The sequence below is a fragment of the Rhodococcus sp. 2G genome, from assembly GCF_001886355.1.
Taxonomy (GTDB): domain Bacteria; phylum Actinomycetota; class Actinomycetes; order Mycobacteriales; family Mycobacteriaceae; genus Rhodococcus; species Rhodococcus pyridinivorans.
Genome location: NZ_CP018063.1, coordinates 744,958 through 1,206,330, shown reverse-complemented (window position 1 = coordinate 1,206,330; position 461,373 = coordinate 744,958). Strand labels below are relative to the sequence as shown.

Annotated in this window: 408 protein-coding genes, 8 tRNA genes, 3 rRNA genes, 17 pseudogenes and 1 riboswitch (2 of these 437 cut by a window edge); of the genes and pseudogenes, 201 read left to right on the top strand and 235 right to left on the bottom strand. The window is 67.6% G+C overall.

Annotation, left to right across the window (positions count from 1 at the left end; translation table 11 throughout):
* The 7 genes from BO226_RS05660 to BO226_RS05630 all read right to left on the bottom strand — a co-directional run.
* Window positions 1-214, bottom strand: the beginning of a protein-coding gene (locus BO226_RS05660) for an ammonium transporter (RefSeq protein ID WP_006551219.1). The gene continues 1,094 nt to the left of window position 1, outside the view; the window shows 214 of its 1,308 coding nt (coding positions 1-214); its start codon is at window positions 212-214; its stop codon lies off the left edge, out of view.
* A 221-nt stretch (window positions 215-435) separates the two neighbouring features.
* On the bottom strand, window positions 436-2,043 hold the full coding sequence (gene ftsY / locus BO226_RS05655) for a signal recognition particle-docking protein FtsY (protein WP_071934780.1): 1,608 nt from the start codon (window positions 2,041-2,043) through the stop codon (window positions 436-438).
* Window positions 2,044-2,055: 12 nt separating this feature from the next.
* Window positions 2,056-5,682, bottom strand: coding sequence for a chromosome segregation protein SMC (smc, locus tag BO226_RS05650; protein WP_071934779.1), 3,627 nt, complete (start codon window positions 5,680-5,682; stop codon window positions 2,056-2,058).
* Window positions 5,683-5,718: 36 nt separating this feature from the next.
* Window positions 5,719-6,663: an SMP-30/gluconolactonase/LRE family protein gene (locus tag BO226_RS05645; RefSeq protein ID WP_024100620.1), complete on the bottom strand. Its 945-nt coding sequence runs from the start codon at window positions 6,661-6,663 to the stop codon at window positions 5,719-5,721.
* An 87-nt stretch (window positions 6,664-6,750) separates the two neighbouring features.
* Window positions 6,751-7,038, bottom strand: coding sequence for an acylphosphatase (locus BO226_RS05640; protein ID WP_024100619.1), 288 nt, complete (start codon window positions 7,036-7,038; stop codon window positions 6,751-6,753).
* Window positions 7,039-7,041: 3 nt separating this feature from the next.
* On the bottom strand, window positions 7,042-7,479 hold the full coding sequence (locus BO226_RS05635; protein WP_006551214.1) for an OsmC family protein: 438 nt from the start codon (window positions 7,477-7,479) through the stop codon (window positions 7,042-7,044).
* Entirely contained in the window at window positions 7,472-8,443 is a 972-nt protein-coding gene (locus BO226_RS05630) for a LysR substrate-binding domain-containing protein (RefSeq protein WP_064256374.1), read from the bottom strand. Before BO226_RS05630 ends, BO226_RS05635 begins: the two co-directional genes overlap by 8 nt.
* 94 nt (window positions 8,444-8,537) lie before the next feature.
* Between BO226_RS05630 and pcaH the strand changes: the two genes are divergently transcribed.
* Window positions 8,538-9,269, top strand: coding sequence for a protocatechuate 3,4-dioxygenase subunit beta (pcaH, locus tag BO226_RS05625; RefSeq protein WP_006551212.1), 732 nt, complete (start codon window positions 8,538-8,540; stop codon window positions 9,267-9,269).
* Window positions 9,266-9,949, top strand: coding sequence for a protocatechuate 3,4-dioxygenase subunit alpha (gene pcaG, locus BO226_RS05620; protein ID WP_006551211.1), 684 nt, complete (start codon window positions 9,266-9,268; stop codon window positions 9,947-9,949). Before pcaH ends, pcaG begins: the two co-directional genes overlap by 4 nt.
* A gap of 37 nt (window positions 9,950-9,986) precedes the next feature.
* Here the strand turns inward: pcaG and mutM are convergent, their stop codons facing one another.
* The 11 genes from mutM to BO226_RS05565 all read right to left on the bottom strand — a co-directional run bounded on the left by mutM (window position 9,987) and on the right by BO226_RS05565 (window position 23,795).
* A complete protein-coding gene (mutM, locus tag BO226_RS05615) occupies window positions 9,987-10,850 on the bottom strand; it encodes a bifunctional DNA-formamidopyrimidine glycosylase/DNA-(apurinic or apyrimidinic site) lyase (protein WP_006551210.1) in 864 nt (287 codons plus the stop codon).
* Window positions 10,851-10,856: 6 nt separating this feature from the next.
* Entirely contained in the window at window positions 10,857-11,660 is an 804-nt protein-coding gene (rnc, locus tag BO226_RS05610) for a ribonuclease III (RefSeq protein ID WP_071934778.1), read from the bottom strand.
* A gap of 11 nt (window positions 11,661-11,671) precedes the next feature.
* Window positions 11,672-11,854, bottom strand: a complete 183-nt coding sequence (gene rpmF, locus BO226_RS05605) for a 50S ribosomal protein L32 (protein WP_006551208.1) — start codon at window positions 11,852-11,854, stop codon at window positions 11,672-11,674.
* A gap of 2 nt (window positions 11,855-11,856) precedes the next feature.
* Window positions 11,857-12,471, bottom strand: coding sequence for a YceD family protein (locus BO226_RS05600; RefSeq protein WP_006551207.1), 615 nt, complete (start codon window positions 12,469-12,471; stop codon window positions 11,857-11,859).
* 101 nt (window positions 12,472-12,572) lie between these two features.
* Window positions 12,573-13,331 carry a DivIVA domain-containing protein gene (locus BO226_RS05595; protein ID WP_006551206.1) on the bottom strand — a complete coding sequence of 253 codons (759 nt, stop codon included), beginning with the start codon at window positions 13,329-13,331 and terminating at the stop codon, window positions 12,573-12,575.
* Between the two features lie 138 nt (window positions 13,332-13,469).
* Window positions 13,470-13,961: a pantetheine-phosphate adenylyltransferase gene (gene coaD / locus BO226_RS05590; RefSeq protein WP_006551205.1), complete on the bottom strand. Its 492-nt coding sequence runs from the start codon at window positions 13,959-13,961 to the stop codon at window positions 13,470-13,472.
* The gene (gene rsmD / locus BO226_RS05585) at window positions 13,958-14,524 is read right to left on the bottom strand and encodes a 16S rRNA (guanine(966)-N(2))-methyltransferase RsmD (RefSeq protein WP_006551204.1); all 567 of its coding nucleotides are present in this window, start codon (window positions 14,522-14,524) and stop codon (window positions 13,958-13,960) included. Before rsmD ends, coaD begins: the two co-directional genes overlap by 4 nt.
* Window positions 14,521-17,922, bottom strand: coding sequence for a pyruvate carboxylase (locus BO226_RS05580; protein WP_071934777.1), 3,402 nt, complete (start codon window positions 17,920-17,922; stop codon window positions 14,521-14,523). Before BO226_RS05580 ends, rsmD begins: the two co-directional genes overlap by 4 nt.
* A 207-nt stretch (window positions 17,923-18,129) precedes the next feature.
* Window positions 18,130-19,371: an IS110 family transposase gene (locus BO226_RS05575; protein WP_071934776.1), complete on the bottom strand. Its 1,242-nt coding sequence runs from the start codon at window positions 19,369-19,371 to the stop codon at window positions 18,130-18,132.
* A gap of 398 nt (window positions 19,372-19,769) precedes the next feature.
* The gene (recG, locus tag BO226_RS05570) at window positions 19,770-22,061 is read right to left on the bottom strand and encodes an ATP-dependent DNA helicase RecG (RefSeq protein WP_071934775.1); all 2,292 of its coding nucleotides are present in this window, start codon (window positions 22,059-22,061) and stop codon (window positions 19,770-19,772) included.
* A 45-nt stretch (window positions 22,062-22,106) separates the two neighbouring features.
* Complete coding sequence (locus BO226_RS05565; protein WP_033096480.1) at window positions 22,107-23,795, bottom strand: DAK2 domain-containing protein; 1,689 nt, start codon at window positions 23,793-23,795, stop codon at window positions 22,107-22,109.
* A gap of 233 nt (window positions 23,796-24,028) precedes the next feature.
* Here BO226_RS05565 and rpmB point away from each other — a divergent pair, with 233 nt between their 5' ends.
* Both rpmB and BO226_RS05555 read left to right on the top strand, forming a co-directional pair.
* Entirely contained in the window at window positions 24,029-24,220 is a 192-nt protein-coding gene (rpmB, locus tag BO226_RS05560; RefSeq protein WP_006551201.1) for a 50S ribosomal protein L28, read from the top strand.
* 88 nt (window positions 24,221-24,308) lie between these two features.
* Window positions 24,309-25,124, top strand: coding sequence for an enoyl-CoA hydratase/isomerase family protein (locus tag BO226_RS05555; RefSeq protein ID WP_006551200.1), 816 nt, complete (start codon window positions 24,309-24,311; stop codon window positions 25,122-25,124).
* Between the two features lie 22 nt (window positions 25,125-25,146).
* Here the strand turns inward: BO226_RS05555 and BO226_RS05550 are convergent, their stop codons facing one another.
* From BO226_RS05550 to BO226_RS05540, 3 genes are read right to left on the bottom strand one after another with little or no spacing between them, the layout of a single operon-like run.
* On the bottom strand, window positions 25,147-25,875 hold the full coding sequence (locus BO226_RS05550; protein ID WP_064256377.1) for a uracil-DNA glycosylase: 729 nt from the start codon (window positions 25,873-25,875) through the stop codon (window positions 25,147-25,149).
* A gap of 3 nt (window positions 25,876-25,878) precedes the next feature.
* Window positions 25,879-26,406 (bottom strand): gamma carbonic anhydrase family protein, encoded by a 528-nt coding sequence (locus BO226_RS05545; RefSeq protein ID WP_024100610.1) that lies wholly within the window; start codon window positions 26,404-26,406, stop codon window positions 25,879-25,881.
* 45 nt (window positions 26,407-26,451) lie between these two features.
* Entirely contained in the window at window positions 26,452-27,423 is a 972-nt protein-coding gene (locus tag BO226_RS05540) for a thiamine-phosphate kinase (RefSeq protein ID WP_071934774.1), read from the bottom strand.
* A 96-nt stretch (window positions 27,424-27,519) separates the two neighbouring features.
* On the opposite strand from BO226_RS05540, the gene BO226_RS05535 reads away from it, so the two are divergent.
* Entirely contained in the window at window positions 27,520-28,134 is a 615-nt protein-coding gene (locus BO226_RS05535; protein WP_019289078.1) for a DUF3515 domain-containing protein, read from the top strand.
* 75 nt (window positions 28,135-28,209) lie between these two features.
* Here the strand turns inward: BO226_RS05535 and BO226_RS05530 are convergent, their stop codons facing one another.
* Window positions 28,210-29,751, bottom strand: a complete 1,542-nt coding sequence (locus tag BO226_RS05530; protein WP_071936363.1) for an acetyl-CoA hydrolase/transferase family protein — start codon at window positions 29,749-29,751, stop codon at window positions 28,210-28,212.
* 349 nt (window positions 29,752-30,100) lie between these two features.
* On the opposite strand from BO226_RS05530, the gene BO226_RS05525 reads away from it, so the two are divergent.
* The 5 genes from BO226_RS05525 to BO226_RS05505 all read left to right on the top strand — a co-directional run bounded on the left by BO226_RS05525 (window position 30,101) and on the right by BO226_RS05505 (window position 35,830).
* On the top strand, window positions 30,101-32,314 hold the full coding sequence (locus tag BO226_RS05525) for a RecQ family ATP-dependent DNA helicase (RefSeq protein WP_071934773.1): 2,214 nt from the start codon (window positions 30,101-30,103) through the stop codon (window positions 32,312-32,314).
* A 216-nt stretch (window positions 32,315-32,530) separates the two neighbouring features.
* Complete coding sequence (gene ectA / locus BO226_RS05520) at window positions 32,531-33,037, top strand: diaminobutyrate acetyltransferase (protein ID WP_006551193.1); 507 nt, start codon at window positions 32,531-32,533, stop codon at window positions 33,035-33,037.
* Between the two features lie 61 nt (window positions 33,038-33,098).
* Complete coding sequence (gene ectB / locus BO226_RS05515) at window positions 33,099-34,388, top strand: diaminobutyrate--2-oxoglutarate transaminase (RefSeq protein WP_006551192.1); 1,290 nt, start codon at window positions 33,099-33,101, stop codon at window positions 34,386-34,388.
* A gap of 58 nt (window positions 34,389-34,446) precedes the next feature.
* Entirely contained in the window at window positions 34,447-34,845 is a 399-nt protein-coding gene (locus BO226_RS05510; RefSeq protein WP_006551191.1) for an ectoine synthase, read from the top strand.
* A gap of 49 nt (window positions 34,846-34,894) precedes the next feature.
* Window positions 34,895-35,830, top strand: coding sequence for a D-isomer specific 2-hydroxyacid dehydrogenase family protein (locus BO226_RS05505; RefSeq protein WP_071934772.1), 936 nt, complete (start codon window positions 34,895-34,897; stop codon window positions 35,828-35,830).
* 38 nt (window positions 35,831-35,868) lie between these two features.
* Here the strand turns inward: BO226_RS05505 and ligD are convergent, their stop codons facing one another.
* A complete protein-coding gene (ligD, locus tag BO226_RS05500; protein WP_064256379.1) occupies window positions 35,869-36,807 on the bottom strand; it encodes a non-homologous end-joining DNA ligase in 939 nt (312 codons plus the stop codon).
* A 135-nt stretch (window positions 36,808-36,942) separates the two neighbouring features.
* On the opposite strand from ligD, the gene BO226_RS05495 reads away from it, so the two are divergent.
* On the top strand, window positions 36,943-38,481 hold the full coding sequence (locus tag BO226_RS05495) for an ATP-dependent DNA ligase (RefSeq protein WP_071936362.1): 1,539 nt from the start codon (window positions 36,943-36,945) through the stop codon (window positions 38,479-38,481).
* A 5-nt stretch (window positions 38,482-38,486) separates the two neighbouring features.
* Complete coding sequence (locus BO226_RS05490; RefSeq protein WP_071934771.1) at window positions 38,487-39,332, top strand: NAD-dependent protein deacetylase; 846 nt, start codon at window positions 38,487-38,489, stop codon at window positions 39,330-39,332.
* A 5-nt stretch (window positions 39,333-39,337) separates the two neighbouring features.
* Here BO226_RS05490 and proB read toward each other — a convergent pair whose 3' ends face one another.
* The 9 genes from proB to BO226_RS05445 all read right to left on the bottom strand — a co-directional run bounded on the left by proB (window position 39,338) and on the right by BO226_RS05445 (window position 51,680).
* Window positions 39,338-40,441, bottom strand: coding sequence for a glutamate 5-kinase (proB, locus tag BO226_RS05485; protein ID WP_006551186.1), 1,104 nt, complete (start codon window positions 40,439-40,441; stop codon window positions 39,338-39,340).
* Window positions 40,442-40,492: 51 nt separating this feature from the next.
* Complete coding sequence (obgE, locus tag BO226_RS05480; RefSeq protein WP_019289071.1) at window positions 40,493-41,950, bottom strand: GTPase ObgE; 1,458 nt, start codon at window positions 41,948-41,950, stop codon at window positions 40,493-40,495.
* 140 nt (window positions 41,951-42,090) lie between these two features.
* Complete coding sequence (gene rpmA, locus BO226_RS05475; protein WP_006551184.1) at window positions 42,091-42,354, bottom strand: 50S ribosomal protein L27; 264 nt, start codon at window positions 42,352-42,354, stop codon at window positions 42,091-42,093.
* 36 nt (window positions 42,355-42,390) lie between these two features.
* On the bottom strand, window positions 42,391-42,702 hold the full coding sequence (gene rplU, locus BO226_RS05470) for a 50S ribosomal protein L21 (RefSeq protein WP_006551183.1): 312 nt from the start codon (window positions 42,700-42,702) through the stop codon (window positions 42,391-42,393).
* 234 nt (window positions 42,703-42,936) lie between these two features.
* Window positions 42,937-46,320 carry a translation initiation factor IF-2 N-terminal domain-containing protein gene (locus BO226_RS05465; RefSeq protein WP_071934770.1) on the bottom strand — a complete coding sequence of 1,128 codons (3,384 nt, stop codon included), beginning with the start codon at window positions 46,318-46,320 and terminating at the stop codon, window positions 42,937-42,939.
* Between the two features lie 445 nt (window positions 46,321-46,765).
* Entirely contained in the window at window positions 46,766-47,185 is a 420-nt protein-coding gene (ndk, locus tag BO226_RS05460) for a nucleoside-diphosphate kinase (protein WP_006551181.1), read from the bottom strand.
* A gap of 9 nt (window positions 47,186-47,194) precedes the next feature.
* On the bottom strand, window positions 47,195-47,605 hold the full coding sequence (locus tag BO226_RS05455; protein ID WP_006551180.1) for a DUF4233 domain-containing protein: 411 nt from the start codon (window positions 47,603-47,605) through the stop codon (window positions 47,195-47,197).
* Window positions 47,602-49,023: a bifunctional tetrahydrofolate synthase/dihydrofolate synthase gene (gene folC, locus BO226_RS05450; protein ID WP_006551179.1), complete on the bottom strand. Its 1,422-nt coding sequence runs from the start codon at window positions 49,021-49,023 to the stop codon at window positions 47,602-47,604. Before folC ends, BO226_RS05455 begins: the two co-directional genes overlap by 4 nt.
* Complete coding sequence (locus tag BO226_RS05445; protein ID WP_024100598.1) at window positions 49,020-51,680, bottom strand: valine--tRNA ligase; 2,661 nt, start codon at window positions 51,678-51,680, stop codon at window positions 49,020-49,022. Before BO226_RS05445 ends, folC begins: the two co-directional genes overlap by 4 nt.
* A 182-nt stretch (window positions 51,681-51,862) precedes the next feature.
* Between BO226_RS05445 and BO226_RS05440 the strand changes: the two genes are divergently transcribed.
* Entirely contained in the window at window positions 51,863-52,228 is a 366-nt protein-coding gene (locus tag BO226_RS05440) for a hypothetical protein (RefSeq protein ID WP_024100597.1), read from the top strand.
* Window positions 52,229-52,260: 32 nt separating this feature from the next.
* Here the strand turns inward: BO226_RS05440 and BO226_RS05435 are convergent, their stop codons facing one another.
* A complete protein-coding gene (locus BO226_RS05435) occupies window positions 52,261-54,255 on the bottom strand; it encodes a S9 family peptidase (RefSeq protein WP_024100596.1) in 1,995 nt (664 codons plus the stop codon).
* Between the two features lie 125 nt (window positions 54,256-54,380).
* On the opposite strand from BO226_RS05435, the gene thiD reads away from it, so the two are divergent.
* Window positions 54,381-55,172, top strand: a complete 792-nt coding sequence (gene thiD, locus BO226_RS05430) for a bifunctional hydroxymethylpyrimidine kinase/phosphomethylpyrimidine kinase (protein ID WP_006551175.1) — start codon at window positions 54,381-54,383, stop codon at window positions 55,170-55,172.
* 22 nt (window positions 55,173-55,194) lie between these two features.
* Here thiD and BO226_RS05425 read toward each other — a convergent pair whose 3' ends face one another.
* The 8 genes from BO226_RS05425 to BO226_RS05390 are packed head-to-tail and all read right to left on the bottom strand — an operon-like array spanning window position 55,195 to window position 61,474.
* Window positions 55,195-55,800, bottom strand: a complete 606-nt coding sequence (locus BO226_RS05425; protein WP_071934769.1) for a GNAT family N-acetyltransferase — start codon at window positions 55,798-55,800, stop codon at window positions 55,195-55,197.
* A gap of 9 nt (window positions 55,801-55,809) precedes the next feature.
* Window positions 55,810-57,021, bottom strand: a complete 1,212-nt coding sequence (locus BO226_RS05420; RefSeq protein WP_071934768.1) for a winged helix DNA-binding domain-containing protein — start codon at window positions 57,019-57,021, stop codon at window positions 55,810-55,812.
* 59 nt (window positions 57,022-57,080) lie between these two features.
* Window positions 57,081-58,061, bottom strand: coding sequence for a heme-dependent oxidative N-demethylase family protein (locus tag BO226_RS05415; RefSeq protein ID WP_019289064.1), 981 nt, complete (start codon window positions 58,059-58,061; stop codon window positions 57,081-57,083).
* A gap of 24 nt (window positions 58,062-58,085) precedes the next feature.
* Entirely contained in the window at window positions 58,086-58,562 is a 477-nt protein-coding gene (locus BO226_RS05410; RefSeq protein WP_006551171.1) for a dimethylamine monooxygenase subunit DmmA family protein, read from the bottom strand.
* Window positions 58,559-59,584 carry a heme-dependent oxidative N-demethylase family protein gene (locus BO226_RS05405; protein WP_083543586.1) on the bottom strand — a complete coding sequence of 342 codons (1,026 nt, stop codon included), beginning with the start codon at window positions 59,582-59,584 and terminating at the stop codon, window positions 58,559-58,561. The genes BO226_RS05410 and BO226_RS05405 overlap by 4 nt, the downstream gene beginning before the upstream one ends.
* Complete coding sequence (locus tag BO226_RS05400; RefSeq protein WP_006551169.1) at window positions 59,581-60,576, bottom strand: PDR/VanB family oxidoreductase; 996 nt, start codon at window positions 60,574-60,576, stop codon at window positions 59,581-59,583. Before BO226_RS05400 ends, BO226_RS05405 begins: the two co-directional genes overlap by 4 nt.
* Window positions 60,576-61,076 (bottom strand): dimethylamine monooxygenase subunit DmmA family protein, encoded by a 501-nt coding sequence (locus BO226_RS05395; protein WP_071934767.1) that lies wholly within the window; start codon window positions 61,074-61,076, stop codon window positions 60,576-60,578. The genes BO226_RS05400 and BO226_RS05395 overlap by 1 nt, the downstream gene beginning before the upstream one ends.
* A gap of 20 nt (window positions 61,077-61,096) precedes the next feature.
* The gene (locus BO226_RS05390; protein WP_060651112.1) at window positions 61,097-61,474 is read right to left on the bottom strand and encodes a cupin domain-containing protein; all 378 of its coding nucleotides are present in this window, start codon (window positions 61,472-61,474) and stop codon (window positions 61,097-61,099) included.
* A 377-nt stretch (window positions 61,475-61,851) separates the two neighbouring features.
* Here BO226_RS05390 and BO226_RS27935 point away from each other — a divergent pair, with 377 nt between their 5' ends.
* The 10 genes and pseudogenes from BO226_RS27935 to BO226_RS05340 all read left to right on the top strand — a co-directional run bounded on the left by BO226_RS27935 (window position 61,852) and on the right by BO226_RS05340 (window position 70,949).
* A complete protein-coding gene (locus BO226_RS27935; RefSeq protein ID WP_071934766.1) occupies window positions 61,852-62,241 on the top strand; it encodes an amidase family protein in 390 nt (129 codons plus the stop codon).
* A gap of 9 nt (window positions 62,242-62,250) precedes the next feature.
* A pseudogene (locus BO226_RS05380) lies at window positions 62,251-62,454 on the top strand (acyl-CoA dehydrogenase family protein); the annotation flags it as partial.
* A gap of 201 nt (window positions 62,455-62,655) precedes the next feature.
* The gene (gene glnT / locus BO226_RS05375) at window positions 62,656-64,032 is read left to right on the top strand and encodes a type III glutamate--ammonia ligase (protein WP_064256414.1); all 1,377 of its coding nucleotides are present in this window, start codon (window positions 62,656-62,658) and stop codon (window positions 64,030-64,032) included.
* Window positions 64,033-64,073: 41 nt separating this feature from the next.
* Complete coding sequence (locus BO226_RS05370) at window positions 64,074-64,961, top strand: glutamine amidotransferase (RefSeq protein ID WP_006551160.1); 888 nt, start codon at window positions 64,074-64,076, stop codon at window positions 64,959-64,961.
* A gap of 53 nt (window positions 64,962-65,014) precedes the next feature.
* Complete coding sequence (locus BO226_RS05365; protein WP_050993466.1) at window positions 65,015-65,713, top strand: protein glxC; 699 nt, start codon at window positions 65,015-65,017, stop codon at window positions 65,711-65,713.
* 46 nt (window positions 65,714-65,759) lie between these two features.
* Window positions 65,760-67,088 (top strand): FMN-binding glutamate synthase family protein, encoded by a 1,329-nt coding sequence (locus tag BO226_RS05360; protein WP_006551158.1) that lies wholly within the window; start codon window positions 65,760-65,762, stop codon window positions 67,086-67,088.
* Between the two features lie 46 nt (window positions 67,089-67,134).
* A complete protein-coding gene (locus BO226_RS05355; protein ID WP_071934765.1) occupies window positions 67,135-68,364 on the top strand; it encodes an allantoate amidohydrolase in 1,230 nt (409 codons plus the stop codon).
* On the top strand, window positions 68,365-68,925 hold the full coding sequence (locus BO226_RS05350; protein ID WP_071934764.1) for a HutD family protein: 561 nt from the start codon (window positions 68,365-68,367) through the stop codon (window positions 68,923-68,925).
* A gap of 57 nt (window positions 68,926-68,982) precedes the next feature.
* Complete coding sequence (locus BO226_RS05345; RefSeq protein ID WP_006551155.1) at window positions 68,983-70,173, top strand: NAD(P)/FAD-dependent oxidoreductase; 1,191 nt, start codon at window positions 68,983-68,985, stop codon at window positions 70,171-70,173.
* A gap of 128 nt (window positions 70,174-70,301) precedes the next feature.
* Window positions 70,302-70,949, top strand: a complete 648-nt coding sequence (locus BO226_RS05340; protein ID WP_024100581.1) for a helix-turn-helix domain-containing protein — start codon at window positions 70,302-70,304, stop codon at window positions 70,947-70,949.
* Window positions 70,950-71,033: 84 nt separating this feature from the next.
* Here BO226_RS05340 and BO226_RS05335 read toward each other — a convergent pair whose 3' ends face one another.
* Window positions 71,034-72,371: an ammonium transporter gene (locus tag BO226_RS05335; protein WP_019289054.1), complete on the bottom strand. Its 1,338-nt coding sequence runs from the start codon at window positions 72,369-72,371 to the stop codon at window positions 71,034-71,036.
* Window positions 72,372-72,671: 300 nt separating this feature from the next.
* Here BO226_RS05335 and fdhD point away from each other — a divergent pair, with 300 nt between their 5' ends.
* Window positions 72,672-73,502 (top strand): formate dehydrogenase accessory sulfurtransferase FdhD, encoded by an 831-nt coding sequence (fdhD, locus tag BO226_RS05330; protein WP_071934763.1) that lies wholly within the window; start codon window positions 72,672-72,674, stop codon window positions 73,500-73,502.
* Window positions 73,503-73,511: 9 nt separating this feature from the next.
* Here the strand turns inward: fdhD and BO226_RS05325 are convergent, their stop codons facing one another.
* From BO226_RS05325 to BO226_RS05295, 7 genes and pseudogenes are all read right to left on the bottom strand, one after another.
* Entirely contained in the window at window positions 73,512-74,693 is a 1,182-nt protein-coding gene (locus BO226_RS05325) for an alpha/beta hydrolase family protein (protein ID WP_071934762.1), read from the bottom strand.
* A gap of 36 nt (window positions 74,694-74,729) precedes the next feature.
* Window positions 74,730-75,147 (bottom strand): annotated as a pseudogene (locus tag BO226_RS05320) (SDR family oxidoreductase).
* 41 nt (window positions 75,148-75,188) lie between these two features.
* The gene (locus tag BO226_RS05315; protein ID WP_071934761.1) at window positions 75,189-75,845 is read right to left on the bottom strand and encodes a PaaI family thioesterase; all 657 of its coding nucleotides are present in this window, start codon (window positions 75,843-75,845) and stop codon (window positions 75,189-75,191) included.
* Window positions 75,842-76,711, bottom strand: coding sequence for a MaoC/PaaZ C-terminal domain-containing protein (locus BO226_RS05310; protein WP_071934760.1), 870 nt, complete (start codon window positions 76,709-76,711; stop codon window positions 75,842-75,844). Before BO226_RS05310 ends, BO226_RS05315 begins: the two co-directional genes overlap by 4 nt.
* A 5-nt stretch (window positions 76,712-76,716) precedes the next feature.
* Window positions 76,717-78,906, bottom strand: a complete 2,190-nt coding sequence (locus tag BO226_RS05305; protein ID WP_016691873.1) for an acyl-CoA dehydrogenase — start codon at window positions 78,904-78,906, stop codon at window positions 76,717-76,719.
* Between the two features lie 31 nt (window positions 78,907-78,937).
* A complete protein-coding gene (locus BO226_RS05300; RefSeq protein ID WP_071934759.1) occupies window positions 78,938-80,101 on the bottom strand; it encodes a steroid 3-ketoacyl-CoA thiolase in 1,164 nt (387 codons plus the stop codon).
* 118 nt (window positions 80,102-80,219) lie between these two features.
* Window positions 80,220-80,837, bottom strand: coding sequence for a TetR family transcriptional regulator (locus tag BO226_RS05295; protein WP_071934758.1), 618 nt, complete (start codon window positions 80,835-80,837; stop codon window positions 80,220-80,222).
* A 203-nt stretch (window positions 80,838-81,040) separates the two neighbouring features.
* Between BO226_RS05295 and BO226_RS05290 the strand changes: the two genes are divergently transcribed.
* Together BO226_RS05290 and BO226_RS05285 are read left to right on the top strand one after the other, a co-directional pair.
* Window positions 81,041-81,961: a 3-oxoacyl-ACP reductase gene (locus BO226_RS05290; RefSeq protein ID WP_071934757.1), complete on the top strand. Its 921-nt coding sequence runs from the start codon at window positions 81,041-81,043 to the stop codon at window positions 81,959-81,961.
* A gap of 34 nt (window positions 81,962-81,995) precedes the next feature.
* Window positions 81,996-82,739 (top strand): SDR family NAD(P)-dependent oxidoreductase, encoded by a 744-nt coding sequence (locus BO226_RS05285; RefSeq protein ID WP_019289045.1) that lies wholly within the window; start codon window positions 81,996-81,998, stop codon window positions 82,737-82,739.
* A gap of 93 nt (window positions 82,740-82,832) precedes the next feature.
* Here the strand turns inward: BO226_RS05285 and clpX are convergent, their stop codons facing one another.
* From clpX to BO226_RS05260, 5 genes are all read right to left on the bottom strand, one after another.
* Complete coding sequence (gene clpX / locus BO226_RS05280; RefSeq protein WP_006551142.1) at window positions 82,833-84,110, bottom strand: ATP-dependent Clp protease ATP-binding subunit ClpX; 1,278 nt, start codon at window positions 84,108-84,110, stop codon at window positions 82,833-82,835.
* Between the two features lie 230 nt (window positions 84,111-84,340).
* The gene (locus BO226_RS05275) at window positions 84,341-85,003 is read right to left on the bottom strand and encodes an ATP-dependent Clp protease proteolytic subunit (protein ID WP_016691867.1); all 663 of its coding nucleotides are present in this window, start codon (window positions 85,001-85,003) and stop codon (window positions 84,341-84,343) included.
* 46 nt (window positions 85,004-85,049) lie between these two features.
* Window positions 85,050-85,637, bottom strand: a complete 588-nt coding sequence (locus tag BO226_RS05270; protein WP_006551141.1) for an ATP-dependent Clp protease proteolytic subunit — start codon at window positions 85,635-85,637, stop codon at window positions 85,050-85,052.
* Between the two features lie 181 nt (window positions 85,638-85,818).
* Window positions 85,819-87,204, bottom strand: a complete 1,386-nt coding sequence (tig, locus tag BO226_RS05265; protein WP_346772272.1) for a trigger factor — start codon at window positions 87,202-87,204, stop codon at window positions 85,819-85,821.
* Between the two features lie 73 nt (window positions 87,205-87,277).
* A tRNA-Pro gene (locus BO226_RS05260) sits at window positions 87,278-87,354 on the bottom strand.
* 139 nt (window positions 87,355-87,493) lie between these two features.
* On the opposite strand from BO226_RS05260, the gene BO226_RS05255 reads away from it, so the two are divergent.
* The 4 genes and pseudogenes from BO226_RS05255 (at window position 87,494) to BO226_RS05240 (ending at window position 91,107) form a co-directional block, all read left to right on the top strand.
* A tRNA-Gly gene (locus BO226_RS05255) sits at window positions 87,494-87,567 on the top strand.
* 396 nt (window positions 87,568-87,963) lie between these two features.
* A complete protein-coding gene (locus BO226_RS05250) occupies window positions 87,964-89,121 on the top strand; it encodes a carboxylate-amine ligase (protein ID WP_071934756.1) in 1,158 nt (385 codons plus the stop codon).
* Window positions 89,122-89,194: 73 nt separating this feature from the next.
* A pseudogene (locus BO226_RS05245) lies at window positions 89,195-89,680 on the top strand (alcohol dehydrogenase catalytic domain-containing protein); the annotation flags it as partial.
* 233 nt (window positions 89,681-89,913) lie between these two features.
* Window positions 89,914-91,107: an IS110 family transposase gene (locus BO226_RS05240; protein WP_064257581.1), complete on the top strand. Its 1,194-nt coding sequence runs from the start codon at window positions 89,914-89,916 to the stop codon at window positions 91,105-91,107.
* Window positions 91,108-91,139: 32 nt separating this feature from the next.
* On the opposite strand, the gene BO226_RS05235 is transcribed toward BO226_RS05240, so the two are convergent.
* Entirely contained in the window at window positions 91,140-91,619 is a 480-nt protein-coding gene (locus BO226_RS05235; protein ID WP_064257580.1) for a GNAT family N-acetyltransferase, read from the bottom strand.
* Between the two features lie 81 nt (window positions 91,620-91,700).
* Between BO226_RS05235 and BO226_RS05230 the strand changes: the two are divergent.
* From BO226_RS05230 to BO226_RS27610, 4 genes and pseudogenes are all read left to right on the top strand, one after another.
* Window positions 91,701-92,195, top strand: a pseudogene (locus BO226_RS05230) (glutathione-dependent formaldehyde dehydrogenase); the annotation flags it as partial.
* Between the two features lie 12 nt (window positions 92,196-92,207).
* Window positions 92,208-92,783 (top strand): hypothetical protein, encoded by a 576-nt coding sequence (locus BO226_RS05225; RefSeq protein WP_024100567.1) that lies wholly within the window; start codon window positions 92,208-92,210, stop codon window positions 92,781-92,783.
* A gap of 119 nt (window positions 92,784-92,902) precedes the next feature.
* Complete coding sequence (locus BO226_RS05220) at window positions 92,903-94,009, top strand: wax ester/triacylglycerol synthase domain-containing protein (protein ID WP_006551136.1); 1,107 nt, start codon at window positions 92,903-92,905, stop codon at window positions 94,007-94,009.
* Window positions 94,010-94,065: 56 nt separating this feature from the next.
* Window positions 94,066-94,878 (top strand): hypothetical protein, encoded by an 813-nt coding sequence (locus BO226_RS27610; RefSeq protein WP_071934755.1) that lies wholly within the window; start codon window positions 94,066-94,068, stop codon window positions 94,876-94,878.
* Window positions 94,879-94,912: 34 nt separating this feature from the next.
* Here the strand turns inward: BO226_RS27610 and BO226_RS05210 are convergent, their stop codons facing one another.
* The 4 genes from BO226_RS05210 to BO226_RS05195 all read right to left on the bottom strand — a co-directional run bounded on the left by BO226_RS05210 (window position 94,913) and on the right by BO226_RS05195 (window position 97,748).
* Window positions 94,913-95,710 (bottom strand): Fpg/Nei family DNA glycosylase, encoded by a 798-nt coding sequence (locus tag BO226_RS05210; protein ID WP_024100566.1) that lies wholly within the window; start codon window positions 95,708-95,710, stop codon window positions 94,913-94,915.
* A 3-nt stretch (window positions 95,711-95,713) separates the two neighbouring features.
* The gene (locus BO226_RS05205) at window positions 95,714-96,193 is read right to left on the bottom strand and encodes a ribose-5-phosphate isomerase (protein WP_006551133.1); all 480 of its coding nucleotides are present in this window, start codon (window positions 96,191-96,193) and stop codon (window positions 95,714-95,716) included.
* A 297-nt stretch (window positions 96,194-96,490) separates the two neighbouring features.
* Window positions 96,491-97,078 carry a GNAT family N-acetyltransferase gene (locus tag BO226_RS05200; protein WP_071934754.1) on the bottom strand — a complete coding sequence of 196 codons (588 nt, stop codon included), beginning with the start codon at window positions 97,076-97,078 and terminating at the stop codon, window positions 96,491-96,493.
* A gap of 37 nt (window positions 97,079-97,115) precedes the next feature.
* Window positions 97,116-97,748 (bottom strand): mycothiol-dependent nitroreductase Rv2466c family protein, encoded by a 633-nt coding sequence (locus tag BO226_RS05195; protein ID WP_006551131.1) that lies wholly within the window; start codon window positions 97,746-97,748, stop codon window positions 97,116-97,118.
* 159 nt (window positions 97,749-97,907) lie between these two features.
* Between BO226_RS05195 and BO226_RS05190 the strand changes: the two genes are divergently transcribed.
* Together BO226_RS05190 and pepN are read left to right on the top strand one after the other, a co-directional pair.
* Complete coding sequence (locus BO226_RS05190) at window positions 97,908-99,149, top strand: NAD(P)/FAD-dependent oxidoreductase (protein ID WP_071934753.1); 1,242 nt, start codon at window positions 97,908-97,910, stop codon at window positions 99,147-99,149.
* 63 nt (window positions 99,150-99,212) lie between these two features.
* Window positions 99,213-101,795, top strand: a complete 2,583-nt coding sequence (gene pepN, locus BO226_RS05185; RefSeq protein ID WP_071934752.1) for an aminopeptidase N — start codon at window positions 99,213-99,215, stop codon at window positions 101,793-101,795.
* A gap of 123 nt (window positions 101,796-101,918) precedes the next feature.
* Here pepN and BO226_RS05180 read toward each other — a convergent pair whose 3' ends face one another.
* From BO226_RS05180 to BO226_RS05170, 3 genes are read right to left on the bottom strand one after another with little or no spacing between them, the layout of a single operon-like run.
* The gene (locus BO226_RS05180) at window positions 101,919-102,392 is read right to left on the bottom strand and encodes a DUF5130 domain-containing protein (protein WP_006551128.1); all 474 of its coding nucleotides are present in this window, start codon (window positions 102,390-102,392) and stop codon (window positions 101,919-101,921) included.
* Entirely contained in the window at window positions 102,379-102,651 is a 273-nt protein-coding gene (gene ctaJ, locus BO226_RS05175) for an aa3-type cytochrome oxidase subunit CtaJ (protein ID WP_006551127.1), read from the bottom strand. Before ctaJ ends, BO226_RS05180 begins: the two co-directional genes overlap by 14 nt.
* 59 nt (window positions 102,652-102,710) lie before the next feature.
* Entirely contained in the window at window positions 102,711-103,340 is a 630-nt protein-coding gene (locus BO226_RS05170) for an HNH endonuclease (RefSeq protein WP_024100561.1), read from the bottom strand.
* Window positions 103,341-103,526: 186 nt separating this feature from the next.
* On the opposite strand from BO226_RS05170, the gene BO226_RS05165 reads away from it, so the two are divergent.
* Window positions 103,527-103,919 carry a globin gene (locus tag BO226_RS05165; protein WP_006551125.1) on the top strand — a complete coding sequence of 131 codons (393 nt, stop codon included), beginning with the start codon at window positions 103,527-103,529 and terminating at the stop codon, window positions 103,917-103,919.
* A 16-nt stretch (window positions 103,920-103,935) separates the two neighbouring features.
* Here the strand turns inward: BO226_RS05165 and BO226_RS05160 are convergent, their stop codons facing one another.
* Window positions 103,936-104,355, bottom strand: a complete 420-nt coding sequence (locus BO226_RS05160; RefSeq protein ID WP_006551124.1) for a cupin domain-containing protein — start codon at window positions 104,353-104,355, stop codon at window positions 103,936-103,938.
* 84 nt (window positions 104,356-104,439) lie between these two features.
* Between BO226_RS05160 and BO226_RS05155 the strand changes: the two genes are divergently transcribed.
* The gene (locus BO226_RS05155) at window positions 104,440-106,077 is read left to right on the top strand and encodes a glycoside hydrolase family 13 protein (RefSeq protein WP_037216516.1); all 1,638 of its coding nucleotides are present in this window, start codon (window positions 104,440-104,442) and stop codon (window positions 106,075-106,077) included.
* A gap of 7 nt (window positions 106,078-106,084) precedes the next feature.
* On the opposite strand, the gene BO226_RS05150 is transcribed toward BO226_RS05155, so the two are convergent.
* From BO226_RS05150 to BO226_RS05090, 13 genes are all read right to left on the bottom strand, one after another.
* Window positions 106,085-106,780, bottom strand: coding sequence for a hypothetical protein (locus tag BO226_RS05150; protein WP_083543584.1), 696 nt, complete (start codon window positions 106,778-106,780; stop codon window positions 106,085-106,087).
* A 28-nt stretch (window positions 106,781-106,808) separates the two neighbouring features.
* Window positions 106,809-107,243, bottom strand: a complete 435-nt coding sequence (locus BO226_RS05145) for an acyl-CoA thioesterase (protein WP_016691845.1) — start codon at window positions 107,241-107,243, stop codon at window positions 106,809-106,811.
* Between the two features lie 3 nt (window positions 107,244-107,246).
* A complete protein-coding gene (locus BO226_RS05140) occupies window positions 107,247-112,055 on the bottom strand; it encodes an NAD-glutamate dehydrogenase (RefSeq protein ID WP_071934751.1) in 4,809 nt (1,602 codons plus the stop codon).
* 140 nt (window positions 112,056-112,195) lie between these two features.
* Window positions 112,196-112,618 carry an acyl-CoA thioesterase gene (locus BO226_RS05135; RefSeq protein ID WP_019289031.1) on the bottom strand — a complete coding sequence of 141 codons (423 nt, stop codon included), beginning with the start codon at window positions 112,616-112,618 and terminating at the stop codon, window positions 112,196-112,198.
* Window positions 112,611-114,284 (bottom strand): energy-dependent translational throttle protein EttA, encoded by a 1,674-nt coding sequence (ettA, locus tag BO226_RS05130; protein WP_006551119.1) that lies wholly within the window; start codon window positions 114,282-114,284, stop codon window positions 112,611-112,613. The genes BO226_RS05135 and ettA overlap by 8 nt, the downstream gene beginning before the upstream one ends.
* 72 nt (window positions 114,285-114,356) lie before the next feature.
* Window positions 114,357-115,487, bottom strand: coding sequence for a lipase family protein (locus tag BO226_RS05125; protein ID WP_374214107.1), 1,131 nt, complete (start codon window positions 115,485-115,487; stop codon window positions 114,357-114,359).
* Window positions 115,488-115,577: 90 nt separating this feature from the next.
* The gene (locus BO226_RS05120; protein ID WP_071934749.1) at window positions 115,578-117,611 is read right to left on the bottom strand and encodes a cytochrome c oxidase assembly protein; all 2,034 of its coding nucleotides are present in this window, start codon (window positions 117,609-117,611) and stop codon (window positions 115,578-115,580) included.
* Window positions 117,612-117,613: 2 nt separating this feature from the next.
* A complete protein-coding gene (locus tag BO226_RS05115; protein ID WP_019289028.1) occupies window positions 117,614-118,864 on the bottom strand; it encodes a vWA domain-containing protein in 1,251 nt (416 codons plus the stop codon).
* Window positions 118,864-119,712: an AAA family ATPase gene (locus tag BO226_RS05110; protein ID WP_138845521.1), complete on the bottom strand. Its 849-nt coding sequence runs from the start codon at window positions 119,710-119,712 to the stop codon at window positions 118,864-118,866. The genes BO226_RS05115 and BO226_RS05110 overlap by 1 nt, the downstream gene beginning before the upstream one ends.
* 44 nt (window positions 119,713-119,756) lie before the next feature.
* Window positions 119,757-120,668 carry an XdhC family protein gene (locus BO226_RS05105; RefSeq protein ID WP_033096691.1) on the bottom strand — a complete coding sequence of 304 codons (912 nt, stop codon included), beginning with the start codon at window positions 120,666-120,668 and terminating at the stop codon, window positions 119,757-119,759.
* A gap of 46 nt (window positions 120,669-120,714) precedes the next feature.
* Window positions 120,715-123,108, bottom strand: coding sequence for an aerobic carbon-monoxide dehydrogenase large subunit (locus tag BO226_RS05100; protein WP_064060703.1), 2,394 nt, complete (start codon window positions 123,106-123,108; stop codon window positions 120,715-120,717).
* The gene (locus BO226_RS05095; RefSeq protein ID WP_019289024.1) at window positions 123,108-123,593 is read right to left on the bottom strand and encodes a (2Fe-2S)-binding protein; all 486 of its coding nucleotides are present in this window, start codon (window positions 123,591-123,593) and stop codon (window positions 123,108-123,110) included. The genes BO226_RS05100 and BO226_RS05095 overlap by 1 nt, the downstream gene beginning before the upstream one ends.
* 4 nt (window positions 123,594-123,597) lie before the next feature.
* A complete protein-coding gene (locus BO226_RS05090; protein WP_024100552.1) occupies window positions 123,598-124,482 on the bottom strand; it encodes an FAD binding domain-containing protein in 885 nt (294 codons plus the stop codon).
* Window positions 124,483-124,731: 249 nt separating this feature from the next.
* Here BO226_RS05090 and BO226_RS05085 point away from each other — a divergent pair, with 249 nt between their 5' ends.
* The 3 genes from BO226_RS05085 to gdhA all read left to right on the top strand — a co-directional run bounded on the left by BO226_RS05085 (window position 124,732) and on the right by gdhA (window position 127,069).
* A complete protein-coding gene (locus BO226_RS05085; protein WP_064853003.1) occupies window positions 124,732-125,388 on the top strand; it encodes a DedA family protein in 657 nt (218 codons plus the stop codon).
* Between the two features lie 62 nt (window positions 125,389-125,450).
* Window positions 125,451-125,524: transfer RNA gene (locus BO226_RS05080), tRNA-Arg, on the top strand.
* 201 nt (window positions 125,525-125,725) lie between these two features.
* Window positions 125,726-127,069 (top strand): NADP-specific glutamate dehydrogenase, encoded by a 1,344-nt coding sequence (gdhA, locus tag BO226_RS05075; protein ID WP_064853010.1) that lies wholly within the window; start codon window positions 125,726-125,728, stop codon window positions 127,067-127,069.
* A 103-nt stretch (window positions 127,070-127,172) separates the two neighbouring features.
* On the opposite strand, the gene selB is transcribed toward gdhA, so the two are convergent.
* The 3 genes from selB to BO226_RS05060 form a co-directional block, all read right to left on the bottom strand.
* Entirely contained in the window at window positions 127,173-128,915 is a 1,743-nt protein-coding gene (selB, locus tag BO226_RS05070; RefSeq protein ID WP_064853004.1) for a selenocysteine-specific translation elongation factor, read from the bottom strand.
* On the bottom strand, window positions 128,915-130,219 hold the full coding sequence (gene selA / locus BO226_RS05065; RefSeq protein ID WP_071934748.1) for an L-seryl-tRNA(Sec) selenium transferase: 1,305 nt from the start codon (window positions 130,217-130,219) through the stop codon (window positions 128,915-128,917). Before selA ends, selB begins: the two co-directional genes overlap by 1 nt.
* A 32-nt stretch (window positions 130,220-130,251) precedes the next feature.
* Window positions 130,252-130,346, bottom strand: a tRNA-Sec gene (locus tag BO226_RS05060).
* Between the two features lie 58 nt (window positions 130,347-130,404).
* Here BO226_RS05060 and selD point away from each other — a divergent pair.
* The 5 genes from selD (at window position 130,405) to BO226_RS05030 (ending at window position 138,173) form a co-directional block, all read left to right on the top strand.
* On the top strand, window positions 130,405-131,427 hold the full coding sequence (selD, locus tag BO226_RS05055) for a selenide, water dikinase SelD (protein WP_071934747.1): 1,023 nt from the start codon (window positions 130,405-130,407) through the stop codon (window positions 131,425-131,427).
* A gap of 109 nt (window positions 131,428-131,536) precedes the next feature.
* The gene (gene fdh, locus BO226_RS05045; protein WP_232238060.1) at window positions 131,537-134,908 is read left to right on the top strand and encodes a formate dehydrogenase; all 3,372 of its coding nucleotides are present in this window, start codon (window positions 131,537-131,539) and stop codon (window positions 134,906-134,908) included.
* Complete coding sequence (locus BO226_RS05040; RefSeq protein ID WP_024100544.1) at window positions 134,905-135,816, top strand: 4Fe-4S dicluster domain-containing protein; 912 nt, start codon at window positions 134,905-134,907, stop codon at window positions 135,814-135,816. The genes fdh and BO226_RS05040 overlap by 4 nt, the downstream gene beginning before the upstream one ends.
* Entirely contained in the window at window positions 135,816-136,835 is a 1,020-nt protein-coding gene (gene nrfD / locus BO226_RS05035) for an NrfD/PsrC family molybdoenzyme membrane anchor subunit (RefSeq protein ID WP_064256404.1), read from the top strand. The genes BO226_RS05040 and nrfD overlap by 1 nt, the downstream gene beginning before the upstream one ends.
* 33 nt (window positions 136,836-136,868) lie before the next feature.
* Window positions 136,869-138,173: an L-lactate MFS transporter gene (locus tag BO226_RS05030; protein ID WP_006554384.1), complete on the top strand. Its 1,305-nt coding sequence runs from the start codon at window positions 136,869-136,871 to the stop codon at window positions 138,171-138,173.
* A 22-nt stretch (window positions 138,174-138,195) separates the two neighbouring features.
* Here BO226_RS05030 and BO226_RS05025 read toward each other — a convergent pair whose 3' ends face one another.
* Genes BO226_RS05025 through BO226_RS05010 form a run of 4 tightly spaced genes read right to left on the bottom strand, consistent with a single transcriptional unit; the run spans window position 138,196 to window position 141,310 of the window.
* Window positions 138,196-138,624, bottom strand: coding sequence for a hypothetical protein (locus BO226_RS05025; protein ID WP_198040610.1), 429 nt, complete (start codon window positions 138,622-138,624; stop codon window positions 138,196-138,198).
* 48 nt (window positions 138,625-138,672) lie between these two features.
* Window positions 138,673-138,915 carry a hypothetical protein gene (locus tag BO226_RS05020; RefSeq protein WP_006554382.1) on the bottom strand — a complete coding sequence of 81 codons (243 nt, stop codon included), beginning with the start codon at window positions 138,913-138,915 and terminating at the stop codon, window positions 138,673-138,675.
* Window positions 138,893-140,149 (bottom strand): fatty acid desaturase family protein, encoded by a 1,257-nt coding sequence (locus BO226_RS05015; RefSeq protein ID WP_064256418.1) that lies wholly within the window; start codon window positions 140,147-140,149, stop codon window positions 138,893-138,895. The genes BO226_RS05020 and BO226_RS05015 overlap by 23 nt, the downstream gene beginning before the upstream one ends.
* Window positions 140,150-140,191: 42 nt before the next feature.
* Window positions 140,192-141,310 carry a ferredoxin reductase gene (locus BO226_RS05010; protein WP_071934744.1) on the bottom strand — a complete coding sequence of 373 codons (1,119 nt, stop codon included), beginning with the start codon at window positions 141,308-141,310 and terminating at the stop codon, window positions 140,192-140,194.
* Window positions 141,311-141,464: 154 nt separating this feature from the next.
* Here BO226_RS05010 and BO226_RS05005 point away from each other — a divergent pair, with 154 nt between their 5' ends.
* The 4 genes from BO226_RS05005 to BO226_RS04985 all read left to right on the top strand — a co-directional run bounded on the left by BO226_RS05005 (window position 141,465) and on the right by BO226_RS04985 (window position 145,133).
* Window positions 141,465-142,118 carry a TetR family transcriptional regulator gene (locus BO226_RS05005; protein WP_006554379.1) on the top strand — a complete coding sequence of 218 codons (654 nt, stop codon included), beginning with the start codon at window positions 141,465-141,467 and terminating at the stop codon, window positions 142,116-142,118.
* 78 nt (window positions 142,119-142,196) lie between these two features.
* Entirely contained in the window at window positions 142,197-143,030 is an 834-nt protein-coding gene (locus BO226_RS05000; RefSeq protein WP_024100537.1) for an alpha/beta fold hydrolase, read from the top strand.
* 278 nt (window positions 143,031-143,308) lie between these two features.
* Window positions 143,309-144,130 (top strand): acyl-CoA thioesterase, encoded by an 822-nt coding sequence (locus BO226_RS04990; protein WP_071934743.1) that lies wholly within the window; start codon window positions 143,309-143,311, stop codon window positions 144,128-144,130.
* Window positions 144,131-144,242: 112 nt separating this feature from the next.
* Entirely contained in the window at window positions 144,243-145,133 is an 891-nt protein-coding gene (locus tag BO226_RS04985; protein ID WP_071934742.1) for an SGNH/GDSL hydrolase family protein, read from the top strand.
* Between the two features lie 6 nt (window positions 145,134-145,139).
* Here BO226_RS04985 and BO226_RS04980 read toward each other — a convergent pair whose 3' ends face one another.
* Window positions 145,140-146,471: an MFS transporter gene (locus tag BO226_RS04980; protein WP_071934741.1), complete on the bottom strand. Its 1,332-nt coding sequence runs from the start codon at window positions 146,469-146,471 to the stop codon at window positions 145,140-145,142.
* A 130-nt stretch (window positions 146,472-146,601) separates the two neighbouring features.
* Here BO226_RS04980 and cmrA point away from each other — a divergent pair, with 130 nt between their 5' ends.
* A complete protein-coding gene (cmrA, locus tag BO226_RS04975; RefSeq protein WP_006554373.1) occupies window positions 146,602-147,408 on the top strand; it encodes a mycolate reductase in 807 nt (268 codons plus the stop codon).
* A gap of 27 nt (window positions 147,409-147,435) precedes the next feature.
* Here the strand turns inward: cmrA and BO226_RS04970 are convergent, their stop codons facing one another.
* A complete protein-coding gene (locus BO226_RS04970; RefSeq protein ID WP_071934740.1) occupies window positions 147,436-148,977 on the bottom strand; it encodes a helicase HerA-like domain-containing protein in 1,542 nt (513 codons plus the stop codon).
* Window positions 148,978-149,250: 273 nt separating this feature from the next.
* On the opposite strand from BO226_RS04970, the gene BO226_RS04965 reads away from it, so the two are divergent.
* The 3 genes from BO226_RS04965 (at window position 149,251) to BO226_RS04955 (ending at window position 151,539) form a co-directional block, all read left to right on the top strand.
* Window positions 149,251-150,708 carry a flavin-containing monooxygenase gene (locus BO226_RS04965; RefSeq protein WP_071934739.1) on the top strand — a complete coding sequence of 486 codons (1,458 nt, stop codon included), beginning with the start codon at window positions 149,251-149,253 and terminating at the stop codon, window positions 150,706-150,708.
* Between the two features lie 72 nt (window positions 150,709-150,780).
* The gene (orn, locus tag BO226_RS04960; RefSeq protein ID WP_024100533.1) at window positions 150,781-151,380 is read left to right on the top strand and encodes an oligoribonuclease; all 600 of its coding nucleotides are present in this window, start codon (window positions 150,781-150,783) and stop codon (window positions 151,378-151,380) included.
* 86 nt (window positions 151,381-151,466) lie between these two features.
* A tRNA-His gene (locus tag BO226_RS04955) sits at window positions 151,467-151,539 on the top strand.
* An 86-nt stretch (window positions 151,540-151,625) separates the two neighbouring features.
* Here BO226_RS04955 and BO226_RS04950 read toward each other — a convergent pair.
* Complete coding sequence (locus tag BO226_RS04950) at window positions 151,626-152,816, bottom strand: tyrosine-type recombinase/integrase (protein ID WP_083543583.1); 1,191 nt, start codon at window positions 152,814-152,816, stop codon at window positions 151,626-151,628.
* A complete protein-coding gene (locus tag BO226_RS27605) occupies window positions 152,803-153,210 on the bottom strand; it encodes a helix-turn-helix domain-containing protein (protein ID WP_198040609.1) in 408 nt (135 codons plus the stop codon). Before BO226_RS27605 ends, BO226_RS04950 begins: the two co-directional genes overlap by 14 nt.
* Window positions 153,211-153,313: 103 nt before the next feature.
* Here BO226_RS27605 and BO226_RS04940 point away from each other — a divergent pair, with 103 nt between their 5' ends.
* From BO226_RS04940 to BO226_RS04885, 12 genes are all read left to right on the top strand, one after another.
* A complete protein-coding gene (locus tag BO226_RS04940) occupies window positions 153,314-153,535 on the top strand; it encodes a helix-turn-helix domain-containing protein (protein ID WP_198040608.1) in 222 nt (73 codons plus the stop codon).
* 60 nt (window positions 153,536-153,595) lie between these two features.
* Window positions 153,596-153,802, top strand: coding sequence for a hypothetical protein (locus tag BO226_RS04935; RefSeq protein ID WP_071934736.1), 207 nt, complete (start codon window positions 153,596-153,598; stop codon window positions 153,800-153,802).
* Entirely contained in the window at window positions 153,799-154,038 is a 240-nt protein-coding gene (locus BO226_RS04930) for a hypothetical protein (protein WP_071934735.1), read from the top strand. The genes BO226_RS04935 and BO226_RS04930 overlap by 4 nt, the downstream gene beginning before the upstream one ends.
* Window positions 154,031-154,348, top strand: a complete 318-nt coding sequence (locus BO226_RS04925; protein WP_083543581.1) for a hypothetical protein — start codon at window positions 154,031-154,033, stop codon at window positions 154,346-154,348. Before BO226_RS04930 ends, BO226_RS04925 begins: the two co-directional genes overlap by 8 nt.
* Window positions 154,349-154,366: 18 nt before the next feature.
* A complete protein-coding gene (locus tag BO226_RS04920) occupies window positions 154,367-155,416 on the top strand; it encodes an AAA family ATPase (protein WP_071934734.1) in 1,050 nt (349 codons plus the stop codon).
* A gap of 78 nt (window positions 155,417-155,494) precedes the next feature.
* Window positions 155,495-155,857, top strand: coding sequence for a hypothetical protein (locus BO226_RS04915; RefSeq protein ID WP_071934733.1), 363 nt, complete (start codon window positions 155,495-155,497; stop codon window positions 155,855-155,857).
* A complete protein-coding gene (locus BO226_RS04910; protein WP_071934732.1) occupies window positions 155,854-156,297 on the top strand; it encodes a hypothetical protein in 444 nt (147 codons plus the stop codon). The genes BO226_RS04915 and BO226_RS04910 overlap by 4 nt, the downstream gene beginning before the upstream one ends.
* Window positions 156,298-156,305: 8 nt before the next feature.
* Window positions 156,306-156,770, top strand: a complete 465-nt coding sequence (locus BO226_RS04905) for a hypothetical protein (RefSeq protein WP_071934731.1) — start codon at window positions 156,306-156,308, stop codon at window positions 156,768-156,770.
* Between the two features lie 120 nt (window positions 156,771-156,890).
* Window positions 156,891-158,330 carry an IS1380 family transposase gene (locus tag BO226_RS04900; RefSeq protein ID WP_071934730.1) on the top strand — a complete coding sequence of 480 codons (1,440 nt, stop codon included), beginning with the start codon at window positions 156,891-156,893 and terminating at the stop codon, window positions 158,328-158,330.
* A gap of 477 nt (window positions 158,331-158,807) precedes the next feature.
* Window positions 158,808-159,704, top strand: a complete 897-nt coding sequence (locus BO226_RS04895) for a phage major capsid protein (protein WP_071934729.1) — start codon at window positions 158,808-158,810, stop codon at window positions 159,702-159,704.
* Between the two features lie 56 nt (window positions 159,705-159,760).
* A complete protein-coding gene (locus tag BO226_RS04890; RefSeq protein WP_232238058.1) occupies window positions 159,761-160,195 on the top strand; it encodes a P27 family phage terminase small subunit in 435 nt (144 codons plus the stop codon).
* Window positions 160,179-161,663: a terminase large subunit domain-containing protein gene (locus tag BO226_RS04885; RefSeq protein WP_071934728.1), complete on the top strand. Its 1,485-nt coding sequence runs from the start codon at window positions 160,179-160,181 to the stop codon at window positions 161,661-161,663. The genes BO226_RS04890 and BO226_RS04885 overlap by 17 nt, the downstream gene beginning before the upstream one ends.
* Window positions 161,664-162,193: 530 nt before the next feature.
* Here BO226_RS04885 and BO226_RS04880 read toward each other — a convergent pair.
* Together BO226_RS04880 and BO226_RS04875 are read right to left on the bottom strand one after the other, a co-directional pair.
* On the bottom strand, window positions 162,194-163,339 hold the full coding sequence (locus BO226_RS04880; protein WP_071936356.1) for a lipase family protein: 1,146 nt from the start codon (window positions 163,337-163,339) through the stop codon (window positions 162,194-162,196).
* Between the two features lie 17 nt (window positions 163,340-163,356).
* Window positions 163,357-164,577 carry a L,D-transpeptidase gene (locus tag BO226_RS04875; protein ID WP_197539115.1) on the bottom strand — a complete coding sequence of 407 codons (1,221 nt, stop codon included), beginning with the start codon at window positions 164,575-164,577 and terminating at the stop codon, window positions 163,357-163,359.
* 257 nt (window positions 164,578-164,834) lie between these two features.
* Here BO226_RS04875 and BO226_RS04870 point away from each other — a divergent pair.
* Window positions 164,835-164,907 (top strand) — tRNA-Lys (locus tag BO226_RS04870).
* 102 nt (window positions 164,908-165,009) lie between these two features.
* Here BO226_RS04870 and BO226_RS04865 read toward each other — a convergent pair.
* Genes BO226_RS04865 through BO226_RS27600 form a run of 3 tightly spaced genes read right to left on the bottom strand, consistent with a single transcriptional unit; the run spans window position 165,010 to window position 167,187 of the window.
* The gene (locus BO226_RS04865) at window positions 165,010-165,282 is read right to left on the bottom strand and encodes a hypothetical protein (RefSeq protein WP_071934727.1); all 273 of its coding nucleotides are present in this window, start codon (window positions 165,280-165,282) and stop codon (window positions 165,010-165,012) included.
* On the bottom strand, window positions 165,279-166,505 hold the full coding sequence (locus tag BO226_RS04860) for a tyrosine-type recombinase/integrase (RefSeq protein WP_071934726.1): 1,227 nt from the start codon (window positions 166,503-166,505) through the stop codon (window positions 165,279-165,281). Before BO226_RS04860 ends, BO226_RS04865 begins: the two co-directional genes overlap by 4 nt.
* Window positions 166,498-167,187: a hypothetical protein gene (locus tag BO226_RS27600; protein WP_198040607.1), complete on the bottom strand. Its 690-nt coding sequence runs from the start codon at window positions 167,185-167,187 to the stop codon at window positions 166,498-166,500. The genes BO226_RS04860 and BO226_RS27600 overlap by 8 nt, the downstream gene beginning before the upstream one ends.
* A gap of 103 nt (window positions 167,188-167,290) precedes the next feature.
* On the opposite strand from BO226_RS27600, the gene BO226_RS04850 reads away from it, so the two are divergent.
* The 15 genes from BO226_RS04850 (at window position 167,291) to BO226_RS04790 (ending at window position 179,217) form a co-directional block, all read left to right on the top strand.
* Window positions 167,291-167,467: a helix-turn-helix transcriptional regulator gene (locus BO226_RS04850; RefSeq protein WP_071934724.1), complete on the top strand. Its 177-nt coding sequence runs from the start codon at window positions 167,291-167,293 to the stop codon at window positions 167,465-167,467.
* Window positions 167,464-167,940: a hypothetical protein gene (locus tag BO226_RS04845; protein ID WP_071934723.1), complete on the top strand. Its 477-nt coding sequence runs from the start codon at window positions 167,464-167,466 to the stop codon at window positions 167,938-167,940. The genes BO226_RS04850 and BO226_RS04845 overlap by 4 nt, the downstream gene beginning before the upstream one ends.
* Window positions 167,940-168,206 carry a hypothetical protein gene (locus tag BO226_RS04840; RefSeq protein ID WP_071934722.1) on the top strand — a complete coding sequence of 89 codons (267 nt, stop codon included), beginning with the start codon at window positions 167,940-167,942 and terminating at the stop codon, window positions 168,204-168,206. The genes BO226_RS04845 and BO226_RS04840 overlap by 1 nt, the downstream gene beginning before the upstream one ends.
* Window positions 168,207-168,309: 103 nt before the next feature.
* Window positions 168,310-169,329, top strand: a complete 1,020-nt coding sequence (locus BO226_RS26915; RefSeq protein WP_156895118.1) for a helix-turn-helix domain-containing protein — start codon at window positions 168,310-168,312, stop codon at window positions 169,327-169,329.
* Window positions 169,330-169,340: 11 nt separating this feature from the next.
* Entirely contained in the window at window positions 169,341-169,814 is a 474-nt protein-coding gene (locus BO226_RS04835) for a hypothetical protein (RefSeq protein ID WP_071934721.1), read from the top strand.
* 86 nt (window positions 169,815-169,900) lie between these two features.
* Window positions 169,901-170,125 carry a helix-turn-helix domain-containing protein gene (locus tag BO226_RS04830; RefSeq protein ID WP_232238057.1) on the top strand — a complete coding sequence of 75 codons (225 nt, stop codon included), beginning with the start codon at window positions 169,901-169,903 and terminating at the stop codon, window positions 170,123-170,125.
* Between the two features lie 101 nt (window positions 170,126-170,226).
* Window positions 170,227-170,562 carry a hypothetical protein gene (locus tag BO226_RS26910; protein WP_156895116.1) on the top strand — a complete coding sequence of 112 codons (336 nt, stop codon included), beginning with the start codon at window positions 170,227-170,229 and terminating at the stop codon, window positions 170,560-170,562.
* Complete coding sequence (locus BO226_RS04825) at window positions 170,555-174,940, top strand: hypothetical protein (protein ID WP_156895114.1); 4,386 nt, start codon at window positions 170,555-170,557, stop codon at window positions 174,938-174,940. Before BO226_RS26910 ends, BO226_RS04825 begins: the two co-directional genes overlap by 8 nt.
* Before the next feature lie 9 nt (window positions 174,941-174,949).
* Window positions 174,950-175,210 carry a hypothetical protein gene (locus BO226_RS04820; RefSeq protein ID WP_071934719.1) on the top strand — a complete coding sequence of 87 codons (261 nt, stop codon included), beginning with the start codon at window positions 174,950-174,952 and terminating at the stop codon, window positions 175,208-175,210.
* Between the two features lie 90 nt (window positions 175,211-175,300).
* On the top strand, window positions 175,301-175,939 hold the full coding sequence (locus BO226_RS04815; protein WP_156895112.1) for a hypothetical protein: 639 nt from the start codon (window positions 175,301-175,303) through the stop codon (window positions 175,937-175,939).
* Between the two features lie 2 nt (window positions 175,940-175,941).
* Complete coding sequence (locus BO226_RS04810; protein WP_071934717.1) at window positions 175,942-176,169, top strand: hypothetical protein; 228 nt, start codon at window positions 175,942-175,944, stop codon at window positions 176,167-176,169.
* A complete protein-coding gene (locus tag BO226_RS26905) occupies window positions 176,166-176,942 on the top strand; it encodes a phage minor capsid protein (RefSeq protein WP_071934716.1) in 777 nt (258 codons plus the stop codon). Before BO226_RS04810 ends, BO226_RS26905 begins: the two co-directional genes overlap by 4 nt.
* Before the next feature lie 15 nt (window positions 176,943-176,957).
* The gene (locus tag BO226_RS04800; protein WP_071934715.1) at window positions 176,958-177,416 is read left to right on the top strand and encodes a hypothetical protein; all 459 of its coding nucleotides are present in this window, start codon (window positions 176,958-176,960) and stop codon (window positions 177,414-177,416) included.
* Window positions 177,397-178,845 (top strand): terminase large subunit domain-containing protein, encoded by a 1,449-nt coding sequence (locus BO226_RS04795; RefSeq protein WP_071934714.1) that lies wholly within the window; start codon window positions 177,397-177,399, stop codon window positions 178,843-178,845. Before BO226_RS04800 ends, BO226_RS04795 begins: the two co-directional genes overlap by 20 nt.
* A gap of 96 nt (window positions 178,846-178,941) precedes the next feature.
* Entirely contained in the window at window positions 178,942-179,217 is a 276-nt protein-coding gene (locus BO226_RS04790) for a hypothetical protein (protein ID WP_156895110.1), read from the top strand.
* A gap of 394 nt (window positions 179,218-179,611) precedes the next feature.
* Here BO226_RS04790 and BO226_RS04785 read toward each other — a convergent pair whose 3' ends face one another.
* Entirely contained in the window at window positions 179,612-179,836 is a 225-nt protein-coding gene (locus BO226_RS04785; protein ID WP_006554762.1) for a DUF3618 domain-containing protein, read from the bottom strand.
* 90 nt (window positions 179,837-179,926) lie between these two features.
* Between BO226_RS04785 and bcp the strand changes: the two are divergent.
* A pseudogene (bcp, locus tag BO226_RS04780) lies at window positions 179,927-180,423 on the top strand (thioredoxin-dependent thiol peroxidase).
* A gap of 24 nt (window positions 180,424-180,447) precedes the next feature.
* Here bcp and BO226_RS04775 read toward each other — a convergent pair.
* Window positions 180,448-181,818, bottom strand: a complete 1,371-nt coding sequence (locus tag BO226_RS04775) for a dipeptidase (protein WP_024100529.1) — start codon at window positions 181,816-181,818, stop codon at window positions 180,448-180,450.
* Entirely contained in the window at window positions 181,815-182,576 is a 762-nt protein-coding gene (locus BO226_RS04770) for a TetR/AcrR family transcriptional regulator (protein ID WP_019289000.1), read from the bottom strand. Before BO226_RS04770 ends, BO226_RS04775 begins: the two co-directional genes overlap by 4 nt.
* 88 nt (window positions 182,577-182,664) lie before the next feature.
* On the opposite strand from BO226_RS04770, the gene BO226_RS04765 reads away from it, so the two are divergent.
* The 3 genes from BO226_RS04765 to BO226_RS04755 all read left to right on the top strand — a co-directional run bounded on the left by BO226_RS04765 (window position 182,665) and on the right by BO226_RS04755 (window position 185,274).
* Window positions 182,665-183,612 (top strand): ATP-binding cassette domain-containing protein, encoded by a 948-nt coding sequence (locus BO226_RS04765; RefSeq protein ID WP_019288999.1) that lies wholly within the window; start codon window positions 182,665-182,667, stop codon window positions 183,610-183,612.
* Window positions 183,609-184,394: an ABC transporter permease gene (locus BO226_RS04760; protein WP_071934712.1), complete on the top strand. Its 786-nt coding sequence runs from the start codon at window positions 183,609-183,611 to the stop codon at window positions 184,392-184,394. Before BO226_RS04765 ends, BO226_RS04760 begins: the two co-directional genes overlap by 4 nt.
* Before the next feature lie 79 nt (window positions 184,395-184,473).
* Complete coding sequence (locus BO226_RS04755) at window positions 184,474-185,274, top strand: TetR family transcriptional regulator (protein WP_006554758.1); 801 nt, start codon at window positions 184,474-184,476, stop codon at window positions 185,272-185,274.
* Window positions 185,275-185,284: 10 nt separating this feature from the next.
* Here BO226_RS04755 and acpS read toward each other — a convergent pair whose 3' ends face one another.
* Together acpS and BO226_RS04745 are read right to left on the bottom strand one after the other, a co-directional pair.
* Window positions 185,285-185,692, bottom strand: coding sequence for a holo-ACP synthase AcpS (acpS, locus tag BO226_RS04750; RefSeq protein ID WP_019288997.1), 408 nt, complete (start codon window positions 185,690-185,692; stop codon window positions 185,285-185,287).
* A 14-nt stretch (window positions 185,693-185,706) separates the two neighbouring features.
* On the bottom strand, window positions 185,707-195,018 hold the full coding sequence (locus BO226_RS04745) for a type I polyketide synthase (RefSeq protein WP_071934711.1): 9,312 nt from the start codon (window positions 195,016-195,018) through the stop codon (window positions 185,707-185,709).
* A 522-nt stretch (window positions 195,019-195,540) separates the two neighbouring features.
* Here BO226_RS04745 and BO226_RS04740 point away from each other — a divergent pair.
* From BO226_RS04740 to BO226_RS04720, 5 genes are all read left to right on the top strand, one after another.
* The gene (locus BO226_RS04740; RefSeq protein WP_332260663.1) at window positions 195,541-195,960 is read left to right on the top strand and encodes an HNH endonuclease signature motif containing protein; all 420 of its coding nucleotides are present in this window, start codon (window positions 195,541-195,543) and stop codon (window positions 195,958-195,960) included.
* Entirely contained in the window at window positions 195,960-196,451 is a 492-nt protein-coding gene (locus tag BO226_RS04735; protein ID WP_064257052.1) for an HNH endonuclease signature motif containing protein, read from the top strand. The genes BO226_RS04740 and BO226_RS04735 overlap by 1 nt, the downstream gene beginning before the upstream one ends.
* A 28-nt stretch (window positions 196,452-196,479) precedes the next feature.
* Window positions 196,480-196,564: transfer RNA gene (locus BO226_RS04730), tRNA-Leu, on the top strand.
* Between the two features lie 69 nt (window positions 196,565-196,633).
* Window positions 196,634-197,050 (top strand): hypothetical protein, encoded by a 417-nt coding sequence (locus tag BO226_RS04725; protein ID WP_024100522.1) that lies wholly within the window; start codon window positions 196,634-196,636, stop codon window positions 197,048-197,050.
* A complete protein-coding gene (locus BO226_RS04720; protein WP_071934710.1) occupies window positions 197,047-197,424 on the top strand; it encodes a DUF3817 domain-containing protein in 378 nt (125 codons plus the stop codon). The genes BO226_RS04725 and BO226_RS04720 overlap by 4 nt, the downstream gene beginning before the upstream one ends.
* 76 nt (window positions 197,425-197,500) lie before the next feature.
* On the opposite strand, the gene BO226_RS04715 is transcribed toward BO226_RS04720, so the two are convergent.
* The 3 genes from BO226_RS04715 to BO226_RS04705 all read right to left on the bottom strand — a co-directional run bounded on the left by BO226_RS04715 (window position 197,501) and on the right by BO226_RS04705 (window position 200,758).
* Entirely contained in the window at window positions 197,501-197,941 is a 441-nt protein-coding gene (locus BO226_RS04715; protein ID WP_006554751.1) for a response regulator, read from the bottom strand.
* The gene (locus BO226_RS04710; protein ID WP_071934709.1) at window positions 197,938-199,503 is read right to left on the bottom strand and encodes a sensor histidine kinase; all 1,566 of its coding nucleotides are present in this window, start codon (window positions 199,501-199,503) and stop codon (window positions 197,938-197,940) included. The genes BO226_RS04715 and BO226_RS04710 overlap by 4 nt, the downstream gene beginning before the upstream one ends.
* Window positions 199,504-199,573: 70 nt before the next feature.
* Window positions 199,574-200,758, bottom strand: a complete 1,185-nt coding sequence (locus BO226_RS04705; RefSeq protein ID WP_228045111.1) for a PP2C family protein-serine/threonine phosphatase — start codon at window positions 200,756-200,758, stop codon at window positions 199,574-199,576.
* Between the two features lie 176 nt (window positions 200,759-200,934).
* On the opposite strand from BO226_RS04705, the gene BO226_RS04700 reads away from it, so the two are divergent.
* Together BO226_RS04700 and BO226_RS04695 are read left to right on the top strand one after the other, a co-directional pair.
* A complete protein-coding gene (locus BO226_RS04700; protein WP_019288992.1) occupies window positions 200,935-201,291 on the top strand; it encodes an STAS domain-containing protein in 357 nt (118 codons plus the stop codon).
* A gap of 28 nt (window positions 201,292-201,319) precedes the next feature.
* A complete protein-coding gene (locus BO226_RS04695; protein ID WP_232238056.1) occupies window positions 201,320-201,844 on the top strand; it encodes an ATP-binding protein in 525 nt (174 codons plus the stop codon).
* 82 nt (window positions 201,845-201,926) lie between these two features.
* Here BO226_RS04695 and BO226_RS28370 read toward each other — a convergent pair whose 3' ends face one another.
* Window positions 201,927-202,052 (bottom strand): hypothetical protein, encoded by a 126-nt coding sequence (locus tag BO226_RS28370; protein ID WP_019288990.1) that lies wholly within the window; start codon window positions 202,050-202,052, stop codon window positions 201,927-201,929.
* Here BO226_RS28370 and BO226_RS04690 point away from each other — a divergent pair.
* Entirely contained in the window at window positions 202,051-202,242 is a 192-nt protein-coding gene (locus BO226_RS04690) for a hypothetical protein (protein WP_024100517.1), read from the top strand. The two genes, BO226_RS28370 and BO226_RS04690, sit on opposite strands and share 2 nt — an antisense overlap.
* Before the next feature lie 118 nt (window positions 202,243-202,360).
* Window positions 202,361-202,651: pseudogene (locus BO226_RS28550) on the top strand (DUF3349 domain-containing protein); the annotation flags it as partial.
* 192 nt (window positions 202,652-202,843) lie between these two features.
* On the opposite strand, the gene rdgB reads toward BO226_RS28550, so the two are convergent.
* The 7 genes from rdgB to clpS all read right to left on the bottom strand — a co-directional run bounded on the left by rdgB (window position 202,844) and on the right by clpS (window position 207,894).
* On the bottom strand, window positions 202,844-203,455 hold the full coding sequence (gene rdgB, locus BO226_RS04680; protein WP_071936354.1) for an RdgB/HAM1 family non-canonical purine NTP pyrophosphatase: 612 nt from the start codon (window positions 203,453-203,455) through the stop codon (window positions 202,844-202,846).
* A gap of 7 nt (window positions 203,456-203,462) precedes the next feature.
* Window positions 203,463-204,251, bottom strand: a complete 789-nt coding sequence (rph, locus tag BO226_RS04675; protein WP_006554744.1) for a ribonuclease PH — start codon at window positions 204,249-204,251, stop codon at window positions 203,463-203,465.
* A 34-nt stretch (window positions 204,252-204,285) separates the two neighbouring features.
* The gene (locus tag BO226_RS04670) at window positions 204,286-205,047 is read right to left on the bottom strand and encodes a cyclic nucleotide-degrading phosphodiesterase (protein WP_071934706.1); all 762 of its coding nucleotides are present in this window, start codon (window positions 205,045-205,047) and stop codon (window positions 204,286-204,288) included.
* 143 nt (window positions 205,048-205,190) lie between these two features.
* Entirely contained in the window at window positions 205,191-205,817 is a 627-nt protein-coding gene (locus BO226_RS04665) for a rhomboid family intramembrane serine protease (protein WP_006554742.1), read from the bottom strand.
* A 26-nt stretch (window positions 205,818-205,843) separates the two neighbouring features.
* Window positions 205,844-206,974 (bottom strand): P1 family peptidase, encoded by a 1,131-nt coding sequence (locus BO226_RS04660; protein ID WP_071934705.1) that lies wholly within the window; start codon window positions 206,972-206,974, stop codon window positions 205,844-205,846.
* Complete coding sequence (gene aosR / locus BO226_RS04655; RefSeq protein WP_024100511.1) at window positions 206,935-207,513, bottom strand: oxidative stress transcriptional regulator AosR; 579 nt, start codon at window positions 207,511-207,513, stop codon at window positions 206,935-206,937. Before aosR ends, BO226_RS04660 begins: the two co-directional genes overlap by 40 nt.
* 24 nt (window positions 207,514-207,537) lie before the next feature.
* Window positions 207,538-207,894 (bottom strand): ATP-dependent Clp protease adapter ClpS, encoded by a 357-nt coding sequence (gene clpS, locus BO226_RS04650; protein ID WP_024100510.1) that lies wholly within the window; start codon window positions 207,892-207,894, stop codon window positions 207,538-207,540.
* Between the two features lie 69 nt (window positions 207,895-207,963).
* Here clpS and BO226_RS04645 point away from each other — a divergent pair, with 69 nt between their 5' ends.
* Genes BO226_RS04645 through BO226_RS04635 form a run of 3 tightly spaced genes read left to right on the top strand, consistent with a single transcriptional unit; the run spans window position 207,964 to window position 211,971 of the window.
* Window positions 207,964-209,295 (top strand): nicotinate phosphoribosyltransferase, encoded by a 1,332-nt coding sequence (locus BO226_RS04645; protein WP_071934704.1) that lies wholly within the window; start codon window positions 207,964-207,966, stop codon window positions 209,293-209,295.
* Between the two features lie 5 nt (window positions 209,296-209,300).
* Window positions 209,301-209,918 carry a nicotinamidase gene (locus BO226_RS04640; protein WP_006554737.1) on the top strand — a complete coding sequence of 206 codons (618 nt, stop codon included), beginning with the start codon at window positions 209,301-209,303 and terminating at the stop codon, window positions 209,916-209,918.
* 25 nt (window positions 209,919-209,943) lie between these two features.
* The gene (locus BO226_RS04635) at window positions 209,944-211,971 is read left to right on the top strand and encodes an ATP-dependent DNA helicase (RefSeq protein WP_024100508.1); all 2,028 of its coding nucleotides are present in this window, start codon (window positions 209,944-209,946) and stop codon (window positions 211,969-211,971) included.
* Between the two features lie 22 nt (window positions 211,972-211,993).
* Here the strand turns inward: BO226_RS04635 and glgP are convergent, their stop codons facing one another.
* Complete coding sequence (gene glgP / locus BO226_RS04630; protein ID WP_071934703.1) at window positions 211,994-214,570, bottom strand: alpha-glucan family phosphorylase; 2,577 nt, start codon at window positions 214,568-214,570, stop codon at window positions 211,994-211,996.
* A gap of 486 nt (window positions 214,571-215,056) precedes the next feature.
* Here glgP and BO226_RS04625 point away from each other — a divergent pair, with 486 nt between their 5' ends.
* Genes BO226_RS04625 through BO226_RS04615 form a run of 3 tightly spaced genes read left to right on the top strand, consistent with a single transcriptional unit; the run spans window position 215,057 to window position 220,759 of the window.
* On the top strand, window positions 215,057-217,075 hold the full coding sequence (locus BO226_RS04625) for a maltotransferase domain-containing protein (protein ID WP_024100506.1): 2,019 nt from the start codon (window positions 215,057-215,059) through the stop codon (window positions 217,073-217,075).
* Entirely contained in the window at window positions 217,072-219,282 is a 2,211-nt protein-coding gene (gene glgB, locus BO226_RS04620) for a 1,4-alpha-glucan branching protein GlgB (RefSeq protein WP_006554733.1), read from the top strand. Before BO226_RS04625 ends, glgB begins: the two co-directional genes overlap by 4 nt.
* A gap of 28 nt (window positions 219,283-219,310) precedes the next feature.
* The gene (locus tag BO226_RS04615) at window positions 219,311-220,759 is read left to right on the top strand and encodes a neutral zinc metallopeptidase (RefSeq protein ID WP_071934702.1); all 1,449 of its coding nucleotides are present in this window, start codon (window positions 219,311-219,313) and stop codon (window positions 220,757-220,759) included.
* A gap of 58 nt (window positions 220,760-220,817) precedes the next feature.
* Here BO226_RS04615 and BO226_RS04610 read toward each other — a convergent pair whose 3' ends face one another.
* From BO226_RS04610 to BO226_RS04600, 3 genes are all read right to left on the bottom strand, one after another.
* Window positions 220,818-221,708, bottom strand: a complete 891-nt coding sequence (locus BO226_RS04610; protein WP_019288978.1) for a tetratricopeptide repeat protein — start codon at window positions 221,706-221,708, stop codon at window positions 220,818-220,820.
* A gap of 115 nt (window positions 221,709-221,823) precedes the next feature.
* Window positions 221,824-222,183 (bottom strand): DUF3817 domain-containing protein, encoded by a 360-nt coding sequence (locus BO226_RS04605; RefSeq protein WP_006554730.1) that lies wholly within the window; start codon window positions 222,181-222,183, stop codon window positions 221,824-221,826.
* Between the two features lie 105 nt (window positions 222,184-222,288).
* Window positions 222,289-223,479 (bottom strand): acetyl-CoA C-acetyltransferase, encoded by a 1,191-nt coding sequence (locus BO226_RS04600; protein WP_024100503.1) that lies wholly within the window; start codon window positions 223,477-223,479, stop codon window positions 222,289-222,291.
* Between the two features lie 104 nt (window positions 223,480-223,583).
* On the opposite strand from BO226_RS04600, the gene mce reads away from it, so the two are divergent.
* From mce to BO226_RS28545, 4 genes are all read left to right on the top strand, one after another.
* Window positions 223,584-224,069: a methylmalonyl-CoA epimerase gene (gene mce, locus BO226_RS04595; RefSeq protein WP_006554728.1), complete on the top strand. Its 486-nt coding sequence runs from the start codon at window positions 223,584-223,586 to the stop codon at window positions 224,067-224,069.
* Between the two features lie 83 nt (window positions 224,070-224,152).
* The gene (locus BO226_RS04590; RefSeq protein WP_071934701.1) at window positions 224,153-225,397 is read left to right on the top strand and encodes a hypothetical protein; all 1,245 of its coding nucleotides are present in this window, start codon (window positions 224,153-224,155) and stop codon (window positions 225,395-225,397) included.
* 71 nt (window positions 225,398-225,468) lie between these two features.
* A complete protein-coding gene (locus tag BO226_RS27930) occupies window positions 225,469-225,729 on the top strand; it encodes a MerR family DNA-binding transcriptional regulator (protein ID WP_332260669.1) in 261 nt (86 codons plus the stop codon).
* Window positions 225,645-226,124: a DNA polymerase III subunit beta family protein gene (locus tag BO226_RS28545; protein WP_332260662.1), complete on the top strand. Its 480-nt coding sequence runs from the start codon at window positions 225,645-225,647 to the stop codon at window positions 226,122-226,124. Before BO226_RS27930 ends, BO226_RS28545 begins: the two co-directional genes overlap by 85 nt.
* Window positions 226,125-226,362: 238 nt before the next feature.
* Here BO226_RS28545 and BO226_RS04575 read toward each other — a convergent pair whose 3' ends face one another.
* Window positions 226,363-226,686 carry a hypothetical protein gene (locus tag BO226_RS04575; RefSeq protein ID WP_006554724.1) on the bottom strand — a complete coding sequence of 108 codons (324 nt, stop codon included), beginning with the start codon at window positions 226,684-226,686 and terminating at the stop codon, window positions 226,363-226,365.
* A 2-nt stretch (window positions 226,687-226,688) separates the two neighbouring features.
* Window positions 226,689-227,363 (bottom strand): endonuclease NucS, encoded by a 675-nt coding sequence (gene nucS / locus BO226_RS04570; RefSeq protein WP_006554723.1) that lies wholly within the window; start codon window positions 227,361-227,363, stop codon window positions 226,689-226,691.
* Window positions 227,364-227,405: 42 nt separating this feature from the next.
* On the opposite strand from nucS, the gene BO226_RS04565 reads away from it, so the two are divergent.
* Window positions 227,406-228,953 (top strand): adenylate/guanylate cyclase domain-containing protein, encoded by a 1,548-nt coding sequence (locus BO226_RS04565; protein WP_071934700.1) that lies wholly within the window; start codon window positions 227,406-227,408, stop codon window positions 228,951-228,953.
* 9 nt (window positions 228,954-228,962) lie between these two features.
* Here the strand turns inward: BO226_RS04565 and ehuA are convergent, their stop codons facing one another.
* From ehuA to murA, 8 genes are all read right to left on the bottom strand, one after another.
* Window positions 228,963-229,727, bottom strand: coding sequence for an ectoine/hydroxyectoine ABC transporter ATP-binding protein EhuA (ehuA, locus tag BO226_RS04560; protein WP_172414895.1), 765 nt, complete (start codon window positions 229,725-229,727; stop codon window positions 228,963-228,965).
* Window positions 229,728-229,788: 61 nt separating this feature from the next.
* Complete coding sequence (ehuD, locus tag BO226_RS04555) at window positions 229,789-230,433, bottom strand: ectoine/hydroxyectoine ABC transporter permease subunit EhuD (protein ID WP_071934698.1); 645 nt, start codon at window positions 230,431-230,433, stop codon at window positions 229,789-229,791.
* Window positions 230,430-231,164, bottom strand: coding sequence for an ectoine/hydroxyectoine ABC transporter permease subunit EhuC (ehuC, locus tag BO226_RS04550; protein ID WP_039586825.1), 735 nt, complete (start codon window positions 231,162-231,164; stop codon window positions 230,430-230,432). The genes ehuD and ehuC overlap by 4 nt, the downstream gene beginning before the upstream one ends.
* 16 nt (window positions 231,165-231,180) lie before the next feature.
* On the bottom strand, window positions 231,181-232,074 hold the full coding sequence (gene ehuB, locus BO226_RS04545; protein ID WP_039586823.1) for an ectoine/hydroxyectoine ABC transporter substrate-binding protein EhuB: 894 nt from the start codon (window positions 232,072-232,074) through the stop codon (window positions 231,181-231,183).
* 305 nt (window positions 232,075-232,379) lie between these two features.
* Window positions 232,380-232,496, bottom strand: a 5S ribosomal RNA gene (rrf, locus tag BO226_RS04540).
* Between the two features lie 110 nt (window positions 232,497-232,606).
* Window positions 232,607-235,743: ribosomal RNA gene (locus tag BO226_RS04535) — 23S ribosomal RNA — on the bottom strand.
* A gap of 301 nt (window positions 235,744-236,044) precedes the next feature.
* A 16S ribosomal RNA gene (locus BO226_RS04530) occupies window positions 236,045-237,566 on the bottom strand.
* The 16S, 23S and 5S rRNA genes sit together here, the layout of an rRNA operon.
* Window positions 237,567-238,125: 559 nt before the next feature.
* Entirely contained in the window at window positions 238,126-239,406 is a 1,281-nt protein-coding gene (gene murA, locus BO226_RS04525; protein ID WP_071934697.1) for a UDP-N-acetylglucosamine 1-carboxyvinyltransferase, read from the bottom strand.
* A gap of 58 nt (window positions 239,407-239,464) precedes the next feature.
* On the opposite strand from murA, the gene BO226_RS04520 reads away from it, so the two are divergent.
* Complete coding sequence (locus BO226_RS04520; protein WP_019288973.1) at window positions 239,465-240,037, top strand: cob(I)yrinic acid a,c-diamide adenosyltransferase; 573 nt, start codon at window positions 239,465-239,467, stop codon at window positions 240,035-240,037.
* 10 nt (window positions 240,038-240,047) lie between these two features.
* On the opposite strand, the gene BO226_RS04515 is transcribed toward BO226_RS04520, so the two are convergent.
* The 13 genes from BO226_RS04515 to prmC form a co-directional block, all read right to left on the bottom strand.
* Window positions 240,048-240,446: a DUF2550 domain-containing protein gene (locus BO226_RS04515; RefSeq protein WP_371683106.1), complete on the bottom strand. Its 399-nt coding sequence runs from the start codon at window positions 240,444-240,446 to the stop codon at window positions 240,048-240,050.
* 75 nt (window positions 240,447-240,521) lie between these two features.
* Complete coding sequence (locus BO226_RS04510; protein ID WP_006552597.1) at window positions 240,522-240,890, bottom strand: F0F1 ATP synthase subunit epsilon; 369 nt, start codon at window positions 240,888-240,890, stop codon at window positions 240,522-240,524.
* Between the two features lie 6 nt (window positions 240,891-240,896).
* Entirely contained in the window at window positions 240,897-242,345 is a 1,449-nt protein-coding gene (gene atpD / locus BO226_RS04505; protein WP_016692470.1) for a F0F1 ATP synthase subunit beta, read from the bottom strand.
* A 6-nt stretch (window positions 242,346-242,351) separates the two neighbouring features.
* Window positions 242,352-243,335, bottom strand: a complete 984-nt coding sequence (locus BO226_RS04500; protein ID WP_006552595.1) for a F0F1 ATP synthase subunit gamma — start codon at window positions 243,333-243,335, stop codon at window positions 242,352-242,354.
* Window positions 243,336-243,383: 48 nt separating this feature from the next.
* Window positions 243,384-245,027 (bottom strand): F0F1 ATP synthase subunit alpha, encoded by a 1,644-nt coding sequence (atpA, locus tag BO226_RS04495; protein WP_006552594.1) that lies wholly within the window; start codon window positions 245,025-245,027, stop codon window positions 243,384-243,386.
* Window positions 245,028-245,087: 60 nt separating this feature from the next.
* Entirely contained in the window at window positions 245,088-245,903 is an 816-nt protein-coding gene (locus BO226_RS04490; protein WP_024103705.1) for a F0F1 ATP synthase subunit delta, read from the bottom strand.
* Between the two features lie 5 nt (window positions 245,904-245,908).
* Window positions 245,909-246,472, bottom strand: coding sequence for a F0F1 ATP synthase subunit B (locus BO226_RS04485; RefSeq protein WP_006552592.1), 564 nt, complete (start codon window positions 246,470-246,472; stop codon window positions 245,909-245,911).
* Between the two features lie 13 nt (window positions 246,473-246,485).
* Entirely contained in the window at window positions 246,486-246,734 is a 249-nt protein-coding gene (locus BO226_RS04480; RefSeq protein WP_006552591.1) for an ATP synthase F0 subunit C, read from the bottom strand.
* Between the two features lie 90 nt (window positions 246,735-246,824).
* The gene (atpB, locus tag BO226_RS04475) at window positions 246,825-247,523 is read right to left on the bottom strand and encodes a F0F1 ATP synthase subunit A (RefSeq protein WP_006552590.1); all 699 of its coding nucleotides are present in this window, start codon (window positions 247,521-247,523) and stop codon (window positions 246,825-246,827) included.
* A 409-nt stretch (window positions 247,524-247,932) separates the two neighbouring features.
* A complete protein-coding gene (locus BO226_RS04470) occupies window positions 247,933-248,412 on the bottom strand; it encodes a hypothetical protein (RefSeq protein WP_006552589.1) in 480 nt (159 codons plus the stop codon).
* An 11-nt stretch (window positions 248,413-248,423) separates the two neighbouring features.
* Window positions 248,424-249,629, bottom strand: a complete 1,206-nt coding sequence (locus BO226_RS04465; RefSeq protein WP_006552588.1) for an MraY family glycosyltransferase — start codon at window positions 249,627-249,629, stop codon at window positions 248,424-248,426.
* Between the two features lie 19 nt (window positions 249,630-249,648).
* Window positions 249,649-250,311, bottom strand: a complete 663-nt coding sequence (locus BO226_RS04460) for an L-threonylcarbamoyladenylate synthase (RefSeq protein ID WP_071934696.1) — start codon at window positions 250,309-250,311, stop codon at window positions 249,649-249,651.
* A 51-nt stretch (window positions 250,312-250,362) separates the two neighbouring features.
* A complete protein-coding gene (gene prmC / locus BO226_RS04455) occupies window positions 250,363-251,286 on the bottom strand; it encodes a peptide chain release factor N(5)-glutamine methyltransferase (protein WP_006552586.1) in 924 nt (307 codons plus the stop codon).
* Between the two features lie 114 nt (window positions 251,287-251,400).
* Here prmC and BO226_RS04450 point away from each other — a divergent pair, with 114 nt between their 5' ends.
* Entirely contained in the window at window positions 251,401-251,847 is a 447-nt protein-coding gene (locus BO226_RS04450) for a hypothetical protein (protein WP_033097978.1), read from the top strand.
* 33 nt (window positions 251,848-251,880) lie between these two features.
* Here the strand turns inward: BO226_RS04450 and prfA are convergent, their stop codons facing one another.
* The 8 genes from prfA to argS all read right to left on the bottom strand — a co-directional run bounded on the left by prfA (window position 251,881) and on the right by argS (window position 262,310).
* The gene (prfA, locus tag BO226_RS04445; protein ID WP_071934695.1) at window positions 251,881-252,960 is read right to left on the bottom strand and encodes a peptide chain release factor 1; all 1,080 of its coding nucleotides are present in this window, start codon (window positions 252,958-252,960) and stop codon (window positions 251,881-251,883) included.
* An 87-nt stretch (window positions 252,961-253,047) separates the two neighbouring features.
* Window positions 253,048-253,281 (bottom strand): 50S ribosomal protein L31, encoded by a 234-nt coding sequence (rpmE, locus tag BO226_RS04440; protein WP_006552583.1) that lies wholly within the window; start codon window positions 253,279-253,281, stop codon window positions 253,048-253,050.
* Window positions 253,282-253,403: 122 nt separating this feature from the next.
* Window positions 253,404-255,467 (bottom strand): transcription termination factor Rho, encoded by a 2,064-nt coding sequence (gene rho / locus BO226_RS04435; protein ID WP_071936353.1) that lies wholly within the window; start codon window positions 255,465-255,467, stop codon window positions 253,404-253,406.
* A 392-nt stretch (window positions 255,468-255,859) separates the two neighbouring features.
* Window positions 255,860-256,789, bottom strand: coding sequence for a homoserine kinase (gene thrB / locus BO226_RS04430; RefSeq protein ID WP_016693796.1), 930 nt, complete (start codon window positions 256,787-256,789; stop codon window positions 255,860-255,862).
* A 37-nt stretch (window positions 256,790-256,826) separates the two neighbouring features.
* Entirely contained in the window at window positions 256,827-257,918 is a 1,092-nt protein-coding gene (gene thrC / locus BO226_RS04425) for a threonine synthase (RefSeq protein ID WP_071934694.1), read from the bottom strand.
* A complete protein-coding gene (locus tag BO226_RS04420) occupies window positions 257,915-259,201 on the bottom strand; it encodes a homoserine dehydrogenase (protein ID WP_006552579.1) in 1,287 nt (428 codons plus the stop codon). The genes thrC and BO226_RS04420 overlap by 4 nt, the downstream gene beginning before the upstream one ends.
* A 38-nt stretch (window positions 259,202-259,239) precedes the next feature.
* A complete protein-coding gene (gene lysA / locus BO226_RS04415) occupies window positions 259,240-260,661 on the bottom strand; it encodes a diaminopimelate decarboxylase (RefSeq protein WP_024103697.1) in 1,422 nt (473 codons plus the stop codon).
* A complete protein-coding gene (gene argS / locus BO226_RS04410; protein ID WP_006552577.1) occupies window positions 260,658-262,310 on the bottom strand; it encodes an arginine--tRNA ligase in 1,653 nt (550 codons plus the stop codon). Before argS ends, lysA begins: the two co-directional genes overlap by 4 nt.
* 155 nt (window positions 262,311-262,465) lie before the next feature.
* Here argS and BO226_RS04405 point away from each other — a divergent pair, with 155 nt between their 5' ends.
* The 3 genes from BO226_RS04405 (at window position 262,466) to BO226_RS04395 (ending at window position 264,199) form a co-directional block, all read left to right on the top strand.
* Complete coding sequence (locus tag BO226_RS04405) at window positions 262,466-263,287, top strand: DUF3105 domain-containing protein (protein ID WP_071934693.1); 822 nt, start codon at window positions 262,466-262,468, stop codon at window positions 263,285-263,287.
* Window positions 263,288-263,289: 2 nt separating this feature from the next.
* Window positions 263,290-264,003 carry a DUF305 domain-containing protein gene (locus tag BO226_RS04400; RefSeq protein WP_006552575.1) on the top strand — a complete coding sequence of 238 codons (714 nt, stop codon included), beginning with the start codon at window positions 263,290-263,292 and terminating at the stop codon, window positions 264,001-264,003.
* Between the two features lie 120 nt (window positions 264,004-264,123).
* Window positions 264,124-264,199 (top strand) — tRNA-Arg (locus BO226_RS04395).
* 68 nt (window positions 264,200-264,267) lie between these two features.
* Here the strand turns inward: BO226_RS04395 and BO226_RS04390 are convergent.
* From BO226_RS04390 to BO226_RS04365, 6 genes are all read right to left on the bottom strand, one after another.
* Window positions 264,268-264,630 (bottom strand): nuclear transport factor 2 family protein, encoded by a 363-nt coding sequence (locus tag BO226_RS04390; protein ID WP_006552574.1) that lies wholly within the window; start codon window positions 264,628-264,630, stop codon window positions 264,268-264,270.
* A complete protein-coding gene (locus tag BO226_RS04385) occupies window positions 264,627-265,625 on the bottom strand; it encodes an MBL fold metallo-hydrolase (RefSeq protein ID WP_071934692.1) in 999 nt (332 codons plus the stop codon). Before BO226_RS04385 ends, BO226_RS04390 begins: the two co-directional genes overlap by 4 nt.
* Before the next feature lie 52 nt (window positions 265,626-265,677).
* Window positions 265,678-266,805 (bottom strand): 3'(2'),5'-bisphosphate nucleotidase CysQ, encoded by a 1,128-nt coding sequence (locus BO226_RS04380; RefSeq protein ID WP_006552572.1) that lies wholly within the window; start codon window positions 266,803-266,805, stop codon window positions 265,678-265,680.
* Window positions 266,802-268,637 (bottom strand): adenylyl-sulfate kinase, encoded by a 1,836-nt coding sequence (cysC, locus tag BO226_RS04375; RefSeq protein ID WP_071934691.1) that lies wholly within the window; start codon window positions 268,635-268,637, stop codon window positions 266,802-266,804. The genes BO226_RS04380 and cysC overlap by 4 nt, the downstream gene beginning before the upstream one ends.
* On the bottom strand, window positions 268,637-269,569 hold the full coding sequence (cysD, locus tag BO226_RS04370) for a sulfate adenylyltransferase subunit CysD (protein WP_039587744.1): 933 nt from the start codon (window positions 269,567-269,569) through the stop codon (window positions 268,637-268,639). Before cysD ends, cysC begins: the two co-directional genes overlap by 1 nt.
* Window positions 269,570-269,684: 115 nt before the next feature.
* Entirely contained in the window at window positions 269,685-270,626 is a 942-nt protein-coding gene (locus BO226_RS04365) for an IclR family transcriptional regulator (RefSeq protein ID WP_071934690.1), read from the bottom strand.
* An 82-nt stretch (window positions 270,627-270,708) separates the two neighbouring features.
* Here BO226_RS04365 and BO226_RS04360 point away from each other — a divergent pair, with 82 nt between their 5' ends.
* From BO226_RS04360 to BO226_RS04345, 4 genes are all read left to right on the top strand, one after another.
* A complete protein-coding gene (locus tag BO226_RS04360) occupies window positions 270,709-271,875 on the top strand; it encodes a hypothetical protein (protein WP_064061224.1) in 1,167 nt (388 codons plus the stop codon).
* A complete protein-coding gene (locus BO226_RS04355; RefSeq protein WP_071934689.1) occupies window positions 271,872-272,663 on the top strand; it encodes an SDR family oxidoreductase in 792 nt (263 codons plus the stop codon). Before BO226_RS04360 ends, BO226_RS04355 begins: the two co-directional genes overlap by 4 nt.
* 12 nt (window positions 272,664-272,675) lie before the next feature.
* The gene (locus BO226_RS04350) at window positions 272,676-273,824 is read left to right on the top strand and encodes a sulfotransferase family protein (protein WP_019288956.1); all 1,149 of its coding nucleotides are present in this window, start codon (window positions 272,676-272,678) and stop codon (window positions 273,822-273,824) included.
* Window positions 273,825-273,896: 72 nt separating this feature from the next.
* Window positions 273,897-274,424 carry a MarR family winged helix-turn-helix transcriptional regulator gene (locus tag BO226_RS04345; RefSeq protein ID WP_071934688.1) on the top strand — a complete coding sequence of 176 codons (528 nt, stop codon included), beginning with the start codon at window positions 273,897-273,899 and terminating at the stop codon, window positions 274,422-274,424.
* A 76-nt stretch (window positions 274,425-274,500) separates the two neighbouring features.
* On the opposite strand, the gene BO226_RS04340 is transcribed toward BO226_RS04345, so the two are convergent.
* The 8 genes from BO226_RS04340 to BO226_RS04305 all read right to left on the bottom strand — a co-directional run bounded on the left by BO226_RS04340 (window position 274,501) and on the right by BO226_RS04305 (window position 284,353).
* On the bottom strand, window positions 274,501-275,277 hold the full coding sequence (locus tag BO226_RS04340) for an enoyl-CoA hydratase (protein ID WP_006552563.1): 777 nt from the start codon (window positions 275,275-275,277) through the stop codon (window positions 274,501-274,503).
* The gene (gene mmsB, locus BO226_RS04335) at window positions 275,274-276,182 is read right to left on the bottom strand and encodes a 3-hydroxyisobutyrate dehydrogenase (RefSeq protein WP_071934687.1); all 909 of its coding nucleotides are present in this window, start codon (window positions 276,180-276,182) and stop codon (window positions 275,274-275,276) included. Before mmsB ends, BO226_RS04340 begins: the two co-directional genes overlap by 4 nt.
* Window positions 276,179-277,243, bottom strand: a complete 1,065-nt coding sequence (locus BO226_RS04330; protein ID WP_071934686.1) for an enoyl-CoA hydratase/isomerase family protein — start codon at window positions 277,241-277,243, stop codon at window positions 276,179-276,181. Before BO226_RS04330 ends, mmsB begins: the two co-directional genes overlap by 4 nt.
* Window positions 277,240-278,394, bottom strand: coding sequence for an acyl-CoA dehydrogenase family protein (locus tag BO226_RS04325; protein ID WP_019288954.1), 1,155 nt, complete (start codon window positions 278,392-278,394; stop codon window positions 277,240-277,242). Before BO226_RS04325 ends, BO226_RS04330 begins: the two co-directional genes overlap by 4 nt.
* An 11-nt stretch (window positions 278,395-278,405) precedes the next feature.
* Window positions 278,406-279,938, bottom strand: coding sequence for a CoA-acylating methylmalonate-semialdehyde dehydrogenase (locus tag BO226_RS04320; protein WP_071934685.1), 1,533 nt, complete (start codon window positions 279,936-279,938; stop codon window positions 278,406-278,408).
* A 176-nt stretch (window positions 279,939-280,114) separates the two neighbouring features.
* Window positions 280,115-280,666: a DUF1360 domain-containing protein gene (locus tag BO226_RS04315; RefSeq protein WP_006552558.1), complete on the bottom strand. Its 552-nt coding sequence runs from the start codon at window positions 280,664-280,666 to the stop codon at window positions 280,115-280,117.
* 108 nt (window positions 280,667-280,774) lie between these two features.
* Window positions 280,775-281,545, bottom strand: a complete 771-nt coding sequence (locus BO226_RS04310) for an SWIM zinc finger family protein (protein ID WP_071934684.1) — start codon at window positions 281,543-281,545, stop codon at window positions 280,775-280,777.
* Window positions 281,546-284,353 (bottom strand): DEAD/DEAH box helicase, encoded by a 2,808-nt coding sequence (locus tag BO226_RS04305; protein ID WP_071934683.1) that lies wholly within the window; start codon window positions 284,351-284,353, stop codon window positions 281,546-281,548.
* A gap of 49 nt (window positions 284,354-284,402) precedes the next feature.
* On the opposite strand from BO226_RS04305, the gene BO226_RS04300 reads away from it, so the two are divergent.
* Both BO226_RS04300 and BO226_RS04295 read left to right on the top strand, forming a co-directional pair.
* Window positions 284,403-285,326: an NADP-dependent oxidoreductase gene (locus tag BO226_RS04300; protein WP_071934682.1), complete on the top strand. Its 924-nt coding sequence runs from the start codon at window positions 284,403-284,405 to the stop codon at window positions 285,324-285,326.
* Window positions 285,327-285,396: 70 nt separating this feature from the next.
* Entirely contained in the window at window positions 285,397-286,068 is a 672-nt protein-coding gene (locus BO226_RS04295; protein ID WP_006552554.1) for an HNH endonuclease family protein, read from the top strand.
* Here BO226_RS04295 and BO226_RS27915 read toward each other — a convergent pair.
* Window positions 286,066-286,281: pseudogene (locus tag BO226_RS27915) on the bottom strand (enoyl-CoA hydratase/isomerase family protein); the annotation flags it as partial. The gene BO226_RS04295 and the pseudogene BO226_RS27915 overlap by 3 nt on opposite strands.
* A 104-nt stretch (window positions 286,282-286,385) precedes the next feature.
* On the opposite strand from BO226_RS27915, the gene BO226_RS04290 reads away from it, so the two are divergent.
* Together BO226_RS04290 and BO226_RS04280 are read left to right on the top strand one after the other, a co-directional pair.
* Complete coding sequence (locus BO226_RS04290; RefSeq protein WP_064061216.1) at window positions 286,386-287,204, top strand: shikimate 5-dehydrogenase; 819 nt, start codon at window positions 286,386-286,388, stop codon at window positions 287,202-287,204.
* Between the two features lie 435 nt (window positions 287,205-287,639).
* Window positions 287,640-288,833, top strand: coding sequence for an IS110 family transposase (locus BO226_RS04280; protein WP_064257581.1), 1,194 nt, complete (start codon window positions 287,640-287,642; stop codon window positions 288,831-288,833).
* 32 nt (window positions 288,834-288,865) lie between these two features.
* Here BO226_RS04280 and BO226_RS04275 read toward each other — a convergent pair whose 3' ends face one another.
* The 3 genes from BO226_RS04275 to BO226_RS04265 are packed head-to-tail and all read right to left on the bottom strand — an operon-like array spanning window position 288,866 to window position 290,520.
* Window positions 288,866-289,345 (bottom strand): GNAT family N-acetyltransferase, encoded by a 480-nt coding sequence (locus tag BO226_RS04275; RefSeq protein WP_064257580.1) that lies wholly within the window; start codon window positions 289,343-289,345, stop codon window positions 288,866-288,868.
* 36 nt (window positions 289,346-289,381) lie between these two features.
* A complete protein-coding gene (locus BO226_RS04270) occupies window positions 289,382-289,684 on the bottom strand; it encodes a hypothetical protein (protein ID WP_156895108.1) in 303 nt (100 codons plus the stop codon).
* Entirely contained in the window at window positions 289,681-290,520 is an 840-nt protein-coding gene (locus BO226_RS04265; RefSeq protein ID WP_006552551.1) for a sulfurtransferase, read from the bottom strand. The genes BO226_RS04270 and BO226_RS04265 overlap by 4 nt, the downstream gene beginning before the upstream one ends.
* A 184-nt stretch (window positions 290,521-290,704) precedes the next feature.
* Between BO226_RS04265 and BO226_RS04260 the strand changes: the two genes are divergently transcribed.
* On the top strand, window positions 290,705-291,178 hold the full coding sequence (locus BO226_RS04260; RefSeq protein WP_071934680.1) for an acyl-CoA thioesterase: 474 nt from the start codon (window positions 290,705-290,707) through the stop codon (window positions 291,176-291,178).
* A 4-nt stretch (window positions 291,179-291,182) separates the two neighbouring features.
* On the opposite strand, the gene BO226_RS04255 is transcribed toward BO226_RS04260, so the two are convergent.
* Window positions 291,183-291,671 carry an Lrp/AsnC family transcriptional regulator gene (locus BO226_RS04255; RefSeq protein ID WP_006552549.1) on the bottom strand — a complete coding sequence of 163 codons (489 nt, stop codon included), beginning with the start codon at window positions 291,669-291,671 and terminating at the stop codon, window positions 291,183-291,185.
* Between the two features lie 166 nt (window positions 291,672-291,837).
* On the opposite strand from BO226_RS04255, the gene pdhA reads away from it, so the two are divergent.
* Genes pdhA through BO226_RS04235 form a run of 4 tightly spaced genes read left to right on the top strand, consistent with a single transcriptional unit; the run spans window position 291,838 to window position 296,445 of the window.
* Window positions 291,838-292,935 (top strand): pyruvate dehydrogenase (acetyl-transferring) E1 component subunit alpha, encoded by a 1,098-nt coding sequence (gene pdhA, locus BO226_RS04250; RefSeq protein WP_006552548.1) that lies wholly within the window; start codon window positions 291,838-291,840, stop codon window positions 292,933-292,935.
* Window positions 292,932-293,915, top strand: coding sequence for an alpha-ketoacid dehydrogenase subunit beta (locus tag BO226_RS04245; RefSeq protein WP_006552547.1), 984 nt, complete (start codon window positions 292,932-292,934; stop codon window positions 293,913-293,915). The genes pdhA and BO226_RS04245 overlap by 4 nt, the downstream gene beginning before the upstream one ends.
* Window positions 293,916-293,924: 9 nt before the next feature.
* Window positions 293,925-295,244 carry a dihydrolipoamide acetyltransferase family protein gene (locus BO226_RS04240; RefSeq protein ID WP_071934679.1) on the top strand — a complete coding sequence of 440 codons (1,320 nt, stop codon included), beginning with the start codon at window positions 293,925-293,927 and terminating at the stop codon, window positions 295,242-295,244.
* Between the two features lie 31 nt (window positions 295,245-295,275).
* Entirely contained in the window at window positions 295,276-296,445 is a 1,170-nt protein-coding gene (locus BO226_RS04235; RefSeq protein ID WP_081263462.1) for an MFS transporter, read from the top strand.
* A 43-nt stretch (window positions 296,446-296,488) separates the two neighbouring features.
* On the opposite strand, the gene BO226_RS04230 is transcribed toward BO226_RS04235, so the two are convergent.
* From BO226_RS04230 to BO226_RS04220, 3 genes are read right to left on the bottom strand one after another with little or no spacing between them, the layout of a single operon-like run.
* Entirely contained in the window at window positions 296,489-297,913 is a 1,425-nt protein-coding gene (locus BO226_RS04230) for an NAD(P)(+) transhydrogenase (Re/Si-specific) subunit beta (RefSeq protein ID WP_064061213.1), read from the bottom strand.
* Window positions 297,913-298,242 carry an NAD(P) transhydrogenase subunit alpha gene (locus BO226_RS04225; protein WP_006552916.1) on the bottom strand — a complete coding sequence of 110 codons (330 nt, stop codon included), beginning with the start codon at window positions 298,240-298,242 and terminating at the stop codon, window positions 297,913-297,915. The genes BO226_RS04230 and BO226_RS04225 overlap by 1 nt, the downstream gene beginning before the upstream one ends.
* Window positions 298,243-299,370 (bottom strand): Re/Si-specific NAD(P)(+) transhydrogenase subunit alpha, encoded by a 1,128-nt coding sequence (locus BO226_RS04220; protein WP_006552915.1) that lies wholly within the window; start codon window positions 299,368-299,370, stop codon window positions 298,243-298,245.
* A gap of 437 nt (window positions 299,371-299,807) precedes the next feature.
* Between BO226_RS04220 and BO226_RS04215 the strand changes: the two genes are divergently transcribed.
* Genes BO226_RS04215 through BO226_RS04190 form a run of 6 tightly spaced genes read left to right on the top strand, consistent with a single transcriptional unit; the run spans window position 299,808 to window position 303,041 of the window.
* The gene (locus BO226_RS04215) at window positions 299,808-300,011 is read left to right on the top strand and encodes a hypothetical protein (RefSeq protein WP_071934678.1); all 204 of its coding nucleotides are present in this window, start codon (window positions 299,808-299,810) and stop codon (window positions 300,009-300,011) included.
* Between the two features lie 22 nt (window positions 300,012-300,033).
* Window positions 300,034-300,798 carry an SIR2 family NAD-dependent protein deacylase gene (locus BO226_RS04210; protein ID WP_033097996.1) on the top strand — a complete coding sequence of 255 codons (765 nt, stop codon included), beginning with the start codon at window positions 300,034-300,036 and terminating at the stop codon, window positions 300,796-300,798.
* A gap of 9 nt (window positions 300,799-300,807) precedes the next feature.
* Window positions 300,808-301,248: an HIT family protein gene (locus BO226_RS04205; protein WP_052040114.1), complete on the top strand. Its 441-nt coding sequence runs from the start codon at window positions 300,808-300,810 to the stop codon at window positions 301,246-301,248.
* Window positions 301,245-302,099: a maleylpyruvate isomerase family mycothiol-dependent enzyme gene (locus BO226_RS04200; protein WP_071934677.1), complete on the top strand. Its 855-nt coding sequence runs from the start codon at window positions 301,245-301,247 to the stop codon at window positions 302,097-302,099. Before BO226_RS04205 ends, BO226_RS04200 begins: the two co-directional genes overlap by 4 nt.
* Window positions 302,100-302,103: 4 nt before the next feature.
* Complete coding sequence (locus tag BO226_RS04195; protein WP_071934676.1) at window positions 302,104-302,754, top strand: Type 1 glutamine amidotransferase-like domain-containing protein; 651 nt, start codon at window positions 302,104-302,106, stop codon at window positions 302,752-302,754.
* Window positions 302,751-303,041, top strand: coding sequence for a GNAT family N-acetyltransferase (locus BO226_RS04190; RefSeq protein WP_006552909.1), 291 nt, complete (start codon window positions 302,751-302,753; stop codon window positions 303,039-303,041). The genes BO226_RS04195 and BO226_RS04190 overlap by 4 nt, the downstream gene beginning before the upstream one ends.
* A 4-nt stretch (window positions 303,042-303,045) precedes the next feature.
* On the opposite strand, the gene BO226_RS04185 is transcribed toward BO226_RS04190, so the two are convergent.
* The 5 genes from BO226_RS04185 to BO226_RS04165 form a co-directional block, all read right to left on the bottom strand.
* On the bottom strand, window positions 303,046-304,698 hold the full coding sequence (locus tag BO226_RS04185) for an ABC transporter permease (protein ID WP_071934675.1): 1,653 nt from the start codon (window positions 304,696-304,698) through the stop codon (window positions 303,046-303,048).
* The gene (locus BO226_RS04180) at window positions 304,695-305,639 is read right to left on the bottom strand and encodes an ABC transporter ATP-binding protein (protein WP_071934674.1); all 945 of its coding nucleotides are present in this window, start codon (window positions 305,637-305,639) and stop codon (window positions 304,695-304,697) included. The genes BO226_RS04185 and BO226_RS04180 overlap by 4 nt, the downstream gene beginning before the upstream one ends.
* Window positions 305,640-305,649: 10 nt before the next feature.
* On the bottom strand, window positions 305,650-306,306 hold the full coding sequence (locus tag BO226_RS04175; protein WP_006552906.1) for a TetR/AcrR family transcriptional regulator: 657 nt from the start codon (window positions 306,304-306,306) through the stop codon (window positions 305,650-305,652).
* Window positions 306,307-306,408: 102 nt separating this feature from the next.
* Complete coding sequence (locus tag BO226_RS04170) at window positions 306,409-307,947, bottom strand: carboxylesterase/lipase family protein (RefSeq protein ID WP_071934673.1); 1,539 nt, start codon at window positions 307,945-307,947, stop codon at window positions 306,409-306,411.
* Between the two features lie 93 nt (window positions 307,948-308,040).
* The gene (locus BO226_RS04165; protein ID WP_228044996.1) at window positions 308,041-308,355 is read right to left on the bottom strand and encodes a non-ribosomal peptide synthetase; all 315 of its coding nucleotides are present in this window, start codon (window positions 308,353-308,355) and stop codon (window positions 308,041-308,043) included.
* A 341-nt stretch (window positions 308,356-308,696) separates the two neighbouring features.
* Here BO226_RS04165 and BO226_RS04160 point away from each other — a divergent pair, with 341 nt between their 5' ends.
* Window positions 308,697-309,731 carry an alpha/beta hydrolase gene (locus BO226_RS04160; protein WP_071936352.1) on the top strand — a complete coding sequence of 345 codons (1,035 nt, stop codon included), beginning with the start codon at window positions 308,697-308,699 and terminating at the stop codon, window positions 309,729-309,731.
* Between the two features lie 25 nt (window positions 309,732-309,756).
* On the opposite strand, the pseudogene BO226_RS28540 reads toward BO226_RS04160, so the two are convergent.
* The 3 genes and pseudogenes from BO226_RS28540 to BO226_RS04145 form a co-directional block, all read right to left on the bottom strand.
* A pseudogene (locus BO226_RS28540) lies at window positions 309,757-310,095 on the bottom strand (4Fe-4S dicluster domain-containing protein).
* Entirely contained in the window at window positions 310,092-311,666 is a 1,575-nt protein-coding gene (locus tag BO226_RS04150; RefSeq protein ID WP_006552902.1) for an FAD-dependent oxidoreductase, read from the bottom strand. The pseudogene BO226_RS28540 and the gene BO226_RS04150 overlap by 4 nt, the downstream one beginning before the upstream one ends.
* Window positions 311,663-311,821 carry a hypothetical protein gene (locus BO226_RS04145; protein WP_019288929.1) on the bottom strand — a complete coding sequence of 53 codons (159 nt, stop codon included), beginning with the start codon at window positions 311,819-311,821 and terminating at the stop codon, window positions 311,663-311,665. Before BO226_RS04145 ends, BO226_RS04150 begins: the two co-directional genes overlap by 4 nt.
* A gap of 231 nt (window positions 311,822-312,052) precedes the next feature.
* On the opposite strand from BO226_RS04145, the gene BO226_RS04140 reads away from it, so the two are divergent.
* Window positions 312,053-313,486 carry a T3SS (YopN, CesT) and YbjN peptide-binding chaperone 1 gene (locus BO226_RS04140; protein ID WP_006552899.1) on the top strand — a complete coding sequence of 478 codons (1,434 nt, stop codon included), beginning with the start codon at window positions 312,053-312,055 and terminating at the stop codon, window positions 313,484-313,486.
* On the opposite strand, the gene BO226_RS04135 is transcribed toward BO226_RS04140, so the two are convergent.
* Window positions 313,477-314,007, bottom strand: a complete 531-nt coding sequence (locus tag BO226_RS04135; RefSeq protein ID WP_006552898.1) for an O-acetyl-ADP-ribose deacetylase — start codon at window positions 314,005-314,007, stop codon at window positions 313,477-313,479. The two genes, BO226_RS04140 and BO226_RS04135, sit on opposite strands and share 10 nt — an antisense overlap.
* Before the next feature lie 61 nt (window positions 314,008-314,068).
* Here BO226_RS04135 and malQ point away from each other — a divergent pair, with 61 nt between their 5' ends.
* Complete coding sequence (malQ, locus tag BO226_RS04130) at window positions 314,069-316,192, top strand: 4-alpha-glucanotransferase (protein WP_071934672.1); 2,124 nt, start codon at window positions 314,069-314,071, stop codon at window positions 316,190-316,192.
* Window positions 316,193-316,384: 192 nt separating this feature from the next.
* Complete coding sequence (locus BO226_RS04125) at window positions 316,385-317,785, top strand: IS1380 family transposase (RefSeq protein WP_071934671.1); 1,401 nt, start codon at window positions 316,385-316,387, stop codon at window positions 317,783-317,785.
* Window positions 317,786-317,927: 142 nt separating this feature from the next.
* On the opposite strand, the gene BO226_RS04120 is transcribed toward BO226_RS04125, so the two are convergent.
* Together BO226_RS04120 and BO226_RS04115 are read right to left on the bottom strand one after the other, a co-directional pair.
* Window positions 317,928-319,718, bottom strand: coding sequence for an AMP-dependent synthetase/ligase (locus tag BO226_RS04120; protein ID WP_071934670.1), 1,791 nt, complete (start codon window positions 319,716-319,718; stop codon window positions 317,928-317,930).
* Window positions 319,711-320,199, bottom strand: coding sequence for a MarR family winged helix-turn-helix transcriptional regulator (locus tag BO226_RS04115; protein WP_016694262.1), 489 nt, complete (start codon window positions 320,197-320,199; stop codon window positions 319,711-319,713). The genes BO226_RS04120 and BO226_RS04115 overlap by 8 nt, the downstream gene beginning before the upstream one ends.
* A gap of 175 nt (window positions 320,200-320,374) precedes the next feature.
* Between BO226_RS04115 and BO226_RS04110 the strand changes: the two genes are divergently transcribed.
* Genes BO226_RS04110 through BO226_RS04100 form a run of 3 tightly spaced genes read left to right on the top strand, consistent with a single transcriptional unit; the run spans window position 320,375 to window position 327,269 of the window.
* On the top strand, window positions 320,375-321,904 hold the full coding sequence (locus tag BO226_RS04110) for a DUF2397 domain-containing protein (protein WP_071934669.1): 1,530 nt from the start codon (window positions 320,375-320,377) through the stop codon (window positions 321,902-321,904).
* On the top strand, window positions 321,901-323,046 hold the full coding sequence (locus BO226_RS04105) for a TIGR02678 family protein (RefSeq protein ID WP_071934668.1): 1,146 nt from the start codon (window positions 321,901-321,903) through the stop codon (window positions 323,044-323,046). The genes BO226_RS04110 and BO226_RS04105 overlap by 4 nt, the downstream gene beginning before the upstream one ends.
* Complete coding sequence (locus BO226_RS04100) at window positions 323,043-327,269, top strand: TIGR02680 family protein (protein ID WP_071934667.1); 4,227 nt, start codon at window positions 323,043-323,045, stop codon at window positions 327,267-327,269. The genes BO226_RS04105 and BO226_RS04100 overlap by 4 nt, the downstream gene beginning before the upstream one ends.
* Window positions 327,270-327,329: 60 nt before the next feature.
* Here BO226_RS04100 and BO226_RS04095 read toward each other — a convergent pair whose 3' ends face one another.
* Both BO226_RS04095 and BO226_RS04090 read right to left on the bottom strand, forming a co-directional pair.
* Window positions 327,330-328,514 (bottom strand): thiolase family protein, encoded by a 1,185-nt coding sequence (locus BO226_RS04095; RefSeq protein ID WP_006552890.1) that lies wholly within the window; start codon window positions 328,512-328,514, stop codon window positions 327,330-327,332.
* Window positions 328,515-328,706: 192 nt separating this feature from the next.
* Entirely contained in the window at window positions 328,707-329,690 is a 984-nt protein-coding gene (locus BO226_RS04090; RefSeq protein ID WP_083543578.1) for a hypothetical protein, read from the bottom strand.
* Window positions 329,691-330,008: 318 nt separating this feature from the next.
* On the opposite strand from BO226_RS04090, the gene BO226_RS04085 reads away from it, so the two are divergent.
* Window positions 330,009-330,305, top strand: coding sequence for a chorismate mutase (locus BO226_RS04085; RefSeq protein WP_019288919.1), 297 nt, complete (start codon window positions 330,009-330,011; stop codon window positions 330,303-330,305).
* 149 nt (window positions 330,306-330,454) lie between these two features.
* On the top strand, window positions 330,455-331,252 hold the full coding sequence (locus BO226_RS04080; protein ID WP_071934666.1) for an SDR family NAD(P)-dependent oxidoreductase: 798 nt from the start codon (window positions 330,455-330,457) through the stop codon (window positions 331,250-331,252).
* Window positions 331,253-331,336: 84 nt separating this feature from the next.
* On the opposite strand, the gene BO226_RS04075 is transcribed toward BO226_RS04080, so the two are convergent.
* Complete coding sequence (locus BO226_RS04075; RefSeq protein ID WP_006552885.1) at window positions 331,337-332,761, bottom strand: aldehyde dehydrogenase family protein; 1,425 nt, start codon at window positions 332,759-332,761, stop codon at window positions 331,337-331,339.
* A 326-nt stretch (window positions 332,762-333,087) separates the two neighbouring features.
* Here BO226_RS04075 and BO226_RS04070 point away from each other — a divergent pair, with 326 nt between their 5' ends.
* The 6 genes from BO226_RS04070 (at window position 333,088) to BO226_RS04045 (ending at window position 344,149) form a co-directional block, all read left to right on the top strand.
* Window positions 333,088-338,583, top strand: coding sequence for a glutamate synthase-related protein (locus tag BO226_RS04070; RefSeq protein WP_071934665.1), 5,496 nt, complete (start codon window positions 333,088-333,090; stop codon window positions 338,581-338,583).
* A complete protein-coding gene (locus BO226_RS04065; protein WP_071934664.1) occupies window positions 338,580-340,334 on the top strand; it encodes a sulfite reductase subunit alpha in 1,755 nt (584 codons plus the stop codon). The genes BO226_RS04070 and BO226_RS04065 overlap by 4 nt, the downstream gene beginning before the upstream one ends.
* A gap of 151 nt (window positions 340,335-340,485) precedes the next feature.
* Window positions 340,486-342,528 carry an elongation factor G-like protein EF-G2 gene (locus BO226_RS04060; protein WP_071934663.1) on the top strand — a complete coding sequence of 681 codons (2,043 nt, stop codon included), beginning with the start codon at window positions 340,486-340,488 and terminating at the stop codon, window positions 342,526-342,528.
* Window positions 342,529-342,566: 38 nt separating this feature from the next.
* On the top strand, window positions 342,567-343,340 hold the full coding sequence (locus tag BO226_RS04055) for a PIG-L deacetylase family protein (RefSeq protein WP_071936350.1): 774 nt from the start codon (window positions 342,567-342,569) through the stop codon (window positions 343,338-343,340).
* A gap of 23 nt (window positions 343,341-343,363) precedes the next feature.
* On the top strand, window positions 343,364-343,825 hold the full coding sequence (locus BO226_RS04050; protein WP_039587779.1) for an SRPBCC family protein: 462 nt from the start codon (window positions 343,364-343,366) through the stop codon (window positions 343,823-343,825).
* Between the two features lie 129 nt (window positions 343,826-343,954).
* The gene (locus BO226_RS04045) at window positions 343,955-344,149 is read left to right on the top strand and encodes a hypothetical protein (protein WP_006552878.1); all 195 of its coding nucleotides are present in this window, start codon (window positions 343,955-343,957) and stop codon (window positions 344,147-344,149) included.
* A 7-nt stretch (window positions 344,150-344,156) separates the two neighbouring features.
* On the opposite strand, the gene BO226_RS04040 is transcribed toward BO226_RS04045, so the two are convergent.
* Window positions 344,157-345,287, bottom strand: coding sequence for an iron-containing alcohol dehydrogenase (locus tag BO226_RS04040; RefSeq protein ID WP_071936349.1), 1,131 nt, complete (start codon window positions 345,285-345,287; stop codon window positions 344,157-344,159).
* A 116-nt stretch (window positions 345,288-345,403) separates the two neighbouring features.
* Window positions 345,404-346,384 carry an ADP-ribosylglycohydrolase family protein gene (locus tag BO226_RS04035; RefSeq protein WP_006552877.1) on the bottom strand — a complete coding sequence of 327 codons (981 nt, stop codon included), beginning with the start codon at window positions 346,382-346,384 and terminating at the stop codon, window positions 345,404-345,406.
* 61 nt (window positions 346,385-346,445) lie between these two features.
* Between BO226_RS04035 and BO226_RS04030 the strand changes: the two genes are divergently transcribed.
* Window positions 346,446-347,111 (top strand): NUDIX hydrolase, encoded by a 666-nt coding sequence (locus BO226_RS04030; protein ID WP_024103645.1) that lies wholly within the window; start codon window positions 346,446-346,448, stop codon window positions 347,109-347,111.
* A 30-nt stretch (window positions 347,112-347,141) separates the two neighbouring features.
* On the opposite strand, the gene BO226_RS04025 is transcribed toward BO226_RS04030, so the two are convergent.
* Window positions 347,142-348,050, bottom strand: coding sequence for a pseudouridine-5'-phosphate glycosidase (locus BO226_RS04025; protein WP_033098016.1), 909 nt, complete (start codon window positions 348,048-348,050; stop codon window positions 347,142-347,144).
* 20 nt (window positions 348,051-348,070) lie between these two features.
* Window positions 348,071-348,631 (bottom strand): TIGR03086 family metal-binding protein, encoded by a 561-nt coding sequence (locus tag BO226_RS04020; RefSeq protein ID WP_033098055.1) that lies wholly within the window; start codon window positions 348,629-348,631, stop codon window positions 348,071-348,073.
* A 36-nt stretch (window positions 348,632-348,667) separates the two neighbouring features.
* Between BO226_RS04020 and BO226_RS04015 the strand changes: the two genes are divergently transcribed.
* On the top strand, window positions 348,668-349,567 hold the full coding sequence (locus tag BO226_RS04015) for a helix-turn-helix domain-containing protein (protein ID WP_071934662.1): 900 nt from the start codon (window positions 348,668-348,670) through the stop codon (window positions 349,565-349,567).
* A 155-nt stretch (window positions 349,568-349,722) separates the two neighbouring features.
* Window positions 349,723-349,998, top strand: coding sequence for a hypothetical protein (locus BO226_RS04010; protein ID WP_006552872.1), 276 nt, complete (start codon window positions 349,723-349,725; stop codon window positions 349,996-349,998).
* Between the two features lie 102 nt (window positions 349,999-350,100).
* Here the strand turns inward: BO226_RS04010 and BO226_RS04005 are convergent, their stop codons facing one another.
* Window positions 350,101-350,880: a maleylpyruvate isomerase family mycothiol-dependent enzyme gene (locus tag BO226_RS04005; protein ID WP_071934661.1), complete on the bottom strand. Its 780-nt coding sequence runs from the start codon at window positions 350,878-350,880 to the stop codon at window positions 350,101-350,103.
* 57 nt (window positions 350,881-350,937) lie between these two features.
* On the opposite strand from BO226_RS04005, the gene BO226_RS04000 reads away from it, so the two are divergent.
* Entirely contained in the window at window positions 350,938-351,375 is a 438-nt protein-coding gene (locus BO226_RS04000; protein ID WP_371746955.1) for a PPOX class F420-dependent oxidoreductase, read from the top strand.
* Window positions 351,376-351,453: 78 nt separating this feature from the next.
* Here BO226_RS04000 and BO226_RS03995 read toward each other — a convergent pair whose 3' ends face one another.
* A complete protein-coding gene (locus BO226_RS03995) occupies window positions 351,454-352,416 on the bottom strand; it encodes an Acg family FMN-binding oxidoreductase (RefSeq protein WP_071936348.1) in 963 nt (320 codons plus the stop codon).
* Between the two features lie 104 nt (window positions 352,417-352,520).
* Between BO226_RS03995 and BO226_RS03990 the strand changes: the two genes are divergently transcribed.
* Both BO226_RS03990 and BO226_RS03985 read left to right on the top strand, forming a co-directional pair.
* Complete coding sequence (locus BO226_RS03990) at window positions 352,521-352,718, top strand: DUF4177 domain-containing protein (protein WP_006552868.1); 198 nt, start codon at window positions 352,521-352,523, stop codon at window positions 352,716-352,718.
* 90 nt (window positions 352,719-352,808) lie between these two features.
* Complete coding sequence (locus BO226_RS03985; protein ID WP_019288905.1) at window positions 352,809-354,413, top strand: MFS transporter; 1,605 nt, start codon at window positions 352,809-352,811, stop codon at window positions 354,411-354,413.
* A gap of 64 nt (window positions 354,414-354,477) precedes the next feature.
* Here BO226_RS03985 and BO226_RS03980 read toward each other — a convergent pair whose 3' ends face one another.
* Together BO226_RS03980 and BO226_RS03975 are read right to left on the bottom strand one after the other, a co-directional pair.
* The gene (locus BO226_RS03980; RefSeq protein ID WP_006552866.1) at window positions 354,478-354,960 is read right to left on the bottom strand and encodes a flavin reductase family protein; all 483 of its coding nucleotides are present in this window, start codon (window positions 354,958-354,960) and stop codon (window positions 354,478-354,480) included.
* On the bottom strand, window positions 354,957-355,223 hold the full coding sequence (locus tag BO226_RS03975) for a hypothetical protein (protein WP_019288904.1): 267 nt from the start codon (window positions 355,221-355,223) through the stop codon (window positions 354,957-354,959). The genes BO226_RS03980 and BO226_RS03975 overlap by 4 nt, the downstream gene beginning before the upstream one ends.
* A 136-nt stretch (window positions 355,224-355,359) precedes the next feature.
* Between BO226_RS03975 and BO226_RS03970 the strand changes: the two genes are divergently transcribed.
* Window positions 355,360-356,019, top strand: coding sequence for a DedA family protein (locus tag BO226_RS03970; RefSeq protein ID WP_033098021.1), 660 nt, complete (start codon window positions 355,360-355,362; stop codon window positions 356,017-356,019).
* Between the two features lie 4 nt (window positions 356,020-356,023).
* Here BO226_RS03970 and BO226_RS03965 read toward each other — a convergent pair whose 3' ends face one another.
* The 13 genes and pseudogenes from BO226_RS03965 to BO226_RS03905 all read right to left on the bottom strand — a co-directional run bounded on the left by BO226_RS03965 (window position 356,024) and on the right by BO226_RS03905 (window position 370,806).
* A complete protein-coding gene (locus tag BO226_RS03965; RefSeq protein WP_019288902.1) occupies window positions 356,024-356,809 on the bottom strand; it encodes an energy-coupling factor transporter transmembrane component T family protein in 786 nt (261 codons plus the stop codon).
* Window positions 356,806-358,803, bottom strand: a complete 1,998-nt coding sequence (locus BO226_RS03960; RefSeq protein ID WP_198040605.1) for an ABC transporter ATP-binding protein — start codon at window positions 358,801-358,803, stop codon at window positions 356,806-356,808. Before BO226_RS03960 ends, BO226_RS03965 begins: the two co-directional genes overlap by 4 nt.
* Before the next feature lie 49 nt (window positions 358,804-358,852).
* Window positions 358,853-359,083 (bottom strand): annotated as a pseudogene (locus tag BO226_RS03955) (Y-family DNA polymerase); the annotation flags it as partial.
* A 159-nt stretch (window positions 359,084-359,242) separates the two neighbouring features.
* Complete coding sequence (locus BO226_RS03950) at window positions 359,243-360,043, bottom strand: ABC transporter ATP-binding protein (RefSeq protein WP_033098034.1); 801 nt, start codon at window positions 360,041-360,043, stop codon at window positions 359,243-359,245.
* Window positions 360,040-361,092 carry a FecCD family ABC transporter permease gene (locus BO226_RS03945; RefSeq protein ID WP_064256644.1) on the bottom strand — a complete coding sequence of 351 codons (1,053 nt, stop codon included), beginning with the start codon at window positions 361,090-361,092 and terminating at the stop codon, window positions 360,040-360,042. Before BO226_RS03945 ends, BO226_RS03950 begins: the two co-directional genes overlap by 4 nt.
* Window positions 361,089-362,108, bottom strand: coding sequence for a FecCD family ABC transporter permease (locus BO226_RS03940; RefSeq protein ID WP_071936347.1), 1,020 nt, complete (start codon window positions 362,106-362,108; stop codon window positions 361,089-361,091). The genes BO226_RS03945 and BO226_RS03940 overlap by 4 nt, the downstream gene beginning before the upstream one ends.
* A gap of 20 nt (window positions 362,109-362,128) precedes the next feature.
* Entirely contained in the window at window positions 362,129-363,166 is a 1,038-nt protein-coding gene (locus tag BO226_RS03935) for an iron-siderophore ABC transporter substrate-binding protein (protein ID WP_071934659.1), read from the bottom strand.
* Window positions 363,167-363,307: 141 nt separating this feature from the next.
* The gene (locus BO226_RS03930) at window positions 363,308-364,093 is read right to left on the bottom strand and encodes an AraC family transcriptional regulator (RefSeq protein WP_071934658.1); all 786 of its coding nucleotides are present in this window, start codon (window positions 364,091-364,093) and stop codon (window positions 363,308-363,310) included.
* A 60-nt stretch (window positions 364,094-364,153) separates the two neighbouring features.
* Window positions 364,154-366,703 (bottom strand): phosphoenolpyruvate synthase, encoded by a 2,550-nt coding sequence (locus BO226_RS03925; protein WP_071934657.1) that lies wholly within the window; start codon window positions 366,701-366,703, stop codon window positions 364,154-364,156.
* A gap of 115 nt (window positions 366,704-366,818) precedes the next feature.
* Window positions 366,819-367,874: an AAA family ATPase gene (locus tag BO226_RS03920; RefSeq protein WP_071934656.1), complete on the bottom strand. Its 1,056-nt coding sequence runs from the start codon at window positions 367,872-367,874 to the stop codon at window positions 366,819-366,821.
* Complete coding sequence (gene pnuC / locus BO226_RS03915) at window positions 367,874-368,503, bottom strand: nicotinamide riboside transporter PnuC (protein ID WP_071934655.1); 630 nt, start codon at window positions 368,501-368,503, stop codon at window positions 367,874-367,876. Before pnuC ends, BO226_RS03920 begins: the two co-directional genes overlap by 1 nt.
* A gap of 121 nt (window positions 368,504-368,624) precedes the next feature.
* Entirely contained in the window at window positions 368,625-369,503 is an 879-nt protein-coding gene (locus BO226_RS03910; protein WP_071934654.1) for a sulfurtransferase, read from the bottom strand.
* Window positions 369,504-369,585: 82 nt separating this feature from the next.
* Window positions 369,586-370,806, bottom strand: a complete 1,221-nt coding sequence (locus tag BO226_RS03905) for an MFS transporter (protein WP_071934653.1) — start codon at window positions 370,804-370,806, stop codon at window positions 369,586-369,588.
* 11 nt (window positions 370,807-370,817) lie between these two features.
* Between BO226_RS03905 and BO226_RS03900 the strand changes: the two genes are divergently transcribed.
* Complete coding sequence (locus BO226_RS03900) at window positions 370,818-371,483, top strand: FadR/GntR family transcriptional regulator (RefSeq protein WP_071934652.1); 666 nt, start codon at window positions 370,818-370,820, stop codon at window positions 371,481-371,483.
* A 9-nt stretch (window positions 371,484-371,492) separates the two neighbouring features.
* Here the strand turns inward: BO226_RS03900 and BO226_RS03895 are convergent, their stop codons facing one another.
* Complete coding sequence (locus tag BO226_RS03895; RefSeq protein ID WP_033098043.1) at window positions 371,493-371,852, bottom strand: hypothetical protein; 360 nt, start codon at window positions 371,850-371,852, stop codon at window positions 371,493-371,495.
* 82 nt (window positions 371,853-371,934) lie between these two features.
* Here BO226_RS03895 and BO226_RS03890 point away from each other — a divergent pair, with 82 nt between their 5' ends.
* The 3 genes from BO226_RS03890 to BO226_RS03880 all read left to right on the top strand — a co-directional run bounded on the left by BO226_RS03890 (window position 371,935) and on the right by BO226_RS03880 (window position 374,141).
* Window positions 371,935-372,486, top strand: a complete 552-nt coding sequence (locus BO226_RS03890; RefSeq protein ID WP_019288188.1) for a helix-turn-helix domain-containing protein — start codon at window positions 371,935-371,937, stop codon at window positions 372,484-372,486.
* A gap of 140 nt (window positions 372,487-372,626) precedes the next feature.
* The gene (locus BO226_RS03885) at window positions 372,627-372,980 is read left to right on the top strand and encodes a hypothetical protein (RefSeq protein WP_006552824.1); all 354 of its coding nucleotides are present in this window, start codon (window positions 372,627-372,629) and stop codon (window positions 372,978-372,980) included.
* 171 nt (window positions 372,981-373,151) lie between these two features.
* Window positions 373,152-374,141, top strand: a complete 990-nt coding sequence (locus BO226_RS03880; protein WP_071934651.1) for a rod shape-determining protein — start codon at window positions 373,152-373,154, stop codon at window positions 374,139-374,141.
* Between the two features lie 4 nt (window positions 374,142-374,145).
* Here BO226_RS03880 and BO226_RS03875 read toward each other — a convergent pair whose 3' ends face one another.
* From BO226_RS03875 to BO226_RS03865, 3 genes are all read right to left on the bottom strand, one after another.
* Window positions 374,146-376,974: an FtsW/RodA/SpoVE family cell cycle protein gene (locus BO226_RS03875; protein ID WP_071934650.1), complete on the bottom strand. Its 2,829-nt coding sequence runs from the start codon at window positions 376,972-376,974 to the stop codon at window positions 374,146-374,148.
* Complete coding sequence (locus BO226_RS03870; RefSeq protein ID WP_071934649.1) at window positions 376,961-378,061, bottom strand: hypothetical protein; 1,101 nt, start codon at window positions 378,059-378,061, stop codon at window positions 376,961-376,963. Before BO226_RS03870 ends, BO226_RS03875 begins: the two co-directional genes overlap by 14 nt.
* Before the next feature lie 336 nt (window positions 378,062-378,397).
* Window positions 378,398-379,135: a hypothetical protein gene (locus BO226_RS03865; protein ID WP_071936346.1), complete on the bottom strand. Its 738-nt coding sequence runs from the start codon at window positions 379,133-379,135 to the stop codon at window positions 378,398-378,400.
* Window positions 379,136-379,244: 109 nt separating this feature from the next.
* Here BO226_RS03865 and BO226_RS03860 point away from each other — a divergent pair, with 109 nt between their 5' ends.
* Window positions 379,245-380,789, top strand: a complete 1,545-nt coding sequence (locus BO226_RS03860; RefSeq protein WP_071934648.1) for an HD domain-containing phosphohydrolase — start codon at window positions 379,245-379,247, stop codon at window positions 380,787-380,789.
* A 207-nt stretch (window positions 380,790-380,996) separates the two neighbouring features.
* Here the strand turns inward: BO226_RS03860 and BO226_RS03855 are convergent, their stop codons facing one another.
* Complete coding sequence (locus BO226_RS03855) at window positions 380,997-381,362, bottom strand: VOC family protein (RefSeq protein ID WP_071936345.1); 366 nt, start codon at window positions 381,360-381,362, stop codon at window positions 380,997-380,999.
* 317 nt (window positions 381,363-381,679) lie between these two features.
* On the opposite strand from BO226_RS03855, the gene BO226_RS27900 reads away from it, so the two are divergent.
* The 7 genes from BO226_RS27900 (at window position 381,680) to BO226_RS03830 (ending at window position 387,432) form a co-directional block, all read left to right on the top strand.
* Entirely contained in the window at window positions 381,680-382,321 is a 642-nt protein-coding gene (locus BO226_RS27900; protein ID WP_232238053.1) for a hypothetical protein, read from the top strand.
* A 66-nt stretch (window positions 382,322-382,387) separates the two neighbouring features.
* The gene (locus BO226_RS27895; RefSeq protein ID WP_232238052.1) at window positions 382,388-383,056 is read left to right on the top strand and encodes a DNA/RNA non-specific endonuclease; all 669 of its coding nucleotides are present in this window, start codon (window positions 382,388-382,390) and stop codon (window positions 383,054-383,056) included.
* A gap of 383 nt (window positions 383,057-383,439) precedes the next feature.
* A complete protein-coding gene (locus tag BO226_RS03845) occupies window positions 383,440-383,988 on the top strand; it encodes a hypothetical protein (RefSeq protein WP_156895106.1) in 549 nt (182 codons plus the stop codon).
* Window positions 383,989-384,339: 351 nt separating this feature from the next.
* The gene (locus BO226_RS03840; protein ID WP_071934646.1) at window positions 384,340-384,900 is read left to right on the top strand and encodes a hypothetical protein; all 561 of its coding nucleotides are present in this window, start codon (window positions 384,340-384,342) and stop codon (window positions 384,898-384,900) included.
* Window positions 384,901-385,265: 365 nt separating this feature from the next.
* Entirely contained in the window at window positions 385,266-385,880 is a 615-nt protein-coding gene (locus tag BO226_RS26565) for a hypothetical protein (protein WP_232238051.1), read from the top strand.
* Entirely contained in the window at window positions 385,844-387,058 is a 1,215-nt protein-coding gene (locus BO226_RS03835) for a hypothetical protein (RefSeq protein ID WP_071934645.1), read from the top strand. Before BO226_RS26565 ends, BO226_RS03835 begins: the two co-directional genes overlap by 37 nt.
* Entirely contained in the window at window positions 387,055-387,432 is a 378-nt protein-coding gene (locus BO226_RS03830; RefSeq protein WP_071934644.1) for a hypothetical protein, read from the top strand. Before BO226_RS03835 ends, BO226_RS03830 begins: the two co-directional genes overlap by 4 nt.
* A 157-nt stretch (window positions 387,433-387,589) precedes the next feature.
* Here the strand turns inward: BO226_RS03830 and BO226_RS03825 are convergent, their stop codons facing one another.
* The gene (locus tag BO226_RS03825) at window positions 387,590-387,769 is read right to left on the bottom strand and encodes a hypothetical protein (protein ID WP_071934643.1); all 180 of its coding nucleotides are present in this window, start codon (window positions 387,767-387,769) and stop codon (window positions 387,590-387,592) included.
* 259 nt (window positions 387,770-388,028) lie between these two features.
* On the opposite strand from BO226_RS03825, the pseudogene BO226_RS03820 reads away from it, so the two are divergent.
* A pseudogene (locus BO226_RS03820) lies at window positions 388,029-389,427 on the top strand (IS1380 family transposase).
* 576 nt (window positions 389,428-390,003) lie between these two features.
* On the opposite strand, the gene BO226_RS28535 reads toward BO226_RS03820, so the two are convergent.
* Entirely contained in the window at window positions 390,004-390,528 is a 525-nt protein-coding gene (locus tag BO226_RS28535; protein ID WP_332260661.1) for a hypothetical protein, read from the bottom strand.
* 12 nt (window positions 390,529-390,540) lie between these two features.
* On the opposite strand from BO226_RS28535, the gene BO226_RS28530 reads away from it, so the two are divergent.
* A complete protein-coding gene (locus tag BO226_RS28530) occupies window positions 390,541-391,095 on the top strand; it encodes an HNH endonuclease domain-containing protein (protein ID WP_332260660.1) in 555 nt (184 codons plus the stop codon).
* 317 nt (window positions 391,096-391,412) lie between these two features.
* Window positions 391,413-392,480 carry a DNA/RNA helicase domain-containing protein gene (locus BO226_RS03810; RefSeq protein ID WP_332260659.1) on the top strand — a complete coding sequence of 356 codons (1,068 nt, stop codon included), beginning with the start codon at window positions 391,413-391,415 and terminating at the stop codon, window positions 392,478-392,480.
* 14 nt (window positions 392,481-392,494) lie between these two features.
* Here BO226_RS03810 and BO226_RS03805 read toward each other — a convergent pair.
* The 4 genes and pseudogenes from BO226_RS03805 to BO226_RS03790 all read right to left on the bottom strand — a co-directional run.
* Window positions 392,495-392,734, bottom strand: a pseudogene (locus BO226_RS03805) (transposase); the annotation flags it as partial.
* Window positions 392,735-392,781: 47 nt separating this feature from the next.
* Entirely contained in the window at window positions 392,782-394,737 is a 1,956-nt protein-coding gene (locus tag BO226_RS03800; RefSeq protein ID WP_064257806.1) for a tyrosine-type recombinase/integrase, read from the bottom strand.
* Window positions 394,734-395,789 (bottom strand): tyrosine-type recombinase/integrase, encoded by a 1,056-nt coding sequence (locus BO226_RS03795; RefSeq protein ID WP_064257805.1) that lies wholly within the window; start codon window positions 395,787-395,789, stop codon window positions 394,734-394,736. The genes BO226_RS03800 and BO226_RS03795 overlap by 4 nt, the downstream gene beginning before the upstream one ends.
* A gap of 113 nt (window positions 395,790-395,902) precedes the next feature.
* Window positions 395,903-396,922: pseudogene (locus BO226_RS03790) on the bottom strand (IS256 family transposase); the annotation flags it as partial.
* 134 nt (window positions 396,923-397,056) lie between these two features.
* On the opposite strand from BO226_RS03790, the pseudogene BO226_RS27890 reads away from it, so the two are divergent.
* A pseudogene (locus BO226_RS27890) lies at window positions 397,057-398,247 on the top strand (ISL3 family transposase); the annotation flags it as partial.
* A gap of 76 nt (window positions 398,248-398,323) precedes the next feature.
* On the opposite strand, the pseudogene BO226_RS28635 reads toward BO226_RS27890, so the two are convergent.
* The 4 genes and pseudogenes from BO226_RS28635 to BO226_RS03765 form a co-directional block, all read right to left on the bottom strand.
* Window positions 398,324-399,349, bottom strand: a pseudogene (locus BO226_RS28635) (DEAD/DEAH box helicase); the annotation flags it as partial.
* Window positions 399,350-399,387: 38 nt separating this feature from the next.
* Entirely contained in the window at window positions 399,388-399,837 is a 450-nt protein-coding gene (locus BO226_RS26900; RefSeq protein WP_156895102.1) for a hypothetical protein, read from the bottom strand.
* Window positions 399,838-399,965: 128 nt separating this feature from the next.
* Window positions 399,966-401,113 (bottom strand): IS3 family transposase gene (locus tag BO226_RS03775; RefSeq protein ID WP_156666315.1). Its coding sequence is split into 2 segments (ribosomal slippage): window positions 399,966-400,840 and window positions 400,840-401,113, totalling 1,149 coding nucleotides; the frame shifts between segments, so codons are not numbered across the junction.
* A gap of 42 nt (window positions 401,114-401,155) precedes the next feature.
* On the bottom strand, window positions 401,156-402,748 hold the full coding sequence (locus BO226_RS03765) for a DNA sulfur modification protein DndB (protein WP_071934640.1): 1,593 nt from the start codon (window positions 402,746-402,748) through the stop codon (window positions 401,156-401,158).
* Between the two features lie 824 nt (window positions 402,749-403,572).
* Here BO226_RS03765 and BO226_RS03760 point away from each other — a divergent pair.
* The 5 genes from BO226_RS03760 to BO226_RS03740 all read left to right on the top strand — a co-directional run bounded on the left by BO226_RS03760 (window position 403,573) and on the right by BO226_RS03740 (window position 410,034).
* Window positions 403,573-404,574, top strand: a complete 1,002-nt coding sequence (locus tag BO226_RS03760) for a hypothetical protein (RefSeq protein WP_071934639.1) — start codon at window positions 403,573-403,575, stop codon at window positions 404,572-404,574.
* Complete coding sequence (locus BO226_RS03755) at window positions 404,555-404,995, top strand: hypothetical protein (protein WP_024103553.1); 441 nt, start codon at window positions 404,555-404,557, stop codon at window positions 404,993-404,995. The genes BO226_RS03760 and BO226_RS03755 overlap by 20 nt, the downstream gene beginning before the upstream one ends.
* 305 nt (window positions 404,996-405,300) lie before the next feature.
* Entirely contained in the window at window positions 405,301-407,019 is a 1,719-nt protein-coding gene (locus BO226_RS03750) for an alpha/beta hydrolase (protein ID WP_071934638.1), read from the top strand.
* Window positions 407,020-407,128: 109 nt separating this feature from the next.
* Window positions 407,129-408,865: an alpha/beta hydrolase gene (locus tag BO226_RS03745; protein ID WP_071934637.1), complete on the top strand. Its 1,737-nt coding sequence runs from the start codon at window positions 407,129-407,131 to the stop codon at window positions 408,863-408,865.
* 179 nt (window positions 408,866-409,044) lie between these two features.
* Window positions 409,045-410,034 (top strand): linear amide C-N hydrolase, encoded by a 990-nt coding sequence (locus tag BO226_RS03740; RefSeq protein ID WP_071934636.1) that lies wholly within the window; start codon window positions 409,045-409,047, stop codon window positions 410,032-410,034.
* Window positions 410,035-410,124: 90 nt separating this feature from the next.
* On the opposite strand, the gene BO226_RS03735 is transcribed toward BO226_RS03740, so the two are convergent.
* Window positions 410,125-414,513, bottom strand: coding sequence for an AAA domain-containing protein (locus BO226_RS03735; RefSeq protein WP_071934635.1), 4,389 nt, complete (start codon window positions 414,511-414,513; stop codon window positions 410,125-410,127).
* Window positions 414,514-414,681: 168 nt separating this feature from the next.
* Window positions 414,682-415,886, bottom strand: a pseudogene (locus BO226_RS03730) (Glu/Leu/Phe/Val dehydrogenase dimerization domain-containing protein).
* 175 nt (window positions 415,887-416,061) lie between these two features.
* On the opposite strand from BO226_RS03730, the gene BO226_RS03725 reads away from it, so the two are divergent.
* Window positions 416,062-416,973, top strand: coding sequence for a LysR family transcriptional regulator (locus BO226_RS03725; RefSeq protein WP_024103548.1), 912 nt, complete (start codon window positions 416,062-416,064; stop codon window positions 416,971-416,973).
* Between the two features lie 24 nt (window positions 416,974-416,997).
* Here the strand turns inward: BO226_RS03725 and BO226_RS03720 are convergent, their stop codons facing one another.
* The gene (locus tag BO226_RS03720) at window positions 416,998-419,796 is read right to left on the bottom strand and encodes an aconitate hydratase (RefSeq protein WP_071934634.1); all 2,799 of its coding nucleotides are present in this window, start codon (window positions 419,794-419,796) and stop codon (window positions 416,998-417,000) included.
* A gap of 305 nt (window positions 419,797-420,101) precedes the next feature.
* On the opposite strand from BO226_RS03720, the gene BO226_RS03715 reads away from it, so the two are divergent.
* The 8 genes and pseudogenes from BO226_RS03715 to BO226_RS03680 all read left to right on the top strand — a co-directional run.
* Window positions 420,102-420,941 (top strand): formate/nitrite transporter family protein, encoded by an 840-nt coding sequence (locus BO226_RS03715; protein WP_033098790.1) that lies wholly within the window; start codon window positions 420,102-420,104, stop codon window positions 420,939-420,941.
* Window positions 420,942-421,077: 136 nt separating this feature from the next.
* The gene (locus tag BO226_RS03710) at window positions 421,078-421,665 is read left to right on the top strand and encodes a DUF3558 domain-containing protein (RefSeq protein ID WP_071934633.1); all 588 of its coding nucleotides are present in this window, start codon (window positions 421,078-421,080) and stop codon (window positions 421,663-421,665) included.
* Window positions 421,666-421,676: 11 nt separating this feature from the next.
* The gene (locus BO226_RS03705) at window positions 421,677-422,036 is read left to right on the top strand and encodes a hypothetical protein (protein ID WP_071936343.1); all 360 of its coding nucleotides are present in this window, start codon (window positions 421,677-421,679) and stop codon (window positions 422,034-422,036) included.
* An 82-nt stretch (window positions 422,037-422,118) separates the two neighbouring features.
* Window positions 422,119-422,706 carry a DUF3558 domain-containing protein gene (locus tag BO226_RS03700; protein WP_071934632.1) on the top strand — a complete coding sequence of 196 codons (588 nt, stop codon included), beginning with the start codon at window positions 422,119-422,121 and terminating at the stop codon, window positions 422,704-422,706.
* A gap of 25 nt (window positions 422,707-422,731) precedes the next feature.
* Window positions 422,732-423,091 carry a hypothetical protein gene (locus tag BO226_RS03695; protein WP_071934631.1) on the top strand — a complete coding sequence of 120 codons (360 nt, stop codon included), beginning with the start codon at window positions 422,732-422,734 and terminating at the stop codon, window positions 423,089-423,091.
* Between the two features lie 82 nt (window positions 423,092-423,173).
* Window positions 423,174-423,761, top strand: a complete 588-nt coding sequence (locus BO226_RS03690; RefSeq protein WP_071934630.1) for a DUF3558 domain-containing protein — start codon at window positions 423,174-423,176, stop codon at window positions 423,759-423,761.
* 25 nt (window positions 423,762-423,786) lie between these two features.
* Complete coding sequence (locus tag BO226_RS03685; RefSeq protein WP_071934629.1) at window positions 423,787-424,146, top strand: hypothetical protein; 360 nt, start codon at window positions 423,787-423,789, stop codon at window positions 424,144-424,146.
* A gap of 329 nt (window positions 424,147-424,475) precedes the next feature.
* Window positions 424,476-424,883: pseudogene (locus BO226_RS03680) on the top strand (DUF3558 domain-containing protein); the annotation flags it as partial.
* Window positions 424,884-424,953: 70 nt separating this feature from the next.
* Here the strand turns inward: BO226_RS03680 and BO226_RS03675 are convergent.
* A pseudogene (locus tag BO226_RS03675) lies at window positions 424,954-426,326 on the bottom strand (ISL3 family transposase).
* 286 nt (window positions 426,327-426,612) lie between these two features.
* Here BO226_RS03675 and BO226_RS03670 point away from each other — a divergent pair.
* Window positions 426,613-426,909, top strand: a complete 297-nt coding sequence (locus tag BO226_RS03670; protein WP_442977405.1) for a hypothetical protein — start codon at window positions 426,613-426,615, stop codon at window positions 426,907-426,909.
* Window positions 426,910-427,435: 526 nt separating this feature from the next.
* Here BO226_RS03670 and BO226_RS03665 read toward each other — a convergent pair.
* From BO226_RS03665 to BO226_RS03640, 6 genes are read right to left on the bottom strand one after another with little or no spacing between them, the layout of a single operon-like run.
* Window positions 427,436-428,311, bottom strand: coding sequence for a VOC family protein (locus BO226_RS03665; protein ID WP_232238048.1), 876 nt, complete (start codon window positions 428,309-428,311; stop codon window positions 427,436-427,438).
* Window positions 428,308-429,486: a flavin reductase family protein gene (locus tag BO226_RS03660; protein WP_071934627.1), complete on the bottom strand. Its 1,179-nt coding sequence runs from the start codon at window positions 429,484-429,486 to the stop codon at window positions 428,308-428,310. Before BO226_RS03660 ends, BO226_RS03665 begins: the two co-directional genes overlap by 4 nt.
* Before the next feature lie 10 nt (window positions 429,487-429,496).
* Window positions 429,497-430,297 (bottom strand): ABC transporter ATP-binding protein, encoded by an 801-nt coding sequence (locus BO226_RS03655; protein WP_016694258.1) that lies wholly within the window; start codon window positions 430,295-430,297, stop codon window positions 429,497-429,499.
* Window positions 430,297-431,073: an ABC transporter permease gene (locus BO226_RS03650; RefSeq protein WP_071934626.1), complete on the bottom strand. Its 777-nt coding sequence runs from the start codon at window positions 431,071-431,073 to the stop codon at window positions 430,297-430,299. Before BO226_RS03650 ends, BO226_RS03655 begins: the two co-directional genes overlap by 1 nt.
* Complete coding sequence (locus tag BO226_RS03645; protein ID WP_229567655.1) at window positions 431,070-431,948, bottom strand: ABC transporter permease; 879 nt, start codon at window positions 431,946-431,948, stop codon at window positions 431,070-431,072. Before BO226_RS03645 ends, BO226_RS03650 begins: the two co-directional genes overlap by 4 nt.
* 1 nt (window position 431,949) lies before the next feature.
* On the bottom strand, window positions 431,950-432,930 hold the full coding sequence (locus BO226_RS03640; RefSeq protein WP_071934625.1) for an ABC transporter substrate-binding protein: 981 nt from the start codon (window positions 432,928-432,930) through the stop codon (window positions 431,950-431,952).
* A 258-nt stretch (window positions 432,931-433,188) separates the two neighbouring features.
* Between BO226_RS03640 and BO226_RS03635 the strand changes: the two genes are divergently transcribed.
* Window positions 433,189-433,992, top strand: a complete 804-nt coding sequence (locus BO226_RS03635) for an IclR family transcriptional regulator (protein ID WP_156895100.1) — start codon at window positions 433,189-433,191, stop codon at window positions 433,990-433,992.
* Window positions 433,993-434,037: 45 nt separating this feature from the next.
* Here the strand turns inward: BO226_RS03635 and BO226_RS03630 are convergent, their stop codons facing one another.
* The 5 genes from BO226_RS03630 to BO226_RS03615 form a co-directional block, all read right to left on the bottom strand.
* On the bottom strand, window positions 434,038-435,210 hold the full coding sequence (locus BO226_RS03630; RefSeq protein ID WP_071934624.1) for a hydroxylase: 1,173 nt from the start codon (window positions 435,208-435,210) through the stop codon (window positions 434,038-434,040).
* 16 nt (window positions 435,211-435,226) lie between these two features.
* Complete coding sequence (locus BO226_RS27885) at window positions 435,227-435,574, bottom strand: alpha/beta fold hydrolase (RefSeq protein ID WP_232238047.1); 348 nt, start codon at window positions 435,572-435,574, stop codon at window positions 435,227-435,229.
* Window positions 435,571-436,077 carry an alpha/beta fold hydrolase gene (locus BO226_RS27880; protein ID WP_232238046.1) on the bottom strand — a complete coding sequence of 169 codons (507 nt, stop codon included), beginning with the start codon at window positions 436,075-436,077 and terminating at the stop codon, window positions 435,571-435,573. The genes BO226_RS27885 and BO226_RS27880 overlap by 4 nt, the downstream gene beginning before the upstream one ends.
* Window positions 436,078-436,229: 152 nt before the next feature.
* Window positions 436,230-436,949 carry an IclR family transcriptional regulator gene (locus BO226_RS03620; protein WP_071934623.1) on the bottom strand — a complete coding sequence of 240 codons (720 nt, stop codon included), beginning with the start codon at window positions 436,947-436,949 and terminating at the stop codon, window positions 436,230-436,232.
* A gap of 1 nt (window position 436,950) precedes the next feature.
* Window positions 436,951-437,712, bottom strand: coding sequence for an IclR family transcriptional regulator (locus BO226_RS03615; RefSeq protein ID WP_071934622.1), 762 nt, complete (start codon window positions 437,710-437,712; stop codon window positions 436,951-436,953).
* 237 nt (window positions 437,713-437,949) lie between these two features.
* Between BO226_RS03615 and BO226_RS03610 the strand changes: the two genes are divergently transcribed.
* From BO226_RS03610 to BO226_RS03575, 8 genes are all read left to right on the top strand, one after another.
* Complete coding sequence (locus tag BO226_RS03610) at window positions 437,950-438,540, top strand: DUF3558 domain-containing protein (protein ID WP_071934621.1); 591 nt, start codon at window positions 437,950-437,952, stop codon at window positions 438,538-438,540.
* A gap of 8 nt (window positions 438,541-438,548) precedes the next feature.
* A complete protein-coding gene (locus BO226_RS03605; protein ID WP_037215801.1) occupies window positions 438,549-438,908 on the top strand; it encodes a hypothetical protein in 360 nt (119 codons plus the stop codon).
* 86 nt (window positions 438,909-438,994) lie between these two features.
* Window positions 438,995-439,582 carry a DUF3558 domain-containing protein gene (locus tag BO226_RS03600; protein WP_071934620.1) on the top strand — a complete coding sequence of 196 codons (588 nt, stop codon included), beginning with the start codon at window positions 438,995-438,997 and terminating at the stop codon, window positions 439,580-439,582.
* 24 nt (window positions 439,583-439,606) lie between these two features.
* Window positions 439,607-439,969, top strand: coding sequence for a hypothetical protein (locus BO226_RS03595; protein ID WP_071934619.1), 363 nt, complete (start codon window positions 439,607-439,609; stop codon window positions 439,967-439,969).
* Between the two features lie 85 nt (window positions 439,970-440,054).
* Window positions 440,055-440,642, top strand: coding sequence for a DUF3558 domain-containing protein (locus BO226_RS03590; RefSeq protein WP_071934618.1), 588 nt, complete (start codon window positions 440,055-440,057; stop codon window positions 440,640-440,642).
* Between the two features lie 17 nt (window positions 440,643-440,659).
* Window positions 440,660-441,019 carry a hypothetical protein gene (locus tag BO226_RS03585; RefSeq protein ID WP_071934617.1) on the top strand — a complete coding sequence of 120 codons (360 nt, stop codon included), beginning with the start codon at window positions 440,660-440,662 and terminating at the stop codon, window positions 441,017-441,019.
* A 330-nt stretch (window positions 441,020-441,349) separates the two neighbouring features.
* A complete protein-coding gene (locus BO226_RS03580; protein ID WP_071934616.1) occupies window positions 441,350-441,937 on the top strand; it encodes a DUF3558 domain-containing protein in 588 nt (195 codons plus the stop codon).
* Window positions 441,938-441,963: 26 nt separating this feature from the next.
* Window positions 441,964-442,323, top strand: coding sequence for a hypothetical protein (locus BO226_RS03575; RefSeq protein ID WP_071934615.1), 360 nt, complete (start codon window positions 441,964-441,966; stop codon window positions 442,321-442,323).
* A 68-nt stretch (window positions 442,324-442,391) separates the two neighbouring features.
* Here BO226_RS03575 and BO226_RS03570 read toward each other — a convergent pair whose 3' ends face one another.
* Window positions 442,392-444,158: a TerD family protein gene (locus tag BO226_RS03570; protein WP_071936339.1), complete on the bottom strand. Its 1,767-nt coding sequence runs from the start codon at window positions 444,156-444,158 to the stop codon at window positions 442,392-442,394.
* A gap of 202 nt (window positions 444,159-444,360) precedes the next feature.
* Between BO226_RS03570 and BO226_RS03565 the strand changes: the two genes are divergently transcribed.
* Genes BO226_RS03565 through BO226_RS03545 form a run of 5 tightly spaced genes read left to right on the top strand, consistent with a single transcriptional unit; the run spans window position 444,361 to window position 453,179 of the window.
* A complete protein-coding gene (locus BO226_RS03565) occupies window positions 444,361-445,839 on the top strand; it encodes a DUF3375 domain-containing protein (protein ID WP_071934614.1) in 1,479 nt (492 codons plus the stop codon).
* Entirely contained in the window at window positions 445,836-446,435 is a 600-nt protein-coding gene (locus tag BO226_RS03560; protein WP_033097366.1) for a DUF4194 domain-containing protein, read from the top strand. Before BO226_RS03565 ends, BO226_RS03560 begins: the two co-directional genes overlap by 4 nt.
* Window positions 446,432-449,740 (top strand): ATP-binding protein, encoded by a 3,309-nt coding sequence (locus tag BO226_RS03555; protein ID WP_006554777.1) that lies wholly within the window; start codon window positions 446,432-446,434, stop codon window positions 449,738-449,740. Before BO226_RS03560 ends, BO226_RS03555 begins: the two co-directional genes overlap by 4 nt.
* Complete coding sequence (locus tag BO226_RS03550) at window positions 449,737-450,945, top strand: DUF3322 domain-containing protein (RefSeq protein WP_083543573.1); 1,209 nt, start codon at window positions 449,737-449,739, stop codon at window positions 450,943-450,945. The genes BO226_RS03555 and BO226_RS03550 overlap by 4 nt, the downstream gene beginning before the upstream one ends.
* Window positions 450,942-453,179 carry a glycoside hydrolase family 3 C-terminal domain-containing protein gene (locus BO226_RS03545; RefSeq protein ID WP_071934613.1) on the top strand — a complete coding sequence of 746 codons (2,238 nt, stop codon included), beginning with the start codon at window positions 450,942-450,944 and terminating at the stop codon, window positions 453,177-453,179. The genes BO226_RS03550 and BO226_RS03545 overlap by 4 nt, the downstream gene beginning before the upstream one ends.
* Window positions 453,180-453,191: 12 nt before the next feature.
* On the opposite strand, the gene BO226_RS03540 is transcribed toward BO226_RS03545, so the two are convergent.
* Window positions 453,192-454,238 (bottom strand): zinc-dependent alcohol dehydrogenase family protein, encoded by a 1,047-nt coding sequence (locus BO226_RS03540; protein WP_064063243.1) that lies wholly within the window; start codon window positions 454,236-454,238, stop codon window positions 453,192-453,194.
* A 180-nt stretch (window positions 454,239-454,418) separates the two neighbouring features.
* On the opposite strand from BO226_RS03540, the gene BO226_RS03535 reads away from it, so the two are divergent.
* A complete protein-coding gene (locus BO226_RS03535; protein WP_071934612.1) occupies window positions 454,419-455,699 on the top strand; it encodes a serine hydrolase domain-containing protein in 1,281 nt (426 codons plus the stop codon).
* A 133-nt stretch (window positions 455,700-455,832) separates the two neighbouring features.
* Window positions 455,833-456,777: a type IV toxin-antitoxin system AbiEi family antitoxin domain-containing protein gene (locus BO226_RS03530; RefSeq protein ID WP_071934611.1), complete on the top strand. Its 945-nt coding sequence runs from the start codon at window positions 455,833-455,835 to the stop codon at window positions 456,775-456,777.
* A 15-nt stretch (window positions 456,778-456,792) separates the two neighbouring features.
* Here the strand turns inward: BO226_RS03530 and BO226_RS03525 are convergent, their stop codons facing one another.
* Together BO226_RS03525 and BO226_RS03520 are read right to left on the bottom strand one after the other, a co-directional pair.
* Window positions 456,793-458,097, bottom strand: a complete 1,305-nt coding sequence (locus BO226_RS03525; RefSeq protein ID WP_071934610.1) for an LLM class flavin-dependent oxidoreductase — start codon at window positions 458,095-458,097, stop codon at window positions 456,793-456,795.
* Window positions 458,097-458,861 (bottom strand): 3-oxoacyl-ACP reductase, encoded by a 765-nt coding sequence (locus BO226_RS03520; RefSeq protein ID WP_071934609.1) that lies wholly within the window; start codon window positions 458,859-458,861, stop codon window positions 458,097-458,099. The genes BO226_RS03525 and BO226_RS03520 overlap by 1 nt, the downstream gene beginning before the upstream one ends.
* 54 nt (window positions 458,862-458,915) lie before the next feature.
* A riboswitch (TPP riboswitch) is annotated at window positions 458,916-459,007 on the bottom strand.
* Between the two features lie 286 nt (window positions 459,008-459,293).
* Here BO226_RS03520 and BO226_RS03510 point away from each other — a divergent pair.
* A complete protein-coding gene (locus tag BO226_RS03510) occupies window positions 459,294-460,766 on the top strand; it encodes a stealth family protein (RefSeq protein ID WP_071934607.1) in 1,473 nt (490 codons plus the stop codon).
* Here BO226_RS03510 and BO226_RS03505 read toward each other — a convergent pair.
* Window positions 460,763-461,373, bottom strand: partial view of a phosphodiesterase gene (locus tag BO226_RS03505; protein ID WP_071934606.1) — the 3' portion only. The gene runs 310 nt beyond the window's last position; 611 of the gene's 921 nt are visible here — the last part of the coding sequence; the start codon falls outside the window, past its right edge; its stop codon occupies window positions 460,763-460,765. The two genes, BO226_RS03510 and BO226_RS03505, sit on opposite strands and share 4 nt — an antisense overlap.

Sequence of the window (461,373 nt, the reverse complement as noted above, 5' to 3'; positions counted from 1 at the left end):
CGCTCTCGTTGCCGTAGGACATCGACCAGCCCCACAGGACGTAGATGACCCCGATCACGGCCATCGCGCCGAAGGACATCATCATCATGTTGAGCACGGACTTGGAACGGGACATCCCGCCGTAGAAGAACGCCAGGCCCGGGGTCATCAGAAGCACGAGCGACGCTGCTATCAGCATCCACGCTGCGTCGCCGGTGTTCACCACTTCCTCCACTTGCAACCTCCCTGTAGGCCGCGCCGAGCGGCGCGTTGTCGAGGGAAAGCTTGCTGCCCGGATGTTTCCGTGGAGGCGCCGCGCTGTTTCGTGGGCGTGAACGCAGGAACCGACCTTGTTTCATCCTTGTTTCACACTTTTCGGACACCGCATCCCCACCTACGGAACCGGCCGCTGCCCGCATGAGCGGACAGCGGCCGGAACAACGGACGCGGTGCGGATCAGCCCAACAGGGCGTCCACGAAGGCTTCCGGTTCGAAGGGGGCGAGATCGTCGGCGCCCTCACCGAGACCCACCAGCTTCACCGGGACGCCGAGTTCGTGCTGCACCTGGAAGACGATGCCGCCCTTGGCGGTTCCGTCGAGCTTGGTGAGCACCACACCGGTGATGTCGACGACCTCGGCGAACACGCGGGCCTGCATCAGACCGTTCTGGCCGATCGTCGCGTCGAGGACGAGCAGAACCTCGTCGACGGCGGCCTTCTTCTCCACGACGCGCTTGACCTTGCCGAGCTCGTCCATCAGGCCGGTCTTGGTGTGCAGGCGGCCGGCGGTGTCGACGAGGACCGCGTCGACACCGTTGTCGATGCCCCTCGCGACGGCATCGAACGCCACCGCGGCCGGATCGGCGGCCTCCTTGCCGCGGACGACCTCGGCGCCGACGCGTTCGGCCCAGGTCTGCAGCTGGTCGGCGGCCGCGGCACGGAATGTGTCGGCGGCACCGAGCAGCACCCGGCGTCCGTCCGCGACGAGCACGCGGGCGAGCTTGCCGGTCGTCGTGGTCTTTCCGGTGCCGTTGACACCGACGACGAGCAGCACCGCGGGATGGTCCTCGTGCGGGAGGGCCCGGATGGAGCGGTCGAGCTCGGGGCGGAGCTCATCGACAAGCACGCTGCGCAGCACGGCGCGGGCGTCGGCCTCGCTGCGCACGTTGTTCACGACCATCTCCTCACGCAGACGGTCGACGATCTTGGTGGTCGTCGCGGCACCGAGGTCGGCCACGAGCAGCGTGTCCTCGATCTCCTCCCAGGAGTCCTCGTCGAGATCGCCACCACCGAGCAGGCCGAGCAGGCTCTTGCCGACCGCCGACTGCGAGCGGGCCAGACGGCCGCGCAGGCGGACAAGGCGACCTGCGGTGGGTTCGATCTCCTCGATCGGGGCTGCCGGAGGAACAGCGGCCGGTCCGGCCGGTTCGACGATTTCCGGTTCGACGACCTCGGGTTCGGTGACCTCGGGTTCGGCAACGGTCTCTGTCGCCGGGGCGGGCTCGACCTCGGGCTCGACGGGCTCCGGAGCGGGACGCTCCGGCTCCGGGGCGACCTCGGGCTCGACCGGCTCCGGTTCGGCAGGCTTCGGCTCCGCAGGCTCCGGCTCGGGCTTGGGCTCGACCTTCGGCTCAGGCTTCGGTTCGACCTTCGGCTCGGGCTTCGGTTCCGCCTTCGGCTCGGGCTTCGGTTCCGCCTTCGGCGCGGGCGCAGGTTCCGCCTTCCGCTCGGCGGGTGCGGGTGCGCTCGGCGGAGCTTCGGTGATCTCCTCCGGCAACGGCACCGTGCGGGGCGCCGGCTCCGGCTTCACCGCAGGCTTCGGTGCCGGTTTCGGCGCAGGTCGGGGGGCCGGCGCCGGTGGCGCGGCCGTGCCCTGCGAGAAACTGAATCCGCTCTGCGCCTTGTAACCGCCCGAGCGGTCCTTTGTCTCGGCGGAATCGAGCTGCGGGGTCTCGGGCGCCTTCAGCGACACCTGCCGCCGCCGGTAGAGGGTCAGACCGACGACGAGCGCGACGAGAACGACCGCCAGCGCGGCGGCGATGACTATCCAGGCTCCGGTACTCACGCACCCATACTGTCAGGCCTGGAGCTCTTCCTCCGGTTCGGGGACCGGTGTCGCGATCTCGCGTCCGCGCAGTCGCTGCGAGATGACCCGGGTGATGCCGTCGCCCCGCATGCTCACGCCGTACAGCGCGTCGGCGACCTCCATCGTCGGCTTCTGGTGGGTGATGACGATGAGTTGGGACTTCTCGCGCAGCTGCTCGAACAGCCCGATCAACCGTCGCAGGTTGGTGTCGTCGAGCGCGGCCTCGACCTCGTCCATCACGTAAAAGGGCGACGGACGGGCCCGGAAGATCGCGACCAGCATCGCCACCGCGGTCAGGGACTTCTCGCCGCCCGACAGCAGCGACAGGCGCTTGACCTTCTTGCCCGGCGGGCGGGCCTCGACCTCGATGCCGGTGGTGAGCATGTCGCTCGGGTCGGTGAGCACGAGCCGCCCCTCACCGCCGGGGAACAACTTCGCGAAGACCTGTTCGAACTCGCGCTCGACGTCGGCGTACGCCTCGGTGAACACCTGCAGGATTCGCGCGTCGACCTCCTCGACGACAGCGAGCAGGTCCTTGCGGGCGCTCTTGACGTCCTCGAGCTGGGTAGACAGGAAGTTGTACCGCTCCTCGAGCGCCGCGAACTCCTCCAGTGCGAGCGGGTTGACGCGTCCGAGCGTCGCGAGATCCTTCTCGGCGCGCTTGGCCCGCCGCTCCTGGGTGACCCGGTCGTAGGGCATCGGTTGGGGAGCGACGACCTGTTCGCCGCGTTCGCGGGCCTGCTCGTACTCGGCCATCTCCAGCGGCGTCGGCGGCAGCGGCACGTCGGGGCCGTACTCGGCCACGAGGTCGTCGAGGGCGATGCCGTGCTGCTCGAGGATGGTCTGTTCGAGTTGCTCGATCCGGAGCGAGGCCTGCGCCCGGGCCACTTCGTCGCGATGCACCGCGTCGGTGAGCTGGTCGCGCTGCACGGACAGTTCGCGGACGAGTTCGCGGGCCCGTTCGAGTTGCTCGGCGCATTCGGCGCGGCGCCGGTTCAGGTCGTCGCGCTGTGCGAGTGCCGTCGCTACGGCCACCTCGAGTTGTTCGGCGAGTCGCTGCCCTGATTCGGCCACCGCCGCGGCGACGGCCGCCGCCTGACGACGCGCGACGCGGGCACGTTCGGCACGAGCGCGGGCCTCGCGCTCGGCCTGCGCGGCGCGGCGGAGCGAATCCGCTTTGCCCCGAAGCGCTTCGGCACGTTCCTCGGCCGTGCGTGCCGCGAGTCGCGCCTCGATCTCGACGGCCCGGACCTCGGCGAGGGCGGTCGCGGCCATCTCCCGCTCGGCGGCGGTGTGATCGGTGCCCGCACCGTCGCTACTTCCGGCCGAGTCGTCCTCGGCCAGGCGCAGTCGCTCCTCGAGCTCGACCAGCTTCTCCCGTGCCGCGTCGCGTTCCTTCTCTGCCTCCGTGCGTTGGGCTGCGAGGCGTCCGGATTCGGCGTGAGCGGTGCGTGCCGCCTGGCCGAGCCGACCGAGTTGTTCGTAGACGGCCGACATCGCCGCGTCGGACTCGTTGAGCGCGGCGAGAGTCTGTTCGACGTGTTCGGCGCGTTCAGCCTGTTCCGCGAGTGCGCCCGCGAGGGCTGCGGCCAGTTCCTCGGAGCGACGTTCGGCCTGTTCGAGGCCGGCATGGGAGGTGTCGATCGCCGCCTGGATCTCGAGGGTGCTCGGGGCGCGGTGCGAGCCGCCGACCACCCAGCCCGCGCCGGCGAGGTCTCCTCCGCGTGTCACGGCGCGCAGATCGGGCCGGGCAGCGCAGACCCCGAGCGCAGTGGGCAGGTCGTCGACCACGACGGTGCGGGCCAGCAGGCCGTCGACGCCTCCGCGCAGGTCGGCAGGGCACTCGACGACCTCGCGGAGCCATCGGGCACCGGACGGCAGGTCGCCGGTGTCGGTGGGACCGGCAGTGCCGGGCAGGACGAATGCCACCCGGCCCTGGTCGGCTTCGGCGAGCGCTGCGACCGCCGAGATCGCGGCGTCGGCCGACTCCACCTCGAGGGCGTCGGCCGCGGCGCCGAAGGCAGCTGCGACGGCGGCCTCGTATCCCGGGGACACCCGGAGCCGGTCGGCGAGGCGCCCCACGAGTCCGTCGCCGGAACGCGTGTCGATCAGCCAGGCCGCGCCGTCGGTGCGTTCGAGTCCCATCGACAGGGCTTCGATACGGGCGCCGAGCGAGGCGACCACCTTGCCCGCGGCGCGTTCTGCCTCCTGGAGTTCGGTGACCCGCTCGTCGGCGAGCCGCTGTGCTTCCAGCGCTCGTTCGTGCTGCGCGTCGGCGTCGATCTCACCGGCGTCGAGATCGTCGATGCGTGCCTGAGCGGTCTCGAACTCGGCCTGTGCGGCGACGCCGCGGAGCCGGGCATCCTCGATGGCGACGGTCAGGCGTGCGATCTCCGCGTCGATCGATTCGGCGCGGGTGCGCATCGTCTCGACCTGGCCTGCGAGACGCGCGAGGCCCTCGCGCCGGTCGGCGACGGCACGCACCGCGGCCAGATGTGCGCGTTCGGCGGCCGCTGCGGCCTCCTCCTGCGCGGCGAGCTGCTCGCGGGCCGCCTCGAGGGCTCCGTGCGCGATCTCGACGGCCTCGACCAGTTCCGCTTCCTCGGCGGCGATCCGGTCGGCACGGGCTTCCATCTCGTCGGGATCCTGACCGGAACGGTCCTCGGGTTCGGCGTGCAGGTGCCGGGCGCGTTCCTGCGCGACCCGCACGGTCGCCGAGACGCGCTCGGCGAGGGCGGACAGGCGGAACCAGGTCTGCGACGCCGCTTCGGCACCGGGAGTGAGCTGCGCGAGGGCCTGTTCGTGGCGGGCGAGTTCGGCGTTAGCGTCGTCGAAGGCCGCGAGCACGGTGTCGAGCCGCTCCCGGACCATCTTTTCCTGCTCGTCGTGCCCGGCGAGTTCGGCGCGGCGCGTGACGAGGTCGTCGGCGGCCAGACGTAACCGCGCGTCGCGCAGGTCGGCCTGGATGGTCTGGGCGCGACGCGCGACCTCGGCCTGCCGGCCGAGCGGTTTGAGCTGGCGGCGCAGCTCGGCGGTGAGGTCGGTGAGGCGCGCGAGGTTGGCCTGCATCGAGTCGAGCTTGCGCAGCGCCTTTTCCTTGCGCTTGCGGTGCTTGAGGACGCCGGCGGCCTCCTCGATGAAGGCGCGTCGGTCCTCCGGGCGGGATTCGAGGATCGCGGCGAGGCGGCCCTGACCGACGATGACGTGCATCTCGCGGCCGATACCGGAGTCGGACAACAGTTCCTGTACGTCCATGAGACGGCAGGAACTGCCGTTGATCTCGTACTCGCCCGCGCCGTCGCGGAACATGCGGCGAGTGACGGACACCTCGGAGTACTCGATGGGCAGCGCACCGTCGGAGTTGTCGATGGTGAGCGTGACCTCGGCGCGTCCGAGCGGCGGGCGGCCGGCGGTTCCGGCGAAGATGACGTCCTGCATCTTGCCGCCGCGCAGGGCCTTGGCGCCCTGCTCCCCCATCACCCAGGTGAGTGCGTCGACGACGTTCGACTTGCCGGACCCGTTGGGGCCCACCACACAGGTGATACCCGGTTCGAAACGGAGAGTCGTCGACGAGGCGAAGGACTTGAAGCCCTTCAACGTCAGACTCTTGAGGTACATGGGTGAGAACTCTACCGGCGGGTTGTGACTGCTTTCCTAGGCCGGGTGCACCGCGCGGACCGTCCCGTCGAAACCGGTCGTGTACAGGACGTTCGGGTCCCAGCCCGGTCCCGAACCGAAGGCGAGCGAGGACATCAGCGGGATGCCCTCGGCGATGCGGCAGCTGTGCCCGGTCGCCGGATCGACCCGCAGGACCGCGCCGGCGAGGTTGAGCGCGATGTACAGCGCGCCGTCGGGACCGATCGTGAGGTCGTCGGGCATAGAGAGCAGCCCCGGCCCGGGCAGGTCGATGCTGCGCACGGGTCCTTCGAGGTCGCGTGCGTCGAGGATGTGGAGCCGGTTGACGTTCTCGAAGGTCGTCACGGTGTAGACGGTGTCGCCGTCGACGGCGATGCCGTTGACGGATCCGAGATCGGTACGGACGACGCGGGCCTCGCCACCGCCGGCGGGCACGAGGGTGAGTCCGACCTCGCCGAGATCGCGTGAGGTGAGCATCGATCCGTCCGACAGCCGGCCGAGGCCGTTGGGCATGACCAGCCCGGTGCCGTGGGTGCCGCGTTCACCCGTATCGAGGTCGAGCGTGTCGATCGTGCCGTCGGCGATCCCGGCCAGCCCCGAGACGGTCGTGTTGCCCACGTTCAGGTACACGGTGGGAACGTCGACGACGATGCCGCCCGGACCGGTCACCTCGGACAGCACGGTGGTCACGCTGCCGTCGGGAGTGATCCGGCGCAGCGCTCCGGGGCCGACGAAGGAGGTGTCCGAGACGAGCAGACTGCCCCGCTCGTCGAACGCAAGGTTCTCGAGGACACCGAGCCCCGACGCGACCGTCGTGACGGACCGCGGTGCGCAGGCAGCCGGACCGGCCGCCGCCGGTGCTGTGGCAGCGGGACCGGCCGCCGCCGGTGCTGCGGCCAGGGGTGCCACTGCCACAGCGGCGGCTGCTGCCGCCACCATCGTCGAACGTGCACGCCTGCCCATATGTCTCCCCCTCGCCGACCGCGACCCCCGGCCGCGTGCACCCGATCGCGACAGGATACCAAGCCGAACGGACAAACAGGACGGACGTCAACGTTCGACGAAACCGTCGAGGTCGCCGCGCGCGGGATCCCACGAGTCGACGACGAGCCGCACCTCACCGGGGGTGTCGTCGGACCGCAGCCACGCGAGGAGCTGTTCGAGTGCCGGCCGGGGGCCCTCGGCCACGACCATGACGCGACCGTCGGGATGATTCGTCGCGTGCCCGACGAGACCGAGTTCGAGTGCGCGGGCACGCGTGAACCAGCGGAAACCGACCCCCTGGACGCGGCCGTGCACCCACGCCGTGAGCCGTTCGACGTCTGCGGGGGCGCTCATCGATCAGTCCTCAGGGGTGATCGTCAGCGAGACCTCGGTGCCCGCCTCGAGCGTGCGACCCACCGTGCACACCTTGTCGACGGAGCGTTCGACGAGGGCGATGAGGCGGTCCCGTGCGTCTGCGTCGAGCTCCGACAGGTCGAGGACCATCTCCTCCTCGAGGTGCGGGTAGACCTCGTTCTCGCGGTCGGCGGCACCGGAGACGCGGATCGTCGCGTCGTAGTCGTCGCCGAGCCGGCGGGACAGCGGGAAGTCCGAAGCCATGCCGGAGCACGCGGCGAGCGCGATCTTGAGCAGCTCGCCCGGGGTGAAGACGCCCTCGACGCTCTCCGAGCCGATGAGCACCTCGGCGCCGCGGGAGCTGCGTCCGGTGTAACGGCGCGTGCCGGTGCGCTCGACCCACAGCTCGGTGGTGGGAAGGTCGGAAGTCTGGTCAGCCATGGAGGAAATCCTGCCATGTCCCGTCGACCGGGATGTCGCGCAGGATGGTCACGAAGTCCTCGACCTCGGCGGACGACGCGTCGGCACTGCGTCGCAGCACTCCGACCGGTTCGACGGTGCCCGCGGTGGGTACGTCCAGGCGCCGGACCACGCCGTCGGCGAGGTCGTCCCGGGCCGCGCGTTCGGTGGTGATCCACACGGCGTCGCTGCGCCGCACCACCCCGCGTGCCACGGCGAGGTCGAGTGTCTCGATCAGCCCGACCGGCAGTCGCAGGCCGTGACGTTCGAACAATGCCTCGGTCGCGTGGCGCGGTACGGTTCCGCTGGTCGCGACCACCAGGGGGTGTTCGAGCGTGTCGGCGACGGAGACGGAACGCCCGGCGAGGGGGTGGCCGGGCCGGACGACGAGGATCAGCGTCTCGGCGTACAGGAGCTCGAACGACAGCCCCACCATCCGGGACGGTTCGGCCATGCGCCCGAGGACGACGTCGAGGGCACCGGCGGCGAGCGCCGACAGCAGGACGGCATTGGGGTCGGTGCGGATCCGGATGTCCAGATCGGCGCGCACGCGGCGCAGCTCCGCCAGAGCTTCGGGGAGTACGTACCCGGCCACGGTGGGTAGGGCCCCGATCCGCAGCGGCTCGCGGGCAGGTTCGGCCGCTCCCGCCAGTGCGGCCACAGCTGCGTCCAGTGAGGTGGTGACGTCCTGCGCGTATCGCAGGAAGCGGTGACCCGCCGCGGTGAGGCGCGCACCGTGTCGGCCGCGGTCGAGGAGTTTCGCTCCGGCGAGCACCTCGAGCTCGTTGAGTGTCTTCGTGACGGCCGGCTGACTCAGCTGCAACAGCTCGGCGGCCCGACCGACCTGCCCCTCGCGCGCGACGGTGACGAAACATCTCAGGTGCCGGAGGCGGATGCGTCGCACCTGCTCCGGGACGGACGAGGACGGACCGAACGCGGATTGCATTACTGAAAGTTATGAATCAACTGCCTTTTTGTCAATTTACATGAGTTTTTATTCACCTTATGGTTGTGTCCACAGCTCAGAGATCGGAGATCGCATGTCCACCGGCGAATACGTCGAGCGCGACCACACACTGCACCCACCCGCGCTCACCCCCGGCTACCGCACGTCGGTGCTGCGCGCACCGCGCAACGCGCTCATCACGCCGAAGCCGACCCTGTCGGAGATCACCGGACCCGTCTTCCGCAGCGACGAGCTCGGCGCCCTCGACAACGACCTGATCCTGAACTTCTCGAAGGACGGCCTGCCGATCGGTGAGCGCATCATCGTCCACGGCTTCGTCAAGGACGAGTTCGGCAATCCGGTCGAGGGCGCACTCGTCGAGGTGTGGCAGGCCAACGCCGGTGGCCGGTACCGCCACAAGAAGGACACCTATCTCGCTCCCATCGATCCGAACTTCGGCGGTTGCGGGCGGATGCTCACGGACGCGAACGGCTACTACCAGTTCCGGACGATCAAACCCGGCGCATATCCGTGGGGCAACAGCCGCAACGCCTGGCGCCCGGCGCACATCCACGTGTCGATCCTCGGCCGTGGGTGGGCGCAGCGCCTGATCACCCAGCTGTACTTCGAGGGCGACCCGCTCATCGAGAAGTGCCCGATCGCGCGGACGATCCCGACCGTGGATCAGCTCCGCAGCCTGATCGCCCAGGAGGACCCCGCCTCCAACGCGCCGTTCGACGCCCGCGCCTACCGCTGGGACATCACCCTGCGCGGTCGCCGCGCCACCTTCTTCGAGAACACCGACCTCCCGGGAGCCCCGCGATGAGCCTGCCCACCGATCCCTACCGGCCCGTGCCCCCGCTGCTCCCCCGCGCAATGGTCACGCGTTTCCCGGAAACGCCCTCGCAGACCGGCGGCCCGTACGTCCACATCGGGCTCGCGCCGCAGCAGGCCGGCTTCGACATCTTCGACAACAACTTCGGCAACGTCCTCGTCACCGACGAGACCGAGGGCGAGCGAATCGTGTTGGAGGGCCGCGTCATCGACGGCACCGGCACCCCGGTGCGCGACGCCCTGCTCGAGAGCTGGCAGGCGAACGCGCACGGCCGGTACGCACATCCGGACGACGCACAGGACAAGGATCTCGATCCGAACTTCCGCGGCTGGGGACGCACCGGCGGCGACTTCGAGACGGGCGTGTTCACGATCGAGACGATCAAGCCCGGGGCCGTCACCAACCCCGACGGCTCCGTCTCGGCACCCCACATCCTGCTGGTGATCTTCGCGCGCGGCATCAACCTCGGGCTGCACACGCGGGTCTACTTCGAGGACGAGGCCGGGCTCAACGCCGAGGATCCCGTCCTGAAGGGCATCGAATGGGAGGTGCGGCGCAACACCCTGATCGCGTCGCGTTCCGAGCGCGACGGACGCACCGTCTACACGATCGACATCCGGCTGCAGGACACTCCGGACGGTGGCGCCGAGACGGTCTTCTTCGACATCTGAACCACCACCTTTCCGAACGGCCCGGTATGCGCGTGCGCTACCGGGTCGTTCGCGGTCGTGGCTGACACTTCGGGCAGCTGTACGACGAGCGGTTCATGAACTTCTCGCGGCGGATCGGCGCGCCGCAGCGTCGGCACGGCTCGTTCTCGCGTCCGTAGACGTTCAGGGAACGCTCGAAGTAGCCGGACTCCCCGTTGACGTTGACGTACAGGGCGTCGAACGACGTACCACCCTGCCCGAGGGCCTCCGCCATCACCTCGGTGGCCGCATCGAGAGCCGACCGGAGCTTCGGACGCGACAGCGCGTCGGTGGGCCGGTTGCCGTGAATCCTTGCGCGCCACAGCGCTTCGTCGGCGTAGATGTTGCCGATGCCGGAGACGACGGTCTGGTCGAGCAGCGCACGCTTGATCTCGGTGTGCTTGGTGCGCAGCACGGCCACGACCGCATCCGGGTCGAACCGGGGATCCATCGGGTCGCGGGCGATGTGCGCGACCGGCAGCGGCAGACGATCACCGTCCACCTCCACGAGCGGGGCCAGGGCCCAGCCTCCGAAGGTGCGCTGGTCGACGAAACGCAGATCGGCACCGTTGTCGAGGACGGCGCGGATACGCAGATGCTTCTCGTCCGGCACGGTCGGAGGCTGCACGAGCATCTGCCCGCTCATCCCCAGATGCACCACGAGAGCTAGATCGGCCGGTTCGAGCACGAGCCACATGTACTTGCCGCGGCGCTCGACCGAAGCGACCTTCTGACCGGTCACCTGCAGTGCGAGATCGCGCGGGCCGGGCTCGTGCCGTCGGACGGCACGCGGATGCAGCACCTGCACCGAGTCCACCGTCGCGCCGACGACGTGCGCGTCGAGTCCGCGACGGACCACCTCGACCTCGGGAAGTTCGGGCACCTGCGGTCAGTTGTCCTCGGTGGGCGTGTCGGCGGATCCGGACTGCTGGTCGGGAGCCCCGGCATCACCGGTCTCGGCAGCAGTGCCCTCGGTCAGCGCGTTCCATGCGGCCGACGCGGCCTTCTGCTCGGCTTCCTTCTTGGTGCGTCCGACACCGGTGCCGTAGGGATTGCCACCGATGAGGGCGGTGGCGGTGAATTCCTTGTCGTGATCCGGACCGGTGGCGGTGATCTCGTAGGCGGGAACACCGAGACCGCGCTCGGCGGTGAGTTCCTGCAGACTCGTCTTCCAGTCCAGACCGGCACCTAGGCGCGGGCCGCGTTCGAGCAGTGCGGCGAACAGGCGCAGAACCACTTCGCGCGCGACGTCGATTCCGTGCGCGAGATGGACGGCGCCGAGGAGCGATTCCATTCCGTCGGCCAGGATGCTGGCCTTGTCGCGTCCGCCCGTCAGTTCCTCGCCCTTGCCGAGCAGGAGATGCACTCCGAGCCCGCCTTCTCCGAGGCCGCGCGCCACCTCGGCGAGCGCGTGCATGTTGACAACGCTCGCGCGGATCTTGGCGAGTTCGCCCTCGGACTTGTCCGGGTGGGTGAGGTAGAGCTTTTCGGTCACCGCGAGCCCGAGGACGGCATCGCCGAGGAACTCGAGACGTTCGTTGGTGGGCAATCCGCCGTTCTCGTAGGCGTACGAGCGGTGGGTGAGCGCCAAGGACAGGAGTTCTGCGTCCAGAGGCACGCCGAGGGCGGCGAGGAGAGACTCGTGGCTCTCTTCGCCGCCCTCGGTAGCTGTTTCGGAGGACTTGCTCGTCACGTGAATACCGATTAGACGGGCGCGGTCACCTGACGGCCGTTGTAGGTACCGCACGACGGGCACGCCACGTGGGGCAGCTTCTTCTCTCCGCAACCCCGGTTCGGGCAGGTGACGAGCGTCGGCGCAGTGGTGTTCCACTGGCTGCGCCGCGACCGGGTGTTGGAACGCGACATTCTGCGCTTGGGGACGGCCACGTCTACTTCTCCTCGTTGTTCGAGCTGTCGATTTGACTGCTGGGTTCTTCGGAGCCCGCGCCGAACTTGGCTGCCAACCCAGCCCAGCGAGGATCCATTGTCTCATGACGGTGCCCGGATTCTGCAATCGCCAGGCGAATGCCGCATTCGGGGCACAATCCCGCACAGTCGTCACTACACAACGGCTGCAGCGGAAGTTCCAGACCAACCGCGTTCACGAGGACCGGTTCGAGATCGATCAGATCGTTCTCGACGCGGTACACCTCGTCGTCCTCGGTGGTCTGCTCAGTGACGCTGTTCGGGTAGGCGAACAGCTCGGTGAGGTACACGTCCACCGGCTCGGTGAACGACTCGAGGCATCGAGAGCACTCGCCGAGGGCGTCGACACGAACACTACCGGTGACCAGGACGCCCTCGGACACCGACTCCAGGCGGAGATCGAGATCGATCTCGGAGCCTTCCTCGATCGCGATCAGATCGAGCCCGATGCGCGAGGGTGACGGCACCTTCCGCTCGACCGTACGCATCGAACCGGGCCGGCGGCCCAGGGAGAGCGTGTCGAACACCAGCCCCGAGTCCCGGCCGGAACGGGACGTGCTGGAATCACGGGTGGACACGGGGAACTCACCTTCTTCGGACGACGCAGGACACGACTCGGTCGTGATAGGGCAACCGCTCCATGATACGCGATGGGCGGCAGGAGCGAAAATCCCGCGGGTCAGCGGCGACGGCTCGCCCGGTGGTCGGCCTCCGCGAAGTCGGGAGCACCCGACAGCCGCAGCTGCTGCCGGCCGCGACCGACGGACCGCAGCGTGGTGCCGAGCAGTTCCTCGAACTCTCCCAGCTTGCCGTCGATGTACTCGTCGCACTCCGTCCGGAGACGGTCGGACTCGGCGTGGGCCGAATCGATGACACGCGCCGACTCGGCGTGTGCGGCCTGCACGACCTCGGTCTGCGACACCAGACGTGCCTTCTCGGCCTCGCCCTCGGCCACGGAACGCTCGTAGGACGCCTGCCCGGACTCGACCAGACGGTCGGCCTCGACGCGGGCACGCCCGGTCACGCTCTCGTACTGTTTGTTGCCCTCGGCGACGAGATCGTCGGCCTCGGCCTGCGCATCGCGCACCAGTTCCTCGGCGTGGGCGCGGGCCTCCTTGACCATCCGGTCCGCTTGGGCCTTCGCGTCCGCAAGCATGCGGTCGGCGTCGGCGCGCGCGTCCTCGAGGAGGGTGCGTGCCTCCTCGTCGGCGTCCCCGACCGTCTTGTCGGCCTGAGCCCGCGCGTCGTTGATCAGCTTGTCACGGTGATCGAGGACGTCCTGCGCGTCGTCGAGTTCGGGCGGCAGCGCATCGCGCACGTCGTCGAGCAATTCGAGGACATCGCCGCGCGGTACCACGCAGCTCGCCGTCATCGGAACGCTACGTGCCTCTTCGACGATTGCGACCAGCTCGTCGAGTGCCTCGAATACCCGGTACACGCCCAACCCCAATCACTCGCTCGACACGACCGGTGCGGCCGCGCCGCCGTCCAGTCTGCCGCAGCGCAGGGCACGCTCGTGTGCCCTGCGCTCGGTGTGTCGGGATACGGCCGTCACAGGCCGTGCGGAGGGTCCGGTCTATTTCGCGGCGGCCCGTTCGGCCAGGCGCGTGAGCAGACGATCGTGCACGGAGCCCGGCAGCATCTCGGAGACGTCGCCACCGTAGGTCGCGACCTCCTTGACGAGCGAGCTCGAAAGGTAGCTGTAGACCGGGTTGGTGGCGACGAACAGCGTGTCGACGCCGGTGAGCTTGTGGTTCATCTGCGCCATCTGCAGCTCGTAGTCGAAATCGTTGGCGCCGCGCAGGCCCTTGACGATCGCGGTGATCCCCCGCTCGCGGGCGTAGTCGACGAGCAGGCCCTGCCAGGCGTCGACCGTGACGTTCGGCAGGTGCGACGTGGCCTCGGTGAGCATCTCGAGGCGTTCGTCGATCGTGAACATCCCCTGCTTGTTGGGATTGATCGTGACGGTCACGACGACCTCGTCGAACTGGGCCGAGACCCTGCCGATGACGTCGAGGTGTCCGTTGGTGACCGGGTCGAAGGATCCTGGGCAGACCGCGCGGCTCATGACCCAGCACCGTAGCAGGTGGCGATTTCCACTCTCGTCTCGCCGTAGCGCTTCGACCTGCCGACCTCGAATCCCTGCGGCCACACCGTTTCCGGTGATCGCGACGACCGTTCGACCACGACGATCGAGCCGTCCTCGACCCAACCTCCGGACACCAGCGTCCCGAGCACGCCGGTGACGGCCTCCTCGGTCACGGCGTAGGGCGGGTCGGCCAGGACGAGGTCGTAGACGCGGTCGGGGGTGCCCGCAAGCACGGCGGATACCGGTGCGGTGCGCAGCACCGCACCGGACAGTCCGACCGTCGCGATGTTCTCGCGGATCACGCCCGCCGCCTTCGCGTCGGACTCGACGAGCATCGCGTGCTCGGCGCCGCGGGACAGCGCCTCGAGGCCGAGCGCCCCCGACCCCGCGTAGAGGTCGAGGACGGCGGCCCCGTCGATGTCCATGCGTGCGTCGAGCGAACTGAACAGGGCTTCGCGCACCCGTTCGGAGGTGGGCCGGGTTCCGCGGGGCGGCACCTTCAGGCGCCGCCCCCCTGCCCGGCCGGCGACGATCCGTGTCACTCGGCGCTGTCTCCCGTGGACACCTCGACGAGCAGGTCGCCACCTTCGACCTGTTGCACCGGCCCGATCGCGACGCGCGTGATGCGGCCGCCGCGCGGCGCGGTGATCGCGGCCTCCATCTTCATGGCCTCGATCGTGGCGACGGTGTCGCCCGCCGAGACGCTGTCGCCCTCGGACACGACGAGGGTGACCATGCCGGCGAACGGCGCCGCGACGTGACCGGGATGGTTGCGGTCGGCCTTCTCCGCGGCAGGGGTCTCCGCGGCCACCGAGCGGTCGCGCACCGACACCGGGCGCAGCTGCCCGTTGAGGATGCACATGACCGTGCGGTAACCCTTCTCGTCGGCATCGGAGATCGCCTCGAGGCCGATGAGCAGTTCGACACCCTTGTCCAGGCGCACCCGGTGCTCGTCGCCGTGCCGCAGACCGTAGAAGAACTGGTTGGCCGACAGCTCGGTGGTGTCGCCGTAGGTCTCGCGATGCTGCTCGAACTCCTTCGCGGGGCCCGGGAAGAGCAGGCGGTTGAGCATGCGGCGACGCTCGTCGGACGAACCGCCGAGGGCCTTCTCCTCCTCCGGCGCGAGCGGGGTGATCGGCTTGGGCTCGACGCGGCCCGACAGCGCCTTGCTGCGGAAGGGCTCGGGCCAGCCGCCGGCCGGGGTCCCGAGATCGCCGCGCAGGAAGCCGATCACCGAATCGGGGATGTCGTACTTGCCTGGCTCGGCGGCGAAGTCGTCGACCGAGACGCCCGCGCCCACGAGGTGCAGCGCGAGGTCGCCGACGACCTTGCTCGACGGCGTGACCTTGATCAGGCGGCCCAGGAGGCGGTCGGCGCCGGCGTAGGCGGCCTCGACTTCTTCGAATCGGTCGCCGAGGCCCAGCGCGATGGCCTGCTGGCGCAGGTTCGACAGCTGACCGCCGGGGATCTCGTGGGTGTAGACGCGGCCGGTCGGTGCGGGCAGCCCCGACTCGAACGGTGCGTACACCTTGCGCAGCGCCTCCCAGTACGGCTCGAGATCGCACACGGCCTGCAGGTCGAGACCGGTGTCGAACTCGCTGTTCGCCGCGGCGGCGACGATCGCCGACAGGGCGGGCTGGCTCGTCGTACCGGCCAGCGCCGCGGACGCACCGTCGACGGCGTCGGCACCGGCGTGCCAGGCCGCGAGGTAGGTGGCGAGCTGACCGCCCGGGGTGTCGTGTGTGTGCACGTGCACCGGCAGATCGAAGTTGCTCCGCAGCGCCGACACGAGCGTCGCGGCGGCCGGGGCGCGCAGCAGACCCGCCATGTCCTTGATGGCCAGAACGTGCGCACCGGCCTCGACGATCTCCTCGGCCAGACGCAGGTAGTAGTCGAGCGTGTAGATCGACTCGTTCGGGTTCGACAGGTCGCCGGTGTAGGACATCGCGACCTCGGCGAGGGTGGTGCCGGTCTCGCGCACCGCGTCGATTGCCGGACGCATCTGGTCGACGTTGTTCAGCGCGTCGAAGATGCGGAAGATGTCGATGCCGGTGTCGGTGGCCTCCTGCACGAAGGCGCGGGTGACGGCCTCCGGGTAGGGGGTGTAGCCGACGGTGTTGCGTCCGCGCAGCAGCATCTGCAGGTTGATGTTCGGGATCGCCTCGCGCAGCGCCGCGAGCCGCTCCCACGGATCCTCGTGCAGGAAGCGCAGTGCGACGTCGTAGGTCGCGCCGCCCCATGCCTCGATCGACAGCAGTTGCGGCGTCATCCGGGCCACGTGCCCGGCCACCGTCAGCAGGTCCTTGCTGCGCACGCGGGTCGCGAGCAGCGACTGGTGGGCGTCGCGGAAGGTGGTGTCGGTGACGCCGATCGCCTTCTGGTCACGCAGCGCACGGGCGAAGCCCTCGGGTCCGAGCTCGAGCAGACGCTGACGCGAACCGGCCGGCGGCTCGGCGTTCAGGTCGATCGCGGGCAGCTTGTCGTGCGGGTAGACCGTGGTGGTGCGCTCGCCGTGCGGCTTGTTCACCGTCACGTCGGCGAGGTACCGCAGGATCTTGGTGCCGCGGTCGGCGGACGAGCGCAGAGTCAGCAGGTGCGGGCGCTCCTCGATGAACGAGGTGTTGACGTTGCCGCCGCGGAAGTCCTCGTCGTCGAGCACCGCCTGCAGGAACGGGATGTTCGTGGCGACACCGCGGATACGGAACTCCGCGACCGCGCGGCGCGCGCGGGCGACGGCGGTCTCGAAGTTGCGGCCGCGGCAGGTGAGCTTGACGAGCATCGAGTCGAAGTGGGCGGAGATCTCCGCGCCGACCGAGGTGCCGCCGTCGAGACGGATACCGGCACCGCCCGGAGTGCGGTAGCCGGTGATGCGGCCGGTGTCCGGACGGAACCCGTTGGCCGGGTCCTCGGTGGTGATGCGGCACTGCAGCGCCGCGCCGCGGATGGTGATGCCCTCCTGCGACAGGCCCAGTTCCTCGAGCGACTCGCCTGCGGCGATGCGCAGCTGGGACTGCACGAGGTCGACGTCGGTGATCTCCTCGGTGACCGTGTGCTCGACCTGGATACGCGGGTTCATCTCGATGAACACGTGGTTGCCGCGTTCGTCGACGAGGAACTCGACGGTGCCGGCGCACTGGTAGCCGATCTCCTTGGCGAAGGCGACGGCGTCGGCGCAGATGCGGTCGCGAAGCTCGGGATCGAGATTCGGGGCGGGGGCGAGCTCGATGACCTTCTGGTGGCGGCGCTGCACCGAGCAGTCGCGCTCGTACAGGTGGATGACGTTGCCGTGCTTGTCGGCGAGGATCTGCACCTCGATGTGCCGCGGGTTGACCACGGCCTGCTCCAGGAAGACGGTGGGATCACCGAAGGCCGCGTCGGCCTCGCGGGAGGCGGCTTCGATGGCCTCGCGCAGTTGGGAGGGCTCGGCGACCCGGCGCATGCCGCGTCCGCCACCGCCGGCGACAGCCTTGACGAAGACCGGGAAGTTCATCGTTTCCGAGGCGGCGACCAGCTCGTCGACGTCCGACGACGGCTCCGACGACGCCAGCACCGGGAGGCCGGCGGCCTTCGCCGAGGCGATCGCGCGGGCCTTGTTGCCCGTCAGCTCGAGGATCTCCGCCGACGGACCGACGAAGGTGATGCCCGCTTCGGCGCACGCCGCGGCGAGGTCCGGATTCTCGGAGAGGAACCCGTAGCCGGGGTAGATCGCGTCGGCACCGGCCGACACGGCCGCTTCGACGATCTTCTCGACCGACAGATATGCGCGGACCGGGTGCCCCTCCTCACCGATCTGATAGGCCTCGTCGGCCTTCAACCGGTGCAGGGAGTTCCGGTCTTCGTAAGGGAACACCGCGACCGTCCCGGCGCCCAGTTCGTAGGCGGCACGGAATGCGCGGATCGCGATCTCGCCACGGTTGGCGACAAGCACTTTCGAGAACATTGGTCGACGGTACCGCGACGTAACATGCCGCCTTCGACGCGCGTTCCACATCGTGGGACAAGGCGCCCGGATGGCACGACTGGAACGATGCAGTCGGCCCCGTCGTAACACGGCGTCAACATGCCGGGCACGGCCACCGAAACCTCACCGCGGGTTCTGCGGCACGGTGTACGGAACGTAACTCAGACATCCCATGGCGTATCTGTGTCAAGCCGCGGCTTGTGTGGGAACTTGGGGCCAGGCGGTGCTCTCGTCGTAGATCGTGCCGGTCTTCAGACATCCATGGAGAATCCCGACGAGCCGGTTACCGAGCTGACGCAGCGCAGCATGATGGCCGACCTCCCGGGCTCGCAGCGCGTCGTAATAAGCCCGAGCACCCGGCGAGGTGTTCATCGAGCAGAACGCCCACTGATGACACGCATCGGCCAGGTGCTTGTTGCGGGCGTAGCGCGCCGACACCGTCTTCCTCTTGCCCGACGCTCGGGTGATCGGCGAGGTCCCGGCGTAGTTCTTGCGGGCCTTGGCATTACGGTATCGGTGCGGATCGTCGCCGAATTCTGCCAGCACCCGGGCGCCCAGCACGTCTCCCAGTCCGGGACAGCTGCGGACGATCTCAGCGGCCGGGTGCCGACGAAAACTGCGCTTGACCTCCTGCTCGAGCTCCTCGATCTGCTCGGCCAGATGCTCGAGCATGCGCGCTTGCCCGGCGACGACGACCGCGTAGGCATGTTCGATCGCAGCCGGCTGCCGCAGCGCCGGTGCCCGCAGCGCATCGCGGATGCGGGTGGCCGTGGCGGTGCGGTCCCCGCGCCGATGCGCCCGGGCCAGTTCCGCGGTGATCTGCCCGGTGGTCAGTCGTGCTGCGCGATCCGGATCGGGAGCTTTGCGCAGCAATGCCAGGGTGTCCGGGGCGGCGAGGTTGTCGAACGCGGTCAATGCGGCCGGGAAGTACTCGCGAAGCGCCGACCGCATCCGCTGCAGGTGCCGGGTCCGGTCCCAGATCAGGCCTTGGTGGGCCCGGGCAAGCAGTTTCAGGGCTTCGACCTGCGGGGAGTCCCCGGCGATCTGGCGGTGATGACCCCGGTCCAGCCGGACGATCTCGGCGAGAACGTGAGCGTCGCCGGCGTCGGATTTGGCTCCTGAGGTGCCGTGCCGTTCCCGATATCGTGCCGCCGACATCGGGTTGATCGCATAGACCTGATAGCCACAGGCCAGCAGCGCCGACACCCACACCCCACGATCGGTTTCGATCCCGACCACGACCGCACCCTCGGGGAGGTCACTGCTGCCGGTGCTGTCAGAATCGAAATGTTCGGCCACCACCTCGTGCAATCGGGCCAGCCCCTCGACGCCCTCCGGCAGCCGTATCCGCGCCAACCGGCGGCCGACGTCGTCTTCGACCTCGATGTCGTGATGGCCTTCCGCCCAGTCATCGCCGATGAACAACATGGCGTGAACCTCCGAACAGGCTGCTATCCACTATTTTTCGGTCCGGTAGCGGAGGAAAGCAGTCGGCGACCTAATGGCTCGAGTACTCACCGACACGCCACAGCATCGGGGCACGTCATCCCATCAGCGATCACCGCTTCCCTCACGACCGGCGGGTACACGGTCTGAGTTCAGGCATCAGCCCAACTGCTCGGGGACGGGCCACGCCTGGTCTTGAGAGTGTTATCCCACCGGTCGCCACCTACACCGAACCTTGCCACAGTCGTGGGGGTCGGTAGCTCCCATTAGGCATCAGCCCAACTGCTCGGGGACGGGCCACGCCTGGTCTTGAGAGTGTTATCCCGCCGGTCGCTACCTACACCGAACCTTGCCACAGTCGTGGGGGTCGGTAGCTCCCATTAGGACTTGTCGAGATAGGCCACGCGCTCGGCGTCGAGCGCGGCCCGCACCATGCTTGCGAGCCCCGGGTGGTGTTCGAGGCCGGGATCCTTCTCCGTCACCGTCCGGGAGAAGTCGCGAGCCGCCTCGATGACGTCGGCGTCGTCGACGAGCGAGAGTAACCGCAGCGTCGACACGGTGCCGGACTGGGCGACGCCGAGGACGTCGCCCTCCCGGCGCAACTGCAGGTCGAGCTGGGCGAGTTCGAAACCGTCGGTGGTGCCGGCGACGGCCTCGAGCCGCATCATCGTCGGGGTCGCGGGCTTCGCGTCGGTCACGAGCAGGCACAGGCCCTGATGGCCGCCACGACCGATGCGACCCCGCAGCTGGTGCAACTGGCTGACACCGAACCGGTCGGCATCGACGATCACCATCACGGTCGCGTTCGGCACGTCGACACCGACCTCGACGACGGTCGTGCACACGAGCACGTCGAGCTCCGCGGCGTTGAAGGCCTGCATCACCGCGTCCTTCTCGTCGCCGGGGAGGCGACCGTGCAGCAGCCCCACCCTCAGATCCCGCAGCGGACCGGAAGTGAGGAACTCGAACTGCTCGAGCACAGAGACGGTTTCGGGCGGGGCCTGCTTGCCCTTCCCCGATCCCGACGGCTCGGGCCCGTCCGGATCGAAGAGCGCGTCGTCGTCGGAATCGCCGTCGCCGATGCGGGAACACACCACGTAGGCCTGCCGCCCCTCGGCGACCTCCTCGCGGATGCGTTCCCACGCGCGGTCGACCCACTTCGGATGCACCTTCGCCGGCACCACGCGGCTGACGATCGGCGACCGTCCTCTGGGGAGTTCGCGCAGGGTCGAGACCTCGAGGTCGCCGAGCACCGTCATCGCGATGGTGCGCGGGATGGGTGTTGCGGTCATCACCAGCACGTGCGGGGACGCGCCGTCGCGACCCCGCGAGCGCAGAGCGTCGCGCTGTTCGACACCGAAGCGGTGCTGCTCGTCGATCACCACCAGGCCGAGGTCGAAGAACTGCACCGTGTCCTCGATCAGCGCGTGCGTGCCGATGACGATGCCGGCATCGCCCGTCACCGCCTCGTTGAGCGCGGCCCGCTTGCGTGCGACCCCCATCGAGCCGGTCAGCAGGGTCACGCGGGTCGCGAGTTCGTGAGCGCCGAGTTCGCCCGCCGCGGCGAGATCGCCCAGCATCTTCGTGAGCGAGCGCGCGTGCTGCGCCGCGAGCACCTCGGTGGGTGCGAGCAACGCACACTGCCGACCGGAGTCGATCACCTGCAGCATCGCCCGTAGCGCCACGATGGTCTTGCCGGAACCGACCTCGCCCTGGAGCAGCCGGTTCATGGGGTGTTCGCGTGCGAGATCGGCCGCGATCTCGTCGGCCACCGAGAGCTGCCCGGCCGTCAGCTCGAAGGGCAGCCGCCGGTCGAACTCGTCGGCGATCCCGCCCTCGCGGCGCGGGCAGGACGGCGCCGACCGCACCTCGACGTCGTGCCGGCGTCCGGCGAGCACGAGCTGCACCGCGGCGGCCTCGTCGAACCGCAGACGGTCGCGTGCCCGGTCGATCTCCTGCTTCGCGTCGGGCAGGTGGATCGAGCGGAGCGCCTCGTCGAGGCCCACGAAGCCGTGCTCGTCGCGCACCCACTCGGGCAGCGGATCGTCGACGTGGTCGAGCTGGTCGAGCACCTGCCGCACGCAGCGCATGACGGTCCAAGACTCGACCTCGCGGGTCGCGCGGTACATCGGGATCAGCGCGCGGTCGAAGACCGACATGTCGACTCCCGATCCGTCCTGCGCGGTGCGGGCGAGACCCGCCAGGGCGCCGGCGCCCCGCACCCGCGCGGGGGTCGCCGAGACCAGGTCCTCGGCGTCGCGCGGTTCGGGCAGCACGAGATAGCTCGGATGGGTCAGGCTCCACTTGTCGCGGAAGTACTTCACGGTGCCGGAGAACATCGCGCGCACGCCGGGCTTGATGTTGTGCTTGACCCGGTGCGGGTTGAAGAAGGTGACGTCGATGCTGTGGCGATCGGAGCGCAACCGCACCGCGAGGCGTTTGCCGGCGCGGGATTTCATCGGCACCTCCTGCGCCGACTCGACCCGCGCGATGATCGTGATGTGCTGGCCCTCCGCGGGCCGGCTCTCGCCGAGTTCGGCGCCCTGGGTGGCGTAGCGGTGCGGATAGTGCCTCAGTAGATCCTCGACGGTGGTCATCCCGAACGCGTCGTGCAAGGCGTCCGCCGTCTTGCGGCCGAGGACATGATCGAGCCGGTCCGCGAGTGTCGCCACTGCCGTCCCTTCCGCTACTCCTGCGGTGGCCTCGCGGCGCACCGGCTACTCGACGCCGAGCTGCAGCAGGTCGCCGCGCTGACCGCCCTGGTAGACCACCACGTCGATCTCCGGGTGACGGCGATCGAGGTGGGCGGCCAGTTGCTCGACGAGTCCGTCGGGGGCGTCGGCGCCGACCAGCATCGTCACGAGCTCGCCGCCCGCGGCGAGAATCCTGTCGAGCAGCGACGCTCCCGCTGTCACCAGATCATGCTCGATCACTACGACATCATGGCCGGCCAGTCCGAGACTGTCGCCGGGCTCGCACGTTCCGACCCAGGTCAGCGCGCGTTCGTTCGCGTACCGCAGCGATCCCCAGCGCACGCACGACGCCGCCTCCGACATCGCGAAGGCGTCGTCGACCGTCGCGCGCATCGGATCGTGCACGGCCAACGAGGCCAGCCCCTGGACGACGGAGGAGGACGGCAGGAACATCACGTCACGGTCGTCCCGCCGCGCCCGGGCGCCCACGGCGACGACGTCCTGCGCGGAGAGCGCACCGTTGGGCAGCACCAGGACGTCCCGGCTCGGCAGTGCCCGGATCGCCTCGAGCAGTTCGTCCGGGGCTGAGATCTCCTCGGCCCGCAGCACCCGGGCACCCTCCGCCTCGAACAGTTCGGCCGCGCCCTCGCCGCCCACCACTGCGAGGACCGCCCGGGACTGTTCCTCAGCCGACTCGGCACGGACCCGGGCGGGAGCCGTGCCCAGCGCGACGGGACCGTCGCCGCACCCGCGACGCGCGGACTCGAGCGCGAAGCACGTGATGTCGATGCGGCTCAGCGAACCCGCCGCGAGACCGGCCTCCACGGCAGCTCCGGGCTCGCAGCAGTGCACGTGAACGGACCAGCACCCCGATCCCCCGGAAACGATCGCGACCGAGTCGCCGAGCGCGTCGAGGGAGGACCTCAAGGCATCCATGCGCGCGTCGTCGGAATTCCCGACGAGATACATCACTTCGTACTCCTGCTGGTCGCTGTCGTGACGTTCGTCGACGATCTCGGGTTCGACGACAGGCCGCGAGGTGCCGGCGAGCACCATCCGGCGATCGGGCCGTATTCCGGTGGTGACCTCCACCAGGCAGTCGAGCAGCACGAGCAGGCCGAGGCCGCCGGCGTCGACGACCCCTGCCTCGGCGAGGACGTCGAGCTGGGTGGTGGTGCGCTGCAGCGCGTCGGCGGCGGCGTCGGCACTCGCGACGGCGACATCGCACACGGTCGCATCCGTCTCCGAGGCGACGCGGGTCGCGCCCTCGGCCGCAGCTTCGAGGACGCTGACGATGGTGCCCTTCGCGGGTGCGCTGAGCGCTCCGGTCACGAGCGTCGCGGCGTTGGAGAAGGCGGCGGCGAGGTCCCGGGCGCCGACCGTCGTCAGTCCCGCGATCGCGTCGGCGAGACCGCGCAGTGCCTGTGCCAGGATGATCCCGGAATTGCCCCGCGCCCCGGCGAAGGCACCACGCGCGAGCCCTTCGGCGACGTCGGATGCGGTGAGCGCGCCGTCCACGGGCCCGCCGATCCGGGCCGCCGCGGCCTGCAGGGTGATCAGCAGATTGTTTCCGGTGTCCCCGTCGGGTACCGGGAAGACGTTGAGCGAGTTGATCTCCGCTCGGCGCTGTTCGAGCGCTTCCACACCGAACTCGACCCACCGGCGCAGCGCCCGCCCGTCCACCGTGTCCTCGGCTCCGAGCAACGATTCCACCCCCTTCGCCTCGTCCTGCGAGCATCGTCCACCTCTGCGATCGGTACCGTTGCGCACGGTGCCGAGCCCTGGCGAACAGGTTAGCCGCGAGTCGTCGCACCGTCCGGTTTGGCCAACCGCCCTCGAGTTCGCTAAGCTTGCCGGGTTGCCTCGCACGGGCGGCTCGTTCCCCGTGTTCGCAAGGCGAAACAACAGACAGAAGATCTATCCACTAGACACAAGGAGTTCGCGACATGGCTGCCGTCTGCGACGTATGCGCCAAGGGCCCCGGCTTCGGGAAGTCGGTCTCGCACTCGCACCGGCGTACCAACCGTCGCTGGAACCCGAACATCCAGAGCGTGCGCGCTCAGGTTGCACCGGGCAACACCCGCAAGATGAACGTGTGCACCTCCTGCCTCAAGGCCGGCAAGGTCGTCCGCGGCTGATTCCCGGTCGAGTCGTCGCGAAGGCCCCCTGCGCTGATTGCGCAGGGGGCCTTCGCCGTTCGATCCTGCGGCCCGATATCGTGCGGGAATGACCGAGAACCAAGTTTCCTTCCCCGACAGCGACTCTCTCCGTTCATTGGTGAGCGTGGAGGACCGCGTCCTGCGGATCGCCGTGGCGACCTCCGAGCACGGCACCTCCCTGTCCCCCGCAGGGATGGAGCAGGGCATCGCAGCCCTGCGTGCGGCAGGCCCGGAGATCGGCGCCGTGCTGCTCGTCGGTGAGGGTGCGAACTTCTGCGCGGGCGGCAACGTCCACGGATTCGCCGCGGCCGAGGACCGTGGCGCCCACCTGCTCGAGATCGCGAACCTCTTCCATGACTTCGTGCGCGCACTGGAGAAGGCGGCCGTGCCGGTCGTCGCCGCCGTGCACGGCTGGGCCGCCGGCGCCGGCATGAGCCTGGCGCTGCTCGCCGACATCGCGCTCGCCGGCCCCGGCACGAAGATGCGCGCCGCGTACCCGTCGATCGGCTTCTCCCCCGACGGCGGCATGTCGTGGACCCTGCCGCGGATCGTCGGCCCGTCGCGGGCACGGGAGATCATCATGACCGACGCCGTGATCGGCGCCGACGAAGCCGTGCGCCTGGGTCTGCTCAGCCGGCTCGTCGCCGACGGCGAGATCCAAAGCGAAGGGTTGCGACTCGCACGAACCCTCGCGCACGGCCCCACGCAGTCCTACGCCGCCATCCGCTCGCTCGTGGCGGGCTCGGCCGGACGATCGCTGTCCGACCACCTCGATGCCGAAGCCGCCTCGATCTCCGCGGCCGCGACGACGCCCACGGGTATCGAGGGTGTCGACGCCTTCGTCGCCAAGCGGCGTCCGGACTGGGATTCGGCCCGCGCCTGACATCCGGGCGGCGGATCGGTGGTCAGGGCAGTCGCCAGTCCACCGGTTCGCCGCCCTGCTCGACGAGCAGGGCGTTCGCGCGGCTGAACGGACGCGACCCGAAGAATCCGCGTGAGGCCGACAGCGGGGACGGGTGCGCCGACTTCACGGTGGGCACACCACCGAGCATGGGTTCGAGGGTCGCCGCGTCGCGGCCCCACAGGATCGCGACGAGCGGGGTACCGCGCGCGACCAGCGCGCGGATCGCCTGCTCGGTGACGGCCTCCCAGCCCTTGCCGCGATGCGAGGCCGGCTGGCCCGGCGCGACGGTGAGGACCCGGTTGAGCAACAGGACACCGTGCTCGGTCCACGGCGACAGGTCGCCCGTGGAGGGCTGCGGCAGACCGAGATCGTCGGTGTACTCGCGGTAGATGTTGGCGAGACTGCGCGGGATCGGCCGGACGGTCGGAGCCACCGAGAAGCTCAGTCCCACAGCGTGACCCGGAGTGGGATAGGGATCCTGCCCGACGATCAGGACGCGGACGGACTCGAACGGCTGTGTGAAGGCACGCAGCACGTTCGGACCGGACGGCAGGTAACTGCGGCCCGCGGCGAGTTCGGCGCGGAGGAACTGCCCCATCGCGGTGATGTCACCTGCGACGGGTTCGAGTGCTCGCGCCCAGCCCGGGTCGACGAGTTCGGACAGGGGCCGACCGGCACGGGGCTCGTCCGCTCCCCCGTCCGCGGACTGTGTGTCGACGGTGTCGGCCACCTGTCACTCCTGGTCGATGCGGCGGAGAGCGGTCCGGTAGTAGGCGGCGTTCGCCGCATACATCTCGGCGTTGGGGTCGAATTCGTTCTCGGGGATCTCGTAGCCCTCGCGGACCTTCGCGGGGATGCCCATCGCCATGCGGCGGGGCGGAAGTTCGAAGCGCGGTGGGATCAGGGCGCCGGCGGCGACCTGCGCCCCGGCGCCGATGACCGATCCGTTGAGGACGAGCGAACCCGAGCCGATCAGCGCGCCGTCACCGATCGTGGAGCCCTCGATGTGCGCGTTGTGCCCGACGACGCACCGCGCGCCGATGACGGTGGCATCGATCGCGGTGCAGTGGATGATCGTGCCGTCCTGGATGTTGGTCTTCTCCCCCACGGTGATCGTGCCGTAGTCCCCGCGCAGCACCGCCGAGGGCCACACGGAGGCACCGGCACCGAGGGTGACGTTGCCGATCACGACCGCGTCGGGGTGAACCCACGCGTCGGGATGGATATCGGGGACACGCTCGCCGAGTGCGTAGACAGCCATGACTGCAGAACCTATCTCGAGCGAACCCCACCCGAAGTGGTCGCCCTAGTGACCAGCGCCCGCCGCAAAGCTCTCCCAGCCTCCGGATCCGTCGCGGCGCTGCCCGTCGACGGTGACGCCGAAGCCTTCCAGGACCACGCCGATCGGCCGCCATCCGTCCGGCAGTGCGACCTCGCGGGGGAAGCACGCTGCGAAAGCATGGTCCTCGCCGCCGGTGAGGATCCATTCCCACGGGTCGGCCGCCAGCACCCGACCGGTCTCGCGGAGTTGCGTGTCGGGAGCGAGCGCACCGGAGTCGAGGTCGATCGCGACCTCCGAAGCCGTGCAGATGTGCTCGAGATCGGCGACGAGACCGTCGGAGATGTCGGTGCATGCGTGGGCGCCTGCTGCGGCCGCTGCAGGACCTGCGGCGTAGGGCGGAGTGGGCACACGATGCGCCGCGACGAGTTCGGGGAAGTCCCGGTTGCCGGCCAGCAGCAGGGCCAGACCCGCCGCGGAACGACCGGTGCGACCGGCGAGGGCGACGACGTCGCCGGGGCGGGCGGTGGAGCGGAGCAGCGGTGGCCGTCCGTCGAGTTCGCCGAGCGCGGTGACCGAGACGATCACCTGACCCGCTTGCACGAGATCGCCTCCCACGACTCCGGCGCCGATCTCCTCCGCAGCCTCCCCGATGCCCGCCGAGATGCCGTCGAGCACGGCGACGGGAGTCTCGGGCGGACAACCGAGGCCGACGACGAAGGCCGTGGGGCGGGCGCCGACCGCGGCGACATCGGCTCCGTTCTGGGCGACCGCCTTGCGTCCGACCTCTTCCGGGCTCGACCAGTCGAACCGGAAGTGACGTCCTTCGACCAGCATGTCGGTCGAGATCGCGATGCGCCCGTCGGATGCTGTCACGACGGCTGCGTCGTGGCCCGGCCCGACGAGTGTGCTGTCGGGTTGCCGCCGTGCTCTCACCGCGCGCTCGATCACGGGGAATTCGCCGATGTCGGCGACGGTGGGTCCGCTCGGGTTCGTCACGGTGACGGTCGCCTCTTTCTCGGTCGGCGGTGGGAGAGAGCCGGCACGTGCCCTGCTACGTTCGATCACGCTACCGCCCCCTGTCCCCGAGCCCGGATGCTGGACACGATGAACGACACCTCTGCTTCCGATCGCGAACCTTCCGACGACGCCCCCGTCGAGGCACCCGGATCGGACGGGATGCGACGCAGTCCCGCTCTGATCGCCACGGCGATCGCACTGCCCGTCGCCCTGCTGGTCGGAGTGGTGGTGGCGGCCGTGATCGTGTCGCAGTCACCGGTGAATACACCCGTGGGTCTCGGTCCCGTGCCCGCTCCGGAGGCGGAATCCGAATCCTGCTCGCAGTTGCTCGACGCGCTGCCGGAGGAGCTCGGCGACTACACGCGCGCCGAACTGGCCGATCCGGCACCGGTGGGTGCTGCGGCCTGGCAGTCGGACGACGGCGAGGAGGTCGTCCTGCGTTGCGGTCTCGACCGGCCCGACCAGTTCGACCGAGCGGCGGCGCTGCAGGTGATCGACGACGTGCAGTGGTTCGAGGTGTCGGGGGCCGAGCAGGGCATCCCGGCGAGTACGTGGTTCGCCGTCGACCGTCCGGTCTACGTGGCCTTGACCGTGCCCGACGGATCCGGGCCGACCCCGCTGCAGGACATCACGGCGACGATCTCCGCGACGCTCCCGCAGCAGGAGATCGATCCGGCGCCGATCCGCTGAGCCGGACGGACGAGAAAGGTCGGCCCCGGCACCGTGGTGTGGTGCCGGGACCGACCGTGTTCGTCGCCGCGTCGATCAGGACGCGTGCATGGTCCCCGTGCGCTGGTAACGCTCGTGGAAGGAGAACGCCTCACCGAGCAGGTGCGGGGTGTGACCTGCTCCGGGGGTGGCTTCTGCGCGCTCGATGTAGTCGAGCAGTTCGGCGCGGTAGTCGGGATGCGCGCAGCGCTCCACGACGACCCGCGACCGACGGCGGGGGGACAGTGCGCGCAGATCGGCGAGACCCTGTTCGGTCACGATGACCTGCACGTCGTGCTCGGTGTGGTCGACGTGCGGCACCATCGGGACGATCGACGAGATCGCGCCGTCGCGGGCCGTCGGCGGGCTCAGGAACATCGACAGGTAGCCGTTGCGCGCGAAGTCGCCGGAGCCACCGATGCCGTTCATGATGCGGGTGCCCATCACGTGGGTGGAGTTGACGTTGCCGTACACGTCGGCTTCGAGCATGCCGTTCATGGCGATGATGCCGAGTCGGCGGACGATCTCGGGGTGGTTGCTGATCTCCTGCGGCCGCAACATGATGTGGTCGCGGTAGAAGTCGATGTTCTCGACGAAGTCGTTCAGCCCCGCTTCGGACAGTGCGAGGGAAGTCGCCGAGGCGAACCGGACGGTGCCGTGTTTGACGAGGTCGAGCATGCCGTCCTGGATGACCTCCGAGTAGCAGGTCAGCCCCCGGTACGGTCCGCTGTCGAGACCGGCGAGAACGGCGTTGGCGACGTTGCCGACACCCGACTGCAGCGGAAGCAGCGTGTCGGCGGGCAGCCGTCCCGCGGCGACCTCGTGCGCGAAGAAGTCGAGGACGTGGTCGGCGATGGCCCGGCTGGTGGCGTCGGGCGCCGTGAGCGCGGTGGCGCTGTCGGGACGGTCGGTCTCGACGACCGCGACGACGCGTTCCGGATCGATCCGGAAGTAGGGCTGGCCGATGCGGTCCTCGACGTCGGTGAGGTCGATCGGACGACGGTTCGGGGGAAGCGCGGTGCCGTAGTAGACGTCGTGCACGCCGTCCATGGCGGCGGGGATCCACGAGTTGACCTCGAGGATCACCTTCTCGGCGACGTCGAGCCAGGTCTTGTTGTTACCGATGGACGTGGCGGGGATCAGCTCGCCCGTCTCCGTGATGCCGGAGATCTCGACGACGGCGACGTCGATGTGTCCGTAGTAGCCCTCCCAGACCTGCTGGGCGACGTGCGACAGGTGTATGTCGACGTAGTCCATCCGGCCTTCGTTGATCCGCCCTCGGGCGGTGGGCTCTGCCTGGTACGGCATACGCAGCGCGATTCCGTCGACGTCGGCGAGCATGCGCTCGGTGTCGGAGGCCACCGACGCTCCGGTGAGCAGGTTGATCCGGAAGTCGCCGCCGGTCGCCCGCGTGCGCCGGATGTGTTCGGCGAGGGCCGGGGTCACTGCCTTCGGGGTGCCTGCGCTGGCGAAGCCGCTGATGGCGACCGTGTCGCCGGGGCGAATCCACTGGACGGCGTCCTGAGCCGACACGATCTTCTTGCGGTAGGTCTCATGACGTACCCGAGTCTCGGCCGGGGTCACGACGACCGACTCCACAGACGGCGCTGCGGGGGATGAAAGGGCTGCGTACATGACGACGACCATAGCGACGCGGATGATCCGCTCATCACACTCGGTCCGGATCAGCGATCGCCGTCACCAATTCGGACACAGAGTGCCACGAGTCGCACTCCAAGATCGATGCAATCGGAAGTTGTTGTTTCGCAAGCTTTTACATCATGATCTCTGCCACGCCGACTGACACTGGGTGCCACCCTCTTTCGTGAGAGCCACTCCGTCGCCATCTCTACGGTATCCCCGTTCGCCGCCGCGTCAGTACCGTTCGCCGCCCCCGGAGAACCGTTCACCGTCGCCGTGACGGAACGTCGTCGGGCACGATTGCAGCATGACGAACTCCACCGACCTGTTGCGCGACGATGCCGAGCACCTCCTCCGCGAGCTGGCAGGCCCCGATGCCCGGCTGCGCGACGACCAATGGGTCGCGATCGAGGCGCTCGTGGTACACCGTCGCCGCGCCCTCGTCGTCCAGCGCACAGGCTGGGGAAAGTCGGCCGTCTACTTCATCTCCGCCAAACTGCTGCGCCGGCAGGGCCGCGGTCCCACGGTGATCGTCTCGCCGCTGCTCGCCCTGATGCGCAACCAGGTCGCGGCCGCCGAGCGGGCGGGCGTCCACGCCGCGACCATCAACTCCGGCAACGTGACGGAATGGGCGGCGATCCACGAGCGGATCGCGGCGGGTGAGGTCGACGTCCTCCTCGTCAGCCCCGAACGCCTCAACAACCCCGACTTCCGCGACCAGGTCTTGCCCTCCCTCGCCCGCGACGCCGGATTGGTGGTCGTCGACGAGGCGCACTGCGTGTCGGACTGGGGTCACGACTTCCGGCCCGACTACCGCCGCATCCGCACCCTCGTCGCCGAACTCGGCGACGACATCCCGGTCCTGGCGACGACCGCGACCGCCAACGACCGGGTGGTCGCCGACATCGCCGCCCAGCTCGGTGTCGGCGGAGGCAGCGACCTCGGTGGAAGCAGCAATTCCGGCTCCGACGGCACGCTCGTGCTGCGCGGCGGCCTCGACCGTCCGTCGCTGCACCTGTCGGTGGTGCGGATCGACGAACCGGCACGACGCGCAGCATGGCTCGCGCAACATCTGAAGGATCTGCCGGGCTCGGGCATCGTGTACGCGCTGACGGTCTCCGCCGCCCGCGACCTCGCGGCGCTGCTCACCGACCACGGCTTTGCAGTGGCGGCATACACCGGTCAGACCGAACCGACCGAACGTGAACAGCTCGAGGCCGATCTCCTCGACAACAAGGTCAAGGCGCTCGTCGCGACCTCGGCACTCGGCATGGGCTTCGACAAGCCCGACCTCGGCTTCGTGGTGCACCTCGGCGCTCCCTCGTCCCCGATCTCCTACTACCAGCAGGTCGGGCGTGCGGGTCGCTCCACCGAACGCGCCGAGGTGGTTCTGCTCCCCGGCCCGGAGGACCGCCGGATCTGGCAGTGGTTCGCCTCGGTCGCCTTCCCGGACGAGGCACTCGTACGCCGTGTGATCGCAGCGCTCGATACCGAACGGCCGGTATCGACACCCGCGCTCGAACCGCGGGTCGACCTCACGCGCTCCCGCCTGGAGATGGTCCTCAAGGTCCTCGACGTCGACGGAGCGGTGAAGAGGGTCAAGGGTGGCTGGATCGCCACCGGGCAGCCCTGGATGTACGACGAGGAGCGCTACGGGCGGCTCGAGGAGGCGCGCGCCGCGGAACAGGAGGCGATGCTCGAATACGAACGCACCACCGAATGCCGCATGGTCTTCCTCCGCCGTCAGCTCGACGACCCCGATCTCGACACCCGGAGCCCCGGCTGCGATCACACCGCCGGAGGCCCCGGCTGCGATCACACCGCCGGAGGCCCCGGCTGCGATCACACCGCCGGAGGCCCCGGCTGCGGCCGGTGCGACAACTGCATCGGCTCCCGGTGGGAGACGTCCGTCGGCGACGACGAGGTCGCCCGCACCCGCGCTCGGCTCGAACGCCCCGGTGTGGATCTGCCGCCGCGCCGGCAGTGGCCCACGGGAATGTCGACCCTCGGGATCCCGCTGTCGGGCCGGATCACGGACGGTCCGCACCCCGGGCGAGTGCTGGGCAGGCTGTCGGATCTGGGATGGGGACCGCGACTGCGCGAACTGCTCGACGGACCGGACCGCGAAGTGCCGAAGGCGGTGGTCGACGCGTCGATCGCGGTGCTCGCCGCGTGGGACTGGGAGGAGCGGCCCACCGCCGTCATGGCCATGGACTCCCCCACACATCCCCTGCTCGTCGAGTCACTCGCGTTCCGATTGGCACAAATCGGACGATTACGAGATCTAGGTGTATTGCGACGCCGAAGCGGGAATACGGAGCCGACGGCAGCGAACTCGGCATATCGGGTCGCCGCACTGATCGATGCGTGGGAGCGACCCGACAACCTCGGGTCGAGTGGTCCGATCCTTCTCGTCGATGCGGTGACCGACACCGGCTGGACGTTCACGATGGCGGCGAGAACTCTCGTCGCGGCGGGAGCCGACGCGGTGTTGCCGTACGCACTCGCGAGCCCGAAGTAATCGCCACGAGGAGGACCGACGTAACATGTTTGTGACCGGCATCACAACATGCGCTCGACCTGCACGGACCACAGGGTTCCGATCCCGATTCCGGACACGGGCGTGATCTCGACACCGGAAGTTGTTAGGTTGAAAGGACATATGAGGCCCGTCAAGGAAAGAAGTACCCCGACCCCCGACTCGGCTGAATCGAATACCGCGACCACCTCTTCGGAGGTGGCCGCAACCGAGTCCGGTAGTGAGCCGGCTGCAATCGAATTCCGGCGTCCGCGTATCGCCGACGGTAGACGACTCTGGCAGATCGCGCGTGATTCGCAGGTTCTCGACGTCAATTCCGGTTACGCATATGTGTTGTGGTGTCGCGATTTCGCCGACACATCGGTCGTCGCAACGGACGACACCGATCGCCCCGTGGGATTCGTGACCGGCTACCGCCGTCCCGACTCCCCGAACACCCTGTTCGTCTGGCAGGTGGCAGTCGACGCAGACCAGCGTGGACGTGGAGTGGCCGGCCGCATGCTCGACGCTCTGCTCGACCGACTCGAGCCGCTCGGCGTGACCCGTCTGGAAACGACGGTGAGTCCCGACAACGAAGCGTCGATCGCAATGTTCACCGCTCTCGCGCGTCGCCGCGGAACGCATATCACTCGCACCGAGTTGTTCGCGCCCGACGATTTCCCCGATTCACATCTGGCGGAGGATCTCTACACCATCGGCGAATGATCGCAGCGCGTGTGCGCACGACATCTTCATAATTCTCGAATAATCACAGGAGGACCACGACATGACCATCCTGGAAAACAAGCCCGAGACCACCAGTAAGCCCGATACTGCGATTTTCTCGCACCTCGAATCCGAGGTCCGGAGTTACAGCCGCGGCTGGCCCGCCGTTTTCGACAAGGCATCGGGATCCTGGCTGCGCAGCGAGGACGGCAAGGACTACCTCGACTTCTTCGCCGGCGCCGGAGCCCTGAACTACGGCCACAACAATCCGGTTCTCAAGTCGGCCCTGGTCGACTACATCATGAGCGACGGCGTCACCCACGGCCTCGACATGTACACCGTCGCCAAGCGCAAGCTGCTCGAGACCTTCGAGTCGCACGTGCTCGCGCCGCGCGGCCTGGACTACAAGGTCCAGTTCCCCGGCCCGACCGGCACGAACGCCGTCGAGGCGGCGCTCAAGCTCGCCCGCAAGGTGACCGGTCGCGAGTCGATCATCAACTTCACCAACGCTTTCCACGGCATGACCCTGGGTGCGCTGTCGGTGACCGGTAACTCGATGAAGCGCGCCGGCGCGGGTATCCCCCTCGTCCACGCCACGCCGATGCCGTTCGACAACTACTTCAACGGCGTCACCGAGGACTTCCAGTGGTTCTCGCGCGTCCTCGACGACGCGGGCAGCGGCCTGAACCGTCCGGCCGCGGTCATCGTCGAGACCGTGCAGGGTGAAGGCGGCGTGAATGTTGCTCGCCCCGAGTGGCTTCGCGCTCTGGCCGACCTGTGCAAGGAACGCGACATCCTGCTGATCGTCGACGACGTGCAGATGGGCTGCGGCCGCACCGGCCCGTTCTTCTCGTTCGAGATCGCCGGCATCACGCCCGACATCGTGACCCTGTCGAAGTCGATCGGCGGATACGGAATGCCGCTGGCGCTCACCCTGTTCAAGCGTGAGCTCGACGTGTGGGGCCCGGGCGAGCACAACGGCACCTTCCGCGGCAACAACCCGGCTTTCGTGACGGCGGCTGCCGCCCTCGAGCACTACTGGGCCGACGACAAGCTCGAGCGCGACACCCTGCGCAAGGGCGAGCGCATCCGTCAGACCTTCATGAACCTGTCGGACATGTTCGACGGCGTCTCGACCCGCGGCCGCGGCCTGGTCCAGGGCCTGGTCTTCGACAAGCCGGAGGACGCCGACAAGGTTTGCGCCCTGGCCTTCGAAGAGGGTCTGCTCGCCGAGACCTCCGGTCCGTCGGACGAGGTCGTCAAGCTGCTGCCGCCGCTGACCATCACCGACGACGAACTCGAGTTCGGGCTGAACATCCTGGCGGAAGCGACCGCCAAGGTCCGTTCCTGAGCGGTCCCCCGCTCCGCCCGTTCCGAACCCACTTGCAGAAGAAGGACTTTCGACACCCATGATCGTTCGTACGACAGAAGAGATCACCGGCACCGAGCGCGACGTCGTCTCGGAGGACGGCCAGTGGCGCAGCAAGCGCATCGTCCTCGCCGGCGACAAGGTGGGCTTCTCGTTCCACGAGACCACCATCGAACCCGGCACCGTCAACGAGTTCCACTACGCCAACCACGTCGAGGCCGTGTGGCTCGTCGAGGGCACCGGCAAGCTCCAGGACCTCGACAACGACGTGGAGTACGACCTCGCTCCGGGCACGATGTACCTGCTCAACGGACACGAGCGTCACCGCGTGCTCCCCGAAACGCGCATGCGCATGCTGTGCGTCTTCAATCCCCCGGTCACCGGCCGTGAGGTGCACGACGAGAACGGTGTGTACCCGTTGATCGTCGAACCCGCCTGAGCGCGGTAACCACGTGACCGATGCGGGGCGGACGCTTAGAGTCGAGACCATGACTCCCGAGCGTGCGCCCCGCATCGCTGTCGGCCCCGAGCGCGACCCCCGTTTCGAACGGGCGGTCACGGGCGGGGGCGGCGTGCCCTGCGGACTCGAGGAGACCCCCGACGCGCTCGTCTGGACGGCCGGGCCGCAGGACTTCCCCGAGGTCCTCCCCGCCTCCGTCCGCTGGGTGCAGCTACCGTCCGCCGGTGTCGAGTACTGGCTGTCGCAGGGCGTCGTCAAGGCCCATCCTCGCGTCACCTGGACGTCGGCGGCCGCGGCCTACTCCACGACCGTCGCCGAGCACGCGCTCCTGCTCCTGCTCGCCGGGGTCCGGGCCCTGCCGGCCCATCTGGCGGCCACCTCGTGGACACCCGAGAGTCTCGCGCCGGTCGTCGGCACCCTCCGCGGCGCGACGGTCGGGATCATCGGCGCCGGGGGTGTCGGCCGGGCGCTGATCCCGATGCTGGCCGCGCTGGGGGCGCGCGCGCTCGCCGTCACCCGCAGCGGTCGTCCCGTGCCGGGAGCCATCGAGACGTTCCCCGTCGAACGTATCGACGAGATATGGCCTCTGGCAGATCATTTCGTCATCTCCGCGACGGCCACTCTCGACGTCGAGCAGCTCGTCGGCGCAACCGAGCTCGCAGCGATGAAGTCCACGGCGTGGGTCGTCAACATCGCCCGGGGCGATCTCGTCGACACCGACGCCCTCGTCGCCGCTCTCCGATCCGGCGCGATCGGTGGTGCAGGGCTCGACGTCACCGATCCCGAACCGCTCCCCGAGGATCATCCGTTGTGGACGCTCCCCAACGCCGTGATCACTCCCCACGACGCCAATCCACCCCCGCTGCGCATCCCGGCCTATCTCGAGCACGTGATCGAGAACGTCACACGCTTCGCATCCGGCCTCGTGCCGATCGGGGTCGTCGATCCCAGCGCCGGCTACTAGGCCACGTCTACCGGGCCACCGTTACCGGGCCATAGGGCTCACTCCGACGGCTTCTCGTCGCGTTCCGCCCATTCCAGGAGCGGATCGAGGGAGAAGACCGCGTCGTCGATACCCGAGTGCAGGTCGCCGAGTTCCTCGAACCGCTTCGGCACGGTCCGGATCGTGAAGTCCCGCGGTTCGAGGTCGTCGATCTCCTCCCACCGCACCGGAGTGGAGACCGTCGCCTCCGACACACCGCGGACCGAATAGGCACTGGCGATCGTGTGGTCGCGCGAGTTCTGGTTGTAGTCGACGAAGACCGCCGACGGGTCGCGTTCCTTGCGCCACCATGCCGTCGTCACGTCGCCGGGCGCGCGTCGTTCCACCTCCCGCGCGAAAGCCCATGCGGCCCTTCGGACGTCGTCGAACTCCCATTCCGGCGCGATCCGGACGTAGACGTGCAGGCCGTCGCCGCCCGAGGTCTTCGGCCAGCCCACGGCACCGAGTTCGTCGAGCACCTCGTGCGCCACCTTCGCGACACGCCGGACCCGGTCGAAATCGCAGTCGGGCATCGGATCGAGGTCGATCCTCCACTCGTCGGGTCGCTCCACGTCGCTGCGCCGCGAGTTCCACGGATGGAACTCCACGGTGGACATCTGCACGGCCCACACGACGTCGGCGAGATGGGTCACGCACAGTTCGTCGGCATCGCGGTCGTAGCGCGGGAAGTGCACCCGCACGGTCTCGACCCAGTCCGGAGCCCCGCGCGGCAAACGCTTCTGGTGTACCTTCCGCCCTTCGAGCCCGTCGGGGAACCGGTGCAGCATGCAGGGCCGTTCGCGGAGTGCCCGGACGATCCCCTCCCCCACGCTCAGGTAGTAGTTCGCGAGGTCGAGCTTGGTCGCCCCGATCTCGGGGAAGTACACGCGCTCGGGGTGCGAGATGCGCACCGTGCGACCGTCCACGTCGAGTTCGACTGCATCGGCGTCCTTGCTCATCCGCGTCTCCCGTCCCTCCCTGCGTGGAGGCGTCCTGTGCACCATCCTGGCCTCTCGATTCCCACCCCCGTGCGGAAATACACCCCGGCGCACGATTTCCTCCGCGTGGCACGTCCGGGCGCTAACGTCGAAGCGATGCTGCTGCACTCGGTTGTCGACACCTCCGTCGCCGTCGCCGCCACACGGTCACGACGCACCAAGATCGATCTGCTGCGGGAATTACTCGGGCGCGCCGAACCTCACGAGGTCGAAGCGGTGGTCTCATGGTTGTCCGGAGAGATGACCCAGGGTCGCCTGGGTGTCGGTTTCCGCACCCTCGCCGGCCTCTCCGCACCGGTCGCCGACGATCCCGTGCTCGACGTCGACGAGGTGTCCGGCTTGCTCGACCGCCTCGCCGGCATCTCCGGTTCCGGATCCACCTCCGCGCGGCAGCAACTGCTCCTGGATCTGTTCGGACGGGCCACCGAGGCCGAGCAGCGTTTCCTCGTCGCGCTCCTCGGCGGTGAGCTGCGGCAGGGCGCGCTCGAAGGGGTGATGACCGATGCGGTCGCAGCGGCAGCCGGTCTCCCCGTCGAACCGGTCCGTCGGGCGGTGATGTTGTCGGGCCGACTCGCGCAGGCCGCAGCGGCGGCCTTCGAGGGTGGTGTCGACGCGCTGGCGGAGTTCGGCCTGGAGCTCGGCCGACCGGTCCGGCCGATGCTCGCCTCACCCGCCGAGTCGCTCGAGGCGGCACTCATCGAGTTCGACGGGGCGGTGAGCGTGGAGTACAAACTCGACGGTGCACGCATCCAGGTGCACCGCCACGAGGACGCGGTGTGGATCTTCACCCGCACGCTGCGCGACATCACCGCATCGGTCCCCGAACTGGTCGAACTCGTCCGGGCGCTGCCGTGCCGCAGTGTCGTACTCGACGGCGAGACACTCGCGCTCACCGATGCCGGCCGTCCCCGACCGTTCCAGGAGACCATGAGCCGGTTCGGTGCCCGCTCCGAACGCGAACTGCTTCTCCACCCGTACTTCTTCGACTGCCTGCACCTCGACGGCGCCGACCTGCTCGACGAGCCGCTGTCGGTGCGTCGCGACCATCTCGCCCGCGTCGCGGGTGAGCACCGCATCCCCACGCTCGTCGCTCCGGACGCCGACAGCGCCGAGGCGCACCTCGGTGACTCGCTCGGCAACGGTCACGAGGGCGTCATGGTGAAGTCGCTCACATCGACCTACACCGCCGGCCGCCGGGGCCGAGCCTGGCAGAAGGTCAAACCCGAGCACACCCTGGATCTCGTGGTGCTCGCCGCCGAATGGGGTTACGGGCGCCGCACCGGCTTCCTGTCCAACCTGCACCTCGGTGCCCGCGACCCCGACGGTGGTCCGCCGATCATGGTCGGGAAGACGTTCAAGGGACTCACCGACGCGCTGCTGCAGTGGCAGACAGAGGAATTCCCACGCCACGAGACACACCGCGACGAGCACACCGTCCACCTGCGACCCGCGATCGTCGTCGAGATCGAACTCGACGGAGTGCAGACGAGCAGCCGCTATCCGGGCGGGGTGGCGCTGCGCTTCGCACGGGTGCTGCGGTACCGGCCCGACAAGTCGGCCGCCGACGCCGACACCATCGATGCGGTCCGCGCGCTGCTGCCCGCGGCACCGGTTCCCGGAAGCGGCCTACCGTAGAAGGAGTGATCGACGTTCCACTCCGTTCCGACGACCTGCCCACTCTCCTGCACGGCCGTCGGATCGCTGTTCTCACCGGCGCCGGGCTGTCGACGGACTCCGGTATCCCCGACTATCGCGGACCGGACTCGCCGCCCCGCAACCCGATGACCTACCAGCAGTTCGTCGGCGACGCGGAGTTCCGGCAACGCTACTGGGCCCGCAACCACGTCGGCTGGAAGCACATGGACGCCGCCCGCCCGAATCTCGGGCACCGGGCGCTCGCGGCCCTCGAACGCGCCGGTTCGGTCGTCGGCGTGATCACCCAGAACGTCGACCTGCTGCACACGAAGGCCGGCAGCCGGCAGGTCGTCGACCTGCACGGCACCTACGCGCAGGTCCGATGCCTGTCGTGCGAACACCTCATCTCGCGGTTCACGCTGCACGAACGGCTGTGCGCGGCCAATCCGGGATTCGACGACCGGATGCGCGCGACGACCGGTCTCGAGGTCGCCCCCGATGCGGACGCGGTGGTCACCGACACCGAGGACTTCGTCGTCGTCGACTGCGAGCGCTGCGACGGGATGCTCAAACCCGACATCGTGTACTTCGGGGAGACGGTGCCGCGCCCGCGCGTCGATCTCGCCTTCTCGGTGGTGGACGGTGCCGACGCCCTGCTGGTCGCCGGGAGTTCACTGACGGTGCAGTCGGGGTTGCGGTTCGTACGTCGCGCCGTGCAGCGGAACATCCCGGTGGTGGTGATCAATCGTGGCCCCACCCGCGGGGATGCGCTGGCGACCCTCAAGCTCGAGGCGGGTACCTCGGAGACCCTCGCCTTCCTGGCCGACGCGGTGACCGCACCGACTTCGTGAGGTTCTCAGACCACCCGGACGAGGTCGTCGGCGTGCACGACGGGTCGCTGGAGATCCGGCGGTAGCTGACCGGTCGAGAAGCCGATCATGAAATCGAGTTCGGACGCGTCGTAGGCCACCACCCCGCGCGCGACCGTGCGGCCGTCGGGCGCGACGATGCCGACGACGTCGCCGGCGTGGAAACCGCCACTGGTGCCGGTGATTCCGGCGGCGAGCAACGAGCGTCGCCGCTCCATCACGGCCCGCACGGCACCCTCGTCGAGATACAGCGAACCGTGGACGTCGGCGGCGTGCCTCACCCAGAAACGCCGCGCCGACAGACGCTGTGGGCGGGCCGCGAAGGCCGTGCCGACGTCGGCGGCGCCCAGCGCACGATCGGCCTGGGAGGCCGCGGCGAGCAGCACCGGCACGCCGGAGTCCGCCGCGAGGCGGGCCGCGGACAGTTTCGACGCCATGCCACCGGTGCCCAGCGCGCCGCCCGACCCGGCGACCACACCGTCGAGATCCTCGGGGGTGCGGACCTCGGGGATGAGGTTCGCGGAGCCCTTGCGGGGATCCCCGTCGTACAAGCCGTCGACGTCGGACAGCAGGATCAGCGCGTCGGCGCCGATGAGATGCGCGACGAGTGCAGCGAGCCGGTCGTTGTCGCCGAAGCGCAGTTCGACGGTCGCGACGGTGTCGTTCTCGTTGACCACCGGCACCGCCCCGAGTGAACGCAGCCGGTCGAGGGTGCGTTGCGCGTTGCGGTGCTGAGTGCGCCGGCCGATGTCGTCGGCGGTGAGGAGCACCTGGCCCACCGTGCGGTCGTAGCGGGCGAAGGAGGTGCCCCAGGCGTGGGCGAGGGTGAGCTGCCCGACGCTGGCCGCGGCCTGCTTCGTCGCGAGATCACGCGGCCGACTCGTGAGACCGAGCGGTGCGAGCCCGGCACCGACCGCACCCGAGGAGACCACGATGACACTCGAACCCGTGCGGATGCGGGCCTCGATGGCATCGACGAGACGATCGAGCCGGCCACGGTCGAGTCCACCCACCAGGCTCGTGATCGCCGACGAGCCGATCTTGACCACTACGCTGCGGGCGTGGGAGACGACCTCCCGGGTGTCGCTCATGTTCTCCTCGGTACGCTTCGGGCTTCCTGAACGGTGGGGACGCGCGGACGGTTACTCGAACTCGTCGTCGGTGGCCAGGCCGCGGCGCACCTTCTTCGCGTGACGACGCTCGGCAGCGCCGACGCGGTCGACCTGGTCGAGACGGGCATCGGTGCCGCGACCGGTGGGCACGACGTCCACGCCGGCCTGCGTCTGCGGTTCCCACTCGAAGCCGACCTCGCCGATGGTGACCCAGCATCCGGGTTCCGCGCCGAGCTTGACGAGCTTGTCCTCGACGCCGAGACGGGCGAGTCGGTCGGCGAGGTAACCCACGGCCTCGTCGTTGTCGAAGGCCGTCTGGCGCACCCACCGCTCGGGACGGGTGCCCCGCACGATGAATCCGCCGGGCACCTCGGGATCGCGGACCACGGTGAAGGCCTCCTCGTCGCGGGCGACGGGACGGATCACCGGGCGGGTGGGCGCGGCCGGCGGATGCGCCGCCCGGTACTCGTCGACCATCCTCGCGAGGGCGAACGTCAGCGGACGCAGGCCGTCGCGGCTCACGGCCGAGATCGTGAAGACCGGCCAGCCACGGGCCTCGAGTTCGGGGGTGACGAACTCGGCGAGTTCTTTCGCGTCGGGCACGTCGGCCTTGTTGAGGATGACGATGCGGGGGCGCTCGGCGAGGTCGCCGAGTCCGCTGTCGCCCGACAGCGCAGGCTGGTAGGCGGCGAGTTCGGCCTCGAGCGCGTCGATGTCGGAGATCGGGTCGCGGCCGGGTTCGAGGGTCGCGCAGTCGACAACGTGCGCGAGCACGGCGCAGCGCTCGAGATGACGGAGGAAGTCGAGGCCGAGGCCGCGACCCTCACTGGCGCCGGGGATCAGGCCGGGCACGTCGGCGACGGTGAAGGTCGTGTCGCCCGACTGCACCACACCGAGATTCGGCACGAGGGTGGTGAACGGGTAGTCGGCGATCTTCGGCTTGGCGGCCGACAGCACCGACACGAGCGACGACTTGCCGGCCGAGGGGAAGCCCACGAGGCCGACGTCGGCGACGGACTTCAGTTCGAGGACGAGGTCGAGTTCCTCGCCTTCCTCACCGAGGAGCGCGAAGCCGGGGGCCTTGCGTGCCTTCGACGCGAGTGCGGCATTGCCGAGACCACCGCGACCGCCGTGCGCGGCGACGAAACGCGTGCCGGTGCCCACGAGGTCGGCGAGGATGCGGCCGTCACGGTCGAGTACGACGGTGCCGTCGGGAACCTTCAGGACGAGGTCGCCGCCGTTGGCACCGTTGCGGTGGCCGCCGGCGCCCTGGGCACCGTTGGTCGCCTTGGCGTGCTGGTGGAAGTGGAAGTCGAGCAGGGTGTGGACGTTCCGGTCGACTTCGAGGACGACATCGCCGCCGTTTCCTCCGTTACCGCCGTCGGGGCCGCCGAGCGGCTTGAACTTCTCGCGGTGGACGGAGGCGCAGCCGTTGCCGCCCTTGCCGGCGCTGACGTGCAGCACCACCCGGTCGATGAAGCGGGACATGGGTGGACCTTCTCTCGTCCTAAAAAACAAACCTGGTGATCAACGCAACAAGGGCGGGTCAGGGTGTGCGACCCTGGCCCGCCCCTATTGGGAGTATGTCGCGGGAGCTGGTCCCGCGGTGTCCGTTACCGGACGGCAGATCAGGCGTCTGCCGCAGCCGGAACGATGTTGACGGTCTTGCGACCGCGCTTGGTACCGAACTCGACGGCACCGGCCGCGAGGGCGAACAGCGTGTCGTCGCCGCCGCGTCCCACGTTCACGCCGGGGTGGAAGTGGGTGCCGCGCTGGCGCACGATGATCTCGCCGGCGTTGACGGCCTGGCCACCGAAGCGCTTGACGCCGAGTCGCTGTGCGTTCGAATCGCGACCGTTACGGGAGCTGGATGCGCCCTTCTTGTGTGCCATGACGAACCCTCCTGGGGTTGAAGCTCGAAGCTCGGTTTACTTGATGCCGGTGACCTTGACGACCGTCAGCTTCTGACGGTGGCCCTGGCGCTTGTGGTACCCGGTCTTGTTCTTGAACTTGTGGATGCGGATCTTCGGCCCCTTGGTGTGCTCGACGATCTCGCCGGTGACCGAGACCTTGGCCAGCTTGTCGGCGTCGGTGGTCAGTTCGGATCCGTCGACGACGAGGACCGGGGCAAGCGAGACAGCAGCGCCGGGCTCACCCTCGATCTTCTCGACCTTGACGAGGTCGCCTTCAGCGACCTTGTACTGCTTACCGCCGGTCTTGACGATCGCGTACGTTGCCATCGGACGGCTACCCCTTGCTTCTTCGAACGTGCTCGCGCCACAGTGCTGCGGACGCGACTGGTCTGGTGTGGTTGCTGACTCGGGTCCCGCCGGCATCCTGAATCCGGACGCGGCTGGGCACTATCGCCGAGTAGCGACTGAACAAGATTACGGGAAGGTGACTCCCAGGGTCAAACCGGGTGGCACGGTAGTGCCCGCTTCCGGGCCGGTCGTGACCGGCCCGGAAGCGGAGGGTCACGCTTCGGCGTCCACCGGAGGTCCGGCGGGGCGCCCTGCGGCACGCCGCGAACGCGGCCGCCGCACGATCTCCACCGGCGTCTCGACCGGTGTGCTCGGCCGGGAGTCCGACTCGGCCCCCGTGGACGACCCGGTCGTCGCGGGGACGACGAACACCTTGGCTGTAGGCCCGCCGTCCCCGGCGGGCGCTGCGGCCGCCCGGGCGACCCTGCGTGCCCGACGGCGACGCGGAGCCGGTCCTGCGGCCTCGACGGAAGCCGCTCCGTCGGTGCCCTCCCCTGCGCCGGAGACGGCCGTCTCGGACACGGCAGCCTCGGGAACAGCGGTCTCCGCGACCGCGGCTTCGGCTGCTGCGACCTCTGCCTCGATCTCGGCGGGCTCGTCGGAGGCGGTCGTCACCGTGGTGGCGTCCTCCCCTGCGACGGGCTCCTTCGTCGGTGCGGCGACCTTCTCGGGCTCGACGGCCCGCAGCGGCTCGGTGACCTTGACCGGGTCGACGTCGCCCGCAGGTGCGGACGCCGCCTCGGATGCGGTCTCGGTCGCTGCCGGCTCTGCGGCCGGAGCGTCCGCGGCCGGTGTCGAGTTGTGCGCGGCCATCGCGAGCGCGACGGGGTGCGCGGCACGCTTGACGACCTCTTCGGGCGACGGCGTCGTGTGCGTCTCGGCGGCGGGCTCCTGCGAACTCTTGTCGCGTCCACGCTTACGCCGCGAACCACCGCCGGACGAACGACCGGAGTCGTCCGAGGACTTCGACTCGATCGGCTCCGAGTGCACGATGAGGCCGCGGCCGCTGCAGTGCTCACAGGTGGTGGAGAACGCCTCGACGAGACCGGTCCCGAGCCGCTTGCGCGTCATCTGGACCAGGCCGAGCGAGGTGACCTCCGAGACCTGGTGGCGGGTGCGGTCCCGGCCGAGGGCCTCGGTCAGGCGACGCAGTACGAGGTCGCGGTTCGACTCGAGGACCATGTCGATGAAGTCGACGACGATCATGCCGCCGATGTCGCGCAGGCGCATCTGGCGGACGATCTCCTCGGCCGCCTCGAGGTTGTTACGGGTGACCGTCTCCTCGAGGTTGCCGCCGGAACCGGTGAACTTGCCGGTGTTGACATCGATGACGGTCATCGCCTCGGTGCGGTCGATGACGAGCGTGCCGCCGGACGGCAGCCACACCTTGCGGTCGAGAGCCTTCGCGAGCTGCTCGTCGATGCGGTGCGCACCGAAGACGTCCACCGAGTTCTCCGAACGGTAGCGCTCGACGCGCGGCAGCAGGTCGGGTGCGACCGTCCGGATGTAGCTCTCGACGGTGTTCCACGCCGAGTCGCCCTCGATGACGAGCTTGGAGAAGTCCTCGTTGAACAGGTCTCGCACGACCTTCACGAGCAGATCCGGCTCCTCGTAGAGCGTCTTCGGCTGGCCCGAGGCGTCGGCCTGCAGCTTCTCGGACTGCTCGCGGATCGACTCCCACTGCGTCTGCAGGCGGGTGACGTCGCGCGAGAGTTCCTCCTCGCTCACGCCCTCGGCGGCGGTACGGATGATCACGCCCGCCTCGGAGGGGACGATCTCGCGGAGGATGTCCTTCAGACGCTTGCGCTCGGTGTCGGGGAGCTTGCGGCTGATGCCCGTGGACGAACCTCCCGGCACGTAGACCAGGAAGCGTCCGGCGAGGCTGATCTGGGTGGTCAGACGCGCGCCCTTGTGACCGACCGGGTCCTTGCTGACCTGCACGACCACCTGGTCGCCGGGCTTGAGGGCCTGCTCGATCTTGCGGGAGTTGCCTCCGAGGCCGGCGGCCTCCCAGTTCACCTCACCCGCGTAGAGCACGCCGTTGCGGCCACGGCCGATGTCGATGAACGCCGCCTCCATGGACGGGAGGACGTTCTGCACGCGACCGAGGTAGATGTTGCCGACCATCGACGCCGAACCGGAGGTCGTGACGAAGTGCTCGACGAGGATGCCGTCCTCGAGCACCGCGACCTGCGTCATGCCCGCGTGGGAACCGCCCGTGCGTTCGCGCACGACCATGACCCGGTCGACAGCCTCGCGGCGGGCGAGGAACTCGGATTCGGTGAGGATCGGGGGCCGGCGGCGACCGGCCTCGCGACCGTCGCGACGACGCTGACGCTTCGCCTCGAGGCGCGTCGAACCGCTGATGCCCTGGACCTCGTCCTTGGCGCGGCTCTTCGGACGCGGCTCCCGCTCGTGGACGACCGTGGGAACCGAGTCGTCGTCGGTGCTCGCGGTGTCGGTGTCGGAACCGCGACGGCGACGGCGACGGCGACGACGACGGGACGTCCCCCCGCCCTGCTCGTCGTCGGTGTCGTGCTCGTCGCTGCTCTGCTCGTCGCCCGAGGCGGACTCGTCGGAGGTGCTCTCCTCGGTGCCGGCGGTCTCCTCGGCGGGAGTCTCCGCTGCGGTGGACTCCCCTGCGGTGGACTCCGATTCGGCGGACTTCTCCGTCTCCGCGGCGGCGGACTCCGAGTCCTCGCCGGTCGCGGTCGTCTCGTCCTGCTGGTCGGTGTCGGTGCCGTCCCCGCGTCCACGTCCACGACCGCGACGTCCGCGTCGGCGGCGACGCGGCTGGTCGTCCTGGTCTTCGTCCGCCTGGTGCGACGGCGCTTCCTCGGTGGACTCGGCGGCCGGCTCGGCGGTCTGCTGCTCGTCCTCGGCCGGTGCCTGCTCGGTGTCCTTTCCGCGGCGTGCGCGCCGGCGACGCGGGCGGGTCTCCTCCTCTCCCTCGGCAGGCGAGGGTACCTCGGGCTGGAGGAACAGCGGTGCAGCGACGATCGGCTCGGCCGTGGTGGACGGCTCGGGCATCTCGAACAGCGGCGTGCTCTGCTCCACCGACGTGAACAACCCGGTGGGTCCTCCGACGGAGGGGATCTCGACGGCCTGCGGTGCGGTCTCGTCCGCGGTCTTCTCGGCGGGTCGCAGCTCGTCGCTCTCGACCGGCGCGGCCTCGGCGGTCTCCGCAGCCTCGGCCGTAGGCTCGGGAGTCGTCTCCGCGGCAGGCTCGGGGGCGGTCTCGGCCTCGGGAGCCGTCTCCGCCACAGCTTCGGGAGCTGTCTCGGCTGCAGCTTCGGGAGCCGTCTCGGCTGCAGCTTCGGGAGCCGTCTCGGCTTCCTGCACGGCGGGCTCGGCCGTGCCCGTGTCGTCGCTCAACGCAGCGTGCAGGTCCTCCGCGACGTCGCGTGGGAGGGTCGAGTGCGCACTGCGCAGCTCGGTGCCGCGCTCGGCGGCTTTCGCGATCACCTGCTTACTGGTCAGCCCCAGCAGCTTGGCGAGGGCATGGACGCGGATCTTGGCAGGCAGACCGAGGAGGTTCCGTCCCCCTGCGTCCGACGCTTCGATCGAGTTGTTCTCCGGCGGCTCTTGATCGGCCACGTAGGTCTCCTAAGGCCCCCGGGCGCGTCCACCACCGACAACAGCGATGTGAGCGGCCACGCGGGGGCGCAGCTTGTGTACTCGCGCCGGGTGGGCGCGAGTCCTTCCGGTCTCGCATCGCGCGGTCGTCCGGTGCCCGTTTTCACTGCACGGCCGAGCAATGCCTGGCTTGATCGCGGGTCGAGCGCCGGAACATCCAGCGTGCCGCCGAGCGAGGTGTCTCCTTCGTCCTCGGCCACAGCGATGTCGGGCATCGATCCGTGATGTCGTTCGGTCGCTCCGCACGCGGTGTGTGCGGAGCAACCTCTGCCAGTATCCCACACGGAGATGCACGGATACGCCAACGGCGCCCCGGAGGGCGCCGTCGGCGGTGTCGGGAGGCGCGAAGCGCGACGCCCCGAGAGGTTTCGTGAGCGACACGCCAGGCGCCGCTCGTGCGGGGCTGTTACTTCGCAGCCAGGGCGGGGAACCAGAGAGCGATCTCGCGCTCGGCGGACTCCACCGAGTCGGAGCCGTGGACCAGGTTCTCGCCCGGGTCCAGGCCGAGGTCGCCGCGGATCGAGCCGGGCACAGCCTTCTCGACCGGATCGGTGCCACCGGCGAGTTGACGGAACGCCGCGATCGCGCGCGGGCCTTCGAGGACCGCGGCCACGAGGGGGCCGCCGGTGATGAACTCGATCAGCGAGGGATAGAAGGGTTTGCCCTCGTGCTCGGCGTAGTGCGCTCCGGCGACCTCCTCCGTCGCAGTGCGCAGCTCGAGAGCCACGATGTCCAGCCCCTTGCGCTCGATGCGCGAGAGGATCTCTCCGACGTGACGGCGTGCGACGCCGTCGGGCTTGATCAGTACCAGGGTCCGCTCAGTCACGCGACAAGCCTAGAGGTCGTCCCGCTGGCCCGGCAGCAGACCCCTGGATTCGCGATCCCTGATGTCCTTGCGCAGGTAGAAGATGTACGCCCACACCGCGGCGAAGAGCACACCCACCGCACCGAACGCGAGGTCGACGAAGAAGCCGAGCACGGCGAGCACCTGCAGCGTGATGTTGAACGGGATCGCCCACGACTTCTTCTGCACCCCGGCTCCGAGGAACATGAGAACGGCGAGGCCCACGACGTAGGTCGTCGACCACGCGCTCAGTCCCCCGCCGACGGTCGCGATCACCGGCAGCACCAGCAGCACCACGATCGCCTCGAGCACGAGCGTTCCCGCCATCACGCCGCGGAAGCCCTTCCAGGGGTCCGTCGTCGGCGGCCGGAACTTCTGTTCCTCCGGCTTGTCGTTGCTCACGCGGGATCCTTTCCGAACAGACTGCGGGCCGCACCTGCGGTCACCACCGAACCGGTGACCACGACCCCGGCGCCCGACACCGCTTCGCCGGGCTCGCCGACCTCCTCCGCGATCGCGATCGCGGTTTCGATCGCATCCGGGAGCGTCGCCGCGGTGACGACCCGTTCGTCGCCGAATCGGGCGACGGCGATGTTCGCGAGATCGTCGACGTCCATCGCTCGCGGCGACCCGTTGTGGGTGACGACGATCTCGTCGAAGACCGGTTCGAGCGCCTCGATCAGACCTGCGACGTCCTTGTCGGCCATCACGCTCACGACGCCCACGAGCTTGCGGAAGTCGAATTCCTGGGCGAGCGCGGCCGCGAGGGCCTTCGCGCCGTGCGGATTGTGCGCGGCGTCGAGGAAGACGGTGGGCGCATTGCGCACCCGCTCGAGCCGGCCCGGCGTGGTCACCGACGCGAACGCGTCGCGCACCGCCTCGACATCGAGCTGCTTGCCGGGGCCCGCCCCGAAGAACGCCTCGACCGCGGCCAGCGCGACCGACGCGTTGTGCGCCTGGTGCTCGCCGTGGAGCGGCAGGAAGATGTCGGTGTAGAGACCCCCGAGACCCTGCAGGTCGATCTGCTGTCCGCCGACGGCGACCGCACGCCGCACCACCGCGAACTCGGATCCCTGACGGGCCACGGCCGCGTCGGCCTCGACGGCCTGCCGCAGCAGCACGTCCATCGCCTCCGGTTCCTGCTGCGCGATGATCGCCACGGTGTCGCGGGGCACGAGACCGTCGTCGGGTGCCTTCTTGATGATCCCGGCCTTCTCCCCCGCGATCTCCGTGAGGGTGTCGCCGAGATAGCCGGTGTGGTCGATGCCGACGGGCGTGATCACCGCGACCTGCCCGGTGACGACGTTCGTGGCGTCCCACCGTCCGCCGAGACCGACCTCGACGACCGCCACGTCGACGGGTGCATCGGCGAACGCCGCGAACGCCATGGCCGTGGTGACCTCGAATTTGCTCATCTTCGGGCCACCGGCCGCCTCGGACTGCTCGTCGATCATCCGGACGTACGGTTCGATGTCGCGGTAGGTGTCGACGTAGGTCCGCGGCGAGACCGGCGCGCCGTCGATGCTGATCCGCTCGGTGGCGAGCTGCAGGTGCGGGCTCGTCGTCCGGCCGACCCGGTGGTGCATGCGGGTGAGCAGCGCGTCGATCATCCGGGTTGTCGACGTCTTGCCGTTCGTGCCGGCCACGTGGATCGACGGGTAGCTGTTCTGCGGCGAGCCGAGGATGTCCATGAGCGCGGCGATCCGCGCCAGGGACGGCTCGATCTTCGTTTCCGGCCAGCGCTTGTCGAGCTCGGCTTCGACGAGCGTCAGTTCGGCCAGGTCCACCGGGGACGGCGCCCCCGGGGTGTCGGTGCTCACGCCGCGCCCAGCTCCTTCAGTCGTGCGGTGATCCGTGCGATCTCCTCTTCCGCGATCTGCTTGCGACCGCGGATCTTCTCGACCACCTGATCGGGCGCCTTCGCGAGGAAGGCCTCGTTCGACAGCTTCGCGGAGGTGCCCGTCAGTTCCTTCTCCGCGGCGGCGAGATCCTTGCGCAGGCGCGCGATCTCGGCGCCGACGTCGATGCTGCCGGAGGTGTCGAGCTCGACGGTGACCGTCGCGCGGCTCAGCCGGACCTCGATCGACGCGGTGGCCGAGAACGAGTCCTCCGGCGCGGTCAGGCGCGCGAGCGACTGCACGGCCGGCACCTGCGCGACGAGATCGGCGTCCTCGACACCGACGAGCCGGGCCGCGACCTTCTGCGACGGCTTGAGACCCTGGTCGCTGCGAAACCGGCGGATCTCGGTGACGAGCCTCTGCAGGTCGGCGACCCGCTGCGCCGCGGTCTCGTCGGTGGCGATGCCGGACGTCTCGGGCCAGGACGCGACGACGACGGACTCGCCACCGGTGAGCACCTTCCACAGGGTCTCGGTGACGAACGGGATGACCGGGTGCAGCAGGCGCAGCAGCTGGTCGAGGACGGTGCCGAGCACAACCTTGGTGCCGTCGGCGTGGGCGCTGCCCTCGGCGAGCTGGACCTTGGCGAGCTCGAGATACCAGTCGCAGACCTCGTCCCACGCGAAGTGGTAGAGCGCCTCGCACGCCTTCGAGAACTCGTAATGATCGAAGGCCGCGTCGACCTCGGTCCGCACCTGCTCGAGGCGGTCGAGGATCCACCGGTCGGCGTCGGTGAGCTGCTGGCGGGCCGGGAGCTCGCCGATCACCGCGCCGTTCATCAATGCGAACTTGGTCGCGTTGAACAGCTTGTTCGCGAAGTTGCGCGACGACTGGGCGTGGTCCTCACCGACGGCGAGATCGCCACCCGGGTTCGCGCCGCGCGCCAGCGTGAAGCGCAGGGCGTCGGCGCCGAAACGCTCGACCCAGTCGAGCGGGTCGATGCCGTTGCCGCGCGACTTCGACATCTTCTTGCCGAACTGGTCGCGGACGAGGCCGTGCAGGAACAGATCCCGGAACGGCACCTGCGCCTGGTGCACCGCGTCGTCACCCGACACGTAGGTGCCGAACATCATCATGCGGGCGACCCAGAAGAACAGGATGTCGTAGCCGGTGACGAGAACGCTGGTGGGATAGAACTTGTCGAGCTCGGGGGTCTTCTCCGGCCAGCCCATCGTGGAGAACGGCCACAGGCCGGACGAGAACCACGTGTCGAGCACGTCCGGGTCCTGCTCCCAGCCCTCGGGGGCGATCTCGTCGGGGCCGAAGCACTCGACCTCGCCGTTCGGGCCGTACCAGATCGGGATGCGGTGACCCCACCACAGCTGACGCGAGATGCACCAGTCGTGCATGTTGTCGACCCAGTCGAACCAGCGCGGTTCCTGGCTCGCCGGGTGGATGACGGTGTGACCGTTGCGCACCGCGTCGCCGGCAGCCTTGGCGAGCTTGTCTACCTTGACCCACCACTGCATCGACAGCCGCGGCTCGATGGTCTCGCCGGACCGCTCGGAGTGGCCGACGCTGTGCAGGTAGGGGCGCTTCTCGGCGACGACGCGGCCCTGCGCGGCGAGTTCCTCGCGGATCGCGATGCGCGCCTCGAAACGGTCCATGCCGTCGAAGCGGGTGCCGGAGTCGGCGATACGACCGGCCTTGTCCATGATCGTGGGCATCGGCAGGTCGTGCCGCAGGCCCATCTCGAAGTCGTTGGGGTCGTGCGCAGGCGTGATCTTCACTGCGCCCGTACCGAATTCGGGGTCGACGTATTCGTCGGCGATGATCGGGATCTGCCGGCCGGTGATCGGGTGCTCGAGCGTCGTGCCGATGATGTCCTTGTAGCGCTCGTCTTCGGGGTGCACCGCGACGGCGGTGTCGCCGAGCATCGTCTCCACACGAGTGGTAGCGACGACGACGTGCGGCTCGTCGTCGTTCAGGGAGCCGTAGCGCAGGGAGACGAGTTCGCCCTCGACCTCCTCGAACTTCACCTCGATGTCGGAGATCGCGGTCTGCAGCACGGGCGACCAGTTGACCAGGCGCTCGGCGCGGTAGATCAGCCCCTCGTCGTAGAGGCGCTTGAACATCGTCTGCACCGCGCGGGACAGCCCCTCGTCCATGGTGAAGCGGTCGCGCGACCAGTCCACACCGTCGCCGATGCGACGCATCTGGCCCTGGATCATGCCGCCGGACTCGGCTTTCCACTGCCAGACCTTCTCGATGAAGGCCTCGCGACCGAGGTCCTCCTTCTTCTTGCCGTCGGCGGCGAGCTGCTTCTCGACGACGGTCTGGGTGGCGATGCCGGCGTGGTCCATGCCGGGCAGCCACAGCACCTCGTAGCCCTGCATGCGCTTACGGCGGGAGAGCACGTCCATGAGGGTGTGGTCGAGGGCGTGACCCATGTGCAGGCTGCCGGTGACGTTCGGCGGCGGCAGGACGATCGAGTACCCGGGCTTGTCGCTCGTGGGGTCGGCCTCGAAGTAGCCGGCGTCGACCCACTGCTGGTAGAGCTCCGCTTCGACGGCGCTGGGGTCCCAGCTCTTGGGAAGGGCGTCGGCGGGGTTCTGCGAGTTCTCTGGCGCACTGGTCACCCGTCAATCGTAAGCGTCGCGGCGAACCTCCTGGACACGGGCCACGACAGAGATGGACAAGGGTCGCGACAGAGCCGGACAGGGGTCGCGACAGAAGAGTGTGGCCCGCTCCCCGACCGGGTATCGCAGTGCCGGGCGGCCGAATGCGCGGACGCCGAACGGACAGGACGGAGGACACCGTCATGATGCGGGCATTGATTTTCGCTGCAGGTGCGGCCGCGGGATTCGTCGCGGGGACCCGGGCGGGACGCGAGACCTACGACAAGATGCGGGGGCGTTCGAACGAGCTGTGGCACAACCCGGCAGTGCAGGAAAAGGTCATTCCTGCGGTACAGGACAAGGTGACGGAAGCGGCCGGCGTCGTGAAGGAGAAGGCACCGCACCTCCAGGAGACGGTCGGTGGTCTCGCCGAGAAGGTCACCCATCGCGGCGGATCGGGTCAGCACTCGGCCGGTTCCGGTTCCGCGACGAGCGAGTCGACACCGGCCACCGACGAGCCCACGCGTCCGCCGGTCTCGCCGGGCGACCAGCCGCGCCCGCCCGAATAGCGAGGCAGTAGACCCCGAGCGGACGTCCTCGGTCAGCTCAGCTCGTCCGGCAGGTCGAGCGGGCGACCGAGCACGTGCTCGGACAGGAACGCCTCGACGGTCCGGTACCAGATCTTCGAGTGCTGAGGCTTCAGCACCCAGTGGTTCTCGGACGGGAAGTACAGGAAGCGGTGGACGGTGGTGCCGTCGTCCTCGGCGGGTCGACCCGATTCGTTGAGCAGCTCGTACCACAGGCGCAGGGCTTCGCCAATCGGGACGCGATAGTCCTTGTCGCCGTGGATCACGAGCATGGGCGTGACGATGTCGGCGACGAACAGGTGCGGTGAGTTCTCGACCGCCATCTCCGGGGTCATCTCCCGCTGCCAGTACCAGGCAACGTCGGTGGTCGGGGTGAACTGGTCCAGCGCCCACAGACCCGCGTGGGTGACGACCGCGCGGAACCGGTCGGTGTGCCCGGCGATCCAATTGGCGAGATATCCACCGAACGATCCGCCCATCACCGCGGTCCGCTCCTCGTCGATATCCTCACGCGCGACCGCGGCATCCGTGACGGCCATCAGATCGGTGTACGGTTCGCTCCCCCACCGACCCCAGCCACGCCGCACGAAGTCGTCGCCGTAGCCGGTGGACAGTGCGGGATCGGGCAGCAGCACCGCATAGCCGCGGGCGACGAGGAGCCACGGGTTCCAGCGCCACGACCAGGTGTTCCAGCTGCTCAGCGGACCGCCGTGCACCCACAGAAGCATCGGCGCGGGGTCGTCGGCGGACGCCGTGTGCGGAAGCGCGAACCACGCCCGCAGCGGCGTGCCGTCGGCGGCCTCGGTGGTCAGTTCCTCGAGACGTCCCGGCAGTTCCGGGAGCGCAGCGGGAGCACGTAGCGGCGTGACGGTGCCGGCGTCCGGTCCGGTGAGGTCGATGCGCACGGGGTGCGGCGGCGCTTCGTAGGAGGCGCGCAGCGCGTACGCCCTGCTGCCGTCGGGTGCGAGACAGACGTCCGTGTAGGCGGCGTCGTCCGCGGTCAGGCGGTCGGGCTGAGCGGACCCGAGTCTCTGCACGAAGACCGGCGCACGGCCGTGATCGTCGGCGGTGAGCACGAGACCGGAACCGTCGGGCAGCCAGGTGACGGAAGTGGGACGTCTGTCCCATTCAGGGGCCTCGATGGTCGTGGTTCCGCTCGCGATGTCCAGGACGCGGACGGTGATCTGCGGCGGGTTCTCCGCGTCGCCCATCGATTCGTGCAGGTAGGCGAGCTTCGTCCCGTCGCGCGAGATCGACGGGTGCGTCGCGTCGCCGGTCTCGTCGTCGACGAGCGGGGTGCGCAGGCCGGTGCCGAGATCGACCCGCACGAGCGTGACCCGGCGCGAGGCGAGCGGACCGGGGACCACCCAGGTCGCGGCGGCGAACGAACCGTCGGCAGCGATGTCGACGGAGCCATCACGCAGCGACCCTCGGATCCCGGGCGTGAGGTCGGTGAACCCGTGGCCGCACGTGTCCGGGACGAGCAGGTGCGGCTGGTCGGGTCCGAGATCGTGGTCCCAGTAGCGCACCGGATAGCCCGTGTGCAGCACCGCGGTGACGACCTTGTCCTTACGGGCGTCCCGGATCCGTTCGTCGTCGGACTCGCTGTGGCCGAGGACGGACGCGACGAGGACGATCCGGTCGGCCCCGGATGCCGCGTGCACCGATGCGAATCCACCCTTGCGGGATCCGACCTGCTCGGCCTCGCCGCCCGCTGCGGGCAGTCGCCACAGCGACACCGGCGGATCGTCCTTGCCCCGGGCGGCGGTGAACAGCAGATCGCCGGACGCGGTGAAGGTCGGGTTCGATTCACCCGTGGTGCCGTGGGTGAGGCGTCGCGCCGGGGCGTTGCCTTCGGGATCTACCTCCCACAAAGCCTCGGTGTACGAGGTGGCCTTGTCGTCGAGCGTCGACTGCGTGATCACCAGGCGATTCCCGTCCGGGGACATCGTGAGGGAGGTGACGCGAGGAAGCGCCAGGTAGTCGTCGAGCTCGTGGAAGGCCGTCATGCCTGGACGATATCGGGAGCGGCGGTGGGCGGTCCGCAAGGTGGCACCGAGTTCGTCTGTAACCTGGTCGTTCGGCGGGTACATCCCGTGGCAACGCCGTCACCCAGTCCGAACGGAGCACTCACATGGTCGACCTCGCATACGTCATCGCCGGCTCGGAAGCGACCGGTGGCGCCGGTCTGCAGGTCGACCTCAAGACGTTCCAGCAGCTCGGTGTGTACGGGGTGGGCACCACGACGTGCATCGTCTCGTTCGACCCGAAGAACAACTGGGGCCACCGCTTCTTCCCCGTCCCGGCCGACGTGATCGCCGAGCAGATCGAGGCCGCCACCGCCGCCCACAATCTCGACGTGGTGAAGATCGGCATGCTGGGCACGCCCGCGACGATCGACGTCGTCGCCGAGGGACTCGAGAAGCAGGACTGGCGGCACGTCGTGCTCGACCCGGTCCTGATCTGCAAGGGCCAGGAGGCCGGCGCGGCCCTCGACACCGACAACGCCCTGCGCGCGCAGGTGCTCCCCCACGCCACGGTCGTCACCCCGAACCTGTTCGAGGCACGGACGCTGTCCGGGATGGACGAGATCACCTCGGTCGACCAGCTCATCGAGGCGGCGCGTCGCATCCACGACCTCGGCCCGAAGTACGTCGTCGCGAAGGGCGGCGTCGAACTCGACGGCGAGGACGCCGTGGACGTGCTGTTCGACGGCTCCGAGGTCACCCTCCTGACGGCACCGAAGGTCGGCAACGAGCGTGTCTCCGGCGCCGGCTGCACCCTCGCCGCCGCGATCACCGCCGAACTCGCGAAGGGCGCGTCGGTCGCCGACGCCGCGGCCCGCGCGAAGGATTTCGTCACGACCGGGATCAAGGGCCGCGTGTCCGCCAACACCCCGTTCGACACCGTCTGGCAGGGCGCCTGATCCGAAGGCGGGAAGCATCCCGTCAGCGCGGCTGCCGCCACATCCCCCACAGGGTCGGCCCACCACCGGGGACGACGATGGCGCGGGTGACCTCGAACCCGAACCGCTCGTAGTAGGGAACGTTCGATTCCTTGCTCGACTCGAGGTAGGCGGGGGCGTGTTCGGCGTCGGCGCGGTCGAGGCCGGCCTTCATCAGGGCTTTGCCGAGGCCGGTCCCCCGCGCATCAGGTGAGGTGCCGATCGTCGACAGGTACCAGTGCGGTTCGTCCGGATGCGCCGCGTCGAGGGTGACGTTGACCTGCCCTCCCCGCTTCATGTAGCGGCCGAGCGCGGCGTAGAAGCCGGGCAGGAGGCGGAGCGAGGTCCACGCATCGGTGCGCCATCGTCCGGGCGGCGCCCACATCGCCGCGCCTCCGACGGTCCCACCGGACTCGGCGATGTCGGTGGCTCCCAACGGCACCATGTGGTGGCGGGCGTCGGCGGCGAAGAAACGGGTCATGCGGCGGATACGGTGCTCCTCGTCCGGGAACATCCACGCGAAGACCGGATCGTCGAAGAACGCCGCGGCGATCACCCGAGCGAAGACCGGAATGTCGCGGCGCGTGGCGGTTCTCGGTTCGACGGCCATGTCGGCAGCCTACGACGAAGACGTGCCCGACGACCTGCCTTCCGTCGCCAGTTCCTTCGCGAGGGGCGTGGAGAACCGCGGCATCACCCGCACCCCACCCAGCCAGTCGTCGAGGCGGGCGGCTTCCTCGCGTAGCACCGCGGTGCCTTCGGCGCCGATGTCCTCGAGCAGATGCAGGCTCACCGCTCCCGTGTCGGTCTGCCACCACGTGCCGACGATCCGTCCGTCCCACCAGGCGGTGGGACCGGCGTTGCCGTTGGAGTCGAACAGCGCCTCCTTGTACGGCCCGAGATACCACTCGCGTTCGGTCCACCCCATGACCGTGGGGTCCAGACCGGGCAGCAGTGCACCCCACGGTTCGACGGGAGCGGGCTCGTCCACGTCGTCGGCCAGGAGGTAGCCGGGACGGCCGTCGAGATCGACCTCCACCACGTCGAGTTCGGCGAGGGCCGCGCGGACGGCAGTGAGGGTGGAGCCGAGCCACCATTTCAGATCCCCCTCGGTGCCGGGACCGAATGCGCGCAGCCACATCCGCACGAGTTCGCGCACACCCGTCGCCTCGTCGACGGGGTCGACGGCCGAGCCCAGCCACGACTCGGTGGTCGTCCAGGTGGGGCGCGAAACCCGCCACGACCCCTTGTTCGACGCCCGGACCACTTTCCCCTCGGCGGAGAGCACCGTGAGCACGCGAGGCGCGAAGGTGACCGGCCCACCCCAGGATTTGCCGGCACCGAACTCCAGCGCGCCGTCGAGGAGCGGGATCTCGGCCTTGAGCTCGCTCGATGTCGCCTCCCGCCCGTCGGCCAGGGCGGCGAGGATGTGGCGGCTCACCTCGTCGAGCCAGCTCTCGCCGTCGTCGTGCAATCCGGCCTTCACGACGTCCTTGACGACCGTGCGCCGTTGTGCGGCGGCAACCCGGGCGCTCGCCCCGGCCTGCACCACCGGGAGGGTGTCGAGCGGGACGACGAAGACGGTGCGCCGCATGGCCATGTGTTTGACCATGGTGCGGTCGTCGTAGAGCGCCCTGTCGAGGTCGGCCACGGTGAACCCGTCCACACGTGCCCACGCCGACAGGTAGACGGTCGCCGGGTCGGTGCCGTGCAGGCACACCAGGGACGTCGCCGCGTCGACGGCGTCGGGGGCGCGGTGGGCGGGATGCAACCGGTGCCGGACGGCCAGTCGTGCCCGGCGTTCGTCCACGTCGATCCTGGGTGCGGCCATGGCCGTCATCGTAGGACCGGCCACCGACCTCGGGCGCGCGGTGAAGGGGCCCCGCGGCCTCAGGCTGCTCGTTCGCGCAGCCAGGCCATCGCCTCCATCCGGTACTCGTCGATGCCCTTGTACTGCGCGATCTCGCGCGGCAGCTCCTCGACGATGTCGGCGAGCTGGTACGCCCACTGCGGGTAGGCGGCGATCTCGGCGAGGGGTGCCATGTAGGTGCGGATGTTGAACACGATCGCACCGGTCGTCGGCAGCCGGATGAGGTGCTCGAGTTCGATGCGCAGCTGGATCCTCCCCCAGTCCTTCTCGGCCATCAGGCGGGGGATGTCGTCCATCCACTCGGGCATCGTCTCGAGGCTCGTGTCGCGGCGCCGCGAGCCGACGGCCGAGAAGGTCCAGTTCACCCGTCGGTAGGGCTGGTCGGCGGTGAGCCGGCGCAGGAACTGCTCGGCCCGGTCGGTGACCCCGTCGCGCGTGAGACCGGGTACGGGACGGTGGATCTCGTGCATGCTCATGCCGATGTCGAATTTCACCGACCAGTCGGCGGAGGAGGTCACCACGGCGGCGTCGAAGTAGAGGTGGCCGTCGCGTTCGGTGACGAGCAGGACGTCGTCGGGGATCTGGCAGGCGACGAACACCAGCGGGTGTTCGGGCAGCGTCTCCGGATCACCCGGGACGAAGGTGCAGTCGATTCCGAGAGGTTGGTTGCGCCAACGGTATCCGGATCCGAGGCGGTCGAGGGTCATGAGGTCGGGATACGACGCGGCCATCTCGCGGAAGTAGAACATCAGCAGGTCCCACGAGGCCGGGGTCATGTGCGGGAGGTAGCGGACCCGGTGCGGGTCCCGCTCGAGGATCCCCTGTCGCAGGGCCATCATCTCGACGTAGTCGGGTCCGAGGTCGACGATGTGTTCGCCCCAGCCGCCGGCGAACGTGTCGACGCGGCGGCGGGCGGGTTCGACGTTGACCCCGTAGCGGAATCTGTTCTCACCTTCGAGAAAAGGCCACGGGAGATAGGACAGGTCGCTGGTAACGGTCACATTCGGTCCTTCCGGTCGGTTCTGTCAGGCGACGGCTCCGAGATAGGTGCCGTGGTGACTCGACAGGTGCGGGCGGATCTCGAGGGAGATCCCGCACCCGGCGCACGAGATCCTGTCGCCGGGTCGCGCGTCGGCCCGCTGTGTCGTCTCGCAGTGGGGGCAGAAAACCGTCAGCGTCACCGTCGACGTGACGTAGGTGATGAGTTCGCAGGGCAGGGCGCCGGCCTGCCGGGCGGCGGCGGTGTAGGCCATGGCCTCGGCGGCCGGACCGGCGACGAGGATGCGTGATCCCGCCCGCAGCGCGGCGACCGCTTCGGCGGCGCGACCGGGTGTCGGGTCGTAGAGGGCGGCGGCGTCGCGTCCAAGTTCGGAGGCGTCGGCCATCCAGTGCCGCACCGCCTTTCGCGCGAGTTCGCAGTCGCTCGCGGCGAGGACGAGGAAGGCGCGACCGGCACGGTCGAGTGCGGGTGGGTCGCCGTGGACGAATCCGGAGGCCTTCACGACCGCACACCCCCGTAGGTGCGGAGCCAGCGCACCCCCGGTTCGCGGGTGCGGGTGATGCCCTTGTAGTCGGCCATATCCTCGGGCAGCTCCTCGAGGACACGGCACAACCGCTCGGCCCATTCCGGTACGCGGGCGATGTCCTCGAAGGGCAGCAGGTAGGTGCGGATGAGGAACATGATCGCGCCGGAGACACCGAGGCGCACGAGGTGCTGGACCTCGACGCGCAGGTTCAGCCGGCGCCCCACGTCCTCGAGCGGCCCCTCGGCGAGCAGCCGCCGGTCGCGTCCCCACACGGGATAGGTCTCGGTGGACTGGTCGAGGAGGCGGTCGACGCTGAGCGACCAGTTGGTGCGGCGGTACTGCCGGCCGGGCTGCAGGCCCATGAGGAACTGCTGGGCGCGCGGGATGACCCCTTCGGTGTGCACGCGCGGGACGGGCCCGTGGATCTGCAGGAAGCTCATGCCGACGTCGAAGCGCAGCGACCAGTCGGCGGCGAAGGTCACCAGTCCGGCGTCGCCCCAGAGGGCACCCTCACGCTGGTCGAGCAGCACGACGTCCTCCTGGAGGTGCCTGCCGACGAACAGCAGGGGTGGTTCGGGCAGGGTGGACGGATCACCGAACACGAAGGACTGTTCGACGCCGAGTGCCCGGTTGGTGAATCGCCGGGCCGCACCGTCCCCGTCGAGCGAGAACGTCTCGGGGTGGGCGGCGGTGAGCATCCGCATGAGGGTGAGCATCGCGTCCCACTGGGCGATCTCCATGTGCGGCAGAGCCTGGAACCGGGTGGGGTCCTCGGCGAGGATGCGGGTGCGTTCGGCGAGATCCTCCCGGTACCGGCCGTCGACGTCGACGGGGTGGGTCCCCCATCCCCCGACGGGTGTCTCCACGACACTGCCGGCGGGTTCGACGTTGGTGCTGTAGCGGTAGGTGTCGCGGGGGAAGGGGAACGGGAAGCGGGCGATGCGGTCGGGGATCGCCGCGCTGTCGCCGAGGGCCTCGAGGTCGATCGTGGTACTCACAGATCCAGCTCCAATCGGGGTCCGTTCGCGCGGGAGACGCACGGCATGAGGCAGTCTCCGGCCTCCTTCTCGGCGGCGCCGAGATACAGGTCGCGGTGTTCGATGTCGCCGCTCACCACGGGCAGCCGGCACTCCCCGCACACGCCCTGACGGCAGAGGCTGGGGACCGCGATGCCGCGGGATCCGAGCGCTTCGAGGAGGCTGACACCCGAGGCGACGTCCACGTCGACGCCGCTGCGGGTGAGGTGTGCGGTGAACGGTTCGCCGGGGTCGAGGTCGCCGACCCCGAAGTGCTCGTAGTGCACGCGGGCGCCGGGCCAGCCGGCGCGACCGGCACGGTCGGTGAGTTCGTCGATGAGCGCAGCCGGGCCGCACGCGTAGAGGTGGGTGCCGATCGGCTGGTCCAGCAGCGCGGGTCCCATGTGCTCCCAGAAGCCGTCGCGGCCGGTGTGGAGGTGGAGGCGGTCGCCGCACAGCTGCTCCAGGTCGTCGAGGTGGGCGGCGTCGCCCTCCCGGTGGACGTAGTGCACCTCGAACGAGCGGCCCCACTGCACGGCGGCGCGGACGTGGGACAGGATCGGGGTGACGCCGATTCCGCCGGCGACGAGCAGGTGGTGCCGCGCGGTGAGGACCGGGGCGAAGGCGCTGCGCGGGGTGCTCACCTGCACCCTGTCCCCCGCTCGCAGGGAGTGGATCCAGCGGGAGCCACCGCGGCCGTCCTCCTCGAGCCGTACGGAGATGCCGTAGTGGTCGGGCTCGAAACCGGGTCCGGTGAGGGAGTAGGAGTTCCGGCGGGATTGCCCCTCCGGCCCGGTTCCGCAGGTCACGACGATGTGACTGCCCGGGGTGAAGGAGGGCAGGAGTGCGCCGTCGGACGCGACCAGCCGCATGTGCCGCACGGTCGGGGTCAGTGCGGTGACCTCGTCGACCGCCAGCACCAGGCCGGCGTCGGACGGCACGTTCGTTGCGGGGCTGTCGGACATCAGGGTCATCAGCGTTCCTCCGCGTCGATCATGTAACCGAGGTAGGCCGCGTGGTGACGCGAGACATGGTGGTAGACCACGAGTTCCGCGCGGCAGTTCGGGCAGGTGGTGCACCGGCCGACCTCGACGTCGGCGAGATGGGTGGTGTGACAGTGTGCGCAGTAGACCGCGCGGTCGGCGGTGTCGATCGGGACGGGCATGATCTCCTCGTCGACGAGCCCGCCGGCCACCGCCACGGCCCTTGCGGCGAGGACGGCGGCCTCGGATCCGACGAGGACGAGTCGGCAGCCGATCCGGGAGGCGTCGAGCTGCCGTCGGAGGACGCGGGCAGCCGTGTCGCCCCACTCGGCGGGCAGACGCATCCAGTCCACCCGCCGACCGTCGAAGGACAGCAAGAGATTCCGCGCCTGCTCGGCGGCCTCGTCGCCGAAGGACAGGATCGTGAAGGTCCGTCCCCCGCCGGCGATGCTCCGTTCCTCGTCCCACCTCGGCACACTGGTGGTGTCCATACAGACGTTCACGGCATGTCCTAGGGCGCGAAGGAGCGGAGGCCGACGTAGAAGGCGAGCGCGCCTTCGGGGGTGGTGAAGCGGATGCGGGATCCCTCGGGGAAGAAGATCGCGTCGTACGCACGGGCGATCTCGACCTGGCCGGTGTCGAGGTTCTCGAGGCGGAACTCGCCGTCGAGGACGACCTTCATCTCGTCGTATTCGTAGGTGTAGTCGAGGGGCGCCTCGGTGGGTTCGAGACGGAAGTAGCCGGAGGCCATGGGGCAGCCTTCGGGATTCGGGTGGACGTCGTCGATGTAGCCCTTCGTTCCCGGGAACTCGTCGACCGACATCTGCGGGAGGTTCTTCCAGAAACCGGAGGTCACTCGGAATGCGGGCACGGTGGTGGTCTCGGACATGGCAACTCCTCAAAGGGAAGGAATGCGCGAACGCGCGGTGTGCAACGAGAACGTCGATCGCTGACGTGAAACAGACGATAATGGGAAGAAACGCAGCGATGGTTGCAGTTCTGTTAACGCGCGTAACCGATTCCTCTCGAGGGCAAGGGAATCCGGACCCTCGAGGAGGTTCCCCGGAGCCGGACGGAACATCCGTCAGCGGCCGGGATCGAAGAGGGCGCGATGCCAGATACGCGTGACGATCTCTGCGGCCCGTTCGAGCGGTATGGGCGTCTCCTGCAGGGCGTCCTGCGCGTACCAGACGTAGGCCGACCCAGCGCGGGCGGATCGCCCGGTCCGACTCCGGTGCCGTCGCCCGGCTGCGCGCCGCGGACTCGGTGATGCCCGGCAAGACCCACATACCCGAGTTCTGCCAGTGCGCGACCAGCGACAACCTGCTCGGCCGGGAGACCGGGAACCCGTGGGATCCGTCCCGTACGCCGGGCGGTTCGAGCGGTGGCGCCGCGGCTTCCGTCGGCGCCGGTCTCGCGACGATCGCGCTCGGCTCGGAGGGCGGCGGGTCCATCCGCATCCCGTCGGCCTTCAGCGGACTCGTCGGGTTCAAGCCGACCACCGGATCGTGCGCGGACGAACGGGGTTTCCGCGCGATGACTGATTTCGTCACTGCCGGCCCGCCGGCCTGGACGGTGGACGACGCCCGCATCGTGACGGAGATCCTCGCCGCCCAGATGCTCGGCGTCGCCGAACGTGCCTTCGACGACCCCTAGGGTCTGGCGCGGGCGTCGTCGATGGCCCAACTCGAGGCGACGGAGGTCGCCAAGAACACGGCCCTCGAGTGCATGCAGATGATGGGCGGCTACGGCTACTCCACCGAGTTCGACATGGTGCAGCACGTGCGCGCGGCCCTCGGCGCGACGATCTACGGCGGAACCAACGAGATCCAGCGGGACATCATCGGGAACTCGTTCGGTCTCCGATAGAACCCTCGCTCACACGAACATCGCAGCGGCGGGACGGTCCTTCGACCGTCCCGCCGCTGTTTGTCGTTCGCATACAGGCGGTTTCCACGCCAAGCGTCACCGCGATCTCACGGTTGCGTAACACGCCCGTCATGGATACCGTGTTTCCTTCTATTCGACAGCGATTCCTACAGTGAAACTTCGTCGAACCGAGGAGCCCCCATGACGCTGGAAGCCACCGACACATCCGTGCTGCGCCTCCCGTCCACGAACGGCCGGTCCCCCGAGACCTCCGGCACCGCCGGTCTGGCCGAGCTCGCACACGCGACCGGCACCCGCTTCATCCTCGCCGTCTTCACCACCCTGTCCGGAAAGCCCTGCGCCAAGCTGGTTCCCGTCGAATCCGTCGACGAGCTCGCCACCGACGGTGTCGGTTTCGCCGGCTACGCCGCGGGCTCGATGGGCCAGGTCCCCAAGGACCCCGACCTGGTCGCCATCCCCGACGTCTCGTCCTTCACCCCCATCCCCTTCGTCCGCGAGGGCCTGGCGCTGGTCCACTGCGACCCCTACGTCGAGGGCAAGCCCTGGCCGTACGCCCCGCGGGTGATCCTCAAGACCGCGCTCGCGCAGGCCGCCGCCAAGGGCCTGAGCGTCAAGGTGGGCACCGAGATCGAGTACTTCCTCGTCCAGCGCGACGAGAACGGAACCCTGCGCACCGCCGACGCCCTCGACACCTCCCGCCAGCCCTGTTACGACGCCCGCGACGTCACCCGCATGTACGAGCACCTGACGTCGATCTCCTCGGCGATGAACACCCTCGGATGGGGCAACTACGCCAACGACCACGAGGACGGCAACGGGCAGTTCGAGCAGAACTTCCAGTACGCCGACGCCCTGACCACCGCCGACCGCGTCATCACCCTGCGTTACCTCATCTCCGTGCTCGCCGAGCAGCGCGGCATGACCGCGACCTTCATGCCCAAGCCGTTCGCCGATCGCACCGGCTCCGGGATGCACATGCACCTGTCGCTGTGGCAGGGCGACACCCCCGTCTTCCCCGACGCGAACGATTCCCGCGGACTCGGACTGTCCAAGACCGCCTACTCGTTCGTCGCCGGCATCCTCGAGCACGCCTGCGCCCTGCAGGGTGTCATCGCACCGACGGTCAACTCCTACAAGCGCACCGGCGCCACCAGCACCGCCTCCGGCGCCACCTGGTCGCCGCGTTACGCGACCTACGGCGGCAACGACCGCACCCACTACCTGCGCGTCCCCGACGCCAACCGCGCCGAACTGCGCGGCGGGGACGGCTCGGCCAACCCCTATCTCGCCACCGCCGCGACCGTCGCCGCCGGCCTCGACGGCATCGAACGCGATCTCGATCCCGGCGAGCCGGGCACCGGCGGCACCGCCACGCTGCCGATGACGCTGCTGCACGCCATGGACGCCCTCGAGGCCGATCCGGTGGTCTCCGGCGCACTCGACGCAGCCGGTGCGGGCGTTGCCGACTACTTCGCCTCCCTCAAGCGCGAGGAGTTCTTCCACTGGCACAACACCGTGACCCCGTGGGAGATCGACAGCTATCTGACCGCTTTCTGACCACCGACTTCTTCCAAACCCATCGAACAGGAGAGACGACCATGTGCGGAATCGTCGGACTTCATCTGCGAGACGCCTCGCTCGAGCCCCGGTTGGGCAGCCTGCTGACCGGGATGCTCGGGCAGATGGTGGACCGCGGACCGGATTCGGCGGGCGTCGCCGTCTACGGCAACCCGGTCTTCTCCCCCGCCGGGGAGTCGTCGGTCTCGGTGCTCGACGCACCCTCGGACCTCGCCACCGCCGTCGGCGATGCACTGGGTGTGACCGTCGGGGCGCTCGATCTCGCCCCCACCACCGTGCTGCACGCCCCCGTCCCCGCGACCCTGCTCGCCGACACCGTCCGCACGCTGGCCCCCACCGCGACCGTCATCGGTTTCGGCGACGACGTGACCGTCCTCAAGGGCACCGGCGATCCCCGCGATCTCGCCGAGACCTTCGGCCTGCCCGCCGCCTCCGGCCGGCAGGGTGTCGGCCACACCCGCATGGCCACCGAATCCGCCGTCACCGCAGCAGGATCGCACCCCTTCGCCGTCGGCCCCGACCAGTGCCTCGTGCACAACGGCTCGTTCTCCAACCACCTGTCGATCAAGCGCGAACTCGAGGACGAGGGCGTGGTGTTCGACAGCGAGAACGACACCGAGGTCGGCGCACGCTTCGTCGCCAAACACCTCGCCGAGGGCGCCGATCTCGAGAAGGCACTGCGTCTGCTCGGTGAACGCTTCGACGGCTTCTACACCCTGCTGGTGTCCACCTCCGATTCCTTCGCCGTGGTCCGCGATCCGATCGCCTGCAAGCCCGCGATCGTCGCCGAGTGCGACGCCTACGTCGCGATGGCCTCGGAATTCCGCGCCCTGGCAGGACTTCCCGGCATCGCCGACGCCCGCATCTTCGAACCCGAACCGGACCGGGTCTACGTGTGGCGACGCTGACCGGCCGCGCGAATCCCGACTCCGCCGTCCCGATCTCATCCCCGGAGGCAATCATGACCACCGACACCCTGCTCCCGACCGCCACCTACGACCTGGCGACGACCACTACCCGCGAACTCAATGCGGCACTGCACGCGATGGAGGCCCCGGCCTCGATCGAGGTGGTGAACCCGCAAGGCGCCCACGCACTCGCCTGCGGCCTGAACCGGCCGATCGACGTCCGCATCGACGGCCACGTCGGCTACTACGCAGCCGGGATGAACCAGCACGCCCACGTGACCATCGATGGCAACGCCGGCGTCGGGGTCGCGGAGAACATGATGTCGGGCAGTGTGCGCGTCACCGGCGACGCCTCGCAGTCCGCCGGTGCGACCGCCCACGGCGGGCTGCTGGTCATCGAAGGCAACGCCGCCGCACGCTGCGGCATCTCGATGAAGGGCGTCGACATCGTCGTCGGCGGTGACATCGGTCACATGAGCGCCTTCATGGGACAGGCCGGCCGACTCGTCGTCCTCGGCGATGCCGGTGAGGCCCTGGGCGATTCACTGTACGAGGTGCGGATCTACGTGCGGGGCAGCGTCGCCTCGCTCGGTGCGGACTGCGTCAAGAAGGAGATGCTCCCCGAGCACATCGCCGAGCTGCAGGAACTGCTCGACACGGCCGGTTTCGACGCCGACCCGGCCGAGTTCACCCGCTACGGCTCGGCCCGGCAGCTCTACCACTTCCACGTCGACAACGCTTCGGCCTACTGAGAGCCCCCGACGTTCTTCCGCCCGCTCGACCCCCGAGGAGACTTCCATGACCTTCCAGCCCGGACTGCGTGAGTCGGCCACCTTCGACCGCAACGTCATCCACGAGATCCAGCGCGCCGCCGCGACCGGCATCTACGACATCCGCGGCTGGGGTGCCAAGCGCAAGGTTCCCCACTTCGACGACCTGCTCTTCCTCGGCGCGTCCATGTCGCGTTACCCACTCGAGGGCTACCGCGAGAAGTGTGAGACCGACGTCGTCCTCGGCGACCGCAACGCGAAGTACCCGCTGCACCTCGACATCCCGGTCACGATCGCCGGAATGAGCTTCGGTGCGCTGTCCGGTCGCGCGAAGGAGGCCCTCGGGCGTGGCGCCAGCGAGGTCGGCACGTCCACCACCACCGGCGACGGCGGCATGACCCCGGAAGAACGTGGCCAGTCCAAGCACCTCGTCTACCAGTACCTTCCGTCGCGATACGGCATGAACCCCGACGACCTCCGCAAGGCCGACGCCATCGAGGTCGTGCTCGGCCAGGGCGCCAAGCCCGGTGGCGGCGGCATGCTCCTCGGGCAGAAGATCACCGAGCGGGTCGCGGGGATGCGTACCCTGCCGGTGGGCATCGACCAGCGCAGCGCGTGCCGGCACCCCGACTGGACCGGCCCCGACGACCTCGCCATCAAAATCCTCGAACTGCGCGAGATCACCGGCTGGGAGAAGCCGATCTACGTCAAGGTCGGCGCGACCCGCACCTACTACGACGTCAAGCTCGCCGTGAAGTCCGGCGCCGACGTCGTGGTGGTCGACGGGATGCAGGGTGGCACCGCTGCCACCCAGGACGTCTTCATCGAGCACGTCGGCATCCCGACCCTGGCCGCGCTCCCCCAGGCGGTGCAGGCCTTGCAGGAGATGGGTGTGCACCGCACCCCGGGCGGCGTGCAGCTGATCGTCTCGGGCGGTATCCGCTCGGGCGCCGACGTCGCCAAGGCGATGGCCCTCGGCGCGGACGCCGTCGCCATCGGCACGGCCGCGCTGATCGCCCTCGGCGACAACGATCCGAAGTACCAGGCCGAATACGAGAAGCTGGGCTCCGCAGCCGGTTTCTACGACGACTTCCAGGACGGCAAGGACCCCGCCGGCATCACCACGCAGGATCCCGACCTGCAGGCCCGCTTCGATCCGGTAGAGGGTGGCCGCCGCCTCGCGAACTACCTGCGGGTGCTCACCATGGAGGCCCAGACCATCGCCCGGGCGTGCGGCAAGTCGCACCTGCGCAATCTCGAACCGCAGGACCTCGTCGCGGTCACGATGGAGGCCGCCGCGATGGCTCGGGTGCCCCTGGCCGGCACCGACTGGATCCCCGGCCGCAGCGCCTTCTGACCGTGGCGACAGGCCTGCCACCGCACTTCCCGAGAGGACACAAGATATGACCGCCTTCGACACGCTCTGGGCATCGATCCTGGATGTCGGTAAGCATCCGATGACCGGGGGCTACCGCCGATTCGCTTGGAGCGACGCCGATCTCACTCTCCGCGAGTGGTTCCGCGGCTGCGCCGCCGAGCGCGGCATGGACGTCGAAGAGGACCGGAACGGGAACCTGTGGGCGTGGTGGCTCCCCGTCGGCTGGGAAGGCGATCCCACCGACGCCTTCGTCACCGGTTCGCACCTGGACTCGGTGCCCGACGGCGGCGCGTTCGACGGACCACTCGGCGTGGTCTCGGCGTTCGCCGCGGTCGATCTGGTCCGGGAGCGCGGCATCGTCCCGACCGTGCCGATCGCGATCACCGCGTTCTCCGACGAGGAGGGTGCCCGCTTCGGTGTGGCTTGCGTGGGCAGTCAGCTCACCACCGGGGCGCTCGCTCCGCAGCGTGCGCTCGGCCTGCGTGATCGTGACGGAATAACGTTGGCCGATGCCATGACCCGCGCCGGTCGCGTGCCCCAACACATCGGCACCGACCCCACCCTCGTCGACCGGGTCGGGGTGTACGTCGAACTTCACGTCGAACAGGGCCGGGCCCTCGACCTCGTCGATGCACCGGTCGCGGTCGCGTCGTCGATCTGGCCGCACGGCCGATGGCAGTTCACCTTCACCGGTGAGGCCAACCACGCCGGAGCCACGCGCCTGGTGGACCGCCGCGACCCGATGCTCGCCTACGCCTCGTCGGTGCACAGCGCCCGCTCGTGTGCCGCGGCGGCCGGTGCGGTCGCCACCTTCGGCAAACTCGAGGTGCTGCCCAACGGGGCCAACGCGATCCCCTCCGAGATCAAGGCCTGGCTCGACGCTCGCGCCGCGGACGAGGAGACCCTGACGACGCTGGTCGCCGAGATCGAGGCCGAGGCCCGCAAGCACTGCCTGCCGGACGAGATCGGACTCGATGTCTTCGCCGAATCGATCACCCCGATCGTCGAGTTCCCGGCCGGACCGCGCGAACGGTTGCGCCGCGCGCTGTCGCATCTCGGGGACATCCCGGTACTGCCCACCCAGGCGGGACACGACGCGGGCATCCTCTCGGAGAAGGTTCCCACCGCAATGTTGTTCGTGCGCAACCCCACCGGTGTCTCGCATTCACCGCACGAGTTCGCCGAGGCCGACGATTGCAACATCGGAGCGCAGGCGCTGGCCGACATCATGGCGGACTGGACGACGGGCAGTTAGGTGGCCGCGCAGGTGATCCGGTCCGGCGAGCGGCGGCGGGTGCCCTGGCGCAACGGCGCCGGGATCACGGAGGAGGTCGCGACCGGACCCGACGGCTCCTCCGGCCGTCCGCTGTGGCGGATCAGCGTGGCCGAGCTGGGCTCCGAGCCCAGCGAGTTCTCGGCCTTTCCCGGCACGGAACGGATCTTCACCGTCATCGGTGAGCACGGCGCCGACCTCGACTCGGGCCACGGACCCCGTTCGCTGGATCCGTGGCGTCCACACTCGTTCGCCGGTGAGGACGCGCCCCACTGCGTCCCCCGAGGCGCCACCCGTGCATTCAATGTCATGACCGAGCGCGGGGGCGCCACTGCGGCCGTCGGGTACTTCGCGCTCGACACGGTGTGCGACACCGCCGCAGATGGTGTCACGGCCCTCTACGTGCGATCGGGCTCGGTGCAGGCCGGTACCGAACGAGCTGCGCCCGGGGACTGCGTCCTGATCCGCGGCGAGGCCGTCACCCTACGAGGCTCGTCGGCCACCGGACTACTGGTCCGCATCGAACCCACTTCCTCCCTCTGACATCGACTCCCCCACCGACCTCCTGATTCGGAGGCCGACCGAACAAAGGATCCTCAGGTGACGGACACGACCAAGTTTCTGATCGTCGGCGGCGGCCTCGAAGGCCTGGCCATCGCCTACTCCCTCGCCGACCGCGGCGAAACCGACGTCCTCGTCCTCGAGCGCGATACCCTCTGCTCGGGCATGACCGGTAAATCGAGCGGCGTCGTGCGGTGCCACTACGGCACCCCTTCGCTGGCCGCGATGTCCTGGTACGGCGTCGATATTTTCACCAGGGCGACCGAAATCTTCGGCGACGACATGGCGTTCCGCCGGTGCGGTTACGTCGTCGGTGTCGCGGAGAACAACGTCAAGCCGCTCGAGGCGAACATCGAGATGATGCAGGGCCTGGGCATCGCCACCGAACTCATCTCCCACGACAAGATGGCCGAACTGTGGCCGGGCCTGAACCTCGACGATTTCGCCCTGTTCGCCTACGAACCGCTCGGCGGTCGCGGCGAGGCCTACATGGCGGGAATGGCGTTCGGTGCAACGGCACGTCGGATGGGCGTGAAGATCCGACAGAGCACCCCGGTGGTGTCGTTGCTGCAGAACGCCGCGGGCCGGGTCTACGGCGTCACTCTCGCCGACGGGTCCGAGGTGCACGCCGAGCAGGTCGTCGTCGCGGCGGGACCGTGGACGCCGGCACTCGTCGCCGGTGTCGGCGTCGACATCGACGTCCGGGCGCAGCGCGCGCAGTTGGTTCTCGTCGACCAGGGTGTCCCGACCCCGGAGGTGCCCGTGCTGTCCGATCTGGCGGGTCTGCAGTACATCTGCCGTGAGCCGAACGGTGAACTCCTGGTGGGCAATTCCGATCATCAAACGCCGCAGTACATCGATCCCGACAAGTACGTGAACCGCGCCGACGACTCGACGATCGAGAAGAACATCATGAAGCTCGGCAACCGCCTTCCCGACATGCCGGACCCGCGGATCACCAGTTCGTACGTCGGTGCCTACGACGTCACCGAGGACTACAACCCCGTCATCGGTCCGGCACCTGTCGAGGGTCTGTTCCTGGCGACGGGATTCTCCGGGCACGGATTCAAGATCTCCCCCGCGGTGGGCAAGCTGGTCGCCGACCTGCTGATCGACGGGAAGACCGACCTTCCGAACGTGAACCCGGACGACTTCCGTTTCTCCCGCTTCGAGGAGGGTGATCTGCTCCTGAGTCTCAACCCCTACGAAGGCGCCGGCGAGATGCGCTGATCCCCACCTACTCAGCACTCGTGCCCTCCACGGACCCGGCCGGATCCCTGTCGTCCGGATCTGTGGAGGGCACCGCCATGTCTGCATTGCGGCGTTCACCACCGGTGGACACACGCTACGCTGACGAGATGGCCAGCCCAGATCGTCCCGTCCTGTACGACGATTCCGGACGCGAAGTTCCGCGCGGCACCCCGACGGGTGTGGATCTCGAGCGCGCGATCGCCCACCAGGTGCGGTCGTTGCGGCTGGCCAGCGGCCTGTCCGTCGGCGACATGGCCGCGAAGGTGGGGATCTCCAAGGCGATGCTCTCGAAGATCGAGAACGCCCAGACCTCGTGCAGTCTGTCGACGCTCGCCCGGCTCGCCGTCGGCCTCGACGTCCCCGTCACCTCGCTCTTCCGGGGCGCGGACGCGCACCGCGACGCGGTGTTCACCAAGAACGGGCACGGCGCCGAGATCGTCGGTCGCGGTACGCGGGTGGGCCATCACTACGAACTGCTCGGCGCGCTGCGGGGACAGCACAAGAGACTCGAACCGGTGCTGGTGACCCTCACCGATGCGAGCGACGTCTTCCCGCTCTTCCAGCATCCCGGCACGGAATTGCTGTACATGCTCGAGGGCGAGATGCTCTACGGCCACGGCGATTCCGAGTACCACCTGCAACCGGGCGACGCCCTGCTCCTCGACGGCGAAGGGTTGCACGGACCGAACGAGCTGCTGAAGCTGCCCATCCGATTCCTCGCCGTCACGGCGTATCCCGACAATCACCAGCCGTGAACGACCGGCAACCGTGAACACGACGGAGCCCTCACCGCCCGGTGCGGTGAGGGCTCCTGCCGTTCGATCGGTGAAGCTCGCCGGTCAGGACTTGGGCACGATCACGTCGCGATCCTCGGCGAACGCCTCGGGACGCAGCGTCGACGGACCGGTGGGTGAGAACGAGTCCATCACGTAGGCCGTCTCCCCATGGACCGGGACGTCGATGCCCCGCATCTCCGTCTCGGTGTCGACCCGGATGCCCATGATCTTGTCGAGCGCCTTCGCGATCAGGAAGGTCACCGCGAACGAGTAGGCGAACACCGCGGCCATCGCGACGATCTGGCGTCCGAGGAAGTCGATCCCGCCGCCGAAGAACAGACCGTCGACACCGGCCGGCGCGGCGGCCGTCGCGACGAAGGCGATGAGGGTGGTGCCTACGACGCCGCCCATGAGGTGGATGGCAACGACGTCGAGTGAGTCGTCGTAGCCCATGCGGAACTTCCAGCCCACGGCGAAGCAGCCGACGGCACCGGAGACCACGCCGATCAGCAGGGCACCGAGCGGGGACACGAGGCTCGCTGCGGGCGTGATGCCCACGAGTGCGGCGATCACGCCCGAGATGGCACCGAGCGTCGTCGCGTGCTTCTCCTTGATGCGTTCGACGATCAGCCAGCCGAGCAGGCCGGCCATCGCGGCGACGAGCGTGTTGAGGACGACGACACCGGCCGTGTGGTTGGCGCCGCCCGCCGAACCGCCGTTGAAGCCGAACCAGCCGAACAGCAGGATTCCGCCACCGAGCACGACGAGGGGCAGGTTGTGGGGACGTGCCACGTGCGGGAATCCACGGCGGCGACCGAGTGCGATGGCGAGTGCCAGCGCCGCGACACCCGAGTTCATGTGCACGGCGGTGCCGCCGGCGAAGTCGTGGGCGGCGAGCGTGTTGGCGATCCATCCGCCCTTCGTGCCCGCTTCCTCGTCGTCGAAGGCGAAGACCCAGTGCGCGACCGGGAAGTAGACGAGGACGACCCAGATGCCCGAGAACACCAGCCACGCCGAGAACTTCATCCGGTCCGCGACACCACCGGCGATGATCGCCACCGTGATGCCTGCGAAGAGGAGGTGGAAGGCCGCGGTCAGTGCGGCGGGCATCCCTCCGTCCGGGTCCTCCTCGAGCAGCGAGCCCAGACCGATGTCGGTGAAGGGATCGCCGATGAGGCCGAGGCCCCCGACGCTGTCACCGAGCACGGCGGCCGGACCGAACAGCACCCACAGGACGGCCGTGACGGCGAATCCACCGAACACCATCATGATCATGTTGAGCGCGCTCTTGACTCCGAGCATGCCGCTGTAGAACAGCGCCAGGCCCGGAACCATCAGTACGACTGCTGTGAACGCCGCCAAAACCCAGGCGGTATCGGCGGCCGCGAGTGCCTGTTCCATATAAGTCCACCCTGTTCGATCTCGGGGTTCACGACCCCTACGTCAGTCGGTGACCCACATTCATCACCGTCCCCTGAGAGTGGACCCACTCTGTAATGTCCCTGCGAGGCGCGGGTGAACTTCGTGTAACGCCACCGCAGTTCACCGGACGGGGATGCCGTTGCGTCCGGGCAGGCAGTATGGAGGACGAGACGCCGCATCCCGCGGTGTGCACAACCTGTGCCACCCGGGTATCCCTGCCCTGCCCGGGTTCCGCGGGAACGACGGCTCGAACCGCTGCACGCATCTGGGAGGTAGACGATGGGACGGGTCACGACACGTCGACCGGTACTGCGCATCACTGCGGACAGGGCGACGCGACGTCCCGACACCCTCGCCGTCGAGGAACCGCTCGAGATCAGGGTCGGCGGTGAGTCGCTCACCATCACGATGCGCACCCCCGGTCACGACGTCGATCTCGTCCACGGATTCCTGCTGGCCGAAGGGATGATCGGCAGTCGCGAGGACATCGCCGCCGTTCGCTACTGCGACGGGGTGGACGAGAGCGGCGCCAACACCTACAACGTTCTCGACGTCGCCCTCGCACCCGGCGTCACCGTCCCCGAAGGGACGGGGCGACGCGCATTCACGACGACCTCCGCGTGCGGGGTGTGCGGGAAGAACTCGCTCGACGAGGTGCGCACGCGCACGCGATATCCACTGAAGGATGCCGGCACCACCTGTATCGGAACGCACACCCTCACCGAACTGCCCGACACGCTGCGTCGGCACCAGCAGGTCTTCGAGTCGACCGGCGGTCTGCACGCGGCCGCACTGTTCACCCCCGACGGGGCGCTGCTGGCCCTGCGCGAGGACGTCGGCCGGCACAACGCCGTCGACAAGGTGATCGGCTGGGCCCTGACCGACAACCGGGTGCCGCTCTCGCACAGCGTGCTCATGGTGAGCGGACGCGCCTCGTTCGAACTCGTGCAGAAGGCGGTCATGGCCGGGATCCCCGTGCTCGCGGCGGTCTCGGCGCCGTCGTCGCTGGCCGTCGATCTCGCCGCGGAGTCCGACCTCACCCTCGTGGGCTTCCTCCGCGGCGACACGATGAACGTCTACACCGTCCCCGAACGCATCAAGACCGACTGATCGGCGGCATCAACCGCACGTGCCGTCCTGCGCCTCGCCCGCGCGTACTCCGTCGACGAACGCCCGCACGTCGTCGACGGACTCCTCGAGTACCGCTCGGTGATCGGCTCCGTCGTATACCCGATAGCTCAGGTCGGCTCCGTTGCCGCACAGCGCCGCGGTCACCTGATCGGTGACCGGACGCAGTACCAGCGCGTCGTCGCTTCCCTGCACGACGAGCGTCGGCACCCTCAGGGTGAGCGGTTCGACCTCCTGACCGGCGTAGTACTCACGGAGCGGTTCGAGGTCCGCATCCGGAGCGAACACCTGATCCACCGGTACCGTGCTCGCCACCTCGCGGATGTCGTCCATGCACCCGGTGCGCGCGGCGTCGAGCAAGGGGCGCGAGGCGTCGGTGAGCATCGCGTCGGCGTCGATGCTCGGGTCCGCCGCCTGCGCTCCGAGCAGCAGCACCGGCAGGAACCCGAGCGCCGGACCGATCGCGGGTCCGGCGGTCGCGTAGTACTCGGCCGTCTCACTCGTGCGACTGCCCGGGGCGAAGGCGACCGCGCCCTGCAGTTCGAGTTCAGGGGCGCGTTCCGTGCCACGAGCCGCCGCATACAGCGCGGCGTGCCCGCCCTGACTGTGTCCCATCGCGATCCATCGGGTACCGATAGCCGGATCGAGTTGACGAGCGGCACGCACGATGTCGACGACACTGTCGGCTGCGCTGTCTCCGTTCATGTAGGGATGTCCGCCCGGTGTGCCGAGGCCTTCGTAGTCGGTCTGGACCACGGCGTAGCCGTCTGCGACCCACCGGTCGAGCATGGCAGTCGTCCTGCTGATGTAGGAGTGGGCGGGACCACCGGGGGTGTCGGCGGACGGCGCACAGGCGTCACCGACCCCGGTGGTGCCGTGCGCCCAGCTGATCACGGGCCAGCCTCCGGCGGGCGCTTCTCCCTCGGGGATCGCGACCGTGCCCGAAACGAGGGTGGGGCGCCGATCGGCACCATCGGACAGGTAGGTGATCAGATGCGTTCGCGACGCGCTGGGAAGCGCCGCCGTACCGGTGAGGGTGCGTTCGGTGACGAGGGAGCCGGGTCCCCCGGCAGTCTCCTCGGCGTCGTCGCCGGAGCCGGAGCAGGACGTGATGCCGAGCATCGACGCTGCGGCGAGTACTGCCATCACACGCCGGGAAGTACGAGAGAGCATGAATCCTCCGTTGGGATGTCAGTCCACGTTCGGCGCTCACTGCACGCCGTTGACGTGGCTACCGCCGTCGACGAACAGCGTGTTGCCTGTGGGATAGCAGGAGTCGTCGCTCGCGAGAAAGGCTGCGACCGTGCCGATGTCGTCGAGAGGGTCGCCGATGCGGCCCATCGGGTTCGCCGCGGCCTGCGTGGCGGCCATCTGCGGGTCGGCCGCCGCCACCCGTCGGTATGCCGCGCTCTGCACGCCGGGGCAGATCACGTTGCAGCACAACTGTTTCGGCGCCCATTCCCGAGCCGCAGTACGGTCGTGCTGCGCAGTGCCGAATTCGCGCACCGCGGCATCCACCATGGCGTGCACCTGTTCGCGGTCGGTGACGTCGGTCGGGACGAAATCCGCGGCCGATCCCCATCCCGGCGCCGGTGACGATCGCCACCCGCCCGTCCAACTTCCCCATGCCGTTCCTTTCCGATACGACGGCGTGTGCGGCGCAGGCCGTCAGCGAGGACGGGGAACCGTCCTGTCGATGAACAGCGCCTCCACGGACACGCACACCGTGCCGTCCGCGGTCCTGATCTCGCCGACCGTGTTGATCTTGCGGCCGTCCTGCTCGACCAGACGACCGGTGATCGTCAGCGGCTCGAACAGTGGGGTCGGCCGGTGGTACCGCACGTTGAGCTGTGCGGTGGCGCCGCTGCGCCCGGCCCAGGCGTTCGCCACACCCAGCGTGTGATCGAGCAGGAGGGCGGAGACTCCGCCGTGCACGTGCCCGGGCGGGCCCTGGTACGGGAAGGTCAGTTCGACGACGCCTTCCACCGATCCGTCTTCGCGACCGGCCAACACCAGCGGCGGAGCGAGCGCGTTCTCCGGACCGGTGACCGGATCGTGCCGGGTGACGCCCTCCCCGTGCCACATGTCGATCAGTCGCTCCCGCACTTCGGGAGCGTGTTCCTCGAGGTGCGCGGCGATATTGTCGAGCTCTTCGGCGACCCGCTCGAGATTCGCGTTGCCACGGTCGGTGCGCAGCAACGCGTCCACCACGCGCCGCGCGGCGGCGGTGGCGCGGTCGACGGCGGTGTCCTGCGGTGCCGAGGTCAGAACCGTACCGTCGGGCGCGTGTCCGACGACGGGGTGGGTGTCCGGGTCGACTCTCATCGAATCTCCATCGTGGCGTGGGTGAGCACCGGTTGCCCGTCGCGCTCGGGACATGTGGCGAGCAGGGTGAGGGTGTCGCCGTCTCGCCAGACCTCCGTCTCGATCGTCTCCCCGGGGTACAGCGTGCCGGCGAAGCGGACCGACAACGACCGGACCCGGGTCGGGTCTCCACCGAGCACACCGTCGACGACGGCCTTGCACACGACACCGTACGAGGCGAGTCCGTGCAGGATCGGCCGATCGAAACCGGCTGTCTTCGCGAGTTCGGGATCCGCGTGCAGCGGGTTCATGTCGGCACTGAGCCGGTACACCAGTGCCTGTTGCGTGCTCGTAGGTGACACCAGGGTCTTGTCGGCGTCCCGTTCCGGCACTGCGTTCGACACATGGGGCCCGGCGTCTCCGCCGAAGCCGCCCTCACCGCGCGCCCAGATCTGCATCGCACTGGTCCACAACGGGTTTCCGTCGGCATCCACTGCGGACTGTTCGAGCACGATCACGGCGGCCTTGCCCTTGTCCCACACATCGGAGATGCGAGACGAGACGGTCGCCGAACCCGAGATCGGGATCGGGGCGTGCACGGTGACGGACTGGCCACCGTGCAGGATCCTGCGCAGGTCGATGTCGATTCCCGGCAGGCTCAGTCCGGCCTGTGTCACCGCACCGGCAGAGACACCCTGACCGGCGACCATCGCGAAGGTCGGCAGGACCCGCAGGTCCTTCTCGTACACCCACCGCAGTTCGGCGGGATCGAGCGAGTCGACACCCGCACCCAGACCGAGGTGGTAGAGGATCACATCGCGTTCGGTCCACGAGGCATCGCGGACGGTGGGCGTAGCGGAGAGCGCGACATCGGTATCGATGGGCATGGGCGTCACTTTCCGGGTTCGGGATCGCGGGGCAGGCCGAGAAGCCTCTCACCGATGATGTTCAGCTGGACGTTGGTCGTCCCACCGGCAATGGACATGCACTGCACGTTGAGGAACATGTGGGTCGCCGAGGTTCGGTCCTGGTCGTCGAGCAACGACGCAGTACCGGCCCAGTCCATCGCGGTCTCCCAGACCTGCTGGAGGTGCTCGACGCCGAGGAGCTTGGCGACGGAGGACTCGGCACCCGGCTGTGCACCGGCCAGGGACCGCAGAGCGGTACGCAGACCCATGAGGCCACCGGACGCGGCATCGCCGAGAACCTTGCCGAGGACGGTGAGTTGTTCGTCGTCCGGCCCACCGGGCATACCGTTCGCGAGCGCCATGAGGGTCTCGCAGCCGGCACCGAAAGTCGAATCGTGCGAGAGGGAGACGCGTTCGTTCGCGAGGGTGGTACGGGCGAGCTTCCATCCGTCCCCGGGCTCGCCGACGAGGCACTCGTCGGGCACGAACACGCCGTCGAGGAACACCTCGTTGAACAGGGCTTCGCCGGTGATCTCCCGCAGCGGCCGGATGTCGAGCCCCTCGGTGTTCCTGATGTCGATCAGGAAGTAGGACAGGCCTTTGTGCTTGGGCGCTTCCGCGTCGGTGCGGGCGAGGCAGATGCCCCAGTCCGCGACCCGCGCCATCGACGTCCACACCTTCTGGCCATCGAGCCTCCATCCGCCGTCCACCTTGACGGCCTTGGTGGACAGGCCCGCAAGGTCGGACCCGGCGCCGGGCTCGGAGAAGAGCTGGCACCACACGAGATCCCCGCGCAACGACTGCGGGACGAATCGCTCGATCTGCTCGGTACTGCCGTGCGCGATCAGGGTCGGCACCACCCAGTTGCCGATGATCATGTCGTGCGGTTCGAGTTCGGCGGCGCGCAGTTCCTCGGCGACGACGAGTTGCGTGACGGCGTCGGCGGCCTTCCCCCACGGTTCGGGCAGGTGGGGAGCGGTGTAGCCCTTCTCCGCCAGATACGCCTTCCGCGCTGCGTTCTCCAGCGACTTCGCCGGCTCGAGTTCGGCACGGACGTCGGCGCGGATCCGTTCCGCCTCGGGCGGAAGATCGACGCTCAGCACGCGGCGGGCACCGTCGAGCGTGAGGTGGGCGACCCGGCGCCGCCACGACGCCGTGGAGCCGAGCAGGATCCGGAGGGACTGCGCGCGGCGCATGTACAGGTGCGCGTCGTGCTCCCAGGTGTAGCCGATACCGCCGAGCACCTGGATGCAGTTCTTGGTGACCTGGAAGGCGGCCTCCGGGGCGATGGACGCGGCGACCGCCACGGCCAGCGACGCCTCGTCGTCCGGCACGTCCTCGCGCCGCGCTCGCGCTGCGTCCCAGGCCACGACCCGAGCCTGTTCGGTGAGGCAGAGCATCCGGGCGACGGTGTGCTTGACACCCTGGAACTGTCCGATGACACGGCCGAACTGCTTGCGGACCCGCGCATAGTCCGCGGCGGTGGTGGTCGCCCAGTCCGCGAGACCGGCGGCCTCGGCGGCGAACAAGGTCGCGGCGATATCGACGATCCGATGCGGGTCCGATCTCAGCACGTCCCCGTCGGACAACGTCAGGGCGCTCACGGTGATCTCGGCGTTGCGGCGGATCACGTCGTAGCTGGGCAGGTTCGTGACCTCGACCCGGTCGCGGGTCACGACGACGAATACCCGCTCACCACCGTCGTCGGCCGCGAGCAGGAACACATCCGCGACCTGGCCGCCGAGGGCGACACCGGAGGTTCCCGAGAGGGTGACGGAATCGCCGTCGCGCTCCACGCGCAGGTCCCCCGGCTGCAGGGCGACCGCACCGAACAGCGAACCGTCCGCGAGCCCGTCGAGTTCGCTGCGACGGCCGGCCTCGTCGAGGACCGCGGACACGATCACGGTCGGAAGGAACGGGCCCGGCACCATGGCCCGTCCGAGTTCTTCTGCGACGATCGCCGTTTCGAGTAGTCCGAAACCGGCGCCTCCGACCTCTTCGGGCAGGTGCAATCCCAGCATGCCGAGTTCGGCGAACGAGCTCCAGTACGTCGGGCGGGCTTCCGTCTTCGCTTCGACGGCCGTGCGGATCACGTCGGGTGTGGCGTGTCGTGCCGCCCAGCCGCGCACGGAGTCGCGGAGTTCGCGGTCCTCGTCGCTCAATCCCAGAGTCATTACGGGTCCTTTGGGTAGAAGATGTCCGGCGTCAGATGCGCTCGATGATGGTGGCGGTGGCCAGCGCGCCACCCGCACACATCGTGACCAGTGCAGTCGAACGGCCCGAGCGTTCGAGTTCGTGCAGGGCACTGGTGATCAGTCGCGAGCCGGTGGAACCGACGGGGTGGCCGAGCGCGATGGCGCCGCCGTTGACGTTGACCTTGCTCATGTCGGCCCCGTGGACCTGAGCCCAGGACAACACGACCGAAGCGAAGGCTTCGTTGATCTCGACGATGTCGATGTCGGACAAGGACATTCCGGTGCGTTCGAGTACCGCGCGAGTCGCGTCGATGGGGCCGTCGAGGTGGTAGTACGGGTCCGAACCGACGAGCGTCGACGCGAGGATACGGGCACGTGGCCGCAGACCCGCCTCGCGCGCCTTGTCCTCACTCATCAGCAGTACGGCGGCCGCGCCGTCGCTGACCTGGGAGGAGTTTCCGGCGGTGTGGATTCCGTTCTCGATGACCGGCCGGAGACCGGCGAGTCCTTCCGCGGTGGTTTCGCGAAGACCTCCGTCACGCGTCACGGTCGCGATCTCACCGGTGGGCTCGCCCTCCTTGGTCACGACCGGCGCCTGCACCGGGACGATCTCGCGGTCGAAGCGCCCCTCGGCCCACGCGGCTGCGGCGCGACGCTGCGACTCGAATCCGAGAGCATCGACATCGTCACGTTTGATGCCGCGCTTGTGGGCGATACGTTCGGCAGAGGTGAACTGGTCGCCCATGTCGATCGACCAGTCGTCCGGATAGGGGTTGCCGGTGCCCGGGGCGTTTGCCTGGCCGAGGAACACGCGGCTCATGACCTCGACGCCGCATCCGATTCCGGCGTCGATCTGCCCGGACGCGATCAGTCCGGCCACCATGTGGACCGCCTGCTGCGACGAACTGCATGCGCAGTCGATGGTGGTCGCGGCGGTCGTGTACGGGAGACCTGCGTGGAGCCAGGCCTGCCGAGTCACGTTGTTGGACTGCTCCCCCGCTTGGGTCACGGCGCCCCCGACGAGCTGACCGACCTGGTCGGCAGGCAGTCCGGTGCGGTCGAGAACGGCCTTCTGGGCGACACCGAGCAACACCGCGGGGTGGACCCCGGCCAGCTGTCCGCGACGACGACCGATCGGTGTCCGCGCGGCCTCCACGATGACGACCTTGCTCATGCCCACTCCCAGCTCTCGAAGATATTGAAATTTATTCTAGTTACGGTGACCGCAGTTTCCCGCACGGTCCCACCGAGCGGGACGGGCCTTGCGGAATGCGGTCTTCGAGAATTGCCCGTCAGCGCGTACCGGCGGGCAGATCGACCAGCAGAAGGTCGCACGCGACGCGCAGATCGGACTCGACCTCGGGGATCGATACTCGCCCGTTGAGCGCGGACTGGACGAGACCGAACCACAGTGCCACGACCAACCGCACGACGGTTGCGTCCCGCACCGTGGGTTCCGCGATACCCGCGGCGGCCAGGAGCAGTCCGTCGAAGTGCTGGTCGATCTTCGCCACGTCGGGAATGGTGGCGGCGTTCGACGACGCGGCGGATCGGATCATCGCGTTCGCCATCAACGGAGTGCGCACAAGCGCCCGGGTGGCCTGCAGCAACGCGTCGTATACGACGTCGACAGGCGACGAGGACGACTGCGAGCGCCTGGAGAGGTGGGTTCCCATCCGATCGATCCGATCCACCATGACCGCGACGAACAGATGGGTCTTGGACGGAAAGTAGCGGTAGAGGGTCCCGATGGCGACGCCGGCGAGTTCGGCGACCTCCTGCATCCGAACGCGTTCGAGTTCCTTCACCGCCCCCAACTGTGCAGCAGCGTCGATGATCCGGCCGTATCGCGCATGCTGTTCCGCCGAACTCGGTTCTGCGGCGTCCCGGGCCTCCGCAAGTCTGGGCATGCTCGATTCCTCCCCTTCACGACCGGTGGCGCATCGGCCACTGCCGGCGATGAACGTTTCAGGTGGGCACGTCTCGTATCCCGCCTGATCCCGGCCAGTGGGACCTGTCCCGTGGGTGAACCGACCACCACCCGAAACTAGAATGAATACTGATTCCGGCGCGGTGCACTGACGAACCGCCGCAATCGAACAGGAGACGTTCCATGGGTGAATCCGTAAGTCTGGCCGGGCGCGCGGCGGTCGTGACCGGCGCCGGGGCCGGCCTGGGCCGCGCCGAAGCCCTCGCCCTCGCCGAGGCCGGTGCCGCCGTCGTCGTCAACGACATGGGCGACGCGGCGCACGAGGTGGCAGAGGAAATCGTCGCGTCGGGAGGCCAGGCCATCGCCGTCACCGGCGACGTGTCCGACTGGGCTCTCGGCGGTCGCCTCGTCGAGGACTCGGTCAAGACATTCGGGTCCTTCGACATCCTCGTCAACAACGCGGGCATCATCCGCGACAAGATGATCTTCAACCTCACCGAGTCCGACTGGGACGACGTGATCCGAGTGCACCTCAAGGGCCATGCCGCCACCTCACATGCGGCGGCGGTGCACTGGCGTCAGGCGAGCAAGGCTGCGGGTGGACCGGTCTACGGCCGCGTCGTCAACACCTCGTCGGAGGCCTTCCTCTTCGGTTCCGCCGGACAGCCGAACTATTCCGCTGCGAAGGCAGGCATCACGGCTCTGACACTGTCCACGGCGCAGGGGCTGGCGCGATACGGCGTCACCGCGAATGCGATCTGCCCCCGCGCACGCACCGCGATGACCGCCGAGGCCTTCGGCGAGGCCGGCGCCACGACCGGACTCGATCCCCTGGCGCCGGAGCGCGTGGCCACCCTCGTGCGTTACCTCGCCTCACCGGCGTCCTCGGAGATCACCGGACAGGTGTTCGTGGTGTACGGCAAGATGGTCGCGCTCATGGCCGCACCCACCGTCGAGAACCGCTTCGACGCCGCCGGTTCGGCATTCACGGTCGAGGAACTCGACGAGCAGCTCTCGTCGTACTTCACCGGCCGCGGCCCGTACGAGACCTACGCCGCCTACAGCATCGCGGAACTCGAGAAGGCCGCGCTGGCCGTCGACTGATCGCTTGACACCGGACCCACGAAGGGAGCACGCCATGAGGCTTGCAGACAAGGTTGCGATCGTCACCGGTGGCGCCGGAGGGATCGGGCGCGGCATCGTCAGAGCATTCGTGGACGAGGGTGCCCGCGTCCTGTTCGTCGACATCGACCGGCCCGCGGGTGAAGCCCTCGAAGCCGAGGTCGGCGAAGCCGGGAAATTCCTGTACGCGGACATCTCCGACGAGTCGAGCGCCGAGACGATCGTCGCGGACGCCGTCGAGCATTTCGGAAAGCTCGACGTGCTCGTCAACAACGCGCACGCGTCCCGGCAGGCGCCACTGCTCGAGACCACACAGGAGATGCTCGACCTGTCGTTCGGCACGGGCTTCTATCCGACCTTCCGATTGATGAAGGCAGCGCACGCCCAGCTCGCCGCGAACAAGGGGTCGGTGATCAACTTCGCGTCGGGAGCCGGGATCGACGGGAGCGCCACGCAGAGTTCGTACGCCGCTGCGAAGGAAGCGATCCGGGCGATCAGCCGGGTCGCGGCGAACGAATGGGCCGCGGAGGACATCAATGTCAACGTCATCTCGCCTCTGGCACTGACCGAGGGCGTCGAGGCGTACATCGCGGCCAACCCCGGCGTCGAGGAGGCGCTACTGGCGAAGACCCCGATGCACCGCTTCGGTGACCCGCAGGCCGATATCGGCCGTGTCGCGGTCTTTCTGGCCAGTGAGGATGCGTCCTACATGACGGGCCAGACACTCATGGTCGACGGCGGTACCATCACACTGCGCTGATCCACCGACGGACCGGATTCGACCGCCAACGACGACGAGCGCCTCGGCACTTTCGTGCCGAGGCGCTCGTGCAGTTCCGAAGGGTCTTCGGAATCAGGCGGTCTTGTCGCGCCGTTCCCGATCGGTCTTGCGCGGCACGATCGTCGGAAGGACGTTGTCGTTGACGGTCTCGGCGGTGACCACGACCTTGGCGACGTCGTCGCGGCTGGGGATGTCGTACATCACGGGCAGGAGCACCTCCTCCATGATGGCGCGGAGCCCGCGGGCGCCGGTGCCACGGAGGATCGCCTGGTCGGCGATCGCTTCGAGTCCGTCCTGGGAGAACTCGAGTTCGACGCCGTCCATCTCGAACAGGCGCACGTACTGCTTGACCAGAGCGTTCTTCGGCTCCGACAGGATCTGGACGAGTGATTCCTTGTCGAGATTGGTCACCGACGCGAGGATCGGCAGACGACCGATGAACTCCGGGATCAGGCCGAACTTGATGAGGTCCTCGGGCATGACGTCGGCGAAGTGGTCGGTGGTGTCGATTTCGGCCTTCGACCGAACCTCGGCGCCGAAGCCGATGCCGCGCTTGCCGACGCGGTCGGAGACGATCTTCTCGAGACCCGCGAATGCACCCGCCACGATGAACAGCACGTTCGTGGTGTCGATCTGGATGAACTCCTGGTGCGGATGCTTGCGACCACCCTGCGGCGGGACGGATGCCTGGGTGCCTTCGAGGATCTTCAGCAGCGCCTGCTGCACGCCCTCGCCCGACACGTCGCGAGTGATCGACGGGTTCTCGCTCTTGCGGGCGATCTTGTCGACCTCGTCGATGTAGATGATGCCGGTCTCGGCGCGCTTGACGTCGTAGTCGGCGGCCTGGATGAGCTTGAGGAGGATGTTCTCGACGTCCTCACCGACGTAGCCGGCCTCCGTCAGTGCGGTGGCGTCGGCGATGGCGAAGGGCACGTTGAGCATCTTCGCGAGCGTCTGCGCGAGGTAGGTCTTGCCACAACCGGTGGGGCCGAGAAGCAGGATGTTGGACTTCGCGAGTTCGACCGTCTCACCGCGGGAGTCGCGACCCTTGTCGCCGGCCTGGATGCGCTTGTAGTGGTTGTAGACCGCCACGGCCAGCGTGCGCTTGGCGTCGTCCTGGCCGATCACGTAGTTGTCGAGGAAGTCGCGGATCTCGGCCGGCTTGGGCAGCTCGTCGAGCTTGACCTCGCTGGTCTCGGCCAGCTCCTCCTCGATGATCTCGTTGCAGAGATCGATGCACTCGTCGCAGATGTAGACACCGGGGCCCGCAATGAGCTTCTTGACCTGCTTCTGGCTCTTTCCGCAGAAGGAGCACTTGAGCAGATCTCCGCCGTCACCGATACGTGCCATCAGTCAGGTCCCTACTTCCTCGTGTGCGTGCAACCGGTCCCGCAACCACCACACGGGGCGGTCCCGGGGAGCGGGCCCTTTGATCGACCGTACCCGGATGTCGGCGCGCAGGTCGACCGGTTCTGCGCGTTTCCGGTCATATTTGTACACCACAACATGTGTCGGCGATCACAGTCCCGGCGTCGGTGGTTCCGGAAGGCACCGTGCCTTCCGGAACCGCCTGCGACGTTCTACTTCTGGGCCGAGAGCTTGCGGTACTCGAGGACCCGGTCGATCAGACCGTATTCGACGGCCTGCTCCGCCGTGAGGATCTTGTCCCGATCGGTGTCTTTGCGGATCTGCTCGGGATCCTTACCGGTGTGCTTCGAGAGCGTGTTCTCCATGAGGGTACGCATGCGCTCGATCTCGGCGGCCTGGATCTCGAGGTCGGAGACCTGTCCCTGGATGCCACCCGTCGCGGGCTGGTGGATGAGCACGCGAGCGTTGGGCAGCGCCAGACGCTTGCCGGGGGTGCCGGCGGCGAGCAGGACGGCCGCGGCGGATGCCGCCTGCCCGAGGCACACCGTGGTGATGTCGGCGCGGACGTACTGCATGGTGTCGTAGATCGCCATGAGCGAGGTGAACGAACCACCCGGCGAGTTGATGTACATGGTGATGTCGCGGTCGGGATCGAGCGACTCGAGCACCAGCAGCTGGGCCATCACGTCGTTGGCGGACGCGTCGTCGACCTGGACGCCGAGGAAGATGATGCGCTCTTCGAACAGCTTGTTGTACGGGTTGGATTCCTTGACGCCGTAGCTCGAGTGCTCGATGAACGACGGGAGGATGTAGCGGCTCGCGGGCGAGGCAGGAGCGGCGCCGCCGAGCTGGCGCGGATCGAACATGTTGGTCATCGCTTCTCCAAGAATTCGGTGGTGTGAGGGCAGATCGGGCCGGGACCTAGTTGGCGGTGCCGCCGGCCTGCTGCGCCCGGGAGACGACGTGGTCGACGAAGCCGTATTCGAGCGCCTGCTGCGCCGTGAACCAGCGGTCGCGGTCGGAGTCCTTGGTGATCTGCTCCACCGACTGGCCCGTGTGCTCCGCGATGAGCTCGGCCATCTCGCGCTTGGTGTGTGCGAACTGCTCCGCCATGATCGCGATGTCGCTCGCCGTACCACCGATGCCTGCGGACGGCTGGTGCATCATGATCCGCGCGTGCGGGAGTGCGTAACGCTTGCCCTTGGTACCGGCGGAGAGCAGGAACTGACCCATCGAGGCGGCGAGACCCATCGCGAAGGTCGCGACATCGCACTCGACGAACTTCATCGTGTCGTAGATCGCCATACCGGCGGTGACCGAACCGCCCGGTGAGTTGATGTACAGGGAGATGTCGCGGGTGGGGTCCTCGGCCGACAGCAGAAGGATCTGCGCGCACAGTTTGTTCGCGATGTCGTCGTCGACCTGGGTGCCCAGGAAGATGATGCGCTCGCGGAGCAGGCGTTCGTACACCGAGTCGCTGAGGTTCAGCCCAGCCGTGGCCGAGGTCATCGCGGGACCGATGGATGTCGCCGGATTCTGAGGAGTCACGGGTACCTGCCTTCTCGTCGATCGTGGGTTGCTGACACTGACACTAACGAAACGGGGCGGCACCGGATGCCCGGTGCCGCCCCTCTTCGCTGAAAGCGGAAATTCGTGCCCCTGGGGTTTCGAATCTCCGCGGGTCGCCCGACTACTCGGAGGCCGAGTCCTCGGTGGTCTCCGCCTCGGCGTTCTCGCCCTCGGCGTCATCGTCCTTCTTGGTGCCGAACAGCTCGGCGGTGTCGACGGTCGCACCCGTGGTGTCGGTCACGTTGGCGCGATCGACGACGGTGCCGAGCGCCTTGCCGCGGCGGACGTCGGCGAAGACGGCACCGAGCTGGTTGGCCTGGCTGATCTGCTGGATGAACTGCTCCGGCGGGATGCCGTAGCGCTGCGCCTGGAAGAAGATGCGCTCGGTCAGCTCCTGCTGCTCGACCGTGGTGTTCTCCGCCTCGGCGATCGCGTCGAGGAGCAGCTGGGTCTTCACCGAACGCTCGGCGGACTCGCGTGCTTCCTTGTCGAACTCCTCGCGGCTCGAACCCTGGGCCTCGAGCAGCTCGTTCAGCTTGGTCTCGTCGTGATCGAGCTCGTGGATGGCGTCGTGCAGCGCGCTGTCGACCTCGGCCTGGACGGCAGCCTCGGGAACCGGGATGTCGACGGTCTCGAGGAGAACCTCGAGGACCTTGTCGCGGATCTGGCCGGCCTGCTCGACCTGCTTGACGCGCTGGACGCGCTCGCGGAGGTCGGCCTCGAGCTCGCCGATGGTGTCGAACTCGCTCGCGAGCTGCGCGAACTCGTCGTCGGCCTCGGGCAGCTCGCGCTGCTTGACGGTGTTGACCTTGACGGTGACGACGGCTTCCTTACCGGCGTACTCGCCGGCGACCAGCGTGGAGGTGAACTCCTTCGACTCGCCGGCGGACAGGCCGATGATCGCCTCGTCGAGTCCGTCGATGAGCTGGCCGGAGCCGACCTCGTGCGACAGGCCCTCGGTGGCGGCCTCGGGAACCTCGTTGCCGTCGACCGTCGCGGACAGGTCGATGGAGACGAAGTCGCCGTCCTGCACCGGACGCTCGACACCCGTCAGGGTGCCGAAGCGCTGACGCAGCGACAGAAGCTGCTCGGCGATGTCCTCGTCGGTGATCTCGACGGGATCGACGGTGACGGCGATCTCGGAGAAATCGGGGAGGGTGATCTCGGGACGCACGTCGACCTCGGCGGTGAACGCCAGCTCGACGTTGTCCTCGAGCTTGGTGACGTCGATCTCGGGCTGGCTGATGACCTTGACGTCGTTCGCGGTCACGGCTTCGCTGTAGCGGCTCTGGATGGCCTCGTTGATGACCTGGTCCAGGACGGCTCCGCGGCCGACGCGGGCCTCGAGGATCTTGCGAGGTGCCTTACCGGGGCGGAAGCCCGGGATGCGGACCTGGCCGGCGAGGGCCTTGAAAGCGCGGTCGAAATCAGGCTGGAGCTCCTCGAAGGGCACCTCAACATTGATACGGACTCGCGTCGGGCTCAGCTGCTCGACGGTGCTCTTCACGGACATGCTCCTTCTGTCGTGCTCTCTTGTCGGTCGTTCGTGTCACTACTGAGCGCGCTGACGCTGTTCGATCTGGTCGGGATGACAGGATTCGAACCTGCGACCCTCCGCTCCCAAAGCGGATGCGCTACCAAGCTGCGCCACATCCCGGTCGTGAAGGCACCGCATCCGACCGCGGGACCCATCGCAGAATCCTACGGCCCCCCGATTATGAAATCCAAAGCGAGGTCCGGTACAGTCTCATCTCGCAAGCCGCAGCACCGGTCGACACCGGCGCTGCAGGCGCAACGGGGATGTAGCTCAATGGTAGAGCCCCAGTCTTCCAAACTGGCTACGCGGGTTCGATTCCCGTCATCCCCTCCACGGAGGAAGCCCGCCGGGTGCACACAGCACCGGCGGGCTTCGTCGTTCCGGACCGTCCCGTCCGGCCCAGCCCGTCCGCATTCCGACGACCGCACGAACCACCGCGTCGTGATTCCTCGTCGCGTCCCTCCAGCGGACGCGACCGCGAACGGGTGGGGCGTCGTCGGATGACACCGTAGGGGGTGTGGAGGGACCGGCCCCGCCCCACCTCCGGTCGGTCCCTCTCCACCATCGAATGCCGTTCTCCGGTGTGAAATCCGAGTATCGTCGTCTCACCCCCGTAGGTCAGCGGTCGGTCGAGAAGGCGCCGGCGTCAACGACGGCGCCGGCTGTACCGACGGCGCCTCGCTATGCAGGGAGGCAACGATGCCTCGGCGCCACAGACCGACTCCGGACATGCCCCCGACCCCCGCTCCGACCGTCGGCGTCGAGGAGGAGTTCTTCCTCGTCGACCCGACCTCCGAACGGCTGACCGCGAGCAACGACCTCGTCGTGGCCGCAGCCGCCCGGCTCGGACTCGACATGGACTACGAGCTCAAACGCATCCAGGTCGAGGTGAACACACCGGTCTGCCGCAGCTCGGCCGAGTTGCGCGCGCGTGTCGTCGAGGGCCGGACCGTCGCAGCCGCGGCCGCGCGGGAGGCGCACGCGGGTCTGCTCGCGTCGGGTGTGTCGCCCACGCTCCAGAAGCTCGCGTCCGTGACGGATGTGCCGCGCTACCGGACGATGGCCGAGCGGTACGGACGTCTCGCCGAGGAGCAGGAGGTCTGCGGCTGCCACGTCCACGTCGGTGTCGCGGACCGCGAAACCGCCGTCCTGGTGTGCAATCACGTCCGGGTGTGGTTGCCCACCCTGCTGGCCGCGACGGCCAACTCGCCCATCCATCGGGGCCGCGACACCGGGTACGCCAGTTGGCGGGCGATCATGGCCTCCCGGTGGCCGTGCGCGGGTCCTCCCCCGCGGTTCACGTCGGCGGAGCACTACGACGCGATCGTCGCCATGATGATCGAGAGCGGCAACATCCTCGATCCGGGCATGATCTATTGGGACGTGCGTCCCTCGGCGCATCTGCCCACCGTCGAGATCCGGGTGAGCGACGTGCCGGCGACGGTCGACGAGACTGTTCTCCTGGCGATGCTCGTCCGCGCGCTCGTCGCCACCGCCGAACGAGAGGTCCGGGCGGGCATCACTGCTCCTCCGGTCGCCGACGAGGTCGTCCACGCCGCGTACCTGTGCGCTGCTCGTGAGGGGCCGACCGGACGTGCCGTCGACGTGTTCACCGGGCGGCCCACCACCGCGCAGCAGTCCTTCCGCGCCTTCCTCCGGTACATCGGCCCCCGACTCGAGGAGGCCGGCGACCGCCGGTGCGCGGTGGCGATGTGGGAGGCGATCCTCGCCCGCGGCACCGGGGCGATGCTGCAGCGACGCGCGTTCGCCCGCCGTCACGCCGTCGCCGACGTCGTCGACGCGCTCCACCGGGCGTTCGTCGCCGGACCGCAGACCCCTCCACTGTCCGGCGGAGCCCATCCCGCCCCGGACGTCCCCGCGCTCTGATCCCGCGACCTGCCGTTTGGAGCGCCTTCCCTCGGGTATTCGCGACCACACGAGCCAGGACGAGGGAGCACGTATGCGCGCGATGGTCTATCGCGGCCCCTATCGGGTCCGCGTCGAAGAGAAGGACATTCCCCGGATCGAGCACCCCAACGACGCCATCGTGCGCGTCGAGTTGGCGGCGATCTGCGGTTCCGACCTGCACCTCTACCACGGGATGATGCCCGACACCCGCGTCGGTACGACCTTCGGTCACGAGTTCGTCGGGGTGGTCCACGAGGTCGGGCCGTCGGTGCAGAGCCTGAAACCCGGCGACCGGGTCATGGTCCCGTTCAACGTCTTCTGCGGGTCGTGCTTCTTCTGCGCGCGCGGCCTGTACTCCAACTGCCACAACGTCAACCCCAACGCCACCGCGGTCGGCGGCATCTACGGCTACTCGCACACCTGCGGCGGCTACGACGGCGGCCAGGCCGAGTTCGTGCGGGTGCCGTTCGCCGACGTCGGCCCAACGATCGTGCCCGACTGGATGGACGGCGAGGACGCCCTGATGCTCACCGACGCCCCGTTACCTTCTTCGTAGTCCCGCACCGCGGGACCACGGTCGCCAAGTTCGGTATGACTTCTTGCCCCTGTCTCTCGAATGATCCGGGGGGTGGTGTCGCCGAACCTGGTGACGTCGATGGACCGCTGATAGGGACACGGCCACCGGATTTGCGGTAGGTCTCTTCGTAACGTGGGTGCCGGGTATCGACGTCGGATCGGTGACCGTCCGGAGCGGAACGAAAGGCACGCTTCATGGACCCGACCTACGCCGTGTTCTGCGGCATCGACGTGGGCAAAGGCGAACACCACGCCGTCGGACTCGACCCTTCGGGCACTCGACTGTTCGACAAAGCCCTGCCCAACGACGAAACCAAACTGCGGACTGTGTTCGACCGTCTCGCCGAACACGGCCCGGTACTGGTGATCGTCGACCAACCGAACACGATCGGCGCTCTGCCGGTCACCGTGGCCCGAGCCTGCGGCCACGCCGTGGCGTACCTGCCGGGATTGACGATGCGCCGCGTCGCCGACCTCTACCCGGGTCAGGCCAAAACCGACGCCCGAGATGCGTTCATCATCGCCGACACCGCCCGCACGATGCCGCACACGCTGCGCCGGGTCGATGTCGGTGACGAGGCCCTGGCCGAACTCGGGGTACTCGTCGGATTCGACGACGATCTCGCCGGTGAGGCCACCCGCATCAGCAACCGCATCCGCGGATTGCTCACCGGAATCCACCCCGCTCTCGAACGCGTCCTGGGCCCCAGGATCGCGCATCCGGCCGTGCTCGAAATCCTGTCGCGCTGCGGTGGACCGGTCGGTATCCGCAAGGCCGGCAAGCGCCGGCTCACCACACTCGCAACCAAGCACGCTCCGCGAATGGGCACCCGTCTCGCCGAGGAGATCCTCGCCGCCCTGGATGCGCAATCTGTGACGGTGCCGGGCAGTGCCGCCGCCGAGATCGTTCTGCCGAAACTTGCAGATTCTCTGAAAGAAGTTCTGCAGCAGCGCAAGAGCATTGCCGAGGATGTCGAGAGGATGCTCGACGACCACCCTCTTTCCCAGGTCCTGATGTCGATGCCCGGCGTCGGCATCAGGACTGCAGCCCGCGTCCTCCTCGAGGTCGGTGACGGTTCCGCGTTCGCGTCTGCGGCACACCTGGCGGCCTATGCCGGTATCGCCCCGGTGACTCATCGTTCCGGGTCGTCGATCCGTGGGGAGCACCCCGCCCGATCGGGCAACCGCAAGCTCAAACGGGCGTTGTTCCTGTCCGCATTCGCCGCGTTACACGATCCGACCAGCCGCGCCTACTACGACCGCAAACGCGCCGAGGGCAAGAAGCACAACGCCGCCCTGATCTGCCTTGCGCGGCGGCGCTGCGACGTCCTCTACGCCATGCTCAAGAACAAGACCTTCTACCGGTCCCCAATCGCAGAAGCAGCATGAGCACAGACCACGAGTTGGGGCTTGACCCGTTGTTAGCGCACTTGCTTCGCCAGATGGATCAGCGCATAGCCGCCCGGAGTCGGAGTGCGGTGCGTTTCCTGATACCCGAATCGGGAGTAGAGCCGCAGGTTGCCGAGGCTGCGCTCACCTGTGAACAACTGCAGATCAGTGATCTGCTCAGGTAGTCGCTCTTCCACCAGTTCGAGCAGTCGACTGCCCCGGCCCTGGCCTTGCATGTCCGGGGCCACGACCAGCCTTCCCAACTCGGCGGTATGAGGCTCCGTCGGAGAGAGATACACGCGCACGGCGGCGACGAGACGTTGGGAGTCATCGCGCAACCCGAACGCGAGCACGTCGGGCTGCGTCAGCTCACTCACCAACTCGTCGAGGGATTGCATCAACGGGGGAAGGTTCACGTCGTCGTGGGCCTGCGCCTCAGTCACATATGCAGCACGCTGCAACGTCAGCAGCTCACCCGCGTCCCCACCTGACAGTGTCACAACGGATTCCATGCATGTCGATTATTCCAGCCCCTACCGGACCGCACTTCAGTGGCATCCCCGGTCGGTTGACATCAACATAGGGACACCCCCCGGACCTTCGCTCACGCCGAGACCTACAACTTCGCGGAGTACGACGACATCATCGTCCACCTGAAGAAGATCACCGGTCATCTCGGAGCGGACGTCGCCATCGATGCGGTCGGGGCGGAGGCCGACGGCAACTTCCTGCAGCACGTCACGGCCGCGAAACTGAAGATGCAAGGTGGCTCGCCGGTCGCGCTGAACTGGGCCATCGACGGTGTCCGCAAGGGCGGCACCGTCTCGGTGGTGGGCGCCTACGGCCCGATCTTCAGTGCCGTGAAGTTCGGCGACGCGCTCAACAAGGGGCTGACCTTGCGGATGAACCAGTGCCCCGTCAAACGTCAGTGGCCCCGTCTGTTCGAGCACGTCCGCAACGGCTATCTGAAGCCGAACGACATCGTCACGCACCGTGTCCCGCTCGAACACATCCCCGAGGCCTACCACATGTTCTCGTCGAAGCTCGACAGGTGCATCAAGCCGATCATCGTCGCCGACGGGAGTTGAGGAGGATCCGCCATGGCCTACACCGCAGACAAGCCCGAACCCCCGGAGACCCCCGACCAACTGCGCGCCCGCATCCCCGGATGGGGAGTCGACCTGGATCCTCGCGATCGGCCCTCGGTGCCGAAGGAACGCTTCGCACCTGAGACGACCGGCGCGCACTGGGACTTCCCCGAACGCCAGCCCGGGTACGAGACCCGCGAACGCTCGATCGAGCATGCCTTCGTCACCCCGGTCTTCGGCACCACGGCGCCGCTGAAGGGACTGTCCGGCGTCGTGCGCAGGCACGCCTACCGCCGCTACAGCGAAGGCCGCGCCGCGCACTGGTTGCTCCTGATCGGCGCCGACCGCATCGACGTCGCCGAGAGCCGGGTCCGGGCTCTGATGCAGGGCCGTCCCGACAATCCCGTGACCGAGAGCGGGATCCGGTCGGAGATCACCGCGCACGGCGGGGCGTCGAGGCGGCGGAGTTCGCGTGCCGACGTCAACCACCAGTGGCTCGATCCGTTCGTCTCCGGCGCACCGTGGATCGCCGCAGCGGGTCTGGGCGCAGCGGTGGTGGTACGCCGGAAAGGGCGCTCACGGAGGTGAGAACCGGCACGTGGGGAGATCCCGAATCCAGCAACGACGTGTCACCTTTTCGACTCGATAGTGCAAAGCGAGAGTCAAGCAGGGGTGTGCGTCGTTCACGATATGAGACCGTCCCTCTTGTGAAGGACACCTCCGACGACCTCCCTCGGGCCCTCTCTCCCGGCTCCTCCGTCGTCGCCGCGGTCCTTCTCGATGCCACCCCCGACTGGGATCGGGTCGCCGCCGTGCTCGCGCCCGGCAACCACGAGTCGCCCAGTTTCCGGCACCGGGTGGTGGAACTGCCGTTCGGGCTCGATCCGCCGCGCCGCGCCGGGCATCCCGACTCGGATCCGCCGTGGCATCTCGAGCGGGTCGCCCTGCCCGCCCCGGCGACTTTCGAGGAGGTACTCGCCTACGCCCGCACGGCCCCCGACCCCTCGGGTCTCCGGCACCCGCGCTGGGAACTGACCTTGCTCGACGGCCTCGGCGGTGGCCAGTCGGCGCTGGTGATCCGGCTCCGGCATCTCGGCTCGGCACCCTCACCCGGTCAGTCCGAGTCCATGTTGTCGTGGGCGAGATCGGTGTCCGAACAGGGCGTCGAGTCGTTCCGCACCGCGGCGCACATGTTCACCTCGCTGGGCACCGGATTGATCAACGCCCTGCTCGGACGCACCGGCGACCACGAGGAGCCCGCACCCCGCGCGCCGCGACTGCACGTACTCGACGCGGATCTCGCCGCCCTGCGTCACGCCTGCGAACGCGCCGGCTGCCGCGTGTCGAGCGGGTTCTCCACTGCGATGCTCCTCGCGTGCAGCGAGTACCGGCGGCGGCACGGCCGCTCGATCGACGATCTGCGTGTCGTCGTCCCCGGGCCGGACGGCGGGGCGGTGCCTATGGCACCCGAGGACGAGGCGGACATCCACGCGATGGACACGGTCGATCTCATGCGACGCATCGACATCTCGTTCCCGTCCTCCGCCGGAGCACACTCCGACATCGCCGTCGGTCCGCGGGACGTGGTGGTGTCCACGCTCCCCGGTTCCCACGCGCCGCTCTACGTCGGCGGCGCGAAGATCGAGCGGTACTACGGCTTCGGTGCGGCCGACGGCGCGATGATGACCGCGTCGGCGATGTCCTATCGCGACACCTGCTGCATGGGCCTGGCGGTAGACCCCACGGTCGTCCCCAACCGCGATTCGTTCGATTCGTGCCTGCAGGAAGGGATGCGCGCGGTCCTCGGGGAGTGACTCCCCGCGTCGGTACGCTGGAGGACAGGACCCTCCCCCACCGGAAGGATCGGCCCGTGGAACTTCTGCTCATCCTCGCCGCCGTCGGTGCCGTGGTGTACTTCGTCTCCCGCTCCCAGAAGAGCACCACCCGTCACCGCACCGTCACCCTCGACGACGCCAAGGCCGACGCACGGCAGGCGATCGAGCGTCTCGGCGGCCAGATCTACAACCTGACCGGCACCGACGACGCCTCGCGTCAGGCGCTGGCGGACGCCTCCGAGCGCTTCACCGCCGCCGGCTCCCAGATCGAGCAGGCGAACTCGCCGATGCAGGCGCGTCTCGCGAAACAGACCGCGCTCGAAGGTCTGTACTACATCCGAGCTGCGCGCCTGGCGATGGGCATGGACCCGGGGCCGGAGATCCCAACGCTCGACGGACAGAAGTCCGCCGGCGAGGTCACCGAGAAGCGCACCGTCGACTTCGAGGGCCGCACCATCGCCGCGTCGCCGTCACCGTCCTCCGCGACGCCGAACTACTACCCCGGCGGCCGCGTCGCGGGCCGGCCTGTCCCTGCGGGCTGGTATTCGGAGCCGTGGTGGAAGCCCGCCCTGGTCGCGGGCGCGTGGGGCGTCGGCTCGATGCTGCTCTTCTCGACGATGTTCGCCGGGATGGCCGGTGTCCCCTACGACGCGCAGGCATTCGAATCCGGTGTCGGTGATCCGTCGGCGGAGACAGGTGCCGGCGACGACTTCGGCGGTGGTGACGAGTACGGCGGTGGTGACGAGTACGGCGGGGGCGACGAGTACGGAGGCGGTGACGACTTCGGTGGCGGCGACTTCGGTGGCGGAGACGGCGGCGGATTCGATTTCGGGGGCTTCGATTTCTGAGTCGGATCTGCTGAGTCGGGTCAGCTGAGTCGGGTCAGCTCGGCTGACAGACCGGGCACCAGAACAGGTTCCGCGCCTGCATGACCGAGTGCAGAACGGGAGTCCCGCAGATCCGGCAGGGTTCGCCGGCACGGCGGTAGACGTACGTCCGGGGCCTGTTCTTGGCGTAGGCCGGTGCGCCGTGGTCGTGTTCGGGTCGCACGACGTGCATGCGCCCGTGCTCCACACCGACGTTCATCAGTTCGACGAGGTCGGCCCAGATCGCGTCGAACTCTCTGCGGGACAGCTTGTTTCCCGGACGTTCCGGGTGGATGCCGTGACGGAAGAGCACTTCTGCGCGGTAGACGTTGCCGACGCCGGCGATGACGGCCTGGTTCATGAGCAACGCGCCGATCGCGGTGCGTGATCTGCCGATACGGCGCCATGCCCGCTCGGGATCGGCGTCGGGTCGCAGCGGGTCTGGACCGAGCCGGGCCTCGATCGCCTCGACCTCGCCGGGGGTGAGCACCTCGCACGCCGCCGGACCACGCAGGTCGCTGCCGTGGCGCGCGCCGATCATCCGCATCCGCACCTGTCCGACCGGTTCGCCGAGCGGCAACTCGCGGTCGGTGAACTCACCGTAGATACCGAGGTGCACGTGGACGGCGAGACCGCCCTCGTAGTGGTGGAAGAGATGCTTGCCCCACGCGTCCGCGTGGGTCAGGACGCGCCCGTCCACGGCGGCGGCACCGTCGGCGAACCGCCCCTGCGGACTGGACACCCGCACCGGCGCACCCGAGTACCACTCGTGGTGCAGCCGGGCAAGCCGGTGCAGGATGTGTCCTTCGGGCACGGATCAGGCAGGTGCGCCGGGAACTGCCGGAGCCTCGCCGGTCTTCTCGTACTCGGCGAGGATGTCGATACGGCGCTGGTGACGCTCCTCGTTCGACCACTCGGTCGACAGGAAGGCGTCGACGATCGCGAGGGTCTCCTCGAGGCTGTGCATGCGGCCACCGATGCCGATGAGCTGCGCGTTGTTGTGCTCGCGCGCAAGCTTGGCGGTGTCGACGCTCCAGGCGAGGGCGCAGCGCGCACCTCGCACCTTGTTGGCGGCGATCTGCTCGCCGTTACCGCTGCCACCGAGCACGATACCGAGGCTGCCCTCGTCGGCGACGGTGCGCCGAGCAGCCTCGATGCAGAAGGCCGGGTAGTCGTCGAGGGCGTCGTACTCGAACGCACCGCAGTCGATCGGCTCATGGCCGTTCTTCTTCAGGTGCTCGATGATCTCATTCTTCCGTTCGAAGCCCGCGTGGTCGGCTCCCAGGTAAACGCGCATGGGCCGAGTCTAACGAGACTCGTCCGCTCGCCCGCACGCGCCGTTCGCCGTGCGAGGGGCGGGTCGGAGCACACCCCGCCGGGGGCGGGTCAGAGCACACCCCGCCGGGGGCGGGTCAGAGGGCACCGTAGCGCGGCGGGTGGGTGCCGCTGGCAGTCCGGAGGCCGCGAGCCGTGATGCATCACGGTAGTCCGCGCCCGACCCGAAGCCGAGAATCGAATTCGGAGTGAGCACAAGTCTGTACGGCGGAGCGTTGCGACCTTCGGTCCCGAGCGTGGCGAACCCCGCCCCGGCAGGTCAGCGGCGCATCGCCCAGACCTTCGGGCCGCCGTCCGGCAGCTCCACGACACCGGTAACGACGAATCCGAGACGTTCGTAGAGCGCGACGTTCGCCTCCGAGGAGGTCTCCAGACAGGCCGCGACCCCCTGCCGCTCGGCCGCGCGAAGTCCTGGTTCGAGGACGGCCCGTCCCAGGCCGCGCCCCTGCGAGGCGGGATCGACGCCCACCGTGGCCAGGAACCACCCTGGCTCGCTCGGTTGCAGTTCCGCGGTGGCCTGCTCGGCCAGTTCGGCGGCGCGGGCACGATCACCCCGCAGCTCCGTCACCCGATCGGAGACGGACGTGAACGCCTCCTCGAGTCCGGTGGAGCCGGGCGTCGTCCAGACGGCCACGGCGTCGACGTCGTCGGAGACCCATACCTCGGCGCAGCGCATGCCGATCTCGGCGAGGAAGAGCCCTTGGAGGTCGCGGACCCGGGTCTCGTGGTCCCGGCCGTCGACGGTGTAGCGGGTGAACGGATAGTCGCGGAACGCTCGTCCGAGCGTTGCCGTCGCCTTCTCGACATCGTGTACCGTCGCCGGCCGGACCACATGATCGTTCGACACGCCGTTGCACTCTACCGAGCGCCACGGCGGTGCCCGGTCAGGAGAAGTCGGGCTCCTCGTCGCGGCTGCGCTTGAGCTCGAAGAAGTGCGGGTAGGACGCGAGGGCAACCACACCGTCCCATACCTTGCCGGCCTCTTCCCCGCGCGGGATCTTCGACAGGACGGGCCCGAAGAAGGCGATGCCGTTGACATGGATCGTCGGGGTACCGACGTCCTGGCCCACCTTGTCCATGCCGGCGTGATGGCTCGTGCGCAGAGCCTCGTCGTAGGCGTCGCTGTCGGCGGCCTCGGCCAGCGAGGCGTCGAGGTCGAGTTCGGCGAGCGACGCGGCGATCACGTCCGCGAAGTCCTTGTTGCCCTCGTTGTGGATGCGGGTGCCCATCGCCGTGTACAGCGGGGAGAGGATGTCGTCGCCGTACTTCTGCGCCGCAGCGATCGCGACGCGCACCGGGCCCCAGGCTTTCGTCATCAGCTCGGCGTACTCCTCCGGCAGGTCGCGCCCCTCGTTCAGCACGGCCAGGCTCATGACGTGGAAACGCGCCTCGATGTCGCGCACCTTCGTGACCTCGAGGATCCAGCGCGAGGTGATCCAGCACCACGGGCACAACGGATCGAACCAGAAGTCGGCGATGTCCTTGCCGGTCGAGGACGCGGCGGTCAGGTCGCTCAAGAGATCTCCTCACAAGAGTTCGTACGGGCCGGACAACTACAAGCATGTTCAACACGGCCCCGTCGACGATTCTTCCTGAACCGGGCCGTAGTGCGGGCGGTAGCCGTAACGTCGGAGCCGGGAAGCAGGTCCGGCACGCATCACAGCGGAGGCACCACGATGTCGGGTGAGGAAACGTTTCTGATCGTCGGCGCGGGTCTGGCCGGCGCCAAGCTGGCAGAGGAACTGCGCGCCCGCGACTTTCCCGGGCGCATCCTGCTCATCGGCGCGGAGGAGCACCTGCCCTACGAGCGACCGCCGTTGTCGAAGGACTACTTCGCCGGACGCAAGCAACTCGCCGACTTCACGGTGCACGCCGGCGACTGGTACCGCGACCACCGCGTCGAACTGCTGCTCGGCACGAAGGTCACCGCGATCGATCCGGCCGCCCACAGGGTGACGCTGCCCGACGGGTCGACGCTCCACTACGACAAGCTCGCGCTCGCCACGGGCTCGACGCCCCGCACGGTCCCGATTCCCGGAGCCGACGCCGAACGCGTGTACGTCATGCGCACCGTCGAGGACTCCGATGCGCTGCTCACCGCGATCCAGGGCGAGACCGACCACGCGGGATGGCTGGCCGTCATCGGCGCGGGATGGATCGGCATGGAGATCGCCGCGAACGCCCGCGACCGGGGCGCGGGCGTGGTGGTCGCGGAGACCGCGAAGCAACCCCTGTCCGGTGCCCTCGGCGAGGAGATGGGTGCGGTGTTCGCCGACCTGCACCGCGCGCACGGTGTCGATCTGCGGACGAACACCTCGGTGCGCGAGATCGTCGCCTACGACGGTCGCGCGAGCGGCATCCGGTTCGGCGACGACAGTGTGGTGCCCGCCGACGCCGTGCTCGTCGCGGTCGGGGCGCGCCCGAACATCGAGCTGGCCCGCGACGCCGGACTCGCGGTGGACGACGGCGTGCTCGTCGACGCGTCGCTGCGGACGAGCGACCCGGACATCGTCGCCGTCGGCGACATCGCGTCGGCGGAGCATCCGCTGCTCGGCACCCGTGTGCGCGTCGAACACTGGGCGAACGCTCTGAACCAGCCGGCCGTCGCGGCCGCGACGATGCTCGGACGTGAGGCGACCTACGACCGGCTCCCTTATTTCTTCACCGACCAGTACGACCTTGGCATGGAGTATGTCGGGCTCGCGCCCCGCGACGCGCGGGTGGTCACCCGCGGCGACGTGCCGGGACGGCAGTTCCTCGCGTTCTGGCTCGACGACGAGCAGCGGGTCCGGGCGGGGATGAACGTCAACATCTGGGATGCCGGGGACGACCTCCGCGCACTCATCGCCTCCGGGCGGCCCGTCGACGTCGGCCGGCTGACGGACACCACGGTGCCGTTGTCCGACGTCGCTCCGTGAGGGTTCGCCGATCATGATGGGATGGACGCCGACCGACATTCCGTCGTGAGAAGGAGTTCTCCCGTGGCACCACCGACTCTGACCCGCGAGCAGGCCGCCGAACGGGCCGCGATCCTGTCCGTCGACAACTACAGCATCGAACTGGATCTCACCGACGGTGCCGGCGCGCCGGGCACCACGACCTTCCGATCGGTGACCACCGTGCGATTCGACGCGACCGAGGGAGCCTCGACGTTCATCGACCTCATCGCGAAGACCGTGCATTCGGCGACCCTCAACGGCGACCCCGTCGACGTGTCCGGATACTCCGAGGAGACCGGCATCGCCCTTACCGGGCTCGCCGCTCACAACGAACTCGTCGTCGACGCCGACTGCCTGTACACGAACACCGGCGAGGGCCTGCACCGGTTCGTCGACCCCACCGACGACGCGGTGTACCTGTACTCGCAGTTCGAAACGGCCGACGCCAAGCGGATGTTCGCGTGCTTCGACCAGCCCGATCTCAAGGCCACCTTCGACCTGCAGGTCACCGCGCCGCAGGACTGGGCCGTGATCTCCAACGCCGACACCGTACAGACGGCGGCCGCGCAGCCGGGTCTGCACATCTTCCGCACCACCCCGCGGATGAGCACCTATCTCGTCGCGCTCATCGCCGGTCCGTATGCCGTGTGGTCCGACGAGTACACCGACGAGCACGGCACCATCCCGCTGCGCATCTTCTGCCGAGCGTCGCTCGCGGAGTACATGGACGCCGACCGGCTGTTCACCGAGACCAAACAGGGCTTCGGCTTCTACCACGCCAACTTCGGGATCCCCTACGCCTTCGGCAAGTACGACCAGCTGTTCGTGCCCGAGTTCAACGCCGGGGCGATGGAGAACGCCGGAGCGGTGACCTTCCTGGAGGACTACGTCTTCCGGTCCAAGGTCACCCGCTACTCCTACGAGCGCCGCGCCGAGACCGTCCTGCACGAGATGGCGCACATGTGGTTCGGCGACCTCGTCACCATGCGCTGGTGGGACGACCTGTGGCTCAACGAGTCGTTCGCGACGTTCGCGTCGGTGCTGTGCCAGGCCTCGGCCACCGAGTACACCAACGCGTGGACGACCTTCGCGAACGTCGAGAAGTCGTGGGCCTACCGGCAGGACCAGCTGCCGTCGACGCACCCGATCGCCGCCGACATCCCCGACCTCGCCGCGGTCGAGGTCAACTTCGACGGCATCACCTACGCCAAGGGCGCGTCGGTGCTCAAGCAGCTCGTCGCCTATGTGGGGCAGGAGCCCTTCCTCGCCGGTCTGCGCGAGTACTTCCGCGACCACGCCTACGGCAACGCCACCTTCGACGACCTGCTCGCCGCGCTGGAGAAGGCCTCCGGCCGCGACCTGTCGGACTGGGGTGCCCAGTGGCTCAAGACCACCGGCCTGAACATCCTGCGACCGGACTTCGAGGTCGACGACCAGGGACGCTTCACGCGTTTCGCGGTGGTGCAGGAAGGTGCCCAGCCCGGCGCCGGTGAGTTCCGCGTGCACCGCCTCGCGATCGGTGTGTACGACGACGACGGCTCCGGCAAGCTCGTCCGCACGCACCGCGTGGAGATCGACGTCGACGCCGCCGAGCGCACCGAGGTCCCCGATCTGGTGGGCGTGCCGCGCGGCGCGTTCGTCCTCGTCAACGACGACGACCTGACGTACTGCTCGGTGCGGCTCGACGAGGAGTCGCTCGCGACCGTCATCGACCGGGTCGGCGACATCGCCGAGTCGCTGCCGCGCACCCTGGTGTGGTCGGCGGCGTGGGAGATGACCCGTCAGGCCGAGATGAAGGCGCGCGATTTCGTCGCCCTCGTGCAGCGCGGTATCGCCGCCGAGACCGAGGTCGGTGTCGTCCAGCGTCTGCTCATGCAGGCGCACACCGCGCTGGAGAGCTACGCCGACCCGTCCTGGGCCGCGGAGCAGGGCCGGGCGGACTTCGCCAACCGTCTGCTCGCGCTCGCCCGCGAGTCCGTCGCCGGCTCCGACCATCAGCTCGCGTTCGTCAACGCGCTGACCACCGCGTACCTGTCGCCCTGGCACACCGAGGTGCTCGAGGAGCTGCTGGGCGCCGATCCGGCGACGGTCGGCCTGCCCGGGCTGACGGTCGACACCGATCTGCGCTGGCGGATCGTCCAGGCGCTCGCCGCGGCGGGTGAGGTCGACGCCGAGGGCGTGGAGTCGCCGTTCATCGACGCGGAGGCCGAACGCGACCCGACGGCCGCGGGTGCCCGCCAGGCGGCGGCCGCCCGCGCGGCCCGTCCGCAGGAGGCCGTCAAGGAGCAGGTGTGGCAGACCGTCGTGCACGACGACAGCGTCCCGAACATCACGGCGCGCGCCGTGATCGGCGGTTTCGCCCCGGCCGGTCAGGGCGAATTGCTCGAGCCGTACGTCGCGCGGTACTTCGCGGAGGTGCCGGGAGTGTGGGAGCGTCGTTCGAGCGAGGTCGCGCAGACCGTCGTGATCGGGCTCTACCCGTCGTGGTCGATCAGTGAGCAGTCGGTGGCTGCGGCAGACGAGTTCCTCGCCGGCGACCATCCGCCGGCGCTGCGCCGGCTCGTCGTCGAGGGTCGTGCCGGGGTCGTGCGCTCGTTGAAGGCACGCGCGTTCGACGCGTCCTGACGCGCCGACCTCACCGAACGACCGTGGGCGGTGCCCACATGAGACGCCCACATGAGACGACTGTGGCCCGCCGCCTCTCCTTCGCGGAGTGGCAGCGGGCCACAGATGGTCGTGGGCTCCGGACTAGGGAGCGACCATGGCGTTCGCGATGACGCGGACGGCACTGGTGATGCCGTCGAGCAGATTCCCCTGGCCGAAGGACGACACGGCCGCGGTCACGCCGAGCTGCAGCACCCGGTCGGTGGCGCGGTCGGCGGCGGTGCGACCCGAGCGGATCTCGATGCTCCGCTGGTTCGGGAAGACGGCGACGAGGACCGAGTTGTCGGCGTCCGGCGTCGTCGGCAGCAGGGCGTCGGTCGCCGCGGCCGGATTCTCGTCGTCACCGATGTAGACGGTGAACCGCACATTGGTGATCCGCGTCGCGTGCGTGAGCGTGTCGTCGAGGGTGATGAGGTCGCGGTCCTTGAAGGGCGCACCCGTGAAGGCCTGACCGAGACCGCGCACGGCGGAGATGCGTCCGCTCGCGGTGAGTGCCGCACCGTGCGGCAGGTTCTCCGGCGCGACGACCGGACGCTGGATCACGTCACCACTTGCCACTTGCGGTACCTCCGATCAGCTCCGCCGAGGTCAGAGCGGCATGACCGTGACCATGATGCGGGTATTTCCAGGGATGGGTCGATTCGTCGGTCGCGGTCCACAGGAGCGGTCCGTGCTCCCATTTCCGGTCGAGCGTGTACGGGTCGTCCGACGGCGTGGAGCCCGGGTACTTGCTCAGGACGAAGGACAGCCCACCGAAGACCAAGACGATCAGCAGCGGGATGCCGACGAAGATCAGGGTTGTCTCGAGAATGCTCACAGCCAAACGTTAGCCCAGCCGGGCCCGAAAGGCCTCATACGCCCCGGAGAACGGCCCGATCAGGCCGCGCCCTCCCCCAGATAGGGCAGCCAGGTGGGGTGCAACTCGGGCAGGGTGGCGAGCAAGCGCCAGTGCCGGCCCTTGGGCGGATTCGGCACCACACGCAGGGTCCATCCGAGTTCGGTGAGCAGCTTGTCGGCCTTGCGATGGTTGCACGGCGCGCAGCATGCGACGCAGTTCTCCCAGGTGTGCTCGCCGCCTCGGCTGCGCGGCACGACGTGGTCGATCGTCTCGGCCTTGCCCCCGCAGTAGGCGCACCGGTTCAGGTCGCGGTGCATGAGCGCGGCCCGGGTGAGCGGCACCCGCGCGTGATACGGAACGCGTACATAGTTGCGCAGACGGATCACCGATGGCAGCTGCACGGACCATTCTGCCGACCGCACCAGCGGGGCGAGCGGATCGTCGTGCACGGTATCGGCCTTGCCCCCGGCCATCAGGACCACGGCCCTGCGAGCGGGCAGGGCCGTGAGTGGCTCGTAGGTGGCGTTGAGCAGCAACACTCGACGTTTCAACCAGTCGGGTACCGTCGCGGTGCTGTCGTGCACCACGCGCAGTGTGGTAGCCCCCGGCACCCCTGCAGGGGCGTCCGCGGGCGGGAGTTGTCGATGCGAGCTGCTGCTGTGCTTCATACGACCTCCGAAAAGACTGGGAACAGTGGACCACGGATGCTCCCGAATCGCACCCCAAATCAGCGGACCGGTCCAGGTCGAGCCGGTGAACATCCGGTGACGGTCCCGCCCGGCACGGCTCGTCGGGCGGTGTGCGGTCGGGAGCGGGCACAATGGACGGTCGAGAGGGACGGTGAACGAATACAGATGAGTGACGAGCAGACCTTCTACGAGGCGGTCGGTGGCGCCGAGACGTTCCGCCGGCTCACTGCACGGTTCTACGAGGAGATCGCACGGGACGAGATCGTCCGGCCCCTGTATCCCGAGGAGGATCTCGGTCCGGCCGAACGACGCATGCGGATGTTCCTCGAGCAGTACTGGGGCGGCCCGCGCACCTACTCCGAGGAGCGGGGCCACCCGCGGCTGCGCATGCGTCATCATCCCTTCCGGATCGGGCCGCTCGAGCGCGACGCCTGGTTGCGCTGCATGCACACCGCGATCGCGTCGATCGACGAGAAGACGCTCGACGACGAGCACCGCCGGCAGCTCGTCGACTACATGAACATGGCGGCCGACTCGATGATGAATTCCCCCATCTGACCGAGGTCGGCGCAGCTCAGCGGCCCAGAATCCGGCGCAGGCGGTCCTCCACCTTCTGGGTGAACCGCGCCGCCGGCGACAGGTGACGACGCAGGACGGCGTGCTTGCGCACGTATTCGGGGACCTCCCACAGAGCGGTGGTCCCGGCTCGGAAGAGCGCCGCGTCCCCGGCACGCAAGGTGCGCGGCTCGGAGTCTGCGGACGAGACGATGACCGAGCCCTCCACGATGTGAACAATCTCGTCGACGCCGAAATGCCAGTCGAAGCGACCGGCCGTGCAGTCCCACACGTGTGTGGTGGTGGTGCGGTCGGCGCTGGTCGCCCACTGACCGCTGCGCGCCACGGGCGCGCCCTCGCGGATCCACGCAGGGTCGATCGGGTCGTCGCGCAGCTCCACGTCGTCCAACCGGACCGCGACGATCGATGTCGTATTCATGCCGTTCGTCCTATCACGCGGGCAGGCCCGGACGGAACGGCCGCGGCCACGTTCGCCCTGCCTTTCGCCCTGTCGTCTGACACGATGAGTCCCGTGGCCCACCCCGCAGCACCGACCTCCGGACGAGGCGACCCGACGGCGCCGTGGTGGCGCAACGCGGTCTTCTACCAGGTCTATCCCCGCTCGTTCGTCGATGCGAACGGTGACGGCATCGGCGACCTCGCGGGGGTGCGCAGCCGCCTCGGCTATCTCGAACTGCTCGGTGTCGACGCGATCTGGCTCAACCCGGTGATGCGTTCACCGATGGCCGATCACGGCTACGACGTCTCCGATCCTCGCGACATCGACCCGCTGTTCGGGGACATCGCCGATCTCGAAGCGCTGGTCGCCGACGCCCACGCGCGCGGCATCCGGGTGGTGATGGACCTCGTGCCGAACCACGTCAGCGTCGAGCACCGCTGGTTCCGGGCCGCGCTCGAAGCCGGGCCGGGCAGCCGTGAACGCCGGCGCTTCCACTTCCGCGACGGGCGCGAACCGGACGGCAGCGCACCACCGAACAACTGGCCGAGCGTCTTCGGCGGGCCGGCCTGGACCCGCATCACCGAACCCGACGGCACGCCCGGTCAGTGGTATCTGCACGTCTTCGCTCCCGGGCAGCCCGATCTGAACTGGGACGACGAGGAGGTCGTCGAGGACCTCGACAAGACCCTGCGGTTCTGGCTGGACCGGGGCGTGGACGGTTTCCGGATCGACGTGGCCCACGGGATGGCCAAGCCCGCAGATCTTCCCGACCACGAGGGGTGGGAGACCAACGAACTGCTCGGGCACTCCCCCGCCGACCCTCGGTTCAACAATCCCGAGGTGCACGACATCCACCGCCGCATCCGGCGGGTCTTCGACGAGTATCCGGACTCGGTGGCGATCGGTGAGATCTGGGTCGACGACCACGAACGGTTCGCCGAGTACCTGCGCCCGGACGAACTGCATCTCGCCTTCGACTTCCACCTGACGCTGTCGGACTGGGACGCCGACGCCGTCCGCGACGCGATCGAGAAGGGCCTGGCGGCGGTGACGTCGGTGCATGCCTCACCGACGTGGACGCTGTCGAACCACGACGTCGACCGCGAGGTCACTCGGTACGGAGGCGGTGAGGTCGGGCTCGCGCGGGCACGCGCGATGATCCTCGTCGCCCTCGCGCTCCCGGGAGCAGTGTTCGTCTACAACGGCGCCGAACTGGGGTTGCCGAACGTCGACCTGCCCGACGAGGTGCTGCAGGATCCGGTCTGGGAGCGATCCGGCCACACCGAACGCGGACGCGACGGATGCCGCGTGCCGCTGCCGTGGGAGGGCGAAACACCGCCCTTCGGGTTCACCTCCGCCGGGTCCGCGTGGCTGCCCCAGCCGCCGGAGTGGTCGGCGCTCACCGTCGAGAAGCAACTCGAGGATGCGGGCTCGACGCTCTCGCTGTACCGCCAGGCGATCGAGATCCGTACGGAGCGAAGGCGATCCATCAGCACGGAGCGAAGGCGATCCGAGGGCGGTGGGATCGGCTGGTACGGAAGCCCGGCGGGGTGCCTGGCCTTCCGCCGTTCCGACGGCCTGACCTGTGTTCTCAACGCCGGCGACGTCGCGGTCGATCTGCCTCCCGGCGAGGTGCTGCTCGCGAGTGCGCCGCTCACCGGACACGCACTGCCACCGGACACCGCCGCCTGGTTGGCGTGAGGCTCCCTCAGAGGACGCTCAGACCGAGCCCCCCGCCGCGGCGCAGATAGACCGACCCGAAGCGGGCGTCGAGGCGCATCCAGGTGGCGGACGCCCGGACCCGGACCACCTCGGCGGTATCGATACCCGTCGAGTCGACGCTGTCACGACCGGCACCCGGCACGAAGCCCATCGCACCGAGCGCGAACACCATGCGCATCGGCACACCCACGGTCGTCCCGGCACCGCTCACCTCGAGAACCTCTTGGGCGAGCAACGACGCCGGCGGTCCCTGCGCGCCGTGCTCGCGGGTGAGCGCGACGCCGCGTTGCGCGAGTGCGACGAGGATCCGTGCCGGCACGTCGTCGACGTGGACGTAGCCGTCGTCGGGTGGAAGTGCGCCGCGCCAGGCGGAATCCATCGCCCAGCCCGGGTCGACCTCGGTGCGCGGTTCGGACCCGGCGAGGAGCGCGGCCCGCAGCGACTCGGCGGCCACGCAGGTGTCGGCCGGAGCCACGGTTCCGCGGACGACGCGTCCGGCGAGCACCTCGAAACCGGTGTGTGTCCACACACCGAGCAATCCGTCGCCGCGGCGGCGCAACCGCACCACGGCAGCCTCGTCGAGACGCGCGGCCCGGGCCAGGAATGCGGCGAGGTCGACGCTGTCGTCGGGGTCGGCGAGCGTCAGGAGGCGCTCTGCGCGTCGGATCCGGTCGTCGGTCACGTCGGCCTCGTCAATTGCGGTGCCACCGTCAGTTTCGTTGCCACTGACGCAGGAACTCGCGTTCGTCGTCGCTGAGCCGGCGCAGGCGCTGGGTCTCGATGTCGAACGCCGCGATCTGGGTGGACGCGACCACCGCCGGCGCCGAGTCGACCGGGGCACCGCCCGGCCGCACCTCGTAACCGATCGTGAAGTCGACCGCGCGTACCTTCTCCGTCCACATCAACACGTCGAGCGGACCGTCGTCGTGACGCAACTGCCCTCGGTAGCGGACGTGGAGATCGGCGATGACGGCGCCTTCACGCAAGTCCCGGGTGGGGCGGCCGTCGGCGAACAACCACGGGATCCGCGCTTCTTCGAGGAGGGTGACCATCCGCGCGTGGTTGATGTGCTGGAAGACGTCCATGTCGGACCACCGCACCATCACCTCGGTGTGGAAACCGAACTGTTCGCCCGCACCGCTCACTCGTTACCTCCGATCGGATGCGCGCGTGCGCACCATGCCCCTGATCTGTCGTGCCGCCACCGAGAGGGTGGCGAGGTCCAGACTTCCAGACGCGAATATCTCGTCGAGCGCCGCCCTCGCACGGACGAGTTTGGAGCCGTTGGACGACTCCCAGTCCTCGATCATCTCCTCGGTCGACTCCCCGGGTTCGGCGCCGGCGAGCACGTCGAGGACGAGCGACCGCAACGAGCCGTACAGGTCTTCGCGCAGCGCGAGGCGTGCCAGCGAATGCCAGCGGTCGCCCCGCTCGAGACCGGAGACCGCCGTGAGCAGGCGGTCGACGCCGAGACGCGCGTCGAGGGCGTAGTAGAGATCGGCGACCTCCGCCTCGTCGCGCTGCTCTATGTCGGCGATGTCGATGACGTCGAGCAGCGGGAACTGGTCGAGGAGCCGGAAGACGACGCCCGTGAGCTCCTCCGGTGCTCCTCGTTCGAGGAGCGGGCGGGTACGACGAAGGAAGTCCTCGGCGTGGTGCCCGCGCATCCAGTCCGCGACCCGCGGTGCGAGACGCGCGAAGGCATCGCGGTAACGGCTGATCTCGGCACCGACCGCGAGGGGCTGCGGTCGCGTGGCGAGGAGCCGGCGCGACGCCCGGTCGAGCACGCGGCGGGATTCGAGCAGCAGGTCGTCCTCGATGTCGACAGGCAGCCCGGCGGCCCGGATCTCGTCCCACAGGGCTGGTAGCCCGAAGATGGTGGTGACGGCGGTGTAGGCGCGGATGGCGTCGGTCGCCGTCGCTCCGGCCTCCTCGGCGAGCCGGTAGACGTAGGTGGGGCCGCCGTTGTCGACCGTGGTGTTGGCCAGCATGGTCGCAACGATCTGCCGACGCAGCGGATGCGCCCGGATTCCGGCCCGGAACCGCTCGCGCAGAGCGGGCGGGAAGTAGGCGGGCAGGATCGACGCGAAGGTCTCGTTGTCGGGCAGGTCCGTGGCCAGCAGGTCGTCGACGAGGGCGAGCTTGACGTGGGCGAGGAGCTGCGCCAGCTCCGGCGACGTCAATCCCTCCCCCGCCGCTTCACGACGATCGAACTCGGCCTCGTCGGGCAGGGCCTCGAGGCCGCGGTCGAGTCCACGATCGAGTTCCAGGGCTGCGAGCATCCGACGGTGCACCCCCAGCAGGGACGGCGCGACGACCCGCTCGAGTCCGAGCACGGCGTTCTGCGAGATGTTGTCGGCGAGAACGAGTTCGGCGACATCGTCGGTCATCGACGCGAGCAGCGGATTGCGGTCCTCCGCCGCGAGTTCGCCGGCGGTCACCATAGCGTCGAGGAGAATCTTGATATTGACCTCGTGGTCGGAGCTGTCGACGCCGGCCGAGTTGTCGATCGCGTCGGTGTTGATCTTTCCGCCGGCGCGCGCGAACTCGATGCGGCCGCGTTGCGTGACACCGAGATTGCCGCCCTCGCCTACGACCCGGGCACGCAGTTCCCGCCCGTCGACGCGCACGCCGTCGTTGCTCTTGTCCCCCACGTCCGCATGGGTTTCCGTCGACGCCTTCACGTAGGTGCCGACACCGCCGTTCCACAACAGGTCGACGGGTGCGCGCAGGATCGCGCGGATCAGTTCGGGCGGTGGGAGTGCGGTGACGTCGTCGGGCAGGTCGAGCACCGCACGCACCTCGGGACCGACGGGCACCGACTTGGCCGTCCGGTCCCACACCCCGCCCCCGGCCGAGACGAGTTCGGTCGAGTAGTCCTTCCACGACGACCGCGGCAGTTCGAACAACCGGCGCCGCTCCTCGAACGACCGCTCCGGATCGGGATCGGGATCGAGGAAGATGTGCCGATGGTCGAAGGCCGCGACGAGCCGGATGTGCCGGCTGAGCAGCATGCCGTTGCCGAAGACGTCACCGCTCATGTCACCGATGCCGACGACGGTGAAATCGTCCGTCTGCGGGTCGGATCCGAGTTCGCGGAAGTGACGCCGGACGCTCTCCCATGCACCGCGCGCGGTGATGCCCATCTCCTTGTGGTCGTAACCGGCGGAGCCACCTGACGCGAACGCGTCGCCGAGCCAGTAGCCGTATTCCGCCGCAACGGAATTCGCGAGGTCGGAGAACGACGCGGTGCCCTTGTCCGCGGCCACCACGAGATACGGGTCGTCGTTGTCGTGACGCACGACCCGCTGCGGCGGGACCGTGTCGTTGCGGGCGGCGTCGAGGTTGTCGGTGATGTCGAGCAGACCGGCGATGAAGCACCGGTAGCACCGCTCGCCACGCTCGCGGACGGCGCGCCGGTCCGCCTCGGCGTCACCGGTCGGACGCGGGGCGTGCTTGACGACGAAGCCGCCCTTCGCACCCACGGGCACGATCACCGCGTTCTTCACGGCCTGCGCCTTGGCCAGGCCGAGCACCTCCGTGCGGAAGTCCTCCCGGCGGTCGGACCAGCGCAGACCACCGCGGGCGACGGGACCGAACCGCATGTGGACGCCCTCGACGCCCGGGGCGTAGACGAACACCTCGAAAGCCGGTCGCGGCTGGGGTAGTTCGGCGATCCGTCGCGGATCGAACTTGAGCGACAACGCCCGGCCGTCCGGGCGCTCGTGCCCGATACCGCCGGCCACGTAGAAGTTGGTGCGCAGGGTCGCACGGATCAACGAGAACAGTCCCCGGAGGATGCGGTCGGTGGCCAGGGCGGTCACCTCTGCGATCGTCGTCGTGAGTTCCTCGGCGATCTGCTGTTCGCGTTCGGCGGAGGCGTTCTCCGGATCGAATCGGGACTCGAACAGCCCGACGAGCAGCGCCGCGGTGTGGGGGGCGCCGAGCAGCACACCTTCGATGTTGTACTGGCTGTACGGAAATTCGGTCTGGCGCAAGTACTTCGCGTAGGCGCGGAGAAGCACGACCTGCTTCCAGGTGAGCCCGGCGCGCAGCACGAGCTGGTTGAACCGGTCGGTCTCGACCGCCCCCCGCCAGGCCACGGTGAAGGTGTCGGTGAGACGATCCGCCAGGGTCGGATCGACCTCCACGATGCCGTGCTCGATGTCCTCGGGCAGACAGAGTCCGAAATCGTATATCCCGCACTCGATTCCGTCCGATCGCGGCAGCCGGTAGGGCCGCTCGTCGACGACCTCGACGCCGAGGCTCTGCAACACCGGGAGGATCCGGCCGAGGGTGACCGTCTCGTCGGCGATGTACAGGGTGAAACGCAACGACAACGGATCGTCGGAACCCGGACGGTACAGGTGCGTGTCGAGATCGCCGGAGTCGAGCGCTTCCAGACGCCGCAGGTCGTCCAGGGCACGTTCGGAGCCGAAGTCCTCCTTGTACGCCTCGGGCACGACCTCGGCGTACCGCTGCACCAGCAACGGATCGAGATCGCCGGTCGCGGCCGCCTCCTCACCGAGCCGATCGGCCCAGTTGCGGGTCACTTCCGCGAGCATCGCCTGGATCCGCAGGCGGTTCTCCTCGGAGGTGTCCACCTCGCGACGTGCGCGCCCGGAGAAACGGATCGTCACGTGCAGCAACGCGAGGTCACGTTCGGAGACCCGCGCGGTGTAGTCGAGTACGCCGCCACCGAACTCGCGCAACAGGATGTCCTGGATCGCCACGCGCACCTTCGTCGTGTAGCGGTCGCGCGGCAGGTAGACGAGGCACGAGATGTACCGCCCGTAGGTGTCGACGCGGACGAACAACCGCACCTGCCTGCGGATGTCGACCACCGCCGTGACGGTCTCGTAGAGGGTGTCGGTGTCCATGGAGAACAGTTCCGCGCGGGGCACCGTCTGCATGATCTCGAGCATCGCCTGGCCGCTGTAGGACGACAGCTCGACCCGCGCCCGCGCGACGACCTCCCGCACCCGGCGCGAGACCACGGGGATGTCGAGGATGTTCTCGTGCAGAGCGGTCACGGTGAGGACACCGAGGAAACGATCCTCCCCGACGAGCGCGCCGTCGGCGTCGAGCCGGGCGACGCCGACGAAGTACGGATAGACGGAACGGTGCACGGTGGCGGGAAGCGCGCCCTGAGTGAGCACGAGCAGCGGGCGGCGGCACGTGCCGACCTCACCGGGCAGGTCGAGCGGGTCCGCGACCGAGGCATCGGTGCGCAGCACTCCCCTGCCGCTGCCGGGCACGGGCGTCGCGCGCACGTTGTCGTCGCCGCCGTCGGGAACGAAGTCGTAGCGCCGGTAGCCGAGAAGGGTGAAGTTCCCGCCGCTCAACCAGCGCAGCAGTTCGGCGGTCTCGGTGAGCTCGTCGGCCGTGTAGTGCGCCGGCGGATCGGCGGCCAGGCCGTCGAGCGCGTCCGCGAGGTCGCGCTGCAGGGCGTGCATCTTCCCGGAGTCCGACGCCACCTGCCGCACATCGGACAGTACGCGCCGCAAGCCGTGATCGATCTCCTCGAGCGATTCGTCGTCGACGGGCCCGCGCAACTCGATGTGCATCCACGATTCGGCGACTCCACCCGAGGCCCGTCCGCCTTCGTCGGCCAGGCGCTCGAGGTCGCCCTCGGCGGTGCGGCGCGCAGACAGGACGGGGTGGATGACCGTCGCCACCGAGACACCCAGCCGGGACAGCAGTGCCAGCACCGATTCGACGAGCAGCGGCATGTCGTCGGTGACGATCTGTACGGCGACACCCATGCCCTCGGTGCGGCGCACACCGACGACAGCGGTGCCCGGTGCGCGGCGACGACCGAGACGGACGTGCTCGAGCGCGGCCGCGCCGTGGTCCGTGGTGAACTCTCCGGAGCCCTGATAGATCCGCTCGAGGACCGCCTCGGGAGAGGTATCGCTCTCCGTTGCATTTGTCTGCACCACAGCCGGATCGGCCATCGACACCCTTCCTGCTCTGTCGGGCGGATACACCGCGCGCCGCGGACGGACTCGTGATCGAGCCTATCCGCGGCGCGCAGTCGGGGGGTCGGAACCGGCGGGTCGGGTAACAGCCGGGCCGGTCGACAGGATGTACCCGCTCAGCCGGTGGGCGTGACGGCGCGGTGCCGGTCGAGCACCGCCCGTACCTCGTCTGTCAACGGCTGCGACGTGTCGGTCTCGGGATCGAAGCCGACGAGCACGGTGTCGGCGACCGCGCACACCACGCCGTCCCGGTCGAGGATCGTCTGACGCACCGTGAACGAGCTCGTGCCGAGACGAAGCACCGTCGTCTCGACCTCGATCGGCGCCGAGGAATCCTTGATCGGACGCAGGAACTCGACGTCCATCTTCCGGAGCACGACGGCATCGCGGGCCGGCAGCTCGCTCCGGAAGAACTTGATGCGCCCTTCCTGCAGGTATTCCACGACCTTGGCGTTGTTGACGTGCCCGAGCCGATCGGAGTCGCCCCAGCGCACCTCGACCGGGCACCGGTAGGGCCGGTGGCCGTTGCGCTCAGTCACGCGTGAGCTTCCGGTGCGTGACGCGGTGCGGACGTGCCGCATCGGCTCCGAGACGCTCGATCTTGTTCGCCTCGTAGGCCTCGAAGTTGCCCTCGAACCAGAACCACTTGCCCTCTTCGACGTTGCCCTCCCACGCCAGGATGTGGGTACAGGTGCGGTCGAGGAACCAGCGGTCGTGGGAGATCACGACGGCGCAACCCGGGAACTGCTGCAGCGCGTTCTCGAGCGACGACAGGGTCTCGACGTCGAGGTCGTTGGTCGGCTCGTCGAGGAGGATCAGGTTGCCGCCCTCCTTGAGCGTGAGCGCCAGGTTCAGGCGGTTGCGCTCACCACCGGAGAGCACACCGGCCGGCTTCTGCTGGTCGGGACCCTTGAACCCGAACGCGCTCACGTACGCGCGCGACGGCATCTCGTTCTGCCCGACCTCGATGAAGTCGAGACCGTCGGAGACCACCTCGAAGACCGTCTTCTTCGGGTCGATGTTCGCGCGGTTCTGGTCGACGTAACTCAGCTTGACCGTGTCGCCCACCTTGACGGTGCCGCTGTCGGGCTCCTCGAGACCGACGATGGTCTTGAACAGCGTGGTCTTGCCGACGCCGTTGGGACCGATGACACCGACGATGCCGTTGCGCGGCAGCGTGAACGACAGGTCCTTGATCAGGACACGGCCGTCGAAGCCCTTGTCGAGGTGCTCGACCTCGACAACGACGTTGCCCAGACGCGGCGGCGTCGGGATCTGGATCTCCTCGAAGTCGAGCTTGCGGTACTTCTCGGCCTCGGCTGCCATCTCCTCGTAGCGGGCCAGACGCGCCTTGTTCTTCGTCTGCCGTGCCTTGGCACCGGAGCGGACCCACTCGAGTTCCTCGCGGAGCCGCTTCTGCAGCTTCTGGTCCTTCTTGCCCTGGACCTCGAGACGCTCGGCCTTCTTCTCCAGATAGGTGGAGTAGTTGCCCTCGTAGGGATGCAGCTTGCCGCGGTCGACCTCGCAGATCCACTGCGCGACGTGATCGAGGAAGTACCGGTCGTGGGTGACGGCCAGCACGGCGCCCGGGTAGGACGCGAGGAACTGCTCGAGCCACAGCACCGACTCGGCGTCGAGGTGGTTGGTGGGCTCGTCGAGGAGCAGCAGGTCGGGCTTGCTCAGCAGCAGCTTGCACAGCGCGACACGGCGGCGCTCACCACCGGAGAGGTGGGTGACGGGCTCGTCCGGCGGAGGGCAGCGCAGTGCGTCCATGGCCTGCTCGAGCTGCGAGTCGAGATCCCACGCGTTGGCGTGGTCGAGCTCCTCCTGGAGCTTGCCCATCTCCTCCATCAGCTCGTCGGAGTAGTCGGTGGCCATGAGCTCGGCGATCTCGTTGAACCGGTCGAGCTTGACCTTGATCTCGCCGAGGCCCTCCTCGACGTTCTCCCGGACCGTCTTCTCCTCGTTGAGGGGCGGCTCCTGCTGGAGGATGCCGACGGTGGCCTCCGGATCGAGGAAGGCCTCGCCGTTGCTGGGCTGATCGAGCCCGGCCATGATCTTGAGAATCGACGACTTGCCCGCGCCGTTGGGTCCGACGACGCCGATCTTCGCGCCGTGGTAGAAGCTCATGGTGACGTCATCGAGGATGACCTTGTCACCGTGCGCCTTGCGCACCTTCTTCATCGTGTAAATGAACTCCGCCATGACCACCAGCGTATCGGTCGACGGTCGATAACCCACATCGTGCGACCACGGGATGCCCGGGCCGCGCCCGCGTCAGCGCCGCAGCAGCTCCGCGACGAAGCCTGTCGTGTCGGGCAGCGACGCGAACATCGTCTCCGAGTGCCCTGTCGGATACGTCCGGAACTGCGCGTTCGCGCCCCCGGCCCACAGGTCCCCGATCAGTTCGAACGCGAGCGGCGCGGGCACCGTCGTATCGCGCAGACCCTGCGCGAGGAACAGTGGCCGGTCGTAACCACGGGTCGGCACCGCGACATAGTCGGTGAAGGCGGCGCGGAACCGGTCGTCGCTCAGCGGACGGGCGAGGACCTCGCCGATGCCGATCTCGCCGTAGCGGTCCATCAGCTCGTCGTAACAGAGTCGCTCGGCGGCGTCGACCACCTCGCGACCGAGGGGAGTGAGGTATCCGTCGACGTCCAGGGAAGGATCGGCGTCGCGCAGACCCGCGAAGATGTAGGCGGCGAACGCCGTGAGCCCGTCGAGGCCGAGATCGGGGAAGCCCGGGAATCCGAGCGGGAACAGGTACTCGAGGTTGGACGGGGCGCCGGTCGTGAGTGTCCCGCGAAAGTCCAGTTCGGGCGCGCGGGAGGTCGCAGCGTGCGCGGTGTGTAGACCGGTGTGCCCACCCTGCGACTGGCCGATCACGACCCAGCGGTCGGACAGCGACGGTTCGACAGCGCGTCCCGCCCGCACGATGTCGATGACGCTGTTCGCGGCGCTCTGCCCGTCCAGATAGCGGTGCAGCCCGCCCGACCCGAGGCCCGGATAGTCGGCTGCCACGACGGCATAGCCCTGCCCGAGCCAGTGGTCGAGATAGGCAGTGTCGCGCGGTGTGCGCGGCAACCGCGAGGGCGCGCACGAATCGTCGAGACCGACGGTCCCGTGGGCCCATGCGACGACGGGCCACCCGCCCTCGGGCGGCGTGCCGGGAGGGACGAACAGTGCCCCGGTCGCCGTGGTCGGGGTGCCGTCGCGCCACTGCGTGGTGTAGGCGAGGACGCGAGCCGAGGACGCCCCGGGCAGGGACGATTCCGGGTCGAGCGTGGCGACCTCGACAACCTTTCCCGGCGCCGGGTTCGCGCCCACCGCGGGAGGTGACACGACGGTCGTCAGCAGTGCCAGAGCACCGGCGAGCAGCAGGGCGGGGACGTGCGTGGTACGGGTCACGCCGAGGACGATACGGACCGTCCGGCCGCGGCGTCCGTATTCGTCCGATTCGCCGCGGCGCGACAGGATGTGCACGTCGGATCGGCGCGGCTAGCGGCCTTCGCGGTCGCGGCGCGCCAGCTCGGCGAACATCGCGTTGTGTGCCGCGAGATCGGCGTCGTCGTCGCGTTCGGCGGCCCGGTCGACACGTCGCGCCGTGCGCCGGTCGCTGCGCGACCACTGGACGAGCAGGGCGAGCATCACGAGCACGAGCGGGATCTCGCCGGCCGACCATGCGATGCTGCCGCCGACCTTCTGATCGGAGAACAGGTCGTAGTTCCACGGTAGTGCCAGGCCGCGGTAGTAGCTCTCGGCCATCACCGTGCCCATGCTCATGAGGGTCACGCCGAAGAAGGCGTGGAACGGGAGCGAGCCGAAGACCATCGCCAGCTTCGTCACGGGCTGCAGGTCGCGTGGCGACGGGTCGACGCCGATCACCACCCAGTAGAACAGGTAGCCGCTGAGCAGGAAGTGCAGGTTCATCAGGACGTGGGCGGTGTGACTGTCGATGAACGCGGTGAAGATCCCTCCGAGATACAACGCGTAGAAACCGCCGACGAACATCACCGATGCGACGATCGGATGCGTGAAGAAGCGCGACAGCGGGCTGTGCAGGAACTCGAGGATCCATTCGCGCGGTCCGGGAGGGGCGTTGCGGCCGGCCGGCTTGAACGCACGCAGGGCGAGGGTCATCGCCCCGCCGAGCGCAAGGAGCACCGGGGCGAGCATCGACAGAGCCATGTGCGCGCCCATGTGCACGCTGAACATCGCCGGCGAGTACATCCCGACGCCCGAACTGGTGGCGACGAACAGCACGAAGCAACCCGAGAACCAGGCGATCGACCGGCCGACCGGCCACGAGTCGCCGCGCTTGCGCAGCGTCCACAGACCGATGGCGTAGGCGGCGGCGAACACGAGAGCAGCCGTGCCGAAGATCAGGTCGAAGCGCCACTGGCCGAAGAACAGGCTCACGAACGACGGCGGTACGTCGAGCTGGTAGCCGAGCTCGACCTCCTGGATCGTCGGTACCGAGGCCGGCGGCGGCGGGGGCGTGCGGCCGAGTCCCACGGCCAGGCCGATGGTCGCGGCGAGGACGAACGCTTCGACGAGGGTGAACCGCACGAGCGCGGACCGGCTCGTGGGGTCGGCTTCGAGGGCCGGAAGCGCCCGGCGTCGCTGAGCCCAGCCGAAGATGCCGAGCAGGATCAGCGCGACGGTCTTCGCGAGCAGCAACCCGCCGTAGGTGGTGGTCGTCAGGTCGTCGAACGACATGCGGACCGCGGCGTTGATCACGCCGCTGACAGCCATCACGACGAACGCGAGTCCGGCGACGAAGGAGAACCGCCGGGCGGCGACATCGGTGTGCTCCCCTCCCCGCATCGAATGGGCGAGCAGCGCGAACAACCCGCCGGCCCAGACGGACGCCGCGCCGAGGTGCAGCACGAGGCTGTTGGTCGCCATATCGTGCGAACCACCCGACGAGGAGTGCCCGGTCAGGGCGATCGGTATGAGGGCGACGAACGACAGCAGCAACAGATACGGCGTCCACGACCAGCGCACTGCGAGTCGGGTCAGCAGCGCGGTGATCAGCGCGAGCACGGTCGTCCAGGCCCAGGCCAGCGCGACCTCCACCTGACCGAGCGCCGAGAACAGGTTCTCCGGACGGATGGCCTCACTCAGCGGACTGCCGGAAGTGTCGGACAAGGTCAGCGGCACCATCAGCGCCGCTGTCACGGCCCACACCGTCGCCGCGACGCCCGCCGTCCGCACGGCGCGATAACCGCCGACGTCGAGTACCCCGCTCCGCTGCGGGGGCACGAGGAAGGCGGCGAAGAACAGCGAGCCGATCGTGATGACCGTCGCGATCTCGGAGATCGCGCGGACCGCCGGGAGACCGTAGGTGGTGAGCGGACCGGGATCGGGGATGCCGAGCAACACCAGAGCCTGCGCAGCGGACAGTCCGACCGCGAACGCCGCGACGAGGGCGGCGAGGAGGCCGAAGAGAATCAGCAGTGCCGGCGGGTTTCCCCTCATGGGGGCGGGCGCCGGAGGCTGCGCGGGAGACGCGAGCTCGGATGTTGCCATGCCTACCAGGGTAGGACGTTCACGCCATGACCTACGACACGCCGTCGGAGTCCCCCGTCCCCCGTATCCGTGGACGTAACAACGTCGACGGCGTGCTGCAGGGCCACGAGTGTGTCGGCCGCCACCATCGCGTCGCAGTGTGGAAGCGCGGCGGACATCGACCCGGTCGAGGGCGTGAAACCGGACTGCCCGGCCCGGGGGTTGAGCCACACCAGCCGGTGCGCGCGACGCCGGATCCTGGCCAGGACGTGGGCGAGTTCGGTGGGATCGTCGCTGTCCCAACCGTCGGACGCGACGACGACGATCGCTCCGCGCATCAGGTGTCCGTGATGGGAGGCGACCACCTCGGCGAGCGAACCGGCGATGCGGGTGCCTCCGAACCGCGTCCGTACCCGCTCGTTGGCGACGCCGATCGCCTGATCGACCGACCGGTGCCGGAGGACCGGCGTCAGACGCGCAGCTGTGGTGGAGAACACGAAGACCTCAGCCGTTCCGGTGTGGGCGAGCGCACGCACGAGATGCAGATACACCCCGATGTAGGGACGCATGGAACGGCTGACATCGCAGAACACGACGACCTGCCGCCGGCGTCGACCCGGTCGCGTGCGGATCAGCCGGAGCGGCTCGAACCCCGTGCCGCGGGAGGCTGCGATGCTCGCGCGGATGTCGACGCGTCCGGTGTGGCGTTGCACCCGGCGGCGGGTGCGGCGGATCGCCCAGCGCGCTCCGGCCGCCTCGATCCATGTCTCGAGGAGTGCGAGTTGCGCCGGATCGAGGTCGTCGAACCGCTGATCGGCGATCTCGGCCAGTGCGCTCGCCACCTCGCGCCCCGGGCGGCCGGGTGCCCGCTCCCCCTCTGCGGATTCGACGATCGTCCTGGTGACCCATGGAACGTCGTGCCCGGAAGTGGGAACCCCGATGGGCCGGCTGGGTCCGTCCGGTGTCGACGCCCCCGGCGCGCCTTCGTCCTCGGGTCCCGTGCGACGGGCGTGCGGGTCGAGCGGAACTGGTGCCTCGCCGAACACCCGGTCGAAGACCGTATCGAAGGTGGACAGGCTCTCGTACCGGTCGACGAGGGTGAGCCGCGCGGTCCAGTACAACCGAGTCCGCGTGGTTGGCGGACACGCACGCAAGCCGCGCGTGAAGGTCGCCGCTCCGTCCGCCGGGACCACGATCCCGGCGGACCTGAGCCGGTCGACCAACGCGACTGTGAAGGCGGCGTGATCGACCCCGGGGAGCAGCCCGGCGCTCATTACACTTCGGTGGAGACGAAGCGGGTCAGCGCCTCCCCCAGCGCGTCGCCGTCGTCGGGAGTCTTCGCCAGTGCCGCGAGCGACATCGCCGCTTCGGGCCGGACGAGGTCGGTGACACCGAGCGCGGCGAGGGCCGATACCCAGTCGATGGTCTCCGCGATTCCGGGTGCCTTGTCGAGATCGAGTCCGCGGGCCACCGCGACGAAATCTGTGGCACGTTCGACGAGCGCGAGGTTCGCCGATGGCACCGTGCGACGCAGGATCGCCACCGCCCGGGCGCGGTCGGGGTAGTCGATCCAGTGGTACAGGCAACGTCGCCGCAGTGCGTCGTGCAGGTCGCGGCTCCGATTCGAGGTCAGCACGACAACGGGCGGGCGGGTCGCGGTGAGGGTGCCGAGTTCGGGAATGGTGACGGCGAACTCCCCCAGGAACTCGAGCAGCAACGCCTCGAATTCGTCGTCGGCACGGTCGATCTCGTCGACGAGCAGAACGGCGGGTGTGTCGCCGCGGTGGCGGACGCAGCGCAGGATGGGGCGTTCGAGGAGGTATTCCTCGGAGTACAGGTCGGCTTCGGCGGGAACGTCGCCGCGCGCCTCGGCGAGCCGGATCGCGAGCAACTGGCGTTGGTAGTTCCAGTCGTAGAGGGCCTCGGCGACCGACAGTCCCTCGTAGCACTGCAACCGGATCAGCGGGCTGCCGAGAATCTGCGCGAGCACCTTGGCGGCAGTGGTCTTGCCGACCCCAGGTTCGCCCTCGAGCAACAGCGGTCGCCCCAATGCGACGGCGAGGTGGATCGCGGCGGCGGTGCCCTGATCGAGTAGGTGATCGTGGCTGTCGAATCTGGCCATCACGTCGTCGACGCCGGTGAAGATGCCCGGAGAGGACGGGTCGGTCACGCGACGTCGTCCTTCTCGAAGCGGCTGCGGCAACCCGGGCAGCAGAACCACATCGTCCGGCCCGCAACGACGAGGTGCGGGGTGGACTCGGTGATCGTGACGGTCATCCCGCACACCGGGTCGACGGCCGTCTGCGGCTTCGACTCCGTCTCCCTCGGCACCTCGACGCGTCGACAACTCTCCTCGGAGGGGCGGATGAGGCTGCCGCTGCGCGCGACTCGCACGATGTCGGCCACGATCGACAGTCCGATCTCCGCGGGGGTGCGGGCACCGATATCGAGCCCGACCGGGGTGTGCACGTGGGCACGCTCGTCGTCGGTCGGATCCACCTCGTCGAGCACCGCGGCGCCACGGGTGTGACTGGCGACCAGACCGATATAGCGGCTTCCGGCGTCGAGCGCCGCGCGGATCACACTCCCCTCGTCGCCTCCGTGACTCGCGACGATCACCACCGACGCCTCGGCAGGCACTCGCGTCCCGCGGATCCGTTCCACCGAGTAGTCGACGCGCCGCGCGAAGTCGCTCACGGCGTCGGCCACGGGCGAGTCCCCGAAGACGGCCACCACGAGCGCAGGCATCCGCGGCTCGAGAAAGATCTCGGTGGCCCCACCGGACATGCACGGGTTGACCGCGATCGTCGCCCCCGGGGTGTCGGGGAACTCGGCGGCTCCGGCCGGCAGCACCCGTAGGAGCATGCTCTCCCCTCGCTCGAGCACCGTGCGGGACATTTCGCGCACCGAGTTCTCGGTGCACTGTCCGCCGACGAACCCCTCGATCGTGCCGTCGGCGTGGACGAGCGCCCGGTCGCCCGAGTGCGCGGACGTCGGCGGCTGTGCCCGTACGACGGTCGCTTCCACGAACGGGCGGCGTTCGCTGCGCAACTGTGCTGCCCGCATCGCAAGGTCCATGTCCTCGTACTCCGCTCGTTCCACTCGAATCCTTCTGTCGCGTCGCTCAGATCGGCGGGGTCGCGCGACCCTGCATGGCTTCCCACACCCGCGACGGTGTCAACGGCATGTCGGCGTGCCGGACGCCGAGGGGTTTCAACGCATCGACCACGGCGTTGACGATCGCGGGTGGGGAACCGACCGTGGCGGATTCGCCGATGCCCTTCGCGCCGATCGGGTGATGCGGTGACGGAGTGACGGTGAACGCCGTCTCGAGCGTGGGTACCTCGAGGGCGGTGGGGATCAGGTAGTCCATGAACGACCCGCCCAGGCAGGTGCCGTTCTCGTCGAACGCGATCATCTCCATCAGGGCCATGCCGATCCCGTCGACGATGCCACCGTGCACCTGCCCTTCGATGATCATCGGGTTGATGCGGGTGCCGCAGTCGTCCACGGCCAGGAACCGGCGGATCTTCACCTCCGCGGTGCCGGGATCGACGTCGACGACACAGAAGTAGGCGCCATAGGGATAGGTGAGGTTCTCGGGGTTGTAACAGATCTGCGCCTCGAGACCGCCTTCGAGACCTTCGGGCAGATCGCCGGCGCCGTGGGCCCGCATCGCGATGTCCTGGATCGTGACCGCCGCCGACGGGTCGCCCTTGACTCGGAAGGTGCCCTTCTCCCATTCGAGATCGGCGACGGAGACCTCGAGCATGCCCGATGCGATTATCTTCGCCTTGTCGCGCACCTTGCGGGCTACCAGCGCGGCGGCCGCGCCGGACACCGGTGTCGAGCGGCTTCCGTAGGTGCCGAGCCCGAAGGGGGTGTTGTCGGTGTCTCCGTGGACGACGTCGATGTCGTCGGGCGGGATGCCGATCTCCTCCGCGACGATCTGCGCGAAAGTCGTCTCGTGTCCTTGCCCCTGGGACTGCACCGACAATCTCACCACGGCCTTGCCGGTGGGATGGACACGCAGTTCGCAGCCGTCGGCCATGCCGAGACCGAGGATGTCCATGTCCTTGCGCGGACCGGCGCCGACGGCCTCGGTGAAGAACGACATGCCGATACCCATCAGCTCACCCCGTGCGCGGCGTTCGGCCTGCTCGCGGCGCAGCTCGTCGTAGCCGACGATGTCCATGGCCTTGCGCATGGTGGTCTCGTAGTCGCCCGAGTCGTACTTCCAGCCGGTCTTGCTCGTGTAGGGGAACTGATCAGGGCGCAGGAGGTTTTTCAGGCGCAGTTCCGCAGGGTCCATGTCGAGGTCGTAGGCGAGGCAGTCGACGAGCCGTTCGACGAAGTACACGGCCTCGGTGATGCGGAACGAGCAGGCGTAGGCGACGCCGCCGGGTGCCTTGTTGGTGTAGACCGCGGTCATGTGGGAGTAGGCGGCCTCGATGTCGTAACTGCCGGTGAACACACCGAAGAAGCCGGCCGGATATTTCACCGGGGCCGCGGTGGCGTTGAAGGCGCCGTGGTCGGCGAGGACACGGGACCTGATCGCGAGGATGCGACCTTCCTTCGTCGCCGCGATCTCCCCGACCATGATGTAGTCGCGTGCGAAGCCGGTGCTCATGAGGTTCTCGCTGCGGTCCTCCATCCACTTCACCGGATGACCGGTGACCAGCGACGCGACGATCGCTCCGACGTAGCCGGGGTAGATGGGGACCTTATTGCCGAATCCCCCGCCGATGTCGGGTGAGATGACGCGGATCTTGTGCTCGGGCAGACCCGCCACCAGCGCGTACAGCGTGCGATGGGCGTGCGGGGCCTGTGTGGTGGACCAGAGCGTCAGCTTCCCGGAGATCCGGTCGTAATCGGCGACCGCACCGCAGGTCTCCATCGGCGCGGGATGCACGCGTGGATAGACGATCTCCTGCCGGGTGACGACGTCGGCCTTCGCGAAGACCGCGTCGGTGGCCGCGGCATCGCCGGTTTCCCAGTCGAAGCAGTGGTTGTCGGTCTTGCCGTCGAGATCGGTCCGGATCACCGGTGCCTCGGGCGACAGGGCCGTGCGCACGTCGACGACCGGGTCGAGCATCTCGTAGTCGACGTCGATCAGTTCGAGGGCGTCGCGCGCCGAGTAGTGGTCGTCGGCGACGACGAAGGCGACCTCCTGACCGTGGAAGCGCACCTTGTCGGTGGCCAGCACGGCCTGTACGTCGTTCGACAGCGTCGGCATCCAGGCGAGCCCCTTCTCTGCCAGATCGGCGCCCGTGATCACCGCCCGCACCTTCGGGTGCGCGAGGGCGGCGGACGTATCGATGCCGTTGATGCGCGCATGCGCAACCGGCGATCGGAGCACAGCGAGATGCAGCATGCCGGGCAGCCGGACGTCGTCGACGTAGTTGCCGCGGCCCCGCACGAACCGCGGGTCCTCCTTGCGCAGCATCCGGCCGTGTCCGCACGGCTTGCCATCGTTGTCCTGTTCCTCCGGGCGTGTGTCCGGTTCGACCGCGGTCATCACGACACCTCCGTGGGTTGCGCCTTCGAGGAGTGTTCGGCGGCCCACCGGACCGACCGGACGATGGTGGTGTAGCCGGTGCAGCGGCAGATCTGCCCGGAGATCGCCTCGCGGATCGTCGCCTCGTCGGGGTCGGGATCGCGGTCGAGCAGGGACCGCGCGGTGATCATCATTCCCGGGGTGCAGAAGCCGCACTGCAGTCCGTGGCAGCGCACGAAGCCTTCCTGCACGGGGTCGAGGACACCGTCGCGTTCGAGTCCCTCGACGGTGAGCACCTCGTGGCCGGCGGCCATGACCGCCAGCGTGGTGCACGACTTCACCGGCTCGCCGTCCACGGCGACGACACACGTACCGCAGTTGCTCGTGTCGCAACCCCAGTGGGTTCCGGTCAGACCGAGGTGGTCGCGCAGGAAGTGCACGAGCAGCGTCCGGGGTTCGACGTCGGCGGTGACACTCTCGCCGTTGACCGTCATCGAGATCTGCATCGGTTCACACCCTTTCGGTGACGCCGAGACGTTCGGCGGATTGGCGCAGGGCCCGCACCGTCAACTCCGATGCGAGGTGACGCTTGTAGGCGGCGGTGCCGCGCTGATCGGTCTCGGGATCGCATGCCGACGCGGCCGCCGCTCCCGCCTCGCGGAAGAGTTCCTCCGAGGCCGGCGAGCCGCGCAACAGCTCGGACACCCTCGACAGCGCCGCCTCGTCGGCGCGCACCGCCGTCAGCCCGACACGCGCGTCGGTGATGCGTCCGTCGTCCGACATCCACAGCGCGGCGCCCGCGGCGGCCACCGCCCAGTCGCCGGTGCGACGCTCGACCTTCTCGTACGCACTGGCCCCGGTGCCCTTCCTCGGCAGCCGCACCTCGACGAGCAGTTCGTTCGGGGCGACCGCCGTCTCGTAGGGGCCGAGATGGAAGTCGTGGAAATCGAGCTCGCGCACCCCGCCCGGTCCGCGTACGACACAGGTCGCGCCGAGCACTGCACACACGGTGGACAGATCCTCGGCAGGATCTGCCTGACACAACGACCCACCGAGCGTTCCACGATTGCGGACGACAGGATCGGCGATCACGCGCTCGGCATCGCGGAAGATCGGGAAGATCTCGGCGAGTTCGTCGGATTCGAGAAGCCGGCGGTGCCGGACCAGGGCACCGAGGCGCACGGACCCGGGTTCGAACACGATGTGATCGAGTTCGTCCGCGAGATCGTTGATGTCGATCAAGTACTCCGGATTCGCGAGCCGAAGTTTCATCATCGGCAGCAGACTGTGCCCGCCGGCGACGACCCGGGCCCCCTCTCCGTGCCGGTCGAGCAACTCGACGGCGTGATCCACTCCGGTGGCACGCTCGTACTCGAATGGGCCAGGAACCTGCATGAAGAACTCCCGCCATCAGGTGGCGCGGACCGGTTTCCCCCACCAGCCGCCCACGATTCCCCCTTGGTGCGCTCATAGTAGACCCGACTCGAGATCGATGCGACGAAACGGGCGAATCGGAATCGAATCGTTCCCTTGCGGTCGACGGTGTGTGCCGTAACGCCGCCGTCGTCCGGAGTCCTCGGCGGCGCGAGCGGATAGCGTGGAAGGAGCCGACCGGCGGACCCCACGGGAGCACCACACAGATCCATGGACGTGATCAACGAATTCATCATCGGCCAGGCCGCAGCCCTGTGGGTCTACCCGTTGCTCTTCGCCGTGTGCATCCTCGACGGCTTCTTCCCACCGGTGCCCAGCGAGACCGTCCTGGTGACCCTGTCGTCCCTCTCCGGCTCGACCGGGCGTCCTTACCTGTGGATCGTCATCGTGCTCGCGGCGCTCGGCGCGATCATCGGTGACAACATCGCGTACGCGATCGGACGGAAGGTCGGTACCGAACGGTTCCGGTGGATGCGCCGCCCGAAGGCACGAGCCGCATTCGCGTGGGCGCGGCGCGGACTCGACAAGCGCGGCGCCGCAGTGATCCTCACGGCGCGATACATCCCGATCGGCCGGATCGCTGTGAACATGACGGCCGGAGCGACCCGCTACCCGCGGCAGAAGTTCGTGCCGCTCACGATCCTCGGTGGCACGACCTGGGCGCTGTACTCGGCGTTCGTGGGGCGCCTCGTCGGCGGTTGGTTCGAATCGCAGCCGCTGTTCGGCGCCGCGGTCGCCATCTGCGTCGCGGTGGTCCTGGGTGTCGGAATCGACCATCTCATCCAACGGTTCAAGACCGGTCGAGTGGACGTTCCGCGGGGCGAATCGAGCCCCGGCGACGAACGGGGCAGCACGCTCGAGCGCTGACCCCGGCGGGTACGAGGGTGTGTGCGGCGACCTCGGGGAGCACCCGCTAAGATTCTGGCCGCGCCTCCGTAGCTCAGCTGGATAGAGCAAGAGCCTTCTAATCTCTAGGTCGCAGGTTCGAGTCCTGCCGGGGGCACCTCGACCGCCGGCGGACCACCCGTCGCGGGGCCGCACATCATACCGGTGAACTGGGCATTTCGCCCGGTAGACAGGCCGTTCGGATCGTGTGTTTCTCATCCCACCTTGCCGCAGGGTTAACACATGCTAAGGGCCACGTCCTATAGTTCTCGTCGTAAATCCCGTGTTACAGAATCCTCACAGAGTCAGGTAGGTGGGCGTGTCGACATCGGACCGCATCGAAGAGATCTACGAGCAGGTCAAGGCCCGCAACGCAGGTGAACCCGAATTCCACCAGGCTGCGGCCGAAGTGTTCGAGTCTCTGCATGTCGTGCTCGAGCGGCACCCCGGATACTTCGAATCCGGTCTGATCGAGCGCCTGTGCGAGCCGGAGCGGCAGATCATCTTCCGCGTGCCGTGGATCGATGATCAGGGTAACGTCCACGTCAACCGTGGCTTCCGCGTGCAGTACAGCAGCGTTCTCGGCCCCTATAAGGGCGGGCTGCGCTTCCACCCGAGCGTCAACCTCGGCATCGTCAAGTTCCTCGGCTTCGAGCAGATCTTCAAGAACGCCCTCACCGGCCTGCCCATCGGCGGCGGCAAGGGCGGCTCGGACTTCGACCCCAAGGGTCGCTCCGAGCAGGAGATCATGCGCTTCTGCCAGTCGTTCATGACCGAGCTGCACCGCCACATCGGTGAGTACACCGACGTCCCGGCCGGTGACATCGGCGTCGGCGGCCGCGAGATCGGGTACCTGTTCGGCCAGTACAAGCGCCTCACCAACTCCTACGAGTCCGGCGTCCTTACCGGCAAGGGCCTGACCTGGGGTGGTTCGCAGGTGCGCAAGGAGGCCACCGGTTACGGCGCGGCCTACTTCGTCAACGAGATGGCCAAGACCGCCGGCACCTCGCTCGACGGCCGCACCGCCGTCGTCTCGGGTTCGGGCAACGTCGCGATCTACGCCATCGAGAAGATCCACCAGCTCGGCGGCACCGCGATCGCGTGCTCCGACTCCTCCGGCTACATCGTCGACCGCAAGGGCCTCGACGTCGCTCTCCTCAAGGAGATCAAGGAGGTCCGCCGCGGACGCATCTCCGAGTACGTCGACGAGCGCGGCGACGCCGAGTTCTTCCCCGGCGGCAACATCTGGAACGTGCCGTGCGACGTCGCACTGCCGTGCGCCACGCAGAACGAACTCGACGAGGACTCGGCGAAGACCCTCGTCAACAACGGCGTGAAGATCGTCGCCGAGGGCGCCAACATGCCCACCACCCCGGGCGGCATCAGTGTCTTCCGTGACGCCGGAGTCGCCTTCGCGCCCGGCAAGGCCGCCAACGCCGGTGGTGTGGCGACCTCGGCGCTGGAGATGCAGCAGAACGCCTCGCGCGACTCGTGGCACTTCGACTACACCGACGAGCGTCTCGCCGGGATCATGGCCGACATCCACGGCCGCTGCGTCGAGACCGCCGCCGAGTACGGCAAGCCGGGCGACTACATCCACGGCGCCAACATCGCCGGCTTCGTGAAGGTCGCCGACGCCATGTTCGCACTGGGCGTCATCTGACGACCGATTCTTCATGCGAAGTGCGGGTACCGACGAGTTCGGTACCTGCACTTCGCGTTTCGGGTGAAGGGTCGTCCCGCCGGAGAGTGCGGGGACGGCGACTCTAGCGGACGATCTCGCGGCGGTCGTCAGGGAGCCGGCGTGTGCGACCCGCCTTGTCGAGCCGGTCGAGCAACGGCAGGACCACCCGCCGTGTCGTTCCCAGGCGTTCGCGCGCGGCACTGGTCGTGAAGGGCTGGTCCAATTCGCCCAGCAGCTCCACGGCCGTGTCGGCGGCGTCGGGGAGCAGGACGATGCCCGGGCCCGCCCGCCACAACCGCCCGCTGCGTTCGGCCGCGCCGAGTGCCCGGTCGTCGAGGTCGAGCTCGCGTAGGCGATCGGCGGTCGGGGCCGCGAACGGGGCGGCCGACAGGTCGCGGCGCACCTGCTCGACGGCTTTGCGGATCTTCGGCGGTAGACCGTCGGCGCCGGGAGCGATCACCCGCCCCCCGACCACTTCGAGCGGAGGTCGCACCAGCGCCCGGACGAGGTCCGGTGTGGGAAGACGCAGCTGCGATGCCAGCACCGTCAACGGCGCCGCCGGATCCAGTGGATGGGTGCGGGCATGGGCCTGCACGAGTGTGGGCAGCCGGTCGGCGACGGTCTTCGCGAGACCGGGTGCGACGAGCCACGGCCCGACCGTCAGGTGCTCTCCCCGTGCGAGTGGGATGCCCAACTGTCGCAACCGTTGCCGGTGCAGGAGTCCGCGGCGGGCGAGTTCGTCGGCCAGGTGCGGCGTCCCGTCGGCCCCTGCCAGTTGCAGCGCGCGGCGTGCCGCCGCGCCGCGACGCCGGAATCGGGGTGGATCGGGGTCGAGAACGTCGGCTCGCCAGATCATCCGGCGGCCCGGGTCGCGCAGCAACGCGCGGTCGCCGATCCGCAGGGGCAGCGGGCGGTCGAGGGTGAGCCGGACGAGATCGTCTGCCAGCGGACGGCACCGGACACCGACGTCCGCGGCTCCGATGTGCAGCACCGGAGCGACGGGCGGCCGGTCGTCGCCGCTGATCCGAACGTCGACGACGGTGGTGTGGTGCCACGCGCCGGGCGTGACGAGCACACTGCCCCGTCCCAGATCGTCGACCCGGCCGGTGAGATTGAGGGCGACCCTGGCCACGCCGCTCACCGCGCTCCGGTCGCGACCGAGTGCCTGCACGCTGCGGACCCGCAGCGGCGTGTCCCCCAGCACGAGGGTGTCCCCCACGCGCACCGTGCCCGCGGGAAGGGTTCCGGTGACGACGGTTCCGGATCCACGCACGGTGAACCGGCGGTCCACCCAGAGCCGGACGTCGGCCTGCGGATCAGGGTCCGGAAGCGAGGCGACCATCGTCGTCAGTGCGCTCCGGAGGTCGTCGAGGCCCATCCCGGTGCGCCCGCTCACGGCGACGACGGGCGCCCCCGCCAGACTCGTGCGGGCGACCTCCGCCGCGGCCCGCGCGGCCGCGGGTCCCGGATCGGCGAGATCGGCCCGGGTAACGGCGACGACCGCGTGGCGCACGCGGAGCGCGTCGAGTGCTGCGAGGTGTTCGGCCGCCTGCGGCATCCACGGATCGTCGGCGGCCACCACGAACAGCGCGGCCGGGACCGATCCCACTCCGGAGAGCATCGTCGTCAGGAATCGCTCGTGCCCGGGGACGTCGACGAAGGCGACCTCCCCCACCTCTGGCCAGGACGTCCAGCAGTAGCCGAGCTCGATGGTCAGTCCTCGTCGCCGTTCCTCGGCGAGCCGATCCGGGTTCGCACCGGTGAGCGCCTCGACCAGCGTCGACTTGCCGTGATCGACGTGACCGGCGGTCGCGACGACCTGCATCAGGATCCTTCGCGAGCGGCCACGCGCGTCACGGCGTCGATCAGCTCGCCGTCCTCGGCGGGGTCGACCGCGAGCAGGTCGAGCAGCAACCGGCCGCGTTCGACGCGGCCGACGACGGGGTGCCCACCGAGCCGCAACGGGAGTGCGAGATGTTCGGGCAGGGCGATCGCGACGCTCGGCAGGACGACGTCCGGGGCGCCACCGCCCCCGACGACGCCGTCGGAGTCGACCACCTCGGGTTGGCACTCCGAGGGCAGCGCCACGCAGATCGCCTGTGCGCGGGCGCGGAGATCTTCCGGGCGGGAGGCCAGCGCCGACGCCACGGGTGGCATCGGTCCCGTCAGGGTCGCTTCGAGAGCGGCCAGGGTGAGCTTGTCGACGCGCAGCGCCCGCGCGAACGGGTCGCGCCGCAGGCGTTCCACGAGTTCGGCCCGTCCGAGCAGCAGGCCGGCCTGCGGACCGCCGAGGAGCTTGTCGCCCGAGGCGGTCACCAGGTCGGCGCCGGCACGCAGCGCGGTGGTGGCGTCGGGTTCGTTCGACAGCCGCGGATGCGGCGCGAGCAGACCCGATCCGATGTCGACCACGACGGGCGGTCCGAGTCCGGAGAGTTCCCGGACCGACACCGACGACGTGAAGCCGCTGACGGTGAAGTTCGAGGGATGCACCTTGAGGACGAAGGCGGTGTCGTCGTCGACGGCCGCAGCGTAGTCGCTCAAGCGCACGCGGTTGGTGGTGCCGACCTCACGCAGCGTCGCGCCCACGGATTCCAGCAGTTCCGGGATCCGGAAGCCGTCACCGATCTCGACCAGTTCGCCCCGTGCGATCACGATCGAGCGACCACCGCGTGTGAGCACCCGGGTGACCAGGGCGAGAGCCGCGGCACCGTTGTTGACGACGTGGATGCCGCCGGCGTCGGGTACCTGTTCGGCGAGTGCTTCGAGGGCGCCGCGTCCTCGCCGTCCGCGCCGACCGGTGGCCAGGTCGAGTTCGACGTCGGTGGCGCCCGCCGCGGTGGACACCGCCTCGACCGCCGCTCGGGACAGCGGGGCGCGACCGAGATTGGTGTGCACCACCACACCGGTCGCGTTGACGACGCGACGCAGGGTGGTCGCCTGCTGCGGCAGCGACGCGACCGCGACGTCGGCGACGGCATCGGGCCCGATCTCGCCGTCGCGGCACCGTTGCTGGGCCGCGACGACGGTCTGCTTGACCAGTCGGGCGCCGAGCCGGTCGACGGCCTCGCGCAGGCGCGGATCGGCCAGGACCTGGTCGGTGCGGGGAACGTCCCGCCTCGGATCCGGCACGCGCTCCTCATCCCACGGTCGACGAAAACTTTTGGCGGAGGCGGACGGGAATCGAACCCGCCCAGCCCAGATACTGGGCCACAACGGTTTTGAAGACCGCGACCGTCACCAGACGAGAACCACCTCCGCGCTCACCCTAACCGAAGTCGGGCCCTCGGTTACGACTCGCCCGTATGTTTGGGTTCATGACCGCACACGTCGACTTTCCCGAGGGCGCCATCCGACTCACCCAGTACGCCGCCGGCGGCGGGTGCGCATGCAAGGTTCCGCCGCGTGAACTCGAGCGGGTGCTCGGCGGTCTGCAGGGTGGACGGGCCTCCGGCGAACTGTTGGTGGGTGTGGAGAACGGCGACGACGGAGCCGCGGTCCGGATCGATCCGGCGCCCGACGGGAGCGGCCGGGCCGTCATCGTGACGGCCGACTTCTTCACCCCGGTAGTCGACGACGCCTACGACTGGGGACGGATCGCCGCCACCAACGCCATGTCCGACGTCTACGCGATGGGTGGCACGCCGATCATCGCGGTCAACCTCCTGGGCTGGCCGCGCGAGCTCATCCCGTTCGAACTCGCCGCCGAAGTCATGCGCGGCGGCGCCGACGCGTGCGCCGAGGCGGGTGCCCATCTCGCCGGCGGGCACAGCATCGACGACCGGGAGCCGAAGTACGGACTGGCGGTCACCGGTCTGGGCGATCCGGATCGCCTGCTGCGCAACGACGCTGCCACGCCCGGCCTGCCGCTGACTCTCACCAAGCCGCTCGGTCTCGGCATCCTGAACAACCGTCACAAGGCCACCGGCGAGCGTTTCGAGGAAGCGGTCGCGGTGATGACGACACTCAACCGCGAGGCGGCACAACTTGCGCACGAGGCCGGTGTCCGCGCCGCCACCGACGTCACCGGTTTCGGTCTGCTCGGCCATCTGATGAAGATGATGCGGGCCAGCGGCACGACCGCCGTGATCGACTCCGCGGCCGTGCCGTACGTCGCGGGAGCGCGCGAGTCGCTCGCGGAGGGATTCGTGCCCGGCGGGAGCCGTCGCAATCTCGATTGGGTCCGCGAGCAGGTCGACTCCGAGGTGGACGACGACGAACTACTCCTGCTCGCCGACGCTCAGACGTCCGGCGGTCTCCTGGTCGTCGGGGAGCTCCCCGGCCATCCGGTCATCGGGGAGGTGGTCCCCGCGGGCGAACACGCGATCCGGGTGCGCTGACCCCGACGACCGACGGACATGCCGACACACCTGCACGGAATCCGGATTGACCGGCACGAAGCGCGGGCAGACGGTAGCTTCGGAACGAGAGCGCAGGAAAGGAGCACCGATGGCGGAGAAAGACACGTCCCTCCCCTGGCCCGTCCTGCGCCAGTTCCTCGGTAAGGACCTGCTCGGACGCGGCAAGGCCGCACGGTCCCGTCGTACCGAGGAGATCGAACCGCGCACCTCCACCGCCGATCGTGTCGCCCGCAGCGTGTGCCCCTACTGCGCTGTCGGATGCGGACAGAAGATCTTCGTCAAGGACGAAAAGGTCGTCCAGATCGAAGGCGATTCCGACAGCCCCGTGAACCGCGGGCGCCTGTGCCCCAAGGGCTCGGCGAGCAAGAACCTCGTCACCAGCGAGCTACGCGAGACCCGGGTCCGCTACCGCCGGCCCTACGGCACCGAATGGGAAGACCTCGATCTCGACACGGCCATGGAGATGGTCGTCGACCGCGTGCTGAAGACCCGCCGCGAGACCTGGCAGGAATTCGACGACAAGGGCCACCGTGTCCGGCGCACGATGGGCATCGCCAGCCTCGGCGGTGCCACGCTGGACAACGAGGAGAACTACCTCATCAAGAAGCTGTTCACAGCGATGGGGGCGGTCCAGATCGAGAACCAGGCCCGCATATGACACTCCGCCACCGTCCCCGGTCTGGGGACCAGCTTCGGGCGCGGCGGCGCCACCGGCTACACAGCCGACCTGGCCAACGCTGACTGCATCATCATCCAGGGTTCCAACATGGCCGAAGCCCACCCGGTTGGCTTCCAGTGGGTCGTGGAGGCCCAGAAACGCGGTGCCCGCGTCATCCACATCGACCCGCGCTTTACCCGTACCAGCGCGGTGGCGGACAAGCACGTCCCGATCCGGGTCGGCAGCGACATCGCCTTCCTCGGCGGCATCGTCAACTACATCCTGAGCAACGGGCTGGACTTCCGCGAGTACGTCGTCAACTACACGAACGCCGCGGTGCTCGTCAGCGACAAGTTCGAGGACACCGACGATCTCGACGGGCTCTTCTCGGGCTTCGACCCCGAGAAGCGGACCTACGATCCGACGAGCTGGCAGTACGACGTGGAGGACGAATCCGGCGACCTGCACAAGTCGCAGGACAACGGCTCCGACGAGCACGCCGAGCATCGGGACACGGCCGCGGGCCTGCAGAACGAGTCGCACGGCATGCAGACGGCGAGCCACCCGAGGCGCGACGAGACCCTACAGCACCCGCGGTGCGTCTACCAGGTGCTCAAGCGGCACTTCGCCCGCTACACCCCCGAGGTGGTCGAGCAGGTGTGCGGCGTCTCGCAGGAGGACTTCCTCGACGTCTGCCGCGCGTGGACCGAGAACTCCGGTCGGGAGCGGACGACGGCGCTCGTCTACAGCGTGGGCTGGACCCAGCACAGTGTCGGTGTGCAGTACATCCGCACCGGCGCGATCCTGCAGCTGCTGCTCGGCAACATGGGCCGCCCCGGCGGAGGCATCATGGCGCTGCGCGGTCATGCCAGCATCCAGGGCTCGACCGACATCCCGACGCTGTTCAACCTGTTGCCCGGCTACCTGCCGATGCCCGACGCGAACAAGCACCACTCGTTCACGGACTGGGTCGACAGCGTGCGCAACCCGGGCAGCAAGGGTTTCTGGTCGAAGGCCGACGCCTACGCGGTGAACCTGCTCAAGGCATACTGGGGCGACGCGGCGACCGCCGACAACGACTACTGCTTCGACTACATGCCGAAGATCACCGGCGACCACGGCACCTACCGTTCGGTGCTCGACATGATCGATGGAAAGGTCAAGGGCTACTTCCTCCTCGGGCAGAACCCGGCCGTCGGCTCAGCCCACGGGCGCGCGCAGCGGCTCGGGATGGCGAACCTCGACTGGCTCGTGGTGCGCGACCTGTTCGAGATCGAGAGCGCCAACTTCTGGAAGGACTCCCCGGAGATCGAGACCGGTGAGATCGTGACCGAGGAGTGCGCCACCGAGGTGTTCCTCTTCCCGGCGGCCTCCTACGCCGAGAAGGAAGGCACCTTCACGCAGACCCAGCGGATGCTGCAGTGGCGGGAGAAGGCCGTAGAGCCGCCCGAGGACTGCCGCTCGGAACTGTGGTTCTTCTACCACCTCGGCCGCATGATGCGGGAGCGTCTGGCCGAGTCGACCGACGAGCGCGACCGTCCGCTGCTCGACCTGGCATGGGACTACCCCGTGCACGGCGAGTACGACGAGCCGAGTGCCGACGCAGTGCTCATGGAGATCAACGGCTACGACGTCGCGACCCGTCTGCCACTGTCGTCGTTCACCGAGATGAAGAACGACGGCTCCACCCTCGGTGGCTGCTGGATCTACACCGGGGTCTACGCCGACGGCGTCAACCAGGCCAACCGGCGTAAGTCCCGGCACGAGCAGTCGTTCGTGGCTCCCGAGTGGGGCTGGGCGTGGCCGATGAACCGCCGCATCCTGTACAACCGGGCATCCGCCGACCCCGAGGGCAGGCCGTGGAGCGAACGCAAGGCCTACGTGTGGTGGGACGAGGACGCACAGCAGTGGACGGGTGCGGACGTGCCGGACTTCGAGAAGACGAAGCCGCCGAGCTACCGCTCCCCCGACGGCGCCGACGGTGTCGAGGCGCTCGAAGGGATCGATCCGTTCATCATGCAGGGCGACGGCAAGGGTGCCCTCTACGCCCCCCAGGGGCTCGTCGACGGTCCGATGCCGACGCACTACGAACCGGTGGAGTCGCCGTTCCGCAATCCGCTCTACGCGCAGCAGGCCAACCCGACGCGCATGGAGTACCGGCGTGACGACAATCCGATGAACCCCTCACCGCCGGAAGAACACAGCGACGTGTTCCCCTTCGTGTTCACGACGAGTCGTCTCACCGAGCACCACACCGCCGGCGGCATGAGCCGCTATCTCGAACATCTCGCCGAACTGCAACCGGAGATGTTCGTGGAGGTCTCCCCCGCCCTGGCGGCCGAACGCGGACTCGAGCACATGGGCTGGTGCCACGTCGTCACCGCCCGCTCTGCGATCGAGGGCCGGGTCCTGGTGACCGAGCGGTTGCGTCCGCTGAAGGTGGAGGGACGGACCGTCCACCAGGTGTGGATGCCCTATCACTGGGGCAGCGGCGGCATGGTGACCGGCGACTCGACCAACGATCTGTTCGGAATCACGTTGGACCCCAACGTGCTCATCCAGGAGACCAAGGTCGGTACGTGCGACGTCCGGGCAGGACGCCGACCGTCCGGAGCGGCACTGCGGGAGTACGTCGAGGGATATGCGCGGCGGGCCGGGGTAACCGATCACGTGTACCCACCCATCGTGACGGTCCTGGACGGCGATACGGCCTCGGACGACCCACGTGCCCCGGAGGCCTCGGACGACCCACGTGCCCCGGAGGCCTCGGACGACCCACGTGCCCCGGAGGAGGACGAGTGACGGGTCCCAACAGCTTCTTCGGACCGATCGACCCGGCACCCGATGCCGGGTACGAGGATCCGCCGGCTCGCAAGGGCTTCTTCACCGACACCAGTGTGTGCATCGGGTGCAAGGCCTGCGAGGTGGCCTGCAAGGAGTGGAACGACGTCCCCGAGAACGCCTTCGCGATGCTCGGCACCTCGTACGACAACAGTCATTCGCTCAACGCCAATCAGTGGCGGCACGTCGCCTTCATCGAGCGCCCTGCGGAGTCGAAACCGCCGGTCTCGCTGGGGATGCCGACCGTCGGCGCGACCCCGACGGAGCTTCCGGAGGAGGAGAAGCCGGACTTCCGGTGGTTGATGTCCTCGGACGTGTGCAAGCACTGCACCCACGCGGCGTGCCTCGACGTGTGCCCGACCGGGTCGCTGTTCCGCAGCGAGTTCGGCACGGTGGTCGTGCAGGACGACATCTGCAACGGCTGCGGATACTGCGTCGCTGCGTGCCCGTACGGCGTCATCGACCGTCGCAAGGGTCCAGAGGGCGACCCGAAGGTCGGTATCGCCCAGAAGTGCACGCTCTGTTACGACCGGCTCACCGACGGCCAGACCCCGTCCTGCGCGCAGGCGTGCCCCACGGAGTCGATCCAGTACGGCGACGTCGAGGAACTGCGCGCTCGCGCCGAGGAACGACTGGCCGCCCTGCACGAGCGCGGCGTGAGCGAGGCACGACTCTACGGCAACGATCCCGAGGACGGGGTCGGCGGGACCGGCGCCTTCTTCCTGCTCCTCGACGAACCGGAGGTCTACGGCCTGCCGCCGGATCCGGTGGTGACGACCAAGGATCTGCCGGAGATGTGGACCCGCGCCGCAGTGGCAGCGGTCGCGATGCTGGCGGGCGCCGCCGCGTCGTTCCTGAGGAGGCGCTGATGACCCAGGTGCAGCACGGCGGCAGCCCGGGCAACCCCCGCCGGTCCGGAGGTGGTCGCGGCGGCGACCGGGTGATGGTGCCGGAGGCCGACTTCGAGTCCTATTACGGACGCCAGATCGTGAAGCCGGCCCCGTGGGAACACGACATCGCGATCTATCTGTTCACCGGCGGCGTGGCCGCGGGCAGCTCGCTGCTCGCCGCGGGTGCCGATCTCACGGGGCGGCCCGCCCTGCGTCGCGTCGCCCGATTCGGTTCGCTCACATCGCTGCTCGTCAGTGTCGGTGCGCTGGTTCACGATCTCGGCAAACCGAGCCGCTTCCTCAACATGCTGCGAGTCGCCAAACCGACCTCCCCGATGTCGGTCGGTACGTGGATCCTGTCGCTGCACGGTCCGTTCGCGGGCGTCGCGGCGGTCGCGGAGATCGCCGCGATGCTCCCCGCCCGGTGGAAGCGCGGGCCGGTGCGCCTGCTGCTCGCCCTCGGCCGGCCCGCCGGGATCGTGGGTGCACTGACGGCACCGCCGGTCGCCGCCTATACCGGAGTCCTGTTGTCCGACACCGCAACCCCAGCCTGGCACTCCGCCTTCAAGGAAATCCCCTTCGTGTTCTGTGGGTCGGCAGCGGCCGCATCGGGTGGTCTCGGACTGCTGGGTGCGCCGGTCGCCGAGGCCGGGCCGGCACGCGCCTTCGCCGTCGGCGGTGCGCTCGTCGAACTCGCGACCGAGCAGCAGATGGAGAAGTCGATGGGCCTGTCGGCCGAGACGCTCCACCAGGGCCGCCCCGGGCGACTGATGAGGGCCAGCAAGGCATTGACGGTGGCCGGTGCGCTCGGCGCACTCGCCGGCCGCCGCAATCGCGTGGTATCGGCAGTGTCCGGTGCCGCTCTCATGGCCGGTTCGCTGTGCACGCGACTCGGCGTCTACGAGGCCGGCATCGCGTCGGCGAAGGATCCCAAGTACACCGTCGTTCCCCAGCGTGAACGAGTCGATCGCGGGGAACCCGTTCGTTACCGCAGCTGAGATCCGGCTCGCGGGCAGGACGAAGGAGAACGCATGGACTCCGGCAAGCCTACGCGCGAACCACACGGCGACGCCGCGACGGCTCAGCCTCCGGGCAGCTTCCGCTGGCTCCTCGTGGCCGGGGGTCTGTTGCTGCAGTTCTCGATCGGCGCGGTCTACGCGTGGTCGGTCTTCGGCGGAGCCCTCGAGAGCGCCGACTCCTGGCAACTGAGCACGGTCCGGGCCTCACTGCCGTTCACCGTGACCATCGGCATGATCTTCATCGGCACCTATCTCGGTGGCCGACTGCAGGATCTGAAAGGTCCCCGAGTCGTCGCGTTGATCGGCGGCATCATCTATGCGCTCGGCATCCTCCTCGCCTCCTTCACCGACGGAGCCGAGGACTACTGGCTGCTCATCCTCGGGTACGGCATCATCAGCGGTTTCGGGCTGGGCTTCGCGTACATCGTCCCGATCGCCATGCTGCAGAAGTGGTTCCCCGACAAGACCGGTCTCATCACCGGACTCGCTGTGGGCGGTTTCGGGTTCGGCGCCGTGCTCACCTCGCCGGTCGCGCAGTGGCTCATCGACCGGAATCCGGACGACCCCACGAGCGCCTTCCTGCCTTTGGGTATCGCCTACCTCGTGATGTCGCTGGCCGGTGCGGCACTCTTCCGCAACCCGCCCGAGGGGTACACCGTGCCGGGCTTCGACCCCGTCGGCCGCGACGGCAGCGGAGCGGACCGCGGCAAGGAGTACACCCAGAACGAGGCCCTCCGCACGCCCCAGTGGTACCTCCTGACCGCCATCCTCACCCTGTGCGTGACCGCCGGCATCTCCCTGATCTCGCAGGCGAAGCCGAGTGCGTCCGACATCGCCGGTTTCAGCACCTCCGGCGCGGCGGCACTCGTGGGCGTGCTCGCGATCTTCAACGGCGCCGGCCGGATCGTGTGGGCGGCGATCTCCGACCATATCGGCCGGATGAAGACCTTCACCGCACTGCTCGTGCTGCAGGGCGTGTGCCTGATCGTGCTGCCGCATGCCACCGGCGTGGTTCTGTTCTCGGTCCTGGCCGCGATCATCTATCTCTGCTACGGCGGCGCATTCGGCACCATGCCCGCCACCGCCGGCGACTTCTTCGGGGTCCGCAACGCCGGCGCCATCTACGGCCTGATGCTCATCGGGTGGAGCATCGGCGGCATCATCGGCCCGATCATCGCGTCTACGCTCCTCGGCGACGACAAGGCCTATACCCTCGCCTACACCACCATCGGCATCATCGCGCTCGTATCGGTCGTGCTCACGATGATCACGAAGGTACCCGCGGCACGCCGGGAGTCGGCCTCGGCCCGGTCCTGATCCGGAGCGCCGCCCTGCTCGCTCACACTCGGGGCGCTTCGTGGGTGTGCAACCACGAGACGACCTGCGTGCGGGAGTGCACGCCGAGTGTGTCGAGGATCCGTTCCAGGGCACCGTTCGCCGCGTCGACTGCAGAGCCGAGGCGCCCGAGATGGAAATGGGCGAGCCCCGAGACCCACAGCGCAGAGGCCTTGTTCCACCGCTCGCCGTGCTGGCCCGCCATCTCGACGACACGAGCACACGCCTTCAGGGCGTCGTCGCGTCGTCCGTCGTAGGTCTGCGCCATCGCCAGCTGGAACAGGCAGGTCAGGTGGGCGGCGTGGTGGCCGTGCGCACGATGCACCCGGGCCGCACGGAGGTAGAGGCCGATCGCCTCGGCCGTCGCCCCGCAGAACAGTGCGTGCAGAGCGCTCCAGTGCGCGACGAGGTGGCCGGGTTCGTCACCCCGCACCACCTCGAGCGTGCCCGCGGTAGGAACTCGATCCGCCCTTCCGATCCGCTACTCCGCGGGAGGGGCCGAGCGACGATCCGACGTCGCCGGCCCTTCTCCGCGTTCCTCGTCGTCGCGCGCGGCGCGGGCGGCCTCGCGCATCTCGATCGCGTCGGTGATCAACTCACCGATCTCGCGGGTGACGTCGCGGACCGCTCCGGTGATGATCCCCGCGATCGCGCCGACGTGGGTGGCCGCCGACTCGGTGACCTCCTGGATCGTGTCCTTGTTACGCTCGAATCTTCCCACCATGTTCGACCCCCTCGATCGTGTCGTCCGCGAGGGTACCCGCATCGTCGAGCGGGCGATCGGTGGAGCGGTGACGTTCGATGATCACCCGCGACTCGGGTTCGGGCGCGAACCAGCCGGGAGGGAGAGCAAGCGTGAAGATCTTCTTCCACACCGATGTCACCTGGGCGGTGAAGCCACCGGTGTTGTACGGAAGTCCGTGCTTCTCGCACAGTTCCCTGACCTTCGGCGCGAGCTCCGGATAGCGGTGCGCCGGCAGGTCGGGGAACAGGTGGTGCTCGATCTGGTGCGACAGGTTGCCCGACATGACGTGGAACAACGGCGACCCGGTGATGTTCGCGCTGCCCAGCATCTGCCGGACGTACCACTCACCACGGGTCTCCTCGGCGGTCTCCTCCTCCGTGAAGGACTGCACGCCGGACGGGAAGTGGCCGCAGAAGATGATCGAGTACGCCCACACGTTGCGCACCAGATTGGCGGTCGCGTTGCCGAGCAGCGTCGGGAAGAACATCGGTCCGCTCAGCAGCGGGAAGGCGATGTAGTCCTTGATCACCTGACGGCGCGCCTTGCGCCACCAGCCTTTCGCGATCGGGATCACGTCGCGCCACGAGCGTTTCCCGGCGACGATCCGGTCGACCTCCGCGTCGTGCATCATCACGCCCCACTCGAACAGCAGCATGAGGGCGGTCGCGTAGACCGGGTTACCGAGATAGTAGGGATGCCACTTCTGGGCCGGGTCCATGCGCAGGATCCCGTATCCTATGTCGCGGTCCTGGCCGAGGATGTTGGTGTAGGTGTGGTGCACGTAGTTGTGCGAGTGCCGCCACTGGTCCGACGGGCACACCGTGTCCCATTCGAAGACACGGGAATTCAGCGACGGCTCGCGCATCCAGTCGTATTGACCGTGCATGACGTTGTGCCCGATCTCCATGTTGTCGAGGATCTTCGACACGCTCAGCGCCGCGACACCGGCGACCCATGCGGGCGGGAGGAATCCGACGAAGAGCAGACCGCGACCGGCGATCTCGAATCCGCGCTGCGCCCTGATGATCCGGTAGAGATACTCACGGTCCTCGTCACCGAGGGATGCGAGCGTCTGCTCCCGCAGTGCGTCGAGTTCGCGGCCGATCTCCTCGACACTGTCGTGGTCGAGGACGAGCGGTTCGTTCTCGACCGAAGAGCTGCGGCCGGACAGGAAGGGCAGGAAGGGAACGGTGGGTAGGGACAATCCGAACATGATGTCCTCCAATGATTTCGGTGGTGTCGCCGGACGGCCGGTTCAGAGTTCGACGGCGACGTCGCCGACCGGGGCGTTGACACAGATCTGGATTCGGCGGCCCGGTTCCGAATCGACGTCGCCGGTACGCACGTCGCGCGTGCACCCCGACAGCCGGACGGCGGTGCAGCTGTGGCAGATGCCCATGCGGCATCCGTGTTCGGGCGTGAGACCGGCCGCTTCGGCCTGTTCGAGCAGCGTCGACCCGGTGTTCTGGGCAACCACGCCGGATTCGGCGAAGGAGATCTCGCCGCCGGCATCGTCCGTCGACACGACCGGTGGTGCGAGGACGAATTCCTCGGTGTTCACCATCGTCTCGGCGCCCTGTTCGGCGTAGACCTCGCGGATGCCCGCGACCATCTCCGCCGGACCACACACGAAGGTGGGCGTGTCGGCGTACCAGGGTGCGACGGCCGCGAGGTGGCTGCGGTCGAACCGACCCTGCAGCAGCCCGTCGTCGGAGCGGGTGTGCGCGTGGACGATCTCGATGTTGGGTCGATCGGCAAGAGCGTCGAGTTCGGCGCGGCGCGGAACATGCCCGGGGGTACGGGTGTAGTAGAGCAGCACCGCGCACCCGTCGTACCCCTCGGCGACGAGACCGGACAGCATCGACAGCACGGGAGTCAGCCCGGAGCCCGCGGCGACGAACAGCAGACGTCGGGGGCGTGGGCTCGGCAGCACGAACTCGCCTGCGGGAGAACCGAGTTCGATGACGTCTCCGACCTGCGCTCGGTCGTGGAGGTGGCGTGAGACGGTACCCTCGGGATGCCTGCCGATGGTGAACCGCAGGTCGGGCCGGCGCTTCGACTCCGCTTCGACGAGCGTCGGCGAGTAGCAGCGCGTATGCCGCACACCGTCGACACGCACCGACACGGTCACGCACTGCCCGGGTAGGGGTCGGCACGGCTGCGCGGGGCGCACCGTGATCGTGAGCGAGTCGGTGGCGCTTCGGTCCACATCTGTAATCCGGGCATTGTTCGCCGACGTGACGAGAAGCGGGTCGGCGAGTTCCAGGTAGCGGTCCGGGTGATGCGGGTAGGACAGCACTCCAAGTGCCTCTACCAGCAATTTTCGCAACGAACCCGAGCGCCGGACGGGCGTCGGACGGGCGCGCACGATCATGTCTGTCCGCCTTTCGGTAGACCTCTGCGTGCTCAGTGAACGAATGTGCACTGAAATCAGTGTGGCAGCCGGACACACCCGCCTGTCAACCCCGATGTGACTGCTGACACAGATGTACGGACACCGCTGGGAACGTCATGCCTAGACTCAGGGGGTGTCCACCGCTTCCGCACCTCCGCCGACCACACGCGCCGAACGCAAGGAACGCACACGTCAGGCGCTTCTCGACGCCGCCCTCGACCTGTCCGCCGACCGGGGACTCGGCGGGCTGAGTCTGAGGGAGGTGGCCCGTCACGCGGGCATCGTGCCCACCGCGTTCTACCGGCACTTCTCGTCCATGGACGAGCTCGGCGTCACCCTTGCGGCGGACACGATGCGGGTACTTCGGCGCCTGCTGCGCGACGCGCGTCGCACGCCCGGTCCGGCAGGTGCGCGGCAATCGCTCGACGTGCTGGTCCAACAGGTACGGGCACACAAGGCGGCTTTCCGGTTCCTTGCACGCGAACGCCACGGCGGCGTTCCCGAGGTCGCCGCCGCGATCTCCGTCGAACTGCGCCTGCTGACCAGCGAGCTCGCCGCCGACCTGGGCCGCTCCCCGGGCCTCGAGGACTGGGAGTTCGACGATCTCGAGATGGCCGCCGATCTGCTGGTCACCGCGATGCTCGATTTCGTCCTCGACCTGCTCGCCGTCGAACGTCCCGGCAGTGCGCAGGAATCGGAGGTGGTCACGCGCGCGGAGAAACAGATGCGTCTGATCCTGCTGGGCGCGGCGGCGTGGCGGCCGCGACGGACGTCGAACGACCGGTGACGGGTCGGCGCGACGCCGGTTCGTCGAGGTGGCCAGGAAATCCTGTCGCAGACACTCCTCTTCCGTAACGTGGTTCCCATGGCATCGACCGAACCCGCCACCTACGACGACCTGACCTTCGACGTGCGCGTGGCGGGTCCGAGGGACGGCCCACCCGTCGTGCTCCTGCACGGCTTCCCCGAGACATCACGCAGCTGGACGCCGGTGGCGCGCCTGCTCGTCGAGCGCGGTTTCCGCGTGATCGCCCCCGACCAGCGCGGGTACTCCCCCGGTGCCCGGCCGAACGGCGTCGAGCACTACGCGGTGCCGGCGCTCGCCGGTGATGTCCTCGGCCTGCTCGACGAGTTCGGGCTCGATCGCGTCCACCTCGTCGGACACGACTGGGGCGCCGCTGTGGCGTGGTACTTCGCCGCCCACAATCCCGACCGCGTCTCGGCGTTGACCGCGGTCTCGGTCCCCCACCTCGCCGCCTACGGCTGGGCGTTGCGGGAGGACGCCGACCAGCGCGAACGCTCCTCCTACATCGGTCTCTTCCGCGAGGAAGGCAAGGCGGAGACCCTGCTCCTCGCCGACGACGCGCGGCGCCTGCGGGCGATGTTCACCTCCGCAGTCGACCACGACTCGGTCGACCACTACGTCTCCGCCCTGTCCGCGCCGGGCGCTCTCACCGCCGCCCTGAACTGGTATCGCGCCATGACGCGGGATCTCGATTCGACTCCCCCGGTCCGCGTCCCGACGACCTACATCTGGAGCACCGCCGACATCGCGATCGGCCGCGCCGGCGCCGAACGCTGCGGCGAATTCGTCGACGCCGAGTACGACTTCGTGGTCCTGCCCGACGTCTCGCACTGGATTCCGGAGGAAGCGCCGGCCGAGATCGCGAACGCAATCTCGCGGCGACGGAACGGCTGAGAGTCCACCGACCGTGGCTTCCGGCCGCCGGGAAAGTGGTGGTAGATCGAGCCGCGCGGCGCCCCGCTGTTCTCGAGCACGTCCCGGAACGACGTGGCCGCGACACCTCGTTCGCTCATCAGCGCGATCGCGCCGGCGATCATCGCCGCGCGCGGTCCGTCCCGCCGTTCTGCAGCGATCACCCGTTCCTCCGGCAGTGGTGGTTGTCCCCCATACTCTGTGTATGTTGTCGTACGGATCCGATCCTGCGCGACACCATCTTCCGAGGAGACCCTGCCATGACCGACGTCTCGGTGACCACTCACGTCTTCGACGCTGCCGTCGACCTGTTCGAGGTCCGGGACGATCGCACCGAAGGGCACACGCACCCCGCCTACGCGAACATGGTCGGCCCGTTCGGCGGTATCACCGCCGCGACTCTCCTCCGCGCGGTCGAACGACACCCGGACGTCCTCGGCATGCCGCTGTCCCTGACGGTCAACTACGCCGGCCCCATCGCCGACGGACCGTTCGACATCGCGGTGCGCCCGGTGCGCACGAACCGGACCACCCAGCACTGGTCGATCGAACTGTCGCAGGGCGGCGAGGTCGCCACCACCGCAACGGCCGTCTTCGGTCTCCGTCGCCCCACCTGGTCGTCGACCGAACTGCAGGCGCCGGCCGCCCCGGCACCCGACTCGCTCGAGCCGACACCGCTGCCCGACTTCATCGCGTGGGCACGCAACTACGAGATGCGGTACACCGCAGGAGTCGTTCCCGAGGAGGGCAGCGCGGAGGTCGCCGACTCCACGTCGACGCTGTGGGTCCGCGACGTCCCGTCGCGCCCGCTCGACTTCGCCTCGCTCACCGCGATGTGCGACATCTTCTACCCCCGGGCATTCCTGCGTCTGGGTCGGGTGCTGCCGGCCGGCACGGTCTCGATGACCGTCTACTTCCACGCGGACCCGGAGACCGTTGCCGCGCAATCCGACAGCCCCGTGCTCGCGACCGCACGTGCGAATCGGTTCGAACAGGGCTTCTTCGACCAGAGCGCACAACTGTGGGGTCGCGACGGCGTTCTGCTCGCGACCTCGCACCAGATCGTCTACTTCAAGGCATGAGCGGGACGGTCGGTATTCGATCGACCTGACCGGTCGGCGTTCGGCGCCCGTTCCGGTCACCGGCACACCTGTAGCCTCGGAAACATCCACCCACCGGATTGCGAGGTCCACTGTGACGATGCCGAGACTTCTCCGACGATCGGGGGTCATCGCCTGCGCCGCAATCGCGTTCACGACCGTGGGCACGGTCGCCTGCGCCGACACGCAGGACATGCCCCCGGCTGCGGACTACGCGTCGTACGTCGCCCTGGGAGACTCGTTCACCTCCGGGCCCGGCATCCCGCCGCAGACCGACGGCGATCCGTGCGGGCGGTCGGCGAGCAACTACCCCACCCTCATCGCGACCGATCTCGGTATCGAGGACTTCGTCGACGCGTCGTGCGGCGCCGCCACCTCACTCGACTTCGCGATGCCGCAGACCACCTTCCGCGGCGCGACGGTGCCACCGCAGTACGACGCGCTGCGCCCCGACACCGAACTCGTCACTGTGGGTATCGGCGGCAACGACATCGGTCTCGTCCAGCTGGCGCTGGGATGCGTCAATCTCTCGGCGCCACCCGACGGCGCGTCGTGCGCGATCACGAACACCCCGGACGGCACCGACCGTGTCGACGCCGCCATCGACGCCTTCGCGCCCGTCTACACCACGGTGATCGACGAGATCCGCCGGCGTTCCCCGGAGGCACGCATCGTGCTCGTCGGCTATCCCACCGGAATCCGCGACGGCGGGTGCTTCCCCGAGCAGCGGATCTGGCCCGACGACGCGACCTACCTGCAGGAGAAGATCGACCGGTTGAACACCGTCATGCGCGAGCAGGCCGAGGCCGCGGACGTGGACTACGTCGATCTGCGCGATTCGAGCCGCGACCACGACGTGTGCGCCGATCCGGAGACCCGGTGGATGGCCGGCCTGCAGCCGGCCGCCGGATCGATCCCGCTGCATCCGAACGCGGCCGGGCACCGCAACGCCGCCGACCAGGTGCTCGCCACGATCACCGACTGAGCCGGTTCACGCCTGCTCCGGCGTCTCGGGAGCCCGCACGGCGAGCAACGACACCAGGCCCGCGCCGAGCACGATCAGCAACCCCACGATCCCCGCTCGGTCGGTGCCGAACCACCACACGAAGAACCCGAACAGCGTCGGTGCCAGAAACGACACCGCACGTCCCGTCGTCGCGTAGAGACCGAACATCTGCCCCTCCCGTCCCGGCGGGGTCAGGCGCGCCAGGAAGGTCCGCGCCGACGACTGGGCCGGACCGACGAACAGACACAGCACCAGACCGAAGATCCAGAACATCGTCGGACCCGACACCACGAGCAGGACGATGCTGGTCGCGATCATCGCGACCAGCGAGCCCACGATGACCGCCTTGGGCCCGACCCGGTCGTCGACGCGTCCGGCCACCAGTGCGCCCACCGCGGAGACGACGTTCGCGGCGACACCGAAGATCAGCACATCGCCCGCTCCGATCCCGTAGACCGTGACGGCGAGGACCGCCCCGAAGGTGAAGACGCCGGCGAGACCGTCCCGGAACAACGCCGACGCCCCGAGGTACCAGATGGTGCGACGATCCGCCCGCCACAACTCCGTCAGGTCGCGCCACAGCACGCGGTAGGACTCGACGAAACCGGCGCGGCGGGCGACGTCGCCACGCGCGACCGGCTTCTCCGGGACGGCGAGCAGCACGGGCACAGCGAACACCGCGAACCACACGGCCGCGAACAGCGCGACGAGCCGGATGTTGGTGCCGCCCTCGGTGGGCACACCGAGGAAACCGCGGGTGTCGCCGTCGCCCGCGATGAACCCGGTGTAGCACAACAGCAGGAGCACGATGCCACCGAAATAGCCCATCGCCCAACCGAAGCCCGACACCCGTCCGATGTCGTCCGGCGTCGACACCTGGCGCAGCATCGAGTTGTACGGGACCTGCGCGAGCTCGGCCATCACGGATGCCACGCCGAGCAGGACCAGCCCGAGCCACAGATAGTGGTAGTCGTCGCGCACGAAGTACATCGCCGCCATCGCCGCGACGGTGACCCCGGTGAGGATGCCCAGCGACCATTTCCGTCGCCCGACTGCGTCGAACCACTGGCCCGACACCGGCGCGGTCACGGCGATGACGAACCCGGCGATGCCGAGCGACCATCCGAGCCAGGTGCTCGCCGAGATCCCACCCGGCAGGTCGTCGCCGACCGCGTCGGTGAGATAGACGGAGAATACGAACGTCAGGATCACGGCGTTGAACGCCGCGGAACCCCAGTCCCACAGACCCCACGAGACGACCTGACGACGTGTCGTGGCCTCCCCGGCCCCGCTCGCCGTGTCCGTGAACGCATTCATGCCCCGGAGCCTAGGCTTCCGGAGCTGCGGTGGCATGGAACGACTCCGTCGCGCGGCACCGAACGACTCGGCCCCATGGCCGGGGCGGGCCCGGTCGCCGCTCCCGAGCCTGCCGCTACGCTGACCCACTGTGACTCTGCCGAATCCCCATCCCGATGCCCGTGCCGTCGTCACCGGAGCGTCCTCCGGCATCGGCGAGGCCCTCGCAACCGAACTCGCCACCCGCGGCCATTCGCTGATCCTGGTCGCCCGTCGCGGAGAGGTGATGGAGGTCCTCGCCGAGACCCTGCGCGCGAAGCACGGCGTGACCGTCGAGGTGCGCGCCTGCGATCTGTCGGACCGCGACGCACGGACACCACTCGCCGACGAACTCGGACGTAGGCGCATCAGCATCCTGTGCAACAACGCCGGTATCGCCACCTTCGGCGCGGTCGCCGAGCTCGACGCGGCCTACGAGCGGGCACAGGTCGAGCTCAACGCCGTCGCCGTCCACGACCTCACCCTCGCGGTGCTGCCGCAGATGGTCGAGCGGAACTCCGGCGCGATCCTCATGGTGGGTTCGGCCGCAGGCAACATGCCGATCCCGAACAACGCCACCTACGCCGCGACGAAGGCGTTCGTCAACACCTTCTCCGAGTCCCTGCGCGGTGAGCTCAAGGGCACCGGCGTGCATGTCACGCTGCTCGCCCCCGGCCCGGTGCGCACCGAGGAACCCGACCCGGCCGAGGCGTCGATCGTCGACAAGCTGGTCCCGGACTTCCTGTGGATCTCGAGCGAACACACCGCGAAGGTGTCGCTCGACGCGCTCGCCGCGAACCGGATGCGCATCGTGCCCGGTGTGATCAGCAAGGCCATGTCGGCTGCCGGTCAGTTCTCGCCGCGGTCCATCTCGGCCCCGATCGCCGGCGCGTTCTACAAGAAGCTCGGCGGCAGCTGACGGGCCACCGCCCAACGAATCGTTCCTTCACCGCCTTCGGCGGCGTCCTGTGCCGAATAGACTCCGGCCGATCTCCCGGCCGGCTGCGGACGCCGCCGAGCGGATGAAGCTGCGCACGGCTGCGCTGCCGAGCACCTGCTCCACGACCGACGCCCCGGCATCGTCCGGCGCCTGCGACGGCATGTCCGGGATCGGTTCGATGTCGGTGGCCCCGACCACCGATGCGGTGAGCTTCTCGTAGGCCGATTCCCGGTCGATGGTGCGGCCGTACTTCCCGTAGAGCGGGTTCGCTTGCGCCGACGCACGCATCGCGCTCTCCCCCACTGTGCCCATCAGCGAGCGCGGCGGTCGCAGACGCGTCAAGGCGACGGGCGTGGGCGTGCCCAGTTCGGACAGGACCGTCACGATCGCCTCCCCGGTCGCCAGACCGGTCAGAGCGTCGGCGAGATCGTAGGCGTCGGTCTTCGGGAAGGTACGCACCACCTTCGCGAGCGCGGCCTCGTCCTCGGGGGTGAAGGCGCGCAACGCGTGCTGGATCCGCGCTCCCAGTTGTGAGAGCACGCTCCGGGAGATATCGGTGGGCGACTGCGTACAGAAGACCACACCGACGCCCTTGGACCGGATGAGCTTCACGGTCTGTTCGATCTGCTGCAGGAACGCCTTCGACGCATCGGTGAAGAGCAGATGCGCCTCGTCGAAGAAGAACACGAGCCGCGGTGTGTCGACGTCGCCGACCTCCGGTAGCGACTGGAACAGGTCGGCGAGCAACCACATCAGGAATGTCGAGAACAGCGCGGGTCGAGTGGCCTCGTCGCCGAACTCGAACAGGTTGATCGTGCCCTGACCGTCGATCACCCGCAGCAGGTCCTCGACCTCCAGTTCGGGTTCGCCGAAGAATCCGTCCCCACCCGCGTTCTCGAGGTTGACGACCGCGCGGAGGATGACGCCGGCGGTCGCGGGCGACACGGCACCGAGATCGTCGAGTGCACCGCGCCCTTCGTCGCTCGTCAGGTGGCGGATCACCTGCCGCAGGTCGGCGAGATCGAGCAGCGGCAGGCCGTTGCGGTCGGCCCAGTGGAAGATCAACCCGAGAGTGGACTCCTGAATGGCGTTGAGCCCCAGCACCTTCGAGAGCAGGATCGGCCCGAACGAGGTGACGGTGGCGCGGACGGGGATACCGACCCCGTCGGTACCGAGCGAGTAGAAGGCCACAGGGTGCCCCGTGGGCGTCCAGTCCTCGTCGCCGGTGTCGCCCGCGCGGTTGAGCACCGCATCGTCGGGCTCGCCGGCGGCCGACAGGCCCGACAGATCGGACTTCACGTCGGCCATCACCACCGGCACCCCCGCCGCCGACAGTTGTTCGGCCATGACCTGCAGCGTCTTGGTCTTGCCCGTGCCGGTCGCACCGGCGACCAGCGCGTGACGATTCAGAGTGGCGAGCGGGATGCGCACCGGCGCGTCGGGATCGGCGACGCCGTCGAGCACGACGGTGCCCAGTTCCAGCGCCTCGCCGATCACCTCGTACCCGGCCGCGATGGTCGCGGCGGTGATCTCCGGCTTGTCGGTCATGCTCGCCCCCTCCGGCCTCGACCTCGCCCACTGCGACGGTACCGGGCCGTCGAACCCACGGAAGAACCATTCCTATCGGATGCCGGAATTGTCGCATTACAGTGATTCCGATCACAACCGCAGCGGCACGGTTTCCCAGCTAGTACACCGCGTTGACCTGCACTTTCTCTACGAGAATCCGTTCCGTCGACGACGTGAGGATCGTTCGCAAAAACAACGACGTGTGCTAGCAACGAACTACGCGACATATTCCACGAACACAGGAGAAACACATTGACGCCCAAGATCGCCATTCTCGGAGCAGGTCCCAGTGGACTCGCACAGCTGCGCGCTTTCGAAGCAGCCCGAAAGGCCGGTCTGGAGCAGATCCCCGACATCGTCTGCTACGAGAAGCAGCCCGACTGGGGAGGAATGTGGAACTACACCTGGCGCACGGGACTCGACGAGCACGGTGAGCCCGTCCACGGGAGCATGTACCGCTACCTGTGGTCCAACGGCCCGAAGGAATGCCTCGAGTTCGCCGACTACTCCTTCGAGGAGCACTTCGGACGCCCCATCCCGTCGTACCCGCCGCGCGCCGTCCTGCTCGACTACATCATGGGTCGCGTCGAGAAGAGCGACGTGCGCAAGTACATCCGGTTCAACACTGCGGTGCGGTGGGTCGAGTGGTCCGACGAGACGCAGAAATTCACCGTGACGGTGATGAACCACGACCGGGGCGCGCTGGAGTCCGACGAGTTCGACCACGTCGTCGTCGCCACCGGACACTTCTCCACCCCGCAGGTCCCCCACTTCGACGGTCTCGACCGGTTCCCGGGACGTGTGCTGCACGCCCACGACTTCCGCGACGCCCGCGAGTTCACCGGCAAGCGACTGCTGCTCGTCGGCAGCAGCTACTCGGCCGAGGACATCGGAACGCAATGCATCAAGTACGGCGCCGAACAGGTCACCTTCAGCTACCGCAGCGCACCGATGGGTCACCACTGGCCCGAGCAGTTCTCCGAGGTGCCGTTGCTCACCCATGTCGACGGCAAGGTCGCCCACTTCCGTGACGGCAGCACCCGCGTGGTCGACGCCATCGTGCTGTGCACGGGGTACAAACACCACTACCCGTTCCTGCCCGACGAACTCGCACTGCGCACCGACAACCGGCTCTACCCGCGCGACATCTACAAGGGCATCTTCTTCCAGCGCAACCCGAAGCTGATGTACCTCGGCGCACAGGACCAGTACTTCACGTTCAACATGTTCGACGCCCAAGCCTGGTACGCACGCGACTTCATGCTCGGCCGCGTCGACCTGCCCGACTTCGACACCCGCGAGCAGGACATCGACCACTGGCGGGCACGCGAGGAGAAGCTGTCGTCGCCGGTGGAGGAAATCGACTTCCAGGCCGCGTACATCCGCGATCTCGTCGACCGCACCGACTACCCCGAGTTCCACGTCGAACGCCAGGGGGAGGTGTTCAAGCAGTGGAAACAGGACAAGAAGCGCGACATCATGGGCTACCGCAACAACAGCTACCCCTCGACGCTCACCGGCACCGTCGCTCCGCCGCTGCCGGCACCGTGGATGGAGATCCTCGACGACTCCCCCGAGTCCTTCCTTCGGCACGACTTCACCACCCCGGAAGTGAGCACAGTGGGCCGGACCCTCGACCGGCAGTACACCCCGGCGGCACGTCGTTCCACCCGTCCGGCGGCGCCGCGCACGGCCTCCGTGAAGGCGTGAGGGTGCCCGTTTCCTACCGGACCGTCGACGCCGCGCCTCATGGGTGCGGCGTCGGTGGATAGTCTGTCTGTCGTGCAGGACAAACTGGTATGGATCGACTGTGAGATGACGGGGCTGCGTCTCGGCAGCGACAAACTGATCGAGATCGCGGCTCTGGTCACCGACAGTGATCTCAACGTGCTCGGCGAGGGCGTGGACATCGTGATCCACGCCGATGACGACGCCCTCGCCGACATGCCGGAAGTCGTGCAGCAGATGCACGAGCGGTCCGGCCTCACCGAAGAGGTGCGCCGCTCGACGGTCAGCCTCGCCGAAGCGGAGAAGCAGGTCCTCGCGTACATCCGGGAGCACGTCACCGAGGCGGGCACGGCGCCGCTGGCCGGCAACTCCATCGCGACCGACCGCGCGTTCATCACCCGCGACATGCCCGAGCTCGACAACTACCTGCACTACCGCATGGTGGACGTCAGCTCGATCAAGGAGCTGTGCCGGCGCTGGTATCCGCGCATCTACTTCGGTCAGCCGGAGAAGGGCCTGTCGCACCGGGCACTAGCGGACATCAAGGAGTCGATCCGCGAACTGCGCTACTACCGGCGCACGGCCTTCGTGGCGCCTCCCGGCCCCACTCCGGCCGATCTTGCAGCCGTCGTGAAGGACCTGGGACCGGCCTGACCAGCCGATTCGTCTTTTTCGTCTTCGTCAGGCTAGTATCTGTACCGCAGGCGCAAGCCACCGAAAGGTTGCCGGCGAATGCAATGGTGAGTGTAGTTCAGTTGGTAGAGCACCAGGTTGTGATCCTGGCTGTCGCGGGTTCGAGTCCCGTCACTCACCCCGAAGAGAAACGCCCCCGACCAGTGGAAACACAGGTCGGGGGCTTCCTCGTATCCGGGCCATGCAACAGCCCATGCAATAGCGACCTATCCGAGCAGGCTCGCGAACCTCTCCGCAGCACTGCGCTGAGCCCCCGGCATCACGTGGGCGTAGACGTCCATCGTCACCGACACCGAGGCGTGCCCCAGCCTCTCCGAGACCACCTTCACCGGGACGCCGGCAGCCAGCAGCAGCGAGGCGTGGGTATGCCGCAGCCCGTGCAGCCGCAGCGAGGGCAGCGCATCGGCCCCCAATTTCGCCTGTGCCTTGCCAACGCGGTGCCCCCAGCTGTTGGACACCGAGCGGACGTTGCGAGGCTCTCCGGAGTCGTTGCCGAACACCAGGGCCTCTCCCCGTGCCAGACCGAGGGACAGACTCCCCCGCGTAGCCCGATGTGACCGCAGCACCTCGACCGTTCCGTCGTCGATATCCACGACCCGATTGCGCCCGGTCTTGGTCCCCTTCACGCTCCCCTTGCCCGTCTGCGATGAGTCCAGGGCGCGACGGATGTTCACCGACCCCTCCGTGAGGTCGACATCGACCCACCGCAGCGCCAGGGCCTCTCCCCTGCGCATCCCCGTGGACGCGAGCAGGTGCCACAGCGGGTGCAGCTCGTCGGCGTAGACGTCCCGATCCCATGCCAGGAATGCACCGAGCTGTTCGGCAGTCCATGCCTCGAAGTCGCCGGCCTCTGCCTCCACGTGCTTGCGGGTGGGCGGTTCGGCTCGCTTGTCCCGTGCCCGGTTGGTGAGCACGTGCCGATCCGACACCGCGGCGTCGAGGATCTGAGCGAGGGTCACGGCCACCTTCCGAACGGTGGACGCCGACAGTCCTCCGGTCTCGAGGTCCCGGTAGAACTTGGCGATCCGCGCGGCCGTGATCGACCGGATGGGCAGGTCCCCGAGGTGGGGAATGATGTGCAGGTTCAGGTGGCGGGTGTACTGCTCTCGGGTGGCGTTGGCGATCCTCCGGCCGTCGAGCCACGTTCGGGCGTAGGGGCCGAGAGTGGCTTTCGCGGAGTCCGACCGTAGTCCCGCCGCCGCCTCGTTCTTTGCCTTGGTCAGCGCGTCGTCCGCTTCCGCCGCGGTCTTGTAGCCGCCCTTGCCTGCCTGCCTCAGTCCGTCGTCCGGGTGCTCGGGATCGATCGGCACCCACAGCTGATACCGCCAGCGTGTGCCGGCCTTCGTGGCGTAGCTCGTGATCGAGCCTTTCCCGGCTCGTCGGCTACGCCTTGCCATTGCCGCGCCTTCGTCCGAGAACCTTCTGGTTCTCCTGCTCCACGAACACCTTCAGATCCTCCGGTGGTTCGAGGGATGTCATGTATGCGATGTCGACGCCGAGGATGCGTGCGATCACTTCCGCCTCGTCGACGGTCACCTTCCGCTTGCCGTTCTCGATACGAGCCACGCTCGAGTCGTAGAACTTCATGCCGGCCGCGGTGAGCGCATCGGAAATGTCCTGCTGGGACATGCCGAGCATCTTGCGACGGAGGCGAAGCCACTGGCCCAGTCGCGTGCTCGTCGGCGCGTAGTACCACTCGCGAAGTCCGGTCTCGGGGTCGTAGGTGCCGCCGCCCGGATCGTCCGCGGAGTAGGTGCCGGGCAGCGAAGAGTCGATGTTTGATTCCTGCACATATCGCAGAGTACCTGCTTGCAGAGGTGCAAACCAGCGTGTAAGTTCCAACATGAGCGCAAATCCTGCACTCATGTTCGATCCGACACGGAGGTTCGATTCGATGGGAGCCACTAGTCCGGCCCCGGTTCTCGGCATCGAGGACATCGCGGCGATGGACACTCTCGGACTCACCCGGACGGATGCGGCGCGAGCACTGGGCGTCGACGTCCGCACGATTTCGCGAGGCATCGAGGACGGCACGATCCCGAGCGTTCGAATCGGGCGGCGTCTGCTGATTCCGCGAATCCCGTTCCTGGCGCTGTTCGGCGCCGCAAATGACTGAGGGCCCGGCGCACCACCGCCAGGCCCTCGAGAAGAAACCCACCCTCTAAGGAGATCTCTGATGTACGAGGTTATCAGCCTGATCCTCACACTCGCCATGCTGTGCGTGGCGTCCATCGTCGTCGGCTACGGCATCGGCCTGATCGCGGTCGCCGTCGACGAGCTGCTCGACACCCGGCGCGAGGCGCGCGAGCTCGACCCGGACGAACCGATCCCGTTCACCCTCACCGACGAGTCCGGCACCGACCGACAGGCGGTGCAGCGATGAGCACGCTCGAGAACTTCGCCGAGCACGAGTTCGAGTTCGATACCGGCGTCGGCTACGTGAAGGTCTGGTCGGGCACGCGAGTGTCGTCGAGCGGACACCGGGAGCACGTGGTCGGCGTCGGGGAGACGGACTTCGCCCTGATCGACGCCCCCATGCTCGCCACGGCCCTGCTCACGGTCTACCAGCAGCAGATCGACGCCGAGGGGCTCACTGTGAAGGCGGTGCGCGATGAGTGAGTACGTTCGCCGCAGCCAGTGTGCCGACGCCGGCAACGTGGCAGGTCGCAGGCGATTCCATCGCAGCCCGGTGTCTCGTCGGCTCGCTCGACGCCCCGACATCCTCGGTTGCTCGTGCACCGATCCGTGGTCGCACCGCTGCATCGAGCACCCGAATGAGCACGACATCGACGCCGCGACGGCCGCCGCGGAATGGCTCGACGAGCAGGGCATGAACGCGATCGTCCCCGTCGACGTCGCTCGCCATATCTGGCGTAAGGGCGGGGGGTACCGAGACCTCGCCGTCCGAATCGCACCCCCGCAGAACTAGGAATCGAGGAACTACAGCATGACCACCGACTTCGGCGGGGACGACGAGAACCGCACCTGGCGCGACGAGAACGGAATCATCCACGACAACAACGGTTCTCAGATTGTCGATGGCGCTTGGTTGGATGCCCAGACCTTCCCTGCGTTGCAGTGGGCAATCGAGGGCGTAGTCCCCGAAGGTTTCGGACTCATCGTCGCCCCGCCGAAGGCCGGCAAGTCGTGGATGGTTGCAGGCTTCGGACTCGGCTGCGCAGGTGGCGGATACGCCCTCGGGAAGATCCCCGTCAAGCAACGCCCGGTCCTGTACCTGGCGCTCGAGGACGGACACCGCCGCCTGCAATCCCGGTTCCGCAAGCTCATGGAGGGCCGCCCGATCCCGGCCGGTATCCAGGTCATCATCAAGGCCGAACCCGGCACCGCAATGGGGCAGGTGGCGGCATGGATGGACCGCAACCGCGACGAGGCACCCCTCGTCATGATCGACACGCTCGGACGCATGAAGCCCCCGAAGGCGGCAGGCGAGGAGTCGTACATCTCGGACTACAAATTCGGATCTGCGCTCAAGAGCCTTGCCGACGATGTGCCCGGCTCGACTGTGCTCGTGGTGCACCACACCCGCAAGGCCGAATCCACCGACTTCATCGACGCGGTGTCCGGGACACAGGGCATCGCCGGGGCCGCTGACTTCATCCTCGTGCTGGCCCGTCGCCGGCACTCGGATGAGGCAGTCCTCAGCGTGACGGGTCGCGACGTGATGGAGGCCGAATACGCCCTCGTGATGAATGACGGCCGCTGGACTCTCGACGGCATGGATCTGGTCGACGCAGCCGCGGCGGCCGAGAAGCGCCGCGAGAAGCCCGAGAACATCGGTGACCGCAGCGCCGAGGTGCTGGCCTACGTGGAGGCTCATCCGGCCGGCGTGACCCCCAGCGAGGTCGACAAGGCACTGGGGATGACGGCGTCCAAGGTGTACCTATCCAGGCTGTTCGACGCCGGTCGTATCGAGAAGCCCAAACGAGGCACCTACACCCCTGTTACTTCTGTTCCTTCTGTTACCGATCTCGGATAACCGCAGATCAGCCCTACCAGCAGGAATAGACCGGAAGTAACAGAGGCAACGGAAGTAACACCCACTACAGGAGGAACCATGACCGATCAGACCACCCGTAAGCGCGTCATCGAGCACTGGGAAACCGCCTCGGTGACGGCACTACCGCCCGGATGGGCGAACGCCTACGAGATGACCGGCGAGGACGAGGGCACCACGATGTACGTGCCGTGCCCCGCGCTGCTGCTCCAGGAGCTGCGATCGGTCTCGCGCTGCACCGACCATCTCGACTACAGCGGCAACGTCGGGCACGTGGAAGTGACCGAGGAGGCTCTCGAGCCGCCCTATCAGACCCGCGTCGAACCGGCCGACTTCAGCGACATGGGAGTCAATGCCGCCACCGACACGAGCAACTACCTGTGCACCGTGTACCAGCCCTACATGTTCGCGAGGGCCGAATGAAAACGCGTCGGGCGTGGCGGTTCTTCGTCGCGGAAGGGCCGTCCCTGGTCTCACCGATCGCGGCCGACCGGAGTCCGTGGGCCAAGCGGATGACGAGTCCCCGGTGCGCGCTCGGCTGCGATCCGGTCCCCGGTCCGTGCGGTCACTGCGGATACACCGTGCTCCGCGACCGAGAGTCGTTCATCGAGGTGATCGACCAGCTCGAGCGCAACGGCAATCTCATCGGCCGCACCATCGTCGGGGCGCGAGTGGCCGTGCGGGGCCCGCTCCGCTTCCGGCCGCCCCTGTATTGGATCAACCTCAATGCTCCCGAGTACCGGGCCGGTGATCTCGAGCTCGAGCACCTGTACCTGCACGACCGTGACTGGCACGCCGCCGACGATCTCGCCGACCGCTACGGCGTTCCGGTCTCCACTCCCATCGCCCTCGACACCATCTAGGAGGAACCATGTCCGACAGCCAGAACATCACCGATCTGCCCGACTGGGCTCAAAAGCACATCCGCGACCTGCGCGCCGAGGCCGCCGAGAACCGCCAGGCCCTCAAGGATGCGACGACCGAGCGCGACCAGCTCCGCACGTCGCTGCACGAGAAGGCCGCGGCCGCCGCCCTCGAGGGGGTGCGCTCGCTCATGGCCGATCCCGAGGACCTCACGCGGTTCGTCGACGCCGCCGAGCTGGTCGGTGACGACGGGGCACCGGACCCGGCGAAGTACGAGGCGAAGGCCAAGGAACTGATCGAGTCCAAGCCCCACCTCGCAGCCCAGCGCGGCCGGAACTTCGGGTCTCCGGTCGGTGGCGCAGGACGGTCCGGCAACGCAGTCGGCGGCGAACGACCGAGGATCGCTGACACCGATGCGCAGATCGCCGCGGGGCAGCAGGACTTCGTGTCGTACGTGCGTGGTAGCTCTTAGCCTGGATGCACCGATCAGGCTGATGTGATGGGCGAGTCGTAACGGCGAAATGCCCTGTCGTAGTGAAAGAATTGAACTTCTCACAGAAACAATTCGGCCACAACGAAGGGCATCTCGTAGATGCAACTCTCTCACACCCGGCCCGTCGCTGCGGCGAGGTTCGACGATCCGAATCTCGTGTCGACCGCTGGGCTGGTTCCGATCATGGGTCTGGCGCAGAACTGCGGCCTGCAGGCTCTCGCCGACGAACACCTCAGCGTTCCCACCGACAAGGGTGCTCACTCCGGCGACAAGATCGGAGCACTCGTCGCGGGAATGGTCGCCGGCGCGGACAGCATCGCCGACATGGCATTACTACGGCACGGGGCGATGGGAACACTCTTCGACCGCCCGTACGCACCGTCGACGCTGGGGTCGTTCCTGCGCACCTTCACCTTCGGGCACGTTCGGCAACTCGACGCCGTTGCCTCCCGGTTCCTGCGCGGACTGGCCACCAGAACTCCGCTGGTGGCCGGGATCGACACCGAACGCGTGCTGGTCGACATCGACGATTCGATCATCGAAGTGCACGGGCACGGCAAACAGGGTTCCGGATACGGCTATTCCGGGGTCCGCGGACTGAACGCGCTGATCACCACGGTCACCACCGACACCGCGGCCCCGGTGATCGTCGGACAGCGTCTGCGCAAAGGGTCCTGCGGATCAGCGCGTGGAGCAGCCCGGATGATCGCCGACACCCTGACCACCGTCGCGCACCTGCACACAGCTACCGCCGGCCCAGGGGCGCGAACCACGGCACAGGCCACGCCCAGACCGCTGGTGCGGGCCGACTCGGCGTTCTACGGATATCCCACCATCGGGGCGGCGCTGCGCGGCGGCGCCGACGTCTCGGTCACCGTGCGCCTGACCTCACCCATCAAGACCGCGATCGCCTCGATCGACGAGGATGCGTGGACTCCGATCGAGTACACCAACGCGATCTACGACCACGACACCGAACGCTGGATCTCGGCTGCCGAGGTCGCGGAGATACCGTTCACCGCGTTCGCCTCGAAGAAGAAGACCCACCGGGTTCCGGGGCGGTTGATCGTACGGCGTATCCCCGACCTGCGGCCGAAGAAGGACCAGGGCCAGGGCGAATTGTTCGACGTCTGGCGGTTTCATGCCTTCTTCACCACCGTCGACGCCACCGATCTCGATGCCGTCGCCGCCGACAAGCTCCACCGCCATCACGCGATCATCGAGCAGGTCCACGCGGACCTGAAGAGCTCCGCGCTCGCTCATTTGCCGTCGTCTCGGTTCACTGCCAATGCTGCGTGGCTGGTCTGCGCGGTGATGGCGTTCAACCTCACCCGCGCCGCGGCTACCGTCACAGGCGATCCGAAGCTGGTCAAGGCCACCACCGGAACTGTCCGGCGGACCATTGTGTCGGTCCCTGCTCGGATCGCGTCGTCGGCGCGCCGGTTGACGTTGCATCTACCCCAACAGTGGCCGTGGGAATCGGGGTGGAACGCCCTGTTCGACACGGTGTTCGGACGAAACCGACCGATTCTCGGCTAACAGACACTCCCTGCCCGCCAACGACTCGAAAGACCAGTGGAACAACCCGACATCGAAGGTCGGAAGATCGTCCATGTCCACACCCTGTCCCAAGTCGTGCAATGGAAGCCACGACGACAGCATCAGACGCTCGGTGCATTGAGGCTTAGTCACTGCGTCAACGTCACCCCTCCGGCACGCGCATGGCCGGCAGGGGAGCGAAGGCGGGAAGGGTTTGGTCCCTGGGCGTCGTTGTAGACATCGAATGCCCGCCTGCGCAGAGAACACCCCCGGTGTCCATGCCGGGGGTGTTCGCCGTTTGCGGTAAAGTGTCACGTGACGGAAGGGCCAGGCGCCCGGCAGTCGCACACTCTCGAGGTCCGGCACCTCACGAGACCCGCTCGAGCGAGACGCTCGCAGGTCGAATCCCCTTGGCGTACAACGCCGTTCACTCGCCGGACTCATCGCGTGTCCGGCCGTCTCTCAGGAGCAATCCTCATGGCACTTTCCACCGCGGGCAACGGCCCGATCCTGTCCCCCGAGCAGGTCGCCGGCATCCTCACGGTGCCGCTGCAAAAGGCGTCGATCTTCCTCTCGCTCGGTGTCCGCATCATCGAATCGCACGGCCCGGTCCGTGTCCCGCTGCTCACCGGCTCGGACGAGCCCTCGTGGCACGGGGAGAACGAGAAGATCGATGAGGTCGAGGTCGACTTCGGCGAGGTGCTTCTTCTCTCGCCGAACATCAAGAGCATCAAGTCCCTGAACCGCTACAGCAACGAGCTGGCCCGGCAGTCCGTGGCCGATGCGATCACCGCGGTGCAGCAGCGCATGGTGGCCGACGTCGCCGGCAAGATCGATACGACGTTCTTCACCGGAGACGGGGCCGTGGTCTCCGGGCAGCGCACCGAGCCGCTCGGACTGCTCAACTACACCGGCGTGCAGGAGATGACCGCCGTCGGCGCGCCCACCATCGACGACCTGCACGACGCCGAGGGTCTGGCGCTCGGTGCCGAGGTGGACCCGGCCGCGCTGGTGTGGGTGATGAACTCCCGCGACTTCGTGAACCTGCGCAAGCTCAAGGACAACGGCGGCCGGTACCTCATTCAGCCGGACGTGACCGAGTCCGGCCGCTACCAGCTGCTCGGACACCGGGTGTTCGTCACCAACCGCCTGCCGGCCGATCTGGGCACCGGCACGAACGAGTCGAACATCGTGCTCATGGACCCGTCGAAGATCGCCGTCGCGCGCGATCTGGCCCCGTCGCTCACGGTCCTGCCCGAGCTGTTCGGTGACTACGACCAGGGCGCGATCCGGGTGGTGTGCCGCTACGACGCCGCACCGCTCAACCCCGAGGCCGTGGTGATCCTGCGCGGCGTGACCGCACCGGGGGCGTGATCGTGGCGGGCCGCCCGAAGACGCGCGCCCGCAAAGCTGCGGAGGGGGCCGGCATCGTGTCGGTCCCCTCCGTGGACTCGTGGCAGCGTCCCCCGTTCGAGAAGGAGAACACCCTCTCCCTGCAACACGGTGCGCACTCCCCGCGCACGGTCGAGCCGATCGCACAGCAGTGGGTCGACATCGCCCGCGAGCAAGCCCCGTATCTGCGCGATCCCTCCTACGAACCGGCACTACTGGCATGGGCCCGGTTCGAGGCCAAGTGCGACCTGCTGCACGCATGGATCGACGAACACGGCATGTTCACCGACGACGGCAACCCAGTCCCCGCAGCGAAGATCCTCGACCGCTACGAGGGCCGCGCCGCCTCACTGCGTGCCACCCTCGGCATGGACCCCGTATCGCGCGCCAAGCTCCAAAAGGATGCTGCTGCAACGAAACTCGACCTTGCCGCCCTCATGGCCCAGGAGACCCACGATGACCGCAACGATTGACCGATCCCTCATCCGGGCCGCCCGCGACGACATCGATGTGTTCGCCCGCGAGATCGCCCGCGCACCCTTGTGGCCCCACCAGCTCGAGCTGGCCCGCTCGTCCGCGAAGATCCGGGCGGTGTGCTCGGGACGGCAGGCCGGCAAGTCCCGCACCCTCGCCGTGCTGGCGCTGCACGAGGCATTCTCCCGGCCCGGATCCCGCACCCTCGTCCTCTCGGCAGGTGAAGAGGCCGCCAAGCTCGTGCTGGCCTCGATTGCCGAGCTGCTCTCCTCCCCGCTGCTCGCCGGGGCCGCCGTCGAAGAGAACAAGTCCCGCATTCTGCTTTCGACCGGCTCGGAGATCGTCTCCGTCCCGGCGTCGACCCGGCAGGTCCGTGGCCGCTCCATCGACCTGCTGATCCTCGACGAGGCGAACTTCATGGACGAGGCACTGTGGACCGCCGCGAAGTTCACAGTCATCGCCCGGCCCGGCAGCCGCATCGTCATGGCCTCGTCTCCGTGGACCACCGACCACTTCTTCCACCGGCAGTGGCAGACCGGACGCCTCGACCCGAGCGACCGCGCCGAGTCCTTCCACTGGCCCTCGACCGCCTCCCCGCTCGTCGACGCCGAGCTGCTCGAGGACTTCCGCAAGACCATGACCGCCCGGGAGTACGCCCGCGAGGTGGATGCCGAGTGGATCGACGACGCCGGTTCCTACTTCACCGCGGCCGAGCTCGACGACAACACCGCCGACTACGCCCTCCTCCCGCCCGACAAGGCGCACGGGCAGACCGCGGTGGCCGGCGTCGACTGGGGATTCAACGACTCCAACGCCCTCGTGCTGCTCGGTGTCCTCGACGACAGGGAGCTGAACCGGGGCCGGTTCCAGAACGATCTGGTGTACTTCCTGCCCTGGCTCGAGCATCACAGCAAGATGCCCTACTCCACCTTCATCGACCGCATTGCCACCGTGGCCCGGGGGTACGACCTCGTGCGGGTGATCTCCGAGACCAACGGCGTCGGGCAGATGCCCACCCAGGTGCTGCGCAACACCATCGACAAGCAGGAATGGACCTCGAGCCGCCGACGCACCCAGGTCACTGCGGTCACCACGGACAACCGCCGCAAGACCAGCGGATACGGGGCGCTCAAGGTGCTACTGCAACAGGGCCGCATCGTGCTCCCTCGTCATCCCGAGCTGCTCAAGCAGCTGCACTCGCTCACCTACGAGATGACACCCACCGGTGCCGTGCGCATCGAGGTCCCCGAGCACGCCGGACACGACGACCTCGCAGACGCGCTCATGCAGGTCATGGCCGCCACCGAGTCCGGCATCCAGTCCTGGCGGCCGGACGACCCAAGGCCCCGTCGGTGCGAGGTGCTCACCACCACGGCCGGCACACACATCCCCTCCGAGCCTCGGTGTTGGGATCTGCCCTATGCCCTCATGCGGGTGCGGGGGATGGACAAGGGAGACGGCTGGTGATCATCTTGCCGGCGCCGACAACATGATCCCCACCTGCCAGGTTGCCGGCGTCGACAAGCTGGACGATCTGCGGTTCCCGGTTCCGGACCCCCTATGCGGGAACCGGGAACCGCCGGAACTTTCGGGGATCGGCAAAGGTTTGAGCGGTCCTCGGGCAACCTCGCAAACGCCAGGTTCGGGGATCGACGAATGTGGAGAAGAACAGGGGAAGGAAGAGCCGCAGCCCGTCCGTCCCCTCGACCTCGCGAGGCTGTCAGATCCCCGCACACACGCGAGCCATGCAACACGTCATGCAATACCGCTGTTGCATGGTTGTGTATCTAGATGCGTGTTGATGTGAAATTGAGAGACCATCGATGCAGGTAAAGGGTGGTTTCCTGCATCGGGATGACTCGCACTGTTTCCCCAGGAACGGGAGTTCGAGTCCCGTCACTCACCCCGAAGAGAACCCCCGATCGGATTTCCGATCGGGGGTTTTCTCGTTCCCGGAAGAATCCTCACGCACAGCGGTTCCTCACGCGCAGGCCGGTCTATTCGAACGAGCGCGTCACGAAAGCGTCGACGTCGGCCCGGGAGCGCTCCACCGTCGTGTAGTGCCCGGCCATATAGACGCGGTAGTCGACGTCCGCCCCTGCGACCTTCATATCGGCGGCGAGCGCCGCGGACAGCGGCAACGGGACCATCACGTCGTGGATGCCGTGCGCGAGGAAGACCGGCCGGTCGTAGCCGTCCACCGGGGCGGCGAGATAATCGGCCAGCAGCGACGGCATCGGACCCTCGGCCAGCGGGCGCGCGAGCAGATCCCCGACCGGGATGTCGCGCACCGACTCCTCGAGATCGTCGTAGCAGAGCTCTTCGGCGCGATCGACGACCTCACGGCCGATCGGGGTCAGGTAGCTCTCGACGTCGGCCTCGGGGTAGGCGTCGCGCAGCCCAGCGAAGATGTACCCGCTGAAGCTGACGAGGCCCCACAGTCCAGGATCGGGGAAGCCCGGGACGCCGATCGTGAAGGCCCGTTCGAGGTTCGCCGGAGCACCCGTCGCGACCGTTCCGCGGAAGTCGAGTTCGGGAGCGCGGGAGGTCGCGATCGCAGCGGTGTGCAGCGCCGCGTGTCCTCCCTGCGACTGCCCCATCACGATCCAGCGCTCCGACAGCGGCGCCCCACCGTCGCGGGCGGCCCGGACGATGTCGACGATGCTGTTCGCGGCGCTGGGGCCGTCGAGATAACGGTGGAGACCCTCGGAGCCCAGACCCGGGAAGTCGGCCGAGACGACCGCGTACCCGGAATCGAGCCAGTGGTGCAGATAGGTCCGCTCGAGATCGGAACGCGGCGTGCGGGTCGTGAGCGCGCAGTCGTCGCCCACACCGGTCGTGCCGTGTGCCCACGCGATGACGGGCCAGCCACCCTCGGGGGCATCCCGCCCGGGCAGGAACAACGCGCCCGTGGCGACGGTCGGCTCCCCCGACCGCCACTCGGTGGCGTACTCGAGCTTGATGGCCGTCGCGGCACCGGGCACCGACAGTTCGTCGGGCAGCGGCTGTTGCGAGACCACCGAACCCGGTGCCGGAGCGGTCGACGACGCGACCGGCGAGGCCGCCGCCCCTGCCGGTGTCAGCGCCGCGAGCAGCACGGCACCGCAGAAGGCAGCGCTCCACCATCTCCCCCGAACGGCCATCGATCCCCCTTCACCCGTCACGCCGCAGCGTTGCCGGCTTTCCATGTCGACCACGGGATGTTCCAGTCACCGAGTCCGTCCGTTCCGGGGAGAGTGCCGCCCACGGTGTTGCGGACCACGACGATGTCGCCGCGCTTGGTGTTGTCGAAGATCCACTTGGCGTTGGCGGGGCTGAGGTTCAGGCAGCCGTGACTGACGTTGCGCACACCCTGGTCGCCGAGCGACCACGGGGCGGAGTGGAAGAAGATGCCGCTGTAGGACATCCGCGTCGCCCACTCGACCGGCGTGCGGTAACCCTGCGCCGAGTCGGAGGGGACGCCGTAGGTGGACGAGTCCATGATCATGGACTCGAACCGGTCGCCGATGATGTAGACGCCGTTGGGCGTGGGCGTGGAGTCCTTGCCGAAGGAGGTCGGCATCGTGATGACGTCGACGCCGTTGCGCGTGACAGTGACCTGCTTGGTCGCGTCGTCCGCCGTGATGACCACCGCATCGCCGATGGTGAAGGACGAGTGGACATCGGACTGACCGAAGAGGCCGTCGCCGAGATCCTTGCCGTAGACGTTCACATCGACGGTGATGGCGGTGCCGGGCACCCAGTAGTTCTCCGGCCGCCACCGCACCTCGCGGTTGTTGACCCAGTAGAAGGCGCCCTCGACGGGCGGGTTCGTGGTGACGGTGATGGCCGCCTCGGCCGCGAGCCGATCCGGGATGTTCTCGTCGAACTGCACGGCGATCGGCTGGCCGATACCCACGATCGAACCCTCACCGGGCAACACGTAGGGCTGGGTGAGATTGGCCGGCGACGAGGTGGTGAAGGCCGCCGTCGACGTGGTCGCGCCGCCGAGTCCGTACGCGACGGTCTCGAGCGTGTAGGAGCGGTTGTAGCCGAGCGGTGCGGTGTTCACCCAGGTGAGTCCGTCGTCGGCGAGTTCGCCCTGCACCGGCTCCCCTGCAGGGTTGAGCAGGGTCACCGAGTCGAGCTTGCCGTTGACCACCGAGACCGTCACCGGGTCGATCGGCGAGAAGCCGACCGATCCGTCGGCGACACTCGACGACACCGTCGGCTTGATCAGCGCCGCCACGGGATTGGAATCGATGGGCACTTCTTCGGCGCCCGTTCCCGAACCGCCGGCGCATCCCGTGACGAACGCAACAACGCCGACGACGACCACTCCGAGGATTCCCCGTACCCGACGACCCCGGGGGTTCCCCGCACTCGACTCCGTCACTTCCATACTCCGATCCCGCCTCCCCCAAGGCACCGAAAACGCACGTCACAACACCGAACACGATGATGCCAGCTTCTCTTGCGGCCGACCCGACGCGACTCCCCCGTACGTCGGTAACGTTCGAATGACAATCGCTCCGACCGTCCGATCCGTTACCTCCACAACCTTACAGAAACATTCTGACCAGCCGATTTGGCGCGTCGCGCGACGGTGTGTAATGTTCTTCTCGTTGCTGGGACGGCATCCCGGGAACACATCGTCAAGCGCCATTAGCTCAATTGGCAGAGCAGCTGACTCTTAATCAGCGGGTTCGGGGTTCGAGTCCCTGATGGCGCACAACAGAAAGCCCCTCACCAGCAGAGATGCCGGGAGGGGCTTTCTTGTCGTTTGGATCTAGGGTCGACGTGACACGGATATGACACGGATTGCCCCGTGGAGCTACCTCAAATCGTGGGGATACTCGTTGTCCTTCGCACGTGCGACATGCCACAGCATCCGGGCCAGGTTCCGAGCCGACGAGGGCTTCATGGTGAAGACGGCCCGTGGTGCGTCCCCCATTGTGAGGGCGACGTCACGCTGATCTCCGGTCTCCGAACTCATCGCACCCAGACGCAAACCGTCCACCGTCTCGGGATGGTCCTGCGCCTCCATGACCTGCTCGTCGAACACCGCGTCCATCGGCACGTCGTCCATGTCGTACTTCTTGCTCACTGCCGGCCTCCTAGCCTGTTGAGCACCGCTGTCAGATCGGGTGCTTCCTCTGCCTTCGCGATGTAATGCTTCTCCGTTACCGCCGTGCCACTATGCCCAAGCTGAGCTGCAGCTTCCTTGCTGCCGTACTCCCGATCCACCAGGGTCGCGACAGTCCGACGGAACGAGTGCGGGGTCACCCACGCCCACTCCTGGCCCCGGGCATCCCGCCACTGCCGACGCAGGTTGTGGGGGTCCCGAAGCGTCCCCCGATCAGAGGGGAAGATCACATCGTGTTCGTTGGGGGTGGCGTTCATCTTCAGGCGCATGAGCGTGTCGACCGCGAACTTCGGCAACAGGACGATGCGAGGCTTCTTGCTCTTCGGGAACTCCTGGCGCTTCAGGCCCTGCCCATCCACCCGGACCACGGTGCCGGCGATGGTGGCGCGGGGCGGGCTCGCTGCAAGGTCAACATCCGCCCAGCGGAGGGCGAGAACTTCACCGATGCGGGCACCCGTGGCGAGGAGGACATCCACGACGTCGAGAAGTTGCTGGTTGCGTTGCTGGCCTCCCTTCTGCCTAGGCTTCTTGTCCTCGGGCATCTGGGCACCGGTCATCCACAGTCGGACTCGGGAACGGAGCGCTTGGAGTTCGTCGAGGGTGAGGGCACGAGGGTCGGCTTTGCCGCGCCGGATGCTGGCGGTTTCCCTCACCGGGTTGGTGGCGATGGCGTCGTGGCGGGCGGCCATGCCGAGCATCCCGGAAAGGATGGCTTTGATCCTGCGGGCTTTGCTGGGGTGGTTGGTGGCGATGCCTTTGAGGAATCGGTCGATACGGCTGGTGGTGGCTTCGCGGACTCGTAGGTTCCCGATGCCGTCGATGATTGTGATGGTGTCGGTGCCGGTGGTGGCGGGGCCGATCTCATCGCGGTATGCCTGGATGGTTTGGATGCTGACTCGGTTTTCGATGGTGAGTTCGTCGATCCAGAGTTTGGCGAGTTCGTGGAGTCGGGTGTCGGGTGTGATGTCGCCGGCGTTTTGGGTGGTGCGGTCGGTGATGCTGTTCTTCAGCCGTTGGATGGCGTTGGCTTTGCTGGTGCCGATGGCTTGGATGGTGCGGGTGGTGCCGTCGTGGTCGCGGTAGCGGGCGGATGCGCGCCAGCGTGCTTGTCCGTTGGCGCTGTCTGCGAGTTGTTTGGTGGCGATGTTGCCGTAGTGCCCGATGGGCAGCGGTTGTCTAGGCATCTTCGGGGTCCTTGTCGAAGTGTGCGGCGACACGTGCCGGTAGCGCTGGAGGCGTGAGTCCGAGTTCGCGGATTTGACGGCGGATGGTTCGGATGGATTGTTCGGTCGAGTCAATGGATCTACCCGTTGCTGCGGCGAATTCCTGGGCATCGGCGTTGTCGCGATCTTGAAGCCACCGTTCTCGCTCTGCCTGCTGCCGGCTGTGTTCGGTGAGAAGCCGCTGGTGTTCCTTCGCGAGCCGAATCGGCCGGGTGTTCTGCTGCCATTCGGCTAGCCATTCACCACGCTGGAAGACATCGCGTGCATCCTCGCTGTCCTCGCTGCCCTTGCGCCATGCGAACTTCTGAAGTAGCGCCTTGTCGCCTGCGAGCCATTCCAGGGCGAGTCGTGACTCGATCTGAACTCCCGGGAAGAGTTCGACTTTCTCGCCGGGTATGCCGGGGAACAGCAGCATTGCAGGGGCTGTGTTGAGCGCTCGGGCGAGTATGAGGAGTTCGGCTACCTGAAGGTGGGTTCCTCTGTGCCCGCTGTCGAGCTTGGCGATGACCTGCGCGGAGATCGGGTAGCCGAGTTCAGCCGTTCTGTCGGCTAGCCATTTGGCGGATCGCTTGCCTCGCAACTCTCTGGCTGCGGCTCCTACACGCTGCACCAACTCTTGCGCCCAGTCGTCGTTCGTCGTCATACGAAGAATCCTAGAAGAAAATTGACGGATGCGAAAGCTGTGCTATCTTCGTAGACGGAAGAGGCAAGTCTAAATCTTTCGAAACCAGAAGAAGAGGTGTTGGATGAGCAAGCTACTGAGCTTGAAGGACATGGCCGAAGCACTCGGAATGCCGGTGTCTTCGCTGTACCAGAAGCGCCACAAGGGGGACTTTCCCGTGAGTTACAAGATCGGCGGCGCGGTGCGCGTGAAGGAAGAGGACTTCCTCACCTGGCTTGAGTCCAAGAAGGAGATGGCGTGAGCAAGATGCAGAAGCCGAGCGGTGGCTGCTACTCGTGTGGCGGCCCGGTTCGCACGTGGAAGCCGGAGCATGAATGGACGTGCGCGAAGTGCGTACGCAACATCAAACGCAAGCCGAGGGAGAGCAACGTGGAAAGCCGATGGTTCACTGCGAAGAACGGGGAGATCCTGCCCGTGGTCGACAAGACGTTCACGAGGGAGCTCCTGAACAGCTTTCTCATCAATATGGCGGGCGTGCCTCTACAGGAGGGCGACTGGGAGCGCTCCGTGGAGGCAGCCGCAGAACTGGCGATCGACGGTGTTGGTCTCGATGGATACGCGAAGTCGTTCGGCGTATCGGCTGACGAATTGGTCTTCATCCTTGGGGCGATCATCCACGACCGTTCGCGCAACATCAGCACGTGGACGAGAGCTTTCGGTGAAGTCCTCTGCCTGGTGGGCGCGGCCGATAACGCACGTAGGGCGGTGGCCTGATGTCCAGGTTCGAAATTGGCAATGTCCGGGAAATCGGTGGCGGCTGGGAGCTTTCGTGGCGACCCGTCGAGACGTTTGATGGCGAGGTGGTCGGCGTGCCGATCATCCGACCATGTGGCGGCGATTGGATGGAACTGCCGCCGGAAGCCCTCGACGGCCTCGTTCGGTGGTCCGGGGATGTGCGGCACACCATGCGCGTTGGCGTCGACATCATGAACCGCTACAGCGACCACCGGAGTGGTCAGACGCTAGGCGAATGTGCCTAGCTGACAAAAACACTGGGGACGCGACCATTCGTGGTGGCCGCGTCCCCAGTGTTTACAACTTCACATTTCCAGGAGAACCCTTGCGAAGAACTCCCAGTGGGGCATGGCATTGCCCCTTCATTCGACATTCTATGTCATCGCCTGCGGCGCTTGTCAACTCGGCCAGGTGGTCAGCATGAGCTACCAAGCCGTGAAATGGGCATTGACGCAGGTGCCGCCGGGACTGGTGAGCGTACCTGCACGGGCGGTCCTTGCCGTGTTCGCCGAACGTGCTGACGACCACGGGAAGGCAGCGTATCCGTCGCTTGGGACGGTCGCGTGGAATCTGGGGTGCAGCGAGCGAAACGTGGCGGACCACGTGAAAGCGCTTGTTACTTCAGGCTTGTTAGTGAAGTCGCCAGATCAGTCGCCGGCAGACAAAATTCCGGAGGAGTACCGTCCGGTGGTGTACGACCTGCCACTTCACCGCGTTCGTACGGATGAGAAGCCAGCGCGCCAGAAGCGGGGGCGCAAGCCCAAGCCCGAATTAGACCCGAAGGATTCTTCCGCAGCCGAATTAGACATGAAGGATTCTGCAATTAGCCCTGAAGAATCCCTCCAATTAGACCCGAAGGATTCTTCGTTTAGGCCTGAAGCCGACTTCATACAAACCGTCCCTGAACCACCCGCTGAACCGCCCAGTGAACCACCCACTACATCCGCGCGATCGCACGATGTGGTGGAGGTATGCGACCGCTTCGATGAGTTCTGGTCCACGTATCCCTTGAAGAAGTCCAAGGGCGATGCACGCAAAGCGTGGAGGAAAGCCGTGGAAAAGGTCGGTGCGCAAACTGTCATCGACGGGGCGTTGCGTTTCGCGCAGGACCCGAACCTGCCACGTGGTGAGAATAAGGGGTTCATTCCCTACCCGGCGACGTGGTTGAACGGTGAACGTTGGGAGGACGATCCGCTGCCTCCTCGTCCCTCCTCTACGGCTTCCTCTGGTCGTAAATCGATGACTGAGGATCTGCACCAACTTCAAGCCGGAGCTAATCGCGTCATAGCAGCCGAAATGCGCGGGGCCACCCATACCCCCCAGCTGGCGCTGACAGGCGCTTACGACGCGAATGAGAGGCCATTCTGATGCCTTCCCCGATGAGTATTGAGATCGCCCGCAATGTGCTGATGAAAGCCCGGATGATCGACCCACGACTTCAGGTCGGATCTACGGAGGATGAGGTGGCGGCACGTATCGCAGCGTGGGCGGATGTGTTCGACGGTCAGCCCGTGTGGCCGAGAGAAGCGCTCGAAGCTGTGTCTGACCACTACCGGAAGCGGAACGCTTTCCCGATCATGCCGGGCGACGTAGTGGCTTACTGCGCAGAGCAGCCGCCAGCATCTTCGCCCGAACATCTGTTGTGGATTTTCGAGAAGCACGTACAACATCCGTGGTCCACGACAATCCAAGAATTGGTTGGGCGGGAAATCCCAGAGCTGAACCCCGAGACCTACGAAACCTGGGACAAACAATTCCTGATCCAGAAGCGTCGGGAGTGGCTCACTGCGAACGGGTCCGCGCTGGCTGCTGAAGCCATTGAGAAAGCGGAACGGAAAGCCCTGGAGAGTTGATCTGCCAGGAACCGTAACCCCGCAGGTTGTGGTTGTGCGAATTGTGGCGAAACGAAATGTGTGATATCGTAAGAGGTAGCCGACGTGTGCGCAAAAATCCCTTCGACTTTTCCCAGGTGAAACTCATGTCGGAATACACTCCGCGCAAGTTCGAAACCATCGCACAGGTCGCCCAACGACTCGCGATCACCCCCAACACTGTCCGTCGATACATCGCAGACGGCAAGCTTCGTACCTACGGCATGTCGAGTCGTGCAATCCGACTTGATGCAGCAGAGGTCGACGAAGCGTTTACAAGAACTTCCGCCTGACACGTCGGCCCAACGTAGGCGGAACACCACACGAAACCCCGGCAGAAGGCTCCAGGCTCGCCGGGGTTTCGTGTGCCACAACTTAATAGAGGGAGGTCGTCGTGCGCTACGACCCATCAGGTGCCGACCTGGAACGGATGCTGTCCGAATCACCACAGGTCAGAGACTATTTGCTGGAACTTGCTGAACTCGGTGCAGACGACTGGGCTGTCCGTTCGCGGTGGCGTACAGGCTGGAATGCCACCCACGTTTCCGCGTCCGTCGATCGAGGTCCCGATGGTGACTTCGAATCAACGATCTACGCCTCCGGTCACTACGCCCGCTGGAGAGAGCACGGCACCAGATTTAATGCGCCCGAGCGGGTCATGTCTGAGTACCTCCTGAAGATCGACCCCGACGCCACGATCAACCACCCCGGGGGTGGACGCCGTGGCTGAACCCTTCTCCGCAGGTAGCGCATACGCCACGATCAAACCCCAGCTCGCAAAGAATTGGCGGCAGGATCTCAAGGCGCAGGTCGAGGATCCGAAGAACGACCCGAAGGCAACCGTCAAGGTTCAGCCGAAGGTCGGACTGTCACAGCAGTTCCAGCAGGAACTTCGCGCACGAATGGCGAAGATCTCGGCGAACGTCATGGTCAACCCGAAACTGGGGCCTACCACGGCGTTCAAGACCGAGCTTCGGACCGCAATGTCGAAGATCTCGACAACGGTGAAGGTTGACGCGAAACTCGGCTCTACTGCAGAACTCAAGCGAGATCTTCGCACGGCCACCGCGAACCTGCCTGCCCTCAAGGTCGGGGTAGATCTCGACTTCACGCGGGCACGCCAGCAGTTGGCCGCCTTCCGCGCCGCCACCCCCGACCTGCACCTCAACGTCGACCTCGACACCACGGCAGCATCCGCGCACATGGCCGCCCTCATCGCCCAAGCAATGGCGCTACGAGGCGCATTGAATGGCATCGACATTCCCGGTGGTGGCGGACTCAATGGTGTTGCCCGTGGGGCAAGTTCCATCGTCGGCCCTGCCTCCGCAGCAGCGACCGCCCTTGCTGCACTTGCCGCAGTCAACCTCGTGCCCCTGGTGGGCCAGCTTGCCCAGGCCGCCGGCGTCGTATCGCTCATTCCTGCCGGTGCTGCCGCTGCCGCTGCATCGCTGGCAACAGTGGTCATCGGTGGCAACGGTGTCATGGACGCCTTCAAGGCTGCAGGTGAAGCCGCCGTTTCCAGTGGTCAGGCAGCTACGTCTTCGGCGAAACAGCAACGGGCAGCAGCTCGCCAGGTCGAGGACGCTGAACGCGCTGTGGCGGACGCCCGTGAGAACGCGACGTGGACCGCGAAGGATGGCGCCCGCCAGATCGCTTCGGCTGAACGTCAGGTGCAGGATGCGCAGAAGCGATCGCTTGACGCACAGGAGGATCTGACACGTGCCCGTAAGGATGCGCAGCAGCAGATCGAGGATCTGAACTTCGCTCTTAAGGGCAGCGCAATCGACGAAGAGGACGCCCTCATCGCCGTCGAGCGTGCCCGTGAACGACTCCGCGACCTCGGCAAGGATGGTCAGCCCGTATCCGCACTTGATGTGCGTGAAGCACAGAATGGTGTGCAGTCCGCTCTTCGTCGTGTCGACGAGGTCCGCAGGCGGAACAGCGAACTTCAGGCGGAAACGGACGCTGCGAACCGTGCCGGCGTCGAGGGTGCACAGCAGGTTGTGGACGCCCGTGAAGCCGCCCAGGAGGCCGCCCAGGGCGAGATCGACGCGGTAGTGAACCTGAGCGAGACGCGGGCCTCGGTGGCGCGAAACGACGCCCAGGCACAGCGACAGGTCGAGGACGCACTCCGGCGTGTTGCTGACGCCCAGGAAGCCCAAGCGGAAGCGATGACCGCCAGCGCAGGTGGTGTCGACAAGTTCGCAGAAGCGATGGCGAACCTCTCCCCCAACGCCCAAGACTTTGTCACCAAGGTTCGCGCGATGGGCGACGAGTGGCGCAACCTGCGTATCGAAATCCAGGACAACCTGTTTGCAGGTCTCGGCTCGTCCATTCAGGATCTCGGAAACAACTACTTCCCGATCCTGCGTGAAGGGCTCGGCGGTATCGCGACCGAGATCAATGGCGGATTGAAGCGCGCCATCGAGGATTTGAACAGCGAGTCGACCAAGCTGGATTGGTCGAACGTCCTGAACAACACCAAGGATGCGATCGGGCCGTTCATGGACGGCATCTCCTCGCTTGCTGGCGCTCTCACGAACATCGCCTCCATCGGTTCCGACTTCCTCGTCGGTGGCGCCGAATCGTTCTCGGAAACCATGCAGGGTTTCGAGGATTGGACGAACTCCAGCGAAGGCCGCGATCGTATTCGCGACTTCATGGAAAAGTCCATTGATTCCCTGAAGCAGCTTAAAGACCTGTTCATCGAGGTCGGGCGGGTTATCGGCGGCTTGTTCTCCACGTCGGAGGAAAACGGCAAGTCGATGATCCAGTCGATGACCGACAACCTGCGCGAGTTCGCTGACTGGATGGGCACCCCCGAAGGCCAGGCGCGTATGTCTCAGTTCTGGGACGATGCCCAGCAGACCGCCGAGGACATGCTGCGACTCGTTGGTGAAGCCATCAAGCTTGCGGACAAGGTTTCGAAGATCGTCGACTCCAAGTTCGGTTTGACGACCGGTAATCAGGGACTTGTCGACGAGAACGGAAACGCCGTCAACAAGGACGGGGAACGCGTCATTGGTCGCGCTGGAATCTTCCCCGGCATCAAGGCGGATTCGTGGCTCGGTCGTCTCCTCGGTGGCGGCGATGATGGTGGGGAAAGTGCTCCTGACGCCCCGGAGGGGGGTGTTCCGTCCGTAGGCGGCACTCCACTCGACGGCGCCAATCTGCAATCTGCGCTCAAGGATCAGATCGCTGCCGGCAACACCGAAGGCGGTTCGTTCCTCGGTGATCTCGGGGACCCCGAGAAGTGGGGCGAGAAGTGGGACAGCTTTTCCAACACCGTCGCTTCGGGCTGGAACGAGAAGGTCTCTCCGTCCCTCCAGGGCGTCAAAGATAAGGCCGCCGAGATCGGCAAGGGATTCATCGATGATGTGCAGACGAAGGCTGGCAACGCCTGGGCCGGTTTGAAGGATGGTGTGTCTTCGGGGTGGACGTCGATTCAGGGCACATGGCAGACGCTTCGCACTGAAGGACTGGGCGGCCTCGCCAACGACTTCACATCGAAGATCACCAACGGGTCCGTGACCTCGTGGAAGGACCTTCCCGGCGCCATCTCCTCTGGTGTCGGCGACATCGTCGACCGGCAATTCCCGTGGCTCAGCAACGCGCTCGGCACATTGCAAGGCACCTTCCAGAACATCACGGGGTATATCGCCGGATTCTTCGACGGCATGGGGCAGTCCATCGCCGGCGTGTGGGAAGGCGTCGTCCGCAACGTCAAGAACGCGGTCCAGCGCATCGGCGAACTCCTCCAGAAGGTGCCTACCAAGATCGGGCCGATCACTGTCCCTGGTGGTCAGGGAGCCCGCGAACTCGGCGACAAGCTCGTCGGGTGGGCGCAGGCCAACGCTGCAGGCGGGTTCATCACAGGCCCCGGCACCGGCACCTCCGACAGCATCTTGTCGTGGCTGTCCAATGGCGAGTACGTCGTTAAGGCGTCACAGGTCGCGAAGCCTGGCGTGCGGACCATCCTCGAAGCCTTGAACGACGGCTGGGTCCCCGACCTGTCGTATATGCGGTCGATGCTTCCCGCCTTCGCAACCGGTGGTTATGTCGGTGAGGCCGGCGACCGCGCCCTCTCGTTCGCTCGCTCGAAGGCAGGACTTCCGTACGTCTATGGCGGCGCTGGCGGTGACTCGTGGGACTGTTCGGGGTACATGTCCGGCATCCACAACGCCCTCACCGGGCAGTCTGTTCGTTACGTCACGGGCTCCGATTTCGCAGCTCTCGGTTACGAACCGGGATTCGACCCCAACGGGTTCTCCATCGGCACCGATGGTGGAGTCGGTACGGGTGGACACATGGCAGGAACGCTGTTTGGCATCAACGTCGAGAGTGATGGTTCCAACGGCGTGCAGTTCGGTGGAGGCGCAGACGGCGCCCTCGATTTCCCGATGGTGTGGCATCTCCCCCGCCACCTGTGGAATCCGCCGTCGATGGATGATCCCTATTCGGAATCGATCCAGGGCTTGGACTACGGAAACGATGGCGCGTCGGGGCTCGACTACTCCGGGGGTGGCACCACGCCGGCGGCTCCCCAGTTCAGCACCACTCCCCCGCCGACAACCTCGTACAACGGCCCGTCAGGCACGAGTACGACGACCTCCAACCTTCCCGATGCCGGGAAGCTTTCCCCGGCACACGACCCGCAGCAGGTGTTCCGAGCCTCTGCGGATACGTTCCGTGGGAAGCTCCCCGGCATCGCTCAGCAGATGATCAGCGGCTGGCTGCCCGATGGGCTCCTGTCCCCTGGTGGTCTCGTCGGTGGGCTCATGTCCGCAGGCCAGGAACTGTTCAACTGGTACCGCAACCAAGCCGCTGGTGGCACCAACGTGGCAGGTGGCGGCGTTGGCGGGTTCGATCCCGGATCGGTCATCAGCGGGTTCCTCGGGGGAACTGGACCCCAGCCGATCCCCGCCCCGTACAAGGCAGCCCCGCTATCCGCTGTCGATCAGTTCGTGAGAAACGCCCCCGCACCCGCAGCAGCAGGCGTCAGCGCCGGTGGTGACACCTACCAGTTCCATGTCACCAACATCGACGAAGCATTCCGTAAGTACCAGCAGATGCAGTCCCGCAAGGCCGCTGGATTCATGAGCCGCTAGGAGAACCGTATGACCACAGAGTTCGAACTCACCGCCACCGACCTGCAGCGCGCCTCCGCGGCGTTCATCCACTACAGGGAACGCCGCATGGATCAGGTCATCGAGATCCTGGAGGCCGCCGGCGACGCAAAGCGGCCCCTCCAGTTCGTGCTCGCACTGATGTACACGATGAACGAAGTTGCAGCACCCGCATACGACGGCGAAGCGCTCACCCAGACACTTCAGGACTTTGTCCTGTACCTCGCCGCCCAGGAGAAGACCAATGACTGACCCCGATATTGTGTACGACACCGACCCCGAACTTCCCGAGCACGCCGACTACCGGCACCAGCTCGCCACCCTCACCCACTAGGAGAACAGTTGTCCCGTAAAGCTATTCGAGCAGTATTCGAAGAGTACGAGAAGAAGCGCGCATCCGCCGATCAGGCACTCCGAGACAAGCTCATCACCCCCGAAGGTCACCGCCGCGAACTCGAAGGATGGGCGCGCCAGCACAAATGGCACGAGCGCATGGCTGAGATCGAATCCAACTACGAACGGCGACTCGACCAGGCGCAGCAGAAGGCCGCTCAGATCCGGCAGAACTTCACCAAAGCCCCTGCCGGCAACGCGACGGAACAGCTCTTGTTCGAGGTGCGTGCACAACGCCAGTGGGCTCGTGCGCAGCGGCTTCTCGACCAGGCAGACGACGTCAAGGCCATCGGCATCGCGTCCACGATGATCCGCGAAGCAGAAGGCCACGACGCTGTCGCCCTTGCACAGGAACTCGGCGCATATCTCGAAGCCCGCAACCTGCCCCGTGACGGAATCGCCAAGGAGTTCGACGCGAAGATCCCGGGACTGGCCGAGGTCAACGCAGAGATCGAAACCGCGAACGAAGAGTATCTGCAGGTTCACTCTGCAGCCTCAGCTGTACGCGGCGTCATGGAAGGAAAGCAGGGTCGGCACTTCGTCGACATCATGGCCCCGGCTGAAACCAACGAAACCGCAGGAGAATAGCTATGACCTACATTTATCGTCCCGCCCCGGACAACGCATACGCAGAGAACGACTACCAGGCAGCCCTCCGCAACTACGGCAACGCCGTCGGTCGCCTCAAGGAGAAACAGCGATTCCCATTCCGGGACGGTGACCTCGCTACCCTGCAGGCGGACGTCGAGCACTTCAGGGCAATTCTCCTGGACGTTCGCCAGCACGTGACCGTCGCGGGTGGTCACCCCGTCCTGTGAAAAACCTGCTGAAAAAGCTGTGGGCCTGGGTGAACGGTGTAGTCGCCACCGTTCCCCAGCCCTACAGCACCCTCGTCGACGAGATCCGCGACCGGCTCCGCGACACCATCAATACCGGTGCTAACGACCGTGGTTTGACCGAGCAGGAGTACCGCGATGGTCTCGCTCGTGCCGTCCGTGAATACCAGCTGTGGCTTCAGCGTGCTGTCGCGCAGACGAACCGTCGTACCCAGCTCAACACCCGACGTGCGTTCGCCACCCTCCGCGCCGAACTCCACGTCTCGTTCCCCCGCAAGATAGAGACCGACTTCGTCAACAACGTCGTTCAGGTCAACAAGAGACTGAACGACCCACAGCGGGCACAGCGGCTCATCAACCAGCTCGTGCACGGCACCTGGGACCTGTCGACCCCACAGGCCCGCCAAACCGCAGTACGCGTCATCCTCGAACGCGCCGAACGTGAAGGCTTCAACCTCCACGTCCTGGACTCCGCAGGGCGCCGAATCCCCATCGATGTGTGGGTTCGTCGTGCCGTCGATGGTCGCGCCGCCCAGGTTGCGCTCGAAGGCTACCGGCAGCGCGCCAAGACTGAAGGCGTCGACCTCGTCAAGGTTTCGTCACATGACGGATCATGCCCGAAATGCTCACCGTGGCAAGGCAAAACACTGTCTCTCAACGGCACCACCGCTGGCTATCCCACGCTCACACAAGCCCAAGCCGGCGGCCTGTTCCACATCTCCTGCCGCCACGGCCTCACCCCCATAACTCCATAACGCACAGGAGGCGGCATGTCCGACAACCTCCCCGAATGGTCACGCCCGCCCTTCGAACCCGGCAACGATCTCGCGGTCACCCACGGCGCCTACAGTCCCGCACGAGTCGACCCCATCGCCGAAACCAACGTCGCACGGGTCCTCGCAGACCCCGACCTCAACTATCTGGCCGCACCACGATTCCGGCACTCGCTATGGGCATGGGCACGAGCCGAAGCGCAGATCGAACTTCTCGTCGAGTACATCGCCGACTGCGCCTCCAACCTCAGCAACAAGCGCACCAAAGCCGCCTACGACCTCCTCGAACGCGCTGAAACGCGGTCCGACAAACTCCGAACGAAACTCGGACTCGACCCCACCGGTTATGCGCGCCTCATGAAAGACCTCGCAATCGCCCGCAGTGAACTACCCGACCCCGTTCGGCTCATCACTGAGATGGCGGAAAAGGAGCGCAATGACCGCCGTCCTCAATGACCCCGTCTCGTTCGCCCACAACATCCTCGGACGCGAACTGTACGACTACCAGCAGAAAGTTGCGCGTAGCCAAGCACGCACCCGTGTTCTCTGCTGCGGACGCCAGTCCGGCAAATCTGAAGTTCTCGCACTGATCGCTGTGCACGCCGCAACTACCCGGTCCGACCAGGTCATCAGTATCGTGTCCGGAGGCGAGGACGCCGCCGTCAAACTCCTCGCCCGTATCCGAGAGATCGCAGCCGACGCCGGCTACACAGCATCATTCACAGACGACTACAAGAACGTCCTAGCCTTCACCAACGGCAGCCGCATCGAAGCACTCCCACTGTCTGAACGCCAGATCCGAGGTAACACAGTCAACCTCCTCATCATCGACGAGGCGGGCATGGTCTCCGACGCGCTGTGGGACGCCGCATCCGCAACCACCATCGCTGCACAGCCAACAGGACGCACCATCGTCGCCGGCACCCCCTGGGGTGGACGAGACCATTGGTTCCGCAACCTGTGGCAACGAGGCATGGAACAGCCCGACGACGCCGTCGAGTCTTTCCACTGGACCTCATACGACGCACCCCGAGTGGACCGCCAACAGCTCGACGATCGCAAAAAGACCATTCGCAGTGACCAGTTCCGTCGCGAATACATGGCCGAATGGCTCGACGAGTCCGGATCGTTCCTCACCACCGAAGAAATCAACGCCTCCACGCTGCCCTACACGTACACCACCGACGTCACCCCGTGGCCCTACGCCAGCCAACCGCGGGGCGGTCACGTCTACGCCGGCATCGACTGGGGGATGTCTGACTACAACGTCCTAGCGTGCCTCGCCACCCTCGATGACAACGGCGGCCTCAACGACCATCGAGGCAACGATCCGATCTACTTCATCGCCCACCTGGAAGGCCACCAGCGACTGCCGTACCAGGACTTCGTCGATCGCATTTGGAAGGTCGGAACCCACTACCGGTTTCGCCACGTCATGTCCGAAACCAACGGTGTTGGCGAAGCAGCAACGCAGATCCTTGCCTCAACCCGCCAAAAAGTCCTGGACACACTCGAAGGCGCACCCAAGATTCATCGCGTTCACACCAGCTCGGAAAGCAAGACCGACAACTACGGCAAGCTGAAACTTCTCCTTCAACGCCGGCAACTCGTCCTACCTCAACACGCCGAACTCCTGAAGCAGTTGAACAACCTGCAGTATGTCGAGCAGCAGCACGGCAAGCTGAAGATCGAAGTGCCGGCCAACGTCGGGCACGACGACTACACAGACGCTCTCTCGCTCGCAGTCGGGGCCATCACCCGCAAAAGCCGCAAAGTGTGGCGCGACGGCCACAGCAACGCCATCGCCCGCTACTGGCACGACATGCAGATCCACACACTCGACGACGGCACACGCATCCCCCACGAACCCATGACCCTCGACTAACCGACGTACTCACCCAACGAGTACCCCTGCGATCGCAGGAAAAGGTACGCACTATTGCGTACCCCAGCCCCCAAGCAGCGCGCCTACGATCTCTTCATGACACGCAGGAGCATGGACGACCCCGAACTCCAGGCCGCTATCAAGGCCTACGCAAAGCGAGTGGTCGACGAAGCCGCAGACGTTCCCGTACCCGAGGAAGCCATCAAAACCATGAGGGAGGCTGCCCGCAAGGCCGAGGAACACCGCAAGATCCGCGAAGCAGCGCACCGAACCGCCGAAAGCCTCGGTTTCGTCTGGACCGACGAAAAGCGCGACCAAGTCGAAGCAATCATCCGAGCCGGCAAAAGACAACCACCTGCGTCATCAAGGTAGTCGCGTCACGGGCTGTCGGCGGTCTGTCTGTGTTTGTATCACGGTTTGTTGAAACCCCGCGCGTGAACGGTGCTCATCACCGCGCACGCACGTCTTGACCCGTGACACGCTTATGACACGGAAACCCCCTCAAACAGCGGCAGGTATTGGAAAGTCCTGAGAGCGTCTTAGATGCTGTAGGTACAGGTCAAAGTAGGTTTCTCGCCACTGCCTGAAAGCATCGGAAAAGCGTGTCCGCTAACAGCGGGTTCGGGGTTCGAGTCCCTGATGGCGCACAACACGAAGGCCGGACACCGGAAACGGTGTCCGGCCTTCGTCGTTCGCGGCGGTTCGGCCCCGGAACGAGGAACACCCACGCCGGGTCGGCGTGGGTGTTCCTGTGTGCAGCCGGGGATCAGCGCAGGATTCTGCGCAGTACCAGCAATCCGACGACCGTGCCGGCCGCGATCGCCGCGTACTTCTTCACCTGCGGCTGGTTCACCTTCGCGAGGATGGTCTGCTTCGTGCTTGCCACCAGATTCTTCGGGTTGGCGCGGACGCTCAGTTCGTCGAGTGTGCTCGCGAGCTGATTGCGGGCCTTCTCGATCTCCCGCTCGATGTCCTCGGTGTCCCTAGCCACGTGTCCTCCAGAAGGTCGCTGCAGTGTGCTGCGACCAACGGTAATGGACGCGCGCCGGGAATGGCTGCACGGTCCACTACTGTCGCCTCCATGACCGAGAACAGCAGACTCGCCCCCGGTGATCCCGCACCCGATTTCACCCTTCCCGATGCCGACGGCAACGAGGTGTCGCTGTCGGATTATCGCGGACGCAAGGTCATCGTGTACTTCTACCCCGCCGCGAGGTGTACTTCTACCCCGCCGCGAGCACCCCGGGATGCACGAAGCAGGCGTGCGACTTCCGCGACAGTCTCGCCGAGCTGAACGAGGCGGGCCTCGAGGTGATCGGCATCTCGCCCGACAAGCCTGCCAAGCTCGCGAAGTTCCGCGACGCCGAACAGCTGACCTTCCCGCTGCTGTCGGATCCCGAGAAGATCACCCTCCAGGCATGGGGTGCCTTCGGCGAGAAGAAGATGTACGGCAAGACCGTCACCGGCGTCATCCGCTCGACCTTCCTCGTCGACGAGGACGGGAAGATCGAGGTCGCGCAGTACAACGTCCGCGCGACCGGGCACGTGGCGAAGCTGCGCCGCGACCTGTCCGTCTGACGCCCGGGTGCCCGGCCGGCAGCGTTACCGCGGCGCCAGCGAGGTCAGCAGCAGCGCCTCGGCTACGGCGAGATTCTCGATCTCGGTGGGGTCGACGCTCTCGTTCGGCGCGTGGATGACGCAGCGCGGTTCCTCGACGCCGATCAGGGCGATCTCGGCCCGCGGCACGGCGCGGTGCAGCGCGGTGCACAGCGGGATCGATCCGCCCTGCCCGGCGGTCCCGACTTCCCGGCCGTAGGCGGCCTCGAGCGCCGCGCGCAGTGCGGCGTAACCCGGACCGTCCGTCGCCGCCCGGAAGGGTTCGCCGAGGACGTCGCGGTCGATGCGCAGATGCGCTCCCCACGGCACGTGGGCCTCGAGATGGGCAACGAGCGCGTCCTGGGCGGTGCGGGCGTCGATGCCGGGCGGCACACGCAGGTTCAGGCGTGCGGACGCGCGTGGCACGACCGCGGCGGCCGATCCGACCATCGGCGGAGCGTCGATCCCGAGGACGGTCAGTGCCGGTCGCGCCCACACCGCGTCGGCGACGGTTCCGGAGGTGGGGAGCGAGACACCGTCGAGCACGCCCGCGTCGGCGCGGAAACGGTCTTCGGGATAGGGCACACCGTCCCAGGTCGCGGTGCAGTCCAGTCCGTCGACGACGGTGTTGCCGTGCTCGTCGCGCAGGGTGCCGAGCAGATGGATCAGCGCGGCCAGCGCGTCGGGGGCCGCTCCCCCGTACATCCCGGAGTGGATCTCGCCCTTCAGCGTCTCGATGTGGACGTCGACGTTCGCGATGCCCCGCAGCGTCGTGGTGAGGGTGGGCCGGCCCACCTCGGCGTTGCCGCTGTCGCCGATGACGATGAGATCGGCGTCGAACATCTCGGGTCGTTCGGCGACGAGGTGGTCGAGGCCGGCGCCGCCCATCTCCTCCGAGCCCTCGACGACGATGCGGACACCGACGGGCAGTGGGCCGTCCGCACACAGCGCCCGCAGTGCGAGCAGGTGCATGACGACGTTGCCCTTGCAGTCGGCGGCGCCGCGGCCGTACCAGCGGCCGTCCCGTTCGGTGAGCGTGAAGGGCTCGCTGCGCCAGAGTGATTCGTCGCCGGGCGGCTGAACGTCGTAGTGGCTGTAGAGCAGAACCGTCGGGGCGCCGTCGGGGGCGGGCGTGTGTCCGAGTACGGCGAGCGAGCCGTCGGCGGTTTCGATCGTCTCGACGCTCTCGATTCCCGCCTCGGTGAAGGCATCCCGCACCCAGTTCGCTGCACCGACGCATTCCTCCACCGGGAACTGGCGCGGATCCGCGACGGAACGGAACGCGACGAGCCGCGCGAGATCGTCGCGCGCAGCCGGCATCGCCTCCCGGATCCGCTCGCGGATGCGCTGCGTCGCGTCGGTGTCTGTCGCTGTCATGATCCGTCCTCCGCACGTCGGATGAGTACGTCGATTCCGTCCAGCAATCGTTCGAGACCGAAACGGAAGTCCTGCTCGTGCCATACTGCCTCGTCGTCGGCGTCGCTCCCGTCGGGGTCGAACGCGCCGCCCTCGACCGCCGCCAGCACCGAGGGGTACTTCTCGGGATCGAGGATGCGCCGCAACATCGCCGGGGTGTCGGACGGGTCGTCCGCGACATCGGTTCCGAGTTCCCACGAGAAGCGTGCGCGACCGATGGCGTAGAGCGAGATCATCATCACCACCTGCACCTTCGCAGGTTCGTCGAGTGGGGTGGCGGACAGCGCGCCGAGTCCCGCGTCGAGCCAGAGCAGGTTGTTGGGATAGTACGGCGCCGTGCGGATCGGGTACTGCGTCAGCCACTTGTGCGCGCGCAGACTCCGGTACTCGGCCATCGCCCATGCCTCGAGCCGTTCCCGCCAGTCGCCTCCGACCGGTAGCTCGGGGGGCGACCCGATGGCGCGGTCCCACGCGAGTTCGACGAGCTGGTCCTTGTTGCTCACGTAGCGGTACAGCGACATGGTGGTGAAACCCAGTTGCTTGGCCACCCGGCTCATCGAGAGCGCTTCGAGCCCTTCGGCGCCCGCCACCTCGATCGCCGCATCGAGGACTTGTTCGAGCGTGAGTCCCCGTCGCGGGCCCCGGGTGCCGGTATCGCTCAATCCCCATGCCAGCTGCACACTCTGCGGCAGCGGATCGTCGGGCTCGGGACTGCTCATGCTCCTCCAGATTTCGGGTCTTGCCGCCATCCTAAAACTGCGTACGCTATACACATCGGTATATTGCATACACAGTTAGTGAGATGTCATGACTCGTTCCGTTCCCGCCATCGACGTCCGGGGCCTACGCAAGTCGTTCGGCCCGACCACCGTTCTCGACGGCGTCGACCTCCGGGTCGACACCGGATCCGTCTTCGCACTGCTCGGCGCGAACGGCGCCGGCAAGTCCACCACCGTCCGCATCCTGACCACCCTGTTGCGCCCCGACGCGGGCACCGTCACCGTGGCCGGCCTGCCCCTCCCCGGCCGCGCCCACGCCGTGCGCGAGAACATCGCACTCACCGGCCAGTACGCCGCGATCGACGACGTCCTCACCGGCACGGAGAACCTCCGTCTCGCAGCGCGCCTCGCGCACCTACCGTCGGCCGCGATTCCCGGTCGCGTCCGTGACCTGATCGAACGTTTCGACTTCGCGCACGTCGCCGACCGGCGCGCCGGCACGTACTCCGGCGGCACGATGCGACGCCTCGACATCGCCATGAGTCTCGTCGCGTCCCCGCAGGTGTTGTTCCTCGACGAACCCACGACCGGGCTCGACCCGCGCAGCCGCCTCGTGATGTGGGAGGCGATCCGCGAACTCGCCGACGACGGCGTCACCATCTTCCTGACCACCCAATACCTCGAGGAAGCCGACCGACTCGCCGACCGCATCGCCGTCCTCGACGGCGGGCGGATCGTCGCCGAGGGCACACCCGACGAACTCAAGTCGCTTGTGCGCGGCGGCTATCTCGAACTGCGCTTCTCCACCGACGCCGACCTCACCCATGCCGCGTCGGTGCTCGACGGCGAGATCGACCGGGCAGCACTGACACTGCAGGTCCACACCAAGGGCGATCTGCCCCACGTCGCCGCCCTGCTCGACCGCCTCGCCGCCGAGGCGGTCCCCGTCGAGAAGTTCGGGCTGCACTCCCCCACCCTCGACGACGTCTTCCTCACCCTCACCGGCTCCACCGACGAAACAAAGGTCGTCCGATGACACTCCTCGCGCACCCCACCCCGCTCCGCTTCGCCGCGCGCGACCACGCCGCCGTGACCGGCAGGAACCTGCGGCGGATGCTCCGCAGCCCCGACGCGCTGCTGATGGGTCTCGCACTGCCGGTCCTGCTGCTCGTGTTGTTCGTCTACGTCTTCGGTGGCGCGATCGACACCGGCACCGACTATCTCAACTACGTCGTGCCCGGCATCGTGCTGTTGTCGGCGTCCTTCGGGGCGGCACAGACGGCCGTCGCGGTCGCCTCCGACATGCACCGCGGCATCGTCGACCGGTTCAGGTCCATGCCCATCGCCCGCTCCGCCGTGCTCACCGCGCACGTCGTCGCGAGTCTGGTCCGCAATCTCGCCAGCACCGTCATGGTGTTCGTGGTGGCCGCACTCATGGGATTCCGGCCCGACGCCCACCTCGTCGAATGGGTGGCCGCCACCGGTGTCATCGCGTTGTTCGTCCTGGCGATCTCCGCCGTCTCGGCCGCGCTCGGGATGCTCGCGGGCAATGACGAGGCCGCGAGCGGGTTCACCTTCCTCCTGCTCTTCCTCCCCTACGTGAGCAGCGCGTTCGTCCCGCCCGAGACGATGCCCGGATGGCTGCGCGGTTTCGCCGAACACCAGCCGGTCACCCCGGTGATCGAGACCGTCCGGGGACTGCTCACCGGCACCGGGATCGGGTCGTCCGCGATCGTCGCGATCGGGTGGTGCGCGGCGTTCACCGCAATCGGCCTGGTCGCCGCCACAGCACTGTTCCGACAGCGGACCGCACGCTGACCTGTGGCTGCCCGGTTTGTGACACTCTGACTCACAACAAGTATTCGGGAAAGCACGGACGTCCGGCTAGCCTGGGCGCGTGGAGTCAGCAACGAACGGCCGCCGCGCCCCGCGCCGGATCGATCCGGCGCTCGAGGTTCAGGCCGAGCCCCAGGAGCTCGTGCCGCGTCGGCGGCCCACCCAGGAACGGAGCCGCCGCAAGTTCGACGCCCTGTTGGCCGCCTCGCGTGAACTGCTCACCGAGGTCGGCTTCGAGTCGTTCACCTGTGAGGAGGTCGCGTCCCGCGCCGACGTCCCCATCGGCACGCTCTACCAGTTCTTCGCCAACAAGTACGTGATCGTGTGCGAGCTCAACCGGCAGGACCTCGTCGGCGTCCAGAGCGAACTCGCCCAGTTCAACGGCAAGATCCCGTCCGTCGACTGGTTGCGCTTCCTCAACAGCTTCGTCGACCACCTCGCCGGACTGTGGACCACCGATCCGTCCCGCCGCGAGGTGTGGCTCGCGATGCAGTCCACCCCGTCCACCCGGGCCACCGGCGCCATCCACGAACGCGAGTTCGCCGAGCAGGTCGCGCGGATGCTGGCACCGCTCACCCCGGACACCCCGCGACCGCGCCGGAAGCTCATGGCCGAGGTGCTCGTCCACATCGTGTACTCGATGCTCAACTTCTCGGTGCAGGACGACCAGACCCACGCCGACGCCGTCGTCGAACTCAAGCGCATCATGGTCGCCTACCTGCAGATCGCCGAACAGGACTCACGCGCTCAGGCCAAGCGACGCCAACGCCGCGAGGAACGCGAGGAATCCGCACGCGGACAGGCCGGCCGGCAGGACACCGAAACGGATCAGGCCGAGGAAGCCAGCGCTCCCTCGGCCTGAGTCCCCACATCTACGTACGCCGGCCGTCGACCTCGTCGAGGACGACGAACGCGCCGGCCATGTCACCGTCGTGGGTCAACGACACATGGATCCGGACGCCGGTCAGCTTCTCGGCGACCTGCCGGTGCAGCCGGATGCTCGGGCGACCCCACGCGTCCGAGACCACTTCGATCTGCTGATGGATCGTCTCCGGTAGCACCGGTGGGCTGCCGAACAGCGACGCCGACCACGCCTTGATCACCGCCTCCTTCGCCGCCCACCGGGCGGCGAAGTGCCGGGCGGGATCGGAGCTGCGGGTGTTCGCGTCGCGACGCTCACCCGGTGTGAAGTTCGCCAGCATCGTCGTTCCCGTCCGACTCAGCTGTTCCGCGAACTCCGGAACCGACACGAGGTCGAACCCGACACCCGCAACTCCCATCCCGAGACCCGTGCCTACTTGCAGCCGGGCAGACCGGAGCGGTACACGTCGTCCTCACCGAGGCGAGCCTCCGGCGAGAGCAGCATGTCCGCCTCGAGCTGACGCGTGGCCGAAGCCGGCACGTGATCGTCACCGAGACGACGATCCGCGGGCCGCTGGTAGAGCGACGCTCCACCGGTCATCGCGTCCACCAGGCGACGCTTGCCGGCGACGGTGCGCTCGGCCGCCTTCGTCAGGTAGACCTCCCGGCGCTCCGCCGGGATCGCCTCGACGAACGCCTGCGGATGGACCACCGCGATCAGACCCGACACGTGCCCGAAGCCGAGGCTCGTGAGCAGACCCGCCTTGAGCGGGAGCTGCTCGCCGAACCGGATCGGCGTGCGCGGCCACACCAGGTGCTCGAACTCCGCCATCTTCTCGTCGACACAGTCGAGGCTGCGGTTCGGCGGAACCACACCCTGCGCGAGGACCTGGCACAGGCCGATCAGCTGGAAGGCGGCGGCGCCACCCTTGGCGTGACCGGTCAGCGACTTCTGCGAGACCACGAACATCGGGTTGCCCTCGCTGCGGCCCAGCGCACCGGCCAGACGCTCGTGCAGCTCGGCCTCGTTCGGGTCGTTCGCGGCGGTCGAGGTGTCGTGCTTGGAAATCACCGCGATGTCGTCGGCCGTGAGACCGAGCTTGCGCAGTTCCTTCGCCAGACCCGACTCGCGTCCACCGCGACCCGCACCGAGCGCACCGATGCCGGGCGCCGGGATCGAGGTGTGCACACCGTCGGCGAACGATCCGGCCCAGGCGACCACACCGAGCACCGGCAGGCCCATCTCGAGCGCGACATCGCCGCGGGCGAGCAGGATCGTGCCGCCACCGGCCGACTCGACGAATCCACCGCGACGACGGTCGTTGGCGCGGGAGAAGCGACGATCGCTGATGCCCTTGGCCTGCATGTCCTCCGACTTGGCGGTCGCGGACATGTCACCGAAGCCGACGATGCCCTCGATACCGAGATCGTCGAAACCACCGGCGACGACCAGGTCGGCCTTGCCGAGCTTGATCTTGTCCACGCCCTCCTCGACGGAGACCGCAGCCGTGGCGCACGCCGCGACCGGGTGCACCATCGCGCCGTAGCCACCGACGTACGACTGGACGACGTGCGCGGCGATGACGTTCGGCAGGGCCTCCTGCAGGATGTCGTTCGCCCGCGACTCGCCGAGCAACGTGTCGATGTACAGCGACCGCATCGAGGACATGCCACCCATGCCGGTGCCCTGCGTGTTGGCGACCATCGACGGGTGCACCCAGCGCAGCAGCTCGGACGGGGTGAAGCCACCGGTGAGGAAGGCATCGACCGTGGTGACGATGTTCCACAGACCCACCCGGTCCACCGAGTCCGCCATGTCGGCGGGGATGCCCCACTTGGTGACGTCGAAGCCGGTCGGGATCTGGCCACCGACCGTGCGGGTCAGCTTCGCCTTGCGCGGCACGCGGATCTCGGTGCCTGCCTTGCGGGTGACCGTCCAGTCGCCCGACTCGGCGTCGACCGACGCGACCGTGTTCTCCGGATCGGAGTCGACGAACGCGCGGGCCTCGGCCTCGGAACCGACGACGAAGGACAGGTCCTTGTCGAGGAAGACCGAGGTCAGCAGCGGAGCCGTGTTGTCGATCATCGCACCGTCGTCGCCGTAGCGGCGGATGCCGCAACGCTCGACCACCGCGTCGTGGTAGCGGTCGGCAATCTCCGCCTCGGGCACCAGCTCACCGGTCTCGGTGTCGTAGAAGCCCGGCTTGGGATCGTTCTCCCAGCCGATCAGGCCCGTGACCCACGCCAGCTCGAGCACACCGGCGGCCGACAGTTCCTCGTCGACCTCCATCTCGAAGCGGGTGCGAGCGGAGCCGTAGGGGCCGAGCTCGCCGGCACCGACGATGACGACCGTGTCGGCGAGGTCGGCGGTGACCGTGCCCCACTCGGGGGTCGGCAGCTCCTCGGCGCGCGGAGGCTCGGGCAGCGCCGCGATGGTCGCGGTGCCGTCCTCGTCGGCCTCGACGGCGTCGGCCGCCTCCTGCGCCTGCTTCGCGAGCGCCGGCAGGTCGACGTCCACCTCGGACAGTCCACCGGTCAGGTCCGCGACGAGCGGAGCCTCGGCAGCGAGACGCGTGGCCTCCGGTCCGACCAGCTTCAGCAGCTCGTCGGCCATCTCGTCCGTCGACCAGGTGCGGACACCGGCAGCCTCGACAGCCTCGACCAGCGGGTCGTTGCCGCCCATCAGGCCCGTGCCGCGCACCCAGCCGATGAGGGCGTGGGCGAGGGTGACGCGCTCGGCCCAGGTGCGCTCGGCGCTCCAGCGGTTGATGACCGCGTCGAGTGCGGCCTTGGCCTCACCGTAGGCACCGTCGCCACCGAACTTGCCGCGGTTCGGCGAACCGGGCAGCACGACGTGCAGGTGGGTGTCGACGTCGCGGTCGTACCCGATCTTCGACAGTCCGGCGATCAGTCGCTCGACCGACCACAGCAGCACCCGCATCTCCATCTCGGCCCGCGCACCGGCGTCGGCGAGCGAGCCCGCCACGCGCGGCGCGGCGAACGGGAAGAGCAGCGTCGGGGTGAGCGCGTCCTTGATGAGCTTCTTCGCACCACCGGCGACCTCGACGGTCTCGGTGCCGATCCACTCGATCAGGGCGTCGACGTCGCTGTAGGACGCCATGTTCGCGGGAACCACCCACAGCGCGGCGCCGGCACGAGCGTTGCGTGCGTACAGCTCCTTGTAGAAGCCCAGGCGGCTGTCGTTCAGCGAGGACGTGGTGACGACGACCGTCGCACCGCCGGCGAGCAGCTTCGCGGCGACGGCTGCGCCGATACCGCCCTTGCTGGCGCCGGTGACCACGGCGACCTCGTCCGCGTACTCGGCACCCTCGGTGATGACGGCGGTCTCGGCGATCGCGGCGTAGGTCTGCGCGAGCTCCGTACGGCCGGCCTCGGTGGCCTTGCGGCCCCAGAACTCGGCGTGCGCAGCCACGGTCCGACCCGCACCGATGAAGCGTTCGACGTCGAAGCTGTTCGAATCCCCCGTCGCTCCGCTCGCCCCTTCCCCGAGCCAGACGCGGGCCAGGTCCTCACGGGCGGTGGCCCAGCGGTCGTCGATCAGGACGGCCTTGCGCTCGTCGAAGGCCGGAGCGACCAGACGCGGCCAGTCGGAGCCGAGCTCCGCGGAGACCAGGTCGACGAGTTCGTCGTCGGCCTTGTCGGCCAGGCCCGAGACCTGCTCGGTGTGGCCGAGCTGCTCGAGCACGAGACGTGCGGCACTGGCGAGAACCCCGTCGCGGCCGGTGATCTGCTCGGCGAACTCGCCGAGGGCAGCGGCGTCGACCGTCGCTCCCCCGCCGCCACCGGCGGACGGCATCGACACGGCGATTCCGCGACGCGAGGCCACCGACTGCACGGCGGCGTCGATCAGCTTGTCGACCGAAGCGGCATCCGCGAGGGCACCATCGGTCAGGCCCCCCAGGTCGCCGCCGCGGACGGACGAACCGTCGCGGCTGCCGAGAGCAGCTTCGGCGGTGACGTGCGACGCCCAGCCCTCGCCCAGACCCCACACCTTGGCGACGCGGTCGGCGACGTAGGCGGGACGCTTGCCCGACGGACCGAACACCTTGCGCAGGTGATCGTTGATCGAGTCCGACAGCACCGGGCCGAAGGGGCGGTAGGTGCGGGCGAGACGGTCGACCGTGCCGGCGAGGGCACCCATGTCGGCGTCGGCGGCACCGTCGATCGCGCCGAGCGAGAGCTCGGAACCGAGGTCGACGAGCAGCTGGTTGCGACGCGAGGACACGCCGTCGCACAGCGCCTCGATCGTGTCGGCGGGGCCGATCTGATCCGGGCGCAGCTTCGTCCACAGGGCGATGAGCACCTTGGTGGCGTCGGCGGCCTTGAACGCGATGTCGTCCGGGGTCGGGCCACCGGCCGGCGCAGCGGGAGCCGCGGCGGGTGTCGGGGCCGCAGCAGCGGCGGGAGCGGACTCGGCAGCCGGTGCGACCGGCTCGTCGTCCTCGACCGGAGCGGGATCGGTGTCGGTCGAGTACACGATCGACGCCTCGCGCTCGATGTTGAGCACCTCGACGGGCTGACCGAAACGACCGGGCAGCTTCAGCGTCTGCGACGCGAGGTTCGCGACGGTGGGCGCGCCACCGAGGCCTACCTCGACGAACCGCTCGACACCGAGACCACCGTCGGTCTCGTCGGCGAACAGCAGATCCTGGGTCTCGATCCAGCGCACCGGCGACGCGAACTGCCAGGCCAGCAACTCGGCGAGCACCACGCGGGTGAGCTCGACCGGCTTGGCCGACCAGCTGTCGAAGTCCGCGAGGACGTCGGCGAGCGGCTGCGACGGCACCAGGTCGGCGATCTCCTGGATGAACTCGCGACCCAGGTTGAACGGCTTGGGCACGAGGTTCGGGATGTACCGGCCGATGAGGATGTTCGGGTCGATCTCCTGCGGCAGCAGGGCGAGCAGACGTTCACGGAAGTCGTCGACACCGCCGCGCAGCACGGTCGAGTGGAACGGCACATCGATGCCCGGGACGAGGATGAACGCGCGCTTGCCACCGAACTCGGCGACCTTGCGCTCGATCACGGATTCGAGGGCTTCGAGGCCGGCGACCGTGCCGGCGATCGCGTACTGCGATCCGCGCAGGTTGAGGTTGACGATCTCGAGGAATTCCCCGGTCTCCTCGGCGACACCGGCGACGAAGGCCTGCAGGTCGGCATCGTCCACACCGAACTGCGACGGCCGGATCGCGGCCATGCGGTAGTTCGAGCGGCCCTGCTCGTCGCGCGGCACGAGAGCGTGCATCGCGGAGCCACGCTGGAAGACGACCTCGAGGACGGCCTCGAGCGGCAGCACACCGGCGACGGCGGCGAGCGCGTTGTACTCGCCCACCGAGTGACCGGCCAGGAAGGCGTCGTCGACGAACGCGCCGGCCTCCTTCAGCTCGGCGATCTGCGCGACACCGAGGGTCGCCATCGCGACCTGCGTGAACTGGGTCAGGTGCAGCACGCCGTCGGGATGCTTGTGGGTGACACCGCGGGCCTTGAGGACCGTCGGGTTGTCGCGGACCACGGCCAGGATCGAGAAGCCGAGGGCCTCGCGGGTGTGCTTGTCGGCGCGCTCCCAGATCTCGCGGGCGGCCTTCGAGCGGGCACGGGCGTCGAGGCCCATGCCGGGACGCTGGATGCCCTGGCCCGGGAACGCGTAGACGGTCTTCGGCGCGGCGATACGGCCGGTCGCGACCATCACCAGATCACCGTCGACGCGGCAGCCGACCTCGACGACCTCGGCACCACCGTCGGTGGCGATGCGGTCGACGCGCACGTCGATCTTCGCGCCCGGACGGACCATGCCCAGGAAGCGGGTGGTCCATGCCGTCAGGCGACGGACCGGCAGCTTCGCGTCCTGCTCGATCGCGGTGACGACCTGCTGGGCCGCGGCCGACAGCCACATGCCGTGGACGATCGGGCTTCCGAGACCGGCGAGCAGCGCGGCGTTGTCGGAGGTGTGGATCGGGTTGTGATCGCCGGAGACCTTCGCGAAGGCGCTCATGTCGGTCGGCGCGACGATCACGGCATCGCGGCGGCGACGACGCGGCGTGTCGGTGACGGCCTCGGTGAGAGCACCACCGGCGCGAACCGGATCGGCGAGATCGGCGGTGCCGGTGCGGCCTCGGATCGCGAACCGCTCGGCCAGGGTGGCGACCACCCGGTCGCCCGAGCCGTCACCGCTGTCGGCGGTGATGACCACGTCGACCTCGGCGACGCGACCCAGGTCGGTGTCGGAGACACCGGTGACCTCGGCCTTGACGCCCAGGAAGGCGGGATCGGTGGGCAGACCGTTCTTGACGTCGATCGCGTGGTCCAGGTGGACCAGGTCGAGCATGCCCTCGATGACCGACAGGTCGGTCTCGGTGCGGGCGGCGCCCAGCGCGGCGAAGACGGCCGGCCAGCAGGCACCCACGAGCACGTCGGGCACACCGTTGCCGCTCGGCGTCAGGGTGGCGGGCAGACCCGAACCGGTGACACCGGCGTGGTCGGCGATCTTCTCCGGCAGCCAGCCGAGAGTGATACGGGCAGCGCCCTTCCTGACCTCGGGCAGTTCCTGACCGGCGGCGACACCGAGCAGAGCGGACATCGACGCATCGGCGTCGGCCTCGGTGACGACAGGCGCGCCACCGGAGACGACCGAGGCGGGCACGGTCAGGCGGATCTCGACGGCCTTGTCGCGCACCAGCGGAACCCGCAGGCCGACGTGCTCGTCGTCGAGGATCGTCAGGGTCGCACCCGTCGGGGCGTGCGAGGCAGCGGTCTCCGACTCGACGGTCCACTCGTCCAGATCACCGAGACGGTGGATCGGGTTGCGGGTCTGGCGACCCGCCCACGAGACGTCCGGCGAGGACAGCACGGCGTCGAGCAGACCCGGCGCGATGTCGCGGTGACGACGCGCGGCGAGCTCCACCGGCTCCGCGCCCTCGGCGACGAGCTCGTCGGCCGTGGCCTTCTCGAAACGGTCGAGGAGTTCACCGACCGGCTCGTCGACACGGGTGATGCCGGCAACGGCGACGGTGCCGGGGATCACGCACACCTGGTCGGCGGAGTAACGCGGATCGTGGGCCTGCCACAGCGAATCCGAACGCCACCAGCGACGCACGTCCTGGTCGACGACCGGAACGAAGTTGACGGGCTTGCCGGGGGTGCGGCACAGCGACACGAAGAACGGCACGTCTGCGGGATGCAGCACGACGTCACCCGCGTCGGGATACTGCGCGAGCAGCGACTTGATCGCGGCGTACGGGCGCTCGAGCACCGCGTCGTCGTCGAACAACGTCGGGATCGGGCCCCGGCAGACGGGATGCAGGCGGGCCTCGGCGCGCTGCAGCATGTCGCGGAAACGCTCACGCCACGACACGTCCAGCCACGGGCTGGTGTGCGCCTCGGCGAGGACGTCCGCCAGATCGGTGCCGCAGTCGAACTCGGCACCGTTGTCCGCGCCGACCGCCAGCTCGAGGTAGCGCTCGAGCCACTGCAGGTAGGTCATGGTGTCGAGGTCGCCGAAGTACGGCTTCGCCGTTCCGTTCAGCGCATCGACGATCTCGGCTCGGCGCGCGGCCACGGCGTCGGCATCACCGGCGACCTCGTCGAGGAGGCGACCCGTGCGCGATGCGGCGTTGTCGATCTCGTGGATGTCGGCGCCGAGCTGGCTGCGACCGGAGGCCATACCGCCGGTCGCGGTGCCGGCGGCGACCCAGTCGGGGGTGCCGGGGGTGTCGACGAGCAGCTGCTTGACCTCGGGAGCCGTGGTGGCCTCGAGAGTCGCCATCGCGGCGGTGCCGACGAGGATGCCGTCGAGCGGCATGGCCGGGAAGCCGTAGACGGTCGACCAGCGACCGGTCAGGTACTCGGCAGCCTTCTCCGGCGTGCCGATCCCACCGCCGACGCACAGCACCAGGTTCGGGCGCGTGCGCAGCTCGGCGTAGGTGTCGAGGAGCAGATCGTCGAGGTCCTCCCACGAATGGTGACCACCGGCGCGGCCGCCCTCGATGTGGGCGATGACCGGATAGTCCGGGACCTCGTTGGCGATACGGATCACCGAACGGATCTGCGCCACCGTGCCCGGCTTGAAGGCGACGTGCTCGATGCCGGCCTCACGCAGGTCGGAGATGATCTGCACGGCCTCGTCGAGCTCCGGGATACCGGCGGTGACGACGACACCGTCGAAGGGCGCACCGGCCGCGCGGGCCTTGGGTACGAGGCGCTTGCCGCCCACGTGCAGCTTCCACAGGTAGGGGTCCAGGAACATCGAGTTGAACTGGACGGCGCGGCCCGGCTCGAGCAGCTCGGTGAGCTCGGCGACGTGGTCGGCGAAGATCTGCTCGGTGACCTGACCGCCGCCGGCGAGCTCGGCCCAGTGACCGGCGTTCGCGGCCGCGGCGACGATCTTCGGATCGACGGTCGTGGGGGTCATGCCCGCGAGCAGGATCGGCGAGCGGCCCGTCAGGCGGGTGAAGGCCGTCTCGACGGCGATGCGGCCGTCGGGCAGCGCGACCGGCTTCGGAGCGAACTCCGACCAGGCACGCGGAACCTCGGGCTCGGCGCCCGGGGTGAGGAGGTTGCGCTGACCGCCGCGGGTCGCGGCGGCGATGATGCCGACGCCCTGACCGCGCAGGCCCGAGCTGGTCATGCGGGTGAGGAGCTCGCCCGGACCGAGGTCGAGGATCCACGAGGCACCGGACGCGACGGCGGAGTCGACCTGCTCGACCCAGTCGATCGGGGCGACGAGGATGGCCTGCGCGAGGCTGCGCGCGAGCTCGGAGTCGAGCTCGCAGCGGGCGGCCCAGTCGGCGACCTGCTCCACGGCATCCGCGAAGGCGGGGTGATGGAAGCCGACCTCGGCCGCGACGGGCTCGAAGGTCGGGGAGAACACGGCGCCACCGCGCTTCTTGGCCTCGCGCTCACGGGTCTCCGCGGCGGAGATCTGCTCGCAGCGTTGCTGCACGCGCTCGAGAGCGGCGGGCGGGCCCGACAGCACGACGCGACGACGGGCGTTGCGGATCGCGACGACGGCGCTGCGCTCGGGGTCCTGGCCCTCGAAGACCTCGGCGACGATCGCGCGCAGGCGCTCGGGGTCGACGTTGGCGACGGCGAGCATCGGGTACTTGCCGGCGCCGGAGATCAGGCCGCGGCGGCGACCGACGAGGGTCGCGGCGGCACCGATGAGCTGGGCGATCGCGAGGATTTCGGCGTCCTTGCGGCCGGCGGCGGCGACGGACTCGACGGCGAGGACGCCCTGCGAGTGGCCGATAACCGCGCTCGGTGCGACGGAGTCGACGTCGAGGCCCTGGTTCGCGAGCGCGCGCAGCGCGGCGACCTGGGTGAGGAAGACGCCGGGCAGCGACACGGCGGCAGAGGTGAGAGCTGCTTCGGAGGGGCCGGCGGGCGCGTCGTCCTCGTCGGCGAGTTCGGCCTCGAGGATCCACGCGACGGGGTCGAAGCCCGTCGGGCGGACCACGACGAGGTCGCTCGCGACCGGGGCGAGGTGCGCGGTGGCGCGGTTGACCAGGTCGGTGAGGACCGGTTCGAGTCCGTTGTCGCGGCTGAGCTCCTCGAGCGAGGTGAGCCAGGGAGCGCCCTGGCCGCCGAAGGCGAGCGCGTAGGGCTCACCCGCGAGGAGCTTGTCGACCAGGGCACGGGCCGGAGCGGCTGCCGTGGACCGATCGGTGGTGCGTCGTGATGCCTTCGAGTTCCGTCCGTTGTCGCCTGGTGTGGTCTCGTCGATCGTCACGCGTGTGGTTCCTCTCCTGAACACCCCGGCGTCGAGGCTTCGTGTGTCAGCGCTGCGCGCCGGTGTGCTGCTGGACTAGTGGTCCGCTGTTCGGGCACGCCCAGGTTCGCACAGAATCATGAGGGGTTCCTCATGTTTTGTTTCGCACAGTTTGCCCGACACCCCTCCAGCCAGTGATTTCGCTCACAAGTCGGGGCAAAAGTAACCGGTCGGTAACCCGAGTCATTCCTGGCTACGTCGATGTGTGGACGTCCATGAACCCGAGGAATCCCTCACGTTTTTCGTTATCAAATCGTTACCTATTGACGGGCGTCGCGGATCGTGCATCGCAAGATCGAAAACGTGTCGGCGCCCGCGGTTAGCCTTCGGCCGGATCGAACAGACATTCGAGAGGGGGGCGAGATGGGGAAGCGGATCGAGTACACGAGGGAACTGCTGGAGGAAGCAGTGACCGCGTCGATCAGTACTGCAGGTGTTCTCCGCTACTTGGGGCTTCGAGCAGGCGGAGGTAGTTACGTCGTCGTGAAACGACGGATCGAGGCCTACGGAATCGACACATCACATTTCCGGGGCATGGCCCACCAGAAGGGACGACCGGCCCGGAACCGGCTGCACTGGTCGGACGTGCTCACGGTCGCACCGGCCGGCTCGAACCGGAAGGAGACCAGAGCGCTCAGGCGCGCACTCCTCGAACACGGTCGTGCACACGAGTGCGAGATGTGCGGCATCGGACCGGAGTGGCTCGAATCTCCGCTCGCGCTCCACATCGATCACGTCGACGGCAATCCGAACGACTCCCGCCCGCACAACCTTCGCTTCCTGTGCCCGAATTGCCACAGTCAGACGCCGACCTGGGCGGGCAGGAACGCACGTCGCGTTCTCGGCGAGCCCCCCGAGCGGACTCCCGGCCGGATCGGAGCGGAACCCGAAGAGGCGGCATGATGACGCGACCGGTCAAGTACACCGAAGAGATGCTGCAGGAAGCGGTTCGGAACTGCGTCAACTTCGCCGAGGTCATGCGGTACTTCGGCCTCAAACCCAATGGCGGGCACCACACGCATCTGAGCCGCCGGATCCGCGCCCTCGGCATCGACACGTCCCACTTCACCGGACGGCCCAGGACGACCGAGCGCAGACCGTACGTCCGTCACGAGTGGCAGGACCTCCTCATCGAGAAACCGCGCGGATCCAGACGCACGAAACCGGATCAGCTCCGACGGGCGCTCGTCGAGTACGGACGCCCCTACCGGTGCAGCCGATGCGGCACCGAGCCCGAGTGGAACGGGAGACCGCTCACCTTGCACGTCGACCACATCGACGGAAACCCTAACGACTCCCGCCCGGAGAACCTCCGCTTCCTGTGCCCCAACTGCCACAGTCAGACGCCCACCTGGGCCGGACGAAACGTACAACTCCGTATGGCGCCGGAGTGACGGCCATGCCGTATCCTGCTGAGGTCTGGCGCGAGTGGCGGAATTGGCAGACGCCCGGGTTTTAGGTACCCGTGTCTTAGGACGTGGGGGTTCGAGTCCCCCCTCGCGCACCACGTGACCTCACCCACGGTGCACCGACCGGTCTTGGCAGGTCGGTGCACCGTTCGGGTACCGTCGAGGGCGTGTCCGAGCATCGCCCTCCCCGCCGGTTGGCCCTGATCATCCTGGTCCTGGTGGCCGCGGCCGGATGCCTCGGTCTCGGCTACTGGCAGTGGGTCCGGTTCGAAGCGGTCGGCGGCACCTACCAGAATCTCGGCTACGCCCTCCAGTGGCCGGCCTTCGCCTTCTTCTGCGTCTACGCCTACCGGCGCTTCGTCCGACTCGAGGCCGAGGAGCAGGAGGCCGAGAGCACCGGCGGACGACGCCCGTCCGAGCCGGACGAGCCCACCGAGATTCCCGAGGATCTTCTTCCCACCCGTCCGCGCACGCTCGCCGAGGCACGCGAGCAGGAGGCCGCGGATCCCGACGCACAACAGATCAACGAGTACAACGAGTACCTCGCGCAGCTCGCGCGCAGGTCCGATAGGAGCGCTCAGTGAGCACGACCCCCGAGCAGGCGTCCGGCCAGGCCACCACGCCGCGCATCGTCAGTGAGGCCGACCGCAAGAAGATCCGGTCCGCTCTGCTGCGTTACCGCGTGCTCGCCTACGCGACCGGTATCTGGCTGCTGATCCTCACCGGTGAGATGGTCGCCAAGTACATCATCGGTGTCGAGAACGTGCCGGCCTGGATCGCGATCGTGCACGGCTGGGTGTACGCGGTGTACCTGGTCCTCACCTTCGACCTGTCGATCAAGGTGCGCTGGCCGATCGCCCGGACGGTGTGGACGCTCCTGGCGGGCACCATCCCGTTCCTGTCCTTCTTCGTCGAGCACAAGCGCACCCAGCAGGTGAAGGCCGACTTCGGCGTCTGAGCCGGTAACCTCCACGAACACGAATCGGGCGGATCCTTTCGAAGGATCCGCCCGATTTCGTTGCGAACGAGCGCGCTCAGCGTCGCGGCAGGCGCACCACCTGCACGAAGAACTCGTCGATCTGGCGCACCGCGTGGATGAACTGATCGAGGTCGACCGGCTTCGTCACGTACGCGTTGGCGTGCAGCTTGTAGCTGCGGAGGATGTCCTCCTCCGCTGCCGAGGTCGTGAGGACGACGACGGGGATGTCGGTGAGGTCGGTGTCGGACTTGACCTGCTCGAGGACCTGCCGTCCGTCGTACTTGGGCAGGTTCAGGTCGAGGAGGATCAGGTCGGGCCGAGGGGCGCTCTCGTACTCTCCGCGCCGGTAGAGGAAGTCGAGTGCCTCCTCGCCGTCGCGGACCACGTGAAGGGTGTTTCCGATCTTGTTGTCCTCGAACGCTTCGCGCGTCATCAATTCGTCGCCGGGGTCGTCCTCGACGAGGAGGACGTCGATCGGCCGCCCGGAAACGCTCATGCAGATGCCCCTTTCAGAGCGACTTCGGTTGCAGACATGTCGTCGCCTGCCTTGGGAATCGTAAAGCAGAATCGACTGCCTTCCCGATACTGCGGGTCGAGCCAGATCTCTCCACCGTGGTATTCGACGATCTTGCGGCAGATGGCCAGGCCGATGCCGGTGCCGGTGTAGACGTCCCGGCCGTGCAGCCTCTGGAAGATCACGAAGACCTTGTCGGCGAACTCTTCGGCGATACCGATTCCGTTGTCCTGCACGGAAAATCGCCAGAACTCGTCGTCCCCGTCGACGATCTCCTCGCAGTCGACCCGGATCTCCACGGGCCTGTCCCCGTGGCGGAATTTGATCGCGTTGCCGATCAGGTTCTGCCACAGCATGATCATCAGTGTGGGATCGCCCACGATCGTCGGCAGGGACTCGGGCCGGGTGATCTCCGCCCCGGATTCCTCGACCGCCTGCGAGATGTTCGTCAGAGCCGCGTCGAGGGTCACGTCCAGTTCGGTGCGGACGTGCGCGTCGCTGACGCGTCCGACGCGGGAGAAGGTCAGCAGGTCGTTGATGAGCACCTGCATACGCTTCGCGCCGTCGACCGCGAAGGCGATGTACTGGGTGCCGCGTTCGTCGAGCTTGTCGCCGTAACGCTTCTCGAGCAGCTGACAGAAGGACGCGACCTTGCGCAGCGGCTCCTGCAGGTCGTGGGAGGCGACGTAGGCGAACTGTTCGAGTTCGGAGTTCGAGCGCCGCAGTTCCGTCGTCTGGTTCTCGAGTTGCTCCTCACGCTCGTGCGAGACCTGCAGTTCGCGCACGATCCGCTCGCGCATATCCTCGACGTCGCGACCCAGCGCATAGATGTCGGCGGGGCCCTGCGGCTCGATCTCGCGCTCGAAGTTCTGGCCCGCGACGACGCTGCGCGATGCCTCTCGCAGACGCTGGATCGGACGGACCATGATCATCTGGAGCAGGACTGCCAGGCCCACGCCGGCGAGCAGGAAAACCACGACCATGCCGGCAAGGATGCGGTCGCGCGTGGTGCGGGTGTCCTCGAGAGTCGCGATGCCGTCCTCTCGGGCCTGCGTGAGATCGGCGTTCTGGACCTCGAACGCCGCCCGGAGCCGGTCGAACGCGACGCGGCCCGCATCGACGACGGCGGGATCCACGAACTGCGGTTCCCCCGGTACGACGGTGGAGATGAGCGGTTCGGCGTACACGCGTCGCCACTGCGCCGCGTGCGTTTCGATCGCGTCGAGGTCCGCCATCAGCTTCTCCTCGTCGCCGACGAGAGCGCGCAACTCGGCGGCGGCAGCCTCCTCCTCCCGCCGTCCCTCCTCGTAGGGCATGAGGAAATCGGGATCGGCGGCGAGAATGTAGCCCCGTGCGCCCGTCTCCTGGTTGATCAGCGCCGATTGCAACCGGTACGCCTCGACGCGGGCGGGCTGGATCCGGTCGCGCACGTAGTTGGAGTATTCGGTCGTCTCACGGAGGAAGTGGCTGCCGACCACGGTGCCGACGACCACCAACACACCCATCACGCCGAGTACGAGCAGGAACCATGCCTGGACCGTCATCCTGCGAGAGGGAGGGCGACGCACGTCCCCCGTCTCCGCCGTTGCGTCGCTGTTCGTCATGCGGTGATGATCACTTCCTGTTCCATTGCACGTGGACGACTGCCACGTCGTCGGACAGCCCTCCCCTACTGTCCGCGAGTTTCTCGGCACCGTCGATCAGCGAGTCGGTGAACTCGGCAGCCGGCAGATGGGCGCGTTCGCGCGCGAGCTCGAGGAGTCCTTCCTCACCGAGTCGTTCCGGGCCGTCGCCTCGATGACCCTCGAACAATCCGTCGGTGAACAACACGATCGCGCCGTCCTCGGGCAGATCCAACTCGTGGACGGGCCAGGTGGCCACTCCCGGCAGCAGGCCGAGAGCGGGACCACCGGGCGCTTCGATCCAGTCGATGGTTCCGCCGTGGCGGAGCAGCAGCCCGGGATGACCGGCCCGCATGACCTCGACGGTGCCGTGGTCGGCACACATCGTGAGGTTCGTCATCGACGCGAAGAAGCGACTCTCCGTGCGCTCGGCGACGAGCAGTTCCTCGAGTTGGTGCAAGCGGCGGGGACCGTCTACCCCGCTGAGCACGAGCGTGCGCCACGCGATGCGCAGGCCCACGCCGAGGGCGGCCTCGTCGGGGCCGTGACCGGAGACGTCGCCGATGAGGACGTGGACGGTGCCGTCGCCGGTCTGCACGACGTCGTAGAAGTCGCCGCCGAGAAGAGCAGACGACCGGCCGGGTCGGTAACGGGCGACGACGTCGAAGTCCTGCCCGTCGCGCAGGAGTGGGGACGGGAGCAGGCCGCGTTCGAGTCGGGCGTTCTCCTGCGCGTGAAGCTGGCTCGCCTGGAGTTCCGCCGCAGCGATCTCGGTCTGCTTTCGCTGGATGGCGTAGCGGACGGCGCGGCCGAACAGATCGGGTTCGACGCGTCCCTTGACGAGATAGTCCTGGGCGCCGACGGACAGCGCGGCGAGGCCGGTCTGTTCCTCCGCGAGGCCGGTGAGGACGACGATGGGGACGGAATCGGTGATTTCCTGGATGCGGGCGACGGCTTCGAGGCCGCTCGCATCGGGTAGGTGGAGGTCGAGAAGTACGCAGTCGGGAGCCGACGTGGCGAGTTCGTCGCGGGCCTGCGCAAGTGTCTGCACCCACACGACGGTCATCTCGGGGGCACTGTCGACGACGAGTTCCTCCACGATGAGCGCGTCGCCCGGATCGTCCTCGATGAGGAGCAACGACGGTGGTTCGACCGACTCGCTCTGCGCTCGGTGCATGTCCACTCGGCGCCCCTCCCTCCCTGCTCGAAAGGGAACATTACAGACTCGACGACAGCATGGTCACAGGGTGGTCACGGCGGGTCGCGGCCTCGGCCGACGGACCGATATGTGCATCTATCGGCACGATCTTGCATGATGGCAAGGTGAACGATCCCATGACCGCGCATCCGCATATGACTGTTTCCACGACCCGTATCGGCTCCGTGGCCGTACTGTCCGTCAACGGCGAAGTCGACATGACGAGTGCCCCGCTCCTCGAGCAGGAAGCCCTCGCACTCCTCGACACCGACATCTCCGGACTTATCGTCGACCTCAGCGGGGTTGATTTCCTCGCTTCGATGGGTATCGCTCTGTTGGTCGAGTTGTCCAAGCGAGCCGGCGACAACACCGGTTTCGCCGTCGTGGCACATGGCAGCGCCACGGCACGCCCGCTCGAACTCCTCGGCCTCGGAGAGGTCCTGGCGATCCATCCGAAGCTCGACGACGCGCTCGTCGGCCTCGGTAACTCGCCGGAAGGCGTCTCCGAGTAGACCGCCGTACCCGACGAACCGAGGAGCCATGTCGTCTGCGCCCGAGGAGTCAGCTTTGCTTTTTCCCGACGAGATCCGTTCGTCGGGTGTGCGAGCCGACCCGACCGAGATTGCAGGCCTGCGGGTCGTCACGAGGCGGTGGCTGGCGAAGCTCCCCCTCAGCGAGGACCAACGACAGGACATACTGCTCGCGAGCTACGAAGCGCTCGCGAATGCCGTCGAGCACGCCTATGCGCCGGACGACGCGCACGGCACGCTCGACTACGAGGCGACGTATCTGCCCGACGAGGGTGAGGTGGTCGTGCGGGTCGTCGACCACGGCTCCTGGCACGACGCCGTCGACAGCGACGCCCGACGTTCACGCGGTCACGGGCTGACGCTGATCCGCAATCTGGCCAGCGACGTCCAGGTCTCGGCCGGCCCGAAGGGCACGGTCGTCGAGATGCGCTGGGTCCTCGAGGAGACGGACAGGGCAGAGAACGACAGGGTAGGGGACGACAGGGCAGGGGACGACAGGGCAGGGGACGAACTCTCGTCCCACGACGCGAGCTGATCTGCGCGGTAGGCGCGCGTCGCGAGTTCCCGATCGAAGCGGCCGCGGGAGGAGCACGATGCTCCTCCCGCGGCCGCTTTCGTCATACCTGCAGGGCACCCACGTCCGGCTTCGCGGGACCGAACTTCGGTGCCAGTTCGCGGCGTGCCGCACGGTCGCCGAGGTGTTCGAGCAACCGGCGCCCGGGAGCCGATCTCGTCAGGACCATGTGGCTGCGTTTCCATCTCCGCGGACGCGGTAGCCGCCCTGTGGAGGCGATCGCGTGGATCTTCGTGCGCACGGTCGAGAACGTGGCCGTCTCCTGTGTTCTCGACCGTCCCCCGGTGGATCGGGACGTCGTGGCCGACGAGCTCACCGCCATGGTCACGGCGTATCTGCGGGACATGTCGCTCCCCTGACGGGGCGAACCAGGTGTTCCTCGCTATCGTGGCGGGAACCCTGTGACCCTGACAGGGGTTTCCGCCGGACCCTTCGGTTCGAAGGGTCCGATGCGGGACGGTGAGTGAGGAGGCGGCGATGGCGCGTTGGAATCCACGGGTGGTACTGGACTGGTTGCGTGCGGGATATCCCGAGGGGATCCCGGCCAAGGATCACTTCGCGTTGCTTGCCGTGCTCGAGCGTCGGCTCACCGACGAGGAACTTCTCGAGGCGATCGAGACGGCGGCGGCGACCGCGTCCGAGCACCCGGAGCGGCAGGTCGACCACGACACCCTGCGGAAGATCGTGGCAGGGGTGATCCACGAGGAACCGGACCCGCAGGACGTCGAGCGCGTCCGTGAGCAGCTGGTCGCTGCGGGCTGGCCCGTTGTGGGCGGTGAACTCTCCCGCGGCGACGAGGCGGCCGAACCCGTCGAACCGGATACGCAACCGACGACCGGGACGACTGCGGCGCCGGCATCCGACGCTGTTGCTGCATCGGATACCGGCGCCGCGGAACCCGTGTGCGAGGAGCGTGGGACGCAGGCCGGCGCGCGTTAGCGATTCGCGGCGAGCCGCGAATCAGGCGCTTGCGGCGAGCGCAGCGAGGACGGGCACGAGCTGGGCGAGTGCCCGTCCTCGATGCGACTGTGCGTCCTTCTCCTCCGCGGACAGTTCCGCGGCGGTGCGTTCCTCGCCTTCGGGGCGGAAGACCGGGTCGTAGCCGAAACCGTTCTCGCCGCGCGGCTCGCGCACGATGCTGCCGCGCCATTCGCCGCGCACGACGGTCGTGACGAATCCGTCGTCCGACGGCACCACGAGCGCGCACGCCGACACGAAGGCCGCGCCGCGACGCTCGTCCGGCACATCCTGCATCTGGCCGAGCAGCAGTGCGGTGTTCGCCTCGTCGTCGCCGTGGCGTCCGCTCCAGCGCGCCGAGAGCACGCCGGGCATGCCGCGCAGGGCGTCGACCTCGAGACCGGAGTCGTCGGCGACGCAGGGCATCCCTGTGGCGGCTGCGCCGTCGCGGGCCTTGGCTCCGGCGTTCGCTTCGAAGGTCTCCCCCGTCTCGGGTGCCTCCGGGTAGGGCGGGACGGTGTCGAGACCTACGAGTTCGATGCCGTCGATCCCGGCGCGGTCGAGCACGCGCTGCAGTTCGCGCAGCTTCTTCGCGTTGCGACTTGCGACCAGCACCCGCACGTCAGACTCCGAACTTCTTCTTGACGACCTCCGCCTCGACCGGCTCGGGCAGGGTGCCCAGGTACGGCTCGGCGAGCACCTCGCGCTGGATCCGGCACAGTTCCTCGATGCCGGCGAGCGAGGAGTCGAGCATCGCGTCGAGCGTGGAACGCGGGAAGGTCGCGCCTTCGCCGGTGCCCTGGACCTCGACGAGGGTGCCTGTCTCGGTGGCGACGACGTTCATGTCGACCTCGGCGCGCACGTCCTCCTCGTAGGGCAGGTCGAGACGGACACGTCCGTCGACCACGCCGACGCTGACGGCGGCGATCTGGCACGAGATGGGCTGCGGGTCGGCGAGGCTGCCCGCGGCACGCAGGTAGGTCACCGCGTCGCACAGTGCGACATAAGCGCCGGTGATCGCCGCGGTGCGGGTGCCTCCGTCGGCCTGCAGCACGTCGCAGTCGATCGCGATGGTGTTCTCGCCAAGGGCGGCGAGGTCGATGCATGCGCGCAGCGACCGGCCGACGAGCCGGCTGATCTCCTGGGTGCGGCCGCCGAGCTTGCCCTTGACCGATTCGCGTCCGCTGCGAGTGTGGGTGGCGGCGGGAAGCATCGCGTACTCGGCGGTGAGCCAGCCGAGACCGGAGCCCCTACGCCACCGCGGCACGCCTTCCTCGACGCTGGCGGTGCACATCACGCGGGTCTGTCCGAATTCGACGAGCACGGAGCCCGCCGGGTGGTTGGTGAAACCCCGGGTGATGCGAATGCTCCGGAGTTCGTCGTCCGCTCTGCCGTCTTCTCGTGTCGTCACTCGTCCGAGCCTAGGCGATCCGGGGGCGGGCCTTTCAGATGCGGTACACGTCTCCGGCGGTGACCGCGTGGACCGGTCCGGAGTACTCGGCCTTGGCCTCGGCGATGACGTCCTCGCGGGAGGTCCACGGCGGAATGTGGGTCAGGAGGAGTTCGCCGACACCGGCGAGGGCCGCGACGCGACCGGCCTCGGTGCCCGAGAGGTGCACGCCCTCGGGGCGTTCCCCCGGCGCGTGGGTCCACGACGCCTCGGCGAGCAGCACGTGGGCGCCGCGGGCGAGTTCGACGACCGAATCGCACATGCCGGTGTCGCCGGTGTAGACGAGGGTGCGGCCGGAGTCGCTGGTGATGCGGAAGCCGTAGGCCTCCGGCGGGTGGTGGACGCGGCCGGGGCAGATGGTCAGGCTCCCGAACCGGATCTGCTCGCCGTCGCCGAGCATCCGGACGTCCAGGGTGTCGCTGACGTCGTCGACCTCGCCGGGGATCTCCGCGGACGCCACACCGATGCGGTGGGCGGTGCCGGCGGGACCGTAGGTGAGGACGCGGCCCTGCGGCGGGGACGGCGAGTAGCGGCGCCAGACCAGCAGACCGGGCAGGTCGAGGCAGTGATCGGCGTGCAGATGGGACAGGAGGATCGACACTTCGCCGGGGTCGGCGTGGCGCTGAAGCGCGCCGAGGACGCCGGGACCGAAGTCGATGACCAGGGGCGGGGTGTCCGGTGCCGTCAGCAGGTAGCCGGAGGCTGCGGAATCCGGCCCGGCCACACTGCCCGAGCACCCCAGAACGGTCATGCGCATATCAGCCATGCTGCCATGCCGAAGGTCCCTCGATGAAGCCAACGCGCGTATTGCGGCGCAGACTCACAGTGGCCGGGAAGGTGTGACGCGCGGATCGTTCGGCCACTTCGCGCGGTCGATCGGCGGGTTGTCGGCGCGGGTGGTCAGCGCGGCACGACCGAGGGGGTGGTGCGACGGGCGCGACGCGCGTCCGCGGACAGCGCCCACGCCGCGAGAACGCCGCCGACCGCACCGAAGAAGTGCCCTTCCCAGGAGATCCACGGTTCGCTCGGCAGCACCCCCCACAGCATGCCGCCGTAGAGGAACAGCACCACGACTCCCAGCAGGATCTGCCCGGCCTTGCGGGTGAACACTCCGCGCACGATCAAATAGGTGAGCCACCCGAAGATCAGGCTCGACGCTCCGATGTGGGTCTCGCCCGAGCCCGCGATCAGCCACGTCCCCACTCCTGCGACGACCCAGATGATCGCGGTCGCGGCCAGGCCGCGCCCGATGCCGGAGAGCAGCACCAGGAAGCCGAGGACGAGCGCGGGCACGGTGTTGGCGGTGAGGTGGGCCCAGTCGGCGTGCAGGATCGGCGCGAACAGCACGCCCCACAGCCCGTCGGCGGTGCGGGGTTCGACACCGGCCGCGTCGAGATCGGCGGGGAGCACCGCATCGACGGTCTCGATGCCGTAGAGCATCGCGACGAACCCGCCGATCCACAGTCCGGCACGTTGCCAGATCGGCCGGATGCGAGTGTCGGCGCCGGTGCCGCTGGGAATGGTCATGGCACCATTCTGCCGTCACGTACCGGTCAGTGGCCGAAGACCGAGGGCAGCACGTCGCGATAGGCGGGGATGTCGGCCACGGAGGTCGCGGACAGGATCGCATCGACGATCGCGCGTTCGACCACCACCGCGGCGGCCTCGCACACCGCGGCGAGGATCGGCAGTTCGGCGGCGAAGGCCAGGATCGACGGGGCGTCGCCCAGTGCGTCGGAGACGTCGGCGGTGCCGGTCGAGAGGGCGAAGATCGTGTCGCCGTCGAGCGGTGAGTGCGCGGGACGGATCGCGCGGCCGAGACCGTCGTGCCCGGTGACCGCGACGCGACGGCACGCCGCCTTCGACAGCGGTGCGTCGGTGGCGACCACACCGATCGTGGTGTTCAGGACGGTGCCCTTGTCGCCGAGCGCGCGGGCCGCGGCCAGATCCGCCGCGGAGGGCGACGACAGTCCGAGTTCTTCGGCTCGCGCGGCGTCGACGCCCCAGGGCAGTCCGGTCACGGGGTCGAACACCGAGCCGACGGGGTTGGCGACCATCAGTGCCGCCACGGTCACCCCGGTCGCGGGACCGTCCGTGATCCGCACGCTCGCCGAGCCGATGCCGCCCTTGAGCGCCCCGGCGCGGGCACCGGTGCCGGCACCGACGCTGCCGCGCTCGAGGTGCGTGGAGCTGGCGGTGGCCGCGGCGGTGCATCCGGAATCGGCGGTCGGGCGCGCGGACCACTGACCCACCGGCAGGTCGAAGATGACGGCGCCGGGGACGATCGGGACGACCGCGCCGGGCGCGCCCATCGGGATGCCCTTGCCGTTCTTCTCGAGATAGCGCATCACGCCGTCGGCGGCGGCCAGCCCGTATGCGCTGCCACCGGTGAGGAGGACCGCGTCGACACGCTGCACGGAATGACTCGGATCGAGCAGGTCGGTCTCCCGGGTGCCCGGTCCCCCGCCGCGCACGTCCACCGATGCGACGGCGGACGGGTCGGCGAGCACGACGGTGCATCCCGTGGCGGCGCCCGTACCGGGAATCTCGGGGGTGCCGACGGTGACCTCGGGATCGAGGCGCTGCCAATGGCCGACACTCAGACCCGCCACGTCGAGCAGCGAATCGGTCGGCCCCGGCACGGTCACGGCTGAAGCGCCTGGACGAGGGAGTCCTGCATCCATGTCAGCCAGTGGTAGACGTCGAGATGCGGGGCACGCGGATCGTCGTCGTCGAGGACGTCGGGGGTGTCGGCGTCGATGCCGAGGGTGGTGCCGAGCGCGAGCCGCACGTCGTTGAGCCCGTACAGCCAGGCTTCGGCTTGTTCGGGATTGAGCACCACCTTGCCGCCGCCTTCGGGCACGGTGCGCAGGATGACCGCGCCGGCGGCGAGCTTCGCATCGATGATGCTCGGTTCGTGCAGGCTCCGCATCGCACCGTTGAGGTCGGCGGCGTCGTCGCCGACATCGGCGACGGCATCGGCGTCGGGGCGGTGGAAGTCGGGAAGGAGTCGTCGCAGCGCCGGGATCTCGGGCGGGGTGGCGTTACCGGTGCGCAGGCCGGTCAGCGCCGCGAGGTCGTCCTGCGGGGCCTGTCCGGCGCGTTCCTCGAGCATGCCCAGCACGGAGGACACGAGCGACCGCAGCACCGACGCTTCGTGGGCGTCCATCTCCGACCGGAGCTTGGGGCCGCTGAGCGAGTTCTTCCTGGTCCACTGCCGCACGTCGGTCGGGCCCTCCTGTGGGGATCATTCGTCGCGTTGCATCGTCGCCCACAGTCCGGCGGCGTGCAGACGCTGCACGTCGTGTTCCATCTTGTCACGCGAACCACTCGACACGACGGCCTTGCCCTCGTTGTGGACCTTGAGCATGAGCTCGGTGGCCTTGGCCTTGCTGTACCCGAACAGCTTCTGGAAGATGAACGTCACGTAGTGCATGAGGTTGACGGGGTCGTCCCAGACCACGGTCACCCATGGCCTGTCGACCGCTTCGATCTCCTCGACGATTTCGGCCTCGGCCGGAACGGCCTGTCCCGCCATGGCCGGAACGGCCTGGCCGGCCATGAATCGGACGTCGAGCGGAGTGGTCGTACTACACGGCGCCATGTTCCCAGGGTACGACTTCGGAGCACGGCGAAAAACCCGCCTCGGAGGCCGTGGCTCTACAGTGATCGGGTGCCCGAAGCCATTCACCGTGCCGGTCGTCCCGGCACCGCACTGTTCACGGACAAGTACGAGTTGACCATGCTCGAGGCTGCCCTGGCGGACGGCACGGGCGACCGCCCGTGCGTCTTCGAGGTCTTCGCCCGGCGTCTTCCCCCGGGCCGGCGGTACGGCGTCGTCGCAGGCACCGCGCGGTTGATCGAGGCACTCGGATCGTTCCGGTTCGACGAGGCCGAACTCGAACTCGCCGCCGGTTTTCTCGCTCCGCGCACCGTCGAGTGGCTGCGCGACTTCCGGTTCTCCGGCGACATCGACGGCTACCGCGAGGGCGACTTCTACTTCCCGGGTTCACCGATCCTGTCGGTGAGCGGCACCTTCGCCGAGTGTGTGCTACTCGAGACGCTGACGCTGTCGATCTTCAACCACGACAGCGCGATCGCCTCCGCGGCGGCGCGCATGGTGAGTGTGGCCGACGGCCGCGCGCTCATCGAGATGGGGTCGCGGCGTACCCACGAGGAAGCGGCGGTCGCCGCGGCGCGCGCGGCCTATCTCGCGGGCTTCGACTCGACGTCCAATCTGCAGGCCGCGCAGCGATACGGCATCCCCGCAGCGGGTACCGCCGCGCACGCGTTCACCCTGCTGCACACCACGACGGCTGGTCGCGACGAGGCGTCCGCCTTCCGCAGCCAGGTCGAGAGTCTCGGTGTGGGCACGACCCTGCTGGTGGACACCTACGACATCACCGAGGGCGTGAACACGGCGATCGCGGTGGCCGGCCCCGAACTCGGTGGCGTGCGGATCGATTCGGGCGATCTCGGTGTGCTCGCCCGCCAGGTGCGCGAACAACTCGACGGACTCGGCGCGACCCGCACGAAGATCGTGATGTCCGGTGATCTCGACGAATACGGGATCGCGGGTCTGCGCGCCGAACCGGTCGACGGCTACGGCGTCGGCACCTCGCTGGTGACCGGCTCGGGGGCTCCGACGGCGGGCATGGTCTTCAAGCTCGTGGAGGTCGATGGCCTCGCGGTCGAGAAGCGCAGTGCGTCGAAGGAGTCCCGAGGGGGCGCGAAGCGGGCCGTCCGGTACGCGCGGAGGACGGGCACGCTCGTCGAGGAGGTCGTGTACCCGGCCCGCGCCGAGCAGGTCCCGCCGGGCGAGGGTTCACAGGTCCACGAACTGATGATCCCGCTGGTCCGCGGCGGCGAGGCGGTCGGCGATCTGCCTACCCTGGAGGAGAGCCGTGAGTACCTCCGGCAGGGCATGGTGCGTCTGCCGTGGGAGGGTCTGACGATCTCGGCCGGGGATCCCGCCATCCCCACCCGCTTCGTCCGTGAGGGGTGAGTGCCATGCGCGCATTGCTGGTGGTCGACGTCCAGAACGACTTCTGCGAGGGCGGGTCGCTCGCCGTGGAGGGCGGCTCGCGGGTGGCGTCCGACATCACCCGGTTCCTGCAGGCGCACGGTGACGACTACGCGTACATCGCCGCAACCCGCGACCACCACGTCGATCCCGGAGACCACTTCTCTCCCGAACCCGATTTCGTCGACTCGTGGCCGCCGCACTGCCGGGCAGGGACGCCGGGCGCGGACTTCCACCCGGAACTGACTACGGACCGGTTCGAGGCCGTCTTCTCGAAGGGTGCCGACGACGCCGCCTATTCGGGCTTCGAAGGAATCGACGACGAGGGCACGACGTTGGCGTCGTGGTTGCGCGACCGCGGCGTGACGGACGTCGACATCGTCGGGATCGCCACCGACCACTGTGTGCGGGCCACCGCGCTCGACGCGATCGCGGAGGGTTTCGGCGCCCGGGTGCTGCTGCCGTACACCGCCGGGGTGTCGGAGACGACGATCCGCCCAGCCCTCGAGCGGATGCGCGAGGCCGGTGTCGAGCTGGTCACCGACCTTCCCGGCGTCACCGATATCACCGAAGTCACCGGTAGCTGGGCCGCAGACCGAAGGTGACGGTGGGGACCGATAGCCTGTGCCGGTGCCGGATCTCCCCGAAGTCCCAGAATTGCTGCGAACCGCGGTGCACGCGCTGGGCGGTAAGGAGCGGCGCAACCAGCTGACGATGGCCTCGGCCGTCGCGCACAGCATCGATACCGGCGAACACCTCGCCGTGCAGGCCGGCACGGGTACCGGCAAGTCGCTGGCCTATCTCGTGCCGAGCATCCGCTACGCGGTGAAGACGGGTCGCACCGTGGTGGTCTCCACCGCGACCATCGCGCTGCAGCGGCAGCTCGTCGAGCGCGACCTGCCGCGACTCGCCGACGCCCTCGCCGGTTCGCTCGGCCGTCGCCCGCGTTTCGCGATCCTCAAGGGTCGCGGAAACTACCTGTGCCTGAACAAGATCCATACCGGTCTCGCCGAGGAGACGCCCGACGCCGAACTGTTCGACGCGTTCGCCCTCTCGCGCATCGGCCGCGAAGTGCGGCGGGTGACGGAGTGGTCGTCCACCACCGAGACCGGCGACCGCGACGACCTGTCCCCCGGTGTCTCCGATCAGGCGTGGCGTCAGCTGTCCGTCACCGCCCGCGAGTGCCTCGGCAAGTCGCGGTGCCCGGTGGGAGAAGACTGCTTCGCCGAGATCGCGCGCGCCGAGGCCGCGCAGGTCGATGTGGTCGTCACCAACCACGCGCTGCTCGCGATCGATGCGATCACCGGCATCTCGATCCTGCCCGAGCACGATGTCGTGGTCGTCGACGAGGCCCATGAACTCGTCGATCGGATCACGAACGTCGCCACGGCCGAGTTGTCGCCGGGCACGGTGTCGGCGGCTGCGCGGCGCTGCGTCAAGCTCGTCGAGGACCAGGAGATCGACCGGCTCGACGGTGCCGCCGAGAACTGGGAGTCGTTCCTCGAAGAACTGCCGGCTGGGCGCTGGGACGAACTGCCCGAGGGCGCGGCGGCCGCGCTGGCCTCGATCCGCGATGCCGCCTGGGCCGTACACACGGCGATCGGACCGGCCAAGCCCGGCACCGATCCCGAGGTCGCCGCGGCCCGCAGTCAGGCGCTCGCGGAGATCGACGAGGTGCACGACTGCGCGGTCCGGGTGCTGACGACCTTCGAGCAGCGAGACCCTTCGCAGCGACCCGACGTCGTGTGGCTTGCCGCCGACGAGTTCCGCGGCAACGTGCGCCGCACCGTGCGGGTCGCGCCGCTGTCGGTCGGTGGGTTGTTGCGCAGCCGGTTGTTCGGTGAGTCCACCGTCGTCCTCACGTCCGCGACCCTCACGGTCGGCGGGTCGTTCGACGGCCTCGCGGTCAACTGGGGTCTGCCGCCGCAGTCGCCGGCCCGCAGCGACACCACCTCCGCGTCGGGTGCCGAACCTCCTTCCGACAAGGGCGATCTCGCGTGGAATGGGATCGACGTGGGGTCGCCCTTCGATCACGCGAAGGCGGGCATCCTCTACATCGCCAAGCATTTGACGCCACCCGGCCGCGACGGTCTGCCGCCCTCGCATCTCGACGAGATCGCCGAACTGGTCACCGCCGCCGAGGGGCGCACGCTCGGGTTGTTCTCCTCGATGCGCGCCGCGAAGGCCGCCACCGAGGCGCTGCGCGAGCGTCTCGACACGCCGATCCTGTGCCAGGGCGACGACGCGACCGGCGCGCTGGTCGAGAAGTTCGCAGCCGACGACGCGACGAGCCTGTTCGGCACCCTGTCGCTGTGGCAGGGCGTCGACGTTCCGGGCCCGTCGCTGTCGCTGGTGATCATCGACCGGATTCCGTTCCCCCGCCCCGACGATCCGCTGCTGGTCGCCCGGCAGCGCGCCGTGGAGGCTCGCGGCGGCAACGGGTTCATGGCGGTCGCCGCCAATCACGCCGCTCTGCTGTTGGCGCAGGGTGTCGGGCGACTGTTGCGCAGCACCGACGACCGGGGCGTGGTGGCGGTGCTCGACTCGCGCCTGGCGACCGCACGGTACGGCGGTTATCTGCGCGCGTCGCTGCCGCCGTTCTGGGAGACGGCCGATCCGGCGGTGGTCCGCCGGGCACTCACGCGTCTGCGCGGCTGAGCACCCGGCGGGTCCTGATCTCCTACGGGAGCGCGACCATGCCGAGTTCGGCGGGTGAGGCGAGCAGCCCGTGCCTGGGCAGCACCCGCACCGTGTAGCCGACGGCGCCGGCGAGCGGCAGCGGCACGGTCGCGGTGAACTCCTCTCCCAGCGGGTCGGTACCGATGTGCTGCATCGGCACGGTGACGGGGTCGCCGATCGTGTCGTCGGAGCCCACGCGCCCGACCACGGCCTGCACCTCGACGTCTTCCGGGGTGAGGTCGCCGAGCTGGACGTGCGCGGTCAGCCCCAGCGGCAGGCCGATCTGCGGCACGTCCGGGATCGGCGTCGAATCGACCTGCGCGACACGCACTCCCGGCCACGCCGCCTCGATGCGGTGCCGGTAGTCGGCCAGCGCCCGCGCACCCGCGTAGTCGTAGGCGGTCACCTTCGAGGCTGCCGCGGCCGCGGGGATGTAGTAGTCGACGGCGTAATCGCGCACCATGCGCGAGGCGAGCACCTTCGGGCCGAGATCCTCGAGCGTGTGGCGCACCATCTCGATCCAGCGGGCCGGCACACCGTCGGAGTCGCGGTCGTAGAAGCGCGGCAGCACCGAGCGTTCGAGCAACTCGTACAGCGCGGCGGCCTCGAGATCGTCGCGGCGGGTGTCGTCGACCCCGTCGGCGGTGGGGATGGCCCAGCCGTTCTCGCCGTCGAACATCTCGTCCCACCATCCGTCGCGGATGGACAGGTTGAGACCGCCGTTGAGAGCCGACTTCATGCCCGACGTACCGCACGCCTCGAGCGGGCGCAGCGGGTTGTTCAGCCACACATCGCAACCCCAGTACAGATAGCGCGCCATCGACATGTCGTAGTTGGGCAGGAAGACGATTCGGTGCCGCACGTCGTACTCGTCGGCGAACCGCACGACCTGCTGGATGAGCGCCTTGCCGGCGTCGTCGGCGGGGTGGCTCTTGCCGGCGACGACGAGCTGCACGGGCCGTTCGTCGTCGAGCAGCAGGGCGCGCAGCCGTTCGGGGTCGCGCAGCATCAGGGTGAGGCGCTTGTAGGTGGGCACGCGCCGCGCGAACCCGACGGTGAGGACGTTCGGATCGAAGACCGACTCGATCCAGCCCAGTTCGGCCTCGGTGGCGCCGCGTTCGAGCCACGACTCGCGCAGCCGGCGACGCACCTCGGCGACGAGCTGGGCGCGCAGCGCGTTCCGGGTGGACCACAGTTCCTTGCGGTCGATGGTCTGGAGCAGTTCCCAGCCGCGGGCCTCCTCGACGCGGTCGGGTCCGGCGAGGCGGTTGGCGAGCGCGATCCATTCGCGCGCGGCCCAGGTGGGGGCGTGCACACCGTTGGTGACCGAGCCGATGGGCACTTCGGCGGCGTCGAATCCGGGCCACAGTCCTTCGAACATGCCGCGGCTGACCTCGCCGTGCAGCTTCGACACACCGTTGCAGCGCTGGCCGAGGCGCAGACCGAGATGTGCCATGTTGAACACGTTCGGGTTGCTCTCGCGTCCGAGCGCGAGGATGCGGTCGACGGTGAGGCCGGGCAACAGTGCCGACTCGTTCTCGCCGTTGGTGCCCGAGAAGTAGTGGCGCACGAGATCGATCGGGAAGCGGTCGATACCCGCGGGCACGGGGGTGTGGGTGGTGAAGACCGTGCCGGCCCGCACGGCGGCGAGCGCTTCGTCGAAGTCGAGTCCGGCGCCGGTGACGAGTTCGCGGATGCGTTCGGCGCCGAGGAAGCCCGCGTGTCCCTCGTTCATGTGGAAGACATCGGGGTCGGGCAGGCCGTGGATGCGCGTGTAGGCGCGCACCGCGCGGACACCGCCGACGCCGGCGAGGATCTCCTGCTTGATGCGGTGGTCCTGGTCGCCGCCGTAGAGGCGGTCGGTGACCCCGCACAGCTCCTCGTCATTGGACGGGATGTCGGAGTCGAGCAGCAGCAGCGGGACGCGCCCGACCTGGGCGATCCAGATTCGCGCGTCGAGTGTGCGCCCGCCCGGCACGGCGACCTGCACAAGCGCGGCGGTGCCGTCGGCCTCGGTGAGCAGTCGCAGCGGCAGGCCCTGCGGGTCGTAGGAGGGGTAGTGCTCCATCTGCCATCCGTCGGCGCTGAGCGACTGCCGGAAGTAGCCGGACCGGTAGAGCAGGCCGACGCCGATGAGCGGCAGGCCGAGATCGGAGGCGGCCTTGAGGTGGTCGCCGGCAAGGATTCCGAGGCCGCCGGAGTAGTTCGGCAGCACCTCGGTGACACCGAACTCCATGGAGAAGTAGGCGACGCCGGCGGGCAGTGTCGTGCCGCGCTCCTGCTGTTCCTGGAACCAGCGGGGGCGGGTGAGGTAGTGCTCGAGGTCGGCGGCAGCGGCGTCGAGCCGGGCGAGGAAGTCGCCGTCCTCGGCGAGCGCATCGAGTCGGGCCGGCGGCACCTCGCCGAGCAGTCGGACAGGGTCATTGCTGCACCGGCGCCACAGGTCCGGGTCGACCGATTCGAACAGGTCCTGGGTCTGCGGATGCCACGACCATCTGAGGTTGGCCGTCAGGGCTCCCAGCGCAGCCAGCCGCTCGGGAAGATGGGCTCGTACGGTGAACCGGCGCAGTGCTTTCACGGGGTGCACACTACCGACCGACCGAGCTTCGTGACGGCCGGGCGGCGGATCTCATGTGCCCGGATCCATGCCGGTCGCGGACAGGATCGCCCGGCACCCGGAGAGGGCCACACCGCGGGGCCTTCTCTCCTGCGGCCGACCTCCCGTCGACCGGTGGACTCAGAGTCCGCCGAGGAGCAGGTGCAGCAGGTCTCCGACGACTCCGATCAGCCCGGCAACCAGACCCATGTGTTCTTCCGTTCGTCGTGCCTCCGAGGAGGCTGTTGTCGTCTTGCAGAACAAACAGTAGGGAGCGGGGTGTTGCCGTCCGGTCAATTGAAGTGAACGGTGAGTTACAGATAATTTCGCCGCTGCAGAGGGGATCCTTCGCGGGTCCCGCCGCATGCACAGCCGCGCGGCGCGACCTCCATTACGGTGGTTCGAGACACGGTCGTTGCCCCCATCGGCCCTGCTCGTCCACCCGGACCCGCACGGAACGGAGCTAGCGTGACAGGTCGGCTCGCCATCGACGACGTACAACCCTCCATCGACGGAGGGCGTTATCCGACGAAGGCGGTCGTCGGGGAGGTGGTGCCGGTCTCCGCCGTGGTGTGGCGCGAGGGCCACGACGCGATCGCCGCGACACTCGCCGTTCGAGGACCGGCCGACGATCCCGAATCCGCCGGCAGGCTGGTGCGGATCCCGATGGTTCCGGGCACCGAACCCGACACCTTCCACGCCACCTTCTCCCCCACGAGCGTCGGTGCGTGGACCTACCGGGTCGAGGCGTGGAGCGACCCGGTGGCGACCTGGCGGCACGCGGTCACCGCGAAGACCGACGCCGGGCAGGACGCCGCCGAACTCGCGAACGACCTCGAGGTCGGCGCACGGATCTTCGAGAAGGCCGCGAAGGGCGCACCGCGCGGCAACCGTCCCGCTCTCCTCGCGGTCGCTGCGTCCCTGCGCTCCGACCGTCCGCTGGCCGAGCGCATCGCCCCGGCCTTCGCCCCCGACGTCACCGAGATCCTCCGCGCCCATCCGCTCCGCGAGCTGATCACGCGTGGAAAGGCGTTCACGGCGTTCGCCGATCGTCGCCGCGCGCTGTTCGGCTCCTGGTACGAGTTCTTTCCCCGGTCCACCGGAGGCTGGTACGAGGACGGAACCCCGCGGCACGGCACCTTCGCCACGGCCGCCGCAGATCTGCCGCGCATCGCGGCGATGGGCTTCGACGTCGTCTACCTCCCCCCGATCCATCCGATCGGCAAGGTCAACCGCAAGGGACCGAACAACACCCTCGTCGCCGGCCCGGACGACGTCGGGTCGCCCTGGGCGATCGGTTCCGACGAGGGCGGCCACGACGCCATCCACCCCGAACTCGGCACCGAGCAGGACTTCCGCGATTTCGTCGCCCGCGCGAAGGAACTCGAGCTCGAGGTCGCCCTCGATCTCGCCCTGCAGTGCGCCCCCGACCACCCGTGGGCGCGTGAGCATCCGGAATGGTTCACCGTGCTGCCCGACGGCACGATCGCGTATGCGGAGAACCCGCCCAAGAAGTACCAGGACATCTATCCGATCAACTTCGACGACGACCCCGAGGGCATCTACGCCGAGGTCCTGCGCGTGGTCCGGCACTGGATCCGGTTGGGCGTCGACATCTTCCGCGTCGACAATCCGCACACCAAGCCCCCGAACTTCTGGGAGCAGCTCATCGCCGAGATCAAGCGCACCGATCCCGACGTGCTGTTCCTGTCGGAGGCGTTCACCCGGCCCGCCCGCATGTATGGGCTCGCGCGACGCGGATTCACGCAGTCCTACACGTATTTCACGTGGCGGGTCGCGAAATGGGAGCTCACCGAGTTCGGTACCGAGATCGCCGCGAAGGCCGACGAGGCCAGGCCGAACCTGTTCGTCAACACCCCCGACATCCTGCACGAGACCCTGCAGCACGGCGGACCGGGCATGTTCGCGCTGCGCGCGGCGCTCGCCGCCACCCTGGCTCCCTCGTGGGGCGTTTACTCGGGGTACGAACTGTTCGAGCACCTCGCGGTGCGGCCGGGCAGCGAGGAGTACCTCGACTCGGAGAAGTACCAGTTGCGGCCGCGCCGATACGACGAGGCACGCCGGCGCGGCGAGTCGCTCGAACCGTGGCTGACCACCCTCAACCGCATCCGGCGCGCGCATCCGGCGTTGCAGCAACTGCGCAACATCGCCTTCCACCACGTCGACAACGACGCGCTCATCGCCTACTCGAAGTTCGATCCGTCCACCGGGGACTGCGTCCTCACGGTGATCAACCTCAACCCCTATGGGGCCGAACAGGGCACGGTCTGGCTCGACATGCCGGCGATCGGGCACGACTGGCACGACCACTTCCCTGTTTACGACGAGGTGAGTGGGGAACAGTACTCGTGGGGACAGGCCAACTACGTGCGCCTCGAGCCGTGGCGGGCGGTGGCGCACATCCTGGTCCTGCCCCCGATCGGCATCCCCACCCGCACAACGCTCGCCTACAGGAGGCAGTCGTGACCGTGCCGCCCCAGACGCCGGGCGCCGATGTTCCGCGCCGGCGCCACAGCCCGCGACCGGAGGACCTCGACCTGCTCGCCGCCGGTGAGCACCACGATCCGCACGCGGTGCTCGGGGCCCATTCGCATCCGGAGGGGACGGTCATCCGGGCACTGCGCCCCGGGGCCGAGAAGGTCGCCGCCCGGATCGGTGGTCGCGACCATCCGCTCGAACCCGTGGGCGAGGACGTCTTCAGCGCCCTGATCCCGGTCTTCGATCTCGCCGACTACCGGCTCGTGGTGACCTACCCGTTCGATCACGTCGAGGTCGTCGCGGACGGTTACCGCTTCATGCCGACGCTGGGCGAGCTCGACCGTCACCTGCTGAGCGAGGGCCGGCACGAACGGCTGTGGGAGGTGCTCGGCGCCCATCCGCGGACCTATGAGACCCCGGACGGCCCGGTGACGGGCACGTCCTTCGCCGTGTGGGCACCGGGCGCACGCGGGGTCACCGTCGTCGGCGACTTCGACGGCTGGGGTGGACGCACCGCCCCGATGCGGGTGCTCGGCTCGAGCGGTGTCTGGGAGGTCTTCGTTCCCGGTGTCGAACCGGGCGCGCTGTACAAGTACCGGGTGCACGGCCGCGACGGATCCGTCCGCGACAAGGCCGACCCGATGGCGTTCGCCACCGAGGTGCCCCCCGCGACCGCGTCGAGGGTCACGGAGAGTCGCTACACCTGGAACGACGACGACTGGGTCGCGACCCGCGAGAAAGCGCAGCCCTGGCAGGAACCGATGGCGGTCTACGAGGTGCACCTCGGTTCGTGGCGCCCGGGCCTGAACTACGTCGAACTCGCCGATCAGCTCGCCGAGTACATCCTCGAGACCGGTTTCACGCACGTCGAGCTGCTGCCGGTCGCCGAGCATCCCTTCGGCGGGTCGTGGGGTTACCAGGTCACCTCCTACTACGCTCCCACCTCCCGGTTCGGCACTCCCGACGAATTCCGCGCGTTCGTCGACCGTCTCCACGCCGCCGGGATCGGCGTGATCATGGACTGGGTGCCCGCCCACTTCCCGAAGGACGAGTGGGCGCTCGCGCGCTTCGACGGCAGCCCCCAGTACGAACATCCCGATCCGCGCCGCGGCGAACAGCTGGACTGGGGCACCTACGTCTTCGACTACGGCCGGCCCGAGGTGCGGAACTTCCTCGTTGCCAACGCCCTGTACTGGATCGAGGAGTTCCACATCGACGGTCTGCGCGTCGACGCCGTGGCCTCGATGTTGTACCTCGACTACTCGCGCCCCGAGGGCGGCTGGACGCCGAATATCTACGGCGGGCGCGAGAACCTCGAGGCCGTTGAGTTCCTGCAGGAACTCAACGCCACCGTCCACAAGCACTATCCGGGGATCGTGACGGTCGCGGAGGAGTCGACCTCCTGGCCGGGCGTGACCCGCTCGACGAACGTCGGTGGGCTCGGCTTCAGCATGAAGTGGAACATGGGCTGGATGCACGACACCCTCGGCTATCTCGGCCGCGATCCCGTGCACCGCACCTACCACCACCACGAGATCACGTTCTCGCTCGTGTACGCGTGGAGCGAGAACTTCGTACTCCCCATCAGCCACGACGAGGTCGTCCACGGCAAGGGCACGCTGTGGACGCGACTGCCGGGCGACGACGCCACGCGTGCAGCCGGCCTGCGGTCGATGCTCGCCTACATGTGGGCGCATCCCGGCAAGCAGTTGCTGTTCATGGGCCAGGAGTTCGGGCAGGTCGCCGAGTGGTCCGAGGAACGCGGCCTCGACTGGTGGCAGCTCGACGAACCGCTCCACGCCGGTATCCACCGCCTGGTGTGCGATCTCAACGGCATCTACCGCTCGCACCCGGCGCTCTACACGCTCGACACCACGCCCGGCGGATACTCGTGGATCGACGCCAACGATGCGCACAACAACGTCCTGTCGTTCCTCCGCTACGGCAGCGACGGCTCGGTGGTCGCGTGCCTGCACAACTTTTCGGGCACGACCTACGGCGACTATCGTGTCGGATTGCCCGAACCGGGCACGTGGGAGGAAGTGCTCAACACGGACGCGACCGCCTACCAGGGCAACGGAGCGGGCAACTTCGGGGCCGTGGAGGCCGACGAACATTCGTGGCACGGGCGTCCCGCCTCGGCTCGGGTGACCTTGCCTGCGCACGGTGCCATCTGGTTGTCGTTGCGGAGGTGACGCTGCCCGACGACAGGAGCACAACGACATGCGACGGACGCACCGGTTCGCGCGACTGGTGGTGCCCGCACTGACCGTCGTCCTGCTGGCGGGTTGCGCCCAGCGGATCGAAGGAACGGCGGTGTCGATCTACGACAACCCCTTCACCGTGGCGGGGCTGCCCGTCACCTCCGGGGCGTCGGGTCCGCGCAGCGGGGTGCCCGATGCGGACATCGAGATCGAGAACACCGACGGCGGTCCCGTCGACGTCCTGGCCGGCAACGCGATCGCCGACATCGAGGAGTACTGGCGTCAGGAGTTCGCGTCGGTCGCCCGGGGCACCTTCCGCCCGGTCGAGACGATCGTGTCGTGGGATCCGTCCGAGCGACGGGGCCCGCGTTTCTGCGGCAAACCCACCTACGACTTCATCAACGCGGCCTACTGCAGCGGTGGTGACGAGATCGGATGGGACCGCACCTACCTGATGCCGCAGCTCATCGACAGCTTCGGACCGATGGCCGCGGTGACGGTCCTCGCTCATGAATACGGGCACGCCGTCCAGCACACGGCGGGGCTGGTCGCCGAGGACGACCCCGGCATCGTGTTCGAGCAGCAGGCCGACTGTTTCGCCGGTGCGTTCATGCGGCACGTCGCGGAGGGCCGGTCGACGCACTTCCAGCTCGACACCTCCGACGGGCTGAACAACGTGCTCGCGTCGATGGTGCTCTTCCGCGACGCCGATCCGAACGACCCCGACTCGATCCACGGCTCGGCCTTCGAACGCGTGACGGCCGTGCAGATCGGATTCACCGACGGGGCCGGCTCATGTGCACGCATCGACGCCGCCGAGATCGAGTCGCGCCGCGCCGACCTGCCGCAGTACTACAACTCCGCAGACGACGGCGAACTGCCGGTCACCGACGAGTCGGTCGAGGCGATCTTCGAGTCGTTCCACCAGGTCTTCGACCTGGACTCCCTGCCGCAACTCGATCTGTCGGGCGCCGACCTCGGGTGCTCGGACGCCCGGGCCACCTCACCGGTGTCGTACTGCCCCGCGACGAACACCGTGGGCGTCGACATGGAGGCACTGAGCGAGCGCGGTACGGCCGCCCCGCCGGGAAGCGGCTTCGATCCCGGTGTCCGCGGCGACTACAACGCCTACGTGCTCGTCGCCTCCCGCTACGCTCTCGCGGTGCAGAAGGAGTCCGGCCAGTCGCTCACCGAGCCGCGCACGGCGCTGCGGGCGGCGTGCCTGTCGGGGGTCATCAGTGCCGCGCTGAGCCCGGACAGCACCCTCGCCTCGAACGTCGACCCGAGCCAGGTGCTGGTGTGGCTGTCCCCCGGCGACCTCGACGAGGCGGTCTCGGGCCTGCTCACCGACGGTCTGGCCGCGAGCGACGTCAACGGCAACACGGTGCCGAGCGGGTTCGCGCGGGTGGATGCCTTCCGCACCGGCGTCCTCGGCGGCGAGGCGGGCTGCACCGGCCGTTACCGCTGAGACGACACCGGCCGCCCACCACGAGTGGTGAGCGGCCGGTCCGGCGGATCGGTACGGATCAGTAGAGGGCCATCGCGAGCTTGCGGCGCGACGACACCACGACCGGATCCGCGGCATCGAACAGTTCGAACAGTTCGAGGAGCCGGGTGCGTGCCGCAGTGCGTTCGTCCCCGGCGCTGCGACGCACGAACTCGATGAGACGACCGAAGGCCGCCTCCGGCTGCTGCGCGAACAGTTCGGCGTCGGCCGCGGTGAACTGGGCTTCGAGGTCGTTCGGAGCGGCATCGGCGCGCTCGATCGCATCCTCGGGAATCTTGCTCGCGCGGGCCAGGAAACGCACCTGGCGCAGCGCGGCCTGCGCCTCGGTGTTGTTCGGCTCGGAGTTCAGGACGAGCTGGTAGGCCGCCTCGGCGCCCTCGAAGTCGCCGTTCTCGAGTGCCTGCTCGGCAGCCTCGAAACGCGGGTCGGCGGGCTGTTCCTCCGGCTCGGCGCCGGGCGGGCCCGACAGCTTGCCTGCGACGGCGTTCCGGATGGCGTCGAGCCACTGACGCAGCGCGGGCTCGGGCTGCACGCCCTGGAAGTCGGCGAGCGGCTGGCCGGCCGCGATCGCGACGACCGTGGGCACCGACTGGACGCCGAAGGCCTGGGCGATCCGCGGGTTCGCGTCGACGTCGACCTTCGCAAGGACCCACGCACCGTTTGCCTCGTTCGCGAGCTTCTCGAGAACGGGTGAGAGCTGCTTGCACGGTTCGCACCAGGTCGCCCACAGGTCGACGATCACGGGCACCTGCATCGACCGCTGCAGCACCTCGGTCTCGAACGTCGCTTCGGTGACGTCCACGATCGGGGCGATGGCACCGGGTGCGGCGCCGTCGCCACCGGACGGAGGCGGAGGCGGCGGCGCGGAGGCCCTCTCCTTGAGCGGTGAGAGATCCACCGCGCCGGACATCGCCGCGGCGACGGCGGCAGAACGTGCTGGACGGGAACCGGGTCGAGTCACGTCCACCATTTTGTCACGAGTGGTCCGAATCGTGCTGCGCGGACCGGGGGACGTCGCCGTGAGGTCAGACGGTCGCGGTGGCGTCCTCGCGGGTGGCGGGAGCGGACAGCTCTCCGAGGCGACCGGTGCGCACGGCCCAGCGCTCGAAGACGATCGTGCCGAACGGGGGCACGCTCGAGACGAGGGCGAGGAAGGTCGTCTTGAGATCCCACTTCAACGACCACGCCGTGAGGAGCGCGATGAGCACGAACGGGATGAAGCCGGCCACGCCGTGCACCATGCCCGGGATCGCGATGGCCTCTTCGTAGCCGAGCACCCACTTGAAGAACATGGCGATCAGGAGGGCGAGCCAGGTCACCGCTTCCCAGATCGCGATCAGCCGGAATCGTTTCGCGGGCGTGGACACGTCGAGGATGTTGGTCATGCGGCCATTGTGCCGAAAGGCCTACGACAAGCCGTAGTTCAGTGAGAGACATCACGGCCCCGGCATGCTTGCGCCGGGGCCGTGATCATGCTTTAGAGAAAGGGGTCAGTTCTCGGGCACCCGCACGATGAGCGCGTCGCCCTGGCCGCCACCACCGCACAGGGCGGCAGCGCCGACACCGCCGCCGCGGCGCTTCAGCTCGAGCGCCAGGTGCAGCACGATGCGCGCGCCCGACATGCCGAGCGGGTGGCCGAGCGCGATCGCACCGCCGTTGACGTTCACCTTCGCGGGATCGATGCCCAGCTCACGGGCTGAGACGATGCCGACGGCGGCGAACGCCTCGTTGATCTCGATCAGGTCGAGGTCCTTCGGGTCGACGCCCTCACGCTCGCAGGCCTTGGCGATCGCCCGTGCAGGCTGCGACTGCAGGGTCGAGTCCGGTCCGGCGACGACGCCGTGGCGGCCGATCTCGGCGATCCAGCTCAGCCCGAGCTCGGTGGCCTTGGCCTTGCTCATCACGACGACCGCGGCGGCACCGTCGGAGATCTGCGAGGCCGAACCTGCGGTGACGGTGCCGTCCTTCGAGAAGGCCGGACGCAGCGAGCCGAGCGACTCGGTGGTGGTCTCCGGGCGGATGCCCTCGTCGGCGGCGAAGACGATCGGGTCGCCCTTGCGCTGCTTGATCGACACCGGCACGACCTCGTCCTCGAACAGGCCGTCCTTCCAGGCGCGGGCGGCCCTCTGATGCGAGGCGGCGGCGAAGGCGTCCTGCTCCTCGCGGGAGACGAAGCGGTCGCCGGAGTTGGCCGACTCGGTGAGGTTGCCCATCGCCTGGTCGGTGAAGATGTCGTGCAGGCCGTCGTAGGCCATGTGGTCGCGCAGGGTCACGTCGCCGTACTTGAAGCCGGCGCGGGACTTCTCGAGCATGTGCGGGGCCTGGCTCATCGACTCCTGGCCGCCGGCGACGACGACGTCGAACTCGCCCGCGCGGATCAGCTGGTCGGCCATCGCGATCGCGTTGATGCCCGACAGACACACCTTGTTGATGGTCAGCGCCGGGACGTCCATCGGGATGCCGGCGGCGACGGCCGCCTGACGGGCCGGGATCTGGCCGGCGCCGGCGGTGAGCACCTGGCCCATGATGACGTATTCGACCTGCTCAGGAGCCACACCGGCGCGCTCGAGCGCACCGGAGATCGCCACGCCACCGAGATCCGATCCGGAGAAATCCTTGAGCGAGCCTTGAAGACGCCCCATGGGCGTACGGGCTCCGGCGACGATGACAGAACTGCTCACGGGACATTCCTCCGAAAGATCGGCATGTGATCGGAAAACTCCACTCGGATATTCACCTGAATCCCGATAGGAGTGCACTCAACGGTACCGCTACCGTCTAGAGCATGACCGAGACCTCTCCCACATCCGCTCCGGCGGCGTCCGTTCTCGCTTCCGGACTCGTCACCGCCATCGATCACGTCGGCATCGCAGTGCCCGACCTCGATGCCGCTCTCACCTGGTACGCCGAGAACCTCGGTCTCGTGTCCACCCACGAGGAAGTCAACGAGGAGCAGGGCGTGCGCGAGGCGATGCTGGCCGTTCCGGGGACCCTCGAAGGGTCCACCATGATCCAGCTGCTCGCCCCGCTGAACGAGAAATCCACGATCGCGAAGTTCATCGACCGCAATGGCCCGGGTCTGCAGCAGCTTGCCTACCGCGTCTCCGACATCGATGCCGTCTCCACTGCGCTTCGTGAGCGCGGCGTCCGCTTGCTGTACGACGCACCCCGTCGCGGCACCGCCGATTCGCGCATCAACTTTTTGCATCCGAAGGACGCGGGCGGCGTCCTCGTCGAGCTCGTCGAGCCGGCTGCACATCCCGCTCACTGACGGCCGTTCCGGTGCGCTCCCGAAGACGGATGGGGCGGGAGCGCATCCGGGTCGTACCCGCAGGGACCGGGTAGATTGTCTCCATGGTCTTCGATCGTGATCGCGCACCCAGCCACCTGCCGTTCTCCATCGTGCGGAAGGGATTCGACCGCGACGAGGTGACCAACTACTTCGCCCGGTTCGAGGCCGAGCTGCGCGTGACTGCCACCGACCGCGACGCCGCCGCCGCGCAGGCCCGCGATCTGGCCCGTCAGCTCGAGAACGCCCGCAACGAGATCGACGAACTCCGCAAGGACGTCGACCGTCTGTCGGTGCCGCCCACCACCGCCGAGGGCATGAGCGACCGCATCTCCCGGATGCTGCGTCTCGCCTCCGACGAGGCCTCCGAGCTGCGGGCCCGCGCCGAGGCCGACGCCGCCGAGATGATCTCGCTGGCGGAGCAGGAGGGCATCCGCCTCCGGGGCGACTACGAGAAGAAGCTCGCCGAACTCGAGGACACCCGCGTCGCCTTCGCGGCCGAGCACGAGCGGACGATGACTGCGGCCCGCGCCGAGGCCGAGCGGATCGTGGCTGCTGCCCGCGCGGAGGCCGAGCGACTCGACGCCGAGGCCGAGGCCAAGCGCGAGCAGGTGCAGCAGGACTTCGAGATCACGATGTCCGAGCGTCGCACGAAGCTGCTCGGAGCCCTCGACGAACTCGAACGGACGAGTAAGGCCGAAGCCGAGCGCCGCATCGAGGAAGCCACGCAGGAAGCCGAACGACGGCTCGCCCGCGCCACCGAACAGTCCGAGCGGAAGGTCGCCAACGCGCGCGACCTCACCGAGGAGCTCCGCGTGCTGCGCGGACGCATCCTCGGCCAGCTCGACGCCGTTCGCGAGCAGCTCGACGACGTCCCCACGCTGCTCGCGGGCATCAACCGCGAGGGCGAACTGCTCGACCGGGAGATCTCCCTCGACGAGCCCCGCACGACCGTCCTCGGTACGGCGCGCGACAACAAGCAGGGGGGCGACAAGCAGAGTTCGGACGACGAGAGTCCGAAGGAGCCGGCATCCCCCGAGGCCGACGCGAAGGCGGACAAGACCGCGCCGCTGCCGCAGACCGACAAGACCACGCCCATGCCGCAGGCCGACCGGACGGCGCGGATCCCGAAGAGCGATGCCTCCGGCTCGGCCTCCGACCCGAACTCGGCCGCGCAGCCGAACAGCGGCGCACAGGGATCCCAGTCCACTCCACGCACGCCGAACCCCTCGGCACCGAATCGCTCCCCCTCGGTCGGTTCCGGTGCGCAGGGTCGCTCTCCCGCCGTGGCCAGCAAGGTCCGCAACTGACGGTCGCCGGCCGTCGGGCTTGACCTTCGAGTCGGTCGAAGCTCCATGATGGGCCGGTGACCGACCCGGAGATGATGTCGATCGGCGTGTTCGCCGAGCTCGTCGGACTGACCGCGAGCGCATTGCGGTTCTACGACGATGCCGGCCTGCTGCGTCCCGAGCAGGTCGATCCGTCGACGGGATACCGTTCTACAGCCGCTCCCAGGTCCCGCGTGCGTGCCGGCTGCGGCAGTTACGGGAGATCGGGATGCCGCTGCCCGCCATCGGTGAGTTCTTCGCCGCCGACACGGACGAGGCCGCGCGACTGCTCGACGACCACGTCACCGGGATGACTACGGAGGCCGAGCGGCTCCGACGGGCCGCCGAGACCCTCGCGGCGTCCCTGCGTGCCGAATCGCGCCGCGTGATCTGCACGCTGCCGGGACCCGTCCTTGCCGGCGCCGTCGATCAGGTCTCCGCCTCCACCGGTCACGACCCCGACATCCCGGTACTGAACGGCGTGCACATGGAAACCGGATCCGGCTGCGTGAGGCTGACCGCCACAGACCGGTACCGGCTCGCCACCCGGACGCTCGTGCCCACCGATCCGACCTGTACGACGATCCCGCCGAGTCCCTGGTCTGGGATGTCCGCTCCCTCGACGCTGCCGATGCCCTCACCGACGAGCGCGCACAGCGACACCACGACACCCTCCGGGTCGCGGGCTTCTATCCGAGCCTGCACCTGAACCTGGCCGACGACTTCCGTCGTCTCGGGTCGTTCCGGGCAGCCACGGAACACCTCGACCGCGCGCAGGACCACCTGTCCGCACTCCCCGACGATCCCTACCGCGACATCGTCCGCACGGCCGTCCACGAGGTGCGTCGGGCGATCGCCGACCGCGACACCGCACCGCGAGCGTCCGCGCCGGGCACCGTCCGCTAACGGGTGCCCTCGGACCGGCGTGCAGCGACCGGTGAGGGTGGCTAGGACCAGCGTCGGGTCGGTCGGCGGGTCCCGCGTCCCGCCCAGCATCCGCTGTGCCAGTGCCGCCGGTCCTCCGCACCGCCGAGCGCATCGGTCGGCCACGCGACGACATGGGGTGTTCCCGGCGCGATCTCGTGATCGCATCCCGGGCACCGGTACGGCTTGGTGGCACGCGAACCCGGCACCGTGCGCACGGTGAAACGCTCACCTTCGGCCCCCGCGGGACCGTTCTCGGTGCGCACCGTCGCCCCGAAATAGGTCGGGGATTCGTCGGTCGCCCCACCGCGCTTGCGGCCGGTGCGGGATCGGTTGCGGCGCGGCACGATCAGAACAATCTGAACTCGGTGCTCTCGGTACCCCGCAACGCCTCGTAGTCGAGCACGAGGCAGCGGATGCCGCGGTCCGTGGCCAGCGTCCGTGCCTGCGGCTTGATCTGCTGAGCCGCGAACACGCCGCTGACGGGAGCAAGCAGCGGATCCCGGTTGAGCAGTTCGAGATACCGGGTGAGCTGCTCCACGCCGTCGATCTCGCCGCGACGCTTCACCTCCACGGCGACGGTCGCTCCGTCGGCATCGCGGCACAACAAGTCCACGGGTCCGATCGCCGTGGGGTACTCGCGCCGGATCAGGGTGAAGCCCGTCCCGAGGGTCTCGACGTGCTCGGCGAGAAGTTCCTGCAGGTGCGCCTCGACACCGTCCTTGATCAGACCGGGGTCGACACCGAGTTCGTGGCTCGAATCGTGGTCGATCTCTTCGAGAGTGATGCGCAGCTGCTCGCCTGCCTTGTTGGTGACCACCCACAGGGCCTCGGCGTCCTCGACGGACTCCTCCTCGAGCCAGCAGGGTGGGCTCATCCAGTTCAGGGGCTTGTAGGCACGGTCGTCGGCGTGGACACTCACCGAACCGTCGGATTTGACGAGGAGGAGACGTCGGGCCGTCGGCAGATGAGCCGTCAGGCGTCCGATGTAGTCCACACGGCAACGGGCAATCACAAGACGCACACAGCCACCCTAGAGGATCCACTCGACTAGTCTCGAACGACCATGCCCGCACGCAGTCACCGCACGGCCCCGCTCGGATCGGCCATCCTGGGAGAGCCTGCCGAACCGATCCGACGGCAACGCATCAGGATCCAGACCCTGTTGACGTTCTCCCTGATCGGTACGCATCTCGTCGGTGCCCTGATCGTGGCCGCTCTCATCAACGTCGTGATCCCAGGCCCGTCCGTACTGACCGCCGACTTCCTCGTCATCACCGCGATCCTCGCTCCTGTCTACGTGGTCTCGGCCGTCGTGGTCGGATCGGTGCTCGGCACCCGGGCGACGCTCCGCAGGCTGCGGTGGGCGCTGGAGAACCGCCCGCCCACCCCGCAGGAACAGCGGATCGCGTTGCGGATGCCCTGGCGTACCACCCTCCAGCAGGGAGCGCTGTGGTTCATCGGGTTGATCCTGTTCACCGTCGGGTTCGGGGTCATCGACCCGCAGACGATCCCGAAGGTCGCGCTGACCATCACTCTAGCCGGCGTCACGGTATGCGGATTCGCGTACATGTTCACCGATTTCGCGCTGCGCCCCATCGCGGCGCGTGCGCTCGAGGTCGGGACGCCTCGTCGCCCGCGACTGGCCGGCACCACCGGACGGGTGATGCTCGCATGGGCCCTGGGCAGCGCCGTGCCCGTCGTCGGTCTGCTGTTCATCGCGGTGTTCAGCTTCATCCGTCCCGTCACGCCCACGCGACTGGCGATCACCATCCTCGCCATCGGCGGACTCGGTCTGCTCACCGGCTCGCTGCTGATGTTCCTCACCATCCGGTCGACGATCGCGCCGATCGAATCGGTGCGCGCCGGGATGCAACGCATCGCGTCGGGCGACTTCGACACCGCGGTCGTCGTCTACGACGGAACCGAATTGGGACAGTTGCAGACGGGATTCAACCGGATGGCCGAAGGCCTGCGCGAACGCGAGAAACTGCGCGACGTATTCGGCCGCCATGTCGGACGGGAGGTCGCGGCCGCGGCGCTGGCCAATCCCGGTGTCCTCGGCGGTGAGGAACGGGACGTCGCAGTGTTGTTCGTCGACATCGTCGGGTCCACCGCGTTGGCCGCAAGTCGCCCACCGACAGAGGTGGTAGCGCTGCTCAACCGCTTCTTCGCGGTCGTCGTCGAAGAGGTGCACGCGGCCGAAGGATTCGTCAACAAGTTCGAGGGCGATGCAGCGCTCGCGATCTTCGGGGCGCCGGTCGCCCTCGACAACGCCGCCGGCTCCGCGCTCGGCGCCGCGAGAAGGATGGCGCGACGCCTCGCCGACGAAGTGCCGGAGTGTCGCGCGGGTATCGGGGTCACGGCAGGTCGCGCGGTCGCCGGGAACATCGGCGCGCAGGAACGCTTCGAGTACACCGTGATCGGCGATCCGGTCAACGAAGCGGCGAGACTGTCCGATCTCGCGAAGACCGTTCCGGGTTACGTCGCGGCGTCGGCCCGCACCGTGCAGCTCGCTCCCGAGGACGAACGCGCACGGTGGGAGCTGGGTGAGGAAATCACCCTGCGCGGCCGCTCCGAGCCGACGCGCCTGGCGATTCCGCGCGCGGACTGACGGCCGGCCTCACTCCCCCGCCAGCACCGCGTCGAGGAACTTGCGAGTGCGTTCCTCACGGGGACTGGTGAAGATGCGCTCGGGCGGCCCCTCCTCCACGATGCGTCCCTGATCGAACATCAGCACTCGATCGGAGACGTCGCGGGCGAAGTGCATCTCGTGCGTCACGATGAGCATCGTGATGTCGGTCGTCTCGGCGATCGTCCGCAGCACGTCCAGCACATCGGCGACGAGTTCGGGGTCGAGGGCCGAGGTCACCTCGTCGAGCAGCAGGATCTCCGGATCCATCGCGAGGGCACGGGCGATCGCGACCCGCTGCTGCTGACCACCCGACAGCTGCGTGGGATGGGCGGTCTCCTTGTCGGACAGACCGACCATCGCGAGCAGCTCCCGCGCACGGTCGCGTGCCTCGGCCTTGCTGCGACCGAGGACGTGGACCGGAGCCTCGGTGAGGTTCTCCATCACGTTCATGTTGGGGAACAGGTTGAACTGCTGGAAGACCATCCCGATGCTGCGACGCATCGTCCTCAGGTAGCGCTCGGAGGCCGGGACGAGACGCGTCCCCTTGCGTTCGTGGCTCAGTGGTTCGCCCTTGACCCACACCACACCGTCGTCGATCTTCTCGAGGGTCATGAGCAGGCGCAGGATGGTCGTCTTGCCCGAACCGCTCGGACCGATCAACGTGACCCGTTCCCCCGGGGCGACGGTGAAGTCCAAGTGGTCGAGGACCACGTGATTACCGAATTGCTTGACCACGGAGTCGAAACGGATCATGGATCCGTCGGAGGTGGCGGCGGGCAGCGAGTCGCCGTCGGCACCGGCTTCCTTGTGCATCTCAATAGGCAAGGCGACGCTCCAATCGGCGGACGAGCAACGACGTCGGGTAGCTGGCGATGAGGAAGATCAGGCCGGCCAGTGTGAGCGGCTCGAGGTACTGGAAGTTGCGCGCACCGAACTGCTGGGCCGCGGTCACCATCTCCACGACGGAGATCGTGAAGAGGAACGGGGTGTCCTTGAACAGCGACACCGCGTAGTTGCCCAGCGCAGGCACGACACGGCGCACGGCCTGCGGCAGGATCACCGCACGCCACGTACGCATCGGCGACAACGACAGGGCGCGGCACGCCTCCCATTGTCCCTTCGGCACCGCGTCGATGCCCGCCCGGTACACCTCGGCCATGTAGGTCGAGTAATGGATCCCCAGTACGGCGATGCCGATCTGCAGCGCACTGAACTGCGGGAGGAGGTAGTAGACGAAGAGCAGCTGCACCACGAGCGGGGTGAGCCGGATGAACTCGACGACGGCGGACAGCGCCGTCGCGAGCACCTTCGGCAACGAGCGACGGGCGACGGCCACGACCAGCCCGAGCACCGCAGCGACCACGAATCCGAGGACCGTGGCCAGCAGGGTGATCCGGAATCCTTCGAGCAGTACCGGAAGGGCCTCGGCCGCGCGTTCCCAACTCCAGTCGACGGTCATGAGCGTGCCCCCAACGGCTGATCGAAGACCGGGGCGAGCCCGAAGATCTCACGCAGAGTGGGACCGGTCCCGAGTCGGCTCTTCGCCCGCACCTCGAGCGCATTCATCAGCAGCGTCAGCAGATAGCCGAGCACGAAGTACAGCACCAACCCCACGCCGAACGCGAAGATGGTGTCGCCGCTTCCTCTACGGAGCTGCTCGATCTGGAACGTGAGGTCCTGCAGGAGGATATAGCTCGCCAGTGCCGTTCCCTTGAGCAACTGGATGAGCAGATTCGTCAGCGGCGGGATCATCTCGGCCCAGGCCTGCGGGAAGATCACTCGTCGCATGCGCTGCCAGTAACCGAAATTCAGCGCCGTCGCCGCCTCCAGTTGCGGCTTGGGCACCGACGCGATCGCACCGCGCACCACCTCCGCTCCGTAGGCGCCGTAGTTGAGCGACAGGGCGAGGATCCCGCACACGATCGATTCGAGCCGGAACCCGAACAACGGAAGGACATAGAAGAACCAGAACAGCTGGACGAGAAGCGAAGTGCCGCGGAAGAACTCGATGAACACCCGCGCACTGCCGCGCAGGGCGAGGTTCTTCGCGCCTGCCGCCAGTCCGAGGGCCACGGCGAGCAGGAACGCGAAGACCGCACTCCCCACGGTCAGTTCGACGGTGACGAGCAGACCGTCGAACAGTTGCGGGAAGGAGTTCCACAGCAGTTCGATCTTGGAACCGAAATCCATTACGACGCAGCCGAGATCAGGAAACGCCCTCGCAGAGCATCTCGGTCGTCAGCCCCGGATCGGGCATCTCCGCCTCCGTGAACCCGAACTCGCCGACGATCGACAGGTACTTCTGCGGGTCGGACGTGATCTTCGCGAGTTCCTCGTTGTAGGCGTCGCGCAGTTCGGTGTCCTCCTTGCGGAAGACCGTTCCGCCGGCGCCCACCTGAGGCACCCCGTCGATCTCCGCGACGAACGACTCGGTGACGTCGACGGGCGCACCCTCGTTGTTCTGCTTCATCCAGTTCAGGGAGATACCCGTCAGCGCGAAGACGTCGGCGCGTCCGTTGACGACGGCATCCATCCCGTCCTGGGGAGACGCCACCTGCATCGCGTCGATGCCGAGCGCAGAGGCGTAGTCGGCTTCGATCGCGCCGGTCATGACCGCCATCCGGACGCCGCTCTCGGCGATCGACTGCATGTCGGCGAGCTGTTCCGGATTGCCCTGCGGGACCATGAGCGCAGTGGTGTAGTTGAACTCCGGCTCGCTGAACAGTGCCTGTTCGCAACGCTGCGGCAGGATCGACATGCCGGCACTGACGACATCGAACCGTCCGGCCTGCAGGCCGGGAATGAGCGCACCGAAGTCGGTGGCCACACCTTCGACGTTGTCGATGCCGAGGTTCTTGAAGATCTCGCGGTGCAGAGCGACGGTGGCGCCGGTGAGTTCGCCGTCCTGCATGAAGCTGTAGGGCGCCTCGCCGGCGAAACCGACGGTGACGGTGCCTTCCTGCTGGAGTCGTTCGAGGGTCGAACCCTCGCTGTCGGTGTCGACGCTCGTACATCCTGTGACGGCCGCGCCGATGAGTCCCAGTCCCGCGATCACCGCCGTGAACTTGCCGGCGGTACCCGTAGTCGATCGATTCGTCATCGTCTCGCCCCTCCTCGTCGTCGACGAGAACGCCCCCGACAGGCGCTCACACGCCGAACCCACACGAACCGTGCGATCGTGCATGAGCGGACGTTACCGGCATAAGTAGGCATAGCCTGGAACAGAGCGTGTTTGTTACGAGGTCGTGATCCGCTGGGCGCCGGCGATCGGAGCGGGCGTACCGTACCCGAAAAGCGTTCGGAGCGTAAGGACTTTCCCGTGAGGTGGGATCCCCCGACAGGTCCGGGGAGAACCCGGAGAACACGAAAGGGGACCCACAGTGTGGGTCCCCTTTCGGAACGGGTGTTCGGCGGTGTCCTACTCTCCCACACCCTGTCGAGTGCAGTACCATCGGCGCAGACAGGCTTAGCTTCCGGGTTCGGAATGGGACCGGGCGTTTCCCTGTCGCTATGACCGCCGTAACTCTATGAAACAATATTCCACGCATCAGGAGTATCGAAAACCCGTGTCGGGCTTCGATATCTGATGTGTGTGTTGTTTCAGATACCGCACAGTGGACGCGTAACATCTTCGTGGTAAGTCCTCGGCCTATTAGTACCGGTCACCTCCACCCATTGCTGGGCTTCCAGTTCCGGCCTATCAACCCGGTGGTCTGCCGGGGGCCTTACCCCCTCGAGGGGGTGAGAAACCTCATCTTGGAACAGGCTTCCCGCTTAGATGCTTTCAGCGGTTATCCCTTCCGAACGTAGCCAACCAGCCATGCCCCTGGCGGGACAACTGGCACACCAGAGGTTCGTCCGTCCCGGTCCTCTCGTACTAGGGACAGCCTTCCTCAAGTTTCTAACGCGCGCGGCGGATAGAGACCGAACTGTCTCACGACGTTCTAAACCCAGCTCGCGTGCCGCTTTAATGGGCGAACAGCCCAACCCTTGGGACCTACTCCAGCCCCAGGATGCGACGAGCCGACATCGAGGTGCCAAACCATCCCGTCGATATGGACTCTTGGGGAAGATCAGCCTGTTATCCCCGGGGTACCTTTTATCCGTTGAGCGACACCGCTTCCACATGCCGGTGCCGGATCACTAGTCCCGACTTTCGTCCCTGCTCGACCTGTCAGTCTCACAGTCAAGCTCCCTTGTGCACTTGCACTCGACACCTGATTGCCAACCAGGCTGAGGGAACCTTTGGGCGCCTCCGTTACATTTTGGGAGGCAACCGCCCCAGTTAAACTACCCACCAGGCACTGTCCCTGAACCAGATCATGGTCCGAGGTTAGAGGTCCAATACGATCAGAGTGGTATTTCAACAACGACTCCACCCATACTGGCGTATGAGCTTCACAGTCTCCCACCTATCCTACACAAACCGAACCGAACACCAATACCAAGCTATAGTGAAGGTCCCGGGGTCTTTTCGTCCTGCCGCGCGTAACGAGCATCTTTACTCGTAATGCAATTTCGCCGAGTCTGTGGTCGAGACAGCAGAGAAGTCGTTACGCCATTCGTGCAGGTCGGAACTTACCCGACAAGGAATTTCGCTACCTTAGGATGGTTATAGTTACCACCGCCGTTTACTGGGGCTTAAATTCTCAGCTTCGCGGAGTAAACCCCGCTAACCGGTCCTCTTAACCTTCCAGCACCGGGCAGGCGTCAGTCCGTATACATCGTCTTACGACTTCGCACGGACCTGTGTTTTTAGTAAACAGTCGCTTCTCTCTGGTCTCTGCGACCACCCCCAGCTCGGACCGCAAGGGCCGTCACCGGGCGTGGTCCCCCTTCTCCCGAAGTTACGGGGGCATTTTGCCGAGTTCCTTAACCACAGTTCTCTCGATCGCCTCGGTATTCTCTACCTGACCACCTGTGTCGGTTTGGGGTACGGGCCGTGTACCAACTCACTAGAGGCTTTTCTCGGCAGCATAGGATCACTGAATTCCCCTCAACGGGTACGCATCACCTCTCAGGCTGTGTGAATGGCGGATTTGCCTACCATTCGCCCTACCGGCTTACACCAGGTACTCCATCACCTGGCCCAGCTACCTTCCTGCGTCACCCCATCGCTTGACTACTACAATCAGGGTCCCGTGCAGCCATCCCCACAGTTCCCGAAGGAACAGCGGAAACTTTTGGACGGTTAGCACAACTGATTCGCCATTGGGCGCGGATACACGGGTACGGGAATATCAACCCGTTGTCCATCGACTACGCCTGTCGGCCTCGCCTTAGGTCCCGACTCACCCTGGGCGGATTAACCTGGCCCAGGAACCCTTGGTCATCCGGCGGACGAGTTTCTCACTCGTCTTTCGCTACTCATGCCTGCATTCTCACTCGCGCAGCCTCCACACCTGGATCACTCCGGCGCTTCCACGGCTGCACGACGCTCCCCTACCCACCCACACCACTGCCGGAAAAGCCGTAACCCTTCCGGGGTGTTGTGTGAGTGCCGCGGCTTCGGCGGTGTACTTGAGCCCCGCTACATTGTCGGCGCAGAACCACTTGACCAGTGAGCTATTACGCACTCTTTCAAGGGTGGCTGCTTCTAAGCCAACCTCCTGGTTGTCTCAGCGATCCCACATCCTTTTCCACTTAGTACACGCTTAGGGGCCTTAGCCGGCGATCTGGGCTGTTTCCCTCTCGACTACGAAGCTTATCCCCCGCAGTCTCACTGCCGCGCTCTCACTCACCGGCATTCGGAGTTTGGCTGATTTCGGTAAGCTTGTGGGCCCCCTAGACCATCCAGTAGCTCTACCTCCGGTGAGAAACACGCGACGCTGCACCTAAATGCATTTCGGGGAGAACCAGCTATCACGGAGTTTGATTGGCCTTTCACCCCTACCCACAACTCATCCCCTCAGTTTTCAACCTAAGTGGGTTCGGGCCTCCACGACGTCTTACCATCGCTTCACCCTGGCCATGGGTAGATCACTCCGCTTCGGGTCTAGAACATGCCACTACATGCGCCCTATTCGGACTCGCTTTCGCTACGACTACCCCACACGGGTTAACCTCGCGACATGCCACTAACTCGCAGGCTCATTCTTCAAAAGGCACGCCATCACCCACCACGAACTGAATCGTGCATCGGCTCTGACGGATTGTAAGCGCACGGTTTCAGGTACTATTTCACTCCCCTCCCGGGGTACTTTTCACCTTTCCCTCACGGTACTAGTCCGCTATCGGTCACCAGGGAGTATTCAGGCTTATCGGGTGGTCCCGACAGATTCACACCGGATTTCACGGGCCCGGTGCTACTCGGGTACTTTTCACGAGAGCCGGCAAGTTTTCGTCTACGGGATTCTCACCCTCTACGACAGGCCGTTCCAGACCACTTCGACTAACCAACCGGTTTCTTACTCTCGCCCGTCATGACAGTGACGGGAAGAAAAGCCCCACAACCCCACGGATGCAACGCCTGCCAGCTATCACACACCCATGGTTTAGCCTCATCCGCTTTCGCTCGCCACTACTCACGGAATCACATGTTGTTTTCTCTTCCTGTGGGTACTGAGATGTTTCACTTCCCCACGTTCCCTCCACACACCCTATATATTCAGATGCGGGTAACACGACATCACTCGTGCTGGGTTTCCCCATTCGGAAATCCTCGGATCACAGCTCGGTTGACAGCTCCCCGAGGCATATCGCAGCCTCCCACGTCCTTCATCGGCTCCTGGTGCCAAGGCATCCACCGTACGCTCATAAACACTTACAACAAAGATGCTCGCGTCCACTGTGCAGTTCTCAAACAACACACAACAACCCCTACCAACGCCGGCCACACGGCCAACCGTCTTCGTAAGTCATCGTCGCTGATCAAACACTCGCGTGTTCTCTCAGGACCCAACAGTGCACCGATATAACTTTCCTCCTGCCGGCACTCGGGCCCGCAGTAGTGAAGAAAATGCTTGTCAGCGTTCCACCCATGAGCACCACCGGATTACCTGTGAATCCGTAATGGCTCTGCCGATCAGAGCACAACCTGTGTTGTGTCTGTATCGGAAGTTGCTCCTTAGAAAGGAGGTGATCCAGCCGCACCTTCCGGTACGGCTACCTTGTTACGACTTCGTCCCAATCGCCGATCCCACCTTCGACGTCTCCCTCCCACAAGGGGTTAGGCCACCGGCTTCGGGTGTTACCGACTTTCATGACGTGACGGGCGGTGTGTACAAGGCCCGGGAACGTATTCACCGCAGCGTTGCTGATCTGCGATTACTAGCGACTCCGACTTCACGGGGTCGAGTTGCAGACCCCGATCCGAACTGAGACCGGCTTTAAGGGATTCGCTCCACCTCACGGTATCGCAGCCCTCTGTACCGACCATTGTAGCATGTGTGAAGCCCTGGACATAAGGGGCATGATGACTTGACGTCGTCCCCACCTTCCTCCGAGTTGACCCCGGCAGTCTCCTGCGAGTCCCCACCATCACGTGCTGGCAACACAGGACAAGGGTTGCGCTCGTTGCGGGACTTAACCCAACATCTCACGACACGAGCTGACGACAGCCATGCACCACCTGTCTACCGGCCACAAGGGAAACCACATCTCTGCAGTCGTCCGGTACATGTCAAACCCAGGTAAGGTTCTTCGCGTTGCATCGAATTAATCCACATGCTCCGCCGCTTGTGCGGGCCCCCGTCAATTCCTTTGAGTTTTAGCCTTGCGGCCGTACTCCCCAGGCGGGGCGCTTAATGCGTTGGCTACGGCACGGATCCCGTGGAAGGAAACCCACACCTAGCGCCCACCGTTTACGGCGTGGACTACCAGGGTATCTAATCCTGTTCGCTACCCACGCTTTCGCTCCTCAGCGTCAGTTACTGCCCAGAGACCCGCCTTCGCCACCGGTGTTCCTCCTGATATCTGCGCATTTCACCGCTACACCAGGAATTCCAGTCTCCCCTGCAGTACTCGAGTCTGCCCGTATCGCCTGCAAGCCCGCAGTTGAGCTGCGGGATTTCACAGACGACGCGACAAACCGCCTACGAGCTCTTTACGCCCAGTAATTCCGGACAACGCTCGCACCCTACGTATTACCGCGGCTGCTGGCACGTAGTTGGCCGGTGCTTCTTCTGCAGGTACCGTCACTTGCGCTTCGTCCCTGCTGAAAGAGGTTTACAACCCGAAGGCCGTCATCCCTCACGCGGCGTCGCTGCATCAGGCTTGCGCCCATTGTGCAATATTCCCCACTGCTGCCTCCCGTAGGAGTCTGGGCCGTGTCTCAGTCCCAGTGTGGCCGGTCGCCCTCTCAGGCCGGCTACCCGTCGTCGCCTTGGTAGGCCATTACCCCACCAACAAGCTGATAGGCCGCGGGCTCATCCTGCACCGAAAAACTTTCCACCCCAGGACATGCATCCCGAGGTCATATCCGGTATTAGACCCAGTTTCCCAGGCTTATCCCAGAGTGCAGGGCAGATCACCCACGTGTTACTCACCCGTTCGCCACTAATCCACCCAGCAAGCTGGGCTTCATCGTTCGACTTGCATGTGTTAAGCACGCCGCCAGCGTTCGTCCTGAGCCAGGATCAAACTCTCCGTTGAAGACTCAAGATTCCCCACCGAAGCGAGGCAATCAGTCAAAGACATCGAGTCAAATCACTAGCATAAAAACTCAAACTAGCTAAACACTGGATCACCGCAGACGGAAGAATGCGATGTCCAGCAACAACCACCCACAAAAAGTGAAGTGGTCGCACCAAATATTATTTGGCACTGACATTCATCGGCACACTGTTGAGTTCTCAAAGAACACGCACACACCATCGATCCCGAACCTTCCGGTTCGTTCACTCCGGGGTGACTGTTCATCAGGAGGTCTCTTCGACCTCCGGGGCCACCGACCTTACCAGAAGAATCGGGGACTCGTAACCAAGTTCAGGCGCCTTCGTCCAACCTCGTTGTCCCGTTCCTCTCGGCCCGGGTCGGTGTCCGTGTCGCTCTGACCTGGAATAAGTTACGCGAGGATCAACTCCCTGCCAAATCGCCTGGTCAGAGGTGGTAGTCCTCGAGAAAAGCCCAGGTGAATGTCTCCGAGAGGCGCCGACCGGACCGAAATCGCTTCCGGTGACGCCGGACACAGGGCCCGAACAGGGTTTCCTCCCTAGTGAGACAGGAGTCGGCCTTCCTCGACACCCACCCGCTCGATGGTTCCGCCGAGCTCCTGGAGGATCTCGACGAACCGCGGATAACCACGGTCGATGTGGTAGACGTCGTGCACTTCCGTGACCCCGTCCGCACACAGGCCGGCGAGCACCAGACCTGCGCCCGCACGAATGTCCGATGCCCACACGGGAGCACTCGACAACTGCTCCACTCCCCGCACGACCGCGTGGTGGCCGTCGGTGCGGGCGTCCGCTCCGAGACGCACCATCTCCTCGACGAACCGGAACCGTGCTTCGAAGACGTTCTCGGTGATCATCGACGTCCCGTCGGCGATGGCCGCGAGACCGATGGCCATGGGCTGCAGGTCGGTGGGGAATCCCGGATACGGCAGCGTCGCGAAGTTGACGGCACGGGGCCGCTCCTTCTGCACGACGTGGAATCCGTCTGCCAACGGCATGACTTCGGCGCCGGCACTGCGCAACTTGTCCAGCACCAACGCGAGATGCTTCGGATTGACGCCACGGACGGCGATATCGCCCCGCGTCATCACAGCTGCGATCCCCCACGTCGCCGCAACGATCCGGTCGCCGATGCACCGGTGCTCGGTGGGACGGAGGGACGAGACTCCCGAGACCCGCAGCGTCGTACTGCCCGCACCGGTGATCCGTGCCCCCATGCGGACGAGCATGTTGCACAGGTCGACGATCTCGGGTTCGCGGGCCGCGTTGTCGATGGTCGTGTCCCCCTTGGCGAGGACCGCGGCCATGAGGATGTTCTCTGTCGCTCCCACCGAAGGGAACGCCAGACGGATGGTGGCACCCTGCAGATCGTCCGCTTCCGCGACGACGCATCCGTGCTCGATCGACGAATGGGCGCCGAGCAGTCGCAGACCCGCCTGGTGCATGTCGAGCGGACGGGAGCCGATGGCGTCGCCGCCGGGCAGCGCCACGATCGCCTTGCGGCAGCGTGCAACCAGCGGGCCGAGTACGCAGACCGACGCCCGGAACTGCCGCACTGCCGCGAAGTCGGCGCGGTACTCGGGTTCGGCAGGCGTCGTGATGCGTACGGCGTCGCCTTCGAGTTCGACCTCGCAGCCGAGTCCACGCAGGACGTCGGCCATCAGGGGCACGTCGAGGATGTCGGGGCAGTTGGTGATCGTGGTGGTGCCCTCGGCGAGCAGCGCCGCAGCCATCAACTTGAGGACGCTGTTCTTGGCACCCCCGACGACGACGTCGCCGGAAAGGCGGTTCCCACCTGTGACAAGAAAGCGTTCACTCACAACGACACAGCGTAACGGGCGTGTCCGCGGGAAGAGCAGAGCCGGTACCGTGACGCGCATGGCAGTCCACCTGACACGGATCTATACGCGCACCGGAGACGACGGAACAACGGGGCTCAGCGACTTCTCGCGCGTCTCGAAGAACGATCCTCGTCTGGTCGCCTACGCCGATTGCGACGAGACCAACGCGGCGATCGGTGTGGCCCTCGCACTGGGAGCGCTCCCGGAACGGCTCGTCCCGGTACTCCGACAGATTCAGAACGATCTCTTCGATGCCGGCGCGGATCTGTCGACGCCCGTGGTCGAGAACCCGAAGTACCCGCCGCTGCGGATCACCCAGCAGTACATCGACCGGCTCGAGGGCTGGTGCGACGAATTCAACGAGGAGCTGGAACCGCTCAACTCGTTCATTCTTCCGGGCGGCACGCCGGGGGCGGCTCTGTTGCACACCGCCAGGACGGTGGCACGACGTGCGGAACGGTCGGCGTGGGCGGCGGTGGACGCGGCTCCCGACGACACGAACGTCCTGCCCGCGAAGTACCTGAACCGGCTCTCGGATCTGCTGTTCATCCTGGGCCGGATCGCGAACCCGGACGGCGACGTGCTGTGGAAGCCGGGAGCGGGCGCGTGAGGAAGTCCCTCTAGAGGGGGCGGCGGCGCTGCGACCGGCCGTCGGGCCTGGATTCGACCCAGGACATGAAGGCCATCAAAGCGCCGCTGTCGAGCGCGATCTCGTACGAGTCGTCGCGGTCGATCACATCGAGGATCACGATGTCCTCGGTCATGATGTCGAATTCACTGCCTTCCGGCTTCCGTCGCGAACGCACATCGATGCCCTGACGGGTCAGTCGTACGTCGGGTCCGGGCCGAAGGCTCGAAAGCTTGTAGAACGCGAGTGTCTCGTCGCCGTACCGAACGATTCCGTGCCTCCAGCCGGAACCCTCGTTCTGAGGCATCACTCGCAGAATGGCGGCGGTACCCCCGCCGCGCAGGGCAAAGAGGCGGTACAACAAAGCCGCGACGGAGACCGCGAGCAGCACCACAAGGATACTGAGAATCAGAAATCCAGGTGACACTGCTCGTCGGCTCCGTCGCGGCTTCTCGTTGTTCGACGATCAGGCTCGTTCGACAGCCCGCAGGCGGCCGCGGGCCGCTGCGATCTCCGACTCGTCACGATCTGCATCGTTCAGAGTCGACTTGGCTGCCTCGACGTCGATGTCCTCCACGCGGTCGGCGGCTTCGGCGAGCACCGTCACCGTCGTCGCGGTCACCGAGAGGAATCCGCCATGGACGGCCATGACGATCCGCTCACCGTCCGCGGTCCTGACGGACACGACGCCACCCTCGACGAGCTGGCCGAGCACGGGCTCGTGACCGGGCATGATGCCGATCTCGCCCTCGGTGGTCTGGGCGGTGACGAGAGTCGCCGATCCGGACCACACACGCTCCTCGACGGCAACGATGTCCACGCTCATCTCAGCCACGGTGGCCTACTTTCCGGCGATCTTCTTGGCTGCAGCCTCGACGTCGTCGAGTCCACCGCAGCTGTTGAACGCCTGCTCGGGCAGGTGGTCGAACTCGCCCTTGCACACGCGGTCGAAGGCCTCGATGGTGTCGGCGAGCGGCACGACCGAACCCGGCTGACCCGTGAACTTCTCGGCGACGATGAAGTTCTGGCCGAGGAACTTCTGGAGACGACGGGCACGGGCGACCGTGACCTTGTCTTCTTCGGAGAGCTCGTCCATACCGAGGATGGCGATGATGTCCTGCAGTTCCTTGTACTTCTGCAGGATGCGCTTGACCTCGTTGGCCACCCGGAAGTGGTCGGCACCGACGATGCCCGGCTCGAGGATTCGCGAGGTCGACGTCAGCGGGTCCACAGCGGGGTAGATACCCATCTGCGAGATCGGACGCGAGAGCTCGGTGGTCGCATCGAGGTGAGCGAACGTCGTGGCCGGCGCGGGGTCGGTGTAGTCGTCGGCGGGCACGTAGATCGCCTGCAGCGAGGTGATCGAGCGGCCACGCGTCGAGGTGATGCGCTCCTGGAGCTCACCCATCTCGTCCGCGAGCGTGGGCTGGTAACCCACGGCCGACGGCATACGGCCGAGGAGGGTCGAAACCTCCGAGCCGGCCTGCGTGAAGCGGAAGATGTTGTCGATGAACAGGAGCACGTCCTGTCCCTGGACGTCGCGGAAGTACTCCGCCATCGTCAGGGCCGACAGGGCGACGCGCATACGCGTGCCCGGCGGCTCGTCCATCTGGCCGAAGACGAGGGCGGTGTCCTGGAGGACGCCCATCTCTTCCATCTCGAGGTGGAGGTCGGTGCCCTCACGGGTGCGCTCACCGACGCCGGCGAACACCGACGTACCGGAGAACTCACGCGCGATACGGGTGATCATCTCCTGGATCAGAACGGTCTTGCCGACACCGGCACCACCGAACAGACCGATCTTGCCGCCCTTCACGTACGGGGTCAGCAGGTCGATGACCTTGATGCCGGTCTCGAGGATCTCGGTCTTGCCCTCGAGTTGGTCGAAGGCCGGGGGCTTGCGGTGGATGCCCCACTGCTCGCCGTCGCGTCCGGTGCCCGGCGCGTCGAGGCAGTCGCCCAGCGCGTTGAACACGTGGCCCTTGACGACGTCGCCGACGGGAACCGAGATCGGCTTGCCGGTGTCGCTGACGGGGGCGCCACGCACCAGGCCGTCGGTGGGCTGCATCGAGATCGTGCGGACCAGGTTGTCACCCAGGTGCTGCGCGACTTCGAGGGTCAGGGTCTTCGCCACGGACGGCAGAGTGACCTCTGCGTGCAGGGCGTTGAACAGCTCGGGCACGGCGCCACGCGGGAATTCCACGTCGACGACGGCGCCGATGACGCGGACGACGCGCCCGGCAAGGGCCGACGCCGCACCGGCGTTGTTGTCGGTTACTGCTGCGGTCATTGTGGTTCAGTCACTTCCTGCACTCGAGGCGAGCGCACCGGCACCGCCGACGATCTCGCTGATTTCCTGGGTGATCTGGGCCTGCCGGGCCTGGTTCGCCTGACGGCTGAGGGTGTTCACCAATTCCGTGGCATTGTCCGTCGCGGCCTTCATGGCGGTACGACGGGCTGCCGACTCGGAGGCCGCCGCGTCCAGCAGCGACGCGTAGATGCGCGTGCTGATGTACTTCGGCAGGAGAGCCTCGAGCAGAACTCCGGCTTCCGGCTCGAAGTTGTACACGGCCTGCGGTCCCTCGTTGTCCGTGGCGCGGCGTCCGTCGGTGAGCATGTCCTCGCCGAGGTCGATCTCGTCCTCGGTGATGCTCACTTCGAGCGGAGCCATTCTGCGAACCTGGGGGGTCTGGGTCAGCATCGACACGAAGCGGGTGTAGACGATGTGCAGTTCGTCGACGCCCTCGATGGTGCCCTCGCCGTTCGGTGCGGGCACCTCGGTGCCCGAACCCGCCATGAACAGCTCGACCAGGTGACGGCTCGCCTTCGCGGCGTCCGTGTAACGGGGGTCCTGCGAGAAGCCCGTCCAGGCAGCGGCCACTTCACGCTCACGGAACGTGTAGTAGCCGAGGCCCTTACCGCCCATCACGTACAGCACAGGCTCCTTGCCCTCGCTGAGGAGCAGCTGACGCAGCTCCTCGGCTTCCTTGAGGACGTTGGAGTTGTAACCGCCGGCCATACCGCGGTCGCTGGTCACTACCAGCACTGCGGCACGCTTGGGGTTCTCGCGCTCGTTGAGCAGGGGGTGATCCAACGAGGCCGACGCACTCGCCAGCTCGGAGAGCACCTTGGTGATCTCCTCGGCGTACGGCTTGGACGCTGCCACTCGGGCCTGGGCCTTCGTGATACGCGACGTCGCGATCAGTTCCTGCGCCTTGGTGATCTTCTTGGTCGAGTTGACCGACTTGATCCGCGAGCGCAGTTCGCGCAAGTTCGCCATTCGTCGATCACACTCCCTTCACTGGACGCTGGGTCATGGACTCCCCGCTCACTTGCGAACGGTGGTGCGCTTGACGGAGACCTGCTCCTGCTGGATCTCGTCGGCACCGAGGGCCTCGGCCTCTGCCTCGTTCACGACACGGCTGCCGTCGGAGGCGATGAAGCCCTCCTTGAACTTGGCGGTCGCGGCGCGGAGGGCCTCGATCGACTCGTCGGACAGGGCCTTGCCACCGGCGATCTGCTCGTAGACGCCTGCGGCGTTGCGGTGCAGATCCTCGAGGAGCTCGGTCTCGAAGCGACGCACGTCCTCGACCGGAACCGAGTCGAAGACACCTTCGCCGGCGAGGTAGATCGACACGATCTGGTCCTCGACTGCGATGGGCGCGTACTGGTCCTGCTTGAGGAGCTCGACGAGACGCTGACCGCGCTCGAGCTGAGCCTTCGACGCGGCGTCGAGGTCGGAGGCGAAGGCGGCGAAGCCTTCGAGCTCACGGAACTGCGCGAGCTCGAGACGCAGCGAACCGGAGACCTTCTTCATGCCCTTGGTCTGGGCGGCGCCACCGACTCGGGAAACCGAGATACCGACGTTGATGGCGGGGCGGACACCCTTGTTGAACAGGTCGGACTCGAGGAAGACCTGGCCGTCGGTGATGGAGATGACGTTGGTCGGGATGTAGGCCGACACGTCGTTCGCCTTGGTCTCGATGATCGGCAGGGCCGTCAGCGAGCCGCCACCGAGCTCGTCGGAGAGCTTGGCGGAGCGCTCCAGCAGACGCGAGTGCAGGTAGAAGACGTCGCCGGGGTATGCCTCGCGGCCCGGCGGACGACGCAGCAGCAGCGAGATGGCGCGGTAGGCCTCGGCCTGCTTGGTCAGGTCGTCGAACACGATGAGGACGTGCTTGCCCTGGTACATCCAGTGCTGGCCGAGGGCCGAACCGGTGTAGGGGGCGAGCCACTTGAAGCCGGCGGAGTCGGAGGCCGGAGCCGCGACGATGGTGGTGTACTCCATCGCGCCGTTCTCCTCGAGTGCCTGCTTGACACCCGCGATGGTCGAGCCCTTCTGGCCGATCGCGACGTAGATGCAGCGGACCTGCTGTTTCGGGTCGCCGGTCTCCCAGTTCGCCTTCTGATTCAGGATCGCGTCGATGCAGACGGCGGTCTTGCCCGTCTTGCGGTCGCCGATCACGAGCTGACGCTGGCCACGGCCGATCGGGGTCATCGCGTCGATGGCCTTGATGCCGGTCTGCAGCGGCTCCTCGACCGGCTGGCGCTCCAGCACGGTCGCGGCCTGCAGCTCGAGGGCGCGGGTCTCATCGGCTTCGATGTCGCCGAGGCCGTCGATCGGCTGACCGAGCGGGTTCACGACGCGACCGAGGAAGTTGTCGCTCACCGGCACCGACAGAACGTCGCCGGTCCGCTTGACTTCCTGGCCTTCCTCGATGGTCTGGAAGTCGCCCAGGATAACGGCACCGATCTCGGTGGCCTCGAGGTTGAGGGCCACGCCGAGGACGCCACCGGGGAACTCCAGCAGCTCGTTGGCCATCGCCGACGGCAGACCGCTGATGTGCGCGATGCCGTCACTGGTGTCGACGACCACGCCGACCTCCTCGCGGGAGGCCTCCGGGGAGTAGCTCGCGGTGTAATTGTCAATCGCGCTACGGATCTCGTCGGAGGAGATCGTCAGCTCCGCCATGTTCTTCCTGCTCTCGGTATCTGGTCTTCGAAAAGATCTATGTGTGTGTTCGGTAGTGGACTACGTGAGGCTCTTGCGCACTGCAGCGAGTCGACCCGCGGCACTACCGTCGATGACCTCGTCGCCCACCCGGACGACCAATCCACTGAGAAGCTCGGGATCGACCTCGACGTGAACCGTCACAGGCTTCCCGTAGATGCGGGTCAGGGTCGCGGTGAGCCGCTCCTCCTGCTTCGCATCGAGCGGTGCCGCGCTGCGGACGTGCGCGACGGCACGGTCCCGCTGGGCCGCGGCGAGCGCCGACAACTCGTCGAACGTCTCGGCCGGCGACTTGCTCAGCCGACCGACCGCGTGGACCGCCAGCGCCTCGGTGACTGCGGTGACCTTGCCGTACAGCAGGCGCGTCAGCAGATCACGCTTGGCCGAAGCCGGGGTGCTGCGATCCGAGAGCGTCTGCTCGAGCTCCGGGTCGCCTGCCACGATGCGACCGAGGCGGAACAGTTCGTCCTCGACGGTGTCGAGCTGGTCCTGGTCCGCTGCGGCCTTCAGCAGTGCCTCACGGCCGAGCTGGACGAGCGAGTCGGTCAGGTCGGACTGTGCCGACCAGTCCTGCCCCGCTGCGGCCTTGACGGTCGCGAGGGTCTGGGCCGAAACCTTGCCGCCGAAGACCTGCTCGGCCAGCCGCTCGCGAACGGCAGCCGGGGCCGAGGCGTCGGCCAGCGCGGTCCGGAGGGCGCGCTGGCTGTCGAGCGCCTCGACCACCGAGAAGAGTTCGGAACCGGCCTGAGCCGCAGCGGCAGTCGCGGCACCCGAGCCCAGGGCGGACTGCAACGCGGAACGCGTATGAGCGAGTGCCTCACGGCTTGCTGCGTACATGGTGCTCACTTTCCGGATGCAGAGTCAGCGCTGAGGGAGTCGAGTTCGTCGAGGAACCGATCGATCGAGCCGGCACGCTTCACGTCGTCCGCGAGCGCTTCGCCGAGGATCTTCTCGGCGAGATCCACGGAGCTGCGTCCGAGATCGCTACGCAGCTCGGCCACGATCTGCTGGCGCTGGGCCTGCAGCTGGTTGTGACCGGCGGCGACGATACGGTCGCTCTCCTCTTGGGCCTGCGCCTTCATGTCGGCGATGATCTGCTGGCCCTGTGCACGGGCCTCTTCACGGATCTGCGCCGCCTCGGTGCGAGCCTCGGCGAGCTGGCTACGGTACTGCTCGAGCGCGGCCGCAGCCTCCGCCTGAGCTTCCTCTGCCTTCTTGATGCCGCCTTCGATCAGCTCCGAACGCTCGTCGAGCACCTTCTGGAACATCGGAAGCACGAACTTCCAGAAGACGAATCCGACGAGGATCAGGGCGACCAGCGACCAGACGATGTCGTATGTCGCGGGGAGAAGGGGATTGGGAGTCTCCCCTTCCTCTGCCGCGAGGATCAGGATGCTGTCAGCCATTGTGATCGTCGGATCAGAAGATGAAGCCGGCGACGATGCCGATCAGCGCGAGGGCCTCGGTGAAGGCGATACCGAGGAACATCGTGGTGCGCAGCTGGCCTGCCATCTCGGGCTGACGAGCCATGCCCTCGATCGCCTTGCCGACGACGATGCCGATGCCGATGCCGGGGCCGATGGCGGCGAGGCCGTAGCCGATGGCGCCTGCACCCGAGATCGTGGTCTCCTGGGCGAGGACGTCTGCTGCCTGAAGCGCAACGCTCATTGGTGTTCCATTCCCTTTCTTGTGGCTCGGCCCCGGGAGTCGGCAACCGAGTCAGTCTTTGTGTAGATGTGGGTCGTGCCGTTCGTCGAGCTAGTGCTCTTCGGCGTGCAGGGCCAAGTCGATGTACACCGCGGTGAGCAGCGCGAAGATGTAGGCCTGCAGGACGATCACCAGGAGCTCGAAGAAGGTGAACGCGATTCCGCCGATGAGAGAACCGATGCCGAACACCTTCATGAAGCCGTCGGAATCGAAGAAGAAGAACTGCGTGGCACTGAAGAACAGCACGAGCATGATGTGACCGGCCAGCATGTTGGCCATGAGACGAATGGTCAGCGTGAACGGCCGCAGAATGAACGTCGAGACGAACTCGATCGGGATCACCAGCACGTGGAGAGCGGGCGGCAGGTTCGGGATGACGATGCTGCTCTTGACGTAGCGGAAGAATCCGTACTTCTTGATGCCCACATAGTTGAAGACGATGTAGGCGAGTGCCGCGAGCACGATCGGCATACCGATTCGTGCGTTGGACGAGATGTTGAGGAACGGGATGACCGATGTCAGGTTCAGACCGACCACCAGGAAGAAGATGGTGACGATCACCGGGAGGAACCGGCGTCCCTGTTCCTTACCGAGGATGTCCTCGGCGATGTGGATCCGGACGAAGTCGAGCATGATCTCGGCGACGTTCTGCACGCCCCGCGGCACGATCTTCGGACTCCGCAACGCGAAGAAGAAGAACAGCGCGACGATCAGGGCGACGGCGACGCGGATGAGCATCAACCGGTCCATCTCGAAGGGGGTTCCTTCGAACAGGACTGCCGGTGGGAAAAAATCAGCTAGTGACGGCGCGTGGAATTCTCCGGCTGCCAAGGTGGTGACGCTCAGCGCTCTCTCCCGTAGTCGGCCGCAGGCATGCCGTCTGCGGTTCGATCGGACATTGACGATCCAGAAGTCGACCAGGTCGGCTCGCGTATTCGCCAGTGGTCCGAACCGCGTGAACGGTCCCGCTTCCTGCCGGTGTCGGCGACTCTCGTCGACTCGGCGGCCATTTGAACACGACCGCCTACGAAGTCACAACTGCGCACCCTCTTCGAACCCGATGCGGGCAGCGTCACTCTCGTAGAACTCACCCTACCAACTGCTCTACGACAGTGCGTAGGTGGGTTCCTACGTGGGGGGTTATGGACAAGCGGTGCTACTACCGATCGTCGTTGTCGGATCCGGACGACGCCTGGGGATCGACGTACAGGGCACGTTGCGAGAGCACCCCGTAGGTCTCGGCTCCCAGAACGATGACCAGGGCGAACACGATGGTGAGGACGAGCGCGTTGCGGTTGTAGAAGTCGAGCGAGTCGAGCGAGCCCATCACGACGATGGCGAGGATCAGCTTCAGCAGCCAGGTGCCGAGAAGTACGGCTCCGGCGGTCATCGCCGGCATCTTCGACGTCAGGAGAACGCCGAGTGCGGTGAAGAGGATGAACCCTCCGCCGACGGCCGCTCCGATGAGTGCACCCCACAGACCGGGCATCCCGGCGACGAGCACCGAGATCACCGACGCCACGACGGCGAGCGCGAGAAGACCGAGGGCGCCGTACCGCACGGCCGCGCGCATCGGCGCGATCGGGTCGGGCAGCGAGGGCAGGCCGTGGTCGGGTTCGGGATGATCCGGGTTCGTCACGATATCCGAGCCTAACCGACCTCTCGGGAGTGCTCCGGCGGCGTCTCCCCCGACTCGTCGTGCCGCCGCAGCGACGGCACAGCGGTCACGACGAGGGCGAACACGAGACCGCCCGCGAGGATCAACACCACGGCCCGCCGGTCGAGCAGCGAGGAACCGACAGCCCCGAAGGCCAGGATTCCGACCCACAGGTAGAGCAGCAGCACCACGCGACGGTGCGAGTGCCCGATCTGCAGCAGGCGGTGGTGGAGGTGCATCTTGTCGGGGCTGAAGGGGCTGACGCCGGCCCGGGTGCGCCGCACGATCGCGAGGAGCAGGTCGAGGATCGGGATGAACATCACGGCACCGACCAGGATCAGCGGCGAGAGCAGACCGAGCAGGTCGCGCGAACCGTAGGCGCTGAGCGGGATGAGGCCCGAGGCGCTTGTGGAGATTGCGGCGAGCATGAGACCGATGAGCATGGACCCGGAGTCGCCCATGAAGATCTTGGCGGGCTGGAAGTTGTGCGGCAGGAAGCCGAGGCAGGCGCCGGCGAGGGCCGCGGCCATGAGGGCCGGCGGGTAGGCGGAGACGTCGCCGCCCTGATCGAGCAGCAGACCCACGGAGAACGCGCAGATCGCGAGTGCGGCGATGAGCCCCAGTCCGGCCGCGAGTCCGTCGAGCCCGTCGACGAAGTTCATCGCGTTGATCGTCACCGCGGCGACGGCGACGGTGATGAGACCGCCCTGGAGCTGGTCGAGTACGAGTGTCGAGGCACTGAACGGGTCGTAGATGACGATCCAGCTCACGCCCATGATCACGAGCACGCCGGCCGCGGTGACCTGGCCGACGAACTTGGTGAGCGCGTCGAGTCCCCACCGGTCGTCGACGATGCCGACGACGACGATGATCGAGGCCGCGGCGAGCGCCGCCCCCATATCCGGGGTGAATTCGAAACCCCTTGTCAGAGCAGGCAATTGCTGAGCGAAGACGATTCCCGCGACGAGGCCGATGTACATGCCGACCCCACCCATCCGCGGGGTCGGGGTCACGTGCACGTCGCGGTCGCGAGGAACGGCGACCGCTCCGAACTTCAGCGCGAGGATCCGCACCACACCGGTCGCGAGGAAGGTCACCACCGCGGCGGTGAGCAGGACGAGGAGAAGCTCCCGGATGGGAACGCCGGCGCCGCGCCCGGCCTGGGCGAGCAGTACGGCGGTGGTGTCGGCTGCAGTCACGTGCTCCGTTCCTCCGCCGCTACTCCCCGCCGGACCGAAGGCGCTCGGGATCGTCACCGAGCACCTCCGCGAGTGCTTCGGCCGTCACCGCACCCTCGCGCAGGATGCGTGGGCGGTCGCCCGTGAGGTCGACGATCGTCGATGCGACCCCGTGGTCTGCCGGGCCACCGTCGAGATAGACACTCGCCGATGCTCCGAGTTGCTCGCGCGCCTCGGTGACGTTCGTGGCGGGGGGCCGACCGGAGACGTTGGCGCTGGAGACCGCGAGCGGACCGACCTCGCGCAGCAGTTCCAGGATGACGGGGTGCAGCGGCATGCGGAGCATGACGGTGCCGCGGGTGTCGCCGAGATCCCAGGCCAGGGACGGTGCCTGGTGCACCACGAGGCTGAGTCCGCCCGGCCAGAACGCGCGGATCAACTCCCGCGCCTCGGGACGCACCGAGGCGACGAGACCGTCGATGGTCGTCCAGGAGCCGACGAGGACCGGCACCGGCATGTCGCGGCCGCGCCCCTTCGCGCGCAGGAGCGCCGTTACGGCGTCGGAGTCGAAGGCGTCGGCAGCGATGCCGTACACCGTGTCGGTGGGTACGACGACGAGTCGTCCGGCCTTGAGTGCGCCGCGCGCCGCGTTGAGTCCGGCGGCGCGCGAAGCTTCGTTGTTGCAGTCGTACACGGTGCTCACGCGCTCATCCTTCCACTTCGGCCCCAATCGGCACCGGACGGGTCCTGCCCGTCAGCCGTCCGCCGCAGACCGTACCGACTTCATGCGGTCGGCCTCCACCGCCGTAGGAACACGGTGCGCGGTCACGAAGCGGGCCTTCCCGGCGAGGTCGGGGTGCCGCACGACGTCGCCGAACACCCGACGCTGCTCGAACAGTTCGGCGACCAGCAGGCTGTGCGTGTCGTCGTGCTCGACCGCTGCCGCTCCCCCGATCCGCAGCCACCGCGCAATGTTGGAAACCATGGGCCGGATGACGGACAGTCCGTCCGCTCCCCCGAAGAGCGCCGAGTGCGGATCGTGTTCGACCACCTCGGGTTCGAGGTCGGCTCCTTCCGGGATGTAGGGCGGGTTGGCGACCACCAGGTCGACACTGCCTTCGAGGTTGGTGAGCAGCATGCGGTCGGTGACATCGCCCTGGTACAGCCGGATCGGGGTGTCCCCTTCCTCCGCGCGGGTCTCGGCGTTCCGACGCGCCCAGGCGAGGGCCTTCGCTTCGAGTTCGACGGCGTGGACCTCGGCGTCGGGACGCGCATGCGCGATCGCCAGCGCCAGCGCGCCGGATCCGGTGCACAGGTCGAGGACGACCGGGTTGCGGCTGCCGTGGCGTTCGAGGAAGGCCAGCGCCCACCCGAGCAGCAGTTCCGTCTCGGGTCGCGGGACGAACACCCCCGGCCCCACTGCCAGGTCGATCTCCCCCATCGGCGAGGTGCCGGTGATGTACTGCAGAGGAATCCGCTTCGCCCGTTGTTCGACCATCGAGCGGTAGGCGTCGATGGTCGTCGCCTCGACGAGCGGGACCAGACCGAGTCGCCCGCGCTCGATGCCGAGCAGGTGCGCTGCGAGAAGTTCGGCGTCGACCCGGGGACTCGGGACTCCGGCTTCCTCGAGGACCGATGCCGCTTCGATGATGGCCAGGCGCAGAGGTTGACGACTCACGCGTCCAGGGTGCCACGTGGTCACGAAGCCGATACGAATAGGTCAAGAACGTCCCAACAACTGCCACATGCCCATAGCGTCCGAAGGGTTCGGGGACCAACGAAAGGAGTGCTTATGACGAAGACATCACGTGCCCTGCGCGCAGCTGCTGTGGTCGCGATGGGTGGAGCGGCCGCCTTCGCCGGGGCCGGAACCGCCACTGCCGCGCCGATCGATATTCAGCCGACTCCATTGCTGTGCCCGGCCGGAATCGCGGAAACACAGTCGTTGACATATACCGAGAACAAGGCAGTCGAAGGGGACGAACTCTTCTACGCGATCAACCAGAAAAGTGTCGGCGGTGCCACGGTCTCGTGGATCAACGTCAACACCGGGGCGACCGGAAATGCGACGCTGGAATCGAACCCGGCAGTGTTCGGCGTGCCCACCGCTCTGACCGAACCCGAAGCTGGAACTGTGCTGTCTGCGATCTGGGGCATGCACGAGAACGAAGCGGGAGAGCAGTGCTTCCTGCTCCCGGGTATCGACATCGCCCAGGTGCCCGGCGAAACCGACGACTGAGCTGATTCCCCGGACGTAGCCCGGTTCGTGGCGTTACTCCGCCGCGAGCCGGGCCTCTCTGTCTGCGGCGCCCAGGGCGTCGAGCAGTGCGTCGAGTTCGCCGTCGAGCACCGCGTCGAGGTTGTGGGACTTGAAGCCGATGCGGTGATCGGTGATCCGGTTCTCCGGGAAGTTGTAGGTGCGGATGCGCTCCGACCGGTCGACGGTCCGGACCTGGCTGGCGCGACCCGCTGACGCCTCGGCCTCGGCAGCTTCTTCGGCCGCTGCCTGCAGGCGCGCCGCGAGGACCTGCATCGCGCGGGCCTTGTTCTGCAGCTGCGAGCGTTCGTTCTGGCAGGTCACCACGATGCCGGTGGGAAGGTGCGTGATGCGCACGGCAGAGTCGGTGGTGTTGACACCCTGACCACCCTTGCCGGACGACCGGTAGACGTCGATGCGCAGGTCGCTCTCGTCGATCTGCACCTGCTCGACCTCGTCGGGCTCGGGGTAGACGAAGACGCCGGCCGCGGAGGTGTGCACGCGTCCCTGCGACTCGGTGACGGGCACACGCTGGACGCGGTGCACGCCGCCCTCGAACTTCAGGCGGGACCACACGCCGTCGCGCACGTCGGTCCGCGACTTGATCGACAGCGTGACATCCTTGTAGCCGCCGAGATCGGAGTAGGTGGCACCGAGGACCTCGACGCGCCAACCGGCACGTTCGGCGTAGCGCGTGTACATCCGGGTGAGATCGCCGGCGAACAGGGCGGATTCCTCGCCGCCCTCACCGGACTTGACCTCGAGGACCACGTCGTCGCTGTCGTGCGGGTCGCGCGGGGCGAGCAGGTCGGTGAGCGAGCGGTCGAGCTCGGTGACCTGCGCCTCGAGGTCGTCGACCTCGGATGCGAAAGTCGCGTCGTCGGCGGCGAGTTCGCGCGCCGCCTCGAGGTCCTCGCGGGCCTGCTTCAGAGCGTTGTAGGTCGACATCACGGGGGCGAGTTCGGCGAACCGCTTGCCCACCCGACGCGCTGCCGCAGGATCGTCGTGCAGCGACGGGTCGGACAGCTGCTGCTCCAGACCCGCGTGTTCGGCCAGGATGTCGTCGATGGCCGACGGCTTGGTCTGCCCCGCCATGAGTGTGCTCCGCTCTGATTTCGGTCTTGCAATGAAAAAGCCGACGCCCGGCCTGCACGAGGGCAGTACCGGGCGTCGGCGTGACAGCTAGCTGTCGGAAGCGGCCTTCTTCGGCGCACGCTTGCCGTAGCGAGCCTCGAAGCGCGCGACGCGTCCACCGGTGTCGAGGATCTTCTGCTTGCCGGTGTAGAACGGGTGGCAGTTGGAGCAGACTTCGACGTTGATACGTCCCGACTCCTTGGTGCTGCGCGTCTCGAACGTGTTACCGCAACCGCAGACGACGGTCGTCGTCACGTAGTTGGGGTGGATTCCTGCCTTCATGGTGTCCCTTTCATGGCCGCCGGGTCGCCTTCGCGGGTCGAAGACGTGAACCGGAGCCGGACTGAGCCTGTCGATTATGCCAAACGTAGGGCCCCGGGAAGAAATTCCCCGGGGCGCCGACGTCAGTCGTCGAGTGCCCCCGGTGCGGTCTTCGCCACATTCATGAGGAACTCGATGTTCGTCTTGGACTTCTTGAGCCGGTCGATGAGCAGATCGATCGCCTGGTGCGAATCGAGGCCCGAAAGCACGCGGCGGAGCTTGTGCACCACGGCGAACTCGTCGGGGCTCATGAGCAGTTCGTCCTTGCGCGTACCGGAGGGGTTGACGTCGACCGCCGGGAACACGCGCCGCTCGGCGATCTTCCGGTCGAGCTTGAGCTCGGCGTTACCCGTGCCCTTGAACTCCTCGAAGATCACGGTGTCGCCGGTGGAACCGGTCTCGACCATCGCGGTGGCGATGATCGTGAGCGATCCGCCGTTCTCGATGTTGCGGGCAGCACCGAGGAAACGCTTCGGCGGGTACAGCGCGGTCGAGTCGACACCACCGGAGAGGATGCGTCCGGATGCCGGCGACGAGTTGTTGTACGCGCGGCCGAGACGGGTGATGGAGTCGAGAAGCACCACGACGTCCTGGCCCATCTCCACGAGACGCTTCGCACGCTCGATGGCGAGCTCGGCGACCGAGGTGTGATCCGACGGCGGCCGGTCGAAGGTCGAGGCGATGACCTCGCCCTTCACCGAACGCTGCATGTCGGTGACCTCTTCGGGACGCTCGTCGACGAGCACGACCATCAGGTAGCACTCGGGGTTGTTGACGGCGATCGCGTTGGCGATGTCCTGGAGGACGGTGGTCTTACCGGCCTTCGGCGGCGACACGATGAGTGCGCGCTGACCCTTACCGATCGGCATGACCAGGTCGATCACGCGCGTGGTGAGGATGTTCGGCTGGGTCTCGAGGCGCAGTCGCTGGTTGGGGTACAGCGGCGTGAGCTTGTTGAACTCGGGGCGGCGCTTGGCCGAGTCGACCTCGCGGCCGTTGACGGTGTCGAGACGAACCAGCGGGTTGAACTTCTGACGCTGGTTGCCCTGCTCACCCTCGCGGGGAACCCGCACGGCGCCGGTGATGGCGTCGCCGCGGCGCAGGCCGTTCTTGCGCACCATGTTCATCGACACATACACGTCGTTCGGGCCGGCGAGGTAGCCGGAGGTGCGGACGAACGCGTAGTTGTCGAGGACGTCGAGGATGCCGGCGACCGGCTGCAGGACGTCGTCCTCGCGGATCTCGGGCTCGCGCGAGTCCGAACCGCTCTCGCCACGGTCGCGTCCACGACGACGCTCACGGAAGCGACGACCCCGGCGACCGCGGCCACCTTCCTCGTCGTCTCCCCCACGGTTGTCCTGGCCCTGGCGCGGACCCTGGTTACCGCCGTCGCGATCGCTGGCGTCCTGGTTGCGATCACCCTGGTTGCGGTCGCCCTGGTTGCGATCACCCTGGTTGCGGTCGCGGCGCGAGGAGCCGTCGCCGGAGTTACGGTCCTGGCCACGCTCGCGCTGCGAGTCGCGATCCTGGCTCTTCTCGCGCTGCGAGTCGCGATCCTGACGGCCGTCCTCGGACGCGTCGGCGCCCTCGGCCTGCTGGTTCTGGTCGGCGTTGTCGCCACCGCGGCGTCCGCGACGGCCACGGCCGCGACGGTTACCGTCGGATTCGTTGTCGCCGCTGGGGGTCTGGCCGCCCTGCGGCTTCTCCTGCGAGCCCTCGTCGCCGGACTTCACGTCGGCCTTCTGTTCGGCCGGCTCGGCGTCGGCCTTCTGCTCGGGTGCGGCGGTCTCGTCGGCGGCGGCACGGCCACGGCGACCGCGGGTGCCACGCGAGGGCGCTCCCTCGGGCTTGTCGGCCGTCTCGGTCTTCGCTGCTGCTTCGGTCTTCTCGGGGGCAGCGGTCTTCTCGGCTGCAGGCTGCTCGGCAGGTGCGGCGCCGCCGCCTCCCTGCTTCTCCTTGATCGCAGCGATGAGATCACCCTTGCGCATCCCGGAGGTGCCCTTGATTCCGAGCTCGGCGGCAAGAGTCCGCAACTCGGCAAGCACCATGCCCGAAAGGCCTGCTCCGCGGCGACCGCGCGTGGTCGTCCGGCTACCGGCCTCGGGAATGTCGAGAGCAGGTGTAGTGATCAGGTCCGTATCTGTCACGGAGATCCTTCCTTCCCTCGCTCGCTCCATGCGCAGCAGAGGGTTCGTCCCGCAGATCAGTTCGTCCACTGAGCTGGGATTTGCCGTACGAGTTCAGGGAAAACGAACGGTCGGCACGTCCGCCACCACACCGAAATCCGGTAGGTGCGGTCTGTCCCCCTCCCGGATCCGGGAGCAGGTGAGGATCGATCCAGGCTCGACGCCCCGATGGAGCTGGAGTGATTGCCCTGGAGAATCCGGCGACTGATACGCACGACGTGCGGACACCCCACAGAATAGCGACGATCTGTACGTAGAGCAAGAATCGCCGTGCCGGATGGGACGTGTGTGTTGCACCACCCGTCGACCCCCATCCGGCACCATCCGTCGGTTCCCCAGCACCGCGCGTCGACTCAGTCGACCTGGACGCCCTCGGCGATCTCGAGGTCGAGCACCGTCAGTTCGTCGGCCTCGGCGGCGGCCCGCAGCTCGTCGGGCAACGCGGAGGTCGTGAGCGCGAGCACCGTCGGCCCGGCACCCGAGACGACGGCGGGGATGCCCGCCTCGCGCAGTGCGGCCACCCATTTGGTGGTGAGCGGCAGTGCGGGTGCCCGCTGGGCCTGGTGGAGCAGATCCTGCGTCGCCGGCATCAGCAGCTCGGGTCGCTCGGTGAGCGCGACCACCGCGAGAGCCGCCCGACTGACGTTGAACGCCGCGTCCCGGTGCGGGACGAGTTCGGGCAGCAGGCCCCGGGTGTGGGCCGTGGACGAACGGACCGACGGGACGAAGGCGTATGCCTTGATGTCCGGGTGCACACGCAGGTTCACCGCGCGGTAGGTCCGTTGCTCGGAGTCGACTTCGGCCTCGGTCCACGACACCACTGCCCCACCGAGGACGCTCGCGGAGGCGTTGTCGGGATGGCCCTCGAACTCGGAGGCGAGCTGCACGAGCTGCTCGTCGTCGAGGACGCGCTCGGGAGCGATCTTGCGGACGAGCCCGTTGGCCGCCGCCAGCCCTCCCACCGCCGCCGAGGCGGAGGATCCCAGGCCACGCGAGTGCGGGATGACGTTGTGGCACACGACGTCCAGTCCGTCCGCCCACACACCGGCGGCCTCGAGCCCGCGCTCGACGGCACGGACCACGAGGTGCGAGGGTCCCCACGGAACCTCCTGGGCGCCTTCCCCCTCCACCTTCACGTCGAGCCCGGAAGCCGTTGTGGTGACGGTGATCTCGTCGTACAGACCGAGGGCGAGACCCAGGCAGTCGAAGCCGGGGCCGAGATTCGCGCTCGAGGCGGGAACCCGTGCCGTCACCGAAAGCCCCACGGGCAACGTCTGCGTCATGTCCTGATTCCCAACGGAGGAAGGCGTGGCGGTCAACTCAGGCCAACTCGAGCGCGGAGGCGACCGCGACCGGGTCGACCGGGATGGGCTCGACCACGGGCACGTCGCGCAGGGCCGTATCGGGGTCCTTGAGACCGTTGCCGGTCACGGTGCACACGACCTTCAGGCCGCGCTCGAGCCAGCCTTCCTTGCTCGCGGCGAGCAGACCTGCGATGGAGGCGGCCGAGGCCGGCTCGACGAAGATCGACTCGGACTTCGCGAGCAGCCGGTACGCCTCGAGGATCTCCTCGTCGGTCGCCGCACGGAATGCGCCGTTCGAATCCTCCTTGGCGGCCACCGCGCCGTTCCACGATGCGGGAGCGCCGATGCGGATGGCGGTCGCGATGGTCTCGGGATCCTTCACCGGATGGCCGAGAACGAGCGGCGCGGCACCAGCGGCCTGGACGCCGAGCATGCGCGGGCGGCGCGTGCTGAGGCCGTCGGCGGCGTACTCGCTGTAGCCCTTCCAGTAGGCGGTGATGTTGCCGGCATTGCCGACGGGCAGCACATGCACGTCGGGGGCGTCGCCGAGCGCGTCGACGATCTCGAAGGCGGCAGTCTTCTGGCCCTCGATACGCACCGGGTTCACGGAGTTGACCAGACCGATGGTGGAGAACTCCGCGGTGGTCTTGCGTGCCAGTTCCAGACAGTCGTCGAAGTTACCCTCGACCTGCACTATCTTCGCGCCGTGCATGACGGCCTGGGCGAGCTTGCCCATCGCGATCTTGCCCTGCGGGACGAGAACCGCGCAGCCGATGCCGGCGCGCGCGGCGTAGGCGGCGGCCGAGGCCGAGGTGTTGCCGGTGGACGCGCACAGCACCGCCTGCTTGCCGGTCGCGAGGGCCTCGGTGACCGCCATGGTCATACCGCGGTCCTTGAACGAGCCGGTGGGGTTGAGACCCTCGACCTTGACATGCACCTCGCAGCCGGTGATCTCCGACAGGCGCGGAGCCGGGAGCAGCGGCGTGCCACCCTCGCGCAGCGTGACCGTCTTCCAGTCGTCACCGATCGGCAGGCGCGAACGGTACGCCTCGATCAGGCCCGGCCACGGCGTGTGTACGGGGGTGGTGTTCTTCTCGGCCGCGCTCATTCGGCGGATCCCTCCAGTCTCAGGACGCTGGTCACAGCGATCACGGATTCGAGTTTGTCGAGCGCTGCGACGGTATCCGCCAGCGCACGGTCGGTGGCTTGATGGGTGAGTACCACCAGACGGGCAGCGTCGCCCGCGCCTTCCTGGCGGACCGCTGCGATGCTCACGCCCCGCGTGGCGAACTCGGCGGCGACCGCGGAGAGCACGCCGGCGCGGTCGGCGACCTTCAGATTGACGTAGTAGCGGGTGAGGATGTCACTCATGGGCGCGATTTCCAGCTGCGCGTACTTCGATTCACGCGGACCACGACCGCCCTGCACCCGATTGCGGGCGGCCATCACGAGATCGCCCATCACGGCGGAGGCGGTGGGGGCGCCACCGGCACCCTGGCCGTAGAACATGAGCCGACCCGAGGACTCCGCTTCGACGACGACGGCGTTGAACGCACCGTTGACCGAGGCCAGCGGGTGCTCGCGGGGCACGAGGGCCGGGTAGACCCGGGCGGACACGCGGTCCTTGCCGTCGACGGACGGGACGCGCTCGCACAGCGCGAGCAGCTTGATCGTGCAGTTGAGCGCGCGCGCCGAGGTGAGGTCGGCGGCGGTGATCGAGGAGATGCCCTCGCGGTAGACGTCGGCGGCCGTCACGCGGGTGTGGAAGGCGATCGACGCGAGGATCGCCGCCTTCGAGGCGGCGTCGAAGCCTTCGACGTCGGCGGTGGGATCGGCCTCGGCGTATCCGAGGCGGCCCGCCTCGGCGAGCGTCTCGCCGTAGTCGGCGCCCGTCTCGTCCATGGCCGAGAGGATGTAGTTCGTGGTGCCGTTGACGATGCCGACGACCCGGTTGACCTTGTCGCCCGCGAGCGACTGGGTAAGCGGGCGGATCACCGGGATCGCGCCGGCCACGGACGCCTCGAAGTACAGGTCGACGTTGCGGGCCTCGGCCACCTCGGCCAGTTCGCCGGTGTAGGCGGCGAGCAGTGCCTTGTTGGCGGTGACGACGGACTTGCCGGCGTCGAGCGCCGTGCGCACGAGCTTGCGGGGCAGTTCGATGCCACCGATGAGCTCGACGACGATGTCGACGTCGTCGCGGCGGATCAGCGCCTCGGCGTTCGTCGTGACCAGTTCCGCGGGAAGACCCCGGTCGCGGGCGGCGTCGCGCACGGCGACGCCCCTCAGCTCGAGGGGGGCACCGATGCGCGCCTCGAGATCCGCGGCGTCCTCGCGGATGATCCGCGCGACCTCGGCACCGACGGTGCCATGTCCGAGAACCGCCACACCCACCGGACGCCGGCCCGAAGCATCGGTCGCCGTTACACTGGTCACTCCGAAACCTCCAAGTTGAGCAGATCTTCGAGGGTCTCGCGGCGCAGCAGAACGCGCGAGACGCCGTCCTTGACCGCCACGACGGCGGGGCGAGGAAGCAGGTTGTACCTGCTCGACATCGAGTAGCAGTATGCACCCGTCGCCGCGACCGCCAGTAAATCACCGGCTGCGACGTCTGCGGGCATCCAAGCGTCGCGGATGACGATGTCGCCGCTCTCGCAGTGCTTGCCGACGACGCGCGAGACCACCGGCTCGGCGTCGCTCACGCGGGAGACGAGGCGCGACTCGTACTCCGCCTGGTACAGCGATGTGCGGATGTTGTCGCTCATGCCGCCGTCGACGCTGATGTAGCGGCGGACGTGCCCGGAACCGACCTCGACGTCCTTGAGGGTTCCCACCTCGTAGAGCGTCACTGTGCCCGGTCCGGCGATGGCGCGGCCCGGTTCGACCGCGAGGGTCGGGGCCGGCAGCCCGGCGAGCGCGGACTCGGTGCGGACGATGTCGCCCAACTTCGCCGCGAGGTCGGCGACCGGCGGCGGGTCGTCGCTCGGCACGTACGAGATGCCCAGACCACCGCCGAGATCGACGATGTTCATCTGCGAGGTCTTGTCGACACCGAACTCGGCGACGATGTCGCGCAGCAGGCCGATGACGCGGTGGGCGGCCAGTTCGAAGCCGTCGACATCGAAGATCTGCGAGCCGATGTGGCTGTGCAGGCCGACGAGGCGGAGATTGTCGGCCGCGAAGACGCGGCGCACGGCCTGCATGGCGTTGCCACCGGCGAGCGAGAGCCCGAACTTCTGGTCCTCGTGCGCGGTGGAGATGAACTCGTGGGTGTGGGCCTCGACGCCCACGGTCACGCGGATGAGCACGTCCTGGACGACACCGGCCTCACCGGCGACCGCGTCGAGCCGGTCGATTTCGGCGAGCGAGTCGAGCACGATGTGCCCGACCCCGGCGGTCACGGCGGCCTGCAGTTCGCGGACGGACTTGTTGTTGCCGTGCATCGCGATCTTCCCGGCGGGGAATCCGGCGTGCAGGGCCACGGCGAGCTCACCGCCGGACGCGACGTCGAGCGAGAGCCCTTCCTGATGAACCCACCGTGCGATCTCGCTGCACAGGAACGCCTTCGACGCGTAGTGCACCTTCGCCGACGGGCCGAAGGCCTCGGCGATCTCCCGGCAGCGGGAGCGGAAGTCGTCTTCGTCGACGACGAACAGCGGGGTGCCGTACTTCTCGGCGAGCTCGGTCACCGGGATACCGGCGATGCGCATGACGCCGTCCTCGCCGCGCGCGGCATTGCGGGGCCACACGTGCGGGGCCAGCGCGTTGAGCGCCGCGGTGTCGGCCGGGCGCTCGGGCAGGTTGGGGGCGTGCGGGATCTGGGCGTGACGCGGTCCCGCGGGGTGCGCGTTCACATCCGCTCCGGGGCGGTGACGCCGAGCAGGCCGAGGCCGTTGGCGAGGACCTGGCGTGCGGCCGCGCACAACGCGAGTCGCGCGGTGTGCAGCGGTCCGGCCTCCTCGTCGCCCTGCGGCAGGATCCGGCAGGCGTCGTAGAAGCGGTGGTAGGTGCCCGCGAGTTCCTCGAGATAGCGGGCGACGCGGTGCGGTTCGCGCAGTTCGGCCGCCTTTGCCAGCACCCGGGGGTACTCGCCGAGGGTGCGGATGAGGTCGCCCTCGCGCTCGTGGGTGAGTAGCGAGAAGTCGGCGCCCTCGGCGGTCAGGCCGAGATCGGCGGCGTTGCGCGCGATCGACGACAGTCGTGCGTGGGCGTACTGGACGTAGTAGACCGGGTTCTCGTTCGTGGTGCTCGCCCACAGCTCGAGGTCGATGTCGATGCTCTGGTCCACCGAGGAACGCACGAGCGAGTAGCGGGCGGCGTCGACGCCGATCGCCTCGACGAGGTCGTCGAGGGTGATCACGGTGCCGGCCCGCTTGCTCATCCTCACGGCCTCGCCGCCACGGACGAGGTTGACCATCTGGCCGATCATCACCTCGACGGTGTCGGGGTCGTCGCCGAACGCCGCCGCGGCGGCCTTCAGACGCGCGATGTAGCCGTGGTGGTCGGCACCGAGCATGTAGATGCACAGGTCGAAGCCGCGCGAGCGCTTGTCCTGGAAGTAGGCGATGTCGCCGGCGATGTAGGCGGCGTTGCCGTCGGACTTGATGACGACACGGTCCTTGTCGTCGCCGTAATCGGTGCTCTTGAGCCACCACGCGCCGTCGTCGAAGTACAGATTGCCCGACGCCTTCAGGGTCTCGACGGCCTTCTCGACGGCTCCGCTCTCGAAGAGGGAGTTCTCGTGGAAGTACACGTCGAAGTCGACGCCGAACTCGTGGAGGGTGCGCTTGATGTGCGCGAACATCAGGTCCACGCCGATCGAGCGGAACGTCTCGTGCCGCTCGTCCTCGGGGAGCTCGAGGGCGTCGGGGCGCTGCTCGAGCACGGAGGAGGCGATGTCGACGATGTACGCGCCGGCGTAGCCGTCCTCGGGGGCGGGCTGTCCGAGTGCGGAGGCGATGAGCGACCGGGTGAAGCGGTCGATCTGCGCGCCGTGGTCGTTGAAGTAGTACTCGCGGGTGACCTCGCCACCCTGGGCGGTGAGGATGCGTCCGAGCGCGTCGCCGACCGCGGCCCAGCGGGTGCCACCGAGGTGGATCGGGCCGGTGGGGTTGGCGGAGACGAACTCGAGGTTGATCCTCGTGTTCGCGAGGTCGCTGCCGGTGCCGTAGGCGGCGCCCTCGGCGAGCACCTTCGCCACGATCGCTCCCTGGGCGTCGGCGGCGAGCCGGATGTTGAGGAAGCCGGGGCCCGCGACCTCGGCGGAGTCGATGCCGTCGGCGGCGGTCAAGGCTTCGGCGAGCCAGGTGGCGAGTTCGCGGGGATTGACGCCGACCTTCTTCGCAACCTGCATCGCGACGTTGGTCGCGTAGTCGCCGTGCTCCGGATTGCGCGGGCGCTCGACGGTGAGGGTCTCGGGAAGAACGGACGCGTCGAGACCACGGTCGGTGAGGACACCGGCGGCGGTTCCGCGGAGCAGCTGAGCAAGGTCGGAGGGAGTCACAGGTGTCCATCCTATTGGCTGGTCGATCGCGGCGCCGACGCTCCCCCTACCGGCAGCTCCGGGCACCGCGCGAGAGCACGCCCGTAGAGTTGTGGGTGTTTGTGCGCCCGATGGGCGCGCGTCCGCCTGTCCACCCGTCGAAAGAGCACACAGCGATGCCCAGCGGTTCGGTTAGTGGCGGCTCCGGTAACAAGAAGACCGGAGCCAAGTCGTCGAAGGCCATTCAGGCCGCCAAGGAGAAGAGCGGCGGCGCTCGCGGGGTCCCCGCGCAGCGTCAGATCCCGTGGTTGACGATCGGCGGCGTGGCCCTGGTCGTCGTGCTGGTCGCCGTGATCGCTGTGAGCCTGATCCCGAAGTACCAGAACCAGCAGGAGATGTCGGCGTGGACGCCGTCGGAGTCCAACCAGGACCCGTCGGACGACATCGAGGGCGTGCTGAAGATGGAGTACCCGGCCGGTGTGCACGTCGCGCCGGGCCAGCGCGTCGCGTACGACCAGTCGCCGCCGTTCGGTGGCCCCCACGACTCCGTCTGGGCGACCTGCACCGGAACGGTCTACGAGCAGCCGGTCCGGACCGAGAACATGGTCCACTCCCTCGAGCACGGCGCCGTGTGGGTGGCATACAACCCCGATCTGCTCGACGACGCCGCGGTCGACACGCTCCGCGCGAAGGTCGACGGCCGCACCTACATGATGATGTCACCGTATCCGGGACTCGAGGCTCCCGTCTCACTGCAGTCGTGGGGTCACCGGCTCGAGGTCGACAGCGTCGACGACGAGCGCATCGACCAGTTCATCAGCGCGCTGCGCCTGAACCAGTACACCTACCCCGAGGTGGGTGCGAGCTGCTCGACGATCCCCGGTTCGTTCGATCCGGCGAACCCGCCGGCCTTCGACGCCTCCGAGCCCGGCCCCGACGCGGTGCCTATGAACGCGGAGACCGCGGGCGACATGCAGCAGGCACCGGCCGGGAGCTGACGATGAGCGAGACCTCCTCGGACATCTCCACCCCCGAGCGTGGTGGGCACAACCGGCTGCTGCTGGTGCTGCTCACCGTCGCTGCGGTCACCGTCGGTTTCCTCGCGGGGTTCCTGTCCCGGATCCCCTTCGAGGACTCCGCGCAGGCGGCGCCGGAGGCCGGCTCGGTGGACGTCGGATTCGCGCAGGACATGATCGTGCACCACGACCAGGGCGTCGAGATGGCCGCCGTGGTGGTCTCCAACTCGGAGGACGATCGGATCCGCAACATCGCGTACGACATCCTCACCACCCAGCAGAACCAGATCGGTCAGATGCAGGGCTGGTTGTCACTGTGGGGACAGCCGGCGCTGCCGACGGGCGAGTACATGGAGTGGATGACCGAGACGGAGACGGGTCACGGACACGGTGATCACGGTGCGACCGCCGAGTCCGAGGATTCGGACGGCTCGCACCTGATGCCGGGGATGGCGACCTCCGAGGATCTCGCGAATCTCCGGGCCGCTCGCGGTCCCGAACTGGACGTGCTCTTCCTTCAGCTGATGCTGCGCCACCACGAGGGTGGTCTGCCGATGATGGAGTACGGCGAGCAGTACGCGAGCACCTCGGCAGTGCGCAATCTGGCGGGCACGATGGTCGCGACGCAGCAGGGTGAGTCGGACCTGATGAGGTCGCTACTCGCCGAGCGCGGCGCCGAACCGCTGCCCCTCAACTGAGTCTTCGCGCGGGCGAACCGCAACTTCGGGCCGAAAACCGGCTCTGACCTGGCGATGTGGAGTTGAGCGTTCGATGCGCTAGGCTAACTCCCGCACCTCCGGTCATCCGGTGGTCCGGATGCCCTCGTAGCTCAGGGGATAGAGCGCTTGCCTCCGGAGCAAGAAGTCGCAGGTTCGAATCCTGCCGAGGGCACCACGAAGGCTCCGCTTCTCATGAAGCGGGGCCTTCAAGTGTTCCAGGGCCTTCGGTGTCCCAGAGGCCGGTCAGTTTCCGGTGGTGAAGGGTGTGGGATCGAAGTAGTCGCGGCAGGCCGCGATCTTACCGTCGACGATCTCGAAGACGCCTGTGACGGGCAGCTCGATCGTCCGGCCGTTCATCGTGAACACATCGGTGCGTTCGTTGAGCACGACGTTGCCGGAGACCGCCTGGTGGTGGATGCGGTAGTCGATGGCCCCGAAGGACGTCACGAAGCCCACGATGTACTTCTCGATCGCCGCGCGGCCGCGGATCGGTTCCATCGGGATGTTGTGGAAGACCGCATCCTCGGCGAAGAAGGCCGCGAGCTCGGCAGGATCGGGATCGGCCCAGCGACGGCAGAACTCGGTGACCAGCTCGTCGGGGCTCATCGGGTCTGCACGCGCGCGAAGCGGGCGGGTTCCGTACCGGGCACGCGACGGACCCGTCCCCGCTCGATGAGCTGCCGGACGTGCGCCGAGCCCTCTGCGAGCGCCATCCTCTTGCCGTGCAAGGGAGTCCCGTCCCACGGCCGGTACCAGCGCATGCGGGCGGTGGCCTCCCACAGCGTGAGTTCCTCGTCGCCGAACGCGTCGTAGAGATCGTCGAGGCGCTGGTCGTGATGGGCGATCAATTCGCCGACGCGGTGCGGCAGGTCGTCGATCTGCTGCCGGTGCGCGGGCAGTGCGCGTCGCACGGGCAGGCCGGCGACCGCGCGCAGCGAGTCGAGGTACTCCCCCAGCGCGTCGCGTTGCGGCAGAGGGAAATCGAACTCGCCGACGTGCGGGGTCGTGGTCGCGAGGACGTGGTCGCCGCTGAACAGCACGCCGTGTTCCTCGAGGAGGAAACACGCGTGGCCGGCGGTGTGGCCGGGGGTCAGCACGGTGCGCAGGGACCGCCCGGTCAGCGGGATCGTCTCGTCGGCACCGAGTTTGCGGTCGGGCAGCGCGTCGGGACGGCCGACCGCCGGTACGAGGGTGGCGAGCGACTCCTCGATCGCGTCCTCGGGTGCCCCTGCGCGGCGCAGCAGTTCGGCTTCCTGGGGACGGCGGTCGTCGTCGGAGAGCATGACCTCGAGGTGGGCGAAGTCGGCCTCGTTCATCGCGACCCAGCACCCGGAGGCCTCCCGGATGCGTCCGGTGAGCCCGACGTGGTCGGGGTGGAAGTGGGTGACCACCACGCCCTCGACGTCGGTGACCGACAGGCCCGCCGTGGCCAGGCCGTCCTGCAGCGCCGCCCACGACCGGTCGTCGTTCCAGCCGACGTCGACGAGGACGACGCCGCGCGGGGATTCCATCACGTAGACCTGGGTGTCGCCGACGGGCAGGTCCGCCACCGGGACGGGAACGACGTGGATGCCGTCCCCGATATCACGCGCTTCGGCCATGGTGATGCCTCTCGATCATGGTGACTTTCGTTCGAAAGCTACAATAATGAATTCAACTATTACCCTGCGCGGGCTCGATGATCGCCACGATCGATCGGATCTCCCCCGCCGGGATGTCGAAGTGCTCGGTCACCGCGACCGACGTCTCGGCGCCCGGACCTGCTGCGATGTCCAGGACGAACCGCGCGACGACACTGTGGTGCCATTCGCGGAACTGCAGGTCGCGGACGCGGCGGATGGGCCGGTATTCCGGGCCGTTCTCGAGGCGGTCGCGGATCTCGATGCCGCTGTCGCCGGTGCGTTCCCCGTTCTCGACCCGCCAGGCGTCCTCGGCGAGCCGGACGTGGGACGCGTCGTGGCTGACCAGGGATCGGATGTATGCGCGTGCCATCGCGGCGCGGGGGCTGTCGGTCGGCCCGGTGGCGTGCGCGGCCAGCGCGGACATCACCTCCGGTGCCCAGTCTGCGCGGCAGATCACGAGGTCGGGCAGATACGGGTGCGGCCGGTTGTATTCGAGTTCGCTGCCGTCGATCCGCGCGCAGTGCAGACCCGCAGCGCGCGCGACCGCGACCGGCGCCGCCGAATCCCACTCCCACTGACCTCCGGCGTGGATGTAGGCGTCGGCCTCCCCGCGGACCACCGCCATGGCCTTGGCACCGGCCGACCCCATCCGGATCAGATCGGCACCGAGATCGCGGGCCAGATCGAAGACGAAGGCGGGCGGCCTGCTCCCGCTGATGACGATGCGGGGGCGACGGCGGGCCGGCCGCGGCGCCGGGACCGGATCTGCGGTGCTGTGGACGACGCCGATCGCCGGTTGCGCGACCGCGGCGGCGGTGAGCCCTCGTCCTGCCTCCCAGAGCGCGATGTGAACCGCCCAGTCGACATGGTCGGGCATCCCGTACTCCTTCGACCCGTCGAGCGGGTCGATGATCCAGACGCGGTCGGCGCCGACCCGGGCCGGATCGTCCGCGGATTCCTCCGAGAGCACCGCGTCGCCGGGCCGCGCGGTCGCCAGCCGTTCGAGGATGTAGGTGTTGGCGGCGTGGTCGCCGCGCCGGCCCAGCTCGCGCCCGGTAAGGGCATCCGATTCGATGGCGCGGACCGTGAGCAGCAGTTCACCTGCGCCGGAAGCCGTCTCGGCCGCGAGCCGAGCGTCGTCGCTGTTGTCGTGCGTCATGGCCTCAACAATTCCACGACGAGGCCCGCCTGCACGGCAGGCGTGCCGTCGTGGGGGCGCACGACCAGCTCGGGATCGGACGGTGGTTCGTAGGGATCATCGACGCCGGTAAAACCGGTGATCTCACCGGCACGTGCCCGCGCGTACATGCCCTTCGGGTCGCGGGCCTCGCAGTCGGCGAGCGGCGTATCGACGAAGACCTCGACGAACCGGATCCCGGACTCCTCGTGCTGCCGGCGGATGCGGTCGCGGTCCTGACGGTAGGGACTGATGAGCGCGCAGATCGCGACGAGTCCGGCGTCGGCCATCAGCTGTGCGACCGCACCGACGCGGCGGACGTTCTCCGCGCGGTCCTCCGGACCGAAGCCGAGGTCGGCGTTGAGGCCGTGCCGGAGGTTGTCGCCGTCGAGGCGGTAGGCGGGGATGCCCTCGGCGAGCAGTCGTCGTTCGAGTTCGACGGCGAGGGTGGACTTGCCGGAGGCGGACAGCCCGGTGAGCCATACCGTCGCCCCGGCCGTCCCCCGTTCGGGCCGTGAGACCGCCGCCGAGTGCCAGACCACCGCCGTGTCGGCGAGTGTCGGGCCGGTGATCGTTCCGGCCGCGACGGTGTTGCCGGTACGTTCGTCGACGAGCACGAAGCTTCCGGTGGTGCGGTTGCGCCGGTAGGGGTCGAACAGCAGCGGCTGTTGCGTCCACAATTGCACGCGGCCGATCTCGTTGAGACCGAGCGTCGTCGCGGCCTCGTCGCGGTGCAGGCTGTTGACGTCGAGGCGGTAGTCCAGCCGCGCGACCCGCGCGGTGGTCGAGCGCGTGGTGTGCAGCAGGGCGTAGCGGGCGTCCGGATCGAGGGCGGAGCGTTCGTCGAACCAGCACACCATGGCGTCGATCTCGTGGCCGACGAGCGGACGATTGTTGGGGCGGCACAGCATGTCGCCGCGTCCGACGTCGAGGTCGTCCTCGAGTTCGACGCACACCGCCGCACCGGCGAAGGCGTGCTCGAGTTCCGTCCCGCCCGGCCCCCACAACGTTCGCACCCGCGTTCCGAAACCGGAAGGGAGAACGACCACCTCATCGCCGGGCGCGAATCCGCCGGCGGCGACCGTCCCGGCGTAGCCGCGGAAGTCGCGGTGCTCACCCTCGCCCGGCCGGATGACGTACTGCACGGGCAGTCGGGCATCGATGAGGTTGGTGTCCGACGCGATGTGGACCTGTTCGAGATGGTGCAGCAGCGAAGCCCCCTCGTACCACGGCATGTTCGCGGTGCGGGAGACGACGTTGTCGCCGTGCAGGGCGGAGACGGGAACGAAGGCGAGGTCGGGCATGTCGAGCTTCGCCGCGAGATTCCGGAACTCGTCGCAGATCTCGTCGAACCGGCTCTGCGACCAGTCCACCAGGTCCATCTTGTTGATGCACAGCACCACGTGCCGCACCCCGAGCAGCGACGCGAGAAAGGCGTGCCGGCGGGTCTGCTCGACGATGCCGTTGCGGGCGTCGACGAGGACGAGTGCCAGGTCTGCGGTGGACGCCCCGGTGACCATGTTGCGCGTGTACTGCTCGTGACCGGGAGTGTCGGCGATGACGAATGTTCTGTGCGCCGTGGCGAAATAGCGATAGGCGACGTCGATCGTGATGCCCTGTTCGCGTTCGGCGCGCAGGCCGTCGGTGAGCAGCGCGAGATCGGCGCGGTCGGCGCCGCGGTCGAGGCTCGTGCGGGTCACCGCCTCGAGTTGGTCCTCGAAGACGGCCTTCGAGTCGAACAGCAATCGGCCGATGAGCGTGGACTTGCCGTCGTCGACGCTGCCGGCGGTGGCGATGCGCAGCAGGGGGGACATCAGAAATAGCCTTCCCTCTTGCGGTCTTCCATTCCGGCGTCGGAGATCCGGTCGTCCGCCCGCGTGGCGCCGCGTTCGGTGACCCTGCTGGCGGAGACCTCGGTGACCACCTCGTCCGCGGTGGTGGCGGCGGATTCGACGCAGCCGGTGCACGTCGCGTCACCGACGGTGCGGAACCGGACGAGGCTCTCGCGCGGAGTCTCCCCGGGGAGGAGGGTAAGAAAACGGTTGTGCGCGAGCAGCATTCCGTCGCGCTCGATCACCGGTCGCCGGTGGGCGTAGTACAGGGACGGCAGGTCGACGCCCTCGTCGCGGATGTAGCGCCAGATGTCGAGTTCGGTCCAGTTGGACAGCGGGAAGACCCGCATGTGTTCGCCGCGGCGGTGCCGGCCGTTGTACAGCTGCCACAGTTCGGGTCGCTGCGCCTTCGGGTCCCACTGCCCGAACTCGTCGCGCAGGCTGAAGACGCGTTCCTTCGCGCGGGCCTTCTCCTCGTCGCGACGAGCACCCCCGAAGACGGCGTCGAATCCCCCTTCCCGCAACGCGCGCAGGAGGGTTCCGGTCTGCAGCCGGTTGCGGGTCGCGTGCGGTCCGTCGTCCTCGACGGCACGCCCGGCATCGATGTCGTCCTGCACCGAGGCGACGATCGACCGGATCCCCAGGCGCTCGACGGTGCGGTCGCGGAAGTCGATCACCTCGTCGAAGTTGTGCCCGGTGTCGATGTGCAGGACGGGGAACGGCAGCGGCGCCGGCCAGAACGCCTTGGCCGCGAGGTGGAGCATCACCGCGGAGTCCTTACCACCCGAGAACAGCAGGACGGGACGGGAGAAGGTCGCGGCGACCTCGCGGAAGATGTGCACGGACTCGGCTTCGAGCGCACCGAGCAGCGAAAGTTCGTAGGTCGGTGGTCGTTGCGGTGGCACCGTGGTCACTCGCGCCCCTCTCACCCGGCTCGGTACACATGTGTACCGATGCGGTCGAAGATTACTCCGCAACAGTAGAACGAGTTTCAATTCCAGGTCAACGGGTGGTCTCCGCAGCCCTCCGTCAGCGCGGTGGCCGGTGTCCGCCGAGATCCGCGGTGATCGCATCCGCGACCGCCACGAGTGCCGCGCCGTACCGTTCGATCCCGGCGGCGTCCACCTCCCGCTCGAGGTGCAGCGTGAGCACGAGCGACTGGTGGCCGTCGGGATCGTAGGCCGGGGCGGCCACGAGGTTGACCGCCCGCTTCTCCCCCGCGGCGAAGGCGTCGGGCAGCAGCACGCGCTCGCCGGGGCCGGCCACGAGTTCCGCCAGCATCTCCCTCATCTCGGGCGCGAGGTCGTGCGAGACCACTCCCGCCATGAGCGCGTACAGGCGACGGCCGCCGGGAGTGAGGGACTCCGTCAGATAACCTGTCCGGCGACATTCGGTGACGATCCGCCACAGCTCGTCGCGGTCGACGGTCACGGGCAGGGTCGGCTCTCGCCGTAGCCACTGTTCGATGCGCTCGTCGGTGTCCCACAGCACGTACATCAGCCCCACCGGGGGCGCGAAGGGGTACACCTCCCCCACGCGTGCCGCCGCGGCCGTGCCGTGGCCACCGATGACGTCGAGCACCGCGATCCGGTCGCCGACGACCGCCGACGCAGAGCACATCACGGCGAACTCCTCGGAGAGGGCGGCGAGATGCCGGTGGGCGACCGGCCCGGACGCGAAGCCGCGCTGGGCTGCGCGTCCCGCGACGATCAGTGCCGGCCCGAGACCGTAGGTCTTGTCGACGGGGTCGCGGATCAGATAACCCGCGTCGGCGAGCACGGTGAGGATGCCCAAGCAGGTGGGCTTGCTCAGATCGAGTTCGCGCGCCAGTTCCGACAGTCCGAACCGGACGCCGGGTCGCGCGACGAGGTGGTCGAGGACCTGCACGACGCGTTCCGTGGGCGGCGACCGGCGGGCGGCTCCCGCCCCGGCGGTCGGCTTCCCGAGTGTCTCGGTCTCGCGACGAGCCATTGACCCTCCCTGGAACACGTTCTACTCTCGGCGCAACGGAAGACTACCGCAGCGGTACATATTTGGACCACAGGAGATCGTAGTGCTCACCGATCCGCTCACCGCGGCGATAGCCGAGGCCGAGAAGCTCGTCGCCACAGCCCCGCACATCCGCACCGAACAGGACCTCGTCGAGGGATACGGATATCTGGCGGGCGGGATCTCGGCGTGCGTCCACGCCACCTTCGCGTACAGCCGATCCCATCCGGTCTTCGTCACCGGCACCGGCCCCTACGCGAAGATGGGCCTCGACAATCCCGACACCCTGTACTGGGGCGCATCGATACGCGACGACGCCGAGTACGTCGTCGCCGGGCGCCGCGGCACGACCTGCGATCTCAGTTTCCAGGTGCTGGCCGGCAACTACACCGACGCCGAGGTGCCCGGCAACGTCACGGCCTTCGACGACCGCGCGTTGACCATCGCCGACGACGGCACCTTCCAGGTGCGGTTCGGACCCGGCCCACGAGACCCGGAACGTAACTACTTCCCGCTCGCGCCCGGCTCGTCGCAGCTCGTGGTCCGCGAGGTCTACAGCGACTGGACGCAGCGCCGCGGCATGCTGAGCATCCACCGGCTCGACAGTCTCGGCACCCCGGCACCCGAACCCACCCACCAGGACGCGGTCACCCGTTACGAACGCGCCGGTCGCGCACTGGTCTCGCGGGTGAAGACCTGGCTGCAGTTCCCCGAGTGGTTCTACCTGAAGCTGCCGGTGAACACGGTCACCGAGCCGCGCCGCACCCCAGGTGGTCTCGACACGCAGTACTCATCCGTCGGGCACTACGAACTCGGCGACGACGAGGCGATGGTCCTGACCCTCCCGGCGAGCGACGCGCCCTATCTGGGCTTCCAGATCGGCAGCCTCTGGTACATCTCCCTGGACTACATCCACCACCAGACCTCCCTGAACAACAGTCAGGCGCAGGTCGATCCCGACGGGATGGTCCGGATCGTGGTCTCGGCCCGCGATCCGGGGCTGACCAATTGGGTCGAGACCCTCGGCCGCAGCCGCGGGATCCTGCAGTTCCGCTGGCAGCGCCTCGATCGCGAACTCACCGCAGCCGACGGCCCGACCGCCGAGGTGGTGCCGTTCGACCGGCTCTCCGAGGTCCTGCCCTTCCACGATTCGAACCGCATCACTCCCGAGGCCTGGGCGCAGCGCATCGCGGACCGTCAGCGGGGCGTCGCCGATCGGATGCTCGCATGAGCGCGGCAGCGGGACTGCTCCGCGACCGCGTCGTCGTGATCTCCGGTGTCGGCCCGGGACTGGGGCGCACCCTCGCGCTGCGGTGCGCCGAACACGGCGCCGACGTGGTGCTCGCCGCCCGGACCCGGGAGCGGCTCGAGAAGGTTGCAGCGGAAGTCGAGAGCACGGGCCGCCGGGCCCTGGTCGCGCCCACCGACATCACCGACGACGAGTCCGCCGCCGCCCTTGTCGAGTCTGCGGTCTCGGAGTTCGGTGGTGTCGACGTGCTCGTCAACAACGCGTTCTCCGTTCCGTCGATGAAACTGTTGGCGCGCACCGACTTCCAGCAGATCCGGGACAGCGTGGAGCTCACCGTCCTCGGCGCGCTGCGGCTCACGCAGTTGTTCACCCCCGCCCTCGCCGAGTCGGCCGGCGCGGTGGTCAACATCAATTCGATGGTGCTGCGGCACTCCCAGGAACGTTACGGCAGTTACAAACTCGCGAAGTCGGCGTTGCTGGCGATGTCGCAGTCCCTGGCGACGGAACTCGGACCGCAGGGAATCCGGGTGAACTCCGTTGCACCGGGGTACATCTGGGGGCCGCTCCTGCAGGGGTACTTCGAACACCAGGCGGGAAAGTACGGCACCACCGTCGAACAGATCTACGAGCACACCGCCGCCGCCTCCGATCTGAAGCGTCTCCCGACCACCGAGGAAATCGCGGATGCGGTGATCTTCCTGGCCTCGTCGATGGCGTCGGCGATCACCGGCCAGTGCCTCGACGTCAACTGCGGCGAATACCACCACTGAACGGGAAAGCACATGAGCGAACGCACCACCGTCGGCAGCGTCGAGGATCTGCACGCTTCCGCGACCCGCCTGACGGGCCTGACCGATCTCGGCGACGACGACTACCGTGACGGGCTCGAGGTCCTGCTCGAGTCGTATGCGCGGGACGAGAAGCTCACCCCGCTCGGCAGCAAGATGTCACGGGTCTTCCTGCGCGGCGCCCTCGTGGCGCGGTTGCTGTCGGAATCTGCCTGGGCTGCCCATCCCGAGCACGCGGACGTCCCGGTCACCCGGCCGATCTTCGTCACCGGCCTGCCCCGTACCGGCACGACGGCACTGCACCGCCTACTCGCCGCGGATCCCGCCCATCAGGGGCTCGAGATGTGGCTGACCGAGATGCCGCAACCGCGACCTCCTCGCGAGACCTGGGCGGAGAATCCCGTCTTCGCCGGGATCGAGGCCGGATTCGCACAGCACCACGTCGAGCATCCCGAATTCATGGGTGTGCACTACATGTCGGCCGCCGAGGTCGAGGAATGCTGGCAGTTGCTGCGCCAGTCGTTCCGCTCGATCTCCTACGAGTGCCTGGCCCACCTGCCCACCTATTCGCAGTGGCTCGCGGAGCAGGACTGGACCGCGGCCTATGCCCGGCACCGGAGGAATCTGCAGCTCATCGGACTGCCGGACGCCGACAAGCGGTGGGTGCTCAAGAATCCCAGTCATCTGTTCGCACTGGACGAACTGCTCACGGTGTATCCGGACGCGCTCGTCGTCGTCACCCATCGAGATCCGCGCACCGTGATCCCGTCGGTGTGCAGCCTCGCGGCGCAGGCCACAGAGGGATGGTCCGACGCGTTCGTCGGTGAGACGATCGGGCGCAGCCAGCTCGACCTCTGGGCACGGGGTTTCGATCATTTCACCGAGGTGCGCCGCCGGCACGATCCCGCCCGTTTCGTCGACGTGGACTACCGGGATTTCGTCGCCGATCCACTCGGCACCGTCGGCGGCCTGTACGACCGGTTCGGTCTGCCGTTCACCGCGGAGGCCGAACGCGCGATGGCCGACCTGCACGAAGAAAGCCGCAGCGGGGCAAGGAAACCCGCGCACCGGTACACGCTCGAGGAGTTCGGGCTGAGTGTGGGCGAGGTCGACGAACGTTTCCGCGACTACGCGTACCGCTGAACCCGGCAGGAAAGGCACCGGAAACCGGTGTGCCCTGGCTACCTGCGCGTTCGTCCGTGGGATGATGGAGGCATGCCCGCACCACTCCCCCTCGACCCCATCGCCGAAGCCCACCGCCAGTGGACCGCCCACGGCTGGGGCGAAGTCGCGGACGGCATGGCCGCGGTCACCTCGGTGATGCGGGCACAGCAGATCATGATGGCGCGGGTCGAGGAGGTGCTCAAGCCCTTCGGCCTGACCTTCGCCCGCTACGAACTGCTCACGCTGCTGCATTTCACCAGGTCGGGAGCATTGCCGATGGCGAAGGCCAGCGCGCGCCTGCAGGTGCACCCCACCAGCGTCACCAATGCCGTCGACCGGCTCGAGAAGGCCGGACTGGTCCGGCGTACCCCGCATCCGAGCGATCGACGGGCCACACTCATCGAACTCACCGACGAGGGACGGGCATTGGCGATCCAGGCGACGGAGAAGCTCAACACGGAGGTCTTCGCCCGGCCCGGCATTCCGGAGGAGCAAATCGACACACTGCTGCGCATCATCGCGACGATGCGGCACGACGCCGGCGACTTCGACACCGGCGGTGCGCCTTCCAAGTGGTGAGGCGCGAGAGATTGCCGAGAAACGAGGAGGGCCGCCCCGTTCGGGGCGGCCCTTCGTCGTGTACGGGTGGTGCGGATCAGGCGTGCTTGAACTCCGGCGCGCGCTTCTCGACGAAGGCCGCCATGCCTTCCTTCTGGTCGGCGGTGGCGAACGTCGAATGGAACACGCGGCGCTCGAACTTCACGCCCTCGGCCAGCGTCGTCTCGAAGGACCGGTTGACGGCCTCCTTCGCCATGATCGCAACCGGCAGCGACATCGACGCGATGGTCGTCGCCGTCTCGAGCGCCACGTCGAACAGTTCGGCGGCGGGAACGATGCGCGAGACGAGTCCGGCGCGCTCGGCCTCCTCGGCGTCCATGTTGCGGCCGGTCAGGCACATGTCCATGGCCTTGGCCTTACCCACGGCGCGGGTGAGACGCTGCGATCCGCCGATGCCCGGGATGACGCCGAGCTTGATCTCGGGCTGACCGAACTTGGCGGTGTCGGACGCGATGATGAAGTCGCACAGCATCGCCAGCTCGCAACCGCCACCGAGCGCGTAGCCCGACACCGCAGCGACGATCGGCTTGCGGACGGACGAGAGCCGATCCCACTGCGAGAACAGGTCTTCCGCGTAGACCTCGGCGAAGGTCTTCGGAGCCATCTCCTTGATGTCGGCGCCGGCGGCGAACGCCTTCTCCGAGCCGGTGAGCAGGATCGCACCGATCTCGTCGTCCGCGTCGAGTTCCTCGACGGCGGCGACGACTTCACGCATCAACTGGCTGTTGAGGGCGTTGAGCGCCTTCGGCCGGTTGAGGGTGACGATGCCGACGCGGCCTTTGCGGTCGAGCAGGATGGTCTCGAAATCGGTCACTGGCTGTCCTTCACGGTCGAGCGGTCTCGGATGTCGGTGATGATGGCGGAGAAGTCGAGTCCTCCACCACCCTCGGTGTTGAAACGATGGTAGAGCTCGGCTGCACGCAGTCCGAGTTCGGCCTCGACACCGTTGGCGCGCACCGCGTTCGCGGCCAGTCCGAGATCCTTGTCCATGAGCGCGGCCGCGAAGCCCGGCGTGTAGTCGTTGTTCGCGGGGGTGGTCGGGACGGGGCCCGGCACCGGGCAGTTGCTCGTCAGCGCCCAGCACTGACCGGACGCGTTGGACGCGACGTCGAACAGTGCCTGGTTGTCGAGGCCCAGCTTCTCACCGAGGACGAACGCCTCGCTGATGGCGATCATCGAGATGCCCAGGATCATGTTGTTGCAGATCTTCGCGGCCTGGCCGTTGCCCGACCCGCCGCAGTGGACGATCTTACGTCCCATGGCCTCGAGCAGCGGCTTCGCGGTGGCGAAGTCGTCCTCGCCGCCGCCGACCATGAACGCGAGGGTGCCTGCGGCGGCACCGGCGACACCGCCGGAGACCGGGGCGTCGACGGCACGGTGACCGGCCTTGCGTGCCTTCTCCGCCGCCGCGCGGGCATCGGCGACGTCGATGGTCGAGCTGTCGACGAACAACGTGTTCGCCTCGGCCGCAGGCAGGATCTCGTCGTACAGGTCGAGGACGAGCTTGCCCTTGGGCAGCATGGTGATCACGACCTGGGCGCCGCGCACCGCGTCGGTCGCGGTCTCGGCGACGGTGATGCCGTTCTTCGTGGCCTCTTCCTGCGCAGCGGGAACCGGGTCGTAACCGTTGACTGTGTACCCGGCGCGGACGAGGTTCGCGGCCATCGGCCCACCCATGTGTCCGAGGCCGAGGAAGGCGACGGTGGGAAGTTCACTCATCGGTCGTTCTCCTTGGAAGCGGCGAGCCCGAGTTCGAGATCGCCGAGCGGCTGGAAGTAGGCGTCGACGTCGGCCTCGGTGACATCGGCGAGGGTCGCCGGCGACCACTGCGGGTTGCGGTCCTTGTCGACGACCTGTGCGCGGATGCCCTCGACGAGGTCGTGCGACTTCAGCGAGGCGGTCGAGACCCGGAACTCCTCGTTCAGCACCTCTTCGAGGCTGCCGAGCTGCCGGGCGTGACGCAGCGAGCGGAGGGTCACCTTCAGCGCGACAGGCGATTTCGCGAGCACCTGGCCGGCGGTCTCCCGTGCCTCCGGAACATCGGAAGCCCGAAGGCGTTCGACGATCTCCTCGACGGTGTCGGCGGAGTACGCCGGTTCGATCCATTCGCGCTGCCCGAGCAGCGCCGATTCCGGTGCCGGCTGCGAGTATTCGGCGAGCGCGTCCTCGAGCGGGCCGGATTCGAGTGCGGCGACGAACTTGTCGAGCGAATCGGACGGCAGGTAGTGGTCGGCGAAGCCCAGGGTGACGGCGTCGCCGGCCTTCATCCGTCCGGTGGTCAGCGCGATGTGCGTGCCGATCTCGCCGGGGGTGCGCGAGAGCAGGTAGGTGCCGCCGACGTCGGGAACGAATCCGATTCCGGTCTCGGGCATCGCGATGCTCGAGCGTTCGGTGACGATCCGGACGTTGCCGTGCGCCGAGATCCCGACGCCGCCGCCCATGACGATGCCGTCCATGATCGCGATGTACGGCTTCGGGTAACGACCGATGGCGGCGTTGAGGATGTACTCGTCGCGCCAGAAGTCCTGCGATCCCGTGCCGCCGTCCTTGGCGTCGTGGTAGATCGAGACGATGTCGCCGCCGGCGCACAGGCCGCGCTCACCGGCACCGCGCACCAGCACGGCACGCACCGAATCGTCGTTCTCCCACGCGCTCAGGGCCTTCGACATCTCGAGGACCATGGCGTGGTTGAGGGCGTTGATGGCCTTGGGCCGGTTGAGCGTGATACGGCCGATGCCGTCCTTCACGTCGATGAGGATCTCGGGTTCCTGCCCGGTCATGCCGCTCCGTTCTGCGCTGCGGCCACCACGCTCCGCGCGACGACCACCCGCATGATCTCGTTGGTTCCTTCCAGGATCTGATGCACGCGCAGGTCGCGGACGATCTTCTCGATCCCGTACTCGGCAAGGTAACCGTATCCGCCGTGCAACTGCAGCGCCTCGTTCGCGACCTCGAAACCGGTGTCGGTGGCGAAGCGCTTGGCCATCGCGCACAGCTCCACGACGTCGTCGGCGCCACGGTCGAGCGCGTCGGCGGCACGCCACAGCATCGTGCGTGCGGCCTCGAGTTCGATCCGCATGTCGGCGAGGCGGAACTGCAGCGCCTGCGAGTCGAGCAGCCGCTCGCCGAATGCCTTGCGCTCGGCGAGGTAGGCGACCGCCCGGTCGAGGGCGGTCTGGCCGCCGCCCACCGAGCACGCGGCGATGTTGATGCGGCCGCCGTTGAGGCCGTGCATGGCGATCCGGAAGCCGCCGCCCTCGGTGCCGAGGAGGTTCTCGGCGGGCACGCGGGCGCCGTCGAGGATGACCTGGCGGGTGGGCTGCGCGTTCCAGCCCATCTTCTTCTCGTTGGCGCCGAAGGACAGCCCGGTGGTGTCCTTCGGGACGATGAACGCCGAAATACCGCGGGCGCCGGTATCGCCGGTGCGGGCCATGACCACGTAGACGTCGGACGTGCCGGCCCCGGAGATGAACTGCTTGACTCCGGTGAGCACGTACTCGTCGCCGTCACGAACGGCCTTGGTGCTCAGGGCCGCCGCATCGGATCCGGCGCCCGGCTCGGTGAGGCAGTAGCTCGCGAGGTTCTCCATCGTGCAGAGCTTCGGGATCCACTGCTTGCGCTGGTCGTCGTTGCCGAACTTGTCGATCATCCACGTGACCATGTTGTGGATGGAGATGTAGGCGGCGATGGACGGGCAACCCTTCGCGAGCTCCTCGAAGATGCGGACGGAGTCGAGGCGTCGCAGCCCCGATCCGCCCACGTCCTCGCGGACGTAGATCCCGCCCATGCCCAGTTCGGCGGCCTTGCGCAGCACGTCCACGGGGAAGTGCTTGCTCTGGTCCCATTCGACCGCGTTCGGGGCCAGATATTCGGTGGCGAAGTCCCGGGCGGTGTCGCGGATCGCCCGGTCGTCGTCGGTGAGAACGAACATCGATGGACCGCCTAGTTCATCGTCGGGATGACGAAGTGGTCGGTGTCGGCCACGTGCGCACCCTCGATGTCGCCTTCCTTGACACCGGACGGCCAGCGCTGCGTGACCGTCTTGGTCTTGGTGTAGAAGCGGAAGGCGTCGGGGCCGTGCTGGTTGAGGTCGCCGAAGCCGGAGGCCTTCCAGCCGCCGAAGGTGTAGTACGCGATCGGGACGGGGATGGGGACGTTGATGCCGACCATGCCGACCTCGACGCGGGCGGCGAAGTCGCGGGCGGTGTCGCCGTCGCGGGTGAAGATCGCGACGCCGTTGCCGTACTCGTGCTCGGTGGGCAGGCGCAGGGCGTCCTCGTAGTCGCGCGCACGCACCACGGTGAGCACGGGGCCGAAGATCTCCTCCTTGTAGATGGACATCTCGGGGGTGACCTTGTCGAACAGGGTGGCGCCCGAGAAGAAGCCGTTCTCGTGGCCCTCGAGGACGAAGTCGCGGCCGTCGACGACCAGCTCGGCGCCTTCTTCGACGCCCTGGGCGATGTAGCCGTGCACGCGGTCGCGGGCGGCGGCGGTCACGAGCGGACCGAAGTCGGCCTTCTCGTCGAAGCTGGTGCCGATACGCAGTTCGGCGATGCGCTCGGTGAGCTTGGCGACGAGACGATCCGCGGTCTCCTCGCCCACGGGGACGGCGACGGACAGCGCCATGCAGCGCTCACCGGCCGAGCCGTAGGCGGCGCCGACGAGTGCGTCCGCGACCTGGTCGAGGTCGGCGTCGGGCATGACGATCGCGTGGTTCTTCGCACCACCGAAGCACTGTGCGCGCTTGCCGTTCTTCGCGGCCGTCTCGTAGATGTACTGCGCGATGGGGGTCGAGCCGACGAAGCCGATCGCCTTGATGCGCGGGTCGTCGAGCAGGTAGTCGACGGCGCTCTTGTCGCCGTTGACGACGTTGAACACACCGGCGGGCAGGCCGGCCTCGAGGAACAGCTCGGCCAGACGGAGCGGCACCGAGGGGTCGCGCTCGGAAGGCTTGAGCACGAACGCGTTTCCGGCGGCGAGCGCCGGGCCGGCCTTCCACAGCGGGATCATGGCCGGGAAGTTGAACGGGGTGATCCCGGCGACGACGCCGAGGGGCTGACGCATCGAGTACACGTCGATTCCGCCGCCTGCGGAGTCGGTGTACTCACCCTTGAGGAGGTGCGGGGCGCCGATCGCGACCTCGATCACCTCGAGGCCGCGCTGGATGTCGCCCTTCGCGTCGGGGACGGTCTTGCCGTGCTCGCTCGACAGCAGGTGGGCGAGCTCGTCCATGTTCTCCTGCACGAGGTACACGAACTTCATGAGGACGCGCACGCGCTTCTGCGGATTCCAGGACGCCCACACCTTCTGCGCCTCGGCGGCGTTGGCGATGACGGCGTCGACCTCGGAGTCGGCCGCGAGCGGCACGCGGGCCTGGACCTCTCCGGTGTTGGGGGCGAAGACGTCGGCGAAGCGGCCGGAGGTGCCGGCGACGTGCTGCCCGCCGACGAAGTGGGTCAATTCTCGAACGCTCATGTCCGATCCCGTCCTTTACTGGTGTGCGATGACGTGGGGTGTGCGATTTCGGCACGAACGGGCCCAGGCCCGAAGTCTTCGCTCATCCTATAGTTGGAAGTCCACGTATGTCTACCGTCACACCGGACCGGATCGGCCGGCACCCTCACGCACGGTCGATGCGCGAGGGGCCGATATCAGCCCTCGGCGATCTGCTGCGCCTTCGCGTACGCCAGGTGCAGGAAGTCGGCTCCGGTCAGCGCCGCGAACGAACCCGCCACCAGACGCGTGAGATTCGGAGCGTAGACGCGGCCGAAGACCATCGCCGTCACCGTCCACAGGTCGAGGCAGAAGGGGCAGGCCAGCAGTTCCCCGACGGCGTGACGGACCCGCGACGACTTGCGGGGCTGCTCCATCACCTCGGCCGGACCACCGGGGCCGTCGAACTTCGTGAACGGTGCGCGGACGGGACTGGTCACCGCCGCCTTGCTCACGATCCGGGAGACCTTGTGGCTCGCGAGCGCGGTCACCACGAGATCGCCGGCATCGGGCTTCGGCATCGGCCGCCCGCGCTTTGCCGCGACGGCGCCGAGCGTGCCGACAGTGGTGAGGTACACGGACATGAGCACCGCATATCCACCGAGGGGTCGATCCTCCCCGTTCCGATAGGTGTCGGCCTCCTGCTGGACCGCATCGACCGCACGTTCGGCGTTCTCCCGCGCTGTCGACGATGCTTCCGGAGTCCGCATGAATCCTCCACTCGTGGCATGTGCTGTCGGTGGCGCGACCGGAGCCGTCACCTTCACGGGCGGCATACCCCGGGGACGGACGACACAACCACCGGCGACCGATCGAGGTCAACGCATGCGGCGGTAAAGATCCTCGAGGTCGATGATCCCCCGGATCACCACGGCTTCGTCGGTTCCGCCGGCCCGCAACGCGCGGCGCAGCAGCATCGGATCGAGGTCCTCGAGCGCGGGACGGAACCGCTCCGTGGGCAGCTCGGACAACTCGGTGTCGTCGCCGTAGAAGTCCCGCGCCGCGGCCACCTCTTCGTCGGCGCCCGCATCGTCGACGCCGCCGATCAGCGTCGCGAGGTCCACCCCGCGCAGGGTCAGGACCGCGAACGGTTGGTCGTCGACGTGTTCTGCGAGCAGGTAGGCGACGGCCGCGGCGTGCTTGCAGGGCCACCCGTCGTCGGGGCAGGTGCAGTCGAAGTCGAGTTCACCCGCGCGTCGCGGGAGGAGGGCCGATCCGAGTTCCTCGGGAAGGATGCCCGCCGCAAGTCGCGCCAGCATGCCCGGCGACGAGCGGACGAGCGAGACGAGGTCTCCCACCGCCTCCTCGTCGAGCGTGCGCACCCGCACCGCCGAGGTGAACGGGGTGAGTTGACTGCCCTGCACGTCGCCGACGGCCGCTCCGGGTTCGAGCCGCATGGAGATCACCTGGCCGGCGCGTGCATACTCACGGCCCCGCGTCAGTCGCCCCTTCTCGGCGACCTCCTCCATCGCCGAGATCAGTTCCTTCGACCACCAGCTGCGGCCGATCGAGCCCCGCTTGGTGCGCGCCTCGATGCCGCCGTCGATCCGGCGGGCCGTGCCGTAGCGGCGTACGTTGCCCCGTGCCATCTAGTCCCCCACCGCGTCGTCGCCGAGGGTGAGCAGGGAGTGCAGCTGATCGGTGGACAGCTCGGTGATCCAGTTCTCCCCTGCCCCGACCACAATCTCGGCCAGTTCCTGCTTGCCGGTGAGCATCTCGTCGATACGCTCCTCCACCGTTCCCACACAGACGAGCTTGCGGACCTGGACGTCGCGACGCTGCCCGATCCGGAACGCACGGTCGGTGGCCTGGTTCTCCACCGCCGGATTCCACCACCGGTCGAGATGCACGACGTGGTTGGCGGCGGTGAGGTTCAGTCCGGTGCCGCCCGCCTTGAGCGAGAGCACCATGATCGGCGGTCCGCCCTCGCTCTGGAAGCCGTCGACCATCGCGTCGCGCCGGCCCTTGGACACTCCCCCGTGCAGGAAGGGAACCGTCGTGGCGAACCGCTCCTCGAGATAGGGCACGACGAGCTCACCGAACTCGCGGAACTGCGTGAACAGCAACACCTTCTCGCCGTCGGCCAGCACCGACTCGACAATGTCCTCGACCAGGCCGAGTTTGCCCGAGCGGTGCCGTCCGCGACGCAGGACGGGCGAGCCGTCGCCCAGATAGTGCGCGGGGTGGTTGCACACCTGCTTGAGCCGGGTCAGCGCCGCGAGCACCGCGCCCTTGCGGGCCATGCCCTCCTTGTCCCGGATCCGGCGCATCATGTCGTCCACGACGGCCCGATACAGGGCGGCCTGCTCGGCCGTGAGGTTGGCGCGCACGGTCTGCTCGAACTTCTCGGGCAGATCGGAGATCACGTCGGGGTCGGTCTTGACGCGGCGCATCACGAACGGTGCGGACAACGCCCGCAACCGCGCCGCAGCGACGGCGTCGTGGTCGCGCTCGATCGGCACCGCGAAGCGGGCCCGGAAGGACGCCGCGGTGCCGAGCAGGGACGGATTCGCGAAGTCCAGGATCGCGCGCAGTTCCTCGAGCCGGTTCTCCACCGGTGTGCCGGTGAGCGCGATCCGGTGCGCCGCGGGCACGGCGCGCGTGGCGCGGGACTGCGCGGTCGCGGTGTTCTTCACGTGCTGGGCCTCGTCGAGGACCACGCGTTGCCAGGTCAGCGTCGCGAGCTGCGCGACGTCGCGGGCGGCGATGGCGTACGTCGTCACCACGAGATCGTGGTCGGCGGCAGCGGCGGCGAGCGCCGGTCCGCTCAGCCGCTGGGCGCCGTGGTGGACGTGCACCCGCAGGTCGGGCACGAACCGTTCGGCCTCACGCTGCCAGTTGCCCACCACCGACATCGGGCAGACCAGCAGGGTCGGGGCGTTCCGCAGGCCCGACTCTCGTTCATGGGCGAGCAGCGCGAGCACCTGGATGGTCTTGCCCAGGCCCATGTCGTCGGCGAGCACGGCGCCGAGACCGAGCCGGCTCATGAACGCGAGCCAGTCGAGGCCGCGCTGCTGGTAGGGACGCAGTTCGGCGTTCAATCCCGCCGGCACGGGGACAGGCTCGGGGTGCGCCTGCCCGTCGAGCAGCATCTCGACCCAGCCGGAGGCGGAGATCTCGGTGACCTCCGCGGGCGGAGTATCGTCGCCGGTGAACTGGGCGAACAACGACCCGAGGGTCGCATCCTCGGCGGAATGCGCGGTGACGTACCGGGCCGCTCGGGCCAGCGCCTCGGCATCTGCCCGCACCCATTTGCCGCGCAGTTTGACCAGGTCGCTGTTGGCCGCGACGAGCTCTTCCATCTCCGACGGGGTGAGCAGCATGTCGCCGACGGCGAGCTGCCATTCGTACGAGACGATCGCGTTCATCCCGACGACGCTGTCGTCGGCGCTCACGGGGGCGACGGGTGACTCGACCTGCAGACGCAGGGACGGATCGACCCGGGTCCAAGCGCGCGGTAGCAGCACCGCGATGCCTGCGGCGTCGAGCTCCCGGGCGCCGTGCTCGACGAGATCGACGACGACCGGGGTGGGCAGCAGAAGGTCGAGACTGTCGGGATCGCGGGGCACGTCCTGCAGGCGGGGATAGGCCTGGAGCGCGATCCCGAGCTTGCGCACGCCGATCTGGAGCAGGTGCGGGTCGGTGTCCTCGACGGGCAGCGGCGTCGGGGACTGTCCCTCCGGACGCAGGCACACCTCGAGCCGCCAGATGGAGTCGGCTCCGACCCCGTCGTCGACGTCGTCCGGTTCGACGAGGCGCAGCACGAGGTCGGGTTCGTATCCGGCGAGGCTGGCACGCCATTCCTCGAGCGCATCGGCCATGCGCTGGGTGCCACGGGGATGGGGACTGCCCTCGGCCAGTGCAGCGACGAGGGGGTGCAGCGAGGTCGACGAGCCGTGGAGGGTGCGCACGATGGGGTCGGTCAGTTCGCGGCACAGATCGTCGAGGAGATCGACGGGCCGTCCGAGCTGTCGTTGCGCGGGAGACATCGCGGCCGCGAGTTCGGCGGACCAGGCCCGCGTCTTCTCGCCGCCGAGCAGGCGCCACCGCGCCCACCACTGCTTCTCGACACGCACGAGCTCCGGTGCGACGCGGCCGGCCTGCGCCCACCTCTCGATGCCACGGGCGACGTGCGCGAGATATCGCAGATCGCCGCCGACACCCCCGGGACGCCGCGGCATGTCCAGCAGAAGCTCGGCTGCGTCCGCCGGTGCGACCGCGACGGCGGGCAGCGTGCTCGGCTCCGTCTCCGTAGGGAAGGTGAGGGTGACGCGATGGCGGAACGGGCGGTCGATCCACCGGCGCAGCGCAGACGGCAGCGCGTCGGGATCGGGCTCTGCGGCGGGGTCCCACCACAGCATCAGGCCGGATCCCGGTGACCACAGCCCGTGCAACATGCCCACTATCGTGCCAGCCGCACCCGACCCCGATGGCAGGCTGGGTCCCATGGCACGCGCATACGGCTTCGTGGAGTACGGCGGTCCGGAGACACAGCAGCTGTTCGACACCCCCGTCCCACCGCCCGGTCCGGGGCAGCTCCTCGTGGCAGTCCGGGCCGCGGGCGTGAACCCCGCCGACTGGAAGGTGCGGTCCGGACGGCGCACAGGCAGCGTCACGGTGCACTTCCCGGCGGTCCTCGGCCGGGAGGTCGCCGGTGTGGTGGAGGCCGCCGGTCCGGACACCGGCTTCCGGCCGGGCGACGCCGTCTTCGGGGCCACCGCGGAGGGCTACGGCGGCTACGCCGAGTACACCCTCGTCGACGCGCGGGCTGCCGCGCTCGTGCCCGAGTCGGTGCCGTTCGAGGTGGCGGCGACCCTCCCGGTCGCGGCCGGAACGGCCTTCGACATCGTCGAGCACCTCGAGATCGTCGATGCGGACACCGTCCTCGTCCTGGGTGCCGGTGGTGGCGTCGGGTCGGCGACGACGCAGCTCGCGCACGCCGCAGGTGCCGCTGTGCTCGGCGTGACGAGCGCGGGGAAACGGGATCTCGTCGAATCGTGCGGCGGTCTGTGGATCGAGTCCGGCGACGGGTTCGACGCGCGGGTCGCGGCCACCGCGGAACGGTGCGGGGCGGTGACCGCGGTCGTCGACCTCGTCGGCGGCGACGTGCTCGAGCGGGCGGTCGCGCTGACGCGGGCACCGGAACGGGTCGTGAGTGTCGCCGATCCGGCACGCGCGGAGGAGCTGGGCGGTTCGGGAATCACGCGGCGACGGACCCGGGAGGTGTTCGAGCAGGTCGTGGCGCTCGTCGAGCGTGGTGTTCTGACGCCGCGCGTCGAGCGGACCTTTCCGCTCACCGAGGCCGGGGCTGCGCTGGAACTCGTCGAGTCCGGGCACGCCGGCGGGAAGATCGTCGTCACCGTGCCCTGAAGATCCTGTCGGCAGGGCATGTCAGGATCGCCGCGTGCGTGGGGGGAACGCGACGTGGTGGGTGGCGGCAGTGGTGGTCGCGGTGGCGGTGTCCTGGTTGTGGGACCGCACCGCGCCGGGGTCCGGGACGGTGCCGGGCAGCCCCACCCGAGCCGAGGTGCATCTCCTGCTCGAGCAGGTGACGGTGGTCGATCAGCGCCGGAAGGTTCCCGGCTATCAGCGGGGCTGCGGCGCGGGCGAGCGATGCGTGTTCGGTCCGGCCTGGTCCGACGACCATCCCGGGGCCGGTGGGCACGACGGTTGCGACACCCGCAACAACGTCCTCGCGCGCGACCTCACCTCCCCCACCTTCCGGGCCGGCACCGACGACTGTGTCGTGACGAGTGGGGTCCTGAACGATCCGTACACCGGTGCGCGCGTGGAGTTCCGGCGTGCCGAGGCGAACGCCGTGCACATCGATCACATCTATCCGCTCGCCGCGGCCTGGGATCTCGGTGCCGCCGCATGGCCCGCCGAACGTCGACTCCGGTTCGCGAACGACATCACCTACAACCTCGTCGCTGTCGACGGGCAGGCCAACCTCGACAAGCGCGACGGCACGCCGGCCCAGTGGCTGCCACCGGCTCCCGGTTACCGCTGCTGGTTCGCCGGCCGGTACCTGACCGTGGCGGTGCGCTACGCGTTGCCGATCACGGTCGACGACCACCGTGCCTTGGTGGGCGCGGCGGAGTCGTGCCCGTGACATCATCGCGACCAGCAGTCTCCCCGCCTGGCAGATGCCGTTGACGGCGGAGACGACGAGGGCGGCGAGGTCGGGATCGGAATCGACCAGTCGCACCGCACGTTCGGGTCCGCAGTACATCGCCGGGGTGAACGCGTTGCGCGCTGCGGGCCGGTCGATGATGCACCAGACGATCGCGCCTTCCCGTTCGAATCTCAGTCCTCCTGCACCCAGATCGTCTCCCTTGCATCGGACAGTATCTTGTTCTTTGTTGTGAGAACAACGTGCTCTCCTGAGAAAATCGCTGTTTCCGAACATGTAGGGTCTACGGTGAGCAAATGCTCGAGCGCATCTCCAAGGACACCCGGCTGTGCATCTCGATGTCCGGCCGTCCCAGCAACATCGGCACCCGGTTCCACAACCATCTCTACGAGGAACTCGGCCTCGACTTCGTCTACAAGGCGTTCGCGCCCGCGAACATCGAGGACGCCGTGGCGGGGATACGCGGCCTGGGCATCCGCGGCGCCGGGGTGTCGATGCCGTTCAAGGAAGCCGTGCTGCCCCTCGTCGACGTGCTGCACGATTCGGCGCGGGCCATCGAGTCCGTGAACACGATCGTCAACGACGACGGCGTCCTGCACGCTTACAACACCGACTACCAGGCGGTGAGCGATCTGCTCGTCGAGCACGGCGTCGATTCCGCCCTGCCCGTCACGGTGGTGGGCAGCGGCGGCATGGCGAAGGCGGTGACAGCGGCGCTGCGCCACAACGGATTCACCGACGGAACGATCGTCGCGCGCAACGGGGACACCGGACGACCGCTCGCACGCAAGTACGGCTACGAATGGCGCGCCGACACGAGCGACGTCGCACCCGGGCTGATCGTCAACGCCACTCCGATCGGGATGGCGGGCGGCGCCGAAGCGGACGACCTGCCACTGCCCCACGACTTCGTGGCCGCAGCGTCGAGGGTCTTCGACGTCGTGGCCGTCCCGCCGGACACCCCACTCGTCCGATTCGCCCGCGAGCACGACATCCCTGTGATCACGGGCGACGAGGTCATCGCGCTGCAGGCGGCACTGCAGTTCGAGCTCTACACGGGAGTGACCCCGACGCGCGAGCAGGTGCGCCGCGCGTCGGAGTACTCCCGTTCCTGAACGGTCGGGACGGAGGAGGACTCGGCCGTCAGACGATATGGCCCTGTTCGAGACCGTCGAGCACCACGGCGGCGGCATCGACCGCGACGGTCATCTCGACGCGGGTGATGTCGTGCGTGGCGGGGGTTCTGCAGATCGAAGTTGTTGACCCACGCGGCCGTTCGCGCCGACTGGAACACGAACGTGGTGGTCACGGTGTCGCCCGTTACCTTCTTCGTAGTCCCGCACCGCGGGACCACGGTCGCCAAGTTCGGTATGACTTCTTGCCCCTGTCTCTCGAATGATCCGGGGGGTGGTGTCGCCGAACCTGGTGACGTCGATGGACCGCTGATAGGGACACGGCCACCGGATTTGCGGTAGGTCTCTTCGTAACGTGGGTGCCGGGTATCGACGTCGGATCGGTGACCGTCCGGAGCGGAACGAAAGGCACGCTTCATGGACCCGACCTACGCCGTGTTCTGCGGCATCGACGTGGGCAAAGGCGAACACCACGCCGTCGGACTCGACCCTTCGGGCACTCGACTGTTCGACAAAGCCCTGCCCAACGACGAAACCAAACTGCGGACTGTGTTCGACCGTCTCGCCGAACACGGCCCGGTACTGGTGATCGTCGACCAACCGAACACGATCGGCGCTCTGCCGGTCACCGTGGCCCGAGCCTGCGGCCACGCCGTGGCGTACCTGCCGGGATTGACGATGCGCCGCGTCGCCGACCTCTACCCGGGTCAGGCCAAAACCGACGCCCGAGATGCGTTCATCATCGCCGACACCGCCCGCACGATGCCGCACACGCTGCGCCGGGTCGATGTCGGTGACGAGGCCCTGGCCGAACTCGGGGTACTCGTCGGATTCGACGACGATCTCGCCGGTGAGGCCACCCGCATCAGCAACCGCATCCGCGGATTGCTCACCGGAATCCACCCCGCTCTCGAACGCGTCCTGGGCCCCAGGATCGCGCATCCGGCCGTGCTCGAAATCCTGTCGCGCTGCGGTGGACCGGTCGGTATCCGCAAGGCCGGCAAGCGCCGGCTCACCACACTCGCAACCAAGCACGCTCCGCGAATGGGCACCCGTCTCGCCGAGGAGATCCTCGCCGCCCTGGATGCGCAATCTGTGACGGTGCCGGGCAGTGCCGCCGCCGAGATCGTTCTGCCGAAACTTGCAGATTCTCTGAAAGAAGTTCTGCAGCAGCGCAAGAGCATTGCCGAGGATGTCGAGAGGATGCTCGACGACCACCCTCTTTCCCAGGTCCTGATGTCGATGCCCGGCGTCGGCATCAGGACTGCAGCCCGCGTCCTCCTCGAGGTCGGTGACGGTTCCGCGTTCGCGTCTGCGGCACACCTGGCGGCCTATGCCGGTATCGCCCCGGTGACTCATCGTTCCGGGTCGTCGATCCGTGGGGAGCACCCCGCCCGATCGGGCAACCGCAAGCTCAAACGGGCGTTGTTCCTGTCCGCATTCGCCGCGTTACACGATCCGACCAGCCGCGCCTACTACGACCGCAAACGCGCCGAGGGCAAGAAGCACAACGCCGCCCTGATCTGCCTTGCGCGGCGGCGCTGCGACGTCCTCTACGCCATGCTCAAGAACAAGACCTTCTACCGGTCCCCAATCGCAGAAGCAGCATGAGCACAGACCACGAGTTGGGGCTTGACCCGTTGTTAGCGCACTTGCTTCGCCAGATGGATCAGCGCATAGCCGCCCGGAGTCGGAGTGCGGTGCGTTTCCTGATACCCGAATCGGGAGTAGAGCCGCAGGTTGCCGAGGCTGCGCTCACCTGTGAACAACTGCAGATCAGTGATCTGCTCAGGTAGTCGCTCTTCCACCAGTTCGAGCAGTCGACTGCCCCGGCCCTGGCCTTGCATGTCCGGGGCCACGACCAGCCTTCCCAACTCGGCGGTATGAGGCTCCGTCGGAGAGAGATACACGCGCACGGCGGCGACGAGACGTTGGGAGTCATCGCGCAACCCGAACGCGAGCACGTCGGGCTGCGTCAGCTCACTCACCAACTCGTCGAGGGATTGCATCAACGGGGGAAGGTTCACGTCGTCGTGGGCCTGCGCCTCAGTCACATATGCAGCACGCTGCAACGTCAGCAGCTCACCCGCGTCCCCACCTGACAGTGTCACAACGGATTCCATGCATGTCGATTATTCCAGCCCCTACCGGACCGCACTTCAGTGGCATCCCCGGTCGGTTGACATCAACATAGGGACACCCCCCAGGTCGCCGACGAACCAGCCGGTGAAGAACGGGCCGAGGTCGACGCCGTAGGTCGCCTCGCACTCGCCGGCGATCACCGGTGCGGCCTCGACGAGGTGGGCGACGATCGCTCCGAGCAGGGTCGCCAGGACTGCAGCACCTACCGTGGCAGCTGTCCCATTCACGACCGGTGGTCCCGCCTCCGGAGTGCAGTTCTCGTCGGCGATGTTGCGAATCGTCGACGAGAACTGCCCATCGGCCGGCGGGTCGCCGCTCAACTGCCGGTGGCGACCTCCCGCTTCGGATCCGCCGACCACTGCGACCACGAACCCGGATACAGCGCGGCGTCGATGCCCGCGATCTCGAGCGCGGCGATCTCGTGTGCGGCGTTGATTCCCGATCCGCAGTACACGGCGACGTCGGTGCGCTTCACGCCCAGCGTCGAGAAGCGGTGCGCGATCTGATCCGCGGGCAGGAACGACCCGTCCTGACGGAGGTTCTCGGTGGTCGGCGCGCTGACTGCGCCGGGGATGTGGCCCGCCCGGCGATCCACCGGCTCCTCGTCGCCGCGGTACCGCGCGTGGGCGCGCGCATCGAGCAGAACTCCGTGGGTGGCGTAGGTCGCGGCCTCGTCGGGACCGATGGTGGGCATGTGGCCGGGGCTCAACGTCACGTTGCCGGGCTTCTTCTCGCCGCCCGGTCCTGCGGCGAGAGGGTGCCCGCCGGCGATCCACGCCTGCAGTCCGCCGTCGAGCAATCGCACCTCGGAGTGCCCCGCCCAGCGCAACAGCCACCACGCGCGGGCCGCGGCGAGATCGCCGCTGTCGTCGTATGCGACGACGAGAGCACCGTCGTCGATCCCCCACCGGCGTGCGATGGCCTGGAAACGGTCGATGTCGGGCAGCGGATGACGACCGAGCTCGGGTGCGGGCGGATCGGCGAGATCCTCGTCCAGGTCGACGTAGACCGCTCCGCTGATGTGCCCCTCGTGGAATCGGTCCCGTCCGTGTCTGTCGCCGAGTGCCCAGCGGACGTCGAGTATCACCGGCGACCGGCCCTGCTCGATCATCTCGGCGAGTTCGACGGTGGAGAGAAGAACGGGGGTATCGGACATGACCCGATCCTGACACGAACGGCACACGCCGTTCCGGCTTTGGGGCGACACGCCGTGCGTGCCGGGACGACCCCGGCGGGCGGACACGCCCTGTGCACGTCCGATTCGGGGGTTTTGCGTCTCGGTTCGGGATTGGCGTGGGGGTTGGTCTGATTTGACGTGCGGAGAGCACTATCGTCGAGACGTGAGCAACCGCCAACCGACGAGCCCAGCCGCCCCGCCTGAGCCGGAGCAGTTCCCGGTGTTGTGGCCCATGCAGACGCGTTGGGCCGACAACGACCATTACGGCCACGTCAACAACGTCACGTACTACTCGTACTTCGACTCGGCGGTCAACGGGTGGCTCATCTCCACCACCGGTGTCGACATCCGCGAACTCGACGCGATCGGGGTCGTGGCCGAGACCTCCTGCCGCTATCTCGCCGAGCTGTCCTTCCCCGACCGCCTGCAGGTCGGACTGGCGGTCGAACGTCTGGGCACACAGTCGATCACCTATTCGCTCGCAATCTTCCGGGAGGCCGACGACACCCTGATCCCGGCGGCGACCGGCCGGTTCGTCCACGTCTACGTCGATCCGCAGACGCGCCGCCCCGTCCCGATCCCCGATCAGATCCGCAAGGCCGCCGCCCAGCTGTCCACCCCGAACGCGGGCCGCTAGTGCTCTAGGTCGCCTCGTCTCCGCTGCGCCCGGCGGCCCGGGCCAGCAGCGGCGCCGTGCGCTGCGGGACGAGGTCCTGCATGACCAGCGACATGTCCGTGCGTTCGACGCCGCGGATCTTCAGGATCCGGCCCGCGAGCCGATAGAGGTCGTCGGCGTCACGGGCGACCACCTTCACCGACAGGTCGATCTGCCCGGTCAGCCCGTAGACCTCGGTGACCTCGGGGATCTGTGCGAGTTCGTCGACGACCTCGTCGAGACGGTGCTGATCGACGCGGGTGGCCACGTAGGCGGCGAGCGGATAACCCAGGCTGACGGGGTCCACCCGCCGGTCGAACGAGGCGAGCACGCCCTCGGCCTCCCATCGGGCAAGGCGCGCCTGGACGGTGTTGCGGGACAACCCGAGACGCTGCGCCAGCTCGACTCCCGTGGCCCGCGGTGTGCGCGTGAGTTCGAGCAGCAGACGCGCATCGGTGGCATCCAGACTGGTCATTCTTCGCAGTCTGCCAGCTCGGAGCACCCCGAAACCGTGCTTTCTGCACGGTTGCAGGCTGATCGATTGCGCACGCGCGATTTGCCCGGATGATGTGATGTACGGCACACATCATCCGGTCGGGCCTCACGAGGGCACGCCGGATCCGCACCGACGAGGTGATCCGATGGTTGTACCGACCGCCTATCCGGTCCAGTTGATCCAACCCGACGGGCGACGCGTCCTCGACACCGAGTACGGCCCACTCGTCGCCGACGTCGGCCCCGACGAACTGCGCGGGCTCTACCGCGACATGGTCGTCGCGCGACGCGTCGACGCTGAGGCGACGGCTCTCCAACGGCAGGGTGAGCTCGGCCTCTGGGCGCCGCTCCAGGGCCAGGAGGCCGCGCAGGTCGGCTCCGCCCGGGCACTCGCGCCCGACGACTACGTCTTCACCAGCTACCGCGAGCACGCCGTCGCATTGTGCCGCGGCGTCGACCCCGCCGACATGACCCGCCTGTGGCGTGGGTGCGGCCTGTCCGGATGGGATCCGCAGACGGTCGCCACCACCAACCCGGCCATCGTCGTCGGAGCCCAGGGCCTGCACGCCACCGGTTACGCGATGGGCGCGAAGCTCGACGGAGCCGAGATCGCCACCGTCGTGTACTTCGGCGACGGCGCCACGAGCCAGGGCGACCTCTCGGAGGCCATGGTCTTCTCGGTCAGCTGGGGTGTCGGCGTGGTGTTCATCTGCCAGAACAACCACTGGGCGATCAGCGTGCCCACCCACGTGCAGAGTCCGGTCCCCCTCGCCCGGCGCGCCGCCGGATTCGGGATGCCGGCCGTGCAGGTCGACGGCAACGACGTCCTCGCAGTCCTGGCGGTGACCCGGCGTGCCGTCCGGCATGCCCGCGAGGGTGCCGGTCCGTTCTTCATCGAGGCACTCACCTACCGCATGGGCCCGCACACGACCTCCGACGACCCCACCCGCTACCGCACACCCGCCGATCTCGAGGAGTGGCAGGCACGCGACCCCATCGATCGGTTGCGACGACTGCTCGAACGCGAAGGGCACGCCGACGACGACTTCTTCGACGAGGTCCGGACCACTGCCGACGATGCCGCGATGCGGCTCCGGCGCGGCACGCTCGGGATGCCCGACCCCGAACCCGCCGCCCTGTTCGACCACGTCTACGCCACCGAGCATCCGCTCGTCGAACAGGAACGCGCGGACTACGCCGAATATCTGGCGAGTTTCGGCCCCACGGAGGAGGCGCGACGATGACCACCACGACGATGACCCTCGGCGGTGCCCTCAACGCCGGACTCCGCCGCGCACTCGAACGCGACCCCAAGGTCGTCATCATGGGTGAAGACGTCGGCACCCTCGGCGGCGTCTTCCGCATCACCGACACCCTGCAGAAGGATTTCGGTGAAGGTCGTGTGATCGACACTCCCCTCGCCGAATCCGGGATCGTGGGAACGGCGTTCGGGATGGCGCTGCGCGGCTACCGACCCGTGTGCGAGATCCAGTTCGACGGCTTCGTCTATCCGGCCTTCGACCAGATCGTCTCGCAGGTCGCGAAGATCCACTACCGCACGGCCGGTGCCGTGGTGGCCCCGCTCACCGTCCGGATCCCCTACGGCGGCGGCATCGGTGCGGTCGAACATCATTCGGAATCACCGGAGGTGTACTTCACCCACACCGCGGGTCTGCGGGTCGTGAGCCCGAGTACCCCGTCTGATGCGTACTCGATGATCCAGCAGGCCGTCGCGCTCGACGACCCGGTGATCTTCCTCGAACCGAAGCACCGCTACTGGGAACGCGGTGAGATCGACACGGAGACCGCACCCGACCTGCCGCTCACGTCCGCGCGGGTCGTCCGGTCCGGTTCGGACGCGACGATCGTGACCTTCGGTGCGCTGGTCGCTACCGCGCTACGCGCAGCCGACATCGCCGAAGCGGAAGGACATTCGCTCGAGGTCGTCGATCTGAGGTCGCTGTCCCCCATCGACTTCGACACGATCGAGGCGTCGGTGCGGCGAACCGGCCGGCTCGTCGTCGTGCAGGAGGCGCCGGTCTTCTGCGGCATCGGCGCGGAGATCGCCGCCCGCACGACCGAGCGGTGCTTCTACCAACTCGAGGCACCGGTCCTGCGGGTCGGCGGATTCGACATCCCCTACCCCCCGGCCAAACTCGAATCCCACCACCGCCCCGACCCGGATCGCATCCTCGACGCGGTCGACCGCGCACTCGCGGCGTGAGGCGCACCGATGACGAATCCCGCCCGCGCAGTACAGGAATTCCGTCTCCCCGATCTCGGTGAGGGACTCACCGATGCGGACTGGGTGCACTGGGCCGTCGCGGTCGGCGATCGTGTCGAACTCAACCAGGTCGTCGGGGAGGTCGAAACCGCCAAGGCCACGGTGGAACTGCCGTCGCCCTATGTCGGCACGGTCGAGGAACTGCTGGTCGAGCCGGGACAGACGGTGCCGGTCGGGGCACCCCTGCTGCGGATCGCCACCGAGGACGGACCCGCCGAGCCGGCCGGTGACAGCGGCGGCCCGTCCCGACCGTCGGTGCTCGTCGGATACGGACCCGGCGACGCCCCGCAGAGCAGACGTGCGACCCGCCGTGCCTCGGCGGACGCCGGTCGTGCCCGCGACGGTGATCCCCCTCCCGCACGACCCGACGCGAAGCCCGGCGCACGCAAACTCGCGGCTCTCCTCGAGGTCGATCTGGACACGGTGACGGGCACCGGCCGCGGCGGTGTGATCACGCGCGACGACGTGCGGCGCACCGCCGGACACGGCGACGAACCTACCGCAGGCCACGACGAAGAACCCACCGCCGAACGACCACACTCACCCGCCCCTGAGGCGTCCCCCGAACGGACCACACGGATACCCGTCGGAGGGGTGCGCAAGCGGACCGCCGAGGCAGTCTCCCGCAGCGCCTTCACCGCCCCGCACGCGAGCGTCTTCCTCACGTGCGACGCGACCGCCACCGTCGACCTGGTGTCGACCCTGCGCGCGTCGCCGGCCTTCGAAGGCGTCCGTCCGACGGCGCTGAGCATCGTCTCCCGCGCGCTGTTGCACGCGATCGCCGACGAGCCGTCGCTCAATGCGCATTGGGACGACGACACGGGCGAGATCGTGCTCCACCACGACGCGCATCTCGGGATCGCCACTGCGACCTCGGACGGCCTGAAGGTTCCCGTGGTCCGGGAGGCCCAGCGCCTGTCGTTGCCGCGCCTGGCCCGGTCGATCGCCGAGGTCGCCGACCGCGCGCGGACGGGCCGCTCCACGCCGCCCGAGCTGACGGGTTCGACGGTCTCGGTGACGAACGTCGGGGTGTTCGGGGTGGACGGGGGAACACCGATCCTCAATCCCGGCGAGTCGGCGATCCTCGCCGTCGGCGCGATCTCCGACCGCCCGTGGGTCGTGGACGGTGCTCTCGCGATCCGGAAGGTGGTCACGCTGTCGCTGTCGTTCGACCATCGGCTCGTCGACGGGGAGCAGGCGGGACGGGCACTCGCGACGATCGGTGCGTTCCTCGGCGATCCCGTGCCCATGCTGCTCGCCGATACGTAGGGGCCGCGAACGCTCGGTAGCGTGCCTCCACGTGGTGGATTCGCAACGGACGACGGACCGGCTCACGCACGCCCGGGCGGCGGTGTTCGCGATCTTCGGGCTCAACGGCTTCCTGCTCGCCCTGTGGGTCGTCCACATCCCGGCGATCCGGGAACGGGTGGGCATCGATCACGCGGCACTCGGATCGTTGCTGTTGCTGCTCGCCCTCGGGGCGCTCGGCGGGATGCACGTGACGGGTCGGCTCGCCGACCTGATCGGTAGCCACCGCACGACGATCGTCTTCGCTCTGATGTTGTCCCTGACGGTGGTCGGGCCGGGCCTGGCCGCGGCGCCGTGGCAGCTCGGACTCGCTCTCGCAGTGTTCGGTTTCGCGAACGGCGCGCTGGACGTGTCGATGAACTCCCAGGCGGTCGTGGTCGAACAGCGGTACCGGCGACCGATCATGTCGGCCTTCCACGGGTTGTTCTCCGCGGGCGGGATCGCCGGATCGCTGGTGGGCGCGGCCGCCCTGGCCGCCGGGGTTCGCCCCGCGCTCACGCTCGCGGTCGCCGGGGTCGTCGCGGCCGCGGTGGTGGGCCGGGCGGGGCCGCGCCTCGTCCGGACGGAGCCGCCGATCCGATCGTCGTCACCGGGGCCCCGGGCCGGTTACTCGCGCCGCGTGGTGCTGCTCGGAGGTGTGGCGTTCGCGCTGATGCTGTGCGAGGGGGTCGCGAACGACTGGAGCGCGCTGCAGGTGCAGGAACGGCTCGGCAGCCCGGAGTCGGTGGCCGCGCTCGCGTTCGGTGCGTTCTCGGCGACCATGACGATCGGGCGCTTCGTCGCCGACCGGGTCACCGCCCGGTTCGGCAGCGCCGCCGTCATCCGGTACGGAACGCTGGTCGCCGCGGTCGGGATCGGCGCCGTGGCACTGTCGCCGTGGCTGGTCCTCACACTCGCCGGATGGGCATTGTTCGGCCTGGGGTTGTCCGGTGCCCTCCCGCAGCTGTTCAGCGCCGCGGGCAATCTCGATTCGGGATCCCCCGGCGCGAACATGTCCCGCGTCGTCGGTCTGGGTTATCTGGGTTTCCTGGCCGGCCCTGCGTGCATCGGGTGGATCGCCGAGGCGACCTCCCTCACGACGGCGATGGTCGTACCGCTCGCATGCGTGCTCCTCGCCGCACTGCTGGCTCCCGTACTGACGCCGACGGCGCCCACGCGGTGATCCGCGTGGGCGCCGTGACGGAGCAGCGACAGGTCCGGAAGGCCTACAGGGCCTTCAGTTCCTCGGTGACCTCCGAGACCATCTTCTTCGCGTCACCGAACAGCATCGACGTGTTGTCGGCGGTGAACAGCGGGTTGTCGATACCGGCGTAACCGGAGCTCATCGAGCGCTTGAGCACGATGACCGACTTCGACTGGTCGACGTTGAGGATCGGCATGCCGTAGATCGGGCTCGTCGAGTCCAGGCGGGCAGCCGGGTTGGTGACGTCGTTCGCGCCGATGACGATGGTGACATCGGTGCGGCCGAACTCGCCGTTGATGTCGTCCATCTCCTTCATCGCGTCGTATTCGACGTCGGCCTCGGCGAGCAGGACGTTCATGTGGCCGGGCATACGACCGGCGACCGGGTGGATCGCGTACTTGACCTCGACACCGCGGTCCTCGAGCAGCGCTGCCATCTCCTTGACGGCGTGCTGCGCCTGGGCGACGGCCAGACCGTAGCCGGGAACGACGATGACCTGGTTGGCGTACGCCATCTGGATGGCGGCGTCCGAGGCCGAGGTGGCCTTGACCGTGCCACCCGACGCCGAGGCCACACCGGCGGCCGCCTCGCCGCCACCGAAGGCGCCGAAGACGATCGCGGGGATCGACCGGTTCATGGCCTTGGCCATGAGGTTGGTCAGGATGGTGCCCGAGGCGCCGACGATCATGCCCGCGACGATCATGGCCTGGTTGTTCAGCGCGAGACCGGCGGCTGCTGCCGACAGACCGGTCAGGGCGTTGAGCAGCGAGATGACGACGGGCATGTCGGCGCCACCGATCGGCAGCACCACGAACAGACCCATCAGGCCGGCGGCGACGAGCAGCGCCAGGATCCACCACGAGGCCAGCGGGTCACCGTCGGCGCTGATGCCGATGTAGACGGCGATGGCGATCGACGCGAGGACGAGGACGATGTTGGCCAGCTGGAACAGCTTCGCCGACGCGACGAGCTTGCGCTCGAGAGTCTTGTTCAGCAGTTCCTGCAGCTTCGCGAAGGCGACGAGCGAACCCCAGAACGAGATCGAGCCGATGATCGCGGCGAACAGTGAACCGACGATCATGACCACGGTCGGGTCGTCGTCCAACGTCGTGAAGCTGGTGGACTCGAGATATTCGGCCCACGCGATGAGTGCGACGGTGCCACCACCGACGCCGTTGAACAGCGCGACCAGCTGCGGCATGGCCGTCATCTTGGTCTTCAGTGCCGGCGGGACGCCGAGGATGATGCCGACGGCCAGACCGCCGATGATCAGACCCCAGTTCTCCGTGTCACGGATGTCGATGAGCACCGCGACGACCGCGATGAACATACCGACGGCGGCGATGTAGTTGCCGCGGACTGCGGTCTTCGGGCCCGTCAGACCCGACAGACCGTAGATGAACATCGCGAAGGCGATGATGTACAGGACCGAGACGAGGTAGCCCATCAGGCGTCAGCCCCCTTCTTCTGTGCAGCCGGGGAGTCCTTGCGCTGCTTGAACATCCCGAGCATGCGGTCGGTGACGACGAAGCCACCGACGACGTTCAGGGTGCCGAAGACCAGAGCGACGAACAGGATGATCTTGATGCCCCAGTGGGCATCACCGGGGAGATGACCGAGCACGACGAGAGCGCCGAGCACGACGATGCCGTGGATCGCGTTGGTGCCCGACATCAGCGGCGTGTGCAGCGTGTTCGGCACCTTGGAGATGACGGCGAAACCGACGAATCCGGCCAGGACCAGAATCGCGATGTTCGCGAGTAGTTCGTTGTACATCTAGGAGTTCTCCTTCGAACGCGTCACGCAGGCGGCCTCGAGGATCTCGTCGGAGAAGTCCGGGGCCAGGGCACCCGACTCGTCGAGGAGCAGCTCGATCAGCGCGTACACGTTCTTCGAGTAGAGCTCGGAGGCATGCTCCGGCATCGTCGCGGGCAGGTTGAGCGGCGAGCAGATGGTGACGTCGTGCTTGACGACGGTCTGCCCCGGCTCAGTGAGTTCGCAGTTGCCGCCGGTCTCGCCGGCGAGGTCGACGATGACCGAACCCGGCTTCATCCCCTCGACCGCGGCGGCGGTCACCAGGCGCGGCGCCGGGCGGCCGGGCACGAGCGCTGTGGTGATGACGACGTCGAAGCCCTTGATGGCGTCTTCGAGCGCCTGCTGCTGCTGGGCCCGCTCGGCCTCGGTGAGCTCGCGTGCGTAGCCGCCCTCACCCGCGGCGTCGATGCCGAGGTCGAGCCACTGGGCACCGACCGACCGGACCTGGTCGGCGACCTCGGGACGCACGTCGTAACCGGTGGTGCGGCCACCGAGACGCTTCGCCGTGGCCAGCGCCTGCAGACCCGCGACGCCCACCCCGAGCACCAGCACGGTCGCCGGCTTCACGGTGCCGGCGGCGGTGGTGAGCATCGGGAAGAAGCGGGTGGATTCGCTCGCCGCGACCAGCACGGCCTTGTAGCCGGCGACGTTCGCCTGCGACGACAGGGCATCCATGACCTGCGCGCGGGAGATACGCGGAATGGCCTCGACGGCGTACGCCTCGACTCCGGCCTGCGTGAGGGCGCCGATCTGGTTGTCTGCGTTGCGCGGGGCGAGGAAGCCGATCAGGCGCTGGCCGGACTTCAGGTGGGCGATCTCGGCGTCGCTCGGCGGAGCGACCTTGACGACGATGTCGGCGGACCAGGCGTCGCCGACGGTCGCGCCGGCTTCCTTGTAGGCCGCATCCGGAATCAGCGCGCCCTGGCCGGCACCGGACTCGACGACGACGTCGAGACCCTTGCCGATCAAGGAGGGCACGATCTTCGGCACGAGCGCGACCCGCCGTTCCCCGTCGTTCGTCTCACGAACCACGCCGACGGTCGGACGGCGGTGCGCTCCGCTCCCCGTGTTCGATCCTTCGGTACTCAATTCTTGACTCCTGCGTCGATGAAAGTGCGCGTCGTGCCGCGATCGGCGGCGAAAGATGCGTTATCGAAGGCCATGTGACGGCCTGTCATGCACTGAAAGGCTTAAGCAGACCTACCGTGCCCTCCCGTGACCTCGCAACCTGGTCAGATCATCTGAATCGAGTCCGAACAGCAAGACGGCGCAAGTTTGTGAGGCAGCTCACCTCACAAATGCCATTTTCCTCCGGTGAGCAAGACCGTGCAGGACGATCGGAATCGGTCCCGAAAACGGCCCGGGAGCGGCCCCCGATGCGAAAGAAGGCGGAGTGCAAACAGATTCGTTCCGTGTGTACCGAACGGCGGTGTGTACCGATTCAGAACACTTCGGAATCGATTCAGATACTCGGTCACCGGACCCGGCCTTTGCGCTCGTCCGGCAGCCCGCGTAGGGGGGTGCCCGTGACACACGAACCTCGGAAGGACCCCGCGAACGACACGCCCGCCGACTTCACGGTCGACGACGACCCCGGCACGGCCGACCTCGGCGGCGACCCGGTCTGCGGGCTCCATCTCCTCTGCCCCGACTGCGGGGCGATGCTCACCTCCGAGGAGGAACCGTGCCCGCGATGCGGCAGGGAGCACCCGATCCCGGATCCCTCCTGACCCGAACACCTAACCTGGCCCCATGAACGTGCCGGAACCCGTCCTCGACCTCGCCCGCTCGGCCCGCCGCGTCGCCGTCCTCACCGGTGCCGGGATGTCCGCCGAGAGCGGTGTCCCCACCTTTCGCGACGCGCAGACCGGGTTGTGGGAGAACTTCGACGCCACTGCCCTCGCCACACCGGCGGCGTGGGCGGACGATCCCGCGACGGTCTGGGCCTGGTATCAGTGGCGGGTCGCGCTCGTCCGGCGTGTACAGCCCAATGCCGGACACCGGGCCCTCACCGACTGGGCACGGGCGGCGCACGTGCAGATCGTGACGCAGAACGTCGACGACCTCCACGAGCGGGCCGGAAGCCACGAGGTCACCCATCTGCACGGGAGCCTGTTCGCCCCGCGGTGCAGCCGGTGCGAGCGTGCCGTCGACCTCCCCGATCCGCCGGAGGATCCCGTCGCCCGTCTCGATCCGCCGTCGTGCCCCGCATGCGGAGGCGACGGCCGGCCGGGCGTCGTGTGGTTCGGCGAGGTGCTGCCGCAGGACCCGTGGGAGACCGCGACCGAGTCCCTGCGCGAGGCCGACCTGCTGCTGGTCGTCGGCACCTCGGGCGTCGTCTACCCGGCGGCCGGCCTGCCGTCGCTCGCGCGCAGTCACGGCGTGCCGGTGGTACAGATCGATCCGCGCGAGACCGATCTGAGCGATCAGGTCGACCACGCCTGGCGCACCACGGCCGCCGTGGGTCTTCCCGCCCTCGTGGACGCGCTGAGGATCGGGACCGACACACCGCGTTAAGGTGACCCGGTGAGTTCCTGTGTGTTCTGCGCCATAGCCGACGGCAGCGGTACGGCGACACGGGTGTACGAGGACGACGAGGTCGTGGCCTTCCTCGACATCCGGCCGATCGCGCGCGGGCACACCCTCGTGATCCCGCGCGTGCACGCCGCACGCCTCGAGGACCTCGATCCGGCGTCGGGCGCGGCCGTCTTCCGCGCCGGACAGCGGATCGCCCGGGCGATGACCCGTTCCGAACTCGCCATCGACGGAACCAATCTCGTCCTGAACGACGGACGGGCAGCCTTCCAGACCGTCTTCCACACTCATCTGCACGTCCTGCCCCGCTGGAACGGCGATCGTGTCCGGATGGGTATCGGTCTGGTCCGCCGTCGACCCCACGACCCCGAGACCACCGCGGCACTCATCCGCGCCGGTCTCGAACGTCTCACCGCCGAGGAGCACCAGTGACATCGCAGCCCGACACCACCCCCGATACCTCCGCTGCCGAGTTCCCGATCGACACGATCCGGCCGCTGCTGCTCGAGCAGTTCGCCGTGCTCGACGATCTGCTCTCGGGACCGACCGAGGACGAGTGGACCACCGCCACCTGCCTACCGGGATGGACGGTCAAGGACATCACTGCGCATCTCATCGGCACCGAGTCGATGCTCGCGGGCATCGAAGCGCCGCGCATCGAACGCGACGTGCGCTCGTTCGACCACGTGCGCAACGACATCGCGGCCTTCAACGAGTTGTGGGTGGAGTCGTTGCGTCCCGTCCCCGGCGCGGACGTGCTCGAGCGGTACCGCGAGATCGTCGCCCTGCGCACGGAGCAACTCGGCGCGATGACCCAGGAGGACTTCGGGAAACAGTCGAACACTCCCGTCGGGCCGGCGCCCTACGGGCGCTTCATGCGGATCCGCGTGTTCGACTGCTGGCTCCACGAACTCGACATCTGCGACGCGCTCGGCAGGACGGGCAGCGAGGGCGGCCCGCGTGCCGAACTCGGATCCGCGGAGGTCTTCGGTGCGGTTCCGTTCATCGTCGGCAAGCGCGGCAAGGCCCCCGAGGGAGCGCGCATCACGCTCGAACTCACCGGTCCCCTCGCGCGCACCATCCACATCGAGGTGCACGGACGGGCCACCGAGGTCCCGGCCCTCTCCGAACCGGCCACCACGACGATCGCGATGGACTCCGGGTTGTTCGTTCGGCTCGCCGGAGGACGCGTGCGCGCCGAGGACCGGATCGACGAGATCACCCTCGGCGGCGACACCGAGGTCGGACGCCGCATCGTCGACAACCTCGCGTTCACGATCTGACGTCGTGCGGCTGTTCCTGTCCTCCTACCGGTTCGGCGCCGACCCGGACGCCTTCGTCCGGTTGACGACGCCGGGCCGGATCGCGGTGATCGCGAACGCCGCCGACGCGTGGCCCGCCTCCGCCCGCACGGCGGCGGTCACGAGCGAGATGGGCCCGCTGCGGTCGCTCGGCTTCGAACCGGAGGAGGTGGATCTGCGCGATCACCTCGACGATCCCGACTCGCTGCGGCAGCGACTGTCGGGCTTCACGTCCGTGTGGGTGCGCGGCGGCAACACCTTCGTCCTGCGAGCGCAATTGGCCCGCAGCGGAGGCGATACCGTGCTCACGGATCTGGTGCGCAGCAACCGTCTCGTGTACGGGGGCTACAGCGCCGGGGCCTGTGTCGCCACACCGTCGCTGCGCGGCATCGAGTTCTCCGACGACCCCGACGAGGTCGCCGCGACCTGCGGTATCCCGGTGGTGTGGGACGGACTCGGCTGGGTCGAGCACGCGATCGTGCCGCACGCCGGCGACTCGCTGCTGGCCGACGACGGGATACAGCGGACCCTGCTGTACCTGCGCGAGCACGGCGTCGAGCACGCGGCGTTGACCGACGACGACGCGATCGTCGTCGACACTCCTCCAGAGCACGCCCCGAGTACGGTGACATCATGACGCAGAACATCGACGGCACCGAACCCCGGATCGAGCACGACGCCGACAAGGCCCGCTTCGCGCTCTATCTCGGCGACGACCTCGCGGCCTACGCCGACTACACGCAGCACGGCGACCTGCGGGACTTCGACCACACCGTCACCGACCCGCAGTTCCGCGGTAAGGGTCTCGCCGGGATCGTGGTGAAGCACGCCCTCGACGAGACCAAGAAGCAGGGACTGAAGATCGGTACGTCCTGCTCGTACGTCGAGAAGTTCGTCTCCGAACATCCCGAATACCGCAACTGATCCGTCACACCTGCACGTCGCGGCGGCGGAAACCCACGATCGCCGCTGCGACGAGCAGCACCGCCGCGACCGCCTGGATGATCAGCGGCATCGCCGTCGCATTCTCTGCGGGCACCAGCGGGATGTGCGAGAACGGCGACAGTGCGACGAGTTCGTCGGGTAGGTCGAGCATCTCGCCGAGCCACGCGACGAACACCGTCCACACCACCAGCACCCACACCAGCCCGGTCGCGCGCGGCACGCAGCCCAGCAGCGCGAACGCCACGGCGACGACGAGGATCGCCGCCGGCGCGTAGGCCAGGGACGCCGCGATCATCCGCAGCACCCACGCCCAGTCGCCCACCGCGAATGCGACCCCCAGTCCGGTCGCGGCGCCGGAGACGAGCAGCGCCACGACCGTCTGGACGACGATCACACCGAGTGCCGCGGACAGCCATGCGCTGCGCCCGGTTCCGGTGATGATCACGAGACCGGACCGTCCGCCGTCCTCCTCGCTGCGCATTCGCACCACCGCGGACACACCGAAGGCGGTGGCGCCGAGGGCGAGGAACATCAGCATCATCCCGGCGAAGGAGGCGGTGAGGGCGTCGGGATCCACGCCGACCATGTCCAGCACCTGAGGCATCTCGTCGATGAGATCCTCCACGGAACTGGCGAGGGCGCCCATCGCGACACCGAACAGCACCAGTCCCGTCAGCCATCCCACGAACGCTCCGCGCAGCAGGCGCCGGATCAACCCCACCGGACCGAGCAACGCGGAATCGGCCTCGGCGGGGCCTGGTTTCGGCGCCCGTAGACCGGCTCCGAGGTCGCGGCGCCGCGACAGCGCAACGGCGACGGTGAGCAGCACGACCGTCGTGGCGACGGACAACAGCAGCGGCCACCACCGCTCGTCGACGTAGAGCCGGGTCTGCTGGGCCCAGGCGATCGGCGAGAGCCACGACAGCCACGACCCGGTGGCCTCGATGATGTCGCCGGCTCCGCGGACGAAGAAGGCCGCGGCGAGCACTGCGAGCGCGGTGCCCGTGGCCGAGCGGGAGTGCTCGCCGAACTGGGCGGTCACCGCGGCGACTGCGCCGAAGAGCACCCCGGTGACGGCGGAGGCCACACCGAAGGCGATCGAGCCGACGACATCGAGCCCGCCGGCGATGAGCGCGACGGTGATGCCGGGACCCACCACGAGATTCGCGACCGAGACCAACAGCAGGGCGGCCGCCGGCGGGGCGTAGGCCCCGACGGGCAGAGCCCGCAGGAGTTCGAGCCGGCCGGATTCCTCCTGCGCTCGGCTATGCCTGACGACGAGCAGGATGCTCATGATCGCCGTCGCGACGAAGACGGTCAGACTCAGCTCGTTCGCAGTCATCGCCCCGAGCGTGTAGTTGTCGATCCCGTAGGCCGGTCCCGTCATGAGCACGGCTGCCGGATTCTCCAGCAGGGCCGCGCGGGCCTGCCGGGAGGCCTCGTCGGGATAGACCGCGGCCAGGCTGAGGACGGTCGACCATACCGTGAGGGCGAGCGCGAGGGTCCAGACGGTGATGCGCACGCGGTCCAACCGCAGGTAGAACCGCAGCAGCGTGCCGAGCCCGGTGAACGGCGCCGCGGACGTCGCGGAGGTACCGCTCGGGGTCGGGACTGCTGTCGGTGTCGTCGTGGTCATCGTGAGGACACCTCCTCCACGGCACCGGCGCCGTTCCCGTCACCGGTGTCGAAGGTGTCGCCGTAGTGCCGCATGAACAGCTCTTCGAGTGACGGGGGTGTGATGGTGAGGTTCTCGACGCCGAGTCCGGCGAGTTCCTGCAGGACCGGTGCGAGGGCGGTGTTGTCGACGTCGAATGCGAGCCTGCCGTCGTCAGCGTAGAGGTCGTGGACCCCGGAGAGTCCGGCCAGTCGTTCGGCGGGGGCGGTGGTGGTGGCCCGCACGGACGAGCGCGTCAGGTGCCGCAGTTGCGCGAGGGTGCCGGTCTCGACGTCGCGGCCGGCCCGGATGATCGTCACCGTGTCGCAGAGCTTTTCGACCTCGGCGAGGATGTGGCTGGACAGCAGCACGGTCGCGCCGCGGTCGCGGAGCCCTCGCACCTCGTCGGTGAACACCGCCTCCATGAGCGGGTCGAGACCCGAAGTGGGTTCGTCGAGCAGGTAGAGCTCGGCGTCCGATGCGAGGGCGGCGACGAGTGCGACCTTCTGCCGGTTGCCCTTCGAGTAGGTGCGGGCCTTCTTCGTCGGGTCGAGTTCGAACCGTTCGAGGAGTTCGGCGCGACGACGCGTGCGCGCCTCTCCCCCGCGGATGCGGGTGAGGACGTCGATGATCTCGCCCCCGGTGAGGGTGGGCCACAGATTCGTGTCGCCGGGCACGTACGCGAGTCGGCGGTGGATCGCGACGGCGTCGGTCCACGGGTCGAATCCGAGGACACGGGCGGTGCCGGAATCGGCACGCAGCATTCCGAGCAGCACGCGGATCGCCGTGGACTTGCCGGCGCCGTTCGGTCCGAGGAATCCCGCGACGGTGCCGCGTTCGACGGTCATCGAGAACCCGTCGAGAGCTCTGGTGGTTCCGAATGTCTTGACGATGTCGCGGATTTCGATAAGAGGGGTGTCCATCTTTCCTCCGTCAGGAGTCGGGGGGTGCCTCACGCGCTGCCAGACAGGCGTCGAGAAGGGTCGAGTCCGTCAGCAACGGCTCGGTGTAGAGCTCGAGCATCGGCAGCGCGAGGCGTTCGGTGTAGGCGCGCAGCCTGGCAGGAAAGGTTTCGAGGTCGAGGTATTCGTCGGGACCGGGAAGGTCCATGAGCACGGCGCCGACGCTGAACGAGATGAGGGCACGTGCTCGTTCGGAGGGGAACCGGCTGGGCCGCACGGTTCCGGCGGCCACAGCCTCCTCGAGATAGGCCTCGGTGTCGGCGACGAGCCGGTCGAGGAAGTCGGCGGCGGGGGCGCCGCCGGTCCGGAGGGTGCGGAAGAGGTAGGCGACCGTGGTCGCGTAGTTCTCGATGTGTTCCATCTGGTCGTTCAGCGCGGCCGGTCCGACCTTCGGGTCGAGGACGGCACTCTTCGCCTGCCGGATCCCGTCGAGCACGTACCGGTCGCAGTGTTCCTTCAATCCGGCGCGGGATCCGAAATGGTGCACGATCAGCGAGGCGCTGACGCCGCACTCGGCGGCGATGGTCCGCAGCGGCACGCCGACCCCGTACGCGGCGATGCACCGGATGGCAGCGTCGCGGATCCGTGCACGGGTGGTGAGGTCGTCACCGGCGGCGGTTGAATGCACGTTTCAAGGATTGCACACGTGTTCAACCCGATCAACGCACCGTATGTGTCATCTCACGGCATGTGCCATCGGAGCACGTGCCGCACCGGTGCGCGGGCGCGCTCAGGTGAAGGCCATGACCTCGGTACCCCAGACCCGGCGCATCTCGCCGTCCGGATCCGACTCGACCCTGTCCGTGGAGTCGATGAGCAGGGTCGAGCGTTCCTCCGCCTCGTACTGCGGCCAGTGCTTCGAACCGTCCAGTGCCGCCGGCACACCGTGGTGCGCGAACGCGAACCAGCGCCGCTGCACACGACCGGAGACCTCACCGGCGGCCTTGCGGCCGCCGAGCCAGAAGGACGGATGCCGGCCGAGAGTGCCGAAATTTCCGAAGACATATGGCAATTCGGTCGCGTGCCCGGCTCCGATCCGGGCGGCCTTGAGCATCGGGGTGGCGTGGTCGAAGCGGTACACCCAGGTCGGCGAATGCGCGCTGTGCGCTTCGGCGACCCACAGCACCGGCATGCGGAAACCGGCGTCCCGCGAGAGCGCCATCGCCCCGATGGGTTTGGGCAGGTCGGGATACGCCGCGACGATCTCGGCGAGTCGCTCGGCAGGCAGATCCGTCCGGTCGTCGGCCAACGCCGCCAACATGGCCTGCACCGCCGTGTCGTCGACGGGCATCAGCGGGGACTTCATGAAGCGGAAGATGGACGGCTCGTCCTTGTTCGAGCCGATGATCAGCGGGATCCGGTGCGACAGCCCCTTCTGGAAGGCCGCGACCGGATATTTCGGCACCAGGCCGCGGTCGACGACCGGTGTCATGGCGAGCGTCCCCGGCACCTTCGTCGGAGTCTCGGCGACGAGCACCTCCGACGCCTCGACCAGCGTGTCGGTCGACATCGTGAGTAGTTCGGCGGCCCGGGACGGCGACAGGTCGAGGATCTCGAGGAAGCGCTGTGCAACGGTCGCGGCACGGTCGCTGCCGTACACCGAGGTGGCGGGCGGCGACTGGGCGATCGCACGATGGAAGAGGCCCTTGGCCCTCGGGACCGTCATGAGCGTGGTGATCGACCCCGCACCCGACGATTCGCCGAAGAGCGTCACGCAGTCCGGATCGCCACCGAAGTCGGCGATGCAGTCGCGCACCCATTCGAGGGCGGCGATCTGGTCCCGGAGGCCGACGTTGGATTCGAAGGTGGTCCCGGGCGTGGAGAAGGACGACAGGTCGAGGAAGCCGAGCGCGCCGAGCCGGTAGTTGATCGTGACGATCACGACATCGCCGCTCTCGCACAGGTTTCGGCCGTCGTAGATCTTCTGACCGGAGTAACCGAGCACGTAGGCGCCACCGTGGATCCAGACCATGACGGGGCGTCGGCGTCCGTCGGGCGACGGCGCCCAGATGTTGAGCGAGAGACAGTCCTCGCTCAACGTCATCTCGGGGTCGATCCCGATCGGGCTCTGTCGGCTCTGCGGAGCTATCGGTCCGAACCGTGCGCCGTCGAGGACGCCGTCCCACGGTTCCGGCGGTAGCGGCGCTCGAAACCGCCGGGAACCGGTCGGGGCCGCGTACGGGATGCCCTTCCAGACGTAGACCTCGCCGTCGCGATACCCCCGGACCTCGCCGTACTTGCAGGCGACGGTGAGCGTGTCGTCGTCCATGTGACCTCCCACCCGAACCGGTACCGCCGTGCAGCACCGATCACTTCGTTCGTCGACCTACCGATTCAATGATGGTGGATACCGGACGGTTCGTCAGCCGGCCGCGGAAAGAGGCGCGGGGGCCACGCAGTCGACGAGGTCGATCACGAGTGCGTCGAGCACGTTGCGCAGGTCGCCGCGCGCCGAGTCGGCCAGCGCCGGGAAGACGGTGGCGAGCGCGATGGGCACGAGCGAGGCCTGTCCCAGCAGGATCCCCATGGCCGCATCGAGCTTGACGACCTCATCGTGCAAGCGGGCGTAGGTGGTGGTGTCCATGCCGTGCGCCACGGCGATCCGGTCGGGCTCGCATGCCGCGGCGTCCGCCACCATCCGGGGCAGGTCCGCCGCGGTGATCTCGTCGGCACTCATGCTTGCAACGTCGAATTTACGCAACATCTCGCCTTCGTTCGTCCCCCAGGAGCGACGCCGGGCCGCGCGCCGCAGTCGAAACATACAGTCAGTGTGGCCCGAAAAGTACGGGATGTGTAGAAGGTCCGGAAAACTTTTTGCACTGCCGGTACCTGACAGAAGGTACATCGCCGAGAACCCGCCTCCGCCCGGAATCGTCACTCTGAGACCAGGACCACAACGATTGCTCAGCAAACCCTCGCGACCTGGATGAACGGGCGTATCCTCGTAAATCCGAAGTTCGTGCAGCCACCCCGACCGGGTCCGACCACAACTCCGGGCAGACCGAGGAGGTGCCGGTCATGAGCGTCGCCCGCACCGAGTTGCTCCCTCTGCCCGCGCACCACGCGACCACGCGCGAGTTCGCGGGGGTGAGCACTCGGTCCCGTGCCTTGTCCTTCTCGGTGCGCCGTACCGTGCGGCCGTTCATCGAGGCATGGTCGTACGCCCCGACCCTCCCCTGGCCGGCGTCGGCGATAGACCACCTCGCGTTCCCTCTCGTGCCCGTGCCCGGCACACACCGCCGGCGAGTCGACCTACCGATGTGCCCGGCGGAACTGCTCTGGGCGCCGGGTGCCGCACCCCCGGCCGCGCAAGTCGGTATGGACGGCACCGCCGTCGGGGGCGGTATGGACGGCACCGCCGTCCTGTACCTGCACGGCGGCGCGTTCCTGTGCTGCGGCCTCACCACGCACCGCCATCTGGTCTCCCGCATCTCCGCCACCACCGGCGCGCCGGTCCTGGCCGTCGGTTACCGCATGCTGCCCCGCCATCCGATCCGGCGCGCGGTCGAGGACGGCCTCGACGGATTGCGCTGGCTCGTGGCGCACGGCCACCCGGCCGAGCGTGTCGTGATCGCCGGGGATTCCGCCGGCGGCTTCCTCACCTTCGCCGTCGCCCACGAAGCCGTACGACTCGGCATCGGCCGCCCGGCCGGCACCGTCGCACTGTCGCCGCTCACCGATCTCGACCCGCGGGGCAAACTCGACCATCCCAACTCGCACCGGTGTGCCGTCTTCCCGCGACGCGCCGTCGCTGTGCTGTCCACCCTCGTCGAACGCGCCGAACGCCTCGGCGGCGAAGGCGCCGAACCGGTCCCCTCCCCCGTCGATCTCGATCTGTCGGAGATGCCTCCCGCACTCATCCAGACCGGATCCGAGGAGATGACCTACGTCGACGCCGAGCTGATGGCCCGGCGACTGCAACTCGCCGGGGTCTCCGCCGAACTCCAGGTGTGGGAGAAACAGGTGCACGCCTTCCAGGCCGCGGCGGGGGTCGTCCCGGAGAGCGGCCGCGCGATCGCCGAGATCGGCCGCTTCGTGCGTGAACTGCGGTGAACCCGCTCCCCGGGTGCCGCTGCCCTCAGGCCCGGCCCGTGAACAGGTCGTTGCGGTCCTCACGGGCACCGGCTCGTCGTCCCCGACCCCATCCGACGACGGCGCGGTAGCGCCCGAGCGCACCGGACTCCGTGAGCGCATCGACGTCCCGGTGTGGCGAATCCTCGCTCACCGCAGCCGAATAGGGTGCGACCTAGAGAGCGTCGGCGGGGCAGTTGACCTCGCACATGAAGCAGGTCTGGCAGTCCTCCTGGTGCGCGACAACGGGAAGCCCGTCGGGTGCACGCTCGAAGACGTCGGTCGGGCACACCGCGATGCAGATGTCGCACGAGATGCACCGCTCCGCGACGATCACCTCGATCATCGGTTCGCTCCTCGTCGCACGAGGTGTCCTTCGGCACGGACGTCCACGCGGTCCAGACCGCTCGTCACGAGGCGGTACTGCAGGTCGGGGTCGGTGTCCGGGTGGTCGGTGCGCACGTGCATGCCCCTCGTCTCCGTACGCGCGAGGGCGGTGCGGCTCACCCACCGGGCGACGGCGAGGAGCGCGGCACCGGACCGGGCTCGTACCAGCTCCCGCCCTCGTCCGCCGAGCACGACGGGCGCCGCGGTCCACGCGTCGTCGAGTGCGGCGATGCTGTCCTCGAGACTGCGGGCCGTCCGCCGGAAACTACGTCGGAGCGGGAGCGTGTGCTCCTGCACCAGGCCGATGATCGCGCGGGTCGCGGCGCGGTCCGGGTCACCCTCGAGGCCGACCCCGCCGATCGGTCTCGCCACGTCCGGGACACCGCGGTTCCGGGCGAACTCTGCGGCGGCCGCCCCGGACCACGAACCCGACGACATCGCCCAGGCCCCGTTGTGACTGCCTCCACCGCTGCGGCCCCCGGTGATCAGCTCGCGCGTGGCGACGTCGCCGGCGGCGAACAGACCAGGGACCGTCGTGCTGCAGTCCGTCCCGGTGATCCGTAGGCCACCGGTACCGCGCACCGTTCCCTCGAGGACCGCCCGCACCGGGTACATCTCGGTGAACGGGTCGATCCCGGCCTTGTCCAGAGGCAGGAAGTAGTTGGGCTGGGAACGACGCATCGCTTCGCGGTGGTCGGGATGTGCCCGGTCGAGACGGGCGTGGACGGGGATACCGTCGAGCAGGTACCGCATGGCGGTCGCGCGGTCGTCGCCGAGCCGCACACGGGCGTCGTCGTAGAACGTCGCGAACTGCATGAACAGTCCCTTCGTGTGCCCACTCCAGGAAGGCGCGAGCGCGTAGGCCGAGGAGAACTCCATCCCGGAGAACTCGGCACCGGCCTCGGCGGCCATGAGGTGACCGTCGCCGGTGTCGACGTCGGTCCCGAAGCTGCCGGAGAGGAAGGCACAGCCTCCCGTGGCGAGGACGACCGCACCGGCACGCGCCGTCCACGGCTCATACCCCTGCCGGCGGTGGACACCGGTCGCGCCGGCCACCGCACCGTCGGTGTCGACGAGCAGCTGCAGGGCGGGCGACTGATCCAGGATGCGCACGCCGGCGCGGTGGACGAGGCGGCGCATCCGCCGCATGTACTCGGGTCCCTGCAAGCTGCTGCCCCGGCGACGTCCGGTCTCCGGGTCCACGCCGAAGGGATAACGGCCGTGGACGGCGAGGTCGTCGACGCGTCGATAGGTCTCGTCGAGCACCCGGTGCATCCAGGCGGGATCGGAGAGCAGTCCCCCTTCGATGTGGCGGCGGTCGACGGCCGCGGCGCGCTCGGGTCCGGGCGGCAGGTACCAGAGGTTGTTGCCGCCGGACGCGGTCGGGCCGCTCGTCCCGCAGTAGCCCTTGTCGGCGAGGACCACGCGACTCCCGGCCCGGGCGGCCGCGAGCGCCGCCCAGGTACCGGCCGGTCCCCCGCCGAGCACGAGGACGTCGGTGTCGATCTCCGTCCCGTCGCTGACGGTCATATCGACACGCGGATCGCGTAGTCCGCCACGGCATCTGCGGTGCATTCGGCCACCCCGGCCGATATGGCGACGATCTCCACGAACGGATCTGCCGACTGTACTGCGGGGATGCGGGCCGGCAGCGTCCGGACGAGACGGATGATGGCGTCGATCATGCGTCGATGGTCGACCATCTCCGGACGGATCGACACGGTTTCGCTCGCCGGGATCGGAACACTCCGGCGGGCCGTCGGCGGCCGAGAACCGTGCGCTCGCGCGGGCCGCCGGCGACCGCGCACCGTGCGCTCCGGCGAGCTGTCGCTCGTGCGACCGAGCGGAGGAATGCCTGTCGGTACCGGCGACTAGTCTTTCTCTCGGCTCGACCGCACAGAGAAGGGGGTCCGATCATGGCCGACGCGCAGACCCGGTTCGACCAGGACGTCGATGCGGCCTGGCGCGAGTTCCGCACGCGCCTGGCCGACCATGTCGCGGCCATGAGCGACGGCGACGGCCTGGTCCTCGAACCCTTCACCGACGAGGCCGGCGGCCCGGCGGGGCCGTGCGTGCAGTTCTACGCGTGGGGAGACCGGCTCGTCCGCTGCGAGGTCCCGTCCAACGCCCACCTCGCCCCCGACCGGCACCTCACGCCGGTCGACGAGCAGATGCTCCTCGAACTCGGGCTGAAGGCGCCCTCCCGCGGACCGGACGATCCGGAGGACGACGGATCCCCGGCGTTCTGGATCGATCGTCCGGGCAGCTGGGCCGATCAGCTCGCCGTCATCGCCGTGCGTGCCCTGCGCTCGGTGTGGGGCGTTCCCCATCCCCTCTTCCTGCGGGCCGAGACATTCGGGACGGAGCGCTCGGTCGCCGAGCTCACCTCGTTCCTCGTGCCCGAGACGCCGCAGGCCGGTCGCACGCAGGCCCCGGAGGTGCCGCTCGCGGTCGTCCCCAGCGGCGACGACCACGTGCGCGAACTGATCGAATCCACCCTGCACGAGCGGATCGACGATCTGCCCGCCTGGGACGAGGACGGCGATCTCGTCCTGCGGATCGCCGGGGTCCTGGTGTTCGTCGGTGTCGGCCCCGGAGGCGGCACCGTCGACCTGTTCGCACCGATCGTCCATTCCATCACCGGACGCACGCGGGCCGCCGAGATCTGCGTCGACCTCAACCGCCGGTGGCCGCACCTGAAGTTCGTGCTGGTCGACGACCGCCTCGCGATCGTCGACCACGTTCCGGCCGCGCCGTTCGCTCCGGCGCACCTGCTCGGATCGCTCGAGACCATCACTCGGTTCCTCGACACCGTCGACAGTTCGTTCGCCACCCATATCGGTGGCTCGCTGCTGCGCGATCAGGGATTCGACGGGGCGACGGGTGGTGCGGCCGATCCGCCCTGGGGCGACGTCTCGCAGTTACCCGACGCCGAGGACGATCTGCCGGTGGCCCTGCTCGCGGTGCGCGACTTCCATCTCGACGGCGCGACCGATGTCGCCGCGAGCACCGTCGCGGCGATCGGCGATCGCAATCCCGAACAGTTGCGGCGGTTCCTCACCATCAGCACCGAACTGCAGGTGTGGTGGGACGGCGAGTCGCAGACCCGCGAGGCGGCGCTCAACACCGACGGTGCTCGCGAGGCACGGGCGCGGGCACTCGAATGGGAGGCGACGAGCCGCTCGCTCGCGGAGGCCCTGCAGTTCCTCGAACAGGGCGAGGGCACCGATTCGGCCGGCTCACGCGCGTCGAAGCCGAGCGCCGGCCGTGAGTCGGCGCCCGAGCAGCCCGCACTGTTCGACAACCCCGACGAACCGACCCTCTTCGACGGCTTCGGCGATTACTCCTGAGCCGATCCCGCCCGGGACACGGCGCGACGGAGCGCGTCGACAGCGGCGTTGTCGAAGCCGACGAGTACGACGGTCTCCACGCCCGTCTGTGTCTCCCGGATGGTGGTGACGGCCTGCAGGGCGGCGTCGTCGAGCGGCCAGCCGTAGACGCCGGCCGAGACGAGCGGGAACGACACCGTACGGGCACCGAGATCGTGCGCGACGAGCAGACTGTTGTGGTACGCCGAACGCAGGATCCCGGATCGGTCCTCGTGCGCCGACCACACCGGGCCCACGGTGTGGATCACCCATCGCGCCGGGAGACGCCCCGCGGTTGTCGCCACTGCACGGCCCGGTTCGAGTCCGTCGGGTAGCGAGGTCGCGCGGAGTTCGCGGCAGGCCGCGAGGATCTCCGGGCCTCCGGCCCGGTGGATCGCACCGTCCACTCCCCCGCCACCGAGCAGGGAGGAGTTCGCGGCGTTGACGATCGCATCCACCGCGATGGTGGTGATGTCGCCGTGCGCGATGTCGAGAGCGGTCACCCTGTCGACCCTATGTTCCGCACGCTGCCCCCGAGTCGTTTTGCTGGCATGATTCAGGACCGTGACGTCCTCGGCGAAGCTGCGCGAACTGGCCGGAAAGCACGGCATCACCACCACCTACACGGGATGGGGGGGACGCGACCACGATGTCTCCGACGAGACATTGCGGCGCGTACTCGCCGCGCTCGACGTCCCGGCCGGGACGGACGACGAGGTCGTGGCATCGCTCGCCGACTTCGACGACCGCCCGTGGCGCTGTATGCTCCCGCCCGCGCTCGTGGTCGTCGAGGGCGACGACCGGACGTTCCCGGTACATGTGCCGCACGGCGACCCGGTGTCGGTGTGGGTCGTCGCCGAGGACGGGGCGGAGGTCGATGTCGAGCAACTCGACGTGTGGGTGGACCCGCGTACGGTCGACGGCCGGCTCGTGGGCCGCGCGACCTTCGCCGTTCCGCGGCTGTCCCTCGGCTGGCATGTCGTGCACGCCCGCAGCAACGACATCGAGGCCACCGCGGTCCTGGTCGTGACCCCGCGCCGGTTGTCGACCGCCGACCGACTGCTCGAGAAGAAGCGCTGGGGCCTTGCGGCCCAGATCTATTCGGTGCGCAGCCGCAGGTCGTGGGGCATCGGTGATTTCGCCGACCTGGCCGATCTGGCGGCGATCACGGCCGGTTACGGCGGCGACTTCGTCCTGATCAACCCCGTGCACGCGGCCGAGCCCGTGCCCCCGCACGAACCGTCGCCCTATCTGCCGTCGTCGCGGCGTTTCGTCGACCCGCTGTACCTGCGGATCGAGGATATCCCGGAGGTGGCCTACCTCCCCGCGAAACACCGCAAGGAACTCGACGAGCACGCGCAGCGCGCGGCGAAGGCGAACCGGAAGGCGCGGCGTCTCGACCGGGACGCGACCTTCCGCGCGAAACTCGACGTCCTCGAGCGCGTGTACCGGGTGCCGCTCGGCCCGGCCCGCCGCGCACGGTACGAGGCGTTCTGCGCCGAGGGCGGGCAGGCGCTCGACGACTTCGCGCTGTGGTGCGCGCTGTACGAGAAGTTCGGCGACCGCGCCGACCGGTGGGCGTCACGCGCTCCGAGCCCCGACGACCCGAAGGTCACCCGGTTGCGCGAGCGACTGGCCTCGCGGATCGACTTCCACCGCCGGCTGCAGTGGTTGTGCGACGAGCAGCTCGCGAACGCTCAGACTGCTTCGCTTGCAGCAGGTTCCGATATCGGAATCCTGCACGACCTCGCAGTGGGTGTCGGTCCGCACGGCGCCGACGCCTGGACGCTGGGCGACGCGCTGGCGTCGGGCGTCACGGTGGGCGCCCCCGCCGACGACTTCAACCGCAACGGCCAGAACTGGAATCAGCCGCCGTGGCGGCCGGATCGTCTCGCGGAGCTGGGATACATCCCCTTCCGCGATGTGGTGCGCTCGGCGTTGCGGCACGCGGGTGGTGTCCGGGCCGATCACATCCTGGGACTGTTCCGCACCTGGTGGGTACCGGAGGGGATGTCGCCCGCCGACGGCGCGTACGTCCGCAGCGACCACGAGGCACTCGTCGGCATCCTGGCGCTCGAGGCGCATCGCGCCGGCGCCGTGGTCGTTGGTGAGGACCTCGGGGTCTTCGAGGAGTGGGTGCAGGAGTATCTCGCCGAGCGGGGGATCGCCGGGACGTCGATCCTGTGGTTCGAACGCGACGAGGACTCTCCACGCGGGCCGGAAACCTACCGCACCCTGTGCCTGACCTCGGTGACCACACACGACCTCGCGCCCACCGCGGGATACCTTGCGGGCGACCACATCCGGCTGCGGTCGGAGCTCGGCCTGCTCGAAGGCGACCTCGACGCCGAACTCACCGATGCGGAGGCCGAACGCGACTCGGTTCTGGCGCTCGCGGTCGAACGGGGTCTGCTCGACGAAGGCGAGACCGACGTCGATCGCCAGGTCGAGGCGCTGCACCGGCTGATCGCGGCGAGTCCGTCTGCGCTGCTGGGCGTTTCGCTGGCAGATGTGACCGGCGAGCGTCGCAGCCAGAACCAGCCGGGCACCGTCGACGAGTATCCGAACTGGCGGGTTCCGCTCGCCGATGCCCGCGGCAAGGTCGTGCTCGTCGAGGATCTCGTCGACCACGACGGATTCGCGCGACTGGCCCGGGCGGTCTCCGGAGACACCTCACCGGTGGAGTGACACCACACGAACACTGCGGCCGCCGATCCGGATGCCGGATCGGCGGCCGCTGCTCGGGTACGCGCCCCTAGCCTGGAGATTTCCTCTCATGCGGGCTGAGCCCGGCGTGTAAAGCACGGAAGTGCCTGTCCGGTAGTGGATTCTTGGCTTGTCGAAGGTCAAGTATCCGTCATCGAGAGAGGCACTCCGCAGGTGAAGCCTAACCCGTACCCAGCTCTGGTTCTCGATCCTCGCCGCGAGTCGCTGATTTCCTCGTCCGGGGCACTGCTGCTGCGCGAGACGGTCAGGGTCTGTGGCGTCGATCGGGCACTGTCGACGGCGTTGACACCGTGGCGGGCGCCGCGATCACGTCATGACCCGGGCAAGGTGCTGATCGACCTGGCCATGGCGATCGCGCTCGGTGGTGACTGCGCCGCCGACCTCGCGGTGGTGCGCGCCCAACCCGAACTGTTCGGACCGGTCGCCTCCGATCCGACGGTGTCCCGGCTGGTCACCGGCCTTGCCGCAGAAATCGAGATGGTGCTGCCCGCGATCCGGGCTGCTCGTGCATCGGCTCGAGCGGCGGCGTGGGATCGCCGCCGACCACTGGCCGGCACCGCGGGCAACCGTGACGGTGGTCAGGTGATCGTCGATCTGGACTCGACACTGGTGACCGCGCACTCGGACAAGGAACTCGCCGAGCCGACCTACAAGCGCACGTTCGGGTTCTCGCCGATGTGCGTGTTCGTCGACCATGGCGAACACGGCACCGGCGAACCGCTGGTCCTGGATCTGCGGCCGGGCAAGGCTTCCCCATTCGACAAGGAGGACCACATCACCGCCCTCGACCACGCCCTCGATCAGCTGCCTGCATCGGAGCGTGGGCAGGTGTTGGTACGTACCGATTCCGGCGGGTGCTCCAAAGCGTTCCTGCATCACATCACCGACCTCGGGCTCGAGTATTCGATCGGGTTCCCCGCGCACGAGACGGTGAAGACGGCGATCGAGGCAATCCCTGTTCAGGCGTGGCGGGCGGCGGTCGACGGCGAGGGTGAACCTCGTGACGGCGCCCAGGTCGCGGAGCTGACCGCGTGGATGCCGGAACCGACCCGGGTCACCAGGCCCGGGCCGAAGGACTGGCCCGCCGGGATGCGGGTGATCGTCCGACGTGAGCGTCCGCATCCCGGCGCGCAGTTGCGGTTGACCGATGCCGACGGGTGGCGGATCACCTGTTTCGCGACCAACACCCGCGGTCCCGGCTGGACCCTGCCGGTCCTCGAGGTCCGGCACAGGCAACGGGCCCGAGCCGAGGACCGTATCCGCGGGTTGAAGGACACCGGCATGCGGAACCTGCCGTTTCACGGGTTCGCCCAGAATCAGATCTGGCTCGAAATCGTCTCCCTCGCAGCCGAATTACTGGCCTGGACTCAGACTCTTGCTTGGGGTGAGCGTGCACCGGTCCGCCGGTGGGAACCCAAACGGCTGCGCCTGCGGATCCTCACTGTCGCCGGCCGCATCATCAACACCGGCAGGAGACGATTGCTGCGACTGCCGAAGGGTTGGCCCTACAACCACCTCATTGACGCCGCCTGGACCACATTGCGCACCGCCTGAGCATTCACCTCGAACCGACGAGCAATCATGGAGAACCGGCGAACGCAGCGCCGGCGATCCCTCATGCCTTCATCCGACAACGCAGCCACCTACGACTTATCCGCAGGTCAGCCTAGCCAGACGAAAGTTTGAGGCTAGGGCATCACTTCGCGTACAGGGCGTCGATCTCGTGGGCGAAATGCTCGGTGACGACGTTGCGCTTGATCTTCAGCGTCGGCGTGAGCTCGCCGGACTCCTCGGTGAGATCGCGGTCGAGAATGGCGAACTTCTTGATCGCCTCGCTGTGCGAGACGAGGGTGTTGGCGTCGTCCACGATGGTCTGCATCGCGTCCCGCAGCGTGGCGTCGTGGCGCAGGTCCGCGATCGTCGCACCGGTGGGCTTGCCGTTCTCGTTCTTCCAGTTCTCGAAGACGTCCGGATCGACGGTCACCAGAGCGGTGACGAAGCTGCGTCCGTCGCCGACGACGACGGCCTGGGAGACGAGGGTGTGCGACCGCATGCGGTCCTCGAGCGGCCCGGGTGAGACGTTCTTGCCGCCGGCGGTGATGATGAGGTCCTTCTTGCGCCCGGTGATGGACAGGTAGCCGTCCTCGTCGAGCGAGCCGAGGTCGCCGGTGCGGAACCAGCCGTCGTGGAAGGCACCGGCAGTGGCCTCGTCGTTGCGCCAGTAGCCGTCGAAGACGACCATGCCGCGCAGCTCGATCTCGCCGTCATCCGCGATGCGCGCCGAGTTCCCGCCCATGGGACGCCCGACGGTGCCGATCTTCTGCGCGCCGGGCGTGTTCACGCTGTGTGCGGCCGTGGTCTCGGTGAGGCCGTAGCCCTCGTAGATCGGCACGCCGACGCCGCGGAAGAAGTGACCGAGACGGGCACTCAGGGCACCGCCGCCGGAGATCGCGTACCAGCACTCGTTGCCCATGGCCTCGCGCAGCTTGGAGTAGACCAGCTTGTCGGCGAGGGCGCGCTTGGCCTTCAACGTGAAGGTGGGGCCGCCGTGGTCGAGCGATTCGCTGTAGGCGATGGCGGTGCGCTCGGCGAAATCGAAGATCGCCGCTTTGACCGGTCCGCCGGCCGCCGCCTTGCCCGCTGCCGCGTCACGCACCTTCTCGAAGACGCGCGGCACACCGAGGATGATGTTCGGCGAGTACCGGGCAAACTGCGCGGAGACGGTCGAGAAGTCCGCCCAGTGAGCCTGCGCCGTGCCTGCTTCGAAGAGCGCGAGCGACACCGCGCGCGCCAGCACGTGCGCGAGGGGCAGGAAGGTCAGGCCGCGGTTGCCGGGCTTGGCGACGATACCGATGTCCGAGGTGAGGATGGACCGGACCTCGGCGAGGAAGTTGCGGTGGGTGAGCATGCAGCCCTTGGGTCGCCCGGTGGTTCCCGAGGTGTAGACGAGGGAAGCCAGGCCGCCGGAACGGATTCCGGCCAGACGCGTGGTGATCTCGGCGTCGTCGACCTCGGCACCATCGGCCGCGAGCGTGTTCACCGCGCCGTCCTCGATCTGCAGGATGCGACGGAGGGTGTCGGGCATGTCGACGAAGAGCTTCTCGTGCCGCGCGGTTTCGACGACGGCGAGGACGGCCCCGGAGTCCTGGAGGATCCAGCGAATCTGCTCGGTGGACGAGGAGTCGTAGATCGGTACCGACACCGCGCCGGCCGTCCAGATCGCGTAGTCGAACAGCGACCACTCGTAGCGGGTGGCCGAGAGCAGCGCGACACGATCGCCGGGCTGCACACCGTTGGCGATCAGGCCCTTTGCGACGGCCTTCACTTGGTCGGCGAACTGCTGCGCAGTGACCGCGACCCAGTCGTCACCCTGCGGCCGGGAGTACATCACGCGGTGCGGAGTCTTCTCCGCATGGGTGAACACCGTGTGGACGACCGATTCGTCGTCACCAATGGTGAACGGGGCCGGGGTCGAGTACTCACGCACTGCAATCTCCATCGTTCTGGTCGGGAGTCCGGTCGTCGGAATCGATTCCTGCGCGGAAGCGGCGCAGGAGATCCACGAAGCGTTCGAGTTCGTTCTCGTCCCAGCCCTCGAGGCCGGCGCGGACGTCGTCGAGACGACGCACGACCGCACCTTCGAGAACTGTCGCTCCGTGGTCGGTGAGCCGGAGCGGATGTCCGGCACGTGCCGGACCCGTCCCCGCCTCGACCCAGCCCGCATCGACGGCGTGACGCAGCTGGCGCGACACGGTCGAGCGGTGGACACCGAAGACCTCGGATATGTCGGTGGCGCGGCAGCCCGGATTTCGGGAGATGAAGCCGAGAAGCGAATGCTGGACCAGCGAGAGTCCGCTGTCCTGCGTTCGTGCTCCGGACGTCAGGAAGCGCACGAGAAGCACGAACTCCTCGTATACGCGGGCAACGCCGTCCGCAGACGGCCGCCGGGCCTGCCGATTGTGTTGCACAGGGCAACTATAAACGCGAGTGAGGCACGGCACGAATCCGCGCGGTGTCCTGCCGATTTCCGGCCTGCCTCTCCACAGCCCGTGCGCGCACCCGGTGAACTCGTCCGCCCCGCTCGGCGTTCACCGGGCTAGCCTGTCTGTCCGTACGGCGTCAGCACTCGGGAGAAGAGGTCGGATGGGCGAACACATCGGTCGCGACCTGTTCCGTCATCTCGTCGCCGACGAAGCGGACGAGTACCTCGCGGTGATGGACTGCTTCACCGACCTCCTGCTCGCCGATCTGTCCGCCGACGATATCGCGGTCTCGTGTGCGCGGCGCGGGGTGGCGCTCGACATCGCGGTCGTCGATGCCCGGTGCCGCAGCCTGGTCCGGTGGGGCAATCTCGCACTCACCAGCGGCGGAACCGACGGTGGCGGCTCCCACCGGCGGAGCGCTCCCGAGACCGCCTCGACCGAGGTCCGTGCCCGATACCGGCCGACACCGGCCGGGCTGCGGGTGCACCGCGAGACCGGCAGGCTTCTCTCCACCTCCGACGACGTGCGCGGCGTGGCACGCGTGTCGCTCCGTTGTGTCGCGGACGGGCTCGCCCGCATCGAGGAGCTGCTGGTGGACGACGGGAACGTGCCCGATCGGGACGAGCTGGCCGCCCACGTCACCGCCCTGTTCGCGCACCACCGGATGTTCACCGACAGCGTCGCCGATTTCTATTCGCACCTCGCCGAGATCCTGAGCCGTCTCGAGCACTCCGGCCGTCCCGAACACTCATCCGATCGCGAACGCGCCGGGGCGGTCGACGATTACGCGGAGACCAAGAACCTGCTCCTCGACTACGTCGACGTCATCGGTTCGGACGTCGAGCGCCTCGCCCCTCTCGTCGCCGGCAGGCTCGACCGGATCAGGCCGCGTCTGGACTCCCTGCTCGCCGCGTTGCGCGAGTCCGGCCTGCCGAACACCGTGCCCGGGTCCCCCGGTCGCCGTCGCACCGACTGGGACGAACTGGCGCAGTGGTACGCCGAGGACGCCGGCCCGCGCCGCATGCGCGAGGCAGCGGCGGAGGCGCTGAACCGGCTGCTCGTGCGCACTCGGCGGATCACGGCGAGCACACCGGGCTTCTCGCACCGCGCAGATCTCCTGCGCCTGGCCCGGTGGTTCACCGAGTCCTCCGACGAGCAGGGCCACCGGTTGTTCGCCGCGACCTTCGGTGCCTTCCCGAGCCGGCACCTGCTGCTCGGCCCCGACGAGACCGACCCGCGAGTGGGTGCAGGCACGTCGTGGTGGCGGGCCGATCCCGTCGTCGTGCCCGTGTCGTTGCGCGAACGCGGCGACCACACGTCCCTCGGGGCCGTCGGCCGACTCCCCGATTCGATGCCCGGCCGGGTCCGGGCCGACGAACTCGCCCGGCGAGAGTCGCGCCGCCGCTCCGACGCCGTCGCCGAACTGAGTGCGGCGGGCGACCTGCACGGAGCGGACCTGTCGGCGGAGGCGCGCGACGTCCTGCTCGACGTCCTCGCCGCCGCGCTCGCGGGCCACCTCACCACCGACGGTCCGGTGCAGGTGGACGATCCCGACCTCGGGTTGTCGCTGACGGCGGAGCCCGGCGCCGACACCGTGGTGCACTCCCCCGACGGCGATCTCACCGTGCACGGTTTCCGGCTGCGCACGTCGGTCACGGCATCGCTCGATCACAGTGCGGCGGCGCCATGAGCACCTCGCACGCGAGCACGGTGTCCGGGGACGTCTCCGGTCGGCGGGACGCGGCGCGGGCGCTGCTGCAACAGCCGATCGTCACCGCCGCGAGCGAACGGGAGACCTTCGACCTCGTTCGGCGCCACACCCCGGCCCTGAAGTCGATGTTCGCCGACCGCCTCGGATACCGGCTCGTCGTCGAACCGACCTTCGCCCGTCTGATCAAGGCACCGCTCGGGCCCACCTCACCGCACCGGGCGCTCCGCCACGCCGACGGCACCGAGTTCGGCGCGATCACCTACGCGTGTCTCGCGCTGGTGTGCGCGGCACTGCTCGAACCCGGGACCGGCGAGAGGGTGTCCGTCGACGACCTGCTCGAGCAGGTGCGCGCCGATGCGCGCGAGAACGGGATCGTGTTCGGCGACCCGGTGTCCGAGGAGCGGAACCTCGCTGCGGCCCTGCGCGTCCTCGAGGAATGGGGCGTGATCGCCGAGTCCGGTCACGGGGACGAGGTGAGCGGCGACGAGGTGAGGGGCGACGGGCCGCATCTCGACGTCCACCGCGACCTGCTCTCCCAGCTGCCCGACACTCCCCTCCATGGGATGCCCGGTCCCGCAGCGGCACTCACACGTCACGAGCACGAACCCGCCGCTCTCCGCCTGTACCGCAGGCTCGTCGAGGACCCGTTCGTCGCGCGCGACGAACTGGACGACGAGTCGGCGACGATCCTCGCCCGCGACCGGCACGAGCTCGCCCGGATGCTGGAGAACGACTTCGGCCTCGTGCTCGAGGTGCGTGCCGAGGGCGCGCTCGCGTACGACCCGGCCGGCGTGCTCACCGACGAGGCGTTCCCGGGGTCGGGCACCCTGAAGCACGCCAGCCTGCTGCTCCTGGCCGAACTCACCGAACGGTTCGGCGACTCCGCGGCGACCACATTGCACGTCGACGCGCACACCCTCGACTCGGTTCTCGCCGATCTCGCCGCCGCGCGTTCCCGCACCTGGAAGAGCATCTACGTCCGCGATTTCGCGCTCCTGCGCCGGGACGTCGTCGCCCTGCTCTTCCGGCTCGGGCTGGCGCGACCGCACGAGAACGGACTCGAACTGACCGCACCCGCCGCCCGCTACCGCCCCGTCCCCGCCGAAAGCAAGTGTCGATGACCCACTCGTCCGACCCGTCCGCCCTCGACGAGAACCCTCCACCCCGTTTCCCGGATCGCTGGCGTCTCCACCGCGCCGGCATCGTGAACGTGTGGCACTACCTGGACGTCGAGTTCGTCCTGTCCGGTGGGCGGATGATCCTGCGCGGCACCAACGGATCTGGGAAGTCCCGCGCCCTCGAGATGTTGCTGCCCTTCCTGCTCGACGCCGACCGCAGGCGCATGGACGCGACGGGCGCCGCGAAGGTCGATCTCGACGAACTCATGCGTACCGGGGCCTCGGACACCACCGACCGTGTCGGTTATCTCTGGCTCGAACTGGCGCGCACCAGCGGACATCTCACCGTCGGGGCGCAGGTCCGGCACCGCGCCGACGCCCGTCGCAGCGACGTGCACTTCTTCACGACACCTTTGCGTGTCGGCACCGAGTTGCACCTCATCGATGACGCCCGCATCCCGCTCTCGCGGGAGCGACTCGCCGAACTCGTCGGTGCCGACAACCTCACCCGTGATCCGGAGCGGCATCGCGAGACAGTGCGGAAGTCGGTGTTCGGCCTGCACGCGCAGACGGGACGCGAACGCTACGACGGCCTGCTGCAACTGCTGCACACCCTGCGCTCACCCGATGTCGGCCACCGCATCGACGAGGGACGCCTCCCTCAGATCCTGTCGGATGCGCTGCCACCGCTGACGGAGAACATGCTCGCCGAAGCGGGAGGTCGCCTCGACCTGCTCGGTGACACCCGCCAGGAACAGGTCCGTCTCGAAGCGGCGCACGCACACGTGCTGCGGTTCCACGAGGTGTACCGGCAGTACGCTGCGGATCTGCTGCGCGCCGGCGCCGAGACCGCGCGCGACCTCGCGCAGCGGGTCGTCGAGACGCGACGCGCACTCACCGTCGCGGAAGCCGAGGCGGCCGACCTCGACGCGCAGGCCGCCGCCGCGGACACCCGCCTGAAGGAGCGCCGCGACCAGGTCGCCGAACTCGACCGCGCGATCCGCGGACTCGAGACCCACGAGATGTTCCGGTCCGCGGACGATCTCGCGCAGCGCCAGCTCGCCGTCGATGCGCTCCGCCGCGCCGCCGAGCACGCAACCGCCGCCGCCGATCGCAGCCGCATGCAGGAACGGCGCCACACCGACCACGCGGCCCGCCTCCTCGACGAACTGACCTTCTCGGTCACGCGTGCCGCGAGACGGCTTGCGACGGTAGGTCGCGACCTGCTGACGGTGGGTCTTCCGCACGACACCGCGCCGACCACGCTGCACTTCTCCGCCGACCGTCCACCCGCTGTGCTCGAGCCCGTGCGCACCGGCATCGACGACACCACCGAGCAGGTGGTGCGGCCGGTGGTCGCGACGGTCTCCCTCGACGCCGGGCACGTCGACGAGGTCCGGGACGCGATCCTGCGTGCCGCCGAGGCGACCCGTCGCCGGCGCGACCAGGCGGGTCGGCGACTGCTCGAGGCACGTCGACTCGACGCCGCCGCGCATGCGGTCCGGGAAGCCGAGGCGGCGGCCGACCGCGCGGCCCGCGACGCCGAGCAGCGTGCCGTCGAGGCCGCCGAGACGGATGCCGGTGTCGGTGCGGCCGCCGCCGGTCTGCAGCACCGGTGGCGCGAGTGGATCACCGCCGACCGCACGACGGCTCTGCTGCCGGAACTCGATCGGGATCGGGTCATCCTGATGCGCCGACTGTCCACGCGACTCGACGCACTGATCGACTCGTCCCCCACCGACACCGGCGACACGGACTCCGAGGACATCGACCTCGATTCGGCACTCGCAGAGCTGGATTCGCTGCCCACGACCGCCGCTCGGTCCGCCCTGAGCGACCTCGCCGGCGCCCCGGCCGAGCGCGAGCGCCGCGAACGTGAGGCGCGGACCGCGCGCGAGGACCTCGTCCGCGAACAGGCGGCACTCGACGCGATCGGCGAGGGACCGGAACAGGCGCCCTGGCACGTGCGCACCGACGGTGTCCCACTGTGGCGGGCGGTCGAGTTCGTCGACACCCTCGGGGACGACGATCGCGCCGGAATCGAGGCGGCGTTGCTCTCCGCGGGTTTCCTCACCGCCACGGTCGACGGCGAGGGCCGCTTGCGTGCGCTCGGCGGCCAGGTCCTCGTCTCGCCGCGCGGTGAACCACCGGCGCAGCCCCTGTCGACGGTCCTGCGTCCCGACCCCGAGGCCGACGTACCGCGCCCGGCGATCGAGGCGGTCCTCAACACGATCGGATTCGAGGACGCCACCGCGGTGGCCTCGGTCTCACGGGACGGCCGCTGGCACAACGGAGTTCTGCGCGGGCGCCACACCGCCGAGGCCCCGCGCAGCATCGGCAGTCCTGCCCGGGAGGCCGCAACCGCGGCACGTCGGGTGCGTCTCGACGAGATCCGCGCCGAACTCATCCGGATCGACCTGGCGGTGGAACAGCTGCGCGTCGACTATCCCGACGCGGCGCACCGGCGGGCGAAGATCGACGCGCACCTGTCGACCGCGCCGACCTCACACGCTCTGCGCGCCGCGCTCGAACGACGTCGGCACGCGTACGCGCACGTGCGGTCCGCGGCGAACACCGCGGTGGAACTGCGCGAGCGGGCGACGACGCTGCGTGCTCGCTGGACCGCCGAGCTCGACGCACACCGCACAGCGTGCGAGTACTTCGGCGTGCCCGGCGATGTTCCGGAACTCGAGGCGCTGGTCGCCGGATGCGCCTCCGCAGAGACACTGTGCACCGAGCTGGCACGCGATCTCGGTGACGTCCTTGCTGCCCACGTCCGGTTCACGGATGCCGCCGAACGGTGCGTGCAGGCCACCGCCGAGCGGATCGACTCGGAGGAGATCGCCGAATCGTGCCGCTACGAATGGCACGCGAAGGCCGCGGTGGTCGCTGCCCAGACCGCCGCTGTCGACGTCGACGCCGCCGACCTGGCGCAGGAACTGCGTGACTCGGAGGCCGAACGGGCACGCGCCGACGAACAGTTCCGGCGCACGGTCGCCCATCGCGACCATCTCGGCCGTGCCGTCGCCGAGGTGCTGCAGCGATGTGCTGCCGCACGCGAACGGCTCGACCGCGACCGTCGCGAACTCGCCGCGGCCGCCGAACTGCTCGCCGCTCACCTGCAGCTGCCCGAACTACGCGGCGCACTCGAGGAGGATCCGGAGTCGGACTCCGCCTCTGCCCGGACGGTTCTGCCTCCCGTCCACCTCGAGGATCCGGATCACGTGCTCTCCGTGGCCCGCACCCTGCTGGCCACGTTGCCGCCACGCACGGGAGTCGACGAGAACGCGATGCTCGTCGCGCTGCAACAGTTCGACCGCGACCTCACGGCCCGGTTCGACATCGAGCACACGGTGACGCACGGCGCCCATCGCGTCCGGATCGCCGGGGCGGGTGACGACACCACGCCCGCGGGTCTCTCAGCCACCCTGACCCGGCAGGTCGAGGACGGCCGGCGGGCACTGTCGCAACGCGAACACGACGTGTTCACGGGATTCGTGCTCGGCGGTGTGGCCGACGAACTGCGCCGGCGGATCGAGCGGGCACGACAGGTGATCGCCGCGATGAACGACAGTCTCGCCGACAGCCGCACGACGCACGGGATCGGCGTGAGGATCGAGTGGCGCCCCGGTGGCGAGGACGCCGACGCGGCGCGGCTGACGCAGCTGCTCACCGCCACCGAGCGGTCACCCGAGGATGCGTCCGAACTGGTCGGGATGCTGCGGCGCCGGGTGGAATCCGCCCACACCGCCGATCCGTCCGCCGGCTACGCGCAGCACCTGTCGCGGGCACTGGACTACCGGCGCTGGCACGAGGTCGAGGTGACCATCCTCGGCCCCGAACCGGACCGGGAGAGGCGGATCTCCGCGCGCGCCAAGATATCCCAGGGTGAGACCCGATTCGTGTCGTACGTGGCGCTGTTCGCGGCGGCGGACGGCTATCTCTCGGGCCTACCCGACACCGGCACCGCACTGCGGCTCGTGCTGCTCGACGACGCGTTCGCCAAGATCGACGACCCGACGATCGGTGAACTCATGGGTCTGCTCGTACGGCAGGATATCGACTTCGTCATGACCGGGCACGCACTGTGGGGTTGTGTGCCGGAGGTGCCCGAGCTCGACGTCTACGAGGTCCGGCGACTCGCCGACGGCGCGGCCGTGACGACCCGCGTGCACTGGGACGGGCGCGTCCGGCAACTCCGACCGCTCACCGAGCTGCAGACATGACAGTGGTGGGAGCGATACGTATCGCTCCCACCACTGTCGGTCCTTCGAAACCTGCCCGGATCAGGACACGCGGCGCAGCAGCGCGGCGAGTGCCTGTCCGCCACCGATGCACATGGTGACGACGCCGAGTTCGAGATCGCGACGGATCAGGTCCTTGGCGACGCGCAGCGTCAGGATCGCGCCGGTCGCGCCGACCGGGTGGCCCAGGGCGATGGCACCGCCGTAGGGGTTGGTCTTCTCCGGGTCGAGCTTGGCGTCGCGCGCCACCGCCACGGCCTGCGAGGCGAAGGCCTCGTTGAGCTCGACGGTGTCGATGTCGGCCGGGGTCAGGCCGTTCTGCTCGAACAGCTTCACCAGGGCGAGGGTCGGGGCGTAGCCCATCAGCTCGGGCTCCATCGCCGAGGTGACGACCGACTCGAGCACGACAGAGGCACCGAGACCGCGTTCACGGGCGACCGACTCGCGGGCCAGGACGAGCGCGGCAGCGCCGTCGTTGATCCCGGAGGCATTACCGGCGGTGACGGTGCCGTCCTTGATGAACGCCGAGCGCAGCTTGCCGAGCACCTCGAGGGTGGTGTCGGGCTTGGGGTGCTCGTCCTCGGTGACGGTGACGGGCTTGCGGCCACCGATCTCGACCGGGGTGATCTCCTCGGCGAAGGCGGCCTTCGCGGCGTCGGTGGCGGCGCGGCGCTGCGATTCGAGGGCGAACTCGTCCTGCTGCTCGCGGCTGACGCCGTACTCGCGGGCGACGTTCTCGGCCGTGACGCCCATGTGCAGTCCGCTGAACGGATCGGTGAGCATGCCGACGGTGCCGTCGACGAGCTCGCGGTTGCCGAGCTTGTAACCGTTGCGGGCACCGAAGTCGTAGAACGGCATGCGCGACATGCTCTCGTCGCCACCGGCGACGGTGATCTCCGCGGCACCCCAACGGATCTCCTGGGCTGCGGACCACACGGCCTGCAGACCCGAGCCGCACAGGCGGTTGACGGTGAGGGCCGGGGTGGAGACGGGAAGTCCGGCGGCGAGGGTGACGCGACGGGCGTTGTAGGCGTCGGCACCGACCTGGCCGATGCAACCCATGACAACCTCGTCGATGTCCTCACCTGCGACACCCGCGCGCTGCAGCGCCTCGCGGACCGCGGTGGCGCCGAGTTCGTGCGCGGGTACGTCCTTGAGTGCGCCGCCGAAGCTGCCGACGGGGGTGCGTGCGCCGTCGACGATGACGATGCGTTCCGGAGCGGTCATTTCTCGTCCAATCTGGTCGAACACCTGGGGTCCACGCGCCGGCACCGCCGAGCGCACAGATCTTCGGGAAGGCGTCCTCCCGAAGCGTCTGACTCGATGCTACGGCACCGAGTGCCGCACTTGCGAAGGTCCGAACACGAGTTGCAGGAACGGGAACGGGAACGCCACTCTGCAATACGGACTACGTTATTTTCACTCGTCGTCGACGGTGAACGGAGGACCCTCCGCGAGCCGTTCCGCAGCCGCCGGTGTGCCCAGTTCACGGCGGTGGCAAGGGTGCTCCACGTAGAACTCGAGGAAACGGTACAAGTGCACCGGATCGACGGCCAGATGCCGTGAGTCCACCTCGATCCGGGGCTCGGACGGCAGGCGCGCGAAGGGGAACACCCGACTCGTGCGCCGACGCGCCCACGCCGCCGACCCGTGCCCCTCGATCCAGATTTCCGGGAACCCCCGGTCGACCGCACGAAGACCCCGCACCGACACCCACGGCAGATAGGACTCCACGAACCAGCCGCGCAGCCTGATCCCGTCCGGCCCGAGAACCAGCGAACCGGCCCGGATGCGCCCGAGTGCCACCTCCACGAGGAAGGCCAGACACACCCCGGCGACGAGCGCCAGCACCAGCGCCACGAGAGGTAGACCCTCGTTCCCGACCACGATCTCCACGGCTGCGCCGAGCGAGAGGAACGTCCCGCACAGCACCATCGCGAGCAGCAGACCGAAGACGGGGCGACGGCCCGCGATCTCGGTACTGCCGCGATCGGCCGTCTCGACGTACCGGAACCGCGGTGTGCGGCTCGGAGGCCACGACGACGGTCGCCGGGCCCCAGATCCGGCAGGCCACCAGAAGGTGGCGCCGAAGGCCGCCGTCAGTAGCATCAGCACCGCCAGGATCGAATAGAAGCGGTCGGCGCCCACCGAATCGGTGCCCCACGCGCTCGCTCCGCGGGCCGCGGCGAAAATCGCCACGAGCACCGCCGCACCGGCCGCTGCGTACACGTGCAGATTGCGCGTGCCGTGCTGCCATTCGCTCGGCGGTTCGATGTGGGATGTCGGTTCGGTACCGGAAGTCGGTTCGGTACCGGAAGTCGGTTCGGTACCGGAAGTCGGTTCGGTACCGGAAGTCGCAGCCTCCGTGCCGCGCCCACCCCACGGGACAACAGGTCGTCGCATCGGTCTCCCCTCCAGGTGTACCGAGGAGCCCCGACGTCCTCGGCCCTGCCGGTCGGCCGGAACGCTACCTCGAGCGGCGGACCCGATGCGGACCCTTCGGGCGCGGCGTCACCGACGGACACACGAGTTGGCACCGGTCGGTGTGACAATTAACATACCCCCGGCCATCAGGGTGTTGAACCAGGTCACGGCCGTTTACGAAGGAACAGGACGCGCATGGGAGAATCTCGCGAGAATTTTTCCCTACGTGTCGGTAACACCTATAGGTGTGAGCACGACACAATCTGTGACGATTCAGACGAGACCGGAGGAGTCTGCATGACTGTCCAGCTTGATTCGCCTGGCCTTGCGTCCGTCGGCGAAGCTTCGTCGGCCGAGGCAGAGCTCGGGGAGCTGTTCGAGCAGATCAAGGAGCTCGACGCTCAGCTGCTCGCGGTGATCAAGCGGCGTTCGGAGCTCGTTCAGCGCGCCGGAGCATCCGCGAAGGGCACCGACGCGAGCCGCGAAGCACAGGCCGAGGAAATGGCCGTCATGGGACGCTTCGCCGAACTCGGCACCGACGGCAGCACGCTCGCGATGACGCTGCTGCGCCTCGGCCGCACCCGCAAGGCCTGAGACCTACCACCGACGGCCCCCGCACCACATGGTGCGGGGGCCGTCGCCGTAGCCGTCCACCGCTTCGCATCACGCCGGTCGCAAATGTGGCCGCCCGCTCCCCTGTCGGCATACCGTCGGGACATCCCCGAAGAACGGACAAGGGCAGCATGGATCTCGGACTCACTGCGAAGAGGGCCATCGTCACCGGCGGTAGCCGCGGCATCGGCTACGCCATCGCGCGGGCACTGGCCACCGAAGGTGCCGACGTGGTGATCGCGGCCCGTACCGCGGCCGATCTCGACATCGCGGCGAAGACCCTCTCGGAGGAGACCGGGCGACGAATCGTTCCCGTGCCCACCGACACCAGCGACCAGGCCTCGGTCGACGCACTCGTCGCGCGGGCCGTCGCCGAACTCGGTGGCGTCGACATCCTCGTCAACTCCGCCGCCACACCCTGGAGCGCCGACAAGCCGACGAGTTTCGCCGCGACCACCGACGACATCGTGCGCAACGAAGTCGAGATCAAGATCCTCGGCTGTCTGCGCACCGCACGCGCCGTCGCCCCCTACCTGATCGAGCAGGGCTGGGGCCGGATCATCAACATCAGCGGGCTCGGCGCGCGCAGCGCGAACTCCATCGCCCAGACGGTCCGGAACGTCAGCGTTGCAGCCGTGACGAAGAACCTCGCCGACGAACTCGGCCCGCACGGCATCAACGTCACCGTGGTCCACCCCGGCCGCACCCGCACAGAACGGCTGGCGGCGCGACTGGCCGAGGAGTCCGCCGAGACGGGCACGCCGATAGCCGAACTGGAACAGCAGATCGCGAAGAACTCCGTGAACCGCCTCATCGACGCGAGCGAGGTCGCCGACGTCGTCGCGTTCCTCGCGAGCCCGCGCAGCATCGGCATCACCGGCGATGCGATCGCCGTGGGCGGCGGCGTACCCGGCGCGGTCTACTACTGACCGGTCCGACGAAACGATACGGCACCGCCGTCAGCGCAAGATTCGACGGCACCGCCGTCAGCGCAAGATTCGACGGCACCGCCGTCAGCGCAGGATCGTTTTGATCTCCAGGAACTCCTCGAGCCCGAAGACACCGGCCTCGCGTCCGATACCCGACTGCTTGTAACCACCGAAAGGTGCGTCGGTGTTGAAGGCGCCGCCGTTGATGTAGACCTGACCGGTGCGCATACGGCGGGCCACGGCCTCCGCTCGCGCTGGGTCGGCCGACCAGACCCCACCGGACAGGCCGTACTCGCTGTCGTTGGCAATGCGCACCGCATCGTCCTCGTCCTGGTATCCGATGATCGACAGCACCGGCCCGAAGATCTCCTCGCGGGCGATCGTCATCTCCGGCGCGACGTTCGTGAACACGGTCGGGCCGACGAAGTAGCCGGTGGTGAACTCGGTTTCGCGTCCGTCGAGCACCAGTTCGGCCCCCTCCTCGACGCCCTTGTCGATGTACGCCTTCACGCGGGCCTGCTGCGTGCCGCTGACGAGCGGGCCCAGCTTCGACGACGGATCGTCGGGCAGCCCGACGGTGTAGGCCCGCGCGACCTGCTCGGCGACGGCGGTGGCCTCCTGCAGACGGTCGGCGGGGACGAGCATGCGGGTCAGGGCGGTGCAGGTCTGGCCGGAGTTGAGGAAGCACTTGCCGACACCCTCGGTGACGGCGGCGGTGAGGTCGGCATCGTCGAGGATGATGTTGGCCGACTTGCCGCCGAGTTCGAGCGCGACCTTCTTCACCGTCTCCGCAGCGACGACCGAGACGCGCTTGCCGGCACGCGTCGAGCCCGTGAACGACACCATGTCGACGTCGGGGTGTGCGGCGATGGCCTCGCCGACGACCGGTCCGTAACCGCTGACGAGGTTGAACACGCCCGGCGGCAGGCCGGCCTCGTCGACGATGTCGACGAGCGCGTAGGTCACCAGCGGCGCGACCTCGGTGGGCTTGAGCACCACGGTGCACCCGGCGGCGAGCGCGGCGAACACCTTGAGCACCACCTGGTGCAGCGGGTAGTTCCACGGGGTGATCGCCCCGACGACCCCGATGGGTTCGCGTACGACCAGGGCGTTGCCGATCTCCTGGTCGTCGAAGTCGTACGTTCCGGCCAGCGACGCATAGGCGGCAATATTCTTCAGCGGCATCCCGACCTGGATGGCACGCGCGAAGTGAGCGGGCATCCCCATGTCCTGGGAGACGACGCTCGTGAGTTCGTCGGCACGCTCGTTCGCCAGCGAGGAGACCTTCTCCAGGTAGGCGGCGCGCGACGCACCACTGAGCGCGGACCAGGCCGGGAAGGCCGCCTTCGCTGCGGCGACCGCCCGATCGACATCGGAGGCGGCACCCTCGGCGACCGCGGCGACGACCTCTTCGGTCGTCGGGTTCACGACCTCGATGCGGCCGGCGCCGTCGGAGTCCACCCACTGCCCGTCGATGTAGATCTTCGTGCGGTCGAGAATGTCGGTCATATCGCTCTCCCTGCTCGTAGTCCGGCCTGTCGACGCCGTTGGGCGCGAGCGTAGCGAAGACCCTCCCGCAATAAAGCGTTTACTCCCGGCGGGTTGTGATGTATCCCGCCGTCACCGGAGTTAACACGTGCGCTACACTTGCCATTGCTGCTCGCGCGCTCCACCGTCGCAACGCACGGCGCATTCGGACAAAGACGTCTGCATTCACACATATCGTCTCCGGCACATGTCTATGCACCTCAGGAGCTGCGCCTTCCCACGCGTTCCCCCTCTTCGCATCGTCACTGCCGGTCGACGTCGAATTCGATGCACCGAGGAGGACGTCCGTGACGCACGCCAGTGACACCGGCCTGTACGACAGCACGCTGGACAAGAGCAGTTGTGGTGTCGGTTTCATCACCCGCAAGGACGGCGTGCAGACCCACGACGTGCTCACCCGCGGTCACGAGGCCCTGTGCGTCGTGCCGCACCGCGGTGGCATGTCCGCCGAGGGTGTCGGCGACGGAGCCGGCATCAACGTGGACCTGTCGGTCGCCTTCTTCTCCGAGATCACCGGAAAACCATTGCAGGAAGGGCACTTCGGTGTCGGAAACTTCTTCCTCCCCACCGATCCCGCGGCGCATGCCGATGCCGAGGAACTCGTCTCGTCAGCACTCGCCGGAGCCGGGGTCACCGTGCTCACGATGCGCGACGTCCCCGTCGACGACAGCGTGTTGCGTTCTGCCGCAACGAAATACCAGCTGCCGATCCGTCAGTGGATCTTCACGCGGCCCGATGCGTGCGACTCCGTCGACGAGTTCGACCGACTGCTGCACGGCGTGCTCCTCGAGGTCGAGGCCCGCGCCTACACCGAGCCGGAACTGGGCGGGCTGTACCCGCTCTCGCTCAGTGCGCGCACGCAGGTTCTCAAGAACCGCTTGAACTCTCACGAGGTCATCCCGTACTTCCGCGATCTCACCGATCCGCGGCACGCGGTGCACACCCTGTTCTTCCACACCCGGTTCTCGACGAACACCGATCCGCATCCGACGATGGCGCAGCCGTTCCGCCTCATAGCGCACAACGGTGAGCTGAACACCGATCGCAAGAACCGGCTGTTCGAGGGCGCCCTCGCCCGCGCGATGGGCCGTGACATCATTCGCCCGCCGGGACAGTCCGACAGCTGCCGCTTCGACCAGACCCTGGCCTCGCGTATCGCCCACAACGAACTCGACCTCGTCACCGCCGTCGTGCAGATGATGCCGCCTGCCTGGGAGAACGACACCGAGCTGTCGCCACAGGTCCGCGCGATGCTCGAGTTCTTCTCCCTGTACGAGGAGAAGAACGACGGCCCCGCGGCGCTGGTCTTCGGCAACGGCACCGTCGTCGGCGCGCGCCTCGACCGCCTCGGCCTGCGTCCGCTGCGCACCGTGGAGACCGAAGAGTACCTCGCCGTCACCTCCGAGGCCGGCCAGTTCGACTTCGCGCCCGAGACCGTGCTGCGTCGCGGCCGCATCGAGGCCGGTGGCATGCTGTACTTCGATCACCGCACGCGCCGCTCCTACGGAGCGGATGAGGCGCTCGAACTTCTTGCTGCCCGGCAGAATTACGCGTCGCTCGTCGACGAGGCCCGCCGCAATCTCGATGCCCTGCCCGAGGTTCCCGCCGAGAAGGCCGGTTCCCCGCTGCGCTACAACGGCGATCTCGAGCGTTACCAGCGCTACGTGTCCTACAGCATCAACCAGGAATCCTTCCGGTTCATGCTCGACCCGATGCTCGCGTCGGGTCAGGAGCGCATCTCCGCGATGGGTTACGGCAACGCCATCAACGCCCTGTCGGATCAGGAAGGCGGTGTGGCCAAGTACTTCTCGCAGCGCTTCGCCCAGGTCACCAACCCGTCGCTGGACTCGATCCGCGAAGCGGACGGCATGACCCTGCGCGTCGCGCTCGGTGCTCGCCCCGGTAGCGGTGCTCCCGTCTCGTCCGCGACCCAGATCGTGGTGCCCACCCCGATCCTCACGCACCTCGACATGCTGCGTATCCGCGAGCAGTCCGACACCCCGGTGCGGCGTTTCGAGATGCTGTACTCCCCCGTCTTCGACGACGCCAAGGCGAACGCGGCCGCGCTCGCCGCCGCGATCGACGGTACGGCCGAGGCCATTGCCGATTTCGCCCGCGAATCCGGTGGCATCGCCGTGCTCACCGACCGCCACGTCTCCACCGACCGCGCCGGACTGCCGATGGTGCTCACCGTCGCCGCGGTCAACCAGCGCCTGATCGACGAGGGATTGCGTCTGCGCGTGTCCGTCATCGTCGAATCCGGACAGCTGTTCTCGTCGCATCACATCGCCGCGACCCTCGGTTTCGGTGCCGCTGCGGTGTATCCGCTCACGGTGCAGATGCGCGCCGAGGAGAAGTTCGGCGACGATGCCGACGCCGCGTTCCTGAAGTTCCGCAAGGCTGCGGAGAAGTCGCTCATGAAGACGATGGGACGCGTCGGCCTGTGCACCGTCGAGTCGTACATCGGCGGTGAGTTCTTCGAGCCGAGCTATCTCGACACGAGTGACGAGGTGCTCGCGCGCTGGTTCCCGAACGTGAAGTCCCCGGTCGGCGGTGTCGGTTTCACCACCCTCGCGCAGGCCGTCGCCGACTGGCACCGTCGCGCTCTCACCGTGGAGACGGAGAAGGACGTCCCGCTGCTGGGTCTGTTCAAGGAGCGCGCCGAGGGCGCCGGTCACTCGTTCGGCACGACCGCCGTGCGCGGCTTCGTGGACATGACCGAGGAGCCCTTCGCGCTGCCCGTGGAGAAGGAGGCCGAGCCGGATCTGACCGACGCGCTGCGTCTGCTGCCGCTGCACCGGCTCTCCGACGCGCACGGTCTCGACGACGCGTCGTACCGCTACGGCGGCTTCCGCGCCCTGACACCCGCCGAGATCGATGCCTTCGAGATCACCCCGGGTTACCGCGCGTTCGCCCGCACGATGGCCGACGAGCGCACACAGCGTCCCGCGGCGCTGCGCGACGTGCTCGCCCTGCCCGCCGACGTCACCTACGCCGTCACCGCCGAGGACTTCACCAAGGAGATGGGCCGCTTCGCGCGGTTCGGCAACAACTCGATGCTCGTGCGCGGGATCTCCGCGGCGCGGGTCGGTGAGAGCGAATTCGTCCTGCGTCTGACCGGTCCGCTCGCAGACGACCACCGTCGTCCCGATGCGCTCGCGGCCTCGCTCGTCGCGCGCTTCGGTGACGGCATCGTCTCGCACCGTTGCTACGGCGACACCCTGACCGTGCACGCGATCGGTGACGCCGCGCGCTATCTCGAGCAGGTCCGCCAGGCCCCGCTGAGCGTGCGGCTCGACCGGGTGCAGCCGGCGCACGAGATCACCCCGGCGCTCGCGTCGGGTGCGATGAGCCATGGCGCGCTCAACTCCAACGCCCACGAGGCCGTCGCCCACGGCACCAACATGGTCGGCGGCATGTCGAACTGCGGTGAGGGCGGCGAGCACATCTCCCGCTACGGCACCATCCGCGGGTCGCGCATCAAGCAGTTCGCGTCCGGCCGCTTCGGTGTGTGGGCCGGTTATCTCGCCGATCCGATGCTCGAGGAGATCGAGATCAAGATCGCGCAGGGCGCGAAGCCCGGTGAGGGCGGCCAGTTGCCCGCCAAGAAGGTCACGGTGGAGATCGCCGCGGCGCGCGGTGCGACCCCGGGCGTCGAGCTGGTCTCGCCGCCGCCGCACCACGACACCTACTCCATCGAGGACCTCGCCCAGCTCATCCACGACGCCAAGGCGGCGCGGGTGCGGGTGATCGTCAAGCTCGTCTCCTCGGAGGGCATCGGCACGATCGCCGTGGGTGTCGCGAAGGCCGGCGCCGACGTCATCAACGTCGCCGGCAACACCGGCGGCACGGGTGCCGCCTCGGTGACCTCGCTGAAGTACGCGGGCCGGTCCGCGGAGATCGGTGTGGCCGAGGTCCACCAGGCCCTCACGGCCAACGGTCTGCGCGACAAGGTCGTGCTGCGCTGCTCGGGTGCGCACCAGACGGCGTCGGACGTCATCGTCTCCGCGCTGCTCGGCGCCGACAGCTTCGAGTTCGGCACCACCGCGCTGATGATGCTCGGCTGCGTCATGGCGAAGAACTGCAACGTCAAGTGCCCGGCAGGTCTGACCACGAATCCCGAAGTGTTCAACGGCGATCCGCGGGCGATGGCCCAGTACCTGCTCAACGTCGCGCACGAGACCCGAGAGCTGCTCGCCCGCCTGGGTCTGCGGTCGCTGCGCGACGCGCGTGGCCGCGCCGACCTGCTGCACCTGCTCGACCACCCGTCGAGCGTGGGCCGGCTGGACCTGCGGGCGATGCTCGCGGTGCTGCCCGAGGTGCACATCGACAATCCGGTCTACATGGAGAAGGACTACTCGCTCGACGAGGCGTGGGTGGCCCGGCTGCGCGAGGCCCTCGTCGATGCGAAGGAGCTCACCGTCTCGCTCGGCGACGGCGTGCAGCTGACGAACAACAACAAGAGCGTCGGCGCGCAGCTGGCGATCGACATCGAGCGCATGCTCAACCACGAGGATCTCGGCGCCCTGCCGGCCGTGCTCGACGACGAGCGCGGACGCCGGTGGCTACGCGACGGCACCGTCACCATCACCACCTCCGGTTCGGCGGGCCTGTCCTTCGGGGCGTTCTGCAACGACGGCATGCACATCGAGCACACCGGTACCGCCAACGACGGCGTCGGCAAGGGCCAGTGCGGCGGGCAGATCGTGCTGCACTCCCCCGGCGGCGGCAGCGACCGACGCGGCGGCAACGTGCTCATCGGCAACTTCGCGCTCTTCGGTGCGACCGGTGGTCGCCTGTTCGTCGAGGGTGAGGCCGGCGACCGCTTCGCGGTGCGCAACTCCGGCGCCACCGCCGTCGTCGAGGGTGTCGGCGAGTTCGCCTGCGAGTACATGACCAACGGCGCGGTGCTCAACATCGGCGAGTTCGGCAAGGGCTTCGGCAACGGCATGTCGGGCGGGTTCGTCTACCAGTACGACCCCGAGGGCCTGCTCCCCCGCAAGGCCAGCGCCGACTCGATCGTCCTCGGGTCGATCACCGGCGACGACCCGCAGGCCGCGATCCACAACGCCGCCGTGCTGCAGCTGCTGCACCTGCACGTCGAGGCGACCGGCTCGGTGAAGGCCCGCTTCCTGATCGACAACTGGCAGGTCGAGCAGCACCGCTTCGCGTACGGCATGCCGCGCGCGCTGCTGCAGTACCAGGACCTCGACGAGATCCTCGCCGCAGCGTCGCGCAAGGACCTCGCCGCCGAGGTCGCCACGGCGCTGGTCGCGCACCAGGTGCGCAAGTTCAAGGAGAACTACCGCTCGGGTGTTCCCGTCGCCGATGGTGTCACCCCGGACGCGACCGACACCGAGGCCATGTACGCGCTGCTCAACAACTACACGGTGCTCGCCGCCGCGCAGGAGATGGCGCTGCAGAAGGTCCCCGGCGCCACCGACGTGTCGGATCCGGCGGTACAGAAGACCGCACGCAATCTGCTGCTCACCGAGGACTTCTTCCTCGTCGCGAAGCTCGAGCGCTACGCCCTCGCGGCGATCGCCGATCACACCGACGAGCAGCTCGCGGCGCTGGTCGCCGACAAGCGCCTGAACGACTACAAGCAGGCCCTGGCCCTGCGCAACGTCCGCTCGGTCGATGCGCCGGGTACCTACGGCTGGATCCTCTTGCAGAGCCGCAAGAATCTCGACGCCGCAGGTCGCCTGCCCGGTTACGAGGAACTGTTCGCACGCAACGCCGTCCCGAACGTCCTCACCTCCAGGATGGGAGTCTCCGCGTGACCACCACCGGCCCGTTCATTCCCCTCGACGCTCCGTTCACCGCCGATCAGCGGTCGTGGCTCTCCGGCTTCGTCGCCGGGATGCAGACCCGCCTGTTCTCCGGTGGTCCCGCCGCCGATGCCGGGACCGTCGGCTCGGCGCCTGCTCTGCACGTGCTCTACGGCTCGCAGACCGGCAATGCCGAAGCCGTCGCCGAGGACGCCGCGGCTGCAGCGCGCACCCAGGGCTTCGCGCCCGTCGTGTGCGCTCTCGACGACATGGACCTCGACCGGTTCGCCGGTCTGGGCCAGGTCCTGATCGTCACATCCACCTACGGCGAGGGCGAGATGCCCGACAACGCCGAGCTGTTCTGGGATGCGCTGTCGGCCGAGAGCGCGCCGCGCCTCGACGGCATGAACTTCGCGGTGCTCGCTCTCGGTGACACCGGTTACGACGGGTTCTGCCAGGCCGGCAAGCTCATCGACATGCGTCTCGAGCAGCTCGGTGCGCAGCGCATCGTGCCTCGGGTGGACTGCGACGTCGAGTTCGAGGAGCTCGCCGCGACGTGGATCGCGGAGACGCTGCCGCTCGTCGCGGCCGTCGAGGGCATCGTGGGCGATGACGCTCCCGCCCCCGCGGCGCCGGCCCGGGCGAAGTCGCAGTGGACCCGCAAGAATCCCTATCCGGCGGTGCTGACGTCGAACGTGCTCCTGTCCGGGGAGGACTCGGCGAAGGAGATTCGGCACTACGAGTTCGCGCTCGCCGATTCCGGTCTCGAATACGAAGCGGGCGACGCGCTGAACGTGGTGCCCGTCAACGACACCGAACTCGTGCACGCGATCCTCGGTCGGCTCGGTCTCGACGGCGCGACCGTCCCCGAGGGTCACGACGACACGCTCGAGCACCTCCTCACCTACAACTACGAGATCACCGCTCCGTCCGTCGATCTCCTCGAGGAGATCGAGAAACACACGGGTAACGAGGAACTCACCTATGTGCTGCGGCACGGCGACAAGGCCGCGCTCGACGAATGGTTGTGGGGCCGCGACATTCTCGACGTGCTCCTGCTCGATCCCGCGCCCGAGCTGTCGGCCGAGCAGTTCCTGGCGCTGTTGCGTCCGCTGCAGCACCGGGCGTACTCGATCTCGTCGAGCCCGAACGCGTGCGACGGTTCGGTGCACCTGACGGTCGCGGCGGTGCGCTACGGCACCGACGGCCGCGAGCGTCGCGGGGTGTGCTCGACCTTCCTCGCCGATCGTGTCGGTGAAGGCAAGGTCGGCATCTTCGTGTCGAAGAACAAGGCCTTCCGCGTGCCCGCCGACGACACCGCACCGATGATCATGGTCGGTCCGGGCACCGGCATCGCACCCTTCCGCGGCTTCCTACAGGAACGTCGCGCACGGGGTGCGACGGGGAAGAACTGGCTGTTCTTCGGCGACCAGAAGCGCGGCTGCGACTACATCTACGAACAGGAGTTGGCCGAGTTCGCCGACTCGGGTGTGCTCACGCGCCTGGACCTGGCGTTCTCCCGGGATCAGGCCGAGAAGATCTACGTGCAGACCCGCATGAAGGAGCACGGCGCGGAACTGTTCGCGTGGCTCGAGGAGGGTGGACACTTCTACATCTGCGGCGACGCGTCGCGGATGGCGAAGGACGTCGACCGTGCGCTGCACGAGATCGTCGCCGAGCACGGCGGCATGAAAGACGAGCAGGCCGCCGAGTACGTCACCACCCTCAAGCGCGAGAAGCGGTACGTGCGCGACGTGTACTGAGCAGGCCGGGGGTACGCACCGCCGCCGCGAGGCTCGCAACACCATCGGTCACCGGTGGCGTTGCGAGCCCCGAGCGCGTGTTGCGAACCTCCCCGGAGGCACCATCGGAATGCCTTAGACTGTGCTGCAGGTCACACGAGGGAGTAGCTCGATGCCCGATCGCTCCGCAGCACGCAGCCGGCAGGCACCGACCGCCGACAGTCCCGACCGGATCCGCAACGTTGCCCTGGTGGGGTGCAGCGGCTCCGGGAAAACCACCCTCACCGAATCCCTCGCCGTCGCAGCGGGCGCCGTCGGGTGCGCCGGGCGCGTGGCAGAGGGCACCACGGTGTCCGACTACGAGGGGATCGAGCAGCGCCACCGCAGGTCGGTGCAGCTGTCCGTCGTCCCCCTCGAATGGAACGACATCAAGATCAACCTGATCGACACGCCGGGACACCCCGACTTCGACGCCGAGGTCCGCGCAGCCCTGCACGCGGCCGACGCGGCGATCTTCGTCGTCTCCGCCACCGATCCCATCAGCGCAGCGACCCGCGCGCTCTGGCGCGAATGCGACGACGAGGCGATCCCCCGCGCGATCGTGGTGAACAAACTCGATGTCGCCCGGCACAGCTTCGACGACATGCTCACCGACTGTCACGTCGCCTTCGGATTGGGACCGGACACCCTGAGGGCCATGTTCTATCCCGTCTACGACGGCGACCGCCCGATCGGGTCGATGGGTCTGCTGACGGGCCGCAGCTACGGCGAACCCGGTCCGTGCCCGGTGTCCACCGAAGCGCGCGAGAGCCTCGTGGAGGCCATCTCCGGCCAGGACGACACGCTCATGGAGCGGTTCATCGCCGGCGAGCAACTCGACACGGCCTCCCTGCAGGAAGGACTCACCCGCGAGATCCTGGCGTGCACCCTGCACCCGGCCGTTCCCGCCGACGAGACGGGAATCGGTGCCGTCGAACTGCTCGAATTGATCACCACCGGATTCCCCGCACCGACGCAGCGCGGTCGTGGTGCACCGCCGTGCGATCCGGACGGTCCGCTCGCCGCGCAGGTCGTGCGCGTGGCCGGCGACTCCTATGTCGGGCGGATCAGCCTGGTGCGCGTGTACTCCGGCACGCTGCGACCCGACACGATCGTCGCGCTGGCCGACGGCGACCGCGACAGCCGCGAACGCATTCCCGCCCTGACGAGCCCGTTCGGCAAGCAACAGCGCCCGGTCGGTGAAGCCGTGGCGGGAGACATCGCCTCCGTCGGGAAGCTCGCGACGGCACAACCCGGTGACGTCCTGTACGACCCCGACCATCCGGTCCCGCTCGACCGGTGGCCCACCCCGACTCCCCTGCTGCCCGTCGCGATCGAGGCACACACCCGCACCGACGACGACAAGCTGTCCCAGGCCCTGTCGCGCCTCGCCTCCGAGGATCCCGCGCTGCGCGTCGAGCAGAATCCCGAGACCCATCAGCTCGTGCTGTGGTGCACGGGTGAAGCGCACGCCGAACTGGTCCTCGAACGGTTGCGCACCCGGCACGGTGTCCAGGTCGACACGGTCGAGCATCGGGTGCCGCTCGAGGAGACCTTCGCCGGCCCCGCGAAAGGCCACGGCAGGCTCGTCAAACAATCCGGCGGGCACGGTCAGTACGCGGTCGTCGACGTCGAGGTCGAACCACTGCCGGTGGGCAGCGGGGTGGTGTTCGCCGAGAAGGTGGTGGGCGGTGCGGTTCCGCGCCAGTTCATCCCGTCCGTGGAGAAGGGCGTGTACGCGCAGGCCGAGAAGGGCGTGACGACGGGATATCCGCTCGTCGACGTGCAAGTCACCCTCGTCGACGGCAAGGCCCACTCGGTGGATTCGTCCGACGCGGCCTTCCAGGCCGCCGCCGGGCTGGCCCTGCGGGATGCGGCCTCACACAGCACCGTTCGCGTACTCGAACCGGTCGCCGCCGTGCGGGTGATCGTGCCGGAGGAGCATCTCGGCGCGGTCCTCAGCGATCTGTCGGCCCGGCGCGGACGGGTGCTCGGCACCGAATCCCCCGAGCCGGGTGTCGCCCTGTTGCGCGCGGAGGTTCCCGAGCTCGAACTCGGCCGCTATCCGGTGGAACTGCGGGCCATCACGCAGGGCACCGCCGATTTCGCCCGCCAGTATCTGCGGCACGAACCGATGCCCGAGAATCTCGCGGCCCGCTACGGCGAGTCGGACTGACCGCTGCACCGCACGAGCAGCGTGTCAGCATGAACGCCATGAGCGTTCTGCTGTGCTTTCACGCACACCCCGACGACGAGGTGTTCCTCACCGGTGGCGTGATGCGCCGAGCCGCCGACGCCGGGCATCGCGTCGTCCTCGTCGTCGCCACCGACGGTGCCCGCGGCGAATATCCCGACGGGCTGCTCGCGCCCGGCGAATCCCTCGCCGCCCGCCGCACGAAGGAACTCGAGGAATCGGCCCGGGCGCTGGGTGCGGCGAGGGTGGTGCCCTTCGGCTACGGCGATTCGGGGATGGCCGGCACCGCCGGCAACCACGACCCGAATGCCTTCGCCAACGCCGATCCGAGCGAGGTGGGAGCCAGACTGGCCGCCGTGATCGAGCAGGAACGCGCCGATGTCGTCACGATCTACGACGAGCACGGCGGCTACGGCCATCCCGATCACGTCCAGGTCCACCGGGCCGGGATCCATGCCGAACGGATCACCGGACACGACGCCGTCTACGAGGCATCGAGCAACCGGGACCACCTTATGCGGCTGCTCTCGGCGCTGCCGGACACCCCCGACGACGTACGCCCACCGGACCTCGAGACGTTCGGCCTACCGGAATCGGAACTGACCACCGCGGTGGACGTGTCGACGGCGCTGGCCGCCAAACGCGCTGCCATGATCGGCTACGAGTCGCAGATCGGAGACTTCGGGCCGATGCTGAACATGCCCGAGGAACACCTGCGGGCCGCCTTCGGTGTCGAATGGTTCCGGCGCCGCGGTGTTCCGCCCGGGCTGCAGGAGACCGAGCTCCCGCTCTGACCCGAACGATCACGAGGAGAGAAGTGGAACAACGCATCGAGGTCTCGCGCAACATCGCCGCACCACCATCCGCGGTGTGGCGGGTGCTCACCGCGCTGGACGAGGCGCCCACCACCCTGCGTGCGGTGAAGGCCGTGGAACGACTGGACGGCACCGGCTACGAGGTGGGCACACGGTGGCGGGAGACCCGCGTGATGTTCGGACAGTCGGCGACCGAGGAGATGCAGGTCGCCGAGGCGGATCCGGAGCGGCGCACCGTCGTCGTCGCCGAATCCCGCGGCGCCCGCTACCGGACCGTCTTCGACCTGACCCCCTCGGCGGGCGGCACGGATCTGTCCGTGGAGTTCTCCGGCGAGAGCGGACCCCTCGGCGCCTTCGCTCAGCTTGCGATGACCGTGTTCGCGCCGCTCGCGAAACGCGCGACCCGCAAGGCCCTCGAACAGGACCTCGCCGACATCGCCGCCGCAGCCGAGCGGGCGGGATGAGCTAGGCGGCGGGAACGGTCTCATCGAGCTTGCCGGTGGTGATCGGTGTGAGCAGAACCGTTGCCCGTTTGACCGTTCCGGCGCTCGGGTACCGCTCCCCTGCACCCTACGAACGAAGGACGGACGTCGATGGACAACGCCCCCAAGCACGGTTCGGGCCGCCCAGAGGACAACGACGACCTCACCGGGCAGAAGATCAAGCATCTCGTCGACAAGCTCGAGCAGAAGGTCGAGAAGGAACGCGAGGAGGAGGGTGCGCCCGGCAACGTCGCGGACCGGGTGAGGACGGAGAAGGTCGAGCCCGACGATCAGGCTCCCGAATGAGTCGGCCTCAGGCGTAGATCCGCCCGTAGAGATCGCGGATCTCCTCGGCCGTCGGGATCCTCGGGTTGTTGTTCGGGGATCCCGACGCCAGCGCCTGCTCGGCCATGACCGGGAGCCTCTCGTCCCAGGTCTGCTTGTCGATGCCGTACGACTTCGGTGTCGGCACCTCCACGTGGCGGCACAGTTCCTTCAGCGCGACGACCAGGTCTGCGGCGGCGGTCGCATCCGAGGCGTCCGTCGAGGCCGCGCCGAGCGCGCGGGCGCAGTCGGCATAGCGGGACTCGGCGGCATCCACCGAGAACTCGGTGACCGCCGGGAACAGCATCGCGTTCGACAGTCCGTGCGCAACATGGAAGTGCGCCCCGATCGGACGGCTCATGCCGTGCACGAGCGCGACGCTGGAGTTGGAGAAGGCGATGCCCGCCTGCGTGGCGGCCAGCATCATCCGCTCGCGCGCCTCGGCGTCCTGCCCGTCCGCGTAGACGCGCCGCAGTACCTGTCCGATGGTGTCGATCGCGACGAGCGCGAGGCTGTCGGAGAACGGGTTCGCCTTCCTGCTGACATAGGCCTCGATGGCATGGGTGAGTGCATCCACGCCGGTGTCCGCCGTCAGGCGCGGGGGCATCGTCATGGTGAGCCGATAGTCGACGATCGCAGCGACCGGCAGGAAGGCCTGGCCCGTGCACAGCATCTTCTCGTCGGACTCGCTGTCGCTGATGATCGTGAACTGGGTTGCCTCCGAGCCGCTTCCCGCCGTGGTCGGCACGGCGATCACCGGTAGCGCCGGGCCGATGTTGTCGCGCGGCACCTTGTAGTCGCGCATGTGACCGCCCTTCCGGGCGAGCAGGCCGAGGGCCTTGGCCGTGTCCATCGGGCTTCCCCCACCGAACCCGATCACACAGTCGGCGTCGTGCTCGGCGACCGCTGCGGCACCCGCGTCGAGCGAGGCGGTGGTGGGGTCGGGAACGGTCTCGGCGAAGACTGCCGGCCGCAGTCCGGCGGCCTCGAGCTGCGCGACCATCCGATCCACCGCACCGGTGCCGACCAGGAACTTGTCGGTCACCACCAGGGGCCGGGCGAGTCCGAGTCCGGCGACTACCTCACCGATCTCCTCGACGGCGCCCCCGCCGACGCGCATGATGCGTGGAAGTGCGATGGAAGCCACGTGCGATCCCTCCTCGAGTATCCGTCGGACGGGTCGTGTCTACCGCATCACAACCGCGAGTGGAGACATCCGGCGGATCTCGGGGAGTCTCAGCTCTGGACGACCCGTAGTACATCCCCGCCTGCCCCGGAGCCCTTCCGCGCGGTGAGCAGCCCGAGGCGCTCGAGGTCGTCCGCGCGGTAACCGGGCCATCCGTGCAGCATGCGACGCCACCGTTCCGGCACTGCGGACGCACCCCACCGGGCGCCGAGCAGTCCGCCCGCGATGGCCGCGACCGTGTCGGTGTCGTTGCCTGCGCGGACGGCCAGTTCGAGCGCCTCCGGCAGGTGTCCGGGGCCGTCGGTGCGGGCGTGCGTGATCGCCCACCACGCCGCCTGCAGGGCGTGGACGACCCAGCCGTTGTTGTCGAACACGCGCGGACTCGGCGCGGTCTCCGCCTCGTCCAGCAGCGCCGTCCACCGCTGTGCGGCGGGCTGGGACAGGCAGGACAGGGCGACCCGCACCCCGTCGAAGGTGCCGTGGAGGACGGCGTGACGGATCGCGAACGACCACAGTCGGCATGCCTCGGATGCCTGCTCGTCCGCGTGGGTGAGGCTGCTGATCGCATGCGCCGTGGACAGGCACCGCTCGGCGTCGTCGAGGTAGGCGAGCCCGACGGGTGCGGTGCGCATGAGCGATCCGTTGCCACCGGTGCGTCCGGGGAGGCTGCGGGCGCGCGCCGTCATGGTGACGGCGGTGGGGCCCGCCTCGCGCAGGACGGCACGCGTCTGGTTGCCGATGTCCTTAGGGTTCGTGGCGTACCAGCGGAGGAACTGCGCCGCGACCGCGTCGAGTCCGGCGCCCTCACCGATGTCGACGCCGGTCGCCGAGACCTCGGCGATCGCGAGGGCCATGGAGGTGTCATCGGTCCACTCACCGGGCGCGAACGGCCCGAGTCCGCCGCCGATCATGTCGATGGGCGTGGTGTCCGTCGGATACGTGAATTCGTATCCGGCCCCGAGTGCGTCGCCTGCTGCGGTGGCGAGCAGGACTCCGGCTGCCCGGTCGTTCTGTGCTGCGGTTGTTTCCATGAACCCCTCTATTCGATCAAGTCCGCGCTAAAGTTAGCGCATCAATGATTGAATGTCCATCATGGGCACACCGACCGACTCGACCGGCAGGTCGCTCACCGACTACCCGCGCCCCTCGGTGGCCGTGGACGTCGCCGTCCTCACCATCGACGAAGTACTGAAGGTACTGGTCGTCGAACGTCCCGACGGCACCTTCGCCCTGCCGGGCACCTTCCTGCACCCCGGTGAGCGACTCGCCGAGGCCGCCGAACGCGCCCTGCGCGACAAGGCCGGACTCACGGGTGTCGACTTCCACCAGCTGGCCATGCTCGACGATCCCGAGCGCGACGACCGCGGGTGGGTGCTGTCGATGGCCCACGGCGCCGCGGTGCCGGTCGCCGAGATCCCCGCCGAGGCGTATCTCGTGCCGACCACCGAGACCTCCGACCTCGCCTTCGACCATGCCGAGATCGTCGACCTGGCCGTCGCCGACCTGCGACGCCGGTACTCCGCCGAGGTCGACCCCGGCAACTTCCTCGGCGAGCAGTTCACCGTGCTCGACCTGCGACTGCTGTACGAGACCGTCTATGCCCGCAGCTATCCCAAGGACACCTTCCGCCGGCACCTGCTGCACGGCCTCGAACCCACCGGCGAACTGCACAGGGAGGGCACGGGCCGGCCCGCCGAGATCTACCGCCGGCGCGGCACTCCCCTGCCGTCGTCCACCGCCGCCTTCCTCCTGCAGTGAGAAATCAGGCCGTCGGCCTGCAACGAAGAATCAGGACGCCAGCGCGTGCGCGATCTCCGCGGCGACCGCGACGTTCCCGCGATAGACCGCGACATTCGTCTCGAGCGAGTGCCCCTCGGTGGCCCGGTGCATGTGTTCGAGCAGGAACGGGGTGATCGCCTTGCCGCGTGTCCCGGCCTCGGCTGCGGCGTGTTCGGCCTCGGCGAGCACGCGATCGTGCAGTTCCGGATCGATCTGAGCCTCGGCCGCCACCGGATTCCCGACGAGCACCGCCGCCCGCAGACCCAGCCCGTCCCGCGCCCGCGCCACCGCCGCGGCCTGCTCCGCCGACTCCACCTCGTCGACATCGCAGCCGCTGTCGCGCACATAGAAGCCGGGAAAACGCGTGGTCCGATAGCCGACCACGACCACCCCGAGCGTCTCGAGCCGTTCGAGTGTGGCAGGGATGTCGAGGACGGATTTGACGCCGCCGCTCACCACGAGGATCGGAAGTGTCGCCAGCGCAACGAGATCCGCGCTCTCGTCGAAGGTCGACGAAGCCCCCCGATGCACGCCGCCCAGGCCGCCGGTGGCGAATACGTCGATCCCGGCGCGATGCGCGAGCAGCGCCGTCGCCGACACCGTGGTCCCCCCGTGCAATCCCTTCGCCGCCGCGACCGGCAGGTCGCGGATACCGAGCTTGACGACCGGGACGTCCTCGGCACCGAGCATGCGGATCTGCTGTTCCGACAAACCGACCGTCGGCGTGCCGTCGACAACCCCGATGGTCGCGGGCAGCACCCCGGAATCGCGCAGACGTTTCTCGGCCTCGAGGGCGACCTCGACGTTGCGTGGCCGGGTGAGGCCGTGTGTGAAGATCGTCGATTCGAGCGCCACGACCGGCCGTCCGGCCGCGATCGCTTCGCGCACGTAGTCCGCGACGCGGATCGTTTCGCTCATACGACCGACGATAACGCGGCCTAACCGATCGACGCGGCCGTGCGACGTCCCATCTTCGCGAGGATCCGGGCCGTGCGGTCTGCGTCCTCGGGAACCGGCACCGCCGGAGCACAGACACCGTCCATGTAGAGCGCGTCGCCGAAACTGTCGGCGCCGGCCTCCATCCGGTCGAGTTCGGCGTCCGAGAAGGTCACATCGACCCCCGCGCTGCGTGCGATGTCCCAGCGATGCACGAGCATGTCCCAGAGGTAGAACTGTTCGAAGGTCGCACCCACCGTGGTCGGCCCGAAGTATCCGTCGTATGTCGTCGAGACGAACGAGTCGTCCGCGAGGATCTCGGCGATCCGTGCCGTGTGCGTCCTCCACGCCTCGACAGGACGGTCGGTCTCGGGCCGCTCCCCCATCTCGACGCCGCGTCCGGCGAAGAAGTCCCGCTGCGTGTCGATGACGTGGGCCAGGACGTCGCGCGCCGTCCACCCCTCACACGGCGACTGCGCATCCCAGTCGGTGCCGCGGAGCGACGAGATCACGTCGGTGAGCGGCTTGTCGGCCTCTGCGTGTCGCAGTGCTGTTGTATTCATAACTCGATACTGACGACCGGCGAGCGTGAGGTATTGATGAAACCCGACGGCGGCGACCCCCTCGGCGGTCACGACGACACCGACCGTGTCGGCGGTCGCGACGACACCGACCGCGTCGGCGGTCGCGACGACATCGAACGTGCCCACCTGAAGGATCCGCACGACGCCTCGCACACCATCCACCGTTATCCCGCCGCTTCCGACCTCACGGATCTGATGCAGCGGTACTGGATTCCCGTGTGGTCGGTGCCGGCCGGGCGGGAGGCACCCCAGCGGGTGCTGCGCTATCCGGTCTGCCAACTGGTGGTTGCGCACGATTACGCGCGCTTCTACGGTGTCGAACACGGACTGTCCACGGTCACCCTCACCGGCGAGGGCTGGGCGGTCGGGTCCATGCTCAGCCCGGCGGCCGGGGCACTGATCACGGGCACCTCGCTCGCGGCGTTCACCGACCGGGCCGTCGACCTCACCGATGTCCTCGGCGATGCCGGCGCGCGTCTGATCACGCGGGTTCGGGAGGCGATGGCACACGGCCCGGACTCTCGCGAGTCGCACCGCGCCGCGACGGAGGCGTTCGACGACGTGCTGCGCGCCCATCTGCCGATCGATGAGGAGGGGCGACTGGTCAACCGGGTGGTGGCGTTCGTCGAGGAGAACTCCGACGTCCTGCGGGTCGAGCAGGTGCGCGCGGAGTTCGGTCTCGGCGAGCGCGCGCTGCAACGCCTCGTCCAGCGACGGATCGGGCTGACCCCGAAGTGGCTGATCCAGCGGCGGCGACTGCAGGAGGCCGCCGGTCGCCTGCGCGAGAAGCCCGGTTCGTTGTCGGAGGTCGCCGCGGTCCTCGGTTACGCCGACCAGCCGCATTTCGTACGTGATTTCGCGAGGGTCATGGGCATGACGCCGGGCGCGTTCGCGGCTCGCTACGGCGGTGGATGATCGCCCTTGTCCGACAGGTCCGTCGGATTCGGGCGGGTGTACCACATAGTGGAAGGTCCTAAACCTGCGACGCTTCTCGATCAGGTGAATGTAACGAAGCGCACAGTGAAGACGACCTACCTGTCGAAGCACGAGAAGGAACGAAGGGGTTCACCGTGGGACACGACCGCCTACTTTTCATCGGACGTCCGGATGCGGACGAGGTCGCACACTGGAGCACTCTGCGCGAGCTCGCTCCTCAGCGAGGATGGAAGCCCACCCGGACGTTCGAGCCCGGCGAAGTCGCCTGGGCCGTCGCCGCCGGTAGCGCCTTCGAGCAGTCCGGACCGATCGCCGAGGTGATCCATTCGCTGCAGGAAGCTCATATTCCCTGCACCAGCGCACTCGACGCGATCCGCCACGCGTACTCGGCCTCGCGCCTGTCAGTCTAGTTCATAGGTGGGGGCCGCGTCTCGCCGTCGCGGTGCGACTACTCGGGCCCGTCGCGGTGCGACCACTCGGGCCCGTCGCGGTGCGGCCACCCGCTGTGCGTTCTATCCGAAGGGACTGACGTCGAGCCAGGACGCCAGGAACCCGGAGTCGCCGAAGACCTCCACGTCGGCTGCGCCCACAGCGCGCCGACGATAGAGCACCAACAGCAGTTCCGTCAGCGGGCCGCGTACCGCCACGGCACTCTTCTCGTGGGCATGCCGCCACGCGAAGTCCTCGCCGGACAGGTCCACGACCCATTCCGCCGACGTGTCCGTCGCGTGGAAATGCAGCGTCCGGTCGGGTCCGTGCAACACGCGGTGCCGTTCGACATCGAGTCGTGGCCAGGTGACGACCGCCAGGTCGAGCCATTCGTCCACGCAGTCCACCGCAAGATCGTGGGCCGGCTCGAAGTCCGCTCCCAGTGCGAGTGCAGCGTCGGCGCGATGCACCACGGTCTCGTGGGCGAAGCGTCGGGCGAAGAACTCCGGGGTCTTCTTGCCACCCGGGATCGGTGTCCACACCCGCATGTTCGGACCGACCTCCCGCAACGCGGCCCCGAATTCGCGCGCTCCTTCCCGTAACCACGGAATCAGCTCGTCCGGATCCTCGTCGACGTAGTCCGCCAACTCCCGCATCGCGCGGTCGGTGCGCGGCATCGACCCTTCACCGCGGACCGCCTCGCTCGCCCAGCGGTGGCCGTAGCCGATGTGTCGGGCGAGCTGACCGAGGTTCCATCCCGGGCACGACGGCACCGGTGTGGTCATGTCCTGCCCGGCCAGTGAGTCCACCAGCAGTTCCGTCTGTTCGACGATCTCTCCGCAGTAACGCGCGTAGTCCAGCATGCCTACCCTTCGTACTCGGCCCGATACCCGCCCCGATTCTGCACGGTCGGCCGTAGGCTGGGCGCCATGCCGGCCGACGAGAGCGCACTCGAAGCCCTGTTCCCTCCCACCGGTGTCGCTGTGCTCGCGACGATCAAGCGCGACGGGCGACCCCAGTTGTCGAACGTCACCTACCGGTACGAGCCCGCGACCCGCACGTTCTCCGTCTCCATCACCGACGACCGGGCAAAGACCCGGAACGTGCGCCGCGACCCGCGTGTGAGCCTGTTCGTCGACTCCGACGACAAGTGGTCCTACGCCGTCGCGGAGGGCGAGGCCGAGCTGACGCCGGTGGCCGCGGACCCCCACGACGACACCGTCGAGCAGCTCGTCGAGTTGTATCGAGCGGTGCAGGGCGAGCATCCGGACTGGGACGACTTCCGGGCCGCGATGGTCGCCGATCGCAGGTTGCTGCTGCGTGTACGGGTCTCCCGCTTCTACGGCGCCGCCCGCTGATCCGGGCTTTTGTTGTCCTCGAACGATTCTGGTGGTTTCGACGTCGCTGAGCTCGGTCGGGAACACCGAAGTTCGGGATCAGGATTGCTTGCGGAACAGAATCGCGGAAGTCGGACGGCGCGGCGTCGCCGCATCCGGACCCGGTCCCGCGCGTACACCGACCCGGATCATCACTTGCGGCACGCCCTCGATGCGGGCCGTTTCCCGCAGGAACGCACGTGAGGATTCGGATTCCGTCAGGTGCGTGACGGAGCAGGTGGCCAGTCCACGGGCGGTGCACGCGAGGAGCACGGCCGATAGGGCTTCACCGCTCCGCAGCCAGTCGAGCCGCGTGTCCGTCGTGGTCGACAGGAGAAGTATCGCGGCTCGGTCCTCCGTCTCTGCCGACTCGCCGGTCGCGTTGCCGGGAGGGAACTCCCGCTCCGTCGCTACCGTGCGCCGTCCCGGTGGGAGTGCGTCCGGAGGTATTCCGTCCGGGTGCATCCCGTGCCCGGCCCACCAGGAAAGTTCCGTCTGGTAGGCCGCATCGGAGCGACGCTCACCGCCGATGCGACGGGACAACTCTTCCAGTGCAGGTCGCTCGTGTTCGGCGATGGCACTCAGGCGGACACCCGCGGGTTCGGCGAACATCTGCAGAGCGCTCTCGGTCCGAGCCCACTCCTGCGGAGCCCCCATCGGTAACCGCTCGGTACGTCGGCGGCCGATCGCCTCTGCCATCCGGAGGTCGGTGTCGGTCACCGCGTCAACTCGGCGGAAGCGCAGCGTCGCGAGACAACGACGATTCGTCGCGTCCGGCATCCGTTCGACCACCGTGGCCCAGCGCCGGGCGGTGAGCGCCACCCGCAGATGGTGCAGCACTGCTCCACAGGACAACACCATCTGACGACCGGACGGATCGGTGGCCGGAAGGATGCGATCACTGTCGCTGAACAGCGCAAGCTCGTCCGCGTCCAGAGTCCACCGCCACGGCTGGCTGTTGTGAAGCGACGGCGCGCGACCCGCGAGCGCAACTGCCGACTCGAGAGTCCGACGGTCCGGCATCGTCTCCACTGCTGCCTCCGGGTTCCGAAAACGTCACCTTCCAGTGTCACGTACAGCCGTCGGATTTCGACGAGATTCTCGCGGGACGACCGTAAGCTGAACGGGTGTACTCGTACAAGGTGATCGAGATCCGCGAGGGCATGCTCGGCGGGAAGATGTCCGGCGGCAAGCTCGAGAAGATCCTCAACGATCATGCCCGAGATGGGTGGCGCCTGAAGGCGATCACCTCCGCCGACATCAAGGGACGGATCGGTCCCGGTGGCGTCGAGGGAATGCTCGTGACGTTCGAACGCGAAGAATAGAAGTCATGTCGCAGCGGATGCCGGTGCCCACCGGTAGCTGCAGTAGCTCCTGTCGGCCGTTGCCGGCGACCTGAGCCGAAGGACGGACAGGTGTCGTCGCAGCCGGAGGTCCGCTCGGGTTCGACACTGGTACTCGCAGTGCTGGCGTCGGGCCAGTTCCTGATGACGCTCGACAGCTCGGTGATGAACGTGTCGATGGCGACCGTCGCGCAGGACGTCGGCACCACGATCACCGGCATCCAGACCGCGATCACCCTCTACACCCTCGTGATGGCATCCTTGATGATCACCGGCGGGAAGGTCGGCACGATCCTCGGTCGACGTCGCGCGTTCGGTGTCGGACTGGTCATCTACGGCATCGGCTCGTTCACCACCGGACTCGCCCCGAACCTCGCGGTCCTACTGGTGGGCTGGTCGTTGCTCGAAGGCATCGGCGCGGCCCTGATCATGCCGGCGATCGTCTCGCTCGTCGCGGCCAACTTCGCTCCCGAGCGACGTTCCGCAGCGTACGGTCTGGTCGCGGCGGCCGGTGCATCGGCCGTGGCCGTGGGTCCGTTGCTGGGCGGGGCCGTCACGACGTTCGCGTCGTGGCGTTACGTCTTCTTCGGCGAGGTCGTCCTGGTGGTGCTGATCCTGCTGGTGCTGCGCCGTATCGAGGACGTTCCCCCTCACCGCGTCCACCTCGACCTCGTGGGATCCGCACTGTCCGTACTCGGTCTGGGATCCGTCGTCTACGGCGTCCTGCGTTCGAGCGAATGGGGCTGGGTGCGGGCCGAGCCGGGCGCACCCGCCGTACTGGGTCTGTCCCCGGTCATCTGGCTTCTCGTCGCGGGCTCGCTGGTGCTCTATGCATTCATGCGGTGGCAGAGCGCTCTCGTCAGCAAGGGTCGCGACCCGCTGATCGATCCGGGGCTGTTCGCCAACCGACAGCTCGTCGGTGGTCTGACGATGTTCTTCGCACAGTTCGCGGTGCAGGCCGGAGTCTTCTTCTCCGTCCCTCTCTTCCTGTCGGTCGTACTCGAACTCAGCGCAGTCCAGACAGGTGTGCGGATCCTGCCGTTGTCGATCGCGCTGGTGCTGGCCGCAACGGTGATCCCGAAAGTGCGACCCCACGCCGATCCCCGACGCGTGGTGCGTATGGGTCTGGGTTCGATGATCCTGGGGATCCTGATCCTCGTTGCCGGTATGGACCCGGGTGCCGATGCGGCCGTGGTGTCGATACCGATGTTGTTGATGGGTCTCGGCCTGGGAGCGTTGGCGTCCCAGCTCGGCGCGATCACGGTCTCGTCGGTACCGGATTCCCAGAGCGCCGAAGTCGGCGGTGTGCAGAACACCGCAACGAATCTCGGGGCGTCGCTGGGCACCGCACTGATCGGATCGATCCTGATCGCCACCCTCACCACATCGGTCGTTGCCGGAATCGAGGACAACTCCGACATCCCGCCGTCGGTGCAGCAGCAGGCGACGACCGAGCTGGCCTCCGGTGTGCCGTTCCTGTCCACGACCCAGTTGCGGGCCGGGCTCGACGAGGCGGGTGTCGACCCGTCCACAACGGAAGCACTCGTCGCGGTCAACGCCGACGCTCGACTCGAAGGGCTACGCGCCGCGTTCGCTGTGACAGCGCTCCTCGCGATCGCGGCGCTGTTCGGAACCGGACGGCTGCCGCGACGATCGGTCGGAACACCACCGCCCTAGAGAACTTCGGTGGTTCCACCCGCGCTGAGCGGGGGTGGAACCACCGAAATCGATCGTATGCAGGTCAGGACGCGAGCAGTCGACGGAACGAACTGCGGTGGAACACGATGGGTTCGACATCGGCGTCGGTGAGCAGTTCGTTGATGCGCAGTACGACGATCGCGTGGTCGCCCGCCGGAACCTCCTGCTGCACAGTCACGTCCATGCGCACGCTCGTGCCCGAGACGAACAGCGCGCCGCCTTCGCGGCTCTCGATGTCGATCCCGGCGAAGCGATCGCCGTTCTTCGCGGCGAGCACCCGCGCGGCACCGTCGTGCTCCTCGCTCAGCACGCTGATGCCGAGATGCGGGAGCGACGCCAGACGCGGCCATGTGGTCGAGGTGTTCTGTACGCAGAACGAGACGAGCGGCGGATCGAGCGACACCGGCACGAAAGTGCTCGCCGCCATCCCGATCCGCTCTCCGTCCATCTCCGCGCAGATCGCGACGACGCCCGAGGGGACGTGCGCGAATGCCTGGCGCAGAGACGGTCCGTCGAGAGTGGTCATGAGGCGGCCTCGTTTCGAAGTGCGGCGGACAGCACCGACGACCAGCGTTCGGCGTAGTCCGCAATACGGATCTCGGTTGTGTAGGTCGAATCGTGAAGATACAGGCCGGGGGCTGGGCATAGCGCCCCAGTTCTACCACCGAGTGTGATCACATCCACAACGTGATCGGGCTCTCGTCCGGTGAGGGCCGTGGCGAGGCGGGCTCCGGCGTCGAGGGTGCGGGACGCGAGCTTCGGGTTGCCCGCGACGACAACGATCGTCACTGGAGATCACCTTCCGGATCGGCCCTCGGGGTGGAGAGCGACATTCGCCGCCATCCTTCTCGCCGATCGAGCAGACCGGAACTGTTTCGATCCGTACGAGCGGAAACCTCGACGACCCCTCGGTAGGGTCGGGTGGATGAGTGTCGCGGATTCACAGTCAGCCCCCACGGACGGTCTCGCAGGATGGGCGCTCGAGTTGATGGATCGCCTCGGCGGTGTCGGCGCCGGCATCGCGATCGCTCTCGAGAACTTCTTTCCGCCGCTTCCCAGCGAGGTCATCCTGCCGCTCGCCGGGTTCGCCGCGAGCCTGGGCAGTTTCACCCTGTTCGGTGCGCTGTTCTGGACGACCCTCGGTTCCGTGGTCGGCGCTCTCGGTCTCTATTCGATCGGCCGTTGGGTGGGTGAGGACAGGATTCGCGCGGTCATGCGGAAGCTTCCACTCGTCGATGTCGAGGACCTCGACCGTTCGACCGCCTGGTTCCAGCGGCACGGACGCAAGGCCGTCTTCTTCGGCCGGATGGTGCCCGTCTTCCGGAGCCTCATCTCCATCCCCGCCGGTGTCACACGGATGCCGATCTGGCAGTTCCTCGCGTTCACCACCGCGGGCAGCCTCATCTGGAACTCGATCTTCGTGCTGGCCGGTTATCAGCTCGGCGAGAACTGGAGCGCCGTCGAACCGTACGCCTCGGCGCTGCAGTACGTCGTGATCGCCGTCGTCGTGGCGGTGATCGGCTACGGGATCGTCCGGCGCATCCGCTCGCGTTCGAAGGACACCGCTTCGCACAACCGCAACTGACGGGTCAACCCCACACGGTGATCGCCGTGCACGCGCCCGCCACGACCAGCACCGTCAGGACGTCCCCGAGCCGCAGTCGCAGCGGCCGGCGGGTCGCCGATCGAGGACCCCGGCGGGTCGCCGATCGTGGTCCCCGTACCGCCAGCGCGTCGCCGAGATCGCGGACCTGGCGCATGGATACCGACACCACCGCGCCGACGGAGTCGGCCACCTCCTGCCACCATCCCGCCGGAGTGCGGATGCCGGGCCGGCCGCGGACCTTGCGCGCGGCGAACAGCACCCGCATCTCGGCGCGAACGGTCGGCAGCATCCGCAGCGCCAGCGCGCACACCGTCACCCATTCGTCGACGGGTAGCCGTAACAGTCGCAGCGGGGCGAACAACACGGGCAGGGCGTCGACGAGGTCGGACAGTCGCGTCGTCCACCCGACCAGCGACGCAAGGACCAGCAAACCCACGCCGAGCAGCATCGTCCGGACGTAGGCGGTGAGCCCGCCACCCGCTGCGTTGAGGACCAGGCCGACGGCGAGGACCGCGAACACCCACCACGGAATCGTCGGGACCACCCCGCGCGGGATCCGTGCGACGAGCACACCCACGACCAGCACGCTGAGCAGGATGCCGAGTCCGGTCCAGCTCGGAGCGAAGCTCGCCGCCACCGACAGCGCCGCTGCCGACAGGACCTTCGTGCCGGCCCACACCCGGTGCAGGGGTGTCTCCCGAGGCACGGGCCGCAGCAGGATGATCGGGCGCCGCTGGCGTGTGCGCGTGCGTGTGCGTGTGCGACTCATGCGATCACCGCTCCCGTCTGCTCCACGATGCGTCCGTCCTCGAGTACCACGGTGCGTGAACACACCTCTTCCATTCCGTGCAGGTCGTGGGAGATGACGACGACGGTGACGTGCTCGACCGCGCGTAGATGGGCGAGGATCGACACGACCTCGCGGCGGCCCTGCAGGTCCAGTCCGGCCAGCGGTTCGTCGAGCACGAGCACCCGCGGGGTGCGGGCGAGTTGGGCGGCGATCGCGACCCGCCGCATCTCGCCTCCGCTGAGCCGGTCGATCGGCCGGTCGATCAGTTCGGGACGCAGACCCACCCGGTGCAGGACGGCGGCGACGTAGCCGCGGTCGGTGTGCGGAAGCCCGGCCACCTCGGAGATCTCCTGGGCCACGGTCGGTCGTTGCAATTGCAGCCGTGCCTGCTGGAAGACCATGCCCACTTCTCCGTGCAGATCGGCCGTCGGGGTGTCGTGCAGCACGGCCGTTCCGCGCGTGGGGCGCATCAGTCCGGCGACGATCCACGCGAGCGTGGACTTGCCCGAACCGTTCTCCCCGACGACCAGTACCCCTTCACCGCGGCAGATCGTCAGCGACACCTCGCGCAGCGCGGTGTGTGCCCAAGGTGTGCCGGCCGCGTAGATGTGCGTGACGTCGCGCAGTTCGAGGATCGGCTGCGGGAAGGACGGGACGGTAGCAGGCACCGGCGCCGGGGGTGGCGGCGCCGCGACCCGCGGGACGATCCGGCCGTCGGCGATGTGCACGATCCGGTCGGCGGCGCGGGCCTCGTCGTCGAGGTGGGTGACGAGCACGACCGCGGTGCCCTCCCGCGCGACGTCGGCAAGCAGGCGGATCAGGTCCGCGCGGCTGTCGGCGTCGACCATCGCGGTGATCTCGTCGGCGATGAGCAGTGCGGGTCGCCGGGCGAGTGCGCCCGCCAGTGCCAGTCGCTGCAGTTGCCCGCCGGACAGATCCTCCGTGGCGCGATCCTCCATTCCGACCAGGCCGACGCGGGCGAGCAGATCGTCGACGTCGACGTCGTCGATCCCCCACCGCAGGTCCTCGGCGACGGTGCGGCCGAGCACCTGGCTCTCGGGATGCTGCAGGATCATCGCGGTGCCACCGGGTCGTCCCGGCCCGACGGGTCCGGGCCGGTCGACCAGGCCGACGGTCGGCTCGAGTCCCGCGAGCAGCCGCACGAGTGTCGACTTGCCCGAGCCGTTGCCGCCGACAATCGCGACGAACTCCCCCGGCCCGATCGTGAGGTCGATGTCCGACAGGGCGTCGCGGTCGGTTCCCGGATACCGGTAGCCGACGAGCCGCAGTGCGACGGGAAGCGGAGCCGGGTCGGCCGTGGGGTCCTGCTCGGGCCAGTCGACCGATCGGGTCGCCCACGTACTGCGCAGGGCGACCACCCGGAAGATCCCGAAGCACAGCAGTGCGGTGCCCACGGTCCCGATGAGCACTGCGCCACCGATCCACACCCACCACAGCCGCACCATGATCTCGAGGGTCCGGTCCCAGGTGTCGACGAACTGCTCACCCGCACCTGCGGCTTCGAACGCACGGAGCGTGCCGCGCATCGAGGCTTCCAGTGCCTCGAGCAGCAGGATCCGGGTCCGGTCGAACAACAGCAGCAGACCGCACGCGACCGCCGCGAGCAGCAGCCCGGCGGGAACGGATCCGGCCAGCACCGCGAATACCGCGGCGTGACCCCACCGACGGTGCGCGAACCCGACGAGGGTTCCGATACCGGACAGGACGACGACCGCGGCGACGGCGAACGGCCCACCGGCCACGAGCGCAACGACCCCGGCGGCGACCGTCGCAGCGACGATCGCGCGCAGGCGGCCGGTGGCGGCGAGGAAGGCGACGGGGAGCGCGACGAGCACCTGGGCGACTCCGACGGGTATCAGTCCCGCGACGACCGACAGCACAGCCGTCAACGTCCCGAAGACCGCCGCTGCGGCGGCCTCCGGTGGTCGTAGAGGTCCCCGTGTCCTGGTCACCGATCGCACCGGGTCCAGTCTGCCAGCCGCTAGTGCGACCGCACGTTCCCGCGTCGGGGATCTTGCGCACGGCGACCCGCAGTGGCATCCCCGATCCCACCCCGTGCTCGCGCGCCTCGTAGGAGGCGGTGGAGACCACTCCGCGCGCGGTGGGATCGCCGCGACCGCCGACCACCACCGGCCGGCCCGCCAATTCCGGATTGCGCAGAACCTTGACCGCGGCGATGAACTGGTCGAGGTCGACGTGAAGGACCCACTGGTCGATGCCGGGCGTGCCCATGCCGACAACCGTAGGACGCTCGCCACGGGTGCGGGCCCGGATTCCGGGTGAGCGGTGCGGATCGACCGAACAGTCCTTGCCTCGAGCATTCGCTACCGCTCTTGCCGTCCGCTATGGCAATTGCCGTAGCGGATGACCATTCCTGTAGCGGATGGACGATCACATGATGTGGTGCCGACCCACCGGCAGCACCAGCGGCTTGCCGGAGACCGGATCGGAGATCACGCGACTGTCCAGACCGAAGACCGCCTTCACGGTCTCCCCGGTGAGCACCTCGGAGGGATCCCCCGACGCATAGATGCTGCCGTCGGCCATCGCGACGAGGTGGTCGGCGTACCGCGCGGCGAGGTTGAGGTCGTGCAGGACCATGACGATGGTCGTCCCGCGGTCGCGGTTGAGGTCGGTGAGCAGGTCGAGGACCTCCACCTGGTGGCTGACGTCGAGGAAGGTGGTGGGTTCGTCGAGTAGCAGCAGGTCGGTCTGCTGCGCGAGCACCATCGCGATCCACACGCGCTGCCGCTGACCGCCCGACAGTTCGTCCACGGAACGCTCGGCGAGTTCGGTGGTGTGGGTGGCGGCGAGCGCATCGGCCACTGCCGCGTCGTCCTCCCGGCTCCAGCGCGAGAGCACCCGCTGGTGCGGATGCCGGCCGCGGCCCACCAGATCGGCGACGACGATGCCCTCGGGGGCGATCGGCGACTGCGGCAGCAGCCCGAGCGTGCGGGCGAGCTTCTTGGCGGGCAAGCGGTGGACGTCCTTGCCGTCGAGCAGGACGTGGCCGCCGCGCGGCGACAACAGTCGCGACATCGACCGCAGCAGCGTCGATTTCCCGCACGCGTTGGCGCCGACGATGCACGTGATCCGCCCCGGCGGCACCTGCAGGTCGAGGTTCTCGACGACGGTGCGGTTGCCGTAGCCGAGTTCGAGGTTCTCGGCGATCAGGGCGTGCGTTGCGGTCACAGCGAGCCTCCCGCGCGGTTGGAGCGAATGATGAGGTAGACGAGATAGGGCGCGCCGAGCGCACCCGTCACCACCCCCACCGGGTAGCGCGTGCCGAAGGCGTATTGGCCGACGAAATCCGCGACCAGCACGAGCAGCGCCCCGACGAGTGCCGCCGGGACGAACAGCGACGTGCCCCGCCCCACGATCCGCGCGGCGATCGGGCCGGACAGGAAGGCGACGAATGCGATGGGTCCGGCCGCGGCGGTCGCGAACGCGATGAGTCCGACCGCGGAGACGATCGCGAACACGCGTGTGCGTTCGACCCGCACGCCGAGTGCCTGCGCGGCATCGTCGCCGAGCTGGACCATCGACAGGTTGCGTGTCTGCACGAGCAGCACGGGCCCGAGCACCAGGAGGGCGGCGACGACGGGCACCGCCGCACCCCACGTCGCACCGTTGAGGCTGCCGGTGAGCCAGCGCATCGTCTCCTGCAGATCCCAGGTCGCCGCGGTGCTCAGCAGGTAGGAGGTGACGCTGTCGAGCATGGCGGCGATCCCGATGCCGATGAGGATCAGGCGTGTGCCCGCCACCCCGCCGCGATAGGACAGGCCGTAGATCAGGAGAGCCACGGCGAGACCGGCGACGATCGCGACGACCGACACCCCGGTGCCACCGAGTCCGAGCACGATGATGGCGAAGGCCGCCGCGGCGCTCGCGCCGGAGCTGATGCCGATGATGTCGGGGCTCGCGAGCGGGTTGCGGAGCATCGTCTGGAAGGTGATGCCGCCGAGCCCGAAACAGATGCCGGCGACCACCGCGAGGACCGCGCGGGGAAGCCTCAGGCGGCCGACCGTGAAGTTCGCGCCGGCCACGTCCTGTCCGAGGACGACACGCAGCACGTCCGCGGGCGGATAGAACGTCCGGCCGAACATCAGACTCGCCGCGAAGGCCGCGACCACGAGGGTTGCGAGCACGGCGATGACGAGACGGCGTCGGCGTCCGCGCCGTATCCGGCTCGCGGCGAGGTCGTCGATGCCGGTGTCGATGGTCTCGAGTGTGGCGGTCACAGTTCGCGCAGTTTCTGCCGTCGGACGATGTACACGAAGAAGGGCGCCCCGATGAGCGCGGTGATGATGCCGACGTCGATTTCGGCGGGTCGCGCCACGATGCGGCCGACGACATCGGCGGCGGTGAGCAATCCCGCGCCGACGAGAGCGGAAAACGGCAGCAACCACCGGTTGTCGATGCCGATGAGCAACCGGCACAGGTGCGGCACGACGAGGCCGACGAACGCGATGGGGCCGGCGATGGCGGTCGCCGCCCCGCACAACAGCACCGCACCGAGCGAGGCGATGCCGCGGGCGAGAGCGACCCGTTCGCCGAGGCCGGCGGCCATGTCGTCGCCGAGCGCGAGCGAATTGAGGCTGCGCGCCGACAGCAGGCAGATGGCGAAGCCGAGGACGAAGAACGGCAACGCCTGGGAGATGGCGTCGAAGTTCGCTCCACCCACGCCGCCGATCTGCCACGACCGCACGCTGCCGGCGATGTCGCCGCGCGGCAGGATCACGGCGGTGACGAACGACGCGAGCGCCGCCGAGGTGGCGGCACCGGCGAGGGCGAGCTTGAGGGGTGTCGCTCCCCCACGCCCGAGCGACCCGATCGTGTAGACGAACACCGCAGCGGCGGCGGCACCGATGATCGCGACCCAGATCATCGACGTCTGCGTCCACAATCCGAACCATGCCATGCCGATCACGACGGCGAGCGAAGCACCCATGTTGACGCCGAGAATGCCCGGGTCCGCCAAGGGATTACGGGTCACCCCCTGCATCACGGCGCCGGCGAGACCGAGCGCCGCGCCGACCAGCATCGCGAGCACCGTGCGCGGGATGCGTTTGGCGATCGCGCCCTGACCGATGTTGTCGGTGGCGCCGCCGAGAGCCGCGACGATGTCGGCCCAGTCGACGTTGCGCGAACCGATCGTGATCGATGCGATCACCAGCAGGACGAGCACACCGAGCAGAACGAGAAGCCAGACGGAATTGCCGATGGTCGAGCGCCCCTTCTCGGAGGCGCTCGGCATCGACTCGTCGTGTAGTGCGGTCACTCCGCGTTCGTCTTGGCAGCTGCGTCGGAGAGCAGCTGGACGTAGTCGGACAGAACCCAGGAGATCGCCAGCGGCGTCGGGTTCGCTGCGGTGCCGAGCGGCCCGGAGCCGTCGAGGAAGACGATCGAGCCGTTGCGGACGGCGGGCATCTGCGACAGCAGCGGGTCGGCCTCGAGCGCGTCGACGAGTTCCTGGTCGCCGTAGGTGACGATGATCTGCACGTCGTCGAAGACGTCGACCTGCTCGGCGCTGACCTTCTTGGAGAAGGCGTCGTCGGTGGAGGCGTCCGCGACGCTCTTCGGGGTGGCCAGTCCGAGGTCCTCGAAGAAGGCGGCGCGGGTGTCGTTGGCGGTGTAGAAGCTGACCTGGCTCAGGTCGGCGGTGTCGACGTGGGTGAGGAACATCGTCGCCTTGCCCTCGAGTTCGGGGTGGGCGGCGGCCGCGTCGGCGATCTCCTGTTCGAGGCTCGCGACGAGCTCCTCGCCCTCCTCGGCCATGCCCAGGCCGGCGCTGTTGAGCTCGATCATGTCGCGCCACGAGGTGGCCCAGGGAGCCTCCGGGTACGCGACGACGGGAGCGATCTCGCTGAGGGTCTCGTAGTCCTCCTGCGTCAGACCGGAGTAGGCGGCGAGGATGACGTCGGGGTTCGTGTCGGACACGGCCTCGAAGTCGATGCCGTCGGTCTCGTCGAACAGCACGGGGGTCTCGGCGCCGAGTTCCTCGAGACGTTCCTCGACCCACGGCAGCATGCCGTTGCCGTCGTCGTCACCGAAGTTGGCGGCTGCCATACCCACCGGTACGACGCCGAGCGCGAGCGGCACCTCGTGGTTGGCCCAGTTGACCGTGGCGACGCGTTCGGGTTTCTCGTCGAGGGTGGCGGTGCCGAGCGCGTGCTCGATGGTGATCGGGTACTCGCCCGAACCGGCGGAGCCGGAGTCGGCGGTGTCCGAGGAGTCGGAGGATCCACAGGCGGTGAGACCGAGGGCGACCGCGACGGATGCGGCGGCGATCGTCAGGAGGCGCTTCGAACGCATGGAGGCAGAACTCACTCTCGTACGGGGTGGGGGCTCGGCCTTACCACTGGCGGCAGTTAGGCGAGGTTTGCCTAAACCGTAATGTTCGCCCGAATCCGACGCAATCGCTCGATCGGGACATCCCCTGTAGCGATCGGGACATCAGCCCACCCGGAACATTCCCGGTGTCGTGCCGGTGACCCTGCGGAAGGCCGCGCCGAACGCGCTCGCCGATCGGTAGCCCACCTGTTCGGCGACGTCGTCGACATCCGTGCCGTGGCCGAGCAGCATCACCGCTCGCTGCGCACGGACCGCCGCGACCCAGCGTCCGAGACTCAGGCCGGTCTCCGCCCGGAAGGTGCGGGTGATGGTGCGGGTGCTCACCCCGAGTTCGGCCGCCCAATCCGAGAGCGTCCGCGGATCGCTCGGGTCCTCGGCGATCGCCTCGACGATCGGTCGCACGACCGTCGACGACGGCACCTGCACCATCAGCTCGTGCTCGGCGGGGGTGAGCACGTCGAGCACCATGCGCTCGGTCAGCGACCGCGACTCGTCGCCGAGACGATCGTCCGCCAGCCGGTCGAGCAGCAGTCGCAGCAGGGGTGCCATCTCCACCGCGACCGGACCTTCGGACAGCGAGGGAGCGGAGTCGATCCCGAAATGCGCGGTGCGGTACCAGGTTCCGGCGGGCAGGACGCCCCAGTGCAGCAGGCCCGCCGGAATCCACAGTCCCATGGTCGAGGTGATGGTCCATGTGCGCGACCCGATGGTCGCGCTGGACGCGCCCCGGTCGTTCCACAGCAGCTCGTGCGTCGGGTGCGAATGCGGCTCGAAGCGGGTCTCGCGGGAGACGAGTTCGTCCATGCCTGCGATGACGAACGGCACGTCGATCTCGCCGGCCTCGTAGACCGGCAACGTCCTGCTCTCCGCCGCCTCGACACTCTTCACTCGGCCTCCTCCGCTGCACGACGACGACAATCCTCACACGTCGCGCTGCCGAGGCGCCGGTCAGGACAGGATCTCGACGTACCCTTCCGTGCCGTGCACGCGGATGCGCTGTCCGTCGCGGATGATGCGGGTCGCGTCCTCGACACCCACGACGGCCGGCAGCCCGTACTCGCGCGCGATGACCGCGCCGTGGGTCATCACGCCGCCGACCTCCGTCACCAGCGCGCTGACGGTGACGAACGCCGGGGTCCAGCTGGGGTCGGTGAACGCCGTGACCAGGATGTCACCGGGTTCGAGATCGGCCCGGTCCATGTCGGTGACCACGCGGGCGCGGCCCTCCACGACACCGGTGGACACCGCGATACCGGGTAGCGCCCCGTCGGGCAGGCCGTCACGGCTGTACGCACCGGTGAGCGTCTCACCTGTCGACAGCAGCACCCGAGGCGGCGTCAGTGCGGCGAACGATGCGAACTCCCGCTTCCGCTCTGCAACGAGGTCACCGACCGGTTGTGGCGCGCGAACCACGTCCTCGAGTTCGTCGAACCGCAGGAAGAAGATGTCCTCCTCGTCGTCGATCACCCCGGCTCGGACGAGACGTTCCGCCTCCCGCAACAATGCCTGCTTGTAGACGAAGTAGCGGCCGATCATGCCGTACTTCGGATACTCCCGATATCCCGCGAACGCGCGGACCCGGTCGACGAGCCTCTCGATCTCCCGCTCCTTCTGCTCTCCGTCGGGCAGACCCCGCACACGTTCGAGGAGTTCGCGCTTCTTCTCCTCCGCCTGGCGGCGACCATCGTCGAAACGCTGTGTCGCGGCACCAGTTTCGAAGTTGTCGAGATTGCTCACGATCATCGGGACCAGCATCGTGGGGCGCTCACCCCATCTGGGCCGGGTGATGTCGATTTCCCCGACACACCGCCTGCCGTACTTGTCGAGGAAGTCCTCGAGTGCCGCTCGTACCTGCGGTCCGCCCTCACGCGCGCCGAGTTCGTCGAGGAAGCGTGCGTCGTCGAAGCCCTCCTCGTCGACTTGCCGCAGGAACGCCACGACGTCCGGGTACGGGCGTGCGGCATCGGCGACGTCGAGCAGCGCCAACCCCATCTCCGAAGTGACGTTGTAGGGCACCGAGCGCGAGACGACGTCCGCAACGTTCTTCTCCCCCAACCATTTCTGCCCCACCTCGTTGAGACGCTCGGCCGCTTGCATACCGGCGGCGAGCACCTCTCCGACCTGTTTACCGAACAGCGAATCTTGCAGTTCGCGGATGTCGGCGCGGATGAAATCGAGCAGTGCCGAACCGGTTTCGTTCTCGATGCGACGCGCCGATTCGGCGATCGCGGCCTCGTTGCGCGCGACGAGTTCGGGCACGACGGCCGGGTCGATCTCGTCCGGAGCGGGTGGCAGGCCGACCCGCGAGGCGGCAGGGTCATCCGGGCGCGTCGGGACGAATCCTCGATCGAGCACGGTTCGCAGCGCGTCGCCGAAGAGCGGGTCGGACCTGCCGATCATGTCCACGATGCCCGGTCCCTGGGTGGGTGAGGCCAGCATGGGCGTGACGTCGACGAACAGCCGCCCACCCGCGTGTCGCATGGGCGCACGGCTGGTCAACTGCCACACGGAGATTCCCAACGGTTTCAGCGGATCGGTCATCATCTGCTGATGTCCGACGGACAGGTACACGTGATTGTCGTCGTCGCCGGCCTCCGGGACGGGGAACAGCGTGGTGATCGGTCGACTCTGCACGATGTGGAAGACGCCGTCCGCCAGGCACCATTCGATGTCCTGGGGTCGCCCGAAGTGCGCTTCGAGGCGCCTGCCCAACCCGACGAGTTCGACGAGGTGCGTGTCGCTCAGCACCGGTGTCTCCTGCCGTTGCGTCCGGTCCACGACCTCGTCGGCACGCACCGCGTACGCGTCGGCGTTCACTAGGCCCGACACCAGGTCGTCACCGAGTCCGGCGACCGCATCCACCCGGGACACCGTGCGGTCCGAAGTGACGGGATCGGCGGTGAACAGCACACCCGATGCCTGCGGGAACACCATCCTCTGCACGACCACGGCCATGTACACCTTCCGGTGGTCGAAACCGCTGTTCACCCGGTAGGCGACGGCACGCTCGGTGAACAACGAGGCCCAGCACCTGCTCACGTGCCGGAGAACGTCCTCGACACCCCGGATGTCCAGGTAGCTGTCCTGTTGCCCGGCGAACGACACCGTCGGCAGATCCTCGGCGGTCGCGCTCGAGCGCACCGCGACGGGCACGTCCTCCCCGAGTTCGCGGACCCGCGCGGCGATCTCCTCCGCGATGTCACCGGGGATCGTGCACTCTTCGATCTCCGTACGGATCTGTGTGCTCAGCGCTGCGATGTCGTCGGGTTCGGCCTTCGCGAGTCGCTCGAGCAGGTCGTCGACACGCGGTAAGTCGGAGAGCATCGTTCGATAGGCGTCCGTCGTCACGCAGAACCCGTCGGGCACGTCGACGTCGGCGGCGGACGTATTGCCGCGGAGCGGCACGAGGCGCCACAACTCCCCCAGGCTCGCTCCCTTGCCACCCACGATCGACACCGCCGTGCGGTCGATCTCCCGAAAATTCTGTATGTAACCCATTTCAGCTCCCCACCTGCGGCTTCAATGCTGTGTGGGCGAGTATGAACCCACTTTTCGATCCTCATGAGGGCCGAGGATCCGGTATAACGTGAGAAGGGGGAGACGAATTTCGACGCTACAGCGGCGCGCCGAACTGCGAGCCCAGCCGCAATGCTTGGTCCGCCACCCGTTCCGCCAGGTCGACCCGCTCCTCGAGACTGCCGGTGAGCATCACCCACGAGCGTCCCGCGGCAGTGAGCGCGTCGACGAACCACTCCGTCATCTGCGCGCGGATGTGTTCGCCGTCCCGGATGCCGTCCTGCACGAACGGAACACCGTTGTGGTCGGTGAGCAAGTACAGCGCTCGCCGGTCGCGGACACCGCGCCACGCCCGCTCACTGCTGCCGAGATAGCGTCGCTCCCACACGGTGGTCGCGAACGCGTCGGTGTCGCAGACGAGCAGCGGAGACCCTTCCCGTGCTGCCTGTTCCTCGAGTCGCGTCTGTTCGACGGCGATGTTCTCGAAATCGTCGCCGGTCCAGATGATGTCGCTCACTTCTCCGGTGCGGAGCTTGTCGTAGGTGACCTGTCGTCCGTATTCCGGCACCCAGCCGGTTCGTTCCCACACACCACCGCGATTTCGGAATCGACGCACCAACTCTCGGCTCACGGTGGTGGTGCCCGTGGATTCGGAGCCGAGGACGACGATGCGGGTCGTGAGGCCGGCACGGGCCGGTGCGTCGAGATCGTCCCAGCGCCCGGCGAGATCATTACGGCAGGCTGTGCCGGAGGCGGGATGCGCGACACGGAGCGGGTCGACGCACACGTGCGTGGCCGAGAAGCGTCGCGCGAGCTCGTCGCCGTACCTCTCGCTGGAGACCACCGCGTCGACCGGAACATCGGTGACGGTGCGCGCGGCTGCTTTCATACAGGCGACCTGCGCGGCCCATACGGTGTCCGATTCCAGGTCCATCGGTGCGTCGCACGGAACTCCCGTCACGGTGACCGTCGTGTCGACGGCGTGTGATTCGCGCATCCACGACACGCGGTCACCCAACGGAATCGTCTCTGCTACAGAGGACATGACGACGACGGTGACGCGTTCGGCGATTTCCGCAGCGCGCCGGACGAGGTGATGGTGACCGACGTGAGGTGGATAGAACTTCCCGATGACGAGTGCGTGCCGATACATCACTGCACCTCCACCAGTTGCCGCTCGACCGCCATGGAGCGTCGCCAGGCAACCAGGCCCCGAATGCACAGGAGCAGGAAACCTGCGTACAGCAACGCCGTGAGCGTCAGTCCCTTGTGCAGGTAGAGCGGGATGTAGATCAGGTCGGCGACGATCCACAGCAGCCACGACTCCCACCGCTTCTTCGCCTGCCCCCACGTCGCGAGCAACGACAGCACGGTGGTGGTCGCGTCCCAGAACGCGACGGTCGAGTTCGTCGCGACCTCCAGCAACGCTGTCAGCCCGATCACCGCAGCGACACCGACGACCGCGAGCACGCTCCACTCGGTCGTGTTCGTGCCCGTCACCGGCAGGGCATCCCCGTCCCTGCCCCGCGCCCAGTTGCTCCAACCCCACACGGCGAGCACGATGTACACGACCTGCAGTCCGGAATCGGCGTAGAGTCCGGCGGTCGCGAAGAGCAGGATCCACACGAGGTTGTTGGCGATCCCGATCGGCCAGTTGAGGATCGACTGCCGTCCCACCAGATACACGCACCACGCGCCGCTGACGAAGCCGAACACTTCGGCCCAGGTGGTGGGCGTACCGAGTGCGGTGAATGCCGTCGAGTTCAGAAATGCGATCATCATCGCCGCCTTTCGCTTGTGGCAGCTATTAGATCATGTTTGCTCTAACTGATGCAACGGTGAAATCGACTTCGGTGTTCTCGACGGCGCTATACGACGTCGAGAACACCGAAGTTTCGGAGGATCAGCGGGGGTCGGGGCCCTCCACGAGCGGCAGGGATTCGTCGGCGGTCCACGCGTTGAGCGAACCGTCGTACACCGCAACGTCCGACCGACCTGCAGCTGCGAGCGCGTGCGCGAGTCCGGAGGCCGCGATGCCGCCGCCACAGTAGGTCACCGGCTTGACGTCCGGATTCAGGGCACCCGCCTTGTCGAAGATCTCGCGCAGTTCCGCCGCCGGCTTCAAGCGTCCGGTCGACGGGTCGACGAGGTCGCCGAAGGGGATGTTGATGCTGCCGGGGATGTGTCCGCGCCGCGGGTAGGACGGGCTCTCGCCGCCGTAGGTCGCAGGATCCAGGGCGTTGATGATCAGCGTGTTCGGGTCGTCGAGCGACGCCGCGATCTCCTCGGTCGACCGCACGAGCTCGGGCCGATGCTGCGAGGTGAAGGTCGCGCCGTGCGGGACCACCTGCTCGTCGGAGACCGGATAGCCGGCAGCCTTCCAGGCGGGCAGTCCGCCGTCGAGCACGGCGGCGTCGTCGAAGCCTTCGAGCCGCAGCTGCCACCACAGTCGCGCGGCCCAGATGCCGTTCTTCTGGTCGTACAGCACCACGCGGCGTCCCTCACCGATGCCGACCGCACCGGCGGCGGTGGCGAACCGTTCCGACGACGCCGCGGTGAACGGTTGCGGCGCTTCGTGATCGGAGAAGTCCGTGAACAGGTCGGCGTAGACCGCGCCGGGAATGTGCTCTTCCAGGTAGGTCGCCAACCCGGGTTCGATGTGCACGGACCCGTCCGGCGGCGTGCTCAGGTGCACGGTGGCGTCGACGATGACGAGGTCCTCGTCCCCCAACTGCTCGTACAGCCACTCCGCGGAGACGGTGTTCGGCTTCGTGTCGCTCATCGAGGTCCTCCTCTGCTCTCGGAATCTCCTTCCAGTAGAGCAGCCATACGACTTGGGTGGGTTCGTCCCCGCTGAGCGGTGTCTAACCCACCGAGATCGGGCGGGTGTTCCAGCTGTCCTCGACCACCCGCGGCTTGCAGGCCTGATAGGCGCCGGCCACCAGTACCGCGACGGCGACCGTCATGAAGGCGAACGAGGCCGCCCAGCCCGAGGTGAGGTCGTGGAAGACACCGAACAGCAGCGGGCCCAGGCACGCCACGGTGTAGCCGACACCCTGGGTGAATCCCGACAGGGCTGCGGATCCGGCGTGGCTGCGGGAGCGCAGATTGATGAGGGTCAGGGCCATCGGGAACGTGCTCGGCCCGAGTCCGAGCAGCACGATCCACAGGATCGGTGCGCTCATCGGCGCGATCCACAGGCCTGCGAAGGCGACGAGGAAGCACGACGCGCACGCCACGACCACGGGGAACGGATTCGTCATCCGCGCGCACAGCGACGGAGCGCCGAACGCGGAGACGAGCCCGAGCAGAGCGAACAAGCCCACCATCGCGCCTCCGAAGGCGGGGCTGGCACCGGCGTCGGCGAGGATGTCCGGGATCCACGTGAACATCGAATAGGTGACGAGCGACGTCATGCCGAACATGCCGGCCATCCCCCAGCCCACCGGCGACCGCCAGACCCTGCCGTCGGCGTTCCGGTCGACGGGAGCCACCTCCCCGGCATCGGCATTCCGATGACGTAGCAGCACCCACACCCACGGCACGGCCGCGGCGAATCCGACGAGCGCCCACACTCCGAGCGAGACGCGCCAGCCGAAGGCGTCGGCGAGAGGAACCGCGACGAAGGCGGGCACGATGGTGCTCAGTTGCACGCCGACGATGTATACCGAGCTGACGAGTGCCAGCGTGTCGGAGAAGTAGCGCTTGACCAGAGGAGGGATGACGACGTTGCCGATGCCCATCCCACCGAGCGCGAGCCCCGACAGGAGCAGCAATGACCAGGTGTCGGTCATGAGCGCGCGGGTCGCCATGCCCACGCCGGCCATGAGCATTGCGATGAGCGCGGTGCGTTCGAGTCCCCATCGTCGGCCGAGCGCCGGGGTGGCGAGGCCGAAGGCCGCGAACATCGCGGTCGGGATCATGCCGAACACGCCGACGACCGTGGACGAGAAGCCGATCTCCTCACTGATCTGCGCCGCCAGAGGGCTGAACGAGGTGACCGCAAGTCTCAGCACGAGGGCCGACATCGCGATCGCACAGAACACCAGCAGCCGGCCACGCAGAAGACTCACACCGGAAATCATAGGATGATGGGATGACTTCGGGAAAACCTGTTCAGCGAACGAACCTGATCGAGCAGGTCACCGAGCAGTTGCGCAGCGAGATCTGCAGCGGTCGCTGGAAGGTCGGTGAGAAGATCCCCACCGAACCGCACCTGTGCGAATTCACCGGCACCGGCCGCAACACCGTCCGCGAAGCCGTGCAGGCCCTCGTCCACACCGGCATGCTCGAACGTCGCCAGGGCTCGGGCACCTACGTCCTCGCGAACTCCGACGTCACCGGCACCCTCGGCAAGTATTTCGCCACGGCCCACGAACGCGATGTGCTCGAACTGCGGCAGGCCCTCGACGTCACCGCCGCCGTCCTGGCCGCGCGCCGGCGCACCCCCGACGACGTGGCCCGGCTCGAACAGTTGCTCGCCGAGCGCAACCGATTGTTCGCCGGATCCGACATCGACGCCGCGGTGGCCGCCGACGTCGCCCTGCACCGCGGCATCGTCGAGGCCAGCCACAACGCGGTGTACCTCGAGTTCTACGACTCGCTGCTTCCGTCGATCCGCCGCACCATCGACCGGCACGTCCGCGTCACGGGCCTGGGTTTCGAACCCGAACACACCACCTTGGTCGCCGCCGTCATCGCCGGCGACGAGGACGCCACCGTGGAGGCGGCGCAGGGGCTCTTCGCGGAACTCACCGACTGACGCCGCCGCTCATCGAACCCCGGCCGAACGCAGGCCGTCCGCGAGGGTGTACGCCTCCGGAGAGCTCAGGAGAAGTTCGTCGAACTCGACGCCCGGGCCGCCCAGCGCGACGCGCAGCACCGGATGGCCTCGCTTCATGACGACCAGGCGTTTGATGCCGCGCGGGTGCCGGAAGGTGCCCACCTTCAAGAAGCCGGAGATCACCATGCCCGATCTGATGCCGAGGATCTCGGACGTCCATCCCGGAAGGACCTCCACGCCGGTGATCGCCGAGATCGGCACCTCCATCGCGGTTCGGCGGACCATGAAGGCTTCCCACCGAGAGAAGGACAGGTGGAGGGTTGCGTTGTCGTATGCCGTTCGGGCCATGACGTCGGACCTTCCGTCGACGGTAAACTGACTACAGCACTGAGAACATTATCACGGTGATAACAATGATGGGTAGGTACCGATGGCGAAGACGTCCCCGATCGCGGAAGTCGTGCTGCACCCGGTTCGACTGCGGATCGTGCAGCAACTCGGAGGACGGCAGCTGACCACGAGCGAACTCCGGTCGGCACTCCCCGACGTCACCCAGGCCACGCTCTACCGGCACGTCGCAGCATTGATCGACGCCGAGATCGTCACCGTCGTCGACGAACGTCGCGTGCGCGGAACCGTCGAACGCACCCTCGCGCTCGGCGACCGCATGGCACACGTCGGCCACGACGACCTCGCGGCGATGAGCGACGCCGAACTGCGCAATGCCTTCGTCACCTTCCTGGGTGCGCTCGGCGAGAGCTTCGACAAGTTCATCGGGGACGACGACCGGAGCCTGCGGGACTATCTGGGTTTCGGGACCACCCCGCTCTACGTCACGACCGACGATCTCGCGGATATCCAGAGCAGGCTCGCCGACATCCTCGCCCCGTATCGCACGGATACCGGTGACGACCGGATGCGCATCACCCTGACGACCGCGGTGATACCGGTTCCTCCTGGCACCGCGTCCGAAGAGGGGTAGGGCTCGGCAGAGGAACAGACCTCAGCGGAACTCGTCGACGTGCGCGTCGGCCCACTGCGCGAAGATCGTCGTGGGCCGGCCGAAGTCGAACCGATGTCGGACGGTTACGCCTTCCCGTACCGTGTCTGCGGGAGGTAGACATGACAGTTGCCGGTACGTTGTTCCGTCTCGCAGGCCCCTTCAACTCCATGGTCATGGCAGCCGCCGGTCTACCCGTCATCGGTAACCGGATCCGCAGCTATGTCGCACCGATCAGGTACACGGGTCGAAAATCCGGCAGGACGATCACGTTGCCGATCAGTTACCGACGTTCGGGCGACTCCGTGATGATCGGCGTCGCGATGCCCGACGAGAAGTCCTGGTGGCGCAACTTTCTCGGCGCCGGTGCTCCCATGAGCATCCAACTCGACGACGAGGAACGCACCGGCCACGCCGTCGCGACCCGCGACGAACGCGGTCGCGTCGAGGTTGTGCTGCAACTCGATCCCGCCTGATCCGGTCATCCGAGACGAGCGGGGCACTCAGCGGCACAACGCGGCATATCATTCCGGTGAACAACGCGCGTAACAGAATTCGGCGGCGGTAACCTGAGCGGTACACGACATCATCACGATGCCGTTGGACACCATCCGGAAAATTTCGCTGGGATCCTCTCGGAGGCCGACGTGCGTGGATTCGGTATCGATCTCGGAACAGCCAACACCGTAGTCGGAACGCCCGACGAGGGCATAGTGCTCAACGAGCCGTCGCTGATGATGGTGCGGACGAAGGAGCCGCGCCGAGCGCTCGCGATCGGCAAGGAGGCGAGCGACCTCGTCGACCGCACACCCGGTGGGATCACTCCCGTCCACCCGATACGCGACGGAGTGATCGTGGATCTCGAAACGGCACGGACATTCGTCACGGCCGTGCTCGCCCAGCTCGCGCCCCGACGTCGCTACGGCATCCGGCCCGTGGGTGTCATCGCAGCTCCCGCCGGGGCCACGCCGCTCGAGCGTCGTGCGCTGCTCGAGGTGGGGCACGAGGCCGGTCTGCGGAAGGTCGGGTTGATTCCCGAGCCGGTCGCCGGTGCCATCGGGTGCGGGATCGACCCGCTCGAGCCCCGAACCCATCTCGTCGTCGACATCGGCGGCGGCACTGCGGAAGTCACCGCTCTCTGCTACGGCGGTGTCCTGTCGCACCGCAGTTGCCGCATCGCCGGGGACGACCTGACGAGCGCGATCCTCCGGTATCTCCGCGCCGAACACCAGATCATCGTCGGCGAACTCACTGCCGAGCGCGCCAAGGTGGGTGCGCCCGAGACCGCCGACGAACGGTCGCTCGTGGTGGAAGGTCGCGACGCCGCGACCGGCCGCGCGCGTCTGGTGACGCTCGAGACCGAAGAGATCATGGATGCGGTCCGGCCCACCACGACGAGCATCGTGCAGACGCTGTCGAGCTGCCTGGACGACCTGCCGCCGCGCGCGATCAGCGACGTGATGTCCGAAGGCATCCTGGCGATCGGCGGAGGATCGATGCTGCGCGGCGTGCCGCAACTGCTCGAGGAGGCCTTCGGCCTGCCGGTGAAGACTGCCGAGCGTCCGCTCACCTGCGTCGCCGAGGGCGCGACCTCGTGCATCGAACACGCCGACGTGATCGCCGCCTACGCCGCCTGACCTGTCAGGGATTCGGCGTCCGGAGCTGCGCGAGGTAACGCTCGAGCAGACCTTTGACGACCGGTCCCGAGGTGGCCGATCCGAAACCACCGCCACGTACCAGCGCTGTCACCACGACCTCCGGCGATTCGGCGGGCACGACCGCGGAGAACCACGCGTTGAGTCCCTTGCCCGGTGCCGAGGGATCCTCTGCCGTGCCGGTCTTGGCGGCGGCCGTGACCGGCAGGCTCGCGAGCTGACCGGCGGTGCCGGCCGAGGCCGACGCCCGCATGCCGGCGCGCACCGGTTCGAGTTTGTCCGCGAACGACAACCGGCGCGGCTCCTCGGTGGGAATCGGAACTGCGTCGCCGGGTCCGTAGGCGGCAGCGAGCTTCGGGGTCACCATCTGCCCCGACGCGATACCCGCCGTCCACCGCGCGACCTGGATCGGCGTGGCCGTGACGGTGCCCTGGCCGATACCCATGAGCAGGGTCGAGCCCGGATACCAGGCACCTCCGATGCTCTCGACGTTGTCCGGGGTACCGAGGAAGCCTGCGGATTCGGCGGGCAGGTCGATCCCCGAGGGAGCACCGGCGCCGAGTTCGGCGGCGGTCTGCGCGATGCGGTGGGGACCGAGGAGGTCGGCGAGTTGGTAGAAGTAGACGTTGTCGGACCACTGGATCGCCCCGAGCAGGTTGTTCGGGCCCATCGGCTGCCAGTTGGCGAAGGTGTGACCGCCGTAGGTGTAGGCCGCGCCACCCGCCAGGAAGGCATCCGGTGACAGCACGTCGAACGCGGCGTTCGTCGACGCTGTCACGATCTTGAACGTCGATCCTGGTGGTGCCGCCGTCTGCACCGCGTGGTTGAGCATGCGGCCCGGACCCGATGCCGCGGTCTGCGCCGCGATCGCGGCGAGGTCGGCCGGGGGTCCGTAGACGTTGTTGTCGTAGCCGGGAACGCTGGCCAGCGCCAGCACCGCGCCGGTGCGGGCGTCCATCACGACCGCGGCGCCGAGGTCGCCTCCGCTGGTGCGCACCGTCTGGGCGAGCGCGTCGGTCGCGGCCCGCTGCATGCCGACATCGAGATGCAACCGCAGGTCGTGGCCGCGGATCGGATCCACCCGCTCCCCTGTGCCCACCGGACGTCCTGACGGATCGACGTACACGCACTGCTTGCCGTCGACGCCGCGCAGCAACGCGTCGTACTGCCGCTCGAGCCCGGCCTTGCCGACCCGAGATCCGAGCGCGAGGGTCGGCCAGAGTTCCATGTCCTGCTCGTCCGCGATCCCGACGTATCCGAGGAGCGACGCCAGCATCTCCCCGTGCGGGTACTGTCTGCGGCCCGTCGGGTAGACGAGCACCCAGGGCAGCCGAGCGTCCACGATCGCCCGGGCCTGTTCGGGCCCGACACGTCCGAGCACGACCTGGATCTCCCCGCCCGTACTGCTCCGCAGTTCCTCGTCGAGCTTCTCCAGTGGCATGCCGAGCAGCGCGGCGAGTTCGTAGCGCGCCGACGGGGCACCTTCGGCGAACATCCGGGCGACCACGGCGACGGTGTACTCGGCGACGTTGGTCGCGACGGGAACGCCGGTCCGGTCGAGGATCTGGCCGCGCTCGGCGGGCAGACGGATGCAGCGGAGCATCTGCGTGTCGCTCGTCGCGCGGAACTCGGTGCCGTGCGCGGTCTGCATCTGCCACGCGAAGACCGACATCGCGGCGAGCGAGGCCGTCAGCGTCAGCGCACCCACCGACACTCCGCGCGGCAGACGGCGCTTCTTTGGTTCGGTCACCCACAGCGGCCGGGTCACGCCGTCGCGGCGCACCGCGAGCACCAAGCCGATCGAGACGAACCCGATGATCGAGGCGGTGCCTCCGTAGCTGAAGATCGGGATCGGCATGCCGGTGTGCGGCAACAGCGACAGGCTCTGGGCCACCGACACCACGGTGTGCAGCCCGAACACACCGCCGATACCCGCTGCGACGAGTGCCGCCTCCCGAGTGCGTGCGACGCGGGCGGCGACCACGGAACGCCACACGATGATCACGACGGCCGCCACGACGGCGATGCCGGCCACCAGGCCCCACCCGTACACGAGACTCGCGAAGGCCAGGTCGTGTTCCGATTCGGGGAGATATTGCGCCCGCAGATCGTAGTCCGGTTCGCGCCCGAGACCCCACCACCCCGCACTGCCGATCGCGATGTCCGCCTGCCATGCGGCCCAACCCGATCCCTGCGGGTCGGCGTCGTTCGACAGGAAGACGTGGATCCGCTCGAGCTGGTACGGACGCAGGAACAGCACGGCCATCGGCAGCGAGGCGAGCCCGAGCGCGAACAGCGGGAACAGCGACCGCAGCGGGACTCTCGCCAGGATCAGCATGAGCAGCACGGTCGCCACGAGCACCACGGCGGTCGAAAGGTCGGGTTGCAGCGCTACCAGGGCGATCGGCACCGCCGACACGATCAGGACGCCGACGAACCTGCCGAGCGTGTACCCGCCGGCCAGTATTGCGGCGGGAACCATGACCAGCGCGAGCTTGGCGATCTCGGAGGGCTGCAGGGTGAACACGCCGAGATCCAGCCAGCGTTGAGCGCCCTTGGTCGCGATACCCACCAGCGGCACCGCCGCGAGCAGGACCACCGAGGCGGTGAACAGTGCCCACCCGAACCGGCTCAGAGCGGCGATCCGCATGCGCGAGGTCATCCACATCGCGCCGATCCCCACGGCGGCGAGCGCGGCGTGACGCACTGCGAGCGACGACATGCCCGTCGAGATCATGTTGAGCATGCCGAGAGCGACCAGGGCGACGGCCGCCGCGACGAGCCAGGGATCGGATGGGTGCCTATCCGCCGTCACGAGAGCCCCCGGGCACGCAGGCGGCATTCTCGGTGGGAACGTACACCGGCTCGGACGCGGCCGCTGCAGGAACGGTGGTGACCGCGGCGACGGCGAGTGCCGACCCGGGTGGCAGGTCGACGCTTCCGATGCCGTAGGCCTCCGGGCTTCCCGCCGGCACCGGCAGGGTGATCGCCCGGCCCGGCAGTGTCGCGCCCGTACATCGGTCGTAGACGGTCAGATTCCACGTGACCGCACCGATATTCGCCGCGGGGTCGAGCCCGACGTCGACGCGGACGGTGCACGATCGTCCCGGCTCGCACGGACCGTTCGCGAAGCTCGCGGCGACCTGCGTGATCGGTCCGGCATTTCCGGGAAGACCGGTGTCGACGGGACCCGGCACGCCCGCCTCCGGTGCCGCTTCGGGCACCGGTGGCGGTGGTGAGACCGGATCGATCCGGTCGTCCATCGACGAGTCCACCGGGTCGAGAAGGGTGTGCCAGCCCCGATTCAGTTCCGACCACGCTGCGGGAGCCACCCACGCCAGCCCGACGAGCGCGATGATCGCGAGCAATGCGATGACCGTCCGGCGTCGCGGCAGCCGTCGCTTCTTGCGATGCCATACCTTCCCGGCCGGCGGGCGACGTCGATTCGGGACGAAGGTCCTCTCTTCCGTCACGCGCGGCACGTCTGCCCGTTCCGCCGTACCGTCCACCGGACGAGCATGCTCCTTCACCACCGAGACGAGCGCGGCGATCTGCGATCGTTTCCTTCCTACCTCGGTTTCGTCGAATTCGGTTGCGGCAGCATAACGAACGCGTCTCGCCAGGCCGACGAAATCCGTCGACTCGGCGATCGCCGCGTCCACTCTCTCCTCGAGCGCTTCGTTGCGGCAGTTCGTCACGATTCGGCGAAGAAGTCCGGACGTCGCGTCGCGCACCTCACCCCAGGAGCCCGCGTTCTTGACGCAGTCGATGGTGAGCTGACCGTTCTCGGACACCATCACGGCGTCGCCTCGGAGGCGGATCGGATGGTGGCCCCGGGTGTGCGCGAGTTCGAGTTGATCGACCGTATCGGTGACGAGCAGCGCGGCCTGCGCAGGCGTCAAAGTCGCTACGGCAAGCAGTCTTCCGAGTTCTACGCCGCCCCCTGCGTCGTCGTCCGTTCGCGTGGGCGGTCCGGATCGAACCTCGACGGGCTCGTAGTCTCTCGCATGGATTCCCAAGACTGCTTCGATCATCGCGCATCCCGAAAACGCCAGGCCTCCCGCAGGTGTCAGCAGACCGGAGCGGGCGGGTGAATTGACCTTGAATTGCCTTTCCCACTTGACGACTCGTTACCGAAATCCATTGTGTGTCATTTGCGCAAGAGTTGCCTCGACTTTCGAACGAAACCTTGCGACACTCCCGTCCCGGAGACTGTTACCCCCGGGAACACCCAACGATCACTCGCCGTCCGCATACACCGTGTCGGGACGCGCCAGGAAGTGGCGTCGGGCGTCGAACGGTTCGAGCCAGACCTGCACCGTGGCGAACAGTCCGCGCTGCGGGAGCCGGAAGTCACCGAAGCGGTCCTGCTGGGTCAGTGGGCCTTCCGGCCCGAGATCCACTCCCCGGACGACGGCGCGTTCCGTGTGTGCGGCCCACAGTTGCCGCGGGTTGGCCCGGAACCACTGCCCGTTCGGCAGGTGCCCACCGAGTCGCATCCGGCCGGCGCCGAGCGCCGGTCCTGCGATGCGACCCATCGCGGCCAGCACCGTCGGGCTGTGCCAGAGGGCGTCAGGCATGAGACTGCCCGCTGCGTTCATGACGGTGGTCGCCGGCGAGGTGGTCATCCGGAGATCCCACTCCAGTTCGGTACCGACGGTCACGTGCAGGTCCGTGGGGTCGGTCCACTCGGCGCGCACGTCGGTCTGCTCGGTGCGGCTCAGCGCGCGACCGAGATAGCGCGGGCAGCTCAGTTCGGCCGGGACGTCGCTGTACACCGTCCATGCGCCGTCCGGGTCGCGGTGCCACACGGACGTGAAGCCGGCGCCGATGCTGTTGGTCGGGAATCTGCGCAGCGCGAGATAGTGGCCGCTCGCGAACGGCGCGCCGATCACGGCGTAGCCGGCGAAACGCTCTCCGTAAACCCGGGGCAGTTCGCAGGACTGCTGGGCGGCTGCCTGCGGGGTGATGGTCATGTCGTCCTCCTCGATTGCGGGTACTTCGATCCTGTGCCCGCCGCCTCCGCACGTCATGAGGCCGCTGCCTCATCTTTCGGACCGGGCATCGTGCGAGGACACTGAGTCCATGACGTCCACGGGTGACGGTCCGCGACGGGCGGAGCTGGTCGCCGCGCTGTCCCTCGCGATCGATCTGGGTCTCGGTCAGCCGATGGAGCACATGCTGCGCTCGGCGGTGATCGCCACGCGCATCGCCGACCGGATGGAGCTGAGCGCCGACCAGAGGGACGTCGTCTTCTACGCGAACCTGGTGGCCTGGATCGGATGTCACGCGGACTCCCACGAACTGGCACGGATGTTCGGCGACGACATCGCGTTCCGCGCCGACACCTATGCATTGGACATGACGGGACTCCCCTTCTTCCGCATGCTGATGGGCCACAGCGGGCGGGGACTGCCGTACGCTGAGCGCTTCTTCCACGCCACGGCCTTCCTGTTCACCGCGCGCCGGCAGGTGTCCGAACTCATCCGATCCCACTGTGGGTCCGCGAGTGTTCTCTCCGATCGCGTCGGGCTGGATCCTCGGGTGAGCGCGATGCTGACCTTCACCTTCGAGCGCTGGGACGGTGCGGGGCTACCTTCGGGCGTTCGCGGCGACGAGATTCCGGTCGAGATGCAGATCGTGCAACTGGCCGACGTCGCCGAGGTGTATGTACGTCTCGGCGGGCCCGCGCAGGCGGTCGCTGTCGCTCGTGCGCGAAGCGGAACCCAGTTCGGCCCTCGTGTGGTGCAGGTGTTCGTCGACGACGTCGACGCCATCACGGCGGGTGTCCTCGAACAGGACGCATGGTCGGCGGCGCTCGCCCAGGCGTCCGATCGTGACTACATCCTGAGCAGACCCGAACTGGACGAGATGCTGCGCGCGATGGCGGATTTCGTCGACCTCAAATGTCCTTACCTGTTGGGGCATTCGAGACGCGTGGCGGATCTGGCAGCAGCTGCGGGCCGGCATCGCGGACTTCCGGTCGACGAGGTCGAACTCCTCTACCGCGCAGGTCTCGTGCACGGACTGGGACGGATGGGTGTGCCCAATCAGATCTGGGAGAAGGTCGGTCCGCTCACCACCGCGGAATGGGAGCGGGTCCGCTTGTATCCGTATCTGACCGGGCGGATCCTCAGCCGTGTCGGAGGGTTGGAGGCCGTCGTCGCCGTCGCTGTGACGCACCGCGAGCGACTCGACGGCTCCGGATATCCCGGCGGACTCCGGGCCGCCGACCTGAGCGTGACGGCGCGGATCCTCGCCGCGGCGGAGACCTATCAGCGGCTACGAGAGCCTCGACCGCACCGCAAGGCACTGACGGCCGAGGCCGCGGCGGCCAGGATGTGCCGCGACGCGCAGGCAGGCCGACTCGACACGGAAGCGGTCGAGGCCGTGCTGCTCGCGGCCGGGCACCCGACGAAGCGACGCACGCCTTGGCCCGCGGGATTGACGGGTCGCGAAGTGGAGATCCTCAGACTCGTCGCTCTGGGATATTCGAACCGGCAGATCGCCGACGAGTTGGGCATCGCCCCCAAGACGACGCGTAATCACGTCGAGCACGTGTACACGAAGCTCGACGTCCACAACCGCACACAGGCCGGACTCGCCGCGATCGACCTCGGCCTGAGCTGATCCGCGTGGACTCAGCCCCACTATCCGAGGTCGAACCCACACAGCAGTGTCCGTCTCAGACGATGCGCCAGATGTATGCCGAGGTGCTTCAGGACTGGGTACTTCCTCGCCTCCGCACGCGATGGCGCGACGAGCCGGAAGATCTGGTGTTCTCGACCGTCATATTCGCCGTCGAGAACACCGGATCGGAACGGCGTCCTTGTCCCCTTACCGCGGGTCGTCGGAGTGGCTGACGATATTCACGACCGTGCCGTCCGGTGCGCGCACGAAGAACCGCCGCACTCCCCACGGCTCCGTCGTCAGCGGATGCACGATCTCGAACCCGCGACGCTGCGCCTCCTCGTAGGCCGCTTCCACCTCGTCGCCGACGTGGACGGAGATCGCCGAGTCCACGGGAGCCGTCTCGTCGCCACTGACCAACTGGACCACGGCACGACCATCCGGAGTGGCGAACCGCGCGACCCATCCGAGATTCATCTCCTCGACGCTCAGCCCCAGATAGTCCGCGTAGAAGCTCCGCACCTCCCCGATGTCCGGGACGTTGATGTTCGTGGTGATGCCGGTCGGACGCATGCGGTCACTCCTTCGACGATCCTCGGTGGATTCGACCCGCTCAGCGGGGTTCATTCCACACAAATCGGGTAATGGGTCATCTCGAATTCGAGTACACCACTACCCGCGCTTCGGAGTCCCGAGAATGAGTACGCAACCCGGACAGTGGCGGCTGTTGGACGAAGCCCAGGCCGCCGCACTCTCCCTGGCCGACGAATCGCACACCCCGCCCCGAGAGGGATGAACTCACCGTCGCTCTGCGAAAGTTCTTCCGCAACAAGGGCGCCGACTACCTCGATGATCCGAACGTCTCGTCTGTCGGCGTCGGATACAAGCATGTGGACGGCAAACCCACCGGCGGGCTCGCCGTGCAGTTCACAGTGAATGAGAAGGTATCGAAGCCCGAAGCTCTCGAAGCACTGGGCACCTCCCCGCTTCCCGAGAGCATCACCGTGAACGGTGTGAAGGTCCCGACCGATGTGATCGAGCGGTCGTACGAACCCGCATTCCATCGCGCCCCGGAAGCAGCGACGCCGCCCCGGAAGACGCGACGACAACCGGATAGGACGACTCGTGCGGTCGCACCTGGGCCGGCCGGGGACTGTGCCGTGGCGACGGTCAAGGATCGGCAGTTCGATCCGGAGATCTGCGGGCTCGGCACGAAGTCCATCGGTGCGTTCGAGATCGGACCCGCTCCGAAGCACCCGGCAGCCGACGGTGAGATCAGCAGCGGCGGCGACTCGGGAGCGGCGTGGATGCTCCGATCCGGAACCGGTGCGGCAACGATCACCGTCCTGGCCGGGCTGCATTTCGCCGGCGAAGCGAACGGCAGCTCCGACGAGCACGCGCTGGCGTGCCTGCCGCAATCCGTCTTCAAGAAGCTGGGTGTGACCCTCACCCCGCCGGCCCGGAAGAGGCGGTCGCGAACGTCGGTTACGACCCGAACTTCCTGTCGACGCCCGTCCCGCTTCCCGAAGTGAAGCCCGACATCGCGAAGGCGAACGACGGGCTCCGAGGTCCTGCACTACACGCACTTCTCGCTGGCGATGCGCAAGTCGCGTCGGTTCGCCGCATGGGTGGCGTGGAACATCGACGGCGGATCCATGAAGAAGGTCAGCCGCAAGAACATCGACTTCGTCAACGATCCACGTCTGGCAGCGGACGCCCAGGCCGGCAACGAGCTGTATGGAGCGAACGGACTCGATCGTGGGCACCTCGCACGACGCGCCGACCTGCTGTCGGGCAGCACGAGCGAAGCAACGAAGGCGAACAGAGACTCGTTCTTCTACACCAACATCACCCCGCAGATGGACGACTTCAACCAGAGCGCCCGCGACGGCGTCTGGGGCAAGCTCGAGGACGCGGTCTTCGCAGATGTGGAGGTCGACGACCTGAAGGTGTCGGCGTTCGGCGGCCCCGTGTTCGCGGACGACGACCGCGATTTCAGGAGGGTGAAGATCCCCCGCGAGTTCTGGAAGGTGCTCGTGTTCATGGAGAACGGCGAGCTCGAGGCCCGAGGCTTCCTGCTGAGCCAGAACCTCGACCAGCTCGAGGTGCTCGACCTCGACGAGTTCCGGGTCTTCCAGGTTCCGCTGGCCGAGATCGAACAACGCGCCCGGCTGCGGTTCCCGCAGGCGTTGCGAGATGCGGATCTGCAGGTTGCGGCGGAGACGATCGCCGAGCCACTGGATTCGGTGGCCGCCATCCACTGGTGACGTCTCGCATAGGCGCGGGAGCGGTTGCGTCCCTTTAACTCTCGCGCGCTGAACCGAGGCTCGCCCCGCGTGTAGCGCGAGCGAACCTCGGTTCAGCGCGTCAAGTTGCGCCTGTTACAGTCTCCGCGCCGGTCCCGAGGGGGTCGAGATCAAGTCGAAGGGGGCACGTGAAATCTTTTCTGCTGCGCAGGGTGCTGCCGATAGTCGGCGGGATAACGGCGCTGCTGCTACTTCCTCGAGTGTCCGCGCTCCTGGGTCCCGAGATTCCATCGGTACCGACCTTGGTACCGACGACATCCGCTCCATCCACACAAACGGGCCCACGAACTTTTCCCCCGCCATTGCCGGAGGGGTTCCCCTCCATGTTGCGTCCACCGCCTCAAATGACCGCCGCGCCGGGCGGTCCGCAACCGATCAGCACCAGATACGGTCTCACATACGATATTCCGGCGGACTGGACCAACGACTATCGCTCTATCGCTGGGTGGTCGAACAAGGACGACCGGGCGAGCTTCGGGGCAATCGGGCATTTCGGCGAAGGGTACTGCTCAGAGAACGACGGCGCTCAACTGGCGATGTCGGGTGCCGCAGGTTCACGGGGCCTCGATCTTCTCGCGGTCGCGTCGAAGGAGATTCGAGCTGTCGAGTGGATCTTCGGTGACGACGCGGGCACACTACCGACGGTCGAGTACGCCGAACCTGTGTGGTTCGAAGTGGCCGGCCGTCCGGCCGTCCGACTCTCCGCCCACGTCACGGACATCCCGCAGGTCAGCGAGTGTGACCCCGAAGCCGCCTTATTCGACATTGTTGCGACACCTGGATACGCCAGTGCGGAAACCGTGGTGCTGATGGTCGAGATACACGAAGGCATCGACGGCGCATACGATGTCGGTGTCGCAGACGAGATCATTGGGACACTCCGGCCGACGTAAGTAACTTACCAAGGCCAACACCACCTCGACCGACCTGCGAAATCCACGAGCGGCAACGTGCGGCCACGCACCGCGCTCGACGAGTCCAATGGGGCCACCTGTTACAGTCTCCGCGCCGGTCTCGAGGGGGTCGAGATCGAGTCGAAGGGGGGGCACGTGAAGTCGTTTCTGCTGCGTAAGGTGCTGCCGATAATCGGCGGGATAACAGCACTGCTGCTACTTCCTCGGGTGTCCTCGTTTCTCGGTCCCGAAGTCCCGTCCGTATCTACCTTGGTGCCGACCACGGTCGCGGCACCGAGCCCTTCTACACCGCAGACCACGCGACCTCCCCTTCCGGAGGGTTTTCCCTCCATGTTGTTTCCCCCACCGAAGATCGACGTCGAGCCAGGGCAAACGCAACCGATCGACACCAGATACGGCCTCACCTATGAGATTCCGGCGGACTGGAAGAACGACCACGGCGCTAGCTCCGGATGGTCCGGTGAGGAAGGTCATGCCGTCTACGGCAGCGTCGGTTCGTTCGGCTACGGGTCCTGTCCCGAAAAGGACGGAGGCTGGCTGGCGATGTCCGGCGTGGCGGGCTCGCGAGGTATCGACCTCGAAACCGTAGCTACCGAGAGGATCCGAGACGTCGAGTGGATCTTCGACGACAACGCCGGCACGCGGCCGACAGTCGAGTACGCCGCCCCCGTATGGTTCGAGATCGCTGACCGCCCCGCCGTTCGAATTTCCGCCCGTATCACTGATATTCCGCAGGTCAGCGGTTGCGAACCCGACGCCGCCCGGTTCGACATCGTTGCCACCCCGGGCTATGCGACGGCGCAGACCATGGTGTTGATGGTGCAGGTCAATGAAGGCGCGTACGACGTCGACGTCGCCGACGACATCATCGCAACGCTCCGACCGTCTTGATCGACTTTTGGACTCATTGACACCGCAGCACTGTGCAGATCCCAGTCGATGGAGCTCTCGTCGAGTGCACTCGACGAGACGAACCGCGGCACCTGTTACAGTCTCCGCGCTGATCTCGAGGGGGTCGAGATCCAGTCGGGAGGGGGCACGTGAAGTCGTTTCTGTTGCGCACCGTACTGCCTATTGCAGGAGGGATGGCAGCAATCCTGCTGCTACCGCGGGTGTCCTCGATTGTCGGCCCTGACGTCCCCTCGGTTCCGACTTTGGTGCCGACTACCTCCGCGCCATCGGCACCGGTGGGTCCACGTACCTCTCCCCCGCCATTGCCGGAGGGGTTCCCCTCGATGCTGCGCCCACCGCCTCAGATGACCGCCGCTCCAGGTGCGCCGCAACCGATCAGCACGAGATACGGTCTTACATACGATATTCCGGCGGACTGGACCAACGACTACCGTTCTATCGCCGGATGGTCCAACGAGAACGACAAGGCCAGTTATGGAGCTGTCGGGTTCTTCGGTTACGGTTATTGCCCGGAGGAAGACGGGGGCTGGCTTGCGATCTCCGGCGCGGCAGGTTCGCGGGACCTGGACCTCGAATCGGTAGCGCAACAAGAGGTCCGCGCCGTCGAGTGGATTTTCGACGACAATGCCGGAACATTGCCGACGGTCGAGTACACCGGCCCCGTATGGTTCGAAGTCGCAGGGCGGCCCGCGGTCCGCGTCTCAGCCCTCGTTACCGATATCCCGCGAATCAGTTCGTGCGAACCAGGCTCGGCCCGCTTCGACGTCGTGGCGACGCCAGGTTACGCCACCGCAGAAACCATGGTGTTGATGGTCGAAGTCCACCAGGATATCGATGGCGCGTACGAGGGCGGGGTTGCAGACGACATCATTTCGACGCTTCGACCCACCAAACGAAGCGCATCAAGAAGACAGAAAGTGTCATGGGCGAAACATTCAAGGCAGCTCCCGAAGAAGTAGCCGGAGCCGCTGTGTTATTCGATGACATTGCCGACGACGCCTCGGCCTCCACCGACTACATACGTGCGGAATGCAGTGTTCAGCAAGGATTGGGCGCAGGTGTACTTGCACTATTGAGCGCCCCTCTGGCAGCGACCGCGGACTTCATGTCTTCCCGGTACGGCGGCTTGGCGGCGGTTACTCGGTCGACCGGTGTGGAGCTCAACCGAGTTGCGTGGATGTACGCAGACCAAGAGGCCCAAACATATGACGCTCTCAACGCGAACATATTGTTCGAAGAGCTGATCGACGCCCACTACGACCCGTACACCCCAGCGCCCGGCCCCGCAGCTCCGTTCCTCGACCCGGTGACTTACCGGAAGGCAGAGGAAGTAGACCTTCCGCTGTCCGAAGTAGGAGCCGAGGATATTCGGCAAGTCATCGCGGACGCAGCAGGTTGGCTCGGAGATGTAGACGACGCGATTCACGCTGCAACGGGATGGAGTCCGCTCCTGCAGTTCGTGGAGCCATTGACGGGAAACTGGAACGATCTGAAGCGTATCGGCGACGCATACCGCATCGCAGCCGAAGGTATGGAGACGTGCGGTTCCAACGTCCGCGCCGGCTATGAACAACTCGATCCGCATTGGGACGGCGCCGCGGCTCAAAGCTTCACCGAACACGCCGAACGCCAGGCAGCAGCTATGGAGTGGGAAGGCCCGGTAGGCCGAGTAGCGAAAGAGATGTGTTTCTTCACCTCCGACAAGGTCAGACAGGCGGCTATCAGCGGGGTTCAGCGACTCGCCACGATGCTGGAAGCGGAAGTCTCACTCGAGAACACCACCCAGGCATTGAAGTTCGCCGTCAAGAAGATCCCCTGGATCGGCACGTACATCCAGGTGAACGCCATTGTCGAGATCATCAGACAAGCGGCTTCGCAGATCGATGATCTCGTGGATAGCGTGCGGGAGATCGTCGAGGCGCTCGAAGGATTCCTTGCGGCGATGGCATCTCCGTCCGGCTATCTCAACGAGAAGTTCGAAGAGAAGCTTGCACCGATAACCGACGCCTACACCGACACCAAGACGAAAGCCGAACTCGCCATGGATATCGCCAGCGTGGCCGATACAGGCGATACATACAACGCCCCCAAATCCGGATATGTCGTCGGCGACGATCCCTGGGCGGATGCCGTATGAGGGACGTCCCGCTCCACCTGGAAGCAGCTGTCCGCAGGATCCAGGACGCCGGACACGCCATCGACACCCGCTGCATCCGCGCCAACCAGGTGAGCAACGGTGACTGGGATACGCGCATCGACGTCGACGAAGCACTGATGTGCCGGCTCGCCGAAACCGACGCCGCATCCGACGCGCTCCGAGCCTTCGCGGCCCGCGTCGACGCAGGCACAGCCGAGTGGCGCGACATCGAACGGATCCTTCGCACTCTCCCACCGGAGGTGATCGAACTGAAAGCATCGAAGCATTACCGCTGGTGTTGGGATCATCAGCCACCTGCCGCAACTCCGGTCGAGGACGAGCCAGAGCCATACAGAATTCCTTGGCAGCGATGATCGACTATCACGTGCAATCGATGTAGAAATACCCGGCGGACGCGGATTGCGAGGTGGTGCAGCTCCGCCTGATTTGTGGTTCCAGCCCCGGATCGCGGGGCTGGAACCACGCAAGTCGTCGTCGCGTCAGCATCGACGGCCAGGACATCGCGCAGCGTCAGGTGGTGACCGCGAACCCAGCGCGTAGCCGATCGAGCTGCTCCGGTGTCAGGGCCGTCGCGAATCGCTTCTTCTTGCCGCCGCTCGACGGATGGTCGAGATAGACGAACGCTCGGGGACGGCCGTCGTGAACGTGTTCGGCGTATCGGTGCTCTCCGTCGAGACCCAGGTCGAACAATTGTGAGACCTCCCGAGCCGCGTGCACACCGATGACTGCAAAGACCCGGCTTCTGACGCGGCGGACAACACCTGCGGGAGGTATTTCGTCGCACATGTGTGACGCGCCTCGGCAACACCGATCTCATTCCTGCTCTTACCCTGATTCCACCGAAAGACCGACTGCGTAGCAGCGTGTCGAACTGAAGAAAGTGCCCCCTGAACTGGGAAGATTGGAGTTCTCACACAACAAATCCACCAGTTCACGAAAGACACTTCCGGTGAAAGTGCCCCACAAGTTCATCGACGGCTCCGCGATGGTCGACGAGGACAACCTCGTCTCGTGCGCCGGCCTGGTCCCGATCATGACCTTGGCCGAACACACCCACCTGCCGGACCTGCTCTCGGAGAAGGTCTCGATCACCACCACGAAGGTCGCGTCCGGGGCGGCGAGCCCGGCACCGAGACTGCTCACCCTGATCGCCGGGATGTGCGCCGGCGCCGACAACATCGACGATATCGACCTGCTACGCTCCGGCGGCATGACACACCTCTTCGGAGGTGTCTACGCCCCCTCGACCGTGGGAACACCGCTACGCGAGTTCAGCTTCGGTCATGCCCGCCAGCTCGAATCCGTGCTCCGCGAACACCTGATCGCACTCACGGCCCGGGTCGAGATCCTGCCCGGTTTGGCCGAGCAGGCGTTCATCGACATCGACTCGCTGCTGCGCCCGGTCTACGACCGCGCCAAACAAGGCGCGAGCTACGGACACACGAAAATCGCCGGCAAACAGATCCTGCGCAAAGGCCTGTCCCCACTGGCCACCACCATCAGCACAGCCGACTCCACGCCGATCATCACCGGGATGCGACTGCGCGCTGGGAAAGCCGGCTCCGGTAACGGTGCAGGTCGGATGGTCACCCAGGCCATCGTCACCGCCCGGGCAGCGGGCGCGGCCGGTGCCATCACGGTCTGCGGTGATTCCGCCTACGGCACCCGTTCGGTCATCTCGGCGTGCCTGCGCGCGAAAGTGTGCTTCTCGCTCGTCCTGGCCAAGAACACCGCGGTCCAACGCGCGATCGACTCGATCCCCGACGACGCGTGGACCCCGGTGAGATATCCCGGTGCCGTGCGTGACCCGGACACCGGAGCGTGGATCTGAAGATGCCGAGGTCGCCGAAACCGCCTACACCGCTTTTGCTTCCACCACGACTCCGGTTACCGCCCGGTTGATCGTGCGCCGCGTCAAAGACGCCCGCTACCCCGACGCGTTGTTCCCGGTGTGGCGGCATCATCCGTTCTTCACCAACACCACTACCTCGGCCACCGACGCCGATGTCACCCATCGCCGGCACGCGATCATCGAAACCGTCTTCGCCGACCTCATCGACGGACCCCTGGCGCACATGCCGTCGGGGCGCTTCGGGGCGAACTCCGCGTGGGTGCTCTGCGCGGCGATCGCCCACAACCTGCTGCGCGCCGCTGGCCTTCTTGCAGGTGGTGGGCATGTTCGCGCCCGTGGGGCGACGCTACGGCGCAAGATCGTCGATATCCCGGCCCGATTGTGTCGACCGCAACGAAAACCGATCTTGCGGCTACCCACGCACTGGCCCTGGTCGGACGCATGGCTTCGATTGTGGACCAGTACCATCGGCCACAGCCCGCCAGCTATCGCCTGAACACCGACCGACCCGCCGAGACGGCACGACCGGAACCGCACCGTGGAAAAGCTGGGCAAACCAGCGGTCACCGCATGTCCGCAACTGCCCATACATCCACTCGCCCGGCCGGAACGGGCTTCGGCATCACGTCAGTGGATTCAGGCTAAGAATCTCGACGCAGTCATTTGCGGCAACGACGGTCGGGTGTACACGACGTAGTGGAAGGGGTCGTAGCCCAGAAGGCCCGGGATCCTGTCTCCAGGCCGCGTGCGCCCCCACAACTCTCGCGCGCTGACCCGAGGCTTGCCCCGCGTGTAGCGTGAGCAAACCCGGGTTCGGCGCGCGAGGAAGCCCATTGCACTCCCCTATCGTCCACATATCAAATTCGGGTTCGAGTTCGATCATTGCCGGTCGCTCGTCGTCCCTGTCTCCATTCGGATCCGCCCCCATACAGTGGCCAAACGCCACGATGCTGCTCGCCCATGCTTGAGCCGAGCAATAGATCGCTCTCACGTCGCAGGACATCTTCGATGAACGATTCGGATTGACAGAAGAACCGCATCGACCGAGCGCTCTCACCGCACGACCTCCGATTCAGAATTCGTAGCGCGAAAGCCTCACGGCTCGAGCGGCGGATATTGTGCCGGGATGAGCTACGCGGCACTTGATCCTCTCGACGTCGCCGGCCGCGTCGTGCAACTCCTCGAAGCCGGTCGCCGCAATTCCACGTACAAACTCGCGACCGTCATGGCGCTCGTGGATATCTGTGTCGAGAACACCGCTGCTCCCGACGGGAGTCTCACCGTTCCGATCGACGAGATCGCGCACCGGATCATCGGCTATTACTGGAATCAGGTTCGGTCGTTCCACCGCCACGGACGACTCGTTCAGGTCCGGCGCGGACGTTCGATCCCAGATCGTATCGCAGAGGCCAGAGACACCCTGATAGCCGATGGGCTTCGCACCGCGGAGGCAGCTCGGGAGTCCGCCCATCCGGTCTATCGACGACTCGTTCGCTCCGTACGGCTGACGATCGCGCAACAACCGCTCACACATCTTCAGACCGTCCCCCACAGGGCTACCCGCGACGAGTTCTTGTACGACGCGGCCGGCTTTCACAAGAAGATGACCGTGAGTGACGTCGACCGGATCGCCGTCATCGTGCTGCGCCCAGGTGTGCCCGAGGGGCTTCGCCGCACATCCGTGCTGCTCAGGACCTTCGTCCGCTCAGTATGGGCCCACGATGTCATCGATCTCAACCGCGCCGATCTCGATGCCGAGGACATCGACGGATTTCTCTTCGGCACCGACCGCTCCGCGCTGCGCGCTCTCGTCGACCCGCTCCGTGACCTGCAGTCGGGTCGCTGCTTCTACTGCGACGGTCGTCTGCAATCCGAAGTCCACATCGATCACGTGGTGCCGTGGTCGATGATCCCCATCGACGGTGTTGCCAACCTGGTGGCAACCGACGCGCGATGCAACCTCGACAAGTCGGCGAGCATCCCGGTGCAGGACCATGTGACGCGAGCCCTGGAACGGCAATTCTTGGCCGACGTTTCCAGCCTCACCCGCATCCCGGTCCTGCACAAACGAACGGAGTCGGCTGCTCACGGCGTCTATGCGGCCTTGCCTTCCGGCTCGTTGCTGTGGAGATCGTCCGGTACGTACCAGCCGCACTCGCCCTGAACGAGTTGCGGCAACCCTCACCGATATAGTTCTGTCTGCGGCCCGACGGACTTCCGCTGCGATGAGCAGCTACGGACATGCCCCCACCCGCACGAGTGGATTCGTGCTGCCTTGGGGACCTGACTGTGACGCTGCTTCGTACTACCGCCCGCCGGATCGTCGACCTCGATCGTCCAGAATCGCTTGCGGAGCAGTTGTTGGAACAGATGCTGTTTCGCACGGGACGACGTGCCGGGGAAGCCGAGCAGAGGTCCTGGACACGGAGCCTGCCTGTTCTCGCTCGCGATCTCGTCGACGCCGGTCTCCACGACGTCGAGATGCTGCTCGAATATCACTTGCCGTTGACGTCCCAGCGAGCCGACGTCGTCCTCGCAGGGACGCATCCACAGACCGGCGCGGCTTCGTACGTGGTCGTCGAACTGAAGCAATGGTCGGCAGCGCGCCGATATGAGGACAACCCCGAACTTGTCGAGGTATCCGGGATGCCTGGAGGACCGAAGCTGCATCCTGCCGCGCAGGTGAAGGGTTACTGCGACTACCTCGCGGACTTCGCCCGTACGGTGTCCGATCAACCGGACGCTCTTGCAGGCATCGCCTATCTGCACAATGCGACCGATCCGGGAGCCGTTGCCGATCTGCGTTCCTATCCGATGAGCGTCACCGGGCGCATGTTCACCGCTGGCGAGCGCGGGGACATGATCGAATTTCTCCGGAGTCGCCTCGCACCCACGCCCGGCTACGCCGCCGCCGACGCTCTGATGAAGTCGGCAATCGCACCGTCGCAGCAACTGCTCAAAGTTGCCGCTGCAGAAGTACGCGACCGGCCACAGTTTCATCTGCTCGGCAATCAACAACTCGCCGTCGACCTCGTGCTTCACGAGGTGGAGCAGTCTCGCGCCGCCGATCGAAAGCGCGTCATCATCGTCACCGGTGGTCCCGGTAGCGGCAAGAGCGTCGTGGCGCTATCGCTACTCGGTGAGCTCGCCCGGCGCGGCCGAACCGTGCTGCATGCGACAGGGTCCCGATCGTTCACACAAACCCTGCGGAAGGTTGCGGGGCACCGCGCGCCGCGCGTGCAGAAGATGTTCAAGTACTTCAACCAGTTCATGACGGCGGATCGCAACGGACTGGACGTCCTCATCCTCGACGAGGCGCACCGCATCCGTGAGACCTCCGTCGACCGGTACACACGAGCCGAACTCCGCACAGACCGGCCGCAGGTCGACGAACTTATCGCGGCCGCGCGCGTCCCTGTCTTCCTTCTCGACGAGCACCAGGTGGTACGCCCCGGAGAGATGGGGTCTTTCGCCCAGATCGAACGTTATGCAGCCTCACTCGGGCTCGAGACGGGTCAAGCCCCTGGTAGTGGTGTAACTCGTTTTTGATCCTTCGTTGGTGGTCAGGCGGGTAGTTGCATCAGTTCATCGGTGCTCACCTCCGTCGCCTGGCTGGTGTCGGTGTTGGTGGTCAGGGTGAGCCGGCAGCGGCTGAGCACTTCTAGGCCGAGGTATCGGCGGCCTTCGGCCCATTCGTCGGTCTGCTCGGCCAGGACGGCGCCGATGAGGCGGACGATGGCATCCCGGTTGGGGAAGATGCCCACGACGTCGGTGCGGCGGCGGATCTCGCGGTTGAGCCGCTCGGTTATCCGGCCCTCAGGGATGAGATCAACCCTGATCTCACATCGAATCAGCGATCGAGACGCTGCAAGTGGTCGGTCAACGCCTCAGCGACACGATGATGCCGGGCAGCTTCATCGGGCCATCCACGGTCACGAGCATCGACCTCGAGAGCCTGGATGTCGGTGCGTTGCGCCTCGAGCGCGCCGCGGAACTCAGGTCCGGTGACGAAGTTGTCGCAGGTCTCGCAGATGTTGGCATAGGGACACGCACCCGCGCTCTCGTGACGGGAACAGTAACCGTGGGCAACACGCGTTTTGAGCATCTCACTGCCGAGCCAACTCACCGCGTCGGGGACGATCGGTTTGCCGACCGGAGTGAGCGTGAACCGCCGCCGCATCTTGCCCATCGCCTGGTCATAGGCATCCCGCAACGTCGGTGAAGCCAAAGTGGCGTAACGCAAAGTCATCTGCGGAGTGACATGCCCGAGCAACGCCATCAACGCCTGCAGGCTCATCCCGGCGTTGGCGAGTTCGGTGGCCCAAGTATGCCGCAGCTGATGCGGGGTCACCACCAACGGCGCACCCCCGGCCCCACGCAGTCCGCAAGCCTCGACGGCAGCGAGCAGACCGTTGCGCAGCCGGGTCTGGCTGAGACGGCGGCCGTGTGCGACGAACAGGAAATCGGTCAACTCTCCGGTGCGGGGATGCGGCAATGGCCGACAGATACCACGCCCGCCGGTCCACTCGTCCAACGCGGCGATAGTGGTCGCCGAGAGCGGGACCATGCGTTCGGTGGCGAGCTTGCCCAACGGAACCTTGAGCCAGGTCCCGGCCGGGCCGTAATCGATGACGCTGCCGAGCTCGAGATCCAGTAGCTCCCCGACCCGCAGACCGGCTCCGCGCAGCACCGTCAACCCGATACGAGCGAACGAATCATCCAGCTGGGAAACCGCATTCATCACCGCAGCATCGATGTCGGGCGGCAATGCCCGCGGAAGCGGTTGGTCGAGTTTCGGGACGTCGGCGGCGAAGACCAGACGGCGCGGTGGGGCCTGCTCCCAGCCCCATTCGGTGATGTCCTCGAGCAGGTTGCGCACGCTCAGTACCGTCGATTGGATCACGGCCTTGGAGATGATGCGCCCGGCCCCGGCAGCGGCGCGTTGCCCACGCCAGGTGCGGGTGCGATTCCAGACGAGGAAGCCCTCGATGTGACTGCGGTCGAGATCCTCGAGGGAGGTGACCTCGGGATGGTTGGTGGTGAGGTAGTCCGCGAACGGCAGCAGGTCGTTGATCAGCGATTCGGCCGATTTCGGGCGGAGCACCGATGCCCGGACGGTGACGTAACGCAACAGGGCCTCGCGGATCGGATCGGCCATCGGGGCGTCGGCGAAGCGTTGGGCGTAGGTGCGGGCCCACGGTCGGCGCCGTGGTGGGGTGTCGACGATGCGGGCCTGAAACAGCATTTGTCGCAGTCCCGCGATACGGTTGCGGTAGGCGCGTTTCGATGTATCCGGGATTGACTGTGTGGCAGCCAATGCGGCGTCGAACTCGCCGACGGTCTCGGCGCTCACACCGCTGACGGAACCGCCGTGCCAGGCGAGCAGCACCGCCAGGCACTCGCCGAGGACGGTCTCGACCCATTGCGGTGTCCACCCCAAAACCAGGCCGGCGGCCCGGACCGCGGCGAACCCGTCCGGGTCGCGGTCCTCGACGGCCCGGCCGAGTCCGGTGAGGTTCTTGACGGCCGCGAGTTCGAGGTCGAGCCGCAGGTTGCCGCGTCCGATGAGGTGACACAGCAGTGGCCAGGCCCCGGTGCGGCGTAGTTCGGCCAGCCGGTCGGCAGCGGGTCGGGTCATCCAGTCCCGCAAGTCCGGATGCGTGGTGAGGAAGGTGGTCGCGATGAGGGTGCGAGCGCGCACCGACCTGTCGCTGAGCCCGAGGCTGGCGACGTGCTCGAGGTAGTCGGTGAGCACCGCACCCGGTCCGGCCGGCAGGACGACCGTCGCAACCACCGCGGTGCTCATTGTCGTGTTCCGGCGAGACTGGCGCGGGCCGCGCCGTATTCGGCGGCGAGCTGCTCGACCGACAAATGCACATATTCGGCAGTGGTGTCCGGAGACACATGCCCCATCAATTCTCGCAGCACCATCAGATCGATTCCGGCGGCAGCGAGTTCGGTGCCGTAGGTGTGGCGCAATCGGTGCGGACGCACCCTCGTCGCACCGGAGAGGTCCCGGTGCCGCCGGAACAGCGACCGCAGTCCCGCCTCGGTCACCGGCGCCCCCGCGGTGGGGCCGCGCAGCACCACGAAACACTCCTCGGTCGCCAACCCCGGTGGCCGTTCGAGGCGCAGATAGGCCGACAGTTCGGTGAAGAACACCGCATCGACCGGCACCACCCGTTCCTTGCAGCCTTTGCCGAGCACCCGGAGTCGTCGCTGGCCGAAATCGACGTCTGCCAACCGCAGGGATCGCACCTCGGCGTTGCGCAGCCCGCCGAACAGCATCGCCCACAACATCGCTCGATCCCGATGGGTGCGCAGCGACGCCGCAAACTGCTCGATCGCGTCGGCGTCGAGGGACTCGGGCAGTAGCCGCGGTTGGCGTACCAGCCTGCCTCCGGCTCGGGGTCGGCCCGGCCCGAGGTGTCCGAGCAGTCCTCGCGCTGGTGGTCGCAGTCCCTGTCCGCGCCGCGGTGAGGGCACCGGATTTTCGGTGCGTATCCCGGTCATCACCAGGTATTCGAACAATGCGCGTATCGCCGCGACTCGTCGGTTGATCGTCGATGCCGCAGTGCCCCGATCACCTCGTGTCGCCATGCCTGGGCGGGGTTTGCGGTGCACGTTCTGCCAGTCGACCCACTCGAACACCGTCACCGGCGTCACCGCAGCCACCGTGAGGTCGCGATCGAGCAGGAATCGGGCCAGATTGAGCACGTCGAACGCATATGCCCGCACCGTTGCCGAACTGAATCCGCGTCCGGCCAGATGCGTCAGGAACGCGTTTGCTGCTGCGCATCCTTCCCATTGGCCGTCGATCACATGCCCGTTGCTGCTGATGCGCACCCGAACGGTCATTGTCCGCCGCCTTTCGATCGGAGCCGACACCGCCAGCATGCGCCTCAACCGGTCGTCGGCTCAGGACCTCACGCTGCAACCGTGATCGTGTCGTGGGAGGGCCGGTTAACCGAGCTGGGGTTGTTGGACCAGATCTGTCGCCACACGTCGTCGGGAAATGCGGTGAAGGCGAGCAGGTCTTCGCGGGCGTCGCCGAGGTGGTCGGCGACCTCGGGCAGCCGGTGCTCGGCGTACTCCAGCAGCCGGTCGAATTGCGCGTTGACCGCCTCCGCGGTGGGCTGGTCGTAGACGCTGTGCAGCATCGCCTTCACGGCCGGCCACATGGACTTGGGGCACACGGCCATGAGGTTCGCCGAGTAGTGGGTGCGGCAGCGTTGCCACGCGGCGCCGGGCAGGTTCGCCGCGATCGCCTCGATGAGCCCGGCGTGGGCATCGGAGGTCACCAGCCGCACCCCGCCCAGGCCGCGGGCAACCAGGTCGGCGAAGAAGGTGTTCCACGAGGCCGTGGTCTCACTGGTGGCGACCTGTATGCCCAGCACCTCGCGGTGGCCGTCGCCGTTGACGCCGGTGGCCAGCAGCACGGAAGCCTTGACGACCTGCTTGTTCTCGCGGACCTTGATCGTCAACGCATCGGCGGTGACGAAGGTGAACGGCCCGGCCTCGTCCAGGCGGCGGTGCCGGAACGCGGCGACCTGCTCGTCCAGGTCCTGGGCCATGCGTGAGACCTGCGACTTGGACAGCGAGTCGATACCCAGGGTCTTGACCAGCTTGTCCATCCGGCGGGTAGACACCCCGGCCAGATAGCAGTCGGCTACGACGGTGATCAGCGCGGACTCGGCTCGCTTGCGGCGCTCGAGCAGCCACTCGGGGAAGTAGCTGCCCGAGCGCAGCTTCGGGACGGCGACGTCGACGGTGCCGACCCGGGTATCCAGGGGCCGGTGGCGGTAGCCGTTGCGGTGGTTGGTGCGCTGTTCCGAGCGGGCGTTCCACTCGGCGCCGCACACGGCGTCGGCATCGGCGGAGAGCAATGCGTTGATCATGGTCTGCAGTAGCTCGCGCATCAGATCCGGCGACGCGTCGGCGAGGGCTTGGCCAAGCAGGCCTGCAGGGTCGACAATATGAGGTGCGGTCATCGTGATGACTCCGTTCGAGGATTCGGTAGAAGGTTGACTCGAAGGATCACACGGTGGCCGCTCTACACCCGTGCACAACACGGAATCGCAGACGATCTCGGCCACCGAGTTACACCACTCTATGGGGCACTACTGGGCAGAAGTCCACGCGTTCGAAGGGCTGGGTCACCACCAGACCGCGGGACGTGCAGGTCGGACCCGACCGTCCGCTGTTGGTGTGGCGGAAACGGAAATGGTTGTGCACCAATATCTCCTGTGGCCGTAAGGTGTTCACCGAGTCGACGCCGGGGGTGCCGTCCCGGGCACGGGTCACGCCCCGAGCGAAGGCGCTGCTGGCCGACGCCGTCCTCGACGGGGACCGGTCGGTCGCCGCGGTCGCCGGCGACTACGGGTGCGCCTGGCACACCGTCCACGGCCACCTCGTCGTGGTCGCCGACGCCGCCCTGGCCGGCGAGCCTGAGCCGGTGATGGTGCTCGGGATCGATGAAACCCGCCGCGGGAAGGCGAAATGGGAAACCGATCCGGACACCGGTGTGCGGTCGTGGGTGGATCGGTGGGACACCGGACTGGTCGACCTGACCGGCGATCAAGGGTTGCTGGCGCAGGTCAACGGACGCACCTCCGCGGTGGTGATCGACTGGTTCGACGCCCGCGACGAGACGTGGAAGGCACAGATCACCCATGTCGCGATCGACATGTCGTCGGTGTATGCGAAGGCGGTGCGCGAGGCATTGCCGCACGCACAACTGGTGGTGGACCGGTTCCACCTGGTCAAGAAGGCCAACGAGATGGTCGATACCGTCCGGCGCAGGGTCACCCAGGCCGAGCGGGGTCGGCGCGGCCGCAAGAGCGATGTCGAATGGATCAATCGACGACGGTTGTTGCGGGCCTCCGAACGCCTGACCAACGAACAACGATCGGCCCTGTTCGAGAAGCTGACCGCCGCGGATCCGCACGGGGACATCGCTGCGGCATGGATTGCCAAAGAACTGCTGCGCGATGTGTTGCGCTGCACCGATCGTGGTGGCCTTCGCCATGAGATCCGGGACAGACTGTATCGGTTCTACACGTTCTGCGCGGCATGCCGGGTCCCGGAGATCGGCAAGCTGGCGACGACCGTCTCGGCGTGGCAAGAACCGATGATCCTGGCGATCACCACCGGCCTGTCGAATGCGCGCAGTGAAGGCTACAACCGCATCGTCAAGCACGTCGGCCGCATCGCGTTCGGATTCCGTACCCCGGAGAACCAACGCCGCCGGGTACGGTGGGCCTGCACTCGTCGATCACGTCGGGTCGCACCCAGCCGGCGCCAATGCCACTGCTAACTGCGAAGAGCCCTATTTGCTCGAACAAGATCGGACTACCGATCGGGGCTAACAGCAGCAGGTCTGACACAGCAGGACAGTCGTACCCAGTCGCGAGAAGGCGCTGATTAATCAGAATCTTGGTTTCGTACCGAGCGAATGAGTCGAGTGCATCGACTCGTTCCTGCGTGGACATCTGTGAATGCACAGCTCTCGCGGCCACTCCCACACTACGAAGTATCTCCGCCATGCAGATCGCTCCCGCAACGCTCGATGTAAATGCGAGGACATGACGACCCGATCCCACGAGTGCCTTGGCCGCGTTCACAGCAACCTTGATGCGACCGACCTCGTCTTGGGAAGCTAAATCGCGTTTGGTCATTCGCCGGAACTCCAAGCGCGCAAGGACTCCGCGACGTTGGAGAGTCAGGACAGGATTCGTTCCTAGCCTCTCGCTTTTCAGAAGGCGCCGGCCAAATAGGTTCACCAGGCTCTGAGTGCCCTCCTCTTTCGCTCGTCCGGGCGTGGCCGATAACCCTAGAAGACCGCGTCTTCGATTAGTATTCGTAACCGATCGCGAGCGAAGTTGCCGGACCGACTCCTCGTAGGTCCTCGCAGCGAGCTGGTGGGCCTCATCGAACACCACAGCATCCCAGGAACCCAATTCAATGCCCATCCGCATGCGCGCATATGCCGCCTGGGGAGTCGTTACCAGTACTACTCTTTCGGCAGATTCTTCAAAACTTCGCGTCAGCATCACGTCCGGCGCTCGGCCGTGCAGAGTCCAAAGGTGTTCGAAAGAACGGAACGCCTGATCGACCAATTCGTTCGATGGTGCCAACCAGACGAGCCGATTGTGGTCGAGATCCGTAAGTGCGTCGAGACAGGCAACTACTCCGGTTCGAGTCTTACCACCGCCGGTGGGGAGTGACAACAAAGCCTCATTCCCCACCGACAATATTTCCAGTGCACTGTCGACCAGATCACGCTGATAGTCAAAAAGCTCTGGCCGAACTTCCGACCGTATGAGCGCGACAGACTGCGACTGCCTGTTTGATCCTGACGGTCTGTCGCTCACCGCCAAGCCTTCAATAGACGACAACTGATAGTGAGGAGCGAGCATCTCCCACAGACGTTCGACCTCATACCGGAGCGAACCCACTACAGCCCCACGCTCTCCCACAGGTAGCGGAAGCGCCAGTACAGCTCTTCTTCCGCTGCGTCACAGTTGTACTCTTCTTGTCTCGACTTGAGGATTCGTCCCCCGATTGCCTGCTCGCTAGACTGCCTCAAGAGCGCCTTGTATACAGCTCGACAAACAGCAGGGCCGTTAGGGTCGCGACACTCGCTCCAGAATTTGTCAAAATCCGAGGGACTATCCGGATCAAGGCGATCATCATAAAGACACATTGCAGCCGAAATGAACAGAACATCTTTCGCCCGAGCAGAGGCGCTTTGTGTAAAATCAATACCACCGTCGAACTTGCGCAAAGATCCAAGCCAAAACAGATGGGTTCCTGCGCGTTCCGGCGGTTCAAACTTCATCTCGATATTGAGCAGATCAGGAACTGCCGAGATGATTCTATTCAACGATCGGATGTACTCGATCACCCTGGATTCGGTCTGCAGTTTTATTTCTTGGGTTCGGTTCGCGGTTTTAGCGGATCCGTTTCCCGACGGAACATCGCCCGAATATACTACAGCCTCCCCTGGTTGGGCCCCCGATAGCAGTCCAGCGTCTATGCGATAGCTAATTGGTTTTCTTGCGTCCAGGTTTCCCAGTAGCGCTGCGGCGTCATGCCGTCCAGGGATCCGTGGGGCCGTTCATGATTGTAGATAGCTTTCCATTCCTCGGCCAAATACTTCGCTTCGGCCATGCTGTCCATGATTTCTCCGGAGAGTTGTTCCCTTCTGAATTGGGCGTTGAAGGATTCGATGAAGCCGTTCTGCCAGGGTGATCCCGGGTCGATGAATGCGGTGTCGACCCCGGCGGTGTTGCACCAGGTGACCAGTGCCTCAGCGGTGAATTCGGGCCCGTTGTCGCACCGGACGTAGGTTGGGGCGGTGCCGGTTTCGGCGATGATGTTCTCCAGCACCGCGACCACGTCGGCGGCCTTGAACGACCGGCGCGGGATGATCGCCAGCGCGGTGCGGGTGTATTCGTCGATGACGTTGAAGAACCGGATGTGCCGGCCGCAGGAAGTCACGTCGGACTGGAAGTCGAAGCTGACCACGTGCATGGGGTATTCGGCTGTGAGGCGTTTCTGCTCCCCGGCTCCGGGCCCGGTGCGGCGTTTCTTCCGCGCCTTGGGTTTGCAGGTGAGCCCTTCGTCGCGCCAGAGCCGGCGTACCCGCTTCCTGTTCAGCGCCACGCCGTCCCACTCCGGCTGGGCGAGCAGGTGCCAGCGGGCCTTCCGCCAGCCCCACGCGGGGTGCTTGCCGGCGACGGCGCGCAAGGCTGCGCGGAGCTGCATTTCCTCGAAGCCCATGTCGGGCTTCTTCTTGCGGAACGCGGACCGGTTCTGGCCCAGAAGCGCGCACGCGAAGCGTTCGGAAGCCCCGAACTTCTCCACCGCCATGCGCACGGCACGGCGGCGGGGTTCGGGGCTTAGAATTTTCCCTTGGCCACCTCGTTGAGGATGTCGATGGCCAGTTCCTTCTCGGCCAGCAGGCGCTTGAGCCGGGCGTTCTCCTTCTCCAGCTCCTTGGTCCGTTTGGACGCCTCGGCGTTCTTCTCGGACCCGTACTGGTTCAGCCAGCGGTACCAAGTCGCCTCGGTGACCTGAAGCTCCTTGATGACCTCGACCATCGGGCGTCCGTCATTGAGCATTTTCTGGCCCTGCCGGACTTTGGCGATGACCTGCTCGGGGGTGTGTCTGCGTGCCATGATTCGTGAATTTCCTCCTGTGTCCATTCTCGGACACGAAACTCACACAGACACTGGACTTCTACCTGGGGACCCAACCACCCCTGCGTTCGACGTGAGCTCATCAATATCCCATTCCGCATCGGCGAAATCAACAGGCTCTGAATCCTCGTCGGGTACAAGCTCATTCACTTGTGCGCTATCGAACTTTGCATAGTCGAGCAAGGCTTCCATTAGAGCGCGCTGAAACACGACATTGAACGCAAGCGAATCACGCTTGAATCCATCGATCTTATACAACCGGGAGAGAAGCGTGGTTTCACCGACCGGGTTTTCCACTCTAGACGAAACTCGTTGAATAAATTTTCCGTAGTTTTGTGCCGCATGCCCCCCGGCGTTTTTTTCCTTTTCTTTCGCCTCGTGCAGCCGATACCATTCTTGGAACTGGAGAGAAAGAGTCCCTTCACCGCTTCTCAACTTAACGAGATCGGCATAAGGTTGAAACTTAGTAAGAAGATGGATAACAGCCGGCGACCAGGCGTCGGCGAATGCGTCCGATATCTCTCTCAAGTCCTCGTCTGAATAGACAAACGGTGTCATACTAAGCGCTGCTTGATCTTGCAAACGCGCGGAAGCAGCGTTGAGGTTGACGCCGAGGCGGTTGGTCAGAGCCTTGATTTGCTTTCCGATCGCGTTGTAGTCGGTCCAGTCCGAAATTGGTTTCGTTCCCAAGATCTTCGTGACTGCCCAGTCCAACCCGAGGACAGTCGAGATATACGGTCCTGTATCGAACTTTGCCTGCTCCGAGTGCCAGTCGATCAGTGACAGTGGCATGCGAGGCGAAGAGTCGTTCAAAGAATCGATCGTGTCGCTCAGACGCTCGGACACGATCTTCCTGACGCAGACCGCATGCGGATCGCGATCATCCAGCAGAATCTGCCGTCCGCGGCTCACGGTCTGAGAATGCTTGTTCAAATCAATGAAGAGTCGACGAAGAATCTCGACCGTCTCAGGATTTCCCGGAGCCTGGAACCCTACCCGCTCATCAAAGAGCAGGAAGATTACCGGTACTCTTGAACTAGAGACTGCGGGGTCAACCGAACCCGATGCCAGACTCTTGATCGCCGCAAGCCGATGTTGCCCGTCGATTGCCACTCCGAATACCTGGTCCTTGTTCCAGCGCATTCTTCCGCTACGGAAGCCGATATCATGCGGACCATTCCAATCGTCCCAAAACCCTAGGGTGATAGGGCCGACTTTGAGAACCTTTTCATAATTGGGCGGGGACTCCAGGTTCGGCGGATTCCAACCATCAGCACGATCAAACCCATCGCCAATTTTTGCCGCTCCCAGGTCGCGAGGGAGTAGTGCAATAGTAATTGCATTGAAAAATTGAGGAACTTCCGCATTTCTCAAGTATGGAACGATCTGGCGTTCGACTCGATTCCAGTTTATGTCGCGCTGGTACAGCTCATCGATACTCCACAGTATGTCTTCCGATCCCGGGATCTCAGAGGTGAGGTGTAGATGCTCCGCCGCGTCCTTCAAGCTAACCGTAGTTACGAAATACGGAATCTGCCACTTCGCAGAGCTGTAGCTTCCATGCAAGAAGTCAAAGTGGGCAGTGGCCGGAATATCTTGAATCTTTCTCGACATAATTCCTCCTACTTTATACCTGCGCGCAATAAGTAGATTGCGGTTGCGTTCGGGTCCTCAAATTCATTTGCATCTGAAATTGGCTATCTCGTTGACTTGCTTCAGCCACAACATGAACAAAGGGTCCCGCTGACGCAATGAGATCATCTCTTCCAGTCGGGTGGCATGCCCTTTGACTTACAGGTCCGTGCGTCCCGTTCAGATATTGGGCGTCCTGACGAATATGAAAGTGCAGTCTGCGCCGTGAGGCGAAGCGGTCCCCCTCGCACTTGTGAACGAAGACGAGATCCTTGCGGCCTCCATAGGCAATAATCGACTCTCCAGACCCTAGGACACCTCGACTTTCAATCGTCGTCAGTGCGAATGCCGGCGAAGACGCCCCCCGATGTGAAAGTCCCGGTCTTGAACCGGCGTCCGTAGCACTCCAACGGCCAACGCCGACGGCGATGCTCGCTTGTGTGCCTCCCCTTCGCGCTACCGAGGGCACTCTGGAATCGAATGAGGCTGAGAGTGACTGCACAGGCTTCTTTCGTTTCTAGTCCGGACCGTCGCAGCGCCACTGCATCTAGCGAGCATCGGCTGTTCGCCAGTCCATCGGGGACCAAATGTCTCTTGTTACGCGTGGTGCAGAGATCGTTACCCCAACGTAATATCATGCGCTGTTGGTCCTGTCGACGCAGAGGATTTAGTCCCTGCAGGCGCTGAGATCTCGACGATTCGCCCCTCTCCTGCCCATCCGACCGTCCATGCCATTCAGACGGGACCGAGGGGTTGATTTGTCCGGGTCGAGTGGCACACTGTGCCGACCACACGAAGGAGAGCTCATGGTCCTACCTCTGATTCCGGCCGCACTGATCGCCATCGGCGCCGTGACGGGCGGCGGCGGCGTCGCCCTTGGCGGCAAAGGCATAGCCGACCGTAAGAAAGCAGCGGACCAACTGCGCAGGGCTCACGAGCAGTACATCAAGCGCCGCGACGCGATCGTAGAACGAGTCGGGAAGACCAACACCCAGCTCGAAGCGCTGGGCGGGCAGCAGCAACAGGCGTTGACCGACGTCGTCATCCGCATGGCGGAGTTCTTGCGGCGATACGAGAAGCAGGTGCGGGAGAACGAGCGGCTGCTGGCCGACGGTCTCCAGGCCGGCATCACGCAGGTCGACGGACCGAACGGCCTCGACCTGAATCTGGGAGGTTGGCTCGGCGGAGCCATGGCATCGGTTGCGACCGGTGTCGGCACCGCATCCGCAGTATCGGCGGCCGCCACGAGCTTCGGTGTTGCAAGCACAGGGGCCGCCATATCCGGTCTCTCGGGAGCAGCCGCACAGAGCGCCGCAATGGCATGGCTCGGTGGAGGCGCGCTGTCCGCCGGTGGTGGCGGTGTGGCACTCGGCGCGGCAGCGTTGAATGTGGTGACGATCGGCCCCGCTCTCCTCATCAGCGGCTTCGTCATCAAGGGGCAAGGCCAGAAGGCACTCACCGAAGCGGCCGAGTTCCAAGCCAAGATCGACATTGCGAATGCCGAATTGGGCACCACCGACACTCTCCTGACCGCCGTCGACCACCGCATCGACGAATTGCGCTCCGTGCTCGGCGCACTGACCGTCAAAGCAGTCGCAGCCCTGGACGTGCTCGAGTCCGAGCCCTTCGATGCACGGGCTCATGCGTCGCGCTTCCAGAAGGCGATGGCATTGTCCGTGGCCGTCCGGGATGTCGCCGCGACCCCCATTCTCGACGAAGACGGCGAACTGACCGAGAACAGCGCAAATCTGACGGTGCGGTACCGCCCGATGACAGAAGGAGACGACCGTGGCGCCGAACAAGGCTGACCGGAAGGTGTACGAGGGCGAGGTACTGGGCTCGGTGAAACGCAAGATTGCTGCGGTCGACGGTTTCGCAGCGCTCTCGCAGCTGGTCACCGCCGCGCAGGAATGCATCGAGATCCACGCCGTCGAACAAACGAAACGCACCCGCCTGCACACATACGCAACCGCGGAAGTTCAGCGCATCAAGTCGGCCGAGTCGATCGTCAGGGACTACTTCGAGCAGTCCTTCGCCGAACGCCGCACAACCTTCGATGCGTTGTTCTCCCGACTGGATCAGGCACTGGAGCAAGAGAATTCACAGGTGATCAGCGAGGTCCTGCGAGGGATCGTCGATATCGCCAAGACTTCTCCCCTGGCCGACCTCGGTGATCTCGGACAGATTCGAGCGGCGCTCGACGATCCCGATCAGGTGTGGGATCTCTGAGCCGTCTCGTTGCCTCTCTCAGTCGACCATGACCGCAAAGCGACTCCAATCGGTGAATTCCCAATCCCATCGTCGACCTACCCGCTCAGGTGAGAGCTCAGGGCGAGGGGAGGACGATGACGGGTGAAGGTCTGGGGACGGGCCAGGCGCGCACCGACTTTGAAAAGATGAGTTCGTGGGTAGGCGGCGGAGCCTGAGATCCGAGCGTAAATTACCTGAGTCGCAGATAGGCCCTACCGACATACCCCCATCGCGCGGAGGGTCGATAGACGGCGTACACGTTCCGTATTAGTTACTGTCGCACCGTGACCGCTCCCGCCACCCCCCTCGAAATCGACGAGTCGAGTGAAAACACCCGACGTCACCTCTCCGTCTTCGGCCTCGACTTCGTCGGCCTCGTCGTCGCCCTGCTCTTCTTCGCGTGGAGCCTGAGCCCGTCCCTCATCCCCCGTGAGGGGTATTTCCAGGGCCTGATCAGTGGCGTGACGGGCATCGTCGGTTACGGCATCGGTGTGCTCGTCGCCTTTCCCGCGCGGCGATGGATCGCTCCGCGTCTCACGTGGTGGCGACGCCGCCACACGGTCCGACGCATCGCCGAAGTGGTGGTCGCCCTCGTTGCCGTGGGAACACTTCTGGGGAGTCTGCTCGCCGCGGCGGGATGGCAGAACGAGATCCGTGCACTCATGGGCATCGAAACCACGACGGGCTTCGCGTATCTGCGCACGGGCCTGGTGAGCGTCGCGCTCTTCGCCGCCCTCCTCTACATCGCACGCGGATTGCGGTGGGTCGGACGACGCTTCGCGGAGTTCCTCGCGACTCGCCTGCGTGTTCCGGTCGTCGCGGCCGGCGTTCTCGCACCGGTGATCCTCGTGCTCGCGGTGGTGGTGTTCGTCGATCAGGTTCTGCTCGCGAGCAGTTCTATGGCGGCACGCATCGTGTTCGCCGCCGACAACAACAGCACCGACCCCGGCGTGGAGCAGCCGCAAATTCCCGAGCGATCGGGCAGCCCGGCGTCGACGTCGTCGTGGGAGAGTCTCGGGCGTCAGGGACGCACGTTCGTCGCCGGTGGGATGGACGCCGAGCAGTTGACCGAACTGAACGACGCTCCCGCTCTCGAACCCGTACGGGTGTACGCGGGACTCGAAGCCGACGGCACCACCGATGAGCAGGTGCAGCTGATCCTCGACGAACTCGACCGCACGAAGGCGTGGGAGCGCGAGATCCTCGTCGTCGCCGGCACCACCGGGACCGGGTGGGTGAACCCGTTCGCCGCCGACTCGATCGAAGCGATCTACAACGGCAACTCGGCGATCGCCGCGATCCAGTACTCCTTCCTGCCGAGCTGGATCTCCTTCCTCGTCGACGGCTCCGCCGCCAAGGCCGCCGGCAACACACTGATCAACGGTGTCCACGAACGCTGGTCGCAACTGCCGGAGGACCAGCGACCCAAGCTCGTCGTCTACGGCGAGAGCCTCGGCTCGCAATCCGCCGAAGCCGCCTTCGACGACCTCACTGACATGCGCAACCAGATCGACGGCGCGCTGTTCGTCGGACCTCCGAACTCGAACCAGCTGTGGCGCAGCATCGTCGACCATCGTGATCCCGGCAGCCCCGAGGTCCTGCCCGTCTACGAGGACGGCGTCGCGGTGCGGTTCGCCTCCGACCTGCAGACGCTCGAGGACCAGCAAGGACCGTGGAACGACCCGCGGGTCCTGTATCTGCAGCATGCGTCCGATCCGGTGGTGTGGTGGGGACCGGGACTGCTCTTCGAGCGACCCGACTGGCTCGCCGAACCTCCGGGCACGGATCGCTCACCGTCGATGCGGTGGTACCCCATCGTCACCTTCGCTCAGGTCGCGGCCGACATCATGGTCGGCACGTCGCCACCCGTCGGTCACGGCCACAACTACGAGGACCTCATCCCCTACGGCTGGGCCGCCGTGACGTCACCTGAGGGGTGGACGCTCACCGACACGCAGCGGATCGCCGACGCCGTCGAACAGTTGAACACCGCAGACGAGTAGTCGAGCACGGCACGCTGCCCGAGGCTCTGCTAGCTTCTTCCCTACGGCTTCGCATTCCGTCTCTTCGCCATGCCTTCCTGCGCCCTGGTACCGACGAAAGCGACCGCCGATGACCACGACCCTCGATACACAGCCCGCACCTCTCGAGCCATCCCCATCGTTCTCGGTTCGGCTGAAGGACGGGATCCTGCGATGGCTGGGCCGGTTCCATCCGGTCGGCCTCGCCGTCGCGTTGCTGTTCTACTGCTGGTCGCTGTCGCCGTCCCTGCTTCCACGCCCCTGGTACCTGCAGGGTGTCGCGACCGGCATCAGCGTCATCACGGGCTACGGCATCGGCGTGCTCGTCGCGTGGATCGTCCGCAAGTGCGGCTTCGAGACGAACTGGTCGGCGACCGTGAAGAAGGTCGGTTGGTACCTGCTCGCAGCGGTCGCCGTCGTGGTGGTGCCGACCTTCCTCGTCCTCGGTTCGTGGTGGCAGGACATCAGCCGCGAACTCGTCGGGATGGATCCCGGCAGTAGCTGGGACTATCCGGGTGTGCTGCTCGTCGCCGTGGTGGTGACGCTGCTCCTGCTCGTCATCGGCCGCGGTCTGCGGCACGTGGCGCAATGGGTCACCGGACTCGTCGTCCGCGTGCTGCCGGCTCCCCTGGCGCGCATCGTGAGTGTCGTGCTGGTCGGGCTGATCATGTTCTGGGCGGTGGAAGGTCTGCTGTCGGTGGAGATCGCGCGGATCGCCAACGGATCGGCGATGGCTGTGGACGAAGGCACTGCAGACGGGGTCGAGCAGCCGCAGGCACCGGAACGATCCGGGTCGGACGCGTCGCTCGAACCGTGGGATTCGCTGGGCCGTGAGGGCCGCACGTTCGTCGCAGGCGGTCCGTCTCCGGAGGAGATCACCGCGGTGACCGGGGAACCCGCGATGATGCCGATCCGCGTCTACGCCGGGTACCGCTCCCTGGACAGTCTCGACGGTTACACGGACTACGACGAGATGGAGGTGCTCGCCTCGCATGTCGTTGCTGAACTCGACCGCACCGGTGCCTTCGACCGCGAGTACCTCGCCGTGGCCACGACGACCGGTCGTGGCTGGGTCAACCAGGACGTCGCCGCCGCACTGGAATACCTCTCCGACGGCAACTCTGCCATCGCGGCCATGCAGTATTCGTTCCTCGCCAGTCCCCTGGCTTTCCTCGCCGATCGGGTCTCGCCCCGCAATGCAGGTCGCGCGTTGTTCGAGGCGGTGTACGCGAGGTGGGGTGTTCTCGATCCGGAAACCCGGCCGAAGTTGCTCGTCTTCGGGGAATCGCTGGGCTCGTACGGAGGTCAATCGGCCTTCGCCGGCGTGCAGGACATGATCACCCGAACCGACGGCGCACTGTGGGTGGGCACACCGAATTTCACGGAGCAGTGGCGACGTATCACCGATTCGCGCGATCCCGGCAGCCGCGAAATTCTTCCGGTCATCTACGGTGGCCAGAACGTGCGATTCGCTGCGACTCCCGACGACCTCACCGATCTCGACGGCCTCCGCGACTGGGAATCTCCCCGCATCGTGTACTGGCAGCATCCCAGCGATCCGATCGTGTGGTGGTCCTCCCAGCTTGTTCGGCACCGCCCGGATTGGTTGCGCGAGGAACGCGGCGCCGACATCGACAAGGGGATGACGTGGATTCCGTTCGTGACGTTCTGGCAGGTCACCCTGGACATGGTGTTTGCCGCCGAAGTCCCCGGCGGGCACGGCCACGCCTACACGACCGAGGCGGGATTTTTCTGGGCGGACATTCTCGGCATCGAGGACGAGGTGCGCGTGAAGGCGGTCTTCGACGCACTGTCGTCGGACGGGTGACGAGAAGAATTCACCCTCCCGCCTAATCCGGCGAACCGAGTTTTCTCCAGATTTCTCGCACCACCTCGTGATACAACCTCGATATCGCTTGTGAATCGACACAGGAATGCGAACCGGAGTACGTCGATTCACGAGGAGATAATTCGTCGACACGGATCTACCGCCTGAAGGTGGCGCATATGTGCACACGAGTTGTGTGGAACGGCCCGTCCGGTCAAGTGCTCGTGGGACGCAACATGGATTACCACCGCGAAACCGCCACCAATCTGTGGGCGCTCCCCCGTGGCATCACCCGCGACGACGGTGTCGGTGGACAACTCTCGTGGACCTCGAAGTACGGCAGTGTGGTCGCGGGCGCCTACGACATGATGACCGTCGACGGACTCAACGAGGCCGGCCTCGGCGGACACATCCTGTGGCTCACCGAATCGGACTACGGCACCCACGACAAGAGCCGACCCGCGCTCAGTGTCGCGGTGTGGATGCAGTACTTCCTCGACAACTTCGCGACCGTCGCCGAGGCCGTCGACTGGATCGAGAAGACCGGCGTGCAGGTCGTTCCGCTGGGCGACCCGGCGACCGGTGAGGTACCCGCCGTGCATCTCGCACTCGACGACGCGACCGGCGACTCCGCGATCATCGAATACCTCGACGGCACACCGACGGTCTGGCACAGCCGCGACTACGCCGTCATGACGAACTCTCCCGCCTACGGTGAACAGCTGGGACTGCTGAAGAAGGTGAAGGGATTCGGCGGTGACGCACCACTTCCCGGTACCGGTAATGCGTCCGACAGGTTCGCTCGCGCAGCGCATTACGTCGGCAGTCTGCCGGAACCGCAGAGCCAGGTGCAGGCGATCGCGGGCGTTCTCAGCGTGATCCGCAATGCCGCGCAGCCGTTCCGCGTGCCCGAACCCGGAAAACCGTATGCCTCGCAAACGATCTGGCAGACGGTGGCCGACCTCGCCGAGAAGCGCTACGTGTTCGAGTCGACGACGCGCCCCAACATCGTGTGGGTCGACCTGAGCGATCTCGACCTCTCGGAGGGCGCACCGGCGGGCAAGCTCGATCTCCTGGGCGACACGGCACTCGAAGGTGGCCTCGCGGGCAATGTCAGCGGCCGATTCGAGAAGTCGGATCCGCTGACGTTCATCGCGATGCCGTCATAGATCTGCACACGAAAGATCCCCGGAGGCCTTGCCTTCGGGGATCTTTCCCCATCCGATGGCCACCGCGAACGCTGGGGCGGCCGAGTCGTCTCAGTAGTCGCCGATCCCCGTCATCGTTCGTGTACCCGCATCCACGGTGTCGTCGACGACCGTTGCATCCACCCGGCCCGGCGTGATTCCGCGACGCTCCAGCTCCTCCCAGAGTCCTGACAGGGCCGCGACCGGGTCGAGGTAGTACTCCGATTCCCGGACCCGCCAGAACTTCCAACCGCTGCGGTGCAGTTCGCGCTCCCGCTCCAGATCGGCGCTCTGCCGTTCGGGGCTCGTGTGCCACTGTTCGTCGTCACAAGCAACTGCCAGCTTGCCTGCCGCCCCGGTCACGACCAGATCGATGAAGTGACCGTTCACCTCGACCCGCGGGTTCACGTGATAGCCGCGAGCGGCGACGTCGAGGAAGACGTCCTGCTGGAAGAGGCTGTCGAACGCTTCGTGCCGCTCGTCGCGCGTCACGCCGTCGGGCATCGGCTCGGCCGGCCGCGGGGACGTCGTCCGCATGTGGGTGAGCAGCGAGTACCGCAGGTCGGTGCGACGCAGCGTGTCGATTGTCCTCGAGTGGAACAGCCACAGCTGGTCCTGGGCACGCGAGGCCGCAACGTTGAAGCGTCGCTGGTATTCGGTCCGGGTCAACGCCGCGATGTTCTGTTCGGGCGCCACGACCATCGACAAGAACACCACGTTCCGCTCGTCGCCCTGGAAGTCCGGGGGCGTGCCGACGCGGAGCCTGCGTTCGTCCCACTGCTCCGGCGTGAGGCGGTCCAGCAGTTCGTTCTGGATGATGTCGACCTGCAACTGCCCCTGCAGCACCACGACACCGAAGGTCTTGCCGTCGTAGGCCGGGTCCTCGACGTACTTCACGAGCGTGTCGACCAGGGCATGTGCCTCGGCGTAGTTCGTCAGCGTCGAGTTCTGCCCGGTGACGGCCCCGTCCTCGACGAGCGTGGTGCGTAGCGGCTGCAGACGATCGGAGCCGTACTGCCGCATGGGGACCAGCGGGTCGTCGGCGTAGAACTGGTCGCTGGACCACGCGATGATCTCCGGCATCGACCGGAAGTGCTCGCGCAACCGGACGATGCTGCCGAACCTCGACCGTAGCAACGAGAACAGACTCGACCGCGGAGTGAAGCTGTCGCGCAGGTAGTTCGGGATGTCGGGCAGATACGAATCGAGGCGGCTGAACACCCCGTCGAGCGCACCGAGCGACACCGCGCTCGGTGCACACTGCTTGTCGTCGCCGACGACGATCACGCGCGGCGCCAGCCACAGCAAGAACAGGCTGCTGATGTCGGTCTGGCTCGCTTCGTCGACGATGACGACGTCGAACGAATTCTGTTCGGGCGGAATCGAAGCCAGCACCTGCTGCAGCGGCATCACCCAGGCCGGCACCGCCCCCTGCGCGACCTGCATGGCCTCGCGCGCTGCCGCCCGATAGCGCTCCGCGTAGCGGCCGGTGCCCTTACCGATGCTCGCGATGTGATCGCGGTACGAATGGAGCGCCTGCACCTGCTCGGCCGTGGTGCGGTCGAGACACGCGCTCCATGCCTTCTCCTCGACGAGTTCGGTCGTGAGTCGCGCGATGTCCTTCTCGAGTGCGTCGAGGTCGCGTTCGAACTGTCCGTCGTCGCTGCGCTCGTGGAAGCGTCGCACCCATTCGTCGGCGCGTCGCCACGCCCACGCCTCGTCGATGTCGGCGAGACGAACCGGCCAGGCCAGGCTCAACGGATTCTCCGCGAGGGCCTGAGCGAGTGCGGGTGCTGCGGTGGTCAGGCGCGCGTGGAGGGAGACGAGTTCCAGTTCCTCACGCTGCTCCCCCGCCGCCCGGTCCCACGCATCCAGGGCCGCGTTGATGGCGTCGAAGTCGGCGTCGTGGAAGGCGCGGGCCAGCGCGCGTCCTTCGGGCGACGCTCCCCCGGAGATCTGACTCCGCACGTACATGCCGATGGATTCGAGCCAGTTCTTACTCGCTTCGGCGGTGCCCGCGGCGGCGATGGTCCGTGCCGACTCGGCGGTGGACCGCGCCTGCTCGATGCTCGTGATCCGCGGCGCCCCCGGATGAACCTCGCGCAGTGCCGTTTCGACGTCGTGTACCCGCGCCACGAGATTGTCGACGATGGCACGGTCGCGGTCGAGGAACGCGAGGGTGCCGACCGCGCGGCTGCGCGACTCGTCGAGTTCGATGTCGATACCGAGGTCGCGGAGGACCACCCGCGCGACCCGGATCGCCTCGAGCGCACGAAGGTGTTCGGCGACGATGCGCGCCGTCTGGGCGGTGGTGGCGGCGACACCCTCGACGGTCGCGATCTCACCGAGCGCCTCGACGGCGGATTGCTCGTCGCTGCGCCGGAACCGGGTGAATCCGCTGCGCCACGTGTCGCCGGCCTCGAGCTTGCGGGCGAGCGCGTCGTACGCCTCGAAGGCCTGACGTCCCGTCACGGAGGTGTCCACCGAGCTGGCACCGACGATCCGGTCGGCCTCCTGCGCGGCCTGCACGAGCCTGGCGAGCTCGGCGGTCTTCCCCCACAGGTGCTGGGCCCGGCCCGACAGGACGTCGTCGGCGACGCGTTGGATTCGGGCGTCGAGCCGGTCCGCGTCCTCGAGGGCACCCTGCAGTTGCTCGCACAGGTCGCGGATGCGGCCGAGTGCTTCGAGCGATGCACCCTCGAGGACCCGCAACAGCCCCTGTGTCTCGCCGTTGGTCGTGCCGCTCGACGCCTGGGAGACGGCGGCGCACGCGTACTGCAGTTCCCTCTGGGTGGGCAGGGACAATTCGGGGAAGCGCTGCTGGCGACGGCGCGCGCGCTCGACGCTCGACCGCTGATGCAACGAGTGAAGGGTGACGAGTTCGTCGACCGTCAGCGGTGGGGTGTCGGTGAGCAGAGGCGCGGGCAACCACGCGTACTTGGATTCGTGCGCGCGGACCCGCCGGACGATCGACGCGGCCGTCCCCTCGTAGCCGGCGGCGACATCGGCGTGGGCCTCGGTCTCCTCCGCGCGCGCCTGCCGGATCTGTTCCATCAGCGTCGCGCGACGCTCGAGTGCGTCGTTGCGTCGCGTGGTGAGCACGTCGATACGTTCCTGCGCGCGCCGAACGTTGAATTGTGCCTTGCGGATGGCGATTTCGCTGACACTGCGAGTGAGTTCGACCGTGCCGCCGTGCACCGGGTCGGTGACGGCCACGCACAGTTCCTGCAGCTCGGACGGGAGCTTCTCCCGGAGCACACGCAGCGCCTGCGCCTTCTCACTGGTGACCAGCACACGCTGCCCACGCGCGAGTAGCGCCGCGACGATATTGGCGATGGTGTGGGTCTTGCCCGTACCCGGCGGACCCTCGACCACGACACCGCTGTCGCCGGCGAGCCGGTCGATGATGTCGCGCTGTTCCTCGTTCGCGGGCAGCGGCAGCAACTGCTCCCCGGTGAACTCGGCCGACGGCGTGCCGATGCGGTCGAGCCACGCGACCCGGTCGGCCGGTTCGATCGCTTCGACGAGCTGCGCCAGCCCGAGCGGCACCGGATTCGACTCCTCGGCGGCCGCCTCGGTCATGCGGTTGTAGTACTCGATGAGCGCGTGCGCGCCACGCTTGCGCAGCACGAGGACCGGCGACGGCGTCACGAATGCATCCGACGACGACGCTTCGTCCGCACGATCGACGACGTCGACCGGCACGGTGAGCGCACGCTCGGCCCAGCTCTTCAAGAACGCGCGGGCCGCGGGGTCGAGGGGCGACGCAACCTGGGTGACGAGCGCATCGTGCAGTTCGCGGACACTCGTCGGGTCGAAGACCTCCAGTCCGGTGAGGAGCTGGACGTCTTCGAGCGACGGCCCCGCGCTGGGACTCAGCCGGACCACCAGGTCGCCGGAATCGCCCTGCCGCTCGATGAGCGCGGCTTGAGTGATCAGGTGCGTGTGGACCCGCGCGCCCGCCACACCCTCCGAGAGGTGCAGCAGACCCGACGCGACGACGAGTTCCAGCGATTCGGGCTGGTCCTCGAGGTCGAGCATGGCTCGCTGCAGGAAGGAATACAGATGCGAGGCGGCCTGCCGTTCGCGATCGACGACCGCCCACGTCCGCCATTCCGTCAGCCAGGCGTCGAGACCGTCGATGCCGATGGCCTGGGGGTCGAGTTCGGGCTCGACGGCGGAATCCGCGATGTCCCCGTGCACGTACTTCGCGAGCTCAGCGGGCGGGCGCGGGGGCTCTTCGAGCTGAACGCGACGCGCGCGCAGGACGATGTCGCCCGATGCGGCGTGGGCACGCAGGCCGGCCCTGATGTTTCCCTCCTCGAGGGACATCACGGCGCGGTGTTTGTCGACGACGCGGACGGGCGCGCTGCGGGCCTTGACGAGCTCGGCCAGGAAGGCAAGCAGGCGCTGCACGCGATCCCTCAATTCGGGTTCGCTCTCGCCTGACTCCACTTGCACTCCACTCACCCTTGCGGACGTCCTTCCACCCGTCCACGGAGACGGGCATGTCCACCTTAGAAGTCTTGATCGACATGCGCGTTTCCGGACCCGGACGACGTCCACCGGCATTTCCGCCGATCCTCATCGAAAAGGCGCTGACCTGCAGAAATAAGTGAGGTGACAGTATCAGGGGATGGTGACCGTGCGCGAGGCCGTCGGCGCGTGGTTGGTCGCGCCGAGTTCGCGTGCCGTCTGCCGCGGCGGCACCCGATCGAGCGCCCACCGCTCGACCAGCAACGTGATCTTGGTCAGCATCTCGGTGCGCAGGCGCTGGAACGAATCCTCCGGATCGGTCCCCACCCACCCGAGGAGCACCCACCACGCCCACGCGACCGCGCCGGCGTTGGCGACGAAATCCGGGATCACCGGGATACCCCGTGCGGTGAGCACAGCTTCGGCGTCCGGTGTCGTCGCGGAGTTCGCGGCCTCGATGACGACCCGCCCGGCGACCCGGTCGACGTTCTCCGCCGTGATGGCGTAAGAGATGGCGGCGGGGACGAAGATGTCGGCGGGAATGCCGATCACCGCGTCGCGCGGCAGTTGTTCGACGTGCGACGGGACGCGGGACCGGTCGATCTCCCCGTACTCGTCGCGAAGGTCGAGCAGTGCCGGGATGTCCAGTCCGTCAGCGCAATACAGTGTTCCTGCGGCATCGGCGACGACGGTCACGCGCATGCCCGCTTCGTGCAGATACCAGGCGGCGCCGCCACCCATCGTGCCGATTCCCTGGATCGCGACGGTGGTCTCGACCGGTGCCCAGCGGTATGCGTTCGCGGTGGCGATGCAGGCCTGCGCGACGCCGTAACCACCGATCACGTCACCCAGCAGGAAGCCGCCGTAGACCGGCGCGTTCAGGGAGGTGCGTACCCGCTCCAAGGTGATCGCCGGGTCTGCCGCACGGTTGATCGCGGCGTGGAAGGACTGGTGCAGTCCCAGCCGCTCGAAGACCTCGTCGAGGAGGTGCTGGGGAACGCCCAGGTCCTCGGCGGTGACCAGTGCGCGTTCAACCAGGGACGCATCGCCTGGCAGAAGCGCTGCAGCACATCGACGGCACGGGGGTCCTTCGGGTCGAAGTCGATCCCGCCCTTCGCGCCGCCCACCGGCAGGTCGAACACCGCGGTCTTCGCGGCCATGCCGCGCGCCAGGTCCTCGACCTCCGACATCGTGCACCCGGCCCGCATGCGGGTGCCACCGGTCGCCAGATCGCCCACCAGGGTGTGGACGACGAGATAGCCGTGCGCACCTGTCATCGGGTCCGTCCAGGTGAGACGCAGGAAGGGTTCGTCCCTGCGGGTGTCCACCGCGTCGACGCGTGTTGCCATGGTGGTCATATGCGGTCCCCCGTTCGTCAGAGCCGTCACTACGTCGATTCGGCCGGTGACGCCAGCGTGCCCGGGGGCGGCGCGGGGCGTCCAGTTACGAAACTCGAAGGTCGGAGTTCACGATTTCTACACAACGCGAGCTCACAGCGGTTGCAGGTCCCCGGGCGCGCCCTACGCTGACGGCATGGAGTTGTCCCTGCGCCGGTTACGGATGCTTCGAGAACTGCATCGCCGAGGCACCGTCACGGCTGCCGCACTCGCCCTGCATTACACCACCTCGGCTGTCTCGCAACAGCTCACCCAACTCGAACGGGACGTCGGCGCAACGCTTTTCGAGCGAAGGGGACGTCGGGTCCAGTTGACGGAGGCGGGCGTGCTGCTCGCCGAACACGCCGAGGAGATCCTGCAGTCGGTGGAGCGCGCGACGACCGCGCTCGAACAGACCCGCGACGGGGTCACCGCGCGCCTGACCGCCGGGGTATGGGCCTCCGTCGCATCCACTCTGATCCCCAGCGCGCTGGCATTGCTGGCCACCGAGCATCCCGGCATCGAGGTCCGCACGCGAGAGCTCGCCCCCGAGGAGACCGCCGGCGCCGTCCGTGACGGATCGCTGGACTTCTCGTTCGTCATCGAATACTCCGGCTACCCGATGTTGTGGGATCCGGAGCTGACCAAGGTGGTGATCGCGGTCGAGCGACTGCACGCCGCGGTGCCGCCCGGGACGGTGCCGGCGGGCACCATCGCACTCGCCGACCTCGCCGAGCATCCGTGGGTATTGGCCGGCCCGAACTCGCACTTCGGCCGCGCGGTGAGCCTCGCGTGTCAACGTGCGGGGTTCGAGCCGAGGATCAACCACGAGGTCGGTGAGCAGGCGACGGCGCTGGCGATGGTCGCCGCGGGGCTGGGTGTCACGCTCGTCTCCGATCTCGGGCTGACGTTGAGCTCACCCGGGGTCGAGGTGGTGGCGCTGACCGAACCGCTCGTGCGCACGATCTCCATCGCGCATCGCGGGGTCGCGTCGGAACGGCCGCCGCTGCGCCTCGTGATCGACGCGGTGCGCACCGCCGCAGCGGAACGGGGGCTCGCGGCGCAGTAGCCACGAGCCCCCGTCTGTCGCTGCCTACTGCGCGAGCTGCTTACGCAGCACGTACTTCAGGATTCCGCCGTGCTGGAAGTACTCGGCCTCGGCGGGGGTGTCGATGCGCACCGTCGCGTCGAACTCCGTGTCCCCCGCCTTCACGTGCACGGTCTCGGGGATCTCGTCGCTGTCCGCCAGACCGGTGATGGTGAATTCCTCCTCCCCCGTCAGGCCGAGGCTCTGCGCCGACTCGCCCTCCGGGAACTGCAACGGCAGCACGCCCATACCGATGAGGTTGGAGCGGTGGATGCGCTCGTACGACTGCGCGATCACCGCGCGCACCCCCAACAGCAACGTGCCCTTGGCCGCCCAGTCACGCGACGAGCCCGACCCGTACTCCGCGCCCGCGAGCACGACCAGCGGTGTGCCGTCCTCCGCGTACTTCTGCGCGGCGTCGTAGATACTCATCTGCTCGTCGGTCGGCAGATAGCGGGTGACGCCACCCTCGACGTCCGGCACCAGTTGGTTACGCAGTCGGATGTTGGCGAAGGTGCCGCGGATCATCACCTCGTGGTTGCCGCGTCGCGACCCGTAGGAGTTGAAGTCGGCCTGCTCGACGCCGTGCTCCTGCAGGTAGCGACCCGCGGGGCTGTCGCGTCGGATCGCACCGGCCGGCGAGATGTGGTCGGTGGTCACGGAGTCGCCGAGCAGCGCGAGTACCCGCGCGCCCTCGATGTCGCGCAGCGGCTCGGGTTCCGACGACATGTCCTCGAAGTAGGGAGGACGTCGCACGTACGTCGACTCGTCCTTCCATTCGAACACCTCGCTGTCGGGCACGTCGAGGTTCCGCCACGTCTCGTCACCGGTGTAGACGTCCTGGTAGCCGGTCTCGAACATCTCCGCGCGCACCGCGTCGTCGATGACCTCCTGGATCTCCTGCGTCGTGGGCCAGATGTCGCGCAGGTAGACCTCGTTGCCCTCGCTGTCGGTGCCGAGCGGGTCCTTGAAGAGGTCGACGAGCATCGAGCCGGCCAGCGCATACGCGATCACCAGCGGCGGCGACGCGAGGAAATTCATCTTCGTCTGCGGATGGATGCGTCCCTCGAAGTTGCGGTTGCCCGACAGCACGGCCGAGACGTTGACGTCGTGCTCGTCGATCGCGGCCGCGATCTCGTCGGGAAGCGGGCCGGAATTGCCGATGCAGGTCGTGCAGCCGTAACCGACGAGGTTGAAGCCGAGCTTGTCGAGATAGGGCGTCAGACCCGAACGTTCGTAGTAGTCGGTGACGATCCGCGACCCTGGAGCCAGCGTGGTCTTCACCCACGGCTTGCTCCGCAGCCCCTTTTCCACGGCCTTCTTGGCGAGCAGCGCCGCACCGATCATCACCGACGGGTTCGACGTGTTCGTGCACGATGTGATCGCCGCGATCACCACATGTCCGTTGTCGAGTTCGAACTCGTCGCCGTCCCCGACCCGCACCGGGACCTTCTTCGACGGCGGCGCCGAGGTGTCGGCGTCGTCGGGCACCGGGTCGCGCGGCTCGTCGCGGGAGTCCTCGCTGCGCACCGACACCGGGTCGCTGGCAGGGAATGATTCGAGCACGCCCTCGTCGACACCCGAGTCCTGGACGCGGGAGACGACGTCGGGCACTTCCTCACCGTTGAGCAGCGAGGTCACGGCCTTCGGCGCGAGGGCGACGGGGATGCGGTCCTGCGGTCGCTTCGGGCCGGCGACGGACGGTCGCACCTTCGACAGATCCAGTTCGACGACCTCGCTGTAGTCGGGTTCGCGATCGGGGTCGTGCCACAGACCCTGTTCTTTCGCATACGCCTCGACGAGGCGGATCTGCCCCTCGTCGCGACCGGTGAGACGCAGGTAGTCGAGGGTGGCGTCGTCGATCGGGAAGATCGAGATCGTCGAGCCGTACTCGGGGCTCATGTTGCCGATGGTCGCGCGGTTGGCGAGCGGCACATTGGCGACGCCGGGGCCGAAGAACTCGACGAACTTGCCGACCACGCCTGTCTTGCGGAGCATCTCGGCGACGGTGAGCACGAGGTCGGTCGCCGTGGTGCCCTCCTGCAGTTCGCCGGTGAGCTTGAAGCCGACGACCTGCGGGATCAGCATCGACGCGGGTTGACCCAACATGGCCGCTTCGGCCTCGATGCCGCCGACACCCCAGCCGACGACGCCGAGGCCGTTGATCATGGGGGTGTGCGAGTCGGTGCCGACGAGCGAATCGGGGTAGGCGACGAGCCCGCCGTCCTCGTCCTCTCGCGTGAAGACGACGCGGGCCAGGTACTCGAGGTTCACCTGGTGGCAGATGCCGGTGCCGGGTGGGACCACCTTGAAGTCGTCAAACGCTCCCTGTGCCCAGCGCAGCAGCTCGTAGCGTTCGCGGTTGCGCTGGAACTCGAGGTCGGTGTTGATCCGGAAGGCGTCCTCGGTGCCGAAGACGTCGGCGATCACCGAATGGTCGATGACCAACTCGGTGGGGATCAAGGGGTTGATGCGTTTCGGGTCGCCGCCCTGCTGGGTCATGGCGTCGCGCATCGCGACGAGGTCCACGACGCACGGGACGCCGGTGAAGTCCTGCATGAGGACACGTGCCGGGGAGAACTGGATCTCCGGGTTGTGCGTCGACTTCGGATCCCATCCCGCGACGGCCTCGATCTGCTCCCGGGTGACGAGTCGCCCGTCCTCGGTGCGCAACAGGTTCTCCAGCAGGACCTTGAGGCTGTAGGGCAGTCGCTCCGAACCCTGGACCTTGTCGATGCGATAGATCCGATAGTCGGTGTCGTCGACCTTCAGGGTGTCGCGTGCGCCGAAACTGTCGTCACTCATGAACGTGCCTCCCGACTGCGATGTTTCCGGTGGTTACCCGGATGGGTAGCCCGTTCCGCCGCGTCGCAATCACCACCCGGACCGTCGTCTCGACACCACGACGGAACCGTCGTGGGCGTAGGGCGAGCGCGCGGTCGACCTCGTCCGACGGTCGCGACGCCCTCGAGCCGGGAGTCCGACAGGATCCTCACAGCCGACAGGCGCGTGACGCGAGCAGAACGCAACGCGGCCTTACGGTGAGGCAACCCCTGGGACATGCACCGTCCCGACACTGGTCCGCGCACTGTTCGCACCAGGAGGTAGCCGTGTCCTACGTTCCACCCGCCGAATTGGCCCGCGCGATGGTCGATGCCGGTCAGAGCAAGGTCCTCATGTCGACGCGCGATACGCTCATCCGCGCGTACATGGCAGGCGCGATCCTCGCCCTGGGGGCCGCGTTCGCGATCACGATCACCGTACAGACGGGCAACGCCCTCCTCGGTGCCCTGCTCTTCCCCGTCGGGTTCTGCCTGCTCTACCTTCTGGGGTTCGACCTGCTCACAGGCGTCTTCACGATGGTTCCGATCGCCTATCTGGACAAGCGCCCCGGTGTGACGATCGGCGCGATGCTGCGCAACTGGGGCCTGGTCTTCGTCGGGAACTTCCTCGGCGCATTCACCGTCGCCGTGTTCATCACCTTCGTCCTCACCTACGGGTACTCGATTCCACCGGACGCTGTCGGTGAACGCCTCGGTGAGATCGGTGAGGCCCGCACACTCGGCTACGCCGAGCACGGCGCCGCCGGAATGATGACGCTGTTCCTTCGTGGCGTCCTGTGCAACTGGATGGTGTCCACCGGCGTGGTGGCCGCGATGATGTCCAAGAGCGTCCCCGGCAAGGTGATCGTGATGTGGATGCCGGTACTGCTGTTCTTCTACATGGGTTTCGAACACTCGGTGGTCAACATGTTCCTGTTCCCGTCCGGTTTGCTTCTCGGAGGAGACTTCTCGATCGGCGACTATCTGGTGTGGAACGAGATTCCGACGGTCCTCGGCAACATGGTGGGTGGCATCGTCTTCGTGGGATTGGCCCTGTACACGACGCACGTGCGCACGCAGCCGAAGAGGCAGGTCGTGGAGCCGACGGTACCCGTGTCTTCGTCCTGACCCCTGAGATCCGGACAGCAGCAAACGACATGGTCATCGGTGCTCGCAATAGCGCGCACCGATGACCATTCGGCGCGTCGAGCATCGACCCGCGTCGGTGTGCTAGCGTCTGCGCGACTATCGATCGGGGGGTCGCATGGGTAGGTGGGGAATCGTCGCGCTCGCAACAGCAATGGCAATGCTGACGGCATGCAGCCCGAGTGTCGCGGGCGACGTCACAGGAGACGAGACAACTACGTCGACGACCCGCACCCCACGCATCACGGACGACTCCGGCCGACCGCCCGTCACCTTCGACCCCTGCCACGACATCCCCGACGACGTTATGAACGCGGCCGGGTACGACGCGGCGAAGAAGGAAGTCGCGGACATGCCGATGGGGACGTACACATTCCTCGGATGCACATACAAGAAGGAAGATCTTGTCCCCGGAGTCAGGCGAGGGTACAGCCTGAACATCTTGTCGGGGAATGTCAGCCTCGACGAGGAGTTGAAGAAGAACGGACATGTAGCGGCCCCCGCGACGATCAATGGCCGACCCGCGCTACTCGAGCTGGATCCCAACAACCGGGATGCATGCACATACGTGCTACAGACAGATTTCGGCGTCGTTTTCGTCACGAGGTTGTACAACACCGATCATCCAGGACCGGCGCCCCAGGGTGAATGGTGCGCGGGTATGGAGGAATTCGTCGGCTCGATCGAACCGTATATCGCGAACTGAAGAGGGTGGTCATGTCGAACTCGACCAGGCTCGAACCCAGCGTCATCGACGAGATCGTGAGGATATGCAACACAATGCTCACGGAGTTCGAAGATGCGCGAACAACCGCCGAATGGCTCACTAGGACAGAAGGTTTTGGCGACTTCGATTCAGCACAGCAGCTCGCCGCTGGTTACCGACGGAAGGCTGCTGGAACACCGGAATCTGCGAAGGAGCGCGTTGAGCAGTTCATCGATGCCCTCACCCAGCTCCGCGACGCCTTCGCAACCGGTGGGGAAGCCTTCCTCGACGTCGAATCCGACTGGGCCCGCCGACTCGCTTCCACCGACCCCGGCAGCGGAGCGGGAAACGGTCATCAGAGCGCGCAATAACGCGCGCCGACCATTTCGCGCGCCGGAGTGTTCGGTGGAACCGTTGTGTTAGCGTCTGCCGACAAATCGATCGGGGGGTCGCATGGGTAGGTGGGGAACAGTCGCGCTCGCAGCAGTCGCGGCAGTGGTGACGGCGTGCAGTCCGAGCGCCGCGGACGAGGCCGCTGGAGACGAGACGACGACGTCGACCACCCGCACCCCGCGCATCACCGACGACTCCGGCCGTCCGCCCGTCACCTTCGACCCCTGCTACGACATCCCCGACGACGTCATGAACGCGGCCGGGTACGACGCGGCGAAGAAGGAAGTCGCGGACATGCCGATGGGGACTTATACGTTCCTAGGATGCACATATCGCGATGACAACAAAATTCCTGGTACCAGACGCGGATATGGTCTCAACATTCTTGCTGGAAACGTGACACTCGATGAAGAACACAGCAACAACGCGCACATCGCTACAGCAGTTTCCATCAATGGCCGACGCGCCCTCCTCGAAGTCGATCCAAATCGGAATGACACCTGTAAATACGTCGTAGAAACTGGCTTCGGTCTCCTCATGCTCACCCGGATATACCACACGGACTACCCAGGATCTGCTCCGATCGAGGAATGGTGCACAGGATTGGAGGAGCTTGCCAACTCGATTGAGCCTTTCCTCCCCACGTGAACCACAACTATTCGAAGGACCCTCGATGAGTGACTTCGCCAGGCTCGAACCGCATGTCGTCGACGAAATTGTCCGTATCTGCGAGGTGATGCTTCGGGAGTTCGAGGACGCCCAAACGACCGCAGCGAAGCTCCCTGACGTTCGCGGCTTCGGCGACTTCGCGTCCGCCCAACAGCTTGCCGCTGGCTATAGACGCAAAGCGTCCGGCACCCCTGAATCTGCAATCGAGCGCATTGAACAATTCACCCTCGTTCTCGCACAACTTCGCGACGCCTTCGCCACCGGTGGAGAAGCGTTCCTCGACACCGAATCCGACTGGGCCCGCCAACTCGCCATCACCGACCCCGACAGCGAAGCGGGAAACGGTCAACAGAGCGCGCAATAACGCGCACCGATGCCCATTTCGCGCTCCGGAGTACTGCTGGCGGTTGTGTTAGCATCTGGCCGACAATCGATCGGGGGGTCGCATGGGTAGGTGGGGAACAGCCGCGCTCGCAGCACTGGCGGTAGTGGCGACGGCGTGCAGTCCGGGTTCGGCGGAGCCGGCCACGAGCGACGAGGCTTCCACGTCGGCCACCCGGACCCCGCGCATCACCGACGACTCCGGCCGACCACCCGTCACTTTCGATCCCTGTTACGACATCCCCGATGACGTCATGACCGCAGCGGGGTACGACGCGGCGAAGAAAGAGCTCGCGGACATGCCGATGGGGACGTACACCTTCCTCGGATGCACCTACCACGACGACAACGAAATTGCTGGCATCAGCCTTGGATACAGCCTCAACATCCTCGCCGGCAACGTGACACTCGACGAAGAACTCGAGAATAACGCTCACATCGCCACGCCACTTTTCATCAACGGCCGGCGCACCCTTCTCGAAGTCGACCCAGGCCGGCGCAACACCTGTAAGTACGTCGTAGAAACCCGGTTCGGTCTGATCATGCTCACGCGGATCTACCACCCGGATTATCCGGGATCCGCTCCGATCGAGGAGTGGTGCACGGGCTTGGAGGAGCTCACGACGTCGATCGAGCCCTTCATCCCCACATGACCGTCATCTATCCGAAAGCCCTTCGATGAACGACTTCGCTAGGCTCGACCCACACGTCGTCGACGAGATTGTCCGCATCTGCGTGGTGATGCTTCGAGAATTCAAGGATGCCGAGGCAACAGCGGCGAAACTCCTAGATGTCCGTGGATTCGGCGATTTCGTGTCCGCCCAACAACTCGCGGCCGGTTATAGACGTAAAGCCGCCGGCAGCCCTGAATCTGCCGTCGAACGCATTCAGCAGTTCACCGACGCACTCCTGCAACTCCGCGACGCCTTCGCAACCGGCGGAGAAGCCTTCCTCGACACCGAATCCGACTGGGCCCGTCAACTCGCCATCGCCGACCCCGACAGCGGAGCGGGAAACGGTCATCAGAGCGCGCAATAACGCGCGCCTCTGACCACTTCGCGCGCTCGAGCGGTTGTGTCGGCGTCCGGCCGGCATTCGATCGGGGTCGAATGGGCAAGGGGAACAATTGATGCGACTTCCCTCCACTCGCCCGTCGGCTATTCGGAATGGTGCAGACAGTATCTGCGATTGCGGTCACAATCAATCCGACCCTGTGAATCAGACCACCAGCAGATGCCTACGGGCGCGCGGAGCGGGAAACGGTCATCGGAGCGCGCGTCAGCGCGCTCTTGTGACTAGTTCGCGCTCCGGAGTGCTGGGCCGATCCGTTGTGTTAGCGTCTGCCGACAAATCGATCGGGGGGTCGCATGGGTAGGTGGGGAACAGTCGCGCTCGCAGCACTCGCAGTAGCGACGACGGCGTGCAGTCCGGGTTCGGCGGAGCCGGCCACGAGCGACGAGGCTTCTCCTCCGGCCACCCGCACCCCGCGCATCACCGACCACTCCGGCAGACCCCCCGTCACCTTCGACCCCTGCTACGACATCCCCGACGACGTCATGCACGCGGCCGGGTACGACGCGGGGAAGAAAGAGCTCGCGGACATGCCGATGGGGACGTACACCTTTCTGGGGTGTCTTTACAAGAAGGACGACTACATCCCTGGTGTCAGGCGTGGATTCGGGCTCAACGTCCTGGCGGGGAATGTCACCCTCGAAGAGGAAGCTAAGAAGAACGGGCACATTTCCGAACCGACATCGATCAATGGCCGGGGTGCACTGCTACGAGTCGACCCGTCGGCGTCACTCGCCTGCACGTATGTCCTGGAAACAAACTGGCTCTTCGCAGTTAGCAGTGGCATTGACGCCGACTGGGTGTGCTCCGCCGGGAGCGGCGGGTGCAGGCCCACCGTACCCTGCGTCGCTGGTTGTCGGGGTTGCGGAATCCGAATGCGATCCGCCCGACGTGCTTGACGATTCGGTTGTAGCCCTCGCTGCGCGCGTTGGACAGGCCCGTCTGGATGGCCCGGACGATGGGGTCCTGCCAGGTCTCGACGGTGCGGGCCAGCGCGGTGACCTCGGGCACCGAGCAGGCCGCACAGAACTTGTAGAACCGATACAACGCGGCCCGGATCTCGTGCCGCAGCCCGCCGCGGGCGGTGCACGCGAGCAGGTCCCGCAGCAGCTCCTTGGCGATCCAGGCGGCGGCGATCTCCTCGCTGGGGTCGGCGGCGAGCAGCTTGGTGAACAGCTCGGTGCGCTGCTCGGCGGTGAGAGTCTCGGCGCCGCGCAGCAGCCGGCGACGGTTGATCCATTCGACATCGGACTTGCGGCCGCGCCGACCGCGGTGGGTCTGGGTGACCCGCCGGCGCACCGCATCGACGACTTCGTTGGCCTTCTTGACCAGGTGGAACCGGTCGACCACCAATTCGGCGTGCGGCAGCGCCTCACGTACCGCCTTGGCGTAGACCGACGACAGGTCGATAGTGATGTGGGTGATCTGCCGTCGCCACTGCTCGTCGCGTGCGTCGAGCCAGTCGATCACCGTCGCCGCGCTGCGGCCGTTGACCTGGGCGAGCAGGCCCTGATCGCCGCCGATGTCGACCAGGCCGGTGTCCCACCGGTCCACCCACCGCCGGGTTCCGGTGACCGGGTCGGTCTCCCACTTCGCCTTGCCGCGGCGGGTCTCGTCGATACCGAGGACGGTCACCGGCCCGGGCTCGTCGTCGAGGACGGTGTCGGCGACGGTGACGACCCGATCGTGGACGGTGTGCCAGCCGCACCGGTACTCGGCGGCGACGGCGGCCACCGAGCGGTCGTCGTCGAGGACGGCCGCGGCCATCATCGTCTTCGCCCGCGGGGTGACCCTGCTGCGGGGAGGGATGCCGGGCACGGACTCGGTGAACACCTTCCGATCGCATGAGGTGTTGGTGCACAACCACTTCCGCTTGTCCCATTCGAGTCGGGGGCGGTCGGGGCCGACCTGCACGTCGCGGGGACGGGTGGTCACCCAGCCCTTCGACCGTGTCGATTTCTGCCCGCACTGCGGGCACACCCCGACCCACCGGGGGTCGGTGCCGAGCCGGACGATCCGGCTGCCGTCGTCGAGGCGCCGCACCGATTCGACGACGACGCCGTCGAGATCGAGCAGCAGTGAACCACTACTGTGGAGCATGCCCGCGTTCCTTGCTGGTCTGGTTGCCTGAAGAACACCCAGCTCACAAGGGCGCGGGCCCTTTTTCAATCACCGACACGGCACGGGGTCGGACAACATCACGCCCCTACGAAGTGCGAAGAGCCAACAAACTTCGGAATCGTCATCTTCGACAGGCTCTACCACTCGGACTCCGTAATTCGTCCGCCCATCGAGGTGTGGTGTGACGGGTTCGAGGAACTCGTCGCGTCGATCGAACCCTTTCTCAACTGATCCACGAGGAGCGCTATGCCATCCGGTTTCACCCGACTCGAGCCGCATGTCGTGAACGAGATCCTCAGGATATGCATGGTCATGCTTGATGAATTCGACGAGTCACAGGAGACAGCGCGTAGGCTGCTCAACGTCGAGGGCTTCGGGGACTTCGCGTCAGCGCAACAGCTCGCGGCCGGTTACAAGCGCAAAGCCTCAGGCACACCGGAATCCGCAGTCGAACGCATCGAACAGTTCACCCGGGCACTCACCCAACTCCGCGACGCCTTCGCAACCGGCGGAGAAGTATTCCTCGACACCGAATCCGATTGGGCCCGCCAACTCGCCGCCACCGACCCCGACAGCGGAGCGGGAAATGGTCATCAGAGCGCGCAATAACACACACCGATCACCACTTCGCGCGTTCGAGCAGTAGCGTTGGTGTCGGCCGACAATCGATCGGGACCGAATAGGCAAGGGGAACAGCCGATTCGACTTCCATCCGCTCGCCGGTTCGTCATTCGCTACAGTTACGACAGGCGCAAATGGCAATTTCGCGAGCGGATGCAGTGAGAAGATGCCCCAGCGCCATCACCGACCCCGGCAGCGAAGCGGGAAATGGTCATCAGAGCGCGCAATAACGCGCACCGATGACCATTTCGCGCGCTCGAGCAGTTGTGTTGGCATCCGGCCGACAACCGATCGGGGTCGAACAGGCAAGGGGAACAACTGATACGACTTCCATCCGCTCGTCGGTTGGCCATTCGCTACGGTTGCGGCGCGTGCAATCGGCAAATCCGCGAGCGGATGCAGTGAGGAAGCACCCCTGCGCCGCCACCGACCCCCAACAGCGAAGCGCGAAATGGTCACCAGCGCGCGCAATAACGCGCACCGATGACCATTCCGCGCTCCTATGACTGCACACCTACCCCTGCGGGCGGCGGTGACCCCAATAGTGGGCGGAGCCGTAGCGGGTGGGGAGCCAGTTCTCGTCGTCGATGAGAATGCCGCCGACGCCGTACTCGATGCCGAAACCCGAAGGGCTGCGGACGTAGAACGAGATCATCTTGTCGTTCGTGTGCTTGCCGAGGGTGGAGAGGATCGGGATGTCACTGTCCTCCACCTTGTCCCACTGGCGGCCCAGCAGATCGAGGTCGTCGATCTCGAACATCAGGTGCCCGATGCCCTTGTTCCGGTGCGGCGCATGGGCATACGCGAACGAATGGTGGCGCGGGTTGCAGTGCAGGAAGGTGCCCACCGAGCCCGACATGTCGATGTGGTCGCTGAGCCGGAAACCGAGGATGTCCCGGAACAGGCGGTCGTAGACCTTCGCATCGCCGTGCAGCGCCTGGAAGGCGTGCCCGAAACCGATGTCGCTCGCGACGAAGTTCGCGCCCGTGGGCGAGACGAACTTGTCGAGGGCGTTGCGCAGACCCCAGAACAACTCGTGGTCGATGACGTCCTCGGGGTCGCGGAAGCGGACGAGATCCATGACCTGCCGCTCCTCGATCACGGAGGAGTCGACCGACTCGACGTGGTAGCCGGCGTCGACGAGGCGCTTCGACAGTTCCTCGAGAGCTTCCGGCCCGCCGACGTCCCAGCCGAGCGCGGTGACACCCGGGTCGTCGGAACGCCGCACGTCGAGGCGGTAGGCGTACTCGTCCATCCGCATCAGCATCCGGTCGTCGTCGCGGTAGGCGACCTGCAGGCCGAGGAGTTCGGAACCGAAGGAAACCCACTCGTCGAGGTCCTTCGCGCGGACGACCGCGTATCCCAGTGCCCTGACTCGAGCGTTCATCATTTCTCCTTGGTCGATGGGGTGCGCGCGGCGAGAGCCTCGGCGGTGCCGGCGGCGACGGATCGCAGATCGTCGATCCAGCGCAGCACCTGGTCACCGGACGCGGCGCGCGGAAGCCGGGACAGTCGCCGTGCGATGCGGGTGCGTCCCTCAGGGTCGGGGACGGGGACGACGACCGAGTGCAGGTCGTACGTGCCGTCGGGGTCGATGTCGGGTTCGTACAGCGACGCGGTGCCGGAGATCATCTGCTTCATCCGGCGGTCGTGCTCGGGCAGGACGTCGCATCCCGAGTAGTCGTTCATCACGGACACGCGAGCGAGCTCGGTTTCGGGCATGAGCGACATCGAGTAGCCGCGGTCACGGACCTTCTCGAGGTTCGAGACGAAAGCTGCTGTGTCGTCGTTCCTTCCGGCACGGCCGAGCCACTGCTGCACTTCGTCGTCGGAGGCCTGGCTGTGGAAGACGGTGCCGAGCGGCGGGATCAGAGGAATCCGCTGTCCGATCTCGACGGCATCGGGATCACCGGAATGGTTCGCGGTCATCACGAAGACCGCTTCGTCGCCGACGCGTGCGAGCACACCGCAGTCCGCGCCGACGCCCGCGGCGAGCGCTTCGAGTCCGCCGCGGGCCGCCTCGGCCATGCGCACGCCCCGGATGAGTTCCGGGTCGGCGGGTGCGACGGAGGTCGGCAGGGAGAACCTTCCGTATCCGCCCTGGAAGAACAGCAGCGGCAGCGTCGGGCGGGCCACGTCGAAGTCCTGCACACGGCCCATGACGATGAAGTGATCGCCACCTTCGAGTTCGTCGGCGACCTCGCAGTCGATCCAGGTGACGGCTCCGTCGAGGATGGGGGATCCCGACGGCGCCGGCGTCCACTCGACACCCGCGAACTTGTCGTCGCCGCGGGCGGCGAACCGCCCGCAGAGTTCACGCTGGTCGGCGGCGAGCACGTTGACGCAGAAGTGGCTGCTCGTGCGGAGCCGCGCGTAGGTGCGCGACTCGCGGGTGGGCAGGTACGCCACGATCGGTGGGTCCAGCGACACCGAGGTGAACGAACCGACCACCATGCCCACGGGCTGCCCGTCGGCGTCGATCGCGGTGATGACCGCGACGCCGGTCGGATAGTGCCCGAGGGTCTGGCGGAAGCGCGCGGGGTCGATCGTGCCGTGGATCTGCATGACCTCTCCCCTACGCGGTCGCCGGGTTGCGGATGAGGGTGTAGACCTCGGCGCGCAGGTCGGCGAACTCCGGCAGTGCCTTCGTCGACAGCTGGTCGCGCGGCTGCGGCAGGTCGATCGGGAGCATCGCGGTGACGCGCGCGGGACGACCGGACAGTGCGAGCACGGTGTCGGCGAGGTAGACGGCCTCGTCGATGTCGTGGGTGACCAGCATGACCGTCAGTCCGAGATGGTCGCGGACACGCAGCACGAGGTCCTCGAGGTCGGCGCGGGTCTGCGCGTCGACGGAGGCGAACGGCTCGTCCATGATGATCGCGCGCGGGTTCGACGCGAGGGCGCGGGCGATGGCGACGCGCTGCTGCATGCCGCCGGACAGCTGCCACGGGTACGCCTGGGCGACGTCGCTCAGGCCGACCTCGACGAGCGCCTGCCGTGCCTGCTTGAGGCGCTCGGCCTTCTTGACGCCGGCCGAGCGCAGCGGCAGGGCGACGTTGTCGATGACCGACAGCCACGGCATCAGCGACCGGCTGTAGTCCTGGAAGACGATCGCGAGGCCTTCCGGGGGTTCGGTGACGCGCTTGCCCTCGAAGAGGATGTCGCCTTCGCTGGGGCGGATGAGTCCGGTCAGGCACTGCAGCAGGGTGCTCTTGCCGACGCCGGACGGGCCGACGATGCACACGAATTCACCCTTGCCGACGGTGAAGTCGAGGCCTTCGAAGATCTGCGGTCCGCCGTAGCTGTGTCCGAGACCGCGTACTTCGAGCACCGTACCCGTGCGGGTCTCGGGCTTGGTCGCTTCGGTAGTGGTCATCATTTGCCTCCACGGTTGTGCGCGGTCATGCCCGCATGCCAGGCCAGCACGCGACGCTCGACGAGCGCGAAGAGCTTGTTGAGCAGGTAGCCGAGGATCCCCAGCGCGATGATGCCCGCCCACATCGAGGTGATCTTGAATCCACGTTGTGCGTCGAGGATGTAGTAGCCGATGCCGCCGGGGGTACCGACCATCTCGGCGACGACCATCGCGACGATGGAGATCGCCAGTGCGGTACGTGCACCCGCGAAGATCTGCGGCGACGCGGCCGGCAGGATCACGAAGCGGATCCGGTCCCCGAGCGTGATGCGGTAGCTGGCGGTCACCTGGTGCAGAACGGGTTCGACGGAGCGGACACCGTCGATGGTGTTGAGCAGGATCGGCCAGGTCGCGACGAGGGCGATGATGGCGATCTTCATCGAGTCACCGAGGCCGAGCAGCAGGATCATCACGGGAAGGATCGCGATGCCCGGTGTGGCCCGGAGGAATTCGACGATGGGTCGCACCGCGTTGTCGACGCGGGTCATGACGCCGAGCGCCAGTCCGAGGCCGACACCGGCGACGCAGGCGAGTGCGAAGCCGACGAACAGTCGCTGCAGACTCGGCCAGATCTCGGTGCGGATGCCCTCGAAGAACCACACGTCGGCGAACTTGTCGAGGATCTCCGACAGCGGCGGGAAGTAGGGGTCGGTGCTGGTGGCACTGAAGATTGCCCACAGTGCGATGAGCAGGACGGGGAGCCACAGCTCCCATGCGAGGCGGCGTACGACGGTCACGGCTTGTTCACCCTTTCGGACGGGTGCCACCACAGCACGCGGCTCTGCGCGAGAACGAGAAGACGGTTCAGGCAGATACCGAGTACACCGGCGGTGAACACGTAGACGAACATCCGCTGGGTGTCGTCGACGGTCAGGGCTTGGTAGAGGCGCTGGCCGATGCCGTCCGCACCACCGAGGAACTCGGCGGAGATCGTGATCAGGAGGCTGATGGTCGCGGCGATACGCAGACCCGTCATGAGGAACGGCATCGACGACGGGAGGTAGATGTCCCGGATCCGGCTCGCCGGCGACAGGCGGAACGCCCGGGCCACCTGCTTCATCTGCGACGACAACTGCTGCGCTGCGTAGGTCGACTGGACGAGGATCGGCCAGACGGCGCTGAACATCACCAGGACGACGGCCATGGTGCGGGTGCCGCCGAACAGCAGCAGCACCAGCGGCAGGATCGCGACACCGGGGATCGTGCGTCCGAAGTCGACGACGAACGAGGTGCTCTGCTCGACCTTGCGGTAGGTGCCGTTGACCAGACCGAGCGGAACACCGATCAGCACGGAGAGCCCGAAACCGATCAGGGCGGTCAGCAGGGTGTTGCCGACGGCGTCCCAGTACTGGCCGGTGACGACGAGGTCGGCGCCGGTCTCGATCAGCTGGAGTGGCGTCGGGATGCCCGAGGCCTTGCCCGGTCCGGTGACGAACACGTGCCAGGCGACGACGACGATCGCGAGGGCGACGAGCTTGCCGGCAGCGGAGGTGAGCCGCGCGGACATCGTCTTGCGCTTGCGTGCTGCGGCGCGTCCGATCGAACCGGCGGGGCGCGGTGGGGTCACCTCCCGAGCTGCCCCGGGCGCATTCGCGGTGGCGGTGGGGCTCATGTCAGCCACCCACGATCATGTCGCCGGGAGCGGGAGCGTCCGCCTCCTGGACCAGGCCGTAACGGACCATCCGGTCGAGGGTGGAGTTGATGTTGTCCTCGGTGATCGGGGTCGTCGGGAACTTCGGGTAGATGGCCTGCGACAGGATCGCGGGATCGACCTCGATGTAGGTCGCGGCGACCTCGGCGGCGAGACCGTCCTGCTCGGCGAGCATGGTGTTGGCCTCGACGACCGCGTCGCGGAACTTCTCGACGTTCTCGGCGTTCTCCGCGGCGTAGCGCGGGGTGGTCACGTAGGCGTACGAGAGGTCGCCGCCGGCGTTGACGAAGTGATCGAGGACGCGCAGATCCGGGTCGTTGAGGGTGGCGGTGCCGGAGGGCTCCGCCGTGGTGACGACGTCGACGCTGCCGGAGCGGAGTGCGGCGAGGGTGTTGGGCACCTCGACGAACTCGGTCTTCGACGAGTCACCGCCGGCGTTGTCGATGGCCTCACGCACGTCGAGCCACAGCTGGCCCTTGGTCTGCGGGATGCCGAAGGTGGCGTTCTCGAGGTCGGCGACGCTCTGGATGGGGCTGTCCGCCCGGACCCAGAAGCGGCCGCTGGTCAGACCGTCGTCCTTCGCGGGGGCTCCCACGGCTCCCGGAGCGGCCATCACGAGGTCGACGCCTTCGGTCTTGGCGATGATCGGGCTGACCATGTCCATGAGGGCGAAGTCGATCTTCCCGCCGAGCAGCTGAGGGGTGGCCTCGCCGGGCGTCGCGACGGTGACGAGCTCGACGTCGAGGCCGTGCTTGTCGAAGACTCCTTCGAGGTCGGCGGTACGCGGTCCGAGGGCGTTGAAGCTCGGGAACACGGCGACGCGCACGGTGCCGTCGCCGGCGGTGTCGGCGTCGCTGGATCCGCCGCACGCGGTCAGCGCGAGCGAGGCCAGTGCGCCGAGGGCGAGCACCTTGAGCGGGCGCGGGAACTTCGTGATGTTCATGGGCTCCTTGGGAAGAAGTCGCTGTACAGGTGGGGAACGGGCGTCGAGGGGGCGGGACTGCTCGTCCGTTCGTCGACATCAGGCCCGGTCGGCACCGGCAGCACCGCAACGAATGCTGCTGAATCTGCCAGGGCCGGGGCGGCGGGGGAACCGAAATTCCATTGGGTGATTGCAACCACGAAATCCGGGTGGGCCGCCCCTTAACGTGGACCGCATGGCAAGCGATTCGATCGTGTCCATCACTGAGTGGAGGAACCGTTGACCGTTCTCGACGACACCCACAATGGGTCCCGCGAGGAGCGCGCCGGCCGCCAGATGACGTCGGTGGCGAAGGCGCTGCAGCTGCTCGACGCATTCCGCAAGGCTCGCGCCGACATGAGCCTGAGCGAACTCGCGCGTCGCGCCGATGTGCCGAAGTCGACGGCCTTCCGCCTGCTCGCCGAGCTCGAACAGTCCGGTTTCGTCGCCCGCAACGGTACGAAGTACCGACTGGGGCTGTCCTGCTTCGAACTCGGCGCACGTTACAGCATGTGCCGTCCGAACGGTCTGCGCGACACGGCAAGTCATTTCGTCAGTCACCTCCACACGGCTACCGGTCTCACGGCTCATCTCGCTGTCCTCGACGGTCCCGAGATCCTGCATGTCGAGAAGATCCAGGGCCCGAACAACCCTGTGGTTCTCACGATGCCGGGCCAACGTCATCCCGCATCCTGCACGGCACTCGGCAAGACGCTTCTCGCTTTCGGCAGTTCCGAGGACGTCCGTACCGCACTCGACGCCGGTCTGCCTCGTTTCACTCCACACTCGATCACCGACCCTCGTCGTTTCATGTCCGAGCTGAAACGGATCCGGGAATCGGGCGTCGCCTACAACCGTCAAGAGCTCTCGCGCGAACTCGTCTGCGTCGCTGCCCCGATCATCGTTCACGGGACGATCGAAGCGGCCGTGTCGGTGTCCGGACCGACCGCAGGCGTCCGGTGGGACCGGACCGAGATGCTCGTTCGTCGTGCGGCAGCGGATATCTCGGCTGCTCGTGGTCGGAACATGAGATCGCAGATCTGAGTGTTTCCTCGAGGCGGGGGACGGCGCGCACCGTCCCCCGCTTCGTCACATCCGGACGTTCTTCGGGGGTTCGCCGCCGAAGGTGATGGTGCCCGCGGCCTCGGAGATCGGCTCGGCGACGTTCGCGCCGTGCCCGAGGGCGATGTGCATGTCGCGCCAGAACCGCTGGATCGGGTTGTCCATCCGCATCGCGGAGCCGCCGGCATGGGAGACGAGCTTGTCCACGGCAGCACCCGCGCGTCGGGACACACGCGCCTGGTTGCGTCGCACCTCGGCCCGCAGAGCGATGTCGATCGGCTTGCCCGACTGCGCCACCTCGTACAGGCGGTCGATGTCGGCGAGGAACTGCATGCGGCTGGCCTGCAGGTCCGATGCCGCCTCCCCGAGAGCGTGCAGCTGACGCGGGTCGGTCGCAGCGGTGACGCCGCGGGCCGACACACGGGTACGGGTGTAGTTGATCCATTGTGCGAGAGCACCTTCGGCGGCAGCAAGAGTGCCGGCGGTGATGGCCCCGCTGAACATCGAGTGGAACGGCATCCGGTAGAGCGCCACGTCGCCGCGGCCTGCCTGGCTTGCGGCTGCTCCGGAACCGAGATCCTCGGGGTCGATGAGCCGGTGGTCGGGCACGAAGGCCCCGTCGATCACGACGTCCTTACTGCCCGTGCCCTTGAGGCCGACGACGTCCCACGAGTCGTGGAGGATCGTGTAGTCCTTGCGGGGAATGATGAAGTGACGCAGACCGTCCGGACGGACATTGCCGTCGTCGTCGGTGAGCATGCCGCCGAGGACGACCCAGTCGCACAGGTCGGTGCCCGACGAGAACGGCCAGCGGCCCGAGAAGATCCAGCCACCCTCGGTGCGACGTGCCCGCCCGATCGGAGCGTACGGCGAGGCCACCCAGGTGTCGGGATCCTCGCCCCAGATCTCTTCCTGGACCTGACGCGTTCCCTGCGCCAGTTCGAAGGAGTGGACGCCCACGACCGACGAGACCCATCCGGCCGACGCGTAGCGGCTCCCCACCGCGAGTACGGCCTCGAAGAACTCGCGCGGGTGGAGTTCCGATCCGCCGAAGTCCTTGGGCTGCAAGGCGCGGACGATGCCGACCTCACGGAGGGTCTTGTGAGTGGGCTCGGTGAGGTGACCGATCTTGTCGGACTCCTCGGCCTGGGATTCGAAGAAGTCTGCGAGTTCCTCGACCCGCTGCACCAGTTCGCTCATCGTTGTCTCTCCGGCCTCAGGCGTTCGGGACGGTGTTGAGGACGAAATCGCGCACGACGCGGTTGAATTCGTCGGCGTGCTCGAGCTGCGCCCAGTGGCCGCACCGGTTGAGGAGCAGCAGACGCGAGTCGGAGATCATCGACACCAGGCGGAGGCCGGCTTCGAAGTGCACCACGCGGTCGTCGCGACCGTGGATGACCAGCGTGGGAGCCTTGATCGACGCAATCTCGTCCATCGACGCCTCACCGCGGCGGGGACGACCCAGGCCGGCAGCGAAGTTGTCGAGGTGGTCCTCGCGTGCGCGGGCGTTCTCCGAGCGCTGCAGCACCAGTTCCTCGGTCGCGAACTCCTTGTCGAAGGTCATGATGTCGACCAGCGCGCGCATCGTCTCCGGCGACGGATCGCGGTAGCCGCGGTGCAGAACCTTGAGGCCCTCCGAGGGGCCGTTGCCCGGGCTGAAGATGCGCGGGCCGGGGCGCCGGCACCCATCGAGACGACGTGCGACACGCGATCGGGGTGGCGCGCAGCAACCTTCAGCGAGGTGGCGCCGCCCATCGAGTTGCCGACGAATGCGGCCTTCTCGATTCCGAGGGCGTCGAGCAAGTGGATCGCGGAAGTGACGTGGTCACGATCCTCGTAGGTGACGGAGTCGGACTTGCCCCAGCCCGGCATGTCGGGCGCGATGACCTGGAAGTCCTCGGCGAGCTGCGCCATGTTGGGGTTGAAGTTGCTCCAACCGGTGGCCCCCGGGCCGCTGCCGTGCAGCATCACGATCGGATGCCCCGTACCTGCCTGGTGCAGATGGATCTTTCCGTGGGGAGTGTCGATGTACCGGCTGGTTTCGGCCTCCGAGAGGTGGGCTGGCATGACTGCCCCTTTCGTCTCAGCTTGTGTGCCGCAAGAAGAGGTGCGCGGCTCTTGGTAACGAGCGTCACATCCCGATCGAAGCCCTTCCATCGGATCGTTCCGATATGCGGCACACTTCGCGAGATTGCCGGAATCCGGTCCGGCAGCACCGTTCAGGAGCTGCGCGAAGTTATTTCACGGCAGGCATCGACGACGAGGTCGCGGACCTCGTCGTATCTCTCCGGCGCGATCCTGGCGGTGGCGCCGGCGATGGCCAGCGCTGCGGGGACTCCCCCGCCCGGTGTGGAGATCGGCGCGGCGAGAGAGGTGAGCCCGTCCTCCATCTCGTCGACGGAGACGGACCACCCTCCTGCCCTGATCGTCGCGAGGTCATCGCGTGTGGGAAGAGTTCTGTTGCGATGCACCGGGAGCTGTTGGGACACCCTGCGGACCGTCGCGTCGTCGGCATAGGCGAGGAGCAACTTCCCCGCCGCCCCGTAGCCCAGGGGCAACGCCCTGCCCAGGACTGCCACCGGGCGCAGTGCGTGTGGGCCCTCCACGGCATGGACGCAGACACGCGAGTCGCCGTCGCGGACGTAGAGGTGCACGCTCTCACGGACCTGGTCGCGCAAGGTCGCCATCACGGGTGCAGCGATGTCGCGGATTCCGATGGACCTGTCGGCGAGTCTCCCCCATTCGACCAGCCGGTACCCCATCGTGTACTCGCCGTCGCCGCATCTGCGAACCAGGCCGAGACGTGCGAGTTCGACGAGGAGCCGGTGCGCCGACGACTTGGGAATGGAGATCTCCTCGGCGAGCGCCCCGAGACGCATCGGCCCGGGAGCGCGACCGAGGGTGTCGACGAGCTGCACGGCCTTGTCGAGAACGGACACCTCAGCCCACCGAACGGAGAGAAGGAGGCAGACCGTCGCTGACGGCGCGCGCCGTGTCGACCACGGCATGGACCAGCGCACCGATGTTGAACCGAGGGCGATGCACCGCGATGCACACGACCGACCGCACTTCCCGAGGCTTCGCGAACACCGGCGACGCGATCCAGTACATACCGTCGGCGCTCTGGACGACGGCTGCTCCGGTGCGCCGGATTTCGCACAGCTCCTGACGCAGACGGAAGGCGTCGTTGTGGTCGTGCTGTGTGCGGGCAGTCAGCTCCGACACCTCGTCCGGGGACATGTAGGCCATGAAGACCGATCCGGGCGCCGAGTTCACGAGGTCCAGGCGCCGAGGAAGGATCCGGCCCGTGCGAGTGGAGCTACCGGCGATGACGTCGGCCAGCACCACGCTGTCCCCGTCGCGGGAGGCCAGGGCAACGGCTTCCCGCGTGCTGGTGTGCAGGTCGACCAGGTGCGGGCGTGCGACGTCCTTGAGGGTTCGAGCGCCGGGGACACCCCAGCCGAGACGCCACAGCCGCATACCCAGGCGGTACTTGCCGCGCGCTGCGCGCTCGACGGCTCCCCACTCCACGAGGCTGGCCAGCATCCGATGGACGGTCGCCGGCGGGAGGCCGGTCGCCGCGCACAGCGACCCGATCGTCTGCTCCGGCTCGGCGTCGGTGAAGCACTCGAGGATGTCGAATGCGCGCCCCAGCACGGATCGACGGTTCTCGTCGGTGACGACAGCGGCGGAGTGGGTCATAGCGGCCTCGCAGTTCGGAACGTCGTTCTACTATTCGGAACGATGCAGGCGGTAGATGCGATTGCAGTCACAATCAAACTGATCTTGTGAGACAGAGCACCGACGCCTTGTCGGCGCGGGGAGCGGGAAACGGTCATCGGAGCGCGCAACAACGCGCTCTTGTGACCACTTTGCGCGCCGGGGTGCTCGACCGATCCGTTGTGTTAGCGTCTGCCGACAAATCGATCGGGGGGTCGCATGGGTAGGTGGGGAACAGTCGCGCTCGCAGCACTCGCAGTAGCGACGACGGCGTGCAGTCCGGGTTCGGCGGAGCCGGCCACGAGCGACGAGGCTTCTCCTCCGGCCACCCGCACCCCGCGCATCATCGACGATTCCGGCAGACCACCGGTCACCTTCGACCCCTGCTACGACATCCCCGACGACGTCATGAACGCAGCCGGGTACGACGCGGGGAAGAAGGAAGTCGCGGATTACCCGATGGGTACCCACACCTTCCTCGGTTGTACATACCGAAAGGATGACCACGTCCCGGGAGTCCGGCGAGGCTATAGCCTCAGTATCTTGTCCGGGAATGTGACCCTCGACGAAGAACTCGCGAAGAACGGCTCCATAGCGACCGAAACTAGCATTAACGAACGTCGGGCACTCCTCAAGATCGACCAAGAGAACTCTGCCGCATGCAAATACGTTCTTCAGACCAACTTCGGTGTCGTCTTCTTCAACAGGCTCTACAACAAGGACCACGCAGGAGAAGTACCTCAGAGCGAGTGGTGTTCGCGCATGGAAGAACTCGTTATTTCACTCGAACCGTTCATCGGGAACAAATAGGGAATTACATGCCAGACTTCACCAGGCTTGAACCGCATGTCGTATCCGAGATCTTGAGAATTTGTGAAGTCATGTTGGTGGAGCTGGACGCGTCCAGAGCGAGGGCCGATAACCTCACAGATACGCGAGGTTTCGGTGACTTCGACTCCGCCCAACAACTCGCCGCAGGATACCGCCGTAAAGCTGCAGGCACACCCGAGTCGGCCAGAGAACGCATGCAACAGTTCATCGACGCCCTTCTGCAACTCCGCGACGCTTTCGCCGCCGGCGGAGAAGCATTCCTCGACACCGAAGCCGACTGGGCTCGACAACTCGCCACCACCGACCCTGTCAACGGAGCGGGAAACGGCCATCAGAGCGCGCAATAACGCGCACCGATGACCACTTCGCTCTCCGGAGTACTGCCATCGGTGGTTGTGTTAGCGTCTGCCGACAAATCGATCGGGGGGGTCGCATGGGTAGGTGGGGAACAGCCGCGCTCGCAGCACTGGCGGTAGTGGCGACGGCGTGCAGTCCGGGTTCGGCGGAGCCGGCCACGAGCGACGCGGCTTCCACGTCGGCCACCCGGACCCCGCGCATCACCGACGACTCCGGCAGACCCCCCGTCACCTTCGACCCCTGCTACGACATCCCCGACGACGTCATGCACGCGGCCGGGTACGACGCGGGGAAGAAGGAAGTCGCGGACATGCCGATGGGGACGTACACCTACCTGGGGTGCCGATACAAAGGCACCGTCAAGATCCCGGGGGTGCTGGCTCGCTACGACCTCACCTTGTTGTCGGGAAACGTGTCTCTTGACGAGCAGCTTGCGGAGAATCCGACCGGAGCGACACCGACGACCATCAACGGTCGCCCTGCTGCGGTGAGGGTCGATCCCGATCGAAGCCTCACTTGCAGCTACCTGTTGCAGACGAGCTTCGGGGCTGTCATCTTAAACAGGCTTTACCACCCGGATTACCCCGGGGGTCCGCCGATCGAAGAGTGGTGCACCGACTTCGAGGAGTTGGTGTCTTCGATCGAGCCATACGTCACTGATTGAACTGTCGGATCGTCAGGAGACAGCATGTCGTCGCCCTTCGTACGGCTGGAACCGGCTGTGGTCGCCGAGATACTTCGAATCTGCGAGGTGATGCTCGACGAACTCCGAGAGTCCAAGACACTCGCCGACGGCCTCTACGACGCACGTGGATTCGGGGATTTCGAGTCCGCCAAACAACTTGCTGCGGGATATCGCCGCAAAGGTGCTGGAACGCCACAATCAGCGAGCGAACGCATGCAGCAGTTCATCGACGCCCTCACCCAACTCCGCGACGCCTTCGCAACCGGCGGGGAAGCCTTTCTCGACACCGAATCCGACTGGGCCCGCCAACTCGCCGCCACCGACCCCGACAGCGGAGCGCCAAATAGTCATCAGGGCGCCCAATAACGCGCACCTCTGACCACTTCGCGCTCCGAAGCACCACCTCGGGCTGTTGTGTTAGCGTCTGGCCGACAATCGATCGGGGGGTCGCATGGGCAGGTGGGGAACAGCCGCGCTCGCAGCACTGGCGGTAGTGGCGACGGCGTGCAGTCCGGGTTCGGCGGAGCCGGCCACGAGCGACGAGGCTTCCACGTCGGCCACCCGGACCCCGCGCATCACCGACGACTCCGGCCGACCACCCGTCACTTTCGATCCCTGTTACGACATCCCCGATGACGTCATGACCGCAGCGGGGTACGACGCGGGGAAGAAAGAGCTCGCGGACATGCCGATGGGGACGTACACCTTCCTCGGATGCACATACGACAACAGGGACCACATCCCGGGAGTCAGACGCGGATACGGCCTCAACATCCTGGCTGGCAATGTCACTTTGGACGAGGAGTTCCAGAAGAACGCACATGTCGCCAGCCATACAACCATCAACGGCCGACCAGCGCTCCTGGAAGTAGACTCTGGCGCACGAAACGGCTGCAAGTACGCCCTGCAGACAGATTTCGGAGTTGTACTCGTCACCCGTGTTCTTTATGCCGACCACTCGGGTCCTGCACCTCAAACCGATTGGTGCGCAGGTATGGAAGACCTCGTCGCCTCGGTCGAACCCTTCATCGCGAACTGACATCGAACAGGACGAACATGCCGGAGTTCAGCAGGCTCGAGCCCCACGTCGTCGCAGAGATCCTGAGGATCTGCGAAACCATGCTGGATGAGTTCGACCAGTCGTACAAACAGACTTTCAAGTTGACCGACGTCCGGGGCTTCGGGGACTTCGACTCCGCACAGCAATTAGCCGCAGGCTATCGACGCAAAGCCGCAGGGACACCCGAGTCGGCCAGAGAACGCGTCGAGCAGTTCATCGACGCCCTCACCCAACTCCGCGACGCCTTCGCCACCGGCGGGGAAGCCTTCCTCGACACCGAATCCGACTGGGCCCGCCAACTCGCCGCCACCGACCCCGACAGCGGAGCGGGAAACGGTCATCAGAGCGCGCAATAACGCGCGCCTCTGACCACTTCGCGCGCTCGAGCGGTTGTGTCGGCGTCCGGCTGGCATTCGATCGGGGTCGAATGGGCAAGGGGAACAACCGATGCGACTTCCATCCGCTCGCCCGTTGGCTATTCGGAACGGTGCAGACAGTATCTGCGATTGCGATCACAATCAATCCGATCCTGCGAATCAGGCCACCTTGCAGATACCTATGGGCGCGCGGAGCGGGAAACGGTCATCGGAGCGCGCTACAACGCGCTCTTGTGACTAGTTCGCGCTCCGGAGTGCTGGGCCGAGCCGTTGTGTTAGCGTCTGCCGACAAATCGATCAGGGGGTCGCATGGGCAGGTGGGGAACAGCCGCGCTCGCAGCACTGGCGGTAGTGGCGACGGCGTGCAGTCCGGGTTCGGCGGAGCCGGCCACGAGCGACGAGGCTTCCACGTCGGCCACCCGGACCCCGCGCATCACCGACGACTCCGGCCGACCACCCGTCACTTTCGATCCCTGTTACGACATCCCCGATGACGTCATGACCGCAGCGGGGTACGACGCGGCGAAGAAAGAGCTCGCGGACATGCCGATGGGGACGTATACCTTCCTTGGATGCACGTACCGAGACCGCAACCAAGTCCCCGGTGTACGACGCGGTTATAGTCTCAACATTCTTGCTGGAAACGTCTCCCTCACGGAAGAACTCGACAACAACAGGCACATCGCAACAACGTTGACTATCAACGATCGTCGCGCGTTGCTCGAAATCGACACGAACCGGAGCGACACGTGCAAGTACGTTCTCGAAACCGAGTTCGGAATCGTCATGTTCACGCGAATCCTCCATACCGAGCGACCCGGCAACGCCCTTGTAGAGGAATGGTGCGCTGACTTCGAGGAACTGGTAGCCGCAGTCGAACGGCAAATCCTTAGCTGATTCGCCTGCCAAGTCGAGAGGTTACAATGCCCGAATTCACCAGGCTGGAACCACATGTAATTGACGAGATCCTGCGGATCTGCGAGGTGATGCTCGCAGAGTTCGACGGTACACAGGCGACGGCAGCGAAGCTCACCGACGTTCGCGGATTCGGCGACTTCGAATCCGCCCAACAGCTCGCAGCCGGCTACAAGCGTAAAGCCATGGGCACTCCGGAGTCAGCTCACGAACGCGTCAAACAATTCATTCAAGCATTGAGGAAACTCCGCGACGCCTTCGCTACCGGCGGCGAAGCCTTCCTCGACACCGAATCCGACTGGGCCCGCCAACTCGCCGACACCGACCCCGACAGCGGAGCGGGAAATAGTCATCAGAGCGGGCAATAACACGCACCGATGACCACTTCGCGCTCCGCAGCGCTCAGGCGATCCTCACCCGCGCGACGAAGCAGAGATCAGTCATCGACATCCACGCCGTACCGGCGTGCGAGGGCCGCGAGGTCGTCGTCGTACCCCTGCCCCACCGCGCGCAGCCGCCACTTGCCGGCGCGGCGGTAGATCTCGGCGAGGACCATGGTGCGTTCGGTGGTGCCGGCGTCGAGCACGAACGTCGCGGCGGTGCCACTGTCGCTGTCGACGCCGACCGACACTGCGCCGAGTTCGCCGAAGGTGCGGTTGCCGTCGATGGCCGCGGCGATGGCGATGCGTTCGCATTCGGCGGGAAGCTCTGCGAGATCGACACGGATGCAGTGCTCGCTCGAACCGTCGATGGTCAGTTCGACGACGCCGTCGTCGTAGAGCGGGTTGTTGTAGAAGACGAAATCGTCGTCGGTGTCGACCTTTTCGTCGGCTCCGAGCAGGAAGGCGACGACGTCGAGGTCGAACTCGTCGCCGGCCGTCTCGGCCTTCCACGCGACGTTCACGGCCCAGCGGTGACTGTCGGTCGGCAGGTCGATCACCTCGCCGCGGGACAGCACCGGCGCCGTCAGCCACGACTCCACGCGCATGTGTGGAGGCACGACTCCCTTCTCCACTGCGGCATCGACGTCGTCGGGCCGGAGGACGGGCAGCTCACGCGCTGCGACCCGCGCCATCCGCTTGTCGGCCTCTCCTCCTTCGAGGACCAGCACATCGGTGACGGCGGCCGTGAAGTTGAGGGCCGGGCGGGCACCGAGCTGGGTGAGACGCGAACGCATCATGACGGCCTGCAGGTGCGTGCCGCCGAGCAGCAGTACCTTGCGTCCGGTCCACAGCTTGGGCTTCTGCCCGGTCAACCTCCAACTCTGAGGCGCCACCACGACCTGCGGTTCCGGCGGCGGAATGATGTCGACGACCGTCGCGACCTTCGGTTCGCCCGGCCGGACTCGCGTCAGCAGGTCCTCGAGCTGCTGCTCGCTGATCACGGGGATGCCTTCGGCCATCGCCTTGCGGATCTTGGCGGTCTGCACCGTCGGGTCGTTGCACACCACGACGCTGGTTTGCTTGCTCGCGTTGTTCATCACGTCGAGCCCGGCGTCGGTCAACCGGTTCGCGAGCGCGACCCGCGGGGTGACGGTGGAACCGCTGATCACGACCTTCATGCCCTGGACGAGGCCGTCGTCGACGAGGCGACCCGGGTTCTTCCACTGGCACGCGACCCGCGGGACGGATGCCGGATACACCGATTTGCGGCTGCGGCAGTTGACGACGGGCAACGGCAACTGCAGGTTGTCGGCCATCGCGGCGCTGCGCAGGAAGATCTCCGACAGGACCCGCGCGTCGTCGTAGGCGTCGTGCTCCTGCAGCTGCTGGACCTGCCAGTGCTGCGCGAGGGTCGCGAGGCGATAGTTGGGGACGTCGAGTTCGAGCCTGCGCGACAACGCGAGCGTGCACAGACGGTGCTGCGCCGGAAGCGAGGTGCCGGCCCGACGGAACTCGGCGTCGAGGAATCCGTAGTCGAACGACGCGTTGTGGGCGACGATCGTGGCGCCGTCGAGGATCCCGGCCAGTTCACCGGCAATGTCCTCGAATCGCGGCGACCCGGCGAGGCGCTCCCGGGTGAGGTTGTGGATGTGCACCGGTCCCGGATCGCAGCCGGGGTCGACGAGGGTCGAGAACTCCCGCTCCACGGACCCGTCCTCGCGCAATACGAGGGCGGCGACGCTCAGGACCCGGTGGGCGTTGGGACGCACGCCCGAGGTCTCGACGTCGACCACCACCCACCGATGGTCGCGGGGCAACATCACGGCGCCCTCCGCGGGTGCGTGCACTTCGATCACGTCATCCTCCGATCGCTTTCATCCCCCGACGAAAACCGACACGGTCGGACATTGTGGCCCTTGTTACCGACACTGTCGTCACCGCCCCGACACCGAGCCGATCCCGTAGGAGACGGTTGTCGTAGGCGTGTGCCACCATGGGCGCGATCGAAGCGAGAGGGAAGCTGTGTCGACTGCCGACCTGTACCGCCTGACGCGGCTGCGCGATCAGCACGCCGCGTGGACGCTGCTGCGCGCCGACCACGCCCCCGCAATCCTCGGGATGCTGGGACGACACTTCGATCGGGGAACCCGGCGACTTCCCGCCCCCGAGCTGTTCGCCCGCCTCGACGCAGACCTGCAGGACCTCCGCGACCAGGGATTCGACCTTCCACGCACCGCCCAGGCCTACTGCGCAGATTGGGTGCGCGCCGGATTTCTGCTCCGACGTGCCGATACGGGCTCGCGCGAAGAGACGCTGGAGCCGACCGAGTCCGCATTCGTCGCACTGAATTTCGTTGCGCAACTGACGACCGACACCAGTTCGATCACGGAATCACGACTGACAACCCTGTCGAGCCAGTTGCAGGCGCTGGCTCGCGATTCGGACCCACGGAGCGAAACCCGTCTGGCAACGCTGCGGGCCGAGCGCGACGCACTCGACCGGCAGATCGCAGCGGTGGAATCCGGCGACTTCCCTGTCCTCGATGGCCCACGGGCCGCGGAACGCGTGTCGGAGATCCTCGCGCTTGCCGGCGAGATCCCCGGGGATTTCGCACGAGTACGGGCCGCACTCGAAGGGCTCAATCGCGAGTTGCGCGCACGGATCCTCGACGACGAAGGCGACCGCGGCGGCACTCTGGGCGAGGTCTTCCGAGGTGTCGACCTCATCGGCAGTTCCGATGCAGGACGCAGCTTCACCGGGTTCTACGACATGATCATCGATCCTGAACGGTCTGCACAGCTCGACGACTGGATCGAGGCGGTACTGACTCGTCCGTTCGCCCGAAGCCTGTCTCCCGAGCAACGTCATCGGTTCCGATCCTTGCTCACCGAGATGGAGGACGCAGGTGGCGAAGTGCATGCGACGATGACGTCGCTGTCACGCTCACTGCGGCATTTCGTGCAGTCCCGCCATTACGAGGAACATCGCCGATTGCAACGTCTGTTGCGCTCGGCGCAACAGCACGCTCTGCAGGTGGCACCCCACCGCAAGCCTTATGAACCGCTCGACCTCGACCTGGTGCGGATCGGCATGAGTATCGAATCGGTCGCGGCATTACAGTTGCACAATCCCGCAGACGATCTGGTGTCCGAACCGGTGGTGTCGCAGACGCCAGGTGAGGTCGACCTCGACGATCTGCGGCGCATCGTCCGCGAATCGGAAATCGACATGGACGAGCTGGTCGGTAGCATAGCGGCCACACTGCGCGTGCGCGGTAGCGCGACGATCGGCGAGGTCCTGCGCGAACATCCCGCAACCCAAGGGTTGGCAAGCGCCATCGGGCTTCTGGTTCTCGCCGTCGAGCACGGACACCGCGTGGAGGGCGATGAGGAGATTTGCTGGAGCTCCCCATCCGGCGTCGAACGGGTGGCCACGGTACGCCGGCATCTGTTCGATCCCACCGATCCTGCCTTCACCACCTCGGAACAGGACAGCCTATGACCGACACCACGACCGGGCTGTATCCCGGCGACACCGGCGAACTCGAACTCGACACCCGGCGCGCATTGGTCCAGCTCCTCAAGGGTCCGCTCATTACCGCCGGCAAGCATCCCGAGGTGTGGCGGACGGTGATCCGCGACGAGCGCGTGCTGCGTTCTCGGTTGGCCGATGTGTTTCTCGATCTCGTCGTCGACGAGGACGAACAGCTCGCATTCACCCGTCCCGCCGAAACCGGCGATCACAAGGCCCCCGCAGTGTTGCGCACCGAGCGATTGACATTCATGGACACCGTGATGCTGTTGTCGCTGCGGCAGCTGCTCCTCCGCGCACAACCCGGTGATCGGGTCATTGTCGATTTCGACGAAATGGCCGGGCAGCTCGAGATGTACCGTGCGGCCACGAGTACCGACCCGGCCGGTTTCCGGCGCAGGGTCAACGCTTCGTGGGAGAAGTTGAAGAAGTACAGCCTTCTCGCGTCGACGTCGACGGAGGGTCGGATGGAAGTCTCTCCGGTGTTGCGGCAGTTGTTCGATGCCGATCAGGTTGCTGCTGTGGAAGCGGAGTTCCGGCACATCGTCGCGGAGAGTCAGCCGTGACGGCCACCCCTCCCCACCCGTCCCAGTTCCGGCTTGCCCGCGTGCAGGTGGTGAATTGGGGAACCTTACACGGTCACCACGACATTCCGATTGCGCGCAAGGGTTTCCTGATCACCGGCGCGTCAGGATCCGGAAAATCCACTCTCATCGATGCGATCTCCACGGTGCTCATGCCGGGCGGCAGTGTCCGATTCAACGCGGCCGCGCAGGAATCCGCGGCCGGTTCCGGGCGCAACTTCGTCAGTTACATCCGCGGTGCGTGGCGGCGCGAAGCCGATGTCGATACCGACTCCCTGACCGCTTCCTATCTACGTACGGGCGCCACCTGGAGTGCCGTCGCGCTCACCTACCGCACCGGCGACGGTGCCGCGCCCGTGACGCTCGTCAAGCTCATGCACCTGCGGCGTGGAGCCAACGCGAACAACGATGTCTCTCACCTGCATCTGATCTTCGATTTTGATTTCGACCTGATCGATCTCGAGCCGTTCGCCGGCCGCGGTATCGACACCCGGGGCATCCGAAAGCGTTGGCCCGGGGCTACTGTCAATCCCAGTTACACGCCGTTCGCTCGCGCCTTCCGCGCGAAGCTGGGCATTTCGTCGGAGGCGGCCCAACGGTTGTTGCACCGAACACTGTCGGCCAAGAGTCTGAACAGTCTCGATCAGTTGCTGCGCGACTACATGCTCGACGAACCCGACACCTTCGCGATGGCCGATCGCGCGACGTCCCAGTTCCGCGACCTGCGCGAGGCGCACCGTGTCGTCGTCGACGCGCGTCGGCAAGTCGAGGCACTCGATCCCCTTGTCGGTCTCGCGGAGGTTCGCCGCCGAGGCCTCCAGCAACAACGCGAACTACAGGAAGAGAACGACCACCTCGACGCCGTGCATGCCCGGATGACGGTGGATCTGCTGCGAGAGAAGCTCGACGAGGCCTACGCACAGATCGGACTGTTGCAGACTGCCGTCGACAAGACCTCGGTGGAAGCCGAGCGCGCGGCCGAGCGCACCCTCGATCTGCGGGTGCGGCTCGAAACCACCGACGGTGGACGGTTGTCCACTCTCAGGCTGCAACGCGACGCGGCGGAAGCCGACCTGACTCGGACCGTACAGTCACGGAGCAGGTTCGACACCGCCGTCGGATCATGGGAAGCAGAGGCACCGACCACCGCTGAGGAGTTCGCGCATCTGCGAGCCCAGCTCGAAACGGAGTTGCGTGAGCTCGACGCGACAGTCGGTACACGCAGAAACGATGTGTACGAGGTGGTGCGAGCACTCGGCACGCTGCGTTCCGAACACCGACAACTCATCGCCGACCGAGAGCTGCTCGCCCGGCGACGCTCCAATCTCGATCCCGCTCTACTGCGGATACGCGAACTGGTCTGCACCGCAGCTGGTCTCAGCGAAGACATGTTGCACTTCGCGGGCGAACTCCTCGAAGTGCGCTCCGAGCATGCCGAGTGGACCGGCCCCATCGAGCGCGTACTCGGCGGGCTTGCTCGCACGATGCTCGTACCCGACGAATATTATTCACGCGTTGCAGCAGTGGTCGACGCGCAGCATCTCGGCACCCGGTTGGTGTACCGCCGGGTGCGTACTCGTTCCGGCCGACCTGCCACCCCGGCGAGCGGTGACGAATCGCTGGTTCGAAAACTGGACGTGCGGCCGGGACCGCTCGCAGCGTGGCTGCAGCACCACCTCGCCGAGCGTTTCGACTATGCGTGCGTGGCGACCGTCGACGACCTGAGAGGTGTGCCGCGCGGCGTGACCCGGGCCGGTCAGGTCAAGCACGGCGGCGAGCGGCACGAGAAGGACGACAGGTACCGCGTCGACGACCGCAGCCGATGGGTGCTCGGGTTCGACAACGAAACCAAGCTCTCCGATCTGCGTCGCCGCATCGGCGAGGTCGAATCCGAGATCGCCCGCCTGCAACGTCGGCAGGAGTTGCTCGAGCACGCAGAGTGCACGGTACAGCAGCGTCGACACGCGGCGGAGATCATCCTCGACACGACCTGGGCCGACATCGACGTCGAAGCGGCCGAGGCAGCGGTTGGCGCGATCGAGCATCGACTCGAGGGATGGTTGCAGGGCAATGCCGAGTACGCCTCGCTCACGCTCGATCTTGCCCGTGCGGAAACCGAGGAGAAGGAGGCCCGCGCAGCGTATACCGCAGCCGGATCCGGTCTCGAACGCCACCGTGGCGATGTGGAGCACACTCGGCAGCGGCTTGCAGAAGTGGAAGCACACGCCGATTCGGCGGTTCCCGACGGGATCGACAAGCGCATCCGCGCACGCTTCGATGCTGCCGCACGTCGACCGACGAGCGAGAACATCGACCGGTTACTGCATACCGTCGGACGAACCATCACGGACGAGCACCGTGCGGCGCTCACGAGAACCACGGACGCCGAGCGGCGCATCACCGCGATCCTCACCGCCTATCTCGCCGAATGGGAGTCACGACGCGCCGAGATGCGCTCCGACGCAGAGTACGTAGACGATGCTCTCGCGGTGCTCACTCGACTGCGCAACGACGGATTACCCGCATACGAGGACGAGTTCTTCCGGCTACTCAACGACCAATCGAGCCGCAACATCGGAGAGCTGGCCCGCGCGATCCGCAGGGCACCGGGCGAGATCCGTTCCCGTATCGAGCCGGTGAACGAATCGCTCCGGCGTTCTCCGTTCGACACCGACCGGACTCTGCGGATCGATGTGAAGGATCGGCGTTCGCCTGCCGCGGCCGATTTCCTCGCGGAACTGCAGCGCATTGTCAGCGGCTCGTTCAAGGAAGAGGACCGGGTCGCCGCCGAGCAACGGTTCGAACAGATGGAGCGGATCCTCGAACGCCTCGACTCGGGCGAACCCGCCGACCGGCGCTGGCGGCAGTTGGTACTGGACACCCGCCTGCACGTCGGCTTCATCGGAGTCGAGGTCGACGGGGAGGGCGTGGACGTCAATTTCCACGACTCCAGCTCCGGCCTGTCGGGTGGGCAGGCCCAGAAACTGGTGTTCTTCTGTCTCGCCGCCGCCCTGCGCTATCAGCTGGCGGCATCGGGGGAAGAGTTGCCGCGCTACGGCACGGTGATCCTCGACGAGGCATTCGACCGTGCAGATCCTGCGTACACGCGGCGAGCACTCGACGTGTTCACCCGATTCGGTTTCCATATGGTGCTCGCGACGCCGCTGAAGTTGCTGCAAACCCTCGACGATTACATTGATGGGGTGGCCGCGGTGAGCATCAGGGACAAGAAGTACTCGCAGCTGGCCTTGTTGCCGATCCGCAGCGCGGAGGAGCCCCGCGAGTGAGTACAGTGTGCGTGCCGCCGTCAGCCGTAAGTACCAGGGCAGAGACGGCCTACCGGAATCGTCGCAGCAAGTGGGTGGCCGATCCAATTGCAGCCGAATCCGATTCACTGTCGATTGCGTTGCACCCACCCTCGGAACGGCAGGTCGCGGAGGATCCCGACGCCGTGGTCGCATGGGTGCGCGCCTGGCAGATGCACCGCGGAATCGGTCGCGTGCACTGGGAGACGCGGCGCTGGCCGAGCTTCGGCACGCAGGATGTGCCGGTGCGGGTCGTGTTTGCAGGTCCCGGTGAGATTGCCGCCGCGGCAGGCCGGATGTCCGAATGGCACAGGCTCACCGCCCGGCGGGTGCAGTTGGTGGAGATTCTGGCACCCGGTACCCCCGCGCTTGCCGACGCGATCGGCTCGACGCTTTCACGGTGGCTCGAACTCGGCGAAGCCGACTTCGTGCGCCTTGTCGGCGTGGTCCGGTGGCTGGCCGACCATCCGGCTTCGGACGTTTTCATTCGGCAGCTTCCGGTGCCCGGTGTGGATACCAAGTGGATTTCGCGGCATCGCGGACTGGTCGAGGTACTTCTCGAAGGCGCTGTGGGGAATCGTGACCTCGGTGTGCGTTCGGTGCCTCGATTGTGCGAAATTGCGGTTTGTGACCGCACCTTGCTACCCACGGGACCGCGACATTGTGCGGCGCCGCTGGACGAGCTCGCCGAGTTGCCGCTCCACCCGGAGCGCATACTGGTCCTCGAGAACAAAGAGGGCCTCCACGCGCTGCCTGATCTGCCGGGCACCGTGGCCGTACACGGCAGTGGTTACGCAGTGCACGAACTGGCCGCACTATCCTGGCTCGCCGACTCGGATGTCGTTTACTGGGGTGATCTCGACACGCACGGCTTCGTGATTCTCGACCGTTTCCGCGCTTACCTGCCTGACGTGCGCAGTTTCCTCATGGACCTCCACACCCTGGAAGCGTGGAGTGCTCTCGCGGTAGAGGAACCGTCCCCCAGCTCGCACGTGCCGATGCGACTGACGCCCGCGGAAAATGAGGTCTTCACGCGGTTGCGCGTGGAACGACTCCGCCTCGAGCAGGAGCGGATTCCGTGGCCGCACGTGATGGAGGCACTTGCCCGCGCCTTCACCGGCGCGATCGGACATGATCGAGACTCGACCAGGATGGATCCGACCGCGCTTGGAGAAGGAGTCTCATGACCGAACCGGCCCTCCGCTCACCCCTCGAGATCGTGGCGCGACTGACCGTCGAGGAGAGGGCGTCGCTCACCAGCGGCCTCGACTTCTGGCACACCGAACCGGTTGCGCGCGAGAACATCCCCTCGATCATGCTCACCGACGGGCCGCACGGTGTGCGGAAACAGACCGCCGAGGGCGACCATCTCGGTCTGCACTCGTCCGTGCCCGCGACCTGCTTCCCGCCTGCCGTCGCGCTGGGGTGTTCCTTCGACCCGGAGTTGCTCGAGCGCGTCGGCGCGGCGTTGGGCGCGGAGGCCCGTGCACTGCAGGTCGGTGTCCTGCTCGGGCCCGGTATCAACATCAAGCGCTCCCCGCTGTGCGGGCGGAACTTCGAATACCTGTCTGAGGACCCGCTGCTCTCCGGTGTTCTGGGCGCCGCGCTCGTGCGCGGCCTGCAGTCGCAGGGTGTCGGTGCGTCGCTCAAGCATTTCGCGGCGAACAACCAGGAGACCGACCGGATGCGGGTCTCCGCCGACGTCGACCCGCGGCCACTGCGGGAGATCTACCTGCGTGCCTTCGAGCGGGTCGTGCGCGACGCGCAGCCGTGGACGGTGATGTGCTCGTACAACCGGATCAACGGGGTGTACTCGTCCCGTAACCCGTGGCTGCTCACCGACGTCCTGCGCGGCGAGTGGGGTTTCGAGGGTCTGGTGGTGAGCGACTGGGGTGCTGTCGACGACCGCGTCGCGTCCCTCGCGGCAGGTCTGGATCTCGAGATGCCGTCCACAGGAGGTCGTACGGACGCCGAGATCGTCGCAGCGGTACGGGCGGGCACGGTCGACGAATCGGTCCTCGACACGGCAGCCGCGCGGGTGATCGAACTGGTGCAGAAGGCCGTCGCTGCGTCCGATCCCCGCGCGACCTTCGACGCCGATGCCCATCACGCCCTCGCACGCGAGGTGGCCGGGCAGAGCATCGTGCTGCTCCGCAACGAGAACGACCTGCTCCCCCTCGCCACCGACGCGAACATTGCGGTGATCGGCGAACTGGCCCGCACGCCGCGCTACCAGGGCGCTGGATCGTCCCGGATCGAACCGACGCGCCTCGACAACGCGCTCGACGAGATCCGGTCGCTGTCCGGCCGGGACGTTCCCTTCGCCGCCGGTTACGCGCTCGACGGATCGGACTCGGCCGAACTCGTCGATGAGGCAGTGAAGCGTGCCGCAGACGCCGATATCGCGGTCGTGTTCCTCGGTGTACCCGCCGAACTCGAATCCGAAGGTTTCGACCGCGACGACCTCGAACTCCCGCAGCGTCAAACCGCGCTGCTCGATGCTGTGCTGACGGCGAACCCGAACGTCGTCGTCGTGTTGTCGAACGGCGGTGTCGTGCGGCTCAGCGGCTTCGCCGACCGTGTTCCTGCGATCGTGGAAGGGTGGCTGCTCGGGCAGGCCGGTGGCGGCGCCGTCGCCGACGTGCTCTACGGGCACGCGAATCCGAGCGGCCGCCTCGCGGAGACCGTCCCGATCCGGCTCGAGGACACCCCGGCGCACACGAACTTCCCGGGCGAACACGGCCATGTGCGGTACGGAGAAGGATTGTTCGTCGGATACCGCTCGTACGACGCGCGTCGCCTCGACGTGTCCTTCCCCTTCGGTCACGGCTTGTCGTACACGACGGTCGAATACTCCGATGCCGCTGTGGAATCCGACGGCGATCTCACGGTGCACGTCACCGTCACCAACACGGGCGGGCGTGCGGGCGCCGAGGTCGTGCAGGTGTACGCCGGTGCACCCGGTTCGTCCGTTGCTCGGGCGCCGCGAGAGTTGAAGGGCTTCACCAAGGTCCGTCTGGATTCCGGCGAATCGCAACGTGTGACCGTGAGTATCCGACGCGACGACCTCGCCTACTGGGACACCCGCGTCGATTCCTGGGTGGTCGAAGGTGGCACGTACAGCATCGACATCGGTGCGTCGAGCCGCGACATCCGGCAGACGCTCACCGTCGACATGACGGGCGACGCGGTGCGAATTCCGCTGACGATGGAATCGTCTCTCGGAGAACTGTTCCAGAACCCCGCGGCCGCCGAGATCGTCCTGCAGGCGTTCGGTTCGCTCGGCGGCGACGTCGGGGTCGACGAGAGTGTTCTGAAGATGGCAGCGTCGATGCCGCTCGGTCGCCTCGCCGGATTCGCTCCAGGGGTCGAGTCGGAGCAGATCCAGCAGCTTCTCGATGTGGTCAACCAGCAGGAGTGAAGGCAGAGCCGGTCACGAACCGGCGGTGAGGAGCACCTTCAACGCACCGGTTTCGCCGGCGCGAGAGAACACGTCGTAGGCCTGTTCGAACTCGTCGAGCGCGAACCGGTGCGTGATCATCGGCGACGTGTCGAGCTGACCACTGCTCACGAGACCGATCAGTGTGGGCGTCGAGTAGGTGTCGACCAGGCCGGTGGTGATCGTCAGGTTCTTGATCCAGATGTCCTCGAGGTGCAGGGTCGCAGGTTTGCCGTGCACGCCGATGTTCGCGACGTGTCCGCACGGCCTGACGAGCGCGACCGCCTGCTCGAACGTTTCGGGATAGCCGACGGCCTCCACGGTGACATCGGCGCCGAGACCTCCCGTGAGATCTCGGACGACGGCCGCCGCGTCCTCGCGACCGCTGTTGACCACGACGTTAGCCCCGAACGCCTTCGCCGCGTCGAGGCGACTGTCGGCGAGGTCGACGGCGACGATGCGGCTCGGGCTGAACAGTCGTGCGGCGAGGATCGCGGCGAGTCCGATGGGTCCGGCTCCGATGACGACGACGACGTCGGCCGGTCGAAGACAGCCGTTGAGTACGCCGACCTCGTAGGAGGTGGGCAGAATGTCGGCGAGCATGAGCATCTGCTCGTCGCTCACGCCGTCGGGAATGCGGTGGGTCGAATTGTCGGCGTACGGAACTCGGACCAATTCGGCCTGGGTGCCGTCGATCAGGTGCCCGAGGATCCAGCCGCCGCCTCCGAGGCACTGCCCGTACCGGCTCTCGCGACAGAAGCGGCACGTACCGCACGCGGTGATACACGAGACGAGCACTCGGTCGCCGGGAGCGAGTGTCTGCACTCCGTCCCCCACCTCGACCACGGTGCCGACGGCCTCGTGGCCGAGGATCCGGCCGTCGGTCACCTCGGGCACATCCCCCCCGAGGATGTGCAGGTCGGTGCCGCAGATGGTGACCGCGTCGACCCGCACCACCGCGTCGGTACTGTCCTGGATGGTTGCGTCGGGAACGTCCTCCCAGGATCGCTTCCCCGGCCCGTGGAACACCAGTGCCTTCATGATCTGACCTCCGTACACGGATTCGGCCCTGTTCCAAGGATGACATGAGGGACACTGCGATCGGAATCGTTCGGAGGGGGTGAAAAATTCACCTCGACAGCGGGACATGTCCGGATTCGTGACACCACCACAGAGTCCCCTGCTCTTTCGGGGACCACCGATCCCGAAAGCAGACGATCGATGAAGACACTCGCAACCTCACTCGTGGCGGTGGTCGTACTGGCCGTCTCGGCGTGCAGTTCCGACACCACCGAGCCCGAATCCGCGACGCCCCCTGCCTCCTCCGAGGAGGCCGGGCCCGAGTATGTGGCGGAGGTGGAATCGACCGTCGACCGGTTGATGCGCGACAACGCCATTCCCGGCGCGGTGGTCCAGATCAGCTCCCCCGACCGCGGTGACTGGACCGGCACGTTCGGCACGTCCGCCCTCGACACCGACGATCCGATCTCCGCCGACGATCATTTCCGGATCGGGAGCAACACGAAGACGATGACGGTCACCGCCATCCTGCAGCTGGTGCAGGAAGGTCGCCTGTCGCTCGACGACCCGATATCTAAGTACATCGACGGTGTCCCGAACGGCGACACCATCACCCTCGCGCAGCTCGCCGAGATGCGGAGCGGCCTGTACAACTACACCTTCGATCCGGATTTCAACGCGACACTCGACCGCGAACCCGAGAAGGTGTGGACGCAGGAGGAACTGCTGCAGATCGCGTTCGCCCAGCCGGTGAACTTCTCGCCCGGCGAACAGTTCGAATACAGCAACACCAATACGGTGCTCCTCGGACTCGTCGTGGAGGAACTGACCGGCATGCCGGTCGCCGAGGCGTTCGACGAGCGGATCTTCGCTCCGCTCGGATTGGCGAACACCTCGTTCCCGGCGATCGAGGATTCCTCGATCCCGGATCCGCATCCGCGGGGCTACATGTTCGGCACCAACGTCTCCACCATCGATACCTTCGAATTGCCGGACGACCAGCAGGCCGCAGCGCTCGCCGGAACACTGAAGCCGAATGACGTGACCGACGACAATCCCTCCTGGGCGTGGACCGCGGGCGCCGCGATCTCCACCGTCGACGACATGACCACCTATGTGAAGGCACTGGTCGGCGGCGGTCTGCTCGATGAGCAGATGCAGAATACCCGGCTCGACAGCGTGCAGTCGGTGGGCGGGGGAACCGCCGGATACGGACTCGGCATGGCGCAGTTCGGTCCCCTGCTCGGGCACGACGGTCAGCTTCCCGGCTTCATGACCTTCATGGGACACGACCCCGACACCGACCTGACGATCGTCATCGCCACGAATCTGTCGACGGTGCCCTCGGGTGAAGGTTCGGCGCTGACCCTCGTCAAGGGCATCCTGCCGATCTTCTACGGCTCCGATTATCAGGCGCCGAGCGATCCGGCACGCGCTCCCGGAGCGGAGGAAAGCACTCCCGTGCCGACGCCGGGAGGCTGATCGTACCGGCGTCCGGTGGGCGAGCACGGCCGCGTCACGTGGTTGTCCACAGGCATTCGTGTTCTCCACAGACCGAGGCGATCGGAGTGCGACGGCCCCGGATCGGGTCCGGCCGTGCCCGAAGATCGGGTCCATGACCCGACAGGTGTGGACGAGGGCGATGCTCGCCGAGGCCGGCATATCGGATCGTGCGGTGCGCACACGGCTCCGGCACGGCGGGCTCGTCAGGATCGCTCGCGGCACGTACATGACACGAGAGGACGTCGACGCCCTCGGCCCCGTGGGAGTTCACCTCGCCCGGGCACGCCTCGTCGGCTCCCGCTTCGACGCCGACGAGGCGCTCAGTCATGTGACGGCCGCGGTCGTCCACGGCCTCGACGTGTGGGACGCGCCGCTGGGACGGATCCACGTCACGCGCCCACCGACGCGCAGCTGCCGGGTGAGCGACGACCTGCACATCCACACCTCCGACCTGGACGGCGACGTCGTCGACGTGGACGGTCTCCGCGTCACGTCGCTCGCTCGTACCGTCGTCGACGTCGCGCGCACGCTGACGCGTCCGCGTGCTCTCGTCATCGGCGATTCGGCGTTGCGTGCGGATCCGACGGCGCATCTCGACCTGCCCCGGATCCTTGCTGCATGTCGAGGTAGGACCGGGATCGTCGCGGCGGAGTCGGTCGCGCGCCTCGTCGACGGCCGGAGCGAGAGTGTCGGGGAGTCGCTGTCGCGGCTGCACATGATCGAGGCGGGTCTACCGATGCCCGACCTGCAGCACGAGATCGTCGTTCGTGACGGACGCCGGTACCGCGTGGACTTCTTGTGGCGCGAACTCGGCATCGTCGGCGAGTTCGACGGTGCCGGAAAGTACACCGAGCGCCACGATCTGCTCGCTGAGAAGGAGCGCGAGGATGCGCTACGGGATCTCGGGCTGGAGGTGATCCGCTGGAACTGGGCGGAGCTGTCGCGATTCCACGTCGTCGTCGATCGGTTCGAGCGCGCACGTCGTCGGCAGCAGGCACGTCGAGCTGCTCTGGAGCGCGAAACGGTCATCGGCGCGCGCTACAACCCGCTCCGATGACCGCTTCGCGCTCCGCTATACCGTCTTCAGACCGAGCGAGTCGCGCAGGGTCGAGCCGGGATATTCGGTCCGGAACAGGCCGCGACGCTGCAGTTCCGGGACGACGAGGTCGACGAAGTCGTCGAGGGAATCCGGATAGGCGGGGCACATCAGATTGAAGCCGTCGCAGGCACCCGCGCTGAACCATTCCTCGATGCTGTCGGCGACGGATTCGGGGGTGCCGATCATCGTCGCGTGACCACCACCCGCGGCGAGGTAGCCGAGCAGTTCGCGCAGGGTGGGACGGCGGGTCTCGATGATGCGCTGCACCGTCGCGTAGCGCCCCTGCGGCCCGGTGAACTCCTCGATGGGTGGCAGGTCGTCGACGGGAGCGTCGAGGTCGTGGCCGGTGTAGTCCTGACCCGTGAAGACGCCGAGCTGGGTGACGGCGGCATCGACGTCGAGGAGCGCATCGAGTTCCGCCTTCTTCGCCCACGCCTCCTCCTCGGTGCGACCGACGTAGGTGACGAGTCCGGGCAGGATGGCGACCGTACCGGGATCCCTGCCGGCCGCGGCGATCCGCGCGCGCAGGTCGGTGGCGTACTCGATCGCCGCGGTCATGTCCCACGCGACGGAGTAGACGGCCTCGGCGTGGCGGGCCGCCAGGTTGCGCCCGGTCTCCGACGCCCCCGCCTGGAACAGCACGGGTCGGCCTTGCGGGCACCGCGGCACGGTCAGGGGACCGTCGACGCGGAAGTGCTTGCCCCGGTGATGGATCGGACGGATCGCGGAGGAGTCCAGGAACCTGCCGCCGACCCGGTCGACGAGGACACCGCCGTCGTCCCACGAATCCCACAGTGCGCACAGCACTTCGATGAACTCTTCCGCCCGGGCATATCGCTCCGTGTGCGGCGGGAGCGCGTCGAATCCGTGGTTGCGCGCTTCCTCGTCGAACATCGAGGTGACGATGTTGGCTCCTACGCGGCCACCACTGATGTGGTCGAGCGAGGCCAGCATCCGTGCCGCGTGGAACGGCGTGAAGAAGCTTGCAGAAACGGTGGTGACCAGACCGATGTGCTCGGTCGCGCGCGCCATGGCCGCCAGCGCGGTGAGGGGTTCGAGGAACCAGGTGGTGCCCGCCGTGTACTTCGGGTTGACGCTGTGACCGTCCGCGAAGAACACGGCGTCGAGGCGTCCTCGTTCGGCGGTGCGGGCGAGTTCCTCGAAATACGTGATGTCGCCGATGCGTTCGGCGGCGGAGTCGGGATGGCGCCATGCCGCCGAGTGGTGCCCGACGCCGTAGAGGAAGGCGTTGAGGTGGAGGGTGCGTGGTCCGGTCATCAGTTCATCACCAGTCCCCCGTCGACCACCAGGTTCTGCCCGGTGACGGCCCGCGACCAGTCGGAGGCGAAGAACAGCACCGCGGCCGCGAGATCCTCGGGGGTGGTGACCTTCCGCAGCGGCGTCGACGACGCGATGAGGTCGAACACCGCTTCGGGGGTCGCCGACGATGCGTCGGTCGTGCGCAGCAGCCCACCGGAGACCATGTTGACGCGGATCCCGTCGGGGCCGAGGTCGGCGGCGAAGGTGCGGGTCAGCGACAGCAGCGCGGCCTTGGCGGCGGTGTAGTCGTGGTACGGGACGACGGGGTGCTGGAACAGGTTGGTGCCGATGTTGACGACGCTGCCGCCGCCGGCTTCCCGCATGCCCGGCAGCGCGGCCTGGATGACGTTGACGGCACCACCGACGACCCCGTCGAACTGGGCACCGAATTCGGCGTATCCGATCTCGTCCGCCTTGGCGCGGGCGTCGCCGTTGAACGAGAAGTCGGGCAGGGCGTTGTTGACGACCGTGGTGACGGGTCGCCCGAAGTGCTCGCGGGCCCGCGCGAACAGCGACTCGACGTCGGCGCGGTCGGTGACATCGGCTTTCAGAGCGACGGCCCGCTCGGGTCCGATCTTGTCGGCCAGTTCGTGCGCGCTCTCGCCGCTGCGCCGGTAATCGAGAACGACGGCGGCTCCTTCGTCGGCGAACGCCTGCGCGATGCTGTGGCCGAGGCCGCGACCGGCACCGGTGACGAGGACGACCTGGTTCTGCAATGACATCTTCTGTGCCTTCCCTGTGTCGGGAAGGGTGCGTGAGGGCGACAGACCTCAGGCCTGTCGCCGGCTCGGCATCCCTTCGCTCGCATAATCGAGATCAGGTTCGACGGGTGTTCTCTCAGCCGTGTCCGGCACCCCGTGTCGAGTCCTGCGCACAGGTTACACCTCGGGATCTCGACCCCGTCGAGACCGTCGGCGTCGGCATTCATCGGATCGTCACATCACCGACCCGGGAACTTAGCTCAGATCGGCGTTAAAATGAGCCTTTCCTGCCCCGATCCGTGAAAGGAGATTCCGACGCACACGCCGGCCCCCTACAACGCTCCCTACGTCTCCCTTTCCCAGCAGGTCGGAGACGCCCCGCCGCTCGACCGTGCCCCGGTCCGCGGACCCGCGCGCCACGAGGACGTCGTATGGTTCGAGGATCGCTACGCGATCCCCATCACCACCACGACGCCCGACGAAGCGCAGATCGAGGACGTACTGCTCCTGCGCCGCGCCCTCGACCGGGCGCACATCGACTACCTGCTCGTCCGCGACGACAGCGACCGCCCGATCCTGGCGATCGACCGTGCCGATCGGAAGAGATTGCGTGCCGCGCTCGCCGAGGGATGCGCCGACGAGCCGTTCTACTCGAAGGCTGTCGGCTCCAAGCGACGCCCGGTTCCGGTGTCGGACGGACGGCTCTCACGCGACAGGAAGGACCGCGTGTTCCGGCTGTTCCGCCCGCGCGTCGAGCTGACCAGCGGGTTGCGGTACGGCGCGTCGAACGGTGTGGACATCGAGCTGTGGACCTACACCGACGACGAGGTGATCATGCCTCGTCCGAACGCCCTCACCCGCACGGTCGCCCTGCGCGACGAGATGCGCCGGACGACGGTCGAGCGGTACGGACAGCTGTGGCCCACGATCGAGGGCATGTTCGACCGCCACCCCGGCGACATCCCGTTCGAGATCGACCTCGTGTTCTCGTGGGTGGACGGGTCGTCGAAGTCGTTCCAGGCCAAGCGCGCGAAACTGATGCAGAACTACGTCGTCGGCGAAGGTGACGACTCGCCGGCGCGCTACCGGCAGATCAACGAACTCAAGTACGCCCTGCGTTCGGTCCACATGTACGCGCCGTGGGTGCGGCGGATCTTCGTCGCCACCGACTCGCCGCGACCGGCGTGGCTCGCCGACGATCCGCGTGTGACGTTCGTGCGGAGCGAGGAGTTCTTCGCCGACCCGTCGGCGCTGCCCACCTACAACTCGATGGCGGTCGAGTCGCAACTGCACCACATCCCGGGGCTGTCCGAGCACTTCCTGTACTCGAACGACGACATGTTCTTCGGTCGCCGGGTGAGCCCGAGCCTGTTCTTCTCCGGCGGGGGTGTCAGCAAGTTCATCGAGTGCGACGTGCGGATCGGGCTGGGTCGGAACGACCCGTCGCGCAGCGGATTCGAGAACTCCGCCCGCATGAACCGCAAGCTCCTGCAGGATCGCTTCGGGGTCACCATCACTCGGCACCTCGAACACACCCCGGTCCCGTTGCGCAGGTCGATCATGGCGGAGATGGAACGCGAGTTCGGGGACGAGTTCGCTGCGACGGCGGCGAGCCCGTTCCGGGCGGCCGACAACATCTCGGTGACGAACTCCTTCTACCACTACTACACGCTGCTGACCGGCCGCGCGGTGCAGCAGACCACGGCGAAGGTGGAGTACGTCGACACCACTGTGAAGTCCGGTCTGCGACATCTGGACACGATCCTGGCGCGCCGCAATCTCGACCTGTTCTGCCTCAACGACGGCAGCACGCCCGAGGTCGACCTGGAGCTGCGCACCGCGAAGGTCACGCAGTTCCTGGAGCGGTACTACCCGATCCCGGCACCCTGGGAGACCGGCCACCCGGGCCGACCGGACGTCGGTTAGATCCGAACGGTGAGGTCGGGGTTCTCGGGGATGCGGATGCCGGCTTCGGCCAGACGCCGCGCCGCGTCCTCGGCCGTGTGGGGCTGCCCGGCGGTGGCGTAACTTCCGCTGGGCACCACGGAGTGCACGATCGTGTCGGGATAGACGTGCACGAGGTTGAAACCCTGCGCGCCGTCGTGCCCGCGCTGCGAACCGACCGGGACGTTCAGATCCTGGGTGTAGCAGGTCGACGAGGCGACGGACACCGGGATGCCTGCGAAGGTGGCCGAGGTCGAGTAGTGCAGGTGACCACCGAGGATGGCGCGGACATCGGTGCCGCGCAATACTTCGGCGAGGCCCGCTTGGTCGCGCAGTTCGACAAGGACAGCCATGTCGAACACGCTCGGCACGGGCGGATGATGCAGTGCGAGAACGGTACCGAACGGGACGGGTGTCGAGAGTTCGTCGGCGAGCCAGGTGAGCTGGTCGTCGGTCACCTCACCGTGGTGATGGCCCGGGACCGAGGTGTCGAGGCTGACGATCCGAAGTCCGCCCACGGTGTGGACGGCGTCGATCGGTGCGCCGAGAGGCGCTTCGTCGAGCAGCTCTTCACGGAAGGTCGCGCGGT

Coding starts and splice junctions, on each gene's coding strand:
- smc (WP_071934779.1), bottom strand. CDS start 5,682: ATGTACCTCAAGAGTCTGACGTTGAAGGGCTTCAAGTCCTTCGCCTCG.
- BO226_RS05645 (WP_024100620.1), bottom strand. CDS start 6,663: ATGGGCAGGCGTGCACGTTCGACGATGGTGGCGGCAGCAGCCGCCGCT.
- BO226_RS05640 (WP_024100619.1), bottom strand. CDS start 7,038: ATGAGCGCCCCCGCAGACGTCGAACGGCTCACGGCGTGGGTGCACGGC.
- BO226_RS05635 (WP_006551214.1), bottom strand. CDS start 7,479: ATGGCTGACCAGACTTCCGACCTTCCCACCACCGAGCTGTGGGTCGAG.
- BO226_RS05630 (WP_064256374.1), bottom strand. CDS start 8,443: ATGCAATCCGCGTTCGGTCCGTCCTCGTCCGTCCCGGAGCAGGTGCGA.
- pcaH (WP_006551212.1), top strand. CDS start 8,538: ATGTCCACCGGCGAATACGTCGAGCGCGACCACACACTGCACCCACCC.
- pcaG (WP_006551211.1), top strand. CDS start 9,266: ATGAGCCTGCCCACCGATCCCTACCGGCCCGTGCCCCCGCTGCTCCCC.
- coaD (WP_006551205.1), bottom strand. CDS start 13,961: ATGAGCCGCGCGGTCTGCCCAGGATCCTTCGACCCGGTCACCAACGGA.
- BO226_RS05580 (WP_071934777.1), bottom strand. CDS start 17,922: ATGTTCTCGAAAGTGCTTGTCGCCAACCGTGGCGAGATCGCGATCCGC.
- BO226_RS05575 (WP_071934776.1), bottom strand. CDS start 19,371: ATGTTGTTCATCGGCGATGACTGGGCGGAAGGCCATCACGACATCGAG.
- rpmB (WP_006551201.1), top strand. CDS start 24,029: ATGGCTGCCGTCTGCGACGTATGCGCCAAGGGCCCCGGCTTCGGGAAG.
- BO226_RS05555 (WP_006551200.1), top strand. CDS start 24,309: ATGACCGAGAACCAAGTTTCCTTCCCCGACAGCGACTCTCTCCGTTCA.
- BO226_RS05545 (WP_024100610.1), bottom strand. CDS start 26,406: ATGGCTGTCTACGCACTCGGCGAGCGTGTCCCCGATATCCATCCCGAC.
- BO226_RS05535 (WP_019289078.1), top strand. CDS start 27,520: ATGCTGGACACGATGAACGACACCTCTGCTTCCGATCGCGAACCTTCC.
- BO226_RS05525 (WP_071934773.1), top strand. CDS start 30,101: ATGACGAACTCCACCGACCTGTTGCGCGACGATGCCGAGCACCTCCTC.
- ectB (WP_006551192.1), top strand. CDS start 33,099: ATGACCATCCTGGAAAACAAGCCCGAGACCACCAGTAAGCCCGATACT.
- BO226_RS05510 (WP_006551191.1), top strand. CDS start 34,447: ATGATCGTTCGTACGACAGAAGAGATCACCGGCACCGAGCGCGACGTC.
- BO226_RS05505 (WP_071934772.1), top strand. CDS start 34,895: ATGACTCCCGAGCGTGCGCCCCGCATCGCTGTCGGCCCCGAGCGCGAC.
- ligD (WP_064256379.1), bottom strand. CDS start 36,807: ATGAGCAAGGACGCCGATGCAGTCGAACTCGACGTGGACGGTCGCACG.
- BO226_RS05495 (WP_071936362.1), top strand. CDS start 36,943: ATGCTGCTGCACTCGGTTGTCGACACCTCCGTCGCCGTCGCCGCCACA.
- proB (WP_006551186.1), bottom strand. CDS start 40,441: ATGAGCGACACCCGGGAGGTCGTCTCCCACGCCCGCAGCGTAGTGGTC.
- obgE (WP_019289071.1), bottom strand. CDS start 41,950: ATGTCCCGCTTCATCGACCGGGTGGTGCTGCACGTCAGCGCCGGCAAG.
- rpmA (WP_006551184.1), bottom strand. CDS start 42,354: ATGGCACACAAGAAGGGCGCATCCAGCTCCCGTAACGGTCGCGATTCG.
- rplU (WP_006551183.1), bottom strand. CDS start 42,702: ATGGCAACGTACGCGATCGTCAAGACCGGCGGTAAGCAGTACAAGGTC.
- BO226_RS05440 (WP_024100597.1), top strand. CDS start 51,863: ATGATGCGGGCATTGATTTTCGCTGCAGGTGCGGCCGCGGGATTCGTC.
- BO226_RS05435 (WP_024100596.1), bottom strand. CDS start 54,255: ATGACGGCCTTCCACGAGCTCGACGACTACCTGGCGCTTCCTCGCGTC.
- thiD (WP_006551175.1), top strand. CDS start 54,381: ATGGTCGACCTCGCATACGTCATCGCCGGCTCGGAAGCGACCGGTGGC.
- BO226_RS05425 (WP_071934769.1), bottom strand. CDS start 55,800: ATGGCCGTCGAACCGAGAACCGCCACGCGCCGCGACATTCCGGTCTTC.
- BO226_RS05420 (WP_071934768.1), bottom strand. CDS start 57,021: ATGGCCGCACCCAGGATCGACGTGGACGAACGCCGGGCACGACTGGCC.
- BO226_RS05400 (WP_006551169.1), bottom strand. CDS start 60,576: ATGACCCTGATGTCCGACAGCCCCGCAACGAACGTGCCGTCCGACGCC.
- BO226_RS05395 (WP_071934767.1), bottom strand. CDS start 61,076: ATGGACACCACCAGTGTGCCGAGGTGGGACGAGGAACGGAGCATCGCC.
- BO226_RS05390 (WP_060651112.1), bottom strand. CDS start 61,474: ATGTCCGAGACCACCACCGTGCCCGCATTCCGAGTGACCTCCGGTTTC.
- glnT (WP_064256414.1), top strand. CDS start 62,656: ATGACGCTGGAAGCCACCGACACATCCGTGCTGCGCCTCCCGTCCACG.
- BO226_RS05370 (WP_006551160.1), top strand. CDS start 64,074: ATGTGCGGAATCGTCGGACTTCATCTGCGAGACGCCTCGCTCGAGCCC.
- BO226_RS05365 (WP_050993466.1), top strand. CDS start 65,015: ATGACCACCGACACCCTGCTCCCGACCGCCACCTACGACCTGGCGACG.
- BO226_RS05360 (WP_006551158.1), top strand. CDS start 65,760: ATGACCTTCCAGCCCGGACTGCGTGAGTCGGCCACCTTCGACCGCAAC.
- BO226_RS05355 (WP_071934765.1), top strand. CDS start 67,135: ATGACCGCCTTCGACACGCTCTGGGCATCGATCCTGGATGTCGGTAAG.
- BO226_RS05340 (WP_024100581.1), top strand. CDS start 70,302: ATGGCCAGCCCAGATCGTCCCGTCCTGTACGACGATTCCGGACGCGAA.
- BO226_RS05335 (WP_019289054.1), bottom strand. CDS start 72,371: ATGGAACAGGCACTCGCGGCCGCCGATACCGCCTGGGTTTTGGCGGCG.
- fdhD (WP_071934763.1), top strand. CDS start 72,672: ATGGGACGGGTCACGACACGTCGACCGGTACTGCGCATCACTGCGGAC.
- BO226_RS05325 (WP_071934762.1), bottom strand. CDS start 74,693: ATGCTCTCTCGTACTTCCCGGCGTGTGATGGCAGTACTCGCCGCAGCG.
- BO226_RS05315 (WP_071934761.1), bottom strand. CDS start 75,845: ATGAGAGTCGACCCGGACACCCACCCCGTCGTCGGACACGCGCCCGAC.
- BO226_RS05310 (WP_071934760.1), bottom strand. CDS start 76,711: ATGCCCATCGATACCGATGTCGCGCTCTCCGCTACGCCCACCGTCCGC.
- BO226_RS05305 (WP_016691873.1), bottom strand. CDS start 78,906: ATGACTCTGGGATTGAGCGACGAGGACCGCGAACTCCGCGACTCCGTG.
- BO226_RS05300 (WP_071934759.1), bottom strand. CDS start 80,101: ATGAGCAAGGTCGTCATCGTGGAGGCCGCGCGGACACCGATCGGTCGT.
- BO226_RS05295 (WP_071934758.1), bottom strand. CDS start 80,837: ATGCCCAGACTTGCGGAGGCCCGGGACGCCGCAGAACCGAGTTCGGCG.
- BO226_RS05290 (WP_071934757.1), top strand. CDS start 81,041: ATGGGTGAATCCGTAAGTCTGGCCGGGCGCGCGGCGGTCGTGACCGGC.
- BO226_RS05285 (WP_019289045.1), top strand. CDS start 81,996: ATGAGGCTTGCAGACAAGGTTGCGATCGTCACCGGTGGCGCCGGAGGG.
- clpX (WP_006551142.1), bottom strand. CDS start 84,110: ATGGCACGTATCGGTGACGGCGGAGATCTGCTCAAGTGCTCCTTCTGC.
- BO226_RS05275 (WP_016691867.1), bottom strand. CDS start 85,003: ATGACCAACATGTTCGATCCGCGCCAGCTCGGCGGCGCCGCTCCTGCC.
- BO226_RS05270 (WP_006551141.1), bottom strand. CDS start 85,637: ATGACCTCGGCCACGGCTGGGCTGAACCTCAGCGACTCGGTGTACGAA.
- BO226_RS05250 (WP_071934756.1), top strand. CDS start 87,964: ATGCCCCCGACCCCCGCTCCGACCGTCGGCGTCGAGGAGGAGTTCTTC.
- BO226_RS05240 (WP_064257581.1), top strand. CDS start 89,914: ATGGACCCGACCTACGCCGTGTTCTGCGGCATCGACGTGGGCAAAGGC.
- BO226_RS05235 (WP_064257580.1), bottom strand. CDS start 91,619: ATGGAATCCGTTGTGACACTGTCAGGTGGGGACGCGGGTGAGCTGCTG.
- BO226_RS05225 (WP_024100567.1), top strand. CDS start 92,208: ATGGCCTACACCGCAGACAAGCCCGAACCCCCGGAGACCCCCGACCAA.
- BO226_RS05205 (WP_006551133.1), bottom strand. CDS start 96,193: ATGCGCGTTTACCTGGGAGCCGACCACGCGGGCTTCGAACGGAAGAAT.
- BO226_RS05190 (WP_071934753.1), top strand. CDS start 97,908: ATGTCGGGTGAGGAAACGTTTCTGATCGTCGGCGCGGGTCTGGCCGGC.
- BO226_RS05170 (WP_024100561.1), bottom strand. CDS start 103,340: ATGAAGCACAGCAGCAGCTCGCATCGACAACTCCCGCCCGCGGACGCC.
- BO226_RS05165 (WP_006551125.1), top strand. CDS start 103,527: ATGAGTGACGAGCAGACCTTCTACGAGGCGGTCGGTGGCGCCGAGACG.
- BO226_RS05160 (WP_006551124.1), bottom strand. CDS start 104,355: ATGAATACGACATCGATCGTCGCGGTCCGGTTGGACGACGTGGAGCTG.
- BO226_RS05155 (WP_037216516.1), top strand. CDS start 104,440: ATGAGTCCCGTGGCCCACCCCGCAGCACCGACCTCCGGACGAGGCGAC.
- BO226_RS05140 (WP_071934751.1), bottom strand. CDS start 112,055: ATGGCCGATCCGGCTGTGGTGCAGACAAATGCAACGGAGAGCGATACC.
- ettA (WP_006551119.1), bottom strand. CDS start 114,284: ATGGCGGAGTTCATTTACACGATGAAGAAGGTGCGCAAGGCGCACGGT.
- BO226_RS05120 (WP_071934749.1), bottom strand. CDS start 117,611: ATGGCAACATCCGAGCTCGCGTCTCCCGCGCAGCCTCCGGCGCCCGCC.
- BO226_RS05115 (WP_019289028.1), bottom strand. CDS start 118,864: ATGAGCGCCGGGCTGCTCCCCGGGGTCGATCACGCCGCCTTCACAGTC.
- BO226_RS05110 (WP_138845521.1), bottom strand. CDS start 119,712: ATGGCCAGATTCGACAGCCACGATCACCTACTCGATCAGGGCACCGCC.
- BO226_RS05105 (WP_033096691.1), bottom strand. CDS start 120,668: ATGGACCTTGCGATGCGGGCAGCACAGTTGCGCAGCGAACGCCGCCCG.
- BO226_RS05100 (WP_064060703.1), bottom strand. CDS start 123,108: ATGACCGCGGTCGAACCGGACACACGCCCGGAGGAACAGGACAACGAT.
- BO226_RS05095 (WP_019289024.1), bottom strand. CDS start 123,593: ATGCAGATCTCGATGACGGTCAACGGCGAGAGTGTCACCGCCGACGTC.
- BO226_RS05090 (WP_024100552.1), bottom strand. CDS start 124,482: ATGCAGGTTCCTGGCCCATTCGAGTACGAGCGTGCCACCGGAGTGGAT.
- BO226_RS05085 (WP_064853003.1), top strand. CDS start 124,732: ATGGACGTGATCAACGAATTCATCATCGGCCAGGCCGCAGCCCTGTGG.
- selB (WP_064853004.1), bottom strand. CDS start 128,915: ATGCAGGTCGTCGCGACCGCCGGTCACGTCGATCACGGCAAGTCGACG.
- selD (WP_071934747.1), top strand. CDS start 130,405: ATGACCGCACACGTCGACTTTCCCGAGGGCGCCATCCGACTCACCCAG.
- nrfD (WP_064256404.1), top strand. CDS start 135,816: ATGACCCAGGTGCAGCACGGCGGCAGCCCGGGCAACCCCCGCCGGTCC.
- BO226_RS05030 (WP_006554384.1), top strand. CDS start 136,869: ATGGACTCCGGCAAGCCTACGCGCGAACCACACGGCGACGCCGCGACG.
- BO226_RS05020 (WP_006554382.1), bottom strand. CDS start 138,915: ATGGTGGGAAGATTCGAGCGTAACAAGGACACGATCCAGGAGGTCACC.
- BO226_RS05015 (WP_064256418.1), bottom strand. CDS start 140,149: ATGTTCGGATTGTCCCTACCCACCGTTCCCTTCCTGCCCTTCCTGTCC.
- BO226_RS05010 (WP_071934744.1), bottom strand. CDS start 141,310: ATGATCGTGCGCGCCCGTCCGACGCCCGTCCGGCGCTCGGGTTCGTTG.
- BO226_RS05000 (WP_024100537.1), top strand. CDS start 142,197: ATGGCATCGACCGAACCCGCCACCTACGACGACCTGACCTTCGACGTG.
- BO226_RS04990 (WP_071934743.1), top strand. CDS start 143,309: ATGACCGACGTCTCGGTGACCACTCACGTCTTCGACGCTGCCGTCGAC.
- BO226_RS04980 (WP_071934741.1), bottom strand. CDS start 146,471: ATGAATGCGTTCACGGACACGGCGAGCGGGGCCGGGGAGGCCACGACA.
- BO226_RS04970 (WP_071934740.1), bottom strand. CDS start 148,977: ATGACCGACAAGCCGGAGATCACCGCCGCGACCATCGCGGCCGGGTAC.
- BO226_RS04950 (WP_083543583.1), bottom strand. CDS start 152,816: ATGGCAAGGCGTAGCCGACGAGCCGGGAAAGGCTCGATCACGAGCTAC.
- BO226_RS04940 (WP_198040608.1), top strand. CDS start 153,314: ATGGGAGCCACTAGTCCGGCCCCGGTTCTCGGCATCGAGGACATCGCG.
- BO226_RS04935 (WP_071934736.1), top strand. CDS start 153,596: ATGTACGAGGTTATCAGCCTGATCCTCACACTCGCCATGCTGTGCGTG.
- BO226_RS04930 (WP_071934735.1), top strand. CDS start 153,799: ATGAGCACGCTCGAGAACTTCGCCGAGCACGAGTTCGAGTTCGATACC.
- BO226_RS04925 (WP_083543581.1), top strand. CDS start 154,031: ATGAGTGAGTACGTTCGCCGCAGCCAGTGTGCCGACGCCGGCAACGTG.
- BO226_RS04920 (WP_071934734.1), top strand. CDS start 154,367: ATGACCACCGACTTCGGCGGGGACGACGAGAACCGCACCTGGCGCGAC.
- BO226_RS04915 (WP_071934733.1), top strand. CDS start 155,495: ATGACCGATCAGACCACCCGTAAGCGCGTCATCGAGCACTGGGAAACC.
- BO226_RS04910 (WP_071934732.1), top strand. CDS start 155,854: ATGAAAACGCGTCGGGCGTGGCGGTTCTTCGTCGCGGAAGGGCCGTCC.
- BO226_RS04905 (WP_071934731.1), top strand. CDS start 156,306: ATGTCCGACAGCCAGAACATCACCGATCTGCCCGACTGGGCTCAAAAG.
- BO226_RS04900 (WP_071934730.1), top strand. CDS start 156,891: ATGCAACTCTCTCACACCCGGCCCGTCGCTGCGGCGAGGTTCGACGAT.
- BO226_RS04895 (WP_071934729.1), top strand. CDS start 158,808: ATGGCACTTTCCACCGCGGGCAACGGCCCGATCCTGTCCCCCGAGCAG.
- BO226_RS04885 (WP_071934728.1), top strand. CDS start 160,179: ATGACCGCAACGATTGACCGATCCCTCATCCGGGCCGCCCGCGACGAC.
- BO226_RS04880 (WP_071936356.1), bottom strand. CDS start 163,339: ATGGCCGTTCGGGGGAGATGGTGGAGCGCTGCCTTCTGCGGTGCCGTG.
- BO226_RS04875 (WP_197539115.1), bottom strand. CDS start 164,577: ATGGAAGTGACGGAGTCGAGTGCGGGGAACCCCCGGGGTCGTCGGGTA.
- BO226_RS04860 (WP_071934726.1), bottom strand. CDS start 166,505: ATGCCTAGACAACCGCTGCCCATCGGGCACTACGGCAACATCGCCACC.
- BO226_RS27600 (WP_198040607.1), bottom strand. CDS start 167,187: ATGACGACGAACGACGACTGGGCGCAAGAGTTGGTGCAGCGTGTAGGA.
- BO226_RS04850 (WP_071934724.1), top strand. CDS start 167,291: ATGAGCAAGCTACTGAGCTTGAAGGACATGGCCGAAGCACTCGGAATG.
- BO226_RS04840 (WP_071934722.1), top strand. CDS start 167,940: ATGTCCAGGTTCGAAATTGGCAATGTCCGGGAAATCGGTGGCGGCTGG.
- BO226_RS26915 (WP_156895118.1), top strand. CDS start 168,310: ATGGCATTGCCCCTTCATTCGACATTCTATGTCATCGCCTGCGGCGCT.
- BO226_RS04835 (WP_071934721.1), top strand. CDS start 169,341: ATGAGTATTGAGATCGCCCGCAATGTGCTGATGAAAGCCCGGATGATC.
- BO226_RS04820 (WP_071934719.1), top strand. CDS start 174,950: ATGACCACAGAGTTCGAACTCACCGCCACCGACCTGCAGCGCGCCTCC.
- BO226_RS04810 (WP_071934717.1), top strand. CDS start 175,942: ATGACCTACATTTATCGTCCCGCCCCGGACAACGCATACGCAGAGAAC.
- BO226_RS04800 (WP_071934715.1), top strand. CDS start 176,958: ATGTCCGACAACCTCCCCGAATGGTCACGCCCGCCCTTCGAACCCGGC.
- BO226_RS04795 (WP_071934714.1), top strand. CDS start 177,397: ATGACCGCCGTCCTCAATGACCCCGTCTCGTTCGCCCACAACATCCTC.
- BO226_RS04790 (WP_156895110.1), top strand. CDS start 178,942: ATGACACGCAGGAGCATGGACGACCCCGAACTCCAGGCCGCTATCAAG.
- BO226_RS04775 (WP_024100529.1), bottom strand. CDS start 181,818: ATGACAGCGACAGACACCGACGCGACGCAGCGCATCCGCGAGCGGATC.
- BO226_RS04770 (WP_019289000.1), bottom strand. CDS start 182,576: ATGAGCAGTCCCGAGCCCGACGATCCGCTGCCGCAGAGTGTGCAGCTG.
- BO226_RS04765 (WP_019288999.1), top strand. CDS start 182,665: ATGACTCGTTCCGTTCCCGCCATCGACGTCCGGGGCCTACGCAAGTCG.
- BO226_RS04760 (WP_071934712.1), top strand. CDS start 183,609: ATGACACTCCTCGCGCACCCCACCCCGCTCCGCTTCGCCGCGCGCGAC.
- acpS (WP_019288997.1), bottom strand. CDS start 185,692: ATGGGAGTTGCGGGTGTCGGGTTCGACCTCGTGTCGGTTCCGGAGTTC.
- BO226_RS04735 (WP_064257052.1), top strand. CDS start 195,960: ATGACGCGACCGGTCAAGTACACCGAAGAGATGCTGCAGGAAGCGGTT.
- BO226_RS04715 (WP_006554751.1), bottom strand. CDS start 197,941: ATGAGCGTTTCCGGGCGGCCGATCGACGTCCTCCTCGTCGAGGACGAC.
- BO226_RS04710 (WP_071934709.1), bottom strand. CDS start 199,503: ATGACGGTCCAGGCATGGTTCCTGCTCGTACTCGGCGTGATGGGTGTG.
- BO226_RS04705 (WP_228045111.1), bottom strand. CDS start 200,758: ATGCACCGAGCGCAGAGCGAGTCGGTCGAACCACCGTCGTTGCTCCTC.
- BO226_RS04700 (WP_019288992.1), top strand. CDS start 200,935: ATGACTGTTTCCACGACCCGTATCGGCTCCGTGGCCGTACTGTCCGTC.
- BO226_RS04695 (WP_232238056.1), top strand. CDS start 201,320: ATGTCGTCTGCGCCCGAGGAGTCAGCTTTGCTTTTTCCCGACGAGATC.
- BO226_RS04690 (WP_024100517.1), top strand. CDS start 202,051: ATGTGGCTGCGTTTCCATCTCCGCGGACGCGGTAGCCGCCCTGTGGAG.
- BO226_RS28370 (WP_019288990.1), bottom strand. CDS start 202,052: ATGGTCCTGACGAGATCGGCTCCCGGGCGCCGGTTGCTCGAACACCTC.
- BO226_RS04670 (WP_071934706.1), bottom strand. CDS start 205,047: ATGCGCATGACCGTTCTGGGGTGCTCGGGCAGTGTGGCCGGGCCGGAT.
- BO226_RS04665 (WP_006554742.1), bottom strand. CDS start 205,817: ATGACCATTCCCAGCGGCACCGGCGCCGACACTCGCATCCGGCCGATC.
- BO226_RS04660 (WP_071934705.1), bottom strand. CDS start 206,974: ATGGATGCAGGACTCCCTCGTCCAGGCGCTTCAGCCGTGACCGTGCCG.
- clpS (WP_024100510.1), bottom strand. CDS start 207,894: ATGGCGCCGTGTAGTACGACCACTCCGCTCGACGTCCGATTCATGGCC.
- BO226_RS04640 (WP_006554737.1), top strand. CDS start 209,301: ATGCGCGCATTGCTGGTGGTCGACGTCCAGAACGACTTCTGCGAGGGC.
- BO226_RS04615 (WP_071934702.1), top strand. CDS start 219,311: ATGCGACGGACGCACCGGTTCGCGCGACTGGTGGTGCCCGCACTGACC.
- BO226_RS04610 (WP_019288978.1), bottom strand. CDS start 221,708: ATGTCCGGCGCGGTGGATCTCTCACCGCTCAAGGAGAGGGCCTCCGCG.
- BO226_RS04605 (WP_006554730.1), bottom strand. CDS start 222,183: ATGACCAACATCCTCGACGTGTCCACGCCCGCGAAACGATTCCGGCTG.
- mce (WP_006554728.1), top strand. CDS start 223,584: ATGACCGAGACCTCTCCCACATCCGCTCCGGCGGCGTCCGTTCTCGCT.
- BO226_RS04590 (WP_071934701.1), top strand. CDS start 224,153: ATGGTCTTCGATCGTGATCGCGCACCCAGCCACCTGCCGTTCTCCATC.
- BO226_RS27930 (WP_332260669.1), top strand. CDS start 225,469: ATGATGTCGATCGGCGTGTTCGCCGAGCTCGTCGGACTGACCGCGAGC.
- BO226_RS28545 (WP_332260662.1), top strand. CDS start 225,645: ATGCCGCTGCCCGCCATCGGTGAGTTCTTCGCCGCCGACACGGACGAG.
- BO226_RS04565 (WP_071934700.1), top strand. CDS start 227,406: ATGCCCGCACGCAGTCACCGCACGGCCCCGCTCGGATCGGCCATCCTG.
- ehuA (WP_172414895.1), bottom strand. CDS start 229,727: ATGATCCGTTTCGACTCCGTGGTCAAGCAATTCGGTAATCACGTGGTC.
- ehuD (WP_071934698.1), bottom strand. CDS start 230,433: ATGACCGTCGACTGGAGTTGGGAACGCGCGGCCGAGGCCCTTCCGGTA.
- ehuC (WP_039586825.1), bottom strand. CDS start 231,164: ATGGATTTCGGTTCCAAGATCGAACTGCTGTGGAACTCCTTCCCGCAA.
- ehuB (WP_039586823.1), bottom strand. CDS start 232,074: ATGACGAATCGATCGACTACGGGTACCGCCGGCAAGTTCACGGCGGTG.
- BO226_RS04520 (WP_019288973.1), top strand. CDS start 239,465: ATGGCAGTCCACCTGACACGGATCTATACGCGCACCGGAGACGACGGA.
- atpD (WP_016692470.1), bottom strand. CDS start 242,345: ATGACCGCAGCAGTAACCGACAACAACGCCGGTGCGGCGTCGGCCCTT.
- BO226_RS04500 (WP_006552595.1), bottom strand. CDS start 243,335: ATGGCGAACTTGCGCGAACTGCGCTCGCGGATCAAGTCGGTCAACTCG.
- atpA (WP_006552594.1), bottom strand. CDS start 245,027: ATGGCGGAGCTGACGATCTCCTCCGACGAGATCCGTAGCGCGATTGAC.
- BO226_RS04490 (WP_024103705.1), bottom strand. CDS start 245,903: ATGTACGCAGCAAGCCGTGAGGCACTCGCTCATACGCGTTCCGCGTTG.
- BO226_RS04485 (WP_006552592.1), bottom strand. CDS start 246,472: ATGGCTGACAGCATCCTGATCCTCGCGGCAGAGGAAGGGGAGACTCCC.
- BO226_RS04480 (WP_006552591.1), bottom strand. CDS start 246,734: ATGAGCGTTGCGCTTCAGGCAGCAGACGTCCTCGCCCAGGAGACCACG.
- atpB (WP_006552590.1), bottom strand. CDS start 247,523: ATGGACCGGTTGATGCTCATCCGCGTCGCCGTCGCCCTGATCGTCGCG.
- BO226_RS04450 (WP_033097978.1), top strand. CDS start 251,401: ATGACGAAGACATCACGTGCCCTGCGCGCAGCTGCTGTGGTCGCGATG.
- prfA (WP_071934695.1), bottom strand. CDS start 252,960: ATGGCGGGGCAGACCAAGCCGTCGGCCATCGACGACATCCTGGCCGAA.
- rpmE (WP_006552583.1), bottom strand. CDS start 253,281: ATGAAGGCAGGAATCCACCCCAACTACGTGACGACGACCGTCGTCTGC.
- thrB (WP_016693796.1), bottom strand. CDS start 256,789: ATGACGCAGACGTTGCCCGTGGGGCTTTCGGTGACGGCACGGGTTCCC.
- thrC (WP_071934694.1), bottom strand. CDS start 257,918: ATGAGCGCGGCCGAGAAGAACACCACCCCCGTACACACGCCGTGGCCG.
- BO226_RS04405 (WP_071934693.1), top strand. CDS start 262,466: ATGCCCAGCGGTTCGGTTAGTGGCGGCTCCGGTAACAAGAAGACCGGA.
- BO226_RS04400 (WP_006552575.1), top strand. CDS start 263,290: ATGAGCGAGACCTCCTCGGACATCTCCACCCCCGAGCGTGGTGGGCAC.
- BO226_RS04390 (WP_006552574.1), bottom strand. CDS start 264,630: ATGAGCCCCGACGAGCTGGTCACCGAGTTCTGCCGTCGCTGGGCCGAT.
- BO226_RS04385 (WP_071934692.1), bottom strand. CDS start 265,625: ATGGCCGAAGCGCGTGATATCGGGGACGGCATCCACGTCGTTCCCGTC.
- BO226_RS04380 (WP_006552572.1), bottom strand. CDS start 266,805: ATGACGCACGACAACAGCGACGACGCTCGGCTCGCGGCCGAGACGGCT.
- cysC (WP_071934691.1), bottom strand. CDS start 268,637: ATGTCCCCCCTGCTGCGCATCGCCACCGCCGGCAGCGTCGACGACGGC.
- BO226_RS04365 (WP_071934690.1), bottom strand. CDS start 270,626: ATGGCTCGTCGCGAGACCGAGACACTCGGGAAGCCGACCGCCGGGGCG.
- BO226_RS04355 (WP_071934689.1), top strand. CDS start 271,872: ATGAGCGCGGCAGCGGGACTGCTCCGCGACCGCGTCGTCGTGATCTCC.
- BO226_RS04350 (WP_019288956.1), top strand. CDS start 272,676: ATGAGCGAACGCACCACCGTCGGCAGCGTCGAGGATCTGCACGCTTCC.
- BO226_RS04345 (WP_071934688.1), top strand. CDS start 273,897: ATGCCCGCACCACTCCCCCTCGACCCCATCGCCGAAGCCCACCGCCAG.
- mmsB (WP_071934687.1), bottom strand. CDS start 276,182: ATGAGTGAACTTCCCACCGTCGCCTTCCTCGGCCTCGGACACATGGGT.
- BO226_RS04330 (WP_071934686.1), bottom strand. CDS start 277,243: ATGACCGGGCAGGAACCCGAGATCCTCATCGACGTGAAGGACGGCATC.
- BO226_RS04325 (WP_019288954.1), bottom strand. CDS start 278,394: ATGTTCGTTCTCACCGACGACGACCGGGCGATCCGCGACACCGCCCGG.
- BO226_RS04320 (WP_071934685.1), bottom strand. CDS start 279,938: ATGAGCGTTCGAGAATTGACCCACTTCGTCGGCGGGCAGCACGTCGCC.
- BO226_RS04315 (WP_006552558.1), bottom strand. CDS start 280,666: ATGCGGACTCCGGAAGCATCGTCGACAGCGCGGGAGAACGCCGAACGT.
- BO226_RS04310 (WP_071934684.1), bottom strand. CDS start 281,545: ATGGCACGGGGCAACGTACGCCGCTACGGCACGGCCCGCCGGATCGAC.
- BO226_RS04305 (WP_071934683.1), bottom strand. CDS start 284,353: ATGTTGCACGGGCTGTGGTCACCGGGATCCGGCCTGATGCTGTGGTGG.
- BO226_RS04300 (WP_071934682.1), top strand. CDS start 284,403: ATGGCACGCGCATACGGCTTCGTGGAGTACGGCGGTCCGGAGACACAG.
- BO226_RS04290 (WP_064061216.1), top strand. CDS start 286,386: ATGCTCGAGCGCATCTCCAAGGACACCCGGCTGTGCATCTCGATGTCC.
- BO226_RS04280 (WP_064257581.1), top strand. CDS start 287,640: ATGGACCCGACCTACGCCGTGTTCTGCGGCATCGACGTGGGCAAAGGC.
- BO226_RS04275 (WP_064257580.1), bottom strand. CDS start 289,345: ATGGAATCCGTTGTGACACTGTCAGGTGGGGACGCGGGTGAGCTGCTG.
- BO226_RS04265 (WP_006552551.1), bottom strand. CDS start 290,520: ATGTCCGATACCCCCGTTCTTCTCTCCACCGTCGAACTCGCCGAGATG.
- BO226_RS04255 (WP_006552549.1), bottom strand. CDS start 291,671: ATGACCAGTCTGGATGCCACCGATGCGCGTCTGCTGCTCGAACTCACG.
- pdhA (WP_006552548.1), top strand. CDS start 291,838: ATGGTTGTACCGACCGCCTATCCGGTCCAGTTGATCCAACCCGACGGG.
- BO226_RS04245 (WP_006552547.1), top strand. CDS start 292,932: ATGACCACCACGACGATGACCCTCGGCGGTGCCCTCAACGCCGGACTC.
- BO226_RS04240 (WP_071934679.1), top strand. CDS start 293,925: ATGACGAATCCCGCCCGCGCAGTACAGGAATTCCGTCTCCCCGATCTC.
- BO226_RS04230 (WP_064061213.1), bottom strand. CDS start 297,913: ATGGGCTACCTCGTCTCGGTCCTGTACATCATCGCCTTCGCGATGTTC.
- BO226_RS04225 (WP_006552916.1), bottom strand. CDS start 298,242: ATGTACAACGAACTACTCGCGAACATCGCGATTCTGGTCCTGGCCGGA.
- BO226_RS04210 (WP_033097996.1), top strand. CDS start 300,034: ATGAACGTGCCGGAACCCGTCCTCGACCTCGCCCGCTCGGCCCGCCGC.
- BO226_RS04190 (WP_006552909.1), top strand. CDS start 302,751: ATGACGCAGAACATCGACGGCACCGAACCCCGGATCGAGCACGACGCC.
- BO226_RS04185 (WP_071934675.1), bottom strand. CDS start 304,698: ATGACCACGACGACACCGACAGCAGTCCCGACCCCGAGCGGTACCTCC.
- BO226_RS04180 (WP_071934674.1), bottom strand. CDS start 305,639: ATGGACACCCCTCTTATCGAAATCCGCGACATCGTCAAGACATTCGGA.
- BO226_RS04170 (WP_071934673.1), bottom strand. CDS start 307,947: ATGGACGACGACACGCTCACCGTCGCCTGCAAGTACGGCGAGGTCCGG.
- BO226_RS04165 (WP_228044996.1), bottom strand. CDS start 308,355: ATGAGTGCCGACGAGATCACCGCGGCGGACCTGCCCCGGATGGTGGCG.
- BO226_RS04160 (WP_071936352.1), top strand. CDS start 308,697: ATGAGCGTCGCCCGCACCGAGTTGCTCCCTCTGCCCGCGCACCACGCG.
- BO226_RS04150 (WP_006552902.1), bottom strand. CDS start 311,666: ATGACCGTCAGCGACGGGACGGAGATCGACACCGACGTCCTCGTGCTC.
- BO226_RS04145 (WP_019288929.1), bottom strand. CDS start 311,821: ATGATCGACGCCATCATCCGTCTCGTCCGGACGCTGCCGGCCCGCATC.
- BO226_RS04140 (WP_006552899.1), top strand. CDS start 312,053: ATGGCCGACGCGCAGACCCGGTTCGACCAGGACGTCGATGCGGCCTGG.
- BO226_RS04110 (WP_071934669.1), top strand. CDS start 320,375: ATGGGCGAACACATCGGTCGCGACCTGTTCCGTCATCTCGTCGCCGAC.
- BO226_RS04105 (WP_071934668.1), top strand. CDS start 321,901: ATGAGCACCTCGCACGCGAGCACGGTGTCCGGGGACGTCTCCGGTCGG.
- BO226_RS04100 (WP_071934667.1), top strand. CDS start 323,043: ATGACCCACTCGTCCGACCCGTCCGCCCTCGACGAGAACCCTCCACCC.
- BO226_RS04095 (WP_006552890.1), bottom strand. CDS start 328,514: ATGACCGCTCCGGAACGCATCGTCATCGTCGACGGCGCACGCACCCCC.
- BO226_RS04090 (WP_083543578.1), bottom strand. CDS start 329,690: ATGCGACGACCTGTTGTCCCGTGGGGTGGGCGCGGCACGGAGGCTGCG.
- BO226_RS04085 (WP_019288919.1), top strand. CDS start 330,009: ATGACTGTCCAGCTTGATTCGCCTGGCCTTGCGTCCGTCGGCGAAGCT.
- BO226_RS04080 (WP_071934666.1), top strand. CDS start 330,455: ATGGATCTCGGACTCACTGCGAAGAGGGCCATCGTCACCGGCGGTAGC.
- BO226_RS04075 (WP_006552885.1), bottom strand. CDS start 332,761: ATGACCGACATTCTCGACCGCACGAAGATCTACATCGACGGGCAGTGG.
- BO226_RS04060 (WP_071934663.1), top strand. CDS start 340,486: ATGCCCGATCGCTCCGCAGCACGCAGCCGGCAGGCACCGACCGCCGAC.
- BO226_RS04055 (WP_071936350.1), top strand. CDS start 342,567: ATGAGCGTTCTGCTGTGCTTTCACGCACACCCCGACGACGAGGTGTTC.
- BO226_RS04045 (WP_006552878.1), top strand. CDS start 343,955: ATGGACAACGCCCCCAAGCACGGTTCGGGCCGCCCAGAGGACAACGAC.
- BO226_RS04040 (WP_071936349.1), bottom strand. CDS start 345,287: ATGCGCGTCGGCGGGGGCGCCGTCGAGGAGATCGGTGAGGTAGTCGCC.
- BO226_RS04035 (WP_006552877.1), bottom strand. CDS start 346,384: ATGGAAACAACCGCAGCACAGAACGACCGGGCAGCCGGAGTCCTGCTC.
- BO226_RS04030 (WP_024103645.1), top strand. CDS start 346,446: ATGGGCACACCGACCGACTCGACCGGCAGGTCGCTCACCGACTACCCG.
- BO226_RS04025 (WP_033098016.1), bottom strand. CDS start 348,050: ATGAGCGAAACGATCCGCGTCGCGGACTACGTGCGCGAAGCGATCGCG.
- BO226_RS04020 (WP_033098055.1), bottom strand. CDS start 348,631: ATGAATACAACAGCACTGCGACACGCAGAGGCCGACAAGCCGCTCACC.
- BO226_RS04015 (WP_071934662.1), top strand. CDS start 348,668: ATGAAACCCGACGGCGGCGACCCCCTCGGCGGTCACGACGACACCGAC.
- BO226_RS04005 (WP_071934661.1), bottom strand. CDS start 350,880: ATGCTGGACTACGCGCGTTACTGCGGAGAGATCGTCGAACAGACGGAA.
- BO226_RS03995 (WP_071936348.1), bottom strand. CDS start 352,416: ATGCCGGACCGTCGGACTCTCGAGTCGGCAGTTGCGCTCGCGGGTCGC.
- BO226_RS03980 (WP_006552866.1), bottom strand. CDS start 354,960: ATGACCACTCTCGACGGACCGTCTCTGCGCCAGGCATTCGCGCACGTC.
- BO226_RS03970 (WP_033098021.1), top strand. CDS start 355,360: ATGAGTGTCGCGGATTCACAGTCAGCCCCCACGGACGGTCTCGCAGGA.
- BO226_RS03965 (WP_019288902.1), bottom strand. CDS start 356,809: ATGAGTCGCACACGCACACGCACGCGCACACGCCAGCGGCGCCCGATC.
- BO226_RS03940 (WP_071936347.1), bottom strand. CDS start 362,108: ATGCCGAGCGCCTCCGAGAAGGGGCGCTCGACCATCGGCAATTCCGTC.
- BO226_RS03935 (WP_071934659.1), bottom strand. CDS start 363,166: ATGCGTTCGAAGCGCCTCCTGACGATCGCCGCCGCATCCGTCGCGGTC.
- BO226_RS03925 (WP_071934657.1), bottom strand. CDS start 366,703: ATGGGTTACATACAGAATTTTCGGGAGATCGACCGCACGGCGGTGTCG.
- BO226_RS03920 (WP_071934656.1), bottom strand. CDS start 367,874: ATGTATCGGCACGCACTCGTCATCGGGAAGTTCTATCCACCTCACGTC.
- pnuC (WP_071934655.1), bottom strand. CDS start 368,503: ATGATGATCGCATTTCTGAACTCGACGGCATTCACCGCACTCGGTACG.
- BO226_RS03910 (WP_071934654.1), bottom strand. CDS start 369,503: ATGAGCGACACGAAGCCGAACACCGTCTCCGCGGAGTGGCTGTACGAG.
- BO226_RS03905 (WP_071934653.1), bottom strand. CDS start 370,806: ATGATTTCCGGTGTGAGTCTTCTGCGTGGCCGGCTGCTGGTGTTCTGT.
- BO226_RS03900 (WP_071934652.1), top strand. CDS start 370,818: ATGACTTCGGGAAAACCTGTTCAGCGAACGAACCTGATCGAGCAGGTC.
- BO226_RS03895 (WP_033098043.1), bottom strand. CDS start 371,852: ATGGCCCGAACGGCATACGACAACGCAACCCTCCACCTGTCCTTCTCT.
- BO226_RS03890 (WP_019288188.1), top strand. CDS start 371,935: ATGGCGAAGACGTCCCCGATCGCGGAAGTCGTGCTGCACCCGGTTCGA.
- BO226_RS03885 (WP_006552824.1), top strand. CDS start 372,627: ATGACAGTTGCCGGTACGTTGTTCCGTCTCGCAGGCCCCTTCAACTCC.
- BO226_RS03865 (WP_071936346.1), bottom strand. CDS start 379,135: ATGACCATCACCCCGCAGGCAGCCGCCCAGCAGTCCTGCGAACTGCCC.
- BO226_RS03860 (WP_071934648.1), top strand. CDS start 379,245: ATGACGTCCACGGGTGACGGTCCGCGACGGGCGGAGCTGGTCGCCGCG.
- BO226_RS03855 (WP_071936345.1), bottom strand. CDS start 381,362: ATGCGTCCGACCGGCATCACCACGAACATCAACGTCCCGGACATCGGG.
- BO226_RS27895 (WP_232238052.1), top strand. CDS start 382,388: ATGCGCAAGTCGCGTCGGTTCGCCGCATGGGTGGCGTGGAACATCGAC.
- BO226_RS03845 (WP_156895106.1), top strand. CDS start 383,440: ATGACCGCCGCGCCGGGCGGTCCGCAACCGATCAGCACCAGATACGGT.
- BO226_RS03840 (WP_071934646.1), top strand. CDS start 384,340: ATGTTGTTTCCCCCACCGAAGATCGACGTCGAGCCAGGGCAAACGCAA.
- BO226_RS26565 (WP_232238051.1), top strand. CDS start 385,266: ATGACCGCCGCTCCAGGTGCGCCGCAACCGATCAGCACGAGATACGGT.
- BO226_RS03835 (WP_071934645.1), top strand. CDS start 385,844: ATGGGCGAAACATTCAAGGCAGCTCCCGAAGAAGTAGCCGGAGCCGCT.
- BO226_RS03830 (WP_071934644.1), top strand. CDS start 387,055: ATGAGGGACGTCCCGCTCCACCTGGAAGCAGCTGTCCGCAGGATCCAG.
- BO226_RS03810 (WP_332260659.1), top strand. CDS start 391,413: ATGCTGCTCGAATATCACTTGCCGTTGACGTCCCAGCGAGCCGACGTC.
- BO226_RS03800 (WP_064257806.1), bottom strand. CDS start 394,737: ATGAGCACCGCGGTGGTTGCGACGGTCGTCCTGCCGGCCGGACCGGGT.
- BO226_RS03795 (WP_064257805.1), bottom strand. CDS start 395,789: ATGACCGTTCGGGTGCGCATCAGCAGCAACGGGCATGTGATCGACGGC.
- BO226_RS03765 (WP_071934640.1), bottom strand. CDS start 402,748: ATGTCGAGAAAGATTCAAGATATTCCGGCCACTGCCCACTTTGACTTC.
- BO226_RS03760 (WP_071934639.1), top strand. CDS start 403,573: ATGGTCCTACCTCTGATTCCGGCCGCACTGATCGCCATCGGCGCCGTG.
- BO226_RS03745 (WP_071934637.1), top strand. CDS start 407,129: ATGACCACGACCCTCGATACACAGCCCGCACCTCTCGAGCCATCCCCA.
- BO226_RS03740 (WP_071934636.1), top strand. CDS start 409,045: ATGTGCACACGAGTTGTGTGGAACGGCCCGTCCGGTCAAGTGCTCGTG.
- BO226_RS03725 (WP_024103548.1), top strand. CDS start 416,062: ATGGAGTTGTCCCTGCGCCGGTTACGGATGCTTCGAGAACTGCATCGC.
- BO226_RS03720 (WP_071934634.1), bottom strand. CDS start 419,796: ATGAGTGACGACAGTTTCGGCGCACGCGACACCCTGAAGGTCGACGAC.
- BO226_RS03710 (WP_071934633.1), top strand. CDS start 421,078: ATGGGTAGGTGGGGAATCGTCGCGCTCGCAACAGCAATGGCAATGCTG.
- BO226_RS03705 (WP_071936343.1), top strand. CDS start 421,677: ATGTCGAACTCGACCAGGCTCGAACCCAGCGTCATCGACGAGATCGTG.
- BO226_RS03700 (WP_071934632.1), top strand. CDS start 422,119: ATGGGTAGGTGGGGAACAGTCGCGCTCGCAGCAGTCGCGGCAGTGGTG.
- BO226_RS03695 (WP_071934631.1), top strand. CDS start 422,732: ATGAGTGACTTCGCCAGGCTCGAACCGCATGTCGTCGACGAAATTGTC.
- BO226_RS03690 (WP_071934630.1), top strand. CDS start 423,174: ATGGGTAGGTGGGGAACAGCCGCGCTCGCAGCACTGGCGGTAGTGGCG.
- BO226_RS03685 (WP_071934629.1), top strand. CDS start 423,787: ATGAACGACTTCGCTAGGCTCGACCCACACGTCGTCGACGAGATTGTC.
- BO226_RS03670 (WP_442977405.1), top strand. CDS start 426,613: ATGCTTGATGAATTCGACGAGTCACAGGAGACAGCGCGTAGGCTGCTC.
- BO226_RS03665 (WP_232238048.1), bottom strand. CDS start 428,311: ATGATGAACGCTCGAGTCAGGGCACTGGGATACGCGGTCGTCCGCGCG.
- BO226_RS03660 (WP_071934627.1), bottom strand. CDS start 429,486: ATGCAGATCCACGGCACGATCGACCCCGCGCGCTTCCGCCAGACCCTC.
- BO226_RS03655 (WP_016694258.1), bottom strand. CDS start 430,297: ATGACCACTACCGAAGCGACCAAGCCCGAGACCCGCACGGGTACGGTG.
- BO226_RS03645 (WP_229567655.1), bottom strand. CDS start 431,948: ATGAGCCCCACCGCCACCGCGAATGCGCCCGGGGCAGCTCGGGAGGTG.
- BO226_RS03640 (WP_071934625.1), bottom strand. CDS start 432,930: ATGAACATCACGAAGTTCCCGCGCCCGCTCAAGGTGCTCGCCCTCGGC.
- BO226_RS03630 (WP_071934624.1), bottom strand. CDS start 435,210: ATGAGCGAACTGGTGCAGCGGGTCGAGGAACTCGCAGACTTCTTCGAA.
- BO226_RS27885 (WP_232238047.1), bottom strand. CDS start 435,574: ATGACCTTCGACAAGGAGTTCGCGACCGAGGAACTGGTGCTGCAGCGC.
- BO226_RS27880 (WP_232238046.1), bottom strand. CDS start 436,077: ATGCCAGCCCACCTCTCGGAGGCCGAAACCAGCCGGTACATCGACACT.
- BO226_RS03615 (WP_071934622.1), bottom strand. CDS start 437,712: ATGACCCACTCCGCCGCTGTCGTCACCGACGAGAACCGTCGATCCGTG.
- BO226_RS03610 (WP_071934621.1), top strand. CDS start 437,950: ATGGGTAGGTGGGGAACAGTCGCGCTCGCAGCACTCGCAGTAGCGACG.
- BO226_RS03605 (WP_037215801.1), top strand. CDS start 438,549: ATGCCAGACTTCACCAGGCTTGAACCGCATGTCGTATCCGAGATCTTG.
- BO226_RS03600 (WP_071934620.1), top strand. CDS start 438,995: ATGGGTAGGTGGGGAACAGCCGCGCTCGCAGCACTGGCGGTAGTGGCG.
- BO226_RS03595 (WP_071934619.1), top strand. CDS start 439,607: ATGTCGTCGCCCTTCGTACGGCTGGAACCGGCTGTGGTCGCCGAGATA.
- BO226_RS03590 (WP_071934618.1), top strand. CDS start 440,055: ATGGGCAGGTGGGGAACAGCCGCGCTCGCAGCACTGGCGGTAGTGGCG.
- BO226_RS03585 (WP_071934617.1), top strand. CDS start 440,660: ATGCCGGAGTTCAGCAGGCTCGAGCCCCACGTCGTCGCAGAGATCCTG.
- BO226_RS03580 (WP_071934616.1), top strand. CDS start 441,350: ATGGGCAGGTGGGGAACAGCCGCGCTCGCAGCACTGGCGGTAGTGGCG.
- BO226_RS03575 (WP_071934615.1), top strand. CDS start 441,964: ATGCCCGAATTCACCAGGCTGGAACCACATGTAATTGACGAGATCCTG.
- BO226_RS03570 (WP_071936339.1), bottom strand. CDS start 444,158: ATGTTGCCCCGCGACCATCGGTGGGTGGTGGTCGACGTCGAGACCTCG.
- BO226_RS03560 (WP_033097366.1), top strand. CDS start 445,836: ATGACCGACACCACGACCGGGCTGTATCCCGGCGACACCGGCGAACTC.
- BO226_RS03545 (WP_071934613.1), top strand. CDS start 450,942: ATGACCGAACCGGCCCTCCGCTCACCCCTCGAGATCGTGGCGCGACTG.
- BO226_RS03540 (WP_064063243.1), bottom strand. CDS start 454,238: ATGAAGGCACTGGTGTTCCACGGGCCGGGGAAGCGATCCTGGGAGGAC.
- BO226_RS03535 (WP_071934612.1), top strand. CDS start 454,419: ATGAAGACACTCGCAACCTCACTCGTGGCGGTGGTCGTACTGGCCGTC.
- BO226_RS03530 (WP_071934611.1), top strand. CDS start 455,833: ATGACCCGACAGGTGTGGACGAGGGCGATGCTCGCCGAGGCCGGCATA.
- BO226_RS03525 (WP_071934610.1), bottom strand. CDS start 458,097: ATGACCGGACCACGCACCCTCCACCTCAACGCCTTCCTCTACGGCGTC.
- BO226_RS03520 (WP_071934609.1), bottom strand. CDS start 458,861: ATGTCATTGCAGAACCAGGTCGTCCTCGTCACCGGTGCCGGTCGCGGC.